397 protein-coding genes and 6 tRNA genes (2 of these 403 cut by a window edge) are annotated in these 461,373 nt (G+C 40.6%); 243 read left to right on the top strand and 160 right to left on the bottom strand.

The features are described 5' to 3' along the window. The 14 genes from BFS30_RS11495 to BFS30_RS11560 form a co-directional block, all read left to right on the top strand. Positions 1-45, top strand: partial view of a cytochrome c oxidase subunit 3 gene (locus tag BFS30_RS11495; protein WP_069379427.1) — the end only. Its footprint begins 663 nt before the window's first position; only the last 45 of its 708 coding nucleotides appear in the window; its start codon lies beyond the left edge, outside the window; its stop codon occupies positions 43-45. Between the two features lie 18 nt (positions 46-63). Further along, complete coding sequence (locus BFS30_RS11500) at positions 64-414, top strand: cytochrome C oxidase subunit IV family protein (RefSeq protein ID WP_083252017.1); 351 nt, start codon at positions 64-66, stop codon at positions 412-414. Then, a complete protein-coding gene (locus BFS30_RS11505; RefSeq protein ID WP_069379429.1) occupies positions 414-1,121 on the top strand; it encodes an SCO family protein in 708 nt (235 codons plus the stop codon). Before BFS30_RS11500 ends, BFS30_RS11505 begins: the two co-directional genes overlap by 1 nt. Before the next feature lie 22 nt (positions 1,122-1,143). Then, complete coding sequence (locus BFS30_RS11510) at positions 1,144-1,710, top strand: DUF420 domain-containing protein (RefSeq protein ID WP_069379430.1); 567 nt, start codon at positions 1,144-1,146, stop codon at positions 1,708-1,710. A 196-nt stretch (positions 1,711-1,906) separates the two neighbouring features. Continuing rightward, positions 1,907-2,524, top strand: a complete 618-nt coding sequence (locus tag BFS30_RS11515) for an RNA polymerase sigma-70 factor (protein WP_069379431.1) — start codon at positions 1,907-1,909, stop codon at positions 2,522-2,524. A 101-nt stretch (positions 2,525-2,625) separates the two neighbouring features. Beyond that, positions 2,626-3,591, top strand: coding sequence for a FecR family protein (locus tag BFS30_RS11520; RefSeq protein WP_069379432.1), 966 nt, complete (start codon positions 2,626-2,628; stop codon positions 3,589-3,591). Between the two features lie 30 nt (positions 3,592-3,621). After that, complete coding sequence (locus tag BFS30_RS11525; RefSeq protein ID WP_069379433.1) at positions 3,622-7,251, top strand: SusC/RagA family TonB-linked outer membrane protein; 3,630 nt, start codon at positions 3,622-3,624, stop codon at positions 7,249-7,251. Positions 7,252-7,262: 11 nt separating this feature from the next. Further along, positions 7,263-8,750, top strand: a complete 1,488-nt coding sequence (locus BFS30_RS11530; RefSeq protein WP_069379434.1) for a RagB/SusD family nutrient uptake outer membrane protein — start codon at positions 7,263-7,265, stop codon at positions 8,748-8,750. Between the two features lie 26 nt (positions 8,751-8,776). Continuing rightward, on the top strand, positions 8,777-10,120 hold the full coding sequence (locus BFS30_RS11535; protein WP_083252018.1) for a substrate import-associated zinc metallohydrolase lipoprotein: 1,344 nt from the start codon (positions 8,777-8,779) through the stop codon (positions 10,118-10,120). Positions 10,121-10,143: 23 nt separating this feature from the next. After that, the gene (locus tag BFS30_RS11540; protein WP_069379436.1) at positions 10,144-11,469 is read left to right on the top strand and encodes a DUF4302 domain-containing protein; all 1,326 of its coding nucleotides are present in this window, start codon (positions 10,144-10,146) and stop codon (positions 11,467-11,469) included. 117 nt (positions 11,470-11,586) lie between these two features. Then, positions 11,587-11,847 (top strand): hypothetical protein, encoded by a 261-nt coding sequence (locus tag BFS30_RS11545; protein ID WP_069379437.1) that lies wholly within the window; start codon positions 11,587-11,589, stop codon positions 11,845-11,847. A gap of 40 nt (positions 11,848-11,887) precedes the next feature. Beyond that, positions 11,888-12,286, top strand: coding sequence for a DUF983 domain-containing protein (locus BFS30_RS11550; RefSeq protein ID WP_069379438.1), 399 nt, complete (start codon positions 11,888-11,890; stop codon positions 12,284-12,286). Beyond that, the gene (locus BFS30_RS11555) at positions 12,283-12,945 is read left to right on the top strand and encodes a DUF2461 domain-containing protein (RefSeq protein ID WP_069379439.1); all 663 of its coding nucleotides are present in this window, start codon (positions 12,283-12,285) and stop codon (positions 12,943-12,945) included. The genes BFS30_RS11550 and BFS30_RS11555 overlap by 4 nt, the downstream gene beginning before the upstream one ends. 5 nt (positions 12,946-12,950) lie before the next feature. Continuing rightward, positions 12,951-13,793 (top strand): OmpA/MotB family protein, encoded by an 843-nt coding sequence (locus tag BFS30_RS11560; RefSeq protein WP_069379440.1) that lies wholly within the window; start codon positions 12,951-12,953, stop codon positions 13,791-13,793. Positions 13,794-13,863: 70 nt separating this feature from the next. Here BFS30_RS11560 and rfbC read toward each other — a convergent pair whose 3' ends face one another. The 3 genes from rfbC to BFS30_RS11575 are packed head-to-tail and all read right to left on the bottom strand — an operon-like array spanning position 13,864 to position 16,554. Beyond that, entirely contained in the window at positions 13,864-14,418 is a 555-nt protein-coding gene (gene rfbC / locus BFS30_RS11565; RefSeq protein ID WP_069379441.1) for a dTDP-4-dehydrorhamnose 3,5-epimerase, read from the bottom strand. Between the two features lie 8 nt (positions 14,419-14,426). Next, positions 14,427-14,729 (bottom strand): DUF4286 family protein, encoded by a 303-nt coding sequence (locus BFS30_RS11570; protein WP_069379442.1) that lies wholly within the window; start codon positions 14,727-14,729, stop codon positions 14,427-14,429. A 16-nt stretch (positions 14,730-14,745) separates the two neighbouring features. Continuing rightward, complete coding sequence (locus BFS30_RS11575; RefSeq protein WP_069379443.1) at positions 14,746-16,554, bottom strand: tetratricopeptide repeat protein; 1,809 nt, start codon at positions 16,552-16,554, stop codon at positions 14,746-14,748. A 236-nt stretch (positions 16,555-16,790) separates the two neighbouring features. Between BFS30_RS11575 and BFS30_RS11580 the strand changes: the two genes are divergently transcribed. Genes BFS30_RS11580 through BFS30_RS11590 form a run of 3 tightly spaced genes read left to right on the top strand, consistent with a single transcriptional unit; the run spans position 16,791 to position 21,061 of the window. Then, positions 16,791-18,686 carry a prolyl oligopeptidase family serine peptidase gene (locus BFS30_RS11580; RefSeq protein WP_069379444.1) on the top strand — a complete coding sequence of 632 codons (1,896 nt, stop codon included), beginning with the start codon at positions 16,791-16,793 and terminating at the stop codon, positions 18,684-18,686. A gap of 12 nt (positions 18,687-18,698) precedes the next feature. After that, positions 18,699-20,366, top strand: a complete 1,668-nt coding sequence (locus BFS30_RS11585; protein ID WP_069379445.1) for a sensor histidine kinase — start codon at positions 18,699-18,701, stop codon at positions 20,364-20,366. Positions 20,367-20,371: 5 nt separating this feature from the next. Then, a complete protein-coding gene (locus BFS30_RS11590; RefSeq protein ID WP_069379446.1) occupies positions 20,372-21,061 on the top strand; it encodes a response regulator transcription factor in 690 nt (229 codons plus the stop codon). Here BFS30_RS11590 and BFS30_RS11595 read toward each other — a convergent pair. From BFS30_RS11595 to BFS30_RS11610, 4 genes are read right to left on the bottom strand one after another with little or no spacing between them, the layout of a single operon-like run. Further along, positions 21,058-21,939 (bottom strand): hypothetical protein, encoded by an 882-nt coding sequence (locus BFS30_RS11595; RefSeq protein ID WP_069379447.1) that lies wholly within the window; start codon positions 21,937-21,939, stop codon positions 21,058-21,060. The two genes, BFS30_RS11590 and BFS30_RS11595, sit on opposite strands and share 4 nt — an antisense overlap. A 17-nt stretch (positions 21,940-21,956) precedes the next feature. Next, positions 21,957-23,234: a metallophosphoesterase gene (locus tag BFS30_RS11600; protein ID WP_069379448.1), complete on the bottom strand. Its 1,278-nt coding sequence runs from the start codon at positions 23,232-23,234 to the stop codon at positions 21,957-21,959. A 55-nt stretch (positions 23,235-23,289) separates the two neighbouring features. Next, on the bottom strand, positions 23,290-24,786 hold the full coding sequence (locus tag BFS30_RS11605) for a sigma 54-interacting transcriptional regulator (RefSeq protein WP_069379449.1): 1,497 nt from the start codon (positions 24,784-24,786) through the stop codon (positions 23,290-23,292). 24 nt (positions 24,787-24,810) lie between these two features. Continuing rightward, positions 24,811-25,908 carry a vWA domain-containing protein gene (locus tag BFS30_RS11610; RefSeq protein WP_069379450.1) on the bottom strand — a complete coding sequence of 366 codons (1,098 nt, stop codon included), beginning with the start codon at positions 25,906-25,908 and terminating at the stop codon, positions 24,811-24,813. A 176-nt stretch (positions 25,909-26,084) separates the two neighbouring features. Here BFS30_RS11610 and BFS30_RS11615 point away from each other — a divergent pair, with 176 nt between their 5' ends. After that, a complete protein-coding gene (locus tag BFS30_RS11615) occupies positions 26,085-26,513 on the top strand; it encodes a DUF4440 domain-containing protein (RefSeq protein ID WP_069379451.1) in 429 nt (142 codons plus the stop codon). 2 nt (positions 26,514-26,515) lie between these two features. On the opposite strand, the gene BFS30_RS11620 is transcribed toward BFS30_RS11615, so the two are convergent. Beyond that, positions 26,516-27,397, bottom strand: a complete 882-nt coding sequence (locus BFS30_RS11620) for a cupin-like domain-containing protein (RefSeq protein WP_069379452.1) — start codon at positions 27,395-27,397, stop codon at positions 26,516-26,518. 98 nt (positions 27,398-27,495) lie between these two features. Continuing rightward, on the bottom strand, positions 27,496-27,705 hold the full coding sequence (locus BFS30_RS28175; protein ID WP_069379453.1) for a hypothetical protein: 210 nt from the start codon (positions 27,703-27,705) through the stop codon (positions 27,496-27,498). Positions 27,706-28,007: 302 nt separating this feature from the next. On the opposite strand from BFS30_RS28175, the gene BFS30_RS11630 reads away from it, so the two are divergent. The 3 genes from BFS30_RS11630 to BFS30_RS11640 all read left to right on the top strand — a co-directional run bounded on the left by BFS30_RS11630 (position 28,008) and on the right by BFS30_RS11640 (position 32,428). Continuing rightward, a complete protein-coding gene (locus BFS30_RS11630; RefSeq protein WP_069379454.1) occupies positions 28,008-29,912 on the top strand; it encodes a DUF1800 domain-containing protein in 1,905 nt (634 codons plus the stop codon). A 10-nt stretch (positions 29,913-29,922) separates the two neighbouring features. Continuing rightward, a complete protein-coding gene (locus tag BFS30_RS11635) occupies positions 29,923-31,188 on the top strand; it encodes a DUF1501 domain-containing protein (RefSeq protein WP_069379455.1) in 1,266 nt (421 codons plus the stop codon). An 88-nt stretch (positions 31,189-31,276) separates the two neighbouring features. Continuing rightward, positions 31,277-32,428 (top strand): formylglycine-generating enzyme family protein, encoded by a 1,152-nt coding sequence (locus tag BFS30_RS11640; protein WP_069379456.1) that lies wholly within the window; start codon positions 31,277-31,279, stop codon positions 32,426-32,428. A gap of 28 nt (positions 32,429-32,456) precedes the next feature. On the opposite strand, the gene BFS30_RS11645 is transcribed toward BFS30_RS11640, so the two are convergent. Continuing rightward, positions 32,457-33,773 (bottom strand): DUF3472 domain-containing protein, encoded by a 1,317-nt coding sequence (locus tag BFS30_RS11645; protein ID WP_069379457.1) that lies wholly within the window; start codon positions 33,771-33,773, stop codon positions 32,457-32,459. Positions 33,774-33,922: 149 nt separating this feature from the next. Between BFS30_RS11645 and BFS30_RS11650 the strand changes: the two genes are divergently transcribed. After that, positions 33,923-37,081, top strand: coding sequence for a glycoside hydrolase family 2 TIM barrel-domain containing protein (locus tag BFS30_RS11650; protein ID WP_069379458.1), 3,159 nt, complete (start codon positions 33,923-33,925; stop codon positions 37,079-37,081). A gap of 126 nt (positions 37,082-37,207) precedes the next feature. On the opposite strand, the gene BFS30_RS11655 is transcribed toward BFS30_RS11650, so the two are convergent. After that, positions 37,208-37,531 (bottom strand): phage holin family protein, encoded by a 324-nt coding sequence (locus tag BFS30_RS11655; RefSeq protein ID WP_069379459.1) that lies wholly within the window; start codon positions 37,529-37,531, stop codon positions 37,208-37,210. Between the two features lie 219 nt (positions 37,532-37,750). Between BFS30_RS11655 and BFS30_RS11660 the strand changes: the two genes are divergently transcribed. Next, positions 37,751-38,224, top strand: coding sequence for a hypothetical protein (locus BFS30_RS11660; RefSeq protein WP_157262908.1), 474 nt, complete (start codon positions 37,751-37,753; stop codon positions 38,222-38,224). Here the strand turns inward: BFS30_RS11660 and BFS30_RS11665 are convergent. Genes BFS30_RS11665 through BFS30_RS11675 form a run of 3 tightly spaced genes read right to left on the bottom strand, consistent with a single transcriptional unit; the run spans position 38,217 to position 40,831 of the window. Continuing rightward, a complete protein-coding gene (locus BFS30_RS11665; protein ID WP_069379461.1) occupies positions 38,217-39,002 on the bottom strand; it encodes an SDR family oxidoreductase in 786 nt (261 codons plus the stop codon). The two genes, BFS30_RS11660 and BFS30_RS11665, sit on opposite strands and share 8 nt — an antisense overlap. 10 nt (positions 39,003-39,012) lie before the next feature. Then, positions 39,013-40,134 carry a radical SAM family heme chaperone HemW gene (gene hemW, locus BFS30_RS11670; RefSeq protein ID WP_237028761.1) on the bottom strand — a complete coding sequence of 374 codons (1,122 nt, stop codon included), beginning with the start codon at positions 40,132-40,134 and terminating at the stop codon, positions 39,013-39,015. Between the two features lie 58 nt (positions 40,135-40,192). Then, positions 40,193-40,831 carry a class I SAM-dependent methyltransferase gene (locus tag BFS30_RS11675; RefSeq protein ID WP_069379462.1) on the bottom strand — a complete coding sequence of 213 codons (639 nt, stop codon included), beginning with the start codon at positions 40,829-40,831 and terminating at the stop codon, positions 40,193-40,195. Between the two features lie 207 nt (positions 40,832-41,038). Here BFS30_RS11675 and BFS30_RS11680 point away from each other — a divergent pair, with 207 nt between their 5' ends. From BFS30_RS11680 to gldN, 15 genes are all read left to right on the top strand, one after another. Next, complete coding sequence (locus BFS30_RS11680; RefSeq protein ID WP_335645374.1) at positions 41,039-41,656, top strand: RNA polymerase sigma-70 factor; 618 nt, start codon at positions 41,039-41,041, stop codon at positions 41,654-41,656. Between the two features lie 92 nt (positions 41,657-41,748). Beyond that, on the top strand, positions 41,749-42,879 hold the full coding sequence (locus BFS30_RS11685; protein WP_069379464.1) for a FecR family protein: 1,131 nt from the start codon (positions 41,749-41,751) through the stop codon (positions 42,877-42,879). Positions 42,880-43,036: 157 nt separating this feature from the next. Next, positions 43,037-46,441: a SusC/RagA family TonB-linked outer membrane protein gene (locus tag BFS30_RS11690; protein WP_069379465.1), complete on the top strand. Its 3,405-nt coding sequence runs from the start codon at positions 43,037-43,039 to the stop codon at positions 46,439-46,441. Between the two features lie 9 nt (positions 46,442-46,450). Then, positions 46,451-47,908 carry a RagB/SusD family nutrient uptake outer membrane protein gene (locus BFS30_RS11695; protein ID WP_069379466.1) on the top strand — a complete coding sequence of 486 codons (1,458 nt, stop codon included), beginning with the start codon at positions 46,451-46,453 and terminating at the stop codon, positions 47,906-47,908. An 11-nt stretch (positions 47,909-47,919) separates the two neighbouring features. Further along, on the top strand, positions 47,920-48,693 hold the full coding sequence (locus BFS30_RS11700; RefSeq protein WP_083252020.1) for a DUF4843 domain-containing protein: 774 nt from the start codon (positions 47,920-47,922) through the stop codon (positions 48,691-48,693). Positions 48,694-48,709: 16 nt separating this feature from the next. Beyond that, positions 48,710-50,251, top strand: coding sequence for a PKD-like family lipoprotein (locus BFS30_RS11705; RefSeq protein WP_069379468.1), 1,542 nt, complete (start codon positions 48,710-48,712; stop codon positions 50,249-50,251). Between the two features lie 26 nt (positions 50,252-50,277). Further along, positions 50,278-51,663 (top strand): TlpA family protein disulfide reductase, encoded by a 1,386-nt coding sequence (locus BFS30_RS11710; protein ID WP_237028741.1) that lies wholly within the window; start codon positions 50,278-50,280, stop codon positions 51,661-51,663. A 134-nt stretch (positions 51,664-51,797) separates the two neighbouring features. Continuing rightward, positions 51,798-52,994, top strand: a complete 1,197-nt coding sequence (locus BFS30_RS11715) for a retropepsin-like aspartic protease (protein WP_069379469.1) — start codon at positions 51,798-51,800, stop codon at positions 52,992-52,994. A 43-nt stretch (positions 52,995-53,037) separates the two neighbouring features. Continuing rightward, positions 53,038-54,192 carry a thioredoxin family protein gene (locus BFS30_RS11720; RefSeq protein ID WP_069379470.1) on the top strand — a complete coding sequence of 385 codons (1,155 nt, stop codon included), beginning with the start codon at positions 53,038-53,040 and terminating at the stop codon, positions 54,190-54,192. A 285-nt stretch (positions 54,193-54,477) separates the two neighbouring features. Continuing rightward, positions 54,478-55,461: a DUF4271 domain-containing protein gene (locus tag BFS30_RS11725; protein WP_069379471.1), complete on the top strand. Its 984-nt coding sequence runs from the start codon at positions 54,478-54,480 to the stop codon at positions 55,459-55,461. Positions 55,462-55,478: 17 nt separating this feature from the next. Beyond that, positions 55,479-56,249, top strand: coding sequence for a uroporphyrinogen-III synthase (locus BFS30_RS11730; RefSeq protein ID WP_069379472.1), 771 nt, complete (start codon positions 55,479-55,481; stop codon positions 56,247-56,249). Positions 56,250-56,468: 219 nt separating this feature from the next. Beyond that, on the top strand, positions 56,469-57,827 hold the full coding sequence (locus BFS30_RS11735) for an SUMF1/EgtB/PvdO family nonheme iron enzyme (protein ID WP_069379473.1): 1,359 nt from the start codon (positions 56,469-56,471) through the stop codon (positions 57,825-57,827). A gap of 33 nt (positions 57,828-57,860) precedes the next feature. Further along, positions 57,861-58,673, top strand: coding sequence for a gliding motility protein GldL (gldL, locus tag BFS30_RS11740; RefSeq protein WP_069379474.1), 813 nt, complete (start codon positions 57,861-57,863; stop codon positions 58,671-58,673). A gap of 44 nt (positions 58,674-58,717) precedes the next feature. After that, the gene (gene gldM, locus BFS30_RS11745; RefSeq protein ID WP_069379475.1) at positions 58,718-60,256 is read left to right on the top strand and encodes a gliding motility protein GldM; all 1,539 of its coding nucleotides are present in this window, start codon (positions 58,718-58,720) and stop codon (positions 60,254-60,256) included. Positions 60,257-60,264: 8 nt separating this feature from the next. Next, positions 60,265-61,143, top strand: a complete 879-nt coding sequence (gene gldN / locus BFS30_RS11750) for a gliding motility protein GldN (protein ID WP_069379476.1) — start codon at positions 60,265-60,267, stop codon at positions 61,141-61,143. Positions 61,144-61,208: 65 nt separating this feature from the next. Here the strand turns inward: gldN and uvrC are convergent, their stop codons facing one another. The 3 genes from uvrC to BFS30_RS11765 are packed head-to-tail and all read right to left on the bottom strand — an operon-like array spanning position 61,209 to position 68,017. Continuing rightward, entirely contained in the window at positions 61,209-63,008 is a 1,800-nt protein-coding gene (gene uvrC / locus BFS30_RS11755) for an excinuclease ABC subunit UvrC (protein WP_069379477.1), read from the bottom strand. Between the two features lie 18 nt (positions 63,009-63,026). After that, complete coding sequence (locus tag BFS30_RS11760) at positions 63,027-65,249, bottom strand: transglycosylase domain-containing protein (RefSeq protein WP_069379478.1); 2,223 nt, start codon at positions 65,247-65,249, stop codon at positions 63,027-63,029. 2 nt (positions 65,250-65,251) lie between these two features. Beyond that, a complete protein-coding gene (locus tag BFS30_RS11765; protein ID WP_069379479.1) occupies positions 65,252-68,017 on the bottom strand; it encodes a tetratricopeptide repeat protein in 2,766 nt (921 codons plus the stop codon). A gap of 111 nt (positions 68,018-68,128) precedes the next feature. On the opposite strand from BFS30_RS11765, the gene BFS30_RS11770 reads away from it, so the two are divergent. From BFS30_RS11770 to atpG, 8 genes are all read left to right on the top strand, one after another. Further along, on the top strand, positions 68,129-68,350 hold the full coding sequence (locus BFS30_RS11770; RefSeq protein ID WP_069379480.1) for an AtpZ/AtpI family protein: 222 nt from the start codon (positions 68,129-68,131) through the stop codon (positions 68,348-68,350). Between the two features lie 48 nt (positions 68,351-68,398). After that, a complete protein-coding gene (locus BFS30_RS11775; RefSeq protein WP_069379481.1) occupies positions 68,399-68,788 on the top strand; it encodes a hypothetical protein in 390 nt (129 codons plus the stop codon). 14 nt (positions 68,789-68,802) lie between these two features. Further along, entirely contained in the window at positions 68,803-69,933 is a 1,131-nt protein-coding gene (gene atpB, locus BFS30_RS11780; protein ID WP_069379482.1) for a F0F1 ATP synthase subunit A, read from the top strand. Positions 69,934-69,974: 41 nt separating this feature from the next. Then, a complete protein-coding gene (atpE, locus tag BFS30_RS11785; protein ID WP_062551197.1) occupies positions 69,975-70,184 on the top strand; it encodes an ATP synthase F0 subunit C in 210 nt (69 codons plus the stop codon). Positions 70,185-70,258: 74 nt separating this feature from the next. Beyond that, positions 70,259-70,753 (top strand): F0F1 ATP synthase subunit B, encoded by a 495-nt coding sequence (locus BFS30_RS11790; RefSeq protein WP_069379483.1) that lies wholly within the window; start codon positions 70,259-70,261, stop codon positions 70,751-70,753. Between the two features lie 31 nt (positions 70,754-70,784). Continuing rightward, on the top strand, positions 70,785-71,333 hold the full coding sequence (gene atpH / locus BFS30_RS11795; RefSeq protein ID WP_069379484.1) for an ATP synthase F1 subunit delta: 549 nt from the start codon (positions 70,785-70,787) through the stop codon (positions 71,331-71,333). 61 nt (positions 71,334-71,394) lie between these two features. Beyond that, on the top strand, positions 71,395-72,969 hold the full coding sequence (gene atpA, locus BFS30_RS11800) for a F0F1 ATP synthase subunit alpha (protein ID WP_069379485.1): 1,575 nt from the start codon (positions 71,395-71,397) through the stop codon (positions 72,967-72,969). Positions 72,970-72,997: 28 nt separating this feature from the next. Next, positions 72,998-73,882 carry an ATP synthase F1 subunit gamma gene (atpG, locus tag BFS30_RS11805; protein ID WP_069379486.1) on the top strand — a complete coding sequence of 295 codons (885 nt, stop codon included), beginning with the start codon at positions 72,998-73,000 and terminating at the stop codon, positions 73,880-73,882. A gap of 56 nt (positions 73,883-73,938) precedes the next feature. On the opposite strand, the gene BFS30_RS11810 is transcribed toward atpG, so the two are convergent. Further along, positions 73,939-75,585, bottom strand: a complete 1,647-nt coding sequence (locus tag BFS30_RS11810; protein ID WP_069379487.1) for a DUF4139 domain-containing protein — start codon at positions 75,583-75,585, stop codon at positions 73,939-73,941. 133 nt (positions 75,586-75,718) lie between these two features. On the opposite strand from BFS30_RS11810, the gene BFS30_RS11815 reads away from it, so the two are divergent. Beyond that, positions 75,719-75,934, top strand: a complete 216-nt coding sequence (locus BFS30_RS11815; protein ID WP_069379488.1) for a hypothetical protein — start codon at positions 75,719-75,721, stop codon at positions 75,932-75,934. A 145-nt stretch (positions 75,935-76,079) separates the two neighbouring features. Further along, positions 76,080-76,925, top strand: a complete 846-nt coding sequence (locus BFS30_RS11820) for a DUF4349 domain-containing protein (protein WP_069379489.1) — start codon at positions 76,080-76,082, stop codon at positions 76,923-76,925. A gap of 65 nt (positions 76,926-76,990) precedes the next feature. Here the strand turns inward: BFS30_RS11820 and ruvC are convergent, their stop codons facing one another. Continuing rightward, complete coding sequence (ruvC, locus tag BFS30_RS11825; RefSeq protein ID WP_069379490.1) at positions 76,991-77,554, bottom strand: crossover junction endodeoxyribonuclease RuvC; 564 nt, start codon at positions 77,552-77,554, stop codon at positions 76,991-76,993. A 43-nt stretch (positions 77,555-77,597) separates the two neighbouring features. On the opposite strand from ruvC, the gene BFS30_RS11830 reads away from it, so the two are divergent. The 7 genes from BFS30_RS11830 to BFS30_RS11860 all read left to right on the top strand — a co-directional run bounded on the left by BFS30_RS11830 (position 77,598) and on the right by BFS30_RS11860 (position 84,588). Further along, positions 77,598-78,575, top strand: a complete 978-nt coding sequence (locus BFS30_RS11830) for a lysylphosphatidylglycerol synthase domain-containing protein (protein ID WP_069382401.1) — start codon at positions 77,598-77,600, stop codon at positions 78,573-78,575. Further along, positions 78,553-79,689, top strand: a complete 1,137-nt coding sequence (locus tag BFS30_RS11835; protein ID WP_069379491.1) for a glycosyltransferase family 2 protein — start codon at positions 78,553-78,555, stop codon at positions 79,687-79,689. The genes BFS30_RS11830 and BFS30_RS11835 overlap by 23 nt, the downstream gene beginning before the upstream one ends. Continuing rightward, positions 79,689-80,780, top strand: coding sequence for an ABC transporter permease (locus BFS30_RS11840; RefSeq protein WP_069379492.1), 1,092 nt, complete (start codon positions 79,689-79,691; stop codon positions 80,778-80,780). Before BFS30_RS11835 ends, BFS30_RS11840 begins: the two co-directional genes overlap by 1 nt. 31 nt (positions 80,781-80,811) lie before the next feature. Continuing rightward, positions 80,812-81,423 carry a ribonuclease HII gene (locus BFS30_RS11845; protein WP_069379493.1) on the top strand — a complete coding sequence of 204 codons (612 nt, stop codon included), beginning with the start codon at positions 80,812-80,814 and terminating at the stop codon, positions 81,421-81,423. Between the two features lie 18 nt (positions 81,424-81,441). After that, positions 81,442-82,644, top strand: coding sequence for a glycosyltransferase (locus BFS30_RS11850; protein WP_069379494.1), 1,203 nt, complete (start codon positions 81,442-81,444; stop codon positions 82,642-82,644). Between the two features lie 120 nt (positions 82,645-82,764). Beyond that, the gene (gcvT, locus tag BFS30_RS11855; protein ID WP_069379495.1) at positions 82,765-83,844 is read left to right on the top strand and encodes a glycine cleavage system aminomethyltransferase GcvT; all 1,080 of its coding nucleotides are present in this window, start codon (positions 82,765-82,767) and stop codon (positions 83,842-83,844) included. Between the two features lie 27 nt (positions 83,845-83,871). Beyond that, a complete protein-coding gene (locus BFS30_RS11860; RefSeq protein ID WP_069379496.1) occupies positions 83,872-84,588 on the top strand; it encodes a 2-phosphosulfolactate phosphatase in 717 nt (238 codons plus the stop codon). Here BFS30_RS11860 and BFS30_RS11865 read toward each other — a convergent pair. Further along, complete coding sequence (locus tag BFS30_RS11865) at positions 84,578-85,369, bottom strand: patatin-like phospholipase family protein (RefSeq protein ID WP_069379497.1); 792 nt, start codon at positions 85,367-85,369, stop codon at positions 84,578-84,580. The two genes, BFS30_RS11860 and BFS30_RS11865, sit on opposite strands and share 11 nt — an antisense overlap. A 17-nt stretch (positions 85,370-85,386) precedes the next feature. Then, positions 85,387-86,502: a gliding motility lipoprotein GldB gene (gene gldB, locus BFS30_RS11870; RefSeq protein ID WP_083252022.1), complete on the bottom strand. Its 1,116-nt coding sequence runs from the start codon at positions 86,500-86,502 to the stop codon at positions 85,387-85,389. 56 nt (positions 86,503-86,558) lie between these two features. Here gldB and BFS30_RS11875 point away from each other — a divergent pair, with 56 nt between their 5' ends. Next, the gene (locus BFS30_RS11875) at positions 86,559-87,227 is read left to right on the top strand and encodes a porin family protein (RefSeq protein ID WP_069379498.1); all 669 of its coding nucleotides are present in this window, start codon (positions 86,559-86,561) and stop codon (positions 87,225-87,227) included. A gap of 19 nt (positions 87,228-87,246) precedes the next feature. Continuing rightward, on the top strand, positions 87,247-88,887 hold the full coding sequence (locus BFS30_RS11880) for an NAD+ synthase (RefSeq protein WP_069379499.1): 1,641 nt from the start codon (positions 87,247-87,249) through the stop codon (positions 88,885-88,887). Here BFS30_RS11880 and BFS30_RS11885 read toward each other — a convergent pair. The 5 genes from BFS30_RS11885 to rsmI all read right to left on the bottom strand — a co-directional run bounded on the left by BFS30_RS11885 (position 88,884) and on the right by rsmI (position 93,232). Then, on the bottom strand, positions 88,884-89,264 hold the full coding sequence (locus BFS30_RS11885; protein ID WP_069379500.1) for a glyoxalase: 381 nt from the start codon (positions 89,262-89,264) through the stop codon (positions 88,884-88,886). The genes BFS30_RS11880 and BFS30_RS11885 overlap by 4 nt on opposite strands. Positions 89,265-89,339: 75 nt before the next feature. After that, a complete protein-coding gene (locus BFS30_RS11890; protein WP_069379501.1) occupies positions 89,340-90,152 on the bottom strand; it encodes an AraC family transcriptional regulator in 813 nt (270 codons plus the stop codon). Between the two features lie 33 nt (positions 90,153-90,185). Further along, positions 90,186-91,808 carry an apolipoprotein N-acyltransferase gene (gene lnt, locus BFS30_RS11895; RefSeq protein ID WP_069379502.1) on the bottom strand — a complete coding sequence of 541 codons (1,623 nt, stop codon included), beginning with the start codon at positions 91,806-91,808 and terminating at the stop codon, positions 90,186-90,188. 28 nt (positions 91,809-91,836) lie between these two features. Further along, entirely contained in the window at positions 91,837-92,487 is a 651-nt protein-coding gene (locus BFS30_RS11900) for a PH domain-containing protein (protein WP_069379503.1), read from the bottom strand. Between the two features lie 37 nt (positions 92,488-92,524). Next, complete coding sequence (gene rsmI, locus BFS30_RS11905) at positions 92,525-93,232, bottom strand: 16S rRNA (cytidine(1402)-2'-O)-methyltransferase (RefSeq protein ID WP_208603051.1); 708 nt, start codon at positions 93,230-93,232, stop codon at positions 92,525-92,527. Positions 93,233-93,312: 80 nt separating this feature from the next. Between rsmI and serS the strand changes: the two genes are divergently transcribed. Continuing rightward, positions 93,313-94,584, top strand: coding sequence for a serine--tRNA ligase (gene serS, locus BFS30_RS11910; RefSeq protein WP_069379505.1), 1,272 nt, complete (start codon positions 93,313-93,315; stop codon positions 94,582-94,584). A gap of 76 nt (positions 94,585-94,660) precedes the next feature. Here serS and BFS30_RS11915 read toward each other — a convergent pair whose 3' ends face one another. From BFS30_RS11915 to ileS, 5 genes are all read right to left on the bottom strand, one after another. After that, on the bottom strand, positions 94,661-94,975 hold the full coding sequence (locus BFS30_RS11915; protein WP_069382403.1) for a hypothetical protein: 315 nt from the start codon (positions 94,973-94,975) through the stop codon (positions 94,661-94,663). Positions 94,976-95,182: 207 nt separating this feature from the next. Beyond that, positions 95,183-95,887 carry an SIMPL domain-containing protein gene (locus tag BFS30_RS11920; protein WP_069382404.1) on the bottom strand — a complete coding sequence of 235 codons (705 nt, stop codon included), beginning with the start codon at positions 95,885-95,887 and terminating at the stop codon, positions 95,183-95,185. A gap of 206 nt (positions 95,888-96,093) precedes the next feature. Then, positions 96,094-96,696: a lipoprotein signal peptidase gene (locus tag BFS30_RS11925; RefSeq protein WP_069379506.1), complete on the bottom strand. Its 603-nt coding sequence runs from the start codon at positions 96,694-96,696 to the stop codon at positions 96,094-96,096. Next, a complete protein-coding gene (locus BFS30_RS11930; RefSeq protein WP_069379507.1) occupies positions 96,696-97,079 on the bottom strand; it encodes a TraR/DksA family transcriptional regulator in 384 nt (127 codons plus the stop codon). Before BFS30_RS11930 ends, BFS30_RS11925 begins: the two co-directional genes overlap by 1 nt. 4 nt (positions 97,080-97,083) lie before the next feature. Further along, positions 97,084-100,479, bottom strand: coding sequence for an isoleucine--tRNA ligase (gene ileS / locus BFS30_RS11935; RefSeq protein WP_069379508.1), 3,396 nt, complete (start codon positions 100,477-100,479; stop codon positions 97,084-97,086). Positions 100,480-100,719: 240 nt separating this feature from the next. On the opposite strand from ileS, the gene BFS30_RS11940 reads away from it, so the two are divergent. Continuing rightward, positions 100,720-100,959, top strand: coding sequence for an isoleucyl-tRNA synthetase (locus BFS30_RS11940; RefSeq protein WP_069379509.1), 240 nt, complete (start codon positions 100,720-100,722; stop codon positions 100,957-100,959). Between the two features lie 4 nt (positions 100,960-100,963). Here BFS30_RS11940 and BFS30_RS11945 read toward each other — a convergent pair whose 3' ends face one another. Further along, entirely contained in the window at positions 100,964-103,348 is a 2,385-nt protein-coding gene (locus BFS30_RS11945) for a phosphocholine-specific phospholipase C (RefSeq protein ID WP_069379510.1), read from the bottom strand. Between the two features lie 201 nt (positions 103,349-103,549). On the opposite strand from BFS30_RS11945, the gene BFS30_RS11950 reads away from it, so the two are divergent. Next, positions 103,550-104,995 (top strand): PQQ-dependent sugar dehydrogenase, encoded by a 1,446-nt coding sequence (locus BFS30_RS11950; RefSeq protein WP_069379511.1) that lies wholly within the window; start codon positions 103,550-103,552, stop codon positions 104,993-104,995. Here the strand turns inward: BFS30_RS11950 and eboC are convergent. The 4 genes from eboC to BFS30_RS11975 all read right to left on the bottom strand — a co-directional run bounded on the left by eboC (position 104,988) and on the right by BFS30_RS11975 (position 109,263). Further along, on the bottom strand, positions 104,988-105,881 hold the full coding sequence (gene eboC, locus BFS30_RS11955; protein WP_237028743.1) for a UbiA-like protein EboC: 894 nt from the start codon (positions 105,879-105,881) through the stop codon (positions 104,988-104,990). The two genes, BFS30_RS11950 and eboC, sit on opposite strands and share 8 nt — an antisense overlap. Before the next feature lie 461 nt (positions 105,882-106,342). Next, entirely contained in the window at positions 106,343-106,783 is a 441-nt protein-coding gene (locus BFS30_RS11965) for a c-type cytochrome (protein WP_069379513.1), read from the bottom strand. Between the two features lie 6 nt (positions 106,784-106,789). Next, positions 106,790-108,082 carry a PQQ-dependent sugar dehydrogenase gene (locus tag BFS30_RS11970; protein ID WP_069382405.1) on the bottom strand — a complete coding sequence of 431 codons (1,293 nt, stop codon included), beginning with the start codon at positions 108,080-108,082 and terminating at the stop codon, positions 106,790-106,792. A gap of 35 nt (positions 108,083-108,117) precedes the next feature. After that, entirely contained in the window at positions 108,118-109,263 is a 1,146-nt protein-coding gene (locus tag BFS30_RS11975; protein ID WP_069379514.1) for a glycoside hydrolase family 88/105 protein, read from the bottom strand. Positions 109,264-109,509: 246 nt separating this feature from the next. On the opposite strand from BFS30_RS11975, the gene BFS30_RS11980 reads away from it, so the two are divergent. Both BFS30_RS11980 and BFS30_RS11985 read left to right on the top strand, forming a co-directional pair. Next, positions 109,510-110,331: an ATP-binding protein gene (locus BFS30_RS11980; RefSeq protein WP_069379515.1), complete on the top strand. Its 822-nt coding sequence runs from the start codon at positions 109,510-109,512 to the stop codon at positions 110,329-110,331. A gap of 8 nt (positions 110,332-110,339) precedes the next feature. After that, positions 110,340-111,443 carry a DNA alkylation repair protein gene (locus tag BFS30_RS11985; protein WP_069379516.1) on the top strand — a complete coding sequence of 368 codons (1,104 nt, stop codon included), beginning with the start codon at positions 110,340-110,342 and terminating at the stop codon, positions 111,441-111,443. A gap of 42 nt (positions 111,444-111,485) precedes the next feature. Here BFS30_RS11985 and BFS30_RS11990 read toward each other — a convergent pair whose 3' ends face one another. Together BFS30_RS11990 and BFS30_RS11995 are read right to left on the bottom strand one after the other, a co-directional pair. Further along, positions 111,486-117,887 (bottom strand): alpha-2-macroglobulin family protein, encoded by a 6,402-nt coding sequence (locus BFS30_RS11990; RefSeq protein WP_069379517.1) that lies wholly within the window; start codon positions 117,885-117,887, stop codon positions 111,486-111,488. Positions 117,888-118,164: 277 nt separating this feature from the next. Continuing rightward, the gene (locus BFS30_RS11995; RefSeq protein WP_069379518.1) at positions 118,165-118,731 is read right to left on the bottom strand and encodes a hypothetical protein; all 567 of its coding nucleotides are present in this window, start codon (positions 118,729-118,731) and stop codon (positions 118,165-118,167) included. Between the two features lie 306 nt (positions 118,732-119,037). Between BFS30_RS11995 and BFS30_RS12000 the strand changes: the two genes are divergently transcribed. Together BFS30_RS12000 and BFS30_RS12005 are read left to right on the top strand one after the other, a co-directional pair. Then, positions 119,038-120,015, top strand: a complete 978-nt coding sequence (locus BFS30_RS12000; RefSeq protein ID WP_069379519.1) for a hypothetical protein — start codon at positions 119,038-119,040, stop codon at positions 120,013-120,015. Between the two features lie 43 nt (positions 120,016-120,058). Then, the gene (locus BFS30_RS12005) at positions 120,059-120,853 is read left to right on the top strand and encodes a hypothetical protein (RefSeq protein ID WP_069379520.1); all 795 of its coding nucleotides are present in this window, start codon (positions 120,059-120,061) and stop codon (positions 120,851-120,853) included. Positions 120,854-120,903: 50 nt separating this feature from the next. Here BFS30_RS12005 and BFS30_RS12010 read toward each other — a convergent pair whose 3' ends face one another. The 9 genes from BFS30_RS12010 to BFS30_RS12050 all read right to left on the bottom strand — a co-directional run bounded on the left by BFS30_RS12010 (position 120,904) and on the right by BFS30_RS12050 (position 129,190). Next, positions 120,904-121,635 carry a hypothetical protein gene (locus BFS30_RS12010; protein WP_157262909.1) on the bottom strand — a complete coding sequence of 244 codons (732 nt, stop codon included), beginning with the start codon at positions 121,633-121,635 and terminating at the stop codon, positions 120,904-120,906. A gap of 30 nt (positions 121,636-121,665) precedes the next feature. Next, positions 121,666-122,457, bottom strand: coding sequence for a hypothetical protein (locus tag BFS30_RS12015; RefSeq protein ID WP_069379522.1), 792 nt, complete (start codon positions 122,455-122,457; stop codon positions 121,666-121,668). 21 nt (positions 122,458-122,478) lie between these two features. Beyond that, positions 122,479-125,910, bottom strand: coding sequence for a TonB-dependent receptor (locus BFS30_RS12020; RefSeq protein ID WP_069379523.1), 3,432 nt, complete (start codon positions 125,908-125,910; stop codon positions 122,479-122,481). 143 nt (positions 125,911-126,053) lie between these two features. Beyond that, on the bottom strand, positions 126,054-126,977 hold the full coding sequence (locus BFS30_RS12025) for a FecR family protein (protein WP_069379524.1): 924 nt from the start codon (positions 126,975-126,977) through the stop codon (positions 126,054-126,056). 58 nt (positions 126,978-127,035) lie between these two features. Further along, positions 127,036-127,635: an RNA polymerase sigma factor gene (locus BFS30_RS12030; RefSeq protein ID WP_237028744.1), complete on the bottom strand. Its 600-nt coding sequence runs from the start codon at positions 127,633-127,635 to the stop codon at positions 127,036-127,038. Positions 127,636-127,780: 145 nt separating this feature from the next. Then, positions 127,781-127,855, bottom strand: a tRNA-Val gene (locus BFS30_RS12035). Between the two features lie 63 nt (positions 127,856-127,918). Further along, positions 127,919-127,993: transfer RNA gene (locus BFS30_RS12040), tRNA-Val, on the bottom strand. A 125-nt stretch (positions 127,994-128,118) separates the two neighbouring features. Beyond that, positions 128,119-128,844 (bottom strand): DNA repair protein RecO, encoded by a 726-nt coding sequence (gene recO / locus BFS30_RS12045; RefSeq protein ID WP_069379526.1) that lies wholly within the window; start codon positions 128,842-128,844, stop codon positions 128,119-128,121. Continuing rightward, on the bottom strand, positions 128,834-129,190 hold the full coding sequence (locus tag BFS30_RS12050; RefSeq protein ID WP_069379527.1) for a diacylglycerol kinase family protein: 357 nt from the start codon (positions 129,188-129,190) through the stop codon (positions 128,834-128,836). Before BFS30_RS12050 ends, recO begins: the two co-directional genes overlap by 11 nt. A 168-nt stretch (positions 129,191-129,358) precedes the next feature. On the opposite strand from BFS30_RS12050, the gene BFS30_RS12055 reads away from it, so the two are divergent. Together BFS30_RS12055 and rlmF are read left to right on the top strand one after the other, a co-directional pair. Further along, positions 129,359-130,762 (top strand): alkaline phosphatase, encoded by a 1,404-nt coding sequence (locus BFS30_RS12055; protein WP_069379528.1) that lies wholly within the window; start codon positions 129,359-129,361, stop codon positions 130,760-130,762. Positions 130,763-130,805: 43 nt separating this feature from the next. Further along, the gene (rlmF, locus tag BFS30_RS12060; RefSeq protein ID WP_069379529.1) at positions 130,806-131,747 is read left to right on the top strand and encodes a 23S rRNA (adenine(1618)-N(6))-methyltransferase RlmF; all 942 of its coding nucleotides are present in this window, start codon (positions 130,806-130,808) and stop codon (positions 131,745-131,747) included. 19 nt (positions 131,748-131,766) lie between these two features. Here rlmF and BFS30_RS12065 read toward each other — a convergent pair whose 3' ends face one another. From BFS30_RS12065 to BFS30_RS12075, 3 genes are read right to left on the bottom strand one after another with little or no spacing between them, the layout of a single operon-like run. Beyond that, entirely contained in the window at positions 131,767-132,072 is a 306-nt protein-coding gene (locus BFS30_RS12065; RefSeq protein WP_069379530.1) for a hypothetical protein, read from the bottom strand. Positions 132,073-132,077: 5 nt separating this feature from the next. Continuing rightward, positions 132,078-133,373: a DUF2130 domain-containing protein gene (locus tag BFS30_RS12070; RefSeq protein ID WP_069379531.1), complete on the bottom strand. Its 1,296-nt coding sequence runs from the start codon at positions 133,371-133,373 to the stop codon at positions 132,078-132,080. Between the two features lie 15 nt (positions 133,374-133,388). After that, the gene (locus tag BFS30_RS12075; protein WP_069379532.1) at positions 133,389-134,051 is read right to left on the bottom strand and encodes a metal-dependent transcriptional regulator; all 663 of its coding nucleotides are present in this window, start codon (positions 134,049-134,051) and stop codon (positions 133,389-133,391) included. Positions 134,052-134,165: 114 nt separating this feature from the next. On the opposite strand from BFS30_RS12075, the gene BFS30_RS12080 reads away from it, so the two are divergent. Next, positions 134,166-136,445 (top strand): TonB-dependent receptor, encoded by a 2,280-nt coding sequence (locus BFS30_RS12080; protein ID WP_069379533.1) that lies wholly within the window; start codon positions 134,166-134,168, stop codon positions 136,443-136,445. A gap of 24 nt (positions 136,446-136,469) precedes the next feature. Beyond that, positions 136,470-137,612: a putative sensor domain DACNV-containing protein gene (locus BFS30_RS12085; RefSeq protein ID WP_069379534.1), complete on the top strand. Its 1,143-nt coding sequence runs from the start codon at positions 136,470-136,472 to the stop codon at positions 137,610-137,612. Positions 137,613-137,695: 83 nt separating this feature from the next. Here the strand turns inward: BFS30_RS12085 and BFS30_RS27925 are convergent, their stop codons facing one another. After that, positions 137,696-137,854 (bottom strand): hypothetical protein, encoded by a 159-nt coding sequence (locus tag BFS30_RS27925; protein WP_167353141.1) that lies wholly within the window; start codon positions 137,852-137,854, stop codon positions 137,696-137,698. A 373-nt stretch (positions 137,855-138,227) separates the two neighbouring features. Between BFS30_RS27925 and BFS30_RS12090 the strand changes: the two genes are divergently transcribed. Together BFS30_RS12090 and BFS30_RS12095 are read left to right on the top strand one after the other, a co-directional pair. Then, entirely contained in the window at positions 138,228-138,584 is a 357-nt protein-coding gene (locus BFS30_RS12090) for a PadR family transcriptional regulator (RefSeq protein WP_069379535.1), read from the top strand. Positions 138,585-138,592: 8 nt separating this feature from the next. Further along, positions 138,593-140,143 (top strand): PspC domain-containing protein, encoded by a 1,551-nt coding sequence (locus BFS30_RS12095; RefSeq protein WP_069379536.1) that lies wholly within the window; start codon positions 138,593-138,595, stop codon positions 140,141-140,143. Positions 140,144-140,152: 9 nt separating this feature from the next. Here BFS30_RS12095 and BFS30_RS12100 read toward each other — a convergent pair whose 3' ends face one another. The 3 genes from BFS30_RS12100 to BFS30_RS12110 form a co-directional block, all read right to left on the bottom strand. Continuing rightward, a complete protein-coding gene (locus BFS30_RS12100) occupies positions 140,153-142,870 on the bottom strand; it encodes a carboxypeptidase-like regulatory domain-containing protein (protein ID WP_069379537.1) in 2,718 nt (905 codons plus the stop codon). A 95-nt stretch (positions 142,871-142,965) separates the two neighbouring features. Then, positions 142,966-144,141: a DUF4105 domain-containing protein gene (locus BFS30_RS12105; protein ID WP_069379538.1), complete on the bottom strand. Its 1,176-nt coding sequence runs from the start codon at positions 144,139-144,141 to the stop codon at positions 142,966-142,968. A 77-nt stretch (positions 144,142-144,218) separates the two neighbouring features. Further along, positions 144,219-144,851, bottom strand: a complete 633-nt coding sequence (locus BFS30_RS12110) for an NAD(P)H-dependent oxidoreductase (protein ID WP_069379539.1) — start codon at positions 144,849-144,851, stop codon at positions 144,219-144,221. A gap of 331 nt (positions 144,852-145,182) precedes the next feature. Between BFS30_RS12110 and BFS30_RS12115 the strand changes: the two genes are divergently transcribed. From BFS30_RS12115 to BFS30_RS12130, 4 genes are all read left to right on the top strand, one after another. Then, positions 145,183-146,397 carry an OmpP1/FadL family transporter gene (locus BFS30_RS12115; RefSeq protein WP_069379540.1) on the top strand — a complete coding sequence of 405 codons (1,215 nt, stop codon included), beginning with the start codon at positions 145,183-145,185 and terminating at the stop codon, positions 146,395-146,397. Between the two features lie 23 nt (positions 146,398-146,420). Next, positions 146,421-147,710, top strand: a complete 1,290-nt coding sequence (locus BFS30_RS12120) for an SGNH/GDSL hydrolase family protein (RefSeq protein ID WP_069382406.1) — start codon at positions 146,421-146,423, stop codon at positions 147,708-147,710. Positions 147,711-148,095: 385 nt separating this feature from the next. Further along, positions 148,096-148,920 (top strand): DUF6266 family protein, encoded by an 825-nt coding sequence (locus BFS30_RS12125; RefSeq protein ID WP_069379541.1) that lies wholly within the window; start codon positions 148,096-148,098, stop codon positions 148,918-148,920. Between the two features lie 283 nt (positions 148,921-149,203). Beyond that, positions 149,204-149,905: an AIM24 family protein gene (locus BFS30_RS12130; RefSeq protein ID WP_069379542.1), complete on the top strand. Its 702-nt coding sequence runs from the start codon at positions 149,204-149,206 to the stop codon at positions 149,903-149,905. A gap of 86 nt (positions 149,906-149,991) precedes the next feature. On the opposite strand, the gene BFS30_RS12135 is transcribed toward BFS30_RS12130, so the two are convergent. Together BFS30_RS12135 and msrA are read right to left on the bottom strand one after the other, a co-directional pair. Then, the gene (locus BFS30_RS12135) at positions 149,992-150,468 is read right to left on the bottom strand and encodes a copper resistance protein NlpE (protein ID WP_069379543.1); all 477 of its coding nucleotides are present in this window, start codon (positions 150,466-150,468) and stop codon (positions 149,992-149,994) included. Between the two features lie 37 nt (positions 150,469-150,505). Then, positions 150,506-151,114 (bottom strand): peptide-methionine (S)-S-oxide reductase MsrA, encoded by a 609-nt coding sequence (msrA, locus tag BFS30_RS12140; RefSeq protein WP_083252024.1) that lies wholly within the window; start codon positions 151,112-151,114, stop codon positions 150,506-150,508. A 249-nt stretch (positions 151,115-151,363) separates the two neighbouring features. Between msrA and BFS30_RS12145 the strand changes: the two genes are divergently transcribed. Further along, positions 151,364-152,326: an isopenicillin N synthase family dioxygenase gene (locus BFS30_RS12145; protein ID WP_069379545.1), complete on the top strand. Its 963-nt coding sequence runs from the start codon at positions 151,364-151,366 to the stop codon at positions 152,324-152,326. A 78-nt stretch (positions 152,327-152,404) separates the two neighbouring features. Here the strand turns inward: BFS30_RS12145 and BFS30_RS12150 are convergent, their stop codons facing one another. Genes BFS30_RS12150 through BFS30_RS12160 form a run of 3 tightly spaced genes read right to left on the bottom strand, consistent with a single transcriptional unit; the run spans position 152,405 to position 156,470 of the window. Further along, a complete protein-coding gene (locus tag BFS30_RS12150) occupies positions 152,405-152,977 on the bottom strand; it encodes a DUF1579 domain-containing protein (protein WP_069379546.1) in 573 nt (190 codons plus the stop codon). A 54-nt stretch (positions 152,978-153,031) separates the two neighbouring features. After that, positions 153,032-154,864 carry a serine hydrolase domain-containing protein gene (locus BFS30_RS12155; protein ID WP_237028745.1) on the bottom strand — a complete coding sequence of 611 codons (1,833 nt, stop codon included), beginning with the start codon at positions 154,862-154,864 and terminating at the stop codon, positions 153,032-153,034. After that, positions 154,836-156,470: an amidohydrolase gene (locus tag BFS30_RS12160; RefSeq protein WP_069379547.1), complete on the bottom strand. Its 1,635-nt coding sequence runs from the start codon at positions 156,468-156,470 to the stop codon at positions 154,836-154,838. The genes BFS30_RS12155 and BFS30_RS12160 overlap by 29 nt, the downstream gene beginning before the upstream one ends. 222 nt (positions 156,471-156,692) lie before the next feature. Here BFS30_RS12160 and mutL point away from each other — a divergent pair, with 222 nt between their 5' ends. The 7 genes from mutL to BFS30_RS12195 all read left to right on the top strand — a co-directional run bounded on the left by mutL (position 156,693) and on the right by BFS30_RS12195 (position 164,723). Beyond that, entirely contained in the window at positions 156,693-158,552 is a 1,860-nt protein-coding gene (gene mutL, locus BFS30_RS12165) for a DNA mismatch repair endonuclease MutL (RefSeq protein ID WP_069379548.1), read from the top strand. A gap of 5 nt (positions 158,553-158,557) precedes the next feature. Next, positions 158,558-159,310, top strand: a complete 753-nt coding sequence (locus tag BFS30_RS12170; protein ID WP_069379549.1) for a rhomboid family intramembrane serine protease — start codon at positions 158,558-158,560, stop codon at positions 159,308-159,310. Beyond that, positions 159,303-160,163, top strand: coding sequence for a rhomboid family intramembrane serine protease (locus tag BFS30_RS12175; RefSeq protein WP_069379550.1), 861 nt, complete (start codon positions 159,303-159,305; stop codon positions 160,161-160,163). The genes BFS30_RS12170 and BFS30_RS12175 overlap by 8 nt, the downstream gene beginning before the upstream one ends. Continuing rightward, the gene (locus BFS30_RS12180) at positions 160,163-161,275 is read left to right on the top strand and encodes an endonuclease/exonuclease/phosphatase family protein (protein ID WP_069379551.1); all 1,113 of its coding nucleotides are present in this window, start codon (positions 160,163-160,165) and stop codon (positions 161,273-161,275) included. The genes BFS30_RS12175 and BFS30_RS12180 overlap by 1 nt, the downstream gene beginning before the upstream one ends. 18 nt (positions 161,276-161,293) lie before the next feature. Continuing rightward, a complete protein-coding gene (cysS, locus tag BFS30_RS12185; RefSeq protein WP_069379552.1) occupies positions 161,294-162,754 on the top strand; it encodes a cysteine--tRNA ligase in 1,461 nt (486 codons plus the stop codon). A gap of 80 nt (positions 162,755-162,834) precedes the next feature. Continuing rightward, on the top strand, positions 162,835-163,692 hold the full coding sequence (locus tag BFS30_RS12190; RefSeq protein WP_069379553.1) for a DUF4440 domain-containing protein: 858 nt from the start codon (positions 162,835-162,837) through the stop codon (positions 163,690-163,692). Positions 163,693-163,838: 146 nt separating this feature from the next. Continuing rightward, a complete protein-coding gene (locus BFS30_RS12195; RefSeq protein WP_069379554.1) occupies positions 163,839-164,723 on the top strand; it encodes a glycerophosphodiester phosphodiesterase family protein in 885 nt (294 codons plus the stop codon). 95 nt (positions 164,724-164,818) lie between these two features. Here BFS30_RS12195 and BFS30_RS12200 read toward each other — a convergent pair whose 3' ends face one another. From BFS30_RS12200 to BFS30_RS12210, 3 genes are all read right to left on the bottom strand, one after another. Beyond that, positions 164,819-165,781 (bottom strand): AAA family ATPase, encoded by a 963-nt coding sequence (locus BFS30_RS12200; RefSeq protein WP_069379555.1) that lies wholly within the window; start codon positions 165,779-165,781, stop codon positions 164,819-164,821. Between the two features lie 4 nt (positions 165,782-165,785). Further along, the gene (locus BFS30_RS12205; protein ID WP_069379556.1) at positions 165,786-167,150 is read right to left on the bottom strand and encodes a peptidylprolyl isomerase; all 1,365 of its coding nucleotides are present in this window, start codon (positions 167,148-167,150) and stop codon (positions 165,786-165,788) included. Between the two features lie 63 nt (positions 167,151-167,213). Then, positions 167,214-167,804, bottom strand: coding sequence for a hypothetical protein (locus BFS30_RS12210; protein WP_069379557.1), 591 nt, complete (start codon positions 167,802-167,804; stop codon positions 167,214-167,216). A gap of 112 nt (positions 167,805-167,916) precedes the next feature. On the opposite strand from BFS30_RS12210, the gene BFS30_RS12215 reads away from it, so the two are divergent. Both BFS30_RS12215 and BFS30_RS12220 read left to right on the top strand, forming a co-directional pair. Beyond that, the gene (locus tag BFS30_RS12215; RefSeq protein ID WP_069379558.1) at positions 167,917-168,501 is read left to right on the top strand and encodes a DNA polymerase III subunit psi; all 585 of its coding nucleotides are present in this window, start codon (positions 167,917-167,919) and stop codon (positions 168,499-168,501) included. Then, positions 168,498-169,076 carry a non-canonical purine NTP diphosphatase gene (locus BFS30_RS12220; RefSeq protein WP_069379559.1) on the top strand — a complete coding sequence of 193 codons (579 nt, stop codon included), beginning with the start codon at positions 168,498-168,500 and terminating at the stop codon, positions 169,074-169,076. The genes BFS30_RS12215 and BFS30_RS12220 overlap by 4 nt, the downstream gene beginning before the upstream one ends. Here the strand turns inward: BFS30_RS12220 and BFS30_RS12225 are convergent. Then, on the bottom strand, positions 169,051-171,345 hold the full coding sequence (locus tag BFS30_RS12225; protein WP_157262910.1) for an OstA-like protein: 2,295 nt from the start codon (positions 171,343-171,345) through the stop codon (positions 169,051-169,053). The two genes, BFS30_RS12220 and BFS30_RS12225, sit on opposite strands and share 26 nt — an antisense overlap. A 161-nt stretch (positions 171,346-171,506) precedes the next feature. Between BFS30_RS12225 and tilS the strand changes: the two genes are divergently transcribed. The 3 genes from tilS (at position 171,507) to bshA (ending at position 174,638) form a co-directional block, all read left to right on the top strand. Further along, entirely contained in the window at positions 171,507-172,880 is a 1,374-nt protein-coding gene (gene tilS, locus BFS30_RS12230) for a tRNA lysidine(34) synthetase TilS (RefSeq protein WP_069379560.1), read from the top strand. A gap of 57 nt (positions 172,881-172,937) precedes the next feature. Further along, on the top strand, positions 172,938-173,420 hold the full coding sequence (locus tag BFS30_RS12235) for a hypothetical protein (RefSeq protein ID WP_069379561.1): 483 nt from the start codon (positions 172,938-172,940) through the stop codon (positions 173,418-173,420). A gap of 72 nt (positions 173,421-173,492) precedes the next feature. Beyond that, positions 173,493-174,638, top strand: a complete 1,146-nt coding sequence (gene bshA, locus BFS30_RS12240) for an N-acetyl-alpha-D-glucosaminyl L-malate synthase BshA (protein WP_069379562.1) — start codon at positions 173,493-173,495, stop codon at positions 174,636-174,638. Between the two features lie 55 nt (positions 174,639-174,693). Here the strand turns inward: bshA and BFS30_RS12245 are convergent, their stop codons facing one another. Beyond that, positions 174,694-175,767, bottom strand: a complete 1,074-nt coding sequence (locus BFS30_RS12245) for a lactonase family protein (RefSeq protein WP_237028746.1) — start codon at positions 175,765-175,767, stop codon at positions 174,694-174,696. Positions 175,768-176,005: 238 nt separating this feature from the next. Further along, positions 176,006-177,439, bottom strand: coding sequence for a pseudouridine synthase (locus tag BFS30_RS12250; RefSeq protein ID WP_069379564.1), 1,434 nt, complete (start codon positions 177,437-177,439; stop codon positions 176,006-176,008). 220 nt (positions 177,440-177,659) lie between these two features. Between BFS30_RS12250 and BFS30_RS12255 the strand changes: the two genes are divergently transcribed. The 4 genes from BFS30_RS12255 to BFS30_RS12270 all read left to right on the top strand — a co-directional run bounded on the left by BFS30_RS12255 (position 177,660) and on the right by BFS30_RS12270 (position 183,522). Next, positions 177,660-178,469, top strand: coding sequence for a lytic transglycosylase domain-containing protein (locus BFS30_RS12255; protein ID WP_237028747.1), 810 nt, complete (start codon positions 177,660-177,662; stop codon positions 178,467-178,469). Positions 178,470-178,553: 84 nt separating this feature from the next. Next, on the top strand, positions 178,554-179,606 hold the full coding sequence (locus tag BFS30_RS12260; RefSeq protein ID WP_069379566.1) for a 2Fe-2S iron-sulfur cluster-binding protein: 1,053 nt from the start codon (positions 178,554-178,556) through the stop codon (positions 179,604-179,606). Between the two features lie 114 nt (positions 179,607-179,720). Beyond that, the gene (gene uvrA, locus BFS30_RS12265; RefSeq protein WP_069379567.1) at positions 179,721-182,564 is read left to right on the top strand and encodes an excinuclease ABC subunit UvrA; all 2,844 of its coding nucleotides are present in this window, start codon (positions 179,721-179,723) and stop codon (positions 182,562-182,564) included. 10 nt (positions 182,565-182,574) lie between these two features. After that, positions 182,575-183,522: an NAD(P)H-hydrate dehydratase gene (locus tag BFS30_RS12270; protein WP_069379568.1), complete on the top strand. Its 948-nt coding sequence runs from the start codon at positions 182,575-182,577 to the stop codon at positions 183,520-183,522. On the opposite strand, the gene BFS30_RS12275 is transcribed toward BFS30_RS12270, so the two are convergent. From BFS30_RS12275 to lipA, 3 genes are all read right to left on the bottom strand, one after another. Further along, the gene (locus BFS30_RS12275) at positions 183,519-184,388 is read right to left on the bottom strand and encodes an anti-sigma factor (protein ID WP_069379569.1); all 870 of its coding nucleotides are present in this window, start codon (positions 184,386-184,388) and stop codon (positions 183,519-183,521) included. The genes BFS30_RS12270 and BFS30_RS12275 overlap by 4 nt on opposite strands. A 1-nt stretch (position 184,389) precedes the next feature. Then, positions 184,390-184,941, bottom strand: coding sequence for an RNA polymerase sigma factor (locus BFS30_RS12280; RefSeq protein WP_069379570.1), 552 nt, complete (start codon positions 184,939-184,941; stop codon positions 184,390-184,392). A 63-nt stretch (positions 184,942-185,004) separates the two neighbouring features. After that, positions 185,005-185,883 carry a lipoyl synthase gene (gene lipA, locus BFS30_RS12285; RefSeq protein WP_069379571.1) on the bottom strand — a complete coding sequence of 293 codons (879 nt, stop codon included), beginning with the start codon at positions 185,881-185,883 and terminating at the stop codon, positions 185,005-185,007. A gap of 173 nt (positions 185,884-186,056) precedes the next feature. Between lipA and BFS30_RS12290 the strand changes: the two genes are divergently transcribed. After that, positions 186,057-186,461, top strand: coding sequence for an OsmC family protein (locus BFS30_RS12290; RefSeq protein ID WP_069379572.1), 405 nt, complete (start codon positions 186,057-186,059; stop codon positions 186,459-186,461). On the opposite strand, the gene ytxJ is transcribed toward BFS30_RS12290, so the two are convergent. The 3 genes from ytxJ to BFS30_RS12305 form a co-directional block, all read right to left on the bottom strand. Next, positions 186,451-186,783, bottom strand: coding sequence for a bacillithiol system redox-active protein YtxJ (ytxJ, locus tag BFS30_RS12295; RefSeq protein ID WP_069379573.1), 333 nt, complete (start codon positions 186,781-186,783; stop codon positions 186,451-186,453). The two genes, BFS30_RS12290 and ytxJ, sit on opposite strands and share 11 nt — an antisense overlap. Positions 186,784-186,998: 215 nt before the next feature. Beyond that, positions 186,999-187,490, bottom strand: a complete 492-nt coding sequence (gene ribH, locus BFS30_RS12300; RefSeq protein ID WP_069379574.1) for a 6,7-dimethyl-8-ribityllumazine synthase — start codon at positions 187,488-187,490, stop codon at positions 186,999-187,001. Between the two features lie 76 nt (positions 187,491-187,566). Next, the gene (locus BFS30_RS12305) at positions 187,567-188,235 is read right to left on the bottom strand and encodes a tetratricopeptide repeat protein (protein ID WP_069379575.1); all 669 of its coding nucleotides are present in this window, start codon (positions 188,233-188,235) and stop codon (positions 187,567-187,569) included. A gap of 204 nt (positions 188,236-188,439) precedes the next feature. On the opposite strand from BFS30_RS12305, the gene recF reads away from it, so the two are divergent. Both recF and BFS30_RS12315 read left to right on the top strand, forming a co-directional pair. Beyond that, entirely contained in the window at positions 188,440-189,543 is a 1,104-nt protein-coding gene (recF, locus tag BFS30_RS12310) for a DNA replication/repair protein RecF (RefSeq protein WP_069379576.1), read from the top strand. Continuing rightward, positions 189,536-189,826 (top strand): DUF721 domain-containing protein, encoded by a 291-nt coding sequence (locus BFS30_RS12315; RefSeq protein WP_069379577.1) that lies wholly within the window; start codon positions 189,536-189,538, stop codon positions 189,824-189,826. Before recF ends, BFS30_RS12315 begins: the two co-directional genes overlap by 8 nt. 4 nt (positions 189,827-189,830) lie before the next feature. Here the strand turns inward: BFS30_RS12315 and BFS30_RS12320 are convergent, their stop codons facing one another. From BFS30_RS12320 to BFS30_RS12330, 3 genes are all read right to left on the bottom strand, one after another. Further along, the gene (locus BFS30_RS12320; protein ID WP_069379578.1) at positions 189,831-190,010 is read right to left on the bottom strand and encodes a hypothetical protein; all 180 of its coding nucleotides are present in this window, start codon (positions 190,008-190,010) and stop codon (positions 189,831-189,833) included. A gap of 52 nt (positions 190,011-190,062) precedes the next feature. Next, positions 190,063-190,791: an FKBP-type peptidyl-prolyl cis-trans isomerase gene (locus BFS30_RS12325; RefSeq protein ID WP_069379579.1), complete on the bottom strand. Its 729-nt coding sequence runs from the start codon at positions 190,789-190,791 to the stop codon at positions 190,063-190,065. Between the two features lie 121 nt (positions 190,792-190,912). Then, on the bottom strand, positions 190,913-191,332 hold the full coding sequence (locus tag BFS30_RS12330; protein ID WP_069379580.1) for a nucleoside-diphosphate kinase: 420 nt from the start codon (positions 191,330-191,332) through the stop codon (positions 190,913-190,915). A 107-nt stretch (positions 191,333-191,439) separates the two neighbouring features. On the opposite strand from BFS30_RS12330, the gene BFS30_RS12335 reads away from it, so the two are divergent. The 6 genes from BFS30_RS12335 to BFS30_RS12360 all read left to right on the top strand — a co-directional run bounded on the left by BFS30_RS12335 (position 191,440) and on the right by BFS30_RS12360 (position 198,043). Further along, positions 191,440-192,450, top strand: coding sequence for a DHH family phosphoesterase (locus tag BFS30_RS12335; protein WP_069379581.1), 1,011 nt, complete (start codon positions 191,440-191,442; stop codon positions 192,448-192,450). A gap of 157 nt (positions 192,451-192,607) precedes the next feature. Beyond that, positions 192,608-193,639, top strand: coding sequence for an FKBP-type peptidyl-prolyl cis-trans isomerase (locus tag BFS30_RS12340; protein ID WP_069379582.1), 1,032 nt, complete (start codon positions 192,608-192,610; stop codon positions 193,637-193,639). Positions 193,640-193,744: 105 nt separating this feature from the next. After that, positions 193,745-194,512 carry a TatD family hydrolase gene (locus BFS30_RS12345; protein ID WP_069379583.1) on the top strand — a complete coding sequence of 256 codons (768 nt, stop codon included), beginning with the start codon at positions 193,745-193,747 and terminating at the stop codon, positions 194,510-194,512. 3 nt (positions 194,513-194,515) lie between these two features. Next, on the top strand, positions 194,516-195,535 hold the full coding sequence (locus BFS30_RS12350; protein WP_069379584.1) for an asparaginase: 1,020 nt from the start codon (positions 194,516-194,518) through the stop codon (positions 195,533-195,535). Positions 195,536-195,643: 108 nt separating this feature from the next. Beyond that, the gene (locus BFS30_RS12355) at positions 195,644-197,059 is read left to right on the top strand and encodes an MBL fold metallo-hydrolase (protein ID WP_069379585.1); all 1,416 of its coding nucleotides are present in this window, start codon (positions 195,644-195,646) and stop codon (positions 197,057-197,059) included. Positions 197,060-197,080: 21 nt separating this feature from the next. Further along, positions 197,081-198,043: a YpdA family putative bacillithiol disulfide reductase gene (locus BFS30_RS12360; RefSeq protein ID WP_069382409.1), complete on the top strand. Its 963-nt coding sequence runs from the start codon at positions 197,081-197,083 to the stop codon at positions 198,041-198,043. On the opposite strand, the gene BFS30_RS12365 is transcribed toward BFS30_RS12360, so the two are convergent. Then, a complete protein-coding gene (locus tag BFS30_RS12365) occupies positions 198,040-199,041 on the bottom strand; it encodes an alpha/beta hydrolase (RefSeq protein WP_069379586.1) in 1,002 nt (333 codons plus the stop codon). The two genes, BFS30_RS12360 and BFS30_RS12365, sit on opposite strands and share 4 nt — an antisense overlap. Positions 199,042-199,114: 73 nt before the next feature. Between BFS30_RS12365 and BFS30_RS12370 the strand changes: the two genes are divergently transcribed. Both BFS30_RS12370 and BFS30_RS12375 read left to right on the top strand, forming a co-directional pair. Next, positions 199,115-200,086 carry a polyprenyl synthetase family protein gene (locus tag BFS30_RS12370; protein WP_069379587.1) on the top strand — a complete coding sequence of 324 codons (972 nt, stop codon included), beginning with the start codon at positions 199,115-199,117 and terminating at the stop codon, positions 200,084-200,086. Between the two features lie 100 nt (positions 200,087-200,186). Further along, positions 200,187-201,632, top strand: a complete 1,446-nt coding sequence (locus BFS30_RS12375) for a M28 family peptidase (RefSeq protein WP_069379588.1) — start codon at positions 200,187-200,189, stop codon at positions 201,630-201,632. Here the strand turns inward: BFS30_RS12375 and xrtN are convergent. The 7 genes from xrtN to BFS30_RS12410 all read right to left on the bottom strand — a co-directional run bounded on the left by xrtN (position 201,603) and on the right by BFS30_RS12410 (position 209,352). Continuing rightward, positions 201,603-202,937, bottom strand: a complete 1,335-nt coding sequence (xrtN, locus tag BFS30_RS12380; RefSeq protein ID WP_069379589.1) for an exosortase N — start codon at positions 202,935-202,937, stop codon at positions 201,603-201,605. The genes BFS30_RS12375 and xrtN overlap by 30 nt on opposite strands. Next, positions 202,928-205,444, bottom strand: a complete 2,517-nt coding sequence (locus BFS30_RS12385) for an XrtN system VIT domain-containing protein (protein ID WP_069379590.1) — start codon at positions 205,442-205,444, stop codon at positions 202,928-202,930. The genes xrtN and BFS30_RS12385 overlap by 10 nt, the downstream gene beginning before the upstream one ends. A gap of 3 nt (positions 205,445-205,447) precedes the next feature. After that, a complete protein-coding gene (gene creD, locus BFS30_RS12390; protein ID WP_069379591.1) occupies positions 205,448-206,815 on the bottom strand; it encodes a cell envelope integrity protein CreD in 1,368 nt (455 codons plus the stop codon). Between the two features lie 51 nt (positions 206,816-206,866). Next, the gene (locus BFS30_RS12395) at positions 206,867-207,169 is read right to left on the bottom strand and encodes a winged helix-turn-helix domain-containing protein (protein WP_069379592.1); all 303 of its coding nucleotides are present in this window, start codon (positions 207,167-207,169) and stop codon (positions 206,867-206,869) included. After that, positions 207,166-207,786, bottom strand: a complete 621-nt coding sequence (locus BFS30_RS12400; RefSeq protein WP_069379593.1) for a hypothetical protein — start codon at positions 207,784-207,786, stop codon at positions 207,166-207,168. Before BFS30_RS12400 ends, BFS30_RS12395 begins: the two co-directional genes overlap by 4 nt. Positions 207,787-207,871: 85 nt before the next feature. After that, complete coding sequence (locus BFS30_RS12405) at positions 207,872-208,513, bottom strand: DUF47 domain-containing protein (RefSeq protein WP_069379594.1); 642 nt, start codon at positions 208,511-208,513, stop codon at positions 207,872-207,874. 74 nt (positions 208,514-208,587) lie between these two features. Then, positions 208,588-209,352: a DeoR/GlpR family DNA-binding transcription regulator gene (locus BFS30_RS12410; protein WP_069379595.1), complete on the bottom strand. Its 765-nt coding sequence runs from the start codon at positions 209,350-209,352 to the stop codon at positions 208,588-208,590. 322 nt (positions 209,353-209,674) lie between these two features. On the opposite strand from BFS30_RS12410, the gene BFS30_RS12415 reads away from it, so the two are divergent. From BFS30_RS12415 to BFS30_RS12440, 6 genes are all read left to right on the top strand, one after another. Beyond that, complete coding sequence (locus tag BFS30_RS12415) at positions 209,675-212,941, top strand: SusC/RagA family TonB-linked outer membrane protein (RefSeq protein WP_237028748.1); 3,267 nt, start codon at positions 209,675-209,677, stop codon at positions 212,939-212,941. 52 nt (positions 212,942-212,993) lie between these two features. Then, entirely contained in the window at positions 212,994-214,451 is a 1,458-nt protein-coding gene (locus BFS30_RS12420) for a SusD/RagB family nutrient-binding outer membrane lipoprotein (protein WP_069382410.1), read from the top strand. A gap of 11 nt (positions 214,452-214,462) precedes the next feature. Beyond that, positions 214,463-215,875 (top strand): calcineurin-like phosphoesterase C-terminal domain-containing protein, encoded by a 1,413-nt coding sequence (locus BFS30_RS12425; RefSeq protein ID WP_069379597.1) that lies wholly within the window; start codon positions 214,463-214,465, stop codon positions 215,873-215,875. A gap of 5 nt (positions 215,876-215,880) precedes the next feature. After that, positions 215,881-216,789: a glycerophosphodiester phosphodiesterase family protein gene (locus BFS30_RS12430; RefSeq protein ID WP_069379598.1), complete on the top strand. Its 909-nt coding sequence runs from the start codon at positions 215,881-215,883 to the stop codon at positions 216,787-216,789. 73 nt (positions 216,790-216,862) lie between these two features. After that, entirely contained in the window at positions 216,863-217,552 is a 690-nt protein-coding gene (locus tag BFS30_RS12435; protein WP_069379599.1) for a GDSL-type esterase/lipase family protein, read from the top strand. Positions 217,553-217,609: 57 nt separating this feature from the next. Beyond that, positions 217,610-217,990 carry a hypothetical protein gene (locus BFS30_RS12440; protein ID WP_069379600.1) on the top strand — a complete coding sequence of 127 codons (381 nt, stop codon included), beginning with the start codon at positions 217,610-217,612 and terminating at the stop codon, positions 217,988-217,990. Here the strand turns inward: BFS30_RS12440 and BFS30_RS12445 are convergent. Next, the gene (locus BFS30_RS12445) at positions 217,969-219,111 is read right to left on the bottom strand and encodes a fatty acid desaturase family protein (RefSeq protein ID WP_069379601.1); all 1,143 of its coding nucleotides are present in this window, start codon (positions 219,109-219,111) and stop codon (positions 217,969-217,971) included. The genes BFS30_RS12440 and BFS30_RS12445 overlap by 22 nt on opposite strands. A 186-nt stretch (positions 219,112-219,297) precedes the next feature. Between BFS30_RS12445 and BFS30_RS12450 the strand changes: the two genes are divergently transcribed. The 12 genes from BFS30_RS12450 to BFS30_RS12505 all read left to right on the top strand — a co-directional run bounded on the left by BFS30_RS12450 (position 219,298) and on the right by BFS30_RS12505 (position 238,414). Continuing rightward, the gene (locus BFS30_RS12450; protein ID WP_069379602.1) at positions 219,298-220,311 is read left to right on the top strand and encodes a LacI family DNA-binding transcriptional regulator; all 1,014 of its coding nucleotides are present in this window, start codon (positions 219,298-219,300) and stop codon (positions 220,309-220,311) included. Positions 220,312-220,853: 542 nt separating this feature from the next. Next, a complete protein-coding gene (locus BFS30_RS12455; RefSeq protein ID WP_069379603.1) occupies positions 220,854-223,832 on the top strand; it encodes a SusC/RagA family TonB-linked outer membrane protein in 2,979 nt (992 codons plus the stop codon). A 14-nt stretch (positions 223,833-223,846) separates the two neighbouring features. Beyond that, the gene (locus tag BFS30_RS12460) at positions 223,847-225,436 is read left to right on the top strand and encodes a RagB/SusD family nutrient uptake outer membrane protein (protein ID WP_069379604.1); all 1,590 of its coding nucleotides are present in this window, start codon (positions 223,847-223,849) and stop codon (positions 225,434-225,436) included. 19 nt (positions 225,437-225,455) lie between these two features. Continuing rightward, positions 225,456-226,472, top strand: a complete 1,017-nt coding sequence (locus tag BFS30_RS12465) for a SusE domain-containing protein (protein WP_069379605.1) — start codon at positions 225,456-225,458, stop codon at positions 226,470-226,472. Between the two features lie 73 nt (positions 226,473-226,545). Next, positions 226,546-228,390, top strand: a complete 1,845-nt coding sequence (locus BFS30_RS12470) for a glycoside hydrolase family 13 protein (protein WP_069379606.1) — start codon at positions 226,546-226,548, stop codon at positions 228,388-228,390. Continuing rightward, entirely contained in the window at positions 228,391-229,074 is a 684-nt protein-coding gene (gene pgmB, locus BFS30_RS12475) for a beta-phosphoglucomutase (RefSeq protein ID WP_069379607.1), read from the top strand. A gap of 43 nt (positions 229,075-229,117) precedes the next feature. Continuing rightward, on the top strand, positions 229,118-231,433 hold the full coding sequence (locus BFS30_RS12480) for a glycoside hydrolase family 65 protein (RefSeq protein WP_069379608.1): 2,316 nt from the start codon (positions 229,118-229,120) through the stop codon (positions 231,431-231,433). Next, the gene (locus tag BFS30_RS12485; RefSeq protein ID WP_069379609.1) at positions 231,430-233,166 is read left to right on the top strand and encodes an alpha-amylase family glycosyl hydrolase; all 1,737 of its coding nucleotides are present in this window, start codon (positions 231,430-231,432) and stop codon (positions 233,164-233,166) included. The genes BFS30_RS12480 and BFS30_RS12485 overlap by 4 nt, the downstream gene beginning before the upstream one ends. Before the next feature lie 10 nt (positions 233,167-233,176). Beyond that, complete coding sequence (locus BFS30_RS12490; protein ID WP_069382411.1) at positions 233,177-234,529, top strand: MFS transporter; 1,353 nt, start codon at positions 233,177-233,179, stop codon at positions 234,527-234,529. Positions 234,530-234,613: 84 nt separating this feature from the next. Then, positions 234,614-236,146: a S10 family peptidase gene (locus BFS30_RS12495; RefSeq protein WP_069379610.1), complete on the top strand. Its 1,533-nt coding sequence runs from the start codon at positions 234,614-234,616 to the stop codon at positions 236,144-236,146. A 28-nt stretch (positions 236,147-236,174) separates the two neighbouring features. Next, positions 236,175-237,137, top strand: coding sequence for an acetyl-CoA carboxylase carboxyltransferase subunit alpha (locus BFS30_RS12500; protein WP_069379611.1), 963 nt, complete (start codon positions 236,175-236,177; stop codon positions 237,135-237,137). Between the two features lie 86 nt (positions 237,138-237,223). Next, positions 237,224-238,414, top strand: coding sequence for a serine hydrolase domain-containing protein (locus BFS30_RS12505; protein WP_069379612.1), 1,191 nt, complete (start codon positions 237,224-237,226; stop codon positions 238,412-238,414). A 71-nt stretch (positions 238,415-238,485) separates the two neighbouring features. Here BFS30_RS12505 and BFS30_RS12510 read toward each other — a convergent pair whose 3' ends face one another. Further along, positions 238,486-241,512, bottom strand: coding sequence for a DUF2723 domain-containing protein (locus tag BFS30_RS12510; protein WP_069379613.1), 3,027 nt, complete (start codon positions 241,510-241,512; stop codon positions 238,486-238,488). A 371-nt stretch (positions 241,513-241,883) separates the two neighbouring features. Between BFS30_RS12510 and BFS30_RS12515 the strand changes: the two genes are divergently transcribed. The 4 genes from BFS30_RS12515 (at position 241,884) to pth (ending at position 244,250) form a co-directional block, all read left to right on the top strand. Beyond that, positions 241,884-241,954: transfer RNA gene (locus BFS30_RS12515), tRNA-Gln, on the top strand. A 71-nt stretch (positions 241,955-242,025) separates the two neighbouring features. Further along, on the top strand, positions 242,026-242,967 hold the full coding sequence (locus tag BFS30_RS12520; protein WP_069379614.1) for a ribose-phosphate pyrophosphokinase: 942 nt from the start codon (positions 242,026-242,028) through the stop codon (positions 242,965-242,967). A 32-nt stretch (positions 242,968-242,999) separates the two neighbouring features. Beyond that, on the top strand, positions 243,000-243,578 hold the full coding sequence (locus tag BFS30_RS12525) for a 50S ribosomal protein L25/general stress protein Ctc (protein ID WP_069379615.1): 579 nt from the start codon (positions 243,000-243,002) through the stop codon (positions 243,576-243,578). 111 nt (positions 243,579-243,689) lie between these two features. After that, positions 243,690-244,250, top strand: a complete 561-nt coding sequence (gene pth, locus BFS30_RS12530) for an aminoacyl-tRNA hydrolase (RefSeq protein ID WP_069379616.1) — start codon at positions 243,690-243,692, stop codon at positions 244,248-244,250. Here the strand turns inward: pth and BFS30_RS12535 are convergent. From BFS30_RS12535 to BFS30_RS12545, 3 genes are read right to left on the bottom strand one after another with little or no spacing between them, the layout of a single operon-like run. Then, positions 244,240-245,841 carry a response regulator gene (locus tag BFS30_RS12535; protein ID WP_069379617.1) on the bottom strand — a complete coding sequence of 534 codons (1,602 nt, stop codon included), beginning with the start codon at positions 245,839-245,841 and terminating at the stop codon, positions 244,240-244,242. The genes pth and BFS30_RS12535 overlap by 11 nt on opposite strands. A 48-nt stretch (positions 245,842-245,889) precedes the next feature. Further along, the gene (locus BFS30_RS12540; protein WP_069379618.1) at positions 245,890-246,714 is read right to left on the bottom strand and encodes a CheR family methyltransferase; all 825 of its coding nucleotides are present in this window, start codon (positions 246,712-246,714) and stop codon (positions 245,890-245,892) included. 1 nt (position 246,715) lies between these two features. After that, entirely contained in the window at positions 246,716-250,198 is a 3,483-nt protein-coding gene (locus tag BFS30_RS12545; RefSeq protein ID WP_069379619.1) for a response regulator, read from the bottom strand. Positions 250,199-250,405: 207 nt separating this feature from the next. Here BFS30_RS12545 and BFS30_RS12550 point away from each other — a divergent pair, with 207 nt between their 5' ends. The 3 genes from BFS30_RS12550 to BFS30_RS12560 all read left to right on the top strand — a co-directional run bounded on the left by BFS30_RS12550 (position 250,406) and on the right by BFS30_RS12560 (position 253,589). Then, on the top strand, positions 250,406-250,753 hold the full coding sequence (locus BFS30_RS12550) for an arsenate reductase (RefSeq protein WP_083252025.1): 348 nt from the start codon (positions 250,406-250,408) through the stop codon (positions 250,751-250,753). Between the two features lie 67 nt (positions 250,754-250,820). Beyond that, the gene (locus tag BFS30_RS12555) at positions 250,821-251,558 is read left to right on the top strand and encodes a hypothetical protein (protein WP_069379620.1); all 738 of its coding nucleotides are present in this window, start codon (positions 250,821-250,823) and stop codon (positions 251,556-251,558) included. Between the two features lie 75 nt (positions 251,559-251,633). Continuing rightward, positions 251,634-253,589, top strand: a complete 1,956-nt coding sequence (locus tag BFS30_RS12560; RefSeq protein WP_157262911.1) for a M1 family metallopeptidase — start codon at positions 251,634-251,636, stop codon at positions 253,587-253,589. Positions 253,590-253,640: 51 nt separating this feature from the next. Here BFS30_RS12560 and BFS30_RS12565 read toward each other — a convergent pair whose 3' ends face one another. The 3 genes from BFS30_RS12565 to BFS30_RS12575 all read right to left on the bottom strand — a co-directional run bounded on the left by BFS30_RS12565 (position 253,641) and on the right by BFS30_RS12575 (position 256,828). Continuing rightward, entirely contained in the window at positions 253,641-254,909 is a 1,269-nt protein-coding gene (locus BFS30_RS12565) for a mechanosensitive ion channel family protein (RefSeq protein ID WP_069379622.1), read from the bottom strand. Positions 254,910-254,981: 72 nt separating this feature from the next. Next, the gene (locus tag BFS30_RS12570; RefSeq protein ID WP_208603053.1) at positions 254,982-256,040 is read right to left on the bottom strand and encodes a PQQ-dependent sugar dehydrogenase; all 1,059 of its coding nucleotides are present in this window, start codon (positions 256,038-256,040) and stop codon (positions 254,982-254,984) included. Between the two features lie 146 nt (positions 256,041-256,186). After that, positions 256,187-256,828: a hypothetical protein gene (locus BFS30_RS12575; protein ID WP_069379624.1), complete on the bottom strand. Its 642-nt coding sequence runs from the start codon at positions 256,826-256,828 to the stop codon at positions 256,187-256,189. A gap of 77 nt (positions 256,829-256,905) precedes the next feature. On the opposite strand from BFS30_RS12575, the gene BFS30_RS12580 reads away from it, so the two are divergent. From BFS30_RS12580 to rpsJ, 5 genes are all read left to right on the top strand, one after another. Next, a complete protein-coding gene (locus BFS30_RS12580; protein ID WP_069379625.1) occupies positions 256,906-257,124 on the top strand; it encodes a VF530 family DNA-binding protein in 219 nt (72 codons plus the stop codon). 309 nt (positions 257,125-257,433) lie between these two features. After that, positions 257,434-257,847 (top strand): 30S ribosomal protein S12, encoded by a 414-nt coding sequence (rpsL, locus tag BFS30_RS12585; protein WP_008244597.1) that lies wholly within the window; start codon positions 257,434-257,436, stop codon positions 257,845-257,847. Between the two features lie 16 nt (positions 257,848-257,863). Then, positions 257,864-258,331: a 30S ribosomal protein S7 gene (rpsG, locus tag BFS30_RS12590; RefSeq protein ID WP_008244596.1), complete on the top strand. Its 468-nt coding sequence runs from the start codon at positions 257,864-257,866 to the stop codon at positions 258,329-258,331. A gap of 17 nt (positions 258,332-258,348) precedes the next feature. Further along, positions 258,349-260,463 carry an elongation factor G gene (fusA, locus tag BFS30_RS12595; protein ID WP_069379626.1) on the top strand — a complete coding sequence of 705 codons (2,115 nt, stop codon included), beginning with the start codon at positions 258,349-258,351 and terminating at the stop codon, positions 260,461-260,463. Between the two features lie 59 nt (positions 260,464-260,522). Beyond that, on the top strand, positions 260,523-260,828 hold the full coding sequence (rpsJ, locus tag BFS30_RS12600) for a 30S ribosomal protein S10 (RefSeq protein ID WP_008244591.1): 306 nt from the start codon (positions 260,523-260,525) through the stop codon (positions 260,826-260,828). 73 nt (positions 260,829-260,901) lie between these two features. Here rpsJ and BFS30_RS12605 read toward each other — a convergent pair whose 3' ends face one another. Next, positions 260,902-261,510, bottom strand: a complete 609-nt coding sequence (locus BFS30_RS12605; protein WP_069379627.1) for a hypothetical protein — start codon at positions 261,508-261,510, stop codon at positions 260,902-260,904. Between the two features lie 154 nt (positions 261,511-261,664). Here BFS30_RS12605 and BFS30_RS12610 point away from each other — a divergent pair, with 154 nt between their 5' ends. The 31 genes from BFS30_RS12610 to rplQ all read left to right on the top strand — a co-directional run bounded on the left by BFS30_RS12610 (position 261,665) and on the right by rplQ (position 278,029). Continuing rightward, positions 261,665-262,501 (top strand): sulfite exporter TauE/SafE family protein, encoded by an 837-nt coding sequence (locus tag BFS30_RS12610; RefSeq protein WP_069379628.1) that lies wholly within the window; start codon positions 261,665-261,667, stop codon positions 262,499-262,501. Beyond that, complete coding sequence (locus BFS30_RS12615; protein ID WP_069379629.1) at positions 262,498-262,893, top strand: DUF1634 domain-containing protein; 396 nt, start codon at positions 262,498-262,500, stop codon at positions 262,891-262,893. Before BFS30_RS12610 ends, BFS30_RS12615 begins: the two co-directional genes overlap by 4 nt. A gap of 181 nt (positions 262,894-263,074) precedes the next feature. Continuing rightward, positions 263,075-263,692, top strand: a complete 618-nt coding sequence (gene rplC / locus BFS30_RS12620; RefSeq protein ID WP_069379630.1) for a 50S ribosomal protein L3 — start codon at positions 263,075-263,077, stop codon at positions 263,690-263,692. Positions 263,693-263,696: 4 nt separating this feature from the next. Continuing rightward, positions 263,697-264,326, top strand: coding sequence for a 50S ribosomal protein L4 (gene rplD, locus BFS30_RS12625; RefSeq protein ID WP_069379631.1), 630 nt, complete (start codon positions 263,697-263,699; stop codon positions 264,324-264,326). Between the two features lies 1 nt (position 264,327). Next, on the top strand, positions 264,328-264,618 hold the full coding sequence (gene rplW, locus BFS30_RS12630; protein ID WP_069379632.1) for a 50S ribosomal protein L23: 291 nt from the start codon (positions 264,328-264,330) through the stop codon (positions 264,616-264,618). A gap of 23 nt (positions 264,619-264,641) precedes the next feature. Beyond that, a complete protein-coding gene (gene rplB, locus BFS30_RS12635; RefSeq protein WP_069379633.1) occupies positions 264,642-265,466 on the top strand; it encodes a 50S ribosomal protein L2 in 825 nt (274 codons plus the stop codon). Continuing rightward, complete coding sequence (gene rpsS / locus BFS30_RS12640; protein WP_069379634.1) at positions 265,466-265,732, top strand: 30S ribosomal protein S19; 267 nt, start codon at positions 265,466-265,468, stop codon at positions 265,730-265,732. Before rplB ends, rpsS begins: the two co-directional genes overlap by 1 nt. Positions 265,733-265,739: 7 nt before the next feature. Further along, positions 265,740-266,102 carry a 50S ribosomal protein L22 gene (rplV, locus tag BFS30_RS12645; protein ID WP_055130479.1) on the top strand — a complete coding sequence of 121 codons (363 nt, stop codon included), beginning with the start codon at positions 265,740-265,742 and terminating at the stop codon, positions 266,100-266,102. Between the two features lie 5 nt (positions 266,103-266,107). Continuing rightward, positions 266,108-266,956, top strand: coding sequence for a 30S ribosomal protein S3 (gene rpsC, locus BFS30_RS12650; protein ID WP_069379635.1), 849 nt, complete (start codon positions 266,108-266,110; stop codon positions 266,954-266,956). 38 nt (positions 266,957-266,994) lie between these two features. Next, on the top strand, positions 266,995-267,417 hold the full coding sequence (rplP, locus tag BFS30_RS12655; RefSeq protein ID WP_008244578.1) for a 50S ribosomal protein L16: 423 nt from the start codon (positions 266,995-266,997) through the stop codon (positions 267,415-267,417). 74 nt (positions 267,418-267,491) lie between these two features. Then, positions 267,492-267,701, top strand: coding sequence for a 50S ribosomal protein L29 (gene rpmC, locus BFS30_RS12660; protein ID WP_069379636.1), 210 nt, complete (start codon positions 267,492-267,494; stop codon positions 267,699-267,701). A gap of 13 nt (positions 267,702-267,714) precedes the next feature. Then, positions 267,715-267,969 (top strand): 30S ribosomal protein S17, encoded by a 255-nt coding sequence (rpsQ, locus tag BFS30_RS12665; protein WP_048907439.1) that lies wholly within the window; start codon positions 267,715-267,717, stop codon positions 267,967-267,969. 1 nt (position 267,970) lies between these two features. Next, on the top strand, positions 267,971-268,339 hold the full coding sequence (gene rplN, locus BFS30_RS12670; RefSeq protein WP_062550431.1) for a 50S ribosomal protein L14: 369 nt from the start codon (positions 267,971-267,973) through the stop codon (positions 268,337-268,339). A gap of 1 nt (position 268,340) precedes the next feature. Beyond that, complete coding sequence (gene rplX / locus BFS30_RS12675; protein ID WP_069379637.1) at positions 268,341-268,679, top strand: 50S ribosomal protein L24; 339 nt, start codon at positions 268,341-268,343, stop codon at positions 268,677-268,679. Further along, positions 268,679-269,248: a 50S ribosomal protein L5 gene (gene rplE / locus BFS30_RS12680; RefSeq protein WP_069379638.1), complete on the top strand. Its 570-nt coding sequence runs from the start codon at positions 268,679-268,681 to the stop codon at positions 269,246-269,248. Before rplX ends, rplE begins: the two co-directional genes overlap by 1 nt. Beyond that, the gene (gene rpsN / locus BFS30_RS12685; protein ID WP_055130472.1) at positions 269,248-269,517 is read left to right on the top strand and encodes a 30S ribosomal protein S14; all 270 of its coding nucleotides are present in this window, start codon (positions 269,248-269,250) and stop codon (positions 269,515-269,517) included. Before rplE ends, rpsN begins: the two co-directional genes overlap by 1 nt. Positions 269,518-269,629: 112 nt before the next feature. Further along, positions 269,630-270,028, top strand: a complete 399-nt coding sequence (gene rpsH / locus BFS30_RS12690; RefSeq protein ID WP_069379639.1) for a 30S ribosomal protein S8 — start codon at positions 269,630-269,632, stop codon at positions 270,026-270,028. A gap of 18 nt (positions 270,029-270,046) precedes the next feature. Next, a complete protein-coding gene (gene rplF / locus BFS30_RS12695; RefSeq protein ID WP_069379640.1) occupies positions 270,047-270,604 on the top strand; it encodes a 50S ribosomal protein L6 in 558 nt (185 codons plus the stop codon). Beyond that, entirely contained in the window at positions 270,601-270,963 is a 363-nt protein-coding gene (rplR, locus tag BFS30_RS12700; RefSeq protein WP_420488423.1) for a 50S ribosomal protein L18, read from the top strand. The genes rplF and rplR overlap by 4 nt, the downstream gene beginning before the upstream one ends. Positions 270,964-270,981: 18 nt before the next feature. Further along, on the top strand, positions 270,982-271,500 hold the full coding sequence (gene rpsE, locus BFS30_RS12705) for a 30S ribosomal protein S5 (RefSeq protein ID WP_008244566.1): 519 nt from the start codon (positions 270,982-270,984) through the stop codon (positions 271,498-271,500). Positions 271,501-271,504: 4 nt separating this feature from the next. Next, on the top strand, positions 271,505-271,684 hold the full coding sequence (rpmD, locus tag BFS30_RS12710) for a 50S ribosomal protein L30 (protein ID WP_062550424.1): 180 nt from the start codon (positions 271,505-271,507) through the stop codon (positions 271,682-271,684). Positions 271,685-271,792: 108 nt separating this feature from the next. Next, positions 271,793-272,239 (top strand): 50S ribosomal protein L15, encoded by a 447-nt coding sequence (rplO, locus tag BFS30_RS12715; protein WP_069379642.1) that lies wholly within the window; start codon positions 271,793-271,795, stop codon positions 272,237-272,239. A gap of 3 nt (positions 272,240-272,242) precedes the next feature. Next, positions 272,243-273,577 (top strand): preprotein translocase subunit SecY, encoded by a 1,335-nt coding sequence (gene secY, locus BFS30_RS12720; RefSeq protein WP_069379643.1) that lies wholly within the window; start codon positions 272,243-272,245, stop codon positions 273,575-273,577. A gap of 8 nt (positions 273,578-273,585) precedes the next feature. Then, positions 273,586-274,371, top strand: a complete 786-nt coding sequence (gene map, locus BFS30_RS12725) for a type I methionyl aminopeptidase (RefSeq protein ID WP_069379644.1) — start codon at positions 273,586-273,588, stop codon at positions 274,369-274,371. A 71-nt stretch (positions 274,372-274,442) separates the two neighbouring features. Beyond that, positions 274,443-274,661 (top strand): translation initiation factor IF-1, encoded by a 219-nt coding sequence (gene infA / locus BFS30_RS12730; RefSeq protein ID WP_008244555.1) that lies wholly within the window; start codon positions 274,443-274,445, stop codon positions 274,659-274,661. A 1-nt stretch (position 274,662) separates the two neighbouring features. Then, a complete protein-coding gene (gene rpmJ / locus BFS30_RS27380; protein WP_073232286.1) occupies positions 274,663-274,779 on the top strand; it encodes a 50S ribosomal protein L36 in 117 nt (38 codons plus the stop codon). 80 nt (positions 274,780-274,859) lie between these two features. After that, on the top strand, positions 274,860-275,237 hold the full coding sequence (gene rpsM, locus BFS30_RS12735) for a 30S ribosomal protein S13 (protein WP_062550421.1): 378 nt from the start codon (positions 274,860-274,862) through the stop codon (positions 275,235-275,237). A 21-nt stretch (positions 275,238-275,258) separates the two neighbouring features. Next, complete coding sequence (rpsK, locus tag BFS30_RS12740) at positions 275,259-275,648, top strand: 30S ribosomal protein S11 (protein ID WP_041878538.1); 390 nt, start codon at positions 275,259-275,261, stop codon at positions 275,646-275,648. Between the two features lie 64 nt (positions 275,649-275,712). Then, on the top strand, positions 275,713-276,321 hold the full coding sequence (gene rpsD, locus BFS30_RS12745; protein ID WP_069379645.1) for a 30S ribosomal protein S4: 609 nt from the start codon (positions 275,713-275,715) through the stop codon (positions 276,319-276,321). A gap of 78 nt (positions 276,322-276,399) precedes the next feature. Next, positions 276,400-277,392, top strand: a complete 993-nt coding sequence (locus tag BFS30_RS12750; protein WP_008244539.1) for a DNA-directed RNA polymerase subunit alpha — start codon at positions 276,400-276,402, stop codon at positions 277,390-277,392. Positions 277,393-277,486: 94 nt separating this feature from the next. Beyond that, positions 277,487-278,029: a 50S ribosomal protein L17 gene (gene rplQ, locus BFS30_RS12755; RefSeq protein WP_069379646.1), complete on the top strand. Its 543-nt coding sequence runs from the start codon at positions 277,487-277,489 to the stop codon at positions 278,027-278,029. A 73-nt stretch (positions 278,030-278,102) separates the two neighbouring features. On the opposite strand, the gene BFS30_RS12760 is transcribed toward rplQ, so the two are convergent. Further along, positions 278,103-278,654: a 2'-5' RNA ligase family protein gene (locus BFS30_RS12760; protein ID WP_069379647.1), complete on the bottom strand. Its 552-nt coding sequence runs from the start codon at positions 278,652-278,654 to the stop codon at positions 278,103-278,105. Between the two features lie 113 nt (positions 278,655-278,767). On the opposite strand from BFS30_RS12760, the gene BFS30_RS12765 reads away from it, so the two are divergent. Together BFS30_RS12765 and dnaK are read left to right on the top strand one after the other, a co-directional pair. Beyond that, positions 278,768-279,985: a class I SAM-dependent methyltransferase gene (locus BFS30_RS12765; RefSeq protein WP_069379648.1), complete on the top strand. Its 1,218-nt coding sequence runs from the start codon at positions 278,768-278,770 to the stop codon at positions 279,983-279,985. Between the two features lie 162 nt (positions 279,986-280,147). Then, positions 280,148-282,061: a molecular chaperone DnaK gene (gene dnaK / locus BFS30_RS12770; RefSeq protein WP_069379649.1), complete on the top strand. Its 1,914-nt coding sequence runs from the start codon at positions 280,148-280,150 to the stop codon at positions 282,059-282,061. Between the two features lie 143 nt (positions 282,062-282,204). On the opposite strand, the gene BFS30_RS12775 is transcribed toward dnaK, so the two are convergent. The 7 genes from BFS30_RS12775 to BFS30_RS12805 form a co-directional block, all read right to left on the bottom strand. Further along, positions 282,205-283,104 (bottom strand): nucleotidyltransferase family protein, encoded by a 900-nt coding sequence (locus tag BFS30_RS12775; protein WP_069379650.1) that lies wholly within the window; start codon positions 283,102-283,104, stop codon positions 282,205-282,207. 89 nt (positions 283,105-283,193) lie between these two features. Beyond that, complete coding sequence (locus BFS30_RS12780) at positions 283,194-284,735, bottom strand: helicase HerA-like domain-containing protein (protein ID WP_069379651.1); 1,542 nt, start codon at positions 284,733-284,735, stop codon at positions 283,194-283,196. A gap of 113 nt (positions 284,736-284,848) precedes the next feature. Continuing rightward, complete coding sequence (locus tag BFS30_RS12785; RefSeq protein ID WP_069379652.1) at positions 284,849-285,961, bottom strand: M42 family metallopeptidase; 1,113 nt, start codon at positions 285,959-285,961, stop codon at positions 284,849-284,851. 83 nt (positions 285,962-286,044) lie between these two features. After that, positions 286,045-286,464, bottom strand: coding sequence for a GNAT family N-acetyltransferase (locus BFS30_RS12790; RefSeq protein WP_069379653.1), 420 nt, complete (start codon positions 286,462-286,464; stop codon positions 286,045-286,047). Between the two features lie 12 nt (positions 286,465-286,476). After that, a complete protein-coding gene (locus BFS30_RS12795) occupies positions 286,477-287,640 on the bottom strand; it encodes an MFS transporter (RefSeq protein WP_083252027.1) in 1,164 nt (387 codons plus the stop codon). 5 nt (positions 287,641-287,645) lie between these two features. Then, entirely contained in the window at positions 287,646-289,187 is a 1,542-nt protein-coding gene (locus BFS30_RS12800; protein ID WP_069379655.1) for an acyl-CoA carboxylase subunit beta, read from the bottom strand. Positions 289,188-289,379: 192 nt separating this feature from the next. Beyond that, on the bottom strand, positions 289,380-290,618 hold the full coding sequence (locus BFS30_RS12805; RefSeq protein WP_069379656.1) for a porin: 1,239 nt from the start codon (positions 290,616-290,618) through the stop codon (positions 289,380-289,382). A gap of 210 nt (positions 290,619-290,828) precedes the next feature. Here BFS30_RS12805 and BFS30_RS12810 point away from each other — a divergent pair, with 210 nt between their 5' ends. The 3 genes from BFS30_RS12810 (at position 290,829) to can (ending at position 293,542) form a co-directional block, all read left to right on the top strand. After that, on the top strand, positions 290,829-291,170 hold the full coding sequence (locus BFS30_RS12810; protein ID WP_069379657.1) for a hypothetical protein: 342 nt from the start codon (positions 290,829-290,831) through the stop codon (positions 291,168-291,170). Between the two features lie 79 nt (positions 291,171-291,249). Beyond that, the gene (locus BFS30_RS12815; RefSeq protein WP_069379658.1) at positions 291,250-292,854 is read left to right on the top strand and encodes a SulP family inorganic anion transporter; all 1,605 of its coding nucleotides are present in this window, start codon (positions 291,250-291,252) and stop codon (positions 292,852-292,854) included. Positions 292,855-292,861: 7 nt separating this feature from the next. After that, positions 292,862-293,542, top strand: coding sequence for a carbonate dehydratase (can, locus tag BFS30_RS12820; protein ID WP_069379659.1), 681 nt, complete (start codon positions 292,862-292,864; stop codon positions 293,540-293,542). Positions 293,543-293,626: 84 nt separating this feature from the next. Here the strand turns inward: can and pruA are convergent, their stop codons facing one another. Further along, on the bottom strand, positions 293,627-295,261 hold the full coding sequence (pruA, locus tag BFS30_RS12825) for an L-glutamate gamma-semialdehyde dehydrogenase (protein ID WP_069379660.1): 1,635 nt from the start codon (positions 295,259-295,261) through the stop codon (positions 293,627-293,629). 112 nt (positions 295,262-295,373) lie between these two features. Between pruA and lpxK the strand changes: the two genes are divergently transcribed. Genes lpxK through BFS30_RS12840 form a run of 3 tightly spaced genes read left to right on the top strand, consistent with a single transcriptional unit; the run spans position 295,374 to position 299,264 of the window. Then, entirely contained in the window at positions 295,374-296,435 is a 1,062-nt protein-coding gene (gene lpxK / locus BFS30_RS12830) for a tetraacyldisaccharide 4'-kinase (RefSeq protein WP_069379661.1), read from the top strand. Further along, positions 296,407-297,222, top strand: a complete 816-nt coding sequence (locus BFS30_RS12835; protein ID WP_069379662.1) for a purine-nucleoside phosphorylase — start codon at positions 296,407-296,409, stop codon at positions 297,220-297,222. Before lpxK ends, BFS30_RS12835 begins: the two co-directional genes overlap by 29 nt. Further along, the gene (locus BFS30_RS12840; protein ID WP_069379663.1) at positions 297,222-299,264 is read left to right on the top strand and encodes a putative porin; all 2,043 of its coding nucleotides are present in this window, start codon (positions 297,222-297,224) and stop codon (positions 299,262-299,264) included. The genes BFS30_RS12835 and BFS30_RS12840 overlap by 1 nt, the downstream gene beginning before the upstream one ends. Here BFS30_RS12840 and BFS30_RS12845 read toward each other — a convergent pair. Then, positions 299,261-300,523: an asparagine synthetase B gene (locus BFS30_RS12845; RefSeq protein ID WP_069379664.1), complete on the bottom strand. Its 1,263-nt coding sequence runs from the start codon at positions 300,521-300,523 to the stop codon at positions 299,261-299,263. The genes BFS30_RS12840 and BFS30_RS12845 overlap by 4 nt on opposite strands. Positions 300,524-300,690: 167 nt before the next feature. Between BFS30_RS12845 and BFS30_RS12850 the strand changes: the two genes are divergently transcribed. Both BFS30_RS12850 and BFS30_RS12855 read left to right on the top strand, forming a co-directional pair. Beyond that, entirely contained in the window at positions 300,691-301,152 is a 462-nt protein-coding gene (locus BFS30_RS12850) for a peptidylprolyl isomerase (protein ID WP_069379665.1), read from the top strand. A gap of 30 nt (positions 301,153-301,182) precedes the next feature. Next, positions 301,183-301,722: a DUF5606 domain-containing protein gene (locus BFS30_RS12855; protein WP_069379666.1), complete on the top strand. Its 540-nt coding sequence runs from the start codon at positions 301,183-301,185 to the stop codon at positions 301,720-301,722. Between the two features lie 248 nt (positions 301,723-301,970). Here BFS30_RS12855 and rlmH read toward each other — a convergent pair whose 3' ends face one another. Beyond that, complete coding sequence (rlmH, locus tag BFS30_RS12860; protein WP_069379667.1) at positions 301,971-302,444, bottom strand: 23S rRNA (pseudouridine(1915)-N(3))-methyltransferase RlmH; 474 nt, start codon at positions 302,442-302,444, stop codon at positions 301,971-301,973. Positions 302,445-302,504: 60 nt separating this feature from the next. On the opposite strand from rlmH, the gene BFS30_RS12865 reads away from it, so the two are divergent. Together BFS30_RS12865 and BFS30_RS12870 are read left to right on the top strand one after the other, a co-directional pair. After that, positions 302,505-304,319: a MutS-related protein gene (locus tag BFS30_RS12865; protein WP_069379668.1), complete on the top strand. Its 1,815-nt coding sequence runs from the start codon at positions 302,505-302,507 to the stop codon at positions 304,317-304,319. Positions 304,320-304,356: 37 nt separating this feature from the next. Beyond that, positions 304,357-305,694 (top strand): GH1 family beta-glucosidase, encoded by a 1,338-nt coding sequence (locus BFS30_RS12870; protein WP_069379669.1) that lies wholly within the window; start codon positions 304,357-304,359, stop codon positions 305,692-305,694. A 53-nt stretch (positions 305,695-305,747) separates the two neighbouring features. Here the strand turns inward: BFS30_RS12870 and BFS30_RS12875 are convergent, their stop codons facing one another. Both BFS30_RS12875 and BFS30_RS12880 read right to left on the bottom strand, forming a co-directional pair. Further along, positions 305,748-308,024 carry an aconitate hydratase gene (locus BFS30_RS12875; protein ID WP_069379670.1) on the bottom strand — a complete coding sequence of 759 codons (2,277 nt, stop codon included), beginning with the start codon at positions 308,022-308,024 and terminating at the stop codon, positions 305,748-305,750. 293 nt (positions 308,025-308,317) lie between these two features. Beyond that, positions 308,318-308,935 (bottom strand): polysaccharide deacetylase family protein, encoded by a 618-nt coding sequence (locus BFS30_RS12880; protein WP_069379671.1) that lies wholly within the window; start codon positions 308,933-308,935, stop codon positions 308,318-308,320. An 85-nt stretch (positions 308,936-309,020) separates the two neighbouring features. Between BFS30_RS12880 and BFS30_RS12885 the strand changes: the two genes are divergently transcribed. The 4 genes from BFS30_RS12885 (at position 309,021) to BFS30_RS12900 (ending at position 313,222) form a co-directional block, all read left to right on the top strand. Beyond that, a complete protein-coding gene (locus BFS30_RS12885; RefSeq protein ID WP_069379672.1) occupies positions 309,021-310,385 on the top strand; it encodes a TolC family protein in 1,365 nt (454 codons plus the stop codon). 45 nt (positions 310,386-310,430) lie between these two features. Continuing rightward, complete coding sequence (locus tag BFS30_RS12890; protein WP_069379673.1) at positions 310,431-311,777, top strand: efflux RND transporter periplasmic adaptor subunit; 1,347 nt, start codon at positions 310,431-310,433, stop codon at positions 311,775-311,777. Between the two features lie 73 nt (positions 311,778-311,850). Next, positions 311,851-312,849: an NAD(P)H-dependent glycerol-3-phosphate dehydrogenase gene (locus BFS30_RS12895; protein WP_069379674.1), complete on the top strand. Its 999-nt coding sequence runs from the start codon at positions 311,851-311,853 to the stop codon at positions 312,847-312,849. Between the two features lie 49 nt (positions 312,850-312,898). Then, entirely contained in the window at positions 312,899-313,222 is a 324-nt protein-coding gene (locus BFS30_RS12900; protein ID WP_069379675.1) for a hypothetical protein, read from the top strand. An 85-nt stretch (positions 313,223-313,307) separates the two neighbouring features. Here BFS30_RS12900 and BFS30_RS12905 read toward each other — a convergent pair whose 3' ends face one another. Together BFS30_RS12905 and BFS30_RS12910 are read right to left on the bottom strand one after the other, a co-directional pair. After that, positions 313,308-315,182 carry a DEAD/DEAH box helicase gene (locus BFS30_RS12905; RefSeq protein WP_208603054.1) on the bottom strand — a complete coding sequence of 625 codons (1,875 nt, stop codon included), beginning with the start codon at positions 315,180-315,182 and terminating at the stop codon, positions 313,308-313,310. Between the two features lie 84 nt (positions 315,183-315,266). Beyond that, positions 315,267-315,665 (bottom strand): DUF4293 domain-containing protein, encoded by a 399-nt coding sequence (locus tag BFS30_RS12910; RefSeq protein WP_237028749.1) that lies wholly within the window; start codon positions 315,663-315,665, stop codon positions 315,267-315,269. Positions 315,666-315,809: 144 nt separating this feature from the next. On the opposite strand from BFS30_RS12910, the gene truA reads away from it, so the two are divergent. Together truA and BFS30_RS12920 are read left to right on the top strand one after the other, a co-directional pair. Next, positions 315,810-316,577 (top strand): tRNA pseudouridine(38-40) synthase TruA, encoded by a 768-nt coding sequence (gene truA / locus BFS30_RS12915; protein WP_237028750.1) that lies wholly within the window; start codon positions 315,810-315,812, stop codon positions 316,575-316,577. A 1-nt stretch (position 316,578) separates the two neighbouring features. Then, positions 316,579-318,351: an ABC transporter ATP-binding protein gene (locus BFS30_RS12920; RefSeq protein ID WP_069379677.1), complete on the top strand. Its 1,773-nt coding sequence runs from the start codon at positions 316,579-316,581 to the stop codon at positions 318,349-318,351. Here BFS30_RS12920 and BFS30_RS12925 read toward each other — a convergent pair. Beyond that, positions 318,348-319,163 (bottom strand): DUF6266 family protein, encoded by an 816-nt coding sequence (locus tag BFS30_RS12925; RefSeq protein WP_069379678.1) that lies wholly within the window; start codon positions 319,161-319,163, stop codon positions 318,348-318,350. The two genes, BFS30_RS12920 and BFS30_RS12925, sit on opposite strands and share 4 nt — an antisense overlap. A 398-nt stretch (positions 319,164-319,561) precedes the next feature. Between BFS30_RS12925 and BFS30_RS12930 the strand changes: the two genes are divergently transcribed. From BFS30_RS12930 to BFS30_RS12940, 3 genes are all read left to right on the top strand, one after another. Continuing rightward, positions 319,562-320,023 carry a GNAT family N-acetyltransferase gene (locus tag BFS30_RS12930; RefSeq protein WP_069379679.1) on the top strand — a complete coding sequence of 154 codons (462 nt, stop codon included), beginning with the start codon at positions 319,562-319,564 and terminating at the stop codon, positions 320,021-320,023. Positions 320,024-320,305: 282 nt separating this feature from the next. Beyond that, positions 320,306-320,986, top strand: coding sequence for a YiiX family permuted papain-like enzyme (locus BFS30_RS12935; protein WP_069382415.1), 681 nt, complete (start codon positions 320,306-320,308; stop codon positions 320,984-320,986). A gap of 79 nt (positions 320,987-321,065) precedes the next feature. Further along, positions 321,066-321,545 carry a group II truncated hemoglobin gene (locus BFS30_RS12940; RefSeq protein WP_069382416.1) on the top strand — a complete coding sequence of 160 codons (480 nt, stop codon included), beginning with the start codon at positions 321,066-321,068 and terminating at the stop codon, positions 321,543-321,545. A gap of 75 nt (positions 321,546-321,620) precedes the next feature. Here the strand turns inward: BFS30_RS12940 and BFS30_RS12945 are convergent, their stop codons facing one another. From BFS30_RS12945 to BFS30_RS13020, 17 genes are all read right to left on the bottom strand, one after another. Beyond that, the gene (locus tag BFS30_RS12945) at positions 321,621-322,760 is read right to left on the bottom strand and encodes a TlpA disulfide reductase family protein (protein ID WP_069379680.1); all 1,140 of its coding nucleotides are present in this window, start codon (positions 322,758-322,760) and stop codon (positions 321,621-321,623) included. 27 nt (positions 322,761-322,787) lie between these two features. After that, entirely contained in the window at positions 322,788-323,981 is a 1,194-nt protein-coding gene (locus tag BFS30_RS12950; protein WP_069379681.1) for a TlpA disulfide reductase family protein, read from the bottom strand. A gap of 2 nt (positions 323,982-323,983) precedes the next feature. Beyond that, positions 323,984-325,498: a PKD-like family lipoprotein gene (locus BFS30_RS12955; protein WP_069379682.1), complete on the bottom strand. Its 1,515-nt coding sequence runs from the start codon at positions 325,496-325,498 to the stop codon at positions 323,984-323,986. A 6-nt stretch (positions 325,499-325,504) separates the two neighbouring features. Further along, positions 325,505-326,302: a DUF4843 domain-containing protein gene (locus BFS30_RS12960; RefSeq protein ID WP_167353142.1), complete on the bottom strand. Its 798-nt coding sequence runs from the start codon at positions 326,300-326,302 to the stop codon at positions 325,505-325,507. A gap of 10 nt (positions 326,303-326,312) precedes the next feature. Beyond that, positions 326,313-327,722 carry a RagB/SusD family nutrient uptake outer membrane protein gene (locus BFS30_RS12965; protein WP_069379684.1) on the bottom strand — a complete coding sequence of 470 codons (1,410 nt, stop codon included), beginning with the start codon at positions 327,720-327,722 and terminating at the stop codon, positions 326,313-326,315. A gap of 19 nt (positions 327,723-327,741) precedes the next feature. Then, positions 327,742-331,119, bottom strand: a complete 3,378-nt coding sequence (locus BFS30_RS12970) for a SusC/RagA family TonB-linked outer membrane protein (protein ID WP_069379685.1) — start codon at positions 331,117-331,119, stop codon at positions 327,742-327,744. Positions 331,120-331,378: 259 nt separating this feature from the next. Then, complete coding sequence (locus tag BFS30_RS12975; protein ID WP_069379686.1) at positions 331,379-332,545, bottom strand: FecR family protein; 1,167 nt, start codon at positions 332,543-332,545, stop codon at positions 331,379-331,381. A 91-nt stretch (positions 332,546-332,636) separates the two neighbouring features. Beyond that, complete coding sequence (locus BFS30_RS12980) at positions 332,637-333,203, bottom strand: RNA polymerase sigma factor (RefSeq protein ID WP_069379687.1); 567 nt, start codon at positions 333,201-333,203, stop codon at positions 332,637-332,639. A 195-nt stretch (positions 333,204-333,398) separates the two neighbouring features. After that, positions 333,399-334,553: a TlpA disulfide reductase family protein gene (locus BFS30_RS12985; protein WP_069379688.1), complete on the bottom strand. Its 1,155-nt coding sequence runs from the start codon at positions 334,551-334,553 to the stop codon at positions 333,399-333,401. 95 nt (positions 334,554-334,648) lie between these two features. Then, on the bottom strand, positions 334,649-336,097 hold the full coding sequence (locus BFS30_RS12990; RefSeq protein ID WP_069379689.1) for a RagB/SusD family nutrient uptake outer membrane protein: 1,449 nt from the start codon (positions 336,095-336,097) through the stop codon (positions 334,649-334,651). 20 nt (positions 336,098-336,117) lie between these two features. Further along, on the bottom strand, positions 336,118-339,819 hold the full coding sequence (locus BFS30_RS12995; RefSeq protein WP_069379690.1) for a SusC/RagA family TonB-linked outer membrane protein: 3,702 nt from the start codon (positions 339,817-339,819) through the stop codon (positions 336,118-336,120). Positions 339,820-340,010: 191 nt separating this feature from the next. Beyond that, positions 340,011-341,207 (bottom strand): FecR family protein, encoded by a 1,197-nt coding sequence (locus tag BFS30_RS13000; RefSeq protein ID WP_083252030.1) that lies wholly within the window; start codon positions 341,205-341,207, stop codon positions 340,011-340,013. 52 nt (positions 341,208-341,259) lie between these two features. Further along, positions 341,260-341,853 (bottom strand): RNA polymerase sigma factor, encoded by a 594-nt coding sequence (locus BFS30_RS13005; RefSeq protein WP_069379691.1) that lies wholly within the window; start codon positions 341,851-341,853, stop codon positions 341,260-341,262. A gap of 77 nt (positions 341,854-341,930) precedes the next feature. After that, positions 341,931-342,320: a hypothetical protein gene (locus BFS30_RS13010; RefSeq protein WP_069379692.1), complete on the bottom strand. Its 390-nt coding sequence runs from the start codon at positions 342,318-342,320 to the stop codon at positions 341,931-341,933. Positions 342,321-342,377: 57 nt separating this feature from the next. After that, positions 342,378-342,530, bottom strand: coding sequence for a hypothetical protein (locus tag BFS30_RS27730; RefSeq protein WP_157262913.1), 153 nt, complete (start codon positions 342,528-342,530; stop codon positions 342,378-342,380). A gap of 120 nt (positions 342,531-342,650) precedes the next feature. Then, complete coding sequence (locus tag BFS30_RS13015; protein ID WP_069379693.1) at positions 342,651-343,424, bottom strand: LytR/AlgR family response regulator transcription factor; 774 nt, start codon at positions 343,422-343,424, stop codon at positions 342,651-342,653. A 2-nt stretch (positions 343,425-343,426) separates the two neighbouring features. Continuing rightward, the gene (locus tag BFS30_RS13020) at positions 343,427-344,590 is read right to left on the bottom strand and encodes a sensor histidine kinase (protein ID WP_069379694.1); all 1,164 of its coding nucleotides are present in this window, start codon (positions 344,588-344,590) and stop codon (positions 343,427-343,429) included. Between the two features lie 407 nt (positions 344,591-344,997). Here BFS30_RS13020 and BFS30_RS13025 point away from each other — a divergent pair, with 407 nt between their 5' ends. Then, positions 344,998-348,144 carry a lantibiotic dehydratase gene (locus tag BFS30_RS13025; protein ID WP_069379695.1) on the top strand — a complete coding sequence of 1,049 codons (3,147 nt, stop codon included), beginning with the start codon at positions 344,998-345,000 and terminating at the stop codon, positions 348,142-348,144. A 95-nt stretch (positions 348,145-348,239) separates the two neighbouring features. Beyond that, complete coding sequence (locus tag BFS30_RS13030) at positions 348,240-349,340, top strand: DUF5700 domain-containing putative Zn-dependent protease (RefSeq protein ID WP_069379696.1); 1,101 nt, start codon at positions 348,240-348,242, stop codon at positions 349,338-349,340. On the opposite strand, the gene BFS30_RS13035 is transcribed toward BFS30_RS13030, so the two are convergent. Then, the gene (locus tag BFS30_RS13035; protein WP_069382418.1) at positions 349,315-349,746 is read right to left on the bottom strand and encodes a hypothetical protein; all 432 of its coding nucleotides are present in this window, start codon (positions 349,744-349,746) and stop codon (positions 349,315-349,317) included. The two genes, BFS30_RS13030 and BFS30_RS13035, sit on opposite strands and share 26 nt — an antisense overlap. Before the next feature lie 198 nt (positions 349,747-349,944). On the opposite strand from BFS30_RS13035, the gene sucD reads away from it, so the two are divergent. The 9 genes from sucD (at position 349,945) to fabG (ending at position 359,533) form a co-directional block, all read left to right on the top strand. After that, positions 349,945-350,817 carry a succinate--CoA ligase subunit alpha gene (gene sucD, locus BFS30_RS13040; protein WP_069379697.1) on the top strand — a complete coding sequence of 291 codons (873 nt, stop codon included), beginning with the start codon at positions 349,945-349,947 and terminating at the stop codon, positions 350,815-350,817. Positions 350,818-350,960: 143 nt separating this feature from the next. Continuing rightward, a complete protein-coding gene (locus BFS30_RS13045) occupies positions 350,961-351,440 on the top strand; it encodes a methionine-R-sulfoxide reductase (protein WP_083252031.1) in 480 nt (159 codons plus the stop codon). Positions 351,441-351,549: 109 nt separating this feature from the next. Beyond that, complete coding sequence (locus BFS30_RS13050; protein ID WP_069379698.1) at positions 351,550-351,948, top strand: septal ring lytic transglycosylase RlpA family protein; 399 nt, start codon at positions 351,550-351,552, stop codon at positions 351,946-351,948. Positions 351,949-352,332: 384 nt separating this feature from the next. Continuing rightward, positions 352,333-353,307: a ribonucleoside-diphosphate reductase small subunit gene (locus BFS30_RS13055; RefSeq protein ID WP_069382420.1), complete on the top strand. Its 975-nt coding sequence runs from the start codon at positions 352,333-352,335 to the stop codon at positions 353,305-353,307. A gap of 73 nt (positions 353,308-353,380) precedes the next feature. Next, a complete protein-coding gene (locus BFS30_RS13060) occupies positions 353,381-355,759 on the top strand; it encodes a ribonucleoside-diphosphate reductase subunit alpha (protein WP_069379699.1) in 2,379 nt (792 codons plus the stop codon). Positions 355,760-356,573: 814 nt separating this feature from the next. Continuing rightward, positions 356,574-356,777: a cysteine-rich CWC family protein gene (locus tag BFS30_RS27385; RefSeq protein WP_083252032.1), complete on the top strand. Its 204-nt coding sequence runs from the start codon at positions 356,574-356,576 to the stop codon at positions 356,775-356,777. 45 nt (positions 356,778-356,822) lie between these two features. Beyond that, positions 356,823-357,698, top strand: a complete 876-nt coding sequence (locus tag BFS30_RS13065; protein WP_069379700.1) for a carbon-nitrogen hydrolase — start codon at positions 356,823-356,825, stop codon at positions 357,696-357,698. Next, positions 357,682-358,734, top strand: coding sequence for an agmatine deiminase family protein (locus BFS30_RS13070; protein WP_069379701.1), 1,053 nt, complete (start codon positions 357,682-357,684; stop codon positions 358,732-358,734). Before BFS30_RS13065 ends, BFS30_RS13070 begins: the two co-directional genes overlap by 17 nt. A gap of 55 nt (positions 358,735-358,789) precedes the next feature. After that, positions 358,790-359,533 (top strand): 3-oxoacyl-[acyl-carrier-protein] reductase, encoded by a 744-nt coding sequence (gene fabG, locus BFS30_RS13075; RefSeq protein WP_069379702.1) that lies wholly within the window; start codon positions 358,790-358,792, stop codon positions 359,531-359,533. A gap of 81 nt (positions 359,534-359,614) precedes the next feature. On the opposite strand, the gene BFS30_RS13080 is transcribed toward fabG, so the two are convergent. Beyond that, positions 359,615-360,316 (bottom strand): L,D-transpeptidase family protein, encoded by a 702-nt coding sequence (locus BFS30_RS13080; protein ID WP_237028751.1) that lies wholly within the window; start codon positions 360,314-360,316, stop codon positions 359,615-359,617. Between the two features lie 166 nt (positions 360,317-360,482). Between BFS30_RS13080 and BFS30_RS13085 the strand changes: the two genes are divergently transcribed. Both BFS30_RS13085 and BFS30_RS13090 read left to right on the top strand, forming a co-directional pair. After that, a complete protein-coding gene (locus BFS30_RS13085) occupies positions 360,483-362,537 on the top strand; it encodes a hypothetical protein (protein ID WP_237028752.1) in 2,055 nt (684 codons plus the stop codon). 12 nt (positions 362,538-362,549) lie between these two features. Continuing rightward, positions 362,550-363,161 carry a trimeric intracellular cation channel family protein gene (locus tag BFS30_RS13090; RefSeq protein WP_069379705.1) on the top strand — a complete coding sequence of 204 codons (612 nt, stop codon included), beginning with the start codon at positions 362,550-362,552 and terminating at the stop codon, positions 363,159-363,161. Here the strand turns inward: BFS30_RS13090 and BFS30_RS13095 are convergent. The 3 genes from BFS30_RS13095 to aqpZ form a co-directional block, all read right to left on the bottom strand. Continuing rightward, the gene (locus BFS30_RS13095; RefSeq protein ID WP_069379706.1) at positions 363,158-363,457 is read right to left on the bottom strand and encodes an FtsB family cell division protein; all 300 of its coding nucleotides are present in this window, start codon (positions 363,455-363,457) and stop codon (positions 363,158-363,160) included. The genes BFS30_RS13090 and BFS30_RS13095 overlap by 4 nt on opposite strands. A gap of 184 nt (positions 363,458-363,641) precedes the next feature. Continuing rightward, positions 363,642-364,940, bottom strand: a complete 1,299-nt coding sequence (gene eno, locus BFS30_RS13100; RefSeq protein WP_069379707.1) for a phosphopyruvate hydratase — start codon at positions 364,938-364,940, stop codon at positions 363,642-363,644. Positions 364,941-365,092: 152 nt separating this feature from the next. Further along, on the bottom strand, positions 365,093-365,803 hold the full coding sequence (aqpZ, locus tag BFS30_RS13105; protein WP_257785604.1) for an aquaporin Z: 711 nt from the start codon (positions 365,801-365,803) through the stop codon (positions 365,093-365,095). A gap of 187 nt (positions 365,804-365,990) precedes the next feature. Between aqpZ and BFS30_RS13110 the strand changes: the two genes are divergently transcribed. After that, entirely contained in the window at positions 365,991-367,475 is a 1,485-nt protein-coding gene (locus BFS30_RS13110) for a hypothetical protein (protein ID WP_069379709.1), read from the top strand. A 72-nt stretch (positions 367,476-367,547) separates the two neighbouring features. Next, a complete protein-coding gene (locus BFS30_RS13115) occupies positions 367,548-369,326 on the top strand; it encodes a cytochrome-c peroxidase (protein ID WP_069379710.1) in 1,779 nt (592 codons plus the stop codon). Between the two features lie 48 nt (positions 369,327-369,374). Here BFS30_RS13115 and BFS30_RS13120 read toward each other — a convergent pair whose 3' ends face one another. From BFS30_RS13120 to carA, 3 genes are all read right to left on the bottom strand, one after another. Further along, positions 369,375-370,466 (bottom strand): ABC transporter permease, encoded by a 1,092-nt coding sequence (locus BFS30_RS13120; RefSeq protein ID WP_069379711.1) that lies wholly within the window; start codon positions 370,464-370,466, stop codon positions 369,375-369,377. Between the two features lie 9 nt (positions 370,467-370,475). Beyond that, positions 370,476-371,246: an ABC transporter ATP-binding protein gene (locus tag BFS30_RS13125; RefSeq protein WP_069379712.1), complete on the bottom strand. Its 771-nt coding sequence runs from the start codon at positions 371,244-371,246 to the stop codon at positions 370,476-370,478. A 99-nt stretch (positions 371,247-371,345) separates the two neighbouring features. After that, positions 371,346-372,458 (bottom strand): glutamine-hydrolyzing carbamoyl-phosphate synthase small subunit, encoded by a 1,113-nt coding sequence (gene carA / locus BFS30_RS13130; protein WP_069379713.1) that lies wholly within the window; start codon positions 372,456-372,458, stop codon positions 371,346-371,348. A gap of 296 nt (positions 372,459-372,754) precedes the next feature. On the opposite strand from carA, the gene panB reads away from it, so the two are divergent. Further along, the gene (gene panB / locus BFS30_RS13135) at positions 372,755-373,570 is read left to right on the top strand and encodes a 3-methyl-2-oxobutanoate hydroxymethyltransferase (protein WP_069379714.1); all 816 of its coding nucleotides are present in this window, start codon (positions 372,755-372,757) and stop codon (positions 373,568-373,570) included. A 40-nt stretch (positions 373,571-373,610) separates the two neighbouring features. After that, complete coding sequence (locus tag BFS30_RS13140; RefSeq protein ID WP_069379715.1) at positions 373,611-374,297, top strand: RluA family pseudouridine synthase; 687 nt, start codon at positions 373,611-373,613, stop codon at positions 374,295-374,297. Between the two features lie 97 nt (positions 374,298-374,394). Here the strand turns inward: BFS30_RS13140 and BFS30_RS13145 are convergent, their stop codons facing one another. Further along, positions 374,395-375,153, bottom strand: a complete 759-nt coding sequence (locus tag BFS30_RS13145) for a M57 family metalloprotease (protein ID WP_167353143.1) — start codon at positions 375,151-375,153, stop codon at positions 374,395-374,397. Positions 375,154-375,515: 362 nt separating this feature from the next. On the opposite strand from BFS30_RS13145, the gene BFS30_RS13150 reads away from it, so the two are divergent. After that, on the top strand, positions 375,516-376,232 hold the full coding sequence (locus tag BFS30_RS13150; RefSeq protein ID WP_083252033.1) for a polysaccharide lyase family 7 protein: 717 nt from the start codon (positions 375,516-375,518) through the stop codon (positions 376,230-376,232). Positions 376,233-376,280: 48 nt separating this feature from the next. On the opposite strand, the gene BFS30_RS13155 is transcribed toward BFS30_RS13150, so the two are convergent. From BFS30_RS13155 to BFS30_RS13180, 6 genes are all read right to left on the bottom strand, one after another. Continuing rightward, a complete protein-coding gene (locus tag BFS30_RS13155; RefSeq protein WP_237028753.1) occupies positions 376,281-376,775 on the bottom strand; it encodes a hypothetical protein in 495 nt (164 codons plus the stop codon). Between the two features lie 111 nt (positions 376,776-376,886). Continuing rightward, positions 376,887-378,344 carry a glycoside hydrolase family 30 protein gene (locus BFS30_RS13160; RefSeq protein ID WP_069379717.1) on the bottom strand — a complete coding sequence of 486 codons (1,458 nt, stop codon included), beginning with the start codon at positions 378,342-378,344 and terminating at the stop codon, positions 376,887-376,889. A 22-nt stretch (positions 378,345-378,366) separates the two neighbouring features. Then, positions 378,367-380,667 (bottom strand): glycoside hydrolase family 3 N-terminal domain-containing protein, encoded by a 2,301-nt coding sequence (locus BFS30_RS13165; protein ID WP_069379718.1) that lies wholly within the window; start codon positions 380,665-380,667, stop codon positions 378,367-378,369. Positions 380,668-380,718: 51 nt separating this feature from the next. Beyond that, positions 380,719-382,146, bottom strand: coding sequence for a RagB/SusD family nutrient uptake outer membrane protein (locus tag BFS30_RS13170; RefSeq protein WP_069379719.1), 1,428 nt, complete (start codon positions 382,144-382,146; stop codon positions 380,719-380,721). Between the two features lie 13 nt (positions 382,147-382,159). Continuing rightward, complete coding sequence (locus BFS30_RS13175; protein ID WP_069379720.1) at positions 382,160-385,066, bottom strand: SusC/RagA family TonB-linked outer membrane protein; 2,907 nt, start codon at positions 385,064-385,066, stop codon at positions 382,160-382,162. 315 nt (positions 385,067-385,381) lie between these two features. Beyond that, positions 385,382-387,283, bottom strand: a complete 1,902-nt coding sequence (locus BFS30_RS13180) for a 7TM diverse intracellular signaling domain-containing protein (RefSeq protein WP_069379721.1) — start codon at positions 387,281-387,283, stop codon at positions 385,382-385,384. Between the two features lie 150 nt (positions 387,284-387,433). Between BFS30_RS13180 and BFS30_RS13185 the strand changes: the two genes are divergently transcribed. Beyond that, the gene (locus BFS30_RS13185; protein WP_083252034.1) at positions 387,434-388,336 is read left to right on the top strand and encodes a DNA-3-methyladenine glycosylase family protein; all 903 of its coding nucleotides are present in this window, start codon (positions 387,434-387,436) and stop codon (positions 388,334-388,336) included. On the opposite strand, the gene BFS30_RS13190 is transcribed toward BFS30_RS13185, so the two are convergent. The 4 genes from BFS30_RS13190 to BFS30_RS13205 all read right to left on the bottom strand — a co-directional run bounded on the left by BFS30_RS13190 (position 388,325) and on the right by BFS30_RS13205 (position 393,181). Beyond that, positions 388,325-389,173: a methylated-DNA--[protein]-cysteine S-methyltransferase gene (locus BFS30_RS13190; protein WP_069379723.1), complete on the bottom strand. Its 849-nt coding sequence runs from the start codon at positions 389,171-389,173 to the stop codon at positions 388,325-388,327. The two genes, BFS30_RS13185 and BFS30_RS13190, sit on opposite strands and share 12 nt — an antisense overlap. A 62-nt stretch (positions 389,174-389,235) precedes the next feature. Further along, positions 389,236-389,868, bottom strand: coding sequence for a MarR family winged helix-turn-helix transcriptional regulator (locus BFS30_RS13195; RefSeq protein ID WP_069379724.1), 633 nt, complete (start codon positions 389,866-389,868; stop codon positions 389,236-389,238). Between the two features lie 21 nt (positions 389,869-389,889). Next, on the bottom strand, positions 389,890-392,205 hold the full coding sequence (locus BFS30_RS13200; RefSeq protein ID WP_069379725.1) for a hypothetical protein: 2,316 nt from the start codon (positions 392,203-392,205) through the stop codon (positions 389,890-389,892). Next, entirely contained in the window at positions 392,135-393,181 is a 1,047-nt protein-coding gene (locus tag BFS30_RS13205; protein ID WP_237028754.1) for a hypothetical protein, read from the bottom strand. The genes BFS30_RS13200 and BFS30_RS13205 overlap by 71 nt, the downstream gene beginning before the upstream one ends. Positions 393,182-393,293: 112 nt before the next feature. Here BFS30_RS13205 and BFS30_RS13210 point away from each other — a divergent pair, with 112 nt between their 5' ends. The 3 genes from BFS30_RS13210 (at position 393,294) to BFS30_RS13220 (ending at position 395,117) form a co-directional block, all read left to right on the top strand. Beyond that, on the top strand, positions 393,294-393,704 hold the full coding sequence (locus BFS30_RS13210) for an RrF2 family transcriptional regulator (RefSeq protein ID WP_069379726.1): 411 nt from the start codon (positions 393,294-393,296) through the stop codon (positions 393,702-393,704). A 6-nt stretch (positions 393,705-393,710) separates the two neighbouring features. Beyond that, positions 393,711-394,418, top strand: coding sequence for an NAD(P)-dependent oxidoreductase (locus BFS30_RS13215; protein WP_335645377.1), 708 nt, complete (start codon positions 393,711-393,713; stop codon positions 394,416-394,418). A gap of 126 nt (positions 394,419-394,544) precedes the next feature. Next, on the top strand, positions 394,545-395,117 hold the full coding sequence (locus tag BFS30_RS13220; protein WP_069379728.1) for an HPP family protein: 573 nt from the start codon (positions 394,545-394,547) through the stop codon (positions 395,115-395,117). Here the strand turns inward: BFS30_RS13220 and BFS30_RS13225 are convergent, their stop codons facing one another. Together BFS30_RS13225 and BFS30_RS13230 are read right to left on the bottom strand one after the other, a co-directional pair. Further along, positions 395,118-395,858 carry a ThuA domain-containing protein gene (locus BFS30_RS13225; protein ID WP_069379729.1) on the bottom strand — a complete coding sequence of 247 codons (741 nt, stop codon included), beginning with the start codon at positions 395,856-395,858 and terminating at the stop codon, positions 395,118-395,120. It abuts the gene before it with no gap. 30 nt (positions 395,859-395,888) lie between these two features. Further along, positions 395,889-396,242 carry a hypothetical protein gene (locus BFS30_RS13230; protein ID WP_069379730.1) on the bottom strand — a complete coding sequence of 118 codons (354 nt, stop codon included), beginning with the start codon at positions 396,240-396,242 and terminating at the stop codon, positions 395,889-395,891. Positions 396,243-396,420: 178 nt separating this feature from the next. On the opposite strand from BFS30_RS13230, the gene BFS30_RS13235 reads away from it, so the two are divergent. Then, the gene (locus tag BFS30_RS13235) at positions 396,421-396,762 is read left to right on the top strand and encodes a single-stranded DNA-binding protein (protein ID WP_069379731.1); all 342 of its coding nucleotides are present in this window, start codon (positions 396,421-396,423) and stop codon (positions 396,760-396,762) included. Between the two features lie 58 nt (positions 396,763-396,820). Here BFS30_RS13235 and BFS30_RS13240 read toward each other — a convergent pair whose 3' ends face one another. Together BFS30_RS13240 and BFS30_RS13245 are read right to left on the bottom strand one after the other, a co-directional pair. Then, positions 396,821-398,887, bottom strand: a complete 2,067-nt coding sequence (locus tag BFS30_RS13240) for a TonB-dependent receptor (RefSeq protein WP_069379732.1) — start codon at positions 398,885-398,887, stop codon at positions 396,821-396,823. 112 nt (positions 398,888-398,999) lie between these two features. Then, positions 399,000-400,235, bottom strand: a complete 1,236-nt coding sequence (locus BFS30_RS13245; RefSeq protein WP_069379733.1) for an isocitrate dehydrogenase (NADP(+)) — start codon at positions 400,233-400,235, stop codon at positions 399,000-399,002. A gap of 128 nt (positions 400,236-400,363) precedes the next feature. Here BFS30_RS13245 and BFS30_RS13250 point away from each other — a divergent pair, with 128 nt between their 5' ends. Continuing rightward, positions 400,364-400,768, top strand: a complete 405-nt coding sequence (locus tag BFS30_RS13250) for a hypothetical protein (RefSeq protein WP_069379734.1) — start codon at positions 400,364-400,366, stop codon at positions 400,766-400,768. Here the strand turns inward: BFS30_RS13250 and BFS30_RS13255 are convergent. Further along, positions 400,765-402,588, bottom strand: a complete 1,824-nt coding sequence (locus BFS30_RS13255) for a DNA polymerase III subunit gamma/tau (RefSeq protein ID WP_069379735.1) — start codon at positions 402,586-402,588, stop codon at positions 400,765-400,767. The genes BFS30_RS13250 and BFS30_RS13255 overlap by 4 nt on opposite strands. Before the next feature lie 143 nt (positions 402,589-402,731). Between BFS30_RS13255 and BFS30_RS13260 the strand changes: the two genes are divergently transcribed. The 11 genes from BFS30_RS13260 (at position 402,732) to BFS30_RS13310 (ending at position 414,436) form a co-directional block, all read left to right on the top strand. Further along, positions 402,732-403,982: a hypothetical protein gene (locus BFS30_RS13260; RefSeq protein ID WP_069379736.1), complete on the top strand. Its 1,251-nt coding sequence runs from the start codon at positions 402,732-402,734 to the stop codon at positions 403,980-403,982. Positions 403,983-404,064: 82 nt separating this feature from the next. Continuing rightward, positions 404,065-404,427: a 30S ribosomal protein S6 gene (gene rpsF, locus BFS30_RS13265; protein ID WP_062550348.1), complete on the top strand. Its 363-nt coding sequence runs from the start codon at positions 404,065-404,067 to the stop codon at positions 404,425-404,427. Further along, positions 404,427-404,690 carry a 30S ribosomal protein S18 gene (gene rpsR / locus BFS30_RS13270; protein ID WP_008244392.1) on the top strand — a complete coding sequence of 88 codons (264 nt, stop codon included), beginning with the start codon at positions 404,427-404,429 and terminating at the stop codon, positions 404,688-404,690. The genes rpsF and rpsR overlap by 1 nt, the downstream gene beginning before the upstream one ends. A 10-nt stretch (positions 404,691-404,700) precedes the next feature. Continuing rightward, entirely contained in the window at positions 404,701-405,144 is a 444-nt protein-coding gene (rplI, locus tag BFS30_RS13275) for a 50S ribosomal protein L9 (protein ID WP_062550347.1), read from the top strand. A gap of 110 nt (positions 405,145-405,254) precedes the next feature. Next, positions 405,255-405,977 (top strand): monofunctional biosynthetic peptidoglycan transglycosylase, encoded by a 723-nt coding sequence (gene mtgA / locus BFS30_RS13280; protein ID WP_069379737.1) that lies wholly within the window; start codon positions 405,255-405,257, stop codon positions 405,975-405,977. A gap of 40 nt (positions 405,978-406,017) precedes the next feature. After that, positions 406,018-406,569: an RNA polymerase sigma factor gene (locus BFS30_RS13285; RefSeq protein ID WP_069379738.1), complete on the top strand. Its 552-nt coding sequence runs from the start codon at positions 406,018-406,020 to the stop codon at positions 406,567-406,569. Positions 406,570-406,643: 74 nt separating this feature from the next. Beyond that, complete coding sequence (locus BFS30_RS13290; RefSeq protein WP_083252035.1) at positions 406,644-407,750, top strand: FecR family protein; 1,107 nt, start codon at positions 406,644-406,646, stop codon at positions 407,748-407,750. A gap of 48 nt (positions 407,751-407,798) precedes the next feature. Next, positions 407,799-411,107 (top strand): SusC/RagA family TonB-linked outer membrane protein, encoded by a 3,309-nt coding sequence (locus BFS30_RS13295; RefSeq protein WP_237028755.1) that lies wholly within the window; start codon positions 407,799-407,801, stop codon positions 411,105-411,107. A 10-nt stretch (positions 411,108-411,117) separates the two neighbouring features. Beyond that, a complete protein-coding gene (locus BFS30_RS13300) occupies positions 411,118-412,521 on the top strand; it encodes a RagB/SusD family nutrient uptake outer membrane protein (protein WP_083252314.1) in 1,404 nt (467 codons plus the stop codon). A 22-nt stretch (positions 412,522-412,543) separates the two neighbouring features. Next, positions 412,544-413,569: an isoaspartyl peptidase/L-asparaginase family protein gene (locus BFS30_RS13305; RefSeq protein WP_069379741.1), complete on the top strand. Its 1,026-nt coding sequence runs from the start codon at positions 412,544-412,546 to the stop codon at positions 413,567-413,569. A 9-nt stretch (positions 413,570-413,578) separates the two neighbouring features. Then, entirely contained in the window at positions 413,579-414,436 is an 858-nt protein-coding gene (locus BFS30_RS13310) for a cyanophycinase (protein ID WP_069379742.1), read from the top strand. A gap of 16 nt (positions 414,437-414,452) precedes the next feature. On the opposite strand, the gene BFS30_RS13315 is transcribed toward BFS30_RS13310, so the two are convergent. After that, positions 414,453-414,932, bottom strand: a complete 480-nt coding sequence (locus tag BFS30_RS13315; protein ID WP_069379743.1) for an ABC transporter ATPase — start codon at positions 414,930-414,932, stop codon at positions 414,453-414,455. Between the two features lie 51 nt (positions 414,933-414,983). On the opposite strand from BFS30_RS13315, the gene BFS30_RS13320 reads away from it, so the two are divergent. Beyond that, positions 414,984-415,466 (top strand): hypothetical protein, encoded by a 483-nt coding sequence (locus BFS30_RS13320; RefSeq protein WP_069379744.1) that lies wholly within the window; start codon positions 414,984-414,986, stop codon positions 415,464-415,466. Here BFS30_RS13320 and BFS30_RS13325 read toward each other — a convergent pair. From BFS30_RS13325 to BFS30_RS13335, 3 genes are read right to left on the bottom strand one after another with little or no spacing between them, the layout of a single operon-like run. Then, positions 415,432-416,229: an MBL fold metallo-hydrolase gene (locus BFS30_RS13325; RefSeq protein ID WP_069379745.1), complete on the bottom strand. Its 798-nt coding sequence runs from the start codon at positions 416,227-416,229 to the stop codon at positions 415,432-415,434. The genes BFS30_RS13320 and BFS30_RS13325 overlap by 35 nt on opposite strands. Next, positions 416,219-417,019 carry a (Fe-S)-binding protein gene (locus tag BFS30_RS13330; RefSeq protein ID WP_069379746.1) on the bottom strand — a complete coding sequence of 267 codons (801 nt, stop codon included), beginning with the start codon at positions 417,017-417,019 and terminating at the stop codon, positions 416,219-416,221. Before BFS30_RS13330 ends, BFS30_RS13325 begins: the two co-directional genes overlap by 11 nt. Before the next feature lie 31 nt (positions 417,020-417,050). Continuing rightward, positions 417,051-418,346 carry a (Fe-S)-binding protein gene (locus tag BFS30_RS13335; RefSeq protein ID WP_069379747.1) on the bottom strand — a complete coding sequence of 432 codons (1,296 nt, stop codon included), beginning with the start codon at positions 418,344-418,346 and terminating at the stop codon, positions 417,051-417,053. 174 nt (positions 418,347-418,520) lie between these two features. Here BFS30_RS13335 and BFS30_RS13340 point away from each other — a divergent pair. The 5 genes from BFS30_RS13340 to BFS30_RS13360 all read left to right on the top strand — a co-directional run bounded on the left by BFS30_RS13340 (position 418,521) and on the right by BFS30_RS13360 (position 420,066). Continuing rightward, positions 418,521-418,593, top strand: a tRNA-Phe gene (locus BFS30_RS13340). 53 nt (positions 418,594-418,646) lie between these two features. Next, positions 418,647-418,732 (top strand) — tRNA-Tyr (locus tag BFS30_RS13345). A gap of 89 nt (positions 418,733-418,821) precedes the next feature. Beyond that, the gene (locus BFS30_RS13350) at positions 418,822-419,385 is read left to right on the top strand and encodes a Crp/Fnr family transcriptional regulator (RefSeq protein WP_069379748.1); all 564 of its coding nucleotides are present in this window, start codon (positions 418,822-418,824) and stop codon (positions 419,383-419,385) included. A gap of 110 nt (positions 419,386-419,495) precedes the next feature. Then, the gene (locus BFS30_RS13355) at positions 419,496-419,891 is read left to right on the top strand and encodes a YybH family protein (protein ID WP_157262914.1); all 396 of its coding nucleotides are present in this window, start codon (positions 419,496-419,498) and stop codon (positions 419,889-419,891) included. Between the two features lie 102 nt (positions 419,892-419,993). Then, a tRNA-Phe gene (locus BFS30_RS13360) sits at positions 419,994-420,066 on the top strand. Positions 420,067-420,197: 131 nt separating this feature from the next. Here BFS30_RS13360 and BFS30_RS13365 read toward each other — a convergent pair. After that, positions 420,198-420,716, bottom strand: a complete 519-nt coding sequence (locus BFS30_RS13365; RefSeq protein ID WP_069379750.1) for a hypothetical protein — start codon at positions 420,714-420,716, stop codon at positions 420,198-420,200. 398 nt (positions 420,717-421,114) lie between these two features. On the opposite strand from BFS30_RS13365, the gene BFS30_RS13370 reads away from it, so the two are divergent. After that, positions 421,115-422,143, top strand: coding sequence for a LacI family DNA-binding transcriptional regulator (locus BFS30_RS13370; RefSeq protein WP_208603055.1), 1,029 nt, complete (start codon positions 421,115-421,117; stop codon positions 422,141-422,143). Positions 422,144-422,213: 70 nt separating this feature from the next. Here BFS30_RS13370 and BFS30_RS13375 read toward each other — a convergent pair whose 3' ends face one another. After that, the gene (locus tag BFS30_RS13375; protein ID WP_069382425.1) at positions 422,214-423,854 is read right to left on the bottom strand and encodes a RagB/SusD family nutrient uptake outer membrane protein; all 1,641 of its coding nucleotides are present in this window, start codon (positions 423,852-423,854) and stop codon (positions 422,214-422,216) included. A 10-nt stretch (positions 423,855-423,864) separates the two neighbouring features. Then, positions 423,865-426,924: a SusC/RagA family TonB-linked outer membrane protein gene (locus tag BFS30_RS13380; protein ID WP_083252037.1), complete on the bottom strand. Its 3,060-nt coding sequence runs from the start codon at positions 426,922-426,924 to the stop codon at positions 423,865-423,867. 382 nt (positions 426,925-427,306) lie between these two features. Between BFS30_RS13380 and BFS30_RS13385 the strand changes: the two genes are divergently transcribed. After that, positions 427,307-428,314, top strand: coding sequence for an LLM class flavin-dependent oxidoreductase (locus BFS30_RS13385; protein ID WP_069379752.1), 1,008 nt, complete (start codon positions 427,307-427,309; stop codon positions 428,312-428,314). 247 nt (positions 428,315-428,561) lie between these two features. Then, positions 428,562-430,442: a 7TM diverse intracellular signaling domain-containing protein gene (locus BFS30_RS13395; protein WP_069379754.1), complete on the top strand. Its 1,881-nt coding sequence runs from the start codon at positions 428,562-428,564 to the stop codon at positions 430,440-430,442. Here the strand turns inward: BFS30_RS13395 and BFS30_RS13400 are convergent. Then, positions 430,425-431,216: a ThuA domain-containing protein gene (locus BFS30_RS13400; RefSeq protein ID WP_208603057.1), complete on the bottom strand. Its 792-nt coding sequence runs from the start codon at positions 431,214-431,216 to the stop codon at positions 430,425-430,427. The two genes, BFS30_RS13395 and BFS30_RS13400, sit on opposite strands and share 18 nt — an antisense overlap. A 419-nt stretch (positions 431,217-431,635) precedes the next feature. Here BFS30_RS13400 and BFS30_RS13405 point away from each other — a divergent pair, with 419 nt between their 5' ends. The 3 genes from BFS30_RS13405 (at position 431,636) to BFS30_RS13415 (ending at position 437,574) form a co-directional block, all read left to right on the top strand. Then, the gene (locus BFS30_RS13405) at positions 431,636-434,704 is read left to right on the top strand and encodes a SusC/RagA family TonB-linked outer membrane protein (protein ID WP_069379756.1); all 3,069 of its coding nucleotides are present in this window, start codon (positions 431,636-431,638) and stop codon (positions 434,702-434,704) included. Positions 434,705-434,720: 16 nt separating this feature from the next. After that, on the top strand, positions 434,721-436,601 hold the full coding sequence (locus tag BFS30_RS13410) for a RagB/SusD family nutrient uptake outer membrane protein (RefSeq protein ID WP_069379757.1): 1,881 nt from the start codon (positions 434,721-434,723) through the stop codon (positions 436,599-436,601). 127 nt (positions 436,602-436,728) lie between these two features. After that, positions 436,729-437,574 carry a hypothetical protein gene (locus BFS30_RS13415; protein WP_208603058.1) on the top strand — a complete coding sequence of 282 codons (846 nt, stop codon included), beginning with the start codon at positions 436,729-436,731 and terminating at the stop codon, positions 437,572-437,574. Between the two features lie 83 nt (positions 437,575-437,657). Here BFS30_RS13415 and BFS30_RS13420 read toward each other — a convergent pair whose 3' ends face one another. Then, positions 437,658-438,365 carry a LytR/AlgR family response regulator transcription factor gene (locus BFS30_RS13420; protein WP_069379759.1) on the bottom strand — a complete coding sequence of 236 codons (708 nt, stop codon included), beginning with the start codon at positions 438,363-438,365 and terminating at the stop codon, positions 437,658-437,660. Between the two features lie 12 nt (positions 438,366-438,377). Further along, positions 438,378-439,457: a sensor histidine kinase gene (locus tag BFS30_RS13425; RefSeq protein ID WP_208603059.1), complete on the bottom strand. Its 1,080-nt coding sequence runs from the start codon at positions 439,455-439,457 to the stop codon at positions 438,378-438,380. 208 nt (positions 439,458-439,665) lie between these two features. Here BFS30_RS13425 and BFS30_RS13430 point away from each other — a divergent pair, with 208 nt between their 5' ends. Both BFS30_RS13430 and BFS30_RS13435 read left to right on the top strand, forming a co-directional pair. Then, positions 439,666-442,032 (top strand): outer membrane beta-barrel family protein, encoded by a 2,367-nt coding sequence (locus BFS30_RS13430; protein WP_083252038.1) that lies wholly within the window; start codon positions 439,666-439,668, stop codon positions 442,030-442,032. A gap of 91 nt (positions 442,033-442,123) precedes the next feature. After that, a complete protein-coding gene (locus BFS30_RS13435; protein WP_069379760.1) occupies positions 442,124-442,648 on the top strand; it encodes a DinB family protein in 525 nt (174 codons plus the stop codon). A gap of 65 nt (positions 442,649-442,713) precedes the next feature. On the opposite strand, the gene BFS30_RS13440 is transcribed toward BFS30_RS13435, so the two are convergent. Beyond that, on the bottom strand, positions 442,714-443,589 hold the full coding sequence (locus tag BFS30_RS13440; RefSeq protein ID WP_069379761.1) for a hypothetical protein: 876 nt from the start codon (positions 443,587-443,589) through the stop codon (positions 442,714-442,716). A gap of 70 nt (positions 443,590-443,659) precedes the next feature. On the opposite strand from BFS30_RS13440, the gene BFS30_RS13445 reads away from it, so the two are divergent. Beyond that, positions 443,660-444,235 (top strand): hypothetical protein, encoded by a 576-nt coding sequence (locus BFS30_RS13445; RefSeq protein ID WP_069379762.1) that lies wholly within the window; start codon positions 443,660-443,662, stop codon positions 444,233-444,235. On the opposite strand, the gene BFS30_RS13450 is transcribed toward BFS30_RS13445, so the two are convergent. Further along, entirely contained in the window at positions 444,232-444,834 is a 603-nt protein-coding gene (locus BFS30_RS13450) for an NADPH-dependent FMN reductase (protein WP_237028756.1), read from the bottom strand. The genes BFS30_RS13445 and BFS30_RS13450 overlap by 4 nt on opposite strands. A gap of 212 nt (positions 444,835-445,046) precedes the next feature. Here BFS30_RS13450 and BFS30_RS13455 point away from each other — a divergent pair, with 212 nt between their 5' ends. From BFS30_RS13455 to BFS30_RS13495, 9 genes are all read left to right on the top strand, one after another. Then, positions 445,047-445,631 carry a sigma-70 family RNA polymerase sigma factor gene (locus BFS30_RS13455; protein ID WP_069379763.1) on the top strand — a complete coding sequence of 195 codons (585 nt, stop codon included), beginning with the start codon at positions 445,047-445,049 and terminating at the stop codon, positions 445,629-445,631. 138 nt (positions 445,632-445,769) lie between these two features. Continuing rightward, a complete protein-coding gene (locus BFS30_RS13460) occupies positions 445,770-446,750 on the top strand; it encodes a FecR family protein (protein ID WP_157262915.1) in 981 nt (326 codons plus the stop codon). A 133-nt stretch (positions 446,751-446,883) separates the two neighbouring features. After that, entirely contained in the window at positions 446,884-450,231 is a 3,348-nt protein-coding gene (locus BFS30_RS13465; protein WP_083252039.1) for a SusC/RagA family TonB-linked outer membrane protein, read from the top strand. Positions 450,232-450,357: 126 nt separating this feature from the next. Beyond that, positions 450,358-451,971 carry a SusD/RagB family nutrient-binding outer membrane lipoprotein gene (locus tag BFS30_RS13470; RefSeq protein ID WP_069379765.1) on the top strand — a complete coding sequence of 538 codons (1,614 nt, stop codon included), beginning with the start codon at positions 450,358-450,360 and terminating at the stop codon, positions 451,969-451,971. Positions 451,972-452,317: 346 nt separating this feature from the next. After that, complete coding sequence (locus BFS30_RS13475; RefSeq protein ID WP_069379766.1) at positions 452,318-453,697, top strand: alpha-L-fucosidase; 1,380 nt, start codon at positions 452,318-452,320, stop codon at positions 453,695-453,697. 76 nt (positions 453,698-453,773) lie between these two features. Next, positions 453,774-455,453 (top strand): tetratricopeptide repeat protein, encoded by a 1,680-nt coding sequence (locus tag BFS30_RS13480; RefSeq protein ID WP_157262916.1) that lies wholly within the window; start codon positions 453,774-453,776, stop codon positions 455,451-455,453. A gap of 139 nt (positions 455,454-455,592) precedes the next feature. Beyond that, positions 455,593-458,733, top strand: coding sequence for a SusC/RagA family TonB-linked outer membrane protein (locus BFS30_RS13485; RefSeq protein WP_069379768.1), 3,141 nt, complete (start codon positions 455,593-455,595; stop codon positions 458,731-458,733). A 20-nt stretch (positions 458,734-458,753) separates the two neighbouring features. Beyond that, complete coding sequence (locus tag BFS30_RS13490; protein ID WP_069382431.1) at positions 458,754-460,274, top strand: RagB/SusD family nutrient uptake outer membrane protein; 1,521 nt, start codon at positions 458,754-458,756, stop codon at positions 460,272-460,274. A gap of 83 nt (positions 460,275-460,357) precedes the next feature. After that, positions 460,358-461,373, top strand: the 5' end (the start) of a protein-coding gene (locus tag BFS30_RS13495) for a glycoside hydrolase family 2 TIM barrel-domain containing protein (RefSeq protein ID WP_083252041.1). It continues 2,107 nt past the right edge of the window; 1,016 of the gene's 3,123 nt are visible here — the first part of the coding sequence; its start codon is at positions 460,358-460,360; the stop codon falls past the right edge of the window.

The following is a 461,373-nucleotide window of genomic DNA, read 5'->3' on the forward strand; positions in this document are numbered from 1 at the left end:
GACCTTGTATGGGTATTCGTATTTACATTCTTCTATTTAGTTTAATTATTCAATAAAAATATTATGTCAGAGCACGCACATACAGAAGAGCATGGACACGGCGAACATGCAGGCTTAACCAAGAAAAAAATATGGCAGGTATTTGGTATCCTTTTACTGATTACAGTAATAGAGTTTATCATTGCCCTTGTGATATTGCCAAAGGGATTAATGAGCCATGGTGTTGGTAATTTCCTATACATTGCCCTTACTTTATTAAAAGCATTTTATATTGTAGCTTATTTCATGCACTTAAAGTATGAGAAACTGGGTTTACAATTATCATTAACCGTATCGTTTATTTTTATTCTCTATTTTATAACATTAATGCTGATTGAGGGTGGTTATCTGCACCTTCACATGCCGCTTGTTTAATGAAGAGTTCTCAAATAAAAAAAATATTAATCCTGGTCACCATTTTAGCGGTACCAGGATTTTTATATTATTTACTACAGGATAAAGGTAAAAACCGCTATAAGCCCTTACCTTTCTTTGGTCCTAAAGAAGTAGCCAAAACCTTTCATTCAGTACGTGGGAAAAAGATCCCGGATACGGTTTACCATCTGGTGCCTGATTTTAAATTGGTAAATCAGAAAGCGGACTCAGTGAGCTGGAAGAGCTATGAAGGAAAGATTATTGTTCTGAACCTGTTCTATACCACAGGAAATACCTATTCTGTCAACTTTGCCAATAAGGCCATGAAGGCTTTTGAAGCAACCTACGCAAATAATAAGACGGTTAATTTTGTCGGTTTAAGTATCGACCCTTCCAGGGATACTCCAAAAATATTGTCTGATTATGGGGCGGTTTTAGGTGCTAAAGCAGGTAAGTGGGATTTACTAACGGGCGATAGCACTTCGATTTATAGTCTGGTTAATAAAGGACTGTTTATTGACGCACACCGGGAGTTACAGAATGGGGAGCAGAAGTTTGTATATAGCAATATGTTTGTATTGCTGGATCCTCAGCATCGCATCCGTGGATATTATGAAGCAACCAGTCAGGAAGCTTTATCCAAACTGGACGACGAGATCAAGGTTTTAATTACCGAGGAGTTAAGAAATAATAAAGACGGAAGGTAAACTTCCATAATACCAGAATAAGATGAATGATAAGTTTTTTTTACGTTTAGTGTGGATCGTTACCGCTGTTGTGTTAACTGTTGTTATTGCTTTAAAATTGGTTCCTGCACCAACCACTAAACCATCTTTCATTTATCTGTTGCCTCATATTATCGGAGGCATCAATGCCACTTGTTCGGTGTTACTGATCGTCTCCCTGATTTTTATTCGTAAAGGAAATATTCAGGCGCATAAGATTACCAATATCATCACTTTTATCTTATCGGCTATATTTTTGGTTTTCTACATTCTGTTCCATTTATATGAAAAGGATACTAAGTTTGGTGACCTGGATCATAACGGGATCTTATCTGTAGCGGAACTGGCCGCTGTAGGTAGCACGAGATACGTTTATTTCTTCATTTTGGCCACTCATATCATTCTTGCTGTGGTGGTATTGCCTTTAATCCTGCTGAGCTTTTACAGAGGCTTAAACATGCAGGTTGCACTTCATAAAAAGATTGTGCGCTGGTCTTATCCGGTTTGGTTGTATGTAGCGGTTACCGGAGTTGTGGTTTACCTGATGATCTCTCCTTATTACAATTTCTAATCCTACCTTTTATTTCTTTTATTTGAATTGATTTTTTTAATTTAAAGTGAAAATCTTGATGTAATAGAGGATTGTCTCTATTATAGTTAATAATATTTTATTTTCTCATTAATAATTCCTTCTTAAATCATATTTTAGGGCTATTAAAGTAATAATTTCGATTTTGTTCAAATTATTCTAATTGGTTAGGAGTGTGATGCGTGTTAGACAATCAATTGAGGTAATTTCAGGGAGTGATCTACTCTTACTTATTGAGGATAACAATAAGGATGCATTCACTGATTTTTATTCTCATCATTTCAGGAAATTAATTCTGGTTTCTGACAAATATGTTCAGAGTATTCCTGCTGCAGAAGAAATTGTACAAGATGTTTTTCTAAAAATATGGGAGGAGAAAGAGTTATTGTCAGAAATCAAATCCATTAACGCTTATCTATACCGAAGTGTAGTGAATTCGTCTATTAACTTCGTCAATCGTCAAAAGAATATAGAAAAACACCACCTTAAAATTGCGGATCATGTAGTTATCGATGATGCTGAAAGACATGAAGAGGAAAATGAGTTGATTGTTCTGCTATATCATGAGATTGAACTGCTTCCTGAAAAGTGCCAGCAGGTTTTTAAACTGAGCAGATTGGAAGGATTAAAATATCGTGATATTGCCTTGCGATTGAATATTTCTGAGAAGACAGTTGAAAATCATATGGGGAATGCACTTAAGATCCTTCGAAGTCGTGTTTCTAAAGCGGCGGAGCAAAGCCCTTTGAGAAAGAAGTTCAAATATTTCTATCTGATGGCCATGTATTTATACTAAGTCTGCCATCTTTTAAAACATTAAATAAATATTATTTTTTTATTCATATCTGACTAGGGGTTTTTAGTCACCCATTTGTCTTATATACAAACCTAACCGAATTGCAAGACAAACTAACCTTTCAGGATATGATCCTGAAACACTTCGATGAACCAGAAAATCAAATTTTAGCGGCAGAGGTTTCTCGTTTGAGAGGTCAGTCTGAGGAAAATGAGATCTATTTTCAGCAGACGAAAAGAATATGGGACAATGCAGCTGAGACACAGCAATTGCAAGGAATTGATGTAGAGAAATCCGTACTTAATTTCAGATTACGCCTGGATGCAGCTACTTATTCTGAGCCTCGCAGAATTTTCAGCTGGAGTAAAGTCGCTGCCGCTGCAGTTGTGGTTATTGCTGTCGGAATATGGATTTATAGTAAAGAAACCGCGGTAAATTACATCGTTAAAAAAACAGATAGCGCCATAGACTCTGTGCTGTTAAACGATGGTTCTAAGATCATCCTGGCGGCAAATAGTACCGTTAGCTATCCTGAAACGTTTTCTAATGCCGAACGCCCCTTGAATTTATTAAAAGGGAAAGCCTTTTTTCTTGTCGCCAAGGATTCAAAGCGTCCTTTTGAAGTGTCTATCGGAAATTCCAAGGTTAAAGTCCTGGGTACTTCATTTAACATTAGTTATTCAGAAACAAATATAGATCTGTTGGTAGAAACGGGGAAAGTAATGTTTACGCCTAATGAGAAAAGCAAGCCTTCTATTCTGCAGGCCGGTCAAGGCATTAACTACCGCTATGTGGAAAACACCATACAGATGAATAATAATGAGAATGCTTCAGCCTGGTTTACAAAAGAATTGCGCTTCGTGGATACACCGCTCGATGAAGTCTGCAGGCAGCTAAGTGAGTATTATGGCATTCATATCGAGCTCCACGACCGGAAGCTTACCGTAAAGAAGTTTAATGCAAATTTTAAAAATACAAGTCTGGAGGAGGCATTAACCGCGCTGAAAGAGACTTATTCTATCAAAATAAAAAGGGAGGATCAGAAGATCATCATCAAGAGCTTATAATCAACTTTAAAACCAATCAACTATTAATTTATGGAGAAAAACTACCAAAGAAAATTGCGGAGATTGAAGTATGGCCTCAGCGCCTTATTATTCTTCACTTTTTTTTGTTTTTCATTTGCGAAGGCAGATGAATTGCAGTATGGCGCGATCAAGACAGAGAGACTAGAGAATTATCTAAGAACAATAGAAAATGCTTACAAAATAAGTTTTGTTTATGATGCAGCTCAGATCAATAAGGAGATGAGTATTGACGTTCCTGTTAAGCTGATTTCTATCAGAACGGATCTTGAGCCGTTGAAATCAAGAGGGATTAACTATAGTATTGTCGGTAAACAGGTAATTCTGAAAAAGGCCCCTGTTGTAGCGGTAAACAAAGACATTGTAGTTAAAGGTATCGTAAGATCAAAGTCAGCCAATGGCCAAACCGAGACATTACCTGGTGCCAGTGTTCGTGAAAAAGGCGCTTCGAACGGGGTGTCGACCAATAGCAATGGTGAATTCCAGATCAAGGTAAAAGATGATGCTGTTCTTGTATTTACCGCAATCGGATATAAAAGTCAGGAAATAACCGTTGCAGGAAAGACAGCGATCAATGTAGTCCTGGAAGAAGACATCAGTCAGTTAAAGGAAGTAACTATTTCTACGGGTTACCAAAACCTGAATAAGAAGCTATTTACCGGTGCTGCTACAAAATTGAAGGCAGTAGATGTGGAGAGAAGCGGTATTCAGGATGTGAGTCGTATGTTGGAAGGTCAGGTAGCAGGGGTATCTGTGCAGAACGTTTCGGGTACTTTTGGTGCAGCTCCGAAAATTCGTGTACGTGGGGCAACGTCTATCAGTGGAGACAATAAGCCATTGTGGGTCGTAGATGGGATTATTCTTGAAGATATCGTCAATATTTCCAATGAGCAATTGTCGACAGGAGACCCTTCAACACTTATCGGATCCTCTGTAGCAGGTTTGAATCCTGATGACATTGAAAGCTTCGAAATTTTGAGAGATGCTTCTGCTACGGCAATGTATGGTGCAAGAGCAATGAATGGTGTGGTTGTAGTGACGACAAAAAAAGGTAAAAATACTGAGGGGCAGCCGGTAATTTCCTATTCCGGAAACTTCACTACTTTCTTAAAGCCTACCTATAGCCAGTTTGATATTATGAATTCTGCCGACCAAATGCAGGTTTATCTTGATATGCAAGGAAAAGGATGGTTAAATCACGCTGATGTTTCTTCAGCTTCAAATGGTGGTGTTTTTCGTAAGATGTATGACCAGTTGTATGTTTATAACCCCATCACAAAAACTTATGCGTTGAGAAATGATGAAGCCAGCCGCACTCAGTTTCTAAACCGTTATGCGAATGCGAATACAGATTGGTTTGATTTGTTATTCCGAAATTCTCTGATGCAAGATCATTCCCTTAGCATTATTGCGGGTTCGGCAAAATCTAAAATTTATGCTTCCACGAGTTTTTTAAATGATAGTGGCTGGACTGTAGGCGATGGTGTGAAACGCTTTACCGGTACTATCCGTGGAAATTTTGACATTAACGATCGGTTGCAGATTGAATTATCTACACAAGGAAACGTTAGAGATCAACGCAGTCCTGGTACCGTGAACAGGGACAATGATGCTGTTTCAGGCCGGTTAAATAGAGATTTTGATATTAATCCATTTAAATATGCATTGAATACCAGTCGTGTTCTAACTGCTTTTAATGAAGATGGCAGCAAAGAATATTTTACTCAAAACTATGCACCATTTAACATTCTGAATGAATTGGAAAACAATAGTATTAAGACAAGTATTGTTGATTTGAAAGTACAGGCAGGCTTAAAATATAAAATTCTGGAAGGTTTAAAGTATTCATTTGATGGAGCTTACCGGTTTGTGAAGTCAGACAGAGAGCATAGCATTACAGAATATTCTAACACTGCACAGGCTTACCGTGCGTATGGCAATCAAAATGTAATTGAAAACAATAGATTTTTATATAGAGATCCTAGTAAACCAGGATCACTTCCACAGATTGTACTTCCTGAAGGTGGGTTTTACAATGTCACCAGCAATAACCTTGTAAATTATTACATGCGTCATTCCGTTGAATATGATAAAGTTTTCAATGAGGATCACTTATTTAATGCATTTGGATCTGCGGAGTTGAGGTATATTGACAAACAGAGTCGTTTTAATAATGGAGTTGGTTATCAATTTGACAGAGGAGGGGTTCCCTTTTTAACTCCTGATTATTTTAAACAGAATATTGAGGCCAACAGTTTCTATTATGGAATGGGTACAGAATATGAACGTTATTTATCGTACATGGCAAGAGCCGCATATTCCTATAAAGGAAAATACAGTATCAATGCGACTGGCCGTTATGACGGTTCCAACCTGCTGGGAGAATCTCCTGTTGCGCGCTGGTTACCAACCTGGAATGTCAGTGGTGCATGGAATATGCATGAGGAAGATTTCTTCAAGAAACAAAACATTTTAAGCCGGGCAACCATACGTGCCACTTACGGCTTAACTGCAAGTACTGCAAATGCGAAAAACTCGACAATCATTTTCCGTAATCAAACAACCAGAAGACCTGATAATATTGATAAGGAATCTTCTATTTATATTGATGGTCTGGAAAACAGCGAGTTGACCTGGGAAAAGCAATATGAGACCAACCTTGGTTTTGATCTGGGCTTTTTTAAAGAAAGGTTCTCGCTATCTGTGGATTTATACAAACGTAATGGTTATGACCTGATCGGGCGTATTCCAACATCAGGAATCGGTGGTGAAGGCTTTAAGCTGGCTAACTATGCTGATATGAAATCCAAAGGAATTGAACTGACCTTGAATGCGAAGGTAATTGACCATCAGAAATTCAAATGGAGTACCAACTTAAATTTTGGTTTTCATAAAGGAGAAATCACCAGTCTTGAGAATGAGCCAACGATCTTCAATTTGATTACTGAAGATGGAGGAGCAAGGGTAGGTTATCCTCAACGTGGATTGTTCTCTATTGTATTTGATGGATTGGACCATTCAACAGGTGTTCCGACTTTTATTAACGAAAAAGGAGAGAGACAATCCCAGTCTGTTTATTTCCAAAGCAATAATCTTGCTCATCTGAAATATGAAGGTCAGATTGATCCTAAGTTAACCGGTGGTTATTCCAACAGATTTAGCTACGGAGGGTTTTCATTATCTGCATTGGTGACTTTCAGTGCGGGGAATAAAGTTCGTTTGAGTCCTAATTATAGCAATAGGTATACCGATCTTTCTGCCACATCAAATGATTTCCTTGGCCGCTGGACCATGCCAGGAGATGAGCTTAAAACAAGAATTCCTTCCATTGCCGATCGTTATGTCGAGGCTAATTTACCTGTCGGTGCTTATCCGTACAACACTTATAATTATTCTACTGAGCGCGTGGCAGATGGGGGTTTTGTTCGTCTGAAACAAGTTATGCTTACTTACCAGGTTCCAAAGGACTGGGCAAAACGCATTGGTGCGTCAAATGCTTCAGTAGGTTTGGTAGGTAATAACGTTTGGTTGATCTATTCGGATAAGCGTTTGAACGGACAAGATCCTGAATTTTTTGGAGCTGGAGGGGTTGCAATGCCAATTCCGCACCAATATTCACTATCATTAAAACTCGGATTTTAAATTAGAAGAACATGAAACTTAATAAATATATCTATTATATCGCATTGTCCGGAGTGCTTTTGACCGCGGCAGGATGCAAAAAATACCTGGAAAAGACACCGGATTTACGTACCAAACTAAATTCTAAAGATAAGGTTGCTCAATTATTAGTATCTGCTTATCCAAAGGCAGATTACCTTTCTTTTACAGAGAACTCTTCGGATAATTCAGAAGATAAAGGACCAAGTACAGAATATATAGATTACGGTTCAAATACGTTATGGGAAGCTGCTTATTTCTGGAGAGATTTTGAAAATGGCGCAAGTACCCCCGGCAGCTCCGATGGTTATTGGAATGCATGCTACCTGGCGATTGCTTCGGCGAATAGTGCCCTGGAATATATCGACGAACATCCTAATGATGTGAGTCTGATTCCTTATAGGGGAGAGGCTTTAGTGGCCAGAGCTTATGCGCATTTTATGCTGGTAACACTATATTCCAAAACTTATAATATTGGAGGCGATAATACTTCTCCAGGTATTCCATATGTAACGAAACCGGAGACTGTTGTTGCCGGACAATATAAGCGGGAAACGGTTAGGGAAACTTATGACAAGATCGAACGTGACCTGACTGAAGGAATTACTATGATTAACAATTCGGTATATAAAGTCCCTAAATACCATTTTACTTCTAATGCTGCTAATGCATTTGCAGCAAGGTTCTATTTGTTTAAAGGTGATTATAATAAGGTGATTACCTATGCAGGAAAAGTATTTACTTCAGCTGCTCAGGCGAAGACTATGCTTAGACCATGGAACACTTCTTACCTGGCATTATCAAGCGGAGAGTTCAGAACGGCTTTCACTCAGTCCAACCAGAATTCGAATTTATTATTAGCTGAAGCCGGCTCAGCCTGGGCCCGGAATTTTTATGGCAGGTATTCATTGGGTCAAACGGTTATGGCGACTATAGATGGTCCAAACATCAGTGGTGGACGTTTTGCTCACCGTAATTTTAACAGAGAGCCTTTTTATTCTCTGCTTAAGTTTAAAGAGTTGTTTTTTGAAAGCCAGATTGGTTCTGGTTTCGGAGATCCTTACGTTATGGTTCCTTTATTTACCAGCGATGAGCTGTTAATGAACCGGGCCGAGGCTTATAGCTCCAGTAATCAGTTTGATTTGGCTCTGGCAGATATTAATACTTTCTTAAGTACCAGAATCCTGAATTATAATCCAGCTGCGCATGAAGTAACGCTGGCTAAAATAGCCACTTATTATGGTACTCCTGATGCAAAAGCCGGATTGATTAAGACCATTCTGGACCTGAAAAAAGTAGAGTTTATTTCGGAGGGATTACGATGGTTTGATTTGAACAGGCATAAATTGACTATCAGACACCTTGTGCTGGATGCCAACAGGGGGAAAACTTATATCGAATTAAAAGCTGATGATCCGCGCAGGTTATTCCAGTTGCCAAATCCGGTTGTAAAAGCGGGACTGGAATTGAACCCAAGATAATAAGGACACACGATAAGAAATTATAAATGATGAAAAAGATTTTTGTATATGCACTGCTGTTAAGCTCAGTTTTAGCATCGTGTAAAAAAGAAGCGGCATTAAATGTCGATCTAAGTAAGACTAATCCGAGTACTTTTGTACCCGGAACACTGGATAAATGGTTAGCCTCTAATTTTCTGGATCCATATAATATGGAAATATTATATCGGTTTGATCGTTTTCAGGCCCCGATTGATAAGGAGTTGGTTCCTGTAATCGAAGACCAGGTTCAGCCCGTGATGGAGGCTATCCGTGACTGCTGGATAGAGCCTTATCTTCAGATTGCCGGTGAAAATTTCCTTAAACCAATTATTCCAAAGCAAATCGCATTGGTTGGTAGCCCTCAGTATAATATCGACAATACCATTACCCTGGGTACTGCTGATGCCGGAAGACGGATTAACCTGTTTACGATAAACGGGTACGATAAAGCAAATGTTCCAGGTGTTGAAGAGTTGATGCATACCATTCACCATGAATTTGTACACATACTTCATCAGAATATTCCGGTTCCAGCTGATTTTGAACAGATTTCTCCTGAGCATATCGGCGGATCATGGGCAGCAAGAGATAATACCTTTGCAATTGCAAAAGAACTTGGTTTTATTACCAGATATGCCAGGATGAACAGAGATGAGGATTTTGCGGAAACGGCTTCTACTTTACTGGTTGAAGGGCAGGAGGCATACACAGCTTTTGCGAATACCAGCAGTGCTTCCGGGGAACTCAGGCTAAAAAGGAAAGAACAAATGGTGGTGGATTACTATAAAGTAAACCATGGCCTGGATTTTCGCGCATTACAGGATAAAATCTTGCTGGCAAAGGAAAAGCTAACAGGTCAGAAAAGATCGTTTGTGACTAACTTCAGTGAAGGTTTGTATAAAGGACTTACCTTCAGCAGAAATGCCGCCAGTCAGCCTGCAGCCTTCCTGACTGCTTTTGATGATAGCAGGGCAGCGGTTAGAGCGGAAACAGGACTTAGCCTCAGCGCGAATTTCTCCCTTGATTTTGCAAACCTTAGAACCAATACTTCTGATATGATTTTGAAGTTTACGGCTGGTTCTGCCGGAATTTGGTACAATGTTACCCTGGCGACAGATCCTGCAAGTGGCAGATTAAGATTTTCATTAGCTGACCCGGGAGCAGGCACTGAATATGGAAATGGTGACTTTTTAAAACCTCAAATGCAAACGCTATTAGATTATATGACACTTAGGGTTTTAAGAGGAGATTGGATAGAAAACCTGATTCCAAATTCGAAGGGAGTAGTTGCAGGATTTCTGATTCCATCAACAAATCAATTGTCATTTTATGGTACACTAAAAAAATAACCATTTAAAAAAATTAGAATCTAATGAAAAAGATATTAATAATAGGACTTTTTGTAGTGCTGGGCATTCAGGCATGTAAAAAAGATCAGGAGCTGGTTGATAACCAGAAGCCAGAAGAACGCATTAGCGAGAGCCTGGAAAAATATAAAAAGGAACTGGTAGGAAGTGCCAATGGATGGAAGGGTTTTCTATATACCACCGCGATGGGCGGAGGATATAGCTTCTACATGAACTTTGGAGATGATGGCAGGGTAACCATGAGATCTGATTTCGATGCAGATGAGGCAACGGAGTCTAAAGGAAGTACTTTCCAGTTGAAGCAGGTAATGGCTCCGACACTAATTTTCGATACCTATAATTACCTTCATTTATTATCTGACCCCAGCTCTAGTGTGTTTGGTGGAATTGAAGGACAAGGATATGGTTCTGATTTCGAATTTGAAATCAGGGAGCAGGTTGGAGATACTTTGAAATTGGTTGGTAAGAAACGGAATACTGAATTTGTACTGGTAAAAGCTACAGCGGCTGAGAAAGCATTTTATAACGGAGCTGATTATCCGAAAATGATTTCGGATGTAAATCAGTATTTAGTGGAAAATCCTTTCCTGTTTATTCCTGATCCTAAAGATAATGCGAAGAAGATACAGGTTTCAGTGAAGCCCGGACTTGATTCCAGAAGTTTTTTACTGAATCTACTTAATGGAGGAGTTATTACTGGAGGCGAAGTTCCACTTTCCTTTTCTCCGGCGGGCTTCAGGTTCCGTAATCCACTGAGTTTTCAAACTGCTAACTTCTTGTCTCTGGACTGGGATAAATCTGCCAGAAAGCTATTCCTGAACACTTCAGGTGGAAGAGTTGAAGTGAAAACGAGTACGTCAGCAATTATTCCATTGCATTTGTTAATTGGTACTGCTGCAAGCTCTTTTGGAATTCCCGGAAGTACTCCGTTACCTGGTTCGAGTGATTCGTTTATTGCAGGATACAATTCGGTAAAAACGGCCGCTGCCGGATTCAATTCTACGATAAGTGATTTTAGCTTCGATTTTAATAAGAATGCCAAGACTTTTGTAATCAGCTTTACCTTAAATCAGCAGGGAAATCTTTTTGCTGCTGTATATACGTATGATTATACCCAAACAGAAAACGGTGAATTTAAGTTTAGCGGTTTAATTGCCAGTGGAGGTGCAGGCCCTGCATTGTTACCTGCAATGAGAGCTGCAATGCTGAATCGTTTCGATAATGATACGTTTACTGTTGATTACTATAATGATTTGACGACCGGACGTTTGTTAGGTAAGATGACGAGTAAGGAACAACCTGGATTTAATTTTACAGGAGTTCTTAGATAATAATAAATCCCCCCTCTCGTTGAGGTCGGTAAACTTAGGTTTGCCGGCCTTTTTTATGTGATATTTTTTACAATACGAACGCACTTATCTCTAAGCTTCTTTCCCTATATTTGCAACATGAAAAAGATAGCATATGTCTTCCTTTTTATGGTTTTGTTGCTGAGTTCCAATATGCCATCTGCCAGCGCACAATGTGCGATGTGTACCGTTAGTGCCGAACAAAGTGTTAAAAACGGAAATACACAGGGAAAAGGCCTCAATACAGGAATTATTTACCTTCTTGCTATTCCTTATCTGCTCATTACAGGAATGGGGATTTTATGGTATGTCAAGTACCGTAAGAAAACCCCGGAACAGGTATTTAACATTTCGGAATAATTTCTTCTGCCTGCTTCTCTGCAGGCATTTAACAGCAGATATGGAAAGAACCTCTAAGTTGTATGCACTTGTGCATGGGAAATGCCCACAGTGTCGCAGAGGCGATATTTTTACCGGAAGTCTGTATGGTTTCAATATTCAGCGAACCAATACGGTATGCAGTCATTGTGATTTTCGTTTCGAGATAGAGCCGGGTTATTTTTATGCAGCAATGTATGTAAGTTATGCGATGAACTGCGCGGAGATGATTTCACTCGGAGTAGCTGCTTATGTTCTGTCCGGTGGCTGGCTTGAATTTGAATCTTTTTGGTTATACATTACCGTGATTTTTTCCGGATGTTTAATCCTGGCCCCATTTAACTATCGCTATTCCCGCGTGATTTTATTACATTGGCTATCACCAAAAATTAAGTACAACGCCTATTACGATAAGCCATGATTAAACCAGAAACATTAGCTTTTATAACCGACGTCGCCCAGAATAATACCCGCGAATGGTTTGCAGAAAATAAAGGCAGATACGAAACCGCAAAGGATGATGTATTGGCTTTTGTGGATCAGCTGATTCCACTGCTGGCTGCAGTTGATCCGGAATTTTCAATTGATACCCCAGCGAAAAAATGTTTGCTCCGCATTTACAGGGATGTAAGGTTCAGTAAAAATAAAGACCCTTATAAGAATAACTACGGCATCTCTTTCAATGTGAAAGGAAAAGGCATTCCAGACCCGGGATATTACCTTCACATCCAACCGGGACAATGTTTTTTAGGTGCAGGATTCTGGATGCCTGAAGCACCTGTACTCAAGAAAATCAGAGAAGAAATAGATTATAATACTTCAGAATTTTTAAATATTATACATGCTAAAAGTTTTGAAAACACGTTTAAACTGAGTCAGGAGGATAAACTGAAAAATGCGCCCAAAGGTTATGAGGTTGACCATCCTCAAATTGAACTGTTAAAGCTAAAAAGCTTTATTGCGATTTATCCGCTGAAAGACAAAGAATTGCTGGAAGCCGGAATCGTGGATAAGTTGAAAACTGCTTTTGAAAGTGTTTATCCCTTTATATTATTTTTGAGAAATGCCGTAGCGCAATAGTTATTATGAAAAGAACCGTTTTACTCTTATTTGCAGGATTGTTTGCAACCGCATTCAGCGCCTGTGTGGTGTTATCCCCTAAAAAGTATAAAGCCTTATTGGCAAAACAGGATTCATTGAGTTCTGGTCTGGAGCAGGCGCACCTGAAGGGAGAATACCTGGAAGGTTTGATTGCGAGATTGAAAAAAGACACCACCGGCCTCAGTGCGACTTTAAATGATCTGAGAAATAAGTATTCTGAAATAGATGGCAACTATGCCAAGTTAAAAGATAACAGCTCTACAGAGATCAGCAAACTTTCTCAGGATCTTAAAAAGAGAGAGCAGCGTCTGAAAGAAGTAGAAGAGATCCTGCGTAAGCGTGACGAAGCGACCAATCAGCTGAAGGAAAAATTGCAGCAAGCCTTACTGGGTTTTACGAAAAGCGGCTTAACGGTAGAAATTAAAAACGGAAAGGTGTACGTGTCGCTTATGGATAAATTATTGTTCCCTTCGGGCAGTATTATTATTGATGAAAAAGGAAAGCAGGCACTTACCCAGCTGGCAGGTGTTCTGAAAGAACAGCCGGAAATTAACATTGCCGTAGAAGGACATACGGATTCTCAGAAAATCACTAACCTTGGGCAGATAAAAGACAATTGGGACCTCAGTGTATTGAGATCGACCTCTGTAGTCCGGTATCTGACGGAAGTTGCCAAGGTAGAAGGTGTCCGTATGACCGCGACAGGTAAAGGTGAATTTCAACCCTTGGCACCAAATACAGGTGCTGACGGCAGAAGTAAAAACAGAAGAATTGAAATTGTACTTTCTCCTAAGTTGGACGAGTTGTACAACCTGATTAAACAATAGTTCTGTAAATAGGAATAAAAAAAATCGCCCTGAACCATTCAGGGCGATTTTTTTTTATTCCTGTTGGCCTTTAGAAAGGACTGTTAAAATCTTTAAATGCAGGAAGGATCTGATCCTTATCAGAGATGATAAATCCTTCTTCAGGAAGGAACTTGTTCCACTGAATATTCAGATCTGCGTCATTCCAGATTAACCCTATTTCTGAAGCCTTGTCGTAATAATTACTTACTTTGTAAGTAAAGATAGTTTCGTCTTCCAGGGTTAAAAAACCATGTGCAAATCCTGGGGGAACCCAAAGTTGCCGGTGGTTTTCTCCGCTAAGTTCAATTGCATAATGAGTACCATAAGTAGGAGAGTCCTTTCTGATGTCTACGACAACATCGATCACTTTTCCCTGGATTACCCGAACAAGTTTACCTTGGGCAAAGGGATCTTTTTGTGCATGTAAACCTCTTAAAGCTCCTTTCTGTGAAAAGGATTGGTTGTCCTGGACAAAGCTGACATTAATGCCTGCATCTGCCAGTGTCTTTGCGTTGAAACTTTCGTAAAAATAGCCGCGGTTGTCTTTCCACACTTTTGGCTCTATGATCAGTAGGCCTGCAATGGGCGTTTCTATAATATTCATATTAGGGATTAGATTACATATTCCATCAGCGTGCGAAAGGAAACGGCTTGATTTTCAAATTTCGCTACTGCTTCAGCCTGGAAGGCCGGGGCATGATTTTCCTGATAATCCAGGTAATCGGCCATGTTGTCCACTACATATTGGGCACAATAAGTAACCCCTTCATTTGGAGAATCCACTACTTTCAGTAAACGATGAGAAACAAATTTCCCTGTAGACATTACCGCCGGAATGTGGAGCTCCTGCATCCACTGCAACCAGCGGTCGGCAGCGGCATCTTCAATTATTGAAGTAACATTGTATAATAACATTTGGCAAAGATAGGAACTATGTACCAATAATATCTCCGCGAAGTTTCCTAAAACGTTTTCTTGCTTCGGTAGTATACATGCTGCCCGGATAATCATTGATCAGCTTCTGATACAATGCTTTTGCCTGCTCATTATCTTTGATATTGCGCTCATAAAGGTCGGCAAGCGTAAACAATGCATCATCCGCCCATATGCTGGCCTGTTGTTTTTCCGTTAGCTCCTTCAATACAGCTATCGCCTGAGTAAGTTCATTATTTTTAATATAGATTCTTGATTTTGCCATCAGGATATCATCCAGAAGGCTATTGTTCGGGAAGGCTATAGCAATGCTATCCAATTTTATCATGGCTTTGGAAGGAAGGTTTCTGAACTGAAGCATTTCTGCATCAGCATACATTTTTAGTGCGCTGCTGTCTGTACTGGATTGAAGGTTGTCCGAAATCAGCAGGCTCAGGTTCAGTGCGTCATTGGCAATCAGCTGTGAGGTGGAGGCCTTCAGGATGTCTGCCTGTGATTTCGCATAGGTAAAATTTCCCTGATAAAAGGAAAGTCGGGCAGAGCGGTATCTGGCTTCATTTCCGATCGCCTGGTTTTCAAATTGTTTTGCTACCTGTTCATAAAGCAGAATGGCTTCCCAGGGTTGCTGGGTTAAAATATAAATGTCTCCAAGATCAAGTTTTAGCTGCCCGGTTTCTGCTATAGGAAGACCAGTGATTTTAAGCGCCTCTTCCAGGCCTTTTTCAGCCTTGTCAAGATCATTCAGGTAATAGGCCTGAAGATTTACCCATTTTTTTAAGGCGAAGACTGTCTGCGGTGTTTTCCCATATTCATCCATAATGGATTGATAAGCTGCTGCTAATTCGTTAATGGCTGTGTTTTCAAATTTTCCTGCAATCAGCAATTGATATTTGGCATTCAGTAATTCAACTTTTGCCGGGAGGTAGAATGGATTCTCCTTACCCTTTAACAGCAGGTATTCGTAGGCTTTGATCGCTACCGGATAGGCCTGATTGCTAAGAAAAGTATTGGCGGTCTGATATAGAATTGTTCCATCATCTTTGGTCCGTTTGTCTTGTGCAATCAATTGTCTCAGTGCCATCTCATATTCCTGTTGTTGCAGGTATTGCCAGATTAATAATTTTGTATAGATTTCTGTTTGAGGTTCTTTTTGAATCTTTTTTAGTAAAGCAGCTTGCAGTAGCTGGTAATCTGCATTGTCTTCAAAGACCGTAGACAACACGCTTTCTGCCTGAGGAAGCAATTGTGGCATTTCAGGAAGCGCATTCAGGTACTCCTGGATCAGCATGTTTTTATCCTTTTTATAACGATAAATACTCAGCAATTCAAAAGTGAAAGGCTTATTGTCGTTCATGAGCTTTCTCCCCTGCAGAAAGGTGGTAATGGCCATGTCATATGCCTGGAAATTATAGAAATTATTGGCCAGTTCTCTGATCTTATATTCTTCTGCAGGCAGGTTATTAATGGCCTGAAGATATTGTTTGTTGGCTTCGGCAATCTGCCCTTTTTCCTGGTAAAATCGGCCGAGTGCAATGCTGTAAGCCGGTTTTTTTGGATTTTGTCTGATCAGTTTTTTGACCAGCTTTTCCGCTTCTTCAAATTTTTTAATCTTTAATAATGAAGTGAAATACAATTCAAAGTAAGCGTCACTGTTGGTCTTGTTGAAGAGCTTCTCCAATAAAATAGCCGCTTCCTGAAACTGACCCTGCTGATAATATTGATAGGCAAGCGCATCATCTACACTCTCCTGGGCGGAAGAACATACAACAGAGAGGCAAAGGGATAGAATTAAAATTATTTTTTTCATGCAGATAAAGGGTACAGGAACCTAAAATTAACGATTTAAAGGTTAATTTATGCGGTATATGCACAAGATTAATACATACCGGTATTTTAAATGTTACTCATTTATATTCCCATACCACAAAAAAGTAATTATATTCAACATCATACCCCAGTATAAAGGAGTATAAAAGTAACAATATTGGTGTATAGCCTTTTTAGAAAGGCAGCGTTGTGTAGCTTTGCAGGCTATTAAATAATATGATTGTATATAAAAGATACTTCTTCCTGTTTTTAATATCTCTCAGTTTTGCTTGTCAGCAGAAGCAGGAAGGGGCACGTGTGATCCCTCTGGATGATTTTTTTAAATCTCAGGATAAGGTAACCTATCGTGTTTCTCCTGATGGACTGAATATCTCCTATCTGAAGCTGGAGGATTCGGGACTGAATCTTTATATAGAAGACATTGCTACCGGAAAGGCGAGAAAAATTACCCATCTGAAAGACAAGAATGTTATTTTTTATTTGTGGGTAAGTAACAATGACCTGATTTATTATAAGGAGATTGATGCTGCAAAACGCCGTTCAGATGTTTTTATTATTGACAAAGAAGGTGCAAATGAGCGGCAGTTGAGCCGGAATGAGCAGGGTAAGATGAGGGTTCTGGAAGACCAGTTGATTGATGACAAATACCTGTTGGTTTCTTCTAATAAAAGAGATTCTACTGTTTTCGATGTTTACCGGTTAAATGTGAGAAACGGAAGTATGGAAATGGCGGCCAAAAACCCGGGAAATATTACCGATTGGAAAACGGATTCAGAAGGAAAGCTGCGGCTTGCGATCAGCACAGATGGTGGGACGACCACCATGCTTTACCGGGCACAGGAAGGACAGGTATTCAAGCCCGTTATGACTAATAATTTCATTACCACATTTAAGCCTGTTGCATTTAAGCATGAAAGTCCTAATATCATCTATGCCATTTCCAGTGTAAACAGGGATAAAAGTGCATTGGTAGAAGTGGATTGTAATACCGGTAAAGAGTTGAAAGTACTTTTTGGCAATGATAGTCTAAACATTACCGAAGCTCAGTATTCAAGAAAAAAACAAAGGATGTCTTTTCTTACTTACGAAACCTGGAAGAAAGAAAAGCACTACCTGGATGATTCTATAAAGATTATATATGATGACCTGGATCGTCTGCTTCCTAAAACAGAAACACAAATCCTCTCGCGCGATAAAGCAGAAAATGTATTTGTAATCCGGACATTTACAGACCGTAATCCAGGGTCTTACTATCTTTATTTTGCAGACAAAAGAAAACTCAGGAAACTAAGTGACTTTAACTCTGCCATCCGGGAAGGGGAGATGAGTGAAATGAAAGCTGTTAACTTTCAATCGAAAGATGGACTTAAAATTAATGGTTACCTGACTCTTCCTTTACATGTTAAAGCGGTTCATTTGCCTGTAGTGGTGTTGCCACACGACGGTCCGGTAGACCGCAATTTATGGGGTTACAATGCCGAGGTTCAATTCCTGGCAAACAGAGGGTATGCTGTATTTCAAATTAATTATCGCGGTTCCTCGGGTTATGGAAAGACATTTATGTCTGCCGGCTTTAAAGAATGGGGAGGGAAGATCCAGAGTGATATCAATGACGGCGTAGCCTGGCTCATCCATAAAAAGATTGCCGATCCGAAAAGAATAGGAATCTATGGGACCGGATTTGGTGGAAATATCGCTTTGAATAGTTCTTACCTCAGCTCCGGGATTTATGCTTGTGCGGCTTCTAATTCTGGTGTAATCAATTTGTTCGCTTATTTGAAATCTATTCCGCCTTATCATAAGAACAGCTTGCAGATGTATTATGGGATTGTCGGGAATCCACTGACAGATGCTGATCTGATACGGAAGTCTTCCCCTTTATTCCAGACCGATAAAATCAATATTCCTGTATTCATTTGTCAGAATGTGAAAGATCAGAATACCAATGCGGGAGAAACCCTGCAATTTGTAAAGAACCTTAAAAAGAGAAATGTGAATGTTACCTATCTGGAAAATGAAGGGATTCTATTCCCTGCCAAGAACCAGGAAAGCAGGCATCAGTTCTATACCACTCTGGAGCAATTTTTAGAGACTAATCTTAAAAACAGGTAAATTTCAGATCTCATGATCTCAGAAAAAAAAACGGGCTATCGTAAGAATTTTTCTTTAATCCTTACTTTCATCGTACTGATGTCTGTACTGTTTTGCCTGTCTTTATATCTGGCTTATAATTTCAGTAAGAAGTTTATTGAAAATGAATTTGCATCGGAAAAGGTCAATGTCCTGGAACAAAGCATCAAACCTTATAATGACTTCTTCCAAAAGAAACTGCCAGAGGTTTCTTATTATAACGGGTACCTGGATTCAACTACTGCTTCCAATTTTGTAGATACTGTATTGCTGGAATATCCTTTTGTATCTAAAGTGGTATTTTACGATTCAGAGGTTAGGAATACCCCTGTTAGTGATGGCTTAAATACCGGTAAGTTTTCCTTTGGGCCCAAAGAAATTTATCAGTTTGGCAGTTTAATTCCACAGGATTCTGTGCAGCTGTTTTCCAGAGAAAATACACGCAATTTTATTGTTGGGGACGACTTTAATGCCCTTGCCCTGAAATTGGTTTCTTATATTGAGAGTCTGGATACGAGTAAGGTTCCCGATCAGGATGAGCTGTTCAGTAACTTTAGTAATGTCCGCTCCAACAAGATTACCTACCTGAATATTCCAAGGATGGAAGACCTTAAAGCTTATAAGCAGATGTTGAGGAATACGTTGGATCCGCAGCCGGTTTACCAGCAGGATATGATGAGTTTTCATTTGGATCCTTATAAGATCAGGATTATCAATTCCAGACCACTGTTATATCAGTTTATTAAAATACAACCGCTGACCTATGATCCTTTAGATACTTCAGCCGCCTACCTGAGTACCGAGATTACCCTTCCCGGTCCTTTTTCCGATTATAAACTCTATTTTATCTCTTCAAAATCATTTGTTGATAAAGAGATTCTCAGTTATTTTCTACCCATTGCGCTGGCGATTCTTGTTTTTTACGGAATTGTAGTGCTCGTTGCCTTTTTGATTTACAGAAACCTGAACATCAATCAACGGATGTTTAAACTACAATATGACTTTGTAAATAACCTCACGCATGAATTTAAGACACCGGTAAGTGTGATAAAAATTGCGGGAAACAATATTAAAAGTGCCACCATTCTTACTGACAGGGAATTGAAACTATACGGAAAGATCCTGGATGAAGAGGCAGATAAGCTGAATGGATTAATGAATAAATTACTGGCCTTTACGCAGATTGAAAATAAGGCTATTGAATTAAACAGGGACGAAATCAATATAGAGGATTTCATAGAGAGCACAGTGGAGTCCCATCGGTTGAAGCATCCTGATTTTGACTTTACCTATGAGGTAACCGGCTTCAACACCTTTATGACTGATCCGGTTCTTCTGGGAAGCCTTTTCGACAACCTTGCGGAGAATGCTTATAAATACTCTCCTCCTGAACGTAAAAAATTGCACATCAGTGCCCGCTTAATAAAAGGAAGGGTGGTTTTCAGGTTTACCGATCATGGTATCGGGATCCCCTCCTCCGAAATTAATAATATCTTTAAGAAGTTTTTCCGCATTCAAAACCAATACAATCAAAACGGAAGCGTTGGCTTGGGTTTGGCTTTCTGTAAGGAACTCGTTAACTTTATGAAAGGCGAGATTACGGTAAAAAGCAAAGTAAATAAAGGAACAGAATTTAAAATTGTACTACCATATAATGATTAGAAAGTATGTCTAAGGGAATTAAAATATTAATAGTTGAAGACGATGAGAACTTAAGGTTTTTAGTAGTACATCGCCTAAAAGCAGAAGGGTATGAGATCATCGAGGCCGGAGACGGAGATGCGGCGGGAAAAATGATCATTAGCGAAAAACCAGATATTGTTTTACTGGATTGGATGCTGCCGGGTAAACAAGGTTCTGAAGTTTGTGAAGAAGTAAGGAAACAGGGTTTTGAAAACCTGATCATCATGATGACAGCAAAAGCTCAGGATATAGATAAGATCGATGCTTACAATTTTGGCGTTTCGGACTATGTGACCAAACCATTCAATATGGATGTACTGGTGGCAATGCTGGAGAATAAAGTGAAGTTCCTGCTCAACAGTGACCGCTCAGAGATCCACCGTTTTGGTAATATGGAACATCATCCTAACATCCATACTTTATTCAGAAATGAAAAGAAGATAGAGTTGACTATTCTTGAAAACAGAATTTTACTTTATTTTCTGAGGAACCCTAATAAAGTGATTAACAGAGATGCTTTAATGTTGGAAGTATGGGGATACAACTCAGATGTAAATACCAGAACCCTGGATATGCATATCGTTCGTCTTCGTAAAAAAATAGAACTCAATCCGGATAATCCTCAGTTACTGCAGACGGTAAGAGGAGTTGGATATCGTTTTAATCCGGCTTAAAATCTGATGCTAAATAATATCAGAATCAGGTATTGTAAAACCATCATTCCATCTAAAAAGAAGAAATAGTAATATTCATTCTTTCTGATGCCCGACTTAAATATGAGCCATCCTGTTAACAGGATGGTGAGGGTCAAAGCAATGACATCCAGATTGATGGCCTGGCTGAATAGCAGTAACAAAACCAGATAACCTAAGAGGAGAAACTGGCAGAAGAGGTAAGCCTTTTTTTCGCCAAACATGACCGGGATCGTTTTTAGTTCATATAACTTGTCCTGAAAGAGGTCCCGGATATCAAAAGGAATGGTAAGTGCTGCGATAAATAAAAATCGTTTCCCAACCAGGAGGAAAGTTTCGCCTGTAGAGATGTTAATAGGATAGCTGTGCTCTACCTCCACTATAGGTAATAAAACACAACTGATGGCCCATACAATGGCAACAATGAAAAGTTTGATGCCCGGAATGTTCCTCAAACCGATCTTCTGATGGTTAAGGGTTAGAAAAGGAATGTTATAGCTGACTGCCATTACTCCGGTAAAGATCATGAGTAACTTGCCTTCTATGCTCAGATAAAGTAAGGCCAGAGGGATCAGGCAAAGTGCAGAAATCAAGGTAATGGAAATGATGAGCCGGTGGTGTGAAAAGATCCAGCGTACCCTTACATAGGGGGAATTTGCAGGATCTTTAGGCTTGGACATCAGCATGCTGAAATTGTATAGTGCCAGTGTGCCGAAGAACAGGATTGCAAGCACATTTTCATCCGGAGGGACTTGTAATAAATGGTAGGTCACCAGTCCCTGGGCGACCGCACAAATGGCAATAAATAAATTGCTGAACAGTAGAAAATCAAGGGTGGAAAACAGTACTTTTTTTACCATGTCCGGGGAAAGATTAGCTAAGCGCGTTTCAATTCAAATATCGTTATTTCCGGTAAAATTCCAACTCTTCCGGGATAGCCCAGAAAACCATATCCGACATTGACATACAATTGCTGGCTTTTTTCCTGATATAAACCGGCCCATTCTTTATAAATATATTGCACCGGGCTCCATTGAAAATCTTCCGTTCTTACCCCAAACTGCATACCGTGGGTATGTCCGCTGAACATTGCATCGATCTGGGGATATTTGGGCAGTACTTCTGCCCTCCAGTGAGAAGGGTCGTGTGATAGAAGTAATTTTACGGGAAGGTCGCCGGTATCTTTGGTGGCCAGGTCCATTCTTCCATATTTAGGGAAGCGTCCGGTGCCCCAGTTTTCAATCCCCAGGATTCCAATCTCTTCTCCGTTGATCTTTAAACGTCGGTGTTCATTCATCAATAGATCCCAACCCATTAACTGATGAGTTTTGATGACATCCTGAAGATTCTTTGCTTTGGCTGCAGAGGGTGCTTTACCGAAATGATACTCCCCATAATCATGATTTCCAAGGACAGAATAGACGCCTAATGGTGCTTTTACTTTGCTGAAAATATCCTGATAGTCCCGCATTTCTGTGGCCATATCGTTCACAATATCGCCGGTAAAGAAGATCAGGTCAGGTTTTTCAGCCAGGAGCATCTCTACCCCGCCAAGCACTGCTCTGGGGTTATAGAAACTACCGGAATGGATGTCTGAGATCTGTCCGAGTTTCATGCCCTCAAAAGATGCGGGCAGATTCGGCAATATCAGCGTGCGGCGTTTAACCTTATAATCGTAAGCCCCTCTTGCGATACCCCAGCTCAGGGAAGTGAGGGGGATGGCTGCAGTAATGAGCCCGGCTTTCACGAGGAAGGAAGAGCGACTGATGGGCTCACCAGGCAAAGGCTTGGCAATCGTTTCTGGTGTAGTCGGATCCACTAAGGGCCCTGATGAGGGCTTCACCGCTCTGGAAAGCTTAATGATAAATCTTCTCGCATCATCAATAACCAGGAAAGGAAGCATCACCAGTTTACAGGCAACAGTTAAAAAATAAGCTACCAGGATGACTGATTTCAGGCTCAGGAACAGATTGGCGTAAAAAGAAGTGAAAACACCGATTACAAGCAATGTGGTGTAACCCCACCAGATTATGGTGAATAATTTTCTTGTTCCCGGTTTCCATTTTTTAAATACGCTAAGAATGGCACGGTAGCAATAGTAATCAAATGCCAGCAGTAAAACAGATAAAAATATAAAGACGGGTAATCGGCCCATTAGAAAATTTTATTACAAGGTTATTTATTAAAATACTTTTTGGATTTCCATGTGGTTATCTGAAATCAAGGTCATCCTCTTCTTCGTCCGGTCCGGTATTGAAGAGACTGTCGAACATGTCTGAGAATCCAAATCCACTTTCCAGGTATTTCTTATTTAACTGAGAGTACTCGGCCAGTCCGTGTAGCACAAATTCCATCATCAATAAGGTTTGATTTTCGCTCAATTTAGGGTGAAATTGTTTAACCAGTGCATTCAGTCCTTCTACCTGCATCAGCTCTTTTTTGTAACTGGCCAGCGTCAGGCGGTCTGAAAGGTCCAGGGTATTCCCCTCTGTAAACCATTCGGTGATGCTTAGATACGGGTTTGCCGATTTACTCTTTTTTGCTTTTTCAGGATCCGGGAAGTAGCGACTAAACAAAGATTTTATCGCTTTTCCAGTCAGGGTATGAGCAACTTTGGCCGGACCTTCCAGTTCTCCCTCGTATACCAGTTCAATCTTACCGGTAATTGCCGGGACAATCCCTACCAGGTCTGATAACCTGACAAAAGTTTTTTTCTCTCTGTTGACCAGCATTCGCCGTTCTGCTGAGCTGATCAGGTTCTCATAGGCGGAGATGGTCAGCCTTGCAGATACTCCGGACTTTTGATCTATAAATTCACTTTGACGTGCCTCGAATGCCACTTGTTCTACCAGATCTTTGACCAGACCATCCGCTTCAATACCGGCTTTTTGTTCTTCACTAATCTTAGCTTCCTGGAAGGTGATCTTTCTGGAAATCGCAATTGTTTTAGGGTAGTGGGTCAGAATCTGGCTTTCTATTCTGTCTTTTAAAGGGGTAACAATAGAGCCCCTGTTTGTATAATCTTCAGGGTTTGCGGTAAATACAAACTGCACATCCAATGGCAGGCGAAGTTTGAATCCCCTGATCTGAATGTCTTTTTCCTGTAGCATATTGAATAAAGCAACCTGGATGCGCGCTTGCAGATCGGGGAGTTCATTGATCACAAAGATGCTGCGGTGTGCTCTGGGGATTAGTCCGAAGTGAATTACCCTTTCATCGTTATAAGTTAATTTCAGGGTGGCTGCTTTAATCGGATCTACATCGCCAATTAAATCGGCAACTGTTACATCAGGCGTGGCAAGTTTTTCGGTATAGCGTTCGCTGCGGTGCTGCCAGCTAATTGGCGTCTCGTCTCCATGAATTAAAATTTCGTGTTTTGCATACCAGGAAATGGGATTCAGCGGATCATCAAAGATTTCACTTCCGGAAACATAGGGAATGTATTCATCCAATAGGTTAACCATCAGCCGGGCAATACGGGTTTTTGCCTGGCCTCTTAAACCCAGCAGTAAAATATTATGTCTGGAAAGAATGGCGGTCTGAAGTTCGGGAATAACGGTTTCATCATAGCCTAAGATGCCTTCAAAACCAGCCTCATTACTTTGGAGCTGTATGATCAGATTTTTACGAAGTTCATCTTTTACAGCCAGTGATTTATAGTTGGCAGCTTTGAGCTGTCCGAGTGTTTTTATCGTGATGTGATCCATGTTGTATTGTCGTGTTGAGCTGTTCTATCGAACCGTTTTTCTTCTGTTTTTAATATAATCTTCAAAAATGTATTCTCCAAGCCCGGTGAGAGAGCTATAAAACGCTCGTCCGCCATTAATCTGAGTAAATTCCCGGACAAATTGTTGCAGATAGGGATCCTGAGCAATCATGAAAGTGGTAATGGGAATGTTTAGCCGTTTACACTGCGCAGCCATGTTCAATGTTTTATTGATCACCTTTCTGTCGAGCCCCATGCTGTTTTTATAATAACGTCCGTTTTCTTTCAGGCAGGTTGGCTTACCATCAGTGATCATGAAAATCTGCTTATTATGTGTTTTCCGGCGGCGCAGCAGATCTGCAGCCAGTTCCAGGCCGGCAAAGGTATTGGTATGATATGGGCCAACCTGTAAATACGGGAGATCTTTTACCGTAATCGGCCAGGCATCATTCCCAAAAACTACAATATCAAGTGTATCTTTGGGATAACGGGTTTTAATTAGTTCTGCGAGGGCCATAGCCACCTTTTTAGCAGGCGTAATCCGGTCTTCGCCATACAGGATCATGGAGTGAGAGATGTCAATCATAAGTACCGTAGAGGTAAGGGTTTTATAGTCCTTTTCTTCTACTTCCAGATCCCGTTCGGTAAGTGTGAAATTTCCTATGCCGTGGTTGATCTGGGCATTATGAATGGAGGCCGTCATATCAATCTGATCGAGGCTGTCTCCAAAAGTATACTCCCTTCTGTCGGCATTCTTTTCTTCTCCTATACCGGAAATATTACTGTTATGGTTTCCTTTTCCTGCTTTTTTGAGTTTTCCGAAAATCTCTTCCAGCGCTGACTGGCGGATGGTCTGCTCAGTTTTGGCGGTGATGCTCCTCTCGCCGTTGACAGGGTTTTCCTTGAGATAGCCTTTATCTTTAAGATCTTCAATAAAGTCGCCCATCCCGTAATCGTTATTCGTGAACTTGTATTGCTTGTCCAGTTCATTCATCCATGACAAGGTTTCTCCCGCATCACCGGCAGTATAATTGAGCAGTTGTGTGAATAGCTTAAGCAATTCTTCAAAACCGCCTTTTGGCAAGTCATCTGGTTGAAAATTAGAAAAATGGAAACCTCTCATGTGTTTATTATAAACGGAATATCGAAGGTAAAAGTTTGAGGTGTTAGTAATGTTATCCAGTTGTAAAAATACCTTACTATATTTAACTCAGCAACAAGCACTTTTTAATCTCTATCTGCTGAGTAGGTGGGGTGGGATAAGAGAGCATAATTGTTATGGAAACCAGATAAATCGATATGAAGAAATTAATTTTAATCCTGTTTATAGGATTTGGCCTTAGCGTAAAGGCTCAGCAAGGGAGCGCAGATCAGAAAGCGATACTCGCGGTATTAGAGAAACAGCGTTTAGCCTGGAATGAGGGAAACCTGGAGAAATTTATGGAGGGATATTGGAAGAACGACAGTCTGCTGTTTGTAGGGAAGGACGGACCTACTTATGGATGGCAACAAACACTGGATAATTACAAGAAAGGGTACCCCGACAAAAGTGCAATGGGTACCCTGACCTTTAATATCAAGAAAGTAGAACTCTTATCAAAAGATGCTGCATCTGTATTAGGTGGCTGGCATTTGAAAAGAGAGAAGGATGAACCGCAGGGTTACTTTACCCTGATCCTGAGAAAAATCAAAGGATTGTGGCAAGTGGTATCCGACCACAGCAGTTAAAACTATTTAGGGGAGCCTTTTGCTAAGGCTCTCTCTGCTCTTTTTATGGCTAATCGTTCTCTGTATTTAGCATACGGGGCTTTTAAAGCCATTTTCAATACGCTGTCCAGTCCTCCTTTTATTGCCAGGTTAAAGACACTTTGTGCTTTCCTGGTGATTGATGCGTCCCATGCCCTTAAGCTTAAGGAGAAAGAACCGTCAAGGTATTTCATCCAGTGCCACATTCCTGTAGGCATGAAAAGGGTATCTCCATGTTCTAAGAATACTTCGTAACCTTCTACTCCTTTTAAAGCAGGGAACTTTTCAAAATCAGGATTTGCTACATCATAATCTTCTAAGGCATAGGTTGCATTAGGAATGCAGTAAAGCCTTTCTTTCCATTTGTTGTCGAATAGGATGATGTGTTTTCTTCCTCCAAAATGCGTGTGGAAGAGGTGAGGTAAATCTATATCGTAATGTAAGAAAGTAACAGAGTTCGATCCTCCGAAGAACATGGCTGGCATGCTTTCAATGAAGCCTCCCATCAGATCTTTAGGTAGGGTGATGTCTTTTATCAGATCAGGAACATGTTTGAACAGGTTAAAGAAAAATATTCGCAGTTCCGTAGGCTCTCTTTTGATCAGATCCAGGTAATCACCAAAACGCATGTTGGCAACTGAGGAGTTAATCGGCTTTGATGGGTCAGCTTTTGAGTTGTCCATCAGGCTCACATTCACATCGCCGGCAATTTCTTTTAAATATTCAGTGGTCCATTTTTCTCTGGCAGGCCAGGATTTGGTAAGCCCCTTAATGATTAAAGGACGTCTTGGATCTAAATAATTCTTTTTGAAATCTTCAGGACTAATGTTCTCAACGGTATCTACCGGCTTCAGTATAAAGCTCATAATTATCAAGGTTAAAGAACAAAAGTGTAAATTAAAATTTAAACTTGATCATCCACCAATGATTATTTTTTACCATTTCGGGAGCCTGATTGTGCCATTTATCTTGGTTCCTGATTCGCAAGGGCCTTATTTGCCCTTTTAATTGCCAGCCTTTCCTTCCATGCCATGTACTTTTCTTTGAAATTCGCTTTCATAAAATCGTCGAATTTGCGCTGCATAGTCAGGTTGTAAAGGCTTTTGGTTTTTACAAGCAAAGATTTATCCCATGCCCTTAAGCTGATAGAGAAGGAGCCATCCAGGTATTTCATCCAGTGCCAGTAGCCTGTTGGCGTGAAAAGAGTGTCTCCTTTCGCACAGGAAATTTGTCGGGATCCGGTTTTTCTACATCGTAATCCTCCAAGGGATAAGTAGCATAGGAAATTTTTATATGCGATTAGATATAGCAGGATGGATATAGTATAGGGTGCATATTGCAGGCTACGTAGAAAATTGGGGATATAAGAAGATAAAATGTTTGGAGTGGATTTGAGCCGACCTGAAAATAATTTATATGTTATTAATCTTTTTCACGTTTTAATGGTCATAAGGTTGTTTATCAAGCCTCATTCTTATGAAAACACCAGCAAAGATTATTTATTCATTTGTATTGGTTTTCCTCGTTACGGTTCTGTTTTCTTCTTTCAGGGGACAGGGACCGGAGTATTCAAAATCAATAGCTGCAACTAAGCCTTTTTTCCCTTATCAAAAGGCAGGCCTGACCGGGCGTCAGGCTGCGGCGCATCTGTTAAGCAGGTTTACCTATGGCAGTAAGGAAGGGGATGTAGATGCGCTGGTTAAAATGGGACTGGAAAAGTGGTTTCAGCAGCAATTGGATGGGAAGCTGGAAGACGATTCTTTAAACCTGATGTTGAGTAAGTTTGAAGACATTAACCTCAGTAATACGGAGGTGGAGAATAAATATCCGAGACAGCCCAAAGTGTTGAGAATGGCGATAAAGGAGGGATTCATCAATAAAGATTCTGTGAATAAAGGAGACCGGAAAGCCTATCGGGAGCAGATTCGTACCTATATGGAAAAGAAGGGATTTAAACAAGAACAGGAATTATTAAGACAGTTCATTAATCAGAAAATATTACGGGCAGCTTATACGCATAATCAGTTGAAGGAAATGCTCACTGATTTTTGGTTCAATCATTTCAATGTTTCTCTAACCAAAAACCAATGTGCGTCTTTCGTACCTGCCTTTGAACGGGATATCATCAGACCCAATGTAACAGGGAAATTTTCGGATCTGCTACTGGCAACAGCCAAATCTCCGGCAATGCTGATTTACCTGGATAATTTTACCAGTACCGGGCAACCGGTTGTGTTAGCTGGGGAAGATGAGCAAATGAGCAAGGTGGAGAAGCTTGTAAAGAAAAGAGTACCACAGAAAAAGAAACAAGGTGGGCTAAATGAAAATTATGCCAGAGAAGTGATGGAACTACATACTTTAGGGGTGGATGGGGGATATACACAATCAGATGTTACCCAGGCGGCAAGAATACTTACGGGATGGACTTTGGCCCCGATGGGTGAAGATGGATATGGGGCGTCAATGCAAAAAATCATTGATAATGTCGGAGAAGAAAACCTGAAGAAACGTGGCTTTGTGAAAGATGGAGATTTTCTTTTCGTTCCAAACAGACATGATAATGAAGAGAAGACGGTTCTGGGTAAGCATTTTGCTGCAGGTGGTGGATATGAAGAGGGCCTGAATTTATTGAATATGCTTGCTCAGCATCCATCGACAGCTAAATTTATTGCCAAAAAAATAGCAACCAGATTTGTTAATGATAACCCTCCCCAAAGCCTGATTGATAAAATGGCAAGGACTTTTACCAGGACAGATGGCGATATCAGGGAAGTTTTAATGACTATGGTCACTTCAGTCGAATTTTGGAGCCCTGCAGCGTTAAGAGAGAAAACAAAATCTCCGTTTGAGTTGGCGATCAGTGCGGTACGTGGGCTGGATGCGGATATTATACAGCCTTATCAGCTGTTTAACTGGATCAATAGGATGGGACAGAAAATGTATTATTATCAGGCCCCAACAGGCTTCCCGGACCGGGGACAATACTGGATAAACACCGGCTCACTTTTGAATAGGATGAATTTCGGACTGGCGCTTGCCGGGCAACGAATTCCAGGTGTTAAGATTAATTTGTCTGCATTGAATCATCATCATGAGCCTGAAAGTGCAGAGGCAGCTCTGGTTATTTACGGTAAGCTCATTATGCCGGAACGAAATCTTTCAGAGACGATAAAACGGTTGAAACCAATGTTAAATGACCCTTCATTATCCATAAAAGTGGCCGATGCCGCCGAGAAGACGACGCCTCAGCAGGAACCAAATATGATGGGAGAACAGACAGCTCCGGTAAAACCTGTAGCAAAGGCTCTGGTGAATAACAACACAATGCTGGCGCAGGTAGTCGGAGTCATTATCGGTTCTCCGGAATTTCAACGTAAATAGAATTTAAATCATGATTACAAGAAGAGGATTTATCAAAGCAGGTGGTTTGGCTCTGTTCGGCATAGGGATGGGCGGAATTCCTGCTTTTCTGGCCGAAGCCGTTGCAGGGACTAAACCTTTGGGGCTGTTTAACAGAAAGAAAATATTGGTCTGTATTTTCCAGCGGGGTGCTATGGATGGTTTAATGGCTGTGACACCTTTTACAGATGAGTATCTTAAAGCGGCCAGACCAAACCTTTTTATGACTGCCGCAAAGGGTGGGAAAAGTACTCCTTTGATAGATCTGGATGGACGTTTCGGTTTACATCCTTCTATGGCTGCTTTTGAACCGGTATTCCGGGAAAAAAGAATGGGAATTGTACATGGTATCGGATCACCGAATAATACCCGCTCTCATTTTGATGCTCAGGATTACATGGAATCAGGAACTCCCTTTAAAAAGGGAACAGATAGCGGCTGGCTGAATCGGGCAGTTGGGTTATTAGGGCATGATGGTTCTACGCCATTTCAGGGGGTCAGTTTAACTTCTTCATTACCGCGGTCATTCTACGGAGATCACCCTGCTGTTGCGATCAGTAACCTGCAGGATTTTAATATCCAGATGAGGGGAAATGTTAAAGGCGCCAATATGGCGGCTAAAAGCTTTGAAGATCTATATGATCAAACTTCTTCCGAGTTGTTGAAAGATACAGGAAAGGAAAGTTTTGAAGCCATTAAAATGCTTCAAAAAACAGATACCAGGAATTATAAACCATCAGATAATGCCATATATCCAAATACAGCTCTGGGAAAGTCATTGAAACAGATTGCTCAGCTGATCAAGATGAATGTTGGGATGGAAATTGCCTTTGCTGAGTCAGGAGGTTGGGATACGCATTTTAACCAGGGCACTGATACCGGGATTTTTGCAAGAAATGTGAATGATCTGAGTAATAGTATTATGGCTTTCTGGACAGATATGGGAACATTACAGGATGACGTGACCATAATGACTATGACTGAGTTTGGTCGTACTGTTAAGCAGAATGGGACCGGAGGCACAGATCATGGTCGTGCGTCCTGTAATTTCATCCTGGGTAATGGGGTAATGGGTGGATTGGTGCATGGTAATGTCCAGCCAATGGCGGTTGAGAACCTGGAGGATGGTAGAGATTTGGCGGTGACCACAGATTTCAGAAGTGTGTTTAGTGAGGTGGCAGACAGGCATTTAAGCCTTCATGATGATAATGTTCTTTTTCCGGGATGGGATGGACATAAAATCGGAGTAATGAGATAAGAGTTTAACATTTTATCATTAATTTGCCATTATTATCCGCAATTCAGGGTCAATTATCCCTAAAGCCCTGACATGACCTTATTTTTTTATGAGAAAAGAATTTTTGTATTTGTTTTTAATGTTGGCAATCACAGCCTGCAATCAGAAGAGCGACAAGAAAAAAACGGCAGGTATTGCTGCTGATAGCGTCGCAGGTGTAAATCCTTTAAATCCTACTGATTCTGCATGTTGTAATTCCAATCTGCCAAAACGATACGGAGCGGTTACCGGAATAGAAACCCTTTCAGGAGAAGAGAAAGGGGGGCTGGCTTTACATCAGGGGATGAAATTTATTCCTGCAGGTTCTTTCAGAATGGGCGCTGCCGATGAGGAGGGAAGAAGAGATGAATACCCTGCTCACCAGGTAAAGATGGATGGATTCTGGATTGATGAAACTGAAGTTACGAATGCACAGTTTGCCGCTTTTGTAAAAGCCACGGGTTATTTGACTCAGGCAGAGCAAAAGCCGGATTGGGAAGAAATCAAAAAACAATTACCGCCCGGAACGCCTAAACCTGCTGAAGAACAATTGCAGCCTGCATCGCTCACTTTTAGTCCGCCAAAAGGAAGGGTAGACATTAATGATGTTTCTCAATGGTGGAGCTGGACGCCCGGAGCGAGCTGGAAACATCCGCAAGGTCCTAAGAGCAATATAAAAGGAAAAGAACATCTTCCAGTGACCCAGGTGTCCTGGATCGATGCTGCGGCCTACGCAAAGTGGGCGGGAAAGCGACTACCTACAGAAGCGGAATGGGAGTATGCCGCAAGAGGTGGTCTCAGAGAAAAGAAGTATCCATGGGGAGATGAAGATCTTGCTTCAGGTAAGGTTAAAGCCAATACCTGGCAGGGCGAGTTTCCTTATTCAGATAAAAAGACCGATGGCTTTTCAAATGTAGCCCCTGTTAAATCATTTCCGGCAAATGGATATGGCTTATACGATATGGCAGGAAATGTATGGGAGTGGACCGCCGATTGGTACCGGGAAGATTATTACCAAAGTCTGAAAGGAGCCATTGTAAATCCTAAAGGACCAAAAGACAGCTACGATGCAGCTGAGCCGGGAATTCCTAAGAAAATCATCAGAGGAGGTTCTTTTATGTGTCATTCCTCTTATTGCAAAGGGTATCGGGTAACTTCTAAAATGAAGTCTTCAATGGATACAGGACTGGAGAATACCGGCTTCCGGTGTGTTTCCAAATGATATTCTTTATCCAGTCCTGATGTACTGCCTAAGGCAGTTTATTGAAATCAATTACGGGATGTGTTTTTCCTGTTGATTTTCTGTGAAATGGAGTTTTAATGGGTGTAAAATCATTGAAGAAACCACAGTTTTTCAGGTAGAAAGAGGTATTGTCCGAACCTCCGGTATAATCTTTTCTGTAATTGATTCTGGCGGTTGCATCGGCTGTAAATGTAGCCGAAGTGATCTCGTGCCATCTTCCTTCCGCATCAACAGCCCATTGGTTTTTATAGTCGCCTCTGCGGGACTGATCGCCTGTTGGCGGCGAAAAATTTTCAAGGAAAGAATAAATGCCTTTTAAGTAAACGGCAGACTGAGGGCGTTCAAAACTGGCTACCAATTGCCAGTCGCCTTGCTCAAGGTCCTTAAAATAGGCTGTATAAATGGTGGTTTTTTTTGTCGGATTAGGTTTGGCATGGGTTAGGAAGGCATAGGTCTTACCGGCTTTCCAGGGATAGATCATAAAGCTTTGACCTCCGGAACCTTCATTCCCAAATTCACCGGTTCTGGTTTTGCTGCCTTTTTTCAGCAAAATAACTTTCATACTATCTGGAATCGACTTAGGGTCGTCTGTTGAAAAAGGGCTCCAGATGGAAAAAAGTACTCTGCGTTCTGTAGGTGAATTGGCTTGCATACCAAAATATCCGCCACTAAATCCATTAGCCATATAATAGGTTCCCAGCTTATCCTCTCCTTCAGGAACCATGATTTCGTTATAAAACCATTCTACTTTATTTTCTGCAGCTGCCGGAATGGTATAGTTTAAATGTACCGATGGGCCTCTTCTTCCCCAGTGAAAGTAATTTCCTTCATTGTTTTTCACATATACCGCTCCGTTATCCAGTGCCGTACCGCTGACCAGAAGATCGGATACTTCAGCGAATACCTGTCCCGTTTTACTTAAGCCTCTCAGCTCTGCTTTTACATATCCCGGTTCTTTTATTTCTACTTTGCCAAGTTGAATGACAGCAGAGCCAAGGTTATTTATTTCTTTCGTCAGGGTTTTGCCAGCTACTGTCAGACTAATTCTGCTGTTTCCTTCAGGAACACTCAACCGAAGCGATAACGTGGCATCTCCTGCTTTTTCTGTACGAAAGTAAATGGCAATGACATCGGAGGTATTACTCCAGTTGATCAGGCCTTCATTGTTGATTCTTGCTTTGCCATTTTTTTCTACATAACCATTGCCTCCAAGAGGGATAGTGATGGTTGCAGGCTCGGTTTCAGCACTGCTTCCGGCAAAGGATGCCGGAAGGAGCAGTAGCTGAAAAGCAAGAAGTAAAAAGATTAATTTTTTAATTTTCATTTGTGTGTTTGTGGTTTGTGTATTGATTGTTTGATGAAATTAGGAAAAGGAAGTCTAAAATGCGGATCAAAATTCAGTCAAACGTTTGCGCTAGGGATTTGGCTAAAATATAATTACGTTAGATATGGCAACACAATCTAAACACACAAATGAAAAAACTTTTTACATCATTATCATTATTACTGACCTCAGTAGCGGCTATGAGCCAGCAGCTGCCTGCTGAGCTACAGACTCCTGAAGTGGTTTCTGTAAACCGGATGCCGATGAGGGCTTCGGCATTTGCTTTTGAAAGCAAGGCGCTTGCCGGCAAACGGGAAAAGGAGAAATCCGGATACTTCCTCACTCTAAATGGACAATGGAAATTTAATTGGGTTCAGGATCCCCGTAAACGCCCGGAGGAATTCTATAAAACAACTTTTGACGATACCAAATGGGATAATTTTAAAGTCCCGGCCAACTGGGAAACCAATGGTTATGGTTTACCGATTTACGTCAATCAACCTTATGAATTTGCAGGACGTAAAAACACAGGAGGAAGGATGAATCCTCCTTTTGATATTCCTGAGGATAATAACCCGGTGGGTTCTTACCGGAAGAAATTTAATCTTCCTCAGAACTGGGACGGACGTCAGGTATTTATTCATCTTGGAGCCGTTAAATCTGCTTTTTTTATATGGGTTAATGGCAAGAAAGTGGGCTATAGTGAAGACAGTAAACTGGCCGCAGAATTTGACATCACCAAATATGTAAAAGCAGGTGAAAACCTCGTTGCGCTTCAGGTTTATCGTTGGAGCGATGGAAGCTATCTTGAATGTCAGGACATGTGGAGGATCTCGGGAATTGAGCGGGATGTTTACCTTTACTCCACTCCAAAGTTGGATGTAAGAGATTTTAAGGCGATTGCTACACTCGATAAATCTTATAGGAACGGATTACTGTCTTTAGAGGCAGAGATCAATAATTACAGAATGGATAAAAGAACCAATCACAGTAAACCAGATACTTTTGCGCTGGAGCTGGAATTGATCGATCCTAAAGGAAAGTCCGTTTATAAGGAGGAAACAAAAGGAACGAAAACAGTGCTTGGCAATTACAAGAGTCAGGTGAAGTTTAATACTGAAGTTGAAAATGTTGCCGCATGGACTGCAGAAACTCCCAATCTGTATACCTTGTTGATCACACTGAAAAATAAAAAAGGAGAAGTGCTGGAGGTGATTCCTCAAAGAATTGGCTTCCGTACCGTTGAATTGGTTAACAACAATTTTCTTGTCAACGGAAAGAGGGTATTTTTTAAAGGGGTAAACCGTCATGAGCATAATGCAACACAAGGACACACGCTAACAAGGGCAGATATGCGTAAGGACATGGAAATGATGAAAAAGCTGAATGTCAATTCAGTAAGACATTCTCATTATCCTCCTGATCCGTATTGGATGGAACTTTGTGATGAATACGGTTTGTATGTAATTGATGAAGCGAACATTGAATCTCATGGTCGTTATTATGATCTTGCTTACACTTTTGGTAACGACTACCAATGGAGAATTCCTCACCTGGAGCGGATTCAAAGAATGTACGAGCGTGATAAGAATTATCCTTCGGTAGTGACCTGGTCATTAGGAAATGAGGCCGGTAACGGAAGGAATTTTTATGAAGCTTACGACTGGCTAAAGTCAAAAGACATCCGCCCGGTACAATACGAACGTGCAGAAGAAGATTATAATACAGATATGATTGTTCCTCAGTACCCTGATCCAAACTGGTTGAAAGAGTATGCAAACAGCAAGCCTGATCGTCCGTTGATCATGAGTGAATTTGCACACATTATGGGAAACAGTTTAGGTAATTTTAAAGAATACTGGGATGTGATTGAGAGCCAGCCTAATCTGCAGGGTGGTTATATCTGGGAATGGATTGATCAGGCAATTGATACGGTAAAGAATGGCAAGCGCATCAACGCTTATGGTGGAGATTTTCCTTTGAGCGGTCCGGTAAATGAAGATTTTAGCGACAATAACTTTAGTGTTAAAGGAGTGGTGACGAATTATCGTGGAATGACCCCAATGGCAGTGGAGGTGAAAAAGATCTACCAGTATATCAAAACGAAATACGAGGGGAACAATACGATCAAAGTGAACAACTCTTATTTCTTTAAAAACCTGGACAATGTGAAACTGAATTGGGTGCTTTTAGAAAATGGGAAGGTTGTAGAGAAAGGAACCCAGAATCTTCCGGCAATTGAACCTAGAACAGAAAAAGAATTGAGCCTTTCTATCAGGACAAAAGCTAAAAGCGGAGCAGAATATTTTCTGAATGTATATTATGACCTGAAAGTAGCGGAACCCTTTCTTCCTGCGGGATACACCATTTCTACTGAGCAATTTGTATGGAATGGCGCTCCAAAGCCATTTACATTTGCTGCGGGAAAAGGAAAATTAAACCTGGAAAAACCGGCAGAAAAGGCCATTGTTCAAGGTCCGGACTTTTCTATAACCTTTGATTTAGAAAAAGGACTAATGACTGGTTATACCTTAAAAGGAAATCAGCTGTTAGCTGAAGGACCGCAGCCTGGGTTCTGGCGTGCGCCTACAGATAATGATATTGGTGCAGGATTTAACAGTAGCTTGAGGAAATGGAGAAATGCCTATTCAGAAGGAAAACTGATTGCTGCTGATGTACAAGCTACGGCTTCAGGTGAGGTAATTGCTACTTTTAAAAAGGAGTTAATTGCGGGAGAAGCGACGATAGAGCAAACCTTTACCATCAGACCTGACGGTATTGTAAAAGTCGATAACCGTTTTACAGCCAATAAAGGGAAATACCCGTTGATACAACGTATCGGAAATGATTTACAGCTAAATGCTTCATTGAGTAAAATCAATTTCTATGGCCGTGGCCCCGGCGAAAATTACTGGGACCGTAAAACGGCATCTTTTGTTGGATTATATAATCAAACCGTAGACGAGCAGTATTTCCCATATGCACGTCCTCAGGAGAGCGGAAACAAAACGGATGTTCGCTGGGTGAATTTCACCGACAAGAAAGGTAAAGGATTAAGCTTTGAAATGGCAGATAGTTTATTGAATTTCTCAGCGCTTCCGTATAGCGTAGATGATTTAGACCCTGAAGTGGAGAAAAAACAATACCATTCTGGTGAGCTGGTAAAAAGAAATCAGATCTATATGCACCTGGATCTTATTCAGAGTGGAGTGCAGGGTATGGATAGCTGGGGGGCTATGCCATTAAAGCAATATAGAGTACCTTTTGCTACACATCAGTATTCTTACTGGATAAAACCAATTAAGTAAGACCCTGTCTATAATAAAAAAGCGGGCTTTGGATTATTATTCCGGAGCCCGTTTTTTTATAGCTGTTTTTAATTTTTAACCACTTGTTTTATAGCAGGTTAAAATCACTGCGCAAACGTTTGCGCCCTAGATGAAAGTCCCAACAATAGCCATTACCAATGCGATAATCAGCGCGGGAGTGAAGCCTTTTACTTCAAAATCATCAAAAAACTTATCGGCTAATTTGATCATAAGTGCAGTAACGATCAAATGAACGATAAAAGAGATAAGTCCTAGTGTTACTACATTCATTGGAAATCTGATTAGCATTCCCAGAGTGGCATTTAGCAAACCGATTACCAGCGCAACCAGAATCGCTGTCCCGTAACTTTTAATTTTAACACTTGGTAATACATAGGCCATTCCAAGAAGGATTCCTGCGTTGATGAGTAAGGTAATGATAAAGTTCATATTGTTTTTTATTTAAACTTCCTACAATTCAAAAATCAATCCAGAATTTGATTTGTGGGATAATGGAATGAAATATAAAAAATTAACTTTCAATTGTAGTAAATCTTGTTTATCTTACGTTTAGTATGTTATACTAAATTAATAATCATCCCTATGAAAAACGCCTGTTTATTATCATTTTTTGTTCTGATCTTTTTTTCTTCCTGTCAACAGAAAGTAATGACTACAAAAGAACCTAACGCTGCCGAGTCCTTTATGCCTATGCAGATTGGAAACTCCTGGAAAATGGGAGATCATACTTATACCGAAATTCAGGATACCCTGAGGATCGATAATAAGTTGTATTATAAATTCTATTCCTTAGTTGGAGGAGATGCAACAGATATCAAGTATCTGAGAGTAGATGAAAACAACGAGTTGCAGCAAGCTTATCCGGATCAGGTTAAGCGGATTTATACCCATGCTAAATTCAACGCGAACCTCAATGATGAATTTTATACCCTTGGGGATAAATCAGAGAATGATTATAAGGTAAAAGTGGTCGAAAAAACCGATAAGAAAATGACTTTTGAATTCGATATGGTTTATCATCCTAACCTAAAAGGCAATACGCATAAAATCAGCTACATCAAAGGAGTTGGTCTGGATGAAGACTGGAAAAGTATAAAGATCGATGGCAAGACGGTTAAGTAACTTTTGCTGTTCTTAAATATTTAGAGAAGCGTAAAGGGAAAAACCGCTTTAACCAAACCCCTTTCACTTCTTTTCCGCCGATATATACCTCTTCTTTACGAAGCCTGATGGCATTGACAATCAGACTGGCACATTGGTCTGCTGACATTCCATTTTCCTGCGCGCTATCCATCGTTCCCTGCGGAGTACCGGTAGAGGTCAATGCATTGAGTGTAACCTTAGTTTTGATAAAACCGGGGCAAACTATGGTGATGTGGATGCCCTGATCAAAGAGTTCAGAACGTAAGGAGTCAAAGTAACCATGTAAAGCATGTTTAGAAGCTGCATAAGCAGAGCGTAGCTTTGTTCCGAACTTCCCTACCAAACTGCTGACGCAGACGATTTGCCCACCGCCATTTGCGATCATTGTCGGCAATACTGCTTTACTCAATACTACCGTGCCCCAGAAATTTACATTCATCAGGCGTTGCTCTATCGCCAGGTCTGTTTCTAAAGCGAGACCACGCTGACTGATTCCTCCGCTATTGATCAGGAGATCAATTTTACCAAAGATCCGGATGGCCTCTTCCGCTTTATCTGCCAATCCGGTTGTATTTTCCAGATCTAAAGACAATACATGAACGTGAATTTTATTTTTACATCCGCCCTTTACCCTGAACAATTCATCCCGATTCCGGGAAGAGATGATTAATTTCGCACCCAGTTCACTATAAGCATATACCAAGGCTTCTCCGATACCGGATGAGGCTCCGGTAATCCAAATAACTTTATCTTTCATTGTATGGTCATTAATGGTGGTCTTCCGGTATCAGAAACAATTCAGAAGCAATATGGTCTGCAAAAAGTTTCCCATCCAGGGTCAAAGTTAGGTGTTCCTTATCATTCATCAGCCATTTCCTTTCGATAAAAGGTTTGATGTTTTTAAGGATGTCTGTCAGAAATATTTTGCCAAAGTCAACCTCAATTTTATTCAGGCTTGTTCCCCACATGGTTCTCAAAGAAGTCATGATGTATTCATTGAAACGATCGTAGTGGTCAAGTGTTTCTATGGTTTCCGGCAAGCGACCTTCTCTGATATCGCTGAGGTAGGCTGCATTATTTGCAATGTTCAGGTATCGTGTTTGTCCGTCGAAACCATGTGCCGAAGGACCGATCCCGATGTATGGAATGCCACGCCAGTAATTGGTATTATGGACGGCATATTTTCCCGGTTTGCTATAGTTGGAAATCTCGTAATGTTCATATCCCGATTTTCCAAGTTGTTCGATGAGTGAGATGAACTGGTCTGCACTTTGCTCGTCGTTAACGGGCACCTGTTTACCTCTTTTTATCGCACTCGCAAGCGCTGTCCGAGGCTCTACGGTCAGGGAATAAGCTGAAATATGTGGGGTTTGAAACTCAATTGCTTTATTGATATTGCTCAGCCATTTCTGATCAGTCAGCATAGGATATCCGTAGATGAGGTCGATGCTTAGGTTCTCAAATCCGGCATCCTGACTTCTTTTGATACAGTTTTCGGCTTCGCCGGAATGGTGTGCCCGGTTCATCCAGATCAGGTCTTCGTCAAAAAAAGACTGGATTCCGATACTGAAGCGGTTGACAGGCAATTGCTTTAATTCTTTAATCTTCTTAGCGTCCAGGTCGTCCGGGTTGGCTTCAATGGTGATTTCCGCATCAGAGGAAATAGAGAAATGCCTGGTCAGCGTATTGAAAATCTTTTCAAAACCCGTGGAAGGCAGAATAGAAGGAGTGCCTCCACCAAAGTAGATGCTACCCACCTGTTGATCTGAAATTCTATCTTTTTTCCGGATAATTTCTGTGCAAATGGCATCAGTCATCTCCTCCATATACTTTAAAGAGGTACTGAAATGGAAATCGCAATAGGTGCAGGCTTTTTTGCAGAATGGGATGTGGATATAGATACCGGACATCCGGCAAAGATAAGTGCAATTCTACAGTTTTGAATATTTATCCGATTTTAGGGTCTTTATGTTGATTATCGGGAGTATACTTTGCCATCCAGATGGTTGCATTGCCACAGTTGGGATCATTAACCTGGTGATTTAATAAGGTAAAGTTATGGTTTGTTAAAAGTTGGGTATATTCTTTTGTACTCAATGAAGCGTGGAATAGTTTTTCTCCGCCGATCAGTCCCCAGGCTTCACCATGCTCTGTCCCAGAAGTGAATAGCAAAATTCCATTGGGCTGGAGGTGATTGCTGAAAACTTTAAACATTGCCGGTTGATCTTCACCAGGTAAATGAAAGAAGCTATGCCAGGCAATAATTGCATCAAACTTATTGCCTAATGAAAGCTGGCGCATGTCGGCCTGGATAAAGACTGTGGATGGGAAATTTTTCCTGGCCAGGTTCAGTATTTTTTGACTGGCATCCACCCCCGTAACATTTAGGTTTTGTCTGGTCAGGTAATCTAAGATTGGTTGCCCTGTTCCGCAGCCAAGATCTAAAATCCGGGCATTCCTGTTTAGAAGAGCGATTACCTGATCAAGATAAGGCTTCTCTATCAAGCCCCTATCCCGGTTTTCAGCAAACCAATCAGAGACCTCGTTGTAGACCTCAAAGGCATTTTTGCGATTATCCTTTTTCATTTTCTTCTCTTGACTGATTCCTTTTCAGCAAATCGAACAGTGTCTCAATTCCAGTTGTTTAGACCTTCCGAATTTGTACTTATAAAGGTAGGTTATTCCAGCAATAAGGATTTGGTTTTTATGTATTTAATGCTACTTTTGAAGTTCACAAAATTTTATTCGGTTAGGCAGGTAAATCAATTATTAATCAGATAATTGAGCTGTTTTGTGCAAATAACAAAATCTGTTTTTAAAGTTCAATTTGTAGCGGGGGCGAAAATGTTGACTTACAGCTTACTATCAGATTTAGAATTAACAGCGCTTCTGAAAGAGGGGGATGCTGCCGCTTACACAGTGGTTTATAACCGATATTTTAATGAATTATACATCCATGCATATGCTAGGTTAAGGGATAAAGAGGAAGCCCAGGATGTGGTGCATGAATTGTTTGCCACACTTTGGAATAAGCGCGCTGAGCTAATGTTTAAGTCCAGTTTACCAGCCTACCTCTACACAGCAGTCCGCAATAGAATACTGGATGTTATTGCTCATCAGCAGGTGGAATCCCGGTACGTTACTTCCTTACAACATTTTATCGAGGAAGGCTATTGTATCACTGATCATCAGGTACGTGAGCGACAGCTTGCAGCACTTATTGAAAAAGGAATTTCAGAATTACCTCCTAAAATGAGAGCAATCTTTGAACTCAGCCGGAAACATGCCATGAGCCATAAAGAGATTGCAGAACAATTAAACTTATCAGAGCAGACAGTGAGAACACAAGTTAAAAATGCATTGAGAATATTGCGTTTAAAGCTTGGATTGATGCTTTTTCTAAGTCTGTGAGTTTATTGTTAAAAATATATTAATTTTTTCTACCCCATTCCCCTATAGCTCCCCGTCTATAATTAAAAGGGGGAATATTCTCTTTTCAATATATGCGAAATAAGGAAGCAAAGGAATTACTGATTAAATACAAAGAGAGGACCTGTTCGGAAGAAGAGCGGGTGCTGTTGGAAAGCTGGTACCTGAATTACGAGGATGAGCTTTCAGATTTAAGCCCCGAAGTATTAGCGGAGGCAAAGGCTAAAGTATGGGCAGCCTTGCCTGTTCATCAGGCCCGCCGGCCAGCCATACGTTTATGGACCCGGGTTGCCGCGGCGGCTTCCGTTGTTGTTTGTCTGGCGATAGGCTGGTGGTTCTTCCAAAACCATAAAGAAGTAAGGCCGATGGCCAGTAAAGAAGTGGCAGCCAGAATATTGGCGGGAGGAAATAAAGCGGTTCTGACTCTTGCCGATGGATCGGAAATTTCTCTGAATGATGTCGCAAATGGGGAGCTGGCCAGCCAGCAGGGAATTGTGATTACTAAAAATAAAGATGGCCAGTTGGAGTATCGTGTTGATACAGGCAATGGAGTTGCAATGAAAGGGGAACATTTCAATACCATCAGCACACCTGCAGGAGGTCAATATCAGGTGATCCTGCCGGATGGGACTAAGGTATGGCTGAATGCAGCATCCTCTTTAAAATATCCAACTGTTTTTGGCAGCCAGGAGCGAAAAATAACCCTTAAAGGAGAAGGGTATTTTGAGGTGGCACATGATCAGACCAGGCCATTTAAAGTTCAGTCAAACAACCAGACAGTGGAGGTCTTAGGAACCCACTTTAACATTAGTGCTTATGAAAACGATGGTGTGATCAAAACAACACTCCTTAGCGGAAAAGTACAGGTAATGACGCCACATACTAAAGCAGCGACTGTACTTAAACCAGGAGAACAGTCAGTATTAGAAGATAATTCCTTAAAGGTATCTGAAGTTATGACCGAAGATGAGATTGCCTGGAAGAACAATTCCTTTGTTTTTAACAACGAAAAGCTGGGCAGTATCATGAGAAAAATAGCCAGGTGGTATGATGTGGAAGTTATATGTCCACCCGATCTGGCCGAATCGGTCTTTGTAGGTTCGGGGTCAAGAAGTAAAAGCCTTGGCTGGACGCTTGAAAAGCTGGAATCAACAGGGACAGTTCATTTTAAGGTTGAAGGAAGGAGGGTCACTGTGATGCCATAAACTTCTACCTCTCCCATCTTTTTCCGTAACAATATTAGAGCCAGGAGCGGTTGCAACGCCCCTGGTCTGTGAACTCTTTTGGAGTAATTGTTCGGGTAAAGATGTTAAATAAATCGACTTATAAACATTGGAACCTAAACCCAAACTAAACAAATGTATGAATTTTTACAGGACATTTAAATATGGCAGATCCGGCCGTATTTATGCCAGGATACTATTGAAATTGAAGCTAACTTTTATACTATTGACCACTGTGATTCTGCAGGTTAGCGCAACCGGCTATGCCCAGGTCACACTAAAGGAAAGTGCCACTCCATTGGAGAAGGTAATTCAAAAAATAAGAAGGCAAAGCGGGTATGATTTCTTTTATAATGCAGGGATGTTGATTAAGGCCAGACCGGTTACCATCAATATCAGAAATGCGGAAGTAGAAGAGGTGCTTGAGCTTTGTTTCAAAGATCAGCCATTCACCTATAAGATAGAACAAAAGACCATAGTCATCAGATACCTTGATGTTGTGGAATTGCAGAATCGTGCAATCATTGTCAGAGGGAGAATTATTGATGAAACAGGGAAACCTATTCCCGGAGCATCGATCAGGTATGCAGGAACTGCAACTGAACGGGGGCAAACTGTAAGCAGCGACGAGAATGGACAGTTCCGGATCGTGGTGCCTTCAGAGAAGACTGTATTGTTGATCTCTTTTGTCGGCTATAAAACGCAGGAAGTTAAACTCAGACCTGGTCAGCCTCCTCTTACGATAAAAATGGAGCAGGCGGAAAATAAAATGAACGAAGTAGTGATCAGTACCGGAATTTTTCGCAAAACTGATAAGAGTTTTACAGGAGCCTCTACAACAGTTACCGCAAAAGAACTTCAGCAATTTGGCAACAGGAACCTGATTACCTCTTTACGTAATATTGATCCTTCATTTAACCTGATTGAGAGTAATATGTTTGGAAATAATCCGAACAGGATGCCTGAGATTCAGATTCGCGGGAATTCCAGTATTCCAAATGTAAACCAGCTGGAAGATCAGACAAAGGTAGGGTTGAATACACCCCTGATCATTCTTGACGGATTTCAGTCTACCGTACAAAAAATGCTGGATATCAATGAAAATGAGGTGGAGTCCATTACCATCCTCAAAGATGCTTCGGCAACGGCCATTTATGGTTCACGTGGTTCAAATGGCGTAGTTGTAATTACGACTAAAGCGCCCAGACCGGGGAAACTCAGGATTACCTATCGGGGAGATGTGTCCGTAGAAGCACCTGATCTGAGTGCCTATCAGCTTTTAAATGGGAGGGATAAATTAGAGCTTGAACGTAGGGCTGGTTATTTTGACCATACGACGAGTGGTAATGGAGAAAGTGACCGGGCAGAAGATGTTATCCGACTTCAGCGTTATTATAACTACCTGCTTAATGAGGTTAATAGTGGCGTAAATACGGATTGGTTGTCTATGCCAACCCGTACCTCTGTTGGACAAAAACATAACTTGCGTCTGGAAGGCGGGGATACGAAGTTTCGGTATGCTGCCTCAGCTCAGTACAATGATGTGGAAGGGGTAATGAAGGGATCAAACCGCAAGACATTTAATGGCGCAATCACTTTGTCTTACCTGCTTGAAAATGTGAAATTCAGGAATAACCTTCAGATTGCAGATGGAAATTCTGCGGAATCGCCTTATGGAAAGTTCAGCGATTTTGTAAAAATGAATCCTTACTGGAGACCATATGACAGTGATGGCAATGTAATTAAAGAACTGGGCTATCCCGGGAGCCTGGATTATACCGGATACTGGAGGAATTTGCCTGTTAATCCCTTATACGATGCCACCCTGAATACTTTCGATAAGAGCTCCCGATCTGAAATTACAAACAATACTTCTGTGGAATGGACGATTATGAAAGATATTCTTTTCCGGGCACAGCTTGGGTTATCTAAAAGAGTAGAACAAACTGATCGGTTCCGGCCGGCAGACCATACTGCTTTTACCAATTATGCGATTGAAGACTTCTTTCGCAGAGGGGATTACAAGTATGGAATCTCAAATGCGTTTGCTTATGATGGCTCTCTCAACTTGTCATATACAAAAGTTTTTGGAGAAAAACATACCGTATTTGCCGGTGCAGACTACAATATGCGTCAGGATAAGGGCTCAGCCTATAATTTCCTTACTGAAGGATATAGTAATGCAGATCTGGATTTTATGTCTACAGGGCTTCAGTATGAGAAAAACGGAAAACCTTCTGGTTATGAGTCATTATCCCGTGCAATCGGCCTTACCGGTAACCTGAACTATATTTATGACAACCGTTACTTTGCCGATGTGTCCATGCGTATAGATGGTTCATCTCAGTTTGGAACGAGTAAGAGATTTGCTCCGTTTTGGTCCACAGGTATCGGCTGGAACATCCATAATGAAGCCTTTTTTAAAGGAAGTAAAGTTGTAAACCGATTGAAGTTACGCGGATCTGCAGGGATTACCGGTTCACAGAATTTTAGCGCTTACCAGTCTCTTTCTACTTATCAGTACTATACTGATGACCGCTATTTCAATTGGAATGGCGCTTATCTTTTAGGTTTGGGAAATAAAGATCTTCAATGGCAACAGGCCATGAAGTACAATATTGGGGTAGATGCAGAATTTTTAAACAGCAGGTTGAGGTTGACTGGAGATTACTATATAGAAAATACCAACGACCTGATCTCCTCTGTAAACCTTCCGGCCTCTAACGGTTTTGATAGCTATATCGCAAATATTGGCCGGATGAGAAATAAGGGGTTTGAAATCAAAGCCACCGGTTATGTGATGAGCCGCCCTCAACAAGGCTTCTTTTGGAGTGTCAGTGCTGCTTTGATTCAAAACAGGAATAAGGTTCTGGAGACTTCGCAGGCAATGAAAGACGCCCAGCGGAAACTCCAGAATGATACAGGAGCACCGCAGACATTATATGTGGAAGGTTATTCCAGTAATGCCATCTGGGTGGTACCTTCATTGGGAATAGATCCGAGTACGGGAAAAGAATTATACCTGGGAAAAGATGGACTCCCAACTTATGTGTGGAGAGGAAAAGATGTAGTAGCTGTTGGATCAACGGATCCAAAATACAGAGGTAACTTCAGTACCATGGTCCGTTATAAGTCGCTATCCATGAACGCAGTATTTGGATACCGTTTCGGAGGACAGCAATATAATCAGACCTTGATTGATAAAGTAGAAACGACCAGCTATAAATACAATGTAGACCAAAGGGTTTATGACAGCCGTTGGCAACAGCCCGGAGATCAGGCCGCATTTAAAGGCCTGTTAGTGAACTCTCCGACTTTCAAAACCTCCCGTTTTGTACAGGACGAGAATACCATTACCTGTCAGAATATCAATCTTCAGTATGACCTGAGGTCAAAATATCTGCTGAAAAATATGGGGATGGAAGCATTGTCTTTCTCAGCAAGCATGGCTGATGCTTTTTATATATCCACAGTGAGACAGGAACGGGGAACATCTTATCCTTTCTCCAGACAATTTTCTCTGAGTATTAACGCGACATTCTAAATTATTGAGATGAAAAATATTAAACAAACCTTATTGGTCCTGGTGGCAGTACTTTCTTTGATCTCCTGTAAGAAGTTTCTTACGGTAAATCCAAAGACAGAGATGCCTCAGGATAAACTCTTCAGTACAGAAGGAGGGTTTAAAGATGCGTTAACCGGCGCATACATTCAAATGAATGACAAAAATGCTTATGGTTTTGCTATGACTATGGGGACTGTAGAGAACCTGGCGTCGAGTTGGGATGTAGTTGCAAATACCGCTGAACAAAGAATCGGACTTTTTAATTTTGATGATGAAATTGTTCGGAACCGGCTTTCTGATATTTTTAAAATGGAGTACAAGGTCATTGCCAGTGTGAATGCGATTCTTGCTCAGATTGATCAGAAAAAAAGTGTTTTCAAAACCAGTGGGATGTACGAAACGATAAAGTCAGAATGTCTGACTATCCGTGCGTATTGCCATATGGATATGCTGCGGTTGTTCGGCCCATCACCTGCAAACGTGAACGTTGGGAATATGCTTCCCTATGTGAAAGTGTTATCTAATGTGCCTAATCCAGGCCTTCCTTATGAGACTTTCAAAACGGCATTGCTGCAGGATCTTGCCGAAGCAGAAGCTTTGGTGAAAGACATAGACCCGATTACTCAGTATTCTCTTGATGAACTTAGAAAACCAGGGCCACAGAATGCTTTTAATCCCACAGATACCTATATGGCTTTCCGCTACCTGAGGTTGAACTATTATGCGATAAAAGCATTGCAGGCCCGTGCATATTTATGGTTTAATGATAAATCCAGGGCATATGAATCAGCAAAAGTGGTGATTGAAGCTAAAAATAAAGATGGGAAACCTAAATTCAGACTGGGTACAGCTGCTGATATGAGCGCTAAAGATTACCTGTTGACTTGTGAGCATATTTTTGGTTTATATGACTTTAAACTATATACCAAATACATGGAAAACTTTGCCAATGGGAATTTAAAAAAAGGAAGCTCCGCGACAACCATTAATGGCCAGTTATATGGAAATACGGGTACTGATATTCGTGAAGCCAACTTATGGCAATTGGTTGTACAAGCCAATTCCGCAAAGACTTATGTATTGAGAAAATACCAGGTGCCGGAAAAACAAGACATCTATCAACCGGATCTGAAACAAATTCCGATGCTCAGGATTAGCGAGCTTTATCTGATCGGCATGGAGAGCGCCTCTGCCGGCGAAGCAGCTGCATTATGGAATACCTTCCGTATCTCAAGAAACCTTCCTCCGGCTCCTTTTCCAGCAGACCCACTTCAGCTTGAGCTGGCGCTGTTGAAGGAATACAGGAAAGAGTTTTATGGGGAAGGTCAAGGCTTCTTTGCTTATAAAAGACTGAATGCACCCAAAACAAGTTTTCTTTTTGCTCCATCGGCTGCAACAATCAATTACCTATTGCCTTTACCAGCAACTGAAAGCGTTAATTTTTAATCTATCGAGAAATGAACAGACTAATATATTTAGCCATAATGATGATTCTTTTTACCACCATAGGCTGTAAAAAGGATCAGTATTACCTCTATAACGATGTTGCAAGATTGCAGTTCGGGCCGGATGTGTCCCGGATTTATAAAAGTGATTACAATCTTGCCGATACCTTGAAGACCTCAACTTTTTATTATGAAAGCGATCAGGTACTGCTGGATACGGTATGGTTTGATATTTATGCAATTGGTGGGCCAACTGTTGCGGATAGACCCTTCAAACTGGAGCAGGATTTACTTGCCGGAGCTGATAATGCGGTGGCTGGGACGCATTATAAATCTTTTGATGATCCGGCCATCTTAAAAAACTATGTAATCAAAGCGGGGGAGGTCCATGCTTTCGTTCCCGTGATTCTGATGAGAGACCCTTCTTTAAAAACAAGGACCGTAACCCTCAAATTCAATATAGTAGCAAACGATCAGTTTCAGTTGGGGGAGACCAGTAATTTATGGAGAAAAGTTGTTTTTACTGACCGCTTAAGTCAGCCGATTATTTGGAATGCTACGATATCCAGATATTATCTGGGCGACTATAGTGTGGTTAAACATGCCTTCATGATTGAAACTACCGGTCAGAAATTTGATCAGGCATTCATTACCAAGATCTATTCTGAATTTGCCCCTATGAGTTATTGGGTGGGTGTTCTTAAAACCAATCTTATAGACTACAATAAACTGCATCCGAATGATCCCTTGAAAGATGAATTCGGCCAATTGGTCATCTTCCCATAATTAAACAGTTATAAAAATGAAAAATAGAAATTACCTGATTTTCTTGCTCTTAACGGTAATGATAACCTCTTGTAAGAAGGATAAAATTAACGATTATCAGCCTAATGAAATCATTACTATAAAGGGCATTGAGGAGCGCTACACTAAAATGTCTCTTGCCGATAAGATTACTCTGGATCCTGAAGTGAGTTCAACAGACCCCAAGGCGGAATTTGAATACATGTGGGGAATATATGAAACCAATGTACAGGGATATGCCCCCAAATTAGATACGATTGCCAGAACCAAAGCGATAAATTACCTGATTAAGCAGGATGCAAAAGGTTGGGTATTGGTTTTTCGTGCAACCAATAAGAACACTGGTTTTTCAAAGTATGTCACTTCAGACATTAACGTGACCACGCTATTTACCCGGGGATGGTATGTGATGAAAGATAATGGAAATGAAACCGATCTGGATTTATTCATGACTCCGGCATCTATTGTTCCTGAATCTAAGAGGGAGGATGTTTTTAGTTTGGTGAATGGACGGAAACTACCGGGAAAGGCGATGTTGATGAATTATTATACGAATTATAAATCAAACGTCGGCGGAGTTTTTGTCAATACAAAATCGCTTTTTCTGATTACGGATAAGGATGCATCTGTTGTTAATATCAATACCCTTAAGGAGATCAATGGATTCAATCAGATGTTTTATCAGGCTCCGGGAATAAAGGCGCCTGGCTTTGTTTCTGATGGGAGCCAGGCCAATTATTTTATGAATAACGGTCAGCTTTATGGGTTTTATACCATGTCTATCAATACCGGGCAGTTTGGTCAGCGTAAATTGATCGATGAATCCAATAGTCCTTATCACCTGTCGAGATACTTTTTAACTGCTCATAATTATGATCCGATTTTTTTTGATGAGGTGAGCAGTTCTTTCTTTTCTGCGGATGGATCAGGAGATGCACTCAACGCTCTGGTAGAAGATGAGGAAACAGAAATGAAAGCTACACACAATAATAAAAAGCTATTGTTTATGGGAGCAAAAAGTTTATATCCGGACTATCATGGGTATGCTGTGCTACAAGATAAAACAGATGCGGCACTTAAAATACTGACCCGGATTAACCCTGATCCTTATAGCTTTAAGCTGGTTAATGATACCCTGAAAACAACCGATAAGATTTATCATGCCAGTCGCTATGCGTTAATCGACACGGATGAGAACGTTATCTACTTTGTAGTTGGTAATCAGGTCTGGTCACGCAATCTTTCGAATAAATTCGAGCAGTTACAGTATACCATTCCTGCCGGAGAAGAAATCACCTTTATGCGGCATCGCAGGAATCCTCCTTTTGGTTCTTTATCAGAGCAGGAGAAACCGTATGAATACAACCTGATCATGATTGGTACTAAAACCGGAGGAAACTATACTGTCCGCATGTTTAAGAAAACGTCCGGAAATTTGTTGCCGGAACCATTGATTACACTTAAAGGGAAAGGTAGCGTAGGGGATGTGATGTACATGGCGCCGTCAATGGGCACTGATACTTATCCCAATACTTATTAACACAATCAACCAAATTACACATAGAAATGATGAACATTAAAAAATTATGTAGTATCGCTTTGTTGTCTTTGACAACAGGCGCTGCATTTGCTCAATTGCCGGTAGAGGTAACCGGAGTACTAAAAAAGAAGAAAATGACCCCTGTAAAGCTTTTTAAGGTTGTGGAGGGGAAAACCGTAGAGATGGGGAGCTCAAGTCCGGGTAATCAGGGGAAATTTGGATTTATTTTTTATCCGGAGTATGAAGGTCTGTATGTGATCGGAACCGGAAATGATAAAAGCCAGAACGACAATTATAAATTCTATTTTAAGGGAGGTGAACGGCTTTCTTTTTCCATTCTTGATTCCAGCTATGTACTTACCGGCAAGCTGAACTCTAAAGAAAATACAGTATTGACACAATGGCATGATCTTGTTTTTCCGTTAGAGCTTAAAGCCATTAATTTTATGAAAGTGCAAAGTACTTTCGTCGATTTTTTTCCACAACTGGAGGAGATCTCTGCTAAAACAAAGAATTTTTTAACCGGAAAAGCAACCGGGAATGCGCGTTTTGACAAGAACATGAAGCAACTCATGGCTTGGGATATGGCCAGCTTTGCCACGAATTTCTTAAATACACCACGTTCTGCACATCCTTCTGTTGAAGAATGGAGCTCGTATTATGATACCCTCAGGGCTGCAGATTTTGCACAGTCTACTACGCCTGTGTATAGCTATCCCTGGGGTGACCGTACCTTGTCTGGTTTGATTAGTGTAAATATGAGAAAGGATAAAGTTCCTTATGGAAAAGGTGTGGCAGGAATGAAAGGAATGTTGTCTTTTTTGCCAAATGATACCTTAAAAGGAGATGTGATCCTGAATCAGGTGTCAGGCATTAAAAGCTACAATGATTACAAAGACATGATAGATGTCTATGGTAAATATGTGATCACTAGTAGTCAGAAAAAAAGAAATATGGATATTCTTGCTCCGCTGGCTTTGTTAAAGCCAGGCGATGCTGCTTTTCAATTCTCTTATCCGGATAAAGATGGAAAGACAATCACCATGGATAATTTAAAAGGGAAAGTAGTTTTGGTAGATGTATGGGCAACCTGGTGCGGGCCATGCAAAGCAGAAATCCCCCATCTGAAAAAACTGGAAGAAGAGATGAAAGGGACAGATGTTTCTATCGTCAGTATCTCTGTAGACGAGGCGAAGGACAAAGATAAATGGTTAAAAATGATCAAAGACGATCAATTGGGAGGAACTCAGTTGTTTGCTTCCGGTTGGGGAGATCTGGCTAAGTATTATAAAATTACAGGAATTCCAAGGTTCATGGTTTTCGACAGACAAGGTAAAATTGTAACGGTGGATTCTCCGAGGCCATCAAACCCGGAGCTAAAGACCCTACTAGAAAAAACACTGGCGAAATAATTTTCATTATTGGTATTCCATTAACGCTCCAATTCACTAATCTGCTATTCTTAGATAGCCGGTTTGATGGAGATGCAGGAAGGATTATCCTTCCTGCATCCTTATCTCAAGCCTCTTTCATACTCCCGACTTTAATGAAAAATAAAAATAAATTGTACATCATTTTTATGGTGTTGGTATTGCTTATGGACCAAACTGTTTATGCTCAGCAAAATAAAATTTCCCGCTCAAATCTTAGGGCCAGGATTCCGTTCGAAAACGATAATGGTGCCATTATTTTAACGGTTAAAATCAATGGAAATCCCCGGCCTTTAAAACTATTATTTGACACTGGTGCAGACGGCATGGCGGTTAGTCAACATCTTGCAGATGAGATTGGTCTGAAAGTTTCCAGAAAACAAAAGGCCTCTGTAGTAGGAGGGAGCGTGGATATCTCTGTTTCAGAAGGAAATGTGGTACGGCTTGATTCGTTTGATTTGCCGAATCAGAGCATTGCAATCTTTAAAGAAATGGATAAGGGAGCGGACGGGATTATCGGGAACATTATTACCAGAAATTACGTTACGAAAGTTGATTTCGACAAAAAGGAGCTTTCATTATATGATTTTGATGGTTATGAATATGACCAAAATGGAACAGCAATTCCGGTGAGCTTTCCATCAGGACTTTTTATCATCCCTGGTATATTAAGCGTCACTTCCGGGCAGTCGCATCCGGCAAATTTTGTGTTTGATACCGGTGCGGCATATAGTCTGATTTGTTTTCGTCCATTTGTTAAGAAGAACCGTTTGCTGGTCAGCGGTTTTAAGCCTGAATATAACGGGAGTACGACCAGTATGGGCCTGACTACACCAACTTTTACCGGTAAAGCATTTTCTTTTTCATTTTCTGACATGCCTGCTATTAAAGATATGCCTGTTACCTTAATGGCTGGTGGTGGGCAGAGTGAAGACTGGAACCCGGGATTTGATGGTTCCATTGGTGCGAGGCTAATCAGCAGGTATAATTTCACAATTAACCTGCGTAAAAAGGAAATTCATCTGGTTGCGAATAAAAGTTATGCTTATCCTAATGATTTTGTAATAGGAGGGTATCTTTTTGGTTTTGATCACAAGGGTAATCTGTTGGTGCAAGGGGTAACCGCAGTTGAAAATCAAAATATGAGTCTTAAAAAGGGATCCAGTGTAACCACTTTGAATGGTCTTTCCCCTCAATTATTATTAAAGGAAAACAAAAGGCTGAAGGCTTTGCTAAACTTGCCGGAAGGCAGCAAGTATGTCATCGAATCTGTTCATGATGGACAAGCCTTTAAAGATGTCATCACGAAATAATCCTGATTTATATTAAAATACAATCAACTTAATTGATCAATAAATGAAAATATTTAAATTATATGGGCTGCTGTTTATAATGATAGTCAGTCTCGGATCCAATGCTCAGGAAAGTCAGTTTGTTAAGATAAACTCCTGGAAGGAACTATTTGTAAAAGCAAAAAATGAGCATAAGCTAGTGTTTGTCGATAGTTATTTTGTTGGCTGTCACCCCTGTAAAGAAATGGATGACGAAGTGTTTCCACATCAGGATGTGATACAGCTTATGAAAGAAAACTTTATCAGTGTTAAAATAGATTTTATGGTAGAGGAGCTGGGGAAAGAGTTGCAAGTAAAATATGCAGTGACTGGTTTCCCGACTTTCCTGATTTTAAATGGAGAAGGTGAGTTACTCTCCAGATTTTCAGGATATCAGGAGGCTGATGTATTTCAAAAGTTATTAAGTGAAGCAATCTTAAAGTCGAAAAAGGGGCAGATTTTAGGCGGATTTAGCCCTTCACTACAGGTGCCTTATCCCGGGTTTTATCCGGCGATGTTCAAAGGACGTCAGCCAATGAAAACAGATTCACTTACTATTTATCTGGATCAGGTTAAGGATCCTTTGATTGAACCCGCTGCAATTCCTTTTCTGGTTGCCAGAACCCTGAATAAGAAATGGGACGATTATTTCCTTAAGAATTATAATTCGTTAGAGGAGAGGTATGGTAAAGAACTGATCTGGACAAAAAGAAATTCGATCCTGAATGCTCGCCTGAAAGCACTTGGAAGTAAGAAAGATAGTGAGCGTTTTAATGTTTTTCTGAAAGAAGTCCGACCGCTTTTTTCAGAGAAAGACTGGGCTTACGCAAGAATGGATATGGCCGAGGCTTATTATTATAATCTTCATAAAGACCGTAAAGCATTCTTTAAATATGCGGCAGAAAACTATAATGATGACGACAATAAAATTCGTTATCTGTCTATGTACCTGAGCGGAACTACAGTCGATGCTGAGGAAAAGGAACTGTTCATTCAATGGATGAGAAAGGTTGTTAATAGGCATTCTTCTTATGCTGTTCTCTCGGCAGCAACCAGATTGATGTTAGCTCAGAATGATCGGCAAGCGACAAAAAAATATGCGGAATGGGGATTGGCAAAAGCCCGCTTGCTAAAAAAGGATGAAAGTTATTTCCAAAATATGCTGACAAAGGCTTCCTAGTGATAAGTTTCCTTAACAAATGATACTTGCTTAGTTTATGCTAAGGAGTTGCCGTAGGGTTGGAAGCATTTGGTTTGAGACCTCACCAATCGTTTCTAATCTTAGGGCAACCCGTTTCCAGCCCTATGCAGCTCGCTGTGATATAGTTTTTTTCTAATGGTGTTTTAAGCTTCTTTGCTGGCAAGAATGGTCGCTAAAGCTAGTTGCGGTTGGTTTTTCAGAATTGAGGTCCAGGAAGTAAAAACCTTTTAAAAATTAATGCAATAATAAACTAAATTTGCGGGAATGAAATTAAACCGCATCATCCTGCTGCTGCTGATTTTCTTTGCAACGGGTCTTCATGAGGGGTATGCCCAGGTAACTGCTGTTTCAGCAGATACATTGCCTGTAAAGCGTGTTTACCCTAAAAAAATAGTGAAGGATGCAGCGTATTATGCGCGGAAGAATTACGTGACAGATTCAATCATTACGCATACCTGGATTCTGCCAGATTCTATGATCAATAAGAATATCATCATAGATAGCATTCTGAAAGCAAATCTTTCCCGGCGCTCTGACCTTTTTAACAGGTATAAGGAAATAGGAACAGTAAAGAAAATTAGTCCTTTCCGACCCGGAAAGCCTGTACCAAAAGGAGAGATCTGGGTTCTTGGTGTATTGGCCATATTGCTGGCCATATTCTCTGCTTTGAAAATTGCTTTTTCCAAACAGCTGCAGAGTATCATCCAGTCTTTTTTTAGCAATCGTATTTTGAATAATCTGAATAAAGAGGATAACCTGTTCACTTCATGGCCCTTTCTCTTGTTATTTGTGCAGTTTGGATTTACTTTAGGCATGTTTTTTTACCTGGTTTCTCAGTATTATCATGTCACTTTTTCCAGTAGTGGATTTCAGTTTTATGTAAGTATTTCGATACTCATTGTAGTTTTGTATGTATTCAAAATTATCATTTTACGGATGTTAGGCTACCTTTTTGATGTGCAGAAGGCGGTAAATGAATATGTTTCTATATTATATTTAAGTTACTTTAATCTTTCTCTGGTGTTCATTCCATTGGTTATTGCATTTGCCTTATCTCCTTTAAGGTATGGACCTTACTATGTGGCAGCTTCTTTTGTACTTCTCGCGATTATCTTTACTTTCCAGTTTATCCGGGCAGGAATTAACATTTTATCTCATTATAGATTTTCTAAAGTCTATTTATTTTTGTACTTTTGTGCCCTCGAAATTTGCCCTATATTAATATTAATCAAGGCAATAGGATTTTAAAGCGGTAATTAGGTAAAATGCAAGAAAAGACAGAAGATAGGTTGCGTAAGGTTAAAAGTATATTAATCACCTTACCAAAACCAGAAACAGAGAAGTCTCCTTATTTTGATTTGGCAAAGAAATACAACCTGAAAATTGATTTTAGATCATTCATTCATGTTGAAGGAGTTCCAGCCAGAGACTTCAGAAAGGACAAAATCACATTAGGTGATTTTACTGCAGTAGTGTTCACCAGCAGAAATGCGGTAGATCATTTCTTCAGAATTTGCGAAGAAATGAGATATGACGTGCCTGCTGACCTGAAATATTTCTGTATTTCGGAATCTACCGCCCTGTATTTGCAAAAATACATCCAGTACAGAAAACGCAAGATTTTCTTTGGTAAGCAGACTGCAGCAGACCTTGCTGAAGTGTTGAAAAAACATGCCAATGAGAAATTCCTATACCCATGCTCTGATGTGGCAACGGAAGATACGATGAACTTCCTTCAGAAAAACGGATATGATTTTACCCCGGCTGTATTGTTCAGAACGGTGGTGTCTGACCTTTCAGATCTGGCTGAGGTGTTCTATGATGTGATTGGATTTTTTAGTCCTTCCAGCATCCAGTCCTTATTCACCAATTTCCCAGACTTCAAGCAGAACAATACTCGTATTGCTGCCTTTGGGTTAAATACGCATAAGGCTGTAAAAGATGCAGGTTTGATTGTGGATATCGCCGCACCGTCACCAGAAGCGCCCTCTATGATCATGGCAATTGAGAATTACATAAAAAAATCAAATAAGTAACATTAGATTTCTTTTTGTATCTTAAAGTTTTCATTCCGAAACTTTTTTTGAAAGTTAGTGCTTTTTAATTTTTAGTAAAAAAGGCTTTCTGATAAGGCATTGGTGTGGGAAAATGAACGGAAAACTTTGTTCATTATTGCTTTTGGTCGCATTTTTATAGTTCAATAGTTGTTTATATGAATCTTAATCTATAAAATTGCTATAAAATTGCCTGATTATATGAGGAGAAATATCTACTTTTTTGGATTTATTGCTACGATCTTATTAGCCAGCTGCGGAAAAGGCGGACAAGGAGAATTGGTTGGGGTTTACAATAAGAAGTTCAAAAACAACCGGGTTCCATTGGGAATGGTATATGTACCTCCTGGCAGGACCCTGATCGGAATGTCTGATGAAGACATTAATAATTCGCAAAGTTCTCCAAGCCGCATGACCTCCTTCAGTGCCTTTTTTATGGATCAGACGGAAATTTCCAATGCGGAATACAGGCAATTTGTAAACTGGGTAAGAGATTCTGTTGCGATCAGCAGCTTAGGCCCCAGTGGTGCAGCAGCATTTTATAAGCCGGCACCTACAGGTACTCCTACTTCAATTTCTGAACGTTATATTGACTGGAAGAAGGTTGGAAATGGCTCTAACCTATGGAGTACAAAATCTGGAGGACTTGGCACCAAGCTTACAGACATGTACTATAGTGGCGCTGATGCTTTGCCAGGCAGAAATGAAATTGATGTAAGAAAGCTGAAATATGCTTATAGCATTAACAGTTTAGATCTTGCAGCAGAGGGCAGAAATGATCCCGCTAAAAAAAGACAGGATTTTATCATAACCTATACCGATCTTCCTGACCCTGCCAAACCCAATCAATATCCTTCAGTAAATGTTTATCCTGATACCTTAGTTTGGAAAGTAGATTATTCTTATTCACAGAATGATCCGATGGTCAAAACCTATTTTAACCACCCTTCTTACGATGACTATCCGGTTGTTGGTGTGACCTGGGAACAAGCCACTGCATTTTGCGTATGGCGGACCCGTTTCTACGAATCTGTAGCTGTATCAAGAAAACAACCTCTAAATTCAAGACCCGAATACCAGTTGCCGAGTGATGCTCAATTTGAATATGCAGCAAGAGGTGGTAATGTGAAAACGAAATATCCATGGGGTGGTCCTTATGTGCGTAATACGAAAGGATGTATGCAAGCCAATTTTAAAGTCGGACGTGGTAACTATTCTGATGACGGAGGTTTGTATACGGTAAATGTAAAATCTTATTTCCCGAACGATTACGGCTTATACAATATGGCTGGTAATGTGGCCGAATGGACAGTTACTGCCTACAATCAATCAGCAGCTCCATTACTGCTTGATTTTAACCCGAACTTTACTTACGTAGCAAAATCTTCAGACAGCAAATACCTGAAACGTAAAGTAGTGAGAGGGGGGTCCTGGAAGGACATCGGATTTTTCCTTCAAAATGCTGTTGGTACTTATGAGTACCAGGATCAGGCCCGGTCATATATTGGCTTCAGGTGTATCTCTGCGTACCCGGGTTCTGACATCAAGAATAGAAACTAAAAACAAACATACCACTCTTTCATCCTTAAGAAAATGGCAGCAAAACGTAAATTCGATAAGATGCACCTGGCAATATCGCTTGGTGCCAGTGTAGTCATCCTTGGCGCGCTTTTCAAAATCCTTCACTTAGGTGGGGTATGGGGCAACTACATGATCGGTGTAGGATTAGGTGTCGAAGCAATTTTATTTGCTTTAACTGGCTTTATCCAACCTGAACCTGAGCCTGAATGGGAAAGGGTGTATCCGGAATTAAGAGATGATTTTGATGGGGAATTGCCTAAATCATCGTCTAGAGCTGCTGTTCAGCCTGCTGCTTCATTTTCTTCTACAGCTGCATTGGATAAGATGTTAACGGATGCCAAGGTAGGTCCGGAACTGATTGAAAGTCTGGGTACAGGCTTACGTACTTTTGGAGATAAAGTTGCTGCAATCTCGAATGTTGCAGATGCTTCAACTGCAACGAATGAATTTACCGGTAAGCTGAAAACAGCTTCGGCAAGTTTTGATTCTTTAAATAGTGCTTTTTCGAAAGCAACTGCCCAGCTGGTTGAAATTGGAGAAAGCACAGGTGCTTCTCAGGCCTATCATTCTCAGGTGAATGCACTGGCGAAAAACCTATCTGCTTTAAATGCAGTTTACGAATTGGAATTACAGGATTCAAGTGCCCATTTAAAATCAATGAATAAATTCTATCAGAACCTTTCTCTGACCATGAATAACTTCAACGAATCTATGGAGGACTCCAAACAGTTTAAAGATGAAGTTGGTAAACTGGCTAAAAACTTGTCTTCATTAAATGCAATTTATGGCAACATGTTGTCTGCTATGAACCAGCCACGTATATAAGCGTACTTAATTAGTTATCACTTAATCATCAGACCTAATTAATAATGGCCGCAGGAAAACAAACGACAAGGCAGAAGATGATCAATATCATGTATTTGGTATTGTTAGCTATGCTTGCTTTAAACGTATCAGATACTATTCTTAATGCTTTTAAGAACATCAACGACAGCTTGGTGACTTCAAAAACAAACGTCAATACCAGTATTGAACAGCTTTTTGCTGCATTTCAGAACACTAAACTTAAAGATGAGCCTGCAAGAGCCCAGCCGATATGGGAAAGTGCAAATAAGGCAAAAGCTTATGCCGATGAGCTTACAAACTACATTCAGAAGCTGAAAGATCAGTTTGCCCTTGCCGGAAAAGGAATTGACCCGGAAACAGGAGATTTAACAGAGCGTTCCAATATGGATATTGCTCAGGGAATCATGATCAATCAGAAAGAGGGGGATAAATTACAGACTAAGATCAATGAAACACGTGAGAAACTGATTGCCTTACTTAAACCTGAAGACCGTAAAGGAATTACTTTTTCTCTGGAGGCTAAGGATGCTGAAAAATCCGTAAATGGTAAGAAGAACTGGGCAGACATTAATTTTGGTGAGGGAACGCCGCTAACTGCTGCAAATACCATTTTAACTAAACTTCAATCTGATGTGAAAAATGCAGAGGCTGAAGTGGTAAAGAAATTATTTGGAAATATGGATAAAGCTTTGGTTAATCTGGATCAGTTTGATGCAGTTGCTGTGGCGCCGAGTTCATATGTTATCCAGGGACAGCCGTATACCGCGCAGGTATTTTTAACTGCAAGCGATTCCCGCTCTAATCCGGATATCTCCGTAAATTCAAACCCGCTTTCTGTAAAAGATGGTAAAGGGGTATATACCGGAAGTACCGGAAGTGTTGGTGTCTTCAAATGGGTTGGAACCATCCGTGTAAAACAAACCGATGGTAAAGTGATGGAGTATAAAACTCCTGAGCAAACCTATCAGGTGGCTAAACCATCTGCAACCGTTTCGCCGGATAAGATGAATGTGATTTATGCTGGTATTCCCAATCCTTTTTCAGTATCTGCAGCAGGTTTTCCTTTGGAAAGTGTACGTGCAAGCATGGCTGGTGGATCAATCTCAGGAGGAAATGGTAAATATACCGTTAATGTACCTGGCAGTCAGGTAGGAAAAGAGCTGAGTATCAATGTTTCGGCAACGAGTGGAGGGAAAACTTTAAACCTGGGTTCACAAACTTTCAGGGTGAAGGCTTTGCCAACACCTAAAGCGTTGGTAAAAGGCAGACCGGGTGGAAGTGTTGATCTCGAATGGTTGGAAAGTGCCGGTTTGATGGACACTCAGCTGGATGATTTCGTTTTTGATGTAAAATACAGAGTGATCAGATTCTCGGCAACATTTATCAACCCAAGATCTGACGCGGTAACGATACAAAATAGTGGTGCGGGATTCAGTGGCCAGATCAAAGGCGCTTTAAATTCTATCAAACCTGGAGCAACGGTAATCTTTAAAGACATCGTATGTGAAGGCCCTGATGGTCGTCAGAAAGTATTAGACGGGATCACATTTAGTGCAAAATAGGAGGGAACATGAAAAATATTTTAAGTATTGCGTTATTACTGTTATTGGGGATTGGTGCTTCGGCACAGGATAGTATTCCACCTGCAGTAAAACCTTTGAAAAAGACTAAGATAAAAACACCGCCCAAAGATGGTTTTTCGGCTAGAAAGGATGTGGATAGTGCGGTAATGGTACCTTATGCTGACGTCAGGGAAGAGGATGTATATTACTCAAAACGAATCTGGCGTGAAATAGACCTTAGAGATACGATTAACTCCGTGTTAAGAGCAGAAAATGCCAGGCTGATTGATGTATTAATGGAAGCAATTACCAACGAAGAACTGACCGCATATTCTTCTAAGGATACTGTTGCAGGAAAAATTCTTGAAGATAATGATTCCTTTAAAATTGCTTTAACTGCACAGGAAGCTTTGCAAAATATGCGTGGGGTAACGGAAGGAACTCCGGATGCAACTACAGGGAAAATTGCTGAGCCAAGTCTTAAGAAATTCAGACCTGATGAATTCCTGAAATTCAGGATCAAAGAAGATTGGATTTTAGATACAAAACGTTCTATTTTTGAACCCCGGATTGTAGGTCTGGCACCAATGAAAATGGTGGAAGGAAACTGGCAACCGGTATTCTGGATCTATTATGATGATGCACGGGAGCTATTGACGAAGAAGAAGTTAATGAACCCGGCTAATGATGCCTCAGTTCTGACTTTTGATGATTTCTTTGTAAGGCGTTTGTTTGCCAGCTATATCGTGAAAGAAACGAATCCAGGGAATAAAAATATTACTGATATGCTGGGCCTTACTGACCCTAAAGATCCGAGAAAATTATATGAATCGGAAAAGATTAAAAAATCTATAGCAGATTTTGAACAAAGCCTTTGGGAGTATTAATTCCCGAAAATTATTGCCATAAAAATCCGGTCTTTCTTAAAGAGAGGACCGGATTTTTTTATGTCTTATTCTTTATTAAAGTAATTGGTTAAAGCAATGACCTGCGCTTTATTGAGAACCTTCTGTAATTCGGCTTCTTCTGCCTCCCGGATTTTTTTTACGGATTTGAAATGGCGTAACAATTTGTCAGCTGTAGTTTTTCCGATACCCTCTATCTGTTCCAGCTCTGTTTTGAGTGTTCCCTGATCTCTTTTTTTTCTGTGGAAGGTGATGCCAAAACGGTGAGCTTCATCACGAAGTTGTTGTATGACTTTAAGCGTTTCTGATTTTTTGTCCAGATACAGCGGATAAGGATCTCCTGGAAAAAACAGTTCCTCCAGTCTTTTTGCAATTCCAATCACAGCAACCTTCTTGTCTATCCCCAGTTTCTTTAAGCTGGCCATAGCAGAGGATAGCTGCCCTTTTCCGCCATCAATTATGATCAACTGAGGCAAAGTCCCCTCTTCTTCCAGCATGCGCTTATATCGCCTCAAAACCGCTTCCTCCATTGTGGCAAAGTCGTTGGGGCCCTCTACTGTTTTGACATTAAAATGCCGGTAGTCCTTCTTCGAAGGTTTGGCATCTTTAAAAACTACAATTGCCGACACGGGATACTTGCCCTGGAAGTTAGAGTTGTCAAAGCATTCAATATGTTTAGGGAATTGAGTTAAGCTCAGGTCCTTTTGCATCTGCGTTAAAATGCGATCTGTTCTTAAATCTGGATTGAGTTTCTCATATTGGTTCAGCTTCTCCTTTTTAAAGAATAAGACATTTTTCTGGGATAGCTCCAGCAGGCTTTTCTTCTCTCCTAGTTTTGGAACGGTGAAGCGGATATTTTTATCCTCCAGGCTGAGCTCAAAAGGAACTACGATTTCTTTGGAGGTGCTGTTAAATTTGGTTCGGAACTCGGTAATGGCAATCGTTAATAACTCCTCATCGGTCTCATCGAGTCTTTTTTTAATCTCAATGGTCTGAGTCTGAATAATGCTGCCGTTCATGATCTTCAGGTAATTGACAAAAGCGTATCGCTCATCGGATGCAATGCTCACTACATCAATATTGGTAATGGCACTGCTGACCACAGTCGATTTGCTCTGGTATTTTTCCAATACGACTAGTTTTCTTTGGTATTGGTGGGCATATTCGAAATTCAGCTCCGCCGCTGCATCCTTTATAACCTGCTTTACATCTTTGATGACATTCCCGATCTTTCCATTCAGAATGTCTTTTATTTCTTCAATATTTTTGTCGTAATCCTCTAAACTCTGATAAGCCTGACACGGTCCTTTACAATTGCCAATCTGATATTCCAGGCACACCTTAAATTTGCCATCATTGATATTTTTTTCAGTAAGCGGCAGGTTACACGTACGAAGGGTATAGGTTTCTTTGATCAGGTCAAGAATGGTATGCATCATTCCCACAGAAGCATAGGGGCCAAAATAAGTAGAGCCGTCTTTCACTCTGTTTCTGGTCCAGAATACCCTTGGAAAAGGTTCTTTCTTAATGATAATCCAGGGATAGGTTTTATCATCTTTCAGCATGATATTATACCTGGGCTGATGTTTTTTAATGAGACTGTTTTCCAGCAGCCAGGCATCAATTTCTGTATCTACAATGGTGAAAGTAATCTTCCTGATTTTAGAAACGAGTACTTTGGTCTTGCCATTCAGCTGCTTATCCTGATTGAAATACGAGCCAACCCTGTTTCTAAGGTCTTTGGCTTTACCGATGTATATCAGGGTATCTTCCATATCCCAATACTGGTAAACACCAGGTTTATGCGGAATATCAGCTAATACCTTTTTATAATCAAAAGCACTCATTGGAATTTTTTAAAATAATTAGAAGCCTAATTTCTCGTCCAGCTCAGTTTTTTGTTCCTGTTGTTGGTACTGATTGCAATCGAATGTAATTGATACTCCATTTTTAGGCGGCTCAAAATCAGCTTTACTCATCTTCAGCTTAGGACTGGCATATACCCGTTTCATAAAACCGGCGTAAATAGGAAGGGCAGTTGTTGCCCCGTCACCTTGTGCCGTACTGGTAAAGTGGAACGCACGGTCTTCACAACCAGTCCATACGCCTGCTACCAATTGAGGGGTAATCGCCATAAACCAACCATCCGAGTTGGCATTGGTGGTCCCGGTTTTTCCACCGATAGGCCCCGTTACCCCAAATCTTCCTGCCAGTCGCCATCCTGTTCCATTGGTCACCACGCCCCGAAGCATTCTGGTCATCACATAGGCAACTTCTTCGTTCATTGCAGGAACTGGAATAGGTTTTTCACTATATAATACCACACCATTTTTATCCTCTATTTTCAAAATATAAGTAGGTTTATTCCACACTCCTTTGTTGGCAAAAACACTGTAAGCACCTACCATGTCATAAACGGAAGCATCAAAAGATCCGAGCGCAATGGATGGATATGCCGGTACTTCAGAGGTAATCCCCATTTTTTTTGCCAGGGTTGCCACTGCAGTTGGTCCCACCTGCTTCATCAGAAATGCGGCGATGTAATTTTGAGAGAGTGCCAGAGCTTTCTGCAGGGTCAGGTATCCAGGTACTGTTCCCGAAGACCTTGGCGTCCAGGGTGCACTTCCCGGAACTTCAATCGTTACCGGTTCATTCAATACACTGAAACATGGAGAATATCCGTTTTCAATTGCTACGGCATAAGTAAAAGGTTTGGCTGTGGAGCCAACCTGTCTGGTTCCCATTTTTACCTGGTCGTATTTAAAATGTTCATAATTGATCCCGCCAACCCAGGCTTTAACATATCCGGATTGAGGATCCATCGCCATCATGGCATTTCTCAACAATAATTTATAGTACTTTACAGAGTCTATAGGTTTCATTAAAGTGTCGACATTGCCTTTCCATGTAAAAATATTTAACCTGGTCGGTGTGTTGAAATCGGCCTTAATTTCTTCATTTGATTTTCCTTCCAGTTGCAATGCCTTATAACGGTCTGATCTTCTCACACCTTGCTCAATCTGCATTTCTTTGCCTTTAAAAGGATTTCGGCCTTTCCAGCTATTATTGAAAGACACCTGCAAAGTTTTCATGTATTCTTTTTGAGCCTCTTCTGCAAATACCTGCATGTCGTAGTTGATGGTGGTGGTGATTCTCAGGCCATCCCTGTCCAGGTCGTATGGTGTGCCATCCGATTTAAGAATAGAGCGGTCCTGGAAGATCTTTTTAATGTCGCTTTTTAATACTGCCCTAAAATATGGGGCAATACCATCGTTTACCGTCGCTGCACTGAAGCGCAGACCGAGTGGTTTTTCTCTTTCTTTTTCAAAATCGCTTTCTGTAAGGAAATCTGCCTTTACCATCAAACCCATAATGGTATTTCTACGGGCTAAGGAACGGTCAGGATTACGGGTGGGTGAGTATCTGGATATTCCTTTCAGAATTCCTACGAGTGTTGCTGCCTGACTTACCGATAATTTATCTGGGGTGGTATTAAAATATACCCTTGCTGCAGACTTTATACCATAGGCCTGATTTCCAAAATCAACCGTATTTAAATACATCACGATGATTTCTTCCTTGGTATAGTTACGCTCTAATTTTACCGCAATTACCCATTCCTGAAATTTTTGCAACAAACGTTTGGCGAAGTTCTTCTGACGTCCTTCTTCTGAGAAGAGGTTTAGTGCCAACTGTTGGGTGATGGTACTTCCACCTTGTTTTTTTCCGATAATGGCATATAGAAATATCGTAAATGTACGTTTGAAATCGATTCCTGAATGCTCCTTGAAACGAACGTCTTCGGTAGCGATTAAGGCATTAATGACATTCGGGGAGATTGCGGGATAAGTTACATTGGAGCGGTTCTGAACGAAATATGTGCCCAGGACTTTACCCTCTTCAGTAATAACCTCAGAAGCCTGATTACTTTTTGGATGTTCGATATCTCTGAAGGATGGGAGTTCTCCAAACAAACCAAAACCTACTGCAATGATGAAGAGAGCAAATAAAACGATTCCTGCAATTAATAATTTCCAAAGTCTATAGTTGTACTTTCTGATGTCTTCTTGCGAAAGTGGTTTGTTCATTTTTAATAGTTGTTTTTATAAAATTCCAGGTATTTATCCAGAATGTCCTTGCTGCTTAGCTTTTCGAAGTTTTCTTTGCTAATGATAAAGCTCTTATAAAGGTTAGCAGGGACCTTCATGATTTGTTTTAACTGTGGATTGATTCCCTCCGCATATGTTTTTGCGTCGTCGAAAGTACCAAAGTTTCCTACAAATATAAGCTGATCATTGTCAAATTCCTTCAATTGATGTCGCAGATTGTTCTCAGTGTAGTTCCCGCGATTAAATTGACCGATACCAAATCGTGACGAACTCAGCGTTAAAGAGGCATCAGCCACATGAACTACATAATAATAAATACTGGAAATTGCTGTACTAAAAATGCCAACTACTTTTACAGGCACTACTGGTTTTCCAGGTGTAACAGCTTTTGGTATAACTGGAGTTTCTATATTTTTTTCTGACTTAACAGGTTTATTTTCTGCAACAGGATTTTTGACGGCTACCGTTACCGGGAACTGTTGTCCAAAGAATTTAGGCTCGTTAGGATCGAAATCTATCAGGGCAATCTGTCTCTTTTTAAATTCTTCCAGATGTTGATTGATATAGGCAAGGTGTTCTTTCACCAATGGAACGATCAGTTTATCATCAGGGAAACTGGTATTGATCTTCTCAAATTCAGTAGTCAGGTTATCTACATGACTGGTCCGGCCAATCGCAATAGCTTTCAGATAGGCAAATTGTGGAGCAAGGTAGTTTTCCGGATTTGCTTTCAGAACTTCATCTACCCTTTGGATAACCGCATTAAAATCTTTTTTCTCATACAGATCAAAAAGATCATTGTACTGTTTGTTTACAGTAACTTCCATTTCCGATTGCCTTAAAGAGAATGAAGGATCCAGAATTGTTTTCGCATAGGTTGAAGAAGCATATTCTTTCAAGACCTTATTCTTAAACATTTCAGATTTTGCCGGGTCAAGTGTTTTGTTGACCAGGTACATTCCATAATAAATTGAAGCCAGGCGGTTATTGTTTGGAAAGCGGTCTAACAGAATTTGGTAGATCTCGTCAGCCTCTTTAGGGTCATTCAGTTCCTGTAGATAGAAGTTGGCCATCTCATGATAAGCATCTATGATTTTTTGATCTGAGATTGCCAGAAGTTCGGGTGTGAGCGGAACAGCAGCAGTAATGAGCTTTACTTTTGATTCGGTGTCTGGAACAGTGACAGGTAAACTATCCGGATTTGCCGCCACCTTACCATTATTGCTATAGCTTTTGTTAATATCCTGGATGGTCTCCTGAGCAGAAGACCGGATGCTTTGACGCCAGTTACTTTCCAGTTTTCTGTTGCCCCATTTCTTCTTGAAATCATTAAAACCAGTACTTAGGGCATTTGAATTTGCAAAATAGAAACTACTGCTGGCATTGGTATTTTTGGTCCGGTTATCATAGCCAGGTTGAAAAGTATTCATGGCATATGTTTCGGTTGTCTTAACGGGTTCCACAATAGGGTTTGCCAATAGGTTTATCTTTGCCGGGCGTTCCTGTTCAGGAAGTTTAGCAATGGACTGAAGGGTGTCTTCCCATGAAATTACCTCATAACGGTCAGTCAGATATTGTAGGTTTTGATTTTTTTTAAGAATCAATTCATAACCAGGGTAGGTTCTGGGTAAGGTATTAGCTGTACTGTCGTAATAAGCCTTCGCTCCTCTGTAGTCCCGGAAGTGTTTAAAATTAAGGTCCGCGATCTTTAAGTAAGACAGGCCCTTCTGATAGGCATTTTTTGTGCTGTTACGTACAGATAATTTATAATATTTTTTTGCCTGATCGTAATCGCCGTCTCTGGCATACGTTTCGGCAACCTGATAATAAACCTGGTCGTGGTAATCTTCATTTTTATCGTCCTTAAGCAGGGCGAGTAACTGATCTTGTTTGTTTATTTTTACGCCACTCATGAAAGCATTGAGCTTAATCCGGTTTAAGTTGGCATTGAAGTACATCTCAAAAGGAGCATTACTTTTTTCTACTTTTCTGTAATAAAATAATGCTTCCGGATAGTTTTCCTGTTGTTCGGAGAGCTGCGCCAGGATATAGGTCCATCGGATACGCTCCGCGCCTGTTGGATTTGCGTTTAGCGCTTCCTTTAATGCGCCAATGGCCTCTGTTGCCATTCGTTGATGAATATAGATCTGAGCAATGGTTGCCAGGGGGTCAGCTTTATTGTTTTTTAGATCGGATATGGTAATGGATAAGGTATCAAGGACCAGTGCTGCCTCACTATATTTGCCCAGTTGCATTAAACTCCTTGCCTTCCAGTCTAAAGCCTGCACATAGCTTTTTTTATTATTGGGGAAGGTTTTTGCAGTATAATCAAAATATTCTGTAGCATTGAAGTAGTTCTGTTTGTAGAAGTTCGCTTTTCCTAAAAGCAGGTATGACTCATCCACATAGTTTCCGTAGCTTTTTTCCAGGAGGATTACTCTTGCTTTTTTTATGATTTCGTCCATAGCTGGCATACTTTCCGAGGGCTGGCTGTTAAAGATGTCATATTTTTCGGGACTCACATACACCGGCAGGATTTCATCATAATTGTCTGCATAGCCTTCTGTCAGCTCTTGCTGATGCTCGATGAGGATCACATTTGAATTATAAATATAATTATAACGGGAGGTTAGGTTCTGCATAGCCCTGCTTCCGGCAGTATCTTTATGTGAACTGCAGGCATAGAGGATGCTGGAGCAAAAGATAAATAGCGTTATCTTTAGAGAGTTGATTGCGTAATTTTCCAAAAAAATGCTGATTGAGTTAAAAGCTTATAACAACAAAATATATGCAAAAGTATTTTATTCAGCAACAACTTCTTAACAAAATGGGTTTTATTTGTAGTAGATTTAATCAGGATGGAACCAAACGAAAAGAAAAAGAACATAAATAATTTCGCTAAATATTCGTCGATCAGTTTTCAGATGCTGGCTACAATAGGCTTATTTGCCTTTGCAGGGTATAAAATTGATGAATACAGAGAAAGTAAGACCCCAATCTTTACTGCGGTTTTGAGTCTGCTTGGCGTAATTATATCTTTGTATCAGGTTGTAAAACAACTCAATAAAAATAGCAGCTGATTATTTAAACCGGCAGTAATTCCCTACTTTTGTAAAAAAAATACTGCCTTGAGTTTAACGCGTTTTACCCTCTATTATTTATTGTACAGCTTTGTCCTCGCTGTAATTGCTTATTTCCTTCCCTCTGTTTTTCCTGATCAGCTGATTCTGGTAAAGAAGTTCTGGCTGGTATTTGGCTTTTTGGCCAGCATCACATTTATTGCTTATATATTAGCTGATTTAGGAATAAAAAAGAACCCTGAGACCGGAATAATGGCAATTATGGGGTCGATTGCATTGAAGATGATTTTTTCTATGGCTTTTGTGCTGATTTACAGCTTAAAGGGCAAGGAAAACGGCTTTGTTTTTGTCCTGAATTTTTTTTCTTTATATTTATTGTTCAGCTTCTTTGAAATATACTGTTTGTTACGTAACTTGCGCCACCAAAATAAAAAGTAAAAATCTGCGAGTAAATGGATTGTAGCCACGTTTTTGAGTTTAAAGTGAAAAGGTTAATTGTTGTTTTTACGCTGTTTTTAGCGTTTTTTTCTGTTACACCCGCAGCTTTTGCTCAGGTGGACACAGCACAAGTAACAGAAGATTCCCATGCCCAACCAGAGGCTGAGAAAAAGTTTGACATTGGTAAGTTTGCGCTACACCATATTGCGGATTCGCATAGCTGGCACGTAATTGGGCATACTTATATTGATCTTCCGGTAATATTGTATACCAAAGCTGGTGTTGTAAATTTCAGTTCTGCTGACTTTAATCACGATGATGAGGGTAAAGTAGTGGTAGAAAGAAAAGGACAGCGCTTTGTGAAAATGCACGAAAAAATCTATTATGCATCTGATGTTGCGAATGAGCATGGACAATTTCTGAGCTTAGATGAGAAACATCATGCATCAAATGAACGTCCTTTGGATTTATCCATTACTAAGAACGTTTGTACCCTGATTTTATCAATGATTATTCTGCTTGTGGTATTTATCAATGTAGCCAATGGTTATAAAAAACGTAAAGGGAAATCGCCAAAAGGATTACAATCCTGGATGGAGCCGATCATTCTTTTTGTACGTGATGATATTGCGAAACCGAATCTTGGTCATAAATATGAGCGTTTCATGCCTTATTTATTAACCGTATTCTTTTTTATCTGGTTTAACAATATGCTGGGATTAATTCCATTTTTACCAGGGGGAGCCAACTTAACTGGTAATATTGCGGTGACTATGATCTTAGCTATTGCAACTTTCTGCCTTACTGTATTCAATGGTAACAAGTACTACTGGAAACACATCTTTATGCCTGATGTACCATGGTGGATGTACGTTGTAATGGTTCCGGTAGAATTGTTCGGTATCTTTACCAAACCTATTGCCTTAATGATCCGTTTGTTTGCCAACATCACTGCAGGACACATTTTAGTGTTGTCGTTAATCTGCCTTGTGTTTGTATTCAATAGCTTATACATTGCCCCGGTATCGATCGCATTTGCCGTATTTATTGGCGCCATAGAATTATTGGTTGCTTTTATTCAGGCATTTATCTTTACCATATTGTCTGCCCTGTTTATCGGAATGGCAATTGAAGAACACCATTAATAAGAATTATTTTTTAACAACAATTAATATATAAAATCATGATTACAGGAAGTATTGCTGCAATTGGTGCAGGATTAGCTGCGATTGGCGCTGGTCTAGGTATCGGACGCATTGGTGGTTCAGCTATGGACGGTATTGCTCGTCAACCAGAAGCTGCCTCTAAAATTCAAACTGCAATGTTAATCGCTGCTGCCTTCGTTGAGGCTGTTGCGCTTTTCGCAGTAGTAGTTGCCCTAATGGGTAATGGCTAGAAATTAAAAGGTGCCAGGTATATGCCTGGTACCATTTATTGTTAAAAAAGAACAAAATATTAATATATACATAGATGGAATTATTATTACCTGAATTTGGCCTAGTTATCTTTCAATCCATTGCTTTCTTATTGCTAATGTTCCTATTGGCGAAATTTGCCTGGAAACCCGTTTTGGCAGCAATTAAAGAACGTGAGCAGTCAATTGATGAGGCTTTAAATAAAGCTGAACTGGCGAAACAAGAAATGGCTCGTTTAACTGCGCAGAATGAAGATTTAATGAAATCTGCACGTGCAGAACGTGATCTGATCCTGAAAGAAGCAAAAACACTTAAGGATAATATCATTAACGAAGCTAAAACTTCGGCACAAAATGAAGGCGCGAAGCTAATTGAAAAGGCTAAGATCGAAATTGAAAACCAGAAGAAAGCTGCTTTAGCAGAATTGAAAAACCAGGTTTCTACTTTATCATTAGATATTGCAGAACGTGTGTTGCGTAATCAATTACAGGATAAAGCTACCCAACAGGATTTAGTTGCTAATCTTTTAAAAGATGTTGAATTAAACTAGTTGATAGTTTGTTTAGCCAAATTAGATAAAAATGTTAGAAAATAAAGCAGCATCGAGATACGCCAAATCGTTAATAGATCTTTCTAATGAGCAGAATGCTTTAGAAGAAATCAAAAGCGATATGGTTCTTTTAGATCAGGTAATTGATCAGAATCCGGAATTAGAAGCTATTCTTAAAAACCCGATTGTCCCTTTGGATAAAAAATCAGGAATTTTAGAAAATGTGTTTGGAGCCAAAGTTAATGCGGTAACTAAAGCCTTCTTAAAACTGGTGGTAAACAAAGGACGTTCTGAAATCTTATTCGGAACAGCAAAAGCCTTTATTCAGCAATACAATGCGATTAAAGGAATTGTAACTGCTGAAGTGACTTCAGCTACGGAATTGACAGAAGCAAACAGAGCAGAGATCGTAGCTATAGTGAAAAAAGAAGTAGGCGCTAATGAAGTAGTGATTAAAGAAAAAGTTAATGACAAACTAATTGGCGGTTTTATTTTAAAGGTTGGTGATAAGCAATTTGATGCGAGTATTGCCAGTGGTTTGAATAAACTTAAAAAAGAATTTGCTCAGGGAATTGTTTAACTTGAGTATTTAATAATAGAAGATAACATATACTGATTTACAAAAGAAATAATATAAAATTATGGTAGAGGTAAGACCAGACGAAGTATCGGCAATTATCAGGCAACAATTGGCGGGCTTTAAATCAGAAGCAGAACTTGAAGAAGTTGGTACCGTATTGCAGGTGGGTGATGGTATTGCCCGTGTTTATGGTTTAACTAAAGTTCAATCCGGTGAGTTAGTTGAATTTGAAAACGGCTTACAAGGTATTGTTTTGAACCTTGAAGAAGATAATGTTGGTGTGGTTCTATTGGGCCCATCTGACACGATCAAAGAAGGTGATACGATTAAACGTACTAAGAAAATCGCCTCTATCAAAGTTGGTGAAGGTATGTTAGGCCGTGTGGTAAACACACTAGGCGAACCAATCGATGGTAAAGGACCAATCATTGGTGAGACTTATGAGATGCCAATTGAGCGTAAAGCTCCTGGGGTAATCTATCGTCAGCCGGTAACTGAGCCTCTACAAACTGGTATCAAAGCTATCGATGGTATGATTCCAATCGGTCGTGGTCAGCGTGAGTTGGTAATCGGTGACCGTCAGATTGGTAAAACTGCGGTATGTATCGATACTATTATCAACCAAAAAGAATTTTACGAAGCAGGTAATCCTGTATTCTGTATATATGTTGCTTGCGGACAAAAAGCAAGTACTGTGGCGAACATCGTTCGTACGTTAGAAGAAAACGGTGCAATGCCATATACGGTTGTTGTTGCTGCTTCTGCTGCTGAACCTGCTCCTCTACAGTTCTACGCTCCATTCTCTGGTGCAGCGATCGGTGAGTTCTTCCGTGATACAGGCAGACCAGCATTAATTGTTTATGATGACTTGTCTAAGCAAGCTGTAGCTTACCGTGAGGTTTCATTATTACTACGTCGTCCACCGGGTCGTGAGGCTTATCCGGGTGACGTATTTTACCTTCACAGTCGTTTATTAGAGCGTGCTGCTAAGATCAACTCTAACGATGACATTGCACAGGCAATGAATGACCTTCCTGAATCATTGAAAGGTATCGTTAAAGGCGGTGGTTCATTAACTGCACTTCCAATTATCGAAACTCAGGCTGGTGACGTTTCTGCTTATATCCCTACAAACGTAATCTCAATTACTGACGGTCAGATCTTCTTAGAATCCAACTTATTCAACGCAGGTATCCGTCCGGCAATTAACGTAGGTATCTCGGTATCACGTGTAGGTGGTAATGCGCAGATCAAATCAATGAAAAAAGTTGCTGGTACTTTGAAATTGGATCAGGCTCAATACCGTGAGTTAGAGGCTTTCTCTAAATTCGGTTCTGATCTTGATGCAGCTACTAAATCAGTTCTTGATAAAGGTGCACGTAACGTGGAAATCCTTAAACAAGGACAGTTCTCTCCAATGACTGTAGAGAAACAAGTAGCAATTATTTATATCGGTACTAAAAACTTAATGCGTTCAGTTCCTGTAAATAAAGTAAAAGAATTTGAAGCTGAATATTTACAACAATTGGAATTACGTCATCCTGATACTTTGAAAGCTTTAAAAGCTGGAAAATTTGATGATCAAATTACTGGAGTGTTGGAAACTGTTGCAAAAGAGCTTTCAAGTAAATACTAATTACTCTCGACTGAAAGAATAAAAAAGAATGGCTAATTTAAAAGAAGTAAGAATTCGTATATCATCGGTGCAATCTACACAGCAGATCACCAAAGCCATGAAAATGGTTTCGGCTGCGAAGTTGAAGCGTGCGACCAATGCGATTGTTCAGCTACGTCCGTATGCTACAAAGCTTAAAGAAATCTTGGGAAATCTTTCGGCAAGCTTAGAGGGATCATCGTCACCGTTTATTCAGGAGCGTGAACCTAACAAGGTATTGATTGTAGTGGTTTCTTCTAACCGTGGTTTAGCTGGTGCCTTTAATATGAATGTGATTAAAGCGACCAATAACTTAATTGCGGAAAAATATAGCGAACAATACAAAAATGGTAATGTAAGTATCGTTGCAATCGGTAAGAAATCTCAGGACTTCTACGAAAAACGGAACTATAATGTCATCGGAAACAACAACGAAGTATATACTGCGCTTACTTTTGAAAATGTAACCAAGATCACCGATTCGATCATGGCTGGCTTTGAAAAAGGTACGTTTGATAAAGTAGAGTTGGTGTACAACAGGTTCAAAAATGCAGCTGTTCAGATCATTACTACAGAACAGTTGTTACCTCTGCCTAAAGCGGAAGCCGTTGAAGAAGTAAAATCTGCTCATTTGGTAGATTATATTCTTGAGCCTTCTCAGGAGCAGATCGTAGAACAGTTGATCCCTAAGTCTATTAAGATTCAATTGTATAAAGCAGTATTGGATTCTCATGCTTCTGAGCACGGTGCCCGTATGACTTCAATGGATAAAGCAACTGAAAATGCAGGGGATTTATTGAAAGCCTTAAAGCTTTCTTACAACCAGGCACGTCAGGCTGCAATTACAACAGAGCTTACAGAGATTGTAAGTGGTGCAGCAGCATTGAACGGTTAATTTACCTGATATCAAAAAAAAAGCCCTTATTCAAACGGATAAGGGCTTTTTTATGGTTATAGATTTACGATATTCTTGTCTTTGGGATACTTTATAGCATAGCTGATCCTGATGGTTTCAGTTGCCCCGGCTTTTAGAGACAGTTTCCAGGTCAGAACGCCTGTCTCTTTGTTAATTACCGCGCCGTCTGCAGCGAGTAATTCCACTTCCATATCTTTGTCTGTAGACACCGGGTACTGATCTTTCAATAAAAGGTTCACTGCTTCCTTTTTACCATTACGCAAGCGAATCTCATAAGTAAAGGTCTGCTTTTTACTATTCCCTATAAATTTAATTCCGGTTTGCTCTGCTACTTTCTCTCTTTTAATGGTGATCTTTTTATCCCTTCCCATACTAAGGTTAAGTGTGTCTGTAGTGGCGTTAGGGTTAATGAAAGATTTACCTACATAGCTGTTCTCAAAGATAATATTGGCCTCACCGGGTAAGAGATTCAATTTATCATAATTTGTGATCTCCGCCATTAAGAAAGCATCAGCCTCTATTTTAGGAACACTGTAGTATTTGAAATTGGCAGGCTGACTGAATTCTTTTAAAGTTACACTATGAGGTTTGCTATTTGACGCAATATCGTAGGGGATCTCAATGTCAAATGAAGCATTCAGCATATTCTCGTTTTGCTGTACTGATACCGGTGCTTGCACCTGTACTCCGGCCACCTGACCCTGAAGAGCGTTGATTATGGGTTGTTCTTCAAGATCTTTTTTATCCATAGGCGCGCGGGTTTCCATGCTTTGTATTCTGTTCTGATACATTTGTTTTTGCTGTTGATAGGCATATGCAGGTTCTCCAAACTGCAGGAACCAGGCTGATAAAAGTGGAGCAGTTCCATTTTGGGATGGATTTCCGGTAGAAAGGCTCAGCTTTACCTTCTTCCAGTCGAGTCCTGTTGACTGGGTCACATTGGCCTTGTAAACGATTTTTAAAGGAGAGGAAGTGTTTTCTGCACGTAAGTCATAAAAAGCAAGCCAGGCGGCATTTGGACTCAGGTAGCTAATGTTGAAATCTGCATTGCTGGGTTCAGTTGCCATTACCTGCAATACAATCTGACCAGTAGTTCCGGTTTTATCCAGACTCAATTCCTGGAGTTGCTGTTGCATTCTTGCAATCCGCTTTTGCTGAACATCTTCTGCTTCTTTTAGACTGAAAATATTGTTCCTTAATTCCAGCTGTTTGTTTTTGTAATAGTCAGCAATTTTGATTAATTCGGCAACATTTACGCCGGTATTCACTCCGCCGATCGCCTGATTTTTATCCAGCAGAACAAGTAAATTTTCTTCTACAACTCTTTTATTCTGTACCTTATTCAGTTCTCTTTTTATAATTTGAAGGCTGTCCTCTACTTTAATATATGCAGGGCTTTTGTTCTCATTCCTTAAAAAATCCCGGGAAAAACTGGTGGATAAGATGGTCACACTGGATGGAACGCCCACTTGAATGCTGCTTTCATCAATGTTATTGGCCATATCGTTTAAGATGATTTCACTGGTTCCTGCAGGAAGACTAATTTTTGCTTTATGATTCAGCTCAGCACCAATGCTGTAAACGGTAACGGATTCCAGCCGGCTGTTAAAGGAACGTGGCGATTGAGCATAGATATAGACGAAGCTGAGTGAAGTAAGCAACGTTAAAAAGATTCTTTTCATTTGATAGTTTTTTTAAGGAGGATGCAATAATTAAAGATAATCCATAAGTTGGAAGATCCACTAAAATTTATGCTGGTGTTATACCGCTTTTTGCTTAATTAATATTATTTTTGTGCCATAAATTAAAAACACTATGGAACAGACACCAAAGCACAATACGGATAGCATGAAAAGAGCGAACGAGGTATCCATCTATAAATTGATGGCTGTAGGAATTATAATTAGCGTTTTAGGCGTTTATTTGCGGTTTGCTGCTGATTCTATGACTTTATCAATCGTATCCTGGGCAATTTTATTTATCGGTTCTTTTATCGCTTGTAAAGGCGTATTCAAAATATTAGCTGCTTAATTCTAAAGTAGTATTTTCTTAAAAAGTCCTCATGAGCGAAAGCTGATGAGGACTTTTTATTTAATTATTTTTTCATAAAAATAAATTTCATAGGTTACCTAATCGGGGATCTGGTATTAAGAGAAAACCTTAACTGATTAATATTATGAAAAAATATTTAATCTATTGTGTTGTAGCAATAGCTGTTTCTGCCTGTGGTAAAGAAAAAAAATCGTATGAGGCAACTTCTGATGCGACAAGTGCAAATCTGGAAGTTAGTGATACGACTTTAACAGAGAAGATCATAAAGACTGCAGATATGCGTTTCAGGGTAAAAGATGTTCAACGTAGCAAAGAAAAATTAGGAGAATTAATCAGAGCAGAAGGAGGAACTTTATGGGAATTTTCAATTCAGAGTAACGTAGAGCGGTTTGAGAAAGTGGGTTATTCTGCTGATTCTTTAATGGAACTTACTTCTTACCGTGTAGAAGGTTCAATAGTAGCAAAAGTTCCTTCTGAAAAACTTGATGCTTTTACCAATAAGGTGGCGGGTATGGCCGTCTTTGTTGATCACCAATCAATGAAGCTGGACGATCAGAGCATCTCTTACCTGGCTAATAAATTAAAAAATCAAAACCGTGTGGAGGCCGTAGCGCAACTAAACAAACACGCCAATAAGAAAAGCAATAATGTAGAGACGGCGTTAAACCTAAAAGATGATTACATTGATAAAAAAATTGAGAACCTAAATATAGATTCCCGCGTAAAATACAGTGATATCACCCTAAGTTTTTACCAGGATAATACGGTTAAGAAACTGGTGGTTAGCAATGATAATTTATCCGATTATCGCCCTGGTTTTTTTAGAAGATTAGGCCTCAATATCCAAAACGGCTGGGTTATCTTTAAGGAGTTTATTCTGATTTTATCCAACCTATGGATGTTAATCGTATTGTTGTTTGCCGGATATTTTGCTTTCAGGTATTACCGTAAGAAAAGAAAAGCTGTATAGTTGTAATAAATACAGAAATCGCATACACCAAATCCTGATTTGGATCACATCTGAATCAGGATTTTCTATTTCAGCCGTTTTTTGTTATCCTTGGCAAAAGCTTCCCATCCGGAATATGATTTCCCTGAACCAGAAGTGCTGACCCGCTGAAAAGAATGACAAACTGCAACTGCAAGGCCATCCGTTGCATCCAGAAACTCAGGTGTTTCTTTAAAATTCAGTAATCGCTGCAACATGGCAGCTACCTGCTCTTTTCCTGAGCTTCCGTTTCCTGTAATTGATTGCTTGATTTTACGTGGTGCGTATTCGGTAATTGGGATATTTCTGGACAGTGCAGCAGCCATGGCCACTCCCTGAGCACGCCCCAGCTTTAACATGACCTGGATATTCTTTCCATAGAAAGGTGCTTCCAATGCCATTGCATCTGGTTTGTACTCATCGATCAGTACGATGGTCTTCTCAAAAATCCGTTGAAGCTTCAAAAAATGATCGTCTAAGTGATCCATGCGAACTATTCCCATGGTAATCATTTCGATTTTACTTCCCTTTTCCAATATTACCCCATAACCCATAATCGAAGTGCCTGGATCTATTCCCATGATCACCCTTTCCTTTTTTTCAACCAACATAAAACAATATTAAGCATATTTGCACAGAGTAAAAGCAAAAAAGTTGACATCACAGTACAAAAAAATAGTTTCATATATTCTTAAAGCCGGAATTGTTTTTTTCGCATTTTGGTTTGTTTATAGTAAACTGACTGCGAATAAGAACTTAAAGGATTTCCAAAATCTGTTAGCGAAGATTCCTCAATGGGAGATTTTTTGTGTACTTGGCTTTGTTTTGTTGCTGATGTTACTTAATTGGGGACTGGAAGCAGTTAAATGGAAAAGATTAATTTCCAGTGTAGAGCGGATCAGTTTGTGGAAATCCATAGCTTCGGTCTTTTGCGGCCTGACCTGGGCTGTTTTTACCCCTAACCGCATTGGAGAATATGGAGGAAGGGTATTCTTCCTGTCGCCAAAAAGAAGGGTTATAGGCGTAGTAGCCATGGCAGTTGGCAATATCGGGCAAATGGTGTTGACTAATGTTTTTGGAGCCATTGCATTTTGTGTATTTATCTATCGCTTTGTAAATATTGATCCCTTGCTTTTTTATGGATTGCTATTTCTTGCCCTGATTTTTTGTCTGTTCTTTATCATATTTTATTTTAATATAAGATGGCTGAATGGGATTTTGCTTTCTATGCGTTTCACCAGAAAGTATAAGAAGTTTTATAGCATTCTGGGCCGATATCAGAAAAAAGAGCTATTAAGAATTTTACTGCTCTGCTTTTCCAGATACCTGGTCTTCAGTACTCAATATTTCATTTTATTCTTCTGGCTTATCCCAAATCTACATTATTTGGAAATTCTGATGATGGTGAGTATCCTGTTCTTTGTACAATCGACCTTACCTTCTTTAGATTTATTTGATATTGGGGTGAGGACGGCTACAGCTTCTTATTTCTTCAGCTCGATCACCGATCAGGAAGTTGCTGTGATTGCTTGTACCGCCAGTATTTGGCTTATAAATATTATTATTCCTGCTATATTAGGCACTTATTTCGTATTTAAACTTAACTTTTTTGGAAATCTTCAGCGTAGCTAGTTATATCACCTCCTTTTTAACGATCCTGTATGTCGTGGTGGTGCTGGCTTTTATCCGGGGTTGGCATAAGCTGACTTATTATCAACCCAAACAACCTGCTTTTAAAACCAAGGTATCTATATTAGTTGCGGCACGCAACGAGGCTGTCAACATTTCAAAAACGCTGGATGATCTGTGTGCACAGTCTTACGACCCGCAATTGACGGAAATCATTTTTATAGACGATCATTCTACAGATGATACTGCCCGGATCATTGAATCGTATGCTCCAAAAGGAGTCAGACTGATCCGGCTCAACGAGGATCGTGCGCTCAACTCTTATAAGAAAAAAGCGATACAAACTGCCATAGGTCAATCTACAGGAGCTTTAATTATTACCACTGATGCAGACTGCCGTATGGGAAAAGACTGGCTTAAAACGATTGTGGGTTTTTATGAAGAGAAACAATATAAAATGATCTCATCGCCGGTTGCTTATTTTGAAGAGAAGAGCTTCTTTGAACGTGCACAGGCGCTGGAATTCTTATATCTGATTGGTTTAGGAGCTTCCACAATAGGAAATAAAAAACCTTCCACCTGTAACGGGGCTAACTTAGCTTATGAAAAACAGGCTTTTTATGAGGTAGGTGGTTTCAAGGGGATTGATGATCTGGCATCGGGAGACGATGAATTACTTTTACATAAAATTGCTGCCCGGTTTGACAATAACATCGGCTTTTTAAAGCATCATGATGCTGTGGTATACACTCATGCTAAGCCAACTCTAGGAGAGTTTATTCAGCAGCGCAAACGTTGGGCTTCTAAAAGCACCCGTTATAAGAACAAGTCTATTATTGTATTAGGTGTGGGTATCTGGTTATTTAATGTGAGTATCCTGCTCAATATTGGTATTGGTTTATTTATTGGTTTTTACCTGAAGTTGGCTTTATGGCAACTGCTGGTGAAAATTATCGTGGAATTGTTATTTTTATACGATGTCACGGGTTTTGCAAAAAGAAGGAAATTACTCGTTTTATTGCCCGTACTTAACCTGATGCACATCTTGTATATCGTATATATCGGCATTGCCGGAAACTCAGGAAAGTACAACTGGAAAGACAGAATGGTGAAATAATGGAGACTAACAATAGGCCTTCGAGAAAAGTATGGAAGCGATTCAGAAAAAATAAGATGGCTTTCGCCGGGCTATTATTCATTTTATTGATGGTGACACTGGGCATATTGGGTTATTTAATTACACCTGATCAGACGCCCTATGCAAATACCATGCATTTGCAGCTCAGTAACAAGAAACCAGGACGGAGTTTTAACTTTCTCATCATTAGCCGAAATAAGGACATAAAAAAGGTGAGTTTCCTGGAAAGGATGTTATTCGGACAGGAATCTGATCTGAAAAGTATTCCTATTACATCGTATCGTGAAATGGGAAATAAGGTGTATGCGAAAGAATATATTGGTGATGATGAGCAGGCTGAGGAATCGGTATATCCGCGTCTGCATGGAGAAAACAGGTATCGGCAAACTTTTTTACTTGGAACAGATATTTATGGCAGAGACCTTTTAAGCCGGTTAATCCTGGGCATCCGGGTTTCCCTTTCTGTAGGTCTGATGGCAGTGCTCATTTCTCTTTTTATTGGTATTAGTCTGGGTGCTTTATCTGGTTATTTTGGTGGAAAGGTAGATGCAACGATCAGCTGGTTTATGAATGTGATCTGGTCTTTACCGTCGCTCTTATTGGTGATTGCCATCTCTTTTGCACTAGGGAAGGGGTTCTGGCAGATTTTTATTGCGGTTGGACTCTCAACCTGGGTTGACGTATCGAGGTTAGTGAGGGGGCAGGTGATGGCATTAAAACAAGTGGAATTTGTGGAAGCTTCGAAAGCACTTGGCTTTTCTACCTCCAGGACGATTATCAAACATATTTTACCCAATATTGCCGGACCTATACTTGTGGTGGCTTCTGCGAACTTTGCTTCTGCAATCCTCCTGGAAACAGGATTAAGCTTTCTGGGCTTTGGTGCACAGCCCCCCATGCCTAGCTGGGGTGGAATGATTAAGGAACATTATGGTTATATCATTATGGATGCCGCATATCTGGCGATCCTGCCTGGTCTGGCCATTATGATTACCGTTTATGCTTTCAACTTACTGGCCATTGGATTGAGGGATGCTTTTGATGTAAAGTCGCAAAATATATCCGTTTAACTGGGTTTTTAAATTTATTAACTTTGTACTTATGCTGTTAAATAGTTATCAGAATGAATTGATTGAAGCTGGCTGCGATGAAGCTGGAAGGGGGTGTCTTGCCGGTCCCGTTTTTGCTGCCGCCGTTATTCTTCCCCTGGACTTTATTGCCGGAGTGCTTACAGATTCAAAAAAGCTAAGTCATAAACAGCGCGATGCCCTGAGACTAATCATCGAGAAAGAAGCGATTGCCTGGGCGGTGGCTGAAGTTGATCATTTGGAAATAGATAAGATCAATATCTTAAATGCCTCTTTTTTAGCGATGCATAGGGCGATTGAAAAATTAAGCGTTAAACCGCAGTACCTGAGTATCGATGGAAACAGGTTTAAGGCCTATCCGGAAATTCCTCATTCCTGTATTGTTAAAGGAGATGGAAAATACCTGAATATCGCTGCTGCGTCCATTCTTGCGAAAACCCACCGCGATGAATACATGGAAACGATCTCCGAAGAATATCCAGTTTATCAATGGAAAAAAAATAAAGGATATCCTACAATTGATCATAGAAACGCTGCGCTAGAGCATGGGTTATCGCCATATCACCGTAAAACTTTTACGATTACACAGCCCCAGTTGGCGCTGTTTTCCGAAATAGAAGGATAATTAGTATTTTCACATGATTTGAAAACGTTAATACTCACAAACAGAATACCTTTTCCGCCCAATAGTGGTTATCCGATAGTTGTGTACAATACAATGAAAGGATTGTTGAAATTGGGTGTAGAGATTACTTTGTTCAGTATTAACCCTAATAAATATAAAGTCGATGTAGAGGATATCTATGATCCCCTGTTTGAACAAATCAAATTCCATTCTTTTAATCTCGATACAGAAGTAAATGTTTATGGTGCCCTGTTGAATATTTTCTCTAATCAATCTTATAACGTGTCCCGTTATTTTGATGAAGATGCGGCCAAATTACTGGGAGACATTTTAAAAGAAAATGAATTTGACATTATCCAGTTTGAAGGACTCTTCGTTGTTCCATATCTGGATGTGGTGAAAGAGAATAGTAAGGCCAAGGTAATCTATAGGGCTCATAATATCGAGTTTGACGTCTGGGAACGTATTGCGCTGACAGAAAAATTTACACCTAGAAGGAGCTATCTCCAATTTTTAGCCCGTCGTCTGAAAGTTTATGAAACAGAACAGATCAATCGGTTTCATCAGGTTTTTGCCATTAGCGAACAGGATCGGCAAAGCATTTTAAGATTTGGCTGTGAAACCGCACTGGAGGTTTTCCCTGTGGCCCTTGATTTTGAAAAATATGTGACTGATCCTTCAAAAACCAGTTTTCCTACTTTGTTTCATTTGGGAGCAATGGACTGGCGACCGAATAAAGAGGGACTGGAATGGTTTCTGGATGAGATCTGGCCCGATATTGAGAAGCTGAACAGTGAACTTCGTTTCTATATTGCCGGAAAAAATATGCAAAAGCAGTTTTTTGAATACGATTCAGAAAATCTGGTGGTAGAAGGAGAGGTGTTTGATGCCGTTGAGTTTATCAATTCCAAAGCGATCATGATTGTCCCTTTGCTCTCGGGAAGTGGGATGAGGGTAAAGATTATTGAAGGAATGGCCATGAGAAAATGTATCATCGCCACAAGTATGGCTGCCGAAGGTATCCGATGTGAAAATGGGAAAGATATTCTCATTGCTGATACTGCGGATGAATTCTACAGAGCCATTCTGCAGTGTATTACCAATCCAAAAAAATGGAGGGAGATTGGAGAAAATGCAAGAAAAACAGTGGAACGTGACCACGATGTCAGGATCATTGCAGAAAGAATGTTGAATATCTATCAAAAATTACTTACTGTATAATTTTTATGTACTTTTGCCCACGTTTTACAGGCCTGCATCAGGGATGATTCCCAGACTTATGGCTTTAAAAAAAACAGCTACGAAGAACAATTTGAACCATAAAAAAACAAATATATACTGATGAAAAATACCGCATTAACAGATAAACACATCTCATTGGGTGCCAAAATGGTACCATTCGCAGGATATAATATGCCGGTTCAGTATGAAGGAATCAATGCGGAACATGCAATCGTAAGAGGCGGTGTTGGCGTTTTCGATGTGAGCCACATGGGTGAATTTATTCTGAAAGGGGAAAATGCTTTAGATTTAATTCAAAGAGTGACCAGCAATGATGCATCAAAATTATATGATGGTAAAGTACAATACTCTTGCCTGCCGAATGAAGATGGCGGTATTGTAGACGATTTATTGGTTTACAGAATTGACGAAAAAACTTATATGCTGGTGGTGAATGCCTCCAACATTGACAAAGACTGGAACTGGATTCAAAAATATAATGATAAAGGTGTTGAGATGCACAACATCTCTGATAAGACTTCTCTTTTAGCAATTCAGGGTCCTAAAGCAGCAGAGGCGCTTCAAAGTTTAACTGAAGTTGACCTGGCTTCTATGGAGTATTACAACTTTGTTAAAGGGACTTTTGCAGGCATAGAAAATGTAGTGATTTCTGCTACAGGTTATACTGGTGCCGGTGGTTTTGAAATCTATTTTGACAATGAACATGCAGATGTAATCTGGGACGCTATCTTTGAGGCTGGAAAACCATTTAACATTAAACCAATCGGCTTAGGTGCACGCGATACTTTGCGTTTGGAAATGGGATTCTGTCTATATGGCAATGATATCGATGATGCGACTTCTCCGATTGAGGCGGGTTTAGGATGGATTACTAAGTTTAGCAAGAAGTTCACCAATTCAGAGTCCTTACTGGCGCAAAAAGAAGCTGGTGTAGCACGTAAATTAATTGGTTTTGAAATGGTTGACAGAGGTATTCCTCGTCATGATTATGAAATCGTGGATATCGATGGAAAAGTGACCGGAAGGGTAACTTCAGGAACTCAGTCACCATCATTACAAAAAGCAATCGGGATGGGGTACATTGATAAAGCGTTGGCTAAAGAGGGTACTGAAATTTATATCAACATCCGTAATAATAAGATTAAAGCGAAAGTGGTTAAATTCCCTTTCTATAAATAAGCCAAGAAATTACCCTATAAATTGCCAATGCCAAAAAGTATAGAAGTTTGTTTAACACCCGCACTACTTGATCTGTATGCTATAGAAGAAAGTATTGTGGTAGTCATTGATATTTTAAGAGCAACATCATCTATTGTTTATGGTATTGATAATGGTGCCAGTGCAATCATTCCTGTTTCACAGGTAGAAGATTGTCTGAACTATGCAAATCAGGGTTTTCTATTAGCTGCAGAACGAAATGGAGAAGTGGTTGAAGGCTATGACTTCGGCAATTCTCCATTTTCCTATACTTCTGAAAAGGTAGCTGGTAAAACGATAGTGCTCACTACGACAAATGGAACCAAAGCGCTTCATCTGGCAAGAACAAGGGCACATCAGGTTGTGATTGGTTCCTTTCTGAACCTGGAATCACTATGCAACTGGCTGCGTAGCCAACATAAAAATGTATTGCTGCTATGCGCTGGCTGGAAGGATAAATTCAATTTGGAAGATACCTTATTCGCCGGAGCGGTAGTCAACGAACTACGTAAGGATTTCGCTCATTTTGACGATTCCTGTGTTGCTGCAGAAGATCTATACCTACTGGCTAAGGATGACTTGAGGAGTTACCTTCATAAATCTTCTCATAGCCATCGTCTGGCAGAACTAAACATAGAGGAAGATGTGAAATTCTGTCTTCAGCTTAATATCTGCGAAGCCATCCCTGTATTATCGGGAGATGCACTTGTAGCGATTAAGGCTTAGGTGTCTTGAAATTATTGATCAGTTCCTGCAGGCTTTCGTTGGATTTGATCGTCTTCAATGCCTGTTCATAAGCAAGCCAATAAATGGTTTCTGCTTTTTTCATATCAAAAGTACTGATGTCTCCCATTCCTTTAGGTTCCACTAATGCGTTGCAGAAGGAAACCTTTTGCTCCATATCTTTATTGATGGACATTACGCCGGCTCTTTTCATCAGAGAAGAAATATTGGTGATTTTGTCGACGGTATTTAAGTGATTACAGGAAGAACCAATGATGTAGTCGCAATTGCTCAGTAATGGCTCTATAGGGAAATTATTTAAAATGCCCCCATCCACGTACATCTGATTGTTGATCATAATCGGTTTAAATATCCCGGGAATACAGCTGGACGCAAGCACAGCCCTAATCAAGGGGCCTTCAGTAAAATAGACCAGCTTTCCTTCACTAAAGTTTGTTGCTGCAATCGTAAGGGGTATTTTCAGATTTTCTATCTTATCTTCAGGAAGATGCTCTTTTAACAATTCTTCCACATGTTCGATATTGATCAGACCCAAAGATCCCAGTGCCGGTCTGATAAAACGCAACAGTTTTGCTTTGATGAAGATGTCCAGTCCTTGTTCCGGATCAATTCCTGAAGCATAAAAAGCTCCTGCAATAGAGCCTGCACTCGTTCCACTAATATGGCTGAAGGTAACGCCTGCATTTTTGAATGCCTTTAATACGCCTAAATGCGCAATTCCCCGAATGCCACCACCTGATAATACGATTCCTACTTTAGTCATAAGGTTAAATTCTTTTGCTATTTAGGCTTATATTTTGACATGTTCAATATTTTTTGAGGATCTTTTTCTGTCATTAACTGTTGCAGACTAGTCCCTTTATTCTCTTGCATATATTTTTTTATCATTTGCCAGCCCATCCAAACACCTAATTTCGGTGCGGACTCATTTTTTTCTCCCAGTCCTGGTGTAAAAGGGCCTTCAGCCAGAAATACCTGGATCTTTTGATAATCTGTTTCAAACAACAGGTTGTTCTGAAGTAAATACGCCCAGATGTCTTTTTCATAAGTTTTGCACCATTCCAGCTGAGATCTGGTGTATCCTATTTTGATTGAATCTGGCACTTCATCCGCCAGTACCTGATCCATAAAATAAAGAATTTTTCCGTTTTGGACCATCTTTGATAATAAGGTGCGATCTTCATCCCGCTCCGGAAAAAGCTCCTCCCTGGCATAGGTCTCGGTTATTCTTGGAACCACATATTCCGGGCTGAAACGACGGGAAAGGTAAGCAGGTACACTCTGAACAATGGCTCCGTAGAACTTGCTGTTCCTGCCCAGAAACATGTCGAGTCCGACGCCTATGTAATCGTCGCCAATGGGGGTTTGTACGGCAAACCCGGAAACAAAGGAAATGACCTTAGGAGTCTTAACATTAGGATAATAGTGTTTAATGTATCTGAACGTTTGTGTCAGGTCCTTTTCAATTCCGCTCATATCTTTAAATACGCTGTCTGCCTCTTTGTTTAAATCTGTATAGGCCTGATCATGATACAAGGTGGAGAGAATTTCTGTATTGCTATAAGTCGGATCACCTACCATTCGATGTACATAATCATCGTAGAATGATCCGTATTTTTGCTGAAGTAATTTATCCGTTTGCTGCAGGTCTTTTGTTTTTCCATTGTAAAGATCCTGATCAAACCTGGCTATCTTTAGCTCCAGGTTGATGTCACTTACATTAGGTTTGCTGCCCTGCTTACAGGAAAACAACAAGGGTATGCTACCCGTTAAAAGTAAGAGAAAGGCTCCTGATGGTCTGCTTGCCCGGTTCCGGTTGTTAACCGCTGATGAAAAAAAAGCCGCTATAGAAAGAAAAAATAGATAGATTTGGCTGGATTTTACGTTGTATATCATTTATAGCAAATATAAACAGATCCGAAAGGAAAATGGCATAAACTTATAGCTCAAAAATGAAAAGATACCTTACTTTACTCCTATTACTTTTATCCGGTCAGCTTTTTGCTCAGGAGGCCGGTTCTCCATATTATGGCTTCAGATTAGGTTTAACAGCACATCCCACCCTGGGGTGGGTAAAACCTGAGGTCGGAAAAAACGACGGGATTGCCTTGGGCTTTTCCTACGGTTTAATGGGCGATTTTAATTTCGCGGAAAACTATTCCTTTGCCACGGGATTAACCATCACTACGATTAATGGAAAGAGCACGGAGATTAACCCTGGGGCCTTTCATCCGGCCGGAGATCCAACTCTTTTAGATTATGAGTTGAGGTATAGGTTGCAGTATGTGGAAGTTCCTTTGACCATAAAATTAAAGACCAATAAAATTGGTGATTTAAGGTGGTACGGACAATTTGGTCTCTCTAATGATTTTAACATCGGAGCGAAGCAAAATGCATCTCAGGCAGGGACAAAAATTGCAGATGGGAAAAATATCTCTGACTATACCCGTTTTTACCGTGCCGGATTGATTGTCGGTGCAGGGGGAGAATATGATCTTGACGACCGGACCAGCCTTGCCATAGGCCTGACTTTTAATAATGGCTTTACCAATATTATCAAAGATGGCGATAGAAAAGCTAAGAACCACTTTGTTGGCATTAACATAGGTGTTTTCTTTTAAAGAATTTTAATAATAAGACATGAATATTGCACTCGCACAGCTCAATTATCATATTGGGAATTTTGAATACAATACCAAAAAAATAATAGACCACATTAGCCTGGCGAAGGCAAAAGGAGCAGACCTGGTTGTGTTTGCGGAGCTTGCGGTTTGTGGTTATCCTGCCCGTGATTTTCTGGAGTTCGATGAGTTCATAGAATTGTGTGAAACTGCTGCAAGAGAAATTGCCTGTAGTTGTCAGGGGATCGCCTGTATTATCGGTTTGCCTGTAAAAAATGATGTGCTCGCAGGTAAAGACCTGTATAATGCTGCGTATTTTATTGAAGATGGTCAAATCAGAAATATTGTGAAGAAGGCTTTATTGCCTACCTATGATGTGTTTGATGAGTACCGTTATTTTGAACCTGCCAGTCATTTTGAATGTATCAGTTTTAAAGGCAAAAAAATTGCGCTGACCATTTGTGAAGACCTTTGGAACATTAATAATAATCCTTTATATGTTTCTTCTCCGATGGACGAACTGATTCGTCAGAAGCCGGATCTGATGATTAACATTGCAGCCTCTCCGTTTTCTTATTGCCATGATGATGAAAGAGTTGTGGTGTTGTCTGATAATGCTAAAAAATATAAGTTACCGTTGTTATATGTGAATCAGGTTGGTGCTCAAACGGAGATCATCTTTGATGGTGGTTCTATGGTGTTTGATAAACAGGGCAAGCTGCTGGATGAAATGCCTTATTTTAAAGAAGAACTTCGCGTCTATGAAATGGAAGACGATCAGTTCAGAGGATATACACCTATTGAACATCAGGCTGCTCCGGATATTGAAGTCATCCATGAAGCACTGATTTTAGGCATTAAAGATTACTTTTCTAAATCTGGTTTCAGCAAGGCAGTACTGGGGCTTTCAGGTGGAATAGATTCAGCTATTGTTTGTGCATTGGCTTGTCGTGCTTTAGGACCAGAGAATGTTATGGCTGTATTGATGCCTTCCAAATATTCTTCGGATCATTCGATTCAGGATGCGCTTGACCTGGTTAAAAATATTGGCTGTAAACATGAGATCATTCCAATCAAAGAGGCTGCAGATGCTTTTGATCAGATGATGGCTCCGGCTTTTAGCGGCTTGCCTTTTAACCTGACAGAGGAAAATATTCAGGCCAGGTGCAGAGGGATTATAGTGATGGCGATGTCGAATAAATTTGGTTATATATTGTTGAATACTTCTAATAAAAGCGAATGTGCGGTGGGGTATGGTACGCTGTATGGAGACATGTGTGGTGCAATAGGTGTGATTGGCGATGTGTATAAAACACAGGTTTACCAGCTGGCTGCCTATATCAATAAAGACGGGATTGTGATTCCGGAGAACTCAATTATTAAACCGCCTTCTGCAGAACTGCGGCCCGGGCAAAAGGATTCCGATTCCTTGCCTGATTATGATATTCTGGATAAAATTCTATTCCAGTACATTGAACTGAAAAAAAGCTCGTCTGCAATTATTGCACAGGGTTATGACGAAGCATTGGTAAGAAGGATTATTAAAATGGTAAATACGGCGGAATTTAAGCGTTATCAGACTCCGCCGATTTTAAGGGTATCGCCTAAAGCATTTGGAATGGGCAGAAGAATGCCTATTGTTGGGAAATATCTTTCTTAAGACTTTAGGGAGGTGATCCACCATACGTTACCTGTGGTATCTTTAACACCGCAGGTACGTCCATATTCCTTATCGGAAAGTTCCATCACGGTTGTTGCACCTGCTTCAATGGCTTTATGGAAACGCTCATCCGCGTTGTCTACGTAGATAAACAAATTCGATACCGCAACTCCCCAGGACCCAACTGCGTCGCAATACATAATGGTGCTGCCTGAAATCTGTGCTTCTCCGTGCATTAGTAAGCCGCTCTGGTCTACCCGCTGATGCTGCTGGGTAACCTCTGCATCAAATACTTTTTTTATAAAGTCTGTAAACTTCTGAGCGCCTTCCAGCATAAGATATGGCATTACTGCCTGATGTTGTCTTGGAGTATTCATAATGTTATTATTTAATGAGTTATACCACAAATGTAGGTTTGGGTCATGAACGAAAATTGGAAAAACACGACATTCTTAAGCCGTGATCCATTTTGTTCCTTCCGCATTTCCGGAGAAATAAACTCCCGGGTGATGTCCGGAGAATTCTTTGAAATCGTGGATAAAATGAGATTGGTCATAATAGCCACAATCATAGGCGATATCTGTCAGAGAAAGGAATTCCTTTTCAGGATACTTGCGCAAGGCAGTTTGAAATCTGATGATTCTGGTAAAGAGTTTAGGGCTAAAGCCTGCGTGTTCTTTAAAATTTCGTTGAAACTGACGGATAGACAGAAAACTGTCATCAGCCAGACGCTGCACATTACTTCTTCCGTCTGTGTTGATGATCTGCCGGATGGTTTCTGAAATTCCGTTATTCCGGGTTTTGCGTTGTGTGAGTTTCGATTCCAGATACTGACTGATGATTGCAACTCTCGTCTTGTTATCGGGAGCAAGCACCATTTTTTCTTCCAGCTCTTTTCCTGCCGCCCCTAAGATAGTTCCGGTATCAACCATCTCATTCGTCAGGGCAAGAGCTGGGATATCAAACAATTCAGGTAGGGCAAAAGGATAAAGGTAGACCCCGAATATGCCAAAATGATTGTTAATTGAAAATCGCCTGAATTCCTGTGAAGGCCCCGATATCCCGGAGGAAAAAGAGGGAACTTGCTGATTATTATTTAGTAACTCATCAAAAACGCCCTGATAATGAAAAACCATTTCTATGCATCCATCTGCCATTGTGCGGTGGATGTAAGGTACTCCTTCGAAATTTTCCATTTCCAATACCCAGAAACAACGGACCAGGCCGGCTAGTTTTTCTGAAGGAGCAATGCTGAAGTATTTCATAAAAGATAAGCCTCAACATAAAGTTAATGATTTTTAGGAAGCCTTTTTAACCCATTTTCTATAGGGGATAATTAACGCCAATAAAACTGCACTGAGGGAGAACAGCTTTGCAATAAGGTCGCCATTTTCTACGTAAAAAGTAAGATCGCTATTCAGATTGAGGTCTGCTTTTAATGCAGTCCGTGTCCACCACTTGCTTTGTTTTACCAGGTCCCCTTTCTGGTCGATAAAACCGGAAATTCCCGTATTGGCTGAACGGACCACCCACCTTCTGGTTTCTATGGCTCGTAATTTGGCGTATAACAGATGCTGGTCTTTTCCTGAGGTATTTCCCCACCAGCCATCATTGGTGATAATGGCGATGAACTGAGCGCCCTCCTTTACAGACTTACCAATCCAGTCGCCCCAAAGGGATTCATAACAAATCACTGGTGCAACACCAATGCCGCTTTGTGCATACATAACTGCAGGATTTTCCTGCCACCCCCAGCCGCTTACCGTACCACCCAGCTGAGCAAATACCGGCTTCAGAAAAGCCAGGGCATTTGGAAAAGGCATTTTTTCTACACCAGGAACAAGCTTTGATTTGTGATAGAACTGTACGTTTGCGGAGTTCTCTACCTGCATCGCGGTATTGAAATTATCATAATAGACCCCGCTGTTTTCATCGAATTTCGCACTGATCGTCTTTGCAGAATGATATTGTTTAACACTTTCAATGCCGGTAATTAGTGTTCCGTTTTTATATTTTGAAAGGAAATCCTGAAGCTGTGTAAAGTCCGGATTGCTTCTGATACGGTCCTCATCGCTGTAGTTCGGAATTGCTGTTTCCGGCCAGATGAAGTATTCTGTATTGGGTTGTCCGACAGAATCCGAAAGTCGGCTTAATGTGCGCATTTGCTCCTGAGGAGAAATGCCACCGAGTTTCTCATAAGGATCAATGTTGGGCTGCACAGTGACCACATTTACCGGGACAACTTTTTCCTCGTAATCGGCATATCTGGTCAATGAAGAAATAATCGGTAACAGAATTACCAGGGTAAGCGGAATCAGCGGCCTGAATTTAAGGTATCCCATCTGGGATCTGAAAGCCTGATAAGCTTCAAACGCAAGTATATTACTAATCAGTATCCACAATGAACCACCATACACCCCGGTATACTCATACCATTGTACCAGCTGATGACTGGTTGCAAAACCATTTCCAAGGGTCATCCATGGAAAGGCCAGATCCCAGGTTTGGTGCAGGTATTCCATACTGATCCAGAAACTGATGAGCCCCGCATAAGCTATCCATTTAGAGGTGTACCTGCTCAAACGGTAATATAGCCAGAAAGTGAAGGTCATCAGTAAGGCCCCTAAACCATATGGAATAAGGGATATGAGAAAGGCGACAAAAGCACTGTTATAAGCGCTGATTGCATTATAAACCCAATATATGCAGGCAGTATTCCAAATAAGGAAGGTTAAACCTGCCGTTAAAAAAACACGTTTTCCTTTTTTCTCTTTTTCACCGTTACTGATTTGTTTGATGGCGATAAGTAAAGGAACCATAGCCAATAGTAAAAGGGGAGCGGTATAGGGTATGGGAGGCCATGCCAACCACATTAAGAATGCGCTTGACAAAGCCAGGAGCGTCGTGTTTTTTAAATTCATTGGGGGTGTTATCGTGCTGCTTTATGAATTAGAAATTGTCTAGTACGTCTGCTTTTTTCGCCTCGTATTCTTCAAGGGTAATCAGCTGTTTATCGTACAAGGTTTTTAATTTTCTTAGTTTGATGGTTGTTTCATCTTCGGGCTCTTCTACCGGAGCTGGGGGGATAACAGGAGCAGGGGGAACGAATGCTACCGGCTCTTCCACTACTTTAGGCTCAGGAATGGTATTTACGGTTACTGGAGAAGTGGAAGAGCGTCTTTCTTCCAGTTCGATCTGGCGTTGCTGCTCTTTAAACTCTGCCAGTTGTTCGTGTGCTGCCTGATATAATTTGCGGGCCTGTACTTTAGGAATGTATTCTGTAATGATGTTTTCTCCATGTGTAGGCACGCAGATAAATTTAGAACCAAATATTTCTTCTTTAAAAGAGATCTCTTTGATGGTCTTCCAGGAGATGTCTTTAAAATTCATAGTGATTCCAAAATTGCCTGGCTCACAATAGAAAATACGTTTGTTACTTACGGCAATGCAGGTCGGAAGCAGATTTACAGCTGGTCTTTTTTGTACCGCCATATAGATCAGTTCTTCATTTGCGCTGAGCATGTCATTTAATTTTCCCAACACTTTTTCAACAGCCTTAGGATCTTGTTCGTCACTTAAAAATCTATCTATTAATATCATGTTAATGCTTTTTATATCATACTATCAAAAATTGAACCTATTTATCTTTCTCGTATTTAGACTTCTTCACTTCTGTTTTTCCCGCCACACAAATCACAAACTCTCCTTTTAATATGTTGTTTTCAAAATGTGTTTTAATCTCCAGTAAAGTCCCCCTTACGGTTTCCTCATACATTTTTGTCAGCTCCCGACTTACGGATGCCTGGCGGTCTTCCCCGCAATATTCGGCAAACTCCTCCAGAGTTTTCAATAATCTGTGCGGACTTTCATAGAGGATTATGGTGCGATCTTCTTCAGCCAGTTTTTTGAATCGTGTTTGTCTGCCTTTTTTTACGGGTAAAAAACCTTCAAAAATAAAAGTATCGGATGGAAGTCCGGAGTTGACTAATGCCGGGACAAAGGCGGTTGCTCCTGGTAAACATTCTACAGCCAGCTCGTTTTTGATGGCCTCTCTTACCAGGAAAAAGCCAGGGTCGGAGATGGCAGGTGTGCCTGCATCAGAGATCAGGGCCACGTTCTTTCCTTCCTTTAGAAACTTAATGATTTCTGAGGTTGCCTGATGTTCATTGTGCTGGTGATGGGAATATGCTTTCTTATCAATGCCGAAATGTTTCAGCATGGGGGCGCTGGTCCGGGTATCTTCGGCCAGAATCACATCGGCCTCTTTTAAGATTCTTATCGCCCTGAAGGTCATATCCTCAAGGTTGCCTATTGGCGTTGGAACAAGAAATAGTTTGCCTTCCATAGTTATTTTTTTCGCTATGCAGGGCCAAATGGGCTCGCAATGACGAGTTAAGTTATTATCTTTGTTTAAAAAATAAAATAATGTTGCAAGTTAACTATATCCGCGAAAATAGAGAGAAAGTTTTAGAACGACTGTCTGTCCGTAATTTCAAACAGCCTGAATTGGTGGATGAAATTATTAAAATTGATGAAGAGCGTAGACAAGCTCAAACCTCCTTAGACTCCCTTTCTGCTATCGCAAATTCCAGTGCTAAACAAATTGGTGAGCTGATGCGTAATGGTAAAAAAGAGGAAGCGGATATATTGAAATCGGAAACTACAGCAAACAAAGAGCAGATCAAAAACCTTTCTGATGTATTGGCTGAAGCAGAAGATAAATTGTACCACCTGATTGTACAATTACCTAACCTGCCCCATGACTCGGTACCTGCAGGTGCAACTCCGGAAGAAAATGAAGTTGTGCTGATACATGGTGAACCTGCAGTACTGGCTGAAAACGCGGTGCCGCACTGGGAGCTGACTGCTAAATATGATATCATCGATTTTGAACTGGGAACAAAAATTGCTGGTGCAGGTTTCCCTGTTTATAAAGGAAAAGGAGCCCGCTTACAAAGAGCATTGATCAATTTCTTTCTTGATCGTGCAGTAGAAGCAGGATATAGAGAAATGCAGGTGCCTCACCTGGTTAATGAAGCTTCCGGATTTGGGACCGGCCAGTTGCCGGATAAAGAAGGTCAGATGTACCATGCAGGAGTTGATAATCTGTATCTGATTCCCACAGCAGAAGTTCCGGTAACGAATTTATACCGGGATGTTATTCTGAAAGAGGAAGAACTTCCAGTTAGAAATACCGCATATACCCCATGTTTCCGTCGTGAGGCAGGTTCTTATGGCGCGCATGTAAGAGGCTTGAATCGTTTACATCAGTTTGATAAGGTAGAGCTGGTACAAGTGGTACATCCGGAAAAATCTTACGAGGTGCTGGAGCAGATGAGCAGTTATGTACAAACACTGCTGAAAGAGCTCGGTCTGCATTACAGGGTCTTAAGCTTATGCGGTGGCGATATGGGGTTCACTTCTGCAAAAACCTATGATATGGAAGTATGGAGTGCCGCACAGCAACGCTGGCTGGAGGTTTCTTCAGTTTCCAACTTTGAAACTTACCAGAGTAACCGTTTGAAATTAAGATTTAAAGGTGCTACCGGAAAAACTCAGCTGGCACATACCTTAAATGGAAGTGCCTTGGCTTTACCGCGTATTGTGGCCTCTATTCTGGAAAATAACCAAACTGATAAAGGAATTAAGATCCCGGAAGTTCTGGTAAAATATACCGGGTTTGAATATATTGATTAAGTATTAAAGATCTTCCAATAAAAAAACCTTCTCTATTATGGAGAAGGTTTTTTTATTTCACCGGTAGATGAGAATATTATAGTATTAAGATCAATAAAAGAATAATGATAATGATCGCTCCTACAGAAAGATAAACACCTCCACCTATGGCTTTAGATTGTTTTTTCAGTTCTCTTAGCTCCTTACGCAGTTCTTTCTTTTCTGCTCTGGATAAATGCGACTTATCCATTGACCTGATTTCCTCTACCCGTTCTGTAATTCTTTTTAATTGTGCCTGTTGTTCAACGGTCATTTCCGTTTTATTCTTTTCGGATTTGTCTGCTGCAAGAACTGTGTTCGCGCTAACGCCCAGCATAAAGATTAAGGCCAGTGAGTAAATGAATTTTTTCATGTGATTTAGGTTTTGTGATTTCTGTTTAAATAACAAAAAACCTACCAAAAATTTTTGATAGGTTTTCAGAAGCATCCAAATGTGGATATAATCCCCTTTTAACACTGTTTAAGCAAGATAGCTAAAGAATATTTTTTTGGTGTTTACCAGTGTTTATTTCCTATAAAGGAATGTTTTCTGTTAAACTGTATACTCTTAAAGGCATCATTATTTGATCTCAAACACGGTATTCATTGTGTAATTCAATTTTATTTTCTTGAAATCAATTTCCGGAGCAGCCCCGCCCATGGCATCTGCACTTTCTGCTTTCATCATCATGACGTTGGCACGGTACATTGGCTGAGGATAAGATTCGTTGTTCAATTCCTGAATATCAATGATGCTTCCCAGTTGATTGCCTAATGCTTCTACTAAATAAGTTGCTTTAGCTTTTGCAGCCTGAAGGGCTTTGATTTTAAGCTCTTTTTTTAGGGCTTCGATCTTAGAGTAATCATAGCTATCTATATTGGTATACGCTACACCTTTAGGATCTACTGAACCAATGATTTCATTCCATTTGTTAAGGTCTGATACTTTCAAACGATATTGTTTGCTAACCAGAAAATCCGGGTTTTTCTTTTTCTCAGCAATACTATAACCGGATACGTTGTTGATGGTTAAGTTTTCTTTGGAAATGCCGGCATCCTGAATGGCTTTATACAATTGACTTTCTAAAGTGGTGATTTCTACCTTTTTCTTACTGTTGTTATCTTTCAGATATTCTTTCAGGGAGATGCTGATATAGATGATATCTGGAGTCACTTCAGTTTCTGCAGATCCGCTGACACTTATCTTTTTTCTTAGATCTACTTGTTGAGCCATGGCACTTAAACTAAATAAGGCAACGAAGGCAAGGGCTAATAACTTTTTCATAATATTGATTTTTCTTTTGTGTATTTGATAAGAAGATGTAAATATCAGACCAATTCCATATCCGGGAGTTAACAATTTACAGATTATTTCTTAACTGACTCATTATTAGGATGATTTTATGAGAAAAATATTTATGAAATTTTACTCATAAATAAAAAAGTCCGTAAAGCGATCACTTTACGGACTGATATTTTTTTAGAAAATTTCTAGTCTTCTACCATCTCATTGTTTGGGCCGATCTCTTCCTTTACCTCTTCCTTGAAATAGGTTTTCTGATAGATGAGGATAATGACTACCCCTACAGAGATTGCGGCATCAGCGATGTTAAAAACCGGCCTGAAGAAGACGAAATCTTCTCCTCCCCAGATGGGTACCCATGAAGGGAAGTTGCCCTGCAGGATAGGAAAATAAAACATGTCTACTACACGTCCGTGAAACCAGCCTTCGTATCCATAGATCTTTCCATAAAATACGGAGTCAATAATATTGCCCACTGCTCCTGAAAAGATCAGTGCTACATTCAGAATTAATCCCCTATGGTATTTTCTCTGAATCAGGTAATGTAATGCATATCCAATCCCTGCCACTGCCGCTATTCTGAATAAAGAAAGAGACAGTTTACCAAACTCCCCGCCAAATTCAAGACCGAAAGCCATTCCGTTATTTTCCGTGAAATGGATAATAAACCAGTTCCCTATGATCTTAAACTCCTGACCCAGGTACATATTGGTTTTGATCCAGGTCTTTAGAACCTGGTCGGCCAGTAAAACGAAAAAGATAATCAATAAAGGTTTTGTATAGCCTTTCATTAGCTTTGCTTCATTTTAGCTTCCATGCTTAACGTTGCATGCGGAACCGCACGAAGACGTTCTTTTTGGATTAGTTTCCCTGTTTCACGGCAGATACCGTAAGTTTTGTTCTCGATACGTACCAACGCCGCTTCCAGATTTTCAATGAATTTTTTCTGACGTGCAGCCAGTTGATTCAATTGCTCTTTCTCCAATGTAGCAGACCCGTCTTCCAAGGTTTTATATGTTCCTGAGGTGTCTTCAGTTCCGTTAGAGTTGGGGCTACTTAATGAGCTGGTTAGAGAAAGAAATTCTTCTCTGGCCATACGTAATTTTTCCTGAATTAATTCTTTAAACTCTTGAAGTTCACTATCAGAATACCTTGTTTTTGTAGCTTTTTCCATAATATTATTGTTTTGCAATCGAAATATGTAGTTCAACATCGTCGATTACGATTTTGTTTCCATTATCTAAATTATCTATTAAATTAATTTTATCCGCTAAGATTTCCGAACAAATGTATGTTTTATTTTGTGCTACCGCGTTCGCGATCAAATTATCGTTTTGTAAAGACACCGTAATCCTATCAGTAACCTCAAAGTTCAGTTCCTTTCTCAGGTTCTGGATTCTGTTAATCAGCTCACGTGATAAACCTTCCTGTTTTAGTTCATCTGTAATGGTAACATCCAGTGCAACAGTCAGATTTCCTAAATTAGTCACTTGCCATCCAGGAATATCTTCGGCGATGATCTCTACATCAGCCAGGGCAACTACATATTCCGTGCCCGGAATTGCATATTCCCCTGCTGCTTCAAACTGCGCAAGTTGTTCCTGGTCAAGATTATTAATTACTTCAGCTACCGTTTTCATGTCCTTACCTACTTTAGGTCCGAGAGCCTTAAAGTTTGGTTTGATTTTTTTCTTGATGAAGCCGGCAGTGTCGGTAATGTATTCAATATCCTTGATATTAGTCTCCGAAAGGATCAGTTCTTTTACCAGTTCTACACGCTCTGCAAATTTCTTATCCAGTACCGGAACTAAAATTTTAGCTAAAGGCTGCCGAACATTAATGCTGCTTTTCTTACGTAGAGAAAGCACCATTGAAGAAATGTTCTGTGCCAGCTCCATGCGCTCGTTCAGTTCCTTATCGATCAGTGTGCTGTCTGCTTCTTTCCATAAGGTCAGGTGAACCGATTCCACAGTATTGTTATGATCTGCTACAGAAAGGTTCTGGAATAACCAGTCTGCAAAGAATGGCGCTACCGGCGACATGATCTGTGCAATGCTGGTCAGACAGGTATATAAAGTCTCATAAGCTGCTTTTTTATCTGCAGTCATTTCCCCCTTCCAGAAACGGCGGCGGGATAAACGGATGTACCAGTTGCTCAGGTGCTCATCTACAAATGTCTGGATTGCTCTTGAAGCTTTGGTTGGTTCATAAGTCTCATAACTTTCATCTACCTCCGCAATTAGCGTCTGTAATAAAGATAAGATCCAACGGTCCAGTTCACTGCGTTCAGCTACCGGTGTCTCGTTGTGTATATCGATTACAAACTTGTCGATATTTGCATATAAAGCAAAGAAAGAGTAAGTGTTGTAAAGTGTACCGAAAAACTTGCGGCGTACCTCATCCAGTCCATCTATATTGAACTTAAGATTGTCCCACGGTGAAGCGTTGCTGATCATGTACCAACGGGTTGCATCGGCACTGTAAGTCTCTATAGTTGAGAAAGGATCTACGCCATTGCCTAAACGTTTAGACATTTTATTGCCGTTTTTATCCAGTACCAATCCATTGGATACCACATTTTTGAAGGCTACTCCAGGATTACCTACTTTTTCGTTGATGGCCTTGATTTCGTCACTGGATTCACTTAACATCACTGCAATAGCATGTAGCGTAAAGAACCAGCCACGGGTCTGATCCACACCCTCTGCAATAAAATCTGCAGGATAAGCATGCTCAAAATCTTCTTTATTTTCAAATGGGAAATGCCATTGCGCATAAGGCATAGCACCACTGTCAAACCAAACGTCGATCAGGTCGAGCTCACGAACCATTCTCTCTCCGGTTGAAGAGGTTAAGATCACATCATCCACGTAAGGGCGGTGCATGTCTTTTAGTTCAAAACCTGCTTCCATAAAACCAGCGGCTACAGACTTCTGGATTTCTGCATTCAGTTCTTCGATAGAACCGATACATTTCTCCTCCTGGCCATCAGCAGTACGCCAGATTGGAAGGGGAGTTCCCCAATAGCGTGAACGGGAAAGGTTCCAGTCTACCAGGTTTTCCAGCCAGTTGCCAAAGCGTCCGGTTCCAGTTGCTTCAGGTTTCCAGTTAATGGTTTTGTTTAAAGCCACCATTTTCTCCTTTACTGAAGTGGTTTTGATAAACCAGCTATCCAGAGGATAATAAAGGATTGGTTTATCAGTTCTCCAGCAATGTGGATAACTGTGCTCGTATTTCTTTACGTCGAATGCTTTGTTGTTTTCTTTCAATTTGATGGCAATCAGCACATCAGTTGGTTTAAAGTCAGCAGCAGCGCGCTCTTCGTCTGAGTAATATTCTTCTTTTACATAACGGCCGGCAAAGTCAGTTACTTCTTTAACGAATTTACCTTGTTTGTCTACTAATGGAGCTTCATTGCCGTTTTCGTCTTTGATCAGGACTGAAGGTACGCCGTTTTCTCTGGCGACACGAAAATCGTCTGCACCAAATATCGAAGCGGTATGTACAATTCCGGTTCCGTCTTCTGTAGTCACGAAATCACCAGGAATTACACGGAAAGCATTAGCTTCCAGATCTTCATTGGTCACATAAGCCATCAGTTGGTGGTAATGTAAACCTACCAGGTCTTTTCCTTTAAATTCTGTTGCTACCGTCCATGGGATCAGTTTATCTCCGCCTTTATAGTCCTCAAAAGAAAGGTCTTTCGCATCTGCTTTAAAGTGTTTAGCTACCAGGTCTTTCGCCAACACCACACTTACAGGAAGGAAGGTGTATGGGTTAAAAGTTTTGATCTTCACATAGGTGATCTTATCTCCGACAGCCAAAGCACAGTTGGAAGGTAAAGTCCATGGAGTGGTGGTCCAGGCAATGATTGCTGTTTCCTCTTTCTCGTTTTCAAAAAGCTGGGCCATCAAAGGATGTTCCTGGTCTTTCTTAAGGAAAAACTGAGCAGTAATCGAGGTGTCTTTCAACATCTTATAAGTGCCTGGCTGATTCAGCTCATGTGAGCTTAATCCTGTTCCTGCAGCAGGCGAATAAGGTTGCACCGTATAGCCTTTGTATAGCAGACCTTTGTTGTAAAATGACTTTAAGATCGACCAAAGTGATTCGATATACTCATTTTCATAGGTCACATATGGGTTTTCAAGATCTACCCAATAACCCATTTTCTCCGTAAGGTCATTCCATACATCTGTGTATTTCATGACTTCCTCACGACAGGCCGTATTGTATTCTTCAACGGAAATTTTCTTTCCGATATCTTCTTTCGTAATGCCTAATTTTTTCTCTACAGCGAGCTCAATAGGTAACCCGTGAGTATCCCATCCGCCTTTGCGTTTTACCTGAAAACCTTTTAAAGTTTTATAACGGCAAAAAATATCTTTAATGGCACGCGCCATTACATGATGAATCCCTGGCATTCCGTTAGCGGAAGGCGGGCCCTCATAAAAAGTAAATGGGTTCGATTTTGAACGTGTAGAAATGCTCTTTTCAAAGATGTTTTCCGCTTTCCAAAAATCAAGTATCTCTTTTCCTATTTTCGCTAGTTCCAGTTGTTTAAATTCCCTATACATCAATCAAGTATCTCCAAAAAATTAAGGATGCAAAGTTACGTTTTTAGAATTAAAAAATGTAGTCTTATCATCATCATATTGACGACGATCCCTGCAATCCCGATGTTGTTATAAATCAGGATCGTAAAATAGGAAAAAAAATAGATTTATCCGCCCCTCGCCTAAAGAGACAGGCTTTTCTTTTTTACTATTGGTTTGATTTTTGTTGCCTACTGGTTAATTATTTAAAGCCCTCCTGTTATGATAAAAATACTGAAACTCCAAAAAGCAGTGATCGCCATTATTCTGGGTATAATTGCATTAATAGCCTATAAGGTGATGAATGTAAACGATATGGAGTCCAGTATTTATATGCTCGAACTTGCAGGTTTTTTATTTATAGCCGGAGCCTTGTTGTTTCTCTATCCTATATTCTTTGCCAAAAAGGATAAACAAGGTAACGTGGAACTGGAGCCTGAAAAACAAGAAGAGGGAACCTGAAAGATTATAAGACCCCGCCCATGTATGGATCAGTAATCCCTTCTTCGCCAGTCTCTACATGACCTGCATATTGCTTGCTGAATGCATCATGTCCATTTACCCGGATACTGAAATCATACCAGAAAGCGCTTTTCTGTAAGTCCACAATTACTTTTGCTTTAGCCCTGGCAGGGAGGGTAATTTCCTTTGTTTTATTCTTTTCATAAGTATTATCCTGAATGCTAATCTTCAGCTCTTTTTTTCCACTGTTTTCCAGTAAGAGCTGTACATTACCTGTTCCTTTTTTTGTCAGCATTCCTGAGGTTTCATATTCACAGCTCAGTTTCAATTCCGGATCATGTTTATTTCCTTTAAATCGCCTGAAGAAACCATTCGGACCACTGATGCATAAATGATAAGTCTCTTTGTCAAAGTCAGACAGGCTTAGCTTGTCAGTTACTTTATCCGTAGCACTAACACCGTAATTCCATGTTTTTCCTGCTTGTCCCTTATAAAGTACTGGTGTATACATCAGAAATGCTGCACCCACGGGAACTATCTTTTGTCCGAAATTTCCTTTGCCGGATTCAAACTGAATTTGTATTGTACCAGTTGTGATGTCCAGATCAGCCTCTGCAAACAGTTGATAAGGTAAAGCACAAGCTGGACGTGTGCCTTTTTCCTGTTGCGGCATTGCCGAAGGGGAACCCGATTCAAAAGCCTCATGGGCATTGATCTGCTCAATCTCTTTGGGAGACAAGGCCTCAGGTTTTACTTGCGCCGGTTTATTTTTTGCATTCTGGATTCCAGTGATGACACTTTCTTTTTTCAATGGGCTTACCGGATTGGACTGGTCTGCCATAGCGGGCCGGAAGACCGAGGTCAGATCACCACAAATTGCTCTTCTCCAGCTGCTGATATTTTTACTTTTGATTTTCTTTCCTGTTTTTTTACCAATGAAGTTTTCCAGGAACATCAGGCAGGAAGTATGGTCAAATACCTGAGAATTGACATAGCCGCCTTTGCTCCAGGGTGAAGCAACGAGTAATGGAACACGATATCCTAACCCGATAGGGCTATCTTTCTTTTGTTCATAATCCGGTGCGACATCAATCTTTTCAGAAACTTTCCCCGTGGAAGCATCGCCCGGCTTAGGAACAACATAAGGAGGAATATGGTCAAAATACCCATCGTTTTCATCGTATGTAAGAATGAAAATGGTTTTTTTCCATACCTCCGGATTTTTTGTCAGGATATCTATTGCTTCGGAAACATACCAGGTTCCATAGAGTGGAGAACTGGTGTGATCGGAAAACCTTTGAGGAGCCACCAACCAGGATACCGTTGGCAGTTTTCCTTGATTTACATCAGAACGGAACTGATGAAAGATATCATTTTTAGGAATGTTCATGGTCTGTTGAATACCCTGATCATCGGTAAACGTAAAAGGAGCGAGCTCCAGATAATTTTCAGGAGCATTGATATTGGTGGCGAAGGCTTTATCAATCAGGTTTTTCTCCCGGTCTGAAAGCTTATTGTATTTTTCAGTTACTTCAGCAGCGCTCAATGCGGGTTTACTGGATTTATCTCCGTTTTTTCTGAAATAGGCAGAAAGTTTTACGTTGTAACGTTTAACATATTCAATGGCATTATCACCATAATTGCCCAACCAGTCGTCCACAGTATCTCCCTGAAGGTCGGCGGTCCAGATTTCATTCTGGTAGATTTTCCAGCTTACATTGTTGTCTTCCAACAATTCAGGGAAAGTTTCCCAGTCTACATAAGCGTTTTCTCTGGATTCTGCCTGAGAATTGTTTACTGCCGCTACAGAGCTGCCGTTTTGTTCCGGACGGATGGTTCCACTCCAAAAAAACAGCCTGTTAGGGGTAGTTCCTGTTAATGAAGAGCAAAAATTGTGATCGCATATGGTGAAGGCATCTGCCATGGCATAATAGAAAGGCACATCGGTACGGTCATAATAGCCAAGGCACATATGTGATTTTACAGGTACCCACTTGTCGTAATTTCCATTGTTGCGGGCGGCAAGCTGGTCTGACCAGGAATGGGGAAGCCCGCCCTGCCAGGTAATTTTAGTCTTATTGATGTCTACATGAAAAGGAGCGAAAGTTTTTCCTGCTGCATCTTTTTGAAGCCATACTTTATTCTGGTCAGGTTGAGTAAACGTTCTTGGATCATTAAAACCACGGACTCCTGCCAGTTTACCAAACATATGATCAAATGAACGGTTTTCCTGCATCAGGAATACGATATGTTCTGCATCATAAAATGTAGATCCCGGTGCGGCGCTGATGGCCATCGCCTTTTGAATAGACATGGGTATTACATTAGGGAGTCCGGCTGCTCCGGATAACAGGGCTGCCTTTTTTAAAAATGATCTTCTTGAATCCATTGTTTTGGTTTGTGTGTACTCAAATGTAATAAGATTGAAGATTAAAAGTAATTTTTTGAGATGAAAATCAAACCAATGAAGGGTAAGATATTTACGTAACAAAAAGGGTACTTAGTGTGGATTGTACAAACTGGCTTTTCTTGTCATTTTATTTATAGAATTGTGTATTTTACATCGTTAAACACCTAAACTGCATTTCTTATGATAAAATATATTGGCGGCGCGCTAGTCATTGGCGGAGTATTGACTTCAATTTTAAGTTTTGAAAATAAAGCAATTGTACATTCGCCAAAACCAATCGATTTTAATCCTGGCTATCGCTTGCTGGAAAAAGCAGAATTGAACTACCGGAATTATTGTGGTGGTTGTCATGGAGAGAAGATGGATGCTTTTGTGGACCGGCAATGGAAACATGGAAATGCAAAAGAAGACCTCTTTAAGGCAATAAAAAATGGATATGCGAATGAAGGAATGCCTGCCTTTGATGCTACATTTACCGATAAAGAGATCAGAGAACTTTCAGATTATATCCTGAAGGGAATAAAAAATGTTGACCGCTATGCAGGGGCAAAGAAACCAGTGAGCAATATTTTTAAAACAGCCGAAATGACCATCAGGTTGGATACCGTGGCGAAAGGCCTGGACGTCCCATGGGGAATGGCTTTTCTCCCGTCTGAGGAGTTGCTGGTTACCGACCGCAATGGCAAGTTCTATAAGGTGAAAAAAGACAAGTCTTTACAGCTGATCAATGGGACTCCAGAGGTATTGGCAAAAGGACAGGGTGGTTTAATGGATGTAATTCTTGATCCTGCCTTTGCAACGAATAAGACCCTTTACCTCTCTTATTCTAAATTTAAAACCGAAGATGGAAAGGTATTGGCTACTACAGCGGTTGTAAAAGCAAAGCTGGAAGGGAATGAGCTGGTAGATCAGCAGGATATCTTTGTAGCCAAACCCTGGTCCAGAACACAGCACCACTATGGCTCCAGAATGCAGTTTGGAAAAGATGGTTATTTATACATTGCTATCGGTGAAAGAGGAAATGAAAAACAAAACCCTCAGGAAATCAAAGGAAATGACCTTGGAAAGATCCACAGGATAAAAAGTGATGGTAGTATTCCTACTGATAATCCGTTTGTGATAACCAAGGGCGCAGAGGCATCCATTTTTACTTATGGGAACCGCAATCCTCAGGGGATGACCATTCATCCTCAGACAGGGGTCATCTGGGAGAATGAACATGGACCAAGAGGTGGGGATGAAATCAATATCATTCAACCAGGTAAGAATTACGGTTGGCCGATAGCGACTTATGGCATCAATTACAATGGAAAGATCATTAGTAATATTTCAGAAAAGGAGGGGATAACAGCACCTTTGCATTACTGGATTCCCTCTATAGGGCCAAGCGGAATGGCTTTTGTTTCCGGAAACCGTTATAAGGGATGGAAAGGCGATCTGCTTACCGGTTCCCTGCGTTTTGAATACCTGAACAGAAGTGTATTACAAGGAAATAAAGTGATTAAAGAAGAAATACTTTTCAAGAATATCGGCAGGCTGAGGGATGTAAGGATGGCGCCGGATGGCTATATCTACATTGCAGTAGAATCTCCTGGTATCGTTTATAAGCTGGTTCCGGTTAATTAACGGTGAAGGCTCTGTTTAGCCACAAAGACAAGGGAAGTAAGCCTACAATAATCAATGCGATATACCAAACCCCAAAGGCACTGGCCCATGCTGCATTCAGTAAAATCAGTGCGATAACGCCTGCTTTTACAGATTTGCCGATGTTCTTTCCGATAGGATCATCAAGGGTTTTAAATAAGGGATTGAAGATCATCAGGTAGAACGGAATTACAAAGAGAATGGTGAGCAGGAAAAAACCTTTGCTGTGTGCAATGAAAAGAATGCAGGCAATGACAAATGCATAAAGGAAGGCGGCAAGATATAATGTCGCTTTGCTTTTTTCATTCCCTTTTCTTCTGTTGATGATCGTGAGTGAGGCAATATATACAATGGGGATGGTTGCAATTACCAACCACCAGATTTCGGGATACCAAGAAAAAATACTTACACCAAGCAAAAGGTTTAATCCCCTGCAGAGCCCCATATTGATCGGGCCACTGATGGTCATGTGCTTAGAATATTTGTCGTAAGTTAAAGCGGCAATCATAATCAGACATGCAATCGCTAGAGAGGTCAGGTTTACGATTGCCGCCGCCATAATCCCTACAGTAAAGCAAATTCCGCCAAATACAGCAGCATCTTTTTTTGTAATGCTTCCATTTGGAATCGGGCGGTCCGGACGCTCCTTTTTGTCTCTTTCCAGATCAAAGACATCGTTAAAGATCACCCCTCCGCTATACAAGCCTATGGTAGATAGGCAAAGCAACAGAATCGGAAATAAATGCTGAAGCTCAAATTCCGTAGTTAAAAAATAACCTGAAATGGCTACACCAGCAAGAACATCAGTAACGGAAGTCACCAGATTTGCCGGACGCATAATCTTAATATAGGCGAGTCGGTTCTTCAAATAATTATAAGTTTAAAGCAGATTTTGTTGATAAAAAAATGCAAGTCCAGCAGTATAACAATTCAAAATAGGTTTAGGTTGGTATTTAAATGCAAATAAACATATAAAAAACACTATTTATAGCTTAATCAGCCTTTTTTTGCGTATCATTTATATTGAACTGGACCATCAGTTTTGTTCAAAAGTGGATGATTTATCTCAAATCAGGATTTTCAAACTTTGTCTTATTATTTATAAGTAGTAAAAAACAATTTAAACCTTACTAAAATGTAAAAATCAATTTTTTATCACACAGGATGCCTGAAAAAGCGGGCGTGAAATCTGTACCGGCATTGCTGACCGCAAGTGGTAATGTATTACACCTTAATTTTGGTGCTTCCATGGCAGACTTAAATGGATAGTCTCTTCCTTGAAATTATAAACTCCGTATCATCTTTCAGCTCCCTCTTTAAAGCAATTGCTTATTTTTTCTTTGTGCGCTGGGCTTTTACCTCCGAAGCCGTAATGGCTCCTGCTTTATTGCCAAAGCTGTTTCTCACATAGGTCAATACATCTGCTATTTCCTGGTCTTTGAGGATATCAAGCTGAGGCATCGGATTCGAATAGGTTTCTCCATCAATTTCCAGACTTTCATTTGAGCCATTGAGGATAATTTTAATCAACCTGTTTTTATCCCCGAGTACGTATATCGTTTTGCTTAAAGGAGGATTTAAATTAGGAACGCCTCCGCCATCTAATTGATGACAGGAGGCGCAAAATTTCGAATAAACCTTTTTTCCTTCCAATAACTGATCTCTTTGAACTGTTGCTTTTGCTGTGGTTTTCTTTTGAGCCTGAGCAGCAGCCGGTACAAATAAGGTTAAAGGAAGGGCCAGAAGAGCAGTAAATAGGAGTTTTTTCATGATCTTTTATTTTCCCTTATATAATATCCGGTATACAGTCCCCTTCACGTCATCAGTTACATACAGAGAGCCATCTGGCCCTTGTGCCAATCCGCAAGGGCGATGCTTTGCGTCCCTGGGAGACATTACGTTGTCTGTTCCGGCAAAACCGTCTGCAAAGATTTCCCATTCTCCGGTAGGCTGACCATCCTTGAATGGAGCAAACACAACATAAAAGCCTTCCTGTTTTTCAGGAGTCCTGTTCCAGGAACCATGAAAGGCGATAAAAGCACCATTCCTGTATTTCTCCGGAAACTGATTCCCGGTGTAAAATAACAAGCCATTGGGAGCAAGATGTCCGGGAAAAGCCAGCGCGGGATTGATATATTCTTTGCTGCCTTCTTTTTTGCCATCGCCTCCGTATTCCGGTGCCTGGATGTTTTTCTTTTGATACTGGTCATAATAGACATAAGGCCAGCCTGCATTGTCTCCTTTTTTAAGCATGTACAGGCATTCGGCAGGAAGGAGAGCGGATTGTTTTTCATCATACAGATCCGGCCAAAGTCCATTGAGTTGATCACGGCCATGCTGCATCACAAATAAGCTATTGTTTTGTTGATTCCAATCTAAGCCAACTACATTTCTTATTCCTGTGGCATAACGAACGCCATCGCCATAGCTTTGGTTCAGCTTGTTGGCTTTAAACTGCCATATCCCTCCGGCAGAATCTAATATCGGACAACCTTTTATTCCCGGGGAGCCTGGGGTACGGTCTTTTTCCTGGCAGGAGTTGGAATACGCTCCTATGTTCACATAGATGTTTCCTGAATTGTCTAAGACAATAGATTTGGTATCGTGCTGTCTGCCTTTTTTTAATTTGGTAATCAGCTTTGAGGGATTATTCTGATCAAGGACTTCATCACTTTCGTTGAGTTTATAGCTAAAGACCTCGTCGTTAGAAGAGGCATACAGTATGTTGTCTTTTAAATAAAGGCCCGTTCCACCATAATTTCCAAAGCCAGTATGTTCGTCCATACGGCCATCACCATTTTTATCTTTCAGGTAAATGATGCCTTTTTCTTTAACTGGTTTCGCAAGTTTTACATACAAATTTCCTTCCTTGGTCACGACGATGTGTCTGGCCTTGCCAATGCTGTCGGCCACTATTAGCGCCCCAAATTCTGCAGGAAGTTTTAAACCTGCATTATTCGCATCAGTGGTGGGTGGATCGGTTGATCTGTCCGAAGGGTTATTTTTAAAAGCATATAAGGAGCAGAAAACCCCAGCCGTAAGGAGCGGAATAATCAATCTTGTTTTCATGATCATACTTATCATTTTATAAGTTCTGTCTGCCATTAACGTAGTAAGGCGGTTGCGCACCATAAGATTGGGGCCTGTCCATGAAGATCACCTGTATTTTGTTTTCTGTCCAGGTAATACTGACGGTCATTTTTCTTGTTTGTACCTTCGCAGACATTGGTAATCTCTGCATTTTCATTGATGTAAGATACCAGTCCAAGCCATCCCTTTCTGGCTGCTTTTCCATAAGTCTCTTTATCCAGCCACCCGTTTTTAACTCCTGTAATCATCGCAAAAGTGAACATTCCTGTTGCTGATGTTTCCGGCCATGCTTCAGGATCATCAATTAATTGGTTCCACATGCCGTTCTTTCCCTGATATTTTAGTAATGAGGCCATCATATCGCTGTAACCTTTCATGATCCTTGCTCTGTTTGGATTGCTTTTGGGCATGGAGCTAAGTAATTCTGCCATCCCTGCGGCCATCCATCCATCTCCTCTTCCCCAATAGAAAGGTACATCAGGAGCATGATAAAACAGCCCATTGGGTTTTTGAAGCTGATCTAAATAGAAAACCATTTCTTTTGCCGCCTGATCGATGTATTTCTGATTTCCAGTGGCGCGGAATGCCTGTGCCTGTAATGCGGTGATCATATACATGTCGTCAATCCATAACCTGGTTTGCCAGGTGTATCCTTGTTTATAAAATTCGTGTGATTCTTCTTTTACGCGTGGCCCTTCCGGCGGTCCCCATTGTTTTTCTGCGATAGAAATCCCAAGGTCCAGGTATTTTTTATCTTTTGTCTGAAGGTATAATTCCAGAGGAACCGAGCCAAAAACACAGTAATCCACGTGATCAGGAATGGGAACCATCTTTGACTCTTCTCCAAATAAAGGTTCGAACCGTTCTGCAAGGCGCTGTGTCAGTTTTTTATTTCCACTGGCTTTGGCGAAAGTCAAAGCTCCATACCAGGCACATGATTCCGGATAAGTGATGACCTTTGGAGGGGTTGGACGGCCAAAATTGGTATGTGGAGTAACAACAAAGTGATCGGCTACCCTGGTGCCAATTTCTTTCGGAGATGTGCCCTTTGGCCAGTTTTTTAAATCTGCAGAGGTAGGTTGGGCGTGTAAAAGGCCCGTTCCACAAAAAAGGGAAAAAGATAGAAGACTGGTTATGCCTAAAAAAAGATTTCTATTCATGAGATTTTGGCTGTCTGTTGATCAACATCTTTGGGGATGTTTACCCGTTTAGGTATTTAAAGGTAGCTTTTATTTGATTTTTGAGAAATTAGTGAAGAGAGAGAAACGCCTTAATTTGCTGGTTTAACAGGATTATCAACTGTTCTTGTTAATATGGTTTACTAATTGGCTAAATTGGAACAGTAATTTGAGTTCAATATTTATTCACTTGCGAAGTATTCAGGATAAAACCATAAATATATACTAATGAAAAAATGTCTCTCTCTGATGTTCATCATCACCCTATCCCTGCAATTAAAAGCACAGCATAGCTTGCTGAAACTATGGGAAACGGATAGTGTAATTAATCTGCCGGAGTCTGTTTTACCGGATTTGAAAGCTAAAATGCTGTATGTGTCTGTCATGGGAAATAATCCGAATGATAAAGACGGAATCGGAGGAATCGGGAAGATTAAACCGAATGGTAAGGTGATTGATCTCAACTGGATTTCCGGATTAAACTCTCCAAAGGGATTGGCGATATCTGCTAACCTGATGTATGTTGCCGACCTGACTGATGTCGTGGTGATTGATATTGCCAAAGGGGAAATACTCCGCAAGATTCCTATAGAAAATACCAAATTTCTGAATGACATCACTGTGAACGAAAAAGGGATCGTATATGTCTCGGATTCCAGAACAAAAAGGATTTATAAAATTGAAAATGATGCACCCAGCTTGTACCTTGACAGCATCAACGGGGTTAATGGTTTAAAAGCCATCGGCGAGGATTTATATATCCTTGGCGGGAGGAATTTTTTGAAAGCTGATGCCGGAAAAAAGATCACTAAAATAGCAGAATTGCCAAATGGAGGAGATGGATTGGAACCAATCGGAAATGGTGATTTTCTCTGCTCAAGTTGGGGTGGATATGTATATTATGTGTATGCTGACGGCAGATGCGATTTGCTGCTGGATACCCATTTAGAAAAGAAGAATACAGCTGATATAGGTTATGATCCAGAAAAAAGGATAGTATATATCCCCACTTTTTATAAAAAGACAGTAATGGCTTATCAGTTACAATAAAATCATTTATGAGTAGCCTCCTTAAAGATATATATTCACCAGCTTTTTACGACAGACTATCTGATGTCCTCTTGCAGACCGTTCCTGCCTTTGATAAAAAGAAATTTACAGTGCAGATTTTTGATCAGGACTTCGAACATAAAGAACTAAAAGCAAGAATGAAGCATACTGCACAGGTACTGCATGTGTTTCTTCCAAACGATTACGGGCAAACGGTAGACCTGTTGTTCGAAATCATTACCGGACTCAGGAAAAACAGAATCGGAGAAGATGGACTGGCATTTATGTTTCTGCCGGATTACATAGAGACTTACGGAATGGAGGACTATGAAAATTCTGTACGGGCAATTGAGTTCATTACTCAGTTCGTCAGCTGCGAATTTTCGGTAAGACCCTTTATCCTTAAATATGAAGATCGGATGCTGGAACAGATGACTGCATGGTCACTTCATGAAAATCATAAAGTGAGGCGCTTATCGAGCGAAGGAACTAGACCCAGATTGCCATGGGCAATGGCGCTACCTAAGCTTAAAAAGGATCCTGCCCCGGTTTTGCCACTTTTAGAAAATCTGAAAAATGATCCTTCCGAATGGGTGAGAAGAAGTGTTGCCAACCACATCAATGATATTGCGAAGGATAATCCTGATATCGTTATTGATCTTGCAAAACGTTGGAAAGGCATACATAAAGAAACAGACGCCATCATCAAACATGGCTGCAGAACATTGCTGAAGCAAGGACATCCGGAAATATTAAAACATTATGGTTTGGAAAGTAAGGACATTCAAATCAGCGGATTTGAGATTTCAACTCCGGTAACTCGGATTGGTGAAGATCTGCATTTTTCTTATTACCTCCATAATCAGGAACAAAAAGAGCAAATCATCAGGTTGGAGTATGGATTGTACTACAGGAGACAAAACGGAACATTATCAAAGAAGGTATTTAAGATCAGTGAGAAAATCTACCAGGCAAATGAAAAGGTGAAGGTTTCCCGTAAGCAGAGCTTTAAATTTATCACCACCAGGAAATTTTATCCGGGAATACAGCAATTGTCGGTGATTGTGAATGGAGAAGAAAAGGAAGTGCTGAACTTTGAGCTGAGTGAATAAACCGGAGGCGGTCTAAAATTAAGACCGCCTCCGGTTTCCTGGTTATTGAGGATTCACGGTAACACGCAGCCCTGCAGAATGGGTACTGAACTCCGGTGCATACATCGATTGTAAAGTGGTAATCCCATTGGAGAAGTTTCCGGCATGACTTACCCTTAAGGCGTATTCAAATACATATACTCCCTTCCTGAGGTAACTGATGAAGAAATTGGTGGAAGCATCTTTGGTGCTCTCGTAATACCCTAATCCGTCCTGATATTTATAAGCGGAAATGACATTTACCGGTTCAAAACCTGAAGAACGCATGTCTTTTAGATGAACATATTCCATGTCTCTGTCTGCACGGATTTCAATCCTTACCTTTAGCAGGTCACCAGGAGTCAATACATTAGATGGATTGAGTAGTGTGAGTACATCTCCTTTTACAGAGGATTTTTGTAGAAACAGGTCCTTCTTAATTTTAATTCCTGTTTCCGCGGGGGTAATCTTGTTCAGTTGTTCAAAATATTGCCAGTAAATACCTCCCCAGGCAATGGTTTTATTGTTGTTTTTAACTTCGATTTTTCCCATCTCTGGTTTAATATTAGCTCCGGAAATACTCATTTTCTGATAACCTGTTCCTGCTTCTTTCTCCGTATGCTCCATGCCTAACTGAGCTGGTGTTTGATTTCCTATACTGAGCTCAGGTGCTGCAGATTCTTCCAGTGTGCTGGTTCCACGAAGGAGCAGGGAATAACAGGCTGCGGCGGTCGCTTTTGTAGTCTTCCAATCATTGGTTTGCTTATTTTTTAGCAACCATATTTTCATTTCTTCTACAGATTTAACATCATTGGCCACCTCGTCAAACACCTCTATCAGCAATGCCTGTGTTTCAATTGGACTTTGATACCACCACCAGCCATGGATGTTGTTGTCCCAATACATCCCCATTTCCTCATCTTGTCTGGCACTTTCTTTTAAAAAGCGGATAATGTTAAGGGCTTCTGGTTTATTTCCGTTTCTGGCCAGGACTAAGGCTGCCTGTCCACGTTCATAGGCATCCATCGTTCTCCAACTGCTTTTCACTTTGTCCAGGTAATGCGCTTTTGCCTTTTTAAAATCAGGATCAGTATTCTTTTGATCGGTATAACTCCTTGCATACAGATAGTGAAGTGGGAGATGAGCAATGCCTTTTCCTGATACTTCTTTCTTGAAGTCATCTTTTAATTGCTTGTCCAGGTAAACGATGGCTTTATTCAACATTTTCTGGAAGCCTGGGAAAGCGTTTTCATCGATCATTTTCAAATGCTTTAGCTGCCCCATACCCAAAACGATATGTTGGGTAATGTAGCGGTCTTCAGACATCCCGCTAAACCAGGGGAAGGAGCCATTTGGATTTTGCATTTTCTCCAGCTTCTCAAAATTACTTTTCAGTTCATAAGACATGCGGTTCAGATCAAATAGGATGGCCAGTCGCTTTTTACGTTCTGTTTCTCCATCTGCCTCTCTCACCCATGGCGTTTCTTCCAGAAGTATAGATTTCAATTCCGGGTTTTTCTCCAGATTAGACAACAATGTTGCCCCGTCCTTTTCCTGCTGCCAGCGGGCAAAAACCTGTTTTATTTTTGGTGAACTGTTGATCACTCCGGTAGCAAAGCTATTCGCATAAAAGCGGCTGAAAGTCTGCTCTGCACATTCATAAGGATACTCCATTAAATAGGGCAGGGCCTGAATGGCATACCATACCGGGTTGGAAGTAAACTCCAGGGTTAAGCGTTGATTTTTTAGCGTGGAAGAAGCACCGGATTTCAACAGTTTGTCCATGTTAAATGTCTTGCTGGAGTTTCCACGGACATTCAATGGCATTGTTTCTGTAACCAGCATGGCATTAGGAAGTACAGGAACGGTCATTTCTTCTCCATCACTATACCTGCCGGATTGCGCTAATACTTTATACGTGATCGCAGCAATGCCTGAAGGAATTTGCAATGACCATTTAATCACCTCATTTCCTTTATCAGCAACTTCGAAATTTTGTGTTGCTTTGGTGTCTGTGGATAAGATGTGGATAACATTGTTAGTAACTGCATCCCTCAACTCCAGAATGGCTTCTCCTTTTAGTGTTTTTCCGCTGAGGTTGTTCAGCTTTGCGGTAAACAACAGGGTATCTCCTTCCCGGAAGAAACGTGGGGTATTAGCACTGATAGCCAGTTGTTTCTGGGTAATCAGCTCGCGACTGGTAGCAGCTGTTTTCAGGTCTTTCGTATGCGCAAAGCCCAGCATTTTGTAACGGGTCAACGATTGTGGAATGGTAAAATCTATCCGAATTTCTCCGTTTTTATCGGTGTGTAATTGTGGATAAAAGAAAGCAGTTTCGTTGAAATTGGTTCTTGGGACAATCTTGCCCGTCCCCCTGATTGCTTTTCCATTGACAATACGGATATCGGTTATTGGATCATAGTGTTCGATCGAAATAAAGTCGTAAACTTTACTATCTTCAGCAACGGCTTCATCCTTTTCCCTCATTGATGACGCTGGAGCAGGAACTGAAATGCCTAAGGCTTTTTCCTGAATAGAGGTTGCTCCACGGACCTGAACAGAGGAGGAAGAGTAGGCAACCCTCGACTGTTTATATTGGACGCCCCCGGTGATGACCAACTCATGCAGGCTGGAACCGTCATTTTTTAAACTCACATCCAACCTTTTTAACTTACCAACTTTTGTAGTTAAAGATTTAAACCCGAGGGCTTTGAATTGGATTTGCTGTCCAGGAATTGCATTGATTTTGTAAATACCATAACTATCGGTAACTACAGTTGTTTTTCCTGCTTTTACGTTTACGCCTGGCATTCCATAACCCTGTTCATCCGTTACGACTCCATATACGAGCTTCCCCTTTTTCAGTTCTGCCAAATTTTTAGCGGCTTGCTCTGATATTCCCCTGGCTTTAAGCCTGGCTAAGTAATCCGCATAACCGGGATTGTACCCGCCACCATAATAATTGTATCCAAAAAGATTCAGATGCTCATAACTTCTGAAGATCTCCGAAAAATAATTATTGTAGTTATTCAGGAACCAAAGTTCATTTCCGCTTTCAAGCCTGTTGCGTTCTGAAGTCCAGAAATAACGGCTATAATTATATGTATCGACCAATGGCTTATTCCAATCCATCTTTTTTAGTTCATCCAGCGAAGCATCATAAAGTGTAGCGACCAATTCGGCCATTTGTTTTTCTCCGGTTTTACTGCTGATGCGTAATTTCCAACTTTCCTTTTCTCCAGGTTGCAACTTATTTCTAAATGTTAGGAAATCTATTGTTAACTCTTTTGCAGGGTCAATCATATGAACTACTTGCATCGAGTTATACACAAGTCCATTCTGTATTAGCGTAAACTGAACTGCAAAACTGTCCTCAAAGCCAGCTTTAGGGCTTATTTTAACGATGTTTTGTTTGTTGGAAATGTTTATCCATACTTTATCCACAATCTTGTTTTTGTAATAAAGCTCGTAATAAGCCGCTCCGCTGGCAGTTGTTCCCGCTACTCTGAAGATGGCGCTTTCATTAGGCAAAACCTTGTTTTTTTCTACCACCAACCATTCCCGCTCTGTGAGTATGTTGCTGGCCTCCGAATGGTAAATACGCAATACTTTTTCTACATCAACACGCTCTTTGTCTTCATTTATAGCGCTGAATTTTACCTTATAATAACCCGGAAGAACTTGTTTCGCATTGAGTGTTAAATTTCCTGTTCCTTGTTCTGTACTGATGCTCTGTTGAAAACTGATCTTTTGTGTTGGCCAGTTCAAAGGATCATCGTCGCCGGCGTAGGCCTCAGTTGGGAAAGCCTGGATAAACTCGTCCTTAGACAGGGTATATTTTTGGGGGATTGTTGGAAAAGGATTTTTATTTGGTAGCCGTCCTGGTGATTGAAGCGAGAACCATTCCGTTTCTACGCTTGCTTTTATCAGCTCTCCATTCAGATTGGTGACATTAAAGGAAATGCTATCCGGTTTTGTCGTTAAAAAAAGTTGTTCGGGTACCGTTACGGTTAGCATCAGGTCCTTCTTTCCCGCATTGATGTTCTTGGTTCCTGTTCTGGTCTCTCCATTGATATCGGTAACTTCCGCTCTGATTAAAAAATTATACTGCTCCGTGTTGTGTTGGTTTTTGCTGGCAAAGAAGCGAAAACTGAAGCTGCCATCTGCTTTAGTCTCCGTTTTTCCAATAGCGATTTGCTTAGGTGCCTGGCCTCTGGATCCATAAATATAATCGGGTCTCAAACTCGTCCGGTAAACGGTATATTTTACTTTTGCAGAACCCACTGCATAACCTGAAAAAGTGCTTGCATTTCCTTTGACCAGAATGCTATCGTTAATTTTGTATTTCTGATCGGATTTATCAAATACAACTTCAAAAGCCGGACGTTTGTATTCCTCCACCTGGATCGGAAGATTGCCATAAATGGTGCTTAGTTCCATACTCCCGTTCATTTTTCCCATTGGAATGTTGAAAGAACCCTGAAAAGTGCCGTAGTCATTTGTCGTTACTGAGGTTTCCTCCAGTTCCTTACCATTTACATCCTTTAAAGTGACTCGTAGTTTTCTTCTGGGTTGAATGCTATTTTTTGAATCTGTTTTTTTGATGAAGAGACCCTTGTAAAATAAGGTTTGTCCCGGACGATAAATAGGGCGGTCGCTGAACAGGATCACCTGTTCATTTTCATGCTCGATACGATCGTAGTAGTAATGGTTTACAACGTCAAGCAGAATTGCATCTTCTTTATAACTGATCAGTAGCTTTCGGACGTCGTTCGATCTTTTATAAAACAGCCTTCCATTCTCGTCTGTTTTTTGCAAAAGGCCATCAGTACTAACCGATTTTCCATTTTTATAGCTGATTTTTTTCTCCAGAACGGTTACATTTTTCAAGCGTTTCCCATCAAGACTATTGGAAATAATGTATTCAACGGAATCCTGTGTCAATGACCTCGTGTTTACAGCAAGCATTGTAACCTTAAACTGACTGAGGTTGCTGCTATAAGTCTCCTTTTCAGCATCCGGCGTATTTTGTGCGATCAACAAGTAATTTCCAGGAGAAAGGGCATCAATTTTATCTGATAAAGTATGTTCCTGATAATCCTGTAAAACAGGGACGCGAACAGTCCATGACCTCAACGGTTTTTTGTTTTTAAGGAATTTTTGATAGTCCTCCTTATTGTTGAAATTTACCTCAAGGTTATTTTCAGAAGGGGAGATCTTATAAAGTTTTAAGTAAGCAGTATCAATATTTTTATAGCTGAGCAAAAACTGAATCGGACGTTCAGGAAGGTTGAATTGCTTTAGCTGAATGCTTATGGTTTCGGTTTTAATGTGTTTAATCAAGGCTGCTGCATTTTCTGCGCCCTGACTACCCGGAAATGCTTTAATTGCCTTTTCGGCTATTGCAACGGCTTTAATCAGGTGTTGTTTATTGCGATCCTTTAAACCATCATTTTTGTAAATTTGGGCCTGTTGGAATAAAATATCTGCGTACAAAGGCGTACTTTCAGCTATTTTCTCCAAAGCTTGTAAGCTCGTAAAATACAAGCTGTCTTTATGCTCTTCGCCACTTCTTTCGTAAATAAACTTGAATCTTTTGAGCTCTATATCTGTAAATGCTGCGGTACTTTTTTGTGGCTGATGAAGTAGAAGCAGCTGCTGAAATATTTTCAGGGCCTCAGCGGAAAAATAACTGCTATCTGTCCGGGCGATTTGAATTGCAGCAAATGTTTTGTGATCGGAAAACCAAACTGGATCATCAAAATTGATCCCATCCATATCCGTATTGCTAATGTCAATTTGAGGGTTTATAAAAACATCCAATGCACGGTGGGCCAACAGGTCATAAAGACTGGGTCTCAATTCCCGATTGGTGCTGTCTCCGATCAATATATCGTTTAAAACACCAATTTTTATGTTTTGTAAGAGTTTGGCTTCAGCAAGCGAGGTAAGATAGGTCTTTGCCGTTTCATTGGTGATTTCTCTGACAGACCAGGTACTGATGTCGTCGCTTAGTTTAGTTTCCACAGTACTACGTTGAGCGATGCGATAGCTGTTCTGCTCATAATACTTCCAATACATCTCTGCAAGCAGGGATTGTAACACACTTTTTTCAGGTTGATTTGCTTGCCTGATGTCGTTTTTGAGGTCTTTTAAAATTCCTGCAAAAGCATTCTCTTCAAGATAACTCTGGAACAACATGCGATAAATAACAGACTTTACCAACATGGCGGAATTGCCTTCCTTTCTGGCCTGATTGTTTAGTTTTTCAAGGATTGGTAAAGCTTTTTTCACCTGAGCCATATTGGCTAAAGAATCTATTTTCTTGAATTCTTCCATATAGTAATGCTGTTTCTGAGAAAAGACGCTCTGTGAAATCAGAACAAAGCTGATGAGTAAAAAAGAGATACGTAACATGATTTTCATAAGTAGGTATTTTAGTAGAAGATGGAATTATTGACTTAATTCCATAAGGATACTTATATGATCAAGTCGGATTATTTTATTTTATCGATCAGCCATTCCTCAATGAATAATAGTTTAATTTCATTATTGACGGAATTAAGATAACGAAAAATAAATAATGATTGATGAAATAAGAAGCGATATCATCCGGAAGAAATGGAATGGACGGGGAAGCCGAAATGCTCAAAAATCAGAGAAAAACCCTGGATGAGCTTTTCTCTGATGATGATTTCAATCTTTAAAACAGGCCTAACATAATTCCAGCTGAAAGCCCGGTAAAGCTTTTTATAGGATTGGCATTAACATGTCCGGTACAGCTCAGCGCAATATTTCTGTTAAAATTAAAACTGTACCTCAGTTCTACTGGTAAACCTACGGTGTAGCGCTGTTTAAAATTCTCGTCCTGAGGAGAAGTGTCGGAATCCTGGATATTGCCTTTGACCACATGGGTAACAAATGATAAACCAGTTCCAAAATGAAACCGTTGATACCTAATCAGTTTGAAGCTTCTGCCCATGATCAGACTGAAGTCTGAAATTTCGGGATGAACTTTTCCAAGGTATTGCTTCGTCTTGTATTTTCGTTCAACAGCCGAAGTCACCTTGATCTTGTAATAATTTTTCTCCATTTCAAGGGTTATACCTCCCTGCAACATATTGATCTTGTCATTGTTCTTGCCGAATTCCACCTGGATGTATAAGTTGTTGTATTCTTCAAATACCAGATCGTCTGTTTCCTGAGCAAAGGTTTTACTTCCAAAGATTAAACCGAATGCCATGCTGATTAAAATTATGTTACTTTTCATTAGAATATAATTTGATTTTTAATGGTTGTGAAGCTGTCATAAGCATATTCATTGAGCTTTGTAAGCGGTATGCTTATGATGGTTTTATTTGATTTCGTTTTAGATTTGAGCTCAAATGTAGCGGCAAAGGAATCTTTTAATTATTCTAAAAAGACTCTGGTATTTCATTTAATAATCTTTAAGATTAATTCTTATCTTGGAATTGCCCTTATTTCACTTCATAAATAACCTTAGAGTGTAGATTTGAATGAAAAAGCGAATAATAACCACGGCAATAATGGTAAATGATAATCTTTAATGATCAATATGCAACGGAATTTTATTGACCGCCTGAAGCTGACCCTGCCAGCCTACCAGAATCCTGCACAGAGCATCGCTGATTGTTTAGACATTAGTTTAAATGAAGCTTATAAAAAGATCAGAAATAAGAGTGCATTGACTCTTCAGCAGATCGTGAGGTTGTCGGATACCTTCAAAATACCGATCGTATATCAGCCAGAAGAAACGCCAACTGTCACTTTCAGTTATCCTAAGATAGAGGGAGGAGCACCAAATATGGAAGACTATCTTCTTGATCTGTTGAATAACCTCAAGCTGATTCAGGCCGCTAAAGAGAAGCACCTCACCATTGTAACTGATGATATCCCTTTGTTTCACCTTTTTAAGTACCCTGAACTTACCGCTTTTAAACTGTTTTTTTGGTTCGAAAGTCTTAGCAGTACGCCTCAGAAATTTGAAAGATCATTTGTCACAGAGAACATCACCGCAGTTGCGCGGGAACTAAACCGTATTTATCTCGAAATACCCAGTACAGAGATATGGGCAAAGAACAGCATTCATGGAAGTTTAGAGCAGATCAGGTATGCGTTTGAAGCAGGGTATATCGGCGATCATTCTTTGGCAGAGGAGCTGGTGGTGCAATTGCGCTATTGTCTTACAGATATGAATATGTATGCTATGAGCAGCAAAAAAACAATCGACATATCGCATACTTTTAACTGGTACAATTGCGATGTTTTAGGCACCATTGCCTATCTGGCAGAAATGAATGGAACTAAAGTCTGTTTCAACAGGTTCAATACCTTTAATTTTTTGAAAACAGAAGATCCTGATTATTGCCTGCAGACCAAAGCATGGATGCAAAGCCTGATGCGGAAATCGGTATCTTTTAGCGGTCAGGGGGAGAAACACCGGAACAAATATATTTATCAGGCTTTCCAGGAATGTGATGCTTTAATTAAAGAGATTTCCGGAGACAGAAGCGGGCCCGGAATGAGCTCATAAAAAACAAACAAATGCAGTATATTTACTTAGCAACAGATCTTCGATGAATAAAAAAACGGTTGTTAGTGGTACTTCTATCTTGTTCACTGCATTGGCATTGGGCACGATGTTTATTTCTTCTGAAACGGATAAAATCAAGGAGGAAGAGCGAAAACTTTTTGATGGAATTAGCGCAAATGTGAAAGAAAGTAAGGCTAAATCTGCTGCCAGCATAGATAGTTTGCTTGACCTGCAGGGCCGTATTTTTGTATACAGCAACGATACCTCGGTAGAAGCTGATTGGGTGCCAAATAATTTGGGTAAATACAATGCCGCCAATGTGAGTAGTATGATCCTTGATGTTTTAGATGCGGAAAATTTTGTAAAGAAAAAAGACTCGCTGGGTTTCCTATTACTACTCAACTGCGGACAAAAAAACGTGTTTATTGCCAATAGAAGTATTCTTTTTGATAAAGAAAAAGGAAATAAGGCCCTTTGGTTTATGGGTTTTGATAAAGAGGATCAGCTGCCTAAGGATTCAGCGAAGGTTAAACGATATCCGCATTTATATAATGGTCCTTTTCTGAGTACCTGGGGTATAGGTTTTGATCAGGTGACAGACTTAAATCCCGATAAATTCAGCAATTTACCCATGATGGTCAGCTCGAAATATCTGAATAACATAAAAGGTTATAAGTTTTATATGACCGCTTACGAAAAGGACAATAACCGTCCGGGTATAGATTCACTGGCTTTTGCCAGAAGCGTAGGCATACTGAATAAGATGCTTGAAGAACAAGGCGTAGATTTAAAACAGTTTAAGGTCTCCAGCTTTCATAGGCGATCAGATACGCGTTAATCAAGAACCCCGGATAAATCTCCGGGGCTCAGTTCAAAAAGTAGGTTAATTTAAATTTTAAACAGGCTGATTGCATCCAGTTGGTTACCAGCTGGTGTCACAAAATAGGTTTGTACCCTCCCTGTTTCCCCTTGTTTGGGGATATACAGCAAACTGGTCCCAGCCTGGCTCATCCACTCGCTATCGTTAAAGGCCCATTGGTCTGTAGTGCCTGCTTTGACAAAGTACCAGGTATAATCTTTATTGGTATCTTTAAAACCTTCAGTAGTCACATAATCTGCATAGGTCCAGGTAGCAGGTTTTACATTTTTGGCGATATAGACCGTTTCTCCGGCCTCATTCCTCATGAAAATATCTATCGCATCGTTACTTTGAGGATAATAAATATAAAAAGCCATCTTGTTGGTTGAAGGATCTGCCGCCGGAGCTTTGATCTCCAGGGGATTGCCGTTGATAAACACAAATGGGAAAAAACGTTCGAGGTCAGGAGTATTGAGGCTCAACTGATTTTGATATACCTCTTTTCCGGAAATCACATCTTTAATTTTTAATGAGGCCTGCCCCTGGGTAGAAGGATAAGTATACACTTTACTAAAATTCAATTGCTTGTCAGGTTCGGTCTTAAATTTATCGTAGACCAATGCATCCAGGGAAATTTCCAGTTCACTGTTCCCGATGTTATAACCCCTGATTTGTATGCTGACCGCTTTTGTCTTGATCTCCTCTTTATTGCAGGAAACAAGTCCTGCTGTTGCAATGGCAAGAAGCATTAGTCTTTTCATATTGATTATGATTTGTTTCATTGTTGATAGCTATTGATCTAATCGGGTAAAAAATCTCATGACAGCTCCTGAAGGAGCTTCAGAGAAAATGTAAAGTTTGGAAGATGAAGTGGATGACACTGGTTTTGGCGCTGTGGACGATAGCGGATTCCAGGTGTACTCCGTTCCATCAGTATAAGGGATGTCCGTTCCCGTCTTACAGATACGTACCACAAACGAGACTGTGGTCATTACCCCATTATACTCTTGTTTGAGGGTAGAAAATGTGGGTAATGTAATAGCCGGACAGAAGTCATAAGGTTTCACATTTTTTGCCCTGGCAAGCTCCTCGAATACCTTAGGTACCGCATAATATTTACCAACCACAAAGTCAACAGGTTCTGCGTAATTGGTGGTTGTTGGTTGGAACATATAGATCAGGTTGAGCTTACCCTCTTCAACAGCGGGTTTTTCCGGCATCGGACTGGTCCGGCCATCTATGTATAGAAAGTTAACTTTTATTCCAGGATCCTCTTTTTTCAGCTCCCTTTCCAGCACCAGTTTTCCGGAAATCTTCTCAGTAACCCTTAGCTTAATCCGATTTTGATTTGGTCTGAAAGTATAAGCAGTTGTATTTTCAAAACGGGAATTAGGCGGCAATGGAGTGCGAAAGTCAGTGGTATCCAACTTAACCATCAGCTCTTCACTACTTGCATTGTAGCCGTTCATACTGATGCTAAACAGCTCATCTTTATAGAGAAAATCCTGATCTCCCTTATTACAAGCAGTCAATGCCAGCATCAAAATGCTTAGGCAGCTTAAGTATAGTTTATTTAATTTCATGATGCTAAAAATTAATCCGTATTAAAAATTATAAGAAAGAGTCAGGCTGAATGAGGTACCGATCTTACGGATGAAGGTATCTGTATCGCCAAACCGTTTAACTTTTCCCTCTGAATTGGTCTCAGTGTAACCTGTTTCATATTTATCCGAAAATCCATATTTCCATTCATAGACATCCGACCATTCCCTCATCTTCATGATATCTGCTCCTGGTTTTAATTTATAAGTATCACTGGAGTTAATGAAGAAACGGTACGGGCTGTTGAGTAGGTTGCTCATATTTAACCGGGCCTCCATCTTTTTACTTTTCAGGAACTTATACCCGAGTTGGGCATCCAACTGATTACGTGGCCTTTCGAGTTCAGAATATTGGGGTTGCATCCCTACAGTAAATGTCTTGTAGCCCGAATGATTGAATGCTACGTTGGCGCTTAGACGATCTCCTGTATAGTGTAGCCCAATATTATATAATACCGGTACCTGACCATATAGCGCCCGCTTTTCTCTCAAATAGGTTTTGGTTCGGTAGGAATAGGATTTGCCGTCATTATCTTTTCCTTCCCCCATAGTGGAATAGCGGAAGGCACTTGCCTGTACTTCTGAATTTTGAAGCGTAAGGTTTCCGCTGAAATAGATATCGCTTAAAAAATCCCAGTCTTTATTGATGAAGCCCAGGTTTTTACGCAAATCTAACTCCCATCCGTTAACATCGGCATAGTCTGAATTGGCAGTGATCAAATCAATTGCCCCACTGGTAGTGGTCACGTCAACATACATCTCAACAGGGTTTTTGAAATGCTTTTTGAAATAACCGGCAGAGAGCACCTCGCCCGCTGATGGATACCATTCCAAACGCAGGTCGTAGTGGGAAATTAGCGTAGAGACTACACCAGTATTGCGCTGTATCCTGCCATGAAGATGGTTGAAACGTGCGAAACTGGAATTCTCAATCAATGCAGGCCTGACAGCAGACCTGGCAAAGGATGCCCGTATGTTGAAGTCAGCAAGTGGCGTAATGGTAAGGTTTGCAGAAGGCATATACAGCCATTTCTTTTCATCGGCGCTGGCATCGAGGGTTTTGTGCACCAGATTGCCGGTTTCCAGGTCTACATAACGGTTGTTTTCCAGATTCTGAATTTCCGATAGCGCAACCTTATCTGCAGCAGAATCCTTTATCCTTTCATATTTGTAATACTCTCCTCTGATCCCCCACACCAAACGAATCCATTTGTTGAAACGGTTGTCCATCATCCCATACCAGGCCTGGTTGCTATTCCTGCCTGTATAGTTATTATTATTGAAATCAGCGGGGTGATAGTAGATGTCATGCAGGGGATCATTAAAATCAATGTTCCAGGTTTGTACCGGGGTATAGCCATCTTTAAAGCCCTTTGCCGCACCAATTGGTAAAACGCTCCAGGCAAAATCACCCTTCTTATTCAGAAACTGATAACCGGCTTTGAACACCTGTGCCGACTTCCCGATATTGAACTTGTAGCTCAGTGCAGCGTCGGCTGCCCAGTTGGTCTCTATGTATTTATAGGAAGAACGGCTTAAGGGACCCGGGTTTTCAGTAATGTTACTGGTCTGATAAACATAGTTCGTGCTATTCAGCGTCTTTATAGGTCGAAGGTTTGCGTCTACAGCATCCTGCTCATGGTTGTTCACACGATTGCGTGCCACACCCCAGTCGAACTTTAACCTGCCAAAAGTGTGTTCAGCACTGATGCGGTTCTGGAGCAGATCAACAAATTTCGGACGGTCATATTCGTTGATGGCTGGGTCTTCGCCATAGCCGATATCCTCGCCCCAGCCGGAAACACGAAAGAACTGGTTGTTGAATACGCGGGAATAGAAATTACGCAGTGTAATCTTGTGGTTTTTGGTGTTCCAGCCTAGATTAACCAATGCCGCCAAACTGCTGGTAAAATTATATTGACTGGCTGTTGTCTCCTGTAATTCCTTGTTGGTAACCGGATCGTATAAACTGTTGCTGAGCTTGTTGAAACGGCCGCGCTCATAATGGGTAATGTCGTCTATAGCCTGTTCATTGCGGTAACTCAGCGACCCTACAAATCCTAAACGGCTTTCCTTTATTCCGTAACTTCTGCCCAGGGTAAACTGATAGTTCTGTCCGGGAGCAGTCTGATAAACACGGGTTCCAAATCTTTGTAAACCACCGATTTTTTTGTTTTGTGCAGCAATCATATCGGGCGTAACTTTTTCAACTCCTGGAGGTGGATTGGTATTGGCCGGATCCGTGGGGATATAATTTGTTTGTGTAAAAATTAAAAGATCCTTTGGAAAATGATCCCTACCCCCGTCATCAAAACCCAGATAATCATTTTTCCCACGTTGATATCCCAAAAAATCCTTGCCAGTACTTCCATTGATGTACTTGCTCCCCAAGCTGAAGGACATGAAATTCTGGTTAGGTATTGCTATGGTATTGATCTGCACCAATCCTCCACCAAAACCAAAGCTCATATCCGGAGTAGCTGTTTTGGAGACCACCACATTATCTACCAGGTTGCTCGGAATGATATCAAATTCGAAGTCCCGTACCTGTACGTCTGTGCTGGGTAGTGTGGCCCCATCCATCATTGCCAGATTATAACGCTCGGCAATGCCCCTGATCACTACGCGTCGGTTATCGTTGGCACTTACCCCTGAAATGCGCTTCAGGGTTTCACCGATATTCTTATCCGGCAATGCAGAAATCTGTTCTCTGCTGATGCCATTTGAAATGTTCGCCTCATTTTTCTGACGGGCATACAGGGCACTCACACTCTCTTTTTTGAAAGTTCCTGTAACCACTACCTGATTTAAACTGTTGGCAACAGGATTCAGTACAATATTAAGGTTGGTTACCTGACCGGCTTTTACTTCTATATCCGTAATGCGTTTGGTCTGAAAAGAAATATAGCTCAGTTCAAGTGTATAATTTCCAGCGGCAATATTGAGGGTATAACTTCCGTCTACACGACTTTGAGTGACCTGGCCAGTCTGAATGAGCTTGATATTGGCTCCGGGAAGCGGTTCTCCACGGTCGTCGATGATCTTTCCGGCAATCCTGCCGGGTTGCTGAACGGGAGTTTTGGCAGGATGATGATCTTTAGTGTAGAGCACTATTGCGCCTCCCTGTTCCATAAATGTCAGGTTACTGTGCTTCAATAGCTGGAGAAGGATGTTTTTAAGCTTTTCTTCATGATAGTCTGCTGCTTTGATGGATACGTTTTTAGCAAGTGAAGGGTCGTAAGCAAGCCTCACTTTTGCTTTAGCTCTTAATTGTTCCAGGGCGACAGACAAAGGTTGACCTTCTCTAAACCGGATGTCAACTTTTGTTTCCAGGGCCTGAGGAAATGCTTCACTGGCATACAGCGAAGTCATGATGTTAATGGAGACGAAATATAGGATCAGTGATATTTTCACACCTATTTTGATTATAGACATTATTTTTTAATACTTTTATTGTGTTTACAAGTTAAACCTGGTGTTTGCTGTTTGAATGACGAGGAAGCTGCAATTTTCTGTCAGTAGGCAAGCACCAAAATATTCGGTATCTATCCAATAGATACCGTTTTTTTTCTAGTAGACTATCTCATCAATATTACCTCCTTGCCTTTGATTTGATAATTAAGTCCATGTATCAGTTTCAGGAGATCCAGAATAGTTTTAGGGTTGTCCGTCCGATAAAATTGAATCGAAATAGGTAAGTTTTCGAGTGCTTTTTGCTTAAACCTGACTTCCATAGAAAAGGCATTGCCAAAGGTTTGTGCAAAAGACTTCAGTTGGACATCGTCAAGAATGTACTCCCCGCTCAGCCAGTTCTCGGCCAGATAGGTTGTGCTGTCGAGTTTTACAGTTTCGTTTACCCTGTTAAAAGAAAGTTGTTGTTTAGGTAATAAAATGCCTAGCTGTGCTTTTTGACTGCGTACGGAAACTTTTCCGCTGAGTAAGGTCACGCGGATATCTGCTGCCAGGGGATCATTGTTAATGATAAACTTAGTTCCCAGCACCTGGGTGGTAATTTGGGAGGTATGTACCAGAAAGGGATGTGCCGGATCATGGCTGACTTCACAGTAGATTTCTCCTGCCGTTAACTTTACTTCACGGTTTTGTTGTATAAAAGGCTGGGCAATGGCAACCTTTGTACCGGGTCTCAAATGGATCGTGGAGCGGTCAGGTAACCGGATCTTTTTAAACTCTCCTTTATTAGCCGCATAGCTGACCCATGCCTGCCTGGTAACGGAGGATGTTGAAGTCAGGTAAGCGCGATAACCGAAAGTTCCTGAAGTAATCAATAGCACTGCAGCTGCGGCAACATTAAGCCAAAGCCTGCGATGTCTTTGTGTGCTTATCTTCCGACGGATTTCGTCGAGCATTTCTTCGCCTGTCCTTGTTTTTTCCTGTTGATTGGAAAAAGCTTCAAAAGGTACACGATCATCTGTGCGGTCAAACCAGACTTCAGCCTGCTCATCTATGCTGCGCCTTTCACTGAATATATTTTTCTTTGCCATACATACCACTCTTCGCAGCGAAAGTCAAAATGTACTTTAAGGAATAGCTATAAATAAGTTAAATTTTTGTTAACAGTATAGCGAGTACCCCAGCAAGATTTGCAGGCTCTGAATAGAACTTCTTTGTCAGTGATCTAAGGCGTTCCAGGGCCATCGAAATGTTGTTCCTGACGGTTTGTTCGGATAGGGAAAGCTCGGCCGCTATTTCCCTGATCGATTTATCTTCGAAACGGCTCAACTGAAATGACAGTTTCATATTGTCCGGCATCTTCTCAATCTCCAGGTCCAGCAATTCCTGTAGTTCTTTCGTCTCGAGTTCAGTGGGAGGGGGGACTATCAAAGTTTCGTTTTCCTGGTAAAGGGTTTCTCTCTGCTTTGTGCTGATATGTTTCCGGTACCAGGATATGGTCTGCTTTTTTGCTGCGCTGTTCAGCCAGGGAGCCAATGACCTTTCGGCGATAATCCGGTGACGATAATTCCAAAGGTTAATGAATATATCCTGTAAGATGTCTTTAGTTACCTCTCTGTCGTTAATACGTCGATAGATCATGGTGTAAACTTCCGGCCAATGTTGTTCGTAAAGCTCTTCAAAAGCTTTCTGATCGCCGTTTTTCATGGCGGTGATTAAATCCAGATCCCTAAGTGTCGATTGATTCACCCTGCGAAGTTAGCATCAGCCAGGTTACCATTTTGTTAACTTATCATGATCAAAACAAAGAAATTTTAGCTGTTAAAAAGAGGCCCTGCAGGTAGGTATTTGACATAAAAAAAGGAGATGACCAATTTTGATCATCTCCTTTTCGTGGGAGATACTGGGTTCGAACCAGTGACCCCCTGCTTGTAAGGCAGGTGCTCTGAACCAGCTGAGCTAATCTCCCCTTGGTTCTACTCTTTTTTAACAACTGAGTATTGTTGTGGTTAAAAATCTTTTCAGATTTTTGTGGGAGATACTGGGTTCGAACCAGTGACCCCCTGCTTGTAAGGCAGGTGCTCTGAACCAGCTGAGCTAATCTCCCCTTGATTCTACTCTTTCGTATTTAAACCAGCTGAGTAAGCCGTATTCGATTGTCAAAGTTCCCTTCGTTTTGGGATTGCAAATATACACCCTTAAATCATTTTTGCAAAAATATTTTCAGCTTTTTTAGGAGAGTACATCTTCGAGTACCTGGTGTGAGCGGATTTCTCCAAAAGAAGCGGTATGTAAGGTGTAGTAAACCAGTATTTTATCGAGGATGGAGCGACGGGTTTTATTTTCTAATTTTATTTCAATTATTTTTTCAAACGGCAGTGTATACAAAGACATGAAGAGTGCAGCGTCCACTTTATCTATAAAATAAGGGTGTACAGGGGGCATGGATTTAAACTCCCCCTCCTGTAAATCGAAATAACTCTGGTTGCTTTTTGTCTCAGCGCTTGGGGCAAAACCCAGGTAACGGGAGAGCTTTAGTAAAAAAGCAAGATGGAAATTTACATTCAGTTCTTCGGACTCATCAAACCAGCATATGGCATTGAATATGAAGTTAAATAAATGCTCATCTGACATCTGCTGGCGGATGCTTTTATACAAAACCTCATTCAGAAACATGGTAATTGTACTTTTTATAATATCATAAGGAATACTACGGAAAATAGGGCTGGGCCTTAATTCCGAAATCCGCTGGATACTCGCATTCGCCTTGTGATAAACCACCATTTCTACCAGGTGTAAGGGCTGTAACATGTTCATCCGGATTTTCGCTTTCGGCTTTTTAACCCCGTTGATCATGTAAGACTGGATGCCGAATTTCTCGGTAAACATCTGTACAACGACACTATTCTCGCTGTAGAGCGTTGTCTTCAGTACTATTCCGCGGGTTTTATGCAGCATGACCTATTTTGGGGATGAAAATGATCAGTCCGATGATCACCGAAGTAATCGCCGCAACCAACACTGCTCCAGCAGCAGCATCTTTAATGATCTTTGCCTGTGGGTGAATACCAGGGGAAACCAGATCTACCAGTACTTCTATTGCCGTATTGAACAATTCTGAAAGCAATACGATTCCCGAAGAAACGATAATCCAGAGCCACTCAGCCTTGGATAAGTGAAAATACCATCCTGCAAGACCAACAATAATCAGTGCCGCCAGATGAAACCTGAAGTTAAACTGGCTTTTAAAGGCATAAGCAATCCCCGAAAATGCATAACCGAAACTTTTTATAAACTTAGCCATACCACGCTGCTTAAATTAGGGTTTGTCCTGATGCAAAGTACGTCATGCTTTACAACATATCCAATTTTTAAATTCGGCTGCTCAATTTGATGCGCTGTTAACAATACCTTAACGGCGAGTTAAGGCTCAGGTATCCTTAAGATGATACTTTTGCTCAAAACACACAGAATGAATAGAAGATCATTATTAAAGGGAGGATTGCTGGCCGGACTGGGTTTGCCATTTATATCCGCGAACGAGGTATGGGCAAGACCAGGTGCGTTAAAGAAAAAGGCAAAAAACATCATTATGCTGGTGAGTGACGGGATGAGTCAGGGAACACTGAATATGGCCGATCTTTATGCACAGCGTGCTTTTGGTAAATCCAGCACCTGGATGCAATTGTACCGTGATGCTAAAGTAACCCGCGGTTTAATGGATACGGCATCTGCCAGCTCTATGGTCACCGATTCTGCTGCGGCAAGTTCCTCCTGGGGAGGAGGGATGCGGGTCAATAATGGCTCGCTGAACGTAGGCCCTAATGGTGAGAAACCACAACCTATACTTCAGAAATTTAAAGAATCGGGTAAAAAAGTAGGCTGTGTAACCACTGTCCCGATCACCCACGCTACCCCTGCGGGGTTTTGTGTAAACATCAATAGCCGTAATGGAATGGAAGAGATTGCAGAAATGTACCTTAACCTGAAGTTTGACGTCATGATGGGTGGTGGTGCTGATTATTTCGGACCAAAAAGAAAAGATGGAAATTTACTTCCTAAATATTTAACCCAGGGCTTTAAAGTGGTAGAAAATAAATCAGAAATGATGGCTTATACCGGTGCTAATCCGGTCTTAGGAATTTTTGCACCAGATGGACTACCTTATGAAATAGACCGTAAAAATACACCTCAGTTACTTAAAGATGTACCTTCTCTGGCAGAAATGACCACTAAAGCCATCTCTTTAATGAAAGACCATAAAGATGGTTTTGTATTACAGGTTGAAGGTGGAAGGGTAGATTGGGCAGCACATGGAAATGATATCGGCGGACTGATATTCGATCAGCTTGCCTTTGATGAAGCGGTTGCCATTGCGATGGACTTTGCTGAAAAAAACGGAGAGACCCTGGTGATCATCACTACTGATCATGCCAATGCCAATCCGGGTCTATTCTCTGGCAGCAAGGCGGATAAAAATTTTGATAGCATTCAGTTATTTAAACATAGCAATCAGTGGGTGCTGAACCAATTGAACCGGACTTCAAGCCCTGCTCAGGTAATTGAGCTGATCAATGCCGGTCAGGGTATGCTGATTACGGATGTTGAAGCCAAAGACCTCCTGATTCATTTCTCAGATATTCAGGAAGGACAATTGTATAATGATGCAAAATTGCCGTTCTATGAAATGGCAAAGATGCAGTTTAAGCATACTTCTGTAGGATGGGCAGGAATGGACCATGCTGCGGATTTTGTAGAGATCGCGATGTTCGGTCCTGGTAGTGAGCAACTAAAACCGCTCATCAAAAATACAGCACTTCATAACATGATGTTACAGGCCGCAGAAGTAGCCGAACATTTTTTAGTGAAGGCCTGAAATTAAAATAACATTACCTTTGGCGATTATTTAGCCGAAGGTAATGTCTATAGAAAAACAAGTCTTACACCCAAGAAACAAGCATCGTTCCAGGTATAATTTTCCGGAACTCATCAAAAGTATTCCGGAGTTACGTCCTTTTGTTGCGGTTAATGCCTATGGCGATGAGTCGATAGATTTTTCAGATCCTGTTGCGGTGAAGCTGCTGAACAGGGCATTACTGAAGCATTTCTACCAGATCGACTATTGGGATATTCCTGAAGGATACCTTTGTCCGCCGATTCCGGGAAGGGCAGATTATATCCATTATCTGGCCGATTTGCTTGCTTCGGTAAATGGAGGCGTGATCCCCACCGGGAAAAACATTAAAGGCCTGGACATTGGTCTGGGTGCAAACTGCATTTATCCGATCATCGGACACCAGGAGTATGGATGGACCTTTGCCGGATCTGATGTGGATACCTATGCCATAAAGTCTGCAAAGAACATCGCATCCATCAATCCATCATTAGCTGCTGCGGTATTTCCAAGATTACAGAGCCATAAAAACCATATTTTTAAAGGAGTCATAAAACCAGGGGAAACCTTTGATTTTACCTTATGTAATCCACCTTTCCATGCTTCGGCAGAAGAAGCACAGGCAGGAAGTCAGCGTAAACTGAGAAACCTGGGCAAGCAAAAGGGAAAGGGTACTGTCCTTAACTTTGGAGGCCAGCAGGCAGAGCTCTGGTGTGAGGGGGGAGAAGTTGGTTTTATCCGTAAAATGATCGAAGAGAGCGCAACTTTAGGAAAGCAATGTTTTTGGTTTACGACCCTGGTTTCAAAAAGCATGAATGTCCCTTTTATTTACGGTTCATTAGAAAGACAGCGCCCAATCGAAATCCGTACGATAGAGATGGCCCAGGGTCAGAAAATCAGCCGTTTTGTGGCCTGGACTTTTCTCACACCAGAAGAACAAAACAACTGGAGAAAAAACAGGTGGTAACCCTGTTTAAGAACGAGAATTAAAAAATAAGTACGGTAGCTTTTTTGTTTTTGAAAGTGCCAATCAGCTCGTCTGTTTCTATATGTTTGAACAGTAAGGAATCACTTTCTTTAAAACGTCTTTTGAGCATGTAGTAAAGGTGCAGACATTTGACCCAGTTCAGGGCCGTTGCTTTATCTTTCCAGATATCTGGATATAAATATATCTCCTTTTCTTCCAGACGGATCAGATTCTTCTCTTCCAGTTCTTTTACATTAGCAATGATCTTAGCGGTCTGAGCAGCCAGGTTTGCCGTATTTTGGACTTTCTTCTTTGCGTAGATCATCGGTGTTATTCTAATAATAGTGCATCGTCATCATCGTCTTCATCATCAGTAAGGCTGAGTTGAATGGTATCTGTTCCAGCAATTCCTTCTATAGAGCCACGGATATGCGCTGCGTTTAACATCACCTTTTCCAATTGTTTTTCACGGGCTTTCCAAAGTTTCTCCATGGCATCCCTTTCTTTTTGAATGGAAAGTCTCATGCTCATGAAGCCTTCTCTGATGGCTTTCCACTGTTCAGAAAACTCATTACTGGTTAGGTAGTCGTACAACATATGCATTTTGTCGCCACGGTTTTCCTGTGATTTTACCGCACCAAATAATTTGACAATGCCATCGCGAAGGATATAGGATACCGCCTTTACTTCATCAAAAGAACAAATCCATACCCCATCTTTTTCCCCGAAACAATCCATGCCCTTAGGGTAAGCCTGTGTAACAATTACTGCAACATCAACCCCTATACTGCGCATGTCTTTTTTCAGTTTCTCAATCCATTCCATAGAGAAATCTTTGGTACGCTTGCTTTCATAAATGATCTTGCCACATTCCTGTCCAAATTGATTTCTGACGTGGTGCACGCAATCGGCTCCCCTTACCCCTTTACCAACCTCAGTAATCAAGTCAAAGGGGAAGGCATTGCGTAAAAGTTCTTCTAAGATCAGTTCCTGAACTTCGCCCTGCAACTGCATGGAACCTTGCTCGGCTTTGCGCTTCATTTCTTCGGCCAGTTTTTTCTGATCGTCGAGTTGCTTTTCGAGCTCTTTTACCCGAAGCTGATGCTCTGTATCTTTAAGGTTATTTTTTTCTGTTTCCTGTTTTCTGATCTGCTCCACCATTTCTGCCCGTTGCTCCTGAAGTTTGCGTTGAAGCTGGATTTCCATTTCTTCTTCCTTTTCCTTCATTGCTTTTTCCTTCATCAGGAAATCAAGCTCTTTGGCACGGGCGAGTTTCAATTTCTCTTCACTCTCTTTATTGGCATTGTCCATCATTTGAAGTTTATTCTCAAAATCACTGGCAATGCTTTTTCTTAGATTCTCTTCCAGCGCAGTTTGCAGGATTTTCTTTTCTTCTGCAAGTTTTTGCTCGAATGCCTGAGCCTGAAGCTTGTGCTGTTGCTCAAAGGCCTGTTCCTGTTGTTTTTGCTGCTGGCTGATCTCATTCAGCTTTTTATTGTATTCTTCGTCCTTTTGCTTGGTAAAAGTGACCATCTTTTCTCTGAGGTCTTTTTTATATTCCTCAGCCATTACCTCTTCTATTGGAAAAGTGTGTGCGCAATTAGGGCATTTTATTTCTGTTGACATATCTTCAATTTACTACTATCTCTTTACAAACAAACTTTCTGCAAACTTCATCGATACATTTCTTGGCTCCTCATCCGCGATTTGTATACTTAAAGAGCCATCAAAATCGATACGTTCCAGCACTTTGATCGCTGTACCAATCGTGATAGAAAGCTTTTCCAGGTATTGAAGAAATACCGTTGAAGTATCTTTCACCGCAACAACTCTACAGGATTCATCCGCTTTCAGCGCTGAAAGTAATACCTTATCGATGGTTGGAATCTCTCCGTTTGCCTTAGGAATCGGATCGCCATGGGGATCAAACTCAGGGAAATTTAAAAATTCTTCCAGCTTATTCACCAGCTTGGCCGACTGGATATGCTCCAGCTGCTCTGCCACCTCATGAACCTCATCCCAACTGAAATCCAGCTTTTCGTATAGAAAAGTTTCCCAGAGCCGGTGTTTCCTTAAAATGGCAATTCCACTTTGTTTTCCGGTTTCAGTAAGCAGTATTTTACCATATTTCTTATAGGTAACCAATTCTTTTTCTTTCAGCTTTTTCAACATGTCTGTTGCTGTAGCAGGCTTCACACCCAAGTAGGCGGCCATTTCATTGGTGCCTGCCTCAGGTTTATCCTCATTCTGAAAGCTCAGTTTCAATAAAGCCTTTAAATAGTTTTCTTCCGTGTAAGATAGCATGCTGCAAATATAAAACAATAAATGTCAAATTATATTTGTTAGACTAACCTAACTTTTATAGTTTTGTGATCTAATTATAGAAGTTAGGGAATTTAAAAAAAACAAAACATACTAATGAAAGCCATCTCGATTCGAGCCACCACCACGATCTTATTTATATTTTTTGCAATATCCGCCTGGGCACAAACAGGGATTATTGAAGGAAAGGTTATTTCTGAGGGTAGCCCGCTTCCTCAGGTGAATATCAGTCTCCAGGGAACCAGCTCTATCATCATGACCGATAGTGCAGGTAGGTATAAACTCCCGGCAATTGCTGCGGGAACCTATAAAGTGCAGGCCAGCGCTGTGGGTTTCAGAAAAATGAGCAAGACCATTGTCCTGAAAAAGGGAGAACAACTAAAACTGGACTTCGACCTGAGTAATTTTCAGAATGATCTGAATGAAGTGGTCGTAACGGGAACTTTAAAAGAAGTGAACCGCCTGGAAAGTCCGGTACCGGTAGAAGTATATACGCCGGCTTTCTTCAAAAAAAATCCAACTCCCAGCATCTTTGAAGCTTTGCAAAATGTAAATGGAGTAAGACCACAGTTGAATTGTAATATCTGTAATACAGGGGATATTCATATCAATGGATTGGAGGGGCCTTATACCATGATTCTGATTGATGGAATGCCTATTGTGAGCAGCTTATCCACTGTGTATGGCCTTTCAGGTATTCCAAATTCCCTGGTAGAGCAAATTGAAGTGGTGAAAGGGCCGGCATCTTCTCTTTATGGAAGTGAAGCGGTTGGGGGCTTGATTAATATCATTACTAAAAAACCTCAAAATGCACCTTTATTTTCTGCGGATGTTTTCGGAACAACTTATCAGGAATTCAATGCAGATCTGGGTCTGAAAACCAAAGTAGGATCTGCAACTGCATTAACAGGGATCAACTACTTTAAATTCGGAAATGTGGTAGACCATAACCACGATAATTTTACTGATGTTACCTTGCAGGATAGGATATCTGTATTTCAGAAATGGAATTTCCAACGCAAGGATAATCGCTTGTTTACGGTAGCAGGCCGCTATTTATATGAAGACCGTTGGGGAGGAGAAACCAATTGGAATAAATCTTATCGCGGTGGAGATCAGGTTTACGGAGAAAGTATTTATACCAAAAGATGGGAGTTTATTGGAAATTATCAGCTTCCTTTAAAGGAAAAAATCTTCTTTGCTTTTTCTTATAATAACCATGATCAGGATAGCCGATATGGGACCAATTCCTATATCGCCACGCAGAAAGTTGGATTTGGGCAATTCACCTGGGACAAAAAAATAAAGAATCATGATTTGCTGGTTGGGACTGCGTTACGCTATACTTATTACGACGATAATACTCCGGCTACAGAACTGAATAACCCGGCAAAAAATATCTGGTTGCCAGGTGTCTTTGTACAGGATGAAATCACAATTGCCCCCCAGCATAAATTTCTCGCAGGCTTCAGATATGATTATAATTCTTTACATGGAAATATCTTTACACCAAGATTTGCTTATAAATGGAACCTGAATGAGCAGAATATTTTGCGTTTAAATGCGGGTACCGGCTTCAGGGTAGTGAACATATTCACAGAAGATCATGCCGCTTTAACAGGCGCCAGAGACGTGGTGATTGCCGATAAGCTAAAACCAGAGAAAACCTATAACGTAAATCTGAATTATTTGAGGAAAATGTACGCGGCCGACGGCACTTTCTTTGGAATCGAGACTTCTGCATTCTACACGTATTTCAACAATAGAATTATTGGTGATTTTGACACTGATCCTAATAAAATCATCTATAATAACCTGGACGGTTATGCGGTGAGCAAAGGATTAACAGCGAATATGGACATTGCCTTTAATAACGGACTGAAGATCGTATTGGGTGCAACTTATCAGGATGTGGCTACCTATGAGCATGGAGTTAAAAAACAACAGATCCTGACTGAAAAATTCTCGGGAAACTGGGCGGTGTCCTATAAAATCAGAAAGCTGGATCTGGGAATCGATTATACAGGGAATATTTACAGTCCGATGCGTTTGCCGATACTAGGGCCTCTGGATCCGAGAAGGGAATTTTCTCCGGTATGGAGCATTCAGAATATTCAGTTTACCTACAGCGGCTTTAACAGGTTTGAGCTCTACGGAGGCATAAAGAATCTGCTCAACTGGACGCCAAACAAAGGAAATCCGTTTATCATTGCCGGTGCGAATAACCCCTTCGATAGAGGTTTGGAGTACGAAACTGACGGGAAGGTAAAACCTACAGATAGCAATCCTTATGGTTTAACTTTTGACCCTAATTATGTCTTTGGACCAAATCAGAACATGAGGGGATTTTTTGGCATCAGGTATACCATAAAATAAACATGAATAGCTTAACTTTATGGCATGATCTACCAGTCGACCTATCAGGCAGCATGGGTTATTGCCCCAAAAGTTGAAGCTATTTTTGCAGCGCATCTTTCTGCGGCAAGAGAAAGCGGCGAAGATGATCTTGCACCATTGCCTACAGCAAACGTAGTTGAAGCCATCATTGATGCTACATTTTGGGCAAGTCTGCGTAAAGAAGAAGGACATTCTCCAAAGATATCTCTGGCTTATTTACCCCCTCAGCAGGCAGGCAATCCTTTACTTTTTAAGCACCGCCTACCTTTAAGTCCGGGGATTCTTACTAAAATCGCCCCGGGTGTTGAAAGAGCAGGTATCCATTTGGGAGTATGGCTGGAAGATGATGAGTTGTTTATCTGGGGAACTACAGTAAGTATACCCAATTTCTGCTTTGTACTGGATGTTTCTGAACCTGCTTTATTGGTGATCAAACACCGCAGGATTTATGGATTTGGAAAGTTTACCAATATTGCAGTATTGAAAGGTGATCAGGTAAAAATGGTGGACGAAAACAGTACCAATATGGCGGATTGTCCGCCGATGTTGCTTTCTCTGCTGGACCTGACTGCTCCTTCTTACTGGAATGATTCGGTCAATGTAATGATTCAACTGGCTGTTTCTATGCGTAGTCATGGAAGGGGAGGAACATTGCTTGTCGTACCGGCAGATACAAACAACTGGCTTCAGTCTATTATTAAGCCCATTCAATATTATATCCAACCGGCATTTACCGGCTTATCGAAACTTCTTCAGCAAGACCGGAAAGAAGCCAGTCAGATTTTCTGGCAAACGGCACTGAAGCGGGAAGTAGAGCACCTTGCCGGGCTGACTGCAGTTGATGGCGCCACAGTGATCAGCAGTGATTATGAACTGCTGTCTTTCGGAGCCAAAATCGGTCGGGCAAAAGGAAAAGAAAATATTGATGAGCTCTCTTTCTCTGAACCCATAAAAGGAGGAGATGCCATTGTAGTTCACCCGACTAAAGTTGGTGGAACAAGGCACCTTTCCGCAGCCCAGTTTGTCCATGACCAAAGAGATGCGACTGCTTTAGTGGCTTCTCAGGATGGACATTTTACAATTTATACCTGGTCTGAAAGTCAGGGAAGGGTACAGGCACATCGTATTGATACCTTACTGTTATAATCATAAAACCGTTGCGCATAAAAAAAGCGTGCCCTGGAGAACGCTTCAAAAATTAATTAATTTATACAGTTATACTCTGGAGCTTAGGAAAAGAGGATTGCTCCGGCAATTACTGCTGCAAACAGCAGGATGATCACTATACGGTCTATCTTAATCCACTCACGTTTTGTGAGTGCCCTTTCTTTTTTTTCCTCTTTTTGCCTTGCAAAAACCTGAAGGATGGAATAAGATTTACTTAACATAGATGGCTGCTTTTTAGTAGTTCATTTAATGCAAAGTGCGCGCCAAAATTTTAAAGAAATGTGAAAATGTTAGTAATTTTCATTTCTTTCCTGATTTTGTTGCTTATCTGTGATTTTTATATTCATTTACAGGGAGTTGTTGTCCAGTATCCCCTCATATTGTCCTCTTTTTGACCATATCGGAAATTAGTATTTCATTTTCAGTTGGCGAGAGCATATTCATGCCAAACCTGTGTTTTGGTACTGATTTCAATTACACTAAAATTTAATTCGTAAAATTATATATCTGATATATAAGTATTTACATAGATTTTATTATTTATTATAGTACTATGTATTGCATATTACTATATAAAACATATAACTTTGTATTATGATAGCAGAAAATACGCAAACACAAATGCGAAAGGGCATATTGGAATACTGTGTGCTCCTGATCATATCCAGAGGTGAGATCTATGCTTCTGATATTATCGCAGAATTAAAGTCAGCCAAATTGTTGGTGGTAGAAGGAACTTTGTATCCGCTGCTTACCCGATTAAAAAATAATGGCTTGTTGAGTTACAACTGGGTCGAGTCTACTTCAGGGCCTCCCCGGAAATACTACCTTTTAACGGCTGAAGGGAAAGCCATCCTCAGTCAGCTGGATTATACCTGGCAAGAGCTGGCCTATGCAATAGATACTTCAAAAAAAGGAGCTGATCTGGAATCCGGGAACCAAACTAATTAAACCAAACAATGAAGAAGACACTTAACATAAATATTGGTAACTCCATCGTTCACATTGAAGAGGATGCTTACGAGATGCTTACCGTTTACCTGAATGAAGTAAAGCATCATTTTGCAAAAAATGCAGACGATTTTGAAATCGTAACAGATATTGAGAACCGGATTGCCGAAATGTTTGGCGAGATCCTGACCGCTCAGCAGAAACAGGCCATCAATATAGATGATGTAAAATCTGTAACCGCACAGATGGGTTCTGTAAAGGATTTCGAAACTTCAGAAGAATCTGAAGGTACCGTGGATCCCCTTTCTCATATTCCTCCGTACGATGGGGTGAAAAAATTATATAGAGACACAGATCAGGCAATGGTTGCCGGTGTATGTATTGGCCTGGCTCATTACCTGGGCATGGAAGCACGTTGGATTCGTCTGGCAGCTTTAATTTCTGTGTTTGTTGGAGGATCGGGTATCCTGGCTTATCTGATCATGTGGATCGTTATTCCAAGGGCAGAAAGCAGGTCTGAGAAAATGACAATGAGAGGGGAAGCACCAAACCTGAGAGGATTTGCAAATAGCCACCTGAATCCTTTGATGAAACAATCGCGTGGGTTTATTGCAGAGTTTTTTGAATTTCTTGGCAGCTTTATTCAAGGCGCGGGAAAAACGTTGTTTAAAATAATTGCGGTTGGAATTATCATTTTCGGCTCCTTCTTTCTTTTAGGCCTGATTGTAATGACTGCCGGTTTATTTGGAATCTGGGATTCTGATGTTTATAACTATTTTCCGGTAAGCATGGTGAATGAAAATTACCTTAGCTCCTTAGTATTTGCCACCTTTATTGTTTTTGCAGTCCCATTGCTGGCTTTAGTACTTTTCTCCATCAGAGTGGCTTTTAATGGGAAGGCGATTAACAAAACTCTTTCTTTTGGCTTGCTGATCATCTGGCTTGGCGGAGTAGTGGTAGGTATATTTTACATCGCTAAGATTACCACAGAATTTAAGGAAAGTGCCGAGCTGGCTCAGGTTTCTTCATTGGTTCCGCATAAAACCATCCTTCTGACGGTAGACAAGAGCCGTTTCTTTAGTAAACAAGATAGCATCAATTATCAGATAGACCCTGATAATTACAAAGGCCGGAGAATTTTAAATGATCATCACGGTCCTTTTGATGAACCCAGAAATGTAAGCCTTAGGATTGAAAAAAGTGAGCAGGGAAAAAGCGAGCTGATTAGAAATTATAGCGCACAGGGAAAAACGTTTGAAGCTGCTTTAAAAGAAGCCCAGAATATTCATTATGACTTTTTGCAAACGGATTCTGTGCTGAATTTCAGTTCACGTTTACACCTGACTAAAAAAGCCAGCTGGCGTAATCAGGAAGTTAATCTGATGCTTAAAGTACCTGTAGGCACCCATTTAAAAATCAGTCGCGAGCTGGAATGGTTTTTAAACGGGTACAATTACTGGGGCTGTAATGAGGATCCTGGTGTTGAATTTTCAGAATGGATCATGACAGATACAGGCTTAAAATGTCTGAATGAACGTAAAGATCCGGAGAACGAATAGTCCCTTTCTTTACTTCACTGTATAGCGGTAGACAAAGCGGCTTAAATTGCCGAATTTGTCTACCCCTTCAATCACTGCTCTGTAAGTTCCTTTACCATCTGCATTAAAATATTCTAATGTTAACGGAGCAGTTCCGGAAGTAACCACTTTTGGATTCCAGTAAATGGTACTTCTTAAATCATTAAAATTATAGGTGTTTGCAGGGTTGGTATATTTTGGCATATAAAACTCTCTCTGTTTGCTGAAACCTTTCGGACTGAATTTTAACATGTTCTGCTGAGGCATCATTTTTTTCAGATCAGCAAGGCTCATTGTGCTTTTCTTCACTTTCTTTGTATTCACCACCAAAACGCCATTGGTATTGTACATCCTGTTGATGGTTCCAAGTTCATCTTTGGTGAAAACCTCTACAGATTCTACGTCTGTTGGGAGGACGCTTAATAAAGCCATATAATCCAGTGCCATTCCATTGATGAAAATCTGTACGGGTACCCTGCTTCCCGCCTGATAATCCCGGGTTACATAGAAATTATTCTCAAAAAACGTTAGCCCCATAGCCATAGTCTGCAGGCAGAGTGCAAGGGAATTACAATCTTTCAGGCGATCCCCATCAATCACTGTTCCGGTGATTGAACTTAATCCAGCCAGGGACGGATGATCAGCATGACTAGGTTTTTTTACTTTCGCACCCTCAATTTTTACTTCTTTTAGGGTACGGAGATAGCTATACTGACGCTTGCTGTTACTTAAATAGGCAGATAAAGTACTGTCAATGTTGACTACTTCTTCTGCAGGATAAGGATTTTTGCCTACTTCAGGTAAAGGTGATCCATCCAGCATGATCATCAGGTTAGAACCATTGGTACTATATTTCGCATTAATCAGTACTTCGGATGAATCCGGGATTGATAAGTTGGAAAAGGCAAACAAACCGGAAGGACTGGTAATTGCCTCCGAAGAAATATTAGTCCCGGGAACGGTTAAGCGCAAGGCCCCTTTCCTTACCGGCATACCAGTACGGTCCCGTAATGTTCCGGTAATGCGCATATCCTGTTCTGGTAAGTAGGTAACCGGAGGAAACTTATTGCCAAGAATGTCTTTGTAGGCAAAGCGGCGATAACCCTGCGTAAGCATTAGCACATCCAGGTCTGCGAGCTTTTTCTCATCTGTTTTAGTGAAATAATAATTTGGCTTTTCAACATATCCCTGAAGATCTGAAGTCAGCAACAGGGAACTCAAAATCGTGGTTTCCGTTTCTTCATTAACCGGTACTTTAGATTCATCGGTAACAGAGATTGAATAATTTCCTTCCAATGGTTGGGTTGCATTTTTAGGACTAAGGGTCAGTTTTACTTTTTGTCTTGGTTTATAGGATGGAAGGTCCGTTTTAAGGGATAGGTTTTCATTTAGCGGATAGTTGAATGCCAGCCTCTCGTTAATTGGGTCTCCGGATTCCGAAAATAAGGTCACCTGAACAATTCCTGCTGGAAATTTGTCCTTAGGAATTTTTGCTGAGTTAACCTGAGTTGCCAAACGTGTTTTGGCAGCATAATAGATAATTCCGCCCTGAGTAGCTACAATAAAGAAAACCTTCCCTTTGTTCTGCTGATAATAGTTGTCGTTGGCCATAATTTTCAAATTAAAAGCCGACGGATCAGTGTTGGTAATCTGAGTAATGATTCCTGATGGCAACGCTTTAGGTAAGTCAAAACTTTTAGTGCTTCCGTCTTTAAAGGTAATGTTTGCCTTATAGGTTTTATCAGGCTCCATATTCAGGTAAAAAGAACCCATACCTAAATGACTGGAATTGAAGTTGCTCAGGGTATTTCCCTGGCTGTCAGTTACGGTTCCTTTGAGGTCGATCCCCAGTCCCTTCGCTGTAATGGCCTTAAAGCTAATCCGCAGCGCTAATCCGCTAATCATTTCTCCACCTTCAGGGAAAAACTGAACATCATGGGTGCTGGCTACGGGCCTCAGATTAAAGCTGGAAGTCACGATATCTTTATCTGTGGTACTGAGTTCGGTAATCAGTTCTCCGTTAGTGATCAGTTCATTCTTTTTAGGTTCAATTTTTATTTTCAGGATTCCATTCTGGTCGGTTGTTCCTTTTCCTTTACTCACAATTTCGTAATTGGAGATCACTCTCCAGTTGACCGTCTTGTTTGCCTGTGCTACTTTATCTGCATTTTTGAATTGTACTATGGCCTCAATACTTTGACTCTTTTCGCTCTGTGTGTTCTTATAGCTGAAGTGGGTGATGAGTTGTTTGTCTATAGCTTCCCCGATAGGAATGGTCTTGCTGAAAAAATACTTTTCATTTGAATTGAGCATCCATACGGTATAAGCCCTGATGTAATAATTTCCTTGTTTATAAGTACCAGGGGTAAGGGGGATGTTTCCTGTGGCTACGCTGTTCACAGCTGGTAATTTTATGGTTTGTACCAAAGAATCTTTTGCATTGACCACATCCACATAAACGATCTTGCTCAGCTGCGAAGGGATATTTTGTTCCATAGTCAGGTAAGCTTTAAACCAGATGGTATCGGCCACGCTGTAGTAAGGTTTATCAAAATGGACATATACCTTTTCTACGGGGTGTTCATCGGATAGCTTTTTGGTTTTGCTAATAATGTTGTCTAAAACGATACTGTCCTGCTGTGCATTGGCAGAAAGTTGCACGGAAGTAGATAGCAGTATAAGGGCAATAAAGAAGTTTATAAATCTCATCAAAATAGTTCAATACGGTTAATATGGCTAATATATTCATTTATGAGCTGAATAGCCTTATCCCGGGGGATGTTTAACACTTTTTGACATTTGTGCTATCCCTTAGCCTGGAAAATCCGGATACTCAGCCATAGGCTTAGCAGGAGCAAAACCGGAAGCAGAACGCTGAAGAATGAAGCGTGAATATATAGAAAGGTAAATATCAGTATCCCGGAGAGGAAGATGATGGAGGCAATTCTTCTGGTTTTCCTAAAGAAAAGAACCAGGTAAAATGGATGACACCATAAAATATTGAAATTATACCAAAGCAGATCCAGTGCTGAGTTGCAGGAAAGGTAAACCAGCAGTAATCCAAGGGTACTTAAGGCCAGAATAAAAAATCCATCGAGAAAGGAGATCAATTTTTTTGGTACCGAATATCGTTGAGGATGGGCAGACAGGCCAGCTGAAATACCAAGGACGAAAAATAAATTTAGGCCATAAGACAGGAGGTAGAAAACAGGGAGCCCGGAGGCGGTTTGATGTTGGGATTTAAACAAATAAACAATGGGTGCAGATAATTTAATGGTTCCCAGTTGTATTTTATCCATTGTTTTTTGTAGCGTATCCGGTAGAAATAAGCTGACACTTTTGTTGGTAATGGTATCTGACCTTCTGCCAAGTAAGCTGTTCATGCCAATCATTTCAAATTCCTGCCGGCGGAGGTAAACATTCAATAGATCCCTGACAGGAGGCCCTTTGCCCGCATTTAATTTGAGCAAGGCTTGGTCAAAATCGGGCCCCAGGGATTCGGATAAGAGGTCGATGATTTTGGTAGAGCAGTTTTGTTTTACGAAATCATAGTTGTAGGACCTGTTTTGAGGTTTGATTTGTTCCTGAAGTAAGGAAAGTAATTTGTTTTTCTGAGACTCATTTAACTGCAATACCTGTTCAGTAACAGACTGCTCATCCACGATGTAAGATTGAATGAAGGTCTGATACTCTGTTACAGATAGAAAATACCTCATTTGCCCATGAAGAAAGTTAACATAAAATTTAGGGTCACCTGTATCAAAGGTTCCGTAATTATAGACCAGGTCGGACTGGTTGTTGTTACTTTTTATCCGTATTGCACTATGACCAAATAAGGCATAAATGTACCGGTCAGTTTTTTCGCAGGTCAGCAGGCTTACCGAGAAATTTGCTACAGGTGCTTTCTGGCTGGCTGTACTTACTTTCTGGCATAATAAAAAGATAACGGTCAGGAGTAGAAACCTATTTGATCTGCTCATTGCGGCAATTTGTAGCGAAGAAAGAATCCTGTAGAAATGATTCGCCCGGCATGCTGTTGCGATGCCGGGCGATACTTTTATTTAATTTCGATGATGAAATCTTCCAGTGGGGTGCGGACCTTTTTCAGGTTTACCAACCAGTCGCCACTTTCGTCTCTGTATCCAAGAGGTAATAAAGTAGTGGTACGAAGACCTTTTTCTTTCAGACCCAATAGTTCATCAAGTTTAGCCGGATCAAAACCTTCCATTGGAGTAGCATCAACTTTTAATAAAGCCGCTTCTGCAAGTGCTACGCCAAAGCCAATATAAGCTTGTTTTGCTGCATGGTTGAAGTTTTCTTCAGGAGTTCTTGCAGTATAGTTGGCCACAAGGTTGTTTACATAATCTGAATGAGAATCTGCCGGCATGCCGCGCTCTCTGTTGCCATGGGCAAATACGTTTCTGATGTTCTCTTCTGTGTAATTATCCCATGCTGCGAAAATCAACAAATGCGAAGAATCAGTGATCTGAGACTGGCCATAGGCAAGATCCTTGATTTTTTCCTTTAACTCAGGGTTGGTAACCACAATGATTTTGAATGGTTGTAATCCTGAAGAGGTCGGGGCAAGGTGTGCTGCTGCAAGGATTTGATCTACTTTATCCTGTGAAACTTTCTCACCATTCATTTTTTTTGTGGCGTAGCGCCATTTTAATGCTTCAATTAAGCTCATATTCTTATTTTTTAGCTAAAATATTCTTGTTTTTAATGTGTTGGTTATATAGCGACTAAATAAATAACACCGTTAGCAAATGTAAGTATGTTATGGTCGTCTGCTTAATCGTTTTTTGCTTTTTACTTTTAGATGATACTTGCATTGCTACAAAAAAAGTACGGAATAACATTTGGATTAGTTTTTTTTATTCCGTAAAATCGTTTATTGTTATGCAAGCATAATTGTTTTGCTGAAAACTCAATCAAATTTAAATTGTTAATTCTGAGCAAGATCGACATTGATTATTTTTTTGAGGTTAACCGAATATCAATTTAATAACTATCCAAATATGAAAAAGATCCTCCTTAGTTGTTTACTGGCTGTGCCTATTTTAGGCTACTCCCAATCCTTTCAGGTGAACCTTCAGGGCCAAAAACAGACCGCCATGGGCGGTGCTGGAACAGGTGTTGCCCTTGATGAAGCCGCTGTGTTTTTTAATCCTGGAGCTGTCTCCTTCCTAAAGAAAAATGGTATTCAGGCTGGTATCAGTCCATTATACCTTAAAACGGCTTTCCGCGAAAATGGTTCCAACATTACAGAATATAATAAAGACAAAATTGCTACACCTGTGATGGGATATGCAGTTTTTGGTTCACCGGAAAACCGGTTGAGATTTGGTATTGGTATTTACACCCCGTTTGGTGGTGCCATGCACTGGAAAGAAGACTGGACTGGAAAATATACGGTGACCTCCCTGGATCTTCAGGCAATTTACATCCAGCCAACCTTGAGTTTGAAAATTACAGACCATATCGGTATCGGTGGAGGTTTGGTGTATTCACTGGGAAAAGTTGATCTTAGAAGGGCCGTTCCAATCACTAAGCCTAATGGAGAACCTTCAACCGCAAAGCTTAAAGGTGATGCAAAAGATTTTGGCTGGAATGCAGGAATTTATGTGCAAACGGTTTCTGGTGTTTCTATCGGAGTAACCCATCGTTCGCAGATTACAGCGAAGGTAAAAAATGGGGATGCCATTTTTGATGTTCCTGATGCTTTGAGGGCAACTATGCCAACGAAATTTAATGCCGAATTGCCCTTGCCAGCAACGACTTCTATTGGATTTGGTTTTTACCCTTCTACGAAAACCACCATCGCTGTTGATGTAAACTGGGTACACTGGAATAAATATAAAGAACTGGCTTTTGATTACGACAATAATGCCAGAATTCCTGATACCAAATCACCTAGAAATTACCATGATGCTGCGGCCTTCCGTCTGGGGATCGAAAATCAAACGACTAACAGATTGGCTTTACGGGCAGGTATTGGGTATGCTATGACGCCGGTAGGAAAAGGTTATGTAACACCAGAAGTTCCGGATGCTGACCGTCTTTTGCTAAGTGCAGGTCTTGGCTTTAAAGCATCTGAAAGATTCCTTATTGATTTGTCTTTCCTATATGAAAATGTGAAAGCCAGAAATGAAACTAATATTGAAACAGGCCTGAGTGGTGAGTTTAAAACTGCAGCATATATCCCAGGTATTTCTTTCTCTTATAAATGGTAGTTAACCTTTTCAGAAAAAACGTAATGAAATCAAATTTTATATATAAAAGTATTTTTGCAGTTGCTATTCTCGGAATGGCTTCCTGCAAACCAGAGCTTAAAGACGTTACCCCTACTAAAGGAACGGCTGATTTTTCAAGATATATTGCAGTGGGAAATTCACTCACTTCCGGTTATGCGGATAAAGGGCTGTACCTGGAAGGACAGAAAAACTCTTATCCTGGAATGATTGCCGAACAGATGAAGACCGTAGGTGGCGGGGCTTTTTATACGCCTTTCTTTAAAGATACTGAAGCTGATGGTTCAGGTCACCTGGTGCTGAAAGGATTCGACGCGAAAGGTTTGCCTCAGATCGGAGAGAAAAAAGATCAGCTGGCAGTCAGATCTACAGCAGGTGGGGTGGTGCTATTTACCAAGTACACCGGAGAACTCAACAATTATGGTGTTCCGGGAATCAAACTAGCGCACATTACCTTTGGCCCTTATGGAAATCTGAATGGATTTTATGAAAGACTGTTACCAGGTAATGCACCTGGAAATAATACGGCTTATCTGGATTTTGTAACCGCTAAACCTTATTCTTTCTTCAGCATGTGGTTAGGTAATAACGATATCCTGGGATATGCAAGTTCAGGAGGTGCTGATCCTGCTGATCAGCCGACGCCTAAAGCAACCTTTACTGACCTATATAATCTGGCTGTTAACAAGATGACGGCAAATCAGGCTAAAGGTGTAGTTGCAACGATTCCTGATGTATTGAGTACCCCTTATTTTAACACAGTTACCCTGGCTTCATTGCTTGCTGCCGTGCAGGCAAACGCACCCACAGTAAAAGATCTGTATATCAAGACAGGATCAGGTGCGGTAAGGCCGGCAACGGTGCAGGATTATTTCGTGCTTCCTTTGCTTTCTGCCGGAGTGATCGGTGTGCCTACGGGTGGAATCCCTTATGGTTTACATCCGTTGAATCCAATCGAAAGTAAGTGGGTTTTAGACAAAGATGAGGCTGCTATTGTAACTGATTATACCAATGCTTATAACAATACCATCAAATCTGTGGCTGCAGCCAAAGGCCTAGCTGTGGTGGATGCTTACGCCTTATTGAAAGAGTATGGAGCTGGTAAAGATGTGAACGGGGTAAGGGTAAGTGCAGCTTTTATCACGGGAAATATCTTCTCTTTGGATGGAATTCACCTGACGCCGATGGGATATTCTATTGTAGCCAATGAATTTATCAAATCTATTAATGCAAAATATGGTTCCTCTATTCCGATTGTTGATGTGACGAAATACAGAGGGGTGAAGTTCCCTTAATATTTTACCTGACTATACCGAAATGGGATCTGAACGTGTTTCAGATCCCATTTTTTTTGCTCTTAATCATTTGAATAATGATCTGCTAAAAGAGCTGTGCTTCCCCGCCATTGATAAAGAATTCTTTTACATTCTTTAATATGAACCTGTACCAGGTCTTTATTTGTTCCTTATTTGATTCTTTTTTGACAAGAGGTTGGTAGGGCCCTATAGGGTTTGAAACCCTCTCAAACCTCATTGTTGTCATTTGAAAATTAATTGTAAAATAGAAATAAATAAAGCCAGTATAGGGTTTATTTATTGTTTTTAGTAAAATTTATTGCTTATATTGGTGCTGTTTAGTGTGCATTTTAACTTATTTTATCAAACAATTAATTCATTAAATATGGCAAAAGCAGCAAATGGCCCTTTGGGCTCTTTAAACGGGAAATTAAATAACCTGGTTTTTTACACGCTAAACGGGCAACATATTTGCCGTACCATTGGCGATCCGGGTAAACCAAGCATTAATCAGCTGGCCAACCGTCAGGCGATGTCAGTAACGATGCGCATGGTAAAGTCAATCAACGAATTTATCAGTGTCAGTTTTGATCTGGAAGCTCAGGGAACGGTTAAAAATGCACATAACCTGGCTACCTCATATATTAAAAAGAAGGCTTTAAAAGGCGAATATCCCAATCTTTCTGTAGATTATAGCAAGGTGGAACTGAGTCATGGTACATTACAAGGCGCTACAGGCCTCACGCTTGAAAAAACAGAAACCGGTGTACAGATCAGCTGGAATACTGAGGGGCGTTATGATGATATCGTGATGATTTTGCTTTGTCATCCTTTAAGAAGATCAGCCACTTCCCGCATTAATGCCAGCAGGAGAGATGCAGGGACCTGTTTTATTAAATTGGAGCAGGATGGAATCCTGGATGAACCTATAGAAGCTTATATCTGTTTTAGAGCTGCCAATGGTAAGGAAATCTCAGACAGTGTCTACTTAGGAAATCTGAACGGAGAAGCAGAAACTGAGGAAGAGATCATCAAAAAAAGAAAATATGATGAGGTAAAACAGCGTTTTGATCTGGTTGAGTCCGATTATTTGCAGCAAATTAAAGACAATTGGGGGAATCCTGTCGATAGCAAGGCTTTCCGGACTCTGGCAAAAGAATATGAGGTACTAAAGGGTAAATTGCTACACCTCCCGGGGAAGCCCGGTTAGACACGCCCGTTCATATATAGGACTTCGCCGGTTGTCAGTTTTTTTAATAGTTTTATAGTTAATGATTATTGAAGTTAAATTCCATAGTCGGAATTCAGATATACGGAAATAAAATTGCGTAAGGCCAAATAATTGCTTAATAGATAGCGATTGACTGAGAGTTGTAGGATAATAACTATCTGTTAGCGCTAATTTAGCCTGCGTTTTTACGCAGTTTTTAATAATGTAACTTTTTAAGTTTCTATATTCATGCAATATATCGGTTTAGATAAATAAAGTTTACATGAACAAAAGAGAATACACGCTGAATGAATTTATTCTGGAAGCGGCAGAAGATCCCAATGAAAATGATTTCTTTGAACTGGAAAAGCCAGCTTTACTAGAGGTGAATCTTAAGAATCAAAAGATAATGGCCAAAGCCGGATCTATGGTTGCTTATATAGGTAATATTGATTTCAAAAGAGAAGGTATGATGAGTAAGGGACTCGGAGGCTTACTTAAGAAAGCTATTTCCGGAGAAGGTACTTCGCTGATGTATGCTACCGGAACGGGTAAACTATACCTGGCTGATGAAGGCAAAAAGGTGAAGATCATTAAGCTGAAAAATGAAGCCATCTTTGTGAATGGTAATGATGTTTTAGCCTTGGAAGAAAGCATTCAGAACGAGATCAAAATGCTTAAAAGTGTAGCTGGCATGATGTCCGGAGGTTTGTTTCAGGTAAAGCTTTCTGGTTCAGGTTATATTGCAATCACGACTCATGGAGAGCCGATTCTATTAAAAGTGACTCCGGGTCAGCCTGTGTTTACGGATCCGAATGCCACTGTGGCCTGGTCTGAAAACCTGACCCCAAAAATAAAAACCAACCTGACATTTGGTTCATTTATCGGACGCGGTAGCGGGGAGTCCTTCCAGCTGGAATTTATGGGCGAAGGATGGGTATTGGTACAGCCTTACGAAGAAGTTAAATATGCTGCTAAAGCTTAAATTAACAGCGAACAGAATTCATTAGAACCACAAATGAAAAGGCCCTGTAAACGCTGACGTTTTACAGGGCCTTTATCGTATTGATCCTATTTCTTAAGAATATATTTGTCTGCTAACGCTCCAGTGATTTCTTTTCCTTCCATATCGAGTTGAATCAGTTTGTTTTCTCCAACAAAATAGTGGGTTGGTTGATCTTTTAATCCGATAAGTTCAACTTTAGAGCCACTGCTATCCCATTTAAACGTGCCTTTATCTTCAGGGAATTTTGTGTCTCTGCCCATATAATTCCTCTTCAGGACAAAGGTCATATCCTGGTTAAGGGTAAGTTCAGTCTGGATTCCCTCGCAGTCTGCACAGGGAAGAACGCCTTTATAGGTGCCGTTCCAGTCCAGTGAATTCTGTGCATTATGGCTATCGTTGACGGCTGCATCCCCTGTTTTTACAGTACTGTCTGCCGTTTCTGTCGTTGCAGCACGGTCTACGTTTGTGGTTTTCTTTGTTTCATTGGTACAGCTCCATAATAATACAGATACTGTGGCGAGAGTTAAGATTTGCTTTTTCATCGGTAATGAGTTTGTGTTTTTATCTAATCGCTGTTTTTTAATGCTTCAGCTTTGCTTTAAAGACTTTCTCCAGCTTTTCCAGCTTGGGAAGAATCACCATTCTGCAATAAGGCTGGTTTCCATTTTTGTTGAAATAATCCTGGTGGTAGCTGTCTGCCAGATAAAATGTTGAAGCCTTATTGATGGCCGTGACCACCGGCTTGCCAAAAGCTTTGGTATCATTCAGCTCTTTTTTATATTTATCTGCAATCTGTTTCTGTTCTTCATTATGGTAAAATACAACAGAGCGGTATTGGGTGCCTACATCTGCACCCTGACGGTTTAAGGTGGTTGGATCATGGCTTTTCCAGAAAACCTCCAAAAGCTCATCATATTCTATCTTAAGCGGATCATAAGTGATTTCAATGACCTCCGCATGTCCGGTTGTTCCGGTACATACATCTTCATAAGAAGGATTGGCTACATCTCCACCCTCATAACCAGATCTGACACTGCTTACCCCGTTAAGTCGCTGGAAGAGTGCTTCCGAACACCAGAAACATCCCATGCCAAAGGTGGCTTTCTGTAATTTTTTTGCCTGTGCATTGGCTGGGTCTGCTGATAAAGTTGATAAGAGCACTAAGACCATGATTGATATATACTTCATAATTATAAATACAAGTTGAAAAAACATTTTTCAAGATATAATTACGTAAGAGTAGGCTTTATAGTTTTTCTATCATACCCTTCGCAACCTAAATTACATTTAACTGATAATTTGATTTTTTATTCCGAAAAATGTGTATAACTTAAAATAGTTATTTACAGTGTCTTATGCAAGTTTGGTGCGTATATTTAACGTTTATTAACAATTCTTTCCTAAATTTATACTCTTAATACCTATAAATAAATCAATATGTCAACACCTTATATTCCAAGTTTAGACCTGAGCTCATACATTGATGGAGATGAAGCGCAGCGTAAAAAGTTCTCTGACGAATTGGGCAGGGCCTTCAATGATTCTGGTTTCGTAACCATCACTAATCATGGTGTAAGTCAGGAATTAATTGATAAGCTATATAGAAATATTCAGGCTGTTTTTGGATTAAGTCCTGAGCAGAAAAAGAAATACGAAAAGGTGGAGCTTGCCGGACAACGTGGATACACCAGTCCTGGGAAAGAAACCGCTAAAGGTGCTAAAACAGCAGACCTTAAAGAATTCTGGCAGATTGGTCAGGAAGTGACAGATGGTGACCCGATCAAAGCAGAATATCCTGACAATGAGGTGTTGGAAGAACTGCCTGAGTTTAATGAAGTCACCCGCGAAATCTATAAGGCTTTAGAAAATAATGGTAAACATCTTTTACGTGCCATTGCAACGTATCTGTCATTGCCAATTGATTATTTTGATAAACATGTACATAACGGTAACTCTATTTTAAGAGGGATTCATTACTTCCCGATAGAAAATCCGGATGCTTTACCTGATGATGCGGTGCGTGCAGGCGCTCACGAAGACATTAACCTGATCACTTTGCTGATTGGTGCAAGTGCAGATGGATTAGAAGTTCTTACCCGCAGTAACGAATGGTTGCCAATTAAAGCAGGTCATACCGATATTGTAGTAAATGTTGGAGATATGTTGCAGCGTTTAACAAACAATAAACTGCGTTCTACTACACACCGGGTAGTAAATCCGCCCCGTGAATTGATGAAAACCTCCCGTTTCTCTGTTCCTTTCTTTTTACATCCACGTTCTGATATGGATTTAACCAGTCTGGAATCTACAATTGATGAGGCGCATCCTAAGGTGTATGAAGATATGACTGCCGGAGAATATCTTGACGAACGTCTGAGAGAAATCGGTTTAAAGAAATAAATGATTTCTGATTCAATAAAAAGGGCCTTAACGAAAGTTAAGGCCCTTTTTATTGAAGTTCACAGGTAGAATTGAAGTTTATTTTTTTCTTGAATACCTGATCTCCATGTTTTTCATTTCTTTGCCATCCATGGTGCAATACATTTCCAGCAGCTGGCTGTTGTCATCCATGAATTTCATGACCTGACGAATGTTGGTGTCTTTCCCTGTCATAGGGTCTACACATGTGCCCTTAAAGTTGATTGATTTTGTAGCGTCATCCCAGGTGCCTTCCATGTGCATGATGCCTGTGCCCATGTTGTCTATCCAGCTGCTGACAAAAGCTTTTTTTGAATTGTCATAGCCCATAATACTCATTCCTTCAAAAGGCATTCCCATCATGGTTCCTTTAAATAAACACTTTTGGTAGCGGCCGCCCATAATCATTGAATTTTCTGAGCTCGCTTTACTTTTTTCCGGTGGAGCCCCCGGTACCATCCACATCGTTACTTCCGCATCCCATTTCCCATCATCCTTAGCCATCATTTTGTGCACATCGCCAGGGGTCATATAAGCTTGCCATGCTTTCATCATGGCCTCATCTTGCGCCTGAACCCGGCTGGTTATGACAAGCATCAGCAATGCCATAACAGTTAATGTTAACTTTTTCATTTCATTAGTTTTTGGTTTTGTATGGTCCTATCTAATTTACGAAAAAATAAATCATTAATTGCTACCCTTTTCTATGGCCCTGTAAATGGCGTCCTGAATTCTTGGACGGATCTTCATGTTGCCTAATTTCTCTGATACTGAAGGGGTTACCCTGTTTGATAAGAAGACGTAAACGAGTCCTTTTGCAGGGTCTACCCACACGCATGTCCCGGTATATCCGGTATGTCCATAAGTTTGTGGAGAAGCCAGTTCAGAAGGATATTTCTTGCTGGCATCCGGATCCCAGCGGTCAAAGCCTAAGCCTCTCCGGCTGATGTCAGATTGCTTTTGCGTAAACATATCTACGGTCTGCGACTGGAAGTAGCGTGTGCCTCCATAAGTACCTTTGTTGAGTAGCATCTGATAAATGATGGCCACATCATTTGCGCTGGCAAATAAGCCGGCATGTCCGGAAACACCTCCTGCCAATGCAGCGCCCTGATCATGGACATAACCTTCCAGTAAGGTCTTTCTGAAATAAGTATCCTGCTCTGTAGGTACGATCTGATCTTTCGTAAACCGGTTACGTGGCAGGAATCCTGCGGTTTGCATCCCAAGTGGTTTATAAAAGTTTTCCCATACATAAGCATCCAGCGGGATGCCGCTCAGGCGCTCGGAGATTTCTTTCATCACATACATGCTGATGTCACTGTATACGTATTTCCCGCGGGTTTGAATCGGGGAGTTCAGCATCTTTGGCCACATGAAGTCTTTAAAAAATCCCTTTTTGATATAGTAGAAGTCAGCTACCTTGGTAGGGTAAGCGGCACTGGAATCTCTGCTATAATCTCCGGTTTTTATGAAATTATGGAAGGGAATGTAGGGAATAAAACCTGCCTGGTGTAACATCACCTCGCGAACTTTAATGTTGTTCATTGGGGATAGTCTTGCTTTAGGGATGTAAGCACCGATATTGGTATCCAGGTTTAGCTTATGTTCTTCATACAGACGCATCACTGTAGGTGTGGTGGCGGTAGTTTTTGTTAAAGAGGCCAGGTCGAAAATATCTGTTACTTTTTCCGTAAGACCATTGTTGTAAGTGTGGTTGCCATAAGCTTTGTTGAAGATTACTTTCCCGTCTTTGGCTACTAAGACGACGATCCCGGGAGCTGCCTGGGCGCGGATGGCTTCATTGGCAATGTTATCGATTTCCTTCAGGTTGTCGGAATTGACAGCTGCATCTTCCGGCAGGGTATATTTTAAGCGGGTAGGACTGGTTACGGAACCTGATCCGCTAAGGTACTTGGGAGAATAATTGGCGCTTAGTTTTTTGCTGGTGCCGATTCCTCCAAAGATCATTTGAGGAACGGTGATGGCCGCTTCGTCGTTGTTCTGGTTGGACCAGATCAGGGGAGCGTTAAGTCCATCAAAGGCGAGCAGACTTCCGGTTTCGCCGAAAAGGGAGATGATCATTTTTTTGCTTTTTGCCAGGCTGTTGATGAAGCCCATATTTCTGGGGTCATTTACGGCTGAAACAGGTAGGGAAATGATCACGAGGTTAAAATATTTAAGGTCGTCTTCCAGGTCGTTTAATGTAGTTGAGCTCAGGTACTGATCGGAAGAGAAGCTGCTTACTTTTGTGTACTTGTTGAGCAGGCTGTCAAATGTGCTGTGAAAGGCAAAGCCAAGACTTACCGAGGCAATGTTCTTTTTGTCGAGGTCAACCAGGGGAATGGTGTTGTCCTGATTATTCAGCAGGACCGTATTGCTGCTGATGGTATGGAGAAGAGAGAGCCGTTGTTGGTTTTGCTGGTGATCCTGTGCGCAGGCGTTGAAGGTGAACAGGGCAATGAAACTGATGGTGATGATTCCGGCAAAGTTATTTTTTCTCATATACTTTTTCTCCATTAACATAGGTTTTTAATACTTGTGTGTTTAATATTTTTGAGGGATCACTATTCATCAGATCCTGGTCGAGAATGATGAAATCGGCGAATTTTCCCTTTTCCAGACTTCCTTTTTCTTTTTCTTCAAAGTTTGCTTTAGCGGCCCATATGGTCATTCCCCTGAGCGCTTCTTCTCTGCTCAGTGCGTTTTCCATTTGGAAACCTCCTGTTGGAAAGTTCTTCGCATCTTTTCTCATCGTCGCGGCATAAAAAGTAAAAATCGGGTTAATGTCTTCTACCGGAAAATCGGTGCCTAAAGGTAACCAACCATTTTGCTGCATCAATTGTTTGTAGGCATATGCACCTTTTAGGCGTTCCTTACCCAGGCGGTCGCCAGCCCAGTACATATCTGAGGTAGCATGGGTAGGTTGAACGGAAGGGACAACGTTTGCATTGCCAAATAGCCCGAAATCTTCGGGAGCGACGACCTGTGCATGCTCTATCCGCCAGCGTTTATCATTTTTCCCGCCAAGTACTTTATTGTAAATTTTCAGTATGCTTCGGTTGGCAGAATCACCAATGGCATGGGTGCACATCTGGAAATTGTGTTTGGCAATCTTTTCTGCAACCTCTTCGAAATGTTTAGGATTGCTGAGCATAAAACCTGTCTTATCAGGCATATCATGGTAAGGGTGTAGTAAGCACGCCCCTCTGGAGCCTAAAGCACCGTCAGCATATACTTTAAAAGCACGCACATTTAGCCGTTCGGTCTTAATGGCCCCACGACTGAATAAGTAAGTATAATTGGGTTCGCTATCTGACAACATCAAGTATAAACGCATTTTTAAGCTTTTTGATGTGTGGAGCTTTTCTATTAAGCTGATCAGACTGGCATCTACACCGCAGTCGTCAATGGTGGTAAGTCCGGCGGCAAAACATTTTTCCTGTGCATCCAATAGTATTTTTTCTGCCTGTGAGGCTGTTGATGGTGGGATTTTGCTGTTTACAAGGTCTACTGCATTGTCGATCAGCAAGCCGGTCAGTTTCCCATTATTTTCTACAATTTCTCCACCCGTAAGTGCATAACTTTTGGTGATACCCGCGGTGGTTAGGGCTTTTTGGTTGGCTATTGCGGCATGGCCGTCGATTCTGGTAAGCAAAACAGGACGGTCAGGGAAGAGCAGGTCCAGTTGTTCTTTGTCTGGGAATTGTTTGTCACTCCAGTCGTTCTGATCCCAGCCTCTGCCGGTCAGCCATCCTTCCGGATGAGTTTTTGCAAATTCAGTTAAACGGCTGGTGACTTCCTTCCAGCTATTTGTTCCTCTTAGATCGGCAGTTTGAAGGCTCTCCCCGTAGCCAAAGAAATGGGCGTGGGCATCAATAAATCCCGGGTATACCGTTTTTCCGGCAGCATCCACTTCTTCTGTTGCGCTGAATTGTTTTTTGATTTCAGCGCTGCTCCCTACTCCGATGATCTTGCCGTCTTTGACTGCAAAGGCTTCTGCAGTGTCAAATTTATCGTTTACGGTGTAAACCTTGCCATTATATACAATTAAATCGGCGTTTTGGGCGTTGCAGCTACAGAAAAGTAAGCTGCCAATTGCCAGGCTTGCTAAGAGGTTTTTCATGAGTGTCTGTTTTTTAGCTGATAAGAAGCGATCATGATCTTAATTTCATTGGATGATCTATGAGATCATGTTGGTTTCATGAGTTAAAGATAGTGTGAAAATTCTGTCTGATTCTATCAAGAAACAATATATTTCCATGAAAAAGACAAATTATATACAAATGAAAAACAAGGATTGAGGCTTATTTTCCTTAAATTAGCCACCTTTACCAGCGAGAAATAAATGTCAGATATAATACAACTTTTACCGGATAGTGTTGCCAACCAGATCGCGGCCGGAGAGGTGGTGCAACGCCCGGCATCAGCCGTGAAAGAGCTTTTGGAGAATGCGATAGATGCAGGTGCAAACAAGATACAGTTAATTCTAAAAGACGGTGGCAAGGCATTGATCCAGGTCATCGATAATGGCTGTGGGATGAGTGTTACAGATGCGCGTATGTGCTTTGAACGTCATGCTACCTCTAAAGTCCGAAAAGCGGAAGACCTGTTTGCCATTCGTACAATGGGATTCAGAGGGGAGGCGATGGCTTCCATTGCTGCCATTTCCCAGATAGAAATGAAAACCCGCAGACATGAGGATGAGCTGGGTACTATGGTTGAGATCGAAGGTTCTGTTTTTATCAATCAGGAACCCGTGGCCACTGCTGAAGGAACAAGTATCAGCATCAAAAATCTTTTTTATAATACTCCGGCAAGAAGAAATTTTCTGAAAAGTAATCCCGCAGAAATGCGTCATGTACTGGAGGAATTTCAAAGGGTTTCACTAGCGAACCCTGCAATTGCTTTTAGTCTGCACCATGATGGCGTGGAAATCTTCCGTTTGCCTTCTTCCGTTCTGAAACAACGAATTGTCCATTTATTTGGAAATAATTATAACCAGCGATTGATTCCTGTAGAGGAAGAAACAAGTATCATCAATCTGAAAGGATTTATTGGAAAACCTGAGTTTGCCAAGAAAACGAGGGGAGAGCAATTCTTCTTCGTGAACAACCGTTATATCAGAGATACTTACCTGAATCATGCAGTAAATAAAGCTTATGAAGATTTGCTGCCCGACGATAACTTTCCGTTGTATGTTTTGTTCATTGACATCGACCCTGCGAAAATCGATGTGAATGTACATCCTACAAAAACGGAAATTAAGTACCTGGATGAGAAGTCTATCTACGCCATTCTTCATTCAGCGGTTAAAAGATCAATCGGAAGGTTTAATATCAGCCCGACTATAGATTTTGATCAGGAAACCGGGTTTAGCGGAATGATTACCCATAAAGCTCCTGAAGAGATTGTGCCGCCGAGCATTAGTTTTAATCCGGATTTCAATCCTTTCAAAGAGTCGCAGCCAAGTAAGGAGCCTACTGTGTTTTCCAGAAGCGGGGGAGCAGGAAGCAGTATCTCTCCAAGTACAAAAAACTGGGGTTCTTTGTACGAAATTGCCAACCACAGTCAGGCGGAACAGACTGCAATTGACTTGCCGGGGACATCATTACCTGATGACTCACTGGAGCCGGTACAGAAACAACTGATGCAATTGCATAACCGTTATATTATCTCTCAGATTAAATCAGGATTGATGCTGATTGATCAGCAGGCCGCACACGAGCGTATTCTTTATGAACGCTTTAGTAAAAACCTGGAAGATCGGAAAGGGGCCTCTCAACAAAGTCTCTTCCCGCAAACGGTGACCTTAAGCCCGAACGATTATGAGCTGGCAAAAAGCTTACTGGAAGATATAAAAAGTTTAGGCTTTGAAGTAAGAGAGTTTGGTAAAAACACGTTAATCATTGAGGGGATTCCGGTAGATTTAGGGAGTAACAATGTAAATGAAACGCAGCTGTTTGAACACCTGATTGAGGGTTTTAAAAACTCGCAGCAGGAACTGAAACTGGATAGGAGAGATGCGCTGGCCAAAAGTATGGCCAGAAACAGTGCCATTAAGAGTGGAACTGCACTTGGACAACAGGAAATGAATATGCTGATAGAGCAATTATTTGCCTGCCAAACACCTAACTTTAGCATTAGTGGCAAGCCGGTGATTCAAACCATTGGTCTGACAGAATTGGATAAGAAATTTGATAAATAGACAAGATGAATAACATTCATATTCCACCGGTAGTTAAAAACCTGCTCATTATTAATGTGCTTTTTTTTGCTGCTAAATATTTTTTGGGTACATCCGGAATGGACTTAGGTCGCATGTTGGGTGTTTATTATTTTGATTCACCCTACTTCAGGGTATGGCAGCTGATTACCTATATGTTTATGCACGGTGATCTCGGACATATCTTCTTTAACATGTTTGCCTTATTTATGTTTGGAGGTGTTCTGGAAAGCAGGTGGGGTGCGAAACGTTTTATTAACTTTTACCTGATTACAGGCCTGGGTGCAGTGGCACTCCAAATGGGGGTACAAGCTTATGAAGTTTATCAAATTACAGGATCGGCTATTAACAATCCTGTAACGGTAGATCTTGGAGCAACTATGGGAGCTAATATGGATGCAATAGCGATACCCGGAATATCAGATATGGGAAAACAGACCCTGATCGGAATCTATGGCTTCCCTATGGTAGGTGCTTCCGGCGCGATCTTCGGATTACTGGTTGCTTTTGGAATGCTGTATCCCAATACGGAAATGTACATCATGTTCATTCCTATTCCGGTGAAGGCGAAGTATATTATCCCGGTGTATATTCTGGTGGAGCTTTCTTTAGGAGTTGCCCGTGTTCCGGGGGATTCTATAGCCCATTACGCCCACCTTGGCGGTGCACTGTTAGGTTTTATACTGGTTAAATTATGGAAAGACAAGGATAACAACAGATTTTATAAGTATTATGAATAAGAATCTTTTTGAAGACCTGAAGTATAAGGTATTTCAGTCAGGAAACCCTTTGTTTTTTTATATCGGAATCAATGTGCTGCTGTTTGTGGTCGTTGCACTCTTGGGTATTCCTTTTTTCTTGTCAGGAACAGGAACGGTCGACTTTTCCCTCCTCATCAGAGAATACGCAGGTTATCCGGCATCCATTGCTAAATTACCGACGAGGTTCTACACGGTAATCACTTACCAGTTCTTCCACGATGGATTATTACACCTGCTCTTCAATATGCTTTGGCTGTTCTGGATGGGGAAAATTTTTCTGGATTTCCTGAAACCAAGACAGTTTCATTTCGTATACCTTGCAGGAGGTGTTGCAGGGGCTTTAATGTATACCCTCGCTTACAATATTTTTCCGGTTTTTTCCGGTAGTCTGCCGGAGGCTACCGTGATCGGCTCTTCTGCTGCGGTCATGTCAGTCATTGTGGCTACGGCTACATTGGTTCCTGATTATAGCATCCGACTGCTTTTTCTTGGAGATGTAAAGTTAAAATACCTGGCCATAGGTTATATTGCGCTGGACCTGATCGGAATTGCCTCTGCTAATGCCGGAGGAAGTTTTACGCATATTGGTGGTGCAGTAATGGGATTTGCTTATATTAAACTGTTGCAAAATGGAAGAGACTGGAGCAGTCTGTTTAAAAGAAAACCTAAATTAAAAGTGGTCAGAAACGACCAGGCAAAGTCTTCCGGTAATAAAACAAATGCGGTCAATCAACAGGAAATAGATGCCATCTTAGATAAGATTTCTAAAACCGGATACGACAAATTAAGCAGAGAAGAAAAGGAGACTTTATTTAAGGCAAGTAAACATTAATGAAGAAATCTAAACCGACATTTATCGATAAACTGGTTCGTTTCCTCGCGGTTGTTCTGGCGCTGGCCCTGCTATTGGGCTTTATGGCAGGTAGATTCGATCCCAGAAACTATCAGTTGATTGCTTTCTTTGGTTTGGCCTATCCATTCATTTTGCTGCTGAATATGTTTATGGTGATCTGGTGGTGCATCCGTAAGCGATGGGTTTTTGCCCTGTCTACAATTATTTTAATTTTAGTAGGCTGGCAGGCACTCACAGCTACCGTTGGCATTTCGGGAGAAGCGGGAAAAGGACCTAAATCTAATCCTGAGGCTTTTCGCATGATGACGTATAACGTGCATAGTTTTAAGCCTTATGGATTGGAAAATATAGAATCTGTAAAACAACAGATGCTGGAGCTGATTGGAAAAGAAAATCCGGATGTCATCTGTTTTCAGGAATATTTTACGCGTAGAAAGGGATCTTTTGATATTACGGATAGCCTGAAACGAATCCTGAATACGGATTACTTTTATTTCGTTCCCTCAAGTGAGAATAACTATGAAGCAACGGGCCTGGCCATCTTTTCCAGATACCCGATCAAAAATAAAGGAACGATTGCTTTCGGGCCGAATTTTGGTGGCAATGCCTCCATCTATATCGATGTGGAAGTGAATAAAAAGAAATTAAGGGTATATAATCTGCACTTGCAATCTATCTCTTTTGATAAACAGGATTATAGCTATATTGATAAAGTAGCAAAGAAGATGGATGCAGAAATTAAGCCTTCCAAACGTATTCTGAGCTTATTGAGGAATGCTTTTCTAAAGCGAAGCGAACAGGTCGATATTATGAAGGAGCATATGGCAAAATGCCAGAGTTCATTCCTGATTGCAGGCGACTTTAATGATACGCCGGCATCTTATGCAGTTACCCAGTTAACAAAATCATTAAACAACACTTTTCAGGAACAAGGTACTGGATTGGGAAGGACCTATAACGGTAAATTTCCTAATTTCCAGATCGATTATATTGCCACTACAAAAGACATCAAGGTGATGAACCATCTGGTGATCCCGGCTAAATTGTCAGACCACTTTCCTGTTCGCAGCGATTTGATATTAAACCCCTAAAATTTTTACCTTTGCAAAATGGATACAGGTCTACAGCTCTACAATACCCTTACGCGTAAAAAAGAAATTTTTGAACCCCTGAACGCACCTCATGTAGGTATGTACGTTTGCGGGCCTACTGTTTACAGTGACGTTCATTTAGGGAATTGTCGTACTTTCATTTCATTTGATCTGATCTTCAGGTATTTAAAATATAGCGGATATAAAGTGCGTTATGTGCGGAACATTACTGATGCTGGCCATCTGGAAGGAGATCGTGATGAAGGTGATGACAAGTTTGCAAAAAGAGCAAAACTGGAGCAACTGGAACCTATGGAAATCGTACAGAAATATACGCTTGGATTTCACGATGTCTTAAGGATGTTTAATACCTTGCCTCCAAGCATTGAACCTACTGCTACAGGTCATATTATTGAACAGATTGAGATGATCAAAGAGATCATCAGCAATGGATATGCTTATGAGGCAAATGGTACGGTTTATTTTGACGTAGAGAAATATAGTCAGGAATATAATTATACCATCCTGACCAACAGAAACCTGGAAGATATGCTGGCCAATACCAGGGAACTGGGTGGACAGGATGAAAAGCGCGGGCGACTGGATTTTGCACTTTGGATTAAAGCAAAGCCAGAAACACTGATGCGCTGGGCTTCTCCATGGGGAGAAGGTTTCCCGGGATGGCATATTGAATGTTCTGCGATGAGTGCAAAATATCTTGGTGAAGAGTTCGATATTCATGGAGGAGGAATGGACCTTGCTGCAACGCACCATACCAATGAAATTGCACAGTCAGAAGCTTGTAACCATAAACAGCCAGCTAAATACTGGATGCATACCAATATGCTGACTGTAAATGGGACAAGAATGTCTAAAACTTTAGGAAATGGCTTCCTTCCGGAGCAATTATTCAAGGGAGAACATGTATTGCTGGAAAAAGGCTTTAGCCCGATGACGGTTAAGTTCTTTATGCTTCAGGCACATTACCGCAGTACTCTTGATTTCTCGAATGAAGCATTGGATGCCTCAGAAAAAGGTTTCAGAAGGTTGATGAATGCGATCAGCTTACTGGATAAATTGAATCCTTCGGCAAACAGTGATTTTGAGATTGGCCCGATCAGGGACAATTGTGTGAAAGCAATGAATGATGATTTCAATAGTCCGGTAGTGATTGCAGAACTGTTCGAAGCAGTACGCATCATCAATACGGTGTATGATGGTAAAGGAAGTATTTCTGCCATCGAACTGGATAACCTGAAAAAGCTGATGAAGGATTTTGTGTTTGATATTTTTGGCCTTAAGGATGAAGAGAGTTCAAACCTGGAACTGAATTCAGTATTAGACATGGTGATCGAACTGAGAAAGACAGCTAAAGAGAATAAGGACTATGCTACATCTGATAAAATCCGCCTGGGGCTCCAGAGTATGGGTATTCAGTTGAAGGATAGTAAAGAAGGCACAACCTGGAATAAAGCTTAAGATTGTTTAATTGTTAATTACTTTTAAAAAATCAAGATCTACACAACCCTTATATTCGTACCCAAACTATACTTAAAATTATGATGAATAAATTTTTATATACAATAGTAGCTGTTTCTATGACCTTTGGCGCTTACGCGCAAAAATCGGATGGAAGCACTAAATCATTGGTTAAAGCAGAAAAAGAATTTGCGGAAGATCTGGCCAAACATGGTGCAAAAACAGCTTTTATTAAATATTCTGCGAATGATGCTCTGGTATTCAGGCCGAATCCTGTAAATGCAAAAACATTTTATGCAACTCAGGGGGAAGATAAAAATCTGAGCTGGGAGCCGGTGTATGCTAAAGTTGCAAGAAGTGGCGACTGGGGTTTTACTACGGGGCCTTTCATGGCAGATGGAGAAACTAAAACCTATGGTCAATTTCTTTCTCTATGGAAAGCAAAAGATGGCAGATGGGAACTGGCTTTGGATTTGGGCGTTACCCATAACAAACCTTTAAATAAAGTGGAGCCTTCTTTCATCGAGCCTAAGGACTTTTATAAGCCTAAGTTTGGCGGCGATAAGCAGAGAGCTGCTGGAGTTGATATCATTGCAACTACAGAGAAAACACTGAATACGATGCTGAAATCTTATGGAATTGCGGCTTTTGCAGGATTCTTAAATCCAGACGCAAGAGTGTTATTCCCGGGATATGAGCCAATCATAGGAAAAGATAAAGCTTTGGTTTTCTTTAATGGAATGGTCAAAAATATGAGCTTAAAAACTACGAAAGTAGACAAAGCTGATGGCGGTGATCTTGCTTATTCGTATGGTGTGGCTACTATAGATTACAAAGCTGATCTGAGAGAAAGCTTTAACTATGTTTTTATTTATGAGCGTCAGGCAGATCATAACTGGAACCTGATTGTACAGGCATTTGCTCCTGCTGAGCGTTAATCAAAAAATAACTTAACGAAAAAGGTTTCTTAAAAAAATGATTTAAGAAACCTTTTTTTTGATACAATTTTAAACCGGCCATTCGCACGTAAACAGAGATAAGGATTGATTCTTATTGACGTTAATAATGGTAAACAAAAACATTAATGAAGAAAAATATACTATTTGTTGCTGCCATCATGATGGCCTTCCAAAGTCAGGCTCAGAAATTCGATTTACAGGGACAGAGAGGGGCCAGAGGGATTATGCCGGAGAATACCATACCTGGAATGATAAAAGCGCTGGATTTGGGCGTAAATACCTTAGTTATGAATGCAGTGATTTCAAAGGACAAGCAGGTTGTGCTTTCTCAGGAACCTTATTTCAACTCTGAGATCAGTCTGAAGCCGGATGGAAAGGAAATCAGCTTAAAAGACCAGAAAAAACACAACATTTATAAGATGGATTATGCGGATGTGAAAAAGTATGATGTTGGAAGTAAAGTGCATAACAGGTTCCCGGGGCAACAAAAATTTAAAGCATATAAACCATTGCTGGATGAAACGATTGATTCCATAGAGAGCTATGTAAAAGAAAACAGGCTGGCAAAACCGAATTATAGTATAGAGACCAAAACGATTCCTAAAGGAGATAATGAGTTTCAACCGGAAGCGGCTGAATTTGTAGAACTGATCATGGAAGTGGTTAAAAGCAAGAAAATAGAAAAGAGGGTCACTATTCAATCTTTTGATATTCGTACGCTTCAGTACCTTCATGAGCATTATCCTAAGATCAAAACCGCTTTGCTGATTGATGAGAAGGAAGATTTCGAAAATAATATTCAGGAATTAGGCTTCAACCCGACGGTATATAGCCCATATTCTGTGCTGGTAGGTAAGGGATTGGTAGACCGTTGTCATGCAGCAGGCATCAAGATTATACCCTGGACGATTAATTCAACAAAACTCATGAAATACCTGATCGACCTTGGTGTGGATGGGGTGGTTACCGATTATCCAAATTTGTTTAAAGCGGAGCTTTTAGAACAATAGTATTTGCAACATAAATAAAACAGGCCTTGAATTATTCAAGGCCTGTTTTATTTATGTTAGATTTTAATCTGAGCTGGGTCTTAGTCCTGTTCTGATTAATATAAACTCTTAATGATTTGTTCGATGGATAAGCCTTCTGCTTCTGCACGATAATTTCTTACGATGCGGTGGCGTAGTATGGCTTCTGCAACAGCTTGTACATCTTCTATATCAGGAGAGTATTTGCCTGATATGGCCGCATGGCATTTCGCGCCGATCACGAGGAATTGAGAAGCTCTTGGGCCTGCACCCCAGCTAATGTATTTATTGATGTCTTCTGTAGCGGAAGGAGTGTGCGGACGGGTTTTAGTGGCCAGCTTTACCGCATACTCTACTACATTGTCTGCAATAGGGATATTTCTTACCAGTTTCTGAAAGTACTGAATCTGTTGTGCGTTGATGATCTTTTTTAGCTGGATATCCTGATTACCGGTCGTATTTTTAACGATGGTGAGCTCTTCCTCAAAGGAAGGGTAACCCAAATGTACATTGAACATGAAGCGGTCTAACTGCGCTTCAGGAAGCGGGTAAGTACCTTCCTGCTCGATTGGGTTTTGCGTGGCCAGTACAAAGAAGGGATTTGGTAAAATATGCCTTTGTCCTGCTGCTGTTACCGCTTTTTCCTGCATGGCTTCCAACAATGCAGCCTGTGTTTTGGGCGGTGTTCTGTTGATCTCGTCAGCGAGAATGATATTTGAGAATATCGGTCCCGGAATAAACTTGAAATTTCTGTCTTCCCCAAGGATTTCTGCACCGATAATATCACTGGGCATCAGATCCGGGGTAAACTGGATCCTGTTAAAATTCAGGTCCAATACGTTAGCTACAGTTTGAACAAGTAAGGTCTTTGCCAGTCCGGGAACGCCAACAAGTAAACAATGACCATTACTGAAAATAGATATTAAAACGGATTTTACTACTTCGTCCTGCCCAATGACCACCTTGCCGATTTCGGCCTTAATATCTTTGTACGACTGATGTAATGCGTCTACGGCATTTATATCGTTATCAAACTGCATAAAGTTATTTTTTAGCCGTTTTAGTCCAGATTTTTAACTCGTCACATTGGTTGTAATCCTCGTCAATTCTGATATAAGTATTCTCTCTTCTTTTTTCAAACCACTCACTCAGGATCCGGTCGATTTTACCTTGCTGCGCTCTTTCTTTGAATTTAGCATAATCCTGTTCCAGGTTCCCTTTGTGTGGTGGGATTTTGGATTTAAGGAAAAGGATTTTATAACCTTCTTTTCCATCCTGTCCTGTAAAAAGTACCGGTTTAGAGATCTCTCCAACTTTCATAGTATCCACTACAAGGAATACTTTCGGATCCAGCTTGTCTGCAGGAATAAAAGTAGTTCTTGCAGTAACGTTATCTGCATAAAGGATCATTCCACCATTATATTGAGATTCCTTGTTATCTGAATATAAAGATGCTGCGGTAGAGAATGTGATTTTTTTGGAATTGATATTCGTGTAAATACTGTCTGCCTGAAGTTTCACGCGGTCTAAACTTGCCGGTGTAGTTTGCGGACGGATCAGGATATGGCGGGCCTGAACCTGCTCTCCACGACGCTCAATAACCTGCAGGATATGAAAACCATGTTCTGATTCGAAAACAGGTGAGATTTCACCAGCCTTCAATTTAAAAGCCCATGCAGTAAACTCTTTTACCATTCTGGTACGGTCAAAGAAACCTAAATCACCACCATCTGGTGCAGATCCCGGATCTTCAGAATAAGATTTGGCAAGGAAAGCAAAGTCTTCACCACTTTTTACCCTAAGTCTTAAGGCATCAATTTTATCATAAAACTTCTGTTTTTCTGCTTTAGTCAGTTTTGGATGTAGTACGATCTCACCAACTTCAAACTCAGTGGGGATATCCGGAAGACTATCCTTTTTGTAAGAATCGAAATATTTTTTAACCTCAAGTGGGGTTACGCTCACATCCTGAGTGATATGCCCCTGCATTTTGTTGGAGATCAGCTGCTCTTTTAAATCTGGTCTGATCTCATCTTTGTATTGAAGTACAGAACGGTTTAGAAATTGCTCCAGACGTTCCTGTCCACCGGCACGTTGAATCTGCATACGCATCCTTTTGTCAACTTCTTCATCTACCTGTGCCTCATCAACTGTAATAGAGTCAATCTCTGCCTGTTGTTTCAGTAATTTCTGTGCAAGCATTTGTTGCAAAATATAGCACTTAACCTTTTCATCAGCTGGATTTCCTGAATTCATATATTGAGCATATTGTTGGTTCAGATCAGATAATAAAATGATATTATTCCCTAATACTGCAACCACTTTGTCTATATTTTTCTTTGCCGGTTGTGCTTGTGCGTTCAAAAACAAACAGATCAATCCGCCTGCAATCACTAAAAATTTCTTCATTCTATGTACGTTCAATTATATTCTTTTTGCAAATTTAATATTAATAATCTTCAGGCAGTAAATTTATAATTTAGCCAGTTTTTTCAATTCTTCTTTGTACACTTTTACAGGGTACTTGGTTCTTAGCACATTTACCCATTCTTTTTCCAGAACTTCCTGATAATCGGTGATGACTTTTCCTTTTACTTCATCAAAAGATCCTTCTTTATAGAAATTCCTGTTTCTTGTGTAAAAATCGCGGAGTTGATTCTCATCGTTCTGGGCTTTATCCCAGACTTTTAGCTCCGAGATGTTAAACATGAGTACTGCATCCCTATATTCATTCATAATCATGGAATACGTTGCTTTTGTACCGGAGATCTTTTTTCGGGTACGTAAGGCCGTCTCATAATTCTTTATTTCAGTGAGGTAGGCTGTATCCTTATCAAAGCCCATCTCTATGGCATCGAGTACTTTAAGTTTGAAATTCAGGTAAAGATCTAAATATTCTTCCAGTTCTTTAAATGTCGCATTTGCAGACCCGGAGTGGTTTTTTTTATAGACCCACATAAATTCTTTACTGTCTACAGGCTTCCCATTGATACTGGCAACATTCTGTGCAAATGCGCCCCCAAAGGTCAGACTAAAGATAATAATGCAATAAGTTTTTCTCACGAGAGATATATACTATATATATTTTAAGGCATAAAAGTAACAAATAAAGGCGCTATAATAAGATATTTAACTAATTTTAACAGAAAAAAGATTTCCAATAAAATCAGCATTAATGGGCAGCCAACTTACAACTAACGGAGACGCTTTACGTTTATTTTTTACAGATGATATTTATTTGATTGGCGGGGAGGATGTTTTTTCAACTGAAGAGGTAACGCTTTCTGAAAGTCAGCCGGTTATAGAAGCTGTTCAGGGGTCGACAGCTACGGAAATTCCGGTGCCAAAGGTCATGGAAGAACCGAGAGAAGTACCCTCATTTAAGTTTCTTGGGAAAAATAGCCGGAATATTCTTATTCTCGTAAATGATCGGGAACATGAAGTAAGTGATGAGAAAGGAAGAGAGTTGTTACGCAAGATCGTAAAGTCAGTAAACCTCAGCGCGAATGATTTTGCCTTGCTGAATTATGCCAATTATACCGGAACAAGCTATGCACAATTACAGCAACATTTTTCAAGCGTGCTGATTTTTGTCTTTGGAGTTACGCCGGAGCAGCTGCAGATGAAAGCATATCCACAAAACAGCATTGTGATGGAGGAGAATGTGAGACTTATTTTCTCTTCTGAGTTGAAATCACTGGAGGAAGATCCAAATGGAAAGAAAGTATTATGGGCCAGCCTTAAGCAATTAGGATTATGAAAACTGAACTGGTATTTGCCACCAACAATAAGCATAAAACAGAAGAAGTCAGCAAGTTATTGCTGAACGAATATACGATACTGAATCTGACAGACATTGGGTGTACGGTAGATATTCCGGAAACGGGAAACACATTTGAAGAGAATGCGACCTTAAAAAGCAGCTATGTTGTAGAAAATTACCAGCTGGACTGTTTTGCCGACGATAGTGGTTTGGAGATTGAGGCATTAAACAATGAGCCTGGAATCTACTCTGCCAGGTATTCCGGAGTAAAAGATGATCAGGTAAACCTTAATCTGGTGCTTCAGAAGATGGAAGGACAGCAGAATCGCAAAGCCCGTTTTAAAACGGTGATTTCTCTGATTCAGGGACAAAAGAATTATCTTTTTGAAGGCGTGATAAACGGATATATCCGGGAAAGTCCGATTGGTAATCAGGGCTTTGGATATGACCCGATTTTTGTACCCGAGGGGTATGAGCAAAGTTTTGCACAGATGGATATGGCCCAGAAAAATGAAATCAGTCACCGGGCCATCGCTATGCGTAAGCTTATTGCTTTTTTAAAGGAGCAATAGCCGGTGTTTTAATGGTATCCGTTTTGGACGGAAGACTGTCTTTGCCCAATGCTGCTTTCTTTAATGGAATTTTAGGTGTTGTTTTTCCTTTTTCGGGAACCACAGCAGGGTCATCTTTATCCTTTGGTTTTGCAGGGATTTTCGGCCCTTTGGGCGGTTTGTTTTTTGCTCCCGGTTTGGGCTTTGGCTTTCCGCTGATTACTTCCTGCTTGGATAAAGGCCTGAGTTCTGGCTTCCAGGTAAACCCGGTTAAGAATACATCCTCCTTGAGCTCTTTTATCGGCGTTCTGGCACCCTCAGTATCCTTGATGGTAATGATGTCCTTGATTTCTTTGTCCTTAAAAAGGATTTTTATTCTGGCGCTCACCGTTTGGTTCATCTCGGTATATATGCTGTCCTTTTCTTTGTTGAAGTAGATACTTTCTGCGTTTCCATCCACAAACATCCGGTTCAGCTTACCATCAATGAAAAATCCGGTAATCAGTTTCCCTTTGATCTGGTTGAATCGCGCGGAATCTGCATTAACGTTTACCATGAAGCCACTATTGAGTACCTGAGAAGTATTCAGTTGTTTGTTTTTTAATCTCAGATAAATGGTGTCGCCGGTTTGTTGTGAGCCTTCAGCCCATAATACCGGGCTTCCATACCAGCGCAATGTAGAGTCCGAACTGGTGTAAAACAGAGAATCAGCTCTTGCCTGCATGTTCGATTTAAATACACGGACATGGTGATAGGCTTTAATCGCCCTTGTTCTGATCGTATCAGCAGGATTAAAAGGAACGGAATCCTGAACGGAAGGTTTTGCGCCTGGTTTTGTGACAGGTGTTTTCCCCAGCACCCCCTTTTTGAGATCCGCTGTTTTTTTAGCATCAGCAGCCTTTTTGGTGTCGGGTGTCCTGACTTTCTTAGGATCTGCTTTTACAATTTTGGCAGAGTCTTTCGTTATCGCAGGCTGAATCACTTCAACCGCTTGTAATACGGTAAGAATTGTACTATCCCTGACTGCCTGTTTTAGTATTTTTTTGTTAATGGGGACTTCCTTTTTCTGAATAGGAATACTGTCCTTCTTTAAAGGGATATTGTCTTTTTTAAGACTGTCTTTTAGCCCGGTAATTTTAATTTTTGTACTGTCGCTAACTGCAACCGGAGGATTTCCGGTTTTTGGAGTCTTGCTGTTTTTATCTTTTTTCGCGCCTTTTGGATCTGTCGTTCCTGCTGTAATTCCTTTTTTATCTCCAACCTTCTTTTCGTCCACATCTTCTTCACCCATTTCATTGTCCTTTTTTAGCACGGGGGAGCTGATGAGTTTCAGCGTTTTTAGCAGTACCATTTGTGTTTCCAGTGTGTCGGCCCCCATCCAGAGGCTGTCCGGACGTAGCTTTTTGCCAACCATCACCGAATCTGACGTACCGAGTCCGATATAAGGATTCTTGGTTACGATGGTCCGCTGATCTATCTTATAATAATATCCCAGCTGCCCATACATGACTGTCTTATCGGTCGTGTCTTTAAACACAATATTTCTTACTGCCTTACCATATCCGGCAATCCCATCGTAATACAGACTATCGCCTTTTAAAGATTTGGACCCTTGCGTATATAGGTTTTTCTTTCCAAAATAGGCGTACTGGGTTTTGGTATTATAAGCACCGTTTTCAGTATAAAGGTTGTCGTCCTTCCCCATGATATTGGTGGGGCCGTAGAAATAGGTCCAGTTGGTGAGGGTGTTGTATCTTAAGGTATCTGATTTAATAGTGGATTCAGGGGTAACCACGACGACGTTGTAGCGGAAATAGGCATCCCGGCTATTCGAGAAATAATATCCGTTTTTACTAGTCAGTGTTACATCCTTATTGACAATTTTACCTCCGGTTACATACGTTCCCACTTTACTGCCCAGGTTGTAATCGAGAATGTTGGTCGTCAGGATGGATTCCTTATCAATCATTTTCACATTGCTCGTCAGGTGGGCATTTTTGGTATTTCCATCGTAGGTGAGCCTGTCGGAATAGATGTTGATGGTATCGGCCTGGTTGATGTGCACATGATTGAAAGCATCAAATATATTCTTCGCTTCATAAAATACAGCACTATCGCAGGCAAGTGTAGCATTATCTTGCCTGAAGACTGGATTCCTCAGATAGGACGTGTTGGTTTTTTGCTCTACGGTAATGCGGTCGAAACTTTGTAATATGATCTTTGTCTTCTGTTGCGCAAGCAAAGAAAACGGAAGTAGGAGTAAAGTAAGTAAAAAGCGTATTTTTTGCACGTTACAAAGTTAGTTTTTTGTCTACCATTTTCATTAGAATTGCTTCAATAAACTCATTTAGGTTTCCTGTTTATCTATCTTCTGGATTATTTTCTGATGTATAAATTATTGTTTTTTTCTAAGGTATGCCCTTTATCGTTTAAAATAAATATTTTTGAAAGATGTTACCTCTTCAGAATTTTAAAGATTACATCAATCAAAATGCCCTTTTCACAGCGGATGATAAGATTCTTCTGGCCGTTAGTGGGGGTAGAGATTCTGTTTTGATGGTTCATCTATTTAAACTCTCCGGATACAATTTTGGTATTGCACACTGCAACTTTAATTTAAGAGGGGAAGAATCTGTTCGTGATGAACATTTTGTAAAGATGCTGGCCGCAACACTCGATATTCCATTTTATGTGAAGCATTTTCAGACAAAAGATTATGCTCATATCCATAAGGTATCCATACAAATGGCGGCAAGGGAGTTGAGATACCGATGGTTTGAAGAGATCCGAAACCAGGATAATTATGCATTTATTGCCCTGGCTCAACATCAGGATGATGCTATTGAAACGGTATTGCTGAACCTGACAAGGGGTACCGGAATTGCCGGGTTACATGGTATTCTTCCCAAAAGAGGAAATCTGATCAGGCCACTCCTGTTTCTTTCCAGAGCAGAGATTAACGAAATCGTGGAAAAGGAGCAGGTCGATTATGTAGAGGATAGTTCCAATCTGAGCACGAATTATGCACGGAATAAAATAAGGTTAAAAGTATTACCTCAGCTGAAGGAAATTAATGCTAATCTGGAGGTCACTTTTCAACATAATATTCAGCGCTTTGCAGATACGGAAATGGTTCTGCAAAAAGTTGTGGCAGATTTAAAGGCAGGCCTGCTCATCAGTAAGCAAAATGCCATTCATATTTCTATAGCGGAAATTAAGCGTTTGTTGCCGCAGAAATTGCTCTTGTTTGAACTCCTCAAACCTTATGGTTTTACGGAACATCTCATCGCTGAAGTGCTGCAGGCACTGGATAAGCAAAGTGGTCTTTCTTTCTTTAGTGCATCTCATCAGCTTACGCTGGATCGTGAAGACCTGATTCTGATTGCATTGAAGGAAAAAGAACAGCGGCATTTACTTTTACATGCACAAAGTCCGCATGTTGTGCTTCCTGAAGCTGAGCTGACCTGGTTTACTATAGCTAAATCCGTATTTGAGCAGGAATATGAGTTTGAAAGAGATCATAATATGGCTTACCTTGATGCAGAAAAACTGATTTATCCCTTAATATTAAGAAGCAGACAGGCTGGAGATCGTTTTAAGCCGATGGGGATGAACAATTTTAAAAAATTAAGCGATCTTTTTATCGATGAGAAGGTTCCGGTGACGAAGAAAGACGATATTCCTATCCTGGTAAATGGAAATGGGGAAATTATCTGGGTGATCGGATTCAGGCAGGATAACCGTTATAGGATTAGCCCTACAACGAAAAATGTAACAATATTGACTTATAGAAATCTACATATTACAATTTCTAAACAATCTTAAGCAGGATGTTTTACTAAGCAAAGGAAAAAACAAGTAACTTTATTGAAAATTATATAGATGGGGAACCGATACGCATTTTTGGAGAAACAATATATAGGCCGCGATTACATCAGAATATGTATTCGGTTGGTGATGGCTGCATTTTGTTTTGCTGCTTATGTCTATGAACGCGATCGGGACAATACCCAGGATCTTTTTTTAGTGGTCGGTTTTGGGATCATCGGGGTTTCTATCATTTTGCTTTTCATGATTCAGTATAAAACGATCATCGATGATAAGAAAATTCTGATCGACGGTTTATGGTCTGCCAGAAAGGTAGAGATTGACCTGAATACCATAAAAAATGTCCGAAAAGATACCTATAGTAATTATTTGTTCAATAATCCGGTATATAATCTGCACCGTAAAGGAAGTGTCCGTTTCTATTCTTCAGGAAAAGATGCGGTTGTGCTGACGGATCGGGATGGCTTTGAGTACTTTATCGGAACCCAGCGTCCTAATGAGATGTACCTTGTTATCAAGGACCAGATGAAATCGTAAATAATTGCAATTGTTTAACACAAAGCTCAGTTTAAGTATTGTACTTTGCATCCGTAAAACAAATTCACTGGAATGAAAATAGGTATCGTTTGTTACCCGACTTTTGGAGGTAGTGGAGTAGTTGCTACTGAATTAGGTAAAGCACTGGCTGATGAAGGTCATCAGGTGCATTTTATAACTTATAGTCAGCCTGCCCGCCTCGACTTTTTCTCTGCCAATTTATTCTATCATGAAGTGTCTGTAAGGGATTATCCTTTATTTGATTATGCTCCGTATGAGTCTGCTCTGGCAAGTAAACTGGTGGATGTAGTACGCTTTGAAAAACTGGACATCTTACATGTACATTATGCCATTCCACATGCATCGGCTGCTTTCATGGCAAAACAGATCCTGGAAACCTACGGCATTTATATACCTTTTGTAACTACCCTGCATGGAACTGACATTACGCTGGTAGGTAAAGATCCAACCTATAAACCAGTGGTGACCTTTTCGATTAACAAGTCTGATGGGGTTACTACAGTGTCTCAAAATCTGAAAGAAGACACAGAGAAGCATTTTGAGATTACGAATGAAATCAAAGTGATTCCTAATTTTATCGATTTTAACAGGTTCAGCCTAAAACCAAAAGATCATTTTAAAAAGGCAATAGCGCCTAATAATGAAAGGATTCTGATCCATACGTCGAATTTCAGAAAAGTAAAGCGTACCGGTGATGTTATCCGGACTTTTGAGAAGATCCAGAAAAAGATCCCGTCCAAACTATTAATGGTAGGAGATGGACCAGAGCGTGCTTATAATGAACAATTGTGCAGGGAACTGGGAATCTGTGAGCATGTACGTTTCCTGGGAAAGCAGGATGCGATAGAAGAGATTCTTTCTGTATCTGATTTGTTTCTGATGCCTTCGGAATCGGAGAGTTTTGGATTGGCTGCACTGGAGGCAATGGCTTGTAAAGTCCCTGCAATTACTTCTAATGCAGGTGGTTTGCCGGAATTGAATATTGACGGTTTCTGTGGTTTTATGAGCAATGTTGGGGATGTGGATGATATGGCCGCGAAAGGAATTCAGATTCTGGAAAATGATGAGGTGCTACAGCAATTTAAAGAGAATGCCTTTATCAGAGCTCAGGATTTTGATCTGAAAAAAATCCTGCCGGTATATATAGATTACTATAATCAAGTGATAGAAGAAGCACATAAACTGAAAATAGTTTAAACCTAAAAAAGGCCTTTGGTAATCCAAAGGCCTTTTTTAGGTGTTTTATATGCTTTTATTTTATCGGAGCAAATACCAGGCATACCGGCGCACCAACCTCGATTCTCTTGCCTGTATCTTTCAAAGCACCTGTTTCCTGATTGCGCTCAAAAATAACCACGTTATTGGTGTATTGATGCCCTACAAGAAGGTACTTTCCACTTGGGTCAATGACAAAGTTCCTTGGTCCTTTGCCCAGCGTGCTGGCATAACCTCTGATGCTTAACAAGCCACCTTTTTCTATCGCAAAAATGGTAATCTTGTTTTCTGATCCCCTGTTGCTGGCATATAAAAACCTGCCGTCTGGAGATAGATGGATATCTGCCGCACCATTTTGTCCGGTAAATCCATCTTCAGTAAGCTTAGTCTGCTGAATTTCCGTTAAAGTACCTTCGCTATAACTGAATACAGTGATTCCTCCATTAATTTCCTCTACTAGGTAGGCATATTTACTGTCTTTACTAAATACAAGGTGTCTGGGGCCAGCTCCTGGTGTTACAGCAACACTGTCTGAGGCTGTTAGTACCTGGTTGCCTCCATCAGCATTATATTTGTATAAATATACTTTGTCTGTTCCCAGATCGTTTACCACTACATATTTATGGTCGGGGCTAAACTGTGCCATATGTACATGAGGACCGGCCTGCTGACCTTTGACGATGCTTTTTCCATTATGTTTTATCAATTGCTTCAGGGCAGACAAAGATCCGTCCTTTTCAATGCCGAAAACCGAAATACTACCCCCGGAATAGTTTGCAGTAATGACATTCTTTTGATCGGCTACGATATAGCAGGGATCTGCACCGTTGGTGGCCTGTTTGTTTAAAAAAGTCAGCTTGCCGGATGCTGCATCAAAAGCAAAGGCACTGGCGGCGCTGGATTCTGAGGTTTCATTGACTGCATAAATGGTTTTATTGCCTTCACCTAAGGCCAGGTAGCTTGGGTTTTCTACATTTTTGGTTACACTTTTCGCTTTAAAGGCAGCGGTGTTTGTATTGAAGTCGTAGACATAAATCCCTTCACTCTTCCCGGTATTGGTATAGGTTCCAATGATGAGGTTATAGTCTTTTTGTTGTGCACAGCTTTGCATGGCTAGAAGTATTACTGGAAAAAATAAAAGTGCTCTCATTTGAATATTTATTATTTAGCAATAATATCATATTAACTTGAAATTATGGGTCTGTTTGTTCAGATTATTGAGCGATTCATCCTTATTTCCTGAAAGGGGGGCAGACAAAAAGAAGAGTAACGCAGGAGCGCATGGTTTGGGAAAGGAGGTATAAAAAAAGAACCGAAGGCTTTTGGCGTCTTCGGTTCTTCAGTATTCTTTATTTTATCAGATGTTTAATCTGGATTAATTCGTGCTCCTCTAAATAGCGCCATCTTCCACGTGGAAGGTCTTTTTTAGTCAGGTTACCATAAACAACGCGGTCAAGTTTTACCACATCATAACCCAGGTGTTCAAATATTCTTCTTACGATTCTGTTTTTGCCACTATGGATCTGGATACCTACTTCACGTTTACTACCGCCAGTTACATATGAAACGTTATCTGGTTTGATAATTCCGTCTTCCAGCTCAAGACCGAACTGTATTTTGTTCAGATCTCCCTGACTTAAGCTTCTGCTTAATTCCACATGATAGATCTTGGTGATGCCATTTTTTGGGTGAGATAATTTATCAGCAAGGTCACCATCATTGGTCATCAATAAAAGACCTGTAGTATTACGGTCTAATCTTCCTACCGGATAGATGCGTTCTCTGCTTGCTTTATCTACCAACTGCATTACTGTACGGCGTTCCTGAGGATCGTCAGTAGTAGTGATGTAATCTTTAGGTTTATTCAGTAATACGTAAACTTTCTTTTCGCGTTTCAATAGTTCTCCGTTATAGCGGATTTCATCTTTTGCCGGGTCAATTTTATGACCAAGTTCAGAAACTGCTTCTCCGTTTACGGATACTACACCTGCTGCAATCAGTTCATCGGCTTTACGACGTGAGCAAATACCTGAATTGGCAATATAACGGTTCAAACGGATCAGTCCGTCATCTTTTGGAATCGGAGCTTTTCTGCCACGCATTACCGTATTGCTTTCTTCACGTTCAGCACGGTCTCCGCGAGGTTTAAAACCTCCTCCTGAATTGTCGTCGTCTCTTTTTCTGAAAGGTCTGCTATCCGTACTTCTGGAAGCCTGTCCTTTTTTATCATCGAATTTTCTGAATGGCTGATCACCATTTCCGAAATTGTCTTTCTTTATATAACTACGGGTTTTGTCCCCAGGAGGAACATCTCTTGAACTTCCCGCACTATGTGGTCTTGGTTTATAATCTTTACTGCCGCCATCCTTTCCAGCTCTTGGCTTGAAGTCTTTGGCGCCACCAGGTCTTGGAGAAAAGCTTTTTGAATCGCCATCTCTGCCTGCTCTTGGTTTAAAGTCTCTTGACTCATTATCTCCTCTTGGTTTGAAGCTTCTGGATTCTCCATCTCTGCTTCCTCCTCTTGGATTGTAATCTTTTTTGTCTCCCTCTCTAGGCTTGTAGTCCCTTGATCCGCCTTCTCTTGGCTTAAAATCTTTTCTATCGCCTTCTCTTGGTTTAAAATCTCTTGGACCACCAAACTTACTATCCTTCCCCTCCTTGTCGTCAAACTTGCTTTTGCCTTTGTAAGAACTATCTGTTCCACTACGACTTTTGCCTGTTGTACTTCTGTTTCCCGGTTTGGACTTGTCATCCCGACTGTTCCTGTTGTTGTTTTTGATCATGATACGCTATATAACCGCATAATTTATGCGGCTGCAAATTTAATAAAAATTGGGCAATTTACCGCTGATATTTTACGTTTTGTACAAGATGTAAAAAATCGCCGTTTATGGGTGTTTAAACCTTGATTTTCGGGACACTTTTCGTAAAAGCTTGATAATTAACATAATATACTGTATGTTTGCAAACGTTTTAAAATTGTTAACCAAAAAAAGGAGGAAAATGATAAAGAAACACATAATAACATGTACGGTAATAATTGCGTTACTGGTTATGGCAAAAGTGTTTGCTTACAACATGCCCCAAGCAGCAAAAAGTCTTTTAAAAGAAGAAAAAGTAACAAAGAATACAGATACAGTAACACCAAAAATCGAAGAGCCTGTATCACTTATGGCTCAATTAAATTTTGCAGAAGAGACACTTCCATTAGGCGATGCCAGAGTGGAACGTAAAATGAAAAAAGTTCTTGCTGCATTCAGTCACAGTAAATTACAGACCAGTCGTTTGCATAATAAGGCAGCGGAATGGTTTCCTGTAATAGAACCAATCCTCGCCGCTTACGGCATTCCAGAGGATTTTAAATACATTCCTTTAGTTGAATCAGGGTTAAAGGCAGGTGTATCACCTAAAGGTGCTTCAGGCATCTGGCAATTTATGCCAGGTACTGCCCGTAGTTTTGGTTTGAAAGTCAATTCAAATGTAGATGAGCGGAACAATTTACGTAAGTCTACCATTGCAGCAGCAAAGTACATCAAAGAGCTTTATAGTATTTTTGATAACTGGACTTTGGTTGCCGCAGCGTATAATGTGGGTGATAACCACATGCAGAGGCAAATCAACAGGCAAAAGCAGGACAATTATTTCAAAATGAAACTTAACCGCGAAACTGCCGGTTATGTTTACAAATTGATATCCATGAAACAGATTGTGGAATTTCCTGTTCGCTATGGCTATAAAACGCCAAGGGCCCTATTAGCATATAATGCTGAAAAAGCTGCAAATAGTGCTGAAAAGACCGCAAACGCGGAATAATAAAAATAAAAGACACACAAATGGGGGAAGCCGGAATTTATTCCGGCTTTTTGTTTTTCTGGGAATTTTACTATTTTACCCGATATGGGATTGTTAAAATTGCGCATTACCGGGATGATTTATAGTCCGGGAGACACCTTAATCATTAACTTTGAACCCCTGGAAGGCCCTAAGCCTGATTATCTGGCTGGCCAGTTTCTGACGCTGGTATTTGTGGTAAACGGAAAAGAGCTGAGAAGATCTTACTCTTTATGCAGCTCTCCTGATGTAGATGAACCGCTTTCTATTGGCATTAAGCGTGTAGAAAATGGAGCAATCTCGAGATTACTCCATCATAAAACTGCTGTAGGGGATATCTTGACAGCATTGGAGCCCAATGGACAGTTTAGTTATCTTCCTGAGTTGGAAATCAGCAGGACCGTCTTCCTTTTTGCTGCAGGAGTAGGCATTACTCCATTATTCTCTATATTAAAGACAGCCCTGATCCGGGAAAAGCATACTAAGATTATATTGGCCTATAGCAACAGGTCTGCCGATGGAACCTTATTTTATGGAGAGCTCAATGCTTTGCAGGAACAATATCCTGAACGCTTTAAGTTAATTTACTTGTTTAGCCAATCGAAAAATCTGCTGCTGGCCCGGTTAAACGGACAGTTGATTGAACGCATTGTTGCTGAAAATATGGAATTTGACAAAGAGGATGTATTACTTTACACCTGTGGGCCTGTAGATTACATGGATGTATGCAGAATCACCCTGCTGAATCTTGGTTTTGACCGGACTCAGATCAAAAGAGAAACCTTTGTTCTGCCGGAGGATGAGGCGGATGAAGATGATACTACCGAAAAGAAAATAAAAGATACAAACACTTATTCGGTAATTTTAAGCTATAGGGGCGAAGTACATGAGATTGATGTGCCTTATGATCAAAGTATTCTTGATGCCGCATTGGAGCATAAGATAGACCTGCCATATAGCTGTCATGCTGGCATCTGCAGTACTTGTACTGCCAATTGTACCAAAGGACATGTGGAAATGGATTATAATGAAGTTTTAATGGATGATGAAATAGCGGCGGGAAGAGTGCTGGTTTGTACCGGTCACCCTACTGAAAATGGCACCACGCTGGTTTGGTAAACAATCTCAGGTCTGCCTTGCGTAAACTTTTCTTTTGATAAAATTTTTAGCATTTTTGTGGCTGAAAATTTGTTATCCTAAATATATAGATATCAGTATTGTTTTAATATAAATATGAGCAAAAATACCGTTGACCTGGGCGAGCAAAAGGATGTAGAAGTATATGGAGCCAGGGTACATAACCTAAAAAATATAGATATTTCCTTTCCGCGGAACAAACTGGTAGTGATTACTGGTCTGAGTGGCAGTGGAAAGTCCTCATTGGCTTTCGATACGATTTATGCAGAAGGGCAGAGGAGATATATGGAAACTTTCAGTGCCTATTCCCGCCAGTTTATGGGGGGGATGGAGCGTCCGGATGTGGATAAAGTATCTGGCCTGAGTCCTGTAATTGCCATTGAGCAAAAAACAACCAGTAAAAACCCGAGGTCTACTGTAGGTACCATTACTGAAATCTACGATTTCATGCGTTTACTCTATGCCCGTGCAGCAGATGCTTTCTCTTATAATACAGGGGAAAAAATGGAGCGGATGAGTGAAGACCAGATTCTTGGCAATATCTACAATAAGTTTGAAGATATGCCGGTTAATATCCTTGCTCCGGTAGTGAAAGGACGTAAAGGACATTATAGAGAATTATTTGAGCAGATCAGGAAACAGGGCTATGTAAAGGTTCGTATAGATGGCGAAATTCAGGACATCAGCCCGAAAATGCAGGTAGATCGTTATAAGATCCATGATATTGAAATTGTGGTTGATAGGCTGATCATCGATAAAAAAGACCAGAAGCGTTTGCAGGATTCCCTTCAAACGGCTATGCGTTTAGGAAAGGGGATCATCAAAATCAGCGATAAAGATAACAACGTATCCCATTTCAGCCGTTTCCTGATGTGTCCGACAACAGGGATTTCCTATGACGAACCGCAGCCAAACAGTTTCTCTTTCAACTCTCCTTATGGGGCATGTGAAAATTGTGATGGACTTGGTTATATTTTCGTGATTGACAAGGAGTCGGTGATGCCTAACCCGAAATTGAGCATCATGAGTGGCGGACTGGCCCCGCTTGGAGAATACCGTGATATCTGGGTTTTTCAGGTGCTTAAGGCGGTAGCTAAGAAATATAACTTTTCCTTATCTACCCCACTTGAAAAGCTGAGTGAAGAACACATCAGCATTATCCTGAATGGCTCGCATGAATTGCTGAGCGTAGCAGTGGAATACAACAAATGGAACGTTCAAAACTACCAGATTACCTTTGATGGCATCATCAAATTACTGGAAGAACAGCAGGAGAAAAAAGGAGAGGGTGCGATAGATGATATGGAGACTTTCCGGAAGCTGAAAACCTGTCCGGTTTGTAACGGGGCAAGGTTAAAAAAGGAGAGTCTTCATTTTAAAATTGATGGTAAAAACATCTTTGAACTGGCTGAAATGGATATCAATAGCCTTAAAAACTGGTATATTGATGTGGAAAGCCGTTTAAGTGAGAGACAAAATACCATTGCGAAAGAGATTCTTAAAGAGATCAGGGCCAGATTGGGCTTTCTGACGGATGTCGGGCTGAATTATTTGTCTCTGGACCGTACCGCCCGTACATTGTCGGGAGGAGAGGCACAAAGGATTCGCCTTGCGACACAAATTGGCTCGCAGCTGATGAATGTCATGTACATTCTGGATGAGCCAAGTATCGGCTTACATCAGCGCGACAATGAACGTCTGATTGGGGCACTTAAAAACCTGCGTGACCTTGGAAATACCGTATTGGTGGTAGAACATGATAAAGACATGATCCTGGAAGCTGATCATGTAATCGATGTGGGACCGGCTGCAGGTGTTCGCGGAGGTCAGATCGTTGCTCAGGGTACACCCGCGGAGATCTTAAAATCAGACACTTTAACTGCTGCTTACCTGAATGGTAAAAAAGGAATTGAAGTCCCTAAAAAACGCAGAAAGGGAACCGGGCATAAGTTATCTATCATTAAAGCGAGTGGACATAATTTAAAAGATGTTTCTGTAGATTTTCCCCTTGGTAAGTTTATTGCCGTAACAGGCGTTTCGGGAAGTGGAAAATCAAGTCTGATTACAGAAACCTTGTATCCTATATTAAACCATCATTTTTTCCGGGCCAAGAAACATCCTTTGCCTTATGAAAAGATCAATGGAATTAAAGAAATAGATAAGGTTATTGAAATAGATCAGGCCCCGATCGGCCGGACACCAAGGTCTAACCCTTCTACTTATACTGGTGTGTTTTCTGATATCAGAAACCTGTTTGTGCAATTGCCTGAGGCGAAGATCAGGGGATATAAACCTGGTCGTTTCTCTTTTAATGTAAAAGGAGGAAGGTGTGAAACCTGTCAGGGCGGTGGAATGAAAGTGATCGAGATGAATTTTCTGCCTGATGTTCAGGTACCATGCGAAGAATGTGGCGGAAAAAGGTACAACAGGGAGACGCTGGAGGTTCGTTACCGGGGTAAATCCATTAGTGATGTGCTCGATATGAGTATTGAAGATGCATGCGATTTCTTTGAAAATATGCCGGTGATTTACCGGAAGATAAAGACGCTGAAGGATGTTGGTTTAGGGTACATTACGCTAGGTCAGTCTTCTACAACTCTTTCGGGCGGTGAAGCACAACGGGTTAAGCTGGCCACTGAATTGTCTAAAAAAGATACGGGTAAAACATTTTATATTCTGGATGAACCCACTACTGGCCTGCATTTTGAGGATATAAATGTTTTGTTGGGTGTGCTGAACGAATTGGTGGAAAAAGGGAATACAGTACTGGTGATTGAGCACAACCTGGATGTCGTAAAAGTAGCAGATTGGGTAATTGATTTAGGAGAAGAAGGTGGCATAGGTGGTGGTAGAATCATATTTGAAGGAACTCCTGAAGGATTGGTACAAAACCCAATAAGTTTAACCGGTAAATTTTTGAAGAAAGAAATGGGCTTATAAATCAAAAGTTATGTCAGTCTTCCTGAATGCTTTTCTGCCCGATACTGACCCATCGAGTAAATTACAGGTGGTAGATCGGGGTTTAAGTAAACAAAGTGCAGAAGCGTCTGCTTCTCCTTATAAATTAATCGAAGAAGAAGATATCAGGGAGCTGGTCAAGCCTAGAATGCCCTTTTCTCATAAAGGAACATATGGCCATGCTTTGATCATTGCCGGAGAAATCCGGACGATGGGGGCAGCCATGCTGGCAGCGAAAGGCTGTCTGTATGGCGGTGCTGGCTTAACCACAGTTTCTATCCCGGAAACTGGCTTAACGGCATTAAACTCTGCCTTACCTGAAGTGATGTTTCTGGAAAGAAAGCAACTGATAAAAATGAAATCCCTGAAGAAGTATAATGCCATTGCGATAGGTCCCGGGATTGGGAAGTTATTGGATGGTATGGCAGTTCTGGAAGGTTTTTTTGCACTAAAGCGTCCGGTAATCGCGGATGCCGATGCCCTGGGGCTTTTAGGAGAGCATCAGGACTTACTTTATCATTTGCCAAAGGATTCGATCTTAACCCCCCATGTAAAAGAGTTTGATGTGCTATTTGGTCAGCATAAAAACTGGTGGGAAAGGCTGCAGACGGCAAGGATGGAAGCCAAAAAATTAGGAACAGTGATCGTCCTTAAAAATCAGTTTACTTTTATTATTGATCAGCAGGGTGATGTCATGATCAACCAGACTGGTAATCCGGCAATGGCGCAGGGAGGGATGGGAGATGTTCTTACGGGATTGGTTGCCGCTTATGTGGCACAAGGATATAGCGCTAAAGCTGCAGCTATTCTGGCTTGTTATTTTCATGGAAAGGCCGGCGACGAGCTGGCAAAGGATAATTTCAGTGTTACTGCGTCGCAAGTGGCAGAGGAAATCCCAAAAACAGTAAAAAGATTTATAGATTTGAGATCGGGAAACTAAATCGATACTCCACCCATCACAATCATTTGATCCATTGTAGGACTAGGTACGCCTCCACGTTTTTCCAAAGTTACGGCAAAGGCTTGTGCTCCTCCGATTTCTTTCATTTTAAGGAGAATGTGTGCGGTGTCTGTTTTTACATCAAAGACCCCAAGATCTACAGGTTTTCCATTTACAAGAGCCCAAAGCTGGTATTGATGTGCTTCGTCATTTTGAGGAAGTCCCATTTTAGAGTTGTCCACCATAACATGGCGGCCTGAAGTATGCCAGTAAACCATCATTTTAGCCTGAGGATCCATTTTTGTGCCTGCAAGTTTTACAATCTTCCAGTCCGGATCATTAGGCATATCAGCAATGGTCTGTAGTTCTTTATTGGTTTCTTTCATGTAATTCACCGTATTGGCAAATCTTTCTTTATCCTGATTCAGTGCAATGATTTGTTGTTTGGCAGCACCTAATTCTGTATGTGCAAAGTAAAGGGCTATCCCACTTACAATCAGCAATACTGCACAAGCGATCAGGGCAATCCGAAGGGTTTTTAGTTTTGATTCATAACCTTCAGGGTATAAGGGCAGAATTTTAGCTCCCCCGGCTACCAGAGTTGCACTGCTGTCAGGAACTTCATCTGTTGCTGCTGTATTTCCGTCAATCCTGGCTAAGATTTTATTTTCTAATCCTACAGAGGGCTGAACAGCATGTCTGATTGCATATTGTTCCATAGCCAGCGCAATCGCAGAAATCTCCTGTTTTACCTCAGGGTATTTTCCTGCCATTGCTTCTACTTCATGCTGTTCCTCCGCGTTTAACTCGCCAAGAACATAAAGTTCAAGTATGCCTGATTCTATATATGCTTTTCCCTCTTCCACCTTAATTAAAATTCTTTCTTAGTTCCATAATTGCCATTCGGATACGCGTTTTTACCGTACCCAATGGTAAGTCCAGCTCCTCAGCGGCTTCTACATGTGTATATCCCTTAAAATAGACCATATCTAATACATGATTAAATTCTGGCTTAAGTGAGGTAACCATGTCTTTTAAGCCAATTGCATCTGCATTGAAAGTTACTTCTTTCTGAGTATCAATGAAATCTACGTTATTTTCTATGTCCTGGTTTTTGTTGCTGTTTTTAAAGTCTTTTGAACGGACCTTATCAATGGATAAGTTCCTGGCAATATTCATCATCCAGGTGAATAAGCGGCCTTTACTGCTGTCATAAGCATCAGCAGAATTCCATATTTTAAGGAAAGTTTCTTGCAATAGATCTTCCGCCACCTCAGTTTGCGGAATAATTCTGGAGATGACACCAAACAGTGCCCCCGAATACATATCGTACAAAGCTTTAACAGCAGTTGTATCGCGGTTTTTTAAGGACCGGACCAACTCTTCTTCGGAGAGTGATATCTTTTTTGCTGTTGCCAAGTTTTACTAATATACAGAAACTACAACAGGAAAAAATGGAATTTGTTTTTTGGGTATAAAAAATTATAAATCAAATAGATGCTTTTCAGCGTGGTATGAAGAACGTACCAGCGGGCCACTTTCTACGTATTTGAATCCTTTAGCCATTCCCACTTCTTTATATTTTGCGAACTGATCGGGGTGGATCCAATCCAATACCGGATGGTGGTTGCGGGTAGGTTGTAAGTATTGGCCTAAAGTAAGGATATGTACGCCATTGGCGACAAGATCGTCCATTGCTTCGTATACATCTTCTTCCGTTTCTCCGAGTCCGAGCATGATGCCTGTTTTGGTTCTCAATCCAAAATCAGAGATGCGTTTAAGACATTCCAGACTTCTGTCATACTTAGCCTGGATACGAACTTGTTTGGTTAAACGTCTTACGGTTTCAATGTTATGAGACATCACTTCTGGTCTTTCTTCCAGAACGCGATATAGGTTGTCCCAGATTCCTCTGAAGTCAGGAATTAATGTTTCCAGTGTGGTTTCAGGACTTTCTCTTCTGATCGCCTGCAAAGTCTCGGCCCAGATAATGGAACCGCCGTCTTTAAGGTCATCTCTGTCAACAGAGGTGATGACACAGTGTTTTACCTGCATTAATTTCACAGAATTTGCTACCCGGTTTGGCTCATCAGTATCCACGGCTAAAGGTCTGCCTGTAGCGACTGCACAGAATGAGCAGGAACGGGTACAGATATTTCCAAGGATCATAAAGGTTGCAGTACCTGCGCCCCAGCATTCGCCCATATTTGGACAATTGCCGCTTTCGCATATGGTATGCAGTTTATGTGTGTCTACAAGACTACGTACCTGTGCATATTCTTTACCTACAGGAAGCTTAACTCTAAGCCAATCTGGTTTACGTTGTACTGGGTTTGCGGAAACAACCGGAAGTGCGATCATAGTGCAAAGTTAAGCAATAGGTTTGAATAGTTATAAAAATGAAGTGTTTGCCGGATGTAATGTTATCTGTTATCAGCACAATGGTCTGTCAGTTCAACGAATCTTCGGAAGATGGGGTAAATTTGTGTGCCATTTAAAAAAATATGCTAATCTTGTAATCTAAAATATAAACGATGGCAACTTCAAAAATAACCTATAATGGTGGTTTAAGAACCACTTCCGTTCATGAGCGTTCGGGAAATGAAATCATTACAGATGCCCCTGTAGATAATAAGGGAAAAGGAGCAGCTTTTTCACCGACAGACTTATTAGCCACATCACTGGGGAACTGCATGCTGACTATTGTTGGGATTGCAGCAAATGAACATGGCTTTAATATCGACGGTACCACTTGTGAGATCACTAAGATTATGGCTGAAAATCCGAGAAGGGTTTCGGAAATTGTGGTCAACTTCCAGTTCCCTTCAAGTGATTATTCTGATAAGGATAAAAAGATTATCGAGAGATCGGCAAATACTTGTCCTGTCATGTTCAGCTTACATCCTGATATTAAGAAAACGGTTTCTTTTAATTATTAATCACTTCGGCAACTTCCTCTGCGGAAATGTCACTGTGTGAAGCATCAAGAACGCATTCTCCATCTTTAATCAACAGAATTTGGGGGGATTCATGATGTACCTGAAAAGTCTCAGCTATTTGTGCGGAAATCGCACGATAGCTGATTAAATCGAGGAAGTACAATGAAGTATCTTGAGGAATTGCTTCCCAGTCCATTTCAAAGCGTCTTTTTGCCATCATGCTCACCGAACAGCGGGTGCTGTGTTTAAAGATCAAACTATACCCTGTTTCTTTTTGTATGTCGCTGATCTGAGCCAGATCAGTTAAATATTTCCACTGCATCAATATTCTCCTAAATGTATGTTTGTTGCTTATTTTCTTCTTCTGCTTTCAGGATAAGAGCTGTATGCCGGACAAAGACGGTTTGAGCAGGCTTCCAGAAGAGCTATGGTGAAGAATACGCCAAGCAATAATAAGGCTACTTTTTTCATCGCGTTAATTTTTTATAAGTTTCCTCCTCTAATTTACAGATTTTAATACGAAGAAACAAAGTTTTGCTAAATTGTAGCAACCAGCTCCGCCATTTTAAGGGCTGTAATTGCAGCTTCATCGCCTTTGTTGCCATGTTTGCCACCTGCGCGATCTATCGCCTGCTGCTGATCATTTGTAGTCAGTACGCCGAAGATTACAGGTTTACTGTATTTAACACTTACCTGAGTTACACCCTGAGCTACTGCATCACAGATAAAGTCAAAATGTCTGGTCTCTCCCTGAATTACACATCCCAGACAAATTACTGCATCAAGATCCTTGTGTTTTTGTAGAAGGATATCCGCGGCAGAAGTCAGTTCGAAACTACCTGGTACTGCTACGGAAAGAATATTTTCTGCCAATACTCCATTGTTGATTAAGGTTTGTAAAGCGCCATTATACAGGCTGCCCGTAATTTCTGCATTCCATTCTGCAACGGCGATTGCGATTTTAAAAGCGCTCCCGTTAGGAATGGTTGTATGAGAAAAGTCAGAGAGATTTTTAAGTTGTGTTGCCATACTGCAAATATAAGTAAAGGGTATAAAAAAAGGCTAGCCGTAATGGCTAACCTTTGTCATAATATTTTTTGTGAAACTATTTTATCTGAGCTGAAGCACGGGCAATGAATTCATCAACCATAGCTGCTTCCTGGCTTTCAGGATATTGAGTTTTAATTTTTGTATAAGCATCTTCTGCAGATTTGAAATCTTTAAGATGTTCGTAAACCAATCCTAGTTTTTTAAGGAATAAAGGAGAGGTGAATTTGTTGCTTGCTTTATCAGCGGCTTTCTTGTAATAAGTTGCAGCTTGTTTAAAATCTTTCAGCTCACTATAAGCATCACCCAATAAACCTAATGCCAAAGGGTCTGCAACAGGGCTACCTGTTTCTGAATATTTGCCTAAAGCTTCAGTTGCTTTTTTGTACTCGCCTTTACGCAGATAGATACCACCTAAATACAGATTAGCCAGATTTGCCGATTTTGTATTGTCATACTCTTCTGCAATTTTCTCAAAACCAGGATAATCTAATCCTCCATTGATTGCTTTATTGGCAAGTGAATCTACTCCAAGAAACTTTTCTGCTTTGTACATTTTTGCAGATGCTTCTATTGCTCTGTTTTTTAAATATACGTTTTGGTACCAAAGGTAAACGCCAATTAATAACACTACAGCGCCTGCAATGAACAAAAGGCTTTTTGAGTTTTCTTCTAAAAAGGAACCCTTCTTTACCGGGTGACTTACTTCTTTTTCTGTTGTAGACATTTTATTTAAAAAAATTAAGGATTGCAAAAATACATTTTTACATCAAAGTATCAACCCCTTTTTGCGGATTTATTAAACTTTATTGAAGGGTACTTCGAAACAGAAGTGCCTGATGTTTAATATTCTAGTAGAGGGCGACTAAAATAACTGAAATATTACGGAATAAGAGAAGAGAAATAAAAGGTAACTTTACAGCATAATAATATGTGGTTAAAAAACATTACACTCCTCAACTTTAAGAACTATGCTGATGCAAGCCTCAGTTTTTCGAAAACTGTGAATGCATTTGTGGGTAATAATGGTGCCGGCAAAACAAATTTACTGGATGCTATACATTACCTGTGCTTGTGTAAAGGCTACTTTAATCCAATAGACAGTCAGCAGATTAAGACTTCTGAAGATTTGTTTCTGATTCAGGGGGACTTTGAACGGGAGAAGAAGAATGAGAAGATCACCTGTGGTGTAAAGAGAAACCAGAAGAAACAATTTAAGCGAAATAAAAAAGAGTACGATAAACTGGCCAGCCATATTGGTTTGTTTCCTTTAGTGATGATTTCTCCTTATGATACCAATATCATTATGGATGGGAGTGAGGAACGTCGTCGCTTTATGGACAATGTAGTTTCACAGACAGACGCGCATTATCTGGATGAATTGATTTTATATAACAGACATCTTTTAAACAGGAATGCTTTGCTGAAGCAGATTGCGGTAACCAGGAGTTATGATCCGACCCTGCTGGAGATTTACAATGAGCAGCTGGTTCAATCCGGAAACCGGATCTTTGCCAAACGTGAGCAATTTATGAAGGATTTTATCCCTTTGTTTGATAAATATTATAAGTTCCTTACAGACGACAAGGAAGAAGTCAGCTTGTTTTATCAGTCGCAGTTAAGTGATACTCCATTTCTTCAGTTGCTGGCACAATCTATTGAAAAGGATAAAATTTTGGAAAGGACTACTACCGGTATTCATAAAGACGAACTGGTCTTTACCATTACCGGAATGCCTTTAAAGAAGTTCGGGTCCCAGGGACAGCAGAAATCTTTTTTAATTGCGTTGAAGTTGGCTCAATATGCTTATCTTCAAAGGTTTAAAGGATTTAAGCCGCTGTTGCTTTTGGATGATATTTTCGACAAACTGGACGATAGCAGGATGCATAAGCTGATGGAAATGGTATCCCACCAGGATTTTGGGCAAATTTTTATTACAGATACCGGCAGAGATCGGGTAATGGCTGTGTTTAATAAAATAGATGTAGCGGTTACTTTATTTGAGGTAAATAACGGAGCAGTAAATCATGCGTAAACCTAATGACATCACTTTAAAAGAAGGCATTGGAAAAATGCTCAATGTATATAAGCTTAAGGGCAAATTTGATGAAACTTCCATCATTGCGCTTTGGCCGGAACTGATGGGGGTTGCAATTGGTAACCGTACCACACAGATTTACATCAGTCAGAAGAAACTATTTGTGAGAATAGAGTCTTCTGTGATTAAAAACGAACTGATGATGGTCAGAACCGGAATCATTGAAAAATTAAATGAGCGTGCCGGTTCTGAAGTAATCACAGAAATCGTATTTCTTTAGGGTTTTAGCTTCGTCCACCAAAGACTTTGCTGATCAGCCAGATGATCAAAGCCAAAACCAATACCACAACAATAACGCCGGTCCATACACCGGCCTTAAATATGCCTTTAACAAGTTCACAACTTGCAAGGGTGGTGGACAGTAATGTAATAATTGCCAGGGGGAAATGTCTTTTCGTTATCATAAGTTTTAGCTTTATGAATTAACAAACAAACCTCCCGAAGGTTTTTATCGTCTTATTTGCCGTTCACTTTCAATAGCTCCACTTCAAAAATCAGTGTACTGTAAGGCGGAATGTCCTGTCCGGCACCACGTTCGCCATAGGCCAGATGGTAAGGGATAAAGAATTTATATTTTGAGCCTACAGACATCAGCTGCATACCTTCAGTCCAGCCGGCAATTACCCGGTTTAAAGGAAGAGAAAGTGGCTCATTTCTGTCATAAGAGCTGTCGAACTGTTTTCCATTTAATAAGGTACCTTTATAATGTGCCAAAACCGTATCAGTTACCTTAGGTTTGATTCCATCACCAGCTTTCAATACAATATATTGCAATCCGCTTGGGGTCACCTGAACGCCTGCCTGCTTTTTATTATTTTCAAGAAAGGTTTTTCCTTCGGCAATATTCACTGCAAATTTCTTTTTGCTGAGGCCGTTAAATAAATTACTGATGGGTTGCTGGGCTTGCTCTTTGCTAATGAGTAAGGTTTTTCCTTCAAAAGCATCTTTTAATCCTTTGATCAAAAGATCATAATTTAAGCTTCCCAGGCCATCATTTTTCATACTGCTTGCCATGTTTGCTCCGAAAGCATAACTCGCAGAGTCAAGGCTGTTGTTAAAAGTGACTTTGGTTGCAGTTTTTTGAGTGGTTGTTTTTTTAGTGGCTGTTGCCTTTTTGCCTTTTGTTTGTGCCAGAGTGATGAGCGTACAAAAGGGAAGTAACAAGGTGATAAAAATTCTTTTCATCAGTTTCAATGGTTTTAATTTGACTGGAAAGGTACAAAGTATCCTTAAAAAAATAAGCACCTTGTTGGGGTGCTTATTTTTAACAGGTATTTACCCGTTTATGTGATCTGTTAACTGAATTCTAGAAACGTTCAGCAGCAGTAAAGAAGAAATCTCCTTCGATTTGTGCATTTTCGTCAGAATCAGAACCGTGAACCGCATTTGCATCAATAGATTTTGCATATTTATTACGGATAGTACCTTCAGCTGCTTCCGCAGGGTTAGTTGCACCGATTAATTTTCTGAAGTCTTCGATTGCATTGTCTTTTTCAAGAATTGCAGCAACGATAGGTCCTGAAGACATGAAGCTCACTAAATCAGCATAGAAAGGACGTTCTTTGTGAACTGCATAAAACTGACCAGCAGTTTCTTCAGTTAGTTTAGTATATTTTAATGCAATGATTTTAAAACCTGCTGCAGTAATGTCATTAATTATTGCGCCGATATGTCCGTTTGCAACTGCATCCGGTTTAATCATGGTAAATGTTCTGTTTGTACTCATCTTATTTCAATTTTTTTGCAAAATTACATTTTATACTGCTAATATTAAAGCTTCAAATATAATACGCTCCATTTAATCATTTAATCATTAGCTTTGCAACGAAAATTATGCTATCTGTTTCCGAAATAAAATCATTGCTGGCTACGCCGCAGAAAATTGTAATTACCACCCATCATAAACCTGATGGTGATGCGATGGGGTCATCTTTGGGCTTATATGCTTATCTGATCCAGAAAGGGCACCATGTAAAGGTGATTACGCCTACGGATTACCCTTACTTTTTACATTGGCTTCCCAATAATTCTGATGTGATCATTTATACGGAACAACAGGAATTATCTGCCAGGTTGGTGGAAGAAGCTTCTATGGTATTCTGTCTGGATTTTAATACGCTGAGCAGAATCAATGAACTTGGAGAGTTGGTGAGGGCATCGGATGCTTATAAGATCATGATTGATCATCACCTGGATCCCGAAGATTTTGACGATTATCGCCATTGGAGTATCAGTGCCTGTGCAGCAGCTCAACTGGTTTATGATTTTATTGTCAATGAACTGAAAGAGGGGGAATTTATGAATAAGGATATTGCGACCTGTTTGTATACAGGTATCATGACCGATTCAGGTTCTTTCCGTTTCCCTTCTGCTGATGCTACTGTTTACCGGATTGCTGCAGACCTGATTGATTTTGGCGCTGAACATTGGAGAATTCATCAACTGGTCTATGACAATGCAACGGAGAACCGACTGCGTTTTCTTGGACATTGTCTGAGCAATAAACTGGAGATTCTTCGTGATTACCGCACCGCAATCATTACTGTGACTAAAGAGGAGCTAAAAGAATTCAATATTCAGACCGGTGATACGGAAGGAATTGTAAATTATGCGCTGTCAGTAAATGGGATAAAACTTGCTGCATTTATTATTGAGAGAACTGATAAAGTTAAATTATCTTTGCGCTCCACCGGAGATTTTCCTGCAAATGAAATTTGTAAGAAATATTTTAATGGGGGAGGCCACAGGAACGCTGCAGGTGGGTATTCAGATAAAAATCTGACAGATACTGTGTTGGAGTTTAAGGCGTTACTGGAAGAGTATAAAACACAGTTATTACAATAACAGGAATCGTTCCTTTAGAGAAATAAAACGAAAAACGGCGAAGCCCTCTTGAGTACCGCTGAAGAAAAATAAACATAAAACGAAAAACGGCGAAGCCCTCTTGAGTACCGCTGAAGAAAAATAAACATAAAACGAAAAAAAATAATTTAAAAACCACATGAAGAAAGGTATAGTAATTCTTTTCGCAGCTACACTTGGATTAGCTGCTTGTAACCAATACAAAAAAGGCCCGGGAGGTCTGATGTACACCATTCACAAAGATGGTGGTAAAGATAAAATCAAAGAAGGTGATATTGTTAAATTGAACTTTATTCAGAAAACTGAAAAAGATTCAGTAACGGTAAACACATGGGATATGGATGCACCTCAGGTATTTCCTGTTCAGAAAAAAGTATATGCAGGTGATATGAACGATGTATTGACTTTATTTGGAGAAGGCGATAGTGCTACATTCAAATTAGATTTAGATACAGTTGCTAAATATTCAGGACAACCAAAGCCAGCAAATACAAAAGATAAATATCTTGTATTCACCATTAAAGTAGAAAAAGTATTGCAAAAAGGTAAAGGTGAGGCTGACTCAACTTTCCAGAAAAAAGCAAGAGATTTCTTTGAAAAAGACTACAAAGCAAACATCGAGAGATTAAAAGGCGCTGAAGCAGGAAAAATCAAAAAATACATTGCTGATAACAACCTTAAAACAACAACTACAGCATCTGGATTACAATATGTAATCAGCAAACCAGGTAATGCTGAGAAACCTGTATTAGGAGATACTATGATGGTGAACTATACTGGTAAATTAACTACTAAAAAATCTGATGGTAAAGACAATGTTTTCGATACCAGCGATGAAAAAATAGCTAAAGAATCAGGTAAACACAACCCTATGGCTACTTATGGTCCTCGTCCAATCACTTTGGGACGTGCGATTCCAGGGTTTGATGAAGGTTTGAAATTAATTGGTAAAGGTGGCAAAATGACCTTGATCATTCCTTCAAATCTTGCTTATGGCGAAGGTGGAATGCAGCAGGGTGGTATCAGTCCATTCTCTCCATTAGTATTTGAAGTGGAATTATCTGACATCAAAAAACCTAAAACTGCTCCAACAGGTACACCAGGTGCGACTATTGCACCAGTAACTACCACTGCACCTGCAGCTGCCGGACACGAAGGTCACAAACACTAGAAATAAAAGAGGAACGTAGGGTCACAAAGAGTGATCAGACGGCATCCATAAAATAGAAAACCCTGCCCGGATATTCCGGGCAGGGTTTTTTTATTAACTTTGACTATGCTTTTTACGGATACCCATACCCACCTGTATTACGAGACCGATCTTGAAAAACTGGATCTCCTGATGCAACGTTGCCTCGATAACAAAGTAGAGCGTTTGTTTCTGCCAAATGTTGACATTGATTCCATTGCGAAGATCGATAACATGGTTAAAAGATACCCTGGTCATTGTTTTGCTATGGCGGGTTTACATCCTTGTGATGTAAAAGAAGACTATGAGCTGGTGTTGGATGAGATTTGTGAAAGTATGGTGGACCGGCAGATCTATGCAATCGGTGAAATCGGAATTGACCTTCACTGGGATAAAACGACTTTGGAGATCCAGCAGATTGCTTTTTCTGAACAGATTAAATGGGCGAAAGATCTCGATCTGCCAATTGTAATCCATTGCAGAGAAGCTTTCGACGAGATCTTCGAGATTCTGGAAAAAGAGAAGGATGATAAATTAAGAGGGATTCTGCACTGCTTTACGGGTAACCTGGAACAGGCGAGAAAAGCAATAGACCTTGGGTTTTATCTGGGGATTGGTGGAGTCGTGACTTATAAAAAAGCGGGATTAGACGAAGTATTGAAAGATATTCCTTTGACCAACCTGGTTTTGGAGACCGATTCCCCTTACCTGGCTCCTGTTCCTTTCCGTGGAAAACCAAATGAAAGCAGTTATCTTGTTCATATTGCCGAGAAATTAGCAGATATTTACCACACCAATATAGAGGAAATTGCTGAAGTAACCACGGCTAATTCCAGGAGCATTTTTAATATTTAATCAATGACCAAAATACTGATCATCTACACCGGTGGAACCATAGGGATGGTAAACGACCCTAAAACTGGTGTTCTTATTCCCTTTGACTTTAAACAGATCCAACAAAATGTGCCCGAACTAGCGAGATTAAATTACGATCTATCTGTTCATTCTTTTGATCCTATTCTTGATTCGTCCAATATGGATCCCCTGATCTGGGAACAGCTGGCGAAATTAATCCAGAGTAAATATGAGGAATTTGATGGGTTTGTTATTTTACATGGTTCAGATACGATGTCCTTTACGGCATCTGCGCTGAGCTTTATGTTGGAAAATCTCTCTAAACCGGTTATTCTTACCGGATCCCAGTTGCCAATAGGTGAGATCAGAACGGATGCAAAAGAAAACCTGATCACGGCATTGGAAATTGCAGCCATGAAAAAACAAGGAAAAGCAATGGTTCCTGAAGTATGTATTTATTTTGATTATCAGTTGTTTCGTGGCAACAGGTCCATTAAATACAATTCTGAAAAATTTGAGGCTTTCCGCTCTCCAAATTATCCGATCCTTGCAGAAGCAGGTGTACACTTGTCATTCTTCAAGAATTACATTGCAAAGCAACCTGTTGAGCCACTTAAGGTGCATACCAGCTTCAATTCTAATATCGGGGTTTTAAAGCTTTATCCGGGGATCTCCGTTCAGGCGGTGCATGCGATTACCAAATCAGGCGTAGATGCTATTGTGCTGGAAACTTTTGGTTCAGGAAATACCACTACGGCGGAATGGTTCATTTTGAGTTTGCAGGATGCCATTAATAGGGGGAAACTAATCATAGACATTACTCAGTGTAAAAGAGGTTCTGTGGAGCTGGGGAAATATGAAACGAGTAAAAAGCTGCAGCAGATGGGAGTGATTAGTGGTTATGATACTACTTTTGAGGCAACGATTACCAAACTTATGTACCTGATGGGCCGTGGATTAGATAACCAGGACGTTGCAGCCTTAATGGAACAGTCGTTAAGAGGAGAGTTGACTGCTAATTAAAGCAGTTCTGCTCTATTCTTTCAGTATACTTACTGTCATTAATACCTGAATATTTGCTGTACATCAATTATAACCTTAATTTTGTGCTTAAATAGCATATAAAAAGGAATGAAGATAGAGCAAATATATACAGGTTGTTTAGCAGAAGCGGCTTATTACATAGAAAGTAACGGTGAGGCGGCAATTATAGATCCTTTACGTGAGATCGACCCCTATCTGAAGCGTGCGCAGAAAGACAATGCAACTATAAAATATATTTTTGAAACTCATTTTCATGCGGACTTTGTGTCCGGGCATGTGGACCTTGCGGAAAAATCAGGGGCCGAAATTGTCTATGGACCAACCGCTCAAACGACATTTAAATCTCTTATCGCCAGCGATGGCGCCCAATTTAAGATTGGTGAGTTAACCATTACTACTTTACATACCCCGGGACATACACCTGAGTCTACCACTTACTTATTAACGGATAAAGATGGGAAGCCTCATTGTATTTTTACAGGAGATACCTTGTTTATCGGAGATGTTGGCCGCCCCGATCTGGCTCAGAAAGGTGAACTGACGATGGAAGATATGGCTGCGACCTTATATGATTCTTTACATGATAAAATCCTTGTTCTTCCTGATGAAGTCCTGGTTTATCCGGCTCATGGTGCAGGATCGGCCTGCGGAAAAAATATGAGTAAGGAGACTTTTGATACGCTTGGACACCAGAAGGAGGTGAATTATGCACTCAGAGCATCGTCAAAAGAGCAATTTATAAAAGAAGTAACAGAAGGTATTTTACCTCCACCACAATATTTTGCAAAGAATGCTGCCATGAATAAGCATGGTTATGAGCGTTTCGATGAAGTCTACGAAAAAGGATTGACCCCTTTATCACCAGATGAATTTGAAGAGATGGCTAATCTTACAGGAGCCCTGATTCTTGATACCAGAGACCCTCAGGTCTTCGCTAAAGGGTTTATTCCCTCTTCAGTAAACATTGGCCTTAACGGACAGTTTGCACCCTGGGTAGGTGCCTTGATCACGGACCTGAAACAACCGCTTTTATTGGTTTGTGAGCCGGGCAAGGAAGAAGAGGCGATTATCCGTCTGGCGAGAGTGGGGTATGACAATACCATAGGGTTTTTATCTGATGGAATTGTTTTATGGCAATTTGCAGGTAAAGACCTGGATAGCATCAGCTCTGTTTCTCCAGCTGAATTTGAGCGGATATTGAATAGTAATGAAAATATCTACGCATTGGATGTCAGAAAGCCCGGAGAGTATGAATCTGAACACCTTGAGCAGACTTTAACCCGTCCTTTGGATTACATCAATGACTGGACCAATGAAATTGATCATAAAGAGACTTACTATATTCATTGCGCAGGCGGCTATCGCTCTATGATTGCGGCTTCTATTCTTAAAGCGCGTGGGGTGGAAAATGTGATTGATGTTGCAGGAGGTTATGCGGCAATTAAATCTACAGGTCTGAAACGTACTGACTTTGCCTGTCCTTCTAAAGCGATGAGGGCTTAATTGCATAAATCAGATGAATTAATGAGAACATACGATGTACTGATTATCGGTGCCGGCCCCATAGGTATGGCCTGTGCTATTGAAGCTAAAAATGCTGGCCTGAGTTATGTCATCGTGGAGAAAGGAGCGTTGGTTAACAGCCTGTACAATTACCCCGTTTTTATGACTTTTTTCTCCACTTCCCAACGACTGGAGATTGGTGATGTCCCTTTTGTGAGCATCAATCCAAAACCTAACCGCAATGAGGCGGTTGAGTATTACAGGAGAGTTGCGGAAAAATTTTCTTTAAACATTCATTTGTTTGAAAGGGTAGATAAAGTAAGTAAAGGTATGGATGGCAAGTTTATGGTAGAAACCTCTAAAACAAGCTATGATGCAAAACATGTGATCATTGCTACCGGATTCTATGATATTCCTTTGATGATGAATATCCCGGGAGAAACGTTTCCGAAAGTAACGCATTATTATAAAGACCCCCATCTTTATGCTTTCCAGAATGTGGTGGTAATCGGGGCAAATAATTCTGCTATCGATGCTGCGTTGGAAACTTACCGGAAGGGGGCGAAAGTGACATTGGTGATTCGTAGGGGTGAAATAGGTTCTTATGTGAAATACTGGGTAAGACCTGATATCGAAAACCGGATTAAAGAAGGAGAGATCACTGCCCATTTTAATTCTGAAGTATTGTCTATAGACACCAATCAGGTAACCATCAGAACTCCGGAGGGAGAACAGACGATTGACAATGATTTTGTAATAGCTATGACCGGTTATCAGCCTGATTTTGGGATGTTGAAGAAGCTCGGTGTAGAAATGGGAGATGGTACCCAGCCTTTTTATGATCCGGAAACTATGGAAAGTAATCTGCCAGGATTATACCTGGCAGGGGTAGTATGTGGAGGTATGGACACCCATAAATGGTTTATAGAGAACAGCAGGGTTCATGCCGAACAGATTTTTGCTCATATTGCCGCTCAATCCTAATGTTGCACAGGGATCTTTAGAACGGTATGGGTAAAATTATCTATGGCCTTTTCCACTGCAGGAATATCTTTCGAGGTAATGTGGGAACCCAATACATGGCTTGCCCCATTAGGAATTGCAGTTTTAACTTTTAAGCCTGTCGGTGTGCCCAATTCGTCGAACATGCTCAATTCAGCAGATACTTTTACTGTAGGATCCTGTTCCTGTTCGTTTTTATAATAATAAAGTAGAAGAACGGGTTGTTTGACCTTTTCGAAAGTCTGTTTATTCATGCTGGTTTCTACCAATTCCTGCAGTTGTACGGTAGATTCCAGGCGGTAGCGGGTGTACCAGTATTTTTCGTAAGTAGCAGATTCTCCTTCAATTACTCTTTCCTTACCACCCAAAGCTAAACGGGCGATCTGTAGTCCCCATGGCGCATTTAGCATAAAAGCCATTTTATCATTGATCTCAATATTTGGGGATATGAGAATCAGGCTATTGATCTGGTCAGGGTAGGTTGCCGCAAGCTTTAAAGCTAAGGTCCCACCGGTTGAGGTACCCACAAGGATAATTTTTTTGCCTAGTCTTTTTCCTATTTCCATAGCCTGTTTGGCGCTTTCCCAAAGGCGATCGGCTGTGAAGTATTCCATTGCAGAGGTGGTATCTACCCCATGATCGGCAAGACGGGCGAGGTATAGGTTCGCTTTGATCTCTTTAGCTAAATGACGGTGGACAGGATTACCTTCTTCTTTAGAAGCAGAATAGCCATGCAAATAGACAATGGAATATTCTGACTGGGTTTTTAAAGCAGAGTCCGCCCAGACGATTTCCGCTTCGTTACCTGGTTTTACTTTATGCTTTGATTCTATCTTTTTCACATAATCTTCCAGCTGATTAAGGTCAGGCACAGGAGGAATCTCAGTATTATACTCGGGATGTTTCGGCTTAGGACCTATGAAATATACCACAGTAGCCACCAAAATAACGGCGATAAGTACTTTAAATGTTATTTTCACTTTAAACTTTTTACTAAAAGTACGCTTTTAAAGATATTTAATTTATGTTTGCACACATATTTTTTTACCTGAAATGCCAGGAATAAATCAGATAAAACTCCCCATAGCCGCCGACATTGCTGCCTTTGAAGAAAAATTCAAGGCTTCGATGCATAGTGATGCGCCATTGCTCGATAGAATTACCCACTATATTGTTAAAAGAAAGGGTAAACAGATTCGTCCTATGTTCGTTTTTTTTGCTGCAAAACTTTGTGGCGGAATTATCGAATCGACCCACAGGGGCGCTGCATTAGTAGAACTTTTGCATACCGCCACACTTGTCCATGATGATGTGGTTGATAATGCTTATGAACGAAGAGGTTTCTTTTCTATCAATGCCTTATGGAAAAACAAAATTGCTGTTTTAGTTGGCGATTATTTATTGGCAAAAGGCTTGTTGCTTTCTGTTAATAATGGAGAATTTCGTTTGTTACAAATCGTTTCTGAAGCGGTAAAGCAGATGAGTGAGGGAGAGTTGCTGCAGATTGAAAAAGTTCGAAAAATGGACATCAGCGAAGAATTGTATTTCGATGTGATCCGCCAAAAGACCGCTTCTTTAATTGCTTCCTGCTGTGCCTGTGGTGCTGCTTCTGCCGGTGCCGATGAAGAGACGATAGAGAAAATGAGGTTGTTCGGCGAAAAGGTTGGTATTGCCTTCCAGATTAAAGACGATACTTTTGATTTTGGTACTGACGATGTCGGAAAGCCTTTAGGAATAGACATTAAAGAGAAGAAAGTTACCCTTCCCTTAATTTATGCTTTAAACCGTTCCGAAAAATCAGAAAAAAAGAGAATGATTAATCTGGTGAAAAACCATCAGGATGAACCTGCAAAAATACAGGAGATCATTGATTTTGTAAACGCCAAAGAAGGTGTTCGTTACGCCAATGAAAAAATGGTTCAGTATCAACAGGAGGCTTTTGATATTCTCCACAGTTTTGAACCTGGAGAAGCGAGGACCGGATTGGAGCAATTGGTACGTTATACTACGGAACGGAAGAAATAGGTAGAAATGTCTGCTTCGCAATAGATTTGTTGCAGAACAAAGAGGAGACATTGTAGGACAGCTCTGTCAAAATTCTTACTTTCATCAAAAAAACATCATTATGAAAGCTTTCTTTAGTTTGCTCATCTGCGGTATGGCTCTTTCTGCGTATTCCCAAGACAATTTTGCACCTGTTTTTGAGAAGATTAGTAAAGACGTACAGGCCAATTCCAATGCTTATGGCAACTTGAAGTTTGCTACAGAAAGCATCGGGCACCGTCTGACGGGTTCCGCTAATGGGGCTAAAGCTGAAGAATATGCTTTTAATCTTTTAAAATCTTATGGTTATGAAGTAAAATATCAACCATTTGAGGTGGAAAGCTGGAGCCGGCTGACCAATGAAACCAAAATAGGGGATGCTGAAAAGACATTGAAAAAGATCAGTTCAGTAACCCTGGCACATTCGCCTGTGAAAGCAAATGTTATTGGTGAAATGGTAGACCTGGGGAACGGGCTGGAAGAAGATTACCAAAAAGATGGCGGTAAAGTAAAGGGCAAGATTGCCCTGGTTTATCTTGGTGTTTTACCAGGATCTCCTGTTAATACCCCTTCCCTTCATCGCTCAGAGAAGGCTGCGATTGCTACTAAATATGGTGCAAGCGGAATTATCATTATCAACGGGGTTAAAAATGGAGTATTGCTTACCGGAACGGCTTCTGTAACAGGAAAACTAATTCCTATTCCGGCAGTTTGTATTGGCCTGGAAAACGGAATGCGCTTAAAGGAAGCTTTAAAAACGAAAAAACAATTTGCAAGCCTGAATATGACCAACTTTTCAGGACTCATTAAAGCACGAAATGTGATCGCCACCATTAAAGGGAAAACACATCCGGAAGAAAAGATTGTGGTAGGCGGGCATTTGGATAGCTGGGATCTGGCCACAGGTGCGATAGACAATGGAATAGGCTCTTTTGCGATCATGGATATGGCGCGTACTTTTAAAAAATTAAACCTGAGCACTGACCGAACTTTGGAATTTATCTTGTTTATGGGGGAAGAACAAGGTTTGCTGGGATCGAAAGCTTATGTTGAAGCTGCTAAAAAAGAAAATACACTGGATCAACTCAGATTTATGCTGAACTACGATATGACTAATGATCCTAAAGGATTTTCAACCAGCAGAAAAGAAATGAAAACCTTATTTACGGAATGGGGTGCTCAGATCAGCAAGCTGGATACTGGTTTCAGGAATATCTTTTATTCCGGTGCCGGATTACATAGCGATCATCAGCCATTCTTATTACAAGGGGTACCTACGGGTGGTGGTGCAGGCGGTAAATTACCTAATAATTCAGGACCTTATTATCATTCTGATGGAGATGTATTTAAATTGGTAAATGAACAAGGATTAAAAAATACAGTGAGGTATAGTGCTATGCTCGCATATGCACTTGCCAATACGCCGACTATTCCTGTCGTTAAGCAGACTGAGGAAGCTTTAAAGGTCTTTCTTCAGGAAAATGAACTGGAGATCCCATTAAAGATTGCCGGCGAATGGAGATGGTAACAGGGTAGCGGTAATTCTTTTAAGATCCTCAATTTTTGAGGTATTTACATTAACCAGGTAAAAAATCTGGCTTCCTTTAGCGGCACTCCACCTCCAGCGAAATTGGTTTATGGTTTTCATCTTCCCGTTGTCAAACCACCAGGAAGCATAAATTTTGTCTTTTCCTTTTACCAGAGTGCCGGTATAGATTTCCGTTCCGTTAATGATTTCTTTTTTTATCAATTGAAACTCATACCCACTGCCGGTCCAACAAATCATCGGGTTATGCTCCGGGGCATAAAATGGGGTCGGTTTTAGGTAGATTAATGCTTTCTTATTTTCAAACTTTACGACATTGTTCTCTAGATTGGTTTTCTGATATCCTTTTAATGAGAGATTATTACTGGCCTGATTTGATTGATTTTTTTTTCCGGAATTAATGAAAAGAAAAATAACCATGCCAAAGAATAGAACATGTAGGGCTGGCTGTTTTAAGCAGTACTTTGTTTTCTGGCTGTGTCTTTTTTCTTTCTGTTGTATTTTACCAAAGCGTTGAACGAAAGAGCCGCTAAGCATGATTAGGGGTAAGATAACGTAAATGATTAGGCTACATATTCCAACAAGATCATGCACGATTGTTTCCGGCATGATCTTGAAGATAACAATCATCATAATCCTGAAGAAATTAGAAATGATGTTGAAGAGAAAGGTTACTGTTAGCAGGGTCAGCAGGCTAAAAAAAGAAAGAGTACTGCTGTTTTTCTTCTGATGATAGCTGAGTATAAAAAGACTGATTAATAAAGATATGTTGAGCATGTTTAGTCCGGCACATGCCTGATCAATATAGAAATCGTACCCTTCAATTGTAATGATATTTCCTGCAGATCGGGCAGCTATTCCTGCCATGGTTATGGTTTCGGCAACTGTGTTGCTTAACCATATCCGTAGGGGGAAGCTGAGCGTGTCACTAAAGAATTTGAAAAGAGGGGAGAGCAGCGCCAGAACAAAGAAGAAGTTCAGACTGACCTTCCCCAGGAAACTTTCAAATAGCAACAATATGGTGAATACCAGGGTAAAAAACAGAGTCGATTTTGCCGGGATAAAAAAGGCTAGTAGGGTAAAAAGTAATGCAGGAAGCAGAAAACGTAATGACAGATTTCCAGCCTCTATACGGCAGACATATGGAATTATGGCTATTCCTATATATAGGCCGATGTCTGGGACCAGGTATTCTGATAAGAACTTCAGCGACATGATGGTATAACATAGGAACATCATGAGTGGCAGAAGGCTGATCAAAGGTTTTTTTAATCCTGCTATTTCCATAATAACTTAAGTTTATTAAAATGTCCGGCCTGATGAGTAAAATAGATGATGACAGTTGCACATAGAATGATGAGCATCCATTCATGTGGTTCGGGAGCGGCACCGGAGGATTGAATGGAGGCATTTTTTAAACTGTTTTTGCTCTCTTCTATCCCAAAGCGGTCGTAATCCTGCTGACTTTCCAAAACGATCATACTGGATACTGGAGAGACAATGAAAGCCTCGTCTGCGGTACCAAGCAGGTCGTTTTGAAACTCATTTTTCTCAAAATACGAGGCGCCTGCTTTTTTCAGAATGTCATTGTAGGCGAATAGGCGAAGTAGATGATCGGGAGCAGTTGTCTGCACGTTTCCTTCTATCTTTTTCACTTTCATTTCCGCGTTGGGAATCACCAATGCATTATCCAGATCATGGAAAGTTTTAAACTGACTTTTCTCAAGCTGGTTAATGAGTTGATCAAGGTTTCCTTCATTATAGTCGAAAACTCCAAATTCTTTTAGCGTTTTTAGATAAGGACTACTTTTTTCCCCTAGTTGATATAAATGAAAGATTTTAGGCTCGGCAAAGAAACGACTGGTGTTTTCCTGGAATTTGCTGTTTTCCAGGTCTCTCAGGTTGGGTTCATTTCCACTACTTTTACTAATGACAAGTGCATTTTCAGGATTTGAGATTTCATAGAATGGAAAGAGACTGAAGTTTAAGCTATAAAAGTCGCTGTAGACAGAACTTAAATTTTCCGCAGTCAGTTTTATCAGCTTTTCTTTAAATACATATACATTTTGCTGGTTGATATGTGGCCATAACGTTTTTAGCTCCTGTTCAGACCAGGAGCGATTGAGATCCAGGTAAATGTCTGTTGGTTTGAAAGCTGTAGGAACTGCAATTGCTTCTTTTAATTGGTAGCTATTGGCGCCAAAGGAGAAGGACTGATTAGATAGCTCAGTTTTGTCAAATCTCAATGTCCATTTATCCTTATACTGCCTGTCGGCCAGATATTTTCCGTTTTTCTGGCGCTTAAGGTCAGTATCGAATTGTTTTGGAGGATTGGAGAAATCCAACTGAATACTTTCTTCTGCATTTTTTGCGGTCGGGCCATCAAACCAGGTGTTTTCGTAAATGAGTTGACCGCCTTCTTTTTTAAGAGGGCTGGTGATGCCGATTTTAAATTTCCTGTTTTCTTTTGTGGTACATGGAAAAACGCGAACGCTTACGGTGTTGCCCTCTTGCCAGTGGACGACAGATGGATCACGTACTTCGACACCTACGATGGTTTTATAGGCGGAATCTGCCTTGCCTTTCGTAGTCAGACGTGCTTTTTCTTCTCTGCCATTGATCCATAAAGAAAGTGAACTGACTACGGATCCTTCTGGAAGATGAAAGGTATATATGGCCTCCTGATCGGTATTCAATTTCCTTTCGTTATTGTTGCGGACGCTCAGTATTTTCTCGGTATATGCCATTCGATATTCCGGATATACTTTGATGTTACTGGCTACACTTTGTGTTTCCAGATCATCACCAGACCATAGTCTTTCTTCTGCAAGGTGCCTGGAATCATAAATAGATTTAAGTATCTTAATCCGATCATTTTGAGTTAGTTCAGGTTTTCCAGACCATAGACTTGCGATCATGACCAAAGGGTCGTGCTTTTTAGGTTCCGAAAATGAAGAGCTGATGTTTCCTGAAAACCAGCTGCGATCTTCCAATGGGGTAGTATATACGAGTTCCGCTTTCAGGTATTTTTCCGTAATCGGCGATTTGCGGAGGTGGACCGCTATTTCCACCCACTCGGGCAGCACACTTTCATTCAGGGAATTGTGGTTTTGAGCCAGTTTAATGTTTTTATTTAATTGGCTCCATTCTATCGTAAACCAGACCGAGATCAGCATAGGAACAAAAAGTCCGAATGCTATGGTATATTTCAATGCAGGAGTTTTTTTATAAAACCTAACCAGAAAAGCCAGGGCAACAATGGAAAGAAAAAGCGGGATAAAAGTATGAAGTGACAGGCCAAGTACAATCACTGCGAGAACACTGAGCGGATATAATGGAATTAGGTAAAGGGCAAAATAAATGAACAATATTGTTGAAGCTGCGAGGAAAAAGGTAAGCACATGCCTGAAGAATAGATTAAATGCTTCCTGTAAGGTACAGAGGATTATCGACAAGGAGGCCAGACAGATATATACCGACAACCAGGTGCTGGAATTGTTAAAAACATTCATTGATTTATTTAGTGAGAAAGCACTGGTAAACCAAAGAACTAGCAGTAGTGCTGTATATTCTATTTTGCCTTTGGACATCTTCCACCTGTACGTGGCAAATGCCTTAGTCATAACTGCGACACAAAAAATCGTAGAAATGCCGTAACTGATGATAAAGAAAATGAAGGCTGTTTCGGTAGGAAGATAACCAGAGATTACAAATGCCAAGGCCGAAATAAGAATAGAGACAATTCCGCTTAAGCGGAATTTGTCTTCTAAAAGAATGGATTTTAATCTTTTCATGATTTAAGCAATCGCCGGTTGATTTTTATTCCAGTTGATTTTAACAGAGAAATACATCAGACATGCTACAGTGATGAATAAGCCGATGCTGCCGAAAAGAAGCGCCATATCCTGCAATTGAATGATCACATAAATGAAGCTATAAAATATGCTGAGGATGATTGCAAAGACAAAAGCTGCTTTTTTATTTCTCAAAAATGTTCCGATAAATGCACTTACCAGTGTAATTGTGGCAATGGAAGCGATTAAGTAGGCTAATGTAAAGCCGATTTGTTCAGTAAAAGACAATAGAAGACTATAGTATATGATCATCGCTGCCCCGATCAATACGTATTGAAGTAAGTTGACCTTTATTTTATTCAGGAGTTCAATAAAAAAGAGAGAGATGAAACTAAGCAGGATAATCAAGACCGAATATTTTGCTGATCGCATCGTTTTCTGGTATTGATCGACAGGGAGCAAAAATTTGACACCAAAGGTTGCTTTAGCTTTATTTTGTTCGTTTAATGCGTTATTGGTTCCCAGCCATTGTTGCGGAAAAGGTCTGTTGAAATTAGACATTTTCCAGTTTCCTGTAAATTGCTTCTCGGTGATGGACCTTGTTTCGGGTAGATAGTTGCCTGTAAAGCTTGGATTGTTCCAGTTCCCCGTTACATTTACAGAGGTGTTCTTACCAAGGTGGAGAAAGTTTAACTCTCCGCTTCCACGAAGGTCAATGTCATAATTGAAACGGATGGACGTTGTTTTGCCGGCACTTAGGTTGGTCTGTACCGAGAGACTATTGGTGAAGAGGTTTTCCGGGGAGAAATCGGGTTCAGCGGTATAGGCCAGGTCTTCAAGCTTTATTTTTGGATTGTTTTTTAATCCTTTAAGGTCACTTAATCCGGCAATTACTTTCACTTTATCCCATAGGATTAAATCGGGATTGATCCCGGATTTTTTTAATTCCAGTTCACTAAAACGACCCTGGATTTTCAGCTTTGTATTGTACACGACAGCATCAAAAATGCCACGATGCAGAATTTCAGGGTTTACCTGAGTTTGAATATTGAGCTCTTCAGGAAGGATGTAGATTACCGAAAAATCTTCCTTTAAAGTGCTTTTGCCCGCTGCATCTACTACTTTAACAAATGTCTTATAAGGCAATTGCATTACGGGGCTTTCGATGAGTTGTGCCCCGGACCATTTTTCTGCAATTTCTGTGATGGCTTCGTCCTGGCGCTGCTGGCGTTCGGTAATCAGCGTTTGAATCCAGGAGGATGGCAGAAGAAGCAATAGTGTGAGCATGCCAATTAAGAAGAGCTTTGCAGCTACAGATTCCTGTAGTTGAGCAAAGATTGATTTTTGAGGGAGAGATTGAAGTGATTCCATAGTTTGATGTTTAAAAGTACTTTGTATTTCAAAGTAAGTGAATAAAAAAAATTATAGCTTTTGCTGTTTAATTAAATTTTCAAGGGCTTGCAGGTGTTTGAGAAATGCAGTTCTTCCTTTTTCTGAGGCAGCATAGCTGGTATTTGGTTTTCTGCCCAGAAAGGACTTATAAATAATGATGTATTCTTCCTTTTCAAGAGCTTTCAGGTGGGAAGCGAGGTTCCCATCGGTTACCTCCAGTAATTCCTTAAGGGAATTAAAGTCATAATTCTCATTGGCCACCAGAATGCTCATGATCTGCAAGCGTATCCTGTTTTCAAAGGCTTTATCGAAATGTTCTAAGGCTGATCTCACTTGTCGTATTTAAAATGCATGATAGAGCCGTAAATGATATGAAGAAGCCCAAAGCCAATAGACCAGAAGATAAGGCCGTATCCTGGAAATAAAGTCGCCAGTAATCCGAGAATGATCTGTAGGATGCCCAACCATTTTACATCTTCAAAAGTATAATGACTTGCGGCAACCAGAGACAGTCCATAAAATATTAAGCTGGCCGGAGCAATTACGCCATAATAACTTCTGGCAATTAGGATAAGGATGAAAATACCTCCGGTGAATAATGGAATGGCCATGTTGACCATTAGTTTTCTACTGCTTGGATTCCATACATTCTGATTTTTTTTCGCTGCCTTTCTCAGCGTAAGTAAAACACCTGTACCCAAAGATAGAATGAGCACGGTTAGTGCAATAAAAAATAATTTCCAAAGTACTTTCTGATCACTGATATAATAATCTCTGTATTGCAGACCGCCATAAGGACCATATACAAGATAATAAGCATAACCAGCACCGATTAACGCATAAACTCCTGCCATAATTCCTGATAGCCCGCTTAAGGATATGAATTTGGCAGAACGCTCCATCAGATTCCTGATAGAATTGAGTTCGGTATAAATTTCTTTCTCTTCCATAAAAGTACTTTGTGTTGCAAAGTAATGTATTAAAAATTGAACTTGCAATAGGGGATTGCAAATTCAATAAAAAAAGGGGGGTATATTAAGCGTTTTTCACTAGAATGCTTTCCAGTACATTAGCGACGTCATCGCATTTATCTGTAGCCATTTCCAGTGTCTGGAGTATTTCTTTTTGTTTAATTAATTCAATTGCATTGGTCTCGGATTCGAATAATCCTGCTAATGCATGGTTACAAAGTGAATCCGCCTGGCTTTCACCTTTATAAATCCTCAGGCATACATCGCTGATTAGCCCTGTATTTTTAAAGCTTTTGAGTTCTTTAAGTGCGATTTCAAGATCTTTGCACATGTCGATGAGTAGCTGTGCCATTTTGATCATTGGTTTATTGAGGTCAACAACATGATACAAATCAATATTAATGGCTGCGGTATGCATGTAATCAGCAATATCATATAAAGAGCTGATTAGGGCATGAATGTCTTCACGACTGAAAGGAGTAATGAGGCTTTTACTCAGTTTTAGGAATACCCTGGTTCGGATGAGCTCACCTGTATGCTCCATGCGCTCAATTTCCTTGATATATATTTTTCTTTTTTCAACATCGGTAGTACTCAAAGCAAGGAGCAGGTTCTCCGATATACTGACTAGGTTTCCTCCACATTCTTCGAATAGTGGCTGGAACTTTTTATCCTTAGGGCTAAAGACTTTGAAAAAGCTGTTCATATTACAGATGATATAACTCAAAAATATCAATCGTAATATTAACCCAGGATGAAGTTTCTGCTATCAGATGGCTATCATATGATGGAAACTGTTATTCCGATGCTCTCCAGGTTTTTTACCGTTTGAGGGGAAATTCCACTGTCTGTAATAATATGGTCTACTTCATCAATTCCGCAAATTTTTCCAAATCCCCGTTTACCAAACTTGGTAGAATCAGCAAGCACGATTATCTTTTGTGAAGAATCGATCATCTGGCGATTGAGGTGTGCCTCAAAAGCATTGGTAGTGGTTAATCCAAACTCAAGGTCAATCCCGTCTACACCAAGAAAAAGCTTACTGCAAAATACATTTCCCAGAATATTGTCTGAGTAAGGGCCAGTTACAGAAGATGAACTTTTTCTGAGTAAGCCACCCAATTGAATAACTTCAATATTGGTATGGTGGACGAGCTCCAATGCAACATTCAACGCAGAAGTAATGACGGTCAGATTGCCTTTGGGTTTGATACACCTGGCCAGGGCCAGAACAGTAGTCCCGGAAGCAATAATGATGGAGTCATTGTCTTCGACTAAATCCGCAGCAAGTGCACCAATCTTCATCTTTTCGGTAGACTGCAGTTGTTCTTTTTCATTTACCGGTTTATCGACGGTATAGGGATTGTTTAAAGTTGCCCCTCCATGAGTTCTGAACAAAAGATTTTTATCCTCCAAAAGCTTTAAGTCTTTCCTGATTGTGACAGAGGAAACATCCAGTTCTTTACATAAAACCTGAACATCTACTGACCCGTCAGTTTGAATTTTATTAAGAATGTATTGGTGTCTTTCTGCTATGTTAATCATCTGAAGTCTGATTGTGGTCCTGTTGTCTGATTGAAATAAAGATGCAACAAACTTAAGTTAAAAATAAATTATTCCTTTATTTTTTTGTGTAAGGTTACGTATTTGCTTTCATTTTGTTCCTTATCTGTAGTTTCCGAAAGCTTTTGATTTGTGTTTCTTGGAGTAGTAAAACCTTTTAAACATGTTTTGAGGCTGTTTTAAGTTAACACATCTATAATATTCACTTAATACTGTAAGGTAGATCTTTGCGGTGAAATGCCATAAGGAAACAAAATGAAACTTTTGGACCGGAAAGCAGATTAAATTACACCATTAATATTGTATGATGAATAAAACCTTTACTAATCACAAAGTATTAACAAAATTTGTTGGCTGCACAGCCTTTGCACTGGCATTTATGTTTGGACCATCGGGACAACAACTCATGGCTGCTACCGGAAGCTCATCCTTCCGTATTTATATACAGGAAACAGTAACTATTAAAGGGTTCGTAAAAGATGATGCCGATGGACAACCAATGCCAGGAGTAACTATTACGGATGGCCAAAGGAAACCCCTTGGTGTTACCAACGGCGATGGTGCTTTTAGTATTACAGTGCCGAAGGGAAAAGATGTCTCCTTTAATATGATTGGATATCAATTGGTTCAAAAAAAGTTTAATGAGAATCAGGTAAACGTGATGATTCGTTTGAGCGCTTCCAGCAGTGAGTTGAATGAGGTGGTAGTTACTGCACTTGGAATTAAACGCGAATCAAAATCCCTGGGATTTGGGGCAACTGTAGTCAATGGAAAAGAAATTTCAGATGCGCCTTCAAATAACTGGTCGGATGCTTTAAAGGGTAAAGTGCCAGGGTTAATGTTAACCCAGGCAGGTTCTGGTCCTATCAATAGTGCCAGAATTAACCTCCGTGGAGACCGTTCACTAAGTGGAAATAATGAAGCCCTCATTGTTCTTGATGGGGTTCCTATTCTGACCAGAAGTGTGAGCTCTGGAGTAACTGATGCATATGGAGCAGGGTCATCCGGACAGGATAAGGATATCCCAATTGATTTTGGAAATGGAATTTCGGATATAAATCCGGATGATATTGAATCCATCACCGTATTAAAAGGTGCTGCCGCTGCTGCACTTTATGGTAGTCGTGCACAGAATGGTGCCCTGATCATTACGACCAAGTCGGGAAGTAAAAGAGAGAAAGGGATCGGAATAACCGTAAATTCCAATTCAAGCTTCAATGATGTTTTGCGTTGGCCGGACTATCAATATGAGTACGGGCAGGGTAACTTAAATAAAAATGCAGCAGGAGAACTCTATTATTCTTATGGTGCATCTGAGGATGGAACAAATACTGGAAGTACTTCCAGTGCATTCGGCCCTAAGTTTAACGGACAAAGCTATTTTCAATATGATCCTATCCTTGAAAAACAAGGTGCTGAAAGGACACCCTGGGTTCCTTATAAAGATAACATTAAAGGGTTCTGGCGTACCGGATTTACGCTTCAGAATAGTGTAGCATTTGACGGTGGAACAGATAATTTTACTGCAAGAGCATCTATTACCCATACTAAAAATGAGTGGATTATGCCAAATACAGGATTTGAGCGATTAGTAGCTTCCCTCAATACCAGTATGCAGATCTCTAAGAAGCTGAAACTAAACGGTAAATTCAGCTATACCAACAAAAGCAGTGATAACCTTCCGGGAACGGGCTATAATGGTCAGTCTATTGCTTATTTTATGATTTTTCAAAACCCAAATGTCGATTTGAACTGGTATGCACCAAGGTGGAAACAAGGGCAGGAGCAGCTAAAACAGGTTCATCCTTATAGCTCTTATATTGAAAATCCTTTTCTCATTGCACATGAGATGACCAATAGCCTGAATAGTACGAACCTCGACGGTAATTTACAGGGAGTATATAAATTTGATGATAATTGGGAGTTGATGTTTCGTTCCGGGTTAAACATGCGTGTAGATACAAGAGAACAACGACGGTCATTTGATACTTCAAATTTTCCGCTGGGCTATTATAAGCAACAGGATGTGAACTTCCTGGAATCCAATACCGACGCTTTATTAAGCTATAATACCCGAATTACTCCTAAGCTTGGAATCCGTGCCTCTCTTGGGGGGAATCTGATGAACAGGGAATTTAAGGAGAACAATTCAATTGCCAGAGGATTATTGTTGCCTGGCATTTATAAATTGTCTAATGCTTTAAGTACCCCTGCTGCTGAAAATGAAAGAACCGAAAGACAAACTCAAAGTGTTTTCGGGTTAATCAACATGGATTGGGACAAAAAGATATACCTGGATATTACCGGACGTAATGATTGGTCGTCAACTTTACCTGATGGAAATAACTCTTATTTTTATCCTTCTGTTAGTACCAGTTATATTCTTTCCGAGCTTTTCAAGCTTACGGAAATCATCTCTTTTGCTAAATTAAGACTTTCATGGGCACAGATTGGTTCAGATACTGATCCATATCGGACTAAAAAGTATTATGGTACATCGACTTTCCCAGGTTCATCTGAGGCTCCGGGAACCTTGCACAATGCAGATCTGAAACCAGAGATGTCAAAATCGTGGGAAACCGGAGGAAACTTTTCTTTGTTTAATAACCGGATCACTGCCGACCTAAACCTTTATTCTACGACGACTATAAATCAGGTTTTACTGGTACCCTTAGATATCACAACAGGATTTAGTAAGGCTTTTATCAACGGAGGAAAAATCCGTAACAGAGGTATTGAGGTGATGTTAAGCGGGAAGCCTTTTGCTACCCAGAACTTTACCTGGACTTCTACATTGACCTGGTCTAAAAATCAAAATAGAATACTGGAACTGAGCAAGGATGCATTGAATGCACAGCAAGTAATTGCGCAAAGTGGTGCAGGAGCAGCTTCAATTGTTGCTACGGTTGGAGGCACTACGGGTGACTTATGGGGATACGGATTGGTAAGAAATGAAAATGGGGACGTCATCTTCGATCAAAAAACAGGACTTGCCTTACGCCCGGATGATATGAGGAAAATTGGAAATGCTTATGCAGACTGGCGTGGTGGCTTTCAAAATGAATTTAGGTATAAGGATTTTACGGTCAGTGTTTTGATTGACGGGCAGTATGGAGGTATTGTATACTCCCAAACTCATCATAAGATGACTGAGCAAGGAAAATTGCAACATACGCTTGCCGGACGGGAAGAAGGAGGAGTGATTGGGAAAGGTGTTGTTCAGAATGGCGACGGGAGTTTTTCTCCAAATACAACAAAAGTCCCTGTAAATACATGGTATGCAGATTATTATCGTCGTGCGAATGTAGAAACCAACAGTTTTGATGCTTCCTATCTGAAACTCAGAGAGGCCCGTATTGAATACCGTCTGCCTAAATCATTAATAAAAAAATTGAATATTTCAGGAGCTACGGTTGCTTTATATGGGAGAGACCTGGCCATGATTTCAAAATTCCCTGTCTTCGATCCGGAAACCGCTGCTTTAAACGGTTCGAGCATTATGCCTGGGGTGGAAATGGGACAGTTGCCAAGCACCAGAACATTTGGATTAAACCTCCGTCTGCAATTGTAAATGTTGATGAATTGATATAAGTATGGTTTTGGCCAATAAAATGAAAATAAGAATGAAAAAAAAGATAATAGCCCTTTTTGTCCTGGGCAATATAATAGCACTTGCTTCTTGTACCAAAAATTTTGAAGAACTCAATACCAACCCTAATTTAATCGAGAAAGTAACCCCAGGAAGTCTGGTGACTCCAACGGTCTATGGAATGAGTACTTATTTTACAGTGAGGAGTTATGATTTTACCTGGCAAATGATGCAGGTGGGAATTCCAAATCCAAGTATTACTTCTGGAATTCATCGTTATGATGTACAGGAGAGTGCCGGAAACGGAACCTGGAATAATTGTTATAAATACCTTCGGAATATCAGAGAGATGGAGGCAGCTGCAGAACTTTACAAGCAGCCAGCTTATAAGGCCATAGCGATTACATTAAAAGCTTATATTATGGGAATTCTGACTGATAGCTTTGGAGATGTTCCATTTTCAGAGGCGCTTCAGGCTGAAAATAAAATCACTCAGCCCCGCTTTGATACCCAACAGCAAATCTATACCTCATTGATTCAACAGTTGGAAGAAGCCAATGTTATTTATACTGGAACAGAGACGATGTCAGGTAATGATTTATTGTATGATAACAAGAAGGCAAACTGGCGTAAATTTAACAACTCCTTATTGATGAGAATGATTTTACGTCTTTCTAAAAGAACAGAATTCAACAGTTATGAAAAGTTGAAGGCAATGATTGCTGATCCGGTTAAATATCCGGTATTTAATGAGAATAAGGATGCGGCGATTGTCAAAATTACGGGAATTGCACCTTATGATTACGCCTGGGGAAGACGTCAGGATTACGTGAACTTTGAGGCCATGGGAGAGTTTTTTGTTGATATGCTGAACAATCTGGAGGATCCAAGAAGAGCACTTTTTATGACAAGAGCCTCAAAGATCGTAGATAAAAAGCCTGTGGATATTGGCTTTAAGGGATATCCTGCAGCTCATTCTGGTCAGGATTCACAGTTTGGTTTTAGCCCAAGCACACCTAACGGGGACCTGATGTTTCCAAATGCGGTGGGTACTCCCATTAATGAGGTGATGATGAGTTACGCAGAAGTGGAATTTATTAAGGCAGAAGTGGCTTTAAAATCCGGAGATCTGACTGCAGCCAAGGTGGCTTATGAGAAAGGTGTTACCGCCGCCGTCACCCAATGGCCATCAGGAATCATGCCGGCAACCTATTTCTCAAACCCTACTGCTGAGTTTAACGGAACTATGGAACAGATCATGAACCAGAAATACCTGGCTTTATTCTTTAATGACTACCAGCAATGGTTTGAATATCGTCGTACTGGATTTCCCAGGTTGCCAAAAACACCTTATATGTATCATAATGGAGTAATGCCGAGTCGTTTTATGTACCATAACGATGTTCGTAGATTTAATCTGGAGAATTATAATATTGCTGCTCAACGTATCGGTGGTGATGACGTAATGACCCGGGTATGGTGGGAAAAATAAATAGATTAACCATGAACAGAAGATCATTTATACAAAAAACCGGATTGCTGTTTGGTGGCCTGGTCATCAGCCTTGAGAGCTATCCCTTTATCAGACTTAAACGAAATGCTATCGTTCGTGGTAGGGTGACAAATGGACTAAAAGGATTGAACAATGTGGTTGTCTCTGACGGATACGCTGTTGTGCTTACTGATATCAATGGGAATTATACCCTGACAACCGATGTTAAAGCCAGTTCGATCTGGATCAGCACACCCGCAGGCTACGAGTTTAATGCAGAAGAAAGTGTGGCAAAACACTATCATATCCTTGGAAGTAAAAATGAATATAACTTTGAGTTGAGGTCTTTAGGTAAGGACGATAGCAAACATAATTTTTTGATATGGGCAGATCCGCAGGTGAAAAACAAGAAGGATGTTAGTCAGATGATGGACACTGCAGTTCCTGATGTGCAACAGCTTATTGCCGAAATGGATGCAGGTACTTTAGTTCATGGTATTGGAGTAGGAGATCTGGTTTGGGATAATCATGCGCTGTTTGCGGATTATAATGCTGCAGTTAAACAGATGAATATCCCGTTTTTTCAGGCCTTGGGAAATCATGATATGGATTACAGGATGGGAGGAGATGAAACTTCCGACCGGACTTTTAAAGAAACCTATGGTCCTACCTATTATTCTTTCAATAGGGGTAAAGCGCATTACATTGTATTAGATGATGTCAGATATCTGGGAAATGAGCGGGAATATGATGGTTATATCTCCGGGAATCAATTGGATTGGTTAAAGAAAGATCTACAGTACGTAGCTAAAGATCAGCTGATCATCATATGCCTGCACATTCCAGTGTACAATTCGGTCAAAAATAATTCAGATTTTTATGCGCTTTTAGAAGGGTATCCTCATGTTCACATTATGTCGGGACATACCCATTACAATGCCAATCATGTCAGCAAGGGGATTTATGAACACAATCATGGAACAGTTTGTGGCGCATGGTGGACCGGACCAATCTGTAGTGATGGCACTCCTCGTGGCTATGGGGTTTATGAGGTGGATGGAAATGACTTGAAATGGTATTATAAATCAACAGGCAGGGAGCGGAAAGAGCAGATGAGTGTTTATCTGGATAAACTCACGAATCAGGTTCGGTTGATCGCCAACGTATGGAATTGGGACCCGGAATGGAAGGTCACTTATTTTCTGGATGATCGGGCAATGGGAGAGATGGAACAACAAAAAGGCTTTGATCCTTTAGCTGTAGAGCTGTATCTTGGAGATCAGCTGCCATTGGGCAGAACCTTTGCGGAACCAAAAAAAATGGACCATCTGTTTATGGCACATTTTGACCCCACAGTGAAAAAAGTGAAAGTAAAAGCTGTTGATCGTTTTGGTGAGCAGTATATCACCGAAATAAATACCTGATCACAATGAAAAATATTAAAAGACTTATCTGGCTGGCTGCTTTAGGCTTATCTTCGTGTAAGACCATGCAGCAACAGCGTATGACTACTGCGATACCATTTCCATCTTTCAGTACTGAAGGTCATCGCGGAGGCCGGGGTCTGATGCCAGAAAATACTATTCCTGCTATGTATCATGCCATAGATCTTGGCGTAACGACCCTGGAAATGGACACACATGTTACAAAAGATCAGCAGGTGGTGGTAACTCATGATGATTACCTGAGCCCGGCATTTATGCTGGATCCGGATGGTGCTGAGATTCCGAAAACTGATTCCCGAAAATATGCGGTTTTTCAAATGGATTATGCCAGACTGAAGCAATTCGATCTGGGCACGAAATATTATGAGGCATTCCCCCGGCAGAAAAAGATGAAAAGTTACATTCCCCGACTGGAAGAGCTCATCGATTCTGTTCAGCAATATATAAAGGAAAGTGGGAAAAAGCAGGTCTTTTATAATATAGAAACAAAATGTAGTCCGGAAGGGGACGGCTTGTTGAATCCCGATCCGGAGGCTTTTGTGAAACTGTTGATGGATGTTATAGAAAAAAAAGAAGTTGCTCCGTTTGTCGTGATTCAATCATTTGATAGAAGAACCTTGCAAGTGCTGCATAAGAAGTACCCTCAAATAAAAACATCTTATCTTATCGCTAATAAAAAGAGTTTTGAGGAGAACATTGCCGATCTCGGCTTTAATCCTTTTATTCTTAGCCCGGTATACCAGATGGTAAATGCTGAGCTGGTAAAAAAATGTCATGATCTGGGCATTAAAGTAATTCCCTGGACGGTTAATACGACAATAGAAATCACGGCTTTAAAGGCATTGAATGTAGATGGAATCATTTCCGATTATCCTGATTTGCTCCTTAAGTAAGTAACATTATTGTTAATGAGTTTTACACGATGAGGCTATAGAAAGATCAGGTAAAGTCGTAGTTTAGTTCTATATGAAACGAGTGTGCTATTACCTGATAGGGGGGCTTTGTCTGATCTTTCTTTTTGTACCTTTTAAAATAGTGGCCCAGACTATCAAATGGGATACTACTTCCAGAGCAAAAAAGTATTCCGAAAGACTGGAGCATTTCAAAACTGATCCTATTTCGAAAGAGGATTTTGTGTTTCTGGGAAACAGTATTACGGCTGGAACCGATTGGTCCGGGCTGCTGGATCTGCCGAAAGCCAAAAATAGGGGGATTTCCGGTGACATTACATTTGGTGTTCTGGACCGGCTATCTGAAATAATTATGGCAAACCCACGTAAAATATTTATACTCATTGGAATAAATGACATTTCAAAAGGTATTCCCGACAGCCTTATTCTTCGCAATTATAAAAGAATAATTCATCGCATCCAGGAGGGCTCAAAATCGAAAATCTATTTTTATACCCTGTTACCTGTAAACAATTCGATGAATACCACTAATAAACATAGTGGGAAGGATGCGCATATTACCTGGTTAAATAAAGAACTTAAAAAGCTGGCGGGAAAAAGGGTGACAGTAATAGATTTGTATCCTCATTTTACTGATCAGGAAAACAGGCTTAAAGAAAGCCTGACTTATGACGGCCTGCATTTAAATGATGCCGGTTATCAGGAATGGGCAAGGATACTTAAAGAAGGTAATTATTTAAGATAATTCCTGTTAATTGTTTATAACGTTCATGATATTAGATGATAATCTGAGGCTCTTTTAATGGAAAATCAATTGGTAGTTTTAGAGCGTTTGATTGGAAATCTAAGCGCTGGCATGGTTGGAAGAGATCAGAGCCTAAAAGGAACCTTTTTGCAAAGGGAATTTAAACGTATTAAATCTGAACTGGAAAAGTTGCCATATCAAAATCTGGAAGATACAATTGCTAGTTGTGAGTTTCACTTAGAGGCGGCCTGCAAACTTGCAGATATTGTGATCCGCTTAAAAGTTTCGCTGAAAATGAAGAAAGACTTGACGGACGATGAATTTTACCGCTTAATGAAATGTGATACCTTTCTTAAAGAATTCAATACATTAATCAATTTCTGCAAAGAACTGATTCAGCGTAAAAAAGATCTGAATCAGGAGATGGGGGCACTGTAGCTGGCTAAACCTGGCTCTCTGTTTATATACTTGTTTTCTTTATACGTTTCCTTTCCAAGTTTCCTAAGCATTTTGTAATGAGATTTTAAGGCATCCCAAAACGTGGTACATTCATTATATGGCAAGTCAAATTCTGCTGCGGTCTGTTTTACGATTGCGCCTATTGCCGGATAATGGATGTGACAGATCTTTGGAAAAAGATGATGTTCTACCTGTCTGTTTAGTCCCCCGCATAAAAAAGCTGCCAGTCGACTTTCTACTGCGAAGTTCGCTGTTGTCTGCAATTGATGGGCTGCCCAGGCTTCTTCGATATTACCTTCCTGATTAGGAAAAGGAAATTCTGTTGCTTCTACCACATGTGCCAGCTGGAATACGAGACCTAACACTAATCCCTGTGCAAATTGCATCACCAGAAAGCCAATGATAAATTGCCACCAGGATACATTTATCACGATGAGGGGAAGTACAATAAAAAGAAAATAATAGATTGCTTTATAAAAAAAGAGGTTAAAGTATTCAACTTTGGGGTGACTCAACACGTGTTCTCCAATCTTTTTCTGAAAGAACTTTTTATAATCTTTTCTGAATACCCAGGAAAGCATGGCCAGGCTGTACAATACGAAAGCATAAAAATGTTGGTATTGTTGTACCCTGTTGACGGTTTCAGAAGAAGAAAAGCGGATCAGCCCTGGAGCTACATCAATGTCCTCATCATGTCCGGCAATATTGGTGTAGGTATGATGAACGATATTATGGCAGATGTTCCAGACATAAGGACTGGCGCCAATCAGGTTAAATACGAAGCTGAATATCTTATTAATGACAGGGTTGGGGGATAGAGCTTTATGGATGGCATCGTGACAAACATTGAAGCCAACAAAAGCGCCAAACATACCCAGAAGAATAGCCAAAAGTAGCATAACAGGTATACTCAGGTTCCCAAGAAGAAGCAAAAGATAGATGCCGGTTAATCCGCAGATGAAAAAAAAGACTTTGAACCACATGGCTGAATTGGCATGTGTTGAAATTTTGTTTTCAATAAAATAGGTGTCAACCCGCTTCCGTACTGTACTGTAAAATGTTGAGTTATTGGCATTAGTGAACTTGACCTTTCTTGTCATAAGTTTGTTTTTCCCCTAAAAATGAATCGCTTGCTCCCGGTGTAATTTTGGCTAATGTACCATAATTAAATAGGTACCTAATCTTTTATCATATTATTATTTAGTTACGAAAATGCAAGCAGTTTAGATTTTCATCTATATTTACCGTTAATTAATGGTTCTATATCAATCATTATTGAAACATAGATGGAGAGCGTAAATATCAAGCAATTAGCTAAGGCACTAAATTTATCCACTTCAACGGTATCCAGGGCTTTCAGGGATAATAGTGACATTAGTAAGGAAACAAAGGAAAAAATACTTTCTAAAGCTAAGGAATTAAATTATCAGCCAAATCATTATGCCAGTAACCTGAGAGAACAGAAGAGCAAAACCATTGCTGTGATTGTTCCGGAGCTGGCTAACAATTTTTTCTCTCAGGCCATTCATGGGATTGAGCGGATTGCAAGAGATAAAGGATATCATATTCTTATCTATGCAACAGATGATGATTATGAGAAGGAGGTTTCTTTTATCCGGCATCTTCACAATGGTCGGGCTGACGGTATCATTATGTCGGTGTCAGGAGAGGCGAATGACCATACTTATCTGAATGAGTTGAGTAATAAGCGACTTCCATTGGTCTTTTTTGACCGTGTTTATGAAGATATCATCACCCCAAGGGTAATTACTAATGATTATGATAGCAGTTTTTCGGCTACTCAACATTTGATCAAACAAGGCTGTAAGCGGATTGCCTATCTGGTAATTAATAAAAATCTGTCTATAGGAAAGTTCAGGATGCAGGGATATATCGATGCCCTTGCCAAATACCATATTCCTTTTGACGATAAACTGGTTGTGGATTGCACGAACAGTTATGCGAAGAATGACTTAATTTTAAAACGTTTATTGCTTGATATTAAACCCGATGGCATCTTCACATCTGTGGAAAGGCTTGCCTTCGCCACTTATTATGCTTGTTATGATCTTAAGATTTCTATTCCAGATGATCTTCGGGTTATCGGTTTTTCCAGTCTGGAAATCGCCCCTTTGTTGAACCCTTCATTAACTACTATTACTCAACCGGCCACAAAGATCGGAACTGAGGCCGCGAACCTCTTGTTTAAGATGTTGGAATACCCCGAAACGGTAAACCCAAATGAAAAGATTATACTCAATTCAAAGTTGATGAAAAGACGATCAACAGAGCGTCTTTAACTGGTGCTTTCCGGTTTCTTTTTTTTGTTTTTCTGGCTTTCAGAAAGTAGCTGACGGGCTGGAAAATCAAGGTCTTTTTTTTGTCTTTTTTTGCCCTGGGAAAACTCTTTTTTTGGGGTGTTTTTTTGGGCTGAAAACTGATGGTTTTTGAAAAAAATAATTTAGATTTTCCGATTTTACGCAGAATTTCAGCTCCCTTGTTTCAAAAGACATAGAAAATATGTGGATAATTACGGGAACGTTCCCGGAATCGTTCCCGTAAAATGAGATAAAAATATCTAAGTGTAAAAAATACACACCTAATCTTTAAATTAGTTTTTAATAGTTTGATTATCAGTAGATAACGATTTGTGTTGTTGGTTTTTGGGAATATTGATCAGCAAATTTATAAGCCTGTTTCTTGATTTTTGAAGTATAAAATATGGTGTTAAAAAAAAATAACATATAAAATTTTGATTTATCAGGTCTGCTTGTAAATTTACCATGAGCGTTATTTAAACTTAACATTAACCAAATATTTACATTAAAAACGAGCTATAAATATGAAAGTATTTTACCTGCTAAAGCCTTGTTTATTGTTGCTGATTATTCTTGCAACATTGACCGTTCAGGCGCAAACCGGTTCAGTAACCGGAACAGTTTTAGACGAGACCGGATTGCCACTTCCCGGAGCCTCTGTCCAGATTAAAAGTATCAACAAGAGTGCGACTACTGACGCAAGTGGAAAGTATCGTTTGACGGGGTTATCCAATGGTACGTTTATACTTACGATCAGTTATATCGGGTATACTTCCATTAGCCAGAATGTTAACATTTCAGGAAATGTGTCAGCTGATTTTTCTTTGAAACCCGATGCACAGAATTTATCAGAGGTTGTCGTGATTGGCTATGGTACTGCTCAAAAGAAAGACCTGACCGGGTCTATTGCAACAGTAAGTGCCAAAGATTTTCAAAAGGGGGCGATTACTACACCGGAACAACTGATTCAAGGTAAAGTTGCAGGAGTAAACATTGTTTCCAATGGCGGACAACCGGGTGTGGGAAGTGTGATCCGTATTCGTGGAGGTGCATCACTTAATGCGAGTAATGATCCTTTGATTGTTATTGATGGGGTGCCATTTAGTGGAAATACCATTAGCAATGCACCAAATCCGCTTGCATTGGTTAATCCAAATGATATTGAAACTTTTACTGTATTGAAAGATGCTAATGCGACGGCAATTTATGGATCGAGAGCTTCAAATGGGGTAATCCTGATTACAACAAAAAAGGGAAGTTCGGGAGCACCTGTAATTAATTTTAACACGAACAACTCTTATGAAACGATTGCCAAGAAAGTAAATATCCTTTCAGCAGATCAGATCCGTGATTATGTAAATCAATATGGAAATAAGAGCTACGATGAAAACCCTGCACATACTTACAAATCTCTGATGGGAAATGCAAATACAGACTGGCAGGATGAGATCTATAAAAATGCTTTTTCTACTGATAATAGTTTGAGTCTTTCGGGAACGTTTAAAGGAGTTCCTTATCGTGTATCTGCAGGATACCTGGATAAAAGAGGATTGTTATTGACCGATAAGCTGGAGCGTGCGACCGGTGGATTTGGAATCTCGCCGAAATTATTTGGAGATCATTTGAAAATTGATCTGAATCTTAAGGGATCTTTAACTGAAGCGCGTTTTGCTAATGATGCTGCCAGAGGTGCTGCATTACAGTTTGATCCAACACAAAGTATCTATGCAGACAATCAATTTGGTGGATATTTTGAGTGGATTCAAGGTCAGGTTCCTAATCCAAATGCTCCGAGAAATCCATTGGCGTTGATTCGTTTACGCAGTAATATTGGAAAGACTGAGCGGAGTTTTGGAAACGCCAGGTTTGACTACGCCTTTCATTTCCTACCGGAATTACATGCCAACTTAAATCTTGGATACGATATATCTAAAGGATACGGTACGATTCGGGTACCTGAGTATGCAGCACAGAATGCATCTACCAAAGGTTTTGAAAAGCAGTCTCTGGATACTCAGAACAATAAAGTTGCTGAATTTTATTTGAACTATAAAAAGGACATTACATCATTGAGAAGTAACATTGATGTAACTGCAGGTTACGGTTATTATGATAATTCGACCACTAACAATAATTTTTCAGAATACAGAGCGAACGGATCGTTAATTAAAGCTCCTCAGTTTCCTTTCAATGTGGAAAGAGAAAAGTTGCTTTCTTACTATGGTCGTTTAATTTACACTTTCGCAGATAATTATATTCTTTCCGGAACGATGCGTGCAGATGGATCTTCCCGTTTTGCTGAAGATCATCGTTGGGGATATTTTCCTTCTGTAGGTTTTACCTGGAGAGCGATCGGTGAGGATTTCCTGAAAGACAGCAAGGTTTTTTCAGATCTGAAACTGAGGTTGAGCTATGGTGAAACAGGAAATAAAGATGGAATAGGAAATTATAACTATATGTCAAAATACTTCTCAAATAATAATCAGGGACAGTATCAGCTGGGTGATAAATTCTATGATTATTATACTCCTGCGGCTTATGAACCTGACCTGAGATGGGAAACTACAACGACCTATAATGCCGGTTTGGATTACGGCTTTTTAAAAGGACGTATTTATGGAAGCGTGGATGTGTATTACAAAAAGACAAAAGACTTATTGTCAACTGTTGATATTTCTTCCGGAACGAATTTCAATAACCGACTACTTACTAACGTAGGAAACATGGATGTAAGAGGGATCGAGGCAAACGTAAATGTTTCCCTGATCAGGTCTGAAGATGTGAATTGGGATTTTGGAGTGAATATGGCTTATAACAAAAGGGAAGTAACCAACCTTTCTCTGAATCCTGATCCGAACTTTATCATTGATGCCGGAGGAATTACAGGAGGTACTGGAATTAATATTAAATACAATGCCATTAATCAGGTTCCGGGATCTTTTTATGTCAGAAAGCAGATCTATGATGAAAAAGGAATGCCGCTTGAAGGGGTATATGCAGATCTTGACGGAAATGGGGTGATCAATGATAAAGATCAGTATTTCTATAAATCTCCTGATCCAAAAATTATTCTTGGGTTTAATACGGCATTTAGTTACAAAAAATGGACTTTAAGTACCGTATTAAGAGCGAATCTTGGGAACTATGTGTACGATAACGTTTCTTCAAACTTTGGGGTAAGAAGTAATATACTTAGTCCAAGTGGTTTGATTAACAATGCGAATGCGGATATCTATAATACCAACTTCACCAACAATCAGTACCTGAGTGACTATTATGTGAAAAACGCTTCTTTCCTGAAGATGGATAACGCAGGTCTGGCTTTCAATGCAGGTAGAATTTCTAAAAATGGAAATACAACCCTCAGGGTATCTGCGAATGTTCAGAATGTATTTGTAATCACCAATTATAAAGGACTGGATCCGGAGTTAAGTTCAGGTATAGATTTTAACCTTTATCCAAGACCAAGAACTTATACACTTGGCTTAAACGTTGGCTTTTAATTATTAAGATTCTCATGAAAAAACTACATAAAATATTCACCATATCAAGCATTCTACTGGTTTTTGCCAGCTCGTGTAAAAAAGATGACTTGAATTTAATACCCACCAATGATCAGGTGGCTGATAAAGTGTATGCTACCCCTGCAGGATATAAACAAGGCCTGGCGAAATTATATGCCAGTTATGCATTGACGCACCCTACAGGAGCTTCATCGGAAAGTGATATCGGCGGACTGAATCCAGGATTTACCGATTTTTTAAGGTTATTCTGGATGTCACAGGAACTGCCTACAGATGAAGCTATTTGCGGATGGAATGATACCGGTATTCCTGATATGGATCAGATGACCTGGACCGCTGATAATATATTTATTCGTGGATTATACTCCAGAAGCATTTATCAAATTACGGTGTGCAATGAGTTTCTTCGCGAAAGTACACCTGAAAAACTATCTAAGCGTGGAATTACAGGGGCGGATGTAAACGACATCCAACGTTATAGAGCAGAGGCACGTTTCCTGCGTGCATTTCAATACTGGGTACTGCTTGATGGTTATGGAAATCCTCCTTTTATTACTGAAACTAATCTTATTGGAAAAGTTTCTCCTGAACAGATCAAAAGAGCGGATTTATTCAATTATGTGGAGTCAGAGTTAAAGGCTATCGACGCTGAACTTGCGGCACCTCGTGCCAATGAATATGGTCGTGCAGATCAGGGGGCCGCATGGTCATTGTTAGCCAGATTATATTTAAATGCCGAGGTTTATACGGGAACTCCAAAATACACAGAAGCGATTACCTATTCCAGTAAAGTGATTAATGGCGGCTATGCATTATCGCCGGTTTACAAAAATATTTTCCTGACAGATAACAACGTGACAAGTGCTAAGGAATTGATTTTGACCATAAACTACGATGGAATGCATACTCAAAATGACGGTGGAACGACCTATCTGATTAATGCTGCTATTAATGGCGATATGAACCCTGCTTCTTTTGGTGTTCCTACAGGCGGATGGGGTGGTAACAGATCGCGCATTAATTTGCCGACTTTATTTGCTGATCGTACCGGAAATACAGATAAGCGCGCCATGTTTTTTGGAAACAAGCTGGAGAATGATGATATCAATACATTCACGGATGGCTTAAGAATCACCAAATTTAAAAATGTGAGTTCTTTGAACATTCCTGCTCCTTCCATTGAAGGAAAATTCAGTTCTCTGGATTTTCCATTGTTCCGTCTTGCAGAGCAGTACCTGATTTATGGGGAAGCTGTTCTCCGTGGTGGTTCTGGCGGTACTAATGATCAGGCGCTGACTTATGTGAATAAATTACGTGAGCGTGCCTATGGAAATGCTTCAGGTAAGATCAACACATTGACTACAGATTTCTTTCTGGATGAGCGTGGAAGAGAATTGTACTGGGAAGGTTTCCGTCGCTCAGACCTGATCCGTTATAAGAAGTTTACTGAGGGCGGATATTTATGGCCACATAAAGGAGGGGTAAAGGCTGGTGCAGGAGTATCTGCTACCCGCAGTTTGTTCCCGATTCCTACGGCTGATATCATCGCCAATACTAACCTTATCCAAAATCCTGGTTATTAATCCTAAGAAAGAAATTGATATGAAGTCATTATTTATAAAATCCATTTCCTTTGCTTTAGTGGCGATAGGATTATGGTCTTGTAAGAAAGAGGGAACGCAGCTTACTTCGACAATCAGTCCGGCAGGAGCGTTAACTGCTTCAGTTACGAGTTTGAATCTAAGTCTTGCAAATAGTACGGCAACTGCATTAACCCTTTCTTTTCCTGCTCCTGCAGTGACAGGGTATCCTGTAGGTGTTGTCTCCACTATTCAATTTGATCTGAAGGGTAAGAATTTTTCTAATCCCAAAGAAGTGGTATTAAATACAAACACTTACGCGCCTAAAGTGAGTGAAATTAATGCAATGCTGCTGAGCCTTGATCAGAAGCCGGATATTTCCACTCAGTTGGAGGTCCGCTTGAAATCTGCACCAGCAGCTAATGCCATTACTTATTCAAATGTGATTACTTTAACTGCCACTCCTTACTCTGCATCTTCCTGGATATATGCTCCGGGGGCTTATCAGGGATGGAATCCTGCAACTGCAGATAGCCTGGTCTCGCTAAATAGTGATGGTATATATGCAGGTGTAATCGTATTTACTCAGGTAAATTCTGAGTTCAAAATTACACCATTAAAGAACTGGAACGTAGCCTATGGAGATGCAGGTAGCGGTACCATTAGCACTACTGCAGGAGATAATTTGAAAGCGCCATTGGCGGGGCCACAACAAGTTGTTGTGAATATGAATACGAAAACCTTTGTCATTGAAAAACCTGTATTATGGTCATTGATAGGTAATGCTACCCCGCTTGGTTGGGATGGGGATACGGATATGAAGTTTATCAACGATGGAAAAGGTCTCTGGAAAGTAACCACTAACTTGACTGCCGGTGAATTGAAATTTAGGCTGAATCATGATTGGGGTACTAACTACGGTGGTAGTGGAGGGAATGCAGTCCTTGGATCTCCGGATAATATTAAGGTCGTAGAAGCTGGGAATTATACCGTTAGCCTGGATCTGACTAATCTGAAATACACACTTATAAAAAATTAATATCACTAGAAAGTTCCTGCAGTCAATTCTGCAGGAACTTTCTTTTAATTAGCTTTTTCACCTTGTTTTCGACATGAAAAAATTTATCATCCTTTTCTTTTTAGGTCTATCTCTGAATACCTGGGCACAACAGTTGGAACGTGTAGAGCCAATGTCATGGTGGGTGGGTATGAAGAACCCTAAACTTCAACTGCTGGTCCATGGAAATAATATAGCCACCCTGGAAGTTCAACTGAGCTACCCGGGAGTTAAACTCGTACAGGTACATAAAGTTGAGAATCCCAATTACTTATTCATTGACCTGGAAATAGCAAATGATGCTATTGCCGGAAAGTTCCCCATCTTATTTACAAAAGGTGGAAAAAAACAAGCGCAATATATATATGAATTAAAGAATAGAACTCAAAGTATTTCCAGGGTGCAAGGAGTAAGTAATAAAGACCTGATCTACTTGCTGATGCCGGATCGTTTTTCTAATGGTGATCCTAAAAACGATGTAATAAAAGGGATGAAGGAAACCCAACTAAACAGGGATTCGATGTATTACCGTCATGGAGGAGACATTCAGGGAGTGATTAATAAGCTAGACTACCTGAAAGATCTTGGCGTAACCGCCATTTGGATGACTCCGGAAATTGAAAACGATATGCCACTGGCTTCTTATCACGGTTATGCCGCTACAGATCATTATAAAATAGACCCGAGATACGGTACTCTGGAGTTATACAAGACTTATGTGGATAAAGCCCATGAAAAGGGGCTGAAAGTTATTAAAGATATTGTACACAATCATATGGGAACCGGACACTGGTTCTTTAATGATATGCCGATGAAAGATTGGGTAAATCAATGGCCGGCATATACCCAGACCAGTTATCGTGATGAACCGGTAATGGACCCTCATGCTTCCAAAGCCGATCAAAAGAAAATGCTGGATGGATGGTTTGTACCTAGTATGTCGGACTTTAACCAACGTAATCCTTATGTGCAGAATTACCTTACCCAAAATCATATCTGGTGGGTAGAATATGCTGGAATTGACGGATTGAGATTGGACACGTATCCTTATAATGATCCTGATTATATGCGAGACTGGGCTGTTAAGATCAAGGCAGAGTTTCCTACGCTATCTATTTTTGGAGAAACCCTGGTTAATTCTGTTGCAGCACAAGCCGCTTTTACAGGAGGTAACACGGTAAGCAGGGGTTTTGATACAGAGCTTCCAGGTATTACAGATGCCGTGCTCAAGAATGCGATTTATGAAGCATTGAATGGCAAATCAGGATGGACAGATGGTATTTTCAGATTATACTCCACACTTGCTCAGGATTTTCTCTATCAGAATGCAGACCGGAACGTGATTTTCATGGATAACCATGATATGAGCAGGTTCTATTCTATGATCAATGAAGATATCTATAAATACAAGTCTGGAATGGCTTTGTTGCTTACTTTAAGAGGTATTCCTCAAATCTACTATGGCACAGAGATTCTGATGAAGAATTACTCTAATCCAGATGGTCTGGTACGTTCAGACTTTCCTGGTGGCTGGGCAAAAGCTAAATCCGATAAGTTTACCGCTGCGGGACGTAGTTCTGCGGAAAACGAAGCCTGGAATTTTATCCGTACACTGGCCAATTATCGTAAAAATAGTCCTGCTTTACAAAGCGGAAAAATGATGCAATATGTACCTGAAAACGGAATTTATACCTATTTCAGATATCTGCCACAAGGTGGTAAAACGGTGATGATCATCATAAATACGGAAGATCAGGCTAAAAGCCTGGAAACTTCCAGATTTGAAGAAAGGATGGGGCAAGCGAATTCCGCGATCAATGTCCTCACTAATGAAAAAATAAACTCCCTAAAAACCATCTCTGTGCCTGCAAAGACCACATTGGTGTTAGAATTGAATTAAATGCAAAATACTAGACAACCTATCGCCTGCATCTTTGATTTAGACGGCGTATTGGTAGACACCGCTGTCTATCATTATCAAGCCTGGAAACAGCTGGCGAATTCATTAGGATTTGACTTTACCGAGTTACAAAACGAGCAACTGAAAGGAGTGAACCGGATGCGTTCCTTAGATATGATCCTTCAGTGGGGGGGAGTAGAAAAGTCGAAAGAAGAAAAAGAACTACTGGCAGCAAAAAAGAACGAATGGTACGTGGCGATGATTAGCAAGATGACCGTAAAGGAAGTTTTGCCCGGTACATTGGAGCTGCTCAAAGCGTTAAAGATACAGGGTGTTAAAATGGCTCTGGGCTCGGCAAGTAAAAACTCTTCGCTTATCCTGGAGCGTACAGAGCTGGCCGGCTTCTTTGATGCGATTGTTGATGGGAATTCAGTGACGTCCTCCAAGCCAGATCCGGAAGTTTTCCTTAAAGCAGCCGAACTACTCGTCGCAGCAAAAGAAGATTGTGTTGTTTTTGAAGATGCGGCAGCGGGTGTAGAGGCCGCAATTGCAGCTGGAATGAAGGTAGTTGGAATAGGAAACAGTACACACTTACCTGGTGCAGATGTACTGATCAAAGACCTTTCTGAGATCACGGTTAGAGAAATAGAAGAATTGAAAAATCCAGGAACAGAAAAAGCATAAAATACTCCGGCCATTGAGTTAGGAATATAAGAGCAGATATAAGATGAAGAATTACATAAAAGCAGACGCATGGAACATTGTTGAGGAAAGTTTTGATCCTCATTTGAATAAGATATCTGAAAGCTTGTTCAGCATTGGTAACGGAAGAATGGGACAACGTGCAAATTTTGAAGAAGATTATTCCGGAGAAACCTTACAGGGAAATTATGTAGCCGGGGTATACTATCCGGATAAAACCCGTGTGGGATGGTGGAAGAACGGTTATCCGGAATATTTTGCAAAAGTATTAAATGCAACCAACTGGATTGGATTGAACATTCATGTTGATGGGGAGACGCTGGATCTTCACCTGGCTAAAGTAACTGCTTTTAAGCGGGTACTGAATATGAAAGAAGGCACGCTTAGCCGTAATTTCAGGGCCGAATTAAATAGCGGTAAGATCATTGACGTACAGGCCATTCGATTTTGCAGTATTGTAGATGATGAGGTTGCTGCTTTACATTATCGGATTGTTCCGGTGAACTTTGAAGGGGTCATCCATATTACCTCTTTTATAGATGGAGATGTGAAAAATCAGGATTCTAATTATGAAGAGAAATTCTGGGAAGAAGTGGCTCAGGAACAGAAAAACGGCTTAGACTACTTATTGCTTCGTACTAAAAAAACAGAATTTGAAGTCTGTACTGCCAGTTGTTCTCTGATTTTTAAAGAAGGTGATGCGCAGACGACAAGGCCTGTTGCCCGGGAGAAATATCTGGCACAACAAGTGGAAATTTCTGTGAAACAGGATGAGGCAATAGATATCTATAAAATTGCCGTTAATGTGACCTCTCAAAATTACGATAAACCTGATTTATTAAAAATTGCTGCAGAAAGAATTGCGATGGCTTCTGCTAAAGGATTTCAGCAAATGAGGGAAGAACAGGCAAAGGCCTGGGCAACTAAATGGGCAGAAGGTGACATCGTTATTGAAGGTGACCTGGCCGCTCAGCAAGCCATTCGTTTCAATATTTTCCAGCTTAACCAAACTTATACCGGTAAAGATGCCCGGCTAAACATCGGCCCAAAAGGATTTACAGGAGAAAAGTATGGAGGGTCTACTTATTGGGATACTGAAGCTTACTGTATCCCTTTTTACCTTTCTGTTGCTCCTCAGGAGGTCTCCAGAAATTTATTGATATACAGATATAAACAATTGGATAAAGCCATAGAAAATGCGATTAAGCTTGGCTTTAAAGATGGAGCTGCACTTTATCCAATGGTTACCATGAACGGAGAAGAGTGCCATAATGAATGGGAGATTACCTTTGAGGAGATCCATCGGAACGGGGCTATTGCTTTTGCTATTTTTAATTACATCAGATATACAGGGGATGAACATTACCTGGCTGATTACGGTTTGGAAGTGCTGATTGGTATTGCACGTTTCTGGAAACAAAGGGTGAACTGGAGTGAAGACAAAAATAAATTTGTAATGCTCGGCGTAACCGGACCTAATGAATACGAAAACAATATCAATAATAACTGGTATACGAATAAATTAGCTGCCTGGTGCTTAAATTATACAATGGAAGCTGCAAAAAAAGTAGAGCAGCAATATCCTGATGAATACAAGAGAATCATACTCAAAACTAACCTTCAGGATGTAAAGGAATTTAAAGACTGGAAGAGGGTAGCAGATGAGATGTATTATCCATACGATGAGAAAACGGGAGTATTCTTACAGCAGGATGGTTTCCTTGATAAGGAGCAGACATTAGTGAAAGACCTGTCCGCGGAAGATCGTCCTTTAAATCAGAAATGGAGTTGGGACAGAATTTTACGCTCCTGCTTTATCAAACAGGCAGATGTATTGCAGGGAATGTACTTCTTTGAAGAGGAGTATGACCTGGAAACGTTAAGAAAGAACTTTAATTTTTATGAGAGCAGAACGGTTCATGAAAGTTCTTTATCCCCATGTGTGCACAGCATTCTTGCTGCGAAACTAAATGATGAAGAAAAAGCATATGAATTTTATCTGCGTACTGCCCGCCTTGATCTGGACGATTATAATAATGACACAGAAGATGGTCTGCATATTACTTCAATGGCTGGAACCTGGATGAGTGTGGTGGAAGGTTTTGCCGGAATGCGTGTTCGTAACGACAGATTGATCTTTAATCCTTTTTTGCCTAAAAGCTGGACGTCGTTCTCTTTCAGTATTGGGTTTAGAGGTGTGCCGCTAAAGGTTAAGATTACTGCCACGGGGATGTTAATTATCAACAGTTCCGATCAGGTATTGGAAGTAAGTATTTTGGATCAGATTCATGTTATTCCTTCAGGAGAAACTTCCGTCGCTTATAAAGTAGCATTAGTATGAAAATAATATGCAGAAATACTATTTTGATCTTATGGGTAATATTTGGATTTTCGGGTAAGACTATGTGCCAAAGTAAACCAATAATTTATCAGCTGTTACCAAGATTGTTCGGCAATCAGCAGAGCAGGAATATTCCATATGGTACCATAGCAGAGAATGGATCTGGTAAATTTGAAGACATCAGTTTTAAAGCACTTGAGGGAATAAAGGAGCTGGGGATAACGCACATTTGGTATACCGGAGTGATTGCTCATGCGAGCCTGACTGATTACAGTGCTTTTGGGATTCGCCCGGATGACGCAGATGTAGTGAAGGGACGTGCCGGATCTCCATATGCCATCAGGGATTATTATGATGTTGATCCTGATCTGGCTGTAGATGTTAAAAACCGCATGATGGAATTTGAGGCGCTAATTTCAAGAACACATCAGAAAGAACTTAAAGTGATTATCGATTTTGTTCCCAATCATGTGGCCCGCAATTACCATTCCCTGGTAAAACCTGTAGGGATAAAAGATTTTGGGGCTGATGATGATGTTTCGAAAAGTTTTAGTACTGGAAATGAATATTATTATGTCCCGGGAAAGTCCTTTATTGTTCCTGATAGTCAGGAGCAAACTAATCCTTTGAGCGGATTAAAGGATCGGAAATTTGAAGAAAATCCGGCAAAAGCAACCGGTAATAATATTTTTTCTCAAAGTCCATCAAATGGCGACTGGTATGAAACTGTAAAGCTAAATTATGGAGTAGACCATGCCAATGGGGACCGTCAATATTTTAGTCCGATTCCTGGAGTCTGGACAAAAATGCGTGACATCCTTGTATATTGGGCTTCAAAAGGAGTGGATGGCTTTCGTTGTGACGTTGCCGAAATGGTACCGGTAGAATTCTGGGAATGGGTTATTCCCGAGGTTAAGAAGTCCTATCCTAAACTTATTTTTATTGGTGAGGCTTATAATCCTGCTGCATATAAATCTTACCTTACTAAAGGTAATTTTGATTATTTGTATGATAAGGTAGGTTTATACGACGGTTTGAAAAAACTGATCAGAAATGAACAGGGAGCAAGTGTAAAAGACATTTCTAAAGTATGGCAGGTAGAAAGTGCCGGTTTTGGAGATCGAATGTTGCGTTTTCTGGAAAACCACGATGAGGAAAGGATTGCTTCTGCAGGTTTTGCAGGAAAAGCGGAGTATGCGATTCCTGCAATGGTTGTTTCTGCAACTTTATCCGGAGGTCCGGTCATGTTGTATTTTGGTCAGGAAGTAGGTGAACCCGCTAAAGGAATAGAAGGTTTTGGCGGAGATGATAACCGTACAACTATCTTCGATTACTGGGGTGTACCGGAGCATCAGAAATGGATGAACAAGGGAGCTTTTGATGGTGCGCTACTAGCCCCTGAACAAAAACGACTAAGGGAATTCTATAAAAAGCTAATGCATATTGCCGGCCATTCTGAAGCCTTAATTAAAGGGGATATTGTAGAAATCCCATTGGCTGAGGATCGGGTTTATGCATTTGTCCGTTATACTGAAAATCAACGTTTACTCATCGTTGCAAATTTTGACAGAACGCAATCGATGGAACGAACTGTTGAGATTCCTGCTGCTTTTTTGAAGAATAGAGAAATCATCCGAAGTACCGATTTATTAGCTAACCTAGAAGTAGCGCATACCCTTCAATCTTTAACTTTAAAAGTATTGCCGGGAACTGCGCAGATCATTGAATTTTAATTATCAACTGATGGAAAAAAGAATTGCTGTGAGTAAACCAAGACTATCATCTTTACAGATCTTTAATATGAGTGCCGGTTTCTTCGGAATTCAATTTGGATTTGCTTTACAGAATGGAAATGCCTCCAGAATCCTGCAAACTTATGGTGCTGATGTGGAGCACCTCTCTTTATTTTGGCTGGCGGCGCCGCTGACCGGGATGATTGTTCAACCTATCATTGGTTATTACAGCGATAAAACGTGGAACAAATTTGGAAGAAGACGTCCTTATTTTCTGATCGGTGCGGTATTGACGGCACTTGCATTAATTCTGATGCCTAATTCTGCTGCAATGGCAAATCTTTTACCTCCTATTATAATTGGGGCGGGGATGCTGATGATAATGGATGCTTCTATCAATGTTGCGATGGAACCCTTTCGGGCACTGGTTGCGGATAAGCTTCCTGAAAGTCAGAGGAGTTTTGGTTTTTCTATGCAGACCTTTCTTATTGGCGCAGGAGCGATTACTGGTTCCTGGCTGCCTTATATTCTCTCTGAGTATGCGGGTGTATCAAAGGTGGCTTCGCAGGGACAAGTTCCTGATAACGTAATCTATTCTTTTTATGTTGGTGCTGCGGTTTTGGTACTCACTATCCTATGGACAGTAGTTACTACTAAAGAATATCCTCCTGAAGAAATGGAAAGATACCATGAAGAAAATGAGGAAGAGGAGAAAAAAGGGATCATGTCCATTTTCAGCGACTTCTCGAAAATGCCCTTAACGATGAGACAATTGGGCCTCGTTCAGTTTTTTTCCTGGTTTGCTTTATTCTCTATGTGGGTGTTTACTACGCCGGCCATTGCACAACATATCTATAAAGTTGCTCCTGGTGATACCTCTTCTTTAAAATTTGCGGATGCAGGTAATTGGGTAGGAATCCTCTTTGGAATTTACAATGGGGTATCTGCAATTTATGCCTTAATATTACCTGCTATCGCCCGTTCAACGAGCAGAAAAATTACCCACGCATTCTCTTTAACTGCCGGTGGTCTGGGACTGTTGTCTATTTATTTTATTACCAATCCACAACACCTGATTTTTTCAATGATTGGAATTGGTCTGGCCTGGGGCAGTATCTTGTCTATGCCATATGCAATCCTTTCGAGTGCCATTCCAGCGAGAAAAATGGGAGTATATATGGGGATTTTTAACTTCTTCATTACGATGCCCCAAATTGTAAATGGTTTCTTTGGAGGGATGATTGTAGAAAAGTTCTACGATGGCGAGGCCATTTACGCCATTGTTCTGGCAGGAATTTTTATGGTTCTGGGCGCAATATCGGTTTTATATATTCAGAACAACAAAGAAAAAGAACTACAATAATGTGACGGTAACAATTTTAAAGCATAGGGTACATTGATGGTGTTTAGTTAGATATTTATATTCGTAAACCAACCTAAACTAACCATGAGAATAAAAGTATTTACCCTTGCTATGGCCTGCGTATGCTGTTTTAACGTGTCATACGCACAAAAAGCTCCCGCTGTTAAGAATGAAGCTATAAAAGCGGAGCCTGTAAGCCCTTCCAGAACTATTGTTCCGGAAAGTGCAGTTGTAACTCAACATCAGGCCACCATAAACGGACAGCGCATTGCTTATAAAGCGACCGCAGGAACGCTGCCGGTATGGGATGAAGAGGGAAAAGCAATTGCAGGCCTTTTTTACACTTATTATGAACGTTCGGATGTTCAGAACCGTGATAGCAGACCCCTAGTCATCTCCTTTAACGGAGGACCCGGTTCTGCTTCTGTATGGATGCATATTGCATACACTGGTCCGGTTGTCTTAAAAATAGATGATGAGGGATATCCTGTACAACCATATGGTTACAAGGAGAATCCGAGTTCTATCCTTGATGTTGCTGATATTGTTTATATCGACCCTGTAAATACCGGATATTCCCGGCCAACAAATAAAGATGTTCCCGGAAGTAAGTTTTTTGGAGTCAATGCGGACATCAAATACCTGGCAGAATGGATCAATACCTTTGTGACGAGAAGTAACCGATGGGCATCTCCTAAATTTCTGATTGGCGAAAGTTATGGTACTACCCGTGTTTCCGGTCTGGCTCTTGAACTTCAGAATTCTCAATGGATGTACCTGAACGGGGTAATTCTGGTATCTCCAACAGAACTTGGTATTGAAAGAAGCGGGCCGGTAGAGGCTGCTTTACGGTGGCCATATTATGCGGCTACTGCCTGGTATCATAAAGCGTTGCCTGCCGATCTTCAATCAAAGACATTAGCTGCATTTTTACCCGAAGTGGAAGAGTTCACCATCAATGAACTTTTACCGGCAATGGCCAGAGGGAATTTTCTGACTGAGCAAAAGAAGAAGGAAATTGCTGCAAAGATGGCACGTTATTCCGGAATTTCAGAAAAAGTGATTTTACAATATAATCTCGATGTTTCAACAAATTTTTTCTGGAAAGAGCTGTTGAGGGATAAAGGATTTACTGTAGGTCGGTTGGACTCCAGATATAAAGGAATTGATAAAAATGATGGTGGAGAACGTCCTGATTACAATGCCGAGCTGACCTCATGGTTACATTCTTTTACACCAGCAATTAATATGTACCTCAGAAATGAGCTGAATTATAAGACGGACCTGAAATACAATATGTTCGGTTCGGTAAGACCATGGGACAATAGTAATGATAGAACGGGAGAGAACCTGAGACAGGCAATGGCGCAAAATCCATATCTGAATGTCATGGTGCAATCGGGATATTTTGATGGAGCATGCGATTATTTTAATGCAAAATACAGCATGTGGCAATTAGATCCCGGAGGCAGATTAAAAGACAGATTGAGCTTTGAAGGCTATGAAAGCGGTCATATGATGTATTTAAGAAAGGATGACCTCTCTAAAGGAAACGGTCATATTCGTGAATTTATATTAAAATCTTTACCTAAACCCGGGGTGCCTGCGAAGTTTTAAATAAAATGCCTATTTTTACAGCCCACTTATGGAACAGATAAAAACATCATTTGATTTCGAAAAACCTTTAGCTGAATTGGCGCAGCAAATTGAAAAGGTTAAACAGGTTGCCGATAAAACCAAAGTAGATATGTCTGCTACACTAGCTGAACTGGAAGAGAAGTTGGCTGATACACAGCAAACACTTTACAGCCATCTCACCGGATGGCAGAAGGTTCAGATGTCGCGTCATCCTGAAAGACCGCAAACGCTGGATTATATCAGTATGATCTGCGATGATTTCATAGAAATGCATGGCGACAGGACTGTAAAAGACGATAAGGCTATTATTGGAGGTTTTGCAACTATTGCTGGTCAGACGGTAATGGTCATCGGACACCAGAAAGGTAAAAATACCAAGGAACGACAATACCGCAATTTTGGGATGGCCAATCCTGAAGGATATAGAAAAGCATTACGTTTAATGCGTCTTGCGGAGAAGTTCAATAAACCTGTTATTTCTTTTATTGATACGATGGGTGCTTATCCCGGACTGGAAGCCGAAGAACGTGGACAGGGGGAAGCAATTGCTCGTAACTTGTTGGAGATGTCTGTACTGAAAGTACCAATCTTGTGTTTTGTAGTCGGTGAAGGAGCTTCAGGCGGTGCATTGGGGATCGGAATCGGTGATCGCGTATATATGTTGGAGCATACCTGGTATTCTGTAATTTCTCCGGAATCCTGCTCGTCTATCTTATGGCGCAGTTGGGATTATAAAGAAAGAGCTGCAGAATGTCTGAAACTGACTTCGGATGATATGTACAAGAATCAGCTGATCGACGGGATCATTAAAGAACCATTGGGCGGTGCACACCAGAATCCTGAGGCAATGGGTGAAACGATTAAAGAACAGATCATAAGTGATCTGGCTGTGCTAAAGAAATTAAAAACAGATGCCATGATTACCAAGAGAATTGATAAATTCTGTGCAATGGGTGTGGTAAACGAATAAATGATTATAAAACATAATAAGGGAAAAGGCTGCAACTCATACTGCAGCCTTTTCTTTTTTTAATACCTCCATAAAATAGCTGTACTATGATAAAGAAAATCGCATATGGCCTCGCTCTGATTACCTCACTTTTTATATTGGTTCTATGTATACTCTTCATTAGCAGACCTGAGCTGATCCGTGTTTTAAGGTACCAGAGTCCTGATGCAGAAACTTATAAAATATATCCCCAATCGAAGGTTATGCCGGCGGATACTCCTTTTCATTTCGTAAAAGCGAAGACAATGAGAAATGATCTGGATACTATTCTGGTGTTTGACCGGGAAAAAAAGATGATGCCGTTTAAGCAGTACCTGGAAGAAGGTAAGGTTAATCTTTTTATGGTGATCAGAAATGATACTATAATTTATGAGAAGTTTAAAGCCGGTTATAGCGACACCACATTAACGACAGTCTTTTCAGTAGCGAAGTCCATGGTATCAATCATGCTTGGACAGGCAATGGAAGAAGGGAAAGTTAAAAGTCTGGATGATCGTCTGCTCTTGTATATTCCGGAATTGAAGAGTAATCCGGTATTTGGGCAGATTACCTTAAGGAATCTGGTGGAAATGAAATCAGGATTGGAGTTTAGCGGGCTTGAAGGGGGGCTGATTTCGGCTTTTTTATCTGATGAGGCCAAATACTATTATACCGAAAATATTAAAAATGAACTGTTGAGGTTAAAGGCTGAACATCCTCCTGGGAAATTCTGGAAGTATAAGAGTGTTGACGTCCTGTTGTTGAGCTGGGCTTTGGAAAATGCTACCGGAAAAAATGTGACTGCTTATTTTCAGGATAAAGTCTGGACAAAGATCGGGGCAGCTTATCCGGCAAGTTGGGGTTTAGATCATATCGGAGGATTGGCTAATACGGCCAGCCGGTTCCAGGCTACAGGGATTGACCTGGCTAAAATAGGAAGGTTATATCTGCAGAAAGGTAATTATAAGGGACGTCAGGTAGTTTCGAACGAATGGGTTACAAAGTCTGTTCGTGCAGGAGCTGATTCTTCAATTGCAGCTAAAGGGTGGCAAAGGACCCGACAGAACTATTTGTGGTGGGTTCCTCAGGAAGGAGTTAATGGTGATTTCGCCGCAGAGGGAATGCGTGGGCAACGTTTATATATTGATCCTTTAACCAATACCATTATTGTTCAGTTTGCACTTAAGGGGGCAGGAGATTATCCCTATCGTAAAATCAGTCGTTATTTGTCCGGGTTACCTTTTGTTTACCCTAAATAAAAAACTAAAGCCTAAAAAAAGAGCATCTTTAAAGATGCTCTTTTTTTAGGCTTTAGTTACACTTAATTATTTTATTGCGGTGGGAAGAAAGCCGAGAATCTGGCTTCCAATACAGCAAATTTATCGTTCAGATCTTTGCTGAGTTTAGTCTGTTTATATTCCGCAGCAGTTCTTGCCATCTGGTTCAGGAAAGACATCCCTAACTGTACGTTTTGATTGCCTATAAACCTGTTTTTACTTTGCGAAACATCAGCAAGGTAAGTCAGTTCTTTTTGAATGTACTCAGCTGATTTTTCGATCAGCGCATTTGCTCTTTTCTGATCATTCAATAAATATAAGTTTTCTGCCATAAAGTAAGCACCCATCATCGAGCGCATGCCATAGAATTTTTCCGGCATTACTTCAAAATAGCGGTTTACTACTTTTTTAGCATCTTCTACCTTACCTTCTTTAAGCAATCCAGAAATCGTGTTGTTGAAGACATTGGTAAAGATAGAAATATCATCACCTGATTGTGTATCCAGATATCTTGCGTTTTTCACATTTCCCCACACAAACTTATTCATCACATTGTTGTATAGAGGGCCAATGTTAAGCTGTTCACTTTTGGCTGCTGCAGTATCTGGTTTGAAAGGCATCAGGCGTAAAGCCAAACCTTCATTATATAGATATTTGTCTAACCCGTTGTACTGATCGGAAGGAACAGTACTAGCAAAGTAAATTGGTCTTTTCCAATCGTTATGTACCAGAATATCGAACATGGCTAGAGTTCCTTTGGTTACATACCCTTTATTAAAGGTCCATTCCAATGCAGGAGCAATCCTTGCAGAGTCAGCTGGATTAGCTGCACCATTTTTAATCGCATCCGCTTTGTTGATCGTTAATTTAAAGTTTTTTGTTGGAATGAAATTCACTTTTCTTCCGTCATTCAAAGGAACTTTATCTTCATTATTTTCAGAAAGCAAGAGCTCCACAATTGTTTTTAGCTCCACATTACCTGCAATATCTTTATCCTGATAATACATGACATCTCTTTCTCCCTGAACATATTGAGACTCTTTCATGGAAATAGGAAGAGGTGCAGATTCATTTTGTTTGCGTTTCATTCCGTTGATGTACCAGTCGGTATCAAATAAACTCAGATTGACCAGACGGATATCCGGTCTGATGTTTTCAACTTCCTGTGCATACCATAAGGGATAAGTGTCATTATCTCCATAAGTAAACAGAATGGCATTTGGAGCACAGGACTGAAGGTAATCAACCGCAATATCATGAGCTACCATTTTAGTGGAACGGTCATGGTCATCCCATCCCTGTGCAGCCATAATTACCGGAGCAGCAAATAAACCCGCTACAGTAGCCAGGATACCTCCGGTTGCCGGAGTCATTTTTTTAAATACCCATTCCCGCAGTGCAAGTACGCCAAATCCGACCCATATGGCAAAGGCATAAAATGATCCTGCATAAGCATAATCACGTTCCCTTGGCTCCATCGGTTTCTGATTCAGGTATAATACGATCGCAAGACCGGTAAAGAAGAACAGGAGACCAACAATCCCAGCGTCTTTCTGGTTTCGTTTGAAATGCCATATTGCGCCTAGTAAACCCATGATTAATGGAAGGAAGAAGAAACGGTTATAAGCATTACTGTCTATAATAGATGGAGGCAGGTTTTTCTGATTTCCCAGCATGATACCATCAATAGGTTTGATCCCGCTTAACCATTGACCTTCATAAAGGCTGCCTTGTCCCTGGTCGTCATTTTGTCTGCCTACGAAGTTCCACATAAAATATCTCATGTACATCTGCCCAACCTGATACGACATCAGGAATCCGATATTGTCAAAAAGGCTGGGGAAATGATCGTCACTAAAACCCATCAAATCCTTATAGTAAGCAACATGCCCCGGATCATCACTATACATACGAGGGAAAGGAGTTGTTCTGTCATACTCATACTCGGTCTTTTTACCGGCTACTTCATATTTTTCCGCACCTTTTCTATATAATGTTTTTCCTTCTACCACATTTACTCCCTGAGAGTTATAGTTGGGCCCAAATAATAACGGTCTATCACCATATTGTTCCCTGTTTAGGTATCCGAGGAAAGAGAAGGCATTATCTGGATCACTGTTATTCAGGTTAGGATCTGCTTTTGCACGGATAATGATCATGGCAAATGATCCATAACCAAAGATGATCAGTACTGTAGACAATAAGGCAAGGTTAAGGATTTTTTTCTGGTGTTTAATGGAATACCTGATCCCCCAGGTCAACCCGGCTATAAGTAAGATTGCAAAAAAGATCACCCCGGTACCAAAACCCATTCCCAGACTGTTCACAAAGAATAAGTCGAAATATGCACCAAATGAAACCAGATATTGGATGATACCGTATTGGATAACTGCAAGAATCAGAATACCTACGATCCCGGCTTTAATTGTACCGCCAGTAGTCGGATTTTTTGTTTTCTTGAAATAATATACAAAGGCAATTGCCGGAATGGTCAATAAGTTCAATAAGTGAATTCCGATAGATAAGCCCATGATATAGGCGATGAATAGCAACCATCTGTCTGCACGAGGCTCATCTGCATTGGCTTCCCATTTTAATATTCCCCAGAATACAATGGCAGTAAATAGGGAAGAGAGGGCATATACCTCAGACTCTACTGCTGAGAACCAGAAGCTGTCAGAGAAAGTGTAGGCAAGTGCGCCTACCATACCTGCCCCCATAATAGAGATCAGGTTGGATTTACTAACTTCTTCTTTTTCTTTCACCAGGACTTTCTTCGCTAATGCGGTTATGGTCCAAAATAAGAATAAGATGGTTGCAGCACTGGCAATTGCCGAGCCGACATTCATGAAGTACGCCACTTTAGTGACATCACCAAATGCCAACAGAGAAAAGAAGCGCTGTATCATTAAGAACAGAGGTGCCCCCGGTTGGTGGACTACCTGCATTTTTAAGGCAGAGGCGATAAACTCTCCGCAATCCCAGAAGCTCACTGAAGGTTCTAATGTCAGGATATACGTTACTGTAGCTATCAGAAAACAAAGCCAGCCGGTAAGGTTGTTGATTTTTGAATAATTCATTTCTTGTATTGAATAGTTATTAAAGTCGCGCTAATAAAATGCAGCCGAAAATAAAGAATAAGATTGATAAACGCACAAAGTAATGGGGAGTTTAACAAATTTAACGGAGGGATATGGGCGTGTTATTGTAATATCACTTATATGTTACGGGTTCTTTCTTCCTTGTGTTTCTAACAGCTCGTTTTTTTTTGAAAAAAAAGTAAAAAAAATGTTTGCAGCAACTTATTGATTTTAAATAGCTTATTTGTCCGGGAGACAGAAGTGCTTAAAATATTTTAATTTTTTTTGCTTGATCATTTGCAAAAATCAAAAATGTGCGTACATTTGCATTCCCTTACAAAGCAAGCCTATCACGCTTTAAAAGGAAAGATTGCCCGATAGTATAAAGGTAGTACAACGGTTTTTGGTACCGTTTGTCTAGGTTCGAATCCTGGTCGGGCAACAAAACATATTCGGATTGTGGTTTTATTCACAATCCGATTTTTTTTAACCAGCATTGATACACCTCTAATCATGCCATTGCAGTTTAACCCAGTTAAGCTTTTTGCCGGAACCGGTACAAAAGAATTAGCAATCAAAATTGCCGAAAGCTACGGCAAGCCACTAGGCGACGTCACTTTAAACCGATTTAGCGACGGTGAGTTTCAACCTTCTTATGATGAAACAGTACGTGGTTGCGATGTCTTCCTAATCAATTCTACTTACCAGCCCAACGACAACTTAATGGAGCTTTTGTTAATGATTGATGCGGCAAAGCGTGCATCTGCTCATTACATTACCGCGGTTGTTCCTTATTATGGTTTGGCCAGACAAGACAGGAAAGATAAACCTCGTGTAGCAATAGGTGCAAAACTGGTAGCGAATTTATTGAAATCTGCAGGTATCCACAGAATCATGACTATGGATCTTCACGCTGCGCAGATACAAGGTTTCTTTGATATTCCGGTAGACCATTTAGATGGCTCGGTGATCTTCGTTCCTTATATCAAAAGCTTAGGCCTGGAGAATTTAACCATTGCATCTCCGGATATGGGGGGCTCTTACAGAGCCCGTACATTTGCAAAGTTCTTCAATGCAGAGGTGGTGATTTGTGATAAGAGACGTAAACGTGCCAATGAAATTGAATCAATGTCTATCATTGGGGATGTGGTTGGTCAGGATATCGTCTTGATTGATGACATTTGTGATACTGCAGGTACCTTATCCAAAGCAGCAGCGCTGATTATGGAAAAAGGGGCGAAAAGTGTAAGGGCCGTATGTACACACCCGGTGTTGTCTGGAAAGGCCTATGAAACGATTGAAAACTCTATGTTATCAGAGCTCATCGTTACAGATACTATTCCTTTGAAGCGTCCGAGTGATAAAATCAGGGTATTGAGTACAGCTGAATTATTTGCAAAAGCAATTGCCAATGTAAATGAACATGGCTCTATCAGTGACCTCTTTAGAGTTTAATATTTTAATACATAATATATAATCAATAAAAAATGAAAACAATCGCAATTAGCGGTTCTCCAAGAGAGAACGTAGGGAAACGCGATGCTAAAGAGCTTCGCTATGAAGGTAAAGTTCCTGCAGTATTGTATGGTGGTCCAGAGCAAAAACACTTTGCTGTAATCACAACTGAATTAAAGGATGCTATTTATACTCCTGAAGCAAACTTTGTTGAAATTGACATTAATGGTACTAAAACTAAAGCTATCATTAAAGAATTACAATTTCACCCACTTACTGATCTGTTATTACACGTAGATTTTCTTCAGTTATTTGATGACAAAGAGATCTTAATGGAAATCCCAGTTAAATTGACCGGTACGTCTCCAGGTGTTAAAATGGGTGGTAAATTAGTACAGAAATTACGTAAACTTCGTGTTAAAGCACTTCCAAAAGATATGCCTCAAACAGTTGAAGTGAGCATTGCAAAATTAGAAGTTGGAAACTTATTCCGCGTACGTGACCTTGCTAAAGGTGACTATGTAATCACAAACACTCCTGAAGATACGATCGTTTCTGTAGGAATGTCAAGAGCTTTAAAACAAGCAGAAAACGAAGCTAACAAGAAATAATTTCTTTATTAGCCCGGTTAAAAAAGCAGTACCAGCAATGGTACTGCTTTTTTTATGGAATAGGTTTAACCTAAATGATTGTTCTCATCTAAACTATTATATTTGCAACACATGAAATACTTAATCGTTGGTTTAGGGAATATCGGTCCTGAATATATGGATACCCGACATAATATCGGTTTTAATATCGCAGATGAGTTAGTGAAACAATTGGGAGGATCGTTTTCCAATGTACGGCTGGCTTATTATTCCGAGGTATCTTTTAGAGGGAAAAAATTGCATGTGATTAAGCCGACAACCTACATGAACCTAAGCGGGAAATCTGTAAATTACTATATGCAGGAGCTGAGGATTCCTTTGGAGAATGTGTTGGTTATCGTAGATGACCTGGCTTTACCATTGGGTAAGCTGAGGTTGAAAATGCAAGGTAGCAGCGCTGGCCATAATGGACTTAAAAGTATCGAAGGCCTCTGCGGAGGACAAAACTATCCACGTTTACGTTTTGGGATCAGTGATAATTTTGCGAAGGGTAGGCAGGCGGATTATGTACTTGCTCCATTTGATAAAGAGGAACAACCAGAACTTCCTGCGTTGATTGATAAAAGCGTGGACCTGATCAAAAGTTTTGTGACCATAGGTCCTGCGCTTACCATGACTGCTTTTAATAAGTAGTATCTTCTATACCTGAATGTTTCGATATCTTTTCGTGAAGTACATCCAATTCAAAAGGCTTGCTCACCACATCATTTGCCCCGGCATCGATAGCAGTCTGTTTATCTGTTTCTAAAACAGCAGCGGAGAATGTGATAATTGGGATGTTCTCCTTGCCCTGAACAAAGCCTTCCCGGATGAGCTTAATGGCATCCAATCCATTCATTACCGGCATAAAGGTATCCATGAGGATCAGGTCGTAGTCTGATTCTTTTAGTTTATCCAGTGCTTCCTTTCCGTTTTCTACCACGTCGGGATTAACTTCCCAATCTTTTAGGATTTTTACGATCAGAAATTTATTAATAGGGTTATCTTCCGCTACAAGGATTCTTAATCCTTTGAAAGGACCTAAATGAGGTTTATTCATCTTTTTTACAACTACAGTATCTTTTAATACTTCATACCAATTTGTGAAACAGAAGGTACTGCCAACACCTTCTTCACTGATCACTTCAAGTACTCCGCCTTTTAATTTCGCTAAGTTTTTAACGATAGACAGGCCCAGGCCCGTACCACCAAATTTCACGGTTGTCTGTTCATCCGCCTGTTCAAAAGTTTCGAATATTTTATCAATATTGTTTTTGGCTATGCCAATGCCGGTATCAATTACTGAAAATTTAATCTGCAGGTTATTCCCTTTTCTGTCAAGGATCTCTGTTTTCAGGGTAACGCTACCCTGAATGGTAAATTTAATTGCATTTCCAATCAGGTTCATTAGTATCTGATTCAGGCGGAGGGAATCCGCCAGCACCAGTTTTGGTAATTCTGCATCAAATTCTGTGATCAGGTCTAGCTCCTTTTCTATAGCACGGATGCGCAGAAGGTTTACTACTGAATTACAGATTTTAACTATGTCTGTTTCGGAACGGTTAATTCTAAACTTGCCGGATTCGATCTTTGAAAGATCGAGAATGTCGTTGATTACCCCCAATAGTGAATCTGATGAAATCTCGAGGAGATTGATCATCTCTTTCTGTTCCGGAGTAAGATTGGTTTTTCCAAGCAGATTGGCCAGACCAATAATCCCATTTATCGGCGTTCTGATTTCATGGCTCATATTGGCCAGAAAGTTTTCCTTAATACGCTTTCCCTGTTCTGCCTGTTCTTTTGCTTTGATCAATTCTTTCTGATAAGCCTCAAGCTCCTGGTTTTTCTTCTTTATCTCCCTTTCGTTTCTTACGAGTTGGATAAAGGAGTCAACTTTAGCAGAAGTGACGTAAGGATCAAGCGGCTTGTAGAGGTAATCTACAGCTCCAGTATTCAGTCCTTTTACTGCGTATTTCGTTTCTTTGGAAATGGCCGTCACAAATATGATGAGAATCCCTTTGGTTCTGGGGTTGCTTTTCAAAATTTCTACCAGTTCAAATCCATCCATTTCAGGCATTTGAACATCGACGAGGGCAATTGCAATATCCATCTCCCAGGATATCCTCAGGGCCTCATTAGGATTGGTGGTAGTGATGATATTGATGTCATCTCTCTGAAGGAGTGCTTCCAGAGCAATGATGTTTTCGGGTCTGTCATCAACAATCAGTATATTAATCTTTTCCATAGGTCTCTGATGTGAGGTTGATTTTATAAGGGGAACTTTCTCAGGCCCTTATGCTATTTTTTGGTAAATGTTGTTTTTCTTATCGATGACCTTGAAACGGCCTGTTTCTGTACTTCTTAAGGTTTCTTTCGCGCCTAAACATAGAAAACCAAAATTAGCTAAACTATTATAGAATAATTCAATAACTCTTTTCTGAAGGTCTGTATTAAAGTAGATCAGTACATTACGACAAGAGATGACCTGGAACTCATTGAAAACGCCATCTGAGGCCAGATTATGAGCAGAAAACAACAGATTTTTTTTCAAAGATCTGTTAATGGACGCAGCTTCATAACGAGCAGTATAAAAATCAGAAAGCGTATGCATCGTTCCGGTCTTTTGATAGTTTTCAGAATACAATTTCATCTTTTGTAAATCATAGATTCCATCTTTCGCAAAATTAAGGACATCATTATTGATGTCGGTACCGTAAAAGAAGCTTCTGTCATAAAGTTCTTCTTCAGCAAACAGGATAGCATAAGAGTATAACTCTTCTCCTGTTGAACAGCCGGCATTCCAAACTTTAATTCTTTGATAAGAACGAAGGTAGGGAATGATATTTTCTTTCACAGATTTATAAAACGATGGATCCCGGAACATCTCGGTGACATTAACAGTAACTTCAATGAGAAAAGACTCAAAATAATCATGATCATTTGTCAGTAGAGTACGTAAATCAAATAGGCTTAGTTTTTGCAACTGCATAATCCTGGTCACTCTTCTTTTCAGAGAAGCAGCAGAGTAATCGCTAAAATCAAAACCGTGAATGTTTTTAATGAAATCAATTAATTCTGATAATTGATCGTAACTGATGTAATCCTCCTCCTTATGCATACTAACTTAACCAAACTCTTAACATTGACAATAACTTGTCCATATCAACCGGTTTAGAAATATAATCATTTGCTCCGGCTTCAATACACTTTTCCCGATCATTTTTCATGGCTTTGGCTGTTAGTGCAATGATTGGCAGTTTGGCAAACTTTTTTTGCAGCCTGATTGCTTTCATTGATTCATATCCATCCATTTCAGGCATCATGATATCCATTAATACGAGATCAATCTGTTCTGATTCTTCCAGTCTTTCCAGTGCCTCCCTTCCATTGTTGGCAATGACGATTTTAAGATCATACAATTGTAATGCACTGGAAAGGGCAAAGATGTTCCGCATATCGTCATCAGTTATTAAAATGGTTTTGTCTTTCAGGACTTTCTCCATAGTAGATACGCTTTTAGCTTTAACTGCCCCAGGTTTTGAGGGCGCAGCAGGGCCGTTTTGTTTCAGTTTGTTAATAAACAGACTGACCTCATCAATTAGCCGGTCATTAGACTTGTTTGATTTCAGGACCATAGCATCTGTATATCGCATAATGTGCGCCATTTTTTCCTGATCCAGCTCCATAGCTGTATTAATGATGACCGGAATGTGTGCATGGCGGGCTTGTGATTTTATTTGGTCTAACAAATCAAATCCGGAAATATCAGGGAGTTTCAGATCCAGAATGATGCAGTCAAATGTCTGTTCATCCAACAAATCAAGTGCTTCTTTGCCAGTGAATGCCTGTTTCACATCTACTCCTTTTTCTGTCAGTTGTTGGGTAAGTTCTCTGCTTTGCAGTTCCTGATCTTCAATAACTAAAACACTCTTAAAATTGTATTTGAGATAGGCAGCGCTCAATAGTTTAAAGGCCTCATCCAACTGCTCTTTTTCAACTGGTTTTTTAAGGAAACCTATGGCACCTTCTTTTTTTGCTTTGCTGGCTTTCTCATTCCCCGCCGACATCATATGTACAGGGATATGCTTTGTTCTGGAATCAGTTTTTAACTTTTTTAGAATAGTCCATCCATCCATTACCGGAAGCATGATGTCCAGAACAATGGCATCCGGAAGATGAGAAAATGCCATCTCCAGACCAGTGTCGCCACTATGGGCAAGTATTGGGTTAAAGCCTTTTTCAAGTGCATAATCATTCAGTACATCGGCAAAAACCACATCATCTTCGATGATTAGTAAAGTTTGAGGTTCGTCTGACTGCTTTGTCGGAATGATGGCAGGTTCAGGAGCCAGGGGCACAATAGAGATTTCTTCTGGTTTATTTATAATAACCTGATCGAACTGCTGGAAGGAATTGTTTCTTGGAACAAACAACGTGAAAGTACTTCCCTCATTAGGTTTACTACTTACCTGGATTTCTCCTCCAAGGATATAGGCCAGTTCTTTGCTGATGGACAAGCCTAGTCCTGTTCCGCCAAATTTACGGCTGGTAGAGCCATCTGCTTGCTGGAAGGCTTCAAAAATTAGCTTTTGCTTATCTTCAGGAATGCCAATTCCAGAATCTTTTACGGTTATTCCTATAATTTCTTCCGTTGTGTTTTTTAGCCGGTCAGAGAAAAAGTGAGTATCCTTGGATGTCCTTTTAAGACTTAGTGTGATCTGACCATATTCCGGAGTAAACTTGAATGCATTGGAAAGTAAGTTCTTGACAACCTGTTCCAGGCGGGATTGATCTGTAAGAATATTTTCCGGAAGGTCATTTTCAAGAATAGTATTGAACTGAATCTTTTTGCTTCTGGCAAGCTCCGTAAACAGAGATTCCATACCTTGTTTGATCGCTTCAGGTTTAACGGATTCAATGCTCAGCTCTACTTTGCCAGATTCAATTTTTGACAGGTCAAGAATGTCATTGATCAGACTGAGCAGGTCATTTCCCGCATTATGGATAACACCAGCATATTTGATCTGATCTTCATTCAGATTTTCAGGTCGGTTCTCTTTTAAGATTCTTGCCAGAATAAGGATGCTATTTAAAGGAGTTCTCAATTCATGACTCATATTGGCCAGGAATTCAGATTTGTACTTACTGGAAATCTCCAGTTCTTCAGCTTTTAAACTAATGGCTTCTCTTGCCTGGTTGATGGAAATGTTACGTTCTTCAAGTTGCTGAGCCTTTTCTTCCAGTTCAGCATTGGTTTGACGTAATTCCTCCTGCTGTACTCTTAGCTCTTCCTCAGACGATTGAAGCTGATCTGTTTTGTACATCAACTCCTCATTAGTTGTACGTAGTTCTTCCTGTTGACTTTCCAGTTCCTCAGCCTGCTGTTGGGTTTGTTCAAACAAGGCTCTTAGTTTCACTCTCGCTACAGCGCTGTTCACAGCAACACCAATGCTCTCGCTAATGCCCGTCATAAATAACACCGTTTTTTCATCAGGAGCTTCCTGAAGGCCAAGCTCAATTACAGCAAGGGTTTCGTCTTCAAAAATAATCGGTACAATATAAATGCAGTTTGGCAAAGTGTTCCCCAATCCGGAACTGATTTTGATATAATCTGAAGGAAGGTTGTTTAATAATTTAACTTTTTTCTCAACGGCGACCTGTCCTATAAGCCCTTCTCCAAAATGATATTGGTTTGTTTCTCTCTTTTTTGGTTGGTAAGCGTAACCACCAGTATATTTAAATGTTTTTTTAGATCTGTTGATCAGAAAAAAAGCCCCAATTGGCGCATTTACGTAATTGCTGATTCTGGTAATAATATTGGCAGATAGCTCATCAATCTCCTGTTCTCCACGCATGGCGTCGTTTACTGCGGTTGCGCCTGATAAAAGCCAGTTTTTCTGCTCATTTTCAGCGGAGACCTGTTCGAGTTGGAGGTTTGACTCTCTGATTTGGGCTTCTGTTAGTTTTTGCTGATCGAATGTTCTTTTGATATATGTAAAAAGAAACAGGATCAGACAGAATATGATTAATGAGCTCAATAAAATAATCCAGGTGCTTTTCTGGCTGCTGCTTACAATGTTGGTTTTCCTCTCCGCCAATAACCGAAATTCAGTTTCAACCATTTTTTTGCTAATGATCAACATCTGATCTTTATAATGCTGTCCACCTCCATTTAATACCCTGTTTGCTGCTGCATCCTTTCCACTCTTATCGTAGATGCGTATCACTTCCTGCATTTCCGCTACTTTTCTATGAGCGTAGGCATCAAGAGAATCGGCCCGTTCTATTTGTTCCCGATTGTCACTGATCGTTTTTTTTAATTCCTGAACGGTTTCCAGGATCATAGGAGAGTTCGTATTATAAGGTTTCAGGTAGGCACTTTTTTGAGATAAAATAAATCCCCTCAAAGCACTTTCTGAGTTCAGTACCTGTGTCTCCACATTTTTGATCAGATTAATGACTTCGTAGGTATGACCTTGCCATTTAGTATCTTCCTTCAGTTTTTCGACACTGAAGTATGAGGTTACGGCGGATACGAGGACAAACAATAAGGATACAGTAAAGCCTGTTAATACTTGTTGTTTAAAAGTTAGCTTAAACATATATGTTAACTATTAAATGTTAAGAACTTATCTGAAATTGTGAAATAAGATTGAAATGAAAGCCTGACGGAGACTGAGTTGGCTATTCAGTATGATCGACTACTGAATATAGTTTCCGGCATTATCTTTTACAATTTCAAGTCGCCCCCACATAGAGAGATAAAATCAACAACAATATTAATGATAATAAATTTTATTTTTGCTGATATGATTATATACGGAATACCAAATTGCAATACAGTAAAAAAGGCCAGAACATGGTTAGCTGAAAATAAATTTAATCCAGAGTTCCGCGATTTCAAAAAAAACGGTATTACCGCAGAGAAGCTAAATGAGTGGTGCGATACTTTTGGTTGGGAGAAAGTACTGAATAGAAAAGGAACAACATGGAAGAAGCTTAGTAAGGAACAACAGGATGGCGTTAGCGATCAGGAATCGGCAGTTCAGCTGTTGTTGCAATATACCAGTGCGATTAAAAGACCGGTTGTTGAGCTCAATCAGAAAGCATTGCTTATCGGCTTTGATGAAGGTAGCTACGAAACCCTGTTAAAGTAATTAACATCGCGCTGTTAAATTTTGTTAAATTGTATTCAGATGGGTAAAATCAACGTTACATTTGAATATGGCTAAGTATTTATTCTTGTTGTTGATCAGCATTGTCCCTTTTTTTGTCCGGGCGCAAACCTCTGTATCGGGTACAGTGTATGATTACGACAATAAGACTTTCCCTATCCAGGATGTAATTGTCAGAAACCTCAATAGCCGAGAATTTTCAAAAACAAAAGCTGCAGGTCAGTTTAGTATTCCTGCTAAGGTTGGCGATTTACTGGAGTTTTCTTATGTTGGTTATCATACTGATACGCTTTTTCTCATAGATCTTAAGCCAAAAACTATTTTTTTGCCTGGAAATTCAAAAACCCTAAATGAAGTAAAAATTATCAGCGCAAAGGTAAATCCTTCTGTACTTTACCGGGATCCTGATGCAAAAGAATCGAAGAGGTTCGGATCAGATGGATTGAGAGGAAAGGAAAACAATGACAAAGCTGGAGGGATGCTTTTTAACCTTGGCTATGGCAAAATGAAAAGAGAAAGGGAAAAAGAGCGTATCCTCGAAGAACGCGATAGCTACGAAACGGAGATCAGAGAAAATTTCAATGAGGAAAGTATTGCTAAGCTGGTTAAACTATCAGGGCAGGATCTTAAAGACTTCATGAGTATATATCGGCCATCAGTTTCTTTGATAAAAGACGAGCGGCCTTTTAATTATACCTATTATATTGTCAAGGCCTATCACAGCTGGCTTAAACTTCCTAGTGGACAAAGAAAACTATCTCCGATGCCCAGGTTGAAGGCGAACTAATAAAACCGTTACAATGGTCAGGTATAAAATTTCATTTTATATCTTTAGTTCGAATCTATAAACCAACAACTAAACATGATGAATAAGTCGACCTTACTATTGGTCTTGTTATGCGCAATCGGTTTTAGTTCTATGGGTCAACAGACCACCGGAAACTATAATCCTCATGCCGCATTCAACCCCTTGTTTTATACCCAGAATGGTAATGAATACCGATCGGCCAATGGCTATCCTGGTGCCAAATACTGGCAGAACCGTGCAGATTATCAGATTACCGCAAAACTTGATGAAATAAAAAGAAGTGTAACCGGATCAGTTATCATTACCTATAAAAACAATAGTCCTGATAAACTGCCATTTTTATGGCTTCAACTAGATCAAAATCTATTTGCAGAAACTTCACGTGGGAATTCGCTGATTGCTGCTGGGAGTCGGTATGGAGCCAGAGGAGAAAAAGTAGAAGGCGGTTATAAAATAGAGGGCTTGAGTGTTTCTCAAAAAGCAAAACCAGTAAAATTCAGCGCTCTTACTGAGGATACCAGAATGCAGATCCGTTTGGATGAGCCACTGGCTGCAAATGGTGAAACTGTTACCATAAAAATGGATTTTTCATTTGTTATCCCTATAAATGGTTCTGACCGGATGGGACATCTGACCACTAAAAACGGGGAAATTTTTGCTATTGCACAATGGTTTCCGAGAATGAGTGTTTACGATGATATTTTAGGCTGGAATACTTTACCTTACTGGGGTGCGGGAGAATTTTACTGTGAATACGGAGATGTGGATTTCTCAGTGACTGCTCCGGCCAGCCATATTGTTATGGGCTCCGGAGAGCTGTTGAACCCTCAGGAAGTGTTTACTGCGGATCAATTGACCCGTTGGAATGCAGCGAAGCTAAGTGATAAAACCGTTACTATTCGTTCTGAGGAAGAGGTAACAAACCCAAAATCACGACCGGCAAAAGAAACATTGACCTGGAAGTTTAAAATTAAAAACACCCGTGATGTAGCCTGGGCTTCGTCAAAAGCCTTTGTCCTGGATGCAGCCAGAATCAATCTTCCAAGTGGTAAAAAATCACTGGCTGTTTCTGCACATCCGGTGGAAAGCAACGGTAAGGATAGCTATGGCAGAGGGGTAGAGTATGTGAAATCTTCTATAGAGTATTATTCTAATAAATGGTTTGAATATCCTTACCCAATGGCGGTGAATGTAGCCAGTAATGTTGGTGGAATGGAATATCCCGGAATTGTTTTTTGTGGCTGGAAGGCAAAAAATGGAAGTGCGTGGGGGGTAATCGATCATGAGTTCGGGCATACCTGGTTTCCAATGATAGTTGGAAGTAACGAGCGTAAATTTGGCTGGATGGATGAAGGATTTAACACCTTTATTAATGGGCTGTCTAAATCTGCTTTTAATAACGGAGAATATAAGGCAAAACCTGAAAACATGCAGGGAGTTGCCAAATACTTAAGTAATGATGCGTTAGAGTATGTGATGTTAAGTCCGGATGCCATGAAAGAAGCCAATATTGGTGTAAACCTGTATTATAAACCTTCCTGGGGATTGAATGTGTTAAGAGATCAGGTATTAGGCGCAGATCGTTTCGATTATGCTTTTAAAAAATATATTGAAAACTGGGCGTACAAACACCCAAGCCCGTACGACTTTTTCCGTGCAATGGAGAATGGAGCCGGAGAGGATCTTTCCTGGTTTTGGAGGGGCTGGTTCCTGGAGAATTGGAAAACTGACCAGGCCATTACTGAGGTAAAAGAACTCAGCAAAGATGGAGTAAGAACAGGATATAATATTGTGATATCGAATTTGGAAAAAATGCCAATGCCGATCATTCTGGAGGTGAAAACAAAAGGAGGAAAGACAGAGGTAATTAAACTTCCAGTAGATATCTGGATGCGCAATACCAGCTGGACGGTAAATTACCCGACTACGGATGAAGTATTATCGGTAACTCTGGATCCGGACCGGGTTTTACCTGATAGTAACGCAGCAAATAACAGCTGGTCTAAATAATATAATTTTTCTATTGAAAAATCCCATTGTGAATATTCACAATGGGATTTTTTATTTATCCTGAGCGAGTATATCCATCTCATGTACCTGCAAATCAAAATAACTTGCAGAAGCCAGAAGATGATCAAATATATCGGCCATGATATATTCATAATCCACCCATTTAGTAGTACCAGTGAAGGCATAGATTTCCAGCGGCAATCCATTAGGAGTAGGTGCAAGTTGTCTGACCATCATCGTCATCTTTTTATGTAGTCCAGTGTGATTTGAAATGTAGTTGTCGATATACTTTCGGTATAGTCCGGCGTTTGTTAGATTTCTGCCATTGATCAGGAGGCTCTTATCCGCTGAAATGCGCTCGTTATGTTTATCGATGTCCTTTTGTCTGTGATCAATGTAGGAGGTTAACGACTGGATTCTTCTGAATTGTTCAACTTCCTCATAAGTTAGAAAACGAATGGTAGATTGTCTGATGAAGATTGCCCTTTTTATCCTTCGTCCTCCGGACTCACTCATTCCACGCCAGTTTTGAAAAGAATCGGAGATAAGGGAGTACGTCGGGATGGTGGTGATGGTCCTATCAAAATTCTGTACTTTAACTGTTGTCAGATTAATTTCTATAACATCACCATCAGCACCATATTTGGCCATTGTAATCCAATCCCCGATTCTTACAGTATCATTAGTGCTCACTTGTATGCTGGCAACGAATCCCATAATGGTATCTTTAAACATCAATAATAATACTGCGGAAACTGCACCCATTGCGGTAAAGAAGGTAACGGGAGATTTTCCGGTAAGGTTAGAGAAGATGATCACAGCACCTATAAAAAACAGGATGATCCTGATCACTTGCATGTAGCTTTCTATAGGCTTGGATTTGAAAGCAGATTTTTTTCTTAAAGAATCGGCCCCTGATCGGATCAAAGAGATGATCAGCCAAATAATGATAATGACCAGATATACCTCTGTTAGTTTGTTTAAGGGGGCAATCAGGCTGTGGAAAGAATAGAACACCGCGGGGATGGAATTTTTTACCAGGACAACAGCGGTGGTCAGCGCTACAAAATGAGAGAAACGGTTTTCCAGTAAATGATGAAAGAAATCAATTTTTGTACGTTTTGTAATGCGGATTAAGGTGATTCTTAACAGGCGTCTAAGAACATAATGCAGCAGATAAACGGTAATTATAAGTACCAGTAACAGCGCGAGAAGGTTGATGTAGTCGGCAATGCTATCAGGAACTCCCCATTTTATAAGAAGGTCATGTGTTTTCTTGCCGATGTTAATGAAATCAAAATTGTAATCTGTTGCGTTCATTTAGGATCATTTTAATGATTGCAACAGATTACAAAAAAATAATTGGAAAGACAATATTCTGATCTAAAAATATTAGTTTTTATAGGAGATTCGGTAAACCAGGTTAGCAAAATCATCTGATACCAGAATCGACCCATCCGGCAATTGAAGGATATCCACAGGACGTCCCCATGCTTTTCCACCTTTTAGCCAGCCCGTGGCAAAAGGCTCATAGCTCAGGACTTTATTGCCATCAAGCTTGACCAGCATCAGGCGATAGCCAGATGGTTCCTTGCGGTTCCATGATCCATGTTCAGGAATTAAGATCTGATTTTTATAGATCTTGGGAAACATATCACCAGTATAGAATTTCATGCCCAATGCGGCTACGTGTGCGCCGAGCTTTTGTTGTGGAGCGCTGAAATTTTTAGGGTCTTTCCCCTTTCCGAATTCAGGATCTAAGATGTCTCCTGCATGTACAAAAGGATAGCCAAAATGCATTCCGGCCTTTTCAGCACGGTTTAACTCATCTGCAGGAATGTCCTCGCCAAGCATGTCTCTTCCATTATCTGTAAACCATAATTCTTTGGTCAGGGGATTCCAGTCGAAACCAACAGAGTTCCGTACCCCGTTGGCAAAAACCTCAAGAGCTGTTCCGTCCGGGTTCATGCGGAGTATGGAGGCATATCTGTTGTCTTTATCCGTATTGTCACAGATATTGCAGGGTGCTCCGATTGGAAAGTAAAGCTTTCCATCGGGCCCAAAACCCAGGTATTTCCAGCCATGGTGGGTCTCTTTAGGAAGCTTATCATATACCAATACCGGTTTTGGAGGATTGGAAAGATGATCTTCTATCTGATCAAAGCGCCATATCCTGCTAACCTCAGCTACATATAAACTGCCATCTTTGAAGGCGATTCCATTTGGCATATCTTTCAATCCTTGCGCAATGATATAGGTTTTTTCCGCTACCCCATCCTTATCTTCATCTACTAAAGCATAGACCTTGTTGCCATCCCGATTACCAACAAACACGGTTCCGTTGCTACCTAATGCCATAGAACGGGCATTGTCTACCTTGCTATAAACAGCTATATGGAAGCCCTCTGGTAATTTGATATCCTTAAGTCTGGGTTCTTCGGATTTTTCCATAGGTCGGTTACAGGTTACTGCCATTAATGGAATGCAAAAAAGCATTGTTAAGATAGGGGGTAGACTTTTCATGACTGTAGGAGTTTTGATACTGAGTGATAACCCGTTAATTGTAATAATTGTTTGATTCGGAAGAAGACTTGTTATTAACGGGCTTTGAAGAAACTCTCTTTAAGCTTTTCCGGATCAATCGTTGCTTCCGTGGCATCAAGACGGATCAACCAGCCTTTTTGTTTTAGTAAGGCGATGTCCTCTTTGGCCACAGAAAGATCTTTTCCTTTGATGCGCTCATGGTAAATAATGGCCTCTTTAGGTTCTACATTTGCAGGAGTGTGAAATAAGATCTCGAGTTTGAATTTCGGCCAGATCTGGATATCCCCAAGCTGTGCAGAGTAGATCTTTTTCGTTGAATTTGCAGGTACGATCGCTGCAAATTCCCCTTTGTAGTGATCTCCTTTTTCTGTGGTCAGGCTGGCCAGTAGCTGAAATGAACTTTCATTAACTAAATGAAAATGCGCAACTGAACTGCTGTGCTGATCGGTAATCAGTGCCAAATAAATCCCTTCTTTTATAAATTGGGTTTCAGGTATGACGATTGTCTGACGGTTCGAAACAATATCATTGTCTGGAATTTCACCATGAACGAGGGTGACTTTCCTGGCTTGAACAGGAATTTCAAAATCATTGGAATCGGTTACCCCTATGGTGTCTTTATCTATGATTCTGGTAATGTATCCTTCTATGTTTTCGTCTACAAAACGAACAAAATCTCCTAATTTGAATTGCATCTGTTATGGATTAAATAAAACTGAATAGAACAAATTTAATCATTAGAGCCGGAAATTCTTCTTAATTTTGCAGTATGATGGGAGCAGAACAACCAAATAATCCATTACATGGTAAAACACTGGAGTTTATTGTTAAACAGCTGGTATGGCATTATGGATGGCCGGAATTGGGACTATTGGTTCGCATTGATTGTTTTCAGAACAATCCAAGTCTGAAGTCAAGTTTGAAATTTCTGCGTAAAACGGATTGGGCGAGGAAAAAAGTGGAAAAACTTTATCTGAATACATTTCACTAAAAATAATTTTCATTTATAAATGTCATAAAATGAACTATGGTCCTGATTTCTGGATGGACCGCAAGGTTTATATCCATAAAACGGAAGCGGATTATTTAGGCTTCGGAATTATTTTAACCCCATAAGATCTTAATTTTACCTGTTTTTCACTGACATAGCTTTACCTTGATGATGAGTTGACTTTGTCCTGTTTCCGCTGAATTATTTTTATGTTAACCCCTTGATTTATAAAATGTATTGTCTTACCTTTGCAGTCCCTTATTATAGGGGTAAAGTTTTTAAACATTAATAGAAAACAAAAAAAGAACAATGCCAACCATTCAACAATTAGTTAGAAAAGGTAGAGTAGCACTGGAGTTCAAGAGTAAGTCTCCGGCGTTGGACAGCTGTCCACAGCGAAGAGGTGTATGTACGCGTGTATATACCACTACCCCTAAAAAACCAAACTCAGCAATGCGTAAAGTTGCCCGTGTACGTTTAACCAATGGTAAAGAGGTGAATGCCTATATTCCAGGTGAAGGTCACAATTTACAGGAGCACTCCATTGTATTGATCCGTGGTGGTCGTGTTAAAGATTTGCCAGGTGTACGTTATCACATCATCCGTGGAGCATTAGATACTTCAGGAGTTGCTGGTCGTAACCAACGTCGTTCAAAATATGGTACTAAACGTCCTAAGCCAGGACAAGTAGCTGCGGCACCAACAAAAGGTAAAAAGAAATAATTAGGAGGAAAAACAAATGAGAAAGTCAAAACCAAAAAAGAGAATTATCCTTCCTGATCCAAAATTTAACGATGTTCAGGTGACAAGGTTCGTAAACAATATGATGTATGATGGAAAAAAATCCATCGCATATGATATTTTTTATGATGCTGTAGAACTAGCTGAGAAAAAAGCTGGTGAGAACGGATTAGAAGTATGGAAACGTGCTTTAACAAATGTAATGCCTGCTGTTGAGGTTAAATCTCGTCGTGTAGGTGGTGCAAATTTCCAGGTACCTACAGAGGTAAGACCTGACCGTAAAATTGCTTTAGGCATGAAATGGTTAATTTCTTACGCTCGTAAACGTGGAGAAAAAACAATGAAGGAGAAATTAGCAGGTGAAATCGTTTCAGCAGCTAAAGGTGAAGGTGCAGCAGTGAAGAAAAAAGAAGATACGCATAAAATGGCTGAGGCTAACAAAGCGTTCTCTCATTTCCGTTTCTAATTATACAGAATCATAAAATGTCAAGAGATTTAAAATTTACAAGAAATATTGGAATCGCGGCTCACATTGATGCGGGTAAAACCACAACAACTGAGCGTATCCTTTATTACGCCGGAGTAAATCACAAAATTGGTGAGGTACACGAAGGTGCGTCTACGATGGACTGGATGGTACAAGAAGCGGAACGTGGGATAACCATCACCTCTGCTGCAACAACCGTTTTCTGGCCTTACCGTGGTAACAAATATCAGGTAAACGTTATTGATACTCCTGGACACGTGGATTTTACCGTAGAGGTAAACCGTTCACTTCGTGTTTTGGATGGATTGGTATTCTTATTTTCAGCTGTTGATGGTGTTGAGCCTCAATCTGAAACTAACTGGCGTTTAGCTAACAACTATGCAGTTCCACGTATCGGTTTCGTTAACAAAATGGACCGTTCAGGAGCTGACTTCTTAAAAGTTGTTAAACAAGTAAGAGACATGCTGGGTAGCCATGCAGTTCCTTTGCAGTTACCAATTGGTGCAGAAGATAGCTTTACTGGCGTTGTTGATTTGATCAATAACCGTGGTATCGTTTGGAATGAGCATGATAAAGGAATGACCTTTACTGAAGTTCCAATTCCTGCTGACATGGAGGCTGAAGTTGCAGAATGGAGAGAGAATTTATTAGAAGCTGTAGCTGACTACGATGAGTCATTAATGGAGAAATTCTTTGATGATCCTAACTCAATCACTGAGCGTGAGATTCTTGATGCATTGCGTAAAGCAACTTTAGATGCGAAAATCGTTCCTATGGTTTGCGGTTCATCTTTCAAAAATAAAGGTGTTCAAACCATGTTGGATTTGGTTATGGAATTATTGCCTTCACCAATGGATGTGGACGGTATCACTGGTACTAACCCTGATACTGGTGCTGAAGTAACTCGTCAACCAGATGTAAATGAGCCGTTTGCAGCTTTAGCGTTTAAAATTGCAACCGATCCTTTCGTAGGTCGTTTGTGCTTTATCCGTGTTTACTCAGGTAACTTAGAAGCTGGTTCATACGTATATAATGCACGTTCTGAAAACAAAGAGCGTATTTCCCGTATCTTCCAAATGCATGCTAACAAGCAAAATCCAATTCCTAATGTAGGTGCTGGTGATATTGCTGCGGTAGTAGGATTTAAAGATATCAAAACAGGTGATACACTTTGTGATGAGAAACACCCAATCATTCTGGAATCTATGGATTTCCCTGAGCCGGTTATCGGTTTAGCTATTGAGCCTAAAACTCAAGCTGATATTGATAAATTAGGTATGGGATTATCTAAACTAGCTGAAGAAGATCCTACATTTAGAGTTCAAACTGACGAGGAAACTGGTCAGACTGTAATCTCTGGTATGGGTGAGCTTCACTTAGATATCTTAATTGACCGCTTAAGACGTGAGTTTAAAGTTGAGGTTAATCAAGGTGCGCCGCAAGTTGCTTATAAAGAGGCAATTCACGGATCGGTTCAACATCGTGAGACTTATAAAAAACAATCAGGTGGTCGTGGTAAATTCGCAGATATCCAGGTTGTTATTTCTCCAATCGATGCTGATTTTGAAAAAGGTGGTTTACAATTTGTAAATGAAATTACAGGTGGTTCAATCCCTCGTGAGTTTATCCCTTCTGTAGAGAAAGGATTTGCAGCATCTATGGCTAATGGAGTATTGGCTGGATACCCACTTCCGGACATGAAAGTTCGCTTAATTGATGGTTCATTCCACGCAGTCGATTCAGATGCTTTGTCATTCGAACTTGCTGCTAAAATGGCTTATCGTGAAGCATTACCAAAATGTAACCCTGTATTGATGGAGCCAATCATGAAAATCGAGATCTTAACCCCTGAAGAAAACATGGGTGATGTAATCGGTGACATGAACCGTCGTCGTGGTCAGCTTTTAGGTATGGATACACGTAATGGATCTCAGGTAATTAAAGCTACTGTGCCTCTTTCTGAAATGTTTGGTTATGTAACTCAGTTACGTACCATCACTTCTGGTCGTGCAACTTCAACTATGGAGTTTGATCACTACGAGCCAGCACCAAGAAACGTACAGGATGAAGTAGTTGCTAAATCAAAAGGCAGAATTAAATCCGCAGAATAATAATAAATCGGCGGCCGGTTATTAATAGCTCTAACCGGCTGCCATAATACATAAATAAGATGAGCCAAAGAATCAGAATCAAATTAAAATCTTACGATTACAACTTGGTAGATAAATCTGCTGAGAAAATCGTTAAGACTGTTAAACCTACGGGTGCAGTAGTTAGCGGACCAATTCCGTTGCCTACAGAAAAGAAAATCTTCACTGTTTTACGTTCACCACACGTGAATAAAAAAGCACGTGAGCAGTTTCAGTTATGTGCTTACAAACGTTTGTTAGATATTTATAGCTCTAACTCTAAAACAGTTGATGCTTTAATGAAACTTGAATTACCTAGCGGTGTTGAAGTTGAAATCAAAGTTTAACTATATAGACGGTTAACATAAAAAAGCCTTCCTGATTATTCAGGAAGGCTTTTTTATGTAATAAGAGGTCTGTTTATCTACCTCTATTTTTTAATTCATCAAGTTTATTGCGTTCATCCTGCAACTCTCTGGCCAACTTCTTTTCCTTGTCATTGGCCTTCATTTTATAACTTTGGTATTCCTGGGAAATCTCTTCATATAAAGAACTTCTGTAGTTGGCTTCATGAATATGTTTAGCTGATCTGAGGATCACAATTGCTAACGCTGCTGCCAGTACCAGGATCAGGCTCCATACAATTACATTGTAATTGCTCTTCGTAAAAGAAATGCCAAGAAAGCTGATCTCATTTAATTTAGCATTAGATGTGGCTAAAGAGCTTTCTGTTCCGGAAATTTGTCCTTTTAATGTGGCAATGGTTTTTTCTTGTTCGGCAAGTTTTGACTTTACAGTGCTCAGTTGCCTGCGGTTGGTGTTTAGTGAATCTGCTACACTTTTCCAAAGTCCGGCAAGTCTGCTTGGATTAATCAGCTTGTAGCCATTAATGGTTTTCGATTTTGAAAGCATGAATTCGTATTGGCCCCGAAGACCAGGGGCAGCTTTCGCACTGTCTGCTGGAATTTGTGATTGTGCGTTTAGATTTAATAGGAGAACGGCTATGATTGCGAATATCAGTTTTTTCATAAAGTGCTGTTTTTTAATAGGATATTTCTGTTTTTAAAGGTAATTAATCTGAGTTTTGTGGTGTTTGAAGGCTCATGATGGCGGCATGATATTTAATTTAACATTCATATTGTAATTTTATTGTGTTCAGGTTATAGATAGTATATTTGCGGCAATGTCGGTATTACTATTCACAATTATAGTTTTAGCAGGAGCTTTTTTAGCTGGATTGGTTGGTTCGCTGACTGGTTTAGGGGGTGGGGTAATTATCATTCCATTGCTTACACTGGTACTTGGCGTGGATATTCATTACGCCATCGGCGCTTCTATTGTGTCTGTAATTGCGACTTCTTCAGGTTCGGCCGCCGCCTATGTAAAAGAAGGAATTACGAATATCAGGATCGGAATGTTCCTTGAGATGGCGACAACAATCAGTGCGATTATCGGTGCTGTAGTGACGGTATATCTTGATCCGAGCTATATTGCTGTTATTTTTGGTTTAATCCTCTTGTTTTCGGCTGCAATGATGATCGTAAAGAAACTAGACCGTTCCGATAATGATACTTCGGGAAAACTTGCAATGTTTTTTAAGCTAAATGGGACTTATCCCACGGAAGAGGGAGTGAAAAAGTATGCAGTCCACCGCGTACTTGGCGGATTTATCATGATGTTTTTTGCAGGCATTATTTCGGGTTTGCTGGGGATTGGATCAGGGGCATTGAAGGTAATTGCAATGGATAATATCATGAGAATTCCCTTTAAAGTTTCTACTACTACCAGTAATTTTATGATGGGGGTTACGGCTGCTGCAAGTGCAATAGTATACCTTCACCGCGGACAAATAGACCCGGGGATTGCGATGCCCGTAACTATAGGAGTGCTTTGTGGGGCTACTTTAGGATCAAAGATTCTGGTGAAAACCAAAACGGATAAATTGAAAGTAGTATTTGCGGCGGTCGTTACCTTTCTTGCGCTGCAAATGATTTATAATGGCTTATCAGGTAAATTATGAGTTCAGATAAGAGAAATTTCTTTGCAGACCGCGACATTCAGGTCATTCTGGGTACCTTGTTAAGGGTAGGGGTTATTGCATCTATGTCTGTGGTGATGATCGGAGGATTGCTTTATTTGTTCTCAGACCATGCGGTACTGATTGATTACCGTAATTTTAATCCAGATAAGTCTGGATTCTCTTCTATCCCTGCTATTCTAATCGGATTAAAAGATCTGGATTCAAAAGCGATCATTCAATTTGGTACATTGCTGTTGATTTTTACCCCCGTAGCCAGGGTTGTTTTTTCTATATTTAGTTTCCTTATTGAGCGTGATTACTTGTACGTTTTGATTGGTTTGTTCGTTTTATCTATAATCTTGTATAGCCTGAGTGACAAGTTAGTCGGATAAAAAGTTACTTATCTGAGTCCATTCCCCTTCGCGGAAAAAAATAGCGTTTATTTGAAAAAATAATTAGCTAACTATTTGAAAATTAAGATTTCTTTCGTATTTTTGCCGTCCCTTAAAGGGAATTGTATCCACCTTGAACGAAGCCCTACTGCTTCGATGGGTGTTAATTTAAAAAAAGAAAATGTCAGGTATTATTGGAAAAAAAGTAGGAATGACCAGCATTTTCGACGCCGATGGAAAGAACATTCCATGTACGGTGATCGAAGCTGGGCCTTGTGTAGTAACACAGGTAAAGACCGCAGAGAAAGACGGTTACGTTTCAGTTCAGTTAGGTTTCGACGAAGCCAAAGAGAAGAACACTACCCAGCCTCTTAAAGGCCACTTTGCGAAAGCAAACACTACCCCAAAACGTAAATTGGTTGAATTTGAACCGTTCGAAGAATCGTTGAACTTAGGTGATACGGTAACGGTAAATATCTTCAGCGAAGGTGATTTTGTGGATGTTGTAGGTACTTCAAAAGGTAAAGGTTTCCAGGGTGTTGTAAAACGTCATGGTTTCGGTGGTGTTGGTGGACAAACTCACGGACAGCATAACAGAATGCGTGCGCCAGGTTCATTAGGTGCTGCATCTTATCCTGCACGTGTATTTAAAGGTATGCGTATGGCGGGTAGAATGGGTGGTGACAGAGTGAAAATTCAAAACTTACAAGTTTTGAAAGTTTATGCTGATCAAAACCTTGTTGTAGTTAGTGGTTCCATTCCAGGAGCTAAGGGTTCTTACGTAATCTTAGATAAGTAAGCAGATGGAAGTTAAAGTATTAAACATTTCAGGAAAAGAGACAGGTGCCAAGGTGCAACTTCCTGAGTCAGTATTTGGCATTACGCCTGTTGACCACGCGATCTATTTAGATGTTAAACAGTATTTGGCTAATCAACGTCAAGGTACTCATAAGTCTAAACAACGTAACGAAATCGCTGGTTCAACCCGTAAACTATACAAACAAAAAGGTACTGGTGGTGCTCGTGCCGGAAGTATTAAATCTCCATTGTTCAATGGTGGTGGTCGCGTGTTTGGTCCTCAGCCACGTGATTATAGTTTCAAATTGAATAAAAAATTAAAGCAACTAGCTCGTAAATCAGCATTGACTTACAAAGCTCAGGATAACAACGTTGTTGTTTTAGAAGACTTTAGTTTTGATTCAATCAAAACTAAAAACTACATCAATTTAGTTAGCGCTTTAAATTTAGCTGGCGAAAAGACATTGTTGGTTTTACCTTCACAAAATAACAATATCTATTTATCAAGCAGAAACATCCAGAAAGCGAAAGTGATTACTGCAGATCAGTTGAATACATATGATGTATTAAACTGTGGCAAGCTTTTGTTTACTGCTGATTCTCTTAAAACATTGGAGGAGGCATTTGCCAAGTAATATGGAATTTTTAAAGAAACCAATATTAACAGAAAAAGCTTCTGCATTAACAGAAAAGTCTAACCGCTTTACTTTTAGAGTAGAACACAAAGCAAATAAATTGCAGATTAAGCAAGCCATAGAGAAAATGTACAACGTTAACATTTTAGCCATTAATACAATGGTTGTAAATGGTAAAATGAAGTCCAGAAACACTAAAGGTGGTTTAGTTACGGGTCGTAGCCCAAAATACAAGAAAGCGATTGTTACACTGGCAGCAGGCGAGACAATTGATTATTACGCGAATATTTAATAAGAATTGAATAATTTATAACTATGGGCTTAAGAAAATTTAAACCAGTCACTCCGGGAACCCGCTTTAGAGTAGGTGCCAGCTTTACGGAGATTACAGCAACCAAGCCCGAAAAATCATTGGTTGTATCTTCTAAAAAATCGGGAGGACGTAACAATACAGGAAAGATGACTATGCGCTACATGGGTGGTGGTCACAAAAAATCTTACCGTTTAATTGACTTTAAACGTGATAAGTTTGATATTCCTGCAACAGTAGCTACTGTTGAGTACGATCCAAACCGTACTGCTCGTATTGCACTATTGCATTACGTAGATGGTGAGAAGCGTTACATTATTGCACCGGAAGGATTGCAAGTAGGACAAACAGTAGTTTCGGGTGATACAGCTACTCCAGAAGTAGGAAATACATTGAAATTAGCTAACATTCCATTGGGTTCAATTGTACATAACATTGAAATCCAACCAGGACGTGGAGCACAAATGGCACGTAGTGCTGGTGCTTATGCTCAATTGGCAGCACGTGACGGAAAGTATGCAACTGTTAAAATGCCTTCAGGTGAAGTAAGATCTATCTTAGTTACTTGTTTAGCAACTATCGGTGCAGTTTCTAACTCGGATCATGCAAATGAAGTATTAGGTAAAGCAGGTCGTAAACGTTGGTTAGGACGTCGTCCTAGAACGCGTCCGGTAGCGATGAACCCAGTCGATCACCCAATGGGTGGTGGTGAGGGTCGCTCATCAGGAGGTCAGCCTCGCTCAAGAAACGGTATGTATGCTAAAGGATACAAAACCCGTTCACTTAAAAAATACTCAAATCGTTTCATCATAGAGAAAAGGAAGAAATAATGGCTCGTTCGATAAAAAAAGGACCTTATATTGACCATAACGTAGAGAAGAAAGTAGTATCTATGAATGATTCAGGCAAAAGGTCTGTAATTAAAACTTGGTCTCGCAGATCAATGATTTCACCAGATTTTGTGGGTCATACATTTGCAGTGCATAACGGTAATAAATTTATACCGGTATACGTAACAGAAAACATGGTTGGTCACAAGCTGGGAGAGTTTGCTCCAACCAGAACATTTAGGGGTCACTCTGAAAAGAAAAAATAATTAAGAGATGGAAGCAGTAGCGAAATTAAACAATTGTCCAACCTCACCACGTAAAATGCGTTTGGTTGTAGATCTTATCAGAGGTGAGCGTGTTGAGAAAGCTTTACATATTTTAAAGTTTACCAATAAAGATGCGGCAATAAGAGTTGAGAAACTATTATTATCAGCGATCAAAAACTGGGAAACTAAAAATGAAGGTTCTCGCCCTGAAGAAAACCAGTTATACGTGAAAACGATAATGGTAGGCGGTGGTCGTCAATTAAAAAGACTTAGACCAGCACCTCAAGGACGTGGTTACAGAATCCGTAAGCGTTCAAACCATGTAACTTTGGTAGTAGATAGTAAAAACGTTGAAACTCAAACTAATTAACAGAAATGGGACAAAAAGCACATCCAATAGGAAACAGGTTAGGGATCATCAAAGGTTGGGATTCTAACTGGTTCGGTGGCAACAACTATGCTGATAAATTAGTTGAGGACGAAAAAATAAGAAAATACCTTTCTGCACGTATCGCAAAAGGCGGTGTAGCTAAAGTGGTAATCGAACGTACGTTAAAACGTATTACGGTAACTATCCACACAGCTCGTCCGGGTATTGTGATCGGTAAAGCAGGAGCTGAGGTGGATAAGATCAAAGAAGAGTTGAAGAAATTGACTAAAAAGGAAATTCAAATCAACATTTTTGAGATCAAACGTCCTGAGCTTGATGCACAATTAGTTGCAGAAGGTGTTGCAAAACAATTAGAAGCAAGGATCTCATTCCGTAGAGCAATGAAATCTACTATTGCATCAACAATGCGTATGGGTGCTGAAGGTATCAAAATTATGACCTCTGGTCGTTTAGGTGGTGCTGAGATGGCTCGTAGCGAACAGTATAAAGAAGGAAGAATTCCTTTGCATACTTTCCGTGCTGACATTGACTATGCTTTAGCAGAAGCTTTAACTACTTATGGTAAAATAGGTGTTAAAGTATGGATCTGTAAAGGTGAAGTTTACGGTAAACGTGATCTTTCTCCAAACATCGGTGCTGTGAGCAATGCTCCAGGTAAAGGTGGCAGACCAGAAGGTGCTTTCGGTGGTGGAAGAGACAGAGATAACCGTGGCGGTGGCGACAGAAGAAACGACAATAAAGGTCGTGGCGGAAGAGGTCCAGGTCAAGGCGGTCCTGGTGCAGGAAGAGATAATAGAGGCGGAAATACTCCTAATAGAGGTCCTCGTAAATAATTAGTTAACAGATCGTTTAACGATAATATTAGAATAAGATGTTACAGCCAAAAAGAACGAAGTTCAGAAAGATGCAAAAAGGCAGAATGAAAGGTTTAGCAACTCGTGGTGCTGAATTATCATTCGGGTCTTTCGGGATCAAATCTTTAGAGTCGACTTGGATTACAAGTCGTCAGATAGAGGCAGCCCGTATTGCGGTAACTCGTTTCATGAAACGTGAAGGCCAGGTGTGGATTAGAATATTCCCGGACAAACCGGTAACTAAGAAACCAGCTGAGGTACGTATGGGTAAAGGTAAGGGTGCTCCAGAATACTGGGTTGCCGTTGTTAGACCCGGACGTATTATTTTTGAAGCCGAAGGTGTTCCTTTAGAAATTGCTAAAGAAGCAATGAGATTAGCGGCCCAAAAATTGCCGATCCAAACAAAATTTGTAGTACGTAGAGATTACGTAGAAGCATAAAAAAGCTCTTGGGTTGAATGTTGTAAGTAACTTGTTATTATAACCGCTAGACCCAAGGCATAAAAATTAATAAAATGAAGAACTCAGAAATCACAGGGCTTTCACAAGAAGAACTAGTAGCCAGGATTGCAGAAGAAACTGAAAACTTAGTAAAGTTAAGATTTGCACATACAATTTCGGCTATTGAGAATCCTACCCGTATCAAAAAGGTAAGAAGGGATATTGCCCGATTAAACACTGAAGTGACTAAGCGTAAAGCTCAGTCTGCTACTGAAACTAAATAACTTTAGAGTCGAAATGGAAAGACAATTAAGAAAAACAAGAACCGGGTTGGTGGTAAGCAACAAAATGGATAAATCTATTGTTGTAGCGGTAGAACGTAAAGTGAAACACCCGATCTATGGTAAGTTTGTTAAGAAAACTACCAAATTTATGGCTCATGACGAGAAAAACGATTGCGGTATTGGTGATACAGTACTGATCATGGAGACTCGTCCGCTGAGTAAAAACAAGAACTGGAGATTAGTTGAAATTTTAGAAAGGGCTAAATAAGATGGTACAACAGGAATCAAGATTAAACGTAGCCGACAATAGCGGCGCAAAAGAAGTATTGGTTATCCGTGTACTTGGTGGTACTGGAAAAAGATATGCTTCTATTGGTGACAAAATCGTTGTTACCGTTAAAAGTGCACTACCTTCCGGAAACATCAAAAAAGGAACCGTTTCTAAAGCAGTGGTTGTAAGAACAAGAAAAGAAATCAGACGTAAAGATGGTTCTTACATTCGTTTCGACGACAATGCAGCAGTATTATTAAATGCACAAGATGAGCCGCGTGGTACACGTATTTTCGGCCCGGTAGCAAGAGAACTGCGTGAAAAACAATTCATGAAAATTGTATCATTAGCACCGGAGGTATTATAAAATGAAAAATAAAGTAACTACACCAAAGATAAAAATCCGTAAAGGAGATTTAGTTAAGGTAATCGCTGGCGATTCAAAAGGCCAACAAGGTACAGTGCTTTCTGTATTAATTTCAAAAAGCAGAATCCTTGTAGAAGGTGTTAACCTTGTATCAAAACATACAAAACCAAATGCTGCTACTCCAAACGGAGGTATCATTAAAAAAGAGGCTGCTCTTCATATTTCTAACGTAGCATTAGTTGATCCTAAAACAGGTGCAACTACTCGCGTTGGCAGAAAGCTAAATGCTGATGGGAAATTAGTTAGGGTTAGTAAAAAATCAGGAGAGGAGATCAAATAATGACTTACGTACCAAGATTAAAAAGTAAATATAAAGAGGAAATTGTAACTGCACTTAAAGATAAGTTCAATTACAAAAGCGTAATGCAGGTTCCTAAGTTAGAGAAAATCTCTATCAACCAGGGTGTTGGACGTTTCTCTGTAACTGACAAAAAAATTATGGACAGCTCTATTTTAGAGATGACTACAATTACTGGTCAGCAAGCAGTTGGAGCAAAATCTAAAAAAGATATCTCAAACTTTAAATTACGTAAAGGTATGCCGGTTGGTGTACGTGTAACTTTGCGTGATAATAACATGTATGAGTTTTTAGATCGTTTAATTTCCGTAGCTTTACCTCGTATCCGTGATTTCAAAGGTATCAATGATAAAGGTTTTGATGGAAAAGGTAACTACACATTAGGTGTTACTGAGCAAATCATCTTCCCTGAGATCAACATCGACAAAATCAGCAAGATTTTAGGTATGGATATTACGTTTGTAACCAGCGCTACTACTGATGTTGAAGCATTGGAATTATTAAAACAATTTGGATTACCATTTAAAAACCAAAATAACACAAATTCATAATGGCAAAAGAAGGTGTAAAAGCTCGCGAAATTAAGCGCCAAAAACTGGTAGCTAAATATGCTGATAAACGTGCAGAACTTAAAGCTGCCGGTGATTATGAAGGATTAGATAAGTTACCAAAAAACTCATCTGCAGTACGTTTACACAATCGTTGTAAATTAACTGGACGTCCTCGTGGTTACATGCGTACTTTCGGTATATCAAGGGTATTGTTCCGTGATATGGCTTTAGCAGGTAAAATCCCTGGAGTAAGAAAAGCAAGCTGGTAAAACAGCTTTCTTTATGCCAAGGGATTTTCCCGAGGCTGGAAACAAAAAATTAACCGATGGCAGGTCGTCCCGAATACGATAGGAAGGAAACCACCGTCACAATTATATAAAAATGAATACAGATCCAATAGCAGATTATCTTACAAGAGTAAGAAATGCCATCAAGGCAAATCATAGAATTGTAGAAATTCCTGCATCAAACCTTAAAAAAGAAATCACTAAAGTTCTTTTTGACAAAGGTTACATTGCTAATTACAAGTTTGAGGACACTACGGCTCAAGGAACAATCAAAATCGCTTTGAAATACAATGCGATCACTAAGATCCCTGCAATCCGTACATTGACCCGTATCAGCAAACCAGGTTTAAGGCAATATGCCGGCGTAGAAAATATGCCAAGAGTATTAAACGGTTTAGGTATCGCAATCTTGTCTACATCTAAAGGTGTGATGACAGATAAAGAAGCAGCCAAACTAAACATTGGTGGCGAAGTTTTGTGTCACGTTTATTAATTAAAGGAGGATAGCAAAATGTCAAGAATAGGAAAAGCCCCAATTAATGTACCTGCAGGTGTAACGATTACAGTAGCTAAAGATAACTTGGTGACTGTTAAAGGACCTAAAGGAGAATTGACTCAAGCAGTTGATTCTGATATCACTGTAAGTCAGGAAGACGGAGTACTTACTGTATCCCGTCCCTCAGAGCAGAAAAGACACAAAGCATTGCACGGATTATACCGTTCATTGTTAAACAATATGGTTGTTGGTGTAACAGAAGGATATAAAATTTCTCAGGAATTAGTAGGTGTTGGTTACCGTGCTACAAACACAGGAAACACATTAGACTTAGTTCTGGGTTATTCTCACCACTATGTATTCCAATTACCGGAAGAAATTAAAGTAACAACAACATCTGAAAAAGGTCAGACTCCTAAAATCATTTTAGAAAGTATTGACAAACAATTGATCGGACAAGTAGCAGCGAAAATCCGCTCGTTACGTACTCCTGAGCCATATAAAGGTAAAGGTATCAAGTTTGTAGGTGAAGTGTTAAGAAGAAAAGCAGGTAAATCAGCTTCTAAAAAATAATCAAAATGGCAGGAAAAAAATTATCTCGTAGAGATCGTATAAAAAAAGGAATCAGAAAAAGATTAACAGGTTCTGAAAGCCGTCCACGTCTATCGGTATATAGAAGCAATAAAGGAATTTATGCTCAAATCATTAACGACGTAACCGGTAATACAATTGTATCAGCTTCGTCTTTATCAAAAGACTTTTCTGGAACTGGAAACAAATCTGAACAATCAGTAGCTGTAGGTAAATTAGTAGCTGAAAAAGCGATCGCAGCTGGTGTTAAAGAAGTAGTTTTCGATAGAAATGGCTATTTGTACCATGGACGTGTTAAATCGTTGGCAGAAGGTGCTCGCGAAGCTGGTTTAGTATTTTAATCTGAAAATAGGATAAGAATGTCAACTATCAATATAAAAAGAGTTAAGACTAGCGAGATCGAATTAAAAGATCGTTTAGTTAGCATACAACGTGTTGCCAAAGTAACTAAAGGTGGACGTACTTTCAGCTTCTCAGCCATCGTGGTTGTGGGAGATGAAAACGGAATCGTAGGTTACGGTTTAGGTAAAGCAAAAGAGGTAACTGAAGCAATTGCTAAAGGTATCGATGATGCTAAAAAGAACTTGGTAAAAGTTCCTCTGTTAAACGGTACTGTTCCTCATGAGCAAATCGGTAAATTCTCTGGTGGTTTTGTATTAATCAAACCAGCAGCAGTAGGTACAGGTGTTATTGCAGGTGGTGCAATGCGTGCAGTATTAGAGAGTGCCGGAGTACATAACGTATTGGCAAAGTCTAAAGGTTCATCAAATCCTCACAACGTGGTAAAAGCAACTGTTGATGCTTTAACTAAAATGCGCGATGCTTATACTGTCGCTCAGCAACGTGGTGTCGATTTAAATAAAGTTTTTAACGGATAATATTATGGCTAAGATCAAAATAACCCAGGTAAAAAGCATTATCGATAGAAGCGAACGCCAAAAAAGAACGATGAAAGCATTAGGTTTAACTAAAATGAACCAAAGTGTAGAAGTGGAAGCTAACGCTGCCATCATCGGAATGGTGAGAAAAGTGAATCACTTAGTTGCTATAGAGAGTATATAAATTTTTAAAGGTTGTAAATGTAGTTTATATAATTACATTTGCAACCTTTAAATATGTTTAATCGTTGCCCTGATTAGTGAAAGCGAAGGGCAGCACAAGTTTCAAAAAATGAACTTAAGTAATCTAAAACCTGCATCAGGTTCTACAAAAAACAGTAAGAGAATTGGTCGTGGTACCGGTTCGGGACGCGGTGGTACATCTACACGTGGACACAAAGGTGCTGGATCTCGTTCAGGTCATAAAACCAAAATTGGTTTTGAGGGTGGACAGATGCCATTACAACGTCGTGTACCTAAGGTAGGTTTCAAACCTATTAACCGTGTTGAATATGTAAGCGTTAACTTAGACGTATTACAAGGATTAGCAGAGAAATTTAGCTTAACTACAATTGATTTTGCTACATTGCAGGATCATGGTTTAGCTCATAAAAATGACCTTGTTAAAATTCTTGGTCGTGGTGAAGTTAAAACTAAGTTAGAAGTTAAAGCACATGCTTTTTCTGCAACCGCACAAAAAGCTATTGAGGCTGTTGGAGGCTCAATCGAAAAATTGTAATTAATGAAGAAGCTGTTTACTACTTTAAGTAATATTTGGAAAATTCAAGAATTGAAAGAGCGTATTGTATTTACGCTCATGATTCTTTTGGTTTATAGGTTTGTATCTCATGTGGTTCTTCCAGGTGTTGATGCAACTCTTTTAGGCAATAATGAGAAGTCTGGACTTTTGGGTCTCTTGGATATGTTTGCCGGAGGTTCGTTTTCACGGGTATCTATCCTTGCCTTGGGTGTTATGCCTTATATTTCTGCCTCAATTGTAGTTCAGCTATTAGGTATTGCTGTTCCTTCCTTCCAGAAAATGCAAAAGGAGGGTGAAAGTGGCAGGAAGAAACTAAATCAAATTACGCGTTACCTGACGGTAGCCATTACAGCTGTTCAGGCTGTAGGTTATGTTAAAACACAGGTTCCAGCAGAAGCAATCGTTATTGATCATGCTTTGTTTTATGTAATGGCAACATTCGTGTTGGCAGCAGGAACATTGTTTGTGATGTGGTTAGGTGAGAAAATCACCGATAAAGGTATTGGAAATGGTATTTCACTAATCATTATGGTTGGTATTATCGCCAGATTGCCAATCGCTTTATATCAGGAGGTTACTTCAAGATTTGTTGGCGCAGGCTTAATAGCCCTTGTTGTGGAAATCGTAGCCTTATTTGCAGTAGTGATGTTTACCATCATGATTGTTCAGGGTGTACGTAAAGTACCTGTTCAATATGCGAAAAGGATTGTGGGTAACAGACAATTTGGTGGGGTAAGACAGTACATTCCTTTAAAAGTGAATGCTGCCGGTGTAATGCCAATCATCTTTGCTCAGGCATTGATGTTTATCCCTGGATTTATTCCTCAGTTCTTCCCTTCATTGCAGAATACCTGGTTGGTTCAGTTCAGTGACTATACTTCATTAGCGTATAGCTTAACTTTTGGCTTTTTAATCATTGCGTTTACATTCTTTTATACTGCAATTACCGTTAACCCTACTCAAATGTCGGACGACATGAAGAAGAATGGTGGTTTCATTCCTGGTATCAAACCAGGTCTTGCTACTTCAAGCTTCATTGATGATGTAATTTCGAAGATCACCTTCCCAGGTGCTGTCTTCCTGGCTATCATTGCGATCCTTCCTTCTATAGCGGTTAAATTTGGTATCAAGTCGGAATTTGCCCATTTCTATGGTGGAACTTCCTTATTGATTCTGGTTGGTGTGGTATTGGATACTTTGCAACAGATCGAAAGTTATTTGTTAATGCGTCATTACGATGGTTTAATGAAAACAGGTAGAGTTACCGGCCGCACAGGAATTCCTGCTGCAGCAAGCGGTAGCAATGCGGTGATCTAAAATATTGCATGTCTAAGATCTATTACAAATCTCCGGAGGAGATCGAGTTAATCAGAGAGAGTTCTTTACTCGTATCTAAAACCTTGGCTGAAGTAGCTAAAGTAATTGGTCCGGGCATCACAACAAAAAAATTGAATGACCTGGCTGAAACGTTTATTAAAGACCATGGAGCAATCCCTGCTTTTTTAAACTATAACGGCTTCCCATATTCACTATGTATTTCGCCTAATGAGCAGGTTGTTCATGGCTTTCCTGGTGAGTATGTGATACAGGAAGGAGATCTGATCTCTGTTGACTGTGGGGTCATTCTAAATAAGTTCTTTGGTGATTCTGCTTATACGTTCTCCATTGGAGAAATTGATGCAGAAAAAGAGAAACTGGTTGAGGTGACTAAAGAATGCTTAAGACTTGCCATAGAGAAGGCTGTCGTAGGATCTAGAATCGGAGATGTAGGCTATGCTGTACAGGCGCATGCGGAGGCGAATGGATTTGGTGTGGTGAAAGAATTAGTCGGTCACGGAGTTGGAGTTCAATTACACGAAAAACCCGAAGTGCCAAATTATGGCAAAAGGGGAAGTGGAATTAAACTGGAAGAGGGGATGGTGATTGCTATTGAGCCAATGATCAATGCAGGTACAGCTGGTGTTAAGTTCTGGTCTGACGGCTGGACAGTAACCAGTAAAGACAATAGGCCATCTGCTCACTTTGAGCATACGGTGGCGGTTAAAAAGGGTAATGCAGATGTTTTATCGACCTTTTCAGTAATTGAAGAAGTTTTAAATAAAAAAAAGTAAATAATTAAATTTTTTTATTTAATTTTGCAACCCTGTTTAGTAGCAGCTAATTAAGTAAAAATCAATATTATATGGCTAAACAAGCCTCAATTGAACAAGACGGTGTAATAAGAGAAGCACTATCCAATGCCATGTTCCGGGTGGAACTAGAGAATGGTCATGAGATAATAGCTCATATTTCAGGTAAGATGAGGATGCACTACATCAAGATTCTTCCTGGAGACAAAGTCAAATTAGAGATGTCGCCTTACGATTTATCAAAAGGCAGGATTACTTATAGATATAAATAAAATGAAAGTTAGGTCATCAATTAAAAAACGTAGCGCTGATTGCAAGATTATTCGTCGTAAAGGTAAACTTTTCGTGATTAACAAGAAGAATCCAAAATACAAGCAACGTCAAGGTTAAGAAATTATTGAATTTGATGAAGATTGAATGTACAGGTTACTCAATCTCGTTCATTCAGTTAATCAAACATTAGTACAAATATGGCAAGGATATCAGGTATTGATTTACCAAGAAACAAAAGAGGCGAAATTGGTCTTACTTACATCTTCGGAGTAGGAAGATCAACTGCACAACGTATTTTAACGGAAGCAGGTATCGATTTTAACAAGAAAGTACAAGATTGGTCTGACGATGAGTTGTCAGCAATCCGTACCATCATCAACGACGGCGTAAAAGTAGAAGGTGCTTTACGTTCAGAAGTTCAGTTGAACATTAAACGTTTAATGGATATCGGTTGTTACCGTGGATTACGTCACAGAAAAGGTTTGCCAGTACGTGGACAACGTACTAAAAACAACTCTCGTACACGTAAAGGCAAGAGAAAAACAGTTGCTAACAAGAAAAAAGCTACTAAATAAAATTAGTACTGAATAAGAATTATGGCTAAGAGTAAAAAAGTTACCAAAAAGCGTATTGTTGTTATTGAGCCTGTTGGTCAGGCACACATCAATGCTACTTTTAACAATATCATTGTTACTTTAACAAATAACAACGGTCAAACTATTTCATGGTCTTCTGCAGGTAAAATGGGATTCAAGGGTTCTAAAAAGAACACTCCTTATGCAGCAGGTCAGGCTGCATCAGATTGCGGTAAAGTAGCATTTGATTTAGGTCTGCGTAAAGTAGAAGTTTTTGTTAAAGGTCCAGGTTCAGGTCGTGAGTCTGCAATTAGAACATTGCAAATCTCAGGTATCGAAGTAACCTCTATCAAAGATATCACACCGCTTCCGCACAACGGATGTCGTCCTCCTAAGAAGAGAAGAGTTTAATAATTAACTTTTAAAGCTAAGAGTCTGCAGTTTAAGGCTGCATGATACTTTAAAACAAAAAGCAATGGCAAGATATACAGGACCTAAGTCCAAAATAGCCCGTAAATTCAGAGAGCCAATTTTCGGCCCTGATAAGGTTTTAGATAGAAAAAATTATCCTCCTGGACAGCATGGTGCTTCCAAAAGAAGAGGAAAACAATCCGAGTACGCAGTACAGTTAATGGAAAAACAAAAGGTTAAATATACTTATGGTGTATTAGAACGTCAGTTCCGTAACCTTTTCACCAAAGCATCTTCACGTGAAGGTATCACTGGTGATAACTTATTGCAATTATTAGAAGCTCGTTTAGATAACACAGTATACAGATTAGGTATTGCTACAACACGTTCAGCTGCCCGTCAGTTAGTTAGCCATAAACACGTAACAGTTAACGGTGAAGTAGTAAATATCCCTTCATATCAATTAAAAGCTGGTGATGTTGTTGCAGTTCGCGAAAAGTCTAAGACTTTAGAAGCGATTACCAATTCAGTAGCAGGTAGAGTAATCAATAAATTCAATTGGTTAGACTGGAATGCAAGTGAATTGACAGGTAAGTTCTTAACTTACCCTAACCGTGACGAGATCCCAGAAAATATCAAAGAGAACCTTATAGTAGAGTTATACTCTAAGTAATATATTTAGTGAATTGCCTTCTGGGCAATTCACTTTATTTCATTACATAATTTTAATAACGATCTAAAAACATTATAAATGGCAATTTTAGCATTTCAGAAACCCGATAAGGTAATCATGCAGAAATCAACCGATTTCGATGGTATATTTGAATTTCGTCCTTTAGAGCCCGGTTTCGGTGTAACAATTGGTAACGCCCTAAGAAGAATTTTACTTTCTTCATTAGAAGGTTATGCCATTACAAGTATTCGTTTTTCTGGCGTATCTCACGAGTTTTCTACAATGAAAGGTGTTGTAGAAGATTTGACGGAAATCATCCTTAACTTAAAACAAGTGCGTTTTAAAAAAGTTGGTGATTCTGGTGATTCTGAAAAAGTTTTCATTTTAGTAAACGGTCAAGATCAGTTTACTGCTGGAGATATTACAAAATTCTCTAACAACTTCGAGGTTCTTAACCCTGATTTCGTTATTTGTAACATGGAGAAAACGGTAACTTTAGAGGTAGAATTAACTATCAATAAAGGTCGCGGTTATGTTCCTGCTGAAGAAAATAAAATCAATGATGCTGTAGTTGGTGTAATTGCGATCGATTCGATCTTTACCCCAATGAAAAATGTAAAATACACGATTGAAAACTATCGTGTTGAACAAAAAACAGATTATGAAAAATTAATATTAGATATCTCTACAGATGGTTCTATCCATCCTGAAGAAGCACTAAAAGAAGCTGCGAAAATTTTAATCCAGCACTTTATGTTGTTCTCTGATGAGAATTTGGTATTAGAATCTCAAGCTAAGGAAGAAACTAAAGAGGTAGATGAGGAAATTCTGCATATGCGTAAGATCCTTAAAACTGAACTGGTTGATTTAGATCTTTCTGTACGTGCTTTAAATTGCTTAAAAGCAGCTGATATCCGTACTTTAGCGGACCTGGTTTCTTACGATGTAGCTGATATGTTAAAATTCAGAAACTTCGGTAAAAAATCATTGACAGAGATTCAGGAATTGGTGAAATCTAAAAGCTTATCTTTCGGTATGAACTTATCGAAATTTAAACTGGACGAAGAATAATCCATACCAAACATTAAATAACAATATTGTTAATAGTGTATAATTCCCTCAGATAAAATATCAAAGAGACGGTATACACTGAATAAAATCAAAAATGAGACACGGTAAAAAAGTAAACCACTTAGGAAGAACAGATTCACATCGTAAGGCGATGTTGGCTAACATGGCTTCATCGTTAATTAAGCACAAAAGAATTTCAACTACTTTAGCTAAAGCAAAAGCTTTACGTATGTATGTTGAACCTCTTTTAACAAAATCTAAAACTGATACTACTCACTCACGTCGTATCGTTTTCGGTTACTTACAAGATAAAGAAACTGTTACTGAATTGTTCCGTGACGTTGCAGCTAAGATTGCTAACCGTCCGGGTGGTTATACAAGAATCATTAAATTAAACAACCGTTTAGGTGATAACGCTGAGATGGCTTTAATTGAATTGGTTGATTACAATGAAGTTTACGGTAAAGAAGCTGAATCTGCTGAGAAGAAAACTACACGTCGTGGTAGAACCAAAGCTAAAAAAGCTGATGCACCTAAAGCTGAGAAAGTTGAAGTTGCTGAAGAAGCTCCGGCTACTGAAGAAGCAACTCCAGAAGTACCTGCAGCTGAAGCGAAAACTGAAGATAAAGGCGAATAATTTATTCCCTCATCAACATAAAGAAACCCTGTCCGATTCGGACAGGGTTTTTTGTATAGCTATTTTTTTTGATTTATAAACTCATTTCCAATTGACTAGCCGCTGGCTGGGCATAGTACTCACTATGTATGTTCCAACGCTTTCCATCATGTTTTAACAGCGTGAAATGATCCGTTAAAAACTCTTCCCTGAATCTCCTGTTTTGATATTGTTCCATGATTTTCGGATAGGCTTCCTTAGCATCTCTGTAAGCGATGGTGATGTGTGGATTGATCGGATTTTTAGAACCTTCGGTATAAGGTTTTAATGCTGCTTTCAGATTTTTATAAAGTGCTGAAATCCCGGTGTTTTTTAACGCTTTGATGAAAACAGTATGTTCAGGGAAACCATCAAAGTCTTCCAGCTTTTGAATAAAGGGGTCGAAATTACAAAGGGATTTCAGTTTTTGAATGAGTTGTTGTTCCATCGCCGGCTTCAGTTTAAAGGGAGCGGCAAGGGTAATGTGTACCGGTGGTTTCAATGCACTGTAAACCCCATGGTCCAGAGAAACCTCTTTCCTGATTTCATCGATCCTTTCTCTCAGTCCGACTGGCGGAATGATTGCTATAAAGTATAAATCTTCCATATGGCTAATTTACTAAAAATATTAGTAATCACAGTATCTGTTTATTTTTCTGTCCGAAGCAGACGCTTAAATTTCCTTTTCAAAAGGTTACCTTTGCAGGGTAATTCAATTTCATGTCCAATCAACTCCATTTACAGCAGTTCCAACAACAGATTGCTGAAAGTATTTCATCGAATACGTTTCTAAAGATTTCCCTTGGTAATTATCAGGGAAATGAAAAAGAACTAAGGAATGTTTATGCCCGCAGGGTAAAGATCAAAAGAGCAGATATGCTTTCTTTTACCTATCGTTACAAAACAAGGGACATCATCAAGAATTTTCCAATTCCTGAAGGCATTGCTTTAATCGTTCATTTCATCAGTAATGATTTTAAAGTTTGTACGTTATTTACCACGCTGAAAGAAGTGATCCTCGAGCATGGTAAAAAGCAACTGATCTCTGTAAGGGAGCAGTTAGTGAAGACTATTGTCCAGCCTACATTGACTCATAATAAGGAAAAGAAACGCATCATTCAGCCGACAGGAAAGACTTATTTACAAGAGTTGAAGATCAGTGATGCCGACGGTAATGTATTCAAAAATGCGCAGGATAAATACCGCCAGATCAACCAGTACATAGAGATTCTGAGTTCTTTGATTAAAGAACTACCGGCAAATAAAATTAACAACGTAGTGGATATGGGCTCAGGAAAAGGATATCTTACTTTTGCTTTATATGATTATCTGCATAACGTGCTGAAACTGGATGCTAAGGTAACAGGAGTGGAGTACCGGGAGGACCTGGTGACTTTATGTAATGGAATTGCCGGAAATTCTGGGTTTGATAAGCTTGAATTTGTTCCCGGAACGATAGAGGACTATACCGTGGAATCTATCGATTTACTAATCGCTCTGCATGCCTGCGATACGGCCACCGATGATGCGATCTATAAGGGAATTATGGCGAAGGCCGGACTGATTGTGGTGGCACCTTGTTGCCATAAACAGATCAGAAGGGAAATGGAAAAGAACAAAGAAAAAAATGAACTTTCGTTTTTAACAAAATATGGCATTTTTATGGAACGTCAGGCGGAGATGGTAACAGATGGTATCAGGGCTTTGATCCTGGAATATTGTGGCTATAAAACAAAAGTTTTTGAATTCATTTCTGACGCACATACGCCCAAAAATGTATTGGTTGTAGGCATAAAAAATTCTGATTCAGATCAGGTTGCCAAAAGCAGGGAGCTGAAAAGAACAGAGATCAAACAGAAAATTGCTGAGTCGAAAGCTTATTTTGGAATTAGCTACCATCATCTGGAACGACTTCTGGGCCTGGATAAAAAAGTTTAAACAAAATTCTGTCATCCTGTCACATTTTTGTAACGGCTTTCGGACATAAGATTATCTAATGATTAGATATCAGGGAGATTTTCTGCCAAAACTCAATTGGCACATTGCTTGTTAAACAGATGTAAATAAAAAGATTTCATAACATAAACAGAGATAAATAGCATGTCAAAAATTATTGGTATAGACTTAGGAACAACAAACTCTTGCGTAGCCGTAATGGAAGGTAACGAACCTGTAGTTATAGCCAACAGTGAGGGTAAACGTACTACGCCATCCATTGTTGCTTTTGCAGAAAATGGAGAACGTAAAGTAGGTGAGCCGGCAAAACGCCAGGCGATTACTAACCCAACAAAAACAATTTCTTCGATCAAACGCTTTATGGGCAGCAGCTTTGCTGAAGTAACTAAAGAAGCTGGTCGTGTACCTTATAAAGTAGTTAAAGGCGACAACAATACACCACGTGTAGAAATTGACGACCGTAAATATACTCCACAAGAGCTTTCTGCAATGATCTTGCAGAAAATGAAAAAAACAGCTGAAGACTTTTTGGGTCATGAGGTAACTGAAGCAGTTATTACTGTTCCTGCTTACTTTAATGATGCACAACGTCAGGCAACTAAAGAAGCTGGTGAAATCGCCGGTTTAACAGTGAAACGTATCATCAACGAGCCAACTGCAGCTGCTTTAGCTTACGGTTTGGATAAAGCACATAAAGACATGAAAATTGTTGTGTTTGACTGTGGTGGTGGTACTCATGACGTTTCTGTATTAGAATTGGGTGATGGTGTATTTGAAGTAAAATCTACTGATGGTGATACTCACTTAGGTGGTGATGACTTCGACCATATCATTATTGAATGGTTAGCAGGTGAATTTAAGAACGAATATGGCATGGACCTTCACCAGGATCCAATGGCTTTACAACGTTTGAAAGAAGCTGCTGAGAAAGCTAAAATTGAACTTTCAAGCACTACTTCTACGGAGATCAACCTTCCTTACATCACTGCTGATGCAACAGGTCCTAAACACTTGGTTAGAACTTTAAGCCGTGCTAAATTTGAGCAATTGGCAGCTGATCTGATCAAACGTACAATTGATCCTTGTAAATCAGCATTGAAAAATGCAGGTTTAAAAACATCTGATATCGATGAAATCATCTTAGTTGGTGGTTCTACACGTATCCCTGCAATCCAGGATGCGGTTAAAGCTTTCTTCGGTAAAGAACCTTCTAAAGGTGTTAACCCGGATGAGGTAGTAGCTATCGGTGCTGCAATCCAAGGTGGTGTATTAACAGGTGAAGTTAAAGATGTATTATTATTAGATGTTACCCCTCTTTCATTAGGTATCGAGACTATGGGTGGTGTAATGACTAAATTAATCGAAGCAAACACGACTATCCCTTCTAAAAAAGCAGAAACTTTCTCTACAGCAGCTGATAACCAGCCTTCAGTAGAAATCCACATCTTACAGGGCGAGCGCCCTATGGCAGCTCAAAACCGTACGATTGGCCGCTTCATCTTAGATGGTATTCCACCAGCTCCACGTGGAGTTCCTCAGGTAGAAGTAGCATTTGATATTGATGCAAATGGTATCTTACACGTAAGTGCTAAAGATAAAGCTACTGGTAAAGAGCAAAAAATCCGTATTGAGGCTTCTTCAGGTCTAACTGACGAAGAGATCAAAAGGATGAAAGAAGAAGCAGAACAAAACGCTGATGCTGATAAAGCAGCTAAAGAAGAAGCTGAAAAAATCAATAGCGCTGATGCTTTAATCTTCTCTACTGAGAAACAATTGAAAGAATTTGGCGAGAAAATCTCTGCAGATAAAAAAGCACCAATCGAAGAAGGTTTGAAAAAACTGAAAGATGCACATGCTGCTAGAAACTTCGCTGATATCGATGCTGCTCAGGAAGAATTACAGAATGCATGGAATGCCGCTTCTGAAGAGATGTACAAAGCAGGACAAGATGGTGCACAACCAGAAGGCGCTGCCGGAGCTCAACAAGAAGGTCAGCCTGCAGGTGGTGACGATGTTACCGATGTAGATTTTGAAGAAGTAAAAGACGATAAAAAATAATCGTTCATACGATCATCAGAAAAAGGGTGTGTTGTTCGTTCAACACACCCTTTTTTGGTCTTGTTAGGATAATGATCAAACAAAAAACGGGAATTCATTAGATGGATGAATTCCCGTTTTTTGTTTATATACTTATTTTGATGTTAATTCCAAAGGCTATCCGGATAAGCACCGTCTTTGATCAATTGATCAATACTGGCTTTAACAATTGGTTTATCTTCTTTATAAGTTACCCCGAACCACTGGCTGTCAGTAGGTACTACTTTGAAATCTGCTTTTCTGGATTTTACCAGGTATTCTGCTACCAATGGAATAAAAAACTCCGCTTTAGGGTTTTCTTTGTTCTGTACTGCAAAATCTCTGAACAGCTCTTCCGTGATTTGGAAAACAGCCGGTGTAAAGCCCCAAAAATTCATCGATACGCGAGTATCTACTGCTAAGGGGTATTGTTTGTCATCTTCTTCGAAAACAATCGTGTCACCTTCTCTTAATACTTTTGTACGCTCATTGATGTCTTCCAGTATGCCATTCTCGTCTACTTTACAAACACCTCTTGAAACAGAACCATAGTCTGACAAAGTTTTGCCGATCTCATATCCGATCATCGAGTAATTGCTGTCGCTTACCTCAGTGGTCAGGAACTTAACCATTTTCTGGTAAGCATCTAATCCATAAAAGTCATCTGCATTAATCACACAGAAAGGCTCATTGATCGCTGTTCTTCCAGACAGAATCGCATGAGCAGTGCCCCATGGTTTTGCTCTTTCAATTTCGATATCTACTCCGAATTGTTTGATGTCAAAGTTTTGGAATACATAAGCAGTCTCGATTTTTCCTTTTAGCTTAGGTTCGAAAATTGCTTTAAAATCTTCCAGATATTCTTCTTTAATAATAAAGACAACCTTACCGAAGCCGGCTTTAATCGCATCGTATATAGAGTAATCAATAATGGTCTCGTTATTCGGGCCGAACCCGTCAATTTGTTTCATGCTGCCGTAGCGACTCGCCATCCCAGCTGCTAGTATTAATAAGGTTGGTTTCATGGGACTAAAATAATTATTAAGTTTATAATCAAGGTAAAAAAAAGGGGTTTATTTATAATTTAACCACTAATAGGGAGTGAATCCTGTGTTTAAAAACCAAAGATTCCCTTTCCTCCGCTACTACGTGTTTTTTTGCCGGTTAACATTCCGAACAGCCCACGTACAATTTCCTTGCCAATCTGTCTGGTTATGGTGGCGCCCATTACCTGTTCTATAATACTTTTTCCTTCCTTTTTAACGGTATTCTCCTCCTCGGGTGCTTCTGCAGCCTGATTATCATTAATTCGCTTAGTCAGGATTTCATATGCACTTTCCGGATCAATACTTTCCTGATATTTTTGGTTCATGGGGCTGGACTGGACTAATTTTCCATAGTCTGAGGCATTCATGGGGCCCATTACCGATTTCGGCGGGGTCAGCATGGTTGCTGTTACTTCAGTCGGAATCCCTTTATCATTCAAAACGGTGATCAGCGCTTGCCCTGTTCCTAAAGAGGTTAGCACCTTGTCTATCTTATAAAAGGCAGAAGTCGGATAAGTATTTACTGTTTTCTTTAAGGCATCAGCATCGTTGGGCGTAAATACCCTTAAGGCATGCTGGATGCGGTTCCCCAATTGAGATAATACACTTTCAGGAACATCCGTTGGTGATTGCGTGCAAAAGAAGACGCCTATCCCCTTAGATCTGATGAGTCTGATGATCGTTTCAATCTGCTCCATAAAAGCCTTTGAGGAGTCTTTAAACAACAGGTGTGCCTCGTCAAAGAAGAAAACCAGCTTAGGTTTGTCAAGGTCGCCCACCTCAGGTAAATTATAATACAATTCAGCCAGTAAACTCAATAGATAGGTGGAATATAATTTTGGTTGATTCTGAACATCGGAGATATTCAAAAGAGAAATAGTTCCTTTACCATCTGTCCTGGCAAATAAGTCTTCAATATCAAAAGAGCGTTCGCCGAACATAGCGCCCAGACCTTGTTGCTCAATGGTGATAATTTTTCTGAGAATAGTTCCTGAGGTGGCAGGAGAAATAGATCCATAATCACTCTTTATTTCTTCTTTCCCGGGTCCGTCTGAAAGATACGAAACCAGTTTTTTAAGATCATTCAGGTCGATTAATGGTAATTTACTATCATCAGCATATTTAAATATAACCGACAATACTCCAGTTTGAGTATCATTAAGGTCCAGGATTTTTGCCAGTAGGGTCGGGCCGAATTCAAGAATTGTGGCCCTCATCTGAGCCCCTAATTTTCCGGAAAGGGAATAAGGTTCTATCGGGTATCCTGAAGGCGTAAATGGTTTATTCAGCTGCGTTGATCTTTCCTCAATTTTAGGATTGCTTTCTCCGGCCTGATATAAGCCGGAAAGATCGCCTTTTACATCAAGCATAAATACAGGAACACCTGCGTCGGAGAGTTGCTCGGCAAGTAATTGCAGGGTCCTCGTTTTTCCGGTCCCTGTAGCACCGGCAACAAGCCCGTGACGGTTCATCATGTGTAAATAGAGATTTACTTCTGCTTCTGCCAGAACCTCACCATCCAGAATTCCGGCGCCTAAATAAATATAGGAGCCTTTTGGTTGATAAGCTGTTTTAACTTTTTCTATAAACTGTTGGGTTTGATCACTCATAGGAGGGTATAGTTGTTCATTGATAATGATGCTTTCCTAAAAATAGGAAATTAAAAATAAAAGCGTGAATGGCATTTGCCAGACACGCTTTTTCCTTATCTGAAGACAGGTTTTTATTTAGAGTACTTGAAATCGTGGTCTTTTTTGATGTTCAACAAAGCGTGATAAATTAAGCTGATCACATTGTCCACATCTTCTTTATGAATCATTTCTACCGTTGTGTGCATATAGCGTAATGGTAAAGAGATCAATGCAGAAGGAACACCACCGTTTGAATAAGCAAAAGCATCAGTGTCCGTACCTGTTGATCTGGACGAAGCCTGACGTTGGAAAGGAATTTCGTTCTTTTCAGCTGTTTCAATCAATAACTTATTCAGGTTAGTTTGTACTGCAGGAGCATATGAAACTACTGGGCCTCTGCCACAAGCTAAATCGCCTTGTGTGATCTTATTGATCATTGGCGTACTGGTATCATGGGTAACGTCTGTAACGATCGCTACATGCGGCTTAATCCGGTCGGCGATCATTTCTGCTCCACGTAAACCGATTTCTTCCTGTACTGAATTGACAATGTATAATCCAAATGGAAGTTTTTGTTTGTTTTCTTTAAGTAAACGGGCTACTTCAGCAATCATGAAACCACCGGCTCTGTTGTCTAAAGCACGTCCAACATAATAACGGTCGTTTAATACCATAAACTCATCTTCATAAGTGATGACACAACCTACATGGATACCCAGGTTTTCTACTTCTTCCTTGCTCGTACATCCACAGTCAAGGAAAATATTTTTTAAGGCAGGAGCTTCTTCTTTTTCACCGTTTCTGGTGTGAATGGCAGGCCATCCGAAAACCGCTTTCACCATCCCTTTGTCGGTATGGATATTGACACGTTTTGACGGGGCAATCTGGTGATCTGAGCCTCCATTTCTGATCACATAAATCAAACCCTCAGGAGTAATGTAATTTACAAACCAGGAGATTTCATCCGCATGTGCTTCAATGACTACTCTATATTCAGCTTTAGGATTGATGACACCCACTGCGGTACCATAATTATCGATAAAGCTTTCATCAATATAAGGTTTTAAATAGTCCAGCCATAGCTTCTGACCAGGGTATTCGAAACCGGTAGGAGATGGGTTGTTAATATATTCTTCAAAAAATTGGAGTGATTTCTTAGTAACTACAGAAACATGTTTCTGTTTATCGTCTTTCTTTTTTGCCATTATGATGTTTTCTTTAAAACGTGTTTTTAAGCGGATTTATGCTTAAACTGAACAAATATATAAACTAGGGTTTAAGCAGCAAGTTAATTGTTTAGTTCTAACTGCATGATGACAAATTCCAATCCCAGTTTATGGAAACGCTCTTCTGTTTCCGAAAATCCAAATTTTACATAAAAAGGAGATACCGATGTCCTGGCATTACACCATAGTTTCGTAGCGCCCATGTTACCCACATATTCAATCACATGTCGGAGTAGGAGACTGCCATAGCCTTTCCCCTGAGCAACAGGTAATGTCGCGAACTTGCGGAACTGGTAAACACTGCCTTCAGAAAACAGAGAGATGACCGAATAAAGCTGGTCGCCAGCAAATAAAGCGAAGTGAATCCCATTGGAATCATTTTCCAGTTTTATAGCATCATAAGGTTCATCAGGGTACATGGCTTCATGCCGGATACGCCAGGTCAGGTCAGGTCTGATTTGTTCAATATGGATTTTTTCCATCGGCCGGGGAGGTTAAGGTTTCAGCTTTCCACTATAAAATTTATAGATACATAGGTTCAACAGGATTACCGCCGTAGTTCCCACGCAAAATAAGGGCCATTGTCCTTTATCCCAGAGCCATAAACCAAGAGCAGACCCAAAAGAAGCACCAACGAAGCTGACCGACATAAAAACGGTATTTAGGCGATTTCTTGCTTCAGGAAGCAAAGCGTAAATTCTGGTTTGATTGGTTACATGAATAGCCTGCTGACCAATATCAATAAGAATAATTCCAGCTATGAATAAGTAAAGATGTGTGCCGGTAAAGTAAAAGGCGGCAATACTTAGCAACTGTAAAACCAGGCCTGTCAGCAGGTTTTTGCGCGGATTTTTGCCGCTGCTTAGTTTCCCTACCAAAGGGGCTGCTAACGCACCTGCAGCTCCGGCAATTCCAAACAAACCTATTTGTAGTGTTTGAAAACTGAAAGGTGGATTGGCCAGGAATAAAACCATGGTCGTCCAGAAAGCACTCAATATAGAGAAAGCAAGGAAATTAATGATAGATGCTTCCCGCAATACCGGCTGTGTTTTTACATAGTGCCACATAGAAGACATCAATTCCTGATAAGTGCCTTTAAAAGAAGGCATACTTAATGGAAAACGTTTGGCCATTAATAGCAGTAGCAAAGAGCAGATGCCAGCGGCAATAAGGTACATGGTTCTCCAGCCCCATAAAAATCCAACACTTCCGCTAATTGATCTTGAGACCAGAATTCCCACCAGCAGACCGCTCATGATGATCCCAATTGTTTCTCCGCGCTTTTCATCCGAACTGAGGTTCGCAGCCATAGGTAAAATAAGCTGGGGTACGATAGAACTGGCTCCGATCAGGACACTGGCAATTTGCAATAACAGGAAAGAGTGGGAGAGTGCAGCAAGCAATAAAGATGCAACTGCCACTCCTGTAATCATTAAAATTTGCTTCCGGCGTTCAAACATATCGCCAAGCGGTACAATCAGAAATAAACCCAGCGCATAACCTGCCTGGGTAAGATAAGTGATCTTTCCTGCATGACTTTCAGTGAGCTTGAATTCATCCGCAACAAGGATGACCAGCGGCTGGCAATAATAGATATTTGCTACGATAAGACCTGTGCAAAAGGCCATTAGCAAAACGTCTGTACGACTAAGCTTCATTTACGTTATAATGGGATATTCCCGTGTTTTCTGCGGGGACGATTGACAACTTTATTTTCCAGCATTTTAAATGCTTTGATTAATTTAATTCTCGTTTGGGCAGGCTCTATCACCTCATCCACAAAACCGCGCTCTGCTGCACGATAAGGGTTAGCAAAGGTATCGGAGTATAGTTTCTCTTTCTCCAGCCATTTTTCTTCCGGATTTTCTGCAGTATTGATCTCCTTTTTGAAAATAATCTCTGCCGCACCTTTAGCACCCATAACAGCGATTTCGGCAGTTGGCCAGGCATAATTCATATCTGCACCGATATGTTTAGAGTTCATCACGTCATAAGCACCGCCATATGCTTTTCTGGTGATGACAGTAATGCGTGGAACGGTAGCCTCACTAAAAGCATATAAGAGTTTTGCACCGTTGTTGATAATGCCATTCCATTCCTGGTCTGTACCCGGAAGAAATCCCGGAACATCTTCAAAAACAAGTAAGGGAATGTTGAAACAATCGCAGAAACGCACAAAACGTGCAGCTTTGGTTGAGGCATGATTGTCTAATACCCCAGCCAGATAAGCCGGTTGATTGGCAACAATGCCGATACTTCTACCTGCCAGACGTGCAAAGCCAACCACGATATTTTCTGCGTATTCGCGGTGTACCTCTAGAAAACTGTCTGCATCCATCACTTCGGCAATGATCGTTCTGATGTCATAAGGCTGAGTGGCATTCACAGGCATAAGTGTATTCAATCCAGGGCGACTCTCCTCCGAAGCAGTATAAGGTAGTGATACCGGTGTTTCCTCACAGTTCTGTGGCATGTAACTTAGTAACCTCTTTACATGATTGATGGCATCCAGTTCATTGGCACAGGCAAAATGGGTTACACCGGATTTTGTCGCATGGGTAGATGCTCCACCCAGTTCTTCAGAGGTGACTTCTTCATGAGTTACCGTTTTCACCACATTTGGTCCGGTTACAAACATATAAGAAGTGTTTTCCACCATCAGGATAAAATCGGTAATTGCCGGAGAGTATACTGCACCGCCAGCGCAAGGACCCATAATGGCTGACAATTGAGGTACCACTCCCGAAGCCTGTACATTCCGGTAAAAGATATCGGCATAACCTCCAAGAGAAACTACACCCTCCTGAATCCTGGCACCACCACTGTCATTTAGCCCAATAACAGGAGCCCCGTTTTTCATGGCCATATCCATGATCTTACAAATTTTCTCTGCATGCGTTTCAGATAACGAACCACCAAAAACGGTAAAGTCCTGTGAAAACACATATACCAGGCGACCATTGATATTCCCATATCCCGTAACCACACCATCGCCTAAATATTTTTCCCGCTCCATTCCGAAATCGGTACTTCTATGGGTAACCATCATTCCAATCTCTTCAAAAGAGTTCTCATCCATCAGGAAATGAATCCTTTCTCTTGCCGTAAGTTTTCCTTTTTTATGCTGACTCTCAATTCTTACTGCCCCACCACCGGTTTGAGCCTGTTTAACTTTATCCTGAAGTAACTCTATTTTGGTTTTCATTAGAATATATTTTTATTAATAGGTGATGAAGCTATCATCAGCATATTTATTGCTGTTTTTAAGCGGTATGCTGATGATGGTTTCATTGGAATATATTTTGTTCAACACTTATATAAATATCCGGGGTTTTATACATTGTGGATCAGCTCCGGAGATTTTCTGTAAAATAGTAATTTTTTGAAATGATCAGTATTACCAGCGGTATTGCAAGCGGGCAGTAAATACATCATCCTTAATGTCGTCTAGGTATTGTGGCAGTTGCGTTTTGTCATTTACCACATGTTCATTGTAAAGGGTTAGCTTTAAGCGACCATTGATCAGATAAGACATGCCATAGCCCAGTGTGCTGAATTTAATATCTCCTGAAGTAGTATTGTTGTTTGCGGCCCCTATTTCACTTTCATTCACCTCATTGTTAGGATCGTATACATCATAAGCAGCCAATGCGGTAAATTTTGTTTTTGAGATCCGGTGGCTGAACCATAGATAGTAGCCGGAAAACTCTCGCAGGTAAAGGTTGGTTTCCGGTTGTGCAGAAAAACTCTGACTGGCCAGTGGACCTGCCAATTTTGAAGAACCGGCAACTCCGGGCTGTTTACCTCCGATATACTCTGCCTTAAATGAGGTGCTTCCTAAGGGATTGTCATATTGTAATTGCAGGTTGGCGCCATAATAATCACGTTTGGCGTAAGAATCGGTATAACTGGTATTGCCATCTTTGATAAAGCCATTCCCATTGCTCCTCATTAGTGTATCTGTATTACTGCGCACATATCCTTTATAAATGGAACCTCCAAAACCAAGGTGTAATTTGCCATTTGCAAGACTGTCAAACTTAAAACCAAGATTTCCTACGATGTCTTTTTTGGAATCATAATCCCTGGCGCTGTGTCCGCTGCCATTAATTACGGCGACTTCGGCTGTCAGGAAATGAAATGCTTTGTTGTCAGGTCTGAAGCTAATCATCGCTCCAAGGTCACGTTCCCTGGGCATTAGGGTTTGAAATACCCTGGCACGCTCGGGAAAATCCCTATATCCTGAGGAATACACTATGGAGTAGCCAAAAGGGCGGTTGAAAAGTCCGGCGGTAAACATCAGCTGTTTAGAGTTTGGCTGATGCAGCTGGATAAAAGCATCCATGAGCTGAACTCCATTCTGTGTGGCATCGATCTGAAAGACAATACTTGAATATTTGTCGGCCCTGTCGATTTTTAACCTTCCCCTGCGAATCATGAAACGATCTTTAGAGTTTTTTGCGAAGTCTCCTCCGGAAAAAGAATTGATTCCTCCTGATTGTGCGCGCTGATATTGAGTTTGAAGGTACCCGGTGATGGCGATTTCATGCGGGTCATAAGAAGAGGGAGCGTTATTGCTTTGTGCCAACAGCGAAAAAGGGCTTAAAATGGCAATTAATAGTAATAATTTTCTCATGAATGGTAAATAGTGTTTTGAGCTGCCTAAATTACATTTAATGCTTCGTTTTTCGATGAGAACCGGGCTGATTTTAGAAGTTTGCCCTCTTTTTTTCCTGACAATTATCACTAAATTACATTTTTATTACATGACAATTTGCAAAAAAGACTGTTTTGGAGCTATTTTTGAAGAGTTGAAGAAAAAATAGAAGAAAGATAATAGATCAGCATGTTCCTAAGGAAGTACCGTCTTATAATCATCATTACCTTTTTAGGCATCTTTTGCGTAAAGATGATGATTTCCGGTGCGCCTGTGTTTTTTAGCAATTTCCATAAAGATAGCATCAACTCTGTGATCATGCAGATCGAAGTAGAGCACAGTGCTGATGGTGATAGTGGTAAAGTAAAAGTGAACCTATGTGATTCTAAAATGATCGACGTTCATTATGCCGTAAGCTTTATGGCCATACTTAGCCATTTCGGTATCAGCAATAGCTATATTGATCACTTTAAACGGCATGTCGATCCCTTCCATCCCTCCGTACCTACTCCGCCTCCTAACTGGTGCTAATTTATCCGTATGACTACCCCTTCAATGGGATAGCTATGCCTTTTTTTGAATTAGTTTATTAGAATTAAAACGTAGTTTTATGCAGAATGGTAACTCAATCTTTTCAAGATTGGAAGTGAAAAAGTATATATTAAAAAAGAATTTAAAACACGATTTACCTTCGAGTATTGTCGTGTTCCTGGTAGCCCTGCCTTTATGTCTGGGAATAGCCCTGGCCTCTGGAGCGCCATTGTTTGCCGGTCTTATTACCGGTATCGTAGGAGGAATTGTTGTATCTAGCCTAAGTGGGTCTCAATTGAGTGTCAGTGGACCTGCCGCCGGTTTAACAGCCATAGTTTTAGGTGCAATAGCTCAGTTAGGGGGATACCAGACATTTTTACTGGCAGTTGTGCTTGCCGGTGTAATGCAGCTGATCCTCGGCTTATTAAAAGGAGGAACTATAGGTAATTATTTTCCCTCAAGCGTAATCGAAGGAATGCTTGCCGCTATTGGTTTAACGTTGATCCTTAAACAACTTCCTCATGCTTTGGGCATAGATTCAGATTTTTTTGGTGATGAAAGTTTCTTCCAGACAGACAATGAAAACACTTTCTCTGCAATTGGAAATGCCTTTAGTCATTTTAGCTTAGCGGCAATTGTGATTAGTGGATTGTCTATTGCGATTCTGATTTTTTGGCCTAAGTTCAAGAAACTGAGCGTCGTTCCTGCGCCCCTGCTGGTGGTAGTACTTGGTATTATTTTAACGATTGTATTCCAGAATACAGGATATGCATTACAGGCCAAACAAATGGTGGAAATTCCGGTAGTTAACGGATGGTCTGAATTTACAGCCTTGTTTACTACTCCGGATTTCTCGAAGATTACAGATTCTAAAGTATGGGTAGTCGCAGCAACAATTGCAGTAGTGGCCAGTCTGGAGACTTTGTTAAGTATTGAAGCGATAGATAAAATTGATCCGATTAAAAGGGTATCGCCAACCAACAGAGAGCTGATAGCCCAAGGTGCCGGAAATATGGTGAGTGGTATGTTGGGTGGTTTGCCAATGACCTCAGTAATTGTAAGGAGTTCTGCTAACGTAAACGCAGGAGGAAGAACTAAAATGTCTGCGATTTTTCATGGAGGATGGTTACTTTTGTCCTTGTTATTTATCCCCGGTATCATCAATATGATTCCCTTGGCCTGTCTGGCAGCGATTCTATTGGTAACCGGTTATAAATTAACACGTGTTGCCTTATTCAAACATATGTTTCATAAAGGTTGGGACCAGTTCATACCGTTTGTAATCACGATCATCGCCGTGTTATTGACCGACTTGTTAAAAGGTGTGGCGATAGGGATGTTATTCTCCATCTTCTACCTGCTGCGTACCAATATGCGGAACCCGTTCTTTTACAAAATTCAGGAAGAAGGCAATAAGAAGAACCTACGGATAAAACTTGCAGAAGAGGTCTCATTTTTAAATAAAGCTGCCATTCAGGTGGTATTGACTAAAATTCCTAAAGAAACAAACGTGATCATTGACGGAACAAATTCCAGATATATCGATCCCGATGTGTTAGAGACCATTTTTAATTATAAGCATAACGCTTATACTAAGGGGATTATAGTAAGTTTAGAGAACATTAAAACACAATATATTGTTCCGAAGTTGAACAGTAAAATTATAGAAGAAATTAATAATTAGAATTATTATGTGCGCAAAATTAGAAACACCAGAGACAAAACAAATTACTTACGAAGGATTATTACAGGGAAATAAAGACTGGGTGGCTGCCACCTTAGCGGAAGATCCTCAATATTTTGATCGTTTATCTGCCGGACAAAAACCCCCCATCTTATGGATTGGTTGTTCTGACAGTCGTGTTCCTGCAAACCAGATTACAAATACTGCTCCGGGTGATATCTTTGTTCATCGTAACATTGCCAATGTGGTTGTTCATACTGATATGAACATGTTGAGCGTATTGGATTATGCAGTAAACGTATTGGAAGTAGAACATGTGATCGTATGTGGTCATTATGGCTGTGGTGGTGTGGAAGCTGCTATGGGCAACAGACCGGTGGGCATCATCGACAACTGGTTGAGAAACATTAAGGACACTTACAGATTACATGCCGATGAGCTCGATGCAATCACAGATTCTAAGAAAAGAGCGGCGAGATTGGTCGAGTTAAACGTGGTAGAAGGCGTATTCAACCTGAGCAAAACATCTATTGTTCAGGGCAGATGGGCTAATGGTAAAAAATTGAGCCTGCATGGATGGGCTTATAGCCTTTCCACAGGTTTAATCTCTGACCTTGGTGTCTCTTGCGATAGCAACGACCATATTAAATCTGTATTTCGCATCGAAGGTTTAGAAATAGCAAAATAATATAGAGAAGGCTGAATCTGAGATTCAGCCTTCCATAAAAAAGGAGGATTTTGTAAAGAATCCTCCTTTTTTATGCTTAAAATTCTAGTCGTTAGACAAGAACGGGTAACGATAATCTTTTGGTGGATCGAAAGTTTCTTTGATCGTACGTGGGGAGACCCAACGTAAAAGATTGATCATTGATCCTGCTTTATCGTTTGTACCTGAACCTCTGGCACCGCCAAATGGCTGTTGACCAACAACTGCACCTGTACATTTATCATTGATGTAGAAGTTACCTGCAGCATTTCTCAAACGATGTGTTGCTTTTTCAATCGCATAACGATCCTGAGCAATCACTGCACCTGTTAAGGCATAGATAGAAGTACTGTCTACCACATCTAAGATCTGATCGAAGTCTTTATCATCATAAACATGTAAAGTCAATACCGGACCGAATAATTCTTCACACATCGTTACATACTTAGGGTCCTCTACTACCAATACCGTAGGTTCAATAAAGTATCCTTTTGATTTGTCATAGTTTCCGCCGGCAATGATCTCCACAGATTTATCATTTTTAGCTTCTTCAATGTATTTCGTCAGTTTATCGAAAGAGTTGCCATCGATTACCGCATTAATGAAATTACCAAAATCTTCTGTTCCGCCCATTTTGAAGGTCGCTAAATCACGAAGCATAAATTCTTTGACTTTAGGCCAGATGCTTTTTGCAACATAAACACGTGAAGCAGCAGAACATTTTTGTCCCTGGTACTCAAATGCGCCACGAATGATGGCTGTGCTGGACGATTCTGCTTCCGCTGAACCGTGAACAAGGATAAAATCTTTACCACCTGTTTCACCAACAATACGTGGGTAAGTCTTAAATTTATGGATATTGTTTCCAATTGTTTTCCAGATATCCTGGAATACGCCGGTAGATCCTGTAAAGTGAATACCTGCAAAGTCAGGGTGATTAAAGATCACTTCGCCTGCCTCAGGTCCGGATACGTATACCAGATTGATTACGCCGTCAGGCAATCCTGCTTCTCTGAAGATTTGCATCAACACATTTGCAGAATAAATTTGTGTATTTGCTGGTTTCCAAACTACCACATTTCCCATCATTGCTGCGGATGTTGGCAGGTTTCCTGCAATGGCAGTAAAGTTGAATGGAGTTAAAGCGAACACAAATCCTTCTAAAGGACGTTGCTCTACTCTGTTCCATGATCCTTTAGGAGAAACCGGAGGTTGTTGTTTATAGATTTCCGACATATAACTCACGTTAAAACGAAGGAAGTCGATCAGTTCACATGCCGAATCAATCTCTGCCTGATAAGCATTTTTTGATTGCCCCAACATCGTTGCTGCATTCAGTTTATAACGATACGGTCCTGCAATAAGGTCCGCTGCTTTTAAGAAGATTGCTGCACGATGTTCCCAGGCCAGGTTCTCCCAGTTTGCTTTTGCAGCCAAAGCGGCATCAATAGCTTGTTTTACATGGTCTTTATTCCCCTTGCTGTATTCTGCAAGAATATGTTGATGATCGTGTGGAGGAGTCGCTTTTCCTTTGTTTTCGGTATGCACTTCCTTCCCATCAATGTACATTGGGATATCGATTTTTTTAGAGCGGGCATCGGCTATTGCAGCCTTCAAAAGTTCACGTTCTTTACTTCCGGGAGCATAGCCTAAAATCGGCTCATTGATCGGAGTTGGTACGTTAAAAAATCCTTTAAGCATGATATAAAATATTGTTTGTACAAAGATAGCCTTTTATTTTGTTGACAGGTAACCCTGAATATGTATTAACTTCATACAATGCGCGCTATAATTCTTATTTTTGAAGCTCAGCATGATTAAATACCTAAGGTTACTGTTATTTCCTTTTTCCATCCTTTACGGGATTGTGGTTTTTGTGAGAAATAAGCTATATGATGCCCGGATTTTTCAATCTGAGGGTTTCGATATTCCTGTGATTTGTGTGGGGAATCTTGTAGTTGGAGGATCAGGTAAAAGTCCTGTGACAGAGTACCTTGTTCGTCTTTTTCCCGATCATAAGATTGCAATTTTAAGCAGAGGCTACGGCCGGAAGACCCAGGGTTTTATTCTCGCTGATGAAAGTGCAACGGCCGAAAAAATCGGCGATGAACCGATGCAGTTTTACCGGAAATTTCCGGAAATCACGGTGGCCGTTTGCGAAGATCGGGTAAAGGGCGTTCAGCTTTTAAAAGAACAGCATGACCTGATCATTCTGGATGATGCTTTTCAGCACCGTGCTATTCGGCCTGGATTCAGTATCCTGTTGTTCGAGTTTGAGAAATTACTTAACCCACAGTTCCTCTTGCCAGCCGGGAATCTGAGAGAAACTTTTTCAGGATATAAAAGGACCCAATCTATACTAATCACCAAAACACCTGAAGGGATAAGTCCCGCGCAGGAAGAAAAATGTATGGGTAAATTCGAGCAGCCGTGGAAAGATCAGACCGTATTTTCAACGCTGGAGTATCAGCAGCTTGTTCCCCTGATCAGCGGAGAAAAACGCAGCTGCTCCACTATTTCAGAAAAAACAGCCGTTTTCCTACTCACTGGAATAGCCAATCCCAAACCATTGTTGTTGCATTTAAATCAGTATAGCAGGGATATCCGTCATCATGATTATCCAGATCATTACCGTTTTAAAGAAAAGGATATTCTGGAGCTGATTACTGCTTTTGAAAGTGATCCTTCAGAAGAAAAAATCATCATCACAACAGAAAAGGATGCACAGCGTTTATTAGGTGATACTTTAAAAGAATTACTGTTAAATTTACCGATCTTTTATTTACCCATTCAGATAGGGATAAGAGCAAAAGATAAAACTACATTTGATCAAAAGATTTTAGATTATGTTTCAAGTCATACACGAAACCGTTGAATATTTAAAGTGTAAAACAGAAAATTTCCAGCCAGAAATTGGTATTGTTTTAGGAACAGGCCTGGGCGGACTGGTTAGTGAAATAGAAGTTACCCATCAGCTGATGTATTCTAATATCCCTAATTTTCCGATTTCTACCCTGGAGTTTCATTCCGGTAAGCTGATATTTGGTACCCTGAATGGGAAAAGGGTGGTGGCCATGCAGGGCAGGTTGCACTATTATGAAGGATATAGCATGCAGCAGATCACCTTTCCGATCCGCGTGATGAAAGCGCTGGGAATTGCCCACCTTTTTGTATCCAATGCTGCGGGCTCCCTGAATAAAGATTTTAAAAAGGGCGACCTGATGGTGATCAATGACCATATCAACCTTCAGCCAGAGAGTCCTTTGCGTGGCAGAAATGATTCGGATATGGGACCCCGTTTCCCGGATATGAGTCAGCCTTATCAGCGCTCTTTAGTGAAAAAAGCACTGGAAATTGCCAAAGAAAATGAAATTACCTGTCACCAGGGCGTATACATTGCCGTAACCGGGCCAAACCTGGAAACAAAAGCAGAATACAATTACCTCAGAATTATCGGAGGTGATGCAGTAGGCATGAGCACGGTTCCTGAAGTCATCGTAGCCAACCATATGAGTATCCCTGTGTTTGCCATTTCCGTATTAACTGATGAAGGTTTTACCGAAGTGTTACAACCGGTGAGCCTGGATGAGATTATTGAGACAGCGAGAATTGCTGAACCTAAAATGACAAAAATACTGAGCCAATTAATCTCGACTTTATAATGTATAAAAACATTGCCTTATTTGTTTTTTGCTTTTTCCTTTTAGGGACCGGGCAGTTATTTGCCCAGGATTTAAAGACCAGTGTGAACGACAATAAATTACTGGACTCTTTAAGGAAAAAAGAAGAATCAGGATTGGACTCCGTTATTTTTACTTCCCGCTTTATCCGTTACACCACGCTGAAGCTCACTAAAGATAGCATTCAGACCGTAGCATTGGATACCAGTTTAAATGGTTTTCAGAATTTCAGCATTATCGCACAACCAAGAAGGCCTACCATCGGAACCGGAAACCTGGGGCTGGCTGCAATGCCCATGCTTTTTGAGCCCTTAAAGACGATCGGTTTTGATGCCGGATTCCATTCCCTGGATTTCTATGCAATCGGGCATGACGACATTAAATACTATCAGGCCAGAACACCATATACCAATCTTTACTTCGCCTCCGCGGGAGAAACAGAAGCCGTATTCAGAGTGACCCACTCTCAGAACATTAAGAAAAACTGGAATATAGGTGCCAATTTCAACCGGATAGGGGCCAATGGATATTATACCCGGCAAAGGGGGGATCACCTGAATGCAGATCTTTTTACCTGGTACCAAAGTCCGAATAAGCGGTATAATTTATTCGTAAATGCTATTTTTAATACCCTGAAAGCACGGGAGAACGGATCAGTACGTAATGATAAAATATATGAAAAGACTTCTGAGACGTTTGGTTTAGATCACATGTCTGAAAGTGTAAGATTGGCGGATGCAGGGCACATTTACAGGGCAAATACATTTATGATCAAACAGACCTATTTTGTGGGAAGAATAGATAGTCTGGCACAGGAGATCAGTCAAAAGATCCTGCCTACAAATAAGATTGCTTATACATTTAAGTACAACCAAAATTCCTATACCTTCCACAAGGGCTCTGCTGATGATGGTACTGCAATACCCGCAGGTACAGTAGACCTGGCGTTTACCTATGATAGTACCAGATATGTCAATGTACAAAATGAATTTATTTATAGTTTTTTTCTGCGTTCAAAAGGAAATTCTGTAATTAAAAACGAGCTGAAACTGGATGCGGGGATCAGACATGATTTTTATAAATACAACCAGGGGGTATATTACGCGGATAAAAAGATCAGTTATTACGACTTCAGATCGACTTTTCAGAACATCACCTTACTGGGCTCAGCCGGTTACCGGTTTAGTAACCGTATTGACCTGAATGTAGATTTACAGCAAATTTTTCAGGGAAGAAATAGCGGGGATTTTCTCTATGAAGCAAAGAGTAATGTGATGCTGAGTAAGTCCGTTGGCCGGATTGTACTGGGTGGATATTTCCAGAACAAGTCTCCGGAAGAGGTATATACCAGGTATTTCGGAAACCATTACAATTGGAAAGAAGCGTTTAACAGAACAAAGACCATTAACCTGTCCTTTAAATACCTGAATGACAAGCTAAAATTTGAAGCAGGTGCGGAATACTACCTGATCAATGATTACCTGTATTTTAAAGCAGCATCGGGCTCTGTTACCGCTCCTGATTCATTGGGAAATGCCACCAATGCAAACAATATTGTTCCTGCCCAATTGGGAAGTGTGAACCTCTTGAAAATTACCCTGGGTAAAAAGCTGAATTTTGGCAAGTTCAATCTGGACAGTTATCTGGTTTATCAGAAAACAGATAATCCGGATATCTTAAGAACCCCTGAAGTTTATGCCTTTGCCAGCTTCTATATAGATCATACCTTTTTCAAGACTTTAAAAACCAATGTTGGATTTGACATCCGTTACAATACTCCTTATAAAAACTATTCTTATTCTGCTCCTGCGGGGCAGTTTTACGTAGGGGAGGGTAGAACCTTTGATTCTACACCCATTCTTGACGTTTGGGTAAAAGCAAGTTTAAGGAAAGCGAACCTCTTTGTAAAAACAGATTATGCTAACCAGGGTTTATTGTCCAGAGGTTATTATTCTGTGAACCGTTATCCGATGATGGACCGTGTGATGCTGAAGTTCGGTGTAAGCTGGAGTTTCTACGACTAAGTTTTCTGCGGTTTCTTTTTGGCCGCAGGGAATAACACATTATTTAAGATCAGTCTATAGCCGGGAGAGTTGGGATGCAGGTTGAGATCCGTTGGAGGATCACCCACTGCGTGTTGATAATCTTCCGGATCATGACCACCATAAAAAGTAAACTGTCCCTTTCCGATTTCCCCATTCAGGTAACGCACCTCTTCTGCCCCTTTGTTCTCTCCCAATACCGTAATGCTGGGTTTTACCAGAGATTTCTTAAAAGCCGTAGTCTGTCCCATAAATCCTTTGATCACTTTTTCGTGATTCTGGGTAAGCATAGTGGGTACCAAATCCCATTTTGCAGAGAAATCAAACAGCGTAAAATAATCATTGGTCTGGTTGAGTAATCTGGTCTGGGTAACGTCAATATCAGAAAATTCATAATTATTAGGGTTTACATCCAGGCGGAAATCTTTGAAAGCAAAAGTTTTGTTGAAATTAAGCTTCGCCTGTGCCTGTGGGTCAGCGCTGTCTCCATCAAACATGCTTTCACAAATATCCACTCCTTCCGCACTCAGCGCAATATCAAAACTATCCGTTCCGGAGCACATGGCAAATAGAAAACCTCCTCCTGCACAGAATTCTTTAATTCTTTTCGCTACAGCAAGTTTCATCTCAGACACCTTATTAAAACCATTTCTCTTTGCGGTAGCTTCCTGATTTTTTACATCATCCCGATACCATGTGGCATTTCGGAAAGCACTCCAGAAACGTCCGTATTGCCCGGTAAAATCCTCATGATGGAGGTGAAGCCAATCGTAACCGGATAACTTGTCTTTTAATACCTCATCATCATAAACCACATCATAGGGGATCTCTGCATAGGTCAGAACCATGGTTACCGCATCATCCCAGGGCAATTTACTTTTTGGAGAGTAAACCGCAATTTTAGGCGATTTCTCCAGTTTTACCACTTCCATATTCACTTCCGGATCACTGATCTCATTTAAAATAGCGGTCACCTTTCCATCCGCGAGTACCTGATAAGAAACACCCCTGGTTTTACACTCGTCTTCTATTCCTTTATTGTATTGAATTAAAAAGCTGCCACCCCGATAGTTTAAAAGCCAGCTCACATCAGCTTTTTGCTTGATGCTCCAATAAGCAATGCCATAGGCTTTCAGGTGGTTCTTTTGATCTTCGTCCATGAAAATGAGAATGGAAGAGGCTTTGAGACCGAGACTAAGGGTCAAAAGAAAAAACAGCAGGTAAATTTTTTTAAGGGCCATACTTTTATCGGGTATATGCGAAAGTAATTTTTTATAAACCTAATCATAAAATTATTGTGCTTAATAAACGTTTATACACGATAATCAGTATATAAGGCTTTTTTACACTTAATTACTATTCAGTAATCATTTCAATTTACTAAATTTGGCATTTACAAAAAATTATCATGAGCAAAGCAATAATAAAAACAGATAAAGGCAATATGACCGTTCAGTTCTACGATCAGGATGCGCCTAATACCGTTGCTAACTTTAAGAAATTAGCTTCAGAAGGATTTTATGATGGCGTTACTTTTCACAGGGTAATTCCAAACTTCGTTATTCAGGGCGGATGTCCGAATTCTAAAGATCCGGCTAAAGCACATCTTGCAGGTACAGGTGGTCCTGGTTACAAGATCGATTGCGAATTGAGCGGTGAAAACCAGTTCCATGATCGCGGTGTATTGTCTATGGCACATGCTGGTAGAAATACAGGTGGTTCACAATTCTTTGTATGCCACAGCAGAGATAATACTGCCCATTTGGACAGAAATCACACTTGCTTCGGAAAAGTAATAGAAAATGTTGATATTGTTGACGATATCAAACAAGGAGATAAGATTATAGGGATAGAAGTAATAGAAGATTAGTTTCTTACTTCTCAAAAAAAGACAATTTATATGAATTTAAGAGGAATCGTTGCAGTATCTGGAAGACCAGGTTTATTTAAGCTGGTAGGGCAAAATAAAGGCGGATACGTTTTAGAAAGCCTGGATGCTCAAAAAGTTAAAATTGTAGCCAATATTACTACAACTAAACTGGCTTCATTAGAAGATATCACCGTATACGGCGAAGATGACGATTTGAAGCTATTGGACGTTTTGGCTAATATCGTTGCAGCTAAAGGAAACGTTCCTGATGCAAAAGCTGATGTAAAAGAGTTGAAAGCATTCTTCCTGGAAGTTGCTCCCGGACATGATCAGGAAAAAGTGTACACTTCAGATATGAAGAAAATTGTTTCCTGGTACCACTTATTAAAGGACTTGCCACTTTTCAGTGAAGAAGCCCCTAAAGAAGGTGGAGATCATGAAGCGGTAAAAGCTGAAGATAAGGTAGAAAAAAAGCCTAAAGCTACTCCAAAACCATCGAACGCTAAAGCACCGAGCAAAACTGCTCAGCCTGCTAAGAAAGCGAATATGACCAGCAAAAAAGGAGTTTAGAATTTACAGACTCCATCAGGTATATAAAAACCGGACCTCTACAGGTCCGGTTTTTTATTTAGAGAAAAAACCAGATCAGAACAAAGGCAATCACGGAGATCACTATAGCAATAATATAACTCAGGCGGTCCCGTTTCTTGTCACTTTTAAATCTGTAGTCTCTTTTAAAATCACTTGGCAATTGCATAATAACTCCTTTTTTTATTGATGATGATGAATGTTCTGGTTTTCCACAAAACCAATGGACTTTATTCGTGGTGATAAGGCTCGCCTTTCAAAATGCTGAATGCCCGGTAAAGCTGCTCAACAAAGAACAAACGAACCATTTGATGGGAGAAGGTCATGTCGGATAAAGACATGCTGCCATTGGCCCTTTGGTATACACTTTCATCAAAGCCATAAGGGCCTCCAATGATAAATATGAGGTGTTGAACACTGCCAATCATCTGTTTATTCAGGTAATTGGAGAATAAAATCGAAGTGTATTTCTTGCCTTTCTCATCTAGCAGGATCACCGTATCCAGGTTGCTGACCTGTTTTAAAATCAGTTCTGCTTCTTTTGTCTTCTGCTGCGCTTCGGTCAGGTTTTTAGTGTTCTTTACGTCAGGTATCACCATAAGATTGAACCCGATATAATGCTTCAATCGCTTTAAATACTTTTCAATCCCCTCAATCAGGTATTTATCCTCGGTTTTTCCAACAACCAGTAATGTAATTTTCATTAAGTGTATATTGTTTTTTCTAATCCCTATATTTACCCGTTTAGAGCACATCCAAAGATAATGGTAAAAACAAAAGATAGTATTTTAAACGACTACCAAAATAATATTAAAACCCAGGAAATCCGAATTGCAGATCTTAAAAAGAAATTAAATAAGATTTCATTTTCCAGGCTGGGCCTGTTCATCTCTGAAATCCTCACCATAGCATTGATTATCAATATCGGCTTTAATGCAATTTTAACAGGACTTTTGGCCGTTCCGCTGTTCCTGTTTATGTTTCTGGTAAAAAAGCAAAGTGCTGTGCAGAGGGACCTGACTTATGCCGGACAATTACTTTGGGTTTATCAGAACGAAGCCGACCAGATTCTTTTTGGAAAAAATGGCTACCACAATGGAGAAAACTATCAGGATGAGCAGCATCCTTATTCCTCAGACCTGGATATCTTTGGGCCAGGTACGCTGTACGCCTTTATCAACCGGTGTAATACGCAGAAAGGTATGGATTTACTGGCGGCTAATCTGAGCGCGCCAAATGATAAAAGAACCATTCTTGAGCGTCAGGAGGCAATCAAAGAATTATATGGCCATATTGACCAGAGCTTTCATTTTCGCGCACAATTGCAGAACCATAAACCAGAACAGTTAAAGGTCATTCAGAATAAACTGAAATACCAGTTGCCCGAACAGCTGTTATTTACCAATAAGCGCTTTTTAAAAGTAGCTGTGCAGGTGGTACCTTTTGTGATGGCGGCTTTATTCGTCCTGGGGCTTGTAGTAGGGGGCGTAACCTGGCAGGTCTTTGGACTGGCTGCAGTCTTCAATATGGGGCTTACCTTTTTCAATTTAAAAGACATTAACCAGGTTTACTATGGCTTCACCGGGAGCGCTAATCTTCTGAATGCCTTCTCCGGAACCATAAAATGGACAGAAGAAGTAAAATGGAACAGTTCCTATATTAAAAACCTTTTCCCTGCTCAGCAGGAAAGTCTTCCGGTGAGCAGTCAGATCAGACAGCTGTCCAGGATTATTCAGGCTTTTGATGCCCGCCTGAATATCATTCTCAGTGCTTTTCTCAATCTGTTTTTGTTGTGGGACCTCAAATGTTCAATAAATCTGGCACACTGGCATCGAAAATATGCAGCAGAGGTGATGGCCGGGCTGGAAAGGATCAGCCGGTTTGAAGAACTGATTTCATTTGCTACACTGACCTATAACCAACCGGAATGGAATACCCCTGTTATCGAAGATGCGTTCCATTTAAAAGCCTTGGAGCTGGGACATCCTTTGATTCCTCAGGGAACGCGTGTACTCAACGATTTTAATTTAAATCCCCAACCCACCGCAGATATTGTAACAGGTTCTAATATGGCTGGAAAAAGCACTTTCCTGAGAACTGTAGGTATCAATATGGTGCTGGCCTTTGCCGGTGCTCCGGTTTGTGCAAAGGAAATGTCGCTTTCCATCTTTAAAGTACTTTCTTATATGAGGATCAAGGATTCTTTAAATGACCAGACTTCTACCTTTAAAGCAGAACTGAACAGATTAAAGATGATCCTGGATGCGATTCGTATTTCTTCCAATTCCCTGGTGCTGATTGATGAAATGCTGAGGGGAACAAACAGCCGGGACAAATACCTGGGCTCTAAGGTATTTATCGAAAAGCTGATCGATCAGCAGACGCCTGTTTTATTTGCTACCCACGACTTACAACTGTCGGAAATGATCAGCGATTATCCGGAACGGGTCAGGAACTATCATTTTGATATTCAGATCAGTGAGGGCGAAATGAACTTCGATTATAAACTTAAACATGGCCCTTGTACTACATTTAACGCTGCTTTACTTTTAAAGGAGATTGGCTTAACGTTAAATTAACACCTTATTCCCATCTTGGCTGTTATATACGAAAGATATGATTAAAGCATCAGATTTTGGGCGTGATTTTTCCTGGGGAGTGGCCACAGCTGCGGCTCAGATTGAAGGGGCAGCGGATCTTTATGGAAAAGGACCCTCGATCTGGGATTCTTTTTCCAACAGATCGGGTAAAATAAAAAAAGGCCATCACCCAACCATTGCCTGCGATTTTTATCATAGATATAAGGAAGACATTGCTTTAGTTAAACTACTTGGTTTCTCTATATTTCGTTTCTCCATATCCTGGCCCCGGATTATGCCTTATGGGGAGGGGATGGTCAATGAGGAAGGCATCCGTTTTTATCATCAGGTCATTGATGAATGTCTGTTGAACGGGCTTGTTCCTTACATTACTTTATACCACTGGGATTTACCGGAGGCATTGGAAGAAGAGGGGGGCTGGACGGCCTTTGGTATCAATACCGCTTTTAATGCTTTTGTATCTGTCTGCGCTAAAACTTATGGAGATAAAGTAAAAAACTGGATCGTATTGAATGAACCTTTTGGCTTTACTTCCCTGGGCTATATGCTCGGTATTCATGCTCCTGGTAATACCGGGCTGACCAATTTCTTTTCAGCTGTACATCATGCCGCAATTGCACAGGCAGATGGCGGAAGGATTTTAAGGGCGGAAGTGAGCCAGGCGAATATCGGAACCAGCTATTCCTGTTCCGAAATCATCCCGTATACACAGAGCGAATCTGATTTGCTGGCCGCACAAAGGGTAGACTGCCTGATGAACCGGCTGTTTATAGAGCCGACCCTGGGCATGGGTTATCCCGGGACAGACTGGGAGGTGATGGAGAAATTTTCTATTCAGCATTCTACCTGGCGACATACCGAACGCCTGACCTTTGACTTTGATTTTATCGGGATTCAGAACTATTTCCCGCTCACGATTAAATACAATGCCTTTATTCCGGTAATTCAGGCCTGGGAAGTGAAGGCAAAAAACCGGAAAGTTCCACACACTACCATGGGTTGGGAAATCAATGGAAATAGTTTTTATAATGTGATCAAACAGTTTGCTGCCTATCCTAAGATCAAAAGTTTAATGATCACGGAGAATGGTGCGGCTTATCATGATAAAGTAACTGAGGGTAAGGTTCATGATGCAGAAAGGATTGCTTACTTTCAGGAATACCTGGCTGCGGTATTAAAGGCTAAAAATGAAGGGCTGAACATTACCGGATATATGGCCTGGACACTAATGGATAACTTTGAATGGGCCGAAGGCTTCAATGCCCGCTTCGGCCTGGTTCATAATGATTTTAAAACCCAAAAACGGACGATCAAGGATTCCGGATACTGGTGGCAGCAGTTTCTAAAAGCATAAAAAAAGCTGCTCCGGTCCGGAGCGGCTTTCAGTAATTATATGTTCAGCTTTGACTATGCGTTTTTCGCTGCTGCTTCTCTGCGGATGATGTTTAGTGCACCACCTGCTTTGAACCATTCAATCTGCTGCGCATTGTAGCTATGGTTAACCGTAATTTCTTCTTTAGTACCGTCGATATGGTTTAATACCAATGTCAATGGAACATCAGGGCTGAAAGTTGTTAAGCCAATGATATCAATCGTATCGTCTTCCTGGATTTTATCATAGTCGTCCTTGTTAACAAATGTCAAACCAAGCATTCCTTGTTTTTTCAGGTTGGTTTCGTGGATACGGGCAAAAGATTTTACCAATACCGCGCGAACACCTAAGTGACGAGGCTCCATTGCCGCGTGCTCACGACTTGATCCTTCACCATAGTTTTCATCACCAACTACAATAGAACCGATTCCCTGTGCTTTATAGGCACGTTGAGTCGCAGGAACAGGACCGTATTCACCTGTTAATTCATTTTTAACGTTATCCGTTTTATCGTTGAAATAGTTTACCGCACCAATCAACATGTTGTTCGAGATGTTGTCCAGGTGACCACGGAATTTTAACCATGGACCAGCCATAGAGATATGATCCGTTGTACATTTTCCTTTTGCTTTGATCAGTAACTTTAAACCTTTAAGGTCTGTACCTTCCCAAGGCGTAAAAGGATCAAGCAATTGCAGACGGTGTGAAGTAGGAGATACCAATACCTGTACACCACTACCATCGGCAGCTGGTTGCTGATATCCTGCATCATCTACATCAAAACCTCTTGGAGGCAATTCAAATCCTGTTGGCTCATCCAGTTTAACCTGTTCGCCATTGGCATTTGTTAAGGTATCTGTAAGCGGGTTAAAGCTCAGGTCACCAGCAATAGCCAATGCCGTTACCAGTTCCGGAGAACCTACAAAAGCAAAAGTGTTCGGATTTCCATCTGCACGTTTTGCAAAGTTTCTGTTGAAAGAGTGAACGATGGTGTTTTTCTCTTGTTTTTCAGCACCAACCCTGTCCCACATGCCGATACATGGTCCGCAGGCATTTGTGAATACTTTAGCACCGATTTTCTCGAATACATCTAAGAATCCATCACGCTGAATCGTGAAGCGGATCTGCTCAGAACCCGGGTTGATACAGTATTCAGATTTTGCAGTTAAGCCTTTATCAGAAACCTGCTTAGCGATACTTACCGCGCGGGAGATGTCCTCGTATGAAGAGTTGGTACATGAACCGATCAAACCTACATCGATTTTCATTGGCCATCCGTTTGCTGCGGCAACTTCTTTCATTTTAGAGATTGGCGTAGCCAAATCCGGAGTGAAAGGACCGTTCAGATAAGGCTCAAGCTCTGAAAGATTGATTTCAATGATCTGATCAAAATATTTTTCCGGCTCAGCATATACTTCTGCATCACCTGTTAAGTGTTCTTTAATTGCGTTTGCTGCATCAGCTACATCAGCCCTGTTGGTCGCACGTAAATAACGCTCCATGCTCTCATCATAACCAAAGGTTGAAGTCGTTGCGCCGATTTCAGCACCCATATTACAAATGGTTCCTTTACCAGTACAGCTCATGCTGCTGGCACCTTCACCAAAATATTCTACGATTGCACCGGTACCACCTTTTACGGTTAAGATACCGGCAACTTTAAGGATTACATCTTTAGCTGAAGTCCATCCGTTTAATTTTCCGGTTAACTTGATACCAATCAGTTTAGGGAATTTAAGCTCCCATGGTAAACCTGCCATTACATCACAGGCATCAGCACCACCAACTCCGATGGCAACCATACCTAAACCACCTGCGTTTACCGTATGAGAATCGGTACCGATCATCATACCGCCCGGGAAAGCATAGTTTTCCAATACAACCTGGTGAATAATACCTGCTCCTGGTTTCCAGAAGCCGATACCATATTTATTTGAAACTGAGGCAAGGAAGTCAAAAACCTCTTTACTCTCTGTATTTGCTGCCGGTAAATCTATCTCAGCACCATATTTTGCGGTGATCAGGTGATCACAATGAACCGTTGAAGGAACAGCTACCTGAGGTCTTCCCGCCTGCATAAATTGCAATAAAGCCATTTGTGCAGTTGCATCTTGCATGGCCACACGGTCAGGAGCAAAATCTACGTAATCAGTACCTCTTACATAAGAAGTATTTGTATTTCCATCCCAAAGGTGGGTGTAAAGAATTTTTTCTGAAAGTGTTAAAGGTCTGCCTACTAATTTACGGGCCGCCTCTACACGGGGGCCAAAGTTTGCATACACCTTTTTGATCATTTCTATATCAAAAGCCATTGATAATATGTGTTAAAAGGGTAAGTTATTCTTAATTATTTGTAGCGAATTTACGAAAAAAAACAGGTGCAGGACATCATCTGCTGATCATTATATTATTTATAAATATTCTAAATAATATGGACGCAAGGATACGAAAACTGAATAAAAAGAATAACACTGGTCATTTTTGAACATTACTGTTCGTTTATGAACAGTTTTGAATGCTGGTTTAATTGTAATGCGCTGAAAAATAGCTTTTTGAGTTGTTTTGCTGTTCTTGGCCTGAGCTTCGCTTAAATCAGAGCTGGATGTCAGAGGGTTTTGAATTGATAGCCCTGTTCACTGAAATATTGTAAAACCCTCGGTAAAGCATATTTTAGCCTGTCGAAAGCTTTCAGACTGTCATGGAAAACGATAATGGAGCCATTTGTGGCATATTTAATCACATTGTTGTAACACTTTTGTGGGGAAAGCTTCAGGTCAAAATCGCCGCTAAGCACGTCCCACATGATGATCTGAAGGTCAGGAAAGTAGCTGCGCAGACCGGAAATCTGCGATTTTTTAATTCTGCCGTAAGGCGGACGAAATAAATGGGTATTGGTCAGTTCCTGGCATTGCCGGAAATTTTGAAGATAAACCGGATCTTCCGTTTTCCAGCCTTTTAAGTGATTAAAAGTATGGTTTCCGATCTGGTGCCCTTCAGACTTAAGCTTTTCGAATATATCGGGATGCTTTTGTATATTATCGCCAATGCAAAAAAAGGTGGCTTTCGCATTAAAGCTTTTTAAAGTTTTTAGTACAAAGTCTGTAACATCCGGTATAGGTCCGTCGTCAAAGGTTAAATAAATGACTCTTTGAGCTCGGGTTTTGTTCCAGATGAGAGATGGGTAATACCATTTCAGTAAAAGCGGAGATTTAACCAGGTACATCCCCAAAAGTAGTAAAATACTTTGTTGTACCTGAAAATTTACAAAATCAGTTAGTTGTTTATATTATTATTGTGAAATTAAAATTATGAGAAAGTTTACCAGTTTTAATGCGTTACCCAAGCTCAGCTTAGTTTTGTCATTAGCATTCATCACCGGTTTTGTGCAGAATTCCAATGCACAGGAAGTGATTACGATTCAGGATGCTATCGATAAAACTTTAAATAATAACCTTACCATCAAACAATCACAGTTCAGTGAAAGTTTATCTGATGAGACTTTAAAGCAATCAAAATTAGCCTTGATTCCTACCCTGAACGGGTCGGCAAGCAGCGGAATTAGTTTTGGTCGTAGTATGGACCAGAATACATTCGAGGTTATCAACCAGAAATTATTGAGTACTTCGGGCTCATTATCTTCCGGAGTAACCGTTTTTGAAGGATGGTCAAGGATCAATCAGATCAGACAAAATAAACTGCTACTCGATGCCGGTAAAGCAAATACAGACAAAGTTAAAAATGACCTGATCTTACAGGTCGTTACTTCTTATCTGCAGATCCTATACAATATTGACCTTCTGAAAGCGGCGAATGTTCAGCTGGCTGTAGCCAAACAGCAACTAAACAGAGAGCAACAACTGTTGGATGTAGGAAACAAAACACTGGCAGATTTGTCTCAGGCTAAATCCCAACTGGCAACCGCAGAACTGAATGTCACTAATGCAGATAATGCATTAACCATTTCTTATCTGACGCTTGCACAAATCATGGAGCTTCCATCTTCCACAAAATATGAAGTTCAGGCACCTTTGCTGGAGAGCTTTAATGCTCCGCAAACAAGGTACAACCCGGACGAGGTTTATGCAGATGCAGTAGGTCTTTTTCCTGATATTAAACTGGCGGGACTGAGAACTGAAGCTGCAAAAAAAGGAATTGATGTGGCTAAAGGTAGTTTATACCCTAGGCTTTCTTTCAGTGCAGGTTTAGGAACTTCTTACTCTTATATCTTTAGCAGTTCTTCTCCGCAAACAAGTTTTGCAGATCAGATCAATGAGCGTTTTAGTCAGAATATCGGTCTTAACTTAACCATTCCTATCTTCAATGGATTACAGGCACGAATTGGTGTCAGAAGAGCGAAGATTAACTACCTGCAGTCACAGACAGATGAGAAGCTGGCAAAAAATAACCTGAATAAAGTGATTTACCAGGCCGTTGCAGATCTGAAAGCAGCTGAAGGGCGTTACCGCTCTACTACAAATACTTTTCAGGCCCAAAAGGATGCATTTAACGTAATTGAACAACGCTATGCTGTAGGATTGGTAAATTCCTTAGATTACAGCACTTCTCAATCCAACATGAATAAAGCTGAAGTCGATATGATTCAGGCAAAATATGATTTACTCTTCAGGGCAAAAGTGATTGACTATTACCTGGGCAAGCAGATCATCTTTTAAAGCATTATAAAGCTCGATTTGATAAAATAATATAAACAACAACAAATGAAACTAAAACCCATATTAATTACATTAGGCGTAGTCATTGCTTTACTGGTTGTAGCAAAGCTTACCGGCCTTATTGGTGGTGAAAAAATTGAAAAAGTGACCATCGATAAAGCTGCAGACAGAAAAGTAATAGAAACGGTTACTGCAAGTGGAAAGGTACAGCCGGAAACAGAAGTGAAATTAAGCTCTGAGGTTTCCGGAGAGGTGACTGAACTGTTAGTAAAAGAAGGTGACGTGGTTAAAAAAGGCCAGTTGCTGATTAAAGTTCGTCCGGATGTGTTAAAGTCGGGTTATGACAGGGCTGTAGCTTCCTATAGTTCTCAAAAAGCAGGTGTGGCTTCTTCATTGCAAATGATGAAACAAAGCCAGGGAAATTTCGTAAATGCGGAGGCAACTTACAAACGTAACGTAGAGTTGTTTGCAAAAAAGGTAATCTCAGCATCGGAGTTTGATGCGGCAAAGGCTGCTTTCTTAACCGCAAAAACCAATGTGGCGAAATCTAAAGAAGACTATGTAGCTGCCAAATTCCAGTTGGAGCAATCGGGTGCCAATGTTCAGGAGGCCAATGCCAACCTGGCTAAGGCAACGATCTATGCACCGGTAGATGGAGTGATCTCTAAGTTATCTGTAGAGTTGGGAGACCGTATTCTAGGTACTGCACAGATGGCAGGAACAGAAATCATGAGGATTTCCAACCTGAAAACTATGGAAGTTAACGTGGATGTGAACGAAAACGACATCAACAGGGTAAATGTTGGAGATAGTGCGAAGATCGAAGTGGATGCTTTTGCGGATAAAAAGTTTAAAGGTATTGTGACTGAGATCGCAAGTTCTTCAAAAGATATTGGTTCAGTAACCACCTCAGTAGATCAGGTAACAAACTTTGTGGTTAAAGTAAGGATCATTGCAGATTCTTATGAGGGTGTTAAAGGTGGTGCAAAAGACCTTCCTTCTCCTTTCAGACCAGGTTTGTCAGCAACTGTGGATATCGAAAGCGAATCGGTAAAAGGATTGGCCATTCCAATCCAGTCGGTATTTACCAGCGACAAGAATAAAGATGCTAAAACTGCCGGAAATGACGAGAATGCAGATAAACAAAAAACAAAGCTGACTGATAAAACAGTGAAGCAATATGTTTATGTATTCAATGCAGGAACTGTTAAACAGGTAGAAGTAACTACAGGAATTCAGAACGATCAGTTCATCATCATCAAAACCGGACTTAAAGCCGGACAGGAGGTGGTATCTGGTCCTTACTCTGCCATCCAGAATAAATTGAAAGACGGAATGAAAGTAGAGAAAACAACTAAGGATCAATTGTTTGTAAGTCCTGATAAAAAGTAAACTTTATCAATCATTTTTAAATGAGTAAATTGCCCCGGTTAAAACAATAACCGGGGTTTTTTATTTATACTGTATGATACCTAAAGTTGCAATGATTGGTGGGGGTAGTTGGGCTACTGCTATTGTAAAAATGCTTTCAGATAATACGACTGCAAAAGAAATTTATTGGTGGATGCGAAATGTAGAAGCCATCACTCATCTGCAAAAATATAAGCACAATCCAAACTACCTGAGTTCTGTGGAGATCAGAATCCCGGAAGCACATATTTCAAGTGATATCGTAGCCATTATTGAACAGGCTGAATACGTGCTTTTAAATGTCCCTGCTGCCTTTTTAAAGGAAACCCTGAAGGATGTTAGTCCGGCGATGTTAAAAGGCAAGAAAATCATCTCTGCGATTAAAGGTATTGTTCCCGATGAAAATCTGATTATTGGAGAATTTTTGAACCAGAAATATGAAGTTCCGCTAGAGGATATCGTCGTAATCAGCGGACCTTGTCATGCAGAAGAGGTTGCTTTAGAAAAACTGTCTTACCTGACGATTGCTTCTCTTGACCTCGATCTGGCCGGTACTTTTGCTAATTTGCTAAGCACGAGGTACATCAAAACAAATGTTTCTGATGATATCTTCGGAACAGAGTACGCTGCGGTATTGAAAAATATTTATGCTGTGGCCAGTGGCATATGCCATGGGGTAGGGTATGGAGATAACTTTCAGGCGGTTTTAATCTCTAATGCCATCCGGGAAATCAAACGCTTTGTAGATGCGGTACATCCGATTTCCAGGGATATCAAAGAATCTGCTTATTTAGGTGATCTGCTGGTTACCGCCTATTCTCAGTTCAGCAGAAACCGGACTTTTGGAAATATGGTCGGTAAGGGCTATACTGTAAAATCAGCACAGCTGGAGATGAATATGGTTGCTGAGGGGTATTATGCAGTAAAATGCATGCACCACATTAACAAAAAATATAAGGTAGATATGCCAATCAGCAGAGCAGTATATGCGATTCTTTATGAACAACATTCTCCACATATCGAGATGCGTTTGCTGACAGAACAGCTGAATTAATCAAACAAAATTTAAGGTGGCATTGTTATCAATTGAAAAACATACTACCATGAAAAGAAAATATTTGTTTGGGGGTTTAGCCCTTGCATTCCTAAGTACATTGGCCTTCAATTCTAATGCGCAGGAGAAAAAAGAAAGTGTTGGTCAGGTGATTAGCAAAACAGCTACAAAAGTGGGTAATAAAACTGCAGAAGTAGCGGTAAAAGGGACGGCTAAAGTTGCGGATCAGACTTATAAAGGCAAAATGGCTCCTGATGGCTCTGATGTGTACATCAACGGTAAAAACAAGAAATACTATATTAACAAAAAAGGAGCGAAGGTTTATCTGAAAGAATCACAGATCAGAACCCGCCCGGTAAAGAAAAGTAAATAAGCAATCGCTGCCGGACGAGGTCCGGTGATAAATAAAAAGGTCGGTTTCCAGAATGGAACCGACCTTTTTTATGATTTGAGAATGACTAAGATCTACGTCTTCTATCACCGCTTCCGCCACGATCTTCACGGCTTCTTCCAGAGAAATCTCTGAAGCCACCAGCGCTGCTGCTTCCGCCTTCACGTCTGCCACCGCCACTTCCGCCTTCGCGTCTGCCGCCACCGCTGCTTCTTCTGTCACCACCGCCGCTTCTTCCGCCGCCATAACTTCCGCCTTCGCGTCTGCCACCGCCACCGAATCCACCACGACTACGGCCACCGCCGCCGTCACCATCAGCAGTTTTCTCAATTCTAACACCACGGTTGTTGAATTCAACACCTTTGAAGTTATTGAAAAGAGAATCTACAGTTGCATCTTCTACTTCAAAGAATGAATAAACACCTTTTAAGTCGATTTTGCCAATGCTTTTTCCGCTGATTTTACCGTTGTTACAAACAAAAGATAACAAGTCACCTCTTGTAAAGTCATCTACCGAACCTAAGTTGATAAACAAACGGGTATAGCCGTCACTGCCTCTATGGCTTCTTTCGCCGCGCTCACCACGTTCTCCTCTTTCACCACGATCATCAGCCGAAGAGTTAAGATCAGGAGCGTTTTTGTAATATTCTAAAAAGCGGTTAAACTCTAAAGATGCAAAACGTTTGATCACTTCTTCTTTGCTCAATTCGGCAAACTCATCCATAATACGAGGGATGTATTGCTCAATTTGTGCTTCGTTAACTTCTACCTTGTGAACCTTGTGAACCAAAGCAAACAATTGTTTTTCGCACACGTCAAAACCTGTAGGTAAAGAAGCTTTAGTGAATTGTTTACCAATGATTCTTTCAATCTGACGGATTTTTCCAAGTTCTTTAGAGTTAACGATACAGATAGAGATACCTGTTTTACCCGCACGGCCGGTACGACCACTACGGTGGGTATAACTTTCAATTTCGTCAGGTAGTGAATAATTCACAACGTGTGTTACGTTGTTTACATCAATACCACGTGCTGCAACATCAGTAGCAATTAACAATTGCATGTTACGGTCACGGAAACGCTGCATTACTTTATCACGTTGTTGTTGAGATAAATCTCCGTGTAAAGCATCCGCATTATAACCGTCTTTAATCAAGTGCTCAGCAACATCCTGTGTATCCATTTTGGTTTTACAGAATACTACCGCAAAGATTTCAGGGTTAAAATCTACGATACGTTTTAAAGCAGCGTATTTATCTCTGGCACGTACGATATAGTACTCATGCTCAATATTTACGTTACCTGTGTTTTTGGTACCCATGGTTAACTCTACCGGAGAGTCCATGTAATTTTTAGCTATTCTTCTAACCTCTGGAGGCATAGTAGCGGAGAATAACCATGTTTTTTTGTCGTCAGGAGTAGTCGACAAGATGTCGTTAATGTCTTCCTGGAAACCCATGTTCAACATCTCATCGGCTTCATCCAGAACTACATACTTCACGTTAGTGAAATCTATAGCTTTTCTGCCAATAATGTCTAACATACGGCCCGGTGTAGCCACAACAATTTGTACACCGTTTCTAATTTCACGCAATTGTTGCATAATGTTTGCGCCACCGTAAACGGCAACTACATTAGCTCCAGAGATGTTTTTTGAGAAATTCTTGATGTCGCTCGTAATCTGTAAGCAAAGCTCTCTTGTAGGGCATAAAATTAATGCCTGAGGCTTGTTGCTTTTAAAATCGATCAATTCTAACAGAGGTAAACCGAATGCGGCTGTCTTTCCTGTTCCTGTTTGGGCCAAACCAACAAAATCGTTATTGCCCTCTAACAGCACAGGAATACTTTGCTCCTGAATAGGTGTTGGATTTTCGAAACCTAAATCCTTTACGGCATTAACAACGTCATCACTTATCCCCAATTTACTAAATGGGTTTATCATGTATATATATTAATTAAGCCGCAAAGATACGCTTAATATTTGGGATTTCACAGAGGCGTAACTAAATAAAAATGAGCCAATTAATTATCTGAGCCGATCTGCCGACCTCAATAATTGCTCGTCTTTACGAATGCCACGTAAGGCCAGCGCACAAAACAGAATGCCTGCAACCGGTAAAAATGCACCGATACCCGGCTTAACAGCAGCAATTCCACCCGGAAGATTTTGTGCATAATTGAAGATCCAGAAACCCAATGAAAGCATGGCAAGGATGGCCACAATGATCAGACGTTTCTGTCCGGTTCTGTTTTTAAAAGTAAATATCGTGGCCAGACACAGTAGCACTACACATACTGTATTCAGGAATAAAGGTTTAAAATAATCAGTTTTTGCGACTACACCATTTGTTTTCTGGTATAAACCGGTCGCCAAAATCCAGTATTCTGAGCCATTTGACTGGCTGCTTACAATGGGGATAAACATTAAAAGTAATATGGTCAGGCCTGCTAGCAGAAGCCAGATAGATTGCACTCTTTGTATCATATCAGTTCAATAATTTCAACAAATATATTAAAAGGCCCCTACTAACCAATCAATATCTTGATCCAAAAGATTAAATTTGTCCTATTGAAACCGAACATACAGCGATATTTTATTGAATTGTCATATAATGGCACAGATTATCATGGCTGGCAAATACAGCCAAATGCCATGACCGTGCAGGAATGCCTGGATAAGGCATTGTCCGTTTATTTTCGTCAGCCTGTGGTGACCCTGGGTTGCGGCCGGACAGATGCCGGAGTTCATGCAACACAATTCTTTGCACATTTTGATCTGGAAATTTCTGCAGAGAAACCGCTTCATGCAGAACGTTCAATTACCGGTATTAATTCTTTGTTGCCTTATCGGATTGCAGTTAAACGTGTTTTTCCGGTAGCAGCCGAGGCACATGCCCGGTTTGATGCCACAGGAAGGGCCTACCATTACCACATTCACTTTCATAAAGATCCTTTTAAACTGGATCGTTCCTGGTTGTTTAAGGGAGAGCTGGATGTGGGGACCATGAATGAAGCCGCAAAAATCATCCTCGAATACACAGATTTTTCCTGTTTCAGTAAATCCAACACCCAAACCTTTACCAATAACTGTAAGGTTACCGAAGCTTATTTTGAGGTAAAAGAAGGAAGCTTGCAATTTACCATCCGTGCCGACCGTTTTCTGAGAAATATGGTGCGGGCAATTGTAGGTACACTGGTTAGAATTGGAAAAAAAGAAATTACCTTAGTACAACTCAGAGAAATTATTGAAAGTAAAAACCGCAGTAATGCCGGACAATCCGTTCCGGCATGTGGTCTATACCTGGTGAATGTTGTTTATCCCTTTGTAAACTATTGATATGTCTAAAATAACTGGTGATGCGTTGAATGTTGGCTTATTGAAAAGAGTTTTTCAGTATGTGAAACCTTACCGCAGGATCTTTATCTGGGCAATCATACTGACCATATTATTGGCATTAATTGCACCGGTAAGGCCTTTTCTGATCCAATATACCCTGGATCATTACATCATGAAAGATCAGCATGGCGGTTTGTTAAAAATGACCGTTGTGATGCTGATCTTGCTGGTACTTCAGGCGGGTATTCAGTTTAGTCATACCCTGCTTACCAATACCCTCGGACAGTCGGCTATCCGCGATCTGAGGATCAATGTGTTTAACCACATCACTAAGCTGAGGCTAAAATATTTTGACAATACTCCGATCGGACAACTGATCACCCGCACAGTTTCCGATCTGGAAACAATTGCAGAGATTTTCTCTGAGGGATTGATTGTAATCATCGGGGATATCCTGATGGTGATTGTGATTATCGGAGTAATGGTTTACCGGGATTGGGCATTGACGCTGGTGGTATTGTTGCCGATGCCTTTGCTGATTCTGGCCACCTCAGTTTTTCAGAAAGCGATTAAATCTGCTTTTCAGGAAATCAGAACAGAGGTATCCAACCTGAATACTTATTTACAGGAACACATTTCAGGGGTTTCCATCATTCAATATTTCGCTCGTGAACAACAGGAGTATAAAAAGTTTGTCAAGATCAATGCGCGTTACAGAGATGCAAATATCAGGTCCAATTGGTACTATTCCATATTTTTTCCGGTAGTAGAGATCATTTCTGCCATGTCTTTGGGCTTGCTGGTATGGTATGGATCCAGAAGTATTCTGGCAAAACCTTTAGATGTTACTCCCGGAACAATTGCGGAATTTATTCTGTATATCGGAATGCTCTTCCGACCAATCCGGGAGCTTGCCGATAAGTTCAATACCCTCCAGATGGGAATGGTAGGAGCGGAGCGGGTGTTTAAGGTATTGGACACAAACGAAGTAACGGAAGATAAGGGGACATTTGCTCCTGAAAAGATGGCTGGTTCGATTTCATTTGATAAAGTCTGGTTTGCTTACAACGAAGAGAATTACGTGCTTAAGGATATTTCTTTTGAAGTGCAGGCAGGAAAAACGATTGCATTGGTTGGTGCTACCGGAGCAGGTAAATCTTCTACCATTAATATCCTGAACAGGTTTTACGAAATTCAGAAGGGGGAGATTAAAGTGGATGGTGTTAAAATTCAGGATTATCAGCTGAATTACCTGCGGAGCAATATTGCCACCGTTTTACAGGATGTCTTTTTGTTTTCGGATACGATCTTTAACAACGTCACTTTAAACAATCCGGATATTACCATGGAGCAGGTGGTGGACGCAGCGAAAAAAGTTGGTGCACACGAATTTATTGAAAGACTGCCTGGTGGTTATCAGTATAATGTAATGGAGCGTGGTGCCACACTTTCAGGCGGACAAGCACAGCTGATCTCTTTTATCCGGGCATTGGTCTATAATCCATCCATCCTGGTATTGGACGAGGCTACTTCTTCTGTAGATACGGAAACAGAAATGCTGATCCAGCGGGCCATAGAAAACCTGATGAAAGGCAGGACTTCCATTGTTATTGCTCACCGCTTATCCACCATCCAGAAGGCTGATAAAATATTAGTACTGGACAAAGGAGAGATCAAAGAGATGGGCACCCATCAGGAACTGTTAAAGCTTGATGGTTATTACAAAAGGCTGTATGATCTTCAATTCAATTCCGGTGGTATTGTTTCCGCTTAAGAAGGGGCAGGGTAGACACGAGTTAATTTTTTATAAACTGCCTTTTTCTGATTGCTTGTTTTTGATCCGGATTTCTCTTTTCTTTTTTTGTGCTTTTGAGGTAAATCAGCCTTTAGTTGTATATTGGTGCTGGTTTTAGCCTCCCCATCAGCTACCTTTTCCGAAGGTTTTGGCAGCACTGCCGGTATAGAACCGGCATAAACACTGTCGGAAATTTCTGTTGTATCGTCTTTGATAAAAGAGATATAGGCTTCCATTTGTTCATCCGCCAGGCTTGAATCAATACGGAGTAAATCTTTTCCTTCCGCTCTCTTTGCACCAGACAGGTGATATTGGGTAACCTTTGATTTTGAAAAAAAGACCATTACCATGGCCCGATCGTTCATGTGTTGTGAGGTCAGGTCAGCTGTATCCCAGGTAAATTCGATTCCTCCGGCAACTTTTGCGATCTGCGGTGTTTTTGCAACAGGACGGCTGCCTTTACTAACCAATATTTTTGTGTAATCTATGCTGATGTTCGGATATTCTCCCTGAAGGGCGTTTAGTTTATTGTAGGCGATGGCTTCATTGTAGGCATTTCTGTTTGTTCCTATCACTGCCAGCCGAAATCCTGACCTGATGAAATTAAGAGAGGGGCTTAAAAAACTATTAATTACCGTCATCTCCTCACAATTGGCCTTTCTGGCCGGAGTTAATGGTTTACTACTCTTGCCTATTTTTCTAACGATGTTTTCTCCGTTCAATACATAGCTGACCAGTCTGCCAACTTTTCCATGGACCGTTCCAAATGGTCCTCCTTTTAGTTTTCCCATAGCTTTGTGATTAATTCATGAATAAAAATTACTTTATTCAATATACGAAATCATTTTCATATATGATTAATTTCGTTTGCTCTTCAAATAACTTTCAATCTAGTGCCAATTGAGCTCCAATAGGTTTTCAATAGATCCTGCAGATCAATAAAGGATCAATCAACCCCCTATTGAAGATGAATTGAAGATCAATAGAAATAACAGTCAATTCACAACGAAGAGTTTATCATCTGATCGGATTTGTTTTGTCCTGACATTAAAAAGACAAGCGAAAATTGACAATAAGCAAGATAACAAATACATTTACGGCAAGTAATTTATTTAAAGCAAATATCTGTATACTGAAGATAGCAGCCGTTTTCCTGGCAGTAGCGCTTTAGATCTTAAATCAAATCATAATGAAAGATATAATTATTCGGAAGGCCACTTTTGATGATAAAAATGCACTCCTTGTTTTTGAACAGGGGGTAATTCATGCGGAAAGACCATTTAATCCCACTTTAAAAGAAAGCGATATCAATTACTATGATATTGATCAAATGATCAGCTCAGAGGACATAGAGCTTCTGGTCGCGGAATCCGGAGGTGAGCTCATCGGCTCAGGCTATGTCAGAATAGAAAATGCCAAACCTTATCTTAAATATACACGATATGCTTATTTAGGTTTTATGTACGTAGATCCTAAATATCGCGGTCTTGGTGTAAATCAGAAAATTATTGAGGGACTGAAAGCCTGGTCTGCTTCAAGAGGGCTTACTGAATTCCGCTTAGATGTGTATCAGGCAAATGAACCGGCAATCAGAGCTTACGAAAAAGCAGGTTTTACAGGGATCCTGGTACAGATGAGAATGGAAAATTAATCTACATACTTAATGCCGGTGTGGATCCGGTTTTTATGATCCGGTGTCCTCAATTGATTTACTATACCATTTCATTGGTTTCTGAGATTGACGATAACTGAACAAAGTTTAATGGCTTAACGATAAGAATAAGGAAAGTATTTTCATTTCATATTGATAAAGAAATGCAAAATAAGAATGTTCAGGGAAGAATCGTTATTTAATAAATTGAATAAAAAATGTCAATTTGCGGATGTGCTGATACGGGAAGAATTGTGTTTCTTTATAGAATTGGAAAATAAAATGAAAAGAAGAGTCAGCACCATCCTAATTTTAATCTTGTTGATTGTGATAGGAACCTATATCAGAAATGAGGTTTTTGGTCCTCCACATCAAATGAAAAAAGAAGGTAAAAAGGAGGCAAAAGATTTCAGTAAAACGGAAATCAAAAATGGCGACCTGATCTTTCAAACTTCTGTATCAGGACAAAGCAAAGCCATTCAACTGGCCACACATTCTAAATACAGTCATTGTGGAATTGTCTATAAAGAAGGAGAGGATTATTTTGTTTATGAAGCTATTGAACCCGTCCGGCTAACGCCTTTAAATCAATGGATTGCCCGTGGTTCCGCTGGTCATTTTGTGATCAAGAGATTGAAAGATTCCGAGCGCGTGTTAACGCCCTCAGTACTGGATAAAATGAAAACAGTTGGAGCACGGTTTAAAGGAAAACATTACGATCTTTATTTTGACTGGACCGATGATCGGATTTATTGCTCAGAACTCATCTGGAAAGTATATAAGGAAGCGACAGGTATTGAGCTTGGAAAACTTGAAAAGTTAAAGGATTTCGATTTGAGCAGTATAACCGTAAAGGAAAAAATGAAAGAAAGGTATGGCCGTAACATACCCATGAATGGAACGGTGATCTCGCCGGAAAGCATTTACAACAGCGATTTATTGATGACGGTAAAATTAGATTAGCGCCTCATCTTCTGGATTTCATTTTTTTTGTTATTATCTTCAATATGAAAACAATAGTAGAAGTTAATTGATGAATGTGATGAAAAACATACCAACTTTATATGAATGGGCGGGAGATATGCGGACTTTCGAGGAATTATTCCGCACTTTTTATGAAAAGGTTTTAAAAGATGATTTGCTTGGTGAAGTGTTTGAAAATATGTCACCTGAACATGTAAGTCATGTTGCCCATTTTGTAGCAGAAGTTTTTGGAGGACCTCAACTATATACTTCTGAAGATGGAGGAAGTCATGCGCAGATGGTAGGACACCATATCGGTAAAATGCTGACCGAAGAAAAACGTCAGCGATGGGTTTATCTTTTATTGCAAAGCGCAGATGAGCTGGGATTAAAGAGTGATCCTGAGTTTCGTTCTGCTTTTGTCGGCTATCTGGAATGGGGGACAAGGATTGCGGTGATCAATTCCGTAATAACGGAGAATCCGGTAAATCCTGAGGAACCGATGCCGAAATGGGGCTGGGGAGAAACAGGAGGGCCTTATATCCCAACAGAAGAATAAATGCCATCCCGGTAACAATGAAAAAGAGGCCTGCTGCTATTTATGAATAACGGCAGGCCTCTTTTATCAGGATAATTATTTAGTCAGTAATTCTTCCAGTTTCTTTTCCAAAGCTTCGCCTCTCAGGTCTTTTCCTACAATCTTTCCCTGCGGGTCAATCAGAAAGTTAGCTGGAATCCCTCTGACACCATATAGGGTAGAAGCGGCATTCTTCCATCCTTGCAAATCAGATAGCTGAGTCCAGGTCAAACCATCTTTTTCTATGGCCTGTAACCAGTCTTGCTTTTTACCCGGCTGATCTAATGAAACGCCAAGAACAGTGAAGTTTTTGTCTTTGTATGTATGGTAGGCTTTCACCACATTTGGATTTTCCTGTCTGCAGGGACCACACCATGAAGCCCAGAAATCCAGTAATACATATTTTCCTCTGAAATCTGAGAGTTTAACAGGCTTGTCATTCACATCATTCTGCGTAAAATCCATCGCAATGGCACCAACGGAAGTTGCACGGGCTTTGTCCATTAGTTTCGCGAAATCTTTTCCCGCAGTACTGTTTCTTAATCCTGCGGATAACTTATTGAAAACAGGTTCTAAGACATTAACATCCATGTCACTATCTCCGAGTTCTTTCAGTGCAGTAAGGCTAAAAAAGGAATCCGGATGCTCATTGATGTATTTATTCAGCAGGACATCTCTTTCTGCTGTTGCTTTGGTATATCTGTCTTCCAGGCTTTTTTGAAATTCCGGATTTTTACGTTGTTCCTGAGTTGCCTTTTCATATTCCGAGTTTAACACTGACATCACTTTCGTGAGGTGATTTTCATTCGCTTTATACCCCAGATATGCAGTGTTAATTTTTTGACCTGCGACTGTTCCTTTTTTGATGGAATCTGTAGAATTGATCTGGATTTTTCCCTTTTCCAGGTAAATGGTTAAGGCATCTTGTTTTCTTCTGTTTTTAATGCCGGTTCCGGTATGGTCTAAAATCAACTGTGCTCTGACCGGATCGGTTACTGTCCCTTTAAATTGAAAAGTTCCGTTCTGGAGTATCACAGAATCCAGTACATTATTTCCATTCAGGCGGTAGCTTAAATAAGCCTTCGCGGGTGCATTGAGTTGGCCAACTTTACCATTCAGCAGGTAATCATTGCTTTGGGAATAACCCAGGAAAGGTGTAGCCAGTAATGCGATGAGTGCTATTTTCATTCTTTTCATTGTTTTTTGTTTTTTATGAAGGGGGAATTATTTTGTCGGATCTAGTTTTTGTGCAATGATTTCATCCAATGCTTTTGCATTTGCGGGGGTGTTCCCGACAAATCTTTTGATGATTATTCCGTTCTGATCAATGAGTACTTTTGTTGGAAATGCATTAACGGCATAATCATTCAGAATTCCTTTAGTTTTCTCTGCTCTGTTGTCAGTATTGAGTACGTTGAGCCAGTCCATCTTGTCTTCGTCCAGGGCTGCGGTCCATTTTTTATAATCGGTTTCGGCATTTCCGGATTCATTAGACACACCCAGGATTTCAAATCCTTTCGATTTGTACTCCTGATATAAACGCTTCAGATGAGGATGTGTTTGCCGGCAGGGCATACACCAGCTACCCCAAAAGTCCAGTAATACCAATTTGCCTTTCAGGGAAGAAAGACGGTGTGCTTTTCCATTTCTGTCTTCAAGCACAAAATCCGGAGCAGTTGCTCCTACGGCTGTTTTTTTTGCCCTTTCTATGCGGGCAGCATAGGCGATTCCGTCTTTTGAGTTTTTAAAAGAAGGATTAATCTGAAGAAAGAGTGGTTCTATTTCAGCTGGGTCCAGGTTGCTTCTGGTATAGTCCTGTAACAAGTCGAATGCGATACCTGAGGCTGGATGGCGGAATAAAAAGTCCCGCTCTACAGAATCGATCTGATTCTGAATGGCATAGCTTTTCTTAATATAGCTGGCAAATGCAGCACTATCTTTTCTCTGGGAAATAGATTTTCCTTCCCGCTCATATAGTGCTTCGCTACGGCTGTAAAAAGGAGCTCTCTTTGCAGATAATTCCTGCTGATCATTTTCTGCTTCAGAACCCTGAATCACCGTTTCGCGGAGTTTGCCATCAGAGTTTGCCTGCATATTTCCACGATCAAGGTAGAATTCATGAGCGTAATCCTTCAGCAGGCGGGTAGAATTATAGTATTTTTCTACGCTGTCTGCGGCTTTCAGTTGAAGAACTGCCTTTACCGGGTAGCTTATTGCACCTTTAAAGCTGTACCTCCCATTGTTGATCAGGGTGCTGTCTGTAAACTGTTTTCCATTCTGTTTATATTTCAGATAGATCAGGTTGCTGAACGCGCGTTTACTGTCTGCTACCTTTCCTTCAATGGTAAAGGCATGGGTTTTTGATTGCGACATACCTGCTACAGGCAGAAGCATTAACATTAATAGAATATTTTTCATGGCTATCTTTTTTCTTTGTAGAACATGCTGGTGATCCGGCCGAAGCCTCCATAAACTTTGGTAGCTGTGCCCAATGAGCCTGTACCTGATACGTCGAATTCATTTACCTTTCCTTCTATGCCGTTATAAGTGGCAATGTAGATTTTATCCAATGTTCGCAAAGCCATATAAAAGTTCTCATACTCCGAGATCCTGCTTACTGCAAATTTCATATCTGTAATCTGCTCCGATGCGGGGAAAGAATGAATCAGCCTTGTCCTGTTGGATTTGTAGTCATAAGAATAAATTTTGTTCTGACTTGCAAAATAAATGTTTGGTAGTTGTGTAGACCCGGCAAAGATGGAAGCTGTTTTCATCTCAGGTGCATCAGTGATGACTTTATAGTCAGCTGCGGCTTTTTGAGTGGCTATCGGATACAATTGATAGAAATATAATTCTCCTGTATCATCTTTCATCAGCCAGTTGTAATACAGGTAATCGTTAGAGTAACCGGCATAAAAACATTTTTTCTTTACATTGTTGGGATCAAAAGCACCCGGAGCAGACATGTCTTTGCTATAAGTATTATACTCTCCGATTGCATATCCAGAATACCATAGAAAACGTCCGTTCTTTTGATCATAGCTGATCAGGCTGGTTTCAACGGGCACAGTGACTCTTCTTCCCCCATCGGTGGACGTAATAATAAAAGGAGCTAGTTCGTAATCTCCCAGAAGTGCTCCTTCAAAGATGGGCGTTTCTTCTGTCGGGAAACCAAATTGCATCTTGCCGTTAACAATTGCATAAATTGAATTGCTTCTGGAGCTTTGCTGGATGGTCTGCAGTCTTATATTTCCTGAAGGAGGAATGGCCATAAACTCAGAAAAGGGCTTGTTGATTTGATAGGTCTCAGGATTTAATTCTATCGGATTTCTGCTGTCTGATGTTAAAAAGATATTGATGGGCTTTTGAACCGCTAGTCCGCCGTCGAAATAGAATCCATCCAGCTGTCCGATGGGTTTTGGAATAAATTGACCTCCGTTGGCGCTACTAAACAGATTTCTGTAAATAGTGCCATTAAATGCAATCTGGCTAATGTCTCCACCTTGTGCTTTCTCTTCCAGGACCAGAATACCACTACTGAATCTGGAGTTCACCATCAGACGGGCTGTTTTAGTCGTGCCGATCCCCGTATTTTCATCTGTAGCTGTGAATACAAGGGTATAATTCCCTATTGGAACCTGGATTGATTTATTCAGATTTTTTTCTGCGGATAATTCTACTGCCGGGTCATAATTGTCAGAATAAACATACCAGCGGTATTTGTATTTACCATTTTGTACATTTTCCTGTTTTATGTCAGTATTGATGCGAAGGGTATCGTTGAGCAACACTTCATAGGTCTTACTGGTATCTAACCCTGTAACTGCAATTTCATTGATTGGGCGTAGGTCGTAATTTCCTTTGTCTTTGGCACAGGAGGCAAACAAAGCCGCAAGGATAATCAGGACAAAAATTAAGTTGATCTTATTTTTCATGGGTGGTTATAGTTTAGGAAATGTGACCTGATTACCATTTTCATCAAGCATAGGCCCGTTTTTCACTTCATATTCATAGAGTGCAGTGACCATTTTGGAATAGTAAATATCCATCTGACTTGAAGTAGGTGCATTTTCTCCATATCTTGCATAGGGAGGCCATACACTACGGCCCGTTACATCGATGATAAACTTGAATTTCACGGCACTATAAGCCCCAAAGAAATACTTGAACCAACTTCCCGAAAGGTCCCAGGTATCAGGTTTCAGGATCTGATCACTTAATTTGATCAGGAAAACATTGGTGTAAATATTTAATGGGTTTCCATTAGTCGTGTTAGGCGTTTTTGTGTTCGTGATCAGTTGCGGAAATTCGTTGTTTGCATCAATTTTCAGATAAATCCTGACCTGATTGTTTTTGAGGTCTGCCGTTCTTTTAAGTACAACGGGTACCCTGGCTGTATATGCTCCGGCATCTACCACCGTATTCAGAATGGTATAGTGTTGCCCGGAAATTGCAGTGGAAGTTGTTGGGTTAACAACAAGAGGAACTGTTCTGTTAACTGAGGCAGGAGCACCTGAAACCCTTACCGGAATAAAAATAGTATCCAGTAACCTGTTGTTCTCTTTTTCTGCAAAAGAGTAAGAGACACTGTCTCTGGACCCGGTCATCAATTCTTTATTTATATATATTCCCGGCAACTCCTGGTATAACAGGTCTTTCTTCTTGCAGGAAATCAAGGAAAGCAGCAGGCATAACATCAGCGTATGAGGCGCTTTATATTTTATAGTTCTTATTTTCATGATTTTTGCATTAACGGTTACCAAATTCGATTTCATCATCCGGAAGGGGGAAGGTATAAGTCAGGTTGCTCATCGCTACAGTAGAGCGGGGTATACTTGGTCTCTCCAGTCGTTTATAGAAAAAGAAAAGCTGGCCTTCTGCATAAAACTCCTTGATATACTCTTTCTCAATTTCAGCCATTCTTCTGTTTTCATCGAGAGTGATATTCAGGTTTTCGAGGCCACGCTGAGTCCTTATTTTATTGATCAGTTGTAGTGCCTGATTTAAATCCGGGCTTGCCTCTGCAGCGATATAATACATCTCCGAAAGGCGAATTAAGGGAACTTGCCTGGCAATCTCTAAATTGGTAAGCCCGTCCTGCCAGTACTTCGTGGTATAAGATACATTTGTATAAGTTCGGATATTGTACAGGTAGCGGTAATCTGTAGTTCCCCCCTGTTGTATTTCATATAAGTTGTTTATCGTACCCGTGGTTTGATGTAGCGTACTTGTCTGATAGCTGGAAACCCCTTCCAGTTTGAACCGGCGGTCAACGAAGTCTTTTAGCAAAGGAACCTGTAATGCAAAAATATGTTCAGTAGAAAAAGTACGGTCCTGATTCGAGCTTTGATTGAATGTACTTCTGTTTACAAATGGGAATTTCTCTGAACTGATTACCTCATTTGCATATTGAGCAGCTTTGATTTTATCTCCTTTGTACAGATATATCCTGGCTTTAAGTGCTTTTACCGCCCAGTAGTTAAAATGATTTCTGGTATAGCTGATAAAGCGGTCGTCATTTCCGTAATTCACCTCTTTGTTTACCGAGAGCAGTACTTCGGCTTCATCAAGGTCTGTCAGGCAGGCATCAATTACGGTATTGGTAGTGCTCAATGGAGTGACCGTTTTACCAAAGGTTTTGATGTAGGGTATGGCTGCAGTATTTCCTCCGGTGGCCGGCATCGGGCCAAACATCCGAAGTAAATCAAAGTGCAGAAAGGCCCTTAAACCAAGGGCTTCACCTTTTACAATATTGTAGTGATGCTTAAAAAGAACCGATTTCGAACTTTCTACATGCCCCAGAATGTTGTTTACACCAGCAATTGCAGTATACATTTTGGACCAGATCACTTTAATGGTGTCTTTTACTGCAGGAGCATTATAATTGTATTTGGCATGCTCTAAAAATGGATTTCCGGTGAGAGAAGTCCGATAGTCCTGTCCCATTGCACTTAAAGTGGTCATGGTCAGGTTATCTGAATATAGTCCGCGCCCCATTTTTACGTAACTTCCTAATAAGGCTTGATTAAAGCCGGCTTCCGAGCTGAAAAACTCGTTCTGCTGAACCTGGGTTCCGGGACTTACATCGAGCCATTTTTTGCAGGAATATAGTCCTGTGATCAGGATCAGTACCAATAATAAATAGGTAATTCTTTTCATGATGTAATAGTTAAAGCGGTTAAAAAATGCTTGTGGATAAGTTTAGGGTATAGCTCTGGGCAAATGGATAGTCCAGTCCCCGTTCTCTTTTGATCGTTGATAAACGAAATGGAGTTGCCATGTAAAACTCTATTCTGGTATTCGAGAGGCTGGCTTTCTTTAGCCATCTGCTGCGTTCCGGGAACTGATAGGTAAAAGATATTCTGGAGGCCTCCAATGTATATTCTTTTTGTACAAACCTGGAGGTTGCCAGCGTAGTCTCTGCAACCGGACTGTTTCCTGTGTTTCCGATAATACCTTTAAAGAAGGTTCGGTCGCCGGGATTTCTCCACCTTTCGGTTGCAATTCTGCGGTCTACATTATAGGTAATATTGGCATTCTCTATCCGGTCTACCAGGGTCTGGTTGTATAAGTCCGCACCAAGACGGTAGGTCATATAAATATTAAAACCAAATCCTTTATAATCTATCCCTGTACTCAGTGTTCCGGTAACCTTTGGATTGGTATCACCCACTGCTACTTTATCCAGCGAATTCCATACATAAGTCGCATTTCCAAATCTATCCAGAAAGAGTTCCTGCCCGTTTGCCGGATCAATTCCCAGGCTCCTCACCGCAAAAATCCTGGTCAGGGATTCCCCTTCCTGATAATAGCTCTTAGGTTTGTTCCGGTTTGGATTGCTGATGTCCTGATCGTCTTTATTTGATTTTTCATTTAGCTTCTTTAAAGCATTGGAAATCTTACCAATGGTATTTTTGTTGCCATATGCAGACAGACCAACCCTCCAGAATAACTGTTCCCTGGGTTTTTGCAGGATGGCGTAATTTAAACTGGCCTGCCATCCTATGTTCTTCAAAGATCCCACGTTCTCTTTATAGTTGTCAAAGCCTAAAGAGGGTGGGGTATTGATATCCAGGATGAGCCCGTCAGTAGTGTTGTGATAAAAATCGGCAGAAAATGCGAGCCTGTTGTTCAGGAAGGTCGCATCCATACCTACACCTTTCTTAAAGCTTTTCTGCCATCCCAGTGCTGCATTCCCATATCCCATCAGGAATGCACTTAACTGATCCAGGTAAAATTCCTGGTTAAAATAATCGTAAGTGGTAAGGGCCATGTAAGGAGGGAAATTCTGATCCCCGGTTGTGCCTACTGATCCCCTGATTTTAAGAAAACTGATCCATTTCAGCTGATTGATAAATTCTTCACGATGCAAATTCCACCCCATTCCTAAAGACCAGAAAGGGGCGAGTTGTTTGTCTTTTCCGAATTGCGAAGATGCATCTGCACTGGCTGAAAAATCCAGAAGATATTTGTTATCGTAGGCATAACTCATATTCAAACGGCCGCTGATGAGCCTCGTGATACCCTGATTACCAATTGGTTTGTTTGTGGAAGGGTCGAATTTACTGCCGAAAATCAAATCTGCCACCTTTTCATTCGGAAATCCAACAACGGTTACTGTAGATTCGTCTAGTTTTCCTTCATTAACGTTGACATTTCCGGTCACGAAAAATAGATTTTTGTTCCAGCTTTTACGAATGTCAAAACCCAGATTGGCATCAATCAATGTACTTGTTCCATTACTTTTTCTGTAGCTGCCACGTTCTGTCAGGAGTTTGTTCTCAAATATGGTATTGCTGGAAGAAAGATATTTGTCTGCCGAGGTGGTATTGTGAGTATAACTCATCCCACCAACAATGCGGATCCAGGGTTGAAGTGACCATTCGAACTTGAAGTTGTTCGTAAAACCAAGCTGACGGTTAAAATCTTTGCTGGGTAAAGAGGCATTATATAGAGGATTGCTATAATAGTTATATAAGGGACCTCCACCGACATTTCTTCTTCCCTGTCCCAGAAACTTTACCAGTTGTCCATCCTGATCATAAGGTGACCAGTATTGATTTAACCTGGAGTAATCGGAGAAACTGCCATACGGGCTATTCGTTGCTTTTACGTTGTTAATGGAAAGGTCATTTCCAAATAGAAGTTTAGGTGTCCGGTAACTTAAAGTAAGCCCTCCACTGATTTTTTCCCTGCCGGATTTTTTCATCACTGCCTGGTCATTCTGGCTGTTTAAATTGATGCCGTAACGCACTACAGGGTCGCCGCCTTCGAGATATAGAGAGTGACTGTTTCCGTAGGCCGTTCTTAAGGGTTGAGACAACCAATAGGTATCCACACCTCTGGTTACATCTTTCAGGCGTTCATTGTATTCCTGGTCTCTTAGTATCTGCAAAAAGGGCGAATTTCCAGGTTCATTGTAAAAGCCGACTTCTTTCTCAAAGTTTAGTTTCTCCTTTGCATTCAAGAGGTCATAACTGGTCAGATCCGGGCTGGTCATGGTCACACCACCACGATAGGAGACGCGGACACTACCTTCTTTAGGTTGCCTGGTATCAACGATAATTACACCGTTGCTGGCCCTGGAGCCATAAATTGAAGTAGCTGCGGCATCTTTTAAAACGGTAATGCGTTCTACTCTGTTCATATCCAGGTCGAAGATGCGTTGCAATGGAACCTGAAACCCATCGAGTATGAATAATGGTGAATTGGGTTTGTCGCCATAGGCATTTCTCAGGGCAGTATTCGAGGTAGATTGAGGAAAGTTATTCTGTCCTCTGAGTTCAATATCCGGTAATCGGTTGGGATCAGATCCCAGATTGATGTTCTCCGGAAGCTGTACCGAAGGATCAAGAATGCTGATCGCAGCCAATATATTTTGTGAGGAAACACGTTTTAACTCCTCTGCAGTAATGGTTTTTGCTGAACCGGTGAAATTTTCTACCGGTCTTTTATAAACTCCTGTTCTGACGACGAACTCCTTCAAGGAATTGTTTTGAGTGGCCATTCTGACCGTAATCTTCCTTGTTTTTTCGTCTATTTTAATATCCCTGGAATCGTAACCCACATAGTTAATTCTTAGCGATTTAACCGTTTCGGGAATGTTGATGGAAAATTTTCCCTCCTTATTGGTATAGGTTTTTATGGTGGAGCCGAGCGCAAGGACTGTTGCGTTGGCGAGGGGAATTTCTCCGTCTTCTGAAACAACGGTCCCTTCAATGGTCCTTAACTGTTGCTGCATTTCAGCCCATCCTCTGGTAGCCGGAATTGGTTTAATGATGATGGTTCTTTCTTCGATAGCATAGCTGAGCTGCTGATCGGCCAGGCATAATTTCATGACCTCGGTGATCGTGGCTTTTTTTACGTTAATGCTGACTGGATTTGCTGCTCTGATCAGTCTGGTATCTCCAAAAAAATCGTATCCGGTTTGTGCACTTATTTTTTTCAGAACGGATTCAAGAGAAGTATTTCTTTCGTTTAGGGTAACAGTTTGCGCGGTGGTTGACGCGCTGATCTGCATGATCGCGAGGAAAATTATGAGTGTGGTGAGTTTCATAATAAGCAGAAGTTGTCTAGGTATATAAAAGCCCGGTTTAGGCCTATACAGATGGTGAAAATTCATACATTTGTTCGGGTTTAGCTGACATATTCCTCCTGTTCGCAGATGGAATCGGACGTCAGGATTTCTTGATTAAAAAAGTTTAAGCGCTTGTTCGACAGGTGAATCCAATGTTTATACCGGAAGTGTGTCGAGCACTTTCGGTATGTTTTTATCGGAACCGTTTGTCTTTTGCATCAAATAAATTAAAGTAACATTATCTCATTACGGTGATCCTCCTTCCTTCTATTTTAAAATGAACTTCCCCGGATGATTCCAGGATCTTCAACACCGAAGTGATGTTTTTAGAACGGGATATGGTTCCCAGGAAAGAGGTTTTACTGAACGTATCCTGATAGTGAATGTCTACATCATACCATCTGGATATTTTTCTCATGATGCTTTCCAGGTTCTCATCATTAAAGCTGAAAAGGCCATTTTTCCAGGCAATGGCATCATTTCCATCAACATTCCGGATATCAATATTCCCCTCTCTTAGCGTGGATTGCTGTCCCGGTTTTAAGATGAAGTTTTTATTCCCCTTATCGGAGACCCGAATGGATCCTTCCAGAAGTGTGGTTTTTGTTTGTCCTTCATCCTCATAACTGCTGATGTTAAAATGGGTTCCAAGCACCTGGGTTTCCTGCTTTGCTGTAACCACAATGAATGGCTTGTTCGCGTCTTTGGCCACCTCAAAATAGGCCTCGCCTGATAACTCCACTTTTCTCTTTGAAAGCATGGTGAAACTGGCAGGAAAACGGAGTGAGGAGGCTGCATTGAGCCAAACCTGGGTGCCATCAGGCAAATTGATCTGATATTTGCCTCCCCGGGGGGTGCTGATGGTATTGTAAGTATTTGCCACTGCAGCATTTCCGGATCGTTCTCCGGTCGGGGCAATTTCATAGATCAACTCTCCATTGGCTTTTTTGGTGATGGTTAGTCCTGCCTGGATAGCAATTTCCCCATTCTTTGAATGACTCAAGTCTATCTTTTGCCCATTGGCAAGTGTTAAAATTGCCTGATTACCTCCGGCTATGATTTTGTGGTTTGCAGAATCAGCAGCCATTTTTGAGGCCTGCCGGTATTGGAAGAAAAGAAATCCAATGGAAAGCAGCAAGATGGATACCGCTGCAATCCTTAAGAGCATCCTCATGCCAAGGCGGGATTGCTGAGGAGCCTGCATAAGGACATTAGGACGATCAATATCAAGTTCAATCTTCGTAAACAGCGTATTCAGCCAGCGCTCCTGTTCTGCTTTATTCATAGTTAACCATTCGTTATCTTCCTTGTTATAAGTTTCAAGCCATGTTTCTACATGTCGCTTTTCGGCTTCGGAACAAGTCCCATCAAAATAACGGTCCAGAAGATCTTTTATCTCATTCATTTCAATACAATTGAGGTTTGCTGCATTGTCGGATGAAAGAGTAAGAAGTACTATCCTAATTTAAAAAAAAAATGTTTTTTTGAAAGAAAGCTTAAAGAAGGAGCACAGAAAGCCTTTCCAGTGTCTCCCTAAGGGATTTCATCGCTGTCGTCAATTGATTTTTTACAGTCTGATCAGAGAGGTTAAGTTGTTCGGCAATCTCTGAAATGGTTTGATGTTCATTCCGGCTGAGCTTGTAGATTGCTCTGGTGCGGGGAGGGAGTTGCTCAATCGCTATATCTACAATCTTCCTTAGCTCTTTTGCTTCCAGTTCTTTTTCCGGATTATGACCGCTATGCATGGCCAGCGACTGAACGATGATGGCATACTCTTCCCGGGTAACATTTTTACGGATCTTATCAATAACCTTGTAGCGTACCGAGGCAAACAAGTAAGACTGCAGAGAAGTGTTAACCGGTATTTTGTTGCGGTCTGCCCATAAACCGGCGAAGAGGTCCTGAATCAGGTCTCTTGCATCGTTTAACGAATACAGTTTTGAACTTGCAAAATCAGTAAGCCGATGAGCATGCCTGCGGTACATTTCGGCAAAAGCGTCCCGGTCGTCCTGCTTGAGCAAGTCAACAAGTTCCAAATCTGAATTGGTCTGGTAAGATCGCATGTCCCCTTATCCTCCCCCTGGTAGAATTATGATGTTATTCGAACCCAATGTTAAATAATTTTTTCTACAATATTATGATTATGTAGCGATTAGAGAGGAGGGGACGATGCGGATAAAGAAGAGAGACCATCAAAAAAGTTAGCTAATGATATCATTAACTAATTTTTTTGATGGTCTCTTTGGGCTGAAAGTTTTTTATTTAATGAGCTGACTTAATTTTTTAATCAGTTCTTCTCCACGAAGGTTACTGGCAATAATTACCCCATTTGGGTCGATCAGAAAATTTTGTGGGATAGCCGTTATGGCGTAAAACCCTGCAGCCTGGTTTTTCCATCCCAATAGATCGCTTACCTGTGTCCAGGGTAGTGCATCGTCTTTCACGGCCTTTAGCCAATTGTCTTTTTTATCATCCAGAGAAACAGCCAGGATATCAAAGTTCTTATCCTTAAACTGGTTGTAGGCTTTTAATACACTGGGGTTTTCTGCACGACAAGGGCCGCACCAGCTAGCCCAGAAATCCAGCAATACATATTTTCCCTTAAACGAACTTAAAGAGACCATTTTTCCGTTTATATCCGGCTGACTGAAATCCATTGCTTTGACACCAACAGCGGTTTTCTTGACGATATCCAGTTTCTTCGCCATTGCTTTTCCATTTTCGGTATTTCTTAAACGGGCACTCAGGCTATTGAATAAAGGTTCAAAAGTTTTTGGTCTGATGATCCCGGCTCTTTGCTGAACCAGGTCAAAACTCACATAGGAGTCGGGATTGGATTTGATAAAAGAGATTTCTTTTTCTTCTCCTTTCTGACTTAAAGGGCCCATTAGTTTCTGAAGTTCCTGAAGGCGCTGAATGGTATCCATTCCTTTTCCCTGCGTCCGCACCAATATTGGAATCATTTCTTCTCTCAATGGGGCTGACTGATCCATTTCTGGTTTTAACAGCGTTTTTAATGCCAGGTACTCTGACTGTGTTTTTCCGGCTGTAACCAGTGCATCTTTTGCTGTGGATGCCCCTTTGATAGCGATCGTGCCTTTGTCCAGAAAGAAATCCTGTTCATCTCTTCTCAGCATTTTCTCAATGAAAGTTATGGAAGGGTCTGATACCACCGGCTTAAGGCTGATGGATGCTTTTATAGGTTCATTCCCGATTTGTCCTTTGAAACTGAAGGCCCCATTTTTTGTGAGGGTAGAATCTGCAATTCTTTTATCGTTCAGTCTGTAGTTTAGAAAGACTTTCATGTCTTGTTTTAATGCGCTGAAATTTCCATTTATGGAAAAACTATTTTGTGCGTCTGCGGTAAAAGCCAGAAGGCTGATGCCGGTAATCATGTAGCTTATTCTTTTCATTGTATATGGTTTTGATTATTTAAGTTAGAAGACCATCTCGGGCGCTGCTATACTTAAGACGAATGACTAAGGGAGAAAAACCCCTGTGTTTACAATTAAGGGTTGTCGGACATACCCGGATTGGCATGGATTACTTTTGCCGGGAAGCGTAATACGAATCTCTCCGCCCTTAGCGGGAAAGTTTCTATTACTTCTCCCGTTTCAGATAAGGCCTGATGTGAATAAGTTTTTCCTGCAAAAAGCGGATCTACAGACAGTCTGCGCATGTCAAACCAGCGATGTCCCTGTACTGCAAACTCCCTGATCCTTTCTTCCATAATGAATTTTACCATTGCGGTCTGATCTGTGATGTTCAGTTCTGTATCACCTGATATTCTATTTTTAAGGAATGCCTTTAGTATTGTTGTGGCGGCTGCCAGATCACCGGTACGGGCTTTTAGTTCCGCCCGGATCAGATACATGTCTGGCATGCTCATTCCCAACTGTACCAATAGCGGCCCTATTCTCCTTCTGAGACCTGTTGCTTTAATCGGAGTACCGCCATAATAACTGGTGCTCAGAAGTTTTAAACGCTGATCATTTGCTCCATACAGACCTACTGCCTGGGGAGTCAGCAATAAATCGTTGGAAAGAAAGGTGTAATTATTGGACAGCTGTTTAGGAAAGAGTACTTCCTGATTTTCTGTTACTGTACCTATGCCTAGTAAAAAGCTTAAAGGGCTGATTGCGGGATTGTATCCCCATGGACCATTGACGGCAAGCGTAACGTTGTAGTCATAAAGTTCTACTTTATATGATGTTGGAAGGTGAGCAAAAGCATTGTCCATCTGAACCAATCCGTCCTGATATTTTCCCATGAATAGATAGATTTTTGACAAAAGTGCTTCTGCGCCTGCTTTTGACATGCGGGTCCTGTTGCCCGCTGATATCGGCAGGGCAGGAATTGCGGCCTGAAGGTCACTGATCATAAAATTGTAGACCTCTTTTACAGATGATCTGTCGAATTTATTCAACGTAACATCAGCAGACAGAACGATAGGGAAGCCCGGATCTGTAGCTGCTGTTGCTTCCAGATAGGGTTTCCCATAATAATTGATCAGCATAAAATAAATCCAGGCCCGGTTGGTTAAGGCTTCCGCTTTTAAAGCCAGTTTCTGCTCTTCTGTTCCTCCATCGGCATTCATCACCTCATTAATGATAATATTATAGGTGTAGAGCTGTTTCATCAGGGTTTTGATTTCAGAACCATCTTCATTGGGCTCATAAATCACATCTGCATATTGAAAAGACCTTTTAGATTTTAAGGAAAGCATGTTCTTAAAATAAGGTTCCACAGAGCTGATTTCATCACCAAGAAACAGCTGCCCATCGACTTCAGCCACATTAAAAAAAGGACTGTTCAATAACAGATGGTAATCGTTGATCTGCTTGGCGATCAGTTTTCCTTTTGGTTCTACCTCCAGGAATTCTTTTTGACAGGAAGATAATCCTGCCATCATCAGTAAAAGGATGAGGGTATATATTTTAGTGACTGGTGTTTTCATTTGAGAAATTTTAGGAAAAGTTAAAAGCTGATATGTGCACCCAAAGAGATGCTATGCTGTGCGAAAGGAGCTGTTCTTATTCCTCCGGCAACGGATCCGCCCAATGCGTTGTGAAACTCCGGATCAATTCCGTAGTGATTTGCTTTCCATAACATCACATTAGATAGCTGTGCGCGGAAACTGATGCCATCAGCCTTTAATTTATCGGTTAACCGTTTTGGTAAGCTATAGGCAAGGGTAAGATCACGAAGTTTCAGGTAAGCTGCATCAAGGACGTTGATATCTGCCATGGTATAATAGGAAACGTCTCTGGCTGCCAGACTTGCGGATCCTGACGGAATATAACCTGGAATATGGGTCTTCCCTTCATCTCCGGGATTTTTCCAGCGGTTTACGAATTCTGCATTGATGTTTCCATTAAAGTTGAAATCAGAGAAAAGAGCTCTTCCTGCATATAAGGAATTTACGTCCCTGCGCATGACATGTCCAAGGTTAAATACCGTATTGATAGTTAATGAAAATGCTTTATAACCGATAGTATTGCTCAGTCCTCCGCTCCATCTAGGTTGAAAACTACCCATATACCTGACATCTTCTGGTTTGGCAGCATTTAGTGCTTTAGTAACCGTCCCGTCATTCAGCCTGATCTGAGGATCTCCGGAGCTGTCCAGTCCCGCATACTGATAGGCAAATACGGAAAATGCAGAATACCCCGTCAGATAAGGCTTATTGATTTTATCGCTGCCGAGCACAATCGGACTGGCCGGGTTTAAACTTGTAATCTTATTCTGGTTAAAACTTAAAGTAAGCAGGGTATTCCATTTAAGATCGCCGCGGACCAGGTTTACTGAAGAAAGGTTCAGGTCAATACCGGTGTTCTTCATGTCTCCCGCGTTTCCGATAATACTTGGGAATCCGGTGAAAGGATTTAAATCCATGTACCCAATCAGGTTTTCTGTCTTCTTTTTATACCAGTCTATGGTTCCCTTTAAGCGATAATTTAGCAAACTGAAGTCCAATCCCAGGTTAAGGTTTTTAGTGGTTTCCCAGGTTAAGGTTCTGTTGGCAGGGGTAGAAAGGTTAAGTCCGACGCCTCCGGGATAAAATGGATTGTTCACCGAAGAGAGAATATCTTTGGAAGCTGCGGTTCCCGGATTTGGTGTATTTCCGGTAATTCCATAACTGCTGCGGATGACCAGCGCATTTAACCAGGAAAGATCTTTCATAAAATTCTCTTTTCCCATTTGCCAGGCCAGACCAGCACTCCATACCGGTTTGTTCTGCGCAGATTTATCTTTTCCAAAAAGGTTAGACTTGTCTACCCGTGCTCCTCCGTTGATGGTGTATTTGCCCGCATAGGTATAACCACCGTTGGCATAGTAAGAGGTAAACCGGGCATCGGTTTCAGTTTCATTGTATAAGTCATTGGTCAGGATGCTGTTCCCCAATCCGCTTGGCATCACGGGATTGCTTAATCCCTTTAAAGAAAGCGTTGCATAATCAATCAGGGCATAGGATAACAATTGGCTATTGTAGCCCCTGACGGTAGTTCTCGTCTGGTTTAAGGTTTGTTTTTGTACTTCTTGCCCAAGCAGGAAGGTAATCTGATGGATCTTTTCTTTCCAGGAATGATCATAAACCAACTGATTTCTCAAAGTCCAGTCCTGACTTACGCTATTGGTTAATGTATTTCTGCCACCTGAAGCTGGCAGATAATAAGTCGGCTTGCCATCTGGAGTAGTTGCGGCTACCGTAAAAGAAGTCAGCTCCGATCGTACATTGTAGTTGTTCTGCTCCAGAAAGCTGACTGTTTTATTCAGAGACCTGCTGATCCCGAAGATGCCTTCATATCTTAACCCATTAAAGAGATTGGCCGTAATGCCGGAGGTTATTCTGCCCCGGAAAAGGTTATTCCTTGTGCTGCCGGTATTGATTTCGTCCAGAGGATTGTACTTCAGGCTAATCAGGCTTTTGTTCTCGTAATTGGTTCTTAGCTCATCAATGCGGTATAGCCAGGATAGATCTGCATTGCTGCCATCAGTATTCCTGAACATGGCGTAAGGTAAGAAACGGATATCCGGGCTCAGGGTGTTTTTTGAGCTGCTCAGGTTATTGCGCAGATCGATAATCAGGTACATCTTTATGCGGTCATTAAATTTGAAGTCCTGACGCAGGTTGAGGCTATAGTCGTCATTCTTTGATCCTGGTGAATTGTTTTGGTTTCTGCTGTAGGCACCTGAACCATAAAAACTGTACTTCGTTCCTCCACCGGATAGGGAAAGGGTATGGTTCATGAGTGCCGAATTGCGGTACCATAATTCTTTTATCTGCGATAAATTAGACTGACCTGCCAGTATGTTTAGCTGTTCATCTGCCTGGGCCGAAGTAATTAAGCCCTGGTGTTGACGATAAAGAATCAGTTCATGTGGAGATACGGGAGCCAGTCCATTACCTGTCCGTGGGTTGATCACCGTTGCCCAGGGATTTAAAACCGGGTCGAAAATTTCCCTGGCGCTTTGGATAAACTGGTTGCTGTTCATGGTATTCAGGTATTCTAGATCCGGTTTCCCCTGAAAATTGATAAAGCCATCGTAGTTTACCTTTAATTCTCCGTTGCTTGTTCCTTTTTTTGTCGTGATGACAATCACGCCGTTGGCTGCTCTTGAGCCCCAGATGGAGGCAGAGGTTGCATCTTTCAATACCGTGATGTCTTCTACATCGTTCGGATTTAAGGTGCTGACATCGGTTACGGGAACGCCGTTGACGACAAAGAGCGGATCCCGATTGGTAAAATCACTAACGGTACTAAGCCCCCTGATGATAACAGAAGAACTTCTTTTGCCGTTGATAGAATTTCCGGTTGGGCTTGTGGAATTGTTAATAACTAATCCGGGGATGAGCCCGTCAAGACGTTGAATGACGTTCATAGAACCAGAACGGTTTTTTAATATATCCATGTCCGGTTTAGCGATGGCCCCGGCACTTCTTTCCCTGGAAATAGACTGGTACCCGGTGTTCATCGTGACAGCAACTTCCTGTAAATTTCCTGCATCCGGGAGCATTTTTATGCTGCCTAAATCTTTGGCAACTTTCGTATAATGAACCTTATAGCCCAGGAATGAGATGATCAGTGCGGCTTTTTCATCCACATCCTTCAGAAAGAAATCCCCGTTTTTATCACTGATTGCTGCCGCATTCCTTCCCTTTAGACTCAGGGAATAGTCGCCGGTCTTTTTATCATTTTCGCTTTCACCGATTACAATACTAATGGTGGCGCCAACAAGCGGCCTTCCCATCTCATCGGTGATTCTGCCTTTCACATCGATTGTGGAAAAGTATGTGGATAACCTGTCGATAAGTGATTCTTCCTTTTTTGTCAGGACCACAGTGTTCTGTACAATTTTATACGTAAAGGGGAGTGTTTTAAAACATTCTTTTAATGTCTCTTCCAGTGTTGCATTCCTGACACTGATACTGAGGTTCCGCGCTTTAAGGTCGTCTGCATTGTAAAAAAATAAGTACCCGCTTTGCGATTTTATCGATTGGAGTACGTCCTTTAAAGGGAGGTTTTTCCCGGATAGGTTTATTCGTTGCCCATAACCTGCAGCACTGGCTTGCATCAGGGTTATAAAGAGCATAAAGGTGATCAGTTTTATCATCAGCAATATTTTGGATGATCCCCAATTTCGGGGCATAGCGGTAGTAATCGCATTAATTTTCATTAGTTTTGCGTTAGTTTGAGTTCATACTGAAATGGTTATAGCAATTGTTTTTGCGTTTTACTCAGGCTCTGCCGGAAAGTGCTTCAGACCCATTTTCCGGCTTCGTAATTTTAAAACGCGATGATGCTCATGTCTTTTGTAGTCGTCTTTTCATTTTTGGTTGTTTTGGTTTAGGTTGTTAATTGTGGTGGTTATTTAATGGATACGATGATTCTGGATTGCTGTTTATCTCTGCCCTTGCCTTCAATCCTGAATTTCACTTTGAAACTGCTTAGGATTTCCAGAAATTCAGAAGCTTTAATATTTTTAGAGACTTCACCGCTAAACCTTTGCTGCGACATCGTACCTTCGAAAACAACAGGAACATCATACCATCTGGAGAATTCAGTCATGATCATTTTCAGGTCTGCATGATTAAAGCTGAAGAGGTTTCTCTTCCATGCCATTACCGCTTCAGTGTTCACCTGGGCAAGGGTTATTTCTGTTCCTCTAAGGCGGGATTGTTGTCCCGGGAGAAGTATTTTCTGAGTTGAAGGATGGGTTAAAGGGGAGACGCTCACGCGGCCTTCCAATAAGGTCGTCAGTGTCTGATGGTCATCCTGATAGCTATTGACGTTAAAATGAGTTCCCAGGACTTTGATTTCCTGCTGATCTGTGCTGACAAGGAAAGGCTGGGCTTTACGCTTGCTCACCTCAAAGTAGGCCTCGCCGGTTAGCATTACCCGTCGTTCCTGACTGGCAAATTGAACCGGATATTTTAAAGAAGAGGCTGCGTTTAGCCATACTTTTGTTCCATCGGGCAGGATGACCTGATATAGTCCTCCTTTAGGGGTTGATATGGTATTGTAGCGAAGTTGTTCATTTTTAAGGGAAGGGGTATGTTCCTTTGTGGTGTAACTGATCTGGCCGTCTCCTGATTTCTCCAGGATAACGCCGGCTTCGGTAGCCAGTTTTCCTCTCCCGAGATCGGTCAGCGAAATTTTTGAGCCATTAGCTAAAGTAAGTACTGCCTGATGTTTCCCAGGCAATAAGTCGGTACCATTAACGAGGCTGACACTACTTTTCGGGGGGTGTGGCTGGGTATAGAAAAAGATGCCAAAGGCGATCAGCGCTACTGCTGCGGCGACCGCATACCAGAGTCTGTTTTTTATAGCGACCGGCTGCTGATCCAGCAGATCAAGCCTGGATTCCAAAGCCTTAATAAAATCAGGGGAGGGTAATTCAAATACCCCGGTCTCTTCTTCAAATTGCAGGTAATGTTCCATCACCTCTTCCAGTTCGGCAATAGTTGCAGTTTTTGTCCATAGGATGAACGCTTCGTGCTGAAGCGGACTGTACTCATTCCGGGCATATTGTTTTAAGAAGAGGGGCAATTGAATTTTGTCCATATCAGATATGACGAATGAGATTTATGAAAGGCCCCCTGCGGGTGACAATAATTTATGATAAGGCTTCCAGTAACAGGATCAGAAGCCCGGCAGGGATTCCCCCATGTTTGTGCATGTACTCTCTTACAAATGTAATGGCGGCATAGAGTTGCTTTTTTACTACGGATTTGGAAATAGAGAGTTCCTGGGCAATCTCATCGAGAGAGAGCTCCTGTTGGGTACGCATTAAGAATATCTGCCTTCTTTTTTCGGTTAAATGCTGGATGGCCTCTTGGGAGAGCGCCAGATAATCTTTATGATTGATCTGATCTGAGGTGCTGTCTTCGAGCGGTTCGGTTTGTGGGCTGGCCATTCTGATGACCTTGTTTTGGGTTTGCAGTCTTCTGAGATGATCCAGTAGCAGATTTTTGGCAACCCGGTATAAATAAGGTTTCAGATTCCGGACTTCAGGAAGAGAAGTCCGGTTCTCCCAGATTTTTACAAAAGCATCCTGAACAATTTCTTCTGTTTCTTCCTTTGATTTCAGGAATAAGAATACATGACGGTAAAGAGGTTCGTAGTAGAAGGTATACAATAGGGCATAGGCTGCCCTATCTCCACGTGCACAACGTTGTTTGGTGTCTTCTTCATCTATGCCTTCTTGCATCTTTTTCTATAAAATTTTCCCCGGAAAAGGCCAATGATAGAAAAAAATAAAAGACAATCCAATATTTTTTTACTGGATTAAGCAATCTTACTGACCGATTGAAGCTGGGTCATTACTTCATTAATGGCCTGTTCAAAAATTTGATAAGAGAAGGGTTTATTGAGTAATTGAAGATAGTCGATCCCCAGCGAATCTACATATCTTTCGTTATGAGCAGTGGTGATGACAATACCTCCATATTGATTGATCTGGTTATCAATTTTAGTATAAATGGGTAGGGGGCTATTGATTAAGTCGAGAAAAACAATATCAACTTTTTCATGGGCATCAGCTAAGACATCGTTTACAGAAGGTTTGGACCATTTGATTTCTATTAACCCCATTCTCAGGATATACTTTTCCAGGAGGGAGTAAGCAAGCGCCTCGTCTTCTATAATTCCGCAGGTAAAATACTTTGTCCCTTCCATTAATTAATTATTCGGTGTATTGTATATGTTCAATTCCGTTTAGCACAGATCTTTAGGCTAAAAGGTGGTGGTTAATACTGCAATATCAAAGCAAAGTTTGGAGGTGGTTGGAAACAGCGTAAAGTCATCCTTGTGGGAATTGACAGTCAGCTTGGAAACTGTTTCTTTTTTCAGGTCTAAAGTCTTGGAGGTTTTGTTCAGTTTTTTCATGTCTTATGTTATTTGATAAAATCAAATAAACAAAAGCAGGTATAGAAAGGAGATTTATTTCGACGAATTCACAGTAAATTTCGACGAATTCACAGTAAATTTCGACGAATTCACAGAATTTTATAATGCACCGCCATCCAGCAGTTCCTTAATTACTTCTTTATAACGGGTGCCTATAGGCAACTCTCTGTTGGTTGTCAGTTCTATTGTGTTTCCTTTAATGGCTTTTACAGATAGCTTCCGGACAATAAATGAGCGGTTTACCCGTAAAAATTCTGCGCTTGGAAGAAGTTTCTCGATTCTGGTCATCGTCATGTGCGTAATGAGCATTTTAGTTGAGGTATGAATCTTTAAATAATCCTTCATGCCTTCCACAAAGTGAATCTCATCAATAGATACATTGACATACTTCTTGTTTTCTTTAAAAAGAATCTGTCGGTTTTTTAACTGAGGTTCATTTGAAGCCGTTTTTTCGGATTCATTACTTTGTGGATCTATCGCCTGTGACTTGGCATTGAAGTTCCCATAAGCCATTTTTTCTCTTACTTTGTTGATGGCTTTGACAAACCTTTCGAAGGTGATCGGCTTTAAAATGAAATCCAGCACATCCAGATCATACCCGTCAATTGCATATTCAGGATAGGCTGTGGTGAGGATGATCATCGGTTTATAGGTGCTAAAGGTTTTAATAAATTCTATACCTGTCATTTCAGGCATATTGACATCCAGAAAGATCAGGTTGGGTCGAAGGGTAGATACCCTTTCCAGCGCTTCAATGGCATTCTCGCATTTTGCTAAAAGATTTAATGAAGGGATACGGTTGACGTATTTTTCAATTAATTCTTGTCCCAGATGCTCATCGTCAATAATAATACACGAAATGCTGTTTTCCATTTTTACCAGATTTTTAAAAGGAGGTTGTAAGTTAGTTTATCTTCGATGATTTCAAGCAGGTGACGATCGGGATATAGAATATTTAATCTTCGTTTTGTATTGGCAAAGCCTATGCCACCCACACTTTTGGGACTGCCATTTGCCGGTTTCAGGTTACTGATCTGGAAACAGAATTCATTTCCATTGTCTATGGAAGCTTTGATTTTTATCCAGGAATCTTTTGCAATCTTATCTACTCCGTGTTTAAATGCATTTTCCACAAAATTGATCAGCAGCAGGGGAGGGATTTTAAAATCTTGCGTATCCATAAAATCCATTTCTATAGATAACCTTTTGCTATGTCTGATGTTCTGGATATCGATATAACTCTTAATGAAATTTAATTCTTTGTTCACTTCAACTTCTGAGGTGTTGGAATCGTAGAGGGCATAGCGCATCATATTGGATAAAGAAAATACAATAGAAGCAGCTACTTCATCCTTATCCTCTATCAGAGAATAAACGCTGTTTAGGGTGTTGAAAAGGAAATGCGGGTTAATTTGTGACCTTAGGAAATTTAGCTCCAAAGCCAGGTTATTCTTTTCAAGTTTTAATTTTTCGAGCTTGGATTGAAAGGCTACCCTGAAAATTTTAACCGTAAGCGGTGGAAATAAACCCAGGCCTAATTGCTCGAAATGAAAGTAAAGAACGTCTGTATCTTTAATAAAAGTCCAGAGGCCTAAATGAGAAATATTTTTAACAAAAAACCTGTAATAGGGTGGCATCCCTTCGCGCAGATTGATGTAATTATATAGCAGGTATACGCCAAGGCCATAAACCAGTAGGGTAACCACCAGAATGAGCAAGATCCAAAGACCTATTTTCAGATCGGATATCTGGCGGCCCAGTACATAGGAAATGCTATAAAAGCAGGCGAGGATGATGGTGTATTTCTGAAATCCGATCATATAAGTCGCTTCGGGATGTTGATCCCCTGCAACCCATTGTGCCTGAAAAAGAAACCATTTAAAAATGCATACCCAAAAAATGACATGCACCGCAATTGTTACCGCCCTGTTTCTATTTGTTCCAAGAAGAATAGCTGTTGTTTGACTAACTACATTTGACATCACAATATTTTTACGAAAGAGACGTATAATTGCATTGTAATATAATTTTTTAGTCATTGAATTCCAAATTCAGCTATTTTTTAATTAATTCTAGTCTAAGCGCCAGCTTAATAAATTTCGACTAATGTGAAGATTGCTTAGACGAATGCGATAATTCGATCTGAAATCATTTGTAAAATAATTTAGTCGACGTCATTTGAACAAACGTCTAAAAATTACCTGCATTCATCTAAATAATTTCAGGCTCTGATTTTTTTGCTGCTACTTTGAATCATAAAGAAAAGACGTTTACCATCCCTGAGCTGCAAAAAACAAGTGTGACGGATATTGGAACCCCCGGATTGAAATCATGCTTGTTGAATGCGGTTTTTTAAAAAGGATTTAACATAATAATTATCCCTGAGTAAGTTCTCAAATTGTTCGTATTTTAACCCGGTCACCGGGTTAAAATTGAACATATCTGTATGCAGAACAAACTTACTTTAGCACACGCCGAATATTATCTTTTAAGACGTCCACTACTCCCAGTTAATGTGTTTTTTGAAATCAATGAACTGGTGAATCTTAATTATGACGAATTTGAGCAGGCTTTACTGAGTAAATATACCGGGAATCCGGAGCTGATGGAGGCCATATATACGGCTTCCCCGGAGCTGTATGCCGAGTTTTTCAAAGTGACAAGGAATAACGCAAAACCGGATTCCAGGTTAATGCTGACGCTGTATAAATATTTATCCAGGATGAGCAGCCGCTGTACTCCCTATGGTCTCTTTGCTGGCTGCTCGACGGGCAGAATCGGAAATCAGACTAATATTTCCTATAAAAATGCAGTTCACAGAAAGGAGTCCCGCCTGGACATGAACTATGTCAATGAACTGATCAATCATTTGCAATTGATGCCGGAGTTAAAGAGAACATTATCCTATAGTGTAAACACAAGTCTATATGCTAAAGGTGAGTTCTACCGCTACATTGAATATCAGATCGAAAATAAAAAGAGACAATATACCCTGGCATCGGTAAGGAAAAGTGAATTTCTGGAATCACTGATTGATGCAGCAGGTAATGGGATGAGTTATCAAAACCTCCTGGATTTGCTGCTAAAGGCAGCGACTACCGTAGAAAAGGAGGAAGCCGAGACTTTTCTCGATGAGCTGATAGACAGCCAGATCCTGATTAGTGAGCTGGAGCCGACGATTACTGGTGAACTATACATGAATACCCTGCCGGACCAGCTGGTTAACAAAGTTAGCCTTCAGCTGATTGAAAACATCAGAAAAATCAATGTCTTGTTGGAACAAGGCGGAATAAATTCATTTGAAGAGGTTTATCAGATCATAAATGAAAACTTCGTGACCTGCCAGTCAAAGGATCTGATACAAACAGATTTATTTTTTGATCACCAGGAAAATCAGCTGAGTGCTGAAGTAACCGGTGAGATTACGTCTCAGCTTTCAGAATTATATGGTTTATCAACAAAAGCGGGATCTGAGGATCTGGATGAGTTTAAGCAACGTTTTTATGAAAGATATGAAGACCGTGAAATTCCCTTGTTACAGGCGCTGGATGGAGAATCAGGAATAGGGTATGGGAGATCCGGGAAATCCGATCATTTGCCTTTATTAGAAGGAATAGAACCAGGTGTAAAGAAAGCAGCGAAAACGACAACCTGGACGGCTTTAACTTTAATGGTTAATAAAGTATTTAAAAGGGCGATGGAAGCAGGAACTGCAATAGCCGATCTGTATCCCGGGGATCTGGAAGAATTAGAGCTGCGGGAGGACCTGGAAGCAGATGTACCCTCGAGCCTATTTGTTTTTGGTTCTGTCTTAGCCTCTTCCTCAGCTGAGCTGGACGCTGGAAATTATCAGTTTTCCCTTTCCAACTGCTCCGGGCCATCAGCGGCTAATGTATTAGGCCGTTTTTGTCATGGGGATCAGGTGCTGTTCAAGAACGTACTGGAAACATTGCGGGAAGATGAGCCGGATGATGAAGGTAAAATTTATGCAGAAATTGTGCATTTGCCTGAATCAAGAATAGGAAATATCCTCCTTAGACCCACACTTCGAAATTATGAAATCCCTTTTCTGGGTAAATCCTCCAGACCATCTGAAGAGCAGATCAGGATTCAGGATATCATGGTTTCTTTGAAAGATGGGCGGATTGTACTCAGATCTGTCCGGTTAAACAAAGTTGTTATTCCCAGATTGTCAACTGCCCATAATTATAGAAACGGGTTGCCGGTTTATCGTTTTCTTTGTGATTTGCAGAAAGATGGGCTTTATCATAGCCTTTACTGGGACTGGGCCAATCTGAGGGATTCGCCTTTCCTTCCACGCGTGGTGTATAAAAACCTGATTTTATGCAAAGCTTCATGGACCATCAACAGGCTTGCTTTGAAAGACCTTACCGGTAAATTCGAGCTGGACGAAGACCGCCTGATTACTCATTTAGCAGCAATGAAGGTGCCCAGATATGTCTGTATTGCGGAATATGATAATGAGCTGCTGATTGATTCTCAAAATAATTTAGGAAGACAGCTTTTATATCAGGAACTGAATAAAAAAGGAGGGGTTAAGTTGACAGAGTTTCTTTCAGAACCTGGTAAATGCTTTCTGAAAGATGTAGAAAACCGGGGATTGGCGAATGAAATCCTATTCCCTGTTTCCAATAAAAAAGGGGTGCTTAAATATATTTTGCCTGAGGTTTTAAAACCGGTAAAAGTTCAAAGAACCTTTATTCCCGGTAGTGAATGGGCTTATTTTAAGTTATATGGTGGGACAAAGACGACAGAAAAGGTGTTGGTAGAAAAGATTCGTCCATACCTCGGAGAGTTGATTGATCAGGAAATCATTAAAGGGTGGTTTTTTATCCGGTATACCGATCCGAACCATCACATCCGGTTACGGATCCGGATGAATCCGGATAAAACAAATGAGGCTAATCAGATGATTTCGGATTTCTGCGGATTACTTAAAACAGATGTTGAAGAAGGTGGATTGTATAAAATTCAGCTGGATACTTATGTGAGGGAGCTGGAGCGGTATGGGCCTGATCATATCGAAAATTCAGAAACCTTGTTTTATTATGATAGTGTTGCGACCGCTGAGATTTTAAATATGATTGAAGGGGATGCCGGGGAATCATTCCGGTGGCTTCTGGCAGCAAGGGGCCTGGATGAATTGTTAACCGACTTTGGGCTGGGGCTGGAGGATAAACTCGGGGTGTTTGAAAAGATCTCGGACACCTTCTTTAAAGAACACCATGGAGGTAAAGCGCTGACTGTAGCACTGAATGAGCAGTTTAGAACACACCGTCAATCAATCAGAAGTTTTCTGGATCCGAAGCAGGATGAGGATAATGGGATTGAGGAAGCTACTGCTGAATTTGCTAAAAGGACTGCCGGTACAAAAGAAGTGATTAAAGCCATATCATCTTTGTTTGGGGGACATTTTCCCGCTGATAAGAAGGGTTTTTACTTATTGACGAGTTATATACATATGTATATGAACCGTTTTTTTCTCTCTAAACCCAGGCAACATGAACTGGTGCTTTACACCTTAATGAAAAAGCATTATCTGGCCGAGCTGGCTATTCGTATGAAGTCCTGAATTCATTCGTCGACGAAAAGCTGAGCTTAGTCTAAAAAATTGCAATATCATTGTTTATTTATCTTGCTTTGGGACATATCCACAAGTTATCCACAATGAAGAGAGTTTTCCTGAAAATCGCCAGCGCTTTCATCTGCCTGCTCCTTTTTGGAACATGGACCGTAAAATCACAAACCATTCATCTGGAAGCACTGGATGCCTATTGGAAAATCGCAGCGCACTTAAAGCAGGGAGATACCCTGTCCAGGCAGGAATGGAAGCAATTTCTGGACCTGGATGGAAACAAACAATACGTCCAAAGCAAAGGTTTCGATGAACGTTTTATAGAAAACTACCGTCTGGCCATGCAGATCGCTTATATGCCCCAGAATCTGGAAAAGGTGCAAAAGATGCTGGAAAGAAAATTTGACCATTGGCTGGTATACAGAGTACATCAGTATAAAGTACATGAGCAGGAATTAAAATCTTATGCCATGCGTCTTAAAACGCCTGCCTATCTGGATAGTGTGTATAAGAATGCCTGGAATTGGCTTCCGGAGCGGTTACATTTTAAAAAAACTGTTGATATTTATTTTATTGGTATTGACAACGACGTGTCGGTTCAGAAAGGCGCAGTTGTTTTTACAGCCTGGTCTGCTTATGTTCAGGATCATTTAAAGTATGGCAGTAAAGCAGGACATGAGATGCATCATATCTTACGTGGGGCTTTCAGCACAGCTAAGGTTAATCCGGCTGATGAAGGTTTGCTGTATGCATTAAATGCAATGCTGAATGAGGGAACAGCAGATATGATCGATAAAAAATACCTGCTTGACCATTTACAGGAATTGCCGGATGAATATCAGTCTGACTGCTTTTTATTGTCGGGTTCAGCACAAATTATCGGACAAATTGATTCCTGCATTCAGGTAATGGCGGAATCCGGAGCTGAAAAATTCAATACGGTTGAACAGTACCAGAAACTATTGAAATATAGCAATGGACATAATCCTGGTTACTTTATGGCAGAGGTCATTACCCGAAATGGTTTTAAAGAAGAGCTGCTGGAAAATATCCAAAACCCCTTCTATTTCCTTAGATTGTATGATAAGGCAGCAAAAAAAGACAAGCAGCATCCGGTTCAGTTTTCTGAACTGAGCATGAACTATTGCCTGGCTTTAGAAGCCAGACTTAATCTTCATCAACCACAACGCTAATGGTTTTATCGAGCTTGATGGTGTGTACAACTTTCGTTTTCTCACTATATACCACCACTCTTGTTTCATCCAGATATTGTACCAGGCGATAAGGAGAGGACAGCTGAACATACCTCCATTGTGTGTAGAATTGTTCTGAAAGCACTTTTTCCTGTGGCAGGTAGGTGATCACGATTTCAATATCCGTAACAAGGTCAATAAAAAAATACTCATTGGTTTTCAATATTTTTTGTGCGGAAGGAGATTGCTTAAATTCTGCGATTGCAATTTCCCTTAAAGCGCCGGAAGGCTGGCTCGGATTTTTATTGATCACATCCACAATCAGGTTGTTGACTTCATTCTTCGTGGCCAGAAACTTTCCGTTTCCCGTTTTGGTGATTTTAAAAAATATTTTAAGCGGCTTCATTGCATGTGTTTTAATTCCTGCAAAGAAAGAAGTATTTGTCTTTTTACACGAAAATAATTCTTTAAATCCTGGAGATACGGGCCTGAAGATCGATTGATTGTGATTTAAAAATAAATAAAATGCGATTGTAATAAAAATGGTAATGCATTTGACAATCCATTTCAATTAGCTTAGATTTGCACAAAAAAAAATAGATACATGAGTGTTTTAGTAAATAAGGATTCAAAAGTTATTGTTCAGGGTTTTACTGGAAATGAGGGTACTTATCATGCCTCTCAAATGATAGATTACGGAACTAACGTTGTTGGTGGTGTAACGCCAGGCAAAGGTGGCCAAACTCATTTAGACAGGCCCGTATTTAATACGGTAAAAGATGCGGTTGATAAAGCCGGTGCCAATGTATCTATCATATTCGTTCCGCCAGCTTTTGCTGCAGATGCCATTATGGAAGCTGCTGAAGCAGGAATTAAAGTTATTGTTTGTATTACTGAGGGTATCCCTACAAAGGATATGATTCAGGTTAAAGAATATATTTCTGACAGAGACTGCCGTTTAATCGGTCCGAACTGCCCGGGTATCATCACTGCTGATGAAGCTAAAATCGGTATTATGCCAGGTTTTATTTTCAAAAAAGGTACAGTAGGTGTGGTATCTAAATCAGGTACCTTAACTTATGAAGCAGTTGATCAGGTGGTTAAAGCTGGGTTAGGAATTACTACGGCTATCGGTATCGGTGGTGACCCAATCATTGGAACAACTACTAAAGAAGCGGTTGAATTGTTAATGAACGATCCTGAAACTGAAGGTATCATCATGATTGGTGAGATCGGTGGTGGTATGGAAGCTGAAGCTGCGCTTTGGATCAAAGAACATGGTACTAAGCCTGTTGTAGGATTCATAGCCGGACAAACTGCGCCTCCGGGACGTAGAATGGGGCATGCTGGTGCAATCGTTGGTGGTGCTGATGATACTGCTGCAGCAAAAATGAAAATTATGGCTGAATGCGGTATCCGTGTAGTAGAAAGTCCTGCTGAAATCGGTGAAGCAATGGCTGAACTATTGAAGAAATAAGAAGATCTTCTTGTATAAATCAAAAGCTCTGGTGAATTTTCATCGGAGCTTTTTTTATGGAATAAGGATGACCAAATTATGGCAGAACAGGAAAACTATAAAAATACTTTAGCCGTATATTGTATAAAATAAAGGAGGCACACATGAAGACCCTGATCAATAAAACATTTATACTGGCAGGTTTGTTAATCTTAACCAGCCTGACCGCTTGCGCCCAGAAACAAAAAAAAGAAGATTCAAAAAAAACAACCAGGAATATGGAGTGGAATAAATTAACAAAAGAAGAAGAGGATGTGATTGTACGTAAGGGTACGGAATATCCAGGGACAGGAAAGCTGTTGAATAACAAGGAAAAAGGCACCTATATCTGCAGACGTTGTAATGCACCATTATATCGTTCTGAATCCAAATTTGAGTCGGAATGTGGCTGGCCGAGTTTTGATGATGAAATTAAAGGTGCGGTAGAGAGAATTGCAGATGCAGACGGCATGCGTACGGAGATTGTATGTGCAAATTGTAAGGCGCATCTCGGACACGTATTTATCGGGGAGGGATTTACTGCTAAAAATACCAGGAACTGCGTGAACTCTATCTCCATGAGTTTTGTGCCAGATAAGAAATAGTTTATTTTATAATGATATTGCTATGATGCCCGATGATAAACTGTCGGGCATTTCTTGTTTATCAGGGAGGAGTTTGCTTATGTTTGTCCCTTCACCAACAATTATAAATATGAAGTACTGTTTATTTTTATGTTTGATGTTGTCTTTCGCGGGCATCTCTGCCCGGGAAAATTTCAGGAAGCAAGAGACAGAAGCAGACTCCACTGTTCGTACAAAAACTGGATATGCTACTTATTATGCCCGGAAATTTGAAGGACGCAAAACAAGCAGCGGTGTAAGGTACCGTGCAAATAAAATGACTGCAGCACATTTATCATTACCCTTTGGAACCATTGTCACGGTAACCAATCTATCCAACGGTAAATCTGTTGATGTGAAGGTAAACGACAGAGGTCCGCACAGTAAAAAATACATCATCGATCTTTCCGCCGGCGCAGCGAAAAAACTGGGCTTCTTCAGGATGGGACATTCAAAGGTAGAGATCAGCTACCAGCTCCACAGAGAATAGCTTTTTAACTTTAAATCGTCTATAGTCAGTTTCTTTATATTTATTAACATTACTGCCAAAGTACTGGAATTGAAAAAAAGAAATAAATACCAATTTTCAAGGTAACTGATGTGTCAAATTCCGTCCTGCGTGTTGATAAATATGACCGCTTGTTAACAACTTATGTACACGAATCAAGGTCTCAGACTTTATATTTGTTATTACAAAGTTCTTTAATAAATCACATCCAGATTTTTAGTTAAAGGTTTAATATTTAGTTGCTTAAGGTTGTTATAAGATTTCATTTCTTTTCCTCTTTTTACGACTAAGTATGGATTGCACGGCTGCTGGAATTTTTAAAGGCTTTTCAATTATCCTATACATTTACCAATTAAAAAGATGCTTATGCAAGAAGAAGAAGTATTATTAAAAGAAAACAAAGATCGTTTTGTTCTTTTGCCGATTAAATACCCTGAAATCTGGGAAATGTATAAGAAGAGTGAAGCAAGTTTTTGGACAGCAGAAGAAATCGATCTTTCGGATGATCAGAAACATTGGGACAATCTTAATGATGGTGAAAGACACTTTATTTCTCACATTTTAGCTTTCTTCTCTGCCAGTGACGGAATTGTAAATGAAAACCTTGCGGTGAACTTTATGAGTGAAGTTCAGCTTCCGGAAGCACGTTGTTTCTACGGTTTTCAAATCATGATGGAAAATATCCATTCTGAGACTTATGCCTTACTGATTGATACCTATATCAAAGATCCTGATGAAAAAGACAGGTTATTCCATGCCATAGAAACGGTTCCTTGTGTAAAAAGGAAAGCGGAATGGGCATTGCGCTGGATTGACAACGGCAATTTTGCAGAACGTCTGGTTGCTTTTGCTGCGGTAGAAGGAATATTTTTCAGCGGTAGTTTCTGCTCGATTTTCTGGTTGAAGAAACGTGGATTAATGCCAGGCTTAACTTTTAGTAATGAGCTGATTTCCAGAGATGAGGGGTCGCACTGCGAATTTGCCTGTCTGTTGTACGGCATGCTTAAAAACAAGCTGAGTGAAGAGCAGGTTCATGGCATCATCCGCGACGCAGTTGAAATCGAGAAAGAATTTGTGACTGATGCACTGCCGGTAGCACTGATCGGAATGAATGCTAAACTGATGTCTCAGTACATTGAGTTTGTGGCCGACAGGTGGTTACAGGAATTGGGTTATACCAAAATATATAATGCGACAAATCCGTTTGATTTTATGGAGATGATCTCTCTTCAGGGCAAAACCAACTTCTTTGAGAAAAGAGTAGGTGATTACCAGAAGAGCGGCGTGCTGACTTCAACAGAAGATAAAGCGGCAGCGTTCTCTTTAGATGACGACTTTTAAATAATTAAAAATTTGGTGCCGATGCCGGCTTGCTCATCACAATCCGATATGCGCCTTTAAATACCTGAAAAATATGTTTGTAATAAAAAGAGATGGCCGTAAAGAAGCGGTAAGGTTCGATAAGATCACCGCTCGTATCGAAAAATTATGTTATGGCTTTAACGCCGAACTGGTTGATCCGATCGATGTTGCCAAAAAGGTGATTGAAGGTTTGTATGATGGGGTAACTACCTCAGAATTGGACAATCTTGCCGCGGAAACTGCAGCTTCTTTAACTACCAAGCATCCGGACTATGCATTGCTGGCTTCCCGGATTGCGGTTTCCAACCTACATAAAAACACTACTAAATCGTTCTCAAAAACGATGGAAATGTTATACCTGTATGTGGATTCGAAAACGGATAAAAACGCTTCATTGATCGCTGACGATGTATGGGAAGTGATTAAAGAAAACGCGGATATTCTGGACAGTACTATTATTTACGACAGGGATTTTGGGTTTGATTACTTCGGTTTCAAAACACTGGAAAAATCGTACCTGTTGAAAATTGAAGGTCAGATTGTAGAACGTCCTCAGCATTTATTTATGCGGGTTTCTGTAGGTATCCACAAAGGAGATATTGACAGTGTGATCAAAACTTACAACCTGATGAGCGAGCGTTGGTTTACACATGCTACCCCAACCTTATTTAATGCAGCGACTCCTAAGCCTCAAATGTCGTCTTGTTTCCTATTGACGATGCAGGACGATAGTATTGAAGGAATTTATGATACTTTAAAACAAACTGCAAAGATCTCACAAAGTGCAGGTGGTATCGGATTAAGCATTCACAATATCCGTGCAACAGGTTCTTATATTGGTGGCACCAATGGAACAAGTAACGGTATTGTTCCAATGTTAAAAGTATTCAATGATACTGCGCGTTATGTAGATCAGGGTGGAGGTAAACGTAAAGGTGCCTTTGCAATTTACTTAGAGCCTTGGCATGCAGATGTATTGAGTTTCCTTGACCTGCGTAAAAACCACGGTAAGGAAGAACTTCGTGCCCGTGATTTATTCTATGCACTTTGGGTGTGCGATTTGTTCATGAAACGCGTAGAAGCAAACGAAGACTGGAGTTTATTCTGTCCACATGAAGCACCGGGATTAGCGGATTGTTTCGGTGAGGAGTTTGAAACTTTATATGAGCGTTACGAAAAAGAAGGAAGAGCGCGTAAAACGATCAAAGCTCAGGAATTATGGTTCGCCATCCTGGATTCACAGATTGAAACGGGTACACCTTATTTGTTGTATAAAGATGCTGCCAACAGCAAATCAAACCAGCAAAACCTGGGTACCATCAAAAGTTCCAACCTTTGTACTGAGATCATAGAGTATACTTCTAAAGATGAAGTTGCGGTATGTAACTTAGCTTCGCTGGCCTTACCAAGATATGTAATCAATGGTGAGTTTGATCACCAGAAATTATATGATGTAACTTATCAGGCTACTTTAAACCTGAATAAAATCATCGATTATAACTATTACCCTGTTGAAGAAGCCAGAAATTCCAATATGCGTCACAGACCAGTTGGTTTAGGTGTGCAGGGATTGGCGGATGCCTTTATCCTGATGCGTTTGCCTTTCGAAAGTGAAGGTGCACGTGAACTGAATAAAGAGATCTTTGAAACGATCTATTTCGCAGCAATGACTGCTTCACATGACCTTGCGGTAATCAATGGCCCTTACGAAACTTTTAAAGGTTCTCCTTTATCGAAAGGTAAGTTCCAGTTTGACCTTTGGAATGTAACACCAAGCAGTGGCCGTTGGGATTGGGAAGATCTACGTAAGAAGGTAGTAAAAGACGGTGTTTATAACTCTCTTTTAGTTGCGCCAATGCCAACAGCATCTACTTCGCAGATTTTGGGTAACAATGAGTGCTTTGAGCCTTATACTTCTAATATCTACACCAGAAGGGTATTGAGCGGAGAGTTCATTGTGGTAAACAAACACTTGTTGAAAGATCTTGTTGCTTTAGGTCTTTGGACTCCGGCAATGAAAGACAGGATCATTTTAGCGAATGGTTCTATCCAGGATATCGCTGAAATTCCTGATTATATTAAAGAGTTGTATAAAACAGTTTGGGAAATTAAAATGCGTAGCATTATTGATATGGCAGCCGACAGAGGTGCTTATATCTGCCAGTCGCAATCTCTGAATTTGTTCATTAATGCACCGAATACTTCGAAACTAACTTCAATGCATTTCTACGCATGGAAGAAAGGATTGAAAACCGGTATGTATTACCTACGTACACAAGCAGCTTCTCAGGCAGTTAAATTTACCGTAGAAAATCAGGCTGGTAAAAACATGGAGCCGGTAATTCCGGAACATATAGATCAGGTAGTGGAAGAAATCACTGATGGTCCGGTTTGTTCAATGGAAGAAGGCTGTATCAGCTGTTCAGGTTAATTCCTTCAAACATTAATATATAAGGGGCAGGATTTTATCTTGCCCCTTTTTTGTATACGAGTTATCCACATTTCAAAATGCACTTGTGAACAGCTTATAAACATGCTGTTCCTTATTTATACACCTGATAAGGTTGTTTTTCCACTCTTATCCACGGTTTTGAGGCGATTCCCAACAAGTTCTTAACGTATTCCCCACAGTTAAAATTGGGTTTCCCACAGAGTTATCCACATCTTATAAAAGAAGTACTTTTCAATTATTCACATGTTTTCCACCTGATCCTGACAGTTCCTCACAGTCTGGAAAAGTTGCTCACAGGTTCCCCACAGACAGTATACGGGTTACCCACAGCTTACAAACATGCTATTCACAGCTTGTTCACAGTTTGTGAACAGGTTCCCCACAGAGTTATCAACATCGATTTTATCTGTATATAAGTGTTTTATGATTTTTACTAACTTTTTTTGGCCTTAATTAGCTGTTTTTTTTCCCGAGGAAATCGGCGGAAAATTTTGAAAATATTGACTAAAGATGTGAATGTGGACTAATTGTGTATTTCGGTTTTGCTGATTCCGGAGAAAAACGGAGGTTGAAAAAAGGTCGTAAAACAGGGCCTGAATTTTTCAATTTTTGATTCTCCACAGTAGTTTTAAGTTCTCCACAGTTTATAAACAGCTTACAAACAACTTGCTCACAGGTTGTAAACAGGTTCCCCACAGAGTTATCCACATCCCTTTTGCCTGAAAATAAGTACTTTGTCATATTTATTAACGCTTATCCACCTTAATTCAGGATCTCGTATCTTTGTAAAATAATGGCCAAACACGAAATCATTCCCTGCGAGCGTTGCGGTACACCAATAGAGTGTAAGGCCAACTCCTACACCAAATGTCAGTGTAGTGTGGTTCAGCTTAACCTTAATGAAGTGCAATACATCAGTGAGCTTTACGACGGTTGCCTGTGTGCAAAATGTTTATTTGAACTGCAGCAAGAGTATAAGGAGATGGTAGCCTCCTGAAAAGAAATTATTTTCTGCTAACTTTGTCCCACAAAATTTCATAGAATGGCTAAAGTACAGGTTGGATTGGTGCAGATGAGTTGCACCAGTAATAAACAAGAGAATTTAGATAAGGCGATCGTTAAGATCAGAGAGATCGCTGCTATGGGCGCACAGGTTGTGTGCTTACAGGAACTATTTACTTCATTGTATTTCTGCGATGAAGAGAATTATGAGAACTTTAAACTGGCAGAATCTATTCCAGGCCCATCAACTGATGTGTTGTCAAAAGTAGCTGCTGAGCTGAATGTGGTCATTGTTGCGTCCTTATTTGAAAAAAGAGCAGAAGGCCTGTACCACAATACTACAGCGGTATTGGATGCTGACGGTGCTTACTTAGGTAAATATCGTAAGATGCACATTCCTGATGACCCTGGTTTTTATGAAAAATTCTATTTCACTCCGGGTGATTTAGGCTATAAAGTATTTAAAACCAAATTTGCTAAAATAGGTGTTCTGATCTGCTGGGATCAGTGGTATCCTGAAGCAGCACGTTTAACTGCTTTGATGGGTGCAGACTTCCTGGTTTACCCGACTGCAATTGGCTGGGCAACTACGCAGGATGAAGCCACTAATGTGGAACAATATAATGCATGGCAAACCATTCAACGCTCTCATTCAATCGCCAACGGTGTTCCGGTAGTGAGCATCAACAGGGTAGGTGAAGAAGCCGGGGTAGCTTTCTGGGGAGGATCATTTGTATCTAATCCATTCGGAACGATATTGTATCAGGCAGACCATAATAAAGAAGAACTAAAAGTTGTTGAACTTGACTTGTCAAAATCTGACAGCTACAGGACACACTGGCCGTTTTTACGTGACAGACGCATTGACAGTTATTCACAAATCACCAAAAGATATATAGATGACGAATCTATTTAATGATAGTCCCAAAAAAGCAGGATATCGTTTTCCGGCTGAATGGGTAAAACACGAAGCGACATGGTTAAGCTGGCCACATAAGGAAGAATCCTGGCCGGGAAAAATAGAAACCATTTACACGCCATATTGCCAGTTTATTAAGATTGTAGCAGAGGGTGAAAAAGTAAGAATCAATGTCAATGATGAAGAGACCAAAGCTTTTGCAATTTCCGAACTGGAAAAGGTGGGAGCGGATCTGAGTCAGGTTGAATTTTACCTGCATCCAACCAATGATGCCTGGTGCAGGGACCATGGACCTGCATTTTTATTGAATGAGGCAAAGAGCCAGAAAGCGGTAGTAGACTGGGGATATAATGCATGGGGAGGGAAATATCCTCCATTCGATCTGGATGACGTAATTCCGACTAAAATCGCCGGACATTTTAACCATCCTTTGTATCTTCCTGAGATTGTGATGGAAGGTGGTTCCGTTGAATTTAATGGTGCAGGAACCATTCTGACCACTACGGCTTGTTTGTTGAACAAGAACAGAAACCCACACCTGACCAAAGAAGAGATCGAACAATATTTGCTGGAGTTTTACGGCGCTGAGCAGGTACTTTGGCTGGGAGATGGAATTGTTGGGGATGATACAGATGGACATATTGATGATATCACCCGTTTTGTGAACGAAGACACCGTTTTAACAGTAGTAGAGAGTAATCCTTTGGATGAAAATTATATCCTGTTACAGGAGAACCTGGCGGCATTGAAGGAGATGCGTTTATTGAATGGTAAACCATTGAACATTATTAAACTTCCGATGCCTTCACCAGTGATTCATGAGGATACCCGTTTGCCGGCTTCTTATGCTAATTTCTATATTGCCAATACTTCGGTTATTGTACCTACATTCAGGGATGTGAATGATGAGAAAGCATTGAAGATTATTCAGGATGTTTTCCCGGATAGAAAGGTCGTAGGTATTGATTCTACGGATATCATCTGGGGACTGGGCAGTTTTCACTGCCTGAGTCAGCAGGAGCCCGCTATTTAAGCTTTAGAAACAACGAAACAGAAACAAAATATTTTCATAACCAAACATATTTACGATGAAATTACTAGAAGGAAAAACAGCATTAATCACCGGTGCTTCTAAAGGAATAGGCCGCAAGATTGCGGAGAAATTTGCAGAGCAGGGTGCAAACGTTGCTTTTACTTACCTGTCCTCAGTAGAGAAAGGCCAGGCATTGGAGCAGGAGCTGCAAAGCTTCGGTACTCAGGTTAAAGGATACCGTTCAGATGCGTCTAAATTTGATGAAGCAGAAAAACTGATCAATGATATTGTGGCTGATTTTGGCGCATTGGATATTGTAGTGAACAACGCAGGGATTACTAAAGACGGTTTGCTGATGCGCATGAGCGAAGAGAACTGGGATGAAGTGATCAATGTGAACCTTAAATCCGTATTTAACGTTTCTAAAGCTGCTTCTAAAGTAATGATGAAGGCCCGTAAAGGATCGATCATTAACATGAGTTCTGTGGTAGGTGTTCAGGGAAATGCCGGTCAGGCAAATTATGCCGCTTCGAAAGCCGGAATCATCGGTTTCTCTAAATCTTTAGCTAAAGAATTGGGTTCCCGTAATATCCGTACCAATGTAATTGCACCAGGATTTATCCGTACGGAAATGACTGATGTACTGGATCCTAAAGTGGTTCAGGGATGGGAAGAAGGAATTCCATTGAAAAGAGCAGGAGAGCCTGAAGATGTAGCGAACGCCTGTTTGTTTTTAGCTTCAGACATGAGTGCTTATGTAACCGGGCAGGTATTGTCTGTTTGCGGGGGAATGTTGTAATCAGCCAGATCAGCCTTGAAAAAGGTTCTTAAATAAATAAAAAAAGCGCAGAGTCTCTGCGCTTTTTTTATTGGCTGTATATTATTTGAACGTATATTTTCCTTCGCTTATTAAGGTATGAGGAACTATTTTGTGTTGTTCGAAAAGCTGGTAAGCAGGCTGAAGGCTGGCCCAAAATGCTTTTTGCTGAGGAAATTTAACAGCAAATTTATCGAGGTTGGCTTTGTTCATTTTAAAGGGGAAGATGTGAACCGGAATTTGGGTTTGTCCACTGTTTTGTGCTTCTACGGCCAGAACATAAACCTCTTTAATTTTCTCATCTGTAAGTGGAATACAGCCTACGGTGACACAATTTCCATGGATGTAAATGTCTCCACCCGTAGGTTTGCTACCACTCCTTTTTTTATCTACACTGTTGGGATAGTTTACACCTAAAGAAAGGTGGAAATTACTCATAGGGTTGAATATGTTAATATAGTAAATACCTTCAGGTGTCTGGTAATCTCCTTCCTGTACTTTCGGTCCTAATGTCCCGGAATGCGCACAAAATTTATAGGTTTTAAACAGACGGTATTCTTTGTCTTTGGTTCTCTTTGCCCAGACTTCCAGCAGTCCTTCTGTTTTATAAGCGGCAATGTATAATTGAAGAGGGCCGTCAAATTTTGCTGTTTTCAATTGATTCTGCAAGCTGATCCAGCTATCCTCATATGCTCCTCTCACCCTTGGAAAGGTTAATTGTTGTTGTTTAAATGTTAATTGTGCACTTGCAGAACTGGTCATCATGAAAAAAAGTATTACCTGAAATAAGGTTTTTCTGTAGTTTGATTTGGAGCGAATCATGCTTTCGAAATTAGTCGGGCTTTTATGAAAACAAATTAACCTTATTTTTTTAAAATTTAGCATCTTTACCCAAATACATATGGGCGATTCTTTCAATTTATATACAATAATGGCTTTAATAGGGTGTCTTTTGCTGGGACTCCTGTTCGCGTATATATCCTATCGGAAAACACCGCATCTGGAAAGAAAACTCCGGATCAGCCTTGCGTTATTGAGGGCTGTACTGATTGCTCTGATTTGCGGATTGCTGTTTTTCCCTTTGGTGAAAAGGGTGAGTTATAATCTGGAAAAACCGCTGATCATCATCGCTCAGGATAACTCGCTGTCTATAGGTCATGTTCAGCCTGCCGGGTTCAATAAGAAACAATATGAAAAAGATCTTCAGGCCTTATCAGATAAACTATCTGCACAATATGAGCTGAAGATTTATCATTTCAGTGATAGTATAAAGCCTGGGTTTGATTTCTCTAACAGCGGTAAACTCAGTAATGCTGCTGCACTGTTTAGCCGTTTGAATGATGAGTATTTAAACCGTAATATAGGAGCCGTGATTCTAGCTTCAGATGGTATATTTAACCGGGGAGGGAGTCCGTTGTACGACCTCAATAAACTCAAAGCACCAGTTTACACCATCGCACTGGGGGATACCATTCCAAAAAGAGATTTGATGGTAGCCAATGTGAACCACAATAATCTGGTATATCTGAATAATGAATTTACAATAGAAGTGCAGGTAGAGGCATTTGAAAGTAAAGGAGAAGAAACCAAACTGAGTATTTCTGAAAATGGAAAAACCATACAGGAGAGTAAGATCCAGATTGGTAGTAATGCTTTTGTTAAGACCATTCCTGTAAAGCTGAAGGCTTCAAAGATAGGACTGCAGAAATATACGGTACAGCTCAGTCCTTTGGGAAATGAGGTGTCAGAGAAAAATAATGCACAAAGTGTTTTTATAGAAGTTATTGATGCCCGTCAGAAGGTTCTAATCGCTGCGGGGGCAGCTCATCCTGATATTGCTACGATAAAGCAGGCGATTTCCGGGAATAAAAATTACGATTTAAAAGTGGTGTTGGGAGAGGACCTGAATGCGATGAATGTAAATGATTATGGCCTTGTGATTTTGTATCAGCTACCTAATGCTCAGAATCATGGCGCTGCTTTTCTTGCCAAACTAGCGCAGACTAATGTCCCGGTGTGGTACATTCTTGGTGCCCAGAGTGATGTGGGAAAGTTTAATCAAGTACAAAAGGCAATTGGTTTTAATGGCAGTAACAGCACTATCCAGGAGGCCTTTTCTTATTTAAATCCCGACTTCAGTGCTTTTGATGTGGATGGGGCGGCAGCAAAGCATATTGATGATTTTGATCCATTGCTGGCCCCTTTTGGAAAGGTCAGTATCAACGGGAATAGTTTTGTTGCCCTCTATCAAAGAATTGGAAAGATCAAAACCCAATCGCCACAGTTGTTCTTCCTTAATGAAAATGGAAAGAAAGCCGGATACCTGATTGGGGAAGGTTTATGGAGATGGAAACTTTCTGAAAGTAAAGATGCTTTAGCAAGCTCCGTTGTTAATGGATTAATTTCAAAAACAGTTCAATACCTTTCGGTAAAAGATGATAAACGTAAGTTCAAAGTATACCCGGCTAAAAATACATTTGACGAGAATGAAAATGTATTGCTTAATGCGGTGCTTTATAACGACAGTTACGTTGCGATAAATACGCCGGATGTCAATATTCAACTAAAAAACCAGGAAGGAAAGCTTTATAATTTCCTTTTCTCCCGGACCGCATCTTCCTATCAGCTGGATGCAGGAATGTTGCCTGCCGGAAACTATACTTTCCTGGCCAGTACGAGTCTGGGGGGTAAAAAACAAATCGCACAGGGTGCGTTTTATGTCAATGCGATGATTGCTGAGTATCAGCAGACCATTGCGAACCACCAGTTGCTAAACAATATGTCTGTTCAGACCAACGGCAGAATGTATATGCCTCAAAATCTGTTGAGCATTTTAAACGACATTTCAAAAAATGAAGAGATCAAGACTTTAAGCTACGAGGATCGCAGGTACGAAGAATTGATAAACTTTAAGTGGCTGTTTGCGGTGATCATCTTATTGATTAGCTTGGAGTGGTTTTTCAGAAAGAGAAACGGAGAAATTTAACTCGCACAGGAAATGGAAATCAGCACCATGGAAACCATTGAAACATTAGGGACGGTCGCATTTTCGATCTCCGGTTCATTTGCGGCAATGCAAAGGAGGCTGGATCCGTTTGGTGTACTGATCATTGCATTTGTGACTTCTATCGGGGGTGGTACCGTCAGGGATTTACTTCTTGGAGATACCCCGGTTGCCTGGATGAGAGATGTGAATTACTGTTTACTCATCTTGCTCACTTCTCTGGCGACGATCTTCTTTAAAACCCATATCAAAAAGTTTAAAGTAACCTTGTTTTTGTTTGACTCTGCAGGGTTAGGCTTGTTTACCATGCTGGGAATTCAGAAGGGAATTATGTTTGGACTAAGTCCGGGCATCTGTGTGGCGCTGGGAACCATTACAGGGTGTTTCGGTGGGGTAATCAGAGATACGTTCTTAAACACGATCCCTTTGATCTTTAGAAAGGAAATCTATGCGACTGCCTGTATCCTTGGAGGAGTACTCTATTTTACGCTCAAGTATTTCAATATGAAAGAAGATGTGGCCAACATCTCGGTCATCGCCTTTATATTTGTGTTCAGGATTGTGGTGGTGAGGTATAAGCTGACCTTGCCTAAATTCGGATATTAATCTTTCGGGGCTTCTTTTACGATAACAAAGACATCTTCATTGTCTTTTTTCATAAAATATTTTTCACGTGCAAACTTCTCGGCAGTATTCAGATTGGTATTCAGCTCATTCAGGTCTTTTTTGACAATAGCTGTTTCTCTTTCATAAAAATCCTTTTCCTCCTGAAGTTTGTTTACCTCAGAACGGAACTCGTATTGAGAGAGCATATCATTCTTGTCAAAAAACAGCATCCATACAATGAATGCAGCTACAGACAGAAAGTATTTATTGCGTATCAATTCCAGCAAACGTTCCATAGTACAAAGATATAAATAAACCCTGATAAGCTAATCTAAGAAATAGCCTTGATAATCAGTGTATAAAAAACATCCGAAGGTTCTAAATCTCCGGATGTTTTCCAATGTCGTATTTTCCACATGTTAACATAAAAAAGGAAAGGTACTTTTCGTCCTCAAAGCACCTTTCCTTTTTTAAGCAATATTATTTTTTCTTCAAGAATTTGAAATCCTTGCCAATGAAACGTGCTGCAGAACCTAATTCTTCTTCAATACGTAACAATTGGTTGTATTTTGCGATCCTGTCAGAACGTGAAGCAGAACCTGTTTTAATCTGACCACAGTTTAAAGCTACTGCTAAATCAGCAATTGTGGTGTCTTCTGTTTCTCCACTTCTATGGCTCATTACAGAAGTATAACCGTTAGTTTGTGCTAAACTTACTGCGTTAATGGTTTCTGTAAGGGAACCGATCTGGTTTACTTTTACCAGGATCGAATTTGCAGTGTCGGTATCGATACCTGTCTGAAGACGTTTTACGTTTGTTACGAATAAATCATCTCCAACCAACTGAACGCGGTCGCCGATTTTCTCGGTTAACAGTTTCCAGCCGGCCCAGTCATCTTCTCCCATACCATCTTCGATAGAAAGGATTGGGTATTTCGCAGACAATTGAGCAAGGTATTCAGCTTGTTCTTCACTGGTACGGATTGCACCTTTATCGCCTTCAAATTTAGTATAGTCGTATTTACCATCTTTGTAGAATTCAGAAGCCGCACAGTCAAATGCAATATAGATTTGCTCACCTGCTTTGTAACCTGCCTTTTCAATGGCCTGAATAATGGTTTCCACTGCATCTTCTGTACCTTCAAAATTTGGCGCAAAACCACCTTCATCACCTACAGCAGTAGAAAGTCCTCTACTGTGTAAAATAGCTTTCAGGTTATGAAAAACTTCTGTTCCCCATCTTAATGCTTCTGAGAAAGAAGCAGCACCAACTGGCATAATCATGAATTCCTGAAAAGCGATCGGGGCATCAGAGTGAGAACCACCGTTGATGATGTTCATCATTGGAATAGGAAGGATGTTGGCATTAACACCTCCGATATAACGGTACAAAGGCTGACGGCTTTCCTGAGCTGCAGCTTTGGCAACAGCTAAAGAAACACCTAAAATAGCATTGGCACCAAGGTTTCCTTTATTTTCTGTTCCGTCCAGCTTGATCAATAAGCTATCAATTGCATTTTGTTCAAATACATCAATACCTCTCAATTCATCTGCAATTTTATCATTTACATTGGCAACGGCCTTTAAAACACCCTTACCCATGTATACAGATTTATCATTATCACGAAGCTCTACAGCCTCATGGATACCTGTTGAAGCGCCAGATGGCACTGCAGCACGACCAAGAACACCATTTTCTGTCATTACATCTACTTCAATAGTAGGATTTCCTCTTGAATCAAGGATTTGTCTGGCGTGAACATCAATTATTAAACTCATTTTTATCGGATTTTATTTGTTAATCAGCCTTAGTGTAAATATTACAATTACTACGGCGATATCCAAAGTTAAAAATTAAACACAAAAAAGTCGTAATTAATTTAATTACGACTTTTTTATAGGTATAAGTCTATGTTTTAGTGGTTTAAAATCTATGTAGTTTGTGCTTTAGCTGCGAAAACTGCTTTATATACCAATCCGGCTAAAATTGCACCAGCGATAGGGGCAACCCAGAATAACCATAGCTGGCCTACTGCTTCGCCACCAACAAATAAAGCCTGACTCGTGCTTCTTGCAGGGTTTACAGAAGTATTGGTTACCGGAATGCTGATCAGGTGGATTAATGTTAACCCCAGGCCAATGGCCAGACCTGCAAAGCCTTTTGGTGCTCTTTCATCTGTAGCTCCAAGGATAATCAACAGGAAGATAAAGGTCATCACTACCTCTGTTACCAGTGCGGCGGTCATACTGTATTTACCAGGGGAGAGGTCGCCGTAGCCATTTGTGGCAAAGCCACCAATGGCGCTTCCATTGCCGGTTGTGATAACATATAATATACCGGCAGCGGCTATTCCACCCAGAACCTGTGATATGATGTAAGGGATCAGTTCTTTTCCGTCGAAACGTCCGCCAATCCATAAGCCAATTGAAACGGCCGGATTAAGGTGTGCTCCTGAGATGTGTCCTAAGGCATAAGCGATGGTGACTACTGTTAAGCCAAAAGCAAGAGCTACTCCGGCAAAGCCGATTCCTGCTCCAGGATAATTACAAGCCAGAACAGCGCTTCCGCAGCCGCCCAGAACCAACCAAAATGTTCCAATAAATTCTGCTACAAGTTTTTTCATTTTTCTACATTGTTTAATGATGAGTGTTTAATAGATGTTTATAAATGAAAAGTTAACAACAAATATTCAATATTCCTAATGAGAATAACGGCTGTATCAGAATGATTAGAACCATTCCAAATTGTTAGCTGCAATTTCTTTTAACATCCCCATAAACTCAAGGCAATATTAGTGCTTTAGGTTTGAGCCAGAAACAAAACAAACTATGAAAACAAATTTATTCGAAACCAAGACTCTGGCTTTTATCATCGCCGGTTTTGTCGCAGCAGCAATCACCATAACTGCCTGTAAAAAAGATAAGAGTAAGGAAACTGAAGAAACTTCCGTGTTCAAGGATTATTCGGTAAATCCCGCGTTGGTAAAAACTTTAAGTGGTTTTGATAATATTAAAATCACTACTTTGATCAGCAGTGACGATGTATTGCCAGGTTCACCTGACTTTGTTTACGGTGCTCAGCCAGATGGGGGTGCAATGATGAAGGATCCAAATAGTGATGGTTACATTATGGTTAATAACCATGAGATTTTATTCTCAGTTTCTCGTGTATTTCTGGACAAGAACTTAAAGCCTTTAAAGGGGGAGTACATTCTGGATGCAGCTGGTGGTAAAACGAGATTATGCTCTGCTACACTGGCCACTCCCGAAGAACACGGGTTTCCTTTTCCGGTATTTTTAACCGCAGGAGAGACTGATGGAGAATCTTCAATTGAAGCTGTTAATCCTTTGGGACCTGTTTCGGATAAGAAAAAGAACAATTCTCTTGCGGCATTAGGTAAAGCGAGTGCAGAAAACGCAGTTCCGCTTTCGAAAAACGCTTATCCTGGAAAAACGGCTATTTTTATAGGCGAAGATCAAAGTAGCGGTACGAGCATGGGGCAGGTGAATTTGTATTTGTCTAATACAGTCGGCGATCTTAATAATGGAAAGCTTTACATGCTTCGCAGAACAAATCTAAATGTGGTAGAGACCGATATGAACGTCAATTCCAGTTATGATGTGGAGTTTGTTGCCTATGACGATGTGAAAACAAGTACAGGTGCGCAGCTCGCTTCGCAAACCATTACTAAAAGTGCAATTCAGTTTGCACGTGTTGAGGATCTGGATTATGGAAAAGGTGATGCTACCGCAAACCGTACGCTTTACTTTACTGCCACAGGAGTAAGTGGTGATAAGATTAATCCGAAACCAGGACTAACCATGTGGGGAAGGGTTTATAAACTGGAATTAGATGCATCCAGTCCTCTTAAGGGGAAATTAACTCCGCTAATCGATGGAGTTGTTGATCCTGGAAACAGCCTTGTAAATCCGGATAACATCTGTGTAACCAAGAACTATGTCTACATTCAGGAAGATGGGGATTCTTACTATGAAGCTGTTAAGCATGATGGGCGTGTATGGCAGTATAACATTGCAACTAAAGAGCTTAAACCGATGATTGAAATGAACCACCGTCGTGATGACCTGACTTTCAATTCCAAATATAATGTTGCAAACGACAGGCGTCTGAGTACATGGGAATACGGTGCGATGTATGATATTTCTGATTTAATCGGAGTACCAAATACCATCGTTTTGAACCTTCATCCACATACCTGGACCAGTGATAAATTTAAAAACGCTGATGGAAGTGGAATCACAACCAATAAAGAAGGTGGCCAGACGGTTATTCTAAGTGGTGTTCCAAGATAAGTAAAATTGCTTTATCGTCGAGAACTCTTTCCTGAATGGGGAAGAGTTTTTGGCTTTTTATTAAAAAATAATATGCCTTTAAGAAGATTCATATTGCCAGTCATCGCTCTTTTTGTGTTGCTTTCTGTATACTGTACAAACTCATCCCCGAAACCAGGAATGGAGATGGTAAAGGATCTCCTGATTACTCAAAGTGATTCATTGAACCTTTCTTTGAACCAATTAGATGAAGCTGCCCGTGGTCGTGATACTACTCTGCTGAGGAAACGTTTTCTGGAAACCAGAAACGCCTTTAAAAAGATGGAATGGTTTTGTGAATATTATGCCCCCGGACTTTCAAGAGAAGTGAATGGTCCTCCTTTGCCAGAGGTGGAAGTGGAAGAAAATAAATCGACAGAACCTTCCGGACTGCAGGTGATTGAAGAGCTGATTTATCCTGCACAGCCCTCGGAAAAAGAAAATCTAAAATTGGAAATCACTTCTTTGAGAGCAAGTCTTGTTCGTCTTAAATCAACAATTGTCCAGACTGAACTCACGGAAGCCCATGTATTTGATGCTTGTAAGCTGGAAATTTTTAGGATCACCATTACCGGAATTACCGGATTTGATACTCCTTTATCTGGTTCAGGTATTGCCGAGGCGGGAGTATCGTTGAAAGCAGTGGCAGGAGTGCTCCAAATGTTCGGAAAAAATGAGGCTCTGCAGAAACAAATTGATCAGGCTGTTTCTTATGTTGGTCAGCATGTTGATTTTAATGCTTTTGACCGGATGACCTTTATCAGGGTTTATGCTAATCAGATTTCAAAAGGCATTCTGAAATGGCAGAACGAGTTAAAGATCAAGCCACTGGAAACTGAACTGGCATTGTACAATAAAGCCGGGACCCTCTTCGATAGCGGTATTTTTAACATTAAGCATTTTGTAAATAGTGCCGAAGCGATTCCAAGTCCGGAAAAACTGGCTATCGGGAAAGCCTTATTTAATGATCCGATTGTATCCGGATCTGTAAGAACCTGTAACAGCTGTCATAAGCCAGAACTTGCTTTTTCAGACGGATTGATAAAAAGTCCGTCGCTGACACCAGGAGAATCCGTACAAAGAAATGCCCCTACACTGATGTATGCCGGATTGCAGAATGCGCAGTTTTATGATATGCGCTTCAGTAGTCTGGAGAATCAGGCCATGGATGTGATTGCGAACAAAGATGAAATGCACGGCTCTATTGAAGAAGCTGCTAAGCGTTTAGAAAAAGACCAACGATATTATCTTTTATTTCAAAAAGCTTTTCCAGCTATGGAAAAAGAGATTAAGCCCCGCTTCGTAATGATTGCAATTGCAAGTTATATTCGTTCTTTGAGCCCTTTCAATTCCAGGTTAGATCAATACATGAGAGGGGATAATCAGAAAATGAATCCAAATGAACTGAAGGGATTCAATTTATTTATGGGGAAAGCGAAATGTGCAACCTGTCATTTTATGCCATTATTTAATGGAACTGCCGGACCATCTTTCTCTAATACTGAAGGCGAAGTTTTAGGAGTATTGCAGGATCCTAAAGCCAAAAAGCCTATAATTGATTCTGATGAAGGCAGGTATAACTGGACCAAAATGGATGTGTTGAAATTCGCTTTTAAGACGCCTACATTGAGAAATATTGCTTTAACCGGGCCATATATGCATAATGGTGCGTATGAGACACTAGAAGAAGTAATGGATTTTTACAATAAAGGCGGTGCTGCAGGAATGGGAATCAAGCTGGATAACCAGACCTTATCTCCTGATCCATTAAATCTGAGTGAAAAGGAGATACAGGATATTATTGCTTTTTTAAAGACGCTGAATGATCAATAAAAAAGAAAGGGGGCTATAAATTCAGCCCCCTTTCTTTTTTATCATCTGTTACTCCCATTTGAAAACCTTCACGGCAACGGCATAGATTCCGATACCCCAGATCACCATGATCAGGATTTGATGTTTCACATCCCATAATCCGGCGCCCTCAAAGGCTACCTTTCTCATGGCATCATTCAAATAAGTTAAAGGTAATGCCCGGCTGATTGGCTGAAGCCAGTTCGGAAAAGCATCTATAGAGAAAAACGTGCCCGACAGCAAGAACTGAGGCAAGGTAATGATATTGGAAATGGGAGGGATCGTACTTTCACTTTTAGCGATTCCTGAAACTACAAAACCGAAGCCCATAAAGACAATCAATCCGATGATTGATAGCAACAGCATATTAATTACCGTGACTGCCCCATTGATCAATGTAAAATGGAAAAAGAAATGACCAAGCAGGATAATGAATACTGCGCCCAGTAAGGCAAAACCTATTCTGGCAATTCCTTCCCCGAAGACGATGCTTGATTTCCTTACCGGAGTGGCAAAGAAACGTTTGATTACTAAGGTCTGGCGTAAGCTGAAAAAGACGAATGCTGTTCCAAAAACGCCTGTGCTCAACAGGGAGAAGCCAAGTTGTCCTGGTAGAATGAAATCTATTGTACGGTAGATTCTTCCCTGCACCGTGCTTTCATTTAGCTGTGCAACAGAAGGCATGACATCTTTTGTATTTAGAGTATACATCAGGTTGTGAACCACAGATTTAAGAATATTTCCCTTGTCTATGGAAGCAGAGGTATATTGGATATTGGCCAGGTAAGCGGGCTTTCCTGCCGGATTTTTTTGTACCTCAATTAAGGCATCAATATGTCCTTTTTCCAGCCCTGTTTTGATGTCTGCAGCATCTTTGTCTTTAATGATGTGGACAATTGAAGTTCCTTCCAGTGCTTTAATAATCGGGTTTTGAAGGTCAGAACCTGGAGCGATGGCCAGGTCTACTTTTACTCCGCCACCACCTAAAAATCCAAAGACCAGGATGAACACTAAAGGAAAGGCTAATGTAAACACTACTGCTGAAGGGCTACGCATAATCGAGCGGAAACTTGCTTTCGCAAGGGCCAGGGTAGCTTTAGTATTATTGTAAGGTTTGCTCATGTATCTATTTTAATTGTCCTCTCTCCACTCTTTTCCTGTCAGGTTGATGAAAACGTCTTCCAGATTGGCTTTTTTAACTTCTTTTTTCCGTTCAAACCCGCTGTTGATCAGTTGGTCTATCAAATTGTCCGGTGTATCCAGGGCAATGATTTCTCCACGCTCCACAAAAGCAACACGGTCACAAAGCTGTTCTGCTTCGTCCATATAATGGGTGGTGATGACTACTGTGGTTCCATTGTTTCTGATGTCGATGATCAGGTCCCAGAGGTTGCGGCGTGCCTGAGGATCAAGTCCGGTAGTAGGCTCGTCCAGGAAAATGATCTTTGGAGAGTTGATGAGGGTAGTGGCAATAGAGAAGCGCTGTTTTTGTCCGCCGGACAGTGCTTTATATTTTGCTTTGGCTTTGTCCTGCAGATTTACTTTTTCCAGCATTTCCATTGGCTTGATGTCTACACCATAAAGCCCGGAAAATAGTTCCATTAATTCGACCAGGTTGAGATTTGGATAGTATCCTGCTGCCTGCAGCTGTACACCAATGATCCTTTTTATTTTACTGGCATCTTTATCTACGGAATATCCATCTACAGTGATCTCCCCGGAGGTTTTCTCTCTGAGGGTTTCAATAATCTCTAAAGTGGTGGTTTTTCCTGCTCCGTTCGGGCCGAGAAGGCCGAATATTTCGTTTTGATATACATCAAAGCTGATGCCTTGCACTGCGGTAAAGTCTTCGTATTTTTTAACAAGGTTCTTTACACTGATAATGGCATTGGTGTTGTCCATGGTATAAATGTAAGAAGGTTTAGAAGAATAGAAAACCTAATCCTTGCTAAACCTTCGAATATGTCGGTAAAATGATGTTTTAATCCGGTTGATCCCTAATTACCAGGCCAGTTCGCCTTTGATCATCTCAATGAAATCATCAAACAGGTAACGTGAATCGTGTGGACCTGGAGAAGACTCCGGGTGATATTGTACAGAGAACGCCTTTTTACCTTTTACCCTGATACCTTCGATACTTTGGTCATTCAGGTTAATGTGGGTGATCTCTACTTTGTCAGAATTTCTTACTTCATCCGGAACTACACCAAAACCATGGTTCTGAGAAGTCACTTCGCAGTGATTTTTGATAATGTTTTTTACCGGGTGGTTTAAACCTCTGTGTCCGTTAAACATTTTCATCGTTCCGATTCCGTTTGCTTCTGCCAGTAACTGGTGACCTAAGCAAATTCCAAACAATGGTTTATCTGCAGCCAATACCTGTTTAACCGTTTCGATTGCATAAGGCATTGCCGATGGATCACCGGGGCCATTAGAGATAAAGTAACCGTCAGCACCCCATTTGTCCATTTCCTCAAAGCTTGTTTTAGCAGGGAATACCTGTACATAAATATCTCTGTCGTCGAAATTGCGAAGGATGTTCTTTTTAATCCCAAGGTCTAAAGCAGCAATTTTGTAGGTTGCATCAGGAGAACCGTAGAAATAAGCTTCTTTGGTAGATACCTGAGAAGACAATTCCAGTCCGTCCATAGATGGAACTTCTGCCAGTTTCGCTTTCAGTTCTTCCAGGTCAGTGATTTCAGAAGAGATAATGGCATTCATCGCTCCTTTATGTCTGATATGACGTACCAAAGCGCGGGTGTCGATATCTGAAATCCCTACAATGTTTTCATTTTGAAAATAATCCTGAATAGATTCAGAGGCTTCTTTACGGCTAAATCCGATGTTGTAATTTTTACAAACCAGACCTGCAATTTTGATGCTGTCAGATTCTATTTCTTCTCTATGGATTCCATAATTCCCAATATGTGCATTGGTGGTGACCATGATCTGTCCGAAGTAAGAAGGATCAGTGAAAATTTCCTGATATCCTGTCATTCCGGTGTTGAAACAGATCTCTCCGGTAGTTGTGCCGATTTTTCCCGCAGCTTTTCCGTAGTAAACGGTGCCATCAGCCAATAACAAGATTGCAGGTAACTTGGTGTAGTTAGTCATTGTGTGTATAAAAATGAGAAATTATGGTGAAAAAAGAGAAAAATGATGGTTTATGCGTGATTTTGATCTCACTTCTGTAGTTAACAAATGTGCTGTTAAGTAACCCCTTCATTTCGGGATACAAAGATACGTTTTTGATGATTTAAATCAAGACTTTTTTTAACATTCTGTAAGAGACAGGGTAATGGATCGGGGAGGAGGACAAAGTATCCCCTCCTGATTCTGTCAGAAAAAGAATAAAAGTCGCTTTATTTCGGATGTAAAAACTAATTTTGCCCAAACTAAAATATAAAAACATGTCTGTAAATAAAGAAGTAAAACGGATAACTACCCATATTTTGCAAGCAATGAAGCAACGTGGAGAAAAGATCGCGATGTTGACTGCTTATGACTATTCTATGGCGACCATCCTTGATGATGCCGGCTTAGATGTATTATTGGTTGGAGACTCCGCTTCCAATGTAATGGCGGGACATGAAACTACTTTGCCGATTACGCTGGATCAGATGATTTACCATGCGCAATCTGTAGTTAGAGGTGCTTCACGTGCTTTAGTTGTCGTTGACCTTCCTTTTGGATCTTATCAGGGAAATTCAAAAGAAGCTTTGAATTCTGCTATCCGCATCATGAAAGAATCCGGTGCGCATGCCGTGAAGATGGAAGGTGGAACAGAAATCGTTGAATCTGTACAAAGAATTATTACAGCGGGAATTCCTGTAATGGGGCATTTAGGTTTAACGCCTCAATCTATCTATAAATTCGGAACTTATACTGTAAGGGCAAAGGATGAGGCTGAGGCTTATAAATTGAAAACAGATGCCAAGGCATTGCAGGAAGCAGGATGTTTTGCAGTGGTACTGGAAAAGATTCCGGCAACACTGGGTAAAGAGGTTTCTGAAGCGCTCGATATTCCTACTATAGGAATTGGTGCCGGCCCTGACTGCGACGGACAGGTGTTGGTAGTTAATGATATGATCGGTTTGACAAAAGGCTTTAAACCGCGTTTCTTGCGTCAGTATGTAAACCTTTACGACGGTATTTTAAACGCCGCGCAGTCTTATATTAAGGATGTGAAATCAAGTGATTTCCCTAATGAAAAAGAGCAGTACTAAGTTTTAGAATCAGGGGCTTAAAATTGCTCCACATACAAAGATGCCAATAACAGCAAAAGACATACTTTATGAAGATAATCACCTGATCGCTATTAGTAAGCGGGCAGGGGATATCGTTCAGATAGATGAAACCGGGGATGAACCCCTGGATGAGCAGGTAAAAAAATACCTCGCAAAAACCTATAATAAGCCAAACAGTGCTTTTCTTGGTGTGGTTCACCGCTTAGACAGACCTGTGAGTGGTGTAATTCTATTTGCAAAAACCAGTAAAGCACTGGAACGGATGAATGCTGTTTTCAAAAACAGAGAAGTTAAGAAAACCTATTGGGCAGTGGTTAGAAATAAACCTGCAAAAGCTTCGGGTACTTTGGTTCACTGGTTGGTTAAAAACCCACAAAAAAATGTAGTGACTCCACATAACGTAGAAGTGGCAGGAAGCCAGCGTGCGGAACTTAGTTATAGATTAATCGGAGAACTGAATGGTTATTACCTGATTGAAGTAGATCCCCTTACCGGAAGGTCACATCAGATCAGGGTACAGTTGTCAACCCTGGGATGTCCGATCGTGGGAGACAATAAGTATGGTTACCCCAGAGGGAGCAGAAAAGGAAGCATTTGTTTGCATGCCCGTCGTTTGCAATTTATTCATCCTGTAAAAAAGGAACCGGTAAATATCTTTGCCAGACTTCCGGTAGATGGCTTTTGGGAAAAGTTCGAGAACATGTAAAAACCGTAATTCAGAATAAATACGTTTTGAAGCGTATCTATTCTGAATTGGATTACGATCTAAGGGCGTTTAAAATTTTATTAATTAGGTTTGATGATTAGTACAATGCGGCAGTTGCTGCTTTGTCTTTTACAGACAATACTGTTGCACCAGATCCACATTGTCCGCCATTCATAATAGATAAAGCATCAGTTCCACCTACTCCTGGTACATTAATCGCACTGCTTTCGCCGATAGCGGCCCAGTTGGTATGTCTGAATGAGATGTTATGGCCAAATTCATGACAAATGGTTCTGGCACGCTGAGCAAAACTATTTCCGGCGATATAAGCCTTATTAATTCTGATCAGGTTACCTGCTCTTCCTCCGGAAGGAAAAGTACCTGAACCACAAACTCCATTTCCAAGATTCACGTTGGTGATCCTGATATCATACGGAGCAGCAGCTACTATACTAAAGTTTAATGCAGAGCCTGCAACAGCATTCCACTGTGCAATGGCGGAAGTAATTTCCGCGTTCATACTGGCCATTGAAGGATCTACAAATACTTTGATATTTGCTGCATTTGCAGGGCTTACTAAAGTACCGGTGTAGTACTGCTCCAATTTCGGACTTCCATCTGTAACTGGAACGTCCATGTTTTTAGGAAAACTAATGTCTTCCTCCACCATGTACTCCGTTCCAAGATCAACGATACTGGAAGATGGAAATCCAAGACTTCTGATGTAATTGTAAACTTTGTCATTTTTTTCTTGTTGTGGTTCGTTAACAAGAGGTGCGTCTTTGGTTTTAGAGCACGATGAAATCGCCAGTGCAATCAATGCAATAGAGGCGATGTTTTTTAAATTTTTGATCATAATAGGGATGAGGTTAGTTAGATCGTAATATTCTAATATAAGCATATCTTATTAATAAAAAATATTATGAATAATAAATTTTATTAAATAATACTGAAAATGTATATGTTAATGTTACACTAAGTTCTGCTTATTTTCTTCCGGTGAAAGGATTAAAATTTAGTTTTTACCTATGCAGGCGCATATTTTATATTTTAACAACGCCAGATAGAAGCGGTAAAATGTTAGTTTTTTTATTTAAAAAAAAATATTTTTTATCAGACAATCTGCTTGATTAGTAAGGGTATATGGTTGAATTAATCCTGATTTCGATTGTTTAATTTTAGTTAATTAACCTATTGTAAACCAAATATTAAACCATCATGAAATTAATTCCTTTAATGACTGCCGCTGTGGTATTGTCTTTTTTTCAATTATCTTGTAAGAAGAATGAGGGGCAGGTAGCCCAGACAGAGGTTTCTGGACAAGGAGAGGCATCCGCTCAGGAGATCGGGATCAGTTCCCTGACTAGCGGCTGGACGCAAACAGCTTATACCTACAGTATCCAGACGCCTCATGATTTACCACAGTCAGATCGTTATACGTATGCCAGCGGACAGCATACCTTCTGGATTTATCCCGGTGATAGCCCGCATACCCCAACCAGTAATTCCGGCCCAAGGTCTGAGTTTCGGATGAAGAACGATTACCTGTTGGGTAAACATCAGTTTGAGGGAGATGTGTATATTGTTCCTGGCTCTACGGGAACCGATGTGATGCAGGTTTTTGGAGGAGTAACCAATGCGACTTCTTTTATGATGAAAGTCTTTTCTGCAAACAATGGTACGCTGAAGCGTTATGGCAGCCAGACATTGATGACCAATGTATACAGCAGGTGGATTCATGTGAACGTACAACACGATGCCGATAATGGCAAAATCTATGTGTATCTGGATAATACACATGTCGGAACCTTTGATGACCGTGGACAGGCCACTCATTATTTCAAATGCGGAACCTATAATATTGAGGGTAACCGATCGGAAACGAGGTGGAAAAATATCAAGTATTGGAAGAATGGCCCGATAGGGGTTCTTTAGCTATTATAAGGATCAAAACGGCTTTTTAAAAGCCGTTTTGATCTAAAATTACTTACATTCTACAGGAGTAAAAATAAGTTGACTATCAAATTTTAAAGCTTTCCGGTTTTTGAAGACAGACCTTCCGTCTTTTTCTTCTGACTCTCCATATCCTTCATAGAGCTTACCGTCTTTTTTCAAAAATACGACTTGTCTGACTGATCTCAGTCCTTCGGAATCGAAGGTATAATCTGCGATAATGGTGTCTCCTTTAACTTCACCTGCAATGGTTCCTTTATTGGCATCCTTTTCGAAAAGGTGATACTTAAGATTACCTGTCAGCTCTTCTCCTTTAATTGTAAGGCTGAGGGACGCAGTATCTCTATTTTTAGTGTATGTATAACAACTGGTAGAATTTTCGGCTGCAGGATTTGTCGGGCTAAAAGTAGTATCCAGAGCAATCATTTCGGTCGTGTCCTTTGCTTTTTTTTCTGTATTGTTACTCGTGCAGGAGGCCACTATAGCGGCGAGTCCTGCAAATAGGAAAAGAATCTTTTTCATCATTTATAGAGTTAATTCCCGATTATACTGCAATTGCCCTGCCAAAAGCGTTTCATAAAAATGCCCCCAAAATTATCTGAATTTTGGGGGCATTTCAAGAGGCAGAGCCTGGTTTTATTTTGATCTCGTTTTACTTTCCCAGGTATAGGTTCCGGCAGCACCTGCAGGAAGTGTTGTGGTCACTGTCATTCCGTTATATTTCAGGTGGAAGGTCTCGGCGTTTCCGCTGGTGTTTATGGCAATCAGTACAATTTTTCCTTCAGGAGTTTTGAACGCTACATTCTGAATGTGATCGTGCTGATTAGAGGAAACGCGTACCGAACCAGGGGTAACGAATTTTGAAGCATGTCCTATGACATAATAGGCTACATTTCTGCTGACTTCTTTGTCGATGGTGATGGCACCAAGACAGCTGGTACATCCTCCGTCTGGTGTAAATGGACGGTAAGCCGGATCAGCGGCTAAATTCCATTCCAATACTGTTTTGCTCCAGTTACGGGTTGCACCAATAATCAGCGTAGATACATGCCATTTTAAATCTTCCGGAAAGTTGCCAGGTCCACCTACCCATTGTTCTGTAAAGTAAAGATTCTTATCCGGATGTGCTTCCTGAACCTTAGACAAGGCAGAAATATTGCCGCCATAAAGGTGAAAAGCTGAGCCGTCAATATATTTTTTTGCTGCCGGGTCATTCAGAATACTGATTGGATAATCAGGTCTGTCTGCATTATGGTCATAGATAATGATTTTGGTTTTGATCCCTGCGGATTCGAATGCCGGGCCCAGTGCGGTTTTGATAAAACTGGCCTGATCCTCAGCCTTCATATACATGCTCGGATTGTTTCCCGGATGCAGGGGTTCATTTTGAATCGTTATGGCATCTATGACGATCCCCTGTGCCTTCATTGCCTCAATATATTTAACAAAGTATCTGGCATAAGCCCCGAAGTAGACTGGTTTCAGACTTCCGCCACGGTAAGCCTGATTGTCTTTCATCCAGGTAGGGGCGGTCCATGGAGAACCCATGATTTTAATCTTCGGATTAATCGCAATAATCTGTTTCAGAACAGGAACAAGATCTGTCATTTCTTTCTCTATAGAAAAGTTTTTCAATTCCGGATCTGTTTGTCCTGCGGGCATCTCATTATAAGTAAATGTCTCTGCACTAAGGTCGGAAGCACCGATACTTAACCTCAGATAGCTTACTCCGATACCATTGCCATCAGCAGAAAAAAGCTCTTTCAGCAATTCCGCCTTCCTGGATTCAGGTAATCCATTGATCAGACTTGCACTACCACCGGTTAGTGTATAGCCAAAACCGTCAATCGTTTGAAATGTTTGTGTATCGTCAACGACTACAGTTGTTCCGGTTTTCATGGCGGTAGAGAAAAACATCGGAGTATTTTGTCGTTGCAATAAAGCGGTTTTATCCCCGTTCGTTAACCAGAAAGCTACCTGTGTCGGGACTGGATTTTCGGATTTGCTATTGCCAGGTCCACTTTCCGCACCTTTTTTAGTGGCACATGAACTGAGGGCGAGGGCAATAAGTATGCTTATATTAAATAATTTCATAAGGGATTTTTATGGTGTCGAATTAAGGAACGTAATTAAAATTAATTTTCTGATCTGCAATCTGGACTGTAAATTCTCCTGCTTCAGTAACCTGTTTGTTCTCTGTGTTGATAAAACCGATATCCTCGGGGTTGATTTTAAAGGTTACAGTTTTTGTTTCACCGGCTTTTAAGTCAACCTTTTCAAAGCCACGCAGGCGTTTTACATCTGGCGTAATTAGGGTGGCATACAGGTCAGAAGTAAAGAGCAATACGCTTTCTTTTCCGTTTACTTTACCCGTATTGCTCACATTTACGGTGATGGTCAGGCTTTCTCCCTTCTTTAAGGTCGTGCTGCTTAATTTCAACTGGTCATATTTGAAAGTAGTATAGCTCAAGCCATGTCCAAAAACATATTGAGGGTTATAGTCTGAATCATAGTTGTAAACCCCTTCAGTGGTACCTTTTGATTCTGAAGGTTTATGGTAATACGTGAATAAGGCATTAGGAAACTGTGGATAAGTATATGGGAGCTTCCCTGAAGGGTTTATCGTTCCATACAGCACATCAGCAAGGGCATCTCCGCCAAAGTTACCCGGCAAATAGGTCTGTACTATTGCAGCCATTTTCTGCTCAAATTTGCTGATCACCCTTGGTCTTCCTTCGTTTAATACCAGGATTACCTTTTTACCTGTAGCAGCCAATTTTTGAGCCAGCTCTGTTTGCAGGTCAGATAGGTATAAATCATTCATATTTCCCGGCGACTCCGTATAAGAGTTTTCTCCAAGACATAATACGATTACGTCTGCATTTTTTGCTGCAGCAATGGTTTCTTCCATTTGATCAGCATACTCATCATAATATTTGCCATCCATTTTATAGCTCACACCAGGTAAATAAGTGACATTTTCTTTTCCTGCTTTAGTTTGTAAAGCTTCCAGAATGGTATTATATTTCGCGGCAAACTCTTCTACTTTTTCTCCTTGCCAGGAATAAGTCCATGCCCCGTTCAGGGTTCTCATGGAATTGGCATTTGGTCCGGTAACCAGGATTTTTGTGCCCTTGTTTAAGGGTAGGAGCTGGTCTGTGTTTTTTAACAAGGTGATCGACTCTGCTGCGGTTTGATAAGCGGCCTGTTCAAATTCTTTGCTTCCGAATTTCGGATAATCTTTAGGATGGGTTACAGGTTTATCGAAAAGGTTCAGTTCATACTTTACCCAAAGAATTCTCCTTACGGCATCATCAATTCTGGATTCTTTTACTTTGCCCTCTTTTACCAGTGCGACCAGGTTATCACAGAAAGCTTCATAATTGTAAGCAATCATAGACATGTCTATTCCTGCATTGATTGCAATCATAATGGCTTCTTTATCGTCTTTTGCAATCCGGTCTCTCTTATACAGGTTTTCGATATCCCCCCAGTCAGTTACCACAAGTCCTTTGAAGTTCAGTTCTTCTTTTAAAAGGTCAGTAAGGATATGATAATTGGCATGTACAGGTATGCCGTTAATGATTCCCGAGTTGATCATAATGGTTTTTGCACCGGCATCAATTGCTGCCTTAAAGGGAGGGAGGTGATATTCTCTCAATGCCTGATCTGAAATAAATGCCGGGGTTCTGTCTTTACCAGAAACAGATACCTGATAACCCAGAAAGTGCTTGATTGAAGAAGCTACCTTTTCCGGATGAGCGACTCTTCCGTCTTCGCCTTCATAGCCTTTAACTGCAGCTACACCCAGTTCTTTAATCAGGTAAGGGTCTTCTCCAAAACTCTCCCACTGACGTGGAAAACGCGGATCGGCGCCAAGATCCAGCAGGGGCGCAAAGTTCCATGGAATAGAACTTGCACGGGTTTCATAAGCCGTAATTGAAGCTCCGTTTTTCACCAGTGAACGGTTAAAAGTGGCTGCTTGTCCGATTTGCTGAGGGAACATCGTCGCACCAACAGTATAAGTGGCGCCATGAATTTCATCCACGCCATAAATTACCGGAATTTTATTAGGAGTTTGTTTCATGGCCACATTCTGGATCTTGCTGATGATATTGTACCAGACCTGTGGTGTTCTTGCCCTGTTGTTAGAGGTATTCAATACTGAGCCTACATGGTATTTTACCAGGACTCTTTGTAATTCTTTTTCATCTAAACCAAAAGGCTCATCACTTTCAAAACGTCCTTTTCCTTTTCCAATTACATCGAGAGTAATCTGAGCCATTTGTCCGACTTTCTCTTCGATCGTCATCTTTTTCAACAGGCTTTCCACTTTTTCATGGTTATTGGTTTGGGCAAGGGCTGTACCTACGCAGCCGGAAAGGAGCAATAAAGAAAGGGTTTTCTTAAATTTCATGTTGTGTGCTTAAAAATGGGAGTGCAGTATTGATGCACTCCCGCGGAATGTTTATTTATTGATATTCGGATTTCTATCAATCTCTTTCTGAGGGATTGGCAGTTGAAGATTCGCAGTTGTAATGTTATAGTTGAGTGAAGTTCCTGCACCGTTTTTCTGTGCATTCATCACTTCTACTGCCCTGTTTGTACGGATCAGGTCAAACCACCTGTGGCCTTCAAATGCCAGTTCCAGGCGGCGCTCTTTTTCTATGGCCAAACGCATGGCTGCCTGGCTTGCTGCCGGGCTGCCTGGAAGGTTTACCCGTTTTCTGATCTGATCTACCAATGTTTTAGACTGAGACCATCCTGCGGCACTGATCTCATTTAATGCCTCAGCTTTCAGAAGAATGATGTCTGCTAAACGGATGATATAGGTATCCGTTTTATCGTCCAGTCTGAACTTGTTGATGAAAGGGAAATTGTTTTTTGACCAGTAAGCATCTGCCCATCCTTCGTTTGAAGCATCTTTAAATACGACACTGGAATTTTTACGGATCAGGTCGCCCTCGTCTTCAAATGCCTTCACGAGGTCGTTCGTTGGCGTACAGAATCTTTTCCATCCGGAGCCAATTAACAAACCAGGCATCCAGTTTCCGCGTCCCTGCGGTCCTCCCCATCCATCGTATTGCATTTCCCAGATGGCTTCGGAGTTATTTTTATTTGTACCGGTAAACAAACCGTCATAGCTACCAAAAAGGCTGTAGCCTCCGGTGATGGTGGCATCGGCATACTGATTTACCTTGTTCCAGTCCGGATTTGGTTTTGTGGCGTATACTTTTGCCAGTAAAGCGTTGGCGACGCCTTTTGTAATGATTCCTTTATGAGGAACAGTAACCCTTGTATTGGCGAGTGCAAATTCAAGATCTTTAATAATCTGAGCATAGACCTCGTCTACACTTGCTGCGGGTGCCTGCATTTCTGCCAGATTGGTTGCTGCTTTCAGAATCAATGGTACACGACCCCATAGACGCACAAGATTAAAGTAATAATAGGCTCTTAACCCGGAAGCTTCTCCAAGAATCTGATTGCGTCTGTTATTTTTGTCCAGTTCAGGATCTTTGATGTTGGGTACATTTTCCAGCACTTCATTTGCATCCTTGATATTGCTGTAGAAACCTCTCCAGTCTCTTTCCACAATTTCATTGGTGGAAATCGTTTTGAAAAGGTCAAGATCTGCGATGTTGGCATTGTCTCCTCCGGCGTAAGCATTATCTGCGCTTACATCTCCGTTGATCATAAAATCCCAGATATGAGCATCGTTGTACATGCTTCCGTAAGCACCTGCAAGTAGCTTTTCTGCTCCGGCAAGGTCCACAAAGGCGACATCTCCGGTTACCTGATTAAAAGGTTTTTTATCGAGGAAATCTTTTTTACAGGCAGACTGTACGCTGATGGTAATCGCAGCTGCTGTAAGGATAGAATATAATTTAATTTTCATGACGTTCTAATATTTAAAATCCAACATTTACACCAAACAGAAAGCTTCTGCTTTGCGGATAGGTTCCGTAATCTACCCCCATCTGAGGACCGTTTGAGGCATATTGGTTCACTTCAGGATCCAGGCCTTTATATTTGGTAAAGGTCAGGATGTTATAACCTGTTGCAAACAAAGTCAGCCTGCTCATTTTTAACCTGCCCAATGCTGCTGCTCCGAAATTGTAGGATAGTGTAGCTGTTTTCAGGCGCAGATAAGAAGCATTTTCTACAAATCTGCTGGATGTTAATGAATTGTTGACATCATCTTTTACTGCTTTGGGAACATTGGTGTTGGTATTGGTTGGTGTCCATCTGTTTAATACCCTGTCGGATTGGTTTCTGGCATCAATCATACCCTCCAGGTCGATACCTGAGGCATTAAATAGCTGATTGCCTTGTACACCCTGGAAGAAAATGTTCAATCCGAAATTTCCGTAAGTCAGGTTGTTGGTGATGCCATAAGTAAAATCAGGTTGTGCCGAACCTATAAAGGTTCTGTCTTCCGCATCAATTTTACCGTTTCCGTTTAAGTCTGCATAGGTAGACATTCCTGTTGTTGGATCAACGCCGGTGAACTGATAGCCATAAAAACTACCTAATGGTCTTCCTTCTACTACGCGTACTGCAGAAGTTCGTCTGGCAATAGAAGCGAAATCAAGAGAAGAGGTCGTTGCTCCAAGGCTGGTGACTTTATTTTTGTTGAATGAAATGTTTAAGTCTGTAGACCAGGTAAACTTCTTTCTGTCGAAATTCTTAGTGGATAAGGTAAACTCCAGCCCTTTATTTTCCATGGAACCGATGTTGTAAGCCTGTTCATTAAAACCAGAGGAAAGCGGCAACTGTACGTTGATTAGCAAGTCATCTGTTTTCTTTAAATAAGCATCGGCGGTAAAAGTTACCCTGCTGTTGAATAGGGTTAAGTCAAGTCCAATATTGGTTTGAGTGGTGGTTTCCCATGACAGGTCTCTGTTTTCCGGGTTTTTTAAGGTATAGGTGTTCTGGGCATTGATCTCATATAATTTCATATACGCATAATCTCCGATTCCCTCATCATTACCGACTTTACCCCAACTTCCTCTGATCTTCAGGTCATTAATGGTTTTGCTATCTTTCAGGAAGTTCTCTCCAGAGATTCTCCATCCTGCGGATGCGGAAGGGAAATATCCGAATTGATTGTCTTTACTGAAGCGGGAGGAACCATCTGCCCTGAAATTGGTACTGAACAGATATTTGCCATCGTAAGCGTAAGTAACTCTTGCAAGATAGGATTGCTTAGCCCATTGCGCTCTTTGAGGAATGGTTGGTGATACTGATGGTTTTTGTGGAATGGTACCTGTAATGTCAAAGAACCTGGTTTCCTGATAATCTTTGTATTTATAGTCAGATTCCTGAATGGTATAACCTGCCGTTGCACCGAATGAATTCTTACCAAAATCCTTTTTATAGTTCAGGATATTTTCATTTAACCAGACATTATCACGGGTATGGTTATTTCTGTAAATTCCACGTTCCTGACGTCCGTAAGTAGTTTTAAATGCGTCAAGGCTGTAGTTGTAGAAATTCTTATTGAAATTGGTACTAATGGTAGATTTAAAAGAAAGGTCTTTCGTAAAATTCAATTCTCCACTGAATGCACCGATAAAACGGAAATTACGGGTTTTGTTCTTTGCTCCGAATGCCAGGGCAATAGGGTTATCCCATCCACCTGCGTTGGGTAATGTGGTGTAAGTGCCGTCAGGGTTGTAAATACCAATTGTGGAGGGAGTATTTAATGCGGATAAAATCACGCCACCGTTGGCAACACCATTATTGTCAGAAACATCTATTGAATTTCTGGAGGTCAATGCGGCATTTGCGGTAAATTTAAGCCATGAAGTTGCTCTTTGGGATCCATTGAAATTAACGGTATACCTGTCCAGCTTAGCCGGGGCAACTACACCTTTATCTTGCTGATAACCTGTGGACAGGTAATATTGTCCGCCGTTACCGCCGCCTGAGATCGATACCTGATACTGATTTTGTGTTCCTGTACCGAAAGTTTCTTTTTGCCAGTCAGTATTGGCGTCTCCGCCAAATGTCGTATAACCCAGTTCTTTCATCAGGGTGATGTATTGCTCATTGTTCAATACGTCTTGTTTACGCCAGAAGTTGGAAAAACCCGTAAAAGCATTGAATTCTACCTTCACTTTTCCGGAAGTTCCTTTTTTAGTCGTGATCAAAACCACACCATTGGCTCCACTTGACCCATAAATGGCTGCTGCGGAAGCATCTTTCAGGATGGTTAAAGATTCGATATCATTCGGGTTCAGGAAATTTGCATTTCTGGAAGTCACCCCGTCAATCACATATAATGGACTGTTGGAAGCAGTGATGGAGGTATTCCCACGAATGCTGATTGTAATATCAGCGCCAGGTTTTCCGGATTGTGAGCTTACCTGAACGCCCGCTGCTCTACCCTGAACAGCCTGTAAAGGGTTCGTGATTGGCTGATTCTTCAGGTCTTTTGAGGTGATGCTGGTTACAGCTGTGGTGAGGTCCTTCTTGGTTTGTGTACCATAGCCCACTACGATTACCTCATTTAATTGGTTATTGTCTTCACTGAGATTGATGTTTAGCACCGTCCGGTTGCCGATCACCTCTTCTACAGTCTGGTAACCTATAAAAGAGAAGGTAAGCGTGGCATTAGCGGGGACGCTCAGGGAATAACTTCCATTAGCGGTGGTCATCGCACCTTTGCCGGTTCCTTTTACTTTAACAGAAACACCAGGAAGTGGCAGACCCTGCTGGTCTCTTACCTCTCCCTTTACGTTGAGCTCCTGTGCCATACTGAAGGAAATTCCGCAGAACAGACAGAGGATGAAAAGAGTAAACTTTTTTCTCATAATTTTTGCTTTGTTTAATTGAATTTGATGTGATAAAGTTAAGGTTCCTTTAATGTTAATTCCTAGTGAATGGCTGAATTTATTTAGCGTAAATAACTGATAATTAGATAGTTGTGTTGGTTTTGATACGCTCTGGTACCACAAGCTATTCCGGTCTTAACTGCTGATATACAGTGCTTAGGGGCATTGTTAAGTTCAAGGCATAATGATGGTATGATACGCTTAAGTACCCTTGTCTTTAGCGTGTAAAAAAAATGTTAATTGAGATGAAGGCGGGACCGATAAGCAGCTTTTCAGCTTTAATAATGCTCTTTTTTAGTCTAAAACAAGGAGGCTCCAGCCGTTTTTATTGGCTTTTTTGAGCAAGGACTTTCGTTCTTCCATTACCTGTTTTATCCGGGAGCCATAGGTCCAGCAGGTACTTTGGCGAATGCCTAAAATCTCTGCAAGCTTATGGGAAGAGATCTTTCCTTTGGAGGAGAAGATGAGGAAGATCATATAAAAGGCCTTCACAATTGGAATACGGGTATTGTGGAAAATGGTATAGGTGGTAACTGATTCTTCGTAACTGCATTTGCTGCACCTTCTGCTATAAGCGATATGACCATTGTAATAATGATCATTTTTGCACTTTCTACAGGTGTAACCGTTTTTCCATTTTAACTCTGAAAGAAACAGGTTGCAACTTTCTTTATCAGGATAGATCTTGCTGAATTCCTCAAAATCAACATCTGCCGACATCACCCGATCGCGGGTAACTTTCTCGACGTTAGTTTGCAGTTCCTGATTGTCTTGTTCCAGCAGAGTATTCATTCTGGATATCTCTTCTGCCTGTTGTTTTAAAAGGTCATTGGCCTCCTGTAATTCACTGTTTTTAGCTTCGATGATTAACGATTTATGGAATACCTCTCTGGTCCGCTCCTGAACCTGGCTTTCCAGTTCTTCATTCAAACTGTCTTTTAACTTCGCGTTGAGTGCCATCTGACGGATCATTTGTCGCTGTACTTTATCTTTCTTCTTTTTAAGGATACTGACCTTATCTCCGATAGCAAATGAAAGAAATACCATTTCCAGAATAAAACAGAAGCTGAGGCTATAATAGCTGATGGCACCAAAATTTAAAGAAGCAAAGCCCAGCATGATTAGAAATTTAAGCAGGAATCCTGCAAAAAGAAAGCTGTATCCAAGAACGAAGAAACGAGCTGGAAGATAACCTTGCTTATAAATATATATACCGGTAAAGAAAGCAACAGATAAAGGGATTGCGTCTATGAATTTATAATTGAACAGGTTTTGATTGAAAGCCAGACAATATAAAAACCAAATGGTGCGGATGGCAATAACGATCAGGATGAGCCGGTTGAGTTTGGGTGCTTTGGATTTTACAAATAATAGCTCCCGTGTAAAGAGCAGGGCAAAAATGCTGACCGCATATAGTGCAAAAGCATAGGCTGTCTGATTCCATATGGGAAGGTTCGGCCATAAATACTGATAGGCAATTCCATCAGTGCTCATTTCAAAAAAACCAACACTCAGGTTGTAAAGCACATAATAAAGGTATTGCTTTTGGCGCATGGCAATAAACATAATCAGGTTGTAAAAACTGAATACGAGGATCATTCCATAGAAGATGCCGAAATAAAAATATTCGTCTAATGCATAAGAGATGAACCAATCTACAGAGCGCAATACAATGATGGCATCACCAATCTGAGAGGACTGGATTTTAAAGTAATAAGTCTGTACTTCATCAGTCTGGTTGCTGAGGTAAAATTCAAAATTCTTATGCTGCAGTTTCCGGTTGTCAAAGTTGAATCGGTCACCAAAGGCTCTGGTTTTGTAAGTTCCATCTTTCTGAGGAATGTATGCAGTAATGTGATCAAGGGTCTGGTCAAAAAACTCCAGAAGGAAATACTTTTCCGCTTTACTGTTGTGCTTTATTTTAATCCTGAACCAATAAGGGGAGTTCAGCTTAAGTGTTTGTGGTGTACTTCGCTTACTTGCTTCAAATTTATGATCGTATGTGCTATTCCGGATCTGATCAAAACTCAGCTTATTTTCCGGATCATGAAGCATCTCGATCTGTTTGAAAGAGAAGATATGCTGGTCAACCTGGTCATTTATTTCTACTGCTTCCTGAGCTCCGGAATGTTTACTTGTGAACAGAAAGAGAACAAAGAAGACTATTTTAGATAGAAATAAGAACTTTGAAGACATGTTGAAACCTGAGACCTAAGTGTAATGGATATCTGTAAAGGTCGGAAGAATTTTTCTTCTTCTTCAATCTGATGTCTGAATCTTATTCATTCCGAATGAGTTTTAGCAAGAATCAGATTTAATTCAATGGTCAAATGAGTATTTTTGGATATGGGCTATAATACATTGAGTATTCCAATACCTCCAGACTTTAATTTCGGAGAATGTCTTTGGTTCTTAGACCGGGATTTTGACGATTGCATGCTTAAAGTGAGCCGTGATGGAGTAACTAAAGCGATATTGCTACATGAAACAATTGTGTTGGTGAATGTTAAAGCTACTGAGGAGGAATTGTTGGTTTCGGTATTACATGGAGAACTGAAGGATGAAGTGGTATTGAAAGAATATATAGAAAATTGGTTTGACATCCGGCTTGACCTTAAACCGTTTTATGCTTTACTAAGGAAGGACCCGCGACTTTCCTTTATGGAGGAATCGTATCATGGTCTTCGGCTGGTCGGAATTCCAGATATGTTTGAAGCCATTTGCTGGGCTATTATCGGACAGCAGATCAACCTGACTTTTGCTTATAAACTAAAAAGAAGACTGGTAGAAAGATATGGGCAAGCTTTGGAATTTGAGGGCGAGGTTTATTATTTGTTTCCGGATGCGGCAGTTCTGGCCGAAGCTGGTATGGAAGAGTTGCAACAGATGCAATTGTCCAGGAGTAAGGCACTTTATCTGACTCTTATTGCTCAGGCTTTTACAGACAAATCATTGAGTAAAGACAGATTGCTGCAGATGCCTGATCTTGCCTCACGCCAGAAAGCATTGATGGTGGTCAAAGGGGTAGGGATGTGGACTGCCAACTATACTTTAATGAAATGTTTAAAAGAAAGATCCTGCATTCCATTTGGAGATGCAGGATTACTCAATGCCCTGATTAATCATGGAATTATTGCCGATAAAAAGCAAAATCAGGAAATAGAAAGATTCTTCTCCGCTTATCCTTCCTGGGAGAGTTATCTGGTTTTTTACCTTTGGAGGTCCCTTTCCAAAAGATCAGATAATTAGGTCTGTATGTGCTGCTTCCCATCCGATCATCGCTGTTTTTCGTGGACTACCCCAATGATACTGCCCCAGTTCACCAGTGGATTTAATCACCCTATGACAAGGGATCAGAAAGGCAACAGGATTATCACCTACAGCTGAGCCCACTGCTCTCGAGGCTTTAGGTCTGTCGATAGAGGCGGCAATACCGGCATAGGTTGATAATTCCCCCAAAGGTACTTTAAGCAAGGTTTCCCAAACTTTGATCTGAAAATCTGTTCCTTTCAAATGGAGTTTCACTTCCTGAAGCCTGCTCCAGTCTTTCCCGAAAATGTACAATGCATTTTGTTGCATCATATCCAATACCTGGCGATATTTTGCATTTGGAAAGAGTTGCTGAAGTTCTTTAAACGCCAGGTCGGGATCATCAGCAAAAGCCATATAACAAATGCCTTTGGCTGTAGAGGCAACAATGAGTGACCCAAAGGGGCTTTCGGCAAAACTATAATTGATCTGAAGTTGTTCTCCGCCGTTTTTGAACTCTCCGGGGGTCATTCCTTCAATTTTAATGAAGAGGTCGTGAAGCCTGCTGGTGCCGGATAAACCGGTTTCATATGCCGCATCAAATAGGGTACTTTGTTTGTCTTTCAGAATTCCTTTAGCATACTCTATACTGAGGTATTGAAGAAATTTCTTAGGGGTAACGCCTGCCCATTCCTTAAACATCCGTTGAAAATGAAAAGGACTCAGGTAAACATGAGCGGCAACCTCTTCTAAGGAGGGTTGTTGCTTAAAATTGGCCTTTAGATAATCAATGGCCTTTTCAATTCTTTGGTAATCGATCTGATTTAATGTTTCCATGTTTCGAAGTTTACAATTCAAAACTACGCTAAGTGTTTAGTGGATAAAACCCGAAACTTGCGCTATTTATTTTCCTGATGATGTCCTGCAATCAATTCTTCCAGGTTTTTATGGCGATTTTCTGAAATCAGGGCGCTATGCTTTTTCTCCGTATCAGATAAGATGTTAATCAACATTTTTTTATTGGATCCGGCGAGGTCCTGGTAGAGGAGTTGATCCGCCCTGGACAATAACTGATATAGGCTAAGTAATGTCTTTTCTCCTTTTGGACTTAGTTTGATTAATCGGGCCCTTTTGTCAACAGGGTCATTTCTTTCCAATATTAATCCGACCTTTTTGATTCTGTTTAAGATGTCAATTCCGGTAGATTGTTCGAAGAACACCGCGCTGACAATATCCGATTTTCTTGCCTCTTTCTGCCGATCTATTTCTTTCATAAAATAAAACCATTCCAGCTCTATTCCAGGCATTTCTTTTAATGCTGCTTTGGCATAAATCACATGAATGGCATTGAGTTGATTAATGAGGTTGGCCAGTTGCCCATTTGAACCGGAAAGTTCAGTTTCATCCGGATTTTCTCCCATGATTTCCTTGCTGTTTAGCAAAAAATGAGAGCAAAATTCCGCTGCCGATGCAGCAGGATTTTTACTCTCATAATCGGCCCATGCCGTAATCAGTTCTACAACTGGTTTCATGGAAGATATTTTTGAAACATTTTATCGGGTCTTGTTGACATATTTATTGAAATATCCACATTCGCTTAATGCCTCCTGATAGAATCGGGTATCTGCGTATTGTTGTTTAAGAACAGCAAAGTACCTGCCGAAATAAACTTCATTGGTATTTATGCTCCAGGACCCTTTGCCCTGGTTTTCCGGAAGTTCATAGGAGCTGTTATAGCTTTCATTGCGTTCACACTTACTGGCCATAAAAGTGCATCTTGCCTTTTGTTCTTTGCTTTTCGTCGCTTCCCTTGCAATGAGGTAATATTTTTCCGCAATTTTTCCGGAAAGAAACATCCGGCGAAATGGAGCGGGGATACCGGCAGCGTAGCTGCTGTAGGAATCCGTCAGCTGTGATTCGTAAAACGTTCTGGCATTACCATAATGGGTAATGTTATAGTATGCGTTAGCAAGCAGGTAGGCATTGTTGTAAACGTTTTTGCCCGCAGTGATCTCCTCCTTTAAGTTTTTCATCATTTTGAGCATGCTCATGGAGGTAAATTTCTTAGATTGTGCCATCTGGTGATCGCAATCATGACAATCGTTCAGGCGCATGTTAAATGGGTTGCCTAAGAGTACATTACTCTGTTCTTTTGTTTTCGCTAAAAGCACGATCGCTTCGTCCAGCTTTTCCTGATATACCAATGCGGTAGCCTGGAAAAAATAAAGATCTTCCAGCTTATAAGGATAATATTGCAGCATGGCTTTTTCAAAAGCAGTCTGGTTGCCTTTTTGCATCAGCGCTTTCAGGCTTTCAATTTGTTGATTATTGCTATAAAACTCATTGTAGTTCCTGAAAATATTGGCTTTCAAAGGATCACCCTGTTTTTTATAAAGGCTGGAAATGGCCTCCAGACTCTCGTTCAGGGATTGGTAGAACCTTAGATCTGGAATGGTATCTTTTCCTTCTTTAAGTCTGGCAAACCAGTTTAAAGGTTCTACCATTTTAGCTTCCGCTTTTGCGTCAATCTTTTTCAGCTGTCTGATATAAAGACCCCAGTCCAGAATCTTATACTGGGCCATGATCAGCTGATTATCTTTAGGAAGTTGTGTTTTTGCTGCCTGATAAAATTTAGCGGCCTGAGCATAGTTTTTACTCATGAAATTCAGATATCCTGCTGCAAGGTTCCAGAAATAAGGCTTGGAGGTATTGTTTTTTAAGGCGATCCCACTTACCAGGGCGGTATTTTTCCTCAGGGTTTTTGTCGAATCCTCTTTTCCTCCCCAGTAACCAGAGCGGCTGCTTTCGGTAATGTTAACCACTCTGCTCAGAAGTAAATCCAGCTTTTCCGATTTAGGATCTAAAGTGACAATCTCAGGAATTGCCCGTTCCGTATCAAAATAGATTCCCAGTAAATGCCAAAGCGTGATTTTCTCTTCCTTTGTTTTAGCCATGGCCAGTGCTTGTTTCCAATCGGCTTCTTCATTCGGATGGAAGGCCCATTTTGCAGGGATTTTCATTTCCGATGAGTAATCGTAACAAAGACTGAACAGGTAGTTGGAAGTGGCATAATCCTTTGCCAGATAATATCTTCCTGCAACATAACCAAGCGTCCTGTAATAGATCATGTTTTTTGGAAAAGTATCTTTGTACGTATTAAAAGCCTTGATGAGCTGGGAATCTTTAATTGGTTTAACTCCGGTACTTCTTTCCAAAAAGTAATAATAACGTACCAGTTGAAACCATAACCGTTGTTTGATGAAGGTGTCTTTAGTTTTTTGAAATGCGGTTAGTAAAGACACTTCCATTGACTTTGGCGCGGTGTAATTTGGTTTCTCATCCCAGCCATAGTATTCCTGATAGTTTGCGGAGAATTCTTCAGCAGATTTGGCCAGTAACAAGTATTCAAAGAATGAATTGACCAGTTTTTTATCCAGTTTCTGTTTCTTTAATTGAGGCATACTGTCGGGAAGGGCGTTAATTTTGCCTTTGAAGTTCTGGTAGACAGAGTCTATTCCTTTTGCACTGGCTTTTAGCAATAGGTATTGCAGATCTGTTTTGCTTAGCTGTTGTCCAAAGTAATCGTACCATTCCTTTACAATCTGGTCATTGTAACGGGTATTGGTATTGTCGTCTTTATAAGAATAATCTTTAGTGTAATAAGTGGAGAAGTCGCTGTAAAAGAATGGAGTATATTCTTTAGCAACGAATGCTTCCGGGCTGAAGCTGGAATACTCATCACTGTAGCCATAATCTGCGCATGCCCAGACTACTCCGCCTACAGAGAGTGTACTAAGGCTAAAAATGAGCAGAAATTTCTTTGAAATCCCTTGTTTTAAATGTTGAAAGGTTGAGGTTGCCAATTTCATAATAGATGATGGTTTTTTGTTCTTCTTTATTCAAATGTTCGGCCAGTTGTGTTGCGGCCTGTTCTAATAGTGCTTTATCTGTTTCCTCCAGCTTAAAGAGATCGTCGGTTTTCACGTAAATCCCTCCGGTAAAGAAACTTCTTACTGCTTTATATACATTTTTATGTGCAGTTGGCTGAAAGTTTTCCGTTTTACTGAGTTCTTTCTTCCCTATTTTTCCGTATACCTGGATGATCTGGCCATCTCTGATATGGAGAGACCAGGAGAAAAGTGGTAAGGCGATGTCCAAAGGTAATCCGTATTTCGGAATATAGCTGATATAAGTTGCCGCATCTTCTGGATTATAGATAGAGTTGGGGTCTTTTGGGTCCGGAGAAAGTTTGCCCATATTGTAAAACATCAGGACGCCTTTGTCTACCGGAGGAATACCAGTACGGACCTGATATTTAATCTGGTGTAACCTGATGGTAGCTTCCAGTTGTTTATGACTTAAGACTTTAAATGTTTTCAGAAATCTGAAGTATTTTTCTTTTGTTCCTAAGGTCCAGTCGCAATCGAATTGTACCTGTTGATAATTGATTTTCTGAGCTTTTGCCAGATGCTGCAATAGCTGATTACTTTGCATCGCAAGACTGTCTACACCTGCAGGACTCAGTTTTTCAAAGGTTTGATTGGTAATGAAGATAACAGGGATAATTTTTTCCGTCAGCACTGGCTCCTTAAAGCTGATGATGGCCTCCGGATGCGCTTTACCTGCAAAAGAATTCCATTTAATATCAAAAAAGCGAAGGTATAGTTTTCCCTGTGCCACTTCCTGTAGTAATTGATGCTGGGCTTTATTTAAGGTTAATGTTTGTTTCCAGTAATAAAATGCAGCATCAGCCTTGCTTTCTTTTTTGCAGGACGACAAAGCTGTGAGGAGCATCAGCACGATAAAGAAGAAGCGTTGTAATATTAAATGGGGAAAGGTTGTCATTCTGAAGCAGCTCAATTATCAGACAAAGTTAAACTTCTTCGGCAATCTTAAATATTTTTTGCGAATAACAATTATTACTTTACCTTTGTACTGTAATAAAAATAATTACAGAATGAATAATGCGAGGTTTGCCATTTCTTTACATATCCTGACTCTGCTTGAAAAAGCAAAAGGAGAATTGATGTCTTCCGATTATATCGCGGGGAGCATCAATATTAATCCTGTCCTGGTCAGAAAGGAACTGATCACATTAAGGAATCATGGTTTTGTAGGGAGTAAAGAAGGTAAAAACGGGGGTAGCTTTTTGGCTAAGGCGGCAGATGTGATCACTTTAGACCAGATTTATATTGCAGTAAGACAAAACAACCTGTTGGGTACTTCTAAAAATGAACCCAATCCACATTGTATGGTCGGCAGGCAAATTAATCAACATTTAAACTCATTGTATGATCATACAGAGCAAGTATTAATTCAGGAATTATCTCAAAAAACACTGGCTGATTTCAGTGGACAATTCAGTTAGTTTTTTTTGACTAAAACTGTAACAAATAATATTACAATAAAACGTAAATTAAAAATAGAAAATATGAAAGTATCATTAATTGGAGCAAGCGGCTTCGTTGGCACAAACATTTTAGAGGAGTTGTTAACCCGTGGTCATCAGGTGACCGGAATTGTAAGAGATGCAGCAAAACTGAAACAGGCTGGTGAGGGATTAACCGTAAAAGAAGTAGATGTCTTAAATACAGAGGCACTGACTGATGCTATAAATGGTTCTGATGTGGTGATTAGTGCCTATAATGCAGGCTGGACCAATCCCAATCTTTATCAGGATTTTATTGCCGGTTCGGAAGCCATTCAAAAGGCTGTTAAAACATCTGATGTAAATCGTCTGATTGTTATTGGTGGGGCAGGAAGTTTAGAGATTGATGGAAAGCAGCTGGTAGACGGGCCTGATTTTCCCGCTGATTATAAAGCCGGGGCTACAGCAGCAAGAGATTACCTGAATACGATTAAACAAGAACAGGATCTGGAATGGACTTTCTTTAGTCCTGCAATAGAAATGCATCCTGGTATTACTAGCGGACGTACTGGTCAGTATCGTTTGGGAGCTAATACTCCTGTCTTCAACGAAGAGGGCAGAAGTATTCTTTCTGTACAGGATTTAGCGGTGGTAATTGCGGACGAAGCGGAAAGCAATAAACATCCAAAGCAAAGGTTCACAGCTGCATATTAGGTATCAGCTAAAATCAGGTCGTTCGGAATTTCAAGTTCGGACGACCTTTTAGTTTATCGTAATTTTCTAATAAAGACTAGCGTTTCACTAGATATTGTATTACTTTTGCGGCGAATATAGATTCGGATGCCAGGAAAGATCATTAGAAAACATTACCGCAGAGCAAGGTATGTATTGTACCGGGAGACTTTAATTGATGCAAAAGAGCATGTTTTAACATTTATCGGTTCTTTTGTTGGCATTGGTTTAATTGGATTGCTCAATAGTCAGTATCTGGTTGCCAATGATAATTTATTCCTGATCGGTTCGTTTGGGGCATCATCGGTATTGATTTACGGCATCATTAACAGCCCTTTGGCACAACCGAGAAATCTGATCGGTGGTCACGTCATCTCCGCTATTATTGGGGTAACCATACTGAAGCTTTTTCCAAATGAACTCTGGTTTGCCGGTGCTTTAGCTGTTTCTCTTTCCATTGTAGCTATGCAGATCACGAAGACCTTGCATCCACCAGGTGGTGCAACGGCTTTAATTGCAGTTACAGGTGGTGGAAAGATTAAAGCGATGGGTTACCTTTATGTATTTTCACCGGTACTTACCGGTGTGCTGATCCTGTTTATGGTTGCACTGGTTTTTAACAACATGCGCCACCGGAAATATCCGGCAAAACCTGTTTTTAAAAGGAGAAGGATACACTAATTAAAGTTCCATACGTTTTACGCCCATAGCATATTGCAGACCTCCAAGCAGGTGTTGTAAGAAAAGAGGATCGGTATAAGATTCTTCCGTATGTCCCAATCCAGTATAAAATGACCTTCCTCCATCAAAATCATGGTACCAGGCCATAGGGTGGTTCGTACCGTTGGTGCCTCCTTTATAACTGTTTTCATCTATGCTGATCAGCACTTTCAAGTCAGTTGAAATGTCTTTGAAATTATACCATTCATCTTTTCTTTTCCAGATTTCCGGTAGATGTGCGGTAGAGACTGTCTTTCTGTTCAGCACATTTAATGCTGCAACTTGTTGCTCAGGATGTTTAAGAAAATAGGCGCCTACAAGTTTGCCAAACCAGGGCCATTCGAACTCGGTATCCGTAGCAGCATGTACCCCAACAAAGCCGCCTCCAGACCTGATGTATTGTTCAAATGCTTTTTGCTGTTGTTCATTAAAAATGTCTCCTGTGGTATTCAGAAAAACAATCGCAGCATACTGTTTCAGGTTTCCGATGTTTATTTTTGTCGCATCTGTGGTGGTGTCGGCAACAAACTTATTTTCCATCGCCAGCCTTTGGATAGCCAGAATTCCCGCAGGAATGGAGCTATGGTGAAATCCGGAAGTTTTTGAAAAGACCAGGATCTTTTTTTTCTTAGCAAAACTATTGCAGGCGAAGGACAGCATCAGGATGAAAGTCAGCGAGACAAAAGCAAATGATTTAGACATAAAATGGGATTTAAATTATAAATATATCATTTATCCTTTATATTCCGTAACGAGTAGATATTCATTATTATCCAGGGACAGATAGCCATATTCATAGCAGAAATAGTATATGTTTCCTTTCTTATTTTTATACACATGGGTGAAATAGTTCAGCATGATTCCCGTGGCCAGGAATTGTTGCTTGCTGATTCTTGTTTTGCCATCTGGATTTAGCCTTTTCAGTATTTCTCTGTTTTTTCTGAGAATTTTATTAATGGTCTTCAGGGCATTTTGTGCCAGACCCTTGTTCCCGTTGTTGTGGTTGTTACGGCAGTGCTGACTGCAGAACTTTTGATCCGATCGGCCTTTCAGGGGCTGTAGACAGTCTAAGCAGAATCTTTCCATTTGTCTTAAAATCTGGATAAAAAAGTTAAAGTTAATTAATTTTCTCTATTAAGTGGTTATAAGCGTTTATAAGCGCTTAAAATGAGGAAAAGTTGTTTAATAATGCAGAGGTTTGTTTCGTCGGTAACCAAGGCGGTTGCTGTTCGTTAACAAGTAGATAACTTAATGATTTAAAGAGATGAAAAATTTCAAAAACAGTGTTTATTTAACAGGTCATGCAGGAACAGATCCTATTGTAGTGAATTTCTCTGATGAGAAAAAAGTAGCCAGAGTAAGCCTGGCAATTAATGACTTCTATAAAAACGCAGCCGGTGAGGCGGTATGTCAGACGCAATGGTTTAATCTGGTTTTTTGGAACAGGAAAGCAGATCTGGCATTGCAACTGATTAAAAAAGGAGCGGGCCTCAGTATCGAAGGGAGCTTAAATACGCAGAGCTATACTGATAAAAAAGGAGAGCAGCGTTTTACTACAGAAATTTTTGTTAACCATCTTGAAATCGTGGAAAGGGCAGAGGCGTAATTCAGAGCAGCATTGATGAGCAGCTCAAAGATGCTCATCAATGTGTTCTTATTTCTTTTTAAATCTTTTTAAACTGAAGCATTAATCCGAGATAAAAGTTTCGTCCGGCTGCCGCATTAAAATATCTGCCACCTGCTGCATTCAAATCATTTCCAAGACTATATTTTTCATTTAAAAGGTTATCGGCCCCTGCAAAAATTTCTATTGGAAAGCGATTGTCTTGTCTGCCTTTCCAGCCTATCCTTGTCTGAACGAGATGATATCTTCTGGCATAAACGGTATTGGCGTCATTGAGCGGTATGCTGGAGGTATAGTTATGCTGAGCAAACAGATGCCATTTCCGGGCAAACTGAACATCAGCGCTGCTAATCAGCATATGCTTCGGTACCCCTGTTAAGTTGTTGCCTGAATAATCAAGGGTCTTGTCTGCATATCGGTTAAATTTGAACAGACTTAAAGTATAGGCATGATGGAATTGTAATCCCCGGATAAACTTTGATGCATTAGGGGCTATAAGCCACACAGAGAAAGAACTTTCCAGTCCCCATTGCTTTGTTCCACCAGCATTGATAAAGTATTCAGTACCATCTTGATTTAGTCTTCTGACAATAGCATGTTGTAGTTGATAATAGAATCCAGTAAGGTCTATCTGGATGTTGTTCCCCGGGCTTTGATAACGGATCCCGCTTTCATAATTCCACCCGGATTCCGGTTGCAGATCTGTATTGATTAAATTGTCAGAAGCTCTGACCTCACTTATAGTCGGTGGAGAGTATCCCTTGCTGACAGCGCTGCGTAGGGATAGTTCCGGGGTAATTAAGTAAGAGAGGGCCAGTCTTGGCATGAACTGCAGGTCAAAGCGATTGGTTTTTTTATTTGTCAGTTCAGGAAAAATACTTCGGTAAGTATACTGGTACAAATTAGCACTGGCAGAAAGTTCCAATAACCACTTTTTATTTAAATCCATGCTGAAATGAGCAAAAGCAATATTAGAAGCAGCTTTTAGTTCATCACCGACCTTTAATGCCGTAGCTTTGCCCCGGTCATTGCCATAATTATCAATATCAGAAGCAGTCTGCATACTTTCTATGCCCAGATTAAATCTGTAATTCAGCATTTTTGTTTGTCGTTGATACTCCAGGTAGGAGCGCAAGCCTAAAGTAAGTTCTTTCCTTTTTTCATAATTGGTTAGGAATGGATTCCTGAAATCTGTGTAAGATGAGAAAACCGATACTACATGTTTAAAATTGTTGCTGAGCTGCCAGTCATGAGAAATACCGCCAAATAATGTTTTGCTATAAATGCCTGCATTTTGTTGTATGGCACTTTTAAGAGCGCCATCTGCCGGTCTGGCTGCTTTGGGATTTTCTTCGTACTGTGCTGCGGTTAATCCACCGGGGGTATTGTAATGCAGATCAGAATAAAAAATCAGGGCTTTGAGCTGTCTGTCCTTTGCATAAGTGTATTTTTGCAGAATCTGGAAGTACTTTCTATCCATAGCACTATGATCCCGGTAGCCATCACTACGCTGGTAAGCCTGAGTAATGTTCAGGTTATATTTATTGAATTGCTGACCGAATGTTAGGTTCTGCCGAAATGTGCCATATGCAGCAGCTTCGAGCTTAACTGCGGCAGCGGTACGCGCAGTCATGTTCTCCTGCGGTTGAATCAGTACCACGCCGCCAGAATTTGCACCATAGATGCTTCCCTGAGGGCCCTTTAAGATCTGTATCTGATTTGTTCCTGAAACTTCTAACGAATTGAGGTAACTGTTTCCTCCGGCATCTGTTAGCGGGAAGTCGTCGAAATAGATTTTCACATTCCGGACACCGAAAGGAGAGCGTAGTAAACTTCCCCTGATAGAAAGGCGATAGCTACCCGGTGAGCGTTCTTCCATTCTTAATCCGGAGATGCTGTTCATTGCAGAGACAAAAGATCCTCCGGGCTGTTTATCCAGTAAAGACTGACTAATCAAACCAATTGAGCCGGTAGACCTGAGTAATGGTTGCGTAGAGAAATAGGGTCTGATCTGAACCTCCGGTAGTCTCCTGGTGGTGTCTTGCTGTTGCTGTCCAATAGCCGGAAAGGAAAGGAATAATAAGGCCGTGCCTAAAAATGTTTTCATCTTTAACAAAGCTAAAATTTATGGCCAAAGAAAATAGCGTGTTGGCAGGATCTCAGGTATAAAAAAAACCTGTTGGCTTTGCCAACAGGTTTTTTATGATCTTAAAAAAAGACTAAGCTAGTTTTGCTTGTAGATTCTCATCAATTGCGGCTAAGAATTCTTCAGTATATAGATAGTGCTTGCCATGTTCAACTTTGTTGCCATGGATACAAACTGCTAAATCTTTGGTCATTTTTCCGCTTTCTACGGTTTCAATACAAACTTGTTCTAAAGCCTGACAGAATTTAACCAATTCCTGGTTGTTGTCTAAGATACCACGGAATTCCAAACCTCTTGTCCATGCAAAGATAGAAGCAATAGGATTGGTAGAAGTTGGTTTTCCAGCCTGGTGGTCACGGTAGTGGCGGGTAACTGTACCATGAGCCGCCTCTGCTTCCATTGTTTTTCCATCTGGTGTAATCAATACCGAAGTCATTAGACCTAATGAACCGAATCCCTGAGCTACAGTGTCAGACTGAACATCTCCGTCATAGTTTTTACAAGCCCAAACGAAGTTACCATTCCATTTTAATGCTGAAGCAACCATGTCATCGATCAAACGGTGCTCATAAGTGATTCCCGCGGCGTCAAATCTAGCTTTGAAGTCATTTTCATAGATCTCCTGGAAGATATCTTTGAAACGTCCATCATATTTTTTAAGAATGGTGTTTTTTGTGGATAGGTATAAAGGCCATTTTTTGCTTAATGCCTGGTTGAAACATGCATTTGCAAAACCACGGATACTTTCGTCAGTATTGTACATAGCAAGTGCAACACCATCACCTTTGAAGTTATAAACATCAAATGATTGAACTTCGCCACCATCTTCAGGAGTAAAAGTTAACGTTAATTTACCTTTCCCTTTAGTTACTAAATCAGTAGCACGGTATTGATCTCCAAAAGCGTGACGACCGATACAGATCGGAGCAGTCCAGTTTGGTACCAAACGGGGAACATTACTCATCACAATCGGCTCACGGAAAACCGTTCCATCTAAAATATTACGGATGGTTCCGTTTGGTGATTTCCACATTTGTTTCAAATTAAATTCCTTCACACGGTCTTCATCAGGAGTGATGGTTGCGCATTTGATCCCTACACCATATTTCTTGATCGCTTCAGCGGCATCAATTGTTACCTGGTCATTGGTTTCATCACGATACTCTACACCTAAATCGTAATATTTGATGTCAAGTTCCAAATAAGGAAGGATTAGTTTATCTTTAATGAATTTCCAAATGATGCGGGTCATTTCATCACCATCTAACTCTACAACGGGTTGGGTTACTTTAATTTTTTGTACAGACATATTAGTGGATATAATTTTAATTGTTGAAATAACAAAGATATAAATTTTGAGTTTATAGCCTCATTTTCTGACAATATCCAAAAACAATTAAAGATTTTATAACGTTATGATGATATAAACTTACCATTATGAGTATCGAAAAAAAGGATAAGCTTCATCCCACAGACCTGGGCGAAACTAAAGATTTTGAAAATTTATCTTACGATAGGGATAAAAACAGTTTTGTGTTTGATGTGAAAGGTGCGGAAAAGGAGTACGATCATCCTTTACCTTACGATACTTCAGCTCCTAATGGTGAGGATAGTATTTCTACATACGATGAAGCCAATCCTTATAATGGGACTGAGTACAATGACAGAGAGCAAATCGGCGAAAATCTGGAAGAGGCCGGAATGCATATTGATAACGGAGAGAGTGTTCAGCTGAATCCTGAAGATCAATTACTTGGAAGAACTCCAGAAGACGATCGGCAGGACCTGGATGAAGAAGGATATCCGATTAATGATTCCCCTGCAATCAAAAGAAAATTCTAAGGGTTTACGTCGAGATTGAATTTGCGCCGGAACTCATCCAGCTTAGGGTTTTTTTCTACAAGAAACTGATACTTTTCGGTACTGGTGTATAACCTGTTTACCACCTCACGTGCCATCTGTATCGTTCGGATTGAAACGTGGAAGTTTTTAAGTCTTGGTCTTAAGAAATTCATCAGGTCTACCATTTCTTCCTGAAGCAGGCCTTCCTGAAGTTTATGCTCTACTTTGACAATAATTGTTTCCGTTCCCTCCAACTGAGGATCAGCGCCAGACATCAAGGTGTATATATTGATCTTTCCTGAGGTTTTTGCACTTTCTGAATATTCGTTCCAATAGACCAGAAGCTGAGGTAGGGTAAATATTTCCCGGTCGTCTCCACTAATGTATTTAGGCTCATCGCTATCTTCTCCTGCGGATGAGCGGTTAAGGTCTGTTAAAGAAGGAATAAAAGTTCCTGCATTACTTCCACTAAGATTTATCTTTTGGTTCAGGGCAATTTTTGCAGTAGGGGCCGGACTGGTTACAGACTTTACCGGAGTGCTGATTGCAGGTGCAGGAATGGGCTTGGGAGTCGGTTCTGCAACTACTGGGGCCTTTTCCTCTGATTTATAAGTACTAACAACCGGGGTGCTTTGTTGAGGCGCCGGCGGACTTACATTAGTTTTTTTTTTAATCTGATCTGGGTCAGTTGCTGAGGTGTGGTTAGGCTGCTGGGCGAGTTGTAGTACCGAAGGAATGTGGCACATCTTGATCAGGGCCAGCTCCACCTGGAGCCGCTGGTTTTTGCTGTTTTTGTATATCAGATCGCACTGATTGGCCAGGTTTAATGCAGTGAGTACAAAGGAAACCGGAGTTTGCTGACTTTGACTGATATATTTTTGTTTGATATTTTCACTAACTTCCAGCAATTTCGTGGTCTGGGGATCTTTAGCTACCAGGAGGTTTCTAAGATGGCTTGCCAGTCCGTTAATGAAATTATTTCCGTCAAAGCCATTATTTAGTACTTCGTCGAATAAAATCAATGCATTGCTGACGTCAGCTGTGGTCAGGTATTGGGTAAGCTTAAAATAGTAATCATAATCCAGAATGTTCAGGTTATCGATTACCGATTTATAGGTTAAATTCTTGTTGGTATAGCTGACAATCTGGTCGAACATAGAAAGGGCATCCCTTAACCCACCATCAGCCTTTTGAGCAATGATATGTAAGCCATCTGCTTCTACATTAATGTTTTCCCTTACTGCAATCTTGTTGAGGTGACTGGAGATGTCATCAACCTGTATCCGGTTAAAGTCAAAAATCTGGCAACGGGAAAGGATGGTTGGTAAAATTTTATGCTTTTCGGTAGTTGCCAGTATAAATATCGCATAAGAAGGCGGCTCTTCCAATGTTTTCAGGAATGCATTAAAAGCATTCGCAGAAAGCATGTGCACCTCATCAATGATATAGATCTTATACTTTCCTGCTTGTGGCGGAATACGTACCTGCTCAATCAAACTACGGATGTCATCAACAGAGTTGTTCGATGCCGCATCTAATTCGTGAAAATTGAAAGAATGACCTGTTTGAAATGAAACACAGGAATCGCAGGTTCCACAAGCCTCCTGATCTGCAGTTAAGCTGGTGCAATTGATAGTTTTTGCCAGAATCCTGGCACAGGTTGTTTTTCCTACTCCTCTGGGACCACAAAATAAAAAAGCCTGAGCCAGCTGATTGTTTTTGATGGCATTTTTCAGCGTACCCGTAATGTGATGCTGACCAACAACGGTTTCAAACGTTGCCGGACGGTATTTACGGGCTGATACTATAAAATTCTCCATTCGCCAACGAAATTATAAATTTTTTACGGAGCTTGAGGGATTTGTTGGAAAATAAAATGAAGAGTTGCTGAATTAAAGATCTTTGCATTTTTCGAGTACTGAAAATTTAATTTAGCTTTGCGCAAAAAATCCAAACTAAATTTATGAAACGCTTTCTTGCCTGCCTGTTTATGGCATTGCCTATGCTTAGTGTTGCCCAATCTAATTTCCATAAAGGATATGTGGTGACAAATTCGAAAGATACTTTAAAAGGATATCTTGATTATAAAGAGGGAAAAAACAATCCTGACTTTATTACTTTCAAAAGAGAGCTGAATGCCGCTTCAGAAACTTATAACCTCAAAAATTGCGCAGGTTTTCAGGTGAATGAAATGGTCACTTATCAAAGGCATCTGGTAAATATCAGTTCAGGTACTGATGATCTCTCGCTTCTTTCAGAGGTTGCAGATACTAGCTCAAGACAGGACAGCGTTTTTCTGCAGGTCATACAGGCGGGGCAGCGTGTGACTTTATTTTCTTATGAAGATCAGATTAAAAAAAGATATTTTATCCAGGATAAAGAAGAAAGAGTTCCGCAGGAATTAATCAGACAACTTTATCTTAATGCTGAAAATACATCAATTGTCGTAACAAATTCCAAATATGCCCGGCAGTTAATGTTGTTGTTAAGAAAATATGGAAAGTCAACCGACAAGATTGAGAGACGGTTAGCGAATCTGAGATATTTGCAGGGCGACCTGTTAGATGTAGTGGAACGCATTAATGACCAGCAGGCAGAAAAATCTAAATTTCCAAAATCAAGGTTTTTTGGCGGAGCGGGAATAAATCTGAGTTCTATAAGCTTCGGAGGAATGCATGATCTGGCGGCGTCGGATGCGAAATCGAAACTTTTTATTGGTCCGGCTATTACGGGAGGGGTGGACTTATTTGCAAATCCCGCGATTAGAAGGCTTCTTTTCAGAACAGAACTGACTTTAATGACGGCAAAGAATAAAATTTCCATTCCTAATAAAAAAGAGTTTTCATTTGAACAATTGGAGGCTGTACTTACTCCCCAAATCATTTATCATGTCTATAATGCAGATGACTTCAAGGTTTTTGTCGGTGCAGGTATAGGATTCAATTTCTCTTCTTACAAAAACCAGAAATTCATTGCCTATGATTTGGGTCTTTTTAATGGAGGGTATGACAGAGTAGAGAACCGTCCCGGTGATATGATAGATCTGGAGGCTTTCCATTTTAATTTTCCGATATCTGCTGGTGCAGTGCTGAACAAAAGGATTGAGCTTAATATGAGTTACAGTATGCCTTCTGGTATAACTCGTTATGGTTATTTTAACGTAAGAAAAGAGCGGATCCGGGTAGGTATTAATTATCTGTTTGGCAAATACTAAATCATTTGATTTTTAATATTTTAATTGCTACATTTGCAGCCCCGCATTTTGTGCGGGAAATAAACATAAATTAATCATAACAATGAATCAGTACGAAACTGTTATCGTTCTAACCCCGTTGTTGTCAGAAGAGGTTGCTAAAGAGGCACTAGCCAAATTCAGCAAAATCATCACTGACAGCGGAGCCGAAATTGTTCAAGAGGACAATTGGGGTTTGAGAAAATTAGCGTATCCGATTGAGAAAAAAGCAAGCGGATTCTTCCACCTTACAGAGTATAAATCTTCAGGTGAATTAGTAAGTAAATTGGAATTAGAACTAAAACGTGATGAGCGTGTTCTACGTTTCCTTACCATTAGATTAGATCGCCATGCGGTTGCGTATAATGAGAAGAAACGCAGTGGTGCTTTTAACAAAAAACCTAAGAAAGAGGAGGTTGCAGGATAATGGCTAAAGATCAAATACAATATGTTACCGCTCCAAAAGTGGACGATAACAGAAAAAAATATTGCCGTTTCAAAAAGAATGGTATTAAATATATTGATTACAAAGACGCAAACTTTTTGTTAAAGTTCATCAATGATCAAGGTAAAATTTTACCTCGCCGTTTAACCGGTACTTCATTGAAATTCCAACGCAAAGTGGCTCAGGCGGTAAAACGTTCACGTCACATTGGTTTGTTACCTTTCGTTGCTGACCAATTAAAATAGGAGCTGAAAAATGGAAATTATTTTAAAACAAGATATCAAATCCCTAGGGGAAAAAGATGATATCGTTAATGTAAAGCCAGGATACGGTCGTAATTACTTAATCCCTCAGGGATTTGGTCAATTGGCTACTCCTTCAGCGAAAAAAGTATTAGCAGAAAACTTAAAACAAGCTGCTTTTAAACAAGATAAAATTAAGAAAGATGCTGATGGTATCGCTGCACGTTTAGTAGATGTGAAGTTGACTATCGGTGCTAAAGCTGGTGAAACAGGAAAGATTTTTGGTGCTGTAAATACCATTATGATCTCTGACGCATTGAAACAACAAGGTTTTGATGTTGACCGTCGCCGTATCACTTTCGAAACTGAGCCTAAATTTGTTGGTGAATATGTAGCCAACTTAAACTTACACAAAGAAGTGAAAGTTAAAGTTCCTTTCGAAGTTGTAGCTGAGTAATCTTATCTGCACGATATAAAAAAGGGTTCTGATTCTTCAGAGCCCTTTTTTTATTGCTTTTTTTGTCGTTCTGGCAGGTTTGAATTCCTCAATCTTATTACCTTTGGGCAATGGCAACAAAACGACGCAAACCCACTAAATCTAAATCTCCTTTACTTAAGAAAATTACCGATATCCTGACTAAAGTCTTACTTTGGTTTTTGATGGTGACAGTATTGTGGGTATTGTTTTATCGTTTTGTGAACCCGCCAATTACACTTTTAATGATCCAAAGGAATATCGAACGGAGTACAGACGATAAGCCGGCGAAGATGGAAAAGAAATGGGTAGATTTCGATGATATGTCCGATAATATGAAACGGGCTGCAGTGTCTGCCGAAGATCAACTCTTTTTAAAACATATTGGTTTTGATGTTAAGGCAATTGAAAAGGCTTTTGCTACCAATAAAAAAGGTAAAAATATTAAAGGAGGAAGCACCATCTCTCAACAGACTGCTAAAAATGTATTTCTATGGCCGGGACGCTCCTGGGTACGCAAAGGCTTTGAGGCTTATTTTACCCTGCTGATAGAAATTCTTTGGAGTAAAGAACGGATTCTGGAGGTTTACCTCAATGTGATCGAAATGGGCGATGGAATTTACGGTGCTGAAGCTGCTGCACAAGCATATTATGGTAAGTCCTGTACAAAGCTCAGCAGGGCCCAGGCAGCGCTGATTGCCTCCTGTTTCCCGAATCCCAGAAGATGGTCTCCAAAGAACGCAACTCCCTATATCCGCCATCGCCAATACCTGATTATGAAGAATATGAGGCGATTGGGACCTTTGGATTTTTAACTGCTTAGTTATTCGAAAATTCCTATATTCACCCCTGAATATGGGCTTAGGCGATGATGACCACAATTATTGGGAGCAAATGCGCCTCGGCGATAAGCAGGCACTATTTGAGTTGTATAACCAGGAGTATTTTCACCTTATTCGTTTTGGACTGAAGATCAATGCCGATGATGAACTCATTAAGGATTGCGTCAATCAGCTTTTCCTGAACATTTGGGACAAACGGGAACGTCTTCATACTGTTGAAAATGTCAGGGCTTATCTGATGACCTCCCTTCGTCATTGTATATTAGATCAGTTGTTGTATGCCAATAAAACAAATGCTGCATTGAGTAAAATGGTTGCAGAAAAAGAATGGAGTGAACTTTCATATGAGGAAGTTCTCATCAGGATTCAGCAGGATGATCACCTCAAAGAAAAGCTTAAGATCGCCATCCGCCAACTGACCCCCCGTCAGATGGAACTGATTCAGCTTAAATTTTTTGAAGGCTTAAGCTATGAACATATTGCAGAAAAGACAAATCAGACCGTAAAAACAGCCTATAATACTATTTACGATGCGATTAAAGTGCTTCGGAAATTATTAAAATAATTGCGGTTAAAATAAAGTGCAAATTTTCTTAGGAAAAGAAGCGGATTTCTCCGTCTGTATGATAAAGCCTGCTTATGATACAGATGCCCAACAATGATTTTTATGTGGAAGAATTGATTTGCAATGAATCCTTTCAGGAATATTGCCTCGGCGTCAGTTTGGAAAATCAAATTTTATGGAGGGAATGGATTGCCAGTCATCCGGATCGGAGGGCCGATATCGCCGAAGCAGAAAGAATCGTAACTATTCTGAATGTCAGACAGGGAAGCAGGACCGCACAACTGAAAGCGCTCCGTTCAGGTCTGAAGCAGAAAGACAATTTTCAGTCGCTCATTTCCCTGAAAGAAGAGAAAGAACAAGCTTCAGGTGTTAAACGGATAACACCATTATGGCACCTTTATCTGGGAAGTACTGCCGCAATTCTTATCGCTGTTGCATTCCTATACTTTTATAAGCCTTCATTGTTTTATGTTGAAAGTAAAGTGGAGTCTATATCCGTACAATTCTCCTCAGGTAAATCCCCGCGTAAAACAATCATCCTGAAAGACGGTTCTGTAATTACATTGGCTAAGGAGAGTTCAATTCAGCTGACAGAAAATTTTGATTCCTCAAAAAGAGAGCTGTGGCTGACTGGGGAAGCTTTCTTTGATGTTAAGCATGATGCAGCCCATCCTTTTGTGATACACACTGTATTTAATGACATTAAAGTTCTGGGAACTTCATTCAATGTAAAAGCATATAAGAACTCAGGCTTCATGGAGACGGCGCTTATTCAGGGGAGTGTTCGGGTAGAGTCTAAAAAGTATCCCGGATATTTTGTGGTACTGAAACCCAACCAGAAGCTGATCACACCAAATTCCTCTGAGAAAGCTGCTGTTGCTAAACCAGCACTTGAATATCGCGTTTCCAAGTTGCAACAGGATCCTACAGACCCGGTACCTCAGGAAATACAATGGGTAAGGAAACGTCTGGATATTGACAATCTACCTCTTTCGGTCATTGCACAAAGATTACAGGAATGGTATGGTATCGAAATTATCATCAGTGGAGAAGATGTTAAAAATTACAGGTATTCGGGCGTATTTGAAAATGAAACCATTCTGAAGACACTGGAGGCACTACAGTTGTCTTATCCTTTTCAGTTTAAAATTGAAGAAAACAAAATCAATATAAAGAAGTAAGCCTGACCAACAGGAACCCGACGAACTAAACCACCAAACTAAACAGATATGAGAAGAGTATTACTGAGTATGAAAATCACAGGATTTGTGCTGCTGCTCCTGTGTATGCAGGTTTCCGCTGCCGGTTTTGCACAACAGAAGATTACGATCAAATTAAGAGAAAGCAGTATTAAAGACTTGTTAAAAGCTGTAGAAAGACAAACGGATTATCGTTTTGTATATAGCAACAGTGTGATGTCTGATCAGCGGAATGCACTTGATGTTACAGAAGCTTCATTGGATGAAACCATGCGCCTGATTTTGAAAGGAAGTCAGTTAACTTATGCACTGAAAGAGCACAATCTGATCATTGTTTATCCGGTTTCTTCTGCCACCGGTAAAAAGGATCTCGTGATTACAGGAAAGGTTGTAGATGAAGCCGGGCTTCCTTTGCCTGGAGTATCAGTAAAGGTAACAGGACTGTCTATTGCTACAATTACTGATGCCAATGGAGCTTATTCCGTCAGGGTGCCGGATGGGAATGCCAGTCTGGAGTTTTCTTTTATCGGTTATGCGAAACAGATTTTGAAAACAGATGGTAAAACTGTTCTTAATATTGAATTGAAAACGGATAGTCAAAACTTACAGGAAGTTACTGTAACAGGTTATACGAGCTATAACAGACAGCAGTCTGCCAGTTCTTCAGCGGTAGTAAACGGAAAAGATCTGGCTCAGACCTCCTTGTCTACATTTGATCAGGTTTTACAGGGAAGGGTTTCCGGCTTACAGGTATCTTCCGGTTCTGGTCAGCCTGGTGCGAGTTCAAAGGTCATCCTTAGAGGAATCGGGACCATCAGTGGAAATACTACCCCTTTGTACGTTCTGGATGGAATCCCTATAGAAGATGCCTATTTTCAGACATTGAATCCTTCAGATTTTGAAAGTGTAACTGTATTAAAAGATGCAACTTCAAAAGCACAATATGGCTCCAAAGGAGCAAACGGAGTGATCGTTATCACTACAAAAAAGGGAAAGTCAGGTAAGGTTCAGTTCAACTATAAATCACAGTACGGACTATCTAAACTGACTTCTCCGAAGTTTAATATGATGAAGACTGCCCAGCGGTTGCAGTTTGAGGAAGAGATTGGTCTGGAGACGGGAGCCGAGATCGGTCCGGGTTGGGAATTTTCAAAAAAGAACCCTGATTATGCTGCTAAAACTCCACAGGAACAGCGCAGAGCTGATGCCATTCTGGATAGCATTGGTAAGATCAATGCGAATTGGAAAGATATTTTTTTTCGGACCGGAAAGTTCACAGAACAGCAGGTAGATGCAAGTGGTGGAAATGAGCATGTACGTTTTTATAGTTCCTTAAATTATTACAAACAGGATGGAATTGCGGTCAGGTCAGGTATGGAACGTTACTCCCTTAGGAATAATGTAGATTTTAGTGCGGGAAAACTTTCTGCAAGTATCAACACGAATCTTGGCTATTCGGAATCAAGTATGATTGAGAATGAAGGAGAATCGAGTGGAAAGAACCCATTATCAGCGGTGTATTATGCTTTGCCTTATGAGTATCCTTACGCGCCTGACGGAACATTGATTCATAATGGGAATGCTGATGAGTACGAAATCTATGACCAGCGCGAGGGTAGTAAAGCACTGGAAAGGTTGTTAAATACAACCAATAAGAACAATCAGTATAAAACCATTCTGAGCGGATCTTTAAACTATAAAATTACTCCGGATCTAACTGCAAAAACAAGGTTTGGAGTTGATTTCAGAGAAACGACTTCAGAACATTTTGTGAGACCGAATTCTTATTCAGGGTCTCAGGAGAATGGAGAGAAGGGGAGTTTTGGTGAAAATCTGCAAAGGAATTTTTCGATGATTTCTACTTCCGGGCTAACCTATTCAAAAAATATTGACCGTCATAGTTTTGAACTGACCGGGCTCTACGAGATTACCAAACAACACCGCAGAGGTTTCGGTTATAAAGCTTTTGGGATTGATTCCCGTTTACCGGAAACTCCGGCAGGAGGAACTCCGGGGTCGGCAGAGAATTCCTTTATTCCGGAGTTTAGCGGTGGGCGGACAAAAAATGCATTGATTTCTTACATTGCCCTTGGGCGCTATACCTTTAATGAGCGTTATACGTTGAATGCGAGTTACCGTTATGACGGTTCTTCGACCTTGCCTGTCAAAAACAGGTGGCATGGTTTCTATTCCGCAGGTGTCGCCTGGAATGTGAAAAAGGAAGATTTTCTGGCCAATTCGGAATTGATTAATGAACTGAAATTTCGGGCCAGTTACGGAACCACAGCCAGCCCTTTTCCTGGTAACTTTACCTATTTATCGGCCTATTCTACTACCTCTTATGGTGGACAAGGAGGGATTTATCCCAGCGCATATGGAAGTGTGGACTACGATTGGGAATATGCAAAAGATCTAAATATTGGTTTTGATCTGGATCTGCTGGACAACAGGATTCACCTGGTAGCAGATGTGTATCATAAAAAAACGGAAAATCTGTTTCTTGACCTTCCGGTTTCCCTGACTTCAGGTGTAAATGCCTTGCCTTTGAATGCAGGTTCAATGAGGAATCGTGGAATTGAGGTGAGTCTTGGGGTCGATTTGATCAGAACCGACGCGTTGAAATGGAATGTAGGATTGAATTTTGCCTACAACCAAAATAAAATCCTGTCGCTGGCCGGATCTGAAGGTTTTGAACAGGGCGATTCCGAGATTGTCAGAGAGGGCCTGGCCTATGGGTCGCATTATGCTCCTAAATGGGCCGGAGTAGATCCAAAAAATGGAGATCCTTTGTATTATGATCAAAACGGGAACATCAGCACGAATTACAATGCAGCCACAATGAGCGTTGCAGAGTTCGGGAGTCTTTATCCTCCGTTTACAGGGGGATTCAATACTTCGCTGAATTATAAGGGCTTTAACCTTTCTGCTTTATTCAGCTTTGCCAATAATGTTTTCAGGTATAACAATGAAGATTATTATAATGAAAACCCGGATTTTGGCACAAGTGCACAGTCAATCAGAATGCTGAACAACCGCTGGAAAAAGGAGGGTGATCAGGCCATCCTGCCGAGGTACGATGCGGCGAGAAGTTTTTCCTCTAAAGATATTCAGAATGCTTCTTACCTCCGTCTGAGGAATGTGAACCTGAGCTATGCGCTTCCTAAATCTTTGCTTTCAGGGACTAAATTTATCAGTGGCGTAAATGTATTTGTTCAGGGAAATAACCTCATTACCTGGACGAAGTGGAAAGGTTTTGATCCGGAGGACAGCGATGGGGAGGCTAAGTTTGATTACCCAAGTTCCAGAACCTACACTTTTGGTTTAAATGTTAATTTCTAATCGTATGATCATGTTAAAATATTATAGCAACCGAATTTTCTTTTACACATTATGCTGTGGCATGATGTTCCTTAGCTCCTGCAGTAAAGAGCTGGATTTACTGCCTTCAGATAGCTTTGATGACAGCAGGGCTTTTAATACTGTTGAAGACCTGAACGGCGGATTGATCGGGGTTTACGCCTCTTTAGGTACAGAGGTCATCAGCAATGTTTCTCTTACTTCTGATGAATGTAACCTGCCAAAAGAAAATTCTACCGGGCGTGGGATAGGTACTTACCGTTGGCAATATGATGGTTCTAGTGGTACCATTACTGCCGGATGGGGGAGTAATTATACCAGCATTGATATGGTAAACAGGGCTTTAAATCAGGTGGATAAGGTGAAAACCAGACCTGCTGAGGAAAACCTTAAAAAGCAATATAAAGGGGAGATGCTGGCATTAAGAGCCTATTGCCATTTTGAACTCCTCAGAAATTTTGCTTCTGTTTATGAAAGCAATGGAATGGGCGTTCCTTATATGGAAATATCTCAGGTATCTCGTCCTTCCAGATTAAGTTTCGGGGCCACGATAGAAAAAATAAAAGCCGATCTGCTGGCTGCTAAAACACTCATTCCTGCTTCATTTGATGATCGTACGAGAATTACATTGATTGCTGTATCTGCGATTCAGGCAAGGGTCGCTTTGTATGAAAAAAACTGGGATGATGCCTTGAAATACAGTACGGAGGTGATTGATGCTGCACCGCTTGCCAACCGGGGTACATTCCCTTTAATCTGGAAAGATAAGGCAGAGGATGAAGTGATCTGGAAACTGAAGAGAGTAAGTGGCGATAGCCGTCTGGGAGATTTTTATTACGATACTGATGATGTGGTACTTTATGCCCCTGCATTTGAGCTGATCAATACTTACGATCAGGTAAATGATATCAGGTATGCGGCTTACATTAAATTTGATGATACCAGAGGTGTTGGTACTTCAAATTATAGTGTGAACAAGTATCTTGAGGGAAGTACAGGCAGAACAAATCTTTGTGATGTGAAACTGTACAGAACAGGAGAAATGTACCTGATCAGGGCGGAAGCTTATGCCGGGAAGCAAAACCTGCCCTTGGCGGGGAAGGACCTCAATACCCTTCGCGCGACAAGAATTACAGGATATACGGATATTGTTTTTTCAGATCAGGTATCGTTAAAAAATGCGATTGTACAGGAAAGGTATAAGGAACTTGCTTTTGAAGGCCACAGATTTTTCGATCTGCGCAGAAATGGATTGCCGGTAACAAGAGAGCCGGCAGATGCAATAAATGCTTTAGGTTCAGTAACTTTAACTTCAGCAAACAAACAATATGCCTATCCTGTACCGAATGCAGAGATCAGGGCAAATTCGAATGTGAACCAAAACCCATTATATTAACCTAACTTATAAAAAGAACCACATGAAATTTAAGCTTAACTATTCCCTTTTCTGCGTATTGATCTTTACGTGCATGGCAGTTTATGGACAAAAGAAGTATGTGATGGTCATCCATGGCGGTGCGGGTACCATATTGAAAAAAAATATGACTCCTGAAAAAGAAGCAGCTTATATTGCCGATTTAACCAAAGCGCTGCAGTCGGGCTATGAAGTAATTAAATCAGGTAAAACGAGCCTCGATGCAGTCGAAGCTGCGATTCATGTGATGGAAGACTCTCCGTTGTTTAATGCTGGAAAAGGAGCTGTTTTTACACATGAAGGAAAAAATGAGATGGATGCTGCAGTAATGGACGGAAAAACTTTATCTGCCGGATCTGTTGCCGGTGTGACGGTGATCCGTAATCCCATCAGCGCGGCGAGGGCCGTGATGGAAAAGTCTGAGCATGTCATGATGGTTGGTGCAGGTGCAGAAGCCTTTGCAAAGCAGTCCAAACTGGAAATTGTAGATCCTTCCTATTTCTATACGAAAGAACGCTGGGATGGTTTACAGAAGGCAATTAAGGAAGATTCTTTAAAGTCGGTACTTGATCATGGAAATAAAAAGACGATGAAGCTCGGTACCATTAACAAGGATTATAAATTCGGGACCGTAGGTGCTGTTGCTCTGGATAAATCAGGGAACCTGGCCGCGGGTACTTCTACAGGAGGAATGACGAATAAAAGATATGGAAGGGTTGGAGATGCACCCATTATCGGTGCCGGAACCTATGCCAATAACGCAACCGCAGGAATTTCCTGTACAGGATGGGGGGAGTTTTATATCCGTAACGTAGTGGCGCACGATATCTCTGCCATGATGGAATATAAAAAGATGTCTGTAGGCGATGCCTCGAAAGCAGTTCTGGCTAAGGTCGGTAAAATGGGCGGTGACGGTGGTTTAATTGCGATGGACCGGGAAGGCCATGTGGCCATGCCCTTCAATACAGAAGGAATGTATAGGGGGACGGTGACTGCGGACGGGAAAATAGAAGTGCTGATTTATAAATAGGTGATGTCTATGAAATCTATTTTTATAAGGCCTTTACTGTCCTGTGCATTGATGTTGACTTCCCTGATGGCATTTGCTCAGCAGCACCATACTCCCAAGGGAAGTTTGTTTATCATTGGTGGAGGAGATAAATCCCCGGAATTGATCCGGGAGCTCATTAAAACGGCTGATATGACTTCAAAAGACTATGTAGTGGTCTTGCCTATGTCAAGTGGTTTTCCAGAAGGTTCTTTTGAAGCAATTCGAAAAGAATTGGCCGTAGCTACCTCCCACCACATAAGCTGCCTGAACTTCGATGCTTCAAGCGTAAATGACAGGAAATGGCTGGACTCTTTAACCGGAGCACGATTGATTTATATTACTGGAGGTGATCAGAATCGCTTTATGAAGGTTGTGCTGAATACCCCGGTATATCAGGCAATCCATGAAGCTTATCGCAAGGGAGCAACAGTTGCAGGGACTAGTGCCGGAGCTGCGGTAATGAGTAAGTATATGATTACAGGAAAACAACTTTTGGGAGATACGGCCTATAAGGCAACATTTGATCAGCTGAAATTTGGAAACATTGAGTTCCAGGAAGGGTTGGGCCTGCTGGATTCAGTCATCATAGATCAGCACTTTGTAAAACGAAGCCGGTACAACCGGTTGATATCTGCATTGGCGGCACATCCTGGTTTCGACTGCATCGGTATTGATGAGGGAACGGCAATCATTGTAAGACAGAAGAAAATCCGGGTAGCAGGTGAAAGCCAGGTGTTGAGAATTGCAGGTCCCAAAGAATTAAAGGTCACTAAATCGAAACACCTTAAATTGATAAATCTACAATTCAGTCTGTATACTGAAGGAGATACATTCTATACGAAATAAAGCTTGTTAAGTTGAGTTACAGCAGGTGTGCAAACACTTTGCTGTGCCAGCTTTGTTCAAAAGGAACTTCCCATTTAGTCTGGAATTCCTCAAGGGTTTGAACAAGGTTGTTAAATACAACTGTCTTTGGTCCTACTTTTTTGATACTTACCAGGGTTTCAAAATCTTCTTTGTTGGTGACGATGACTTTGCCATCCACTCTGTAGGCCATATTAAACCGGTCAAAAAGGTCTACCTTATATTCCTGTTCTATTTCTTTGATGATCCTTACCGATGAATCTATTGAACATCCGGTTACACCGGCGCTTGCTTCGTCTACCGTAAATACAATGAAGAAATGATGCAATACTTCGGCTTTAGCACTCAGCTGGTGGCCATGTGCTTTCCATTGCGCCGTAAAATCATTCAGCTTTTGCTGAACTGATGCCACCTCGCTGTCAGTAAACGGACGGTTGCTTTGGTATACCCAAACTTTTGATTGTGGAGAAAAAGTCATACTCCAAATTTAGCAAAATATTTAAATTGATTTTTCTAAAATAGGAACGTGATGAAAAAGTTTACATTAAACTTAAGAATATGCCTTTGCGCATTGTCATGCGTTATATTTATGGCTTTTTCTACACAAGTTGTTCTGGATGAGGAGTTTGCTTATCTTCAAAAAAAGCTGTGTGAACACTACGACAGCAGCAGAGAGGGAAAGGAAATTAAGCGATACGAGCTAAATGTTACCAACAGTGGCTTCTGCCGGTATAGACGTTATTTCTCCAATGGAAAAGTAGAGTATTTTTCATTTAACCTGATAAAATTCAGTGGAATAGATTATTACGGAACAGACAAAAGCGGCCATCTGTTTTTACGAACAAAAGGAGAGGATGTGATTGTTCAAACCTACAACGATAAAAAAGGCGGAGATATAGACAGTATGGCTTGTTATATGACCATTCCAATGAAAGATATTGAGCCGCAGGATTTGTCCGATCTTTCAGATCGACTCGTTAAAATGAATGCACAGCTATTGGCTCAAAAATAGTATAAACCTCAGTTTCTGTATACCTGGAAGCCACTATGATCTCTGTCCCGTTTGCATGTTCCTTAAACAGATTGGTTACCAGTTCAGGGCAGTTGTTGTCTTTGGAAAGATGGGACAATAACAGGTGGCTCATGAAAGAAGGTTTATGAGCGGTAAAGAGATCCAGGGCCTGTTTATTGGACAAGTGACCCATTCCTCCGCTGATGCGTTTCTTAAGAAAGTACGGATAGGCACTTCTGCTTAAAAGCTCCTCATCATAATTCGTTTCCAGAAATGCAGCATGGCATTGCCGGAAATGGCTGGTCAGTTCTTCACACACCGCTCCAAGATCAGTAAATACGCCAACTTTAGTTTCCCCGCAGGAAACCAGAAAGCTATGAGGTTCGGCCGCATCATGTAATTTGAGGAAGCTGCTGATATTCAGGTCTCCTATTTGTATGTTCTGGCGACTAAAAAGTGTTCTGATCAAATCTTCCCTCAGGTTGAATCTGCAACCCTTTAAGGTACCTGGGGTAATGTATACCGGCAGGTTGAATTTAGCAGACAGCGTGGAGAGTCCCTTGATATGATCTGTATGTTCGTGAGAAATAAAGATGGCTTTTACCTTATCCATACTCAATCCCAATCTGGACATTCTCTTTTCAGTTTCCCTGCAGGAGATGCCGGCATCAATCAGTACCGCTTCTCTGTCGTTGCCGACATAGTAGCAGTTGCCGTTGCTACCCGAGTTAAGGGAGGCAATATAGAGGTTGCTACAAGCCATTTGCTCTGGCTGTGATTTCTGCAATATCTAATACCTGAACATTTTGATCCTGATCTTTCAGCTTAACACCATCACGGAGCATGGTCATGCAGAAAGGGCAGGAAGCTGCAATTACCTGTGGTTGTGTTTCCAGCGCCTCTTCAATTCGTTCTATATTGATGTCTTTATTTCCTTTTTCGGGTTCTTTAAACATTTGGGCACCACCAGCTCCACAACACAGGCCATTAGACTTACAGCGTTTCATTTCCACCAGCTGGGCATCTAATACTTCAAGTGCTTTACGCGGAGCTTCATAGACATTATTTCCGCGGCCTAAATAACAAGGGTCATGGTAAGTGATTTTTTTACCTTTGAAACTCTCTCCACCTTCCGCTTTTAACTTTCCATCGTTGATCAGATCCTGGATCAGCTGGGTATGGTGAATCACCTCATATGTTCCGCCAAGGCCAGGATATTCATTCTTAATGGTATTGAAGCAGTGTGGACAGCCGGTAACAATTTTTTTGATATTATATCCGTTGAGTACTTCTATATTGGTCATCGCCTGCATCTGGAACAGAAATTCATTTCCTGCCCGTTTTGCGGGATCTCCGGTGCAGCTTTCTTCAGTTCCAAGAACTGCATATTTCATGCCTACGTGGTGCAGGATCTTACAGATATCACGAGTGGTTTTCTGTGCTCTTTCATCATAGCTTCCGGCACAACCTACCCAAAACAGGATTTCTGGTTCTTCACCTTTGGCTATCAGCTCTGCCATTGTTGGCACTTCAAAATTTAGTTGCTCGCTCATCTTAGCTCTAATATCAGATTTAATATTTTGATTAACTTTCTTTAGCCCAGTTCAACCGGTCTGCCGGCGAATACTTCCATGGGGCACCATTGTTTTCAATATTCCCCAGCATGGCATTAATGCTGGCCGGAGCCTGTGATTCTTCCATTACAGCATATCTTCTCAGTTCGGTAATGATAGACAAGGGATCGATATTGATCGGACAGGCTTGTGTACAAGCATTACAACTGGTACATGCCCATATTTCTTCCCTGCTGATGTAAGTATCTATTAAAGACTTTCCATCATCAAATCCGTTTCCGGTTTTATCAATATTTTTTCCAACTTCCTCCAGCCTGTCGCGGGTATCCATCATGATTTTACGTGGGGAAAGTAGTTTGCCGGTTATATTTGCCGGACATACGGAAGTACACCGTCCGCATTCTGTGCAGGTATAAGCATTCATCAGATTTACCCAGGTCAGGTCGTTCACATCCTTGGCTCCAAATTTACTGCCATCAGGCTCAGGAGGGCTGAAGGAAGGATCTAACATTGCTTTTACTTCATTGGTTACGCTTTGCATATTGCTAAATTCCCCTTTAGGTTCCAGATTGGAGAAATAGGTATTTGGAAAGGCAAACATGATATGGAAGTGTTTGGAGTAAGGCAGATAATTCAGGAAAGCAAATATCCCTATAATATGAAACCACCAGCATCCTCTTTCAATAGCAATTAAGGCTCCTTCAGTATTGGGTAAAAGGTTAACCAGAAACTGGCTCACGGGGAAAGCGCCGACTGAAGTATAGTGTGCTGATCCCATAGCCTGTAATTTTACATCGGCGGCATTCATTAACAGAAAAGCTGTCATTAGTAAGATTTCTGTAATCAGGATATAATTGGCATCTGATTTAGGCCAGCTGGTCATTTCTACTCCGCTGAACCTTTTCAGTTTTATGATATTTCTTCTTGCCAGGAAGATGGCACAACCCAGCCATACGCCCAGAGCGAGGATTTCAAAAGAAGCAATCAGAAAATTATAGACTGCGCCCAAACCGCCAAAAACACGATGGGTGCCGAAAACACCATCAATCATGATCTCCAATACTTCAATATTGATGATGACAAAACCTGCATAGACAATCAAATGGAGAAAGGCAGGGATAGGGCGAAAGAACATTTTCGTCTGCCCAAGCGCAACTTTGACCATGGTCATCATTCTTTTTTGCGGCTGATCAGTTCTGTTTGCCGCCTTTCCAATCCGAATGTTGCGGATAACTTTCTTTAAGTTATAACTGAACAAGGCGACCCCCGCCAATGCAATTGCTATAAATAGGATTTGTAACACCATTTTTCTGAAGATCTGTTATAGTGTTGCTAAGTTAAAACAAATCCGGTAAAACAAATTACTATGCATGCATAAAATTTAAATTTAGACGGGTTTTAAATAAAATAAGAAGAATTAATTTGTTTTTTGAAAAAAGACACTACATTTGCAATCCCAAACGAGGGGACAAGGTTAAATGGTGCGGTAGCTCAGTCGGTAGAGCAAAGGACTGAAAATCCTTGTGTCGCCGGTTCGATCCCGGCCCACACCACTTCAAAAAGCTTCAGCGCAATCTGAAGCTTTCTTGTTTTAATTCATGGAAATGGGGGGATACCAGAGTGGCCAAATGGGACAGACTGTAACTCTGTTGTCGCAAGACTTCGAAGGTTCGAATCCTTCTCCCCCCACCATTAATTTTCCCATCCTCTTTTTCATTCTTCAGGAGGAAAAATCATAAGACTTTACGCATTGAAAAACTATCTTTGAACAAAATACAAGAATGATTGAGCTGCTTCTGGAATGTCTTAGGGCTGATTGTGATTTTTCTTTAGCGGAATTTTCGGACGCTAAAAGACACTTTATTTTCTCTAAAAAGAAGAAAAAAGATTTTCTGCTGAAGGAAGGAGAGATTTCAACCGATTATTTTCTGATCCTGGATGGGTATGTACGCAAATTTTACCTGGGGGAAAACGGAACGGAGGTAACCATTGAACTGCTGGGGAAGGGAGAGTTTGCCGCATCAATGTACAGTATACTACAGGGGGTACCTTCCTTTGAAAATATTCAATGCCTTACGGATTGCCTGGTCGTGAAGATTGCGGAATCCTCTTTTGAAGCCTTAGCTTTAAAGGATCCCAGATGGATTCAGTTTGGAATGAAATGTCTGAAGGCGGCTTTGCTAAAAAAGGAAGAAAGAATCCTGACCTTCGGGAAGCTTAAAGGTAAAGCACGTTATGCCAAACTAATCAAAGAAAAACCGGATTTTGTTCAACATATCCCAGTTCAGTACCTCGCTTCTTATCTCGGAATGAAACCCGAATCTTTAAGCCGCATCAGAAGCTAAGTCCTGTTTTCCTAACAATTGTTATTTTTTATATCCTGGGTTCTGTAGAGTTTTGCAGGGAGGGTCAAGGCTAGCTTAGTTCAGCCGGAGAAATGACCATTCAGAAAACAATGGAAGAATTTGATAGAAAAACGCCAGCTGGCACGGTAGGGTATTTTAGAAATTGCCTGAAAAGCGGAAATGTGGAAGACGCATTAGGTTGTTTCGATAGTCAGGGGATATATATAGATCGTAGTGGTAAAGAAATGAAAGGATTACCGCAGATTGAAATAGCGATGAAAAGTTTGTGTATGCTGAGGCCTTCAATTGTAGGAGCTGCAGCACACGTCAGTATTATTGGTGACCTGGCCATGTGGTTAGACAAATGGACGATGACCGGGAAAACTCCGGATGGCGATCCCATTGAGATGAATGGTCATACTTCCTGTATTTTAAAGAGAAATGACGCTGGACTTTGGTTGTGGCTGGTAGACAACCCTTTCGGTGCAGCAATTCTTGAAGATTAACGGAACAAAATCTGTATTTTAAATTATTTTCAAAAAAGATTTTGTTTTTAGAAAAAAGACCCTACATTTGCAATCCCAAACAATGGGACAAGAAATAAAAACGGTGCGGTAGCTCAGTCGGTAGAGCAAAGGACTGAAAATCCTTGTGTCGCCGGTTCGATCCCGGCCCACACCACTTCAAAAGCTTCAGAGAAATCTGAAGCTTTCTTGTTTTATGTGCTTTTCCCAATTCGCTGTCATTATTTGAGATATCCGTATGTTCTGCCGGGATATCGTTCCATTAGACTCGATGGGCTATCTGGAGTTTTATTTCCAATCAACAGTTAAATCACGGAATTCCGCAGAATAAGGTTCCCCTGCCGAATGCGTATACTCGAAATTAAATAACTTGATGATTTTTACAGCGGGTAGGACTCCTCCAAACGTATAAGTACATTTAATGGGCACATCTGTATTCAGATTTATTGACCTGAAATCACTTGCACCTACTGTATATGATTTTAGTTTGTATTCATTTCCATCAATATCAATAATTGAATTCACACTTGACATGATGTACCAGTTTGCCGCACTCGTTTTTAGCACAACAGTCATAGTAATCGTTTGTGTTTTACTGTTGCCCTCAACTTTTATAAGTTTAAAATTGATCTTATCAGATGTAATTTCTTTTATAGGTTCATTAATTTTTAATGAATTTTTCAGGTATTTATTTTCATCCTGTGTTTTTAGTAATTCTTTTTTAAGCTGATCGCAATTCTGTACAGTTTGGGCAATTGAGAGTGTTTTGAAGCTGCAAATCAATACGATGATAATCAATCTTTTCATAAGAGTGTTTTTATGTGAATGAAAAATATATTTTATACATAAAACTAGAGTTTTTTATTGGAAAATAAAGGCTTGTTTGGTGCGAATTTATTTTAATTACATTATTTATGTAATCTATTTTTTGTTTTGTTTTTCTTTAAAGTGTATTTCTGAGTGTTTGGTTCCGTTTGAGACCCTCGTTTCTTGATGTTGTCGAACTAATTGTGTGGAAAATTTATTCGCTATTGGTGCTTTTGTTTTGTACTTGTACGTGCCCTGGAAAATTCCCGATTACTCATTTTGGTTCATTGGATTTTAAAGCGATAACTGATTCCGGTGCGCTTGAGTAATCAGGATTGTCATGTTTTTTTAATAAATTGTCTATACTTTTAGCCTCCAATACTAAATGATCTATACAGATGATGAACAAAAAAGTCTCTATCAAAGATATCGCAAGACTTACCAACACTTCCATTACTACCGTTTCCTTTGTGCTGAATGGCAAAGGGCATATTAGTAAAGAAATCACAAAAAAAGTACTGGATACTGCAAGGGAAATCGGATATGAACCAAACCGTATGGCTATTGGTCTGCGAACAGGTGTTTCTAAGGTGATTGGTCTGGTTGTAGAAAACATTGGAGGGCCTTTTTTTGGCGAAATGAGTAAGGTTATTGAAAAAGAGGCAGAAAAATTGGGCTACCGCATTCTTTATTGCAGCACTGATAACAGCATTAGTAAGGGCAAGGATGTCATCAGAATGCTCACCCAACAGCTGGTTGACGGGTATATCATTACCCCTTTAAAGGGGTTGGAAGAGGATATTCAAAAATTGGTTGATCAGGGGAAACCTGTGGTGCTGGTAGATGGTTATCTGCCAGGCTTAAATATTCCACATGTGCTGGTAGATAATTATAATAGCGTCAATAAAGCTGTAAATTGTTTTATTGAAGGAGGTTTTAAAAAAATCGGCTTTGTCACATCTGATCTTGATCTTATACAGTTGCAGGATCGTTTAATGGGTTATAAAGCAGCCTTGAAAATGAATGGATTGAAGGAAGAGAAAGAATTGATTCTGAAACTGCCTTACCAGATGGATAAAGATCAATGTGTTGAAGAAATCAAAAACTTTATTGAAGCGAATAAGGAGATGGATGCCATCCTGTTTACAACAAATTATTTAGGAATCATGGGATTGAGGAGTGTGAAAGAAATGGGCCTGAATATTCCTTCCGATATGGCGATGATCAGCTTTGATGAAAGTGAAATCTTCAGTCTTTTTCCTCCCGGAATTACAACCATCCAGCAGCCTGTTTATCAAATTGCAAAGCTCGCAATAGATATGTTGCTGTCCCAGATAAGTAATGAGGACCATGCTGATTCTGCTGAAATGAAGCTGCAAATTCCATCGAATCTTATTGAACGTGGCTCCACGTTAAAGAAAGTCTGATTATAAAATGATAACACCTAAAGGCCTGCATGCCTTTAGGTGTTATCGGATCGATTTCAAAAATATCTGGCTAGTTGTAACCAGGGTTTTGGCTGAGATTGGTATTTAGGTTACGCTGTTGCTGCGGTATAGGAAACAACTCGCGTGTTGCTGAGGAAGGGTTATGGTCCCACCATGAACCTGAACTGAATTTTTTCCAACGGATCAGGTCGTCTCTTCTAAATCCCTCGAAAATGAACTCACGACCACGCTCTGCCAATAATTCATTCAGAGTGAGGGTTGATGTCGTATAGGCATGAGTTGCCCAGTCGGCCTCAGTATAAGCCCTCTTTTTACAATCGTTGATCAGTTGTACTGCTTCCGCATTCGCAGCACCTCCATTTTTACGCATGATGGCCTCAGCTTTTGCAAAATAAATCCAGGTAAGGCGATAAATATTCCAGTCTGTATTGTTGTAATTGACATTGATAGCCGGAATACCACCAGGTCCTGCAACCTGATTGCCTAATTTATATTTATTGAACCGGACTCCGCTATTTTCTTCCCCTTCACTCATATTGGAGAGGGTAGAACCATTCTTGTTTTTGCGGATATTGTCTACAAATTCAAGTTGTTGTCCATCGTATTCTTCAGACGCAAGGACAGGAGTCCCATCCGCTAGTTTTGTCATCTTGCCGATCAGCAGCCAATTGGATTTTCGTAAATCTGCATTTTCAAATGTTGGGTAGACACCAGGTACAACAACCACTCCGTTGTTTCCGTTCCGTCCACCACCATAGATCTCTCTTTGTTTGAAATGGAAGAATTCAGATGGCCAGGAAGGCTCAAATCTGGCAAGCGTATAGTCGTAAGCTATAGAAAAGATGACCTCTTTCGAGAGGTTGTTTTCTGGCCGGAACTGATCAGAGATATTCGGATCAAGTTCCATCTTTCCATTTTGTCCACCTGCTTCACCGTTAATGAGTTTGTTTGCTGCGGCAATGCAATCATCCCAACGTGCAGTTCCGGTCCATGCTTCTGCATTTAAGTACAATTCCACTAACATGGCATAAGCTCCGGCCTGGCTCATTCTACCCAGCTGATCTTTAGATAATTTTGGTGCTTTATCCACATTTTGTTTAATTTCCTGCTCTATGAAATTGAACACCTGGGCCCTTGGCATGGTATTCGGTTTTGCTGGTTCTCCCACCTTTGTTACGACTGGAATATTACCGAAAAGGTCCATTAATTTAAGATAGTGGAATGCTCTTAATAGCTTAAGTTCGGCTATATATGCGTCTTTTTCTACCTGGGTAATGCCCATTTTACCGATGTCACGTTTCTCCAGGTTTTCGATAGGGTCGTTACATAAGCCCATTCCCCAATACATCAATACCCAGGCCCGGTTTAATCCATCTTCATCGACGGTCCAGCTATGGTAATGCAATCTTTTCCATTTTCCGTTGTCCTCTCCATGCCGGCCTTTTGTAGGCCAGGCCAGCTGATCTGCCGATAGTTCTGAAGGTCTCCACCAACCATCTTGTCCCGATGGGGTTACCCAGGCATTCGCATGGGTATAAGGTCTGAGTACAGCAGACAGAACCTCCGTTTTATTATTGTAAAATTCATCTGTCAGTAATTGATCGTAAGCATTTTCATCCAGCTTGGTACATGAAATGGTGAAAGACACCATGAAAGCCAGGGCAAGGTATATAATTGATTTATTTTTCATGTTTCTATTTTTAAAATCCAACATTTAGTCCAACTACAAATGATCTTGTGCTCGGGTAAGGACCTCTTGCATCAATACCAAGACGTTGTCCGTTGATCTCATTTCCTAAGCCATTGTCTAAGACATAATCCGGGTCATTTCCAGTATAATTTGTAAATGTGGCTAGGTTTTGTCCGGTTACATACACATGAAGTTTACGCAACCAATTTGTTTTAAAGTTGAAATTGTAACCCAGTGTGATCTCATCAATTTTAACATAACTACCCTTTTCTATATAGTAGTCTGTATACATATAAGTATCATCTATCTGACTGAATTTGGTGAACGTATCTCTTAGCAGGTTACCGCTCCAGGTTTTGTTTCCATAAGTTAATGCGGTTGTATTTAAGATATCAAAATCGAATTTCCCTCTTAAGAATATCCTGAGGTCAAAATTTTTGTAACGGAAATTATTTGTCCATGATGCATAATACTTAGGTACCGCATTTCCAAGAGGAACCAGGTCGGTTGCATTCAGGTCATCTCTGGAATTGTTGATCTGGTCATTTCTAACGGCTTCTCCATTTCTGTTGTAGAATAACCATTTTCCGTCTGGTGTAAAACCAGCAAATCGCTTTCCGTAGAATACCCCGATTTTACCACCTTCATAAGTGGTATACGCATCCCCAAGTGCTCCGGCACCACCAATACTTCCAAAGGTTTTGTATTTAACTTTATAAATGTCATTGGAATAACTGTCCAGCTGATTGCTCAATGTACTTGCAGTTACGTCCATACTCCAGGTAAAATCAGTATGACGAATCGCGTCGTAACTCAATGCAATTTCAATCCCTTTGGAAGATATGGTTCCAACATTGGTGTACAGAAAGTCGCGGACATAAGGGGGCTGTGGAGAGGTATAAGTATCCAGCAGATCTTTAGTAGTTCGCTTAAATACATCAATTGCCCCGGTCAGACGTTTTTCAAATAACTTGAAGTCCAGTCCGATATTCAACTCCCGTTTCGTTTCCCATTTCAGATTGGGGTTCGGGTTGCGGTTAGGGCCGTAAGTTTCGTAGTAGTTCCCATCCGGAAAAAGGTATTTTCCGCCACCACCCAGAGTTACCCTGGAAGCATTATTCGCGATACCTGAATTTCCCGTCAGTCCATAGCCCACTCTTAGCTTCATAAAATCAATGAACTTATAGTTCTTCATGAAATCTTCTTCCGTCAGGTTCCATCCAACAGAAACAGCAGGGAATGTTGCCCATTTGTTGTTCGTTCCAAACTTTGATGAACCCTCACGACGCAGAATAAACTGAGCCATATACTTATTGTCGAAAGCATAATTCAACCGGCCAAAAAAGGCGATGAGTGTATTGTCATTTTTAAAACTACTTACAGATGCAGTGGCAGGACTTAAAGGAGCTCCTGTATTCAGGTTATCCTCGCGGAGTAAGTCATTGATGAATCCCCTGTTGGAAGCGCCGGAACCTTCTTCCATATAATAGCGATAACTATAACCCCCTATAGCGGAAATGCTGTGCTTGTCAAAGAGTGTCTTTTTGTATTGTAAGGTTGGTTCAACCGCATATGCCTGGGATAAGAATGTTCCTTTATAGGCATAGCCTCCTCCACGGGAATCTGTATTTTCCATGGAATCCTCACTTGCTTTTAAACGGTATTGACCATCATTGTAGTTGTTCCGGGTTACCGATCCAAAAAGCGATGCCTGCAAGCCTTCAATAATGTTCAGGTCTACTTTTCCATCCGCAGAGCTGGTCTGTTGTTTTCTGTTGCTGGTTTCCTGAGCCAGGCGGGCAAACTCGTTGGTACTGGTGAGATCAAAACGGTAGCTGCCATCTGGGTTATAATTGGAAAGCGTTGGGTTTTTTGCAGATTCACTTTCCCAGCCCCCTCCGCCAAGCAGATTGGCTTTATTGAAGTTGGTAGCCAGGTTGATTTGTGCTGTTAAACGGTCATTCAGCCCCTTTTGAGTAATGTTAAGGCGGAGTCCATATTCTTCTCTTCCATTTTCTCTGCTAATGCCTTCCAGGTCGCGGTAATTTAGACTTGCCCTATAGCTTGTTTTGTCAGTACCGCCGGATAGGGCCAGATTATGGTTCTGCGAAAGATTATCATGGTTAATCAGCTGGTCGTAAAAGTCAGTACTGCTGCCGAAATCTTTTTGTTTAAGTTCCCCGGAGAGGATTTTTGCCCGGTATTCGTCTGCGCTAAGGTAATCCGGTCTTCTTTGCATGTAATCTTTTCTGAAGTAACTGGAATAATTAAAGGCTGCGGGCCCGGCTTTTCCTTTTTTGGTCGTGATAATGATCACTCCGGCATTGGCGCTGGTCCCATAGATCGCGGCTCCGGAGCCATCTTTTAAGATGTCAATGGATTCAATATCGTCCTGTTGTAAGAGGTCTGCATTTCCTCCGGGAATCCCATCAATCACAAATAGCGGGCTAGAACTTCCATTAACGGTAACTGCTCCTCTTAGCTGTACGGAAATGCCAGTATTGGGATTGGATCCTGATCTGGACAATTGCAGACCTGCAACTTTACCCACAATGAGGTCTAATGGATTTCTGGCCCCACCTTGTCTGAATTGTGAAGCATCCACATGGGCTACTGCAGAAGTCACTTCTTTAGAAGAGATTGTTCCGTAGCCGATACTTACAATTTCAACATCCTGCAGGGTATTACTGGTAGGTTTAAGCTGGATAGAGATGTTTTTCTGATCAGCAACGGTAACCTCTCTGGTGGCATATCCAATAAAGCTGAATACCAGAACTGTAGTTGTTGAAGGAACATCAATTTCAAACTTACCTGCACTATTCGTGGATACCACAGTTTTAGTGCCTTTAATTTTTACACTGACCCCAGGTAGGGGCAGGCCATTTTCATCAGTTACAGTTCCCTGAACACGGAGATCAGCAAGCTGGTTCGGATTGGTTTTCAGCGGAACCCGGTTTGTGGCGGGCCTTGCGGCCTCCAGGTTCAATGTGCCGAAGCTAAGTCCGAAGAGGATGGATCCTGCAAAGAGAAGGGGCCCTGGATTGATGAATTCTGTAATTCTTTTTTTCATTTTGTTGGTTTTTAGGTTATGGGGTATATGGATTAATTGTATTGCTGGTTTACTGGGGTTTTATCACTTATTAAATAGCTCCTTGTGTATTTAAAACGTTTTACTAATTTTTGCATAGCTCAGCTTGATACTGGTGATGGATGTATTATTTATAGTCTTATAATGAAAAAAATAGGGTGCCGGCTTTTAACCTGAAAAATTGGAGCTCGTCTTAATTATTAAAATTAAGTAAAACGTTTTAATAAAACCAAATGAAAAATAGAAATATGAATTGTTTGGCTGGTGTCTAATTAATTGAAAACATGTGAACTGAAAGTCATATCAATCGCCGGCACTTATATAGGAAAGGTTTTGATTGTATTTTTGATTTTATTTTATTCACATGAAGAAACTACTGACATCCATTCCTTTCTCGGTATTAGACCTGGCTACCGTTATAGCCGGAAAAACTCCTGCTGATACTTTTAAAAATAGTTTGAATCTGGCACAACATGCAGAGGAATGGGGCTACAACCGTTACTGGCTTGCAGAACACCACAATATGATTAGTGTTGCCAGCTCTGCAACGTCGGTCGTGATCGGACATATTGCTGCAGGAACTAAATCTATTCGTGTAGGTTCCGGAGGAATCATGCTTCCAAACCATTCTCCACTGGTAATTGCGGAACAGTTTGGAACACTGGAATCCCTCTTTCCCGGCAGAATCGATCTGGGACTGGGACGGGCACCAGGTACTGATCAGCTAACTGCTATGGCCATCAGAGGAGAGCGAATGAATGCAGCAAATAGTTTTCCTCAGGATGTACTTAAGCTTCAGGCTTATTTTTCTGCAGAAAACAGTACGAGTAGTGTCAGGGCAATTCCGGGAGAAGGGCTGGACATTCCAATCTGGATTCTGGGATCAAGTACGGACAGTGCCCGCCTCGCTGCCGCATTGGGACTTCCATATGCTTTTGCAAGTCATTTCGCTCCGGCTCAGTTTCTTACAGCCATCAATATTTACAGACAGAACTTTAAGCCTTCGGATCATTTAAAGGAACCTTATGTATTGGCTTGTGTGAATGTTGTTGCTGCCGAAACAGATGCTGAAGCAAATAAACTGGTCACTTCATTGTATCAGCTATTCAGAGGAATTGTAACTGGTAAGCGGTCCCTGCTACAGCCCCCTGTTGAAACGATGGATGGAATATGGACGGAGTACGAAGAAGAACAGGCAGGGCAAATGCTGGCTTGTACTTTTACCGGAAATAAGGAAACACTTAGCCATGACCTGCAGCAATTTCTGGATCAGACACAGGTCGATGAGCTGATGGTCACCTCACACATTTTTGATCATCAGGCGCGTCTACGCTCTTATCAAATTTTATCAGAGGTGTTTAAAGGAATATAGAAGAACTGCTTTAGGCATAGACAGATCAATCTATCTGACTGTGTCTAAAGCGTATCATCTCAACACATGTTGACTGTCACAGTCTGCCTTTAAAGTGGATTTTGTTCTGGAATATTTTGCGTTTAAGGCGTATTAAATTTATGTCAATAATTTGATATACAGTGTTTTGTGTGTTTTTGTCCTTGTTTGTTTCAAAAACTCCTTTAAATTTACGGCAACCAAATATCTGTTTAGCCTGAAACTTTAAATGACAAAACTGCATCACTTCCCTTTACCCGGACCCTGGGTTAAAAGCTTTGTGCTCCTATTGATCCTTTGCGCCGTAATAACTCAGGAAAGCATTGCCCAGCGGGTCGTAGTTATTCAGGACCAGGTTCCGCACCATATCTTTTCTTATGGAGAACTAGAGTATCTGGAAGACAAAACCAATACTTTAACTTTTTCGGATATTTTAAAGCCGGATTTCAATTTGAAATTCCAATCGAATAAAAAGTATACGCCTAAAAATTACCATACCGGTTCCTCGTATTGGTATCGCTTCAAAATTAAGCATACCAGAAATTCATCGAAAAACTGGATTCTGGAATTTTTCGATCAGTCGATTCATCATGTAAGCCTATATGTTCCGGATACCTTGCAGCAGTATCATGCACATTATTTTGGAACAGAGTATATTTTCAGTAAAAGAGAGTATGGACATAAAAATTTCACTTACGACCTGAAGAACAATTCAGACCTGGAACTTACCTATTATGTGAAGCTGAAATCTTCTCAATCAGTGGGAGCGATTATTGTGCTCAGGGATGTGCATTGGTTCATTAAATATGCGCTCAATGAGTATCTTATTTTCGGCTTGTTCTATGGCATGGTTATCGTGTTCAGTTTGTATAATTTGCTGATGTTCTTCGCCGTAAGACAAAAGCAATACCTGTATTATGTCTTGTACAACCTCAGCATAGGTTTGTATGAGATGAGTAGCGATGGAATTGCATTTCAATATTTATGGCCTGACTCTCCCTGGTGGAACGAATACGGCTTTGGTTTCGCCTTATTTTTTAGCAGTATTTTCGGACTGATGTTTACCCTCAATTTTTTATATGTAAAAGCCAAGGCTCCGGAACTGCATAAGCTGATTATTGTAGTTCTTATTCTAAGGATTGGGTTCTTCATCTGGTGTCTGTTTGATAAACATCTTTTCAGCTTTAAATTGATCGAGCTGATTCCTTTACTGGTGGCTTATGGTACAGGAATTTACATTTTGAAGAACCGCTATAAACCAGCGAGATTCTTTGTAATTGGTTATAGTTTCCTGCTCATTGGTTTTGCGATAAAAATCCTGTTGTTGCTAAATGTCTCCTGGCTTCCTTATGGACCAGTCACTTATTATAGCTTAAGTTTTTGCTTTGTTATCGAAATGATCCTGGTTTCTTTTGCCATCGGTGAAAGTATCCGGACGTTAAGAAAGAAAAAAGATAAAGCGCAGAAAAGGATCATCACTCAGCTGCAAATCAACGAGCGCTTACAGGAAACTCTTAATAAGGAGCTGAGTTCATTGGTAGAGATCAGAACCAGAGAGGTAAGGGATAAAGCTGCCATTATAGAGAAGCAGAATGAAGAGATTTCTGTAATGAATGCTATGCTGGAAAAAGACAATCAGGAACTTCATCAGAATATTGAAAAGGTCACCAGAGCGAGGGTGATGTCGGATGAAGTGGATTTTGCCGAATTCAGTAAGATCTATCCCGACCGGGAAACCTGTTTTAAGTACTTGTCAGAACTCAAATGGGCAAATGGGTATCATTGCAGGAAGTGTACAAATGCCCATTATCTGTCTGGTTTTCTTCCTTACAGTCGCAGGTGTACGAAATGTGGGTACGATGAGTCGGTGATTGCCAATACCATATTTCAGAATAGCCGAATTCCGATTAATAAAGCTTTTTACATGCTTTTCCTGGTATATTCCACAAAGGGAAAAATATCTTCACATAAATTGTCAGAAATCCTGTTGATCCGGCAAAGCACCTGCTGGGCTTACAATAGCAAAATGCAGAAAATGCTGGAAGAACGGAAAAAGGAACTTCGAAATGCAGGAGAGGGGGGCTGGAGTAAACTAGTTCTTGAATCCTGAGTTTATTTTTTGATTTCCAAGCCATAACAGGCCTTCCATAATAAATTTGTCCTGACTGGTATTGCCAAAGGTAAATGATAATTCCTTATTGGTATGATGTTCATAGTCGATGTCATTATGCCCCATATTGACGTAAATCATTTTATATTTCTTATTGCTCCATGCCACAGGATAATAGCCATTATACCAGATCTCGTGCGCTTTAGGGCCAGTACCTAATGGAAAACTGCTACTGTCTACAGCCAGTAGAATATCGATATCCGGATTCTTTCTTAAATCATTTTCCCATCGGTACCACTCATTAGGGCTGGACCTGAAGACAGGGGGCAACGGTCTGGTGACCGGATGTTTGCTGTTTTCTACGCTTAGAACTGCTGAGGTAGGCCGCCAGGTATTACTGCCATAGGAACCTGAACCAAGAAACTGATGATGGTACCAGTTCCAGTTGTCGGGGAAAGTAGATCCGGCTAAGGAAAATGCCGCGAAATGAAACCCCATCCAGGCACCTCCTTTTTCCATGTATTGCTGAAAGGCGAGTCGTTGAACCGGATCTTCCGGTCTGGTATCAAGGAATAAAACGATCTGGTATCTGGCCAGAAACTTTTCATTCATATTGGCCCAGTTGGAGGTCGTGTCGTAACTGAAATTATATTTAGCCGCCATTTTTGGAAACCATCGATTGGCCTCATGAACATAACTGATATGGGCGCGATCATTTTTTGCCGTATAGAAAGCAATTACGCTGAACTTTACTTTCAATATGGATTTTGCCATTCCCGATGTGGTAAAAAGAAGCATGCATAACAATAACCACCGGTTAATTTTAGAGAATAAGTCCATGGTTTGATCTGGTCTTTAGAAGTTCTTAACCAAATATATCATCTTTCCGGACAAAATGAGCGGTCCCTTTCTCCAAAAACATCGTTTTTGGCTCCTTAGAAAGCCTTTTTAAGTCTGAAGTTTAACTTTTTTAGAGAAATTTTCAATGCTTTTTAACCGTATCACAGCTAAAACTATAAACCAGCTAATTTGATCTGAATCAGGGATAAAGTGTATTTCCTGTTTGTAATTAAAGCGTATTGTTTTTATTGTAAGTTATTGTTTATCAGTCTTTTATGTGGTTTATTTTTTTGCTATTGCAGTTTAATTCAAATAGTTTTAGCACACCAATTATAAATTCTAACCAAATAAACATGAAAAAAAGAATTACTCTTCTTATTGTTTTTGTGCTCATGAGCTGCCTATGGTCCTTTGCTCAGGACCGTACCATTAAAGGCCTCATTCAGGACAAACAGGGAGCGCCAATTCCCGGTGTATCCATTAAACTTAAAAACTCAAAAATCGGCACCTCTTCGGGACCGAACGGGGCTTATGCCATCGTTGTGCCGGGGAATGGGGTACTCATTTATTCGGCGATAGGTTATACCAGCCAGGAAATTGCAGTCGGCAATAAGACACAACTTAATGTGGTGCTTACGGAAGAATCGCGTGGCCTTTCAGAAATTGTGGTGGTTGGTTATGGAACATCACAGAAAAAGGATGTTACCGGTGCAATATCCAGTATAAGAGCAACACAACTTGAAAATGAAAATCCTCAGAATGTGTCAGACCTATTAAGGGGAAATATTGCCGGCTTAAGCGTGAAGCTGAACAGCAGCGCAAAAGGTGGGGGCGACCTCCTGGTAAGGGGAAAAACAACACTTAGTGCAGGTACGGCTCCTTTGATCGTTTTAGATGGGGTAATCTATAACGGACAGTTATCAGACATTAATCCGAATGACATTGAAGCTGTTGACGTATTGAAGGATGCGAGTTCTCTGGCTGTTTTTGGTGCAAAGGCGGCTACCGGTGTCATAGCCATTACCACAAAAAAAGGAAAGAGCGAAAAGCCTACCATCACCTTTAACACCAATTTCGGGATTGCTGAGCTGGCTCAGGACATGAAAACTTACGAAGGGCAGGCTTTTCTGGATTGGAGAGCTGATGCGAAACGCAGTGGTGCTGCAACACCACCCTATTTGTACAACGATCCAAGAAGCCTTCCTGAGGGGGTAACTTTAACACAATGGTTAAATGGGCAAAATGGCGATCCGGTAGATCTTTGGCTAAACAGACTTGGTCTTCTTGCCAACGAAAAGGCAAATTATCTGGATGGTAAGACCGTAGACTGGTATAATGAGGTATTCAGAAGAGGACTGCGCCAGGACCATACCCTCAGTATGGGTGGAAAAAAAGAAGAGATCAGCTATTACATGTCTTTGGGATATCAGAAAAATGAAAACCTGATCAAAGGTGGTCAGTTCAGTACTTTCAGAGCCCGGTTAAATCTGGAAGGTCAGGCCGCGAAATTTTTAACCGTGGGAATGAACCTGCAGTTTGCGGATCGCGACGAAGGATCTATTGAAGCCAACTGGAATCAACTGATTAACATTTCACCCTATGGAGATATGTATAACCCGGATGGTACCTTAAGAAGAATCCCAACGGATGACAATGGATCGAACGCGAGAAATCCATTTCTTAATATGACTTATAATAGCAGAATGGATAAGCAAACGACTTTGTTTGCCAGTTTATTTGCCAAGGTGAAACTCCCTTTTGGAATTACCTATCAGCTGAATTTTAGTCCGGGATTAGATAATTTCCGCCTTTTCAACCACAGTTCTTCTGCAAATCCGGATGTGACCACTCCGGGTGGAATTGTCACCCGTGCACAGGAAACACGCTATAACTGGCAGGTAGATAACCTGTTAAAATGGAACAAAACCATAGGGGAGATCCACAATTTCGATGTGACATTACTAGCGAATGGAGAAAAGTACCAAACCTGGTGGACACAAGCCGGAAACCAGGGGTTTATTCCTGCTGATGTTTTAGGTTATCATAATATAGCCAGCGGGATAAAACCTTCTGTAAACAGTGAGGATAAAGTGTACACAGGTGATGCCCTGATGGCGAGATTGGGATACAGCCTGATGCAACGTTATAACCTGACCTTATCCGTGCGCAGGGATGGATATTCCGTCTTCGGAGTGCAGTCAAAAAGGGCAACTTTCCCGGCTGCAGCCTTTGCCTGGACATTTACGGAAGAGTCTTTTCTTAAATCGCTGACCTGGCTGAATTACGGAAAGTTACGCTTCTCTTATGGCATCAACGGAAACCGGGATTTACGTAACCCGGATAACAATACTGTAGATCCTTATGCTGCTTTATCTCAACTGGTTATTGATAAATACCAGACTGTGGATGGAAGTGGAACGGCTTCAGAAGTGAATACAGTAGTCATTGGCAGCAGGATGTCGAATCCAAAATTGAAATGGGAACAGACCGCTTCCTTTAACGCAGGGTTGGATTTCTCTATCTTTAAAGAAAGGATCGGTGGTTCCATCGATGTTTACAGTAAAAAAACAACCGATCTATTGGTCCGGCCCTCGCTTTCTTCTGTTGGAGGGTACGTGAATGTGTATTCTAACCTTGCTCAGGTAAACAATAAAGGAATAGAATTTAACCTGAATACGAAAAATATAACCAGCGGAAACATTACCTGGAATACCAGTTTTAATTTCTTCATGAACAGAAATAAGATCGTTAAACTGGCTACACCAGCTGATGATCCTGGAAATGGATGGTTTATCGGAAAAGATATCGATGTGATCTGGGATTATAAAATCCTTGGCGTATGGCAGGAGGATGAAGTGGCGGAAGCCAATAAATTCAACAAGGGAATTAAGCCAGGTGATTTCAAATTACAGGATCTAGATGGGAATTATAGCTATGATGATAAAGATAAACAGTTTTTAGGCTATAAAAGTCCGCGCTTCAACTGGGCAATCCGGAATGAGTTCAACATTTATAAAAACTTCGACTTTTCCTTTCAGGTAGTCTCTAACTGGGGGCAATACAAAAGAAATGATCAGCCTAAAAATCAACCGGGCAGCGTAGGTTTTTCCCGCATGAACTCTTATGTGACTCCTTACTGGACGCCCTCTAATCCCATTAATGACTATGCAAGACTTGCATCGGGCTTAAGCGGAACCAACTTCGCCGTTTACCGGAAAAATTCTTTTATCCGATTGAATACAGTTGCCCTTGCTTATAGCATTCCGAAAAACTTATTGGACAAGATCAGGATTAAAGGGGCCAAAGTATATATGAATGTAAATAATGCTGCGGTATACAGCCCGGACTGGAATTTCTGGGATCCGGAAAATGATGGTCCTACTCCCAGATATTATACCCTTGGTCTAAACCTTTCATTGTAACAAAAAAAGAAATCTAATGAAAACTACAAATATAAAATTAACCATATTCGTTACTGCTACCTTACTGCTTGCAGCTGGAGGATGTAAGAAAAGCTTTCTGGATTCGGACCAACTCTCCCAGTATTCTCCGGAAAGCTCTTTGAGTAATGTTGCTGCATTACGAGGTGCATTAAATGCACTCGGAGCAAATGTCCGTCAGGAATACTTTGGTGATTCTGCTCCTTTACTTACAGAATCCATCTTTTCTGATGTTGCCGTTGAAGGAACAACGGATAAAAGTACTCCGGCTCAGGATCTGATCGCCCGCATTACACCGGATGCAAACCTGAACAGTGCCGATTTTAATAAAATCGGTTGGTATTGGGACGAAGAATTTAAAGGTATCAGGTATGCAAATACGGTGATATCAAATATTGACAGGCCTGTTTATAGTTCTCCTGCAGAGAAGAACAGCATTCTGGGAGCAGCCTATTTTTATCGTGCCTATCATTATTACCGGTTGGTGCATCAGTTTGGCGATGTGCCACTCATGTTAAAGGATCTGACTGCTCCCCGCGATGATTTTTTCTCTACAAAGCGGGAAGTGATCCTGACAAAAATGAAGGCGGATCTTGAATTTGCACAAAGTTCTGTACCCGAAAATGCCAACAGAGGTGAGGTAACAAGGGGTGCCGTAAGCCATTTGCTAACCAAAGTGAATCTGGCGCTGGGTAAATTTGACGATGCCATTGCCTCTGCCAGCAATGTATTGAACGGAAGTAAATATGGATTGATGACCAGTCGTTTCGGAAGCACAGCTGCTGATGCGACTAAAAATGTGGTATGGGACTTACACCGCATGGACAATAAAGCTCTGCCAAACAATAAAGAAACTCTTTTTCTGGTAGTAGACAGAGAAGGATTAGCCGGAGGTTTTACTGCTCTGGGTTCTCAGTTGATGCGTAATACTGTTCCTGCATGGCATTTTGCAAATGTGAAAACCCCTTCCGGAGCCACGGCTCTGACAGATGCTGCAAATGCAGAAATTCCTTTAACCAGAATGTATGGCCGTGGAATTGGCAGGTATCGTGGAACTCCGTATAGCACCAAATATATCTGGACAGACCATACCGATTACCGACATGCCAAAGGAATGTGGATGAACATGACAGATCTGGTCTACAATAACCCGGCTTTAAAAACTTCAAAAATTCAGGCAGACCGGGATTTATACGGTAAACCATTGGTAGAATATAACAGCAGTAACGTGGCTGCACGTTTTGAAAATGGTGCTTTAGATACCATTCGTCATTGGTTTGGATGGCCGCATTATAAAGTATTCATCAATTCAACCAATGCGCTGGCTAATGATCCCTACTGGAGCCCACCCCGCGGTACAAATACAGATTGGTATGTTTTCAGGGTAGCGGAGACTTATCTGTTGAGAGCGGAAGCTTATTATTGGAAAGGAGAACTTAGTCTTGCCATGGAAGATATCAATAAGGTCAGGGCACGTGCAAATGCCGAACTGCTTACTGATATCAACAAAATTACCATTGGGACCATTTTGGACGAACGTGCAAGGGAGCTTTACTGGGAAGAACCCAGAAAAACAGAACTGACGCGTATCGCCTATATTTTTGCCCTAACAGGAAAACCAGCATATAATGGCAAATCATATAGTATAGCTTCCTTTTCTGAGAATAATTTCTTCTATGACCGCATCATAGAGAAAAATGATTTTTATAAAAATGAAGTGCCAACCCTTCAGGGGGTAAAATATAGAATTGCACCGTATCATGTGCTGTGGCCGGTTCCTGCAAGTGTGCAGCGGTTTAATGCCAATGGCCGTGTAAATCAGAATAAAGGGTATAGTGGATTTGAAGCCAATGTACCCCCACTTGATAAAATTGAATAAATCTCTCCCTTATAAAATTTACTGTAAGCTGATTTTGAGATTTATTTTTTGAAGAAGCAACGCTTAGGGGGAAGTATTCGTAATAGGAGTATAGAACTATTAATTAATCCCCCTAAAAATTTGACTTATGATGAATTATTCGAAAACAAAATTACTGATCTGTTTATGTCTTTTGACAGTTTTTGGCGCTTGTTCCAAAAAGGACGGTGTTAATGATCCTGGTGTTTCAAAAAAAGGGATCCAAATTGCAACAAATGCCAAATTTGGTGCTGTGCTTACAGACAATACCGGAAAAACACTTTACTTCTTCGCTGTTGATGCGGATGGTAGTTCCGGATGTACCGGTGGTTGTGAAACCGTATGGCCTGTCTATTACTCTGCAGAGTTGAGCGATAATCCAGGCATCAATGCAGCTGATGTAGGTGTGATTAGCCGTGCAGACGGTAAAAAACAAAGTACCTATAAAGGCTGGCCCTTGTATTATTATAAAAATGATGCTGCGGCTGGGGATGTCAATGGAGATGGCGTAGGTGGAAACTGGTTTGTCGGAAAAACCGATTATTCCATCATGTTGGTTAATAATCAGCTTATTGGTGCAAATGGAAAACAATATACTGAAGCACTTACGGAAGGGGCAGGAATCACACAATATTTTACTGATGGAAATGGAAGGACCTTATATGCTTTTGCTCCTGATAAAGCAAACAAGAATAACTTTACCAAACCTGATTTTAGTAACAATGGCGTTTGGCCCATTTATGAGGCTGATGTGAAAAGCCTGCCTTCGGTGTTTAAAGCTGAATTTGTCGGACAGATTACGGTTTTTGGAAAAAAACAATTGACCTATAAAGGCTGGCCACTTTATTATTTTGGTCAGGATATTAAACGGGGAGACAATAAAGGGGTAAGTGTTCCTTCTCCTGGAGTCTGGCCTGTAGTTAAATTGAGTACAGCTGCTGCACCATTAAACTAAAGAACGCCTTCAGGAATCTTTTAAGGTTATCATTTGACCCAGGTGGGGCCGAAAGCTCCGGAGTAATCCGGAGCTTTCCCTATTTAGGAAACAGGATTTTTTAATACCTTATATACATACTCTTTATAGCTTGCGCCGATGGGTATTTCTTTGCTACCGATCTCAATATCGTAAGCGGTAAAAGCTGTAACTTTTTTTAGGTTAATGAGATAAGATCTGTGGATACGCAGGAAACCTTTACCTTGTAATTCTGTTTCCAGGTCGCTGATTTTGTACTTTGCCGTTATCTTATTGTTCACACAATGGGCAACCACATAATCCTTTAGGCTCTCGATGTATAAGATGTCATCAATGTTTAATTTATGAAATTTACCCCCTGATTTGAGGTACATAAATTGCTGATCTGATGGAGGAAGCAGCGTAGGGCTACTCTGGTGATTTAACCTTAAATACCGTTCAATTGCTTTGAAGAAACGATCAAAGGTGACGGGTTTCAGAAGGTAATCAATGAGGTCCAGGTCATACCCTTCAATTGCGAATTCCCGGTACGCAGTGGTAATAATCACCGCAGGAGGATTTCTTAAGGTCTTTAAGAAATCTATTCCGGAGATCTGGGGCATCTTAATGTCCAGAAACAAGAGGTCTACCTGTGTTGATCTTAAAATCTCCAGGGCCTTAATTGCATTGCCACAGGTACCTACCACCTCAAAGGATTCCAGCTGATCAATATGCTTTTGTATCAGCTGAATGGCGAGTGGTTCATCGTCTACCAGGAGACATTTTACTTTCATGGAATTAATATTTTACACTACCGGATGGTGTAGGTTAATGGTTAATAAAGCTACAAAAGTCTCTTCATGTTGAGATAGATTCAGCTCATAATTTCCCGGATAGATTAAATCCAGCTGTTTCCTGATGTTGTTTAATCCAATTTGTTTGTTCTTATTCTCCCTGGGCATAAATGAATTGGAAACCATAAATGTGAAATGGTTGTTCTGAAGCTTCAGGTCAATATTGATCACTGGATTTCCAATATCCTCTCCGGCACCGTATTTAAACGCATTCTCTACTAAGGATAGTAAAATCAGCGGTGCTATTTCTGCATTTTCATCTATCGTTTGTCGAAAATTTACCTGCAGACGGTCATCATATCTTAGCTTTTCCAGTTCAATGTAATTCCGTAAAAGGGTAATCTCAGCCGATAAAGGTACATAGGTACCATCGCAACGATAAAGTACGTGATCCAGAATTTCAGATAAACCCGCAATAGACTTTGAAGTTACTGATGAATTCATGAGGGATAACGAGTAGATGTTATTTAGGGTGTTAAAAAGAAAATGAGGATTCAGCTGGGTCTTTAAAATTTTTAATTCTGCTTCTGCCTTTTCTTTTTCCAGCTGAAGTGCACGCTTTTGAATCAGGTATTGATCCTTGAGCAATTTTAGAAAGGTAAAAACCCATGCGGTAGAAAAATCATGAAGAAAATAAGAACCTGCAAGCTTGGGGATGTCTGTTAGTATTTCCAGAAAAGATTCCTGGTCAAAAGGTGGGGTTCTTACCAGCGGCTCCACAACATAAATGACTACTGTTCTTGAAAATACACAGATCAGGTAGCTGCCGATCAGGAAATAGAAGATCAGAAAATAATAACTCTTTACATTCAACAGCTTTGGAATCACCAGATAAGCTACGAAATAAGTAGAAATCATGGATAAAAAAAGAGCAAAACCTTCTGTAATCAGTTCTGTCCTTATTTCTTCAGAAACAGAAGTATGTCCTTCCGGCTTGCTAAGGGATAGTAAAAAAACCATCACCCAGAAAAGGATATGGCTGGGTATCCGATGTACCGTGCTATAGTTTACAATTTTCTCAAATAATGACATATTCTTATCAAAGATACCATTCGTTACATCAATCAGTATTTTTCGTCGACGAACAGTTCAAAAACGCAGACAGAAAAAGTTTTAAACCCTATAAAGCTACTTCATCATGTCTTTTAAGTCTTTGATCCTCTTTTCTATATCGTGTGACATTAATCTTTTTACGGTGTCTTGTAATTAATGATTTTCGAAAAATAAATCCAATCAAACAATGAACAATATAGGGAAGTTAGTCCTGATGTTAATGATGTTTTGCAGTCTGCAAAGCCCTGGTCAACAAGTAGCCGAAGTGAAGGTAAGAGGAAAGGTTCTGGACAACACGACACAACAACCCTTGGAATATGCAGGAGTCACCCTGCGCGCTCTTACTGACAATAAGATGCTGAAAACTACTGTGACCGACAAAAAAGGAGAATTTTCCTTAGCCATCAAACCTGGACAATACCACCTGAAAATAGAATTCATCTCTTATAAGCCAATCCTACTGGAAAATAAACAAATCAAAGAGGATACTAATCTGGGAAGTATCCTATTACAGGAAGATGTTAAATTGTTGAAGTCGGTAGATGTGATTGGAGAAAAATCGACAGTAGAACTGAATCTTGACAAAAAAGTCTTTAACGTAGGAAAAGACCTGATCTCTAAAGGAGGTTCTGCAAACGATATTTTAAATAATGTCCCTTCAGTAAATGTGGATGCCAATGGTGGAGTCAGTTTAAGAGGAAACGGCAGTGTCCGTGTGTTAATTAACGGAAAACCCTCTATGCTTACTGCCAACAATGGTTTGGAGCAGATCCCTGCAAGCAATATTGAAAAAGTAGAAGTGATTACCAACCCTTCGGCAAGGTATGAAGCACAGGGAGGGGGAGGGATCATCAACATCATTTTGAAGAAAAATACCATCGGTGGCTTAAACGGATCTGTTCAGGCCGGACTTGGAGATCCGGTAAACTACCATGGCAATCTAAACCTGAGCTATAAAACGGAAAAATTTAACGTTTTTTCGAACGTAGGAGGGCGGTCCAGAGATTTTCACGCAGCTGAAAAACGTTTTCAAACGAGCGTGAAAAATGGAATAACAAATACACTGCATCAGCAGAACAGGCAACGCCGGAATGACGATACTTATAACATATATGTCGGTGGGGATTATTACATCAATCCTAAAAATACGCTGACCGGTAGTTTCTACCATAGTACCCTGTTCAACAGAGATACCACCAATTTTGGATATTTATATGGGAACGGAGGCAATAACCTTGACAGTGCGGTTACCCGCTTTGAAAATTACAGGGAACCACAAAAGTACAATCAGCTGGAATTGAATTATGTAAAAACCTTTGATAACAAAGACCAGAAATGGACTACCAATCTGCAGTATGATTTTTGGAATGATGATGAAAACCAGGACATCATGCAGACAAAGAATTTTCCGCTTCCCAAATTGATCTCCAGGCTTATTTCCAGAAATATTGAAAGTAGTGATGACATCTATATTCAAAGTGATTTTGTAACTGCTTTTTCAAAAGATTCCCGTTTTGAGGCCGGAATCAGGACAGACCTTCGGGCCATCAGGAGCGATTATTGGGCAAAAGCTGACGAGGTGTTATTGTCAAAATATAACAATAAGCTGAAGTATGATGAGAACCTGTACAGCGCTTATATGCAATACGGAAATAAGATCAAGAAGTTTAGTTATCTCCTTGGACTGAGGGCTGAATGGTCTCAAATTGGGATATCAGATCGTGCTGGTACTTTTGATCAGGAGAAGAATTACCTGAACCTTTTTCCAACAGTTCATTTAACTTATAAACTTCCTGAAAGTGCCGAGTTTCAGCTGAGTTATAGCCGTAGGATCAACAGACCTCAGTTCTGGCAGTTAAATCCCTTTTCGGGACTATCTGATATCCGCAATTTGACTGTGGGAAATCCGGATCTGGACCCTACCTATACCAATTCATTTGAACTATCGATGATCAAACGCTTAGGAAAACTGAATGTTAACCCTTCCATCTACTATAAACATACCACCAATTACTTCCAGTATGTAATTGAACAAACACCGGAGGGTTATTTTGTGAGTACTCCGGTCAATCTGGATTTTGAAGACCGTTATGGCTTTGAGCTTTCCAGCAGTTACAATCCACTTGGATGGTGGCGTTTATCCTGGGATTTGAACTATTATAAGTATAAGCAGCAAGGAGCCTACGATGGAAAAGATTATAGCGCTGAAGATCAGACCTGGTTTACAAGAATCGGTTCGAAGATGAAATTCTCTAAAAACCTGTCTATAGAATCCAGCTTCAATTATATCGGTAAAAAGAAGGACATACAATCTGTTAATAAGGCGCAGTATAGGGCCGATATTGCACTGAGCAAAGACCTTTTTAAAGATAAAATGTCCTTTACCCTCGGGATAATCAATGTCTTTGATTCGATGGTGGATAAAAGGGTGACCAATACAGATAGTTATCGCCTTGAATCTGAATCCCGGAGATTTGGCAGATTGGTTTCTGGAACTATCGTTTATCGGTTTAACAGGAAAAAGGACGATAAAGACCGTTTGCCTGATGAATAATTTTTTTTAAAACAGACTGCCATAGGGTTGTCACTGGTCCATGTTTTCTTTGTCTTGTAAATAAATACAAGACCCTATAAAACCTAAAGACATGGAAAATCATATTGCAGACGTACAAAAAATTTATGCCTCTCCCTTTGTAATCGCCACAGAAGATCTGCTGGTTCACTGGCAGGGACACCGCAGACTTACCCGAAGGGTGATTGAAACCTTTCCGGAAAAAGAGTTTTTTAATTATAGTATTGGAGGGATGCGCCCTTTTTCGGAGATGGTACTGGAGATGATCGGATTGGCTTCATCAGGAATGAATGGCGTATTGACAGGCGAATGGGATAAGGTAGGATCATTGCCGCATCATGTTAACGGATCAAAACCGGCAACGAAAGCGGAAATGCTACAGCTGTGGGATGAACTTACGGCAGATATTGAGACCGGATGGCCTAAAATTCCTTTAGCCCGTTTCCATGAAATGGACCTTGCCTACGGGGAATATGAAGGGCCAATCTATTCCTTCGTTTTATATTGGATAGACAATGAAATTCACCACCGCGCCCAGGCAACGGTATACCTGAGGTCATTGGGAATCGAGCCTCCCTATTTTTGGCTGCGCGATTAAAACGGGCGATGTACAAGAATAAACGGACTAATCTTGTCGATCTTTTTCATCAGATACCTACAAGGTTAGTTCGCTTTAAAAAAATATAGCCTGCGATTTTTCTGCGATGTCTGCTTGTAAAAAAGAAATGATTTGCCTGCAAAGTCAATTTTTTTAAGCAGACTAGCCTGACTTTCATCAGGATAGCTGATCTTAAAATCGACCGCTTCTTTCTCCAGTTTCATCTGATAATAGTAGATTGAATTATCCTGAAGCCATCCCTTTGGAAGTAAGTCATACGGACTGAGGATCTGATCTGTTCCATTGTCAGCTGCCCTATATTCCGAAATAGAGAAATCCCGGTTGAATTGACTCTCGCAATACGCACAATTCTGGAAAAAAATCTGATAAACTTTACCCGACTTTTTCATATAGTAAAAAAGTCCGTTATAATCTTTACGCTGAAAACTGAGCAGGGTATCTCTTCTTTCCGGCATGGCCAATAAAGTGTTTTTGTCAATTTCCAGCTCATTCCCTGAGTTGGAAGGCCGGTCAGTTACGCGCATTTGGATGATCGGGCGGTATTGATAAGAATCATGTTCAAAATAACCCTTTCCTGCATAAATGTTTTCCTGATCATCCTGCCCGAATAAGCCATCGAGTTCTGGTGCATCAATCTTTTTAACGAGTTTTAAAGAGGTATCATAAACCTGTAAGCGGTAATTTTTTGCAGGTTCGTTGATCAGTCTGCTGATCACCACAAGCTTTTTGTGATCTCTTGAACGATACACGCGACAAATGTCCTCCCCATCAGTGCCAAGCTGTTCCAGATGAATGTTGTTTGAAGTGCTGTTGAAATCAGGAAAGTATTTAATGGCTGGATATTTATCTTTTTTCTGATCACTACAGGCAATAAAGAGGAATAGGATTAGAAATAAAGGAGGTATAGATTTGCTGATCATGATGATCCCAAAGTTATTAGATTATTGCAATTTTTGTCTGACCTGAGTTCTTTTATGTAAATTGGAGAAGATGAACAGATTTTATTTCTTTATGATCTTCGTGTTCTTTTGTCTCTGGACTGCCTGTAACAGACCGGGAAATAAAGAGCATTCTAAAACAGAACAAACAGATACTGCTGCTCAGCTAAAAGAAGTTAAATCCCTATTGGTTAGATTCAAAACAGCAATCATAAAGAATGATAAACCGAAGCTTCTGAATATGATTCATTTTCCGATGCAAACACAGATGATGTGGATGAATGATGAGTTGAATGCTAAAGAACCCGACCGGAAAAATGGATTGATCAATAAAGAAGAACTCCTAAAGTATTGTGGAAAGGAGCTTTTTGACAAAGAACAGCAACGTGTACTGGCCTACGAACTGGGAGATGATGTGTCGGTCATTAACCTGCAGACGGACCAGGCCAGCAATTATTATAAAAGCCTGGCTTCACAAACAGATCCAGGAACCTTATTATTCAATTATTACCTGCAATGGGAAAGGCCAGACGGTAAAGGTGACTATTGGTTTGGACTTGTCGTAGGGAAAGTAAAAGGAGAATTTAAACTCCTTAGCTATTACAGTAAATGGCCGGTGAAATACTAATTTAAAAGGGGAGCAGGCAAAAGTTGGGACTCCTGAATTTCTCCTTTAACAATTGAAGTCAGGGCAGAAATCAGTTGATTAACTTTTTTTAAGGTGTCTTCATCGGTAATGTGAAAATCTGAATTCAGTTTTGTCTGAATCCCGGAAATCAATAGTTGTGTATCCACACTGATTTTTGATTCGATAATCAGTAAAGTACCCAATAAGGATTGATGGCCTCTGCTGCCCGCCGTTGAAGCGGTAATTAAAGCAACTGGTTTTTTAGAGAATTCCATTGTGGAAACAGTCCAGTCAATGGCATTCTTTAAAGTTCCCGGAACGCCAACAGCATATTCCGGGGTACAGATTAAAACTGCATCTGCATCCCTGAGCTGTTTTCTAAAACCTGCCACCTTCTCATCTTCTGGAACCTGACCATAATCCAGATCTGGATTAAAGTGTGGCAATTCAGTAAGTCCATCAAAAATACTTACCGAAAAATTTTCAGCAGTTAACAAGGCAATGGCTTTAATCAGATTAATATTTGAAGAGCTTTTTCTTGTACTCCCGGAAATAGCAAGGATATTTATGCTGTCTGTTCTCATTTCTTGATTAACCATTAAGTAGGTTCAAAGATATAAAATCTCTTTCTTTTTTAGGTTTTGATCAACGCGGTTAAAAAACATATATTGCCAGCCAATCATTAATTAATTTGCTGCAATAGTGCCCATTCGCAAGAAAATAGAAAACCCGCGATTTTATTTATAAGATCTAAAATTACACTTTTTGTTATTTTTATATTAGCTTCGTTTCAAACTTTCTAACCAAACTTGTGAACGCTAATCATTTAACTCCGGACGATGGTCTCATCCTGCTCCTTAGGCAAGGTGATGAATTAGCTTTTACAGAAATCTATAATCAATATTGGGATAAATTATATTATATCGCCCATAAACTCTTAAAAGATCCCGATGCTGCTGAAGGAATTGTACAGGATGTATTTTTGGTGCTCTGGAAAAAAAGAGAAGCGTTGAATATCCAGTCGATCCAATCTTATCTTGCTGCAATGACCCGCTATGCGGTGTTCCGATACCTGTCCAGGGAGAAACGTTCCAGACAACAGGAAAATAGGGTGGGTCTATTAACGGCCAATGCTACTTCAGAGATTGAAATAGACCATAAAATCTTGTTGGAAATGATCACCGAGCTGTCTAATAAGCTTCCTGAGAAATGCCGCCTGGTATTTCAATATAATAAACTGCAGGATCAATCTCTTGCAGAGGTTGCTGCACAGCTGAATATCTCGCAGAAAACAGCTGAAGCCCATCTGACTAAAGCGCTTCGCATCATTCGCTCCAATGTAGGAGATGTACTGAGTTTTCTGATCACATTTTATACATTGATCCTGTTCCGCTAAAAAAAAACAGTCTTTATTTCCTGTCTTAGTTCGTTTTGAACAGGGGGGAGGAATTAAAATAAAAAACTTTTGTTTTCGACTAAGGGTATTTTGCCTGCACATGACTCTATAAGAGAAAACAGGGTTATTAAAATTCAAATGGATAGGACCGAACTCAAAAGACTGGCACAAAAATACCTCGAAGGGACAGCTAGTGATGAAGAAAAAGCACTGTTGAACCAATGGTATGATACCACTGAGGAAGGCTGGGTAGAAAATGTCCATACCAAAAAACCGGAAACTGAAGATCAGGTCAGACAGCGGATCTTTGATAACCTGAAAAATAAAGGCTTCCTGAAAACCGAAGAAGTAGACCGTTCGGACGCTCAGGTTTCCTGGAAAAGGTTGATGTTGAGAATTACTGCAGCTGCTGCGGTATTGTCCCTTGTCTTGTTTGGATGGCAATTCAGTAACTCCCGGTTTAGCCTGGCGGAAAAAAAACTGGTCAATGTTCCTGGCAATAAAATCATAGAAATAATTTTACCGGATAGCTCCAAAGTATGGCTCAATGCGGGCTCGGTATTTAAATATCCTAAAAAGTTCAGCGAAGAAAACAGGACTGTAGAGCTGATTGAAGGAAGGGCCTTTTTTGAAGTTAAACATAAGAATAAACACCCTTTTATTGTAAAAACCAATAGCCTGAACGTGGTGGTGCTGGGAACTTCATTCGATGTAAGAGCTTACAAAAAAGAAGGTACCACTAAAGTAAGCGTCGTGACCGGCAAAGTAGGAATCACCATGAAAGGTGCGGTTAAAAAGCCAGCAGTCATGTTGCTTCCTAAAGAGCAGGTGGTACTGAGTAATATCAAAAACCATCTGATTAAAGCAGTTGCCCCTGAGATTGCAGTGAATGCCTGGTGTAACAGTAAACTGGTATTTGAGCAGGAAACGCTAAGAAACGTATTCTCTGTCCTGGAGAAAAAACATCACCTGAAAATCATTACAGAAAACCCTGAACTGCTCGATGAAAGAATCTCTATCACCCTTGGTGATCAGGATTTAGTATCAACAATGGATATCCTAAGCTTTACCAAACATTTTAAATATCAAATGGCCAATGACAACATAATCATTAAATAGATCTTCCTTCTTAGTAGCTAAGAAAGAAAAAACCGGGAACAGAACCTGCCCCCGGAATAAGAATAGCCACTGTATACATGCTTGAGACCCATAGACAGTAGGCTTCAGTTTAAAAAATTAAACCAAAACAAATATGATGAATTTTTACGGCAAAGCATTGCCTATATTCCGAAAATGCATGCGCATTTCTACAATTATTATTGGCATACAAGTGTGTTTTTCCACACTCCTGATGGCAAAACACATCAAGGCCCAGGAAATGAGTTTTAAAGTAGTCAAAGCAAGTGTCAAGCAAGTCTTTAAAAAGATAGAACAACAGGCAAATGTCACTTTCGTCTACGATGAAGAGGTATTGGGAAGCTTACCAAATCTTACCCTTAATTTTAAAAATGAACAACTTTCGGAAGTTTTAAAAAGACTTCGTGAAAAAACAGCTCTGGAATTCCGAATGGTAGGCAACTATATCGGCGTGGCAGAAAATGCAGCAAGTATGCCAAACCTGAGTTTGTCTTCTGCCGCAAACAGCAACCGTATAAAGATTAACGGGGTGGTTAGAGATGCAACGGGACAACCTTTAATCGGTGTAAGTATAAAGGTAAAAGGAACCCAGGCAGGAGCAAGTACCAATACTAACGGACAATTTGTTATCGATGCAAATATCGGCGACGTATTGGTAGTTAGCTATTTGGGTTACATTACCAAGCAAGTAACCATTACCACACCTGCTGCGCTCAATATCTTATTGGATGAAGATTCCAAACTCCTGAGTGAAGTGGTCGTTACTGCACTGGGAATCAAAAAAGAAAGAAAAGCATTGGGATACTCGGTTACAGAAGTGAAAGGTGATGAACTGACACAAGCGAGAGAAAACAATGTGATCAACTCTTTAGTCGGTAAAGTTGCCGGTCTGAATGTCAACTCTATCGCCGGTGGGGTGGGTGCCTCTTCTAACGTCATTATCCGTGGTATTTCAAGTATTTCTCAGACCAATCAGCCTTTGTATGTAGTCAATGGTATTCCGATGGAAAACAGAGGAAACAGTGCTCCTGGTGATCAGTATGATAATGTTCCTGATCTTGGAGATGCGATTGGAAACATTAATCCGGATGATATCGAAACCATTTCTGTACTGAAAGGGGCTGCCGCTTCTGCATTATACGGTTCACGCGGTAAAGCAGGGGTTATTTTAATCACCACAAAAAGTGGAAAGGGAAATTCCATTGAATTCAATTCCAATTATGTGCTGGAAAAGGTAATCGATCAGACCGACTGGCAATATGTTTACGGTAACGGAGCAAATGGCGTAAAACCCGCAGATGCAGCAGGTGCTTTCCAAACTGGTCAGTCGAGCTGGGGAGCCAGATTAGATGGCAGCAGCGTGGTTCAGTTCGATGGCGTATCCCGTCCTTATACCGCACAAAAGAATAATATCGAAAATTTCTTCCGTACAGGAGCAACCGCAACAAATACCCTGGCTTTTAATAAAAGCTTTGATGGGGGTTCAATCCGTTTCTCCGCAAGTGACCTGACCAGTAAGGCGGTTACCCCTGGATCAGGATTAAACAGACAGTCATTTAACCTGAATGGAAATTATAACATCAACAAACACCTGACTGTAGATGCCCGTGCAAATTACATTCTGGAACAGGCTAAAAACAGACCTTTTCTAAGTGACGGTGCAGGTAACTCCAGTTATAATGTGACCTTGCTGCCTACAAGTTTAGATGTCATGACCTTAAAACAAACCACTAAAGCTGATGGTTCCGAGTACGGTTATTCTGCCAATACTTTTGCGACAAACCCATGGTTTGCTGCAAACAAATTTATCAACAATACGAAAAGGGAACGTCTGATCTCTTCCATCAGTCTGCGTTACAATTTTGACAATGGTGCCTTTATCCAGGCCCGTGCCGGACGTGATGCTTATAACGACCGCTATACTTCTGTCGTACCGACAGGAACGGCTTATCGTTTGCTCGGCTCCATGTCTGAAGCAACAACCAAATTCTCTGATATCAATACAGACGTTTTATTTGGTAAGAGCTTTAAGGTCGATGATTTTACCATCACCCCAAACATTGGAGGAAGTTATAGAAGAACGAAATCCGAAATGTTTACGCTTGCAGGAAACGATTTCTCTATTCCATACCAATATGTCATCACCAATGCCAACCTGCAAAATGCGCCGGTTTACAGACCAAGCGAAAGCGAAGTAGCTTCTGTTTACGGAACTTTAGACCTGAGTTATAAAAACTACCTTTATTTGAGTGGATCACTTCGTAATGACTGGTTCTCAACGCTGGCTACACCTGGTAAGAACAATAAACTGAATGTAATTTATCCATCGGTAAATGGTTCATTCGTGTTCTCTGAAATCCTGAAAAAAGACTGGTTGAACTTTGGTAAAATCCGTGCTGGTTTTGCTCAGGTAGGGCAGGCAACAGATCCTTATCAGACACAACTGGCTTATGGCTTTAACAGTGCCGTACTAAACGGAAGGCCTTTGGGATTGATCTCTAACTTTTTTGTTCCAAACGAGAGTCTGGTTGCCTCTGTGGCTTCTGAATTTGAAATTGGTACTGAGATCCGTTTATTGGGCAGCCGCCTGAACTTTGATGTAACCTGGTACAATAAAAAATCAAAAGATGAAATTGTGAGGGCGCCGGCATCAGTAACTTCTGGTTATGGTGGAGCAATCCTGAACATTGGAGAGTTACGGAACAGAGGAGTTGAGGCCCTGATTACCGGTATTCCTGTGCAGACAAAAAATTTCCGCTGGACAACCTCTGTTAACGGTTCCATCAACGACAATAAAGTCATCTCACTTTCTCCTGGACAAACCTCATTACCAGGTGCAACTTCCCGTACGGGTAATGCGTTTACCCAACAGATTGTGGGTTTACCTTTCGGTCAGATTATGGCCTTTGATTATAAACGGGATGCCAATGGCAATATTGAACTGGAATCAAATGGTATTCCTAAACAAGGCTTGTTAAGACCTTACGGATCTGCTTATGCAAAATATGTCGCCGGATGGAACAATGAGTTCTCTTACAAAGGGATCAATTTCTCTTTCATGATCGACAGTAAATTTGGTGGCAAGATTTATTCTGCAACAGAATCTTATGCTTACACTTTGGGCTTACATAAAGGTACTTTGGAAAAACGTGAAGAACTGGGAGCTGCTGCTGCAAATTATTACGGCACAATGGCCGGTAATGTATCCGGAATTTTTGTGCAAAGTGCCGATTTTATTAAGTTCCGTCAGGTGATGCTTGGCTATACTTTCCCTGGTAAAATGTTTAATAATGTCATTAATGGAGCTACACTTAGCTTTGTGGGCCGTAACCTCTTTTACATCAGCAGGAAAACAACAAACATAGATCCTGAATCTGATTATAGCAATAATGCTAAAGGATTGGAATTGGGCGGTGTGCCGGCAAGCAGAACTTACGGATTAAATCTAAGCGTGAAGTTCTAAAAATCAAGGTTACAAGAAGCAAATTTTAAACTCAATTAGATTCCAATGAAACCATCATCTGCATACCGCTTACAAAACTAATCCCTATGCTTATGATCGCTTCATCACCATTAAAAAAAGATTCCAATGAAAAAGAATATATATAAATATAGCATAATGGCAGCGCTCTGCCTGACGGTTGCTACAGGTTGCAGAAAACATTATGAAGAGATCAATACTGATCCTTCTACCTATAACCCGGCAAACTTTAACCCTAACTTTATACTGACCAGTGCACAGTTAAGCTATTCCGGAAGTGTCGATTTTAGTTACGATACCTGGCGTGCAAATTTAATCTACTGTTCCACCATGATGCAGGGATTATCCTCTGTAATTGGTTACTGGGCCGGAGATAAATACATCCTTAACCCTACCTATACTGCTGCTTACTGGGGGTTTTCTTCCAACTCCATTACCAGTGGTGACGGAGCTTATCCGGAGCAGGTAAGGTTAATTGTTGATTTGCTGGCATTCACTAAAGGTAAACAGCAGTACCAGAATCTGCATCAGATCACCAGAATTATGAGGGCACTCATCTTTCAGCGCATTACTGATCTTTATGGTGATGTTCCTTATTCTGAGGCTGGAATCGGCTTCCTTGGAAAAAATTACTTCCCTGTTTATGATAAGCAGAAAGACATCTATACAGATATGCTTAAAGAAGTATCTGAAGCCGTTGCATTATTAGATGTTAACGGTGATAAGCCTGCCGGAGATGCATTCTATAATGGTGACCCCACTAAATGGAAACGTTTCGGAAATAGTCTTATCCTTAGAATGGCAATGCGTCTGAGTAAGGTAGACCCGGCTACTGCTAAGAGTTATGTGGAAAAAGTAAATGGCCATACCATGCTAAGTAATGACGACAATGCTTTTATTCTGGGTTCAGAAAGCGGAAACAGAATTACCATTAACAGAAATAGCCAGATCCTTCTTGGTGGCGGCGGTCAGGAAAATTTCTATACCAGATGGTCAAAAACTTTTATCGACTTCCTTAAAAGCACTAACGATCCTCGTTTAGGTGCTATCGCGGTAACAAATTTGTATGTCAATGAAGACACTAAAGTGCAAAACCCAAATGCAAATGCAAACCCTGCAGCACAAAAAGGTATGCCAAACGGTAAAGACCTGAGTCTGATTGCAGGCCAGGGAATTAAGCTGGATCCCAGCTATACCACTTTTACTGATTATTCTTCTCCGAGTCCGGCATTAATCAGAAAAGACGGGCCAACTTTCGTATTGACCTATGCAGAAACAGAATTATTACTGGCTGATGCTGCACAACGTTTTGGTATTGCGGGAAGTGCTGCCCAACATTACCGTGAAGGACTCATCGCTTCGATCACTTATCTTTCGCAGTATGGTGCTGCGGCAGCAATCACTCCTGCAGTAGCCGCAGCGTATGCTGATGCACATCCTTACAATGCAGCTGATGGTTTAAATATGATCAATACACAGTATTGGGCACTCAACAATACAAAACTTGATTTTTATGAGTCCTGGGCTAACTGGAGAAGAACCGGATTTCCGGTTTTAACACCAGTAGTGTATCCTGGTAATGCGACAAATGGAACCATTCCCCGTCGTTTTCCTTATCCTGTTGTGGAAGCAGGTACAAATACGGTAAATTATAATGCAGCTGTAGCCAGCGTTCCCGGGGGAGATTTATTGACCTCCAGAGTCTGGTGGGATAAAAACTAATTTCTGTACGCTCTCAATTATTAAATCCCTGCCCCGGCGGGGATTTTTCGTTAAAAAGGAAAACGGGAATAAGTCCTCCGACTTACCCCCGTTTAAATTAACGCTCTCAAGGACAAATGTAGAAATAAATCCGACGTTAATGGCGCTGATCTTAAATTATTGAATTAAGATTACAATTTGAGGGCTAGATAGATAGCTTCAAATAAGCTGCTGAAATAACAGTTTCTGCGTTTATGGCCATGATGAGTAACTTTTGTCAAAAACGCTGAACATTTTGACAATTTCATAAAACCTTTTATAGGAAAATCCGGCGTCCTTTGTTTAAACCACAAAACCAAACCTGAATATGAAAACTTTTAAGCTTAGCCTTGCATTGGGTTTGCTGCTTCTTTTACAGTTGTCAGAAATCAATGCGCAAGAGCGCCCGGCCTGGGCAAAAGAAACCAAAGAACAGAAAGAAAAAAGAATGAAATGGTGGACTGACGCCCGTTTTGGGATGTTTATCCATTGGGGATTGTATGCCGTTCCGGCACGCCACGAATGGGTGAAATACTATGAACGTATTCCAGATAAAGAATATGAAAAGTATTTCAACCTTTTTGATCCGGATTTGTATAATCCTAAACAATGGGCAGCAAAGGCTAAAGAAGCAGGAATGAAATATTTTGTCATCACCACTAAACATCATGAAGGGTTTAGCTTATGGGACACCAAATATTCAGACTATAAGGCAACGAAAACACCTGCTGGAAGAGACCTGATTAAGCCAATGGTAGAAGCTTTCAGGGCAGAAGGGATCAAAGTTGGATTCTATTACTCCCTGATCGACTGGCACCATCCTGATTTTGAGATAGACGCCAGTCACCCGCCAACCCCTCAGGGAAAAGATGAACGGGAAGCGGCGAATAAGGGAAGGGATCAGAAAAAATATCAGGCTTATATGAAAAATCAGCTTACAGAGTTGTTAACTCAGTTCGGGCCAATTGATGTTTTGTTCACTGATTTTTCATACGACGGGAAAGGACATAAAGAATGGGATTCAGAGAACCTCCTGAAGCTGATCCGGAAGTTACAACCGAATATCATCGTAAATGACCGTCTGGACCTGAATGATACGGACTGGGGTTGGGATATTAAAACCCCTGAACAGTTTATGCCGAGGGAATGGCTGACGGTTAAAGGAGAAAAAGTTCCATGGGAAACCTGTCAGACTTTTTCCGGGTCGTGGGGATACCACAGAGATGAGAATTCCTGGAAAAGCGTGCCTCAATTAATAGCCATGTTGATTGAAACGGTAAGTAAAGGAGGCAACCTGCTGCTTAATGTCGGACCTACTGCCCGTGGGGAATTCGATGAAAGAGCGAATGAAAGACTGGAAGGAATCGGTGCATGGATGAAGCAGCATAGCCGTTCGATTTATGGTTGTACTCAGGCCCCTGATTCTTTTAAAGTTCCTCAAAATTGTTTCCTGACCTATAATCCGGAGAAAAAAAGAATGTATATCCACCTGATGCAATGGCCGTTCAAATCGCTGCATCTGGAAGGATTCAAAGGGAAATTTAAATATGCTCAACTGTTGAATGACGGCTCAGAAATCAAGTTCTACTCTCCTACAAAAGAGGGGAGTCATACTACCGAGACCACCAAAGACGGGGATGTGATCTTAAACCTCCCTGTGCAGAAACCAAATGTTGAAATTCCTGTTATCGAATTGATTCTGGAATAATCTCTTTGCATTAATTTCTTTAGATATAGCCTTTTTTGCTTTGAAGAAAAGGCTATATTTGGTTTGTGCCAGCCAAATGATGAACCAAATTAACCAAAAAGGATCACTTGCCTTATTCTGTTTTTTTATACTTCAGCTGTTCGTTGGCTGCGAGACAAAGCAACCTGGAGATCAGCCATTAAGTTCCGGCAGTACCGAAAGTGCGGTCAGGGCCAGAATCAATGCCTTAAACAAAAGGGCGAAAAGTCTGAACAGGGATTCTACCAATCTGGCCATCGCCTCAGCCTATGAAGCCTATCTTTTGGCCTACGAAAACAAATACAAAGAACTGGAAGCCGATGCGCTGGTTATCTTATCAGAGGGCTATCTTTATAATGACATTTATGACCTCGCTCTGGAATATTCATTTGATGCGCTGGAAATCTATAAAAATCTGGATAAGCCAGCCAAAATGGGGGCAACCTATACCTTATTGGGCTGGATTTATTATGATGTGGAAAATGCTGAATTTGCTCTGAAATACCATACCATGGCCTATGATTATTACAAGGCGCATCAGGATCCCAACCAGACCGGATTATCACTTAATGCCATCGGATTAATTTATCAGCTTAAAAATGAGTTTGCAAAGGCTGAAGGCTTTTTTAAACAAGCGCTGGTTATTGCCCGGAAGCATAATAAAAGGGCCCTGATTAGCGCAGCTTATAATAACCTGGGCATTTGCAGCAATAACAATAAGAATTATAATCAGGCTCTGGTTTATTTTAACCTGGCACTGCAGTTTTCTACAAAACAATTACTTTCTCTGGCAGAACTGAATAACCAGATGGCCTTTTCCCTGATTAACCTTGGTAGGAATGAGGAGGCGCTGGCTGCTCTAAAAAGGGCGAGGGCTTTTATAGATCAAAGCAGTTCCAATTCAAAAAAAGAAAACCTTTTGGATAACTATAAGGTCTTTTCCCTTTTGTATCAGCGCACCGGTGATTACCGTCAGGCTTACGAAAATATCAACCAGTATAATGCCGTCAGGGAAGAGTTTCTCTCTAAAAATAAAGTAAATGCTTTGCTGACACTCACCTTAAAACGCGAGGCTCAGGAAAAGGAACGACAAATGGAGGCCTTGTCAGTGAAAGAAAGTCTGAAGTCCTTTCAACGAAATGCACTGGCCATCATTGTGGTGCTGTTGATTGTTATTGGGGTACTCCTATACGGTAAACTGAGAAACAGGCAAAGAAAAAAAGCTGAACTGGCCGAAATAAAACAACAGGAAATTGAAAAGAAGCTGGAGCATACTGTTCTGGATAAAAAGGCCCTCAACGAGCGGCTCGATTTTAACCACATTGAACTAAAGAACTACGCGCTATACATTGCTCACCGGAATGACCTGATTGTGAAATTCATCGAAGAGCTGGGAGGCCTTGATAAGAACTCAGCTTCGGAAATTCCCCATCAATTACATAAACTGGTTAATAAGTTTAAGTACGACATTAACCTGGAGAAATACGTAGAAGATTTTAACCTTAAGGTGGAAACCCAATACCAGGATTTTTTCTATAACCTTCAGCAAAAGTTTCCTCACCTGACTCAAAATGAGAGAAGGCTCTGCGCACAGATCAGGCTGAACCTTTCCATTAAAGAGATCGCAACCCTGAACAACATCTCTGTGAAATCTGCAGAAATGGCAAGGTACCGTTTACGTAAGCATTTCGGTTTACAGCAGAACGATAACCTCAATGATTATCTAAAGTCGTTTTAAAGCACTGTTAAGCTTTATTCTAACCTCGTGTAGAGGTCTTGTAGGGGTAAAGGAGCACCATATGTAGGGGTGCCGGATTCGTTTTTCGCATCATCGTAACATTAAGTTTGATTGAATCAATCAACTCAAACCAAATATTATGATTAAAGATTTACGATTGCCAATAAGCAATTTATGGAGCAATAAATTCGCTTGGCTCATGCTCGCTGCCTGCGTCTTCTTCTCCCTGGCCAGTAGCAACGTTTTTGCTCAGGCCAACCCCATAAAAGGGCAGGTGGTTAATGAAATCGATCAGCCTCTTCCGGGCATTACGATCAAAGTAAAAGGGAGCAATAGTGGAACAACATCAGATAGTGAGGGTAAATTCCGGATTTCAGCTTCAGCAAAGGATATCCTGATCTTCTCTGCAGTTGGTCATATTACGCAGGAAATCCCTGTCGTTGCCGGCAAAGATATGCTGGTAAAATTACTGATGGACATGAAAGGGCTGGATGAGGTAGTCGTTATCGGGTATGGTACGCAGCAAAGGAGCAACCTCACAAGTGCGGTAAGCTCTGTAAGTGGAACAAAGCTGGAACAGGTTGCAGCCAGCAATCCTATTAATGCGCTTCAGGGCCGAGTTGCGGGTTTGTCTATCAGCAGCCCCGGAGGTAACCCCGGACAGTCTTCTGATGTGAGGTTAAGAGGAATCGGAACTTTTGGTGCGCACCAGCCGCTTTATATTATTGATGGAACACCTGGTAATCCATATTACCTGAGTAATGGAGACATCGCTTCCATAGAAGTACTTAAAGATGGTGCTGCGGCTTCTATCTACGGCTCAAACAGTGCCAATGGGGTCATTCTCATCACAACAAAAAAAGGAAAGCAGGGAGCACCGGTAATTGATTTCTCTTCCTTTTACAGCAGTGTCAGCCCAACCGAACAGTATAAGTTTCTCGATGCTGAAGGCTATAAAAAATTACACAGCATGATGTATGCAAATGCCGGATCTTCTGCACCGGCGTTACCTGCATATTTGTCTAAAAATACAGGAATAAATACCGATTGGCAGGATTTAATCAACCGTAAGGGGATTTCACAGAACTATAACGTCAACCTGAAAGGGGGAGGTGAATATTTAACTTATTCCTTAAGTGGAGACCTGACTGATGATCGCGGTACTTTCATTGGTTCAGCATTCAATAAGAAATCCCTGAGGGCAAGAAATGATTTTAAAAAAGGCAGGTTAAGTGTAGAAAGCAATATTATTTATTCAGAAACCAGATCTGAAGCTGCGAAGTTCGACCAGAAAGACAGCTATTTCCAATCGCCATTGCTGCCGGTATTCGATGAGAAAGAGAAATACGGTTATGGATTAACAGAAAATGGGTTGCCGAAATTTCAGAATCCTGTGGCTGCAGATCATTTTCTGGATGCCAACTCCAAAACCAATTACCTGGGAGGAAATATCCGCTTTGGATTGGACATCATCAAAGGATTAAAGTACACAGCCAACCTGAACTACATCAATGCACGCACGGATGAATACGCATTCAATCCCCCATATCGTGCCAATGCCAATGACCCGCTGGTTTCTTACACCAGGGTATTTAACCGGAATTCGCTCTATAAAGAGCGTCTGATGGAGCATTTATTGAATTACGACCTGGATATTGACAAACACAGCATTAAATTGCTTGCTGGTTATACCGCTCAGGAAAAAACGAACCGCTTTATCAGCGTTACCGCTGATGGAAAAACCATTGTCCGTACGGTGGTAAATGGAAAGATTGTAGAAACAGAGGTCCCGGGAGGATTTACTAACCCGGACTTTAATACCATTTCGGCTGGTCTTGGAGGAACCTATAATGCCTCGGGATCCAATAATAAATATGTCCGTCTTTCTACACTGGCGAGGTTAAACTATGCTTACGACAATAAATACCTGTTGCAGGTATCGGTAAGGAGAGATGGGTCATCCGTATTTGGTGCAAACAGAAGATATGGCGTTTTCCCTTCGGTATCAGTTGGCTGGAATATTCATAAAGAGTCATTCCTGAATGAGGTCAAATGGCTGAATAACTTAAAACTCCGTGCAAGTTACGGGGAACTTGGAAATGAAGGTGCTTTAGGTTATTATGACCATCAGGCCCTCATCACTACACGAAACAACTGGTCTGGCGGTTATGTACAGGGTTCGGGAGCTACTCCTTGGCCGGGTTCTGCAAGCTATACGCTTCAAAATCTGGACTTACAATGGGAGACCATTAAGTCGAAAAATATTGGTCTTGATTTCGGACTTTTTGATAATAAGTTGTCTGGTGCCATCAATTATTTTAACAACATCACAGACGGTTTGCTGATCACTAAAGAGGTTCCGCCATCGGCAGGAGTGAACAATCCAATCCTCAACGTGGGTAAGATTGCTAATAAAGGGCTGGAACTGGAAAGTAACTATCATTTAAGCCTTAATGAGTGGCAGTTTGACCTTGGCGGTGCCGTTAGTTTATTAAAAAATGAAGTCTTGTCGCTGGCCAATAAAGACCAGATCCTTTATGGTACTGGTCTGAGGTTTGGAACAGATCATATCCCTACACAAACCATGGTTGGCAAGGAAATCGGTGCTTTTTACTTATACGAAGCAGATGGGATTTTTCAATCTGATGCAGAAGCGGCCAATTACAAAAATGGATCCGGTGATGTTTTGCAACCAAATGCAAAAGCAGGAGATATCAGGTTCAGAGATGCGAATGGAGACGGGAGAATTGATGAGAAAGACAAGACTTACCAGGGATCTGGTTTTGCGAAATACGAGTATAGCCTGAATCTTGCAGCCAATTACAAGAACTTCGATCTCTCTCTGTTCTGGCAGGGGGTAGCAGGGAATAAACTTTATAATGGAAACCGCTTTGAGCTGGAAGGAATGGAAGCCGGCAGAAACTTTCTGGCCAGTACCCTCAATGCCTGGACTCCGCAAAATACAGGAACAGCTATGCCAAGGGCGGTACTTGGAGATCCGAATCAAAATGCCCGTGAATCTACACGTTTTCTGGAAAGCGGATCTTATCTGCGTTTAAAGTTGGTTCAGTTAGGATACAGTTTGCCTAAATCTGTTCTTGAACACCTGAAAATCTCCAGACTCAGGGTGTATGTCAGCGGACAAAACCTGGTCACCTTTAGTAAATATACCGGGCTGGATCCGGAAGTGGGCAGCTTTGATGTCCTGAACAATGGTGTCGACCGGATGATGTATCCTCAGAATAAAAGATGGCTGATGGGATTACAGTTGACATTTTAATCACCTTAAAAAAACAAAGAATGAAAACGAATAAACTATATATAGGCTTATTTCTGCTAATGGCAGTAATGGGTTGTAAAAAGAGTGAGCTGGAACAGAGCGTACCGGATCAGCTTACTGTAGATAATTTTTGGATCAATAAAGACCGTGCATTATCAGGATTGTCTGCTGCTTATTCCCAGCTGGAAGGTTTTGTAAGCTGGGACAATTATGTGGAAGCCCGCTCGGTGAGGGAGTTTTACAGAGAGGATTATATTGTTCCGGGAGCTGATGCTTTTAATTATCCATGGTGGACAGAGCATTATAATTTTGAATTTACTTCCGGAAATTATGCCATTGACCTGCTTTGGAGAGAGAACTACCGGGGTATTAATTTTGCCAATCAGGTACTGGAAAATGTAGGCCGGATGAGTGCTGCGGCAATTGATGAGGCCAGTAAAAAACAGATCCTTGCAGAAGCGAAATTCCTGAGGGCATATTATCATTTTAAGGTATTAACTAATTTTAGTAAGGTCATCATAAGGGATAAAGTCCCTACTTCTGAGGCGGATCTTTCCAAAGGATTCTCTGAAAGGGGAGAGGTGTATGCCTTCATTCTAAAAGACCTGCTGGAAGCAGAACCAGACTTACCGTTAAGGTCAGCACGTCCTGCAACAGAACTGGGCCGGATCACAAAAGGAGCGGCTCAGGCTTATCTTGGGAAAATAAACCTTTACCGGGTTAGTGACGACCAGTCGAATGCCGCAGCTCATTATACCGAAGCTGCAAAATGGCTGAATAAAGTCATCTTGTCTAACGAATATCAACTGGACAATAATTTCCTGGGCATGTTTAATGGCACAACAAAGAACAGTACAGAATCGATCTTTGAATTGCAGCAATCCTCGGATGCAAGCAGTGGGGCCGTTTACAGGTCTTATTTAAGTGATTGGGTGGCGGCTTCAGAACTGGGAGGCTATGGAGAAATTTATGGCACCCCGGGACTGTTGACCGAAATGCTGAAAGAAGGTAAAGTGGCGAATGGCAATTACGATGCAAGGGTGTACCAAACCATGTATTTTAATGATGCTTATTTTAATGATCCGGCAACACCAAGGGTTTATGGAAATACCTATAATGCTGTTTTTGGTGCAGGGGCTAAAACCATTGCTTTCCGAAAATGGATTCCTGCAGGCCCGGATCGTATCGGTTTTTCAAATGCAATCAATGTTCCGCTAATGAGGTATGCAGATGTATTACTCATGTATGCAGAAGTCCTGAATGAACAGCAGAAACCAGGAGATGCGGTAACCTGGATTAATAAGGTGCGGGGAAGAGCGGGTTTGCCGGATGTTAACCTGAATAATAAAGCACTGATCTTTGATCAGATTGTCCATGAACGTGTGATGGAGTTTACACTGGAGGGAAGTCGCTTTTACGACCTGAGAAGATGGGGCTTGCTTGCGCAGAAAATGCAGGCAGCAGGCAGAAAGTTTACTGCTGATAAAGCTTTTTATCCTACTCCGCTGAAAGAAACCACCAATAACCCATTAACACCATAAAAAGATCAAAAGCGCTCTAATTATTTAACACGATCGTCATGCAGGAAATTATTCCGGCGTGACGATTCTTTATGTACTTGTTCATGAATCTAATCAAGCCCTATCTTTTTTGTCTGATGCTCTGTCTTGGCTTTGTCCGTACGAACATTGCCCAGGTTCCGGCAGATTGGGAAAATCCTTTAATCCCTTCCCAAAATGCGGTTAAACCCCATGCCTGGTTCATTCCCTATCCTGATCAGCAGGCCATGGACCGGCAATCCAGCCCCTTTCTGAAATCCCTGGATGGACTATGGAAGTTTAAGCTGGTGAAGAACCCCTCAGAAAGATCACATACTTTTTATAAAAATACCACCGAAACCGAGGATTGGGCATCCATTAAGGTGCCCGGCCACTGGCAAACCCAGGGGTATTCAAAGTTTATTTTTACGGATGTTGAATATCCAATTCCTGCCACGCCGCCTTTTGTACCTAAGGAAGACAATCCGGTAGGGCAATACCAAAGGGAATTTATGGTTGAGGAAAACTGGAATGGAAAACAAATTTTCATTCATCTCGGCGCCGTAAATTCTTTTTATTACCTCTGGATCAACGGGCAATATATTGGATTTAGTAAGGATAGTAAAACACCTACTGAATTTGACATTACCAAAGTGGTAAGGAAAGGAAAAAATACGGTTTCCATGCAGGTATTCAGGTTTAGTGATGCGACTTATCTGGAAGGACAGGACATGTGGAAGCTTAGCGGACTGGAAAGAACTGTCTTTCTCATCGCCAGGCCAGCATTTCATTTGTCGGATTTTAAGGTAAAGGCAACACTGGATGAGTCTTATCGAAACGGAAAATTAAACCTGGATCTTGCTTTTAACAGACAGCCTGGCAAATTGGATAAAGGAACGGTAGAATTGAAGGTTTTTGATCCTGAAAAGCCTGAGGTATCGCTCTACAGGACACAGAAAAATATAGCCGTTGCGCTGAATTTTAACACCAGTTTTGCTGAGGTTAAAACCTGGAATGCAGAACATCCGAATTTGTATGTGATGGAAATCAGTCATCGGGATCAACGGGGAAAGCTGCTGGAAGTGATCCGTCATAAACTGGG

The organism is Pedobacter steynii, from assembly GCF_001721645.1.
Taxonomy (GTDB): domain Bacteria; phylum Bacteroidota; class Bacteroidia; order Sphingobacteriales; family Sphingobacteriaceae; genus Pedobacter; species Pedobacter steynii_A.

Bases quoted from the DNA above. Each gene is read 5' to 3' on its own strand.
- BFS30_RS11500 (WP_083252017.1), top strand. From the start codon at position 64: ATGTCAGAGCACGCACATACAGAAGAGCATGGACACGGCGAACATGCA.
- BFS30_RS11505 (WP_069379429.1), top strand. From the start codon at position 414: ATGAAGAGTTCTCAAATAAAAAAAATATTAATCCTGGTCACCATTTTA.
- BFS30_RS11510 (WP_069379430.1), top strand. From the start codon at position 1,144: ATGAATGATAAGTTTTTTTTACGTTTAGTGTGGATCGTTACCGCTGTT.
- BFS30_RS11515 (WP_069379431.1), top strand. From the start codon at position 1,907: ATGCGTGTTAGACAATCAATTGAGGTAATTTCAGGGAGTGATCTACTC.
- BFS30_RS11525 (WP_069379433.1), top strand. From the start codon at position 3,622: ATGGAGAAAAACTACCAAAGAAAATTGCGGAGATTGAAGTATGGCCTC.
- BFS30_RS11530 (WP_069379434.1), top strand. From the start codon at position 7,263: ATGAAACTTAATAAATATATCTATTATATCGCATTGTCCGGAGTGCTT.
- BFS30_RS11535 (WP_083252018.1), top strand. From the start codon at position 8,777: ATGATGAAAAAGATTTTTGTATATGCACTGCTGTTAAGCTCAGTTTTA.
- BFS30_RS11540 (WP_069379436.1), top strand. From the start codon at position 10,144: ATGAAAAAGATATTAATAATAGGACTTTTTGTAGTGCTGGGCATTCAG.
- BFS30_RS11545 (WP_069379437.1), top strand. From the start codon at position 11,587: ATGAAAAAGATAGCATATGTCTTCCTTTTTATGGTTTTGTTGCTGAGT.
- BFS30_RS11550 (WP_069379438.1), top strand. From the start codon at position 11,888: ATGGAAAGAACCTCTAAGTTGTATGCACTTGTGCATGGGAAATGCCCA.
- BFS30_RS11555 (WP_069379439.1), top strand. From the start codon at position 12,283: ATGATTAAACCAGAAACATTAGCTTTTATAACCGACGTCGCCCAGAAT.
- BFS30_RS11560 (WP_069379440.1), top strand. From the start codon at position 12,951: ATGAAAAGAACCGTTTTACTCTTATTTGCAGGATTGTTTGCAACCGCA.
- rfbC (WP_069379441.1), bottom strand. From the start codon at position 14,418: ATGAATATTATAGAAACGCCCATTGCAGGCCTACTGATCATAGAGCCA.
- BFS30_RS11570 (WP_069379442.1), bottom strand. From the start codon at position 14,729: ATGTTATTATACAATGTTACTTCAATAATTGAAGATGCCGCTGCCGAC.
- BFS30_RS11575 (WP_069379443.1), bottom strand. From the start codon at position 16,554: ATGAAAAAAATAATTTTAATTCTATCCCTTTGCCTCTCTGTTGTATGT.
- BFS30_RS11580 (WP_069379444.1), top strand. From the start codon at position 16,791: ATGATTGTATATAAAAGATACTTCTTCCTGTTTTTAATATCTCTCAGT.
- BFS30_RS11585 (WP_069379445.1), top strand. From the start codon at position 18,699: ATGATCTCAGAAAAAAAAACGGGCTATCGTAAGAATTTTTCTTTAATC.
- BFS30_RS11590 (WP_069379446.1), top strand. From the start codon at position 20,372: ATGTCTAAGGGAATTAAAATATTAATAGTTGAAGACGATGAGAACTTA.
- BFS30_RS11595 (WP_069379447.1), bottom strand. From the start codon at position 21,939: ATGGTAAAAAAAGTACTGTTTTCCACCCTTGATTTTCTACTGTTCAGC.
- BFS30_RS11600 (WP_069379448.1), bottom strand. From the start codon at position 23,234: ATGGGCCGATTACCCGTCTTTATATTTTTATCTGTTTTACTGCTGGCA.
- BFS30_RS11605 (WP_069379449.1), bottom strand. From the start codon at position 24,786: ATGGATCACATCACGATAAAAACACTCGGACAGCTCAAAGCTGCCAAC.
- BFS30_RS11610 (WP_069379450.1), bottom strand. From the start codon at position 25,908: ATGAGAGGTTTCCATTTTTCTAATTTTCAACCAGATGACTTGCCAAAA.
- BFS30_RS11615 (WP_069379451.1), top strand. From the start codon at position 26,085: ATGAAGAAATTAATTTTAATCCTGTTTATAGGATTTGGCCTTAGCGTA.
- BFS30_RS11620 (WP_069379452.1), bottom strand. From the start codon at position 27,397: ATGAGCTTTATACTGAAGCCGGTAGATACCGTTGAGAACATTAGTCCT.
- BFS30_RS28175 (WP_069379453.1), bottom strand. From the start codon at position 27,705: ATGAAATACCTGGATGGCTCCTTCTCTATCAGCTTAAGGGCATGGGAT.
- BFS30_RS11630 (WP_069379454.1), top strand. From the start codon at position 28,008: ATGAAAACACCAGCAAAGATTATTTATTCATTTGTATTGGTTTTCCTC.
- BFS30_RS11635 (WP_069379455.1), top strand. From the start codon at position 29,923: ATGATTACAAGAAGAGGATTTATCAAAGCAGGTGGTTTGGCTCTGTTC.
- BFS30_RS11640 (WP_069379456.1), top strand. From the start codon at position 31,277: ATGAGAAAAGAATTTTTGTATTTGTTTTTAATGTTGGCAATCACAGCC.
- BFS30_RS11645 (WP_069379457.1), bottom strand. From the start codon at position 33,773: ATGAAAATTAAAAAATTAATCTTTTTACTTCTTGCTTTTCAGCTACTG.
- BFS30_RS11650 (WP_069379458.1), top strand. From the start codon at position 33,923: ATGAAAAAACTTTTTACATCATTATCATTATTACTGACCTCAGTAGCG.
- BFS30_RS11655 (WP_069379459.1), bottom strand. From the start codon at position 37,531: ATGAACTTTATCATTACCTTACTCATCAACGCAGGAATCCTTCTTGGA.
- BFS30_RS11660 (WP_157262908.1), top strand. From the start codon at position 37,751: ATGACTACAAAAGAACCTAACGCTGCCGAGTCCTTTATGCCTATGCAG.
- BFS30_RS11665 (WP_069379461.1), bottom strand. From the start codon at position 39,002: ATGAAAGATAAAGTTATTTGGATTACCGGAGCCTCATCCGGTATCGGA.
- BFS30_RS11675 (WP_069379462.1), bottom strand. From the start codon at position 40,831: ATGAAAAAGGATAATCGCAAAAATGCCTTTGAGGTCTACAACGAGGTC.
- BFS30_RS11685 (WP_069379464.1), top strand. From the start codon at position 41,749: ATGCGAAATAAGGAAGCAAAGGAATTACTGATTAAATACAAAGAGAGG.
- BFS30_RS11690 (WP_069379465.1), top strand. From the start codon at position 43,037: ATGAATTTTTACAGGACATTTAAATATGGCAGATCCGGCCGTATTTAT.
- BFS30_RS11695 (WP_069379466.1), top strand. From the start codon at position 46,451: ATGAAAAATATTAAACAAACCTTATTGGTCCTGGTGGCAGTACTTTCT.
- BFS30_RS11700 (WP_083252020.1), top strand. From the start codon at position 47,920: ATGAACAGACTAATATATTTAGCCATAATGATGATTCTTTTTACCACC.
- BFS30_RS11705 (WP_069379468.1), top strand. From the start codon at position 48,710: ATGAAAAATAGAAATTACCTGATTTTCTTGCTCTTAACGGTAATGATA.
- BFS30_RS11710 (WP_237028741.1), top strand. From the start codon at position 50,278: ATGATGAACATTAAAAAATTATGTAGTATCGCTTTGTTGTCTTTGACA.
- BFS30_RS11715 (WP_069379469.1), top strand. From the start codon at position 51,798: ATGAAAAATAAAAATAAATTGTACATCATTTTTATGGTGTTGGTATTG.
- BFS30_RS11720 (WP_069379470.1), top strand. From the start codon at position 53,038: ATGAAAATATTTAAATTATATGGGCTGCTGTTTATAATGATAGTCAGT.
- BFS30_RS11725 (WP_069379471.1), top strand. From the start codon at position 54,478: ATGAAATTAAACCGCATCATCCTGCTGCTGCTGATTTTCTTTGCAACG.
- BFS30_RS11730 (WP_069379472.1), top strand. From the start codon at position 55,479: ATGCAAGAAAAGACAGAAGATAGGTTGCGTAAGGTTAAAAGTATATTA.
- BFS30_RS11735 (WP_069379473.1), top strand. From the start codon at position 56,469: ATGAGGAGAAATATCTACTTTTTTGGATTTATTGCTACGATCTTATTA.
- gldL (WP_069379474.1), top strand. From the start codon at position 57,861: ATGGCAGCAAAACGTAAATTCGATAAGATGCACCTGGCAATATCGCTT.
- gldM (WP_069379475.1), top strand. From the start codon at position 58,718: ATGGCCGCAGGAAAACAAACGACAAGGCAGAAGATGATCAATATCATG.
- gldN (WP_069379476.1), top strand. From the start codon at position 60,265: ATGAAAAATATTTTAAGTATTGCGTTATTACTGTTATTGGGGATTGGT.
- uvrC (WP_069379477.1), bottom strand. From the start codon at position 63,008: ATGAGTGCTTTTGATTATAAAAAGGTATTAGCTGATATTCCGCATAAA.
- BFS30_RS11760 (WP_069379478.1), bottom strand. From the start codon at position 65,249: ATGAACAAACCACTTTCGCAAGAAGACATCAGAAAGTACAACTATAGA.
- BFS30_RS11770 (WP_069379480.1), top strand. From the start codon at position 68,129: ATGGAACCAAACGAAAAGAAAAAGAACATAAATAATTTCGCTAAATAT.
- atpB (WP_069379482.1), top strand. From the start codon at position 68,803: ATGGATTGTAGCCACGTTTTTGAGTTTAAAGTGAAAAGGTTAATTGTT.
- BFS30_RS11790 (WP_069379483.1), top strand. From the start codon at position 70,259: ATGGAATTATTATTACCTGAATTTGGCCTAGTTATCTTTCAATCCATT.
- atpH (WP_069379484.1), top strand. From the start codon at position 70,785: ATGTTAGAAAATAAAGCAGCATCGAGATACGCCAAATCGTTAATAGAT.
- atpA (WP_069379485.1), top strand. From the start codon at position 71,395: ATGGTAGAGGTAAGACCAGACGAAGTATCGGCAATTATCAGGCAACAA.
- atpG (WP_069379486.1), top strand. From the start codon at position 72,998: ATGGCTAATTTAAAAGAAGTAAGAATTCGTATATCATCGGTGCAATCT.
- BFS30_RS11810 (WP_069379487.1), bottom strand. From the start codon at position 75,585: ATGAAAAGAATCTTTTTAACGTTGCTTACTTCACTCAGCTTCGTCTAT.
- BFS30_RS11815 (WP_069379488.1), top strand. From the start codon at position 75,719: ATGGAACAGACACCAAAGCACAATACGGATAGCATGAAAAGAGCGAAC.
- BFS30_RS11820 (WP_069379489.1), top strand. From the start codon at position 76,080: ATGAAAAAATATTTAATCTATTGTGTTGTAGCAATAGCTGTTTCTGCC.
- ruvC (WP_069379490.1), bottom strand. From the start codon at position 77,554: ATGTTGGTTGAAAAAAAGGAAAGGGTGATCATGGGAATAGATCCAGGC.
- BFS30_RS11840 (WP_069379492.1), top strand. From the start codon at position 79,689: ATGGAGACTAACAATAGGCCTTCGAGAAAAGTATGGAAGCGATTCAGA.
- BFS30_RS11845 (WP_069379493.1), top strand. From the start codon at position 80,812: ATGCTGTTAAATAGTTATCAGAATGAATTGATTGAAGCTGGCTGCGAT.
- gcvT (WP_069379495.1), top strand. From the start codon at position 82,765: ATGAAAAATACCGCATTAACAGATAAACACATCTCATTGGGTGCCAAA.
- BFS30_RS11860 (WP_069379496.1), top strand. From the start codon at position 83,872: ATGCCAAAAAGTATAGAAGTTTGTTTAACACCCGCACTACTTGATCTG.
- BFS30_RS11865 (WP_069379497.1), bottom strand. From the start codon at position 85,369: ATGACTAAAGTAGGAATCGTATTATCAGGTGGTGGCATTCGGGGAATT.
- gldB (WP_083252022.1), bottom strand. From the start codon at position 86,502: ATGATATACAACGTAAAATCCAGCCAAATCTATCTATTTTTTCTTTCT.
- BFS30_RS11875 (WP_069379498.1), top strand. From the start codon at position 86,559: ATGAAAAGATACCTTACTTTACTCCTATTACTTTTATCCGGTCAGCTT.
- BFS30_RS11880 (WP_069379499.1), top strand. From the start codon at position 87,247: ATGAATATTGCACTCGCACAGCTCAATTATCATATTGGGAATTTTGAA.
- BFS30_RS11885 (WP_069379500.1), bottom strand. From the start codon at position 89,264: ATGAATACTCCAAGACAACATCAGGCAGTAATGCCATATCTTATGCTG.
- BFS30_RS11890 (WP_069379501.1), bottom strand. From the start codon at position 90,152: ATGAAATACTTCAGCATTGCTCCTTCAGAAAAACTAGCCGGCCTGGTC.
- lnt (WP_069379502.1), bottom strand. From the start codon at position 91,808: ATGAATTTAAAAAACACGACGCTCCTGGCTTTGTCAAGCGCATTCTTA.
- BFS30_RS11900 (WP_069379503.1), bottom strand. From the start codon at position 92,487: ATGATATTAATAGATAGATTTTTAAGTGACGAACAAGATCCTAAGGCT.
- rsmI (WP_208603051.1), bottom strand. From the start codon at position 93,232: ATGGAAGGCAAACTATTTCTTGTTCCAACGCCAATAGGCAACCTTGAG.
- serS (WP_069379505.1), top strand. From the start codon at position 93,313: ATGTTGCAAGTTAACTATATCCGCGAAAATAGAGAGAAAGTTTTAGAA.
- BFS30_RS11915 (WP_069382403.1), bottom strand. From the start codon at position 94,975: ATGAAAAAATTCATTTACTCACTGGCCTTAATCTTTATGCTGGGCGTT.
- BFS30_RS11920 (WP_069382404.1), bottom strand. From the start codon at position 95,887: ATGAAAAAGTTATTAGCCCTTGCCTTCGTTGCCTTATTTAGTTTAAGT.
- BFS30_RS11925 (WP_069379506.1), bottom strand. From the start codon at position 96,696: ATGAAAGGCTATACAAAACCTTTATTGATTATCTTTTTCGTTTTACTG.
- BFS30_RS11930 (WP_069379507.1), bottom strand. From the start codon at position 97,079: ATGGAAAAAGCTACAAAAACAAGGTATTCTGATAGTGAACTTCAAGAG.
- ileS (WP_069379508.1), bottom strand. From the start codon at position 100,479: ATGTATAGGGAATTTAAACAACTGGAACTAGCGAAAATAGGAAAAGAG.
- BFS30_RS11940 (WP_069379509.1), top strand. From the start codon at position 100,720: ATGATAAAAATACTGAAACTCCAAAAAGCAGTGATCGCCATTATTCTG.
- BFS30_RS11945 (WP_069379510.1), bottom strand. From the start codon at position 103,348: ATGGATTCAAGAAGATCATTTTTAAAAAAGGCAGCCCTGTTATCCGGA.
- BFS30_RS11950 (WP_069379511.1), top strand. From the start codon at position 103,550: ATGATAAAATATATTGGCGGCGCGCTAGTCATTGGCGGAGTATTGACT.
- BFS30_RS11965 (WP_069379513.1), bottom strand. From the start codon at position 106,783: ATGAAAAAACTCCTATTTACTGCTCTTCTGGCCCTTCCTTTAACCTTA.
- BFS30_RS11970 (WP_069382405.1), bottom strand. From the start codon at position 108,082: ATGAAAACAAGATTGATTATTCCGCTCCTTACGGCTGGGGTTTTCTGC.
- BFS30_RS11975 (WP_069379514.1), bottom strand. From the start codon at position 109,263: ATGAATAGAAATCTTTTTTTAGGCATAACCAGTCTTCTATCTTTTTCC.
- BFS30_RS11980 (WP_069379515.1), top strand. From the start codon at position 109,510: ATGAAAAAATGTCTCTCTCTGATGTTCATCATCACCCTATCCCTGCAA.
- BFS30_RS11985 (WP_069379516.1), top strand. From the start codon at position 110,340: ATGAGTAGCCTCCTTAAAGATATATATTCACCAGCTTTTTACGACAGA.
- BFS30_RS11990 (WP_069379517.1), bottom strand. From the start codon at position 117,887: ATGAAAATCATGTTACGTATCTCTTTTTTACTCATCAGCTTTGTTCTG.
- BFS30_RS11995 (WP_069379518.1), bottom strand. From the start codon at position 118,731: ATGAAAAGTAACATAATTTTAATCAGCATGGCATTCGGTTTAATCTTT.
- BFS30_RS12000 (WP_069379519.1), top strand. From the start codon at position 119,038: ATGCAACGGAATTTTATTGACCGCCTGAAGCTGACCCTGCCAGCCTAC.
- BFS30_RS12005 (WP_069379520.1), top strand. From the start codon at position 120,059: ATGAATAAAAAAACGGTTGTTAGTGGTACTTCTATCTTGTTCACTGCA.
- BFS30_RS12010 (WP_157262909.1), bottom strand. From the start codon at position 121,635: ATGAAAAGACTAATGCTTCTTGCCATTGCAACAGCAGGACTTGTTTCC.
- BFS30_RS12015 (WP_069379522.1), bottom strand. From the start codon at position 122,457: ATGAAATTAAATAAACTATACTTAAGCTGCCTAAGCATTTTGATGCTG.
- BFS30_RS12020 (WP_069379523.1), bottom strand. From the start codon at position 125,910: ATGTCTATAATCAAAATAGGTGTGAAAATATCACTGATCCTATATTTC.
- BFS30_RS12025 (WP_069379524.1), bottom strand. From the start codon at position 126,977: ATGGCAAAGAAAAATATATTCAGTGAAAGGCGCAGCATAGATGAGCAG.
- recO (WP_069379526.1), bottom strand. From the start codon at position 128,844: ATGCTGCATAAAACCCGCGGAATAGTACTGAAGACAACGCTCTACAGC.
- BFS30_RS12050 (WP_069379527.1), bottom strand. From the start codon at position 129,190: ATGGCTAAGTTTATAAAAAGTTTCGGTTATGCATTTTCGGGGATTGCT.
- BFS30_RS12055 (WP_069379528.1), top strand. From the start codon at position 129,359: ATGAATAGAAGATCATTATTAAAGGGAGGATTGCTGGCCGGACTGGGT.
- rlmF (WP_069379529.1), top strand. From the start codon at position 130,806: ATGTCTATAGAAAAACAAGTCTTACACCCAAGAAACAAGCATCGTTCC.
- BFS30_RS12065 (WP_069379530.1), bottom strand. From the start codon at position 132,072: ATGATCTACGCAAAGAAGAAAGTCCAAAATACGGCAAACCTGGCTGCT.
- BFS30_RS12070 (WP_069379531.1), bottom strand. From the start codon at position 133,373: ATGTCAACAGAAATAAAATGCCCTAATTGCGCACACACTTTTCCAATA.
- BFS30_RS12075 (WP_069379532.1), bottom strand. From the start codon at position 134,051: ATGCTATCTTACACGGAAGAAAACTATTTAAAGGCTTTATTGAAACTG.
- BFS30_RS12080 (WP_069379533.1), top strand. From the start codon at position 134,166: ATGAAAGCCATCTCGATTCGAGCCACCACCACGATCTTATTTATATTT.
- BFS30_RS12085 (WP_069379534.1), top strand. From the start codon at position 136,470: ATGATCTACCAGTCGACCTATCAGGCAGCATGGGTTATTGCCCCAAAA.
- BFS30_RS27925 (WP_167353141.1), bottom strand. From the start codon at position 137,854: ATGTTAAGTAAATCTTATTCCATCCTTCAGGTTTTTGCAAGGCAAAAA.
- BFS30_RS12090 (WP_069379535.1), top strand. From the start codon at position 138,228: ATGATAGCAGAAAATACGCAAACACAAATGCGAAAGGGCATATTGGAA.
- BFS30_RS12095 (WP_069379536.1), top strand. From the start codon at position 138,593: ATGAAGAAGACACTTAACATAAATATTGGTAACTCCATCGTTCACATT.
- BFS30_RS12100 (WP_069379537.1), bottom strand. From the start codon at position 142,870: ATGAGATTTATAAACTTCTTTATTGCCCTTATACTGCTATCTACTTCC.
- BFS30_RS12105 (WP_069379538.1), bottom strand. From the start codon at position 144,141: ATGAGCAGATCAAATAGGTTTCTACTCCTGACCGTTATCTTTTTATTA.
- BFS30_RS12110 (WP_069379539.1), bottom strand. From the start codon at position 144,851: ATGAGCTTAATTGAAGCATTAAAATGGCGCTACGCCACAAAAAAAATG.
- BFS30_RS12115 (WP_069379540.1), top strand. From the start codon at position 145,183: ATGAAAAAGATCCTCCTTAGTTGTTTACTGGCTGTGCCTATTTTAGGC.
- BFS30_RS12120 (WP_069382406.1), top strand. From the start codon at position 146,421: ATGAAATCAAATTTTATATATAAAAGTATTTTTGCAGTTGCTATTCTC.
- BFS30_RS12125 (WP_069379541.1), top strand. From the start codon at position 148,096: ATGGCAAAAGCAGCAAATGGCCCTTTGGGCTCTTTAAACGGGAAATTA.
- BFS30_RS12130 (WP_069379542.1), top strand. From the start codon at position 149,204: ATGAACAAAAGAGAATACACGCTGAATGAATTTATTCTGGAAGCGGCA.
- BFS30_RS12135 (WP_069379543.1), bottom strand. From the start codon at position 150,468: ATGAAAAAGCAAATCTTAACTCTCGCCACAGTATCTGTATTATTATGG.
- msrA (WP_083252024.1), bottom strand. From the start codon at position 151,114: ATGAAGTATATATCAATCATGGTCTTAGTGCTCTTATCAACTTTATCA.
- BFS30_RS12145 (WP_069379545.1), top strand. From the start codon at position 151,364: ATGTCAACACCTTATATTCCAAGTTTAGACCTGAGCTCATACATTGAT.
- BFS30_RS12150 (WP_069379546.1), bottom strand. From the start codon at position 152,977: ATGAAAAAGTTAACATTAACTGTTATGGCATTGCTGATGCTTGTCATA.
- BFS30_RS12155 (WP_237028745.1), bottom strand. From the start codon at position 154,864: ATGGAGAAAAAGTATATGAGAAAAAATAACTTTGCCGGAATCATCACC.
- BFS30_RS12160 (WP_069379547.1), bottom strand. From the start codon at position 156,470: ATGAAAAACCTCTTAGCAAGCCTGGCAATTGGCAGCTTACTTTTCTGT.
- mutL (WP_069379548.1), top strand. From the start codon at position 156,693: ATGTCAGATATAATACAACTTTTACCGGATAGTGTTGCCAACCAGATC.
- BFS30_RS12170 (WP_069379549.1), top strand. From the start codon at position 158,558: ATGAATAACATTCATATTCCACCGGTAGTTAAAAACCTGCTCATTATT.
- BFS30_RS12175 (WP_069379550.1), top strand. From the start codon at position 159,303: ATGAATAAGAATCTTTTTGAAGACCTGAAGTATAAGGTATTTCAGTCA.
- BFS30_RS12180 (WP_069379551.1), top strand. From the start codon at position 160,163: ATGAAGAAATCTAAACCGACATTTATCGATAAACTGGTTCGTTTCCTC.
- cysS (WP_069379552.1), top strand. From the start codon at position 161,294: ATGGATACAGGTCTACAGCTCTACAATACCCTTACGCGTAAAAAAGAA.
- BFS30_RS12190 (WP_069379553.1), top strand. From the start codon at position 162,835: ATGATGAATAAATTTTTATATACAATAGTAGCTGTTTCTATGACCTTT.
- BFS30_RS12195 (WP_069379554.1), top strand. From the start codon at position 163,839: ATGAAGAAAAATATACTATTTGTTGCTGCCATCATGATGGCCTTCCAA.
- BFS30_RS12200 (WP_069379555.1), bottom strand. From the start codon at position 165,781: ATGCAGTTTGATAACGATATAAATGCCGTAGACGCATTACATCAGTCG.
- BFS30_RS12205 (WP_069379556.1), bottom strand. From the start codon at position 167,150: ATGAAGAAATTTTTAGTGATTGCAGGCGGATTGATCTGTTTGTTTTTG.
- BFS30_RS12215 (WP_069379558.1), top strand. From the start codon at position 167,917: ATGGGCAGCCAACTTACAACTAACGGAGACGCTTTACGTTTATTTTTT.
- BFS30_RS12220 (WP_069379559.1), top strand. From the start codon at position 168,498: ATGAAAACTGAACTGGTATTTGCCACCAACAATAAGCATAAAACAGAA.
- tilS (WP_069379560.1), top strand. From the start codon at position 171,507: ATGTTACCTCTTCAGAATTTTAAAGATTACATCAATCAAAATGCCCTT.
- BFS30_RS12235 (WP_069379561.1), top strand. From the start codon at position 172,938: ATGGGGAACCGATACGCATTTTTGGAGAAACAATATATAGGCCGCGAT.
- bshA (WP_069379562.1), top strand. From the start codon at position 173,493: ATGAAAATAGGTATCGTTTGTTACCCGACTTTTGGAGGTAGTGGAGTA.
- BFS30_RS12245 (WP_237028746.1), bottom strand. From the start codon at position 175,767: ATGCAAAGCTGTGCACAACAAAAAGACTATAACCTCATCATTGGAACC.
- BFS30_RS12250 (WP_069379564.1), bottom strand. From the start codon at position 177,439: ATGATCAAAAACAACAACAGGAACAGTCGGGATGACAAGTCCAAACCG.
- BFS30_RS12255 (WP_237028747.1), top strand. From the start codon at position 177,660: ATGATAAAGAAACACATAATAACATGTACGGTAATAATTGCGTTACTG.
- BFS30_RS12260 (WP_069379566.1), top strand. From the start codon at position 178,554: ATGGGATTGTTAAAATTGCGCATTACCGGGATGATTTATAGTCCGGGA.
- uvrA (WP_069379567.1), top strand. From the start codon at position 179,721: ATGAGCAAAAATACCGTTGACCTGGGCGAGCAAAAGGATGTAGAAGTA.
- BFS30_RS12270 (WP_069379568.1), top strand. From the start codon at position 182,575: ATGTCAGTCTTCCTGAATGCTTTTCTGCCCGATACTGACCCATCGAGT.
- lipA (WP_069379571.1), bottom strand. From the start codon at position 185,883: ATGATCGCACTTCCGGTTGTTTCCGCAAACCCAGTACAACGTAAACCA.
- BFS30_RS12290 (WP_069379572.1), top strand. From the start codon at position 186,057: ATGGCAACTTCAAAAATAACCTATAATGGTGGTTTAAGAACCACTTCC.
- ytxJ (WP_069379573.1), bottom strand. From the start codon at position 186,783: ATGCAGTGGAAATATTTAACTGATCTGGCTCAGATCAGCGACATACAA.
- ribH (WP_069379574.1), bottom strand. From the start codon at position 187,490: ATGGCAACACAACTTAAAAATCTCTCTGACTTTTCTCATACAACCATT.
- BFS30_RS12305 (WP_069379575.1), bottom strand. From the start codon at position 188,235: ATGTCTACAACAGAAAAAGAAGTAAGTCACCCGGTAAAGAAGGGTTCC.
- recF (WP_069379576.1), top strand. From the start codon at position 188,440: ATGTGGTTAAAAAACATTACACTCCTCAACTTTAAGAACTATGCTGAT.
- BFS30_RS12315 (WP_069379577.1), top strand. From the start codon at position 189,536: ATGCGTAAACCTAATGACATCACTTTAAAAGAAGGCATTGGAAAAATG.
- BFS30_RS12320 (WP_069379578.1), bottom strand. From the start codon at position 190,010: ATGATAACGAAAAGACATTTCCCCCTGGCAATTATTACATTACTGTCC.
- BFS30_RS12325 (WP_069379579.1), bottom strand. From the start codon at position 190,791: ATGAAAAGAATTTTTATCACCTTGTTACTTCCCTTTTGTACGCTCATC.
- BFS30_RS12330 (WP_069379580.1), bottom strand. From the start codon at position 191,332: ATGAGTACAAACAGAACATTTACCATGATTAAACCGGATGCAGTTGCA.
- BFS30_RS12335 (WP_069379581.1), top strand. From the start codon at position 191,440: ATGCTATCTGTTTCCGAAATAAAATCATTGCTGGCTACGCCGCAGAAA.
- BFS30_RS12340 (WP_069379582.1), top strand. From the start codon at position 192,608: ATGAAGAAAGGTATAGTAATTCTTTTCGCAGCTACACTTGGATTAGCT.
- BFS30_RS12345 (WP_069379583.1), top strand. From the start codon at position 193,745: ATGCTTTTTACGGATACCCATACCCACCTGTATTACGAGACCGATCTT.
- BFS30_RS12350 (WP_069379584.1), top strand. From the start codon at position 194,516: ATGACCAAAATACTGATCATCTACACCGGTGGAACCATAGGGATGGTA.
- BFS30_RS12355 (WP_069379585.1), top strand. From the start codon at position 195,644: ATGAAGATAGAGCAAATATATACAGGTTGTTTAGCAGAAGCGGCTTAT.
- BFS30_RS12360 (WP_069382409.1), top strand. From the start codon at position 197,081: ATGAGAACATACGATGTACTGATTATCGGTGCCGGCCCCATAGGTATG.
- BFS30_RS12370 (WP_069379587.1), top strand. From the start codon at position 199,115: ATGCCAGGAATAAATCAGATAAAACTCCCCATAGCCGCCGACATTGCT.
- BFS30_RS12375 (WP_069379588.1), top strand. From the start codon at position 200,187: ATGAAAGCTTTCTTTAGTTTGCTCATCTGCGGTATGGCTCTTTCTGCG.
- xrtN (WP_069379589.1), bottom strand. From the start codon at position 202,937: ATGGAAATAGCAGGATTAAAAAAACCTTTGATCAGCCTTCTGCCACTC.
- BFS30_RS12385 (WP_069379590.1), bottom strand. From the start codon at position 205,444: ATGAAAAGATTAAAATCCATTCTTTTAGAAGACAAATTCCGCTTAAGC.
- creD (WP_069379591.1), bottom strand. From the start codon at position 206,815: ATGGAATCACTTCAATCTCTCCCTCAAAAATCAATCTTTGCTCAACTA.
- BFS30_RS12400 (WP_069379593.1), bottom strand. From the start codon at position 207,786: ATGGAAGAGAAAGAAATTTATACCGAACTCAATTCTATCAGGAATCTG.
- BFS30_RS12405 (WP_069379594.1), bottom strand. From the start codon at position 208,513: ATGAACAGCTTTTTCAAAGTCTTTAGCCCTAAGGATAAAAAGTTCCAG.
- BFS30_RS12410 (WP_069379595.1), bottom strand. From the start codon at position 209,352: ATGATTAACATAGCAGAAAGACACCAATACATTCTTAATAAAATTCAA.
- BFS30_RS12415 (WP_237028748.1), top strand. From the start codon at position 209,675: ATGATGAATAAAACCTTTACTAATCACAAAGTATTAACAAAATTTGTT.
- BFS30_RS12420 (WP_069382410.1), top strand. From the start codon at position 212,994: ATGAAAAAAAAGATAATAGCCCTTTTTGTCCTGGGCAATATAATAGCA.
- BFS30_RS12425 (WP_069379597.1), top strand. From the start codon at position 214,463: ATGAACAGAAGATCATTTATACAAAAAACCGGATTGCTGTTTGGTGGC.
- BFS30_RS12430 (WP_069379598.1), top strand. From the start codon at position 215,881: ATGAAAAATATTAAAAGACTTATCTGGCTGGCTGCTTTAGGCTTATCT.
- BFS30_RS12435 (WP_069379599.1), top strand. From the start codon at position 216,863: ATGAAACGAGTGTGCTATTACCTGATAGGGGGGCTTTGTCTGATCTTT.
- BFS30_RS12440 (WP_069379600.1), top strand. From the start codon at position 217,610: ATGGAAAATCAATTGGTAGTTTTAGAGCGTTTGATTGGAAATCTAAGC.
- BFS30_RS12445 (WP_069379601.1), bottom strand. From the start codon at position 219,111: ATGACAAGAAAGGTCAAGTTCACTAATGCCAATAACTCAACATTTTAC.
- BFS30_RS12450 (WP_069379602.1), top strand. From the start codon at position 219,298: ATGGAGAGCGTAAATATCAAGCAATTAGCTAAGGCACTAAATTTATCC.
- BFS30_RS12455 (WP_069379603.1), top strand. From the start codon at position 220,854: ATGAAAGTATTTTACCTGCTAAAGCCTTGTTTATTGTTGCTGATTATT.
- BFS30_RS12460 (WP_069379604.1), top strand. From the start codon at position 223,847: ATGAAAAAACTACATAAAATATTCACCATATCAAGCATTCTACTGGTT.
- BFS30_RS12465 (WP_069379605.1), top strand. From the start codon at position 225,456: ATGAAGTCATTATTTATAAAATCCATTTCCTTTGCTTTAGTGGCGATA.
- BFS30_RS12470 (WP_069379606.1), top strand. From the start codon at position 226,546: ATGAAAAAATTTATCATCCTTTTCTTTTTAGGTCTATCTCTGAATACC.
- pgmB (WP_069379607.1), top strand. From the start codon at position 228,391: ATGCAAAATACTAGACAACCTATCGCCTGCATCTTTGATTTAGACGGC.
- BFS30_RS12480 (WP_069379608.1), top strand. From the start codon at position 229,118: ATGAAGAATTACATAAAAGCAGACGCATGGAACATTGTTGAGGAAAGT.
- BFS30_RS12485 (WP_069379609.1), top strand. From the start codon at position 231,430: ATGAAAATAATATGCAGAAATACTATTTTGATCTTATGGGTAATATTT.
- BFS30_RS12490 (WP_069382411.1), top strand. From the start codon at position 233,177: ATGGAAAAAAGAATTGCTGTGAGTAAACCAAGACTATCATCTTTACAG.
- BFS30_RS12495 (WP_069379610.1), top strand. From the start codon at position 234,614: ATGAGAATAAAAGTATTTACCCTTGCTATGGCCTGCGTATGCTGTTTT.
- BFS30_RS12500 (WP_069379611.1), top strand. From the start codon at position 236,175: ATGGAACAGATAAAAACATCATTTGATTTCGAAAAACCTTTAGCTGAA.
- BFS30_RS12505 (WP_069379612.1), top strand. From the start codon at position 237,224: ATGATAAAGAAAATCGCATATGGCCTCGCTCTGATTACCTCACTTTTT.
- BFS30_RS12510 (WP_069379613.1), bottom strand. From the start codon at position 241,512: ATGAATTATTCAAAAATCAACAACCTTACCGGCTGGCTTTGTTTTCTG.
- BFS30_RS12520 (WP_069379614.1), top strand. From the start codon at position 242,026: ATGCCATTGCAGTTTAACCCAGTTAAGCTTTTTGCCGGAACCGGTACA.
- BFS30_RS12525 (WP_069379615.1), top strand. From the start codon at position 243,000: ATGAAAACAATCGCAATTAGCGGTTCTCCAAGAGAGAACGTAGGGAAA.
- pth (WP_069379616.1), top strand. From the start codon at position 243,690: ATGAAATACTTAATCGTTGGTTTAGGGAATATCGGTCCTGAATATATG.
- BFS30_RS12535 (WP_069379617.1), bottom strand. From the start codon at position 245,841: ATGGAAAAGATTAATATACTGATTGTTGATGACAGACCCGAAAACATC.
- BFS30_RS12540 (WP_069379618.1), bottom strand. From the start codon at position 246,714: ATGCATAAGGAGGAGGATTACATCAGTTACGATCAATTATCAGAATTA.
- BFS30_RS12545 (WP_069379619.1), bottom strand. From the start codon at position 250,198: ATGTTTAAGCTAACTTTTAAACAACAAGTATTAACAGGCTTTACTGTA.
- BFS30_RS12550 (WP_083252025.1), top strand. From the start codon at position 250,406: ATGATTATATACGGAATACCAAATTGCAATACAGTAAAAAAGGCCAGA.
- BFS30_RS12555 (WP_069379620.1), top strand. From the start codon at position 250,821: ATGGCTAAGTATTTATTCTTGTTGTTGATCAGCATTGTCCCTTTTTTT.
- BFS30_RS12560 (WP_157262911.1), top strand. From the start codon at position 251,634: ATGATGAATAAGTCGACCTTACTATTGGTCTTGTTATGCGCAATCGGT.
- BFS30_RS12565 (WP_069379622.1), bottom strand. From the start codon at position 254,909: ATGAACGCAACAGATTACAATTTTGATTTCATTAACATCGGCAAGAAA.
- BFS30_RS12570 (WP_208603053.1), bottom strand. From the start codon at position 256,040: ATGGAAAAATCCGAAGAACCCAGACTTAAGGATATCAAATTACCAGAG.
- BFS30_RS12575 (WP_069379624.1), bottom strand. From the start codon at position 256,828: ATGCAATTCAAATTAGGAGATTTTGTTCGTTTTGTAGACGAAAACATA.
- BFS30_RS12580 (WP_069379625.1), top strand. From the start codon at position 256,906: ATGGGAGCAGAACAACCAAATAATCCATTACATGGTAAAACACTGGAG.
- rpsL (WP_008244597.1), top strand. From the start codon at position 257,434: ATGCCAACCATTCAACAATTAGTTAGAAAAGGTAGAGTAGCACTGGAG.
- rpsG (WP_008244596.1), top strand. From the start codon at position 257,864: ATGAGAAAGTCAAAACCAAAAAAGAGAATTATCCTTCCTGATCCAAAA.
- fusA (WP_069379626.1), top strand. From the start codon at position 258,349: ATGTCAAGAGATTTAAAATTTACAAGAAATATTGGAATCGCGGCTCAC.
- rpsJ (WP_008244591.1), top strand. From the start codon at position 260,523: ATGAGCCAAAGAATCAGAATCAAATTAAAATCTTACGATTACAACTTG.
- BFS30_RS12605 (WP_069379627.1), bottom strand. From the start codon at position 261,510: ATGAAAAAACTGATATTCGCAATCATAGCCGTTCTCCTATTAAATCTA.
- BFS30_RS12610 (WP_069379628.1), top strand. From the start codon at position 261,665: ATGTCGGTATTACTATTCACAATTATAGTTTTAGCAGGAGCTTTTTTA.
- BFS30_RS12615 (WP_069379629.1), top strand. From the start codon at position 262,498: ATGAGTTCAGATAAGAGAAATTTCTTTGCAGACCGCGACATTCAGGTC.
- rplC (WP_069379630.1), top strand. From the start codon at position 263,075: ATGTCAGGTATTATTGGAAAAAAAGTAGGAATGACCAGCATTTTCGAC.
- rplD (WP_069379631.1), top strand. From the start codon at position 263,697: ATGGAAGTTAAAGTATTAAACATTTCAGGAAAAGAGACAGGTGCCAAG.
- rplW (WP_069379632.1), top strand. From the start codon at position 264,328: ATGGAATTTTTAAAGAAACCAATATTAACAGAAAAAGCTTCTGCATTA.
- rplB (WP_069379633.1), top strand. From the start codon at position 264,642: ATGGGCTTAAGAAAATTTAAACCAGTCACTCCGGGAACCCGCTTTAGA.
- rpsS (WP_069379634.1), top strand. From the start codon at position 265,466: ATGGCTCGTTCGATAAAAAAAGGACCTTATATTGACCATAACGTAGAG.
- rplV (WP_055130479.1), top strand. From the start codon at position 265,740: ATGGAAGCAGTAGCGAAATTAAACAATTGTCCAACCTCACCACGTAAA.
- rpsC (WP_069379635.1), top strand. From the start codon at position 266,108: ATGGGACAAAAAGCACATCCAATAGGAAACAGGTTAGGGATCATCAAA.
- rplP (WP_008244578.1), top strand. From the start codon at position 266,995: ATGTTACAGCCAAAAAGAACGAAGTTCAGAAAGATGCAAAAAGGCAGA.
- rpmC (WP_069379636.1), top strand. From the start codon at position 267,492: ATGAAGAACTCAGAAATCACAGGGCTTTCACAAGAAGAACTAGTAGCC.
- rpsQ (WP_048907439.1), top strand. From the start codon at position 267,715: ATGGAAAGACAATTAAGAAAAACAAGAACCGGGTTGGTGGTAAGCAAC.
- rplN (WP_062550431.1), top strand. From the start codon at position 267,971: ATGGTACAACAGGAATCAAGATTAAACGTAGCCGACAATAGCGGCGCA.
- rplX (WP_069379637.1), top strand. From the start codon at position 268,341: ATGAAAAATAAAGTAACTACACCAAAGATAAAAATCCGTAAAGGAGAT.
- rplE (WP_069379638.1), top strand. From the start codon at position 268,679: ATGACTTACGTACCAAGATTAAAAAGTAAATATAAAGAGGAAATTGTA.
- rpsN (WP_055130472.1), top strand. From the start codon at position 269,248: ATGGCAAAAGAAGGTGTAAAAGCTCGCGAAATTAAGCGCCAAAAACTG.
- rpsH (WP_069379639.1), top strand. From the start codon at position 269,630: ATGAATACAGATCCAATAGCAGATTATCTTACAAGAGTAAGAAATGCC.
- rplF (WP_069379640.1), top strand. From the start codon at position 270,047: ATGTCAAGAATAGGAAAAGCCCCAATTAATGTACCTGCAGGTGTAACG.
- rpsE (WP_008244566.1), top strand. From the start codon at position 270,982: ATGTCAACTATCAATATAAAAAGAGTTAAGACTAGCGAGATCGAATTA.
- rpmD (WP_062550424.1), top strand. From the start codon at position 271,505: ATGGCTAAGATCAAAATAACCCAGGTAAAAAGCATTATCGATAGAAGC.
- rplO (WP_069379642.1), top strand. From the start codon at position 271,793: ATGAACTTAAGTAATCTAAAACCTGCATCAGGTTCTACAAAAAACAGT.
- secY (WP_069379643.1), top strand. From the start codon at position 272,243: ATGAAGAAGCTGTTTACTACTTTAAGTAATATTTGGAAAATTCAAGAA.
- map (WP_069379644.1), top strand. From the start codon at position 273,586: ATGTCTAAGATCTATTACAAATCTCCGGAGGAGATCGAGTTAATCAGA.
- infA (WP_008244555.1), top strand. From the start codon at position 274,443: ATGGCTAAACAAGCCTCAATTGAACAAGACGGTGTAATAAGAGAAGCA.
- rpmJ (WP_073232286.1), top strand. From the start codon at position 274,663: ATGAAAGTTAGGTCATCAATTAAAAAACGTAGCGCTGATTGCAAGATT.
- rpsM (WP_062550421.1), top strand. From the start codon at position 274,860: ATGGCAAGGATATCAGGTATTGATTTACCAAGAAACAAAAGAGGCGAA.
- rpsK (WP_041878538.1), top strand. From the start codon at position 275,259: ATGGCTAAGAGTAAAAAAGTTACCAAAAAGCGTATTGTTGTTATTGAG.
- rpsD (WP_069379645.1), top strand. From the start codon at position 275,713: ATGGCAAGATATACAGGACCTAAGTCCAAAATAGCCCGTAAATTCAGA.
- BFS30_RS12750 (WP_008244539.1), top strand. From the start codon at position 276,400: ATGGCAATTTTAGCATTTCAGAAACCCGATAAGGTAATCATGCAGAAA.
- rplQ (WP_069379646.1), top strand. From the start codon at position 277,487: ATGAGACACGGTAAAAAAGTAAACCACTTAGGAAGAACAGATTCACAT.
- BFS30_RS12760 (WP_069379647.1), bottom strand. From the start codon at position 278,654: ATGGAAGATTTATACTTTATAGCAATCATTCCGCCAGTCGGACTGAGA.
- BFS30_RS12765 (WP_069379648.1), top strand. From the start codon at position 278,768: ATGTCCAATCAACTCCATTTACAGCAGTTCCAACAACAGATTGCTGAA.
- dnaK (WP_069379649.1), top strand. From the start codon at position 280,148: ATGTCAAAAATTATTGGTATAGACTTAGGAACAACAAACTCTTGCGTA.
- BFS30_RS12775 (WP_069379650.1), bottom strand. From the start codon at position 283,104: ATGAAACCAACCTTATTAATACTAGCAGCTGGGATGGCGAGTCGCTAC.
- BFS30_RS12780 (WP_069379651.1), bottom strand. From the start codon at position 284,735: ATGAGTGATCAAACCCAACAGTTTATAGAAAAAGTTAAAACAGCTTAT.
- BFS30_RS12785 (WP_069379652.1), bottom strand. From the start codon at position 285,961: ATGGCAAAAAAGAAAGACGATAAACAGAAACATGTTTCTGTAGTTACT.
- BFS30_RS12790 (WP_069379653.1), bottom strand. From the start codon at position 286,464: ATGGAAAAAATCCATATTGAACAAATCAGACCTGACCTGACCTGGCGT.
- BFS30_RS12795 (WP_083252027.1), bottom strand. From the start codon at position 287,640: ATGAAGCTTAGTCGTACAGACGTTTTGCTAATGGCCTTTTGCACAGGT.
- BFS30_RS12800 (WP_069379655.1), bottom strand. From the start codon at position 289,187: ATGAAAACCAAAATAGAGTTACTTCAGGATAAAGTTAAACAGGCTCAA.
- BFS30_RS12805 (WP_069379656.1), bottom strand. From the start codon at position 290,618: ATGAGAAAATTATTACTATTAATTGCCATTTTAAGCCCTTTTTCGCTG.
- BFS30_RS12810 (WP_069379657.1), top strand. From the start codon at position 290,829: ATGTTCCTAAGGAAGTACCGTCTTATAATCATCATTACCTTTTTAGGC.
- BFS30_RS12815 (WP_069379658.1), top strand. From the start codon at position 291,250: ATGCAGAATGGTAACTCAATCTTTTCAAGATTGGAAGTGAAAAAGTAT.
- can (WP_069379659.1), top strand. From the start codon at position 292,862: ATGTGCGCAAAATTAGAAACACCAGAGACAAAACAAATTACTTACGAA.
- pruA (WP_069379660.1), bottom strand. From the start codon at position 295,261: ATGCTTAAAGGATTTTTTAACGTACCAACTCCGATCAATGAGCCGATT.
- lpxK (WP_069379661.1), top strand. From the start codon at position 295,374: ATGATTAAATACCTAAGGTTACTGTTATTTCCTTTTTCCATCCTTTAC.
- BFS30_RS12835 (WP_069379662.1), top strand. From the start codon at position 296,407: ATGTTTCAAGTCATACACGAAACCGTTGAATATTTAAAGTGTAAAACA.
- BFS30_RS12840 (WP_069379663.1), top strand. From the start codon at position 297,222: ATGTATAAAAACATTGCCTTATTTGTTTTTTGCTTTTTCCTTTTAGGG.
- BFS30_RS12845 (WP_069379664.1), bottom strand. From the start codon at position 300,523: ATGGCCCTTAAAAAAATTTACCTGCTGTTTTTTCTTTTGACCCTTAGT.
- BFS30_RS12850 (WP_069379665.1), top strand. From the start codon at position 300,691: ATGAGCAAAGCAATAATAAAAACAGATAAAGGCAATATGACCGTTCAG.
- BFS30_RS12855 (WP_069379666.1), top strand. From the start codon at position 301,183: ATGAATTTAAGAGGAATCGTTGCAGTATCTGGAAGACCAGGTTTATTT.
- rlmH (WP_069379667.1), bottom strand. From the start codon at position 302,444: ATGAAAATTACATTACTGGTTGTTGGAAAAACCGAGGATAAATACCTG.
- BFS30_RS12865 (WP_069379668.1), top strand. From the start codon at position 302,505: ATGGTAAAAACAAAAGATAGTATTTTAAACGACTACCAAAATAATATT.
- BFS30_RS12870 (WP_069379669.1), top strand. From the start codon at position 304,357: ATGATTAAAGCATCAGATTTTGGGCGTGATTTTTCCTGGGGAGTGGCC.
- BFS30_RS12875 (WP_069379670.1), bottom strand. From the start codon at position 308,024: ATGGCTTTTGATATAGAAATGATCAAAAAGGTGTATGCAAACTTTGGC.
- BFS30_RS12880 (WP_069379671.1), bottom strand. From the start codon at position 308,935: ATGTACCTGGTTAAATCTCCGCTTTTACTGAAATGGTATTACCCATCT.
- BFS30_RS12885 (WP_069379672.1), top strand. From the start codon at position 309,021: ATGAGAAAGTTTACCAGTTTTAATGCGTTACCCAAGCTCAGCTTAGTT.
- BFS30_RS12890 (WP_069379673.1), top strand. From the start codon at position 310,431: ATGAAACTAAAACCCATATTAATTACATTAGGCGTAGTCATTGCTTTA.
- BFS30_RS12895 (WP_069379674.1), top strand. From the start codon at position 311,851: ATGATACCTAAAGTTGCAATGATTGGTGGGGGTAGTTGGGCTACTGCT.
- BFS30_RS12900 (WP_069379675.1), top strand. From the start codon at position 312,899: ATGAAAAGAAAATATTTGTTTGGGGGTTTAGCCCTTGCATTCCTAAGT.
- BFS30_RS12905 (WP_208603054.1), bottom strand. From the start codon at position 315,182: ATGATAAACCCATTTAGTAAATTGGGGATAAGTGATGACGTTGTTAAT.
- BFS30_RS12910 (WP_237028749.1), bottom strand. From the start codon at position 315,665: ATGTTTATCCCCATTGTAAGCAGCCAGTCAAATGGCTCAGAATACTGG.
- BFS30_RS12920 (WP_069379677.1), top strand. From the start codon at position 316,579: ATGTCTAAAATAACTGGTGATGCGTTGAATGTTGGCTTATTGAAAAGA.
- BFS30_RS12925 (WP_069379678.1), bottom strand. From the start codon at position 319,163: ATGGGAAAACTAAAAGGAGGACCATTTGGAACGGTCCATGGAAAAGTT.
- BFS30_RS12930 (WP_069379679.1), top strand. From the start codon at position 319,562: ATGAAAGATATAATTATTCGGAAGGCCACTTTTGATGATAAAAATGCA.
- BFS30_RS12935 (WP_069382415.1), top strand. From the start codon at position 320,306: ATGAAAAGAAGAGTCAGCACCATCCTAATTTTAATCTTGTTGATTGTG.
- BFS30_RS12940 (WP_069382416.1), top strand. From the start codon at position 321,066: ATGAAAAACATACCAACTTTATATGAATGGGCGGGAGATATGCGGACT.
- BFS30_RS12945 (WP_069379680.1), bottom strand. From the start codon at position 322,760: ATGAAAAGAATGAAAATAGCACTCATCGCATTACTGGCTACACCTTTC.
- BFS30_RS12950 (WP_069379681.1), bottom strand. From the start codon at position 323,981: ATGAAAAATATTCTATTAATGTTAATGCTTCTGCCTGTAGCAGGTATG.
- BFS30_RS12955 (WP_069379682.1), bottom strand. From the start codon at position 325,498: ATGAAAAATAAGATCAACTTAATTTTTGTCCTGATTATCCTTGCGGCT.
- BFS30_RS12960 (WP_167353142.1), bottom strand. From the start codon at position 326,302: ATGAAAATAAGAACTATAAAATATAAAGCGCCTCATACGCTGATGTTA.
- BFS30_RS12965 (WP_069379684.1), bottom strand. From the start codon at position 327,722: ATGAAAAGAATTACCTATTTATTATTGGTACTGATCCTGATCACAGGA.
- BFS30_RS12970 (WP_069379685.1), bottom strand. From the start codon at position 331,119: ATGAAACTCACCACACTCATAATTTTCCTCGCGATCATGCAGATCAGC.
- BFS30_RS12975 (WP_069379686.1), bottom strand. From the start codon at position 332,545: ATGAATGAGATAAAAGATCTTCTGGACCGTTATTTTGATGGGACTTGT.
- BFS30_RS12980 (WP_069379687.1), bottom strand. From the start codon at position 333,203: ATGCGATCTTACCAGACCAATTCAGATTTGGAACTTGTTGACTTGCTC.
- BFS30_RS12985 (WP_069379688.1), bottom strand. From the start codon at position 334,553: ATGAAAAGAATAAGCTACATGATTACCGGCATCAGCCTTCTGGCTTTT.
- BFS30_RS12990 (WP_069379689.1), bottom strand. From the start codon at position 336,097: ATGAAAACACCAGTCACTAAAATATATACCCTCATCCTTTTACTGATG.
- BFS30_RS12995 (WP_069379690.1), bottom strand. From the start codon at position 339,819: ATGAAAATTAATGCGATTACTACCGCTATGCCCCGAAATTGGGGATCA.
- BFS30_RS13000 (WP_083252030.1), bottom strand. From the start codon at position 341,207: ATGGACAAAATTCAATTGCCCCTCTTCTTAAAACAATATGCCCGGAAT.
- BFS30_RS13005 (WP_069379691.1), bottom strand. From the start codon at position 341,853: ATGCAAGAAGGCATAGATGAAGAAGACACCAAACAACGTTGTGCACGT.
- BFS30_RS13010 (WP_069379692.1), bottom strand. From the start codon at position 342,320: ATGGAAGGGACAAAGTATTTTACCTGCGGAATTATAGAAGACGAGGCG.
- BFS30_RS27730 (WP_157262913.1), bottom strand. From the start codon at position 342,530: ATGAAAAAACTGAACAAAACCTCCAAGACTTTAGACCTGAAAAAAGAA.
- BFS30_RS13015 (WP_069379693.1), bottom strand. From the start codon at position 343,424: ATGGAAAACAGCATTTCGTGTATTATTATTGACGATGAGCATCTGGGA.
- BFS30_RS13020 (WP_069379694.1), bottom strand. From the start codon at position 344,590: ATGACTAAAAAATTATATTACAATGCAATTATACGTCTCTTTCGTAAA.
- BFS30_RS13025 (WP_069379695.1), top strand. From the start codon at position 344,998: ATGCAGAACAAACTTACTTTAGCACACGCCGAATATTATCTTTTAAGA.
- BFS30_RS13030 (WP_069379696.1), top strand. From the start codon at position 348,240: ATGAAGAGAGTTTTCCTGAAAATCGCCAGCGCTTTCATCTGCCTGCTC.
- BFS30_RS13035 (WP_069382418.1), bottom strand. From the start codon at position 349,746: ATGAAGCCGCTTAAAATATTTTTTAAAATCACCAAAACGGGAAACGGA.
- sucD (WP_069379697.1), top strand. From the start codon at position 349,945: ATGAGTGTTTTAGTAAATAAGGATTCAAAAGTTATTGTTCAGGGTTTT.
- BFS30_RS13045 (WP_083252031.1), top strand. From the start codon at position 350,961: ATGAAGACCCTGATCAATAAAACATTTATACTGGCAGGTTTGTTAATC.
- BFS30_RS13050 (WP_069379698.1), top strand. From the start codon at position 351,550: ATGAAGTACTGTTTATTTTTATGTTTGATGTTGTCTTTCGCGGGCATC.
- BFS30_RS13055 (WP_069382420.1), top strand. From the start codon at position 352,333: ATGCAAGAAGAAGAAGTATTATTAAAAGAAAACAAAGATCGTTTTGTT.
- BFS30_RS13060 (WP_069379699.1), top strand. From the start codon at position 353,381: ATGTTTGTAATAAAAAGAGATGGCCGTAAAGAAGCGGTAAGGTTCGAT.
- BFS30_RS27385 (WP_083252032.1), top strand. From the start codon at position 356,574: ATGGCCAAACACGAAATCATTCCCTGCGAGCGTTGCGGTACACCAATA.
- BFS30_RS13065 (WP_069379700.1), top strand. From the start codon at position 356,823: ATGGCTAAAGTACAGGTTGGATTGGTGCAGATGAGTTGCACCAGTAAT.
- BFS30_RS13070 (WP_069379701.1), top strand. From the start codon at position 357,682: ATGACGAATCTATTTAATGATAGTCCCAAAAAAGCAGGATATCGTTTT.
- fabG (WP_069379702.1), top strand. From the start codon at position 358,790: ATGAAATTACTAGAAGGAAAAACAGCATTAATCACCGGTGCTTCTAAA.
- BFS30_RS13080 (WP_237028751.1), bottom strand. From the start codon at position 360,316: ATGATGACCAGTTCTGCAAGTGCACAATTAACATTTAAACAACAACAA.
- BFS30_RS13085 (WP_237028752.1), top strand. From the start codon at position 360,483: ATGGCTTTAATAGGGTGTCTTTTGCTGGGACTCCTGTTCGCGTATATA.
- BFS30_RS13090 (WP_069379705.1), top strand. From the start codon at position 362,550: ATGGAAATCAGCACCATGGAAACCATTGAAACATTAGGGACGGTCGCA.
- BFS30_RS13095 (WP_069379706.1), bottom strand. From the start codon at position 363,457: ATGGAACGTTTGCTGGAATTGATACGCAATAAATACTTTCTGTCTGTA.
- eno (WP_069379707.1), bottom strand. From the start codon at position 364,940: ATGAGTTTAATAATTGATGTTCACGCCAGACAAATCCTTGATTCAAGA.
- BFS30_RS13110 (WP_069379709.1), top strand. From the start codon at position 365,991: ATGAAAACAAATTTATTCGAAACCAAGACTCTGGCTTTTATCATCGCC.
- BFS30_RS13115 (WP_069379710.1), top strand. From the start codon at position 367,548: ATGCCTTTAAGAAGATTCATATTGCCAGTCATCGCTCTTTTTGTGTTG.
- BFS30_RS13120 (WP_069379711.1), bottom strand. From the start codon at position 370,466: ATGAGCAAACCTTACAATAATACTAAAGCTACCCTGGCCCTTGCGAAA.
- BFS30_RS13125 (WP_069379712.1), bottom strand. From the start codon at position 371,246: ATGGACAACACCAATGCCATTATCAGTGTAAAGAACCTTGTTAAAAAA.
- carA (WP_069379713.1), bottom strand. From the start codon at position 372,458: ATGACTAACTACACCAAGTTACCTGCAATCTTGTTATTGGCTGATGGC.
- panB (WP_069379714.1), top strand. From the start codon at position 372,755: ATGTCTGTAAATAAAGAAGTAAAACGGATAACTACCCATATTTTGCAA.
- BFS30_RS13140 (WP_069379715.1), top strand. From the start codon at position 373,611: ATGCCAATAACAGCAAAAGACATACTTTATGAAGATAATCACCTGATC.
- BFS30_RS13145 (WP_167353143.1), bottom strand. From the start codon at position 375,153: ATGATCAAAAATTTAAAAAACATCGCCTCTATTGCATTGATTGCACTG.
- BFS30_RS13150 (WP_083252033.1), top strand. From the start codon at position 375,516: ATGAAATTAATTCCTTTAATGACTGCCGCTGTGGTATTGTCTTTTTTT.
- BFS30_RS13155 (WP_237028753.1), bottom strand. From the start codon at position 376,775: ATGATGAAAAAGATTCTTTTCCTATTTGCAGGACTCGCCGCTATAGTG.
- BFS30_RS13160 (WP_069379717.1), bottom strand. From the start codon at position 378,344: ATGAAATTATTTAATATAAGCATACTTATTGCCCTCGCCCTCAGTTCA.
- BFS30_RS13165 (WP_069379718.1), bottom strand. From the start codon at position 380,667: ATGAAATTTAAGAAAACCCTTTCTTTATTGCTCCTTTCCGGCTGCGTA.
- BFS30_RS13170 (WP_069379719.1), bottom strand. From the start codon at position 382,146: ATGAAAATTAAATTATATTCTATCCTTACAGCAGCTGCGATTACCATC.
- BFS30_RS13175 (WP_069379720.1), bottom strand. From the start codon at position 385,066: ATGAGAAAAAAGTTTACTCTTTTCATCCTCTGTCTGTTCTGCGGAATT.
- BFS30_RS13180 (WP_069379721.1), bottom strand. From the start codon at position 387,283: ATGTCTTCAAAGTTCTTATTTCTATCTAAAATAGTCTTCTTTGTTCTC.
- BFS30_RS13185 (WP_083252034.1), top strand. From the start codon at position 387,434: ATGGGCTATAATACATTGAGTATTCCAATACCTCCAGACTTTAATTTC.
- BFS30_RS13190 (WP_069379723.1), bottom strand. From the start codon at position 389,173: ATGGAAACATTAAATCAGATCGATTACCAAAGAATTGAAAAGGCCATT.
- BFS30_RS13195 (WP_069379724.1), bottom strand. From the start codon at position 389,868: ATGAAACCAGTTGTAGAACTGATTACGGCATGGGCCGATTATGAGAGT.
- BFS30_RS13200 (WP_069379725.1), bottom strand. From the start codon at position 392,205: ATGAAATTGGCAACCTCAACCTTTCAACATTTAAAACAAGGGATTTCA.
- BFS30_RS13205 (WP_237028754.1), bottom strand. From the start codon at position 393,181: ATGACAACCTTTCCCCATTTAATATTACAACGCTTCTTCTTTATCGTG.
- BFS30_RS13210 (WP_069379726.1), top strand. From the start codon at position 393,294: ATGAATAATGCGAGGTTTGCCATTTCTTTACATATCCTGACTCTGCTT.
- BFS30_RS13220 (WP_069379728.1), top strand. From the start codon at position 394,545: ATGCCAGGAAAGATCATTAGAAAACATTACCGCAGAGCAAGGTATGTA.
- BFS30_RS13225 (WP_069379729.1), bottom strand. From the start codon at position 395,858: ATGTCTAAATCATTTGCTTTTGTCTCGCTGACTTTCATCCTGATGCTG.
- BFS30_RS13230 (WP_069379730.1), bottom strand. From the start codon at position 396,242: ATGGAAAGATTCTGCTTAGACTGTCTACAGCCCCTGAAAGGCCGATCG.
- BFS30_RS13235 (WP_069379731.1), top strand. From the start codon at position 396,421: ATGAAAAATTTCAAAAACAGTGTTTATTTAACAGGTCATGCAGGAACA.
- BFS30_RS13240 (WP_069379732.1), bottom strand. From the start codon at position 398,887: ATGAAAACATTTTTAGGCACGGCCTTATTATTCCTTTCCTTTCCGGCT.
- BFS30_RS13245 (WP_069379733.1), bottom strand. From the start codon at position 400,235: ATGTCTGTACAAAAAATTAAAGTAACCCAACCCGTTGTAGAGTTAGAT.
- BFS30_RS13250 (WP_069379734.1), top strand. From the start codon at position 400,364: ATGAGTATCGAAAAAAAGGATAAGCTTCATCCCACAGACCTGGGCGAA.
- BFS30_RS13255 (WP_069379735.1), bottom strand. From the start codon at position 402,588: ATGGAGAATTTTATAGTATCAGCCCGTAAATACCGTCCGGCAACGTTT.
- BFS30_RS13260 (WP_069379736.1), top strand. From the start codon at position 402,732: ATGAAACGCTTTCTTGCCTGCCTGTTTATGGCATTGCCTATGCTTAGT.
- rpsF (WP_062550348.1), top strand. From the start codon at position 404,065: ATGAATCAGTACGAAACTGTTATCGTTCTAACCCCGTTGTTGTCAGAA.
- rpsR (WP_008244392.1), top strand. From the start codon at position 404,427: ATGGCTAAAGATCAAATACAATATGTTACCGCTCCAAAAGTGGACGAT.
- rplI (WP_062550347.1), top strand. From the start codon at position 404,701: ATGGAAATTATTTTAAAACAAGATATCAAATCCCTAGGGGAAAAAGAT.
- mtgA (WP_069379737.1), top strand. From the start codon at position 405,255: ATGGCAACAAAACGACGCAAACCCACTAAATCTAAATCTCCTTTACTT.
- BFS30_RS13285 (WP_069379738.1), top strand. From the start codon at position 406,018: ATGGGCTTAGGCGATGATGACCACAATTATTGGGAGCAAATGCGCCTC.
- BFS30_RS13290 (WP_083252035.1), top strand. From the start codon at position 406,644: ATGATACAGATGCCCAACAATGATTTTTATGTGGAAGAATTGATTTGC.
- BFS30_RS13295 (WP_237028755.1), top strand. From the start codon at position 407,799: ATGAGAAGAGTATTACTGAGTATGAAAATCACAGGATTTGTGCTGCTG.
- BFS30_RS13300 (WP_083252314.1), top strand. From the start codon at position 411,118: ATGTTAAAATATTATAGCAACCGAATTTTCTTTTACACATTATGCTGT.
- BFS30_RS13305 (WP_069379741.1), top strand. From the start codon at position 412,544: ATGAAATTTAAGCTTAACTATTCCCTTTTCTGCGTATTGATCTTTACG.
- BFS30_RS13310 (WP_069379742.1), top strand. From the start codon at position 413,579: ATGAAATCTATTTTTATAAGGCCTTTACTGTCCTGTGCATTGATGTTG.
- BFS30_RS13315 (WP_069379743.1), bottom strand. From the start codon at position 414,932: ATGACTTTTTCTCCACAATCAAAAGTTTGGGTATACCAAAGCAACCGT.
- BFS30_RS13320 (WP_069379744.1), top strand. From the start codon at position 414,984: ATGAAAAAGTTTACATTAAACTTAAGAATATGCCTTTGCGCATTGTCA.
- BFS30_RS13325 (WP_069379745.1), bottom strand. From the start codon at position 416,229: ATGGCTTGTAGCAACCTCTATATTGCCTCCCTTAACTCGGGTAGCAAC.
- BFS30_RS13330 (WP_069379746.1), bottom strand. From the start codon at position 417,019: ATGAGCGAGCAACTAAATTTTGAAGTGCCAACAATGGCAGAGCTGATA.
- BFS30_RS13335 (WP_069379747.1), bottom strand. From the start codon at position 418,346: ATGGTGTTACAAATCCTATTTATAGCAATTGCATTGGCGGGGGTCGCC.
- BFS30_RS13350 (WP_069379748.1), top strand. From the start codon at position 418,822: ATGATTGAGCTGCTTCTGGAATGTCTTAGGGCTGATTGTGATTTTTCT.
- BFS30_RS13355 (WP_157262914.1), top strand. From the start codon at position 419,496: ATGGAAGAATTTGATAGAAAAACGCCAGCTGGCACGGTAGGGTATTTT.
- BFS30_RS13365 (WP_069379750.1), bottom strand. From the start codon at position 420,716: ATGAAAAGATTGATTATCATCGTATTGATTTGCAGCTTCAAAACACTC.
- BFS30_RS13370 (WP_208603055.1), top strand. From the start codon at position 421,115: ATGATGAACAAAAAAGTCTCTATCAAAGATATCGCAAGACTTACCAAC.
- BFS30_RS13375 (WP_069382425.1), bottom strand. From the start codon at position 423,854: ATGAAAAATAAATCAATTATATACCTTGCCCTGGCTTTCATGGTGTCT.
- BFS30_RS13380 (WP_083252037.1), bottom strand. From the start codon at position 426,924: ATGAAAAAAAGAATTACAGAATTCATCAATCCAGGGCCCCTTCTCTTT.
- BFS30_RS13385 (WP_069379752.1), top strand. From the start codon at position 427,307: ATGAAGAAACTACTGACATCCATTCCTTTCTCGGTATTAGACCTGGCT.
- BFS30_RS13395 (WP_069379754.1), top strand. From the start codon at position 428,562: ATGACAAAACTGCATCACTTCCCTTTACCCGGACCCTGGGTTAAAAGC.
- BFS30_RS13400 (WP_208603057.1), bottom strand. From the start codon at position 431,216: ATGGCAAAATCCATATTGAAAGTAAAGTTCAGCGTAATTGCTTTCTAT.
- BFS30_RS13405 (WP_069379756.1), top strand. From the start codon at position 431,636: ATGAAAAAAAGAATTACTCTTCTTATTGTTTTTGTGCTCATGAGCTGC.
- BFS30_RS13410 (WP_069379757.1), top strand. From the start codon at position 434,721: ATGAAAACTACAAATATAAAATTAACCATATTCGTTACTGCTACCTTA.
- BFS30_RS13415 (WP_208603058.1), top strand. From the start codon at position 436,729: ATGATGAATTATTCGAAAACAAAATTACTGATCTGTTTATGTCTTTTG.
- BFS30_RS13420 (WP_069379759.1), bottom strand. From the start codon at position 438,365: ATGAAAGTAAAATGTCTCCTGGTAGACGATGAACCACTCGCCATTCAG.
- BFS30_RS13425 (WP_208603059.1), bottom strand. From the start codon at position 439,457: ATGTCATTATTTGAGAAAATTGTAAACTATAGCACGGTACATCGGATA.
- BFS30_RS13430 (WP_083252038.1), top strand. From the start codon at position 439,666: ATGAACAATATAGGGAAGTTAGTCCTGATGTTAATGATGTTTTGCAGT.
- BFS30_RS13435 (WP_069379760.1), top strand. From the start codon at position 442,124: ATGGAAAATCATATTGCAGACGTACAAAAAATTTATGCCTCTCCCTTT.
- BFS30_RS13440 (WP_069379761.1), bottom strand. From the start codon at position 443,589: ATGATCAGCAAATCTATACCTCCTTTATTTCTAATCCTATTCCTCTTT.
- BFS30_RS13445 (WP_069379762.1), top strand. From the start codon at position 443,660: ATGAACAGATTTTATTTCTTTATGATCTTCGTGTTCTTTTGTCTCTGG.
- BFS30_RS13450 (WP_237028756.1), bottom strand. From the start codon at position 444,834: ATGGTTAATCAAGAAATGAGAACAGACAGCATAAATATCCTTGCTATT.
- BFS30_RS13460 (WP_157262915.1), top strand. From the start codon at position 445,770: ATGGATAGGACCGAACTCAAAAGACTGGCACAAAAATACCTCGAAGGG.
- BFS30_RS13465 (WP_083252039.1), top strand. From the start codon at position 446,884: ATGATGAATTTTTACGGCAAAGCATTGCCTATATTCCGAAAATGCATG.
- BFS30_RS13470 (WP_069379765.1), top strand. From the start codon at position 450,358: ATGAAAAAGAATATATATAAATATAGCATAATGGCAGCGCTCTGCCTG.
- BFS30_RS13475 (WP_069379766.1), top strand. From the start codon at position 452,318: ATGAAAACTTTTAAGCTTAGCCTTGCATTGGGTTTGCTGCTTCTTTTA.
- BFS30_RS13480 (WP_157262916.1), top strand. From the start codon at position 453,774: ATGATGAACCAAATTAACCAAAAAGGATCACTTGCCTTATTCTGTTTT.
- BFS30_RS13485 (WP_069379768.1), top strand. From the start codon at position 455,593: ATGATTAAAGATTTACGATTGCCAATAAGCAATTTATGGAGCAATAAA.
- BFS30_RS13490 (WP_069382431.1), top strand. From the start codon at position 458,754: ATGAAAACGAATAAACTATATATAGGCTTATTTCTGCTAATGGCAGTA.